Below are 434262 nucleotides of genomic sequence, written 5' to 3' on the forward strand. Positions count from 1 at the left end.
CGCCGCTGCCGTCGCGCCACCCAGGTGGCGAACCACGAGAGCAGCATGCACAGACCGATGTAGATCGGAGAGATCACCATCACGACGGGGATGAAGGGAAGATCGTAGTCGAGATTCGACGCGATCAGCTTCCCGGCGTGGAGGAATTCCTCGTAGGTGATCAGGTATCCCAGTGAGGTGTCCTTGAGCGCGACCACCAGCTGGCTGATGATGGTCGGCAGCATCGCGCGTACCGCCTGCGGAGCCAGGACGAAGGTCGTGACCTGCGTCTTGCGCATCCCGAGGGCGTACGCGGCCTCGCGCTGGCCGCGGTCCACGGAGTTGATCCCGGTCCGGAAGACCTCCGCGAGGACCGAGCCGTTGTAGAGGGTCAGTCCGGCGACCAGCGCGGGCAGCGCGTGGACCTTCAGCGCCACGAAGATGAAGAAGATCATCACGAGCACCGGCATGGCCCGGAAGAACTCGACCAGCAGCGTGGCGATCCAGCGCACCGGGCGGTGCACGGAGAGCCGGCCGACCGCCAGGACCGCGCCGAGGGCGAGGGAGAGGACGGCGGCGTACGCGAACGCCTTGAGCGTGTTGCCGAGTCCGCGCAGCAGCAGTTCCTGGATGCCCTTGTACGCGAAGGGACGCCACTTCTCGGCGGTGAACTGGTCGGTGTCGAAGAGGAGATAGACGATCCAGCCGACGAGGGCGAGGATCACGACCGTCGAGACGATCCCGTACAGCAGGTGCCGTCTACGGGTCTGCGGGCCCGGGATGTCGTAGAGCGCGGTGGCGGTCGGGGCGGAGTGGGTCATCGTGCGACTCCCCAGCGCTTCTCCATCACGGTGAAGAGCGCACTGATGGTGAGGGTGATGATCAGGTAGCCGACGGCGATCCAGATGAACGTCCAGATGATGCTGTAGCCCAGCTCGTTGAGCGTCCGGTAGGTGCCGAGCAGCTCGGTGACGCTGAACGCGCCGGCGATCGCGGAGTTCTTGGCCAGCGCGATCAGGGTGGAGCCGACGGGCGGGATCACGGAGCGGAAGGCCTGCGGCAGGACGACCTCGCTCAGGGTCTGGCCGAAGGTCATGCCGAGGCTGCGCGCCGCCTCGCCCTGGCCGGTCGGCACGGTGTTGATGCCGGAGCGCAGCACCTCGCAGATGAAGGCGGAGGTGTAGCAGCCGAGCGCCAGGACGGCGAAGAGCTGGAAGGGCAGGACGAGGCCGAAGCGGGGCAGGCCGAGGAGGACCGCGAAGAACAGCAGCGTCAGCGGCGTGTTCCGCAGCACCGTCACCCAGACCGTGCCCAGCACCCGCAGCGAGCCGACGGGCGCGACGCGGAAGGAGGCCATCACGAAGCCGAGCGCGAGAGCGAGGGCCGAGGAGTAGACCGTCAGCTCGACGGTGCCGAGGAAGCCCTTGCCGTAGAGGGAGAAGTTGTCTGTCAGTACGTCCATGGGTGGCGCCGTCCCCTCAGTTCGCCGGGTAGCGGTCGATCGGCGGCGGGGTCGGCGCGGGCACTCCGGAGAGCCCCAGCGTCGCTTCGAACGCCTTCTTCCAGTTGCCGTTCTTCTCGTCGGCCTCCAGCGCGTCGTTGAGCGCGGCCCGCAGCGCGTTGTCGGCGCGCGGTACGCCGATGCCGTACGGCTCCTCCGAGAAGGGCTTGCCGACGACCTTCATCTCGTCGGGCGCCTTGGCCGCGAAGCCGAGCAGGATGGCGTCGTCGGTGGTGACGGCGTCGACCTGGAAGGTCAGCAGGTTGTCGACGCAGATCGAGTACGTGTCGTAGGCGACGAGGACCGCCTTGGGGTAGTCCTCGGCGATGCGCTGGTACGGCGTGGAGCCGGCGGCCGAACAGACCGTCTTGCCGTCCAGGTCCTGCGGCCCGTCGATGTCGTTCTCGTCGGTGCGCACCAGCAGTCCCTGGCCCGCCATGTAGTAGGGGCCGGCGAAGCCGACGAGCTTCTTGCGCATGTCGTTGATGGTGTAGGTGCCGACGTAGTAGTCGATCTGCCCGTTCTGGAGGGCGGTCTCCCGGTTGGCGGAGGCGATCGTCCGGAAGCGGATGGTGTCGGGTTCGAAGCCGAGCGAGGCCGACATCATCCGGGCGATCTCGATGTCGAAGCCGGAGAAGACGCCGCTGGCCGGGTCCTTCTCGCCAAGGTAGGGCTGGTCCTCCTTGGCGCCGACGATCAGATAGCCGCGCCGCTCGGCCTTCCGCCAGGTCGGCGATGCGGGCAGGTCGAAGTTCTGGTTCACCTGGTAGACGGGCAGCGCCTCGGGCTTCGGGCCCTTCACCGGCGGGCTGCCGTCCTTTCCGCAGGCCGCGGCGAGGACGGAGAGCAGCAGGCAGAGCGCGAGGGCCGCACGGCTGCCTCTGCGGTCACGGTTGGTGCGCAGAGTGTTGATACGCGACACGAGAAGCCCCCCGTCAGTGCTTGAGGATCTTGGACAGGAAGTCCTTGGCGCGGTCGCTCTCCGGGGCGGTGAAGAAGTCCTCCGGGGTGCGGTCCTCGACGACGCGGCCGTCGGCCATGAAGACGACGCGGTTGGCGGCGGACCGGGCGAAGCCCATCTCATGGGTGACCACGACCATGGTCATGCCGTCCCGGGCGAGCTGCTGCATGACCTCCAGCACCTCGTTGATCATCTCCGGGTCGAGCGCCGAGGTGGGCTCGTCGAAGAGGAGTGCCTTGGGGTCCATGGCCAGGGCGCGGGCGATCGCCACACGCTGCTGCTGGCCGCCGGAGAGCTGGGCCGGGAACTTGGCGGCGTGGGCGGCGAGGCCCACCCGCTCCAGCAGTTCCCGGGAGCGCCGGTCGGCCTCCTCCTTCTTCCGCTTGCGGACCTTGAGCTGGGCCAGGGACACATTGGCCAGCACGGTCTTGTGGGCGAAGAGGTTGAACGACTGGAAGACCATGCCGACTTCGGCCCGGAGCCGGGCCAGTCCCTTGCCCTCCTCGGGGAGGGGCCGGCCGTCGATCAGGATGGAGCCGGACTCGATCGTCTCCAGCCGGTTGACCGCCCGGCAGAGGGTGGATTTCCCGGAGCCGGAGGGGCCGATGACCACCACCACCTCCCCGCGGCCGACGGTGAGATTGATGTCCTGAAGTACGTGCAACTCTCCGAAGTGTTTGTTGACGTCCCTCAGTTCGATCAACGGATCGACGGCCATGCGCTGCCCTACCCACTTGTCGCTGTGTCGAGGTCAGCGCAAACTATCCATCCCGAAAAGGGACTTCGCACCCGACACGCCCAAATGGCACATAAGGCTGTTTATCGCTACGGGAGATCAGTTCTCGGCCGACTCCGCGTACATCTGCGAGAGCTCGGGACTGCCCGACATCGCCCAGTCCAGCCCGGCGGCGACCACGTCGATCTCCCGCCCGGACTCCAGCCGCACCACGGGCTGCCCGCTCGGCCAGATGTCCCACGCGGCCCCCGGGACGGTGCGCACGATGACGGTACCCAGATAGAGACCGGCGTCGTTGCCCAGCCAGGGCAGCTCCTCCTGATCGTCGCGCCAGCGCGGCGGCAACTGGTCGAGCGCGGCCAACGAGGCCGGGGAGTCGTCGAGTTCGAGCCCTTGCTGCCCCGCCCGGGCACGCAGCAGTTCGCATTCGGCGAGCAACTCGGCCACACCGTCGGGATCAGCTTCGACGGCGGCCGCGAGCGCGTGCCCCTGCGTACCACCCTGACGCTTACGCCAGTTGTCCAAGAAAGGGATGTTCATACCACTAGGGTCCCATCCTTGCCAGGTTCCGCACCACAGGGCGCGCGGTGGTCAACTGTTCGCCGGCGGCACGTACAAGCGCACTGTCCTAGGGTGTGGCCGTGAGTGAGCCCTAGGGTGTGGCCATGAGTGAGCGAACGTATGTGTCGGACCTGTTCTCGCTGGCCGGGCGGGTCGCCGTGGTGACCGGAGGCAGTTCCGGGATCGGGCGGGCCATCACCGGGGCGCTGGCTCGGGCCGGGGCGCGGGTGGTCGTGGTGGCCCGGCGGGAGGCCGAGTTGAAGGCGACCGTCGGCGAGTTGGAGGCCGAGGGGTGCCGGGCCGCGTGGGTGAGCGCCGATCTGGGGACCGCCGACGGTGTGCGTGCGGCTGCCGACGGGGCGGTCGAAGCCTTCGGCGAGCCGGACATCCTGGTCAACTGCGCCGGGATCAATCTGCGGCCGCCTCTGGGCGAGCTCGGCGAGGACGTCTGGGACACCACCATGGCCGTGAACCTCAAAGCGCCGTTCCTGCTGGGCCAGCGGTTCGGGCCCGGGATGGCGGAGCGCGGGTACGGCCGGATCATCCACGTCTCCTCGCAGCAGGCCCACCGCGCCTTCGTGAACAGCGGTGCGTACGGGGTGTCGAAGGGCGGTCTCGAGTCGCTGGCCCGGTCGCAGGCGGAGGCGTGGTCACCGTACGGCGTCACCGCGAACACGCTGGTGCCCGGGTTCGTCCTGACCCCGCTCAACGAGCGGCTCGCCTCGGACAAGGAGAAGGTCGCCGCGCTCGCCGCCCGGACCTTCGTCGGGCGCAACGGGCTGGCGGAGGACTTCGCCGGGGCCGCGGTGTTCCTGGCCGGGCCTTCGTCCTCGTACGTCACCGGGCAGGCGCTCTTCGTGGACGGCGGGTTCTCGGCGCACTGAGGTTTGAGGGGGCGCCCCGAGGAGGGGGCGGGACCGGGGCCCGTCGGGGCCGCCGTCTCCGCCCCGGCCGCCCGTCAGAGGTCGAGGTCGACCACCACCGGCGCGTGGTCGGACGCGCCCTTGCCCTTGCGCTCCTCGCGGTCCACGTAGCTGTCCTTGACGGCGGCGGTGAACAAGGGGTTTCCGTAGGTCAGGTCGATCCGCATGCCCTTGTTCTTCGGGAAGCGCAGCTCCCGGTAGTCCCAGAAGGTGTACGCGCGGTCGTACTTGAGCGGGCGCGGCAGCACCTCGCCCAGCCCCTCCGCCTCCAGGGCCGAGAGGGCCGCGCGCTCGGCGGGCGTCACATGCGTGGCGCCTTCGAAGAGCGCCGGGTCCCAGACGTCCTCGTCGGTCGGGGCCACGTTGAAGTCGCCCAGGACCGCGAAGGGCAGCGGCCCGGCCGCGTCCGCCGCCACCGCCTTGCGGAGGGCCTCCAGCCAGGCCAGCTTGTACGCGTAGTGGTCGTGCTCGATCTCGCGGCCGTTGGGGACGTAGACCGACCAGAGGCGGAGCGGGCCGCAGGTCGCGGAGATGGCGCGCGGCTCCTGGACGCCCTCGTAGTCCGGGCCGCCGGGCAGTCCGGTGACGACGTCGGTGAGGCCGACCCGGGAGAGCAGCGCGACCCCGTTCCACCGGCCGGTGGCGTTGACGGCGGACTCGTAACCCAGCTCGCGCAGGGCTTCGGCGGGGAACTGCTCGGCCGTGCACTTGGTCTCCTGGATGCACAGCACGTCGGTGCCGCTGCTCTCCAGCCAGGCCAGCAGCCTCGGCAGCCGGGCGGTGATCGAATTGACGTTCCAGGTGGCGATGCGCATGCCCACCAACCTAACCGGTCCCACTGACAGCCGCCGTCCGCCTCACAGCTCCGTGACGCCTCCCGGTGCCAGCCGGCCGTGGTCCGCGCCGCCGAGGGCGCCGATCTGGTTGTCGTAGACCGGACGCGCGAGGTCGGTCAGCAGAGCGTCGTGGACGTCGATCGCGCGGCGCGGTTTCACCTCGCGTACGTAATCGATGACCTCGGAGATCTTGCTCCACGGGGCCATCACCGGCAGCAGCAGCGTGTCCACGGGCCGGTCGGGGACGGTCAGCGCGTCGCCGGGGTGGAAGACCGAACCGTCCACCAGGAAACCGACGTTGGTGATCCTCGGGATGTCCGGGTGGATCACCGCGTGCAATTCGCCGTGCACGGTGACGTCGAACCCGGCCGCCGAGAACGCGTCACCGTGGCCGACGGTGTGCACGCGCCCGGGGAACGCGGCCGACAGCTGGTCCGCCACGCTCCGAAGCGTCCAGATCTCCGCCGCCGGGTTCGCCTCCAGGCCCGCCCGCAGCCTGGCCTCGTTGAAGTGGTCCGGGTGCTCGTGTGTGACCAGGAGGACGTCGGCGCCGAGCGCCGCGTCGTCCTCGGAGAAGCCGCCCGGGTCGATGACCAGGACGCGCCCCTCCTTCTCGATCCGCACGCAGGAATGGGTCTTCTTGGTGAGCGTGAGTGGCTGAGGCGATGCGTTCATGGCTCTATCCTGCTACGCGGGCGGGGTCGTTTCCTCCTGGATCACGGATTGCGCGATCGTGAAGGCCGCGCCTGCCGCCGGGATGCCGCAGTAGACGGCGCTCTGGAGGAGGACCTCCTTGATCTCGGCGGGCGTCAGGCCGTTGCGCAGGGCGGCCCGGACATGCGCGGCCAGGCCCTCCAGGTGGCCGGAGGCGACGAGCGCGGTGAGCGTGATGCAACTGCGGGTGCGGCGGTCCAGGCCCTCCCGGCTCCAGACCTCGCCCCAGGCGTACCGGGTGACCAGCTCCTGGAAGTCCTCGGTGAACGCGTCGGTGGAGGCGTTGACGGCGTCCACGTGCGCGTCCCCGAGCACCTCCCGGCGCACCTTCGTGCCGCGCTCGTGGCCGCTCTGCCGCTGCGGCCCCGCGGCCTCGGGCGGGCCGGACGCCGGGGCGATCTCGGCGATGGGGGCGAAGGAGGTGGCGGGCGTGGCCGGGCCGGGGACGAGCGGCGGTACGGGAGGTGCGGCGGGCGCGTCCTGCCAGGCGGTGGAGAAGTGCGTCAGCAGCAGGTCGCAGACGGCCGCGGGCTGCTCGACCGGGGCCAGGTGCGAGGCGCCGGGGACGAGCGCGAGCCGGGCGTCCGGTATCCCGGCGACCAGCGTGCGCGCCTCGGCGGGCCCGGTGACCTGGTCCTCCGCACCGACGAGGACCAGCGTCGGGACGCCGATCCGGCCCAGGTGGTCGCGGATGTCGAAGGCCGCCAGCGCCTCGCAGGCCGCGATGTAGCAGCCGGGGTCGGTGGTGCGGACCATCTGGACGGCCCACTCCACGATGGCGGGCTGCGCGGCGGCGAAGCCGGGGGTGAACCAGCGTTCCGGCGCGGTACGGGCCATCGGCTCCAGCCCGTTGGTGCGCACGATCACGCCGCGCTGCCGGAACTCGTCGGCCGTGCCGAACCGGGGCGAGGAGGCGACCAGCGCCAGCGAGGCCACCCGGTGCGGGTGGCGCAGCGCCAGGTCCGCGCCGACGGCCCCGCCGATCGAGCACCCCGCGTAACCGAACCGCTGGACCCCGAGCCCGTCGAGGGTGGCGATCAGCCGGTCCGCGAGCTCGGCGACGGAGGGCGCGGCATGGGCGGGAGCGCCGCCGTGGCCCGGCAGGTCGTAACGGAAGACCCTCCAGTGCTGAGTCAGCTCGGGTATCTGGCGGTCCCACATGTGCCAGGTCGTCCCGAGCGAAGGCCCGATCACCAGGACGGGGGCGTCCTCGGGGCCGTCGAAGCGGTACTGGAGGGTGCGGAGGGCCTCGGTGGGGGCGTGCGGGGCCTGCACCGTACCCGGGCCGGGCACGGGCTGCGGGCCCTGCGCCGGGCCGCCCGGCTGCGGGCCGCCGACGCCGTGGGGCTGCTGCGGAGCGAAGGGCTCCGGCGTGGGGACCTGCGGCTGGACCTGCTGCGGTCCGGGACCCGCCGGCACGTGCGGCCGGCCGGGGAGCGCCTGCGGAACCTGTACGTCGGCGAACTGCGGACCGGGAACGGGCTGCCGCTCGAAGAACTGCGGGCCGGGCGCGGGCTGGGCGTGCGGGCCGGTTGTGGCCAGCGGGTCGGCGAACTGCAGGCCGGGAGCAGGCTCGGCGTGCGGGCTCGGTGCGGGTTGGGCGTGCGGACCGGGTGCGGCCTGCGGGTCGGCGAACTGCGGGCCCGGTTCAGGCTGGGCGTAGTGCGGGCCGAGGGCCGGCTGTCCAGGCTCGGCGGGTATCCGCTGCGGAGCCGGGTCGGCCGGCTGCGAGGGCGGGGTGGCCGACCGGGGCGGGTGACCGGCCGCGGGCACCGGGGCCTGGGTGTACGGCTGCCCGGGCACGGGCCCGGGAGCCGGGGGCAGAGGCCGGATCACCTCGCCCTGCGGGGGCTCGGGATCGGCCGTTCGCGGGGGCCGGGCGGGCTGCGGGGTCGTCTCGCTCAACTCACTCACTCGCTCCAGGGTAGTGAGCCCGCCCGTCCGCTCCCGGGCAGGGGGTCACCGGGGAAGGCCGCCCGTGCGTCCTCACCCGCCTTGAGCAGCTCCTCGACCACATGCCGCCCCACACTCCCGGTCGCACCGGTCACCAAGATCGCCACTGCGCCCCACGCCCCCTCAGCTCCGCGCGCGGAAACCCTCGGTTCCGCGCGCGGAAACCGTCGGCTCCGCGTGCGGATGACGCTCGCCCCCCAGCGTGCCCAGGACCTGAGGCACGGCCGGATCCGGGTCGAGCGTCGGATCACCGGGTAGGCGGCGGAAGCCCGTTCCGGTCAGGGGGTCGCCGCCGATACGACGTAGACGACAGGGCTGGCCGGGTCGGTCATGTTGACCGTGATGGTCTGGGTGGGGCGCGGCTTCTTGTTGGTGTGGGTGACGCTCGCCCAGTTCTCGTTCGAGCTGAAGTACCAGCCGGTGATCTTGATGTCCCGGGGGCTGATGTCGACCTTCCCGGGCTCCAGGGCCGCGCGGCCGGTGCCGACGCCGCTCAGGAAGCGGTCCAGGCCGGCGGAGGTCGTACGGAACTTCGCGTACATCCGGCTGGCTTTCCAGTTGTTCGTCTCGTAGTACTGGACCCCGACCCCGTTGCCGGGGATCGGAATCTCGAAGATCCGGCGCTGCATCTTGGAGGGCCAGCCCTCGCGGAGGCCCACGGCGGCCGCCTCGGCCTCCTTGTCCATGCCCGAGCGGCGGCTCTGGCCGGCGGAGACGAGGAGGTAGCCCGCCGGGATGCCGATGAGCAGCACGATGATCGTGGCGGTGATGAACCGGCGCCTGAAGACCCGCCGGGGGCTCTCGGGCGGCTTGCCCTCGCCGTCGCCCGGTGACTCGGACTGGGGCGGCACCACGGGGTGGTCGGCTGCGATCATGATCAGGTGGTCCCTCGTGCTGCGGAGCGGGGTACGGAGGCGTGGAGGCCGGTCGGGGTCGGAACAAGGAGTTCGGTACGGGGCGGGTACGGAATCGGGTTCCGAGCTGAGACGCCGCTCGGGCCCCTGCGGTTCAGTCGACCGTGCGGGTCGAGCGCGTGTTGCGGATGGTGCTCGCCGCCTGGTCGTAGATCTGCGCGTACCGCTCGTACCGCTCGACGCGGCGCCGATTGGCCCGGCGGAAGCGGCGGGCGACCAGCCGGGCGAGGTCCGCGGCGCCGACCATACCGGCCTCGGGGCCGAGCTGGGCCTTGGCGATCCTCGCCTCGGGGCGGTAGCCGCGGCCGGTGAGGTGACGCTTGAAGGCGTCCCGGGCCGGGTTGATCAGGAGGTCGTCGGCGGCGCTGACACCGCCTCCGATGACGAAGCAGGAGGGGTCGAGCGCGGCGGCCAGGTTGGCGATGCCGATGCCGAGCCACTGGCCGATGTCCTGGAGGAGCTCGATGCACATCGCATCGCCCTCACGGGCCAGTTCGGTGATGAGCGGGCCGGTGATGTCGGGGATGTTGCCCTTGACGCGGTCCAGCAGGAAGTGCGCGACCGGCGAGTCGGCGGCGGCCAGCTCCTTGGCTTCGCGGACCAGCGCGTTTCCGGAGCTGTACTGCTCCCAGCAGCCCCGGTTGCCGCAGGGGCAGCGGTGGCCCGACGGCACGACCTGCATGTGGCCGAACTCACCGGCCACGCCGTACTTGCCGCGCTTGACCTGGCCGTCCTCCAGGATCGCCCCGCCGATCCCCGTACCGAGCGTGATCATGACGAGGTGGTCCTCGCCGCGGCCCGCGCCGAAGCGCCACTCCGCCCAGGCGGCGGTGTTGGCGTCGTTGTCGACCATGACCGGGACGACGAGGCGGGAGGCGATGGCGTCGCGCAGGGGCTCGTCGCGCCAGGCGAGGTGCGGGGCGAAGAGGACCTTGGAGCGGTCGGCGTCCACCCAGCCCGCCGCGCCGATGCCCACCGCGTGCACGTCGTGCCGGTCGGAGAGATCCAGGACCAGCTCGACGATCGTGTCCTCGACGACCTTCGGGCTCTTGGACTTGTCCGGGGTCTCGGTGCGCAGCTGTTCCAGGATGTTGCCGTCGGCGTCGACGACGCCGGCCATCACCTTCGTACCGCCGATGTCGATCCCGACCGTGGGAACGCGCGGCGCGGTGAGGTGCGAGCGGCGTTCCTTGGTGCCGACGGTCTTGAGGACGGTGGCGCGGGCGGAGCCGCGGTCGGCGAAGTCGCGGTACGTGCTCATCGTCCCTGCGGGGTCAAGGGGGCCGGGCCGCTGTCACGGTCGGCGGCGGACGGCGCCCGCCGCGCCCGATTCTGCCACTGCCCGGTCCCCGGAGCGGTCGGCCGGGGTCGGCCGCGCCGGGGCGGGTCGCCGGTCAGGATCCTTCTTCGGTGGCGGCGGAGGTGCCGGGAAGAGTGGGGGCCGGGGTGCGTTCCAGCTCGTGGCTGAGCTCCTCCAGCTCGCTGCCGCCCGCCATCTGCCGGGTCAGCTCGTCGAGCGTGACGTCGTCCTTGGTGTGGCTGCCGGACATGGCGCCGCGCTTGAGCAGGATGAACCGGTCGCCGACGAGGTGGGCGTGGTGCGGGTTGTGCGTGATGAGGACCACGCCGAGGCCCGCGTCGCGGGCGGCGGCGACGTACTTGAGGACCACCCCGGACTGCTTGACGCCGAGCGCGGCGGTCGGCTCGTCCAGGACGAGGACCTTGGCGCCGAAGTAGACGGCGCGGGCGATCGCCACGCACTGGCGCTCACCGCCGGAGAGCGTGCCGATGGGCTGGTCGACGTCGCGCAGGTCGATGCCCATGCGCAGCAGTTCCGTACGGGTCGTCTCGCGCATCTTCCTCACGTCGAGGCGCTTGAAGGGGCCGACGCCGGTGGTGGGCTCGGAGCCGAGGAAGAAGTTCCGCCAGACCGGCATCAGCGGGACGACGGCGAGGTCCTGGTAGACGGTGGCGATGCCCCGGTCCAGGGCGTCGCGCGGGTTGGCGAGGGTGGTCTCCTCGCCGTCGATCAGGAAGCGTCCGGCGTCGTGCCGGTGCAGTCCCGCGATGATCTTGATGAGGGTGGACTTGCCGGCGCCGTTGTCGCCGAGGACGCAGGTGATCTCGCCCGCGTGGACCTCCAGCGAGACGTGTTCCAGGGCTTTGATGTTGCCGTAGAACTTCGATACGTCGTCCAGTTCGACGAGGGGGCCGACCGGCTTCTCGGTGGTGGCCGTCATGACGTCGCCTCCGCGCGCTTGCGCACCCACGCGTTGAGCAGGGTGGCCAGGAGCAGCATCGCTCCCAGGAAGAATTTGAACCAGTCCGGGTTCCACTCGGCGTACACGATGCCCTTGCTGGTCATGCCGAAGATGAAGGCGCCGACCGCCGAGCCGATCGCGGAGCCGTAGCCGCCGGTGATCAGGCAGCCGCCGATGACGGCCGCGATGATGTACGTCAGCTCGTTGCCGACGCCCTCGCCGGACTGGACGACGTCGTAACTGAAGAGCAGGTGCTGTCCGGAGATCCAGGCGGCGAACGCGACGCCCAGGTAGAGCCCGATCTTCGTACGGATGACGGGTACGCCGACCGCGCGGGCGGCGTCGGCCTCGCCGCCGACGGCGAAGATCCAGTTGCCGAAGCGGGTACGGAGGAGGACCCAGGTGGCGAGCGCGACGAGCCCGATCCACCAGAGGATGGTCACCTTGAACTCGATGCTGCCGAGGGTCAGCGTCGAGGCGAACAGGGCGCGGGCGGACTCGAAGCCCTCCATGTCGCCGATGGCCTTGGTGGAGACCGTGCCGCTGATCAGCTTGGTGAAGCCGAGGTTCAGGCCGGTGAGCATCAGGAACGTGCCGAGCGTGATGATGAAGCTCGGCAGTTTGGTGCGGGTCAGCATGAAGCCGTTGAACGCGCCGATGGCGAGCGTGACCAGCAGCGACACGAAGACGCCGACCCAGACGTTGGCCGTCATCTGGTAGCTGAACATCGAGGAGATCAGCGCGGAGCTGGTCACCAGGACCCCGGCGGAGAGGTCGAACTCGCCGCCGATCATCAGCAGCGCGACCGGGGCGGCCATGATGCCGAGGACCGAGGCCGCGTACAGGACCGTTCCGAAGCTGGAGGCCTGGAGGAAGCTGTCGGCGACGATCGCGAAGAAGAGGAAGACGGCTGCCGCGCCGACGACCGAGCCGAGCTCGGGGCGGCCGAGGAGCTTGCGCAGCGGCGAGGTGCGGACGAGGCGCTCGTCCACGTGTTCCGGCGTGGCGGTGGAGCCGCTCATCGGGTGCCGCGCTTGGTGAAGTCGGCCAGGGCGTCGGCGTCGTCCTTGGTGATGATCTGCGGGCCGGTCAGGACGGGCAGGCCGCCGCCGAGGACGTTGCGGTTGGAGCGGTAGAGCCAGAGCAGGTCCACGGCCTCGTACCCCTGGAGGTAGGGCTGCTGGTCGACGGCGAAGCCGAGCTTGTCGGTCTGGAGGCCGGTGGCGACCTTGGCGTTGAGGTCGAAGGTGTCGATCTCGGCCTTGCTGCCCGCCGTCTGCTTGGCCTGGACGGCGGCGTCGGCGAAGGGGGCGCCGAGGGTGACGACCGCGTCGATGCTCTTGTCGGACTGGAGCTTGGCCTCGATGGACGCGGTGACGTCGGGCATGTTGGTGCCGTCGACGTACAGGTTCTGCATCGTGCCGTCGAAGGTCTTCTTCGCGCCTGCGCAGCGCTGCTCGTGCCCCACGTTGCCCTGCTCGTGCAGGACGCAGAGGGCCTTCTTGCGGCCCCGCTCGTTCAGCTCGTCGCCGACGGCCTCGCCGGCGATGGACTCGTCCTGGCCGATGTGGGTCAGGGCGCCGAACTCCTTGGACTCGGCGGAGCCGGAGTTCACCGTGACGACCGGGATGCCCGCCTTGACGGCCTTGGCGATCACGGACTTCATGGCGTCCGGCTTGGCCAGCGAGACGATCAGCCCGTCGACCTTCTTGTCGATCGCGGTCTGGACGAGCTGGGCCTGCTGGTTGGCCTCGTCGTTGTGCGAGTAGAGGAAGTTGATGTTGTCCTTGACGGCCGCCTGCTCGGCGCCCTTCTGGACGATGTCCCAGAAGGTGTCGCCGTCGCCCGAGTGGGTGACCATGGCGAAGGTCCAGCGGGGCGTGTTCACCGCGGCCCGGCCCTCGGCGGCCTCGGCCGCGCGCTCTTCCGCCCGCTTGCCGCCGGTGCTGCTGCATCCTGCGGCTGCCAGCACCACTGCCAGGACGGCGCCCAGCGCGCGTACCCCTGTCCGAACCCTTGCCACGACGCGGTGCCCTTCTTCTTTTTCTTCCGCTGCTGCTCGCTGTGCGCTTGAGCGGGCCGGGGGCGTACGGCCCCGGGCCGGCTGCCCAGTATCCCCGAGGCCTGCCCGCTCCCGCCCGGGGGGCACTTTCCAGCCCGTGTGGCGCCCCTTCCAGCCTGTGCGGGCGCCGTTCCCAGCCCGTCCGGCGTTTGAGGACGGAACCGTCGATGAGGGATCGGTCGCCTTCCGGGGGACCCGTGCCCCAGGAATCCTCTGCCTGCGGGCGCACCGACGCAAGGGTTCCGTCCTCAAACGCCGGACGGGCTGGAGTGGGCGTCCCCACACGGGCGGCGGACGGGCTGGAGTGGGCGTCCCGACGGGCTGGGTTCAGCGGGCCAGGAGCTGGAAGTCGAACGTGTAGCGCGAGGCTCGGTAGACGTGGGACGCGAACTCCACCGCACGCCCCGTGTCGTCGTACGTCGTGCGCTCCATCGTCAGCAGCGGCGCACCCGGCTCCTCGTCCAGGGCCCGGGCCTCCCCCGCCGTGGCGGCCCGCGCGCCGACCGATTGGCGGGCGCTGTGCAGAGTGATGCCCGACGCCCGCATCAGGCGGTAGAGGCCGGTGGACTCCAGCTCCGAGGCCCGGAGCTGGAGCAGGTCCGGGGGCAGGTGGTTGCGGAGGAGGGCCATCGGCTCGTCGTGGGCGTACCGCAGCCGCTCGACGAGGTGGACCTCCGTACCCTCGGCGACACCCAGCGCGGCGGCGACCTCGGCGGTGGCCGGTTCCGTGATGGTGCGCAGGACCTTGGTGGCGGGCCGCTGGCCGGCCGCCTCCAGGTCGTCGTAGAGCGAGGTGAGCTCCAGCGGGCGGCGGACCTGGCTGTGCACGACCTGCGTGCCGACGCCCCGGCGGCGGACCATCAGCCCTTTGTCGACGAGCGACTGGATGGCCTGGCGGACGGTGGGGCGGGAGAGGCCGAGGCGGTGGGCCAGCTCGATCTCGTTGCCGAGCAGGGTGCCGGGAGCCAGCCGGCCCTGTTCGACGGCGGCTTCCAGTTGCTGTGCCAGCTGGAAGTAGAGCGGCACCGGACTGGTGCGGTCCACACTCAGCGGCAGCGGCTGCGGCTGATCGGCTCCTTGTGCGGTCACGGGCCGAGCCTAGTTCGATTGTCCGGACAAAGCCATGGTCCAGCGTTTGTCCGGACAAATGCTTGACATGATGACCGGACCGCCGTCACCTTGGGGCCATGCGCATCGGACTCATCGGAACGGGACGTATCGGCACCTTCCACGCGGAGGCTCTGAGCCGTCATCCCGCCGTGGAATCCCTGCTGGTGGCGGACACGGACCCGGAGCGCGCCGCCGTGGCCGCCACCCGGACCGGAGCCGCGGCCGTCCCGGTGGACGCGATGTTCACCGGCGAGGGCCACGGCCTCCCCGACGCACTGGTGATCTGCTCCGCGACCGCCGCCCACGCCCCGCTCATCGCTCGCGCCGCCCGGGCCGGGCTGCCCACGTTCTGCGAGAAGCCGATCGCCTTGGACCTGCCGGGCACGCTCGGCGCCCTCGCGGAGGTGGAGGCGGCGGGCAGCATCCTCCAGCTGGGGTTCATGCGCCGCTTCGACGCCGGGTACGCGGAGGCGAGGGCCGCGGTGCGGGACGGCAGGCTCGGCCGGCTGCACACCGTACGGGCCGTCACCTCCGACCCCGCTCCCCCGCCCGCCGACTACCTCCCGCTCTCCGGCGGGCTCTACCGGGACTGCCTGGTCCACGACTTCGACATCCTGCGGTGGGTGACGGGCCGCGAGGTACGCGAGGTGTACGCCACCGGGTCGGACGCCGGGCCGGTGATGTTCCGGGAGGCGGGCGACGTGGACACCGCCGCCGCGCTGCTCACCCTGGACGACGGCACCCTCGCCACCGCCACCGCGACCCGCTGCAACGGCGCCGGCTACGACGTCCGTATGGAGCTCGCCGGTGAGCTGGACCAGCTCGCCGTCGGCCTGGACGACCGTACGCCGCTGACCTCGGCCGAGCCGGAGGGCCCCGGCGCTCCGCCGAAGCCGTGGCCCGGGTTCCTGGAGCGGTTCGCCCCCGCGTACGAGGCGGAGCTGGACGCCTTCCTCCGGGTCGCCCGGGACGAGCTGGCCAACCCGTGCGACGGACGCGAGGCCCTGCACGCGCTGCGGATCGCCGAGGCCTGCGAGATCTCCCGCCGCGAACGCCGCCCGGTGGCGATGACGGAGATCCCGGGCGGCTGAGGCCCGGGGTGTTCTCCCGTACGCCGGTCGGCTACCAGGCCACCGGCAGGCTCAGCGGACCCCGCATCAGGAGGCCGGTGCGCCAGTCCAGCGTGGCCGGGTCGGCGGCCAGCCGTAGCTCCGGGCAGCGCTCCAGCAGCGACCGGATGGCGACCCGGGTCTCGATCCGGGCCAGCGGCGCGCCCAGGCAGTAGTGGATGCCGTGCCCGAAGGCGATATGGCCCCGGGCGTCCCGGGTGATGTCGAAGCGGGAGGCGTCGGGATAGCGGGCCGGGTCGCGGTTGGCGTCCGACATCGCGACGAGCACCAGTTCACCGCCACCGGGGATCACCGTGCCGCCGATGTCGATCGGTTCGGTCGTGAAGCGGTACGTCGGTGTCTCCACGGGTCCCTCGAAGCGCAGGATCTCCTCCACCGCGTTGTCGATCAGGCCGAAGTCCGCGCGGAGAAGCGCCAGTTGCTCCGGGTGTGCGAGGAGGTTGTGTACACCGTTGGTGATGAGATTGACCGTGGTCTCATGGCCGGCGACGAGCAACAGCCAGGCCATGCCCATCAGTTCGTCGGCGGAGAGCCGGTCGCCGTCCTCGTCGGCGGTGTGGATCAGCGCGCTCATCAGGTCATCGCCCGGCTGCGTCCGCTTGTCCTGGAGGAGCCGGGCCAGATAGGCGGCCATCGCCTTGGTGGAGGAGTCGCGTTTGGAGGCGTCGACCGAGGAGACCGCCTGGTTCGACCACTCGCGGAAGGCCGCCCGGTCCAGGAACGGCACGCCGAGCAGCTCGCAGATGACGTTCATCGGCAGCGGGTAGGAGAGCGATTCGACGAGGTCGGCCCGCCGGTCGGGCGCCGCGAGCATCCGGTCGAGCAGCTCGTCGGTCATCTCCTGGATACGCGGGGCGAGTTGTTCCATCCGGCGTGGAGTGAACTCCCGGGTCACCAGCTTGCGCAGCCGGGTGTGGTCGGGGATGTCGCTGCTGAGCATCGACGTGCCCGCGGAGACCTTGGTGACGCCCAGCGCCGGTGAGGCCTTGGCCCACTGCTTGGAGAGCCGCTGGTCGGCGAGGAGCGTCCGCCCGGCCTCGTACCCCACGACGAGCCAGGCGTGGGTGCCCTCGGGAATGCGGACCCGGTGGACCGGGCCCTTGGCCCGTAACGCGGCGTAGACCGGATACGGGTCGCGGGTGAAGTCGTCGCCGAGTGCGGCCAGATCGACCAGGCCCTCGGCCTCCGTGATTGCTTCGGCGGTCAACAGGTTCCCCTTCTCTAGGAGTTGCGGAGGCGAGCGGAGGTCCTACCAGCGCACCGGCAGCCGCCGCACCCCGCGCATCAGCAGCCCGGGCAGCCACTCCGGCTCACCGCCCGCCGGATCGCGGGCCAGGTCCGGGCAGCGCTCCAGCAGCGCCCCGATCGCGATGCGGGCCTCCATCCGGGCGAGCGGGGCGCCGAGGCAGAAGTGCGCTCCGTGACCGAAGGCCAGGTGGCCCTGGGATGCGCGGCGGATGTCGAAGGTGTCCGGGTCCGTGAACTTCTCCGGATCCCGGCCGCCCGAGGCGAGGGCGACGAGCACCGGTTCGTCGTGCGGGATCACGGTGGAGCCGACCGCGATCTCCTCCCGGGTGAAGCGGAAGGTGGCGGTCTCCACCGGACCGTCGTACCGCAGCATCTCCTCCACCGCGCCGTCCAGCAGCCCGGGATCGGCACGTAGCAGGGCGAGTTGGCCCGGGTGGTCGAGCAGGGCCCGTACGCCGTTGGAGATCAGGTTGACGGTGGTCTCGTGACCGGCGACGAGCAACACGAAGGCCATGCCGACCAGTTCCTCGGCCGACAGCCCGTCGCCGCCCTCGTCGCGGGTCCTGATCAGCGCGCTCATCAGGTCGTCGCCGGGCGAACTCCTTTTGTCCTCGATGAGTTGGACGAGGTAGGAGCTCATCGCGCCGACCGGGTCGCCCGCCTCCCGCTGGGCGGCGGTCGGCGTGACGACGGCGCTGGAGAGCGCACGGAAGGCGTCCCGGTCGATGTCGGGGACGCCGAGCAGTTCGCAGATGACGGTCATCGGCAGCGGGAAGGCGAGCGCGTCGACGAGGTCGGCGGAGCCGGCCGGGACCATCGCGTCCAGCAGTTCCGTGGTGATCTCGGTGACCCGGGGTCGCAGCGCCTCGATACGGCGGGGGGTGAACTCACGGGCGACGAGCCTGCGCAGCCGGGTGTGGTGCGGGGCGTCCAGTTCCAGCATGTTGGAGCTGATGGGGTTGACCTGGGCGGCCCAGCGCCCGGTGGTGCGCCAGTCCTTGCCGAACCGCTGGTCGGCGAGGGCCGAGCGGGCCTCCTCGTATCCGACGATCAGCCAGATCCGCTCCATCTGCTCGGTGCGCACCGGGTGCACCGGCCCCTCGGCGCGCAGCTTCGCGTAGTACGGATAGGGGTTCGCCGTGAAATCCGGCAGGTCCCGCAGATCGAGCACAGCCATTGCCGTCAGCCCCCTCGTTCCGGTCCGGACCACTCGTCGTGGGCCGGTCGGACCCACCCAGCGTAGGCCGGTCCGTCCACGCAGCGTAGGCCGGTCCGGCCGGCTCAGCGTAGGCCGGTCCGGTCCGGTCAGCGTAGGCCGCGGTCCTGCTCGCCGTCCGCGTCGAGCAGCCCGGCATCGTGGACCAACAGGGCGATCTGGACGCGGTTGTTCAGGTCCAGTTTGGCGAGAATGCGCGAGACCTGGGTCTTGACGGTGGCGACGCTGAGGTAGAGGTGGCCCGCGATCTCCGCGTTGGAGTGACCCCGTCCGACGGCCACCGCGACCTCCCTCTCCCGCTCCGCCAGCTCCGCGAACCGCGTGCGCGCCCGCTCGGTCCGGCTGGTGCGGTCGTCCGGCGCGCCGCCCGCGGCCCGGGTCATGAGCTGGCGGGTGACGGCGGGCGAGAGCACCGGGTCCCCGGCGGCGACCCGGCGGACGGAGTCCACGATCTGGGCGGGCGGGGTGTCTTTCAGGACGAATCCCGCGGCTCCGGCGCGGATGGCCCGCAGGACCTGTTCGTCGGCGTGGAAGGTGGTGAGGACGACGACTTCGGGCGCGTCGGGGCGGCGGCGCAGCTGCTCGGTCGCGGTGAGCCCGTCCATACCGGGCATCCGGATGTCCATCAGGACGACGTCGGGGCGCAGCCGTTCGACCAGGCCGGCGACCTCGCCGCCGTCCGCGCCCTCGCCGACGATGTCGATGCCCTCGGCCCCGCCGAGCATCAGTGTGAGCCCGGCCCGTACGAGCGGGTCGTCGTCGACGATGAGCAGCCGAACGGGTGCGGAGGCCGGAGGAGGCGCCGGGGTGTTCATGACAGCCACCGTAACCAGTCGTTCTCCCCCGGCCGCCGCGCCCGCCTCACGCGGCCGGCCACGGCAGCCGGGCGCGGACCGCGAAGCCGCCGCCCGGCGTGGGGCCGTGCTCCAGGCTGCCGCCGGCGAGCGTGGCGCGTTCGGTGAGACCGATGAGGCCCTGGCCGGAGCCGGGCACCCGTTCGAAGGGTTCGGTGGGGGCCGGGTTCGCCACCTCGACGGTGAGCCCGTCGCCGGGGCCGCCGGTCACGGTGACGGTGACCTCGGTGCCGGGTGCGTGTTTACGGGCGTTGGTCAGGCACTCCTGGGCGATGCGGTACACCGTGCGGCCGGTGGCGGCGGGCGCGTCCTGCGGGGCGGCGACGCGCCGGTCGAGGGTGACCTTCATGCCCGCCTGGCGGGACTCGTCGATCAGCGCGTCCAGGGTGGTGAGGGTGGGCTGGGGCCGCTCGCCGTCGCCGGTGTCGCCGGGGCCGCGCAGCACGCCGATGATCTCCCGTAGATCCTGCAACGCCTCGTGGGCGCTGTCCCGGATGACGCCGGCGGCCCGGGCGATCTCGGCGGTGGGGGCGTCGGGCCGGAATTCGAGGGCCCCGGCATGGACGCTGAGCAGGGTGAGGCGGTGGGCGAGGACGTCGTGCATCTCGCGGGCGATGGCCTCCCGGGCCAGCCGCTGGGCCTGTTCGGCGCGGAGTTCCGACTCGGCCTCGGCGCGGCGGGCCCGTTCGCGGAGCGTGAGGACGAGCCGGCGCCGGGACCGTACGACCATCCCCCAGCTGAGTACCAGCAGGGTCAGCAGGACCCCGAAGATGACCGAGGTGAGGTAGCCGGTCTCCGGGTCGGGGCGCAGCCAGGGCTGGAGGGGCGCCACGGCCAGCGCGCCCGCGCCGACGATCGCCACCGGCTTGAACGGGCGGTGGACGGCCAGGCTGAACAGGGCGACCATCATCGCGCCGCCCGCGACGGGCTCCACGATGGACAGGACGGTCAGGGCGGCGGCGAGCCCGACGGGCCAGCGGCGCCGGACCCAGAGGGCGCAGCAGGCGGCGGCGCCGATCACCGAGTCGACGACGAGCACGGCGTCCGGGGTCGACCCTTCGTTCTCGATCCCGGCGAGGGCGATGAGGGCGATGCCCGCCGCGATGAGGAACGCCGTGATGTCGACGACCCAGTCGCGTACGGTCCGCCGCGCCCGGGCCCGGTCGCCGGGCAGCTCGGCGTCGGCCATCGCCGAGGGGAGCAGCCAGGGGTACTCGGTGCGCGTCATATCGACAAAGTTACGCAGCCGGGCGCCCGGAACGGGCCCGGGGCGGCGAGGGAGCGACCAAAGTCGCGGAACCCGCTACTTTCGGCACGGCGGTCGGGCCCTGTGGCCGACGCGGCGGGAACGGGCCGGCCAGGAAGCTCGGTGCATGAAGAAATTCATCGAGGCGGCCGGGCTCATCATCATGCTGCAGGGCATCGGAGGGCTGGTCCACGAGTGGACGGGGTGGCTGCGGCTGTGGACGCTGGCCCAGCACATCGACTACTTCGGTGACCGCGCGCTGTTCGTCAGCATCGTGCTGATCGTGACGGGCTTCGCGGTCATGATCGCGCCGGACGCGGTGCGGAGGAAGTAGGCCGGCTCCTCAGCCCGCCCCCTGCACGCTCCGGCGCCCCCACGCCGTGCCCGCCAGCACGAGGACGGCCCCGGCCACCCCCAGCACGCCGAGCCGTTCGCCGCCGAGGCTGATGCCGACGGCGGCCGCCCAGAGCGGTTCCGTACCGAGCAGCAGGCTGACCCGGGACGGCGAGGTGCGGCGTACGGACCACATCTGCACGAAGAACGCGAAGAGCGTGCAGAACACGGAGAGGAAGATCAGCCCCGCCCACTCCCGGGGGCCGAAGCCGACCGCCACGCTCCACGGCGAGGCACCGGTTCCCGGGAGGACCGCGAGGACGGCGAAGACGGCGACCGCGCCGCCGAGCTGAACGGTGGTCAGCGAGAGCGAGTCCGCCGCCCGTACGGCCTTGATCCGGGCCATGGCCAGGACGTGGACCGTACGGGCGAGGGCGGCGAGCAGCATCAGCAGGTCGCCGGCCGAGGGGCTGGTGAAACCGCCGCCCTGGGTCAGCAGGACCACTCCGGCGACGGAGAGTCCGGCGGCCGCGACGAAGGAGGCCGGGGGCCGGACGCGGGTCACGGCGGCTTCGGCGAGTGGCGTGAAGATCATGGTGAGGCTGATGATCAGACCGGCGTTGGTGGCCGAGGTATGGACCACGCCGTACGTCTCCAGCAGGAAGATCCCGCTCAGGATCAGCCCCAGCACCCCGGCTCCCCGCCACTGCGCGCCGGTCAGCGCCCGCAGCTTGCGCCAGCCGGTGACCACCAGCACCGGCAGCACGATCGCGAAGCGCAGGACGAGGACGGCGACGACGGTGTGGGTGGTGGTGATGCCCTTGGCCGCGAGGTAGCTGGCGCCCCAGACGACGGCGACCGCCAGCACGGGCAGGTCGGTGAGCCAGGCCCTGCGGGTCGGTACGAGGACGGGCGCGGGCGCGACGGCGGCGGTCACCTGGTGCTCCTTGGTTCTCCACAGCGGAACGGATGGTGGAGACATCACCGGCTCACACGCGGAACGATCACGCTACGCGCCGGGCGCGGCGGAAAGGAACACCTGTCTCACGGACCGGATCCGGCCCGGTCCCTGGACCGGTATCGCCCGTGGTCAGAGGCGCGGCGCGCCGGGGGACGGGGAGGCGGGCCGGGCGGCCGGTGGTCCGGCGGCGCCCGTGGCCGTCCCTAGAATGACGCCTCGTAACTCTGAGGTACGGAGTGGTCACATGGCGGCAGTACGGCTGGACGGGCGGGTCGAGCGGGGCAACCAGACGCGGCAGCTGATCCTGGGGCGCGCGGTGCAGATCGCCTCGGTGGAGGGGCTGGAAGGCCTCTCGCTGGGGCGGCTGGCGACCGAGCTGAAGCTGAGCAAGAGCGGGGTGTTCGCGCTCTTCGGGTCGAAGGAGGAGCTGCAGCTCGCCACCGTGCGCGCGGCGGTCGCCGTCTACGTCGACCATGTGCTGCGTCCGGCCCGCTCGGTCCCGCCGGGGATCGGCCGGGTCTGGCGGATGTGCGAGGCGTGGATCGCGTACTCCCGGGACCGGGTCTTCCGGGGCGGCTGCTTCTTCTACGCGGCCACCGCCGAGTTCGACGCCCGCGGCGGCAAGGTGCACGACGCGCTGGCCGCCGCGCAGACCGGCTGGGTCACCTTCGTGGAGGAGACGATCGAGCAGGCCCGGGCGGCGGGCGAGCTGGCCGGGGACACCGACGTACGGCAGCTGGCCTTCGAGGTGATCGCCTTCCTGGAGCTGGCCAACGCGGAGTCGGTGCTGCAGAACAACCGCCTCGGCTACGAGAAGGCGGCACGGGCGATCCTGGGACGGCTGCGGGCGGCGGCTACGGGGAGCGGACGGCTGCCGGTGCTGTGATCTCGCCGAGGTCGGAGCGCGCGTTCGGCCGGGCTCGGGCGCGGACGAGGACCCGGGAGCGGCTGCGGGCCGGACAACGCGTGCCAGACCTGAAGGCGATCCGGTCAAAAAGGTCGTCCTGGGGGATGCACATAGGGGCGCCGTCGGGCCGGGCGGTGCGCATCGACCTCAGCGCATTGCTCCGACGGGACGGCGGCGGCCGTGACGGGCCGTGGTCACACCCCGTCCGATTCCCGCCGGTCTCCGGGCCTCCAAGGGACTTTGCTGGTTGCTGTCGCCGGATCGGCGGCGCTCCCCGAAGGCAAGGAACCCACCATGTCCAGCTCCGGCACCACCTCCACCATCACCGCCTCCGCGCCCCGGACCGCCCTGGTCACCGGAGGAAGCCGCGGTATCGGCGCGGCCGTCGCCCTGCGGCTCGCCGAGGCGGGGGCGGACGTCGCCATCACCTACGTACGGGACGAGGAAGCGGCCCGTACGGTCGTCGCGAAGATCGAGGAGGTGGGGCGGCGTGCAGTCGCCCTGCGGTGCGATGCGGCCGACGCCTTGGCCGCCGGCGAGGCCGTGCACCGGGCGGCGGACGCGTTCGGGCGGCTCGACGTGCTGGTCAACAACGCGGGGATCGGGGTCCTCGGGCCGATAGCGGAGCTGCCCGACGCCGAGGTCGAGCGGGTCCTCGCGGTGAACGTGCGGGCGGTCTTCCTCGCCTGCCGGGCGGCGGTGGACCGGCTGGCCGACGGGGGGCGCGTCATCTCGGTCGGCACCGCGCTGAGCCGGTACGCGGGCGGGCCCGGATCGACGCTGTACGGGATGAGCAAGTCGTCCCTCGTGGGGCTGACCAAGCCGCTGGCCCGGGAGCTGGGGCCGCGCGGCATCACGGTGAACCTGGTCCAGCCCGGGCCGGTGGACACCGACCTCAACCCGGCCGGCGGCCCGTTCGCCGAGGGCCAGCGGGCGGCGACGGCGCTGGGCCGGTTCGGCACGGCGGAGGAGGTGGCGTCCCTGGTGGCGTACCTGGCGAGCGCGGACGCGGGCTTCATCACCGGTACCGAGGTGGTCGTGGACGGAGGTCACGCGGCCTGAGCACCCGGCCTCGGCTTCCGGAGGGCGCAGTTCCGCCGAGCTGCCCCGTCCCGGCCGCGCGCCTACGCTGGCCGGGACGGGGCAGAACGTGACGAGGGGTTATCCGGGGGGCTACCGGAAGGACTGCGCGGACCATGGGCGACGTACCCGTTCACACGCTCAACGACTCCACCACCCTGCCGGCGGTGGGCCTCGGCACCTATCCGCTGGACGACACAGAGGCGGAGGAGGCCGTCGCCGGGGCGCTGGCGCTCGGGTACCGCCTCGTCGACACGGCCCTGAACTACGGCAACGAGAGCGGCACCGGACGGGGCATCGCCCGCAGCGGCGTCCCGCGCGAGGAGATCCGCCTGACCACGAAGGTGCCGGGGAGGCATCAGGGGTACGAGCAGACGCTGGCCTCGTTCGAGGAGTCGCGGGTCCGGCTGGGCGTCGAGTACGTCGACCTGTATCTGATCCACTGGCCGCTTCCCCATGTCGACAAGTACGTCGAGACGTGGAGGGCGATGATCAGGCTCCGCGAGGACGGTCTCGTCCGCTCCATCGGCGTCTCCAACTTCACCGCCGCCCATCTGGAGCGGCTGGAGCGCGAGACGGGCGTGCTGCCGTCGGTCAACCAGATCGAGATGCATCCTCTGCTCCCGCAGGAGGAGTTGCGCGCCGTGCACGCGGCGAAGGGCATCGTCACGGAGGCCTGGAGCCCGCTGGCCCGGGGCCGCGAGGTGCTGGAGGACCCGTCGACGGTGGCGATCGCCGAGGACCACAAGGTGACGCCGGGTCAGGTGGTGCTGCGGTGGCACACGCAGGTCGGCGCGGTGCCGATCCCGAAGTCGGCGGATCCGGGGCGGCAGCGGGAGAACCTGAACCTGTTCGGGTTCGAACTCACCGCGCAGGAGCTGACCACGATCGCGTCGGGGCGGCAGCGGCGGTTCGGCGGGGACCCGGACACGCACGAGGAGTTCTGAGGCAGCCGCAGACCAGCGCGCCACCGCGATCCCCCTGCGATCGCGGTGGCGCCGGCCTGTTCGCGTACGGTCAGCCGCCCAGCTCGCGGTGGCGCGCGGCCAGCCCTGTGGCGCCCTCCTCGGTGAGGGATCCGTACAGCCTCAGCCGCGAGATCCCACCGTCCGGGAAGATGTCGATCGTGACGTGGGTGGCGCGCACCGGGCCGTCCAGGACGAAGCGGTGGTTGGTGTCGGGCTGGAGCCGGGTCCGGGGCAGGACCTCCGACCAGTCGCCGTCCTCGCCGTCGCGTACGGAAAGGCTCGCCCACCCCGCCGAGTTGCCCTTGAGGTAGGCGGTGTCGATCTCGACGGCCCGGATCTCGGACTGCGCGGCCAGGCGGTAGCGGATCCAGTCGTTGCCCCGGTCGCGCCGGCGGCGGGTCTCCCAGCCGTCGTCCATCTTGCGCGAGCGGCCGGGCTGGATGGTGTTGGTGGCCGGGGAGTAGAAGCGGTCGGAGGCGTCCTCGACCTGGCCGCCGTTCTCCAGCGCGGCGAGGTCGAACGTACCGAGCGCGGTGAGCCACGCCGGGTCCGGGGCGACCTCTCCGTACACGCGCAGCCGGGCGATCCCGCCGTCCGGGTGCTGGTTGATCCGCAGGTGCGTGAAGCGCTGCTCGGCGTCGACGGCGAAGCCGTTGGCCGCGTGGCCGCCGACCGGGGTGCGCGGGACGAGGGTCGTCCACTTCACGTCCGGGGCGAGGAGGTCGTCCGGAGACGGGGAGCCGGGCAGGGACGCCGCCTCGACGGAGACGGCCTGCGGGTAGTTGCCACGGAAGTGGGCGGTGTCCAGGACGATGCCCCGGATGACGCCGGGCGCGCCGAGCCGGACGAGGGCCCAGTCGTGGTCGTCGGGGGTGGGGTGTGGCTCAGCGGCGCTGACTCCGCGTCGGCGGCGGGTCTCCCAGCCGTCCATGATCTTGCCCTTGTGGCCGAAGTGCTCGGGGTCGAAGACGGCGGGTCCGGGCTTCAGCAGGTTCTCGCGCTCGGCGAAGAACTCGTCGTTGGCGGCGATGACCCCGGCGCCGAGGCGCCGGTCGGCCAGGTCGACGAGGTGGGTGAAGGGAAAGTCGGCCGTGCGGTGGTCGGCGTACGGGTCGCCGCCCGCGTACGGGCTGGCATCACCGGTGAAGCGGGGTATCGCGGCGTCCGTCATGGTCGGGGGTCCTTTCAGGGCACGGTCGGTGGTCACGTACGAGAGCACTGCTCGCGGACACGGTCAGTGCTCGCGCTCCAGGAGGCGGCCGGTCGGCTCGGCGAGGACCCCGTCGGCGGCGATCCGGACGCCGCGCAGCCAGCTGGAGCGGACCACGCCGTGCAGGGTCTTCCCGGCGTACGCGGTGACCTGGTTGCGGTGGAAGAGCTCGGCCGGGTCGACGGTGAAGGTCGCCTCGGGGGCGAGGACCGCGAAGTCGGCGTCACGGCCGGCCTCGATCGCGCCCTTACGGCTCAGCCCGGCCAGCTCGGCAGGGGCGGCGGACATCCAGCGGACCACGTCGTCGAGCGAGTGGCCGCGCCTGCGGGCCTCGGTCCAGATGGCGGGCAGGCCGAGCTGGAGGGAGGAGATGCCGCCCCAGGCGGAGGCGAAGTCCGGGGTCTTGAGGTCGGTGGTGCACGGCGAGTGGTCGGAGACGATGCAGTCGATCGTGCCGTCGGCGAGACCGGCCCACAGGGCGTCCTGGTTGGCGGCCTCGCGGATCGGCGGGCAGCACTTGAACTCGGTCGCGCCGTCCGGGACTTCCTCGGCGGTGAGGGTGAGGAAGTGCGGACAGGACTCGACCGTGACACGGACGCCCTCGCGCTTCGCGGCGGCGATCAGCGGCAGGGCGTCGCTGGAGGAGAGGTGCAGTACGTGGACCCGGGCGTTCAGCCGCTTGGCGTGGGCGATGAGCCCTTCGATCGCGGTGTTCTCGGCGTCGCGCGGGCGGGAGGCGAGGAAGTCGGCGTAGGCCGGGCCGGGGCGCTGCGGGGCGTCGGCCAGGTGGTGCGGGTCCTCGGCGTGGACGATGAGCAGGCCGCCGAATCCGGCGATCTCCGCCAGGGAACGGGCCAGCTGCTCCTGGTCCAGCTCGGGGAACTCCTCCACCCCGGAGGGCGAGAGGAAGCACTTGAAGCCGAAGACCCCGGCCTCGTACAGCGGGCGCAGGTCCTTCACGTTGGAGGGGAGCGCACCGCCCCAGAAGCCCGTGTCGACGTGTGCCTTGGGGGCCGCCACCCGCTGCTTGATCCGCAGGTTCTCGACGGTGGTGGTCGGCGGGAGGGAGTTGAGCGGCATGTCCAGGAGCGTGGTGATGCCGCCGGCCGCCGCGGCGCGGGTGGCGGTCCAGAAGCCCTCCCACTCGGTGCGGCCCGGGTCGTTCACATGGACGTGGGTGTCGACGAGGCCGGGCAGCAGGACGTCGTCGCCGAAGTCCTCCAGGCGGGCGCCCGCGGGCACCTCGGTGTCGTACGGCAGGACCGCGTCGATGGTGCCGCCCGCGACGGCGACCGTCGCCGGGCGGGTGCCCTCGGGGGTGACGACGCGCGTCGAGCGCAGTACCAGGTTCACGTCCGGACCGGACACCCGTGCCTCCTTCACTCCAGGAATCGCCCCGGAGAGCTCGCTCCAGGAATCACTCCAGAGGACTCACTCGAGGAATTCAACGAACTGTTGAAACTTCTGAAGGAGTCTTCACTCGGGAACCACCCTCGTCAAGACCCACTTTCCACCGAGGGGGCCCGGCGGGCCACTCCCGTCGCCTGACTGGAGGTTTCCACAAAGTAAAAGTTATATTTCGGGGTGCGGAACGTAGCATGGGCCAGGAGAGGCGGCACCGAGCCGCCGCGCCGACCGCCCACACACCGTCGGCACCCGGACAAAACCGCCCCTGACCGGCACGGACGTCCGCCCGGCAGCTGTGGGCCGATCGGGCAGCGCCCGGTAGGCTGCTGCCTTGCCTTCCGCTTCGAAAGGACCGTTGACGTGCCGCCGTCCCACGCCAGCACAGCCGACTCCAAGCCCTCCGGTGCCAGCGGCGGGGTGCAGTCGCTCGAGCGCGCCTTCGACCTGCTGGAGCGGATGGCCGACGCCGGGGGCGAGGTCGGGCTGAGCGAGCTGTCCGCGAGCAGCGGCTTGCCCCTGCCGACCATCCACCGGCTGATGCGCACGCTCGTCGTCTGCGGTTACGTACGCCAGCAGCCCAACCGCCGCTACGCGCTCGGCCCCCGCCTGATCCGTCTGGGCGAGTCCGCCTCCCGGCTGCTCGGCACGTGGGCCCGCCCGTACCTCCAGCGGCTCGTGGAGGAGACCGGCGAGACGGCGAACATGGCGCTGCTGGACGGCGACGAGATCGTGTACGTCGCCCAGGTGCCGTCCAGGCACTCCATGCGGATGTTCACCGAGGTCGGCCGCCGGGTGCTTCCCCACTCCACCGGCGTCGGCAAGGCGCTGCTGGCCGACACCCCGGCCGACGAGGTCCGCGCGCTGCTCGCCCGTACCGGCATGCCGGCCGCGACCGAGAAGACGATCACCACCCCCGAGGGCTTCCTCGACGCGCTGGAGCAGGTGCGGCGGGCGGGGTACGCGGTGGACGACAACGAGCAGGAGATCGGGGTCCGCTGCCTGGCGGTCTCCGTACCCAACTCCCCCACCTCGGCCGCCATCTCCATTTCGGGCCCGGCGGGCCGGGTGACGGAGAGCGCGACCGAGCGGATCGTGCCGATCCTCCAGCAGGTCGCCGGAGAGCTGTCGGACGCGCTGGCGAGCAACGGGACGGGGAGTTAGAGAGCCTGGACACCGGCCGGTACGGTCAGCCGGCCGTCGTCCATCGTCACCGTGCGGTCCATCCGTTCCAGGTGCGCCCGGTCGTGCGTGACCAGGACCGTCGCGGTGGCGCGCTCGCGGGTCAGCGTGACCAGCAGGTCCAGAACCGCCGCCCCTCGCTCGTGGTCGAGTGCGGAGGTCGGCTCGTCGACGAGGAGCACCTCGGGCTCGTTCATCAGGGCCCGGGCGATGTTGATCCGCTGGCGCTGACCGCCCGAGAGCTGGTGCGGCCGCCGGTCGGCCTTCTCCGCCAGGCCCACCGCGTCCAGCAGCTCCAGCGCCCGCCGCCGGGCCTCCCGGCTCCGCCCGCCCGACAGGTGGGCCATCACCTGGAGCTGCTCGGCGGCGGTGAGCGAGGGCAGCAGGTTGGGCTGCTGGAACACGATGCCTATGTGCTCCCGGCGCAGGGCCGCCCGCGCCGCCGGGGTGAGCGGGCCCGTCTTCGTACCGGCCACGACGACCTCGCCGGAGTCCGGGGTGACCAGGGTCGCGGCGGCGGCCAGCAGGCTGGACTTGCCGGAGCCCGACGGCCCGACGACGGCGGTGAGCGTGCCCGCCGGGACCTCCAGCGAGACCCGGTCCAGAGCGGTGAGCCGCCCGTCGCCGTCCGGATAGGTGAGGGTCACCTCGGTGAGGGTGAGCGTCATCGGGCACTCCCGAGTGCGGTGAGGGGGTCGACGGCGGTGATCCGCCGGATGGAGAGGGCGGCTCCGAGAGCACCCAGGGCGATCATGACCACGGCCGGGACCAGGACGGTCGCCGCGTCCAGCACGAACGGCACCGGCCCGCCGCCGATCAGCACCCCGGCGCCTGCCGCGAGCGCGGTGCCGAGCCCCGTACCGATGACGAGCATCACCACGGCCTGCCCGAGCGCGTCGCGCAGGAGGTACGGAGTGGAGGCGCCGAGCGCCTTCAGTACGGCGATGTCGCCGCTGCGCTGGATGGTCCAGACGGTGAAGAAGGCGCCGATGACGAGGGCGGAGATGGCGAAGAGGAAGCCGCGCATCAGTTGCAGCGAGCCGTTCTCGGCCTGGTAGGAGCCGATGGCGGTGAGCGAGTCGTCGAGGGAGAGCGTACGAGTCTCGGCCGCCTCGTCACCGGCCGCCAGATCGGCTCCCGGAGCGGTGGTCAGCGCGATGACGGTGGCCTGTTCGGCGGGGCCGGCGCCGTCGTGGCCGATCTGCTGCCAGTCGTCGAGCGTGGTCCAGACGACGGGCGTGTGGCTGTACGAGGCGTCTCCCGCGACGGCGGCGACCTCGCGCTCCGCCCGGCCGAGCGCGATCCTGTCGCCGGGCGCGGCGCCGAGTTCCTCTGCGGCCTTCTCGGAGAGCACGACGCGGCCGGGGCCGATGCCTTCCGGCCCTCCGGGCGCCAGCGTCCCGTCCGGCTCGACGCCGAAGGCCGACACCGGGGCCGTACGGTCACCGGGAGCGGTGGCGTTCAGCGTCCGGATGCCCAGCGGCTGCGCGGCCTCGACACCGGGACGCTCCGCCCAGGCCCGCCAGTCGTCCTCGCGGACGGTCGAGTTGGTGAACGACACCGACTGGTCGCCACGCGGGGCGGCGAAGGCGAGGTGGTCGGCGTCCAGACCGGTGACGGCCGAGACGTTCTCCCGGGCCAGACCGGCGGTCAGGCCGGACAGCAGGCCCACGAGCAGCGTGATCAGGACCACGACCGACCCCATGAGCGCGAACCGGCCCTTGGCGAACCGGAGGTCTCTCCATGCGACGAACATGGGTCCATCGTCGGCTGTCCGGGGTGCGGAAACATCGCGCGGGGGGCGGTTCACAGATCAACCTTTCGATTGACCGAGGCCGCAGGGCCCGCGGCTACGCTGGACGAACCATGGATTCGCGTTCGCACACCCCTGTCACCGCTGCCCTGCGGCTCTGTCTGCACGCGCTGCTGCTGGGCCTGCTGGCCCTGGTGGCGGTCCGCGCGGTGAGCGAGGACGCACCGCGCGCGGGGGCGGTGGTGGCGCTGACGGTGGTGATGGCGGGGGTGTACGGGGTGGGGGCGGTGGCGGGGGCCCGCGTGACCTCCCTACAGCAGCGGGCGCCCCTGCGCCCCGGCACCACGGCCGCCGCCGTCTGGCTCACCGGGCTCTGCACCCTCTGGCTCGCGCTGCTCGCCCTCTCCCCCGATGCCCTCTGGGTCGCCTTCCCGCTCTACTTCCTCCAGCTGCACCTGCTGCCGACGCGCTGGGGCGTGCCCGCCGTGGTCGTCACCGCCGCCGCCGCGATCACCAGCTTCGTCGTGCACCGGCAGGACATCGCTCCGGGCGCGTTCATCGGGCCGCTGCTCGGTGCGGCTGTCGCCGTCGCCACGGTCCTCGGGTACGACGCGCTGTTCCGCGAGAGCGAGCGGCGCCGGGAGCTGATCGTGGAGCTGGTCGCCACCCGGGCGGAGCTGGCCGAGGCGGAACGCACGGCGGGCACCCTCGCCGAGCGCGAACGCCTCGCCCGGGAGATCCACGACACCCTCGCCCAGGGCCTGTCCAGCATCCAGCTCCTGCTGCGCGCGGCCGAGCACACGCTGCCCGAGGACGCCCCGGCCGCCGCACATGTCCGCGCCGCCCGGGAGGCCGCGCAGGCCAACCTGGCCGAGGCCCGTTCCTTCGTACGGGCGCTGACGCCGCCGGATCTGGAGCACGGTTCGCTGGCGGCCGCGCTGGAGCGGCTCTGCGCCCGGACGACCGGGCCGGACCTCACCGTGCGGTTCGCGGTCAGTGGTACGCCGGTGGAGCTGCCGACACCGTACGAGGTGGCGCTGCTGCGGACCGCCCAGTCGGCGCTGGCCAACACGGTGCGGCATGCGCGGGCGGGCCGGGCGGAGATCACGCTGAGCTTCATGGACACCTCCGTGGCGCTGGACGTGGTGGACGACGGCCGTGGCTTCGACCCGTCGGACGCGCCGGTGGCCGAGCGCGGCGACGGCGGTTTCGGGCTGCCCGCGATGCGGTCGCGGGCGGCGACGCTGGGCGGGACGCTGAGCGTGGAGTCGGCGCCGGGCCAGGGCACGGCGCTGGCCCTCACGCTGCCGGTGACGGTCCCGGGCCATGAAGGGGTGCGTGCCGCGTGAACGCCATCCGGCTGCTGCTCGCCGACGACCATCCCGTCGTACGGGCCGGTCTGCGCGCGGTCCTGGACACCGAGCCGGACTTCCGGGTCGCGGGCGAGGCGGCGACCGCCGAGGCGGCCGTGGCGCTGGCGGCGGCGGGCGGGTTCGACGTCGTCCTGATGGACCTCCAGTTCGGCCCGGGCCCCGGAATGCACGGCTCCGAGGCCACGGCGGCGATCACCGCCGCGCCGGACAGCCCCCGGGTCCTGATCCTCACCACGTACGACTCCGACGCGGACATCCTGGCGGCGGTGGAGGCGGGTGCGAGCGGCTATCTGCTGAAGGACGCGCCGCCGCAGGAGCTGGCGGCGGCGGTACGGACGGCCGCCGCCGGCCGCTCCGCGCTCGCGCCGTCGGTGGCGCACCGGCTGATGGACCGGATGCGCACGCCGGCACAGGCGCTGACCCGGCGGGAGCTGGAGGTGCTGCAGCTGGTCGGCGAGGGCCTGTCGAACCTCCGGATCAGCAAGGAGCTGTTCCTGAGCCAGGCCACGGTCAAGTCCCACCTCGTGCACATCTACGCGAAGCTGGGCGTCGACTCCCGCACGGCGGCGGTCGCGGCGGCCACGGCCCGCCGGCTGATCCGCCGCTGAGCCGACGAGGGGTTCTGCCTCACCCGCGCGGCGGCTCCCCGAAGAGGTCCACCGCGTTGCGTACGTCGCGCAGTGCGGCGGCGAGCGCGCTGACCGAGCCGATGGAACCGGCGATCAGCAGCAGCGAGCTGCGCATGCGCGGGATCTCCGGGACGCCGCCGACCGCCATGGCATCGAGTGCCGCGAGTTCCTCCTCGGCGATGGGCCGGTCCGGGAATTCGAAGGAGAGCGAGGCCAGTTCACGGCGGAGCCGGGAGACGGCTATCCGGAGCTCGGCCACCCTCGGGTCCTCGCCGCTGCCGGTGACCCGCTTCTGCCCCACGCTTCGCAACACAGCACTCCCCCTCGCACATCCTTGTGCCGGTGTGACCCCCGGATCCCGGGGCGGTGGCCAAGTACCGGGGTCCGTCCGCAAGTTAACGCCATGACAGGCTGTGCGCGCCAGCCCACGGAAAGAAATCAGGGTTACCCCTGAGAGTGACATGCGTGTCGCGTGTGCGAACGGCTCGGTGGTATCCAGGGCTCATGGCTTCTCATGCGAAGAATCCCAAGGTGGCGGGGGTGCTGCTCGCCGCGGGCGGCGGCCGGCGGCTCGGCGGCCGCCCGAAGGCCCTGCTGGAGCACCGCGGCCGGCCCTTGGTGGAGCACGCCTTGCGGGCCCTGCGCAACGGCGGCTGCGGCCCGCTCCATGTGGTGCTGGGCGCGGCGGCCGACGAGGTGCGGGCCCGCGCCGATCTGACGGGGTCGGCGGTGACCGTGAACCCGGGGTGGGAGGAGGGCATGGGCTCCTCGCTCCGGCTGGGTCTGGCGGCCCTGACCGGTACGGGCGCGGACGCGGCGGTCGTCCTGCTGGTGGACCAGCCGGGGATCGGCGCGGAGGCGGTGGCGCGGGTGCGGGTGGCGTACCGGTCGCGGACGAGCCTGGTGGCGGCCTCGTACGACGGGGAGCGCGGCCATCCGGTGCTGTTCGGCGCGGATCTGTGGGCGGACATCGCGGCGGGGGCGGTGGGTGACCAGGGGGCGCGGGCGTATCTGCGGGAGCACCGCGATGCGATCACGCTGGTGGAGTGTTCGCAGGTGGCACAGGCATACGACATCGACACGGCGGAGGACCTGGGCCATTTGGAGTGACTGCCGTCAACCCTCCGTACCCGCCCTGGCACGCTGCGCCGCCGACTCCCCGTTTCTGTCGACCCGGAGAATCTCGACATCAACAAACCATTGAACTTCCACCATGAGGAAACTACTATCCACTGGTCAGAAGCCCTCTGAACCTCAGACGGCACCCACGGCCGTATCTCGGAGCCCATGGCACGCCGTGCCGTCTCAGGCGACCCGGCGGCCATGAGACGCCGCCGCCCGCTGAAGGAGTGACAGCTCATGTCCGCACCAGCGCCGTCCACGCTGGCCATCGTCGATGCCGAGCCCCTGCCCCGGCAGGATGAGGTCCTGACCGACGCGGCCCTCGCGTTCGTGGCCGAGCTGCACCGGCAGTTCACGCCGCGCCGCAATGAGCTGCTCGCCCGGCGCGGTGAGCGCCGCGCCGAGATCGCCCGCACCTCCACGCTGGACTTCCTGCCCGAGACGGCGGCGGTCCGCGCGGACGACTCCTGGAAGGTCGCGCCGGCCCCGGCCGCTTTGAGCGACCGCCGGGTGGAGATCACCGGTCCGACCGACCGCAAGATGACGATCAACGCGCTCAACTCGGGCGCCAAGGTCTGGCTCGCCGACTTCGAGGACGCCTCCGCTCCCACCTGGGAGAACGTGATCCTCGGCCAGCTCAATCTGACCGACGCCTACGAGCGCCGCATCGACTTCACCGACCCGAAGTCCGGCAAGTCGTACGCGCTGAAGCCCGCCGACGAGCTCGCCACCGTCGTCACCCGCCCGCGCGGCTGGCACCTGGACGAGCGCCACCTCCAGCTGGACGGCACCCCCGTGCCCGGCGCGCTGGTCGACTTCGGCCTCTACTTCTTCCACAACGCCCAGCGCCTGATCGACCTCGGCAAGGGCCCGTACTTCTACCTCCCGAAGACGGAGTCGCACCTGGAGGCCCGCCTCTGGAACGACATCTTCGTCTTCGCCCAGGAGTACGTCGGCATCCCGCAGGGCACCGTCCGCGCGACGGTCCTGATCGAGACGATCACCGCCGCGTACGAGATGGAGGAGATCCTCTACGAGCTGCGCGACCACGCCTCCGGGCTGAACGCCGGCCGCTGGGACTACCTCTTCTCCATCGTCAAGAACTTCCGTGACGGCGGCGCCAAGTTCGTCCTGCCGGACCGCAACGCGGTGACGATGACCGCCCCGTTCATGCGGGCATACACCGAACTCCTGGTCCGCACCTGCCACAAGCGCGGTGCGCACGCGATCGGCGGCATGGCGGCCTTCATCCCCTCGCGCCGCGACGCCGAAGTCAACAAGGTGGCCTTCGAGAAGGTCAAGGCCGACAAGGACCGCGAGGCGAACGACGGCTTCGACGGCTCCTGGGTCGCCCACCCCGACCTGGTCCCGATCGCGCTGGCCTCCTTCGACGCGGTCCTCGGCGAGAAGCCGAACCAGAAGGACCGCCTCCGCGAGGACGTCTCGGTGGCGGCGGGCGACCTGATCGCCATCGACACCCTCGACGCCAAGCCCACGTACGACGGCCTGCGCAACGCCGTCGCGGTCGGCATCCGCTACATCGAGGCCTGGCTGCGCGGCCTGGGCGCGGTCGCCATCTTCAACCTGATGGAGGACGCGGCCACCGCCGAGATCTCCCGCTCCCAGATCTGGCAGTGGATCAACGCGGACGTGGTCTTCGAGAACGGCGAGCACGCCACCGCGGACCTGGCCCGCAAGGTCGCCGCCGAGGAACTGGCCGCGATCCGCGAGGAGATCGGCGAGGAGACCTTCACCGCCGGCAAGTGGCAGCAGGCCCACGACCTGCTGCTCCAGGTCTCCCTGGACCAGGACTACGCGGACTTCCTGACGCTGCCGGCGTACGAGCAGCTCCGCTGACTCTTTCTCCGCAAGAGCCCCGTCTCCGCCCCCGGCACCGCACAGCGCCGGGGGCGGTGCGCGTCCTGGAGCCCCTGAGCCGTGGACGCGAGGAACGCTCCGAGCGGCTCCGACGCCTCGTCCTCGGAGAACGAGCCGCCGGACGGGTGCCGCGGAGCCGGTGAAGTGGCGGGGGCGGAAACCCCTCCGAGCCGTCGTGCCGCGCCGGAGAGGCGGTCGAGGGTGTTCCCCCTCTCACGTCCACACCGCCCCCAGCGCCACGAATCCGCAGATCAGTACGGCCAGGATCGCCAGCAGCGGCCAGACGAAGCGCAGGTACCTGTCGTAGCCGATCTTCGCCAGTGCCACCCCGCCGATGGTGACGGCCGTTGTCGGGACCCAGAGGTTCATCCAGCCGCTCGCCGCCTGCCAGGCCGTCACGACCACTGCGCGGGAGACGCCCGCGAAGTCGGCCAGAGGGGCCAGGATCGGCATCGCGAGGGTGGCGTGGCCGGAGGTGGAGGGGATGAGGAAGGCCAGAGGGAGGTTGACGAGGAAGACGAAGACCGCGAAGAGCGCCGACGACGTTCCCGAGACCACGCCTTCGATGGAGTGCAGCACGGTGTCCGTGATCTGCGCGTTGTTCATGATGACGGTGACGCCGCGGGCGAGCACGATGACGAGTGCGGGTGAGATGAAGTCGGCCGCGCCCTGGATGATCGTCGCGCTGAGCCGTTGTTCGCCGAAGCGGGCGACGACGCCGACCAGGACCGCCGCGACCAGGAACAGCGCGGCCAGCTGCGGGAAGGACCAGCCGAGTTCGAAGCCGTACGGAGTGGCGTCGGCGTCGCCCGTGAGGGCGCTTGACCACGGGACGACCGAGAAGATCATGAAGGCGAAGACCGACGTGACCAGGATGAGGATGACCTGGTGGAGCCCGGTCAGCCTCGGTGGCTCCTCCGCGTCCGTCGCGTTGTGGTCGCGGTCGCCGGGGAGGAAGCCGGAGAGCGAGCGTTCGGGGTTCCTGCGGACGCGGCCCGCGTACCGGACGACGTAGGCGATCGTCACCGCCGTCAGCACCACCCACATGATCGCGCGCAGCACGATGCCGTCGCCGAGCGAGATGCCGGCCGCGGAGGAGGCGACTCCGGTGGCGAAGGGGTTGACCGTGGAGCAGAGCACACCGATGCCCGCTCCGAGGATGATCGTGCCGGTGGCCACCATCCGGTCGTAGCCGAGGGCCAGCATCAGCGGGATGATCAGGCCGTAGAAGCCGAGCGTCTCCTCGGCGAAGCCCTCGACCGTACCGAGCAGGGCGAAGACCAGCATCACCCCGGCGATGAGCAGGGCGCCCCGGTCGCGCAGGCGGTGGGCCAGGCGGCCGATGCCCCGGTCCAGGGCACCGGTGGCGAACACCACCGTGATGAAGGCGCCGATGGCGAGCACGAAGAGGAACACGCCGGCGCTGCCGTACAGTTCGCCGGCCAGATCCGGGCCGACCTCGCCGCTCTCCGCGTCCTGGACGCCGTAGAGGCCGTTGACCGGGGAGAGGAAGAGGTCGTTCAGGCGGTCGGTGAGGCTCTGGTCGGAGTCGACGCGGTGGTACGTGCCCTGGAGCGGGGCGCCGTCCCCGTCGCGGTCGTAGGCGCCGGGCGGGACCAGGAAGGCCAGGGCCCAGACCGCGAGGGTGACGAGGGCGAGGATGGTGAGGGCGCTGGGGAAGGTGAACTTCCTGCCGTCCGGAGGCCGCTCCTCCACGTCGCCGCTTGTGCTCAGGTCGTCTCCCGGATCCATGGTGCAGCCCCTTCGGTCCCCTCGACCCCCTCGATCCATATCGGGATCAATGGATCATAAGGGGCGAGGGGCCGCACACCTGGGAGGCGGATGCCTGGGGGCTCAGGAGGCGCCTGGAGGCCGACGCCTGAGAGGGGCGGCCCCCAGGGCCGTCAGTCCGCCAGGACGATCGTGGGCTGGGCCGAGAAGTCGCCCCACTTGCCGTCCGGGAGCTTGGCCCTGAGCTTGACCGAGTAGCGGGTGCCCGCCGGCTCGGCGAGGTTCAGCCGGTAGGTGGCCCGGCCCTTCGGCGGCGTACCGCCCCAGACGATGGTGGTGGTCAGCTTGCCGTTCAGGTAGAGCTGGTAGGCGGGGATCACTCCGCCGGTGTCGGGCTGGTCCCAGGAGAGGTCGACGGTGAACTCCGCGCCCTCCTTGCCGATCTCGGAGCGCAGCCCGGTGGGGGCGGTGCTCGCGGGGGCGCCGGGGGCGGAGGCGGTGGTGAGGTCGAGCGCGTTGCTGTCGGGCGAGGACTTGTCGGAGGCGTCCCGGGCCCGGACGGTGAAGGTGTAGACGGTGCCCGGACGCAGCCCCGTGAGCTTCGCCGTGGTCTCGGCGGCCGGGACGCTGTGGATCCGGGAGTCCTCCTGGTAGATGTCGTACGAGGTGACGCCGACGTCGTCCTTGGCCGCGCCCCAGGTGAGCGTGGCGGCCCGGCTTCCGTCCGCGGTGCCCTTCAGTCCGGTCGGGGCCGTGGGGGGCGTGTCGTCCTTGGGCGGGGTGGCCTGGGTGGTGACGGGTACGGCCTTGCTGGGCGCGGAGAGGTTCCCGGCCGCGTCCTTGCTCCGGACGGAGAAGGTGTAGTCCGTGGAGGCCGTCAGCCCGTCGACGTCGATCATGGTCTTGGCCGCCGGGACGCTCTTCACCTTGGCCTTCCCGCGGTAGACCTCGTACCCCGCGACCGCCTTGTTGTCGGAGGCGGGCTCCCACATGACGTGCACCGAGGTGGAGCTGCTGGCCTGCGCGGTCACCCCGGCGGGGACGGCGGGCGGCTGCGTGTCGGCTTCGGCGCTGCCGCCACAGGCAGCGAGGAGGGGGGTGAGAAGTAGGGCGGAACAGGCCAACGTGGCAGATATGTGGGGGCGTTGCACGGTGGTGCCTTCCATCCGGACAGCAATGGTCCAGACCTGTATGACATGGCGCGGGGGTTGCCGACAAGAGGACGGCGAGGAACCTTCCGCTATGTGACGGTGTGCGCCGGGCCCCGGCCCCGCAGAGCCGTTGTGCCCGCGCCGATGTGCGCCGGGCCCGTCGGCCGGGCGGATCCGTCGTGCCCGGCCGATGAGTTCTCAGCCGTCGGGCGGTCTGCCCTGTATGAACGACGACACCAGCACCGATGTCCCCGCACCCGCCCTCGACCTCGGGCCGGCCGCCCGGCGCGTCACCGGCCTGCTCGACGCGATCGACGACAGCCGGCTGGAGTGCCCCACGCCCTGCCCGGAGTACGCCGTACGGCACCTGCTCGGCCACCTGACCGGCCTGGCCACCGCCTTTCGCGACGCGGCCCGCAAGGATCTCGGAGCGAGCACGGCCCTCCCGCCGGACTCCGCCCTGCCCGTACTCGGCGACGACTGGCGCGAGGTGCTGCCCCGGCGGCTGGCGGAGGTGGCGGCGGCCTGGCGCTCCGCCGACGCCTGGACGGGCATGACCCGGGCCGGCGGCGTGGACCTGCCCGGGGAGGTGGCGGGGGCCGTCGCACTCGACGAACTGGTCGTCCACGGCTGGGACCTGGCCCGGGCGACCGGCCAGCCGTACGAGGCAGGGGAGGCCGAACTCCGTACCTGCGCGGCCCTGCTCGCCCCGGCGGAGGACGACCCGGACCGCGGCGGCATCTTCGGCCCGCCCGTTCCGGTGCCGGACGGCGCTCCGCTGCTGGACCAGGTGATCGCTCTCAGCGGCCGCCGCCCGGACTGGCGGCCGGAGAGCTGAAAAGGCGCGGTTCCTCCGACAACGCCCTGCCGCCCGTGGCCGCCGGGACCGGTCAGCTGGTGAAGAACTCCGTGATGTGCGCGGCCACCTGGTCGGCGCGGGTCTCGTGCATGCGGTGGCCGCCGGGGACCGTGATCAGCCGGCAGTCCGGGATCAGGGACGCCATGTCGGCCTGGCGCTCCTGCGGCATGCGGCTCTCCGGGCCGCCGGTGATGACCATCGTCGGGGCGACGATCTCGCCGAGCCCCTCGGCCGCGCCCGCGCCCGGGGCGGCGAGCTGGTCGCGAACGGCGGGCACCGCGTTCTCGTCGTAGTCCACCGGGCCCTCGGGCCGCCCCGCCGGGCCGGGGTCACCGGGGAACGGGGCCGGGGTCTCCACCAGCACCAGCCGCTCCACCCGGTCCGAGTGCTCCTGCGCCACCAGCCGGGCGACCGCGCCGCCCATGCCGTGGCCGACCAGGCCCACCCGGTCCAGCTCCAGCTCGTCGAGGAAGCCGACGACGTCCTCTGCCATCAGCTCCAGGTCGTACTCGTCGGGCCAGTCGCTCTCGCCGTGGCCGCGCAGGTCCAGCGCGAAGACCCGCCACTCCTGGCCGAGCAGGGGGCCGGCCGCCTCCCAGTCCGCGGCGGAACCGCCGAGTCCGTGCAGCAGCACGACGGGCGAGCCGAACGAATCGCCCCAGGTCCGGTACGCGAGGCGCACATCGCCGACATCCACCACTGACTGATCTTCCATACCCCTGACGCTACAGCCGCCGGGCTGCCGCCCGCTCCACGGCCCCGGTCCCGGCCCCCCGCTCCGGCCCCGGCACAGACGGCCGAAGCCCCGTGCGGGCGCACGGGGCTTCACCGGGCTGCGGGGCTTCACCAGGCTGGGTGGTACGGCGGATGCGTCAGTGGACGCCCACCCCGGCCGCCGCCGGGACCACGTGCTCGCCGTTCTCGGCCTCCTCGTCCATCCCGTCCGGCTTGCGGCCGAAGTGGTTGAAGGCGAGGTTCAGCACGATGGCCACCACGCAGCCGGTCGAGATACCGGAGTCCAGGACGACCAGCAGGCTCTCCGGGAAGGCGTGGTAGAACTGCGGCGCCGCGATCGGGATCAGGCCGATCCCGAGGGCCGCCGCCACGATCAGCGCGTTCTCGCCCTTCTCCATGGCGGCGGTGGCCAGGGTCTGGATGCCGCTGGCCGCGACCGTACCGAAGAGGACGATGCCCGCGCCGCCGAGCACCGGCAGCGGTACGAGGGCGATGACGGAGGCCGCGACGGGGACCAGGCCGAGCAGGATGAGGATGCCGCCGCCCGCCGCGACGACGAAGCGGCTGCGGATCTTCGTCATGGCGACCAGGCCGACGTTCTGGGCGAAGGCGCTGCACATGAAGCCGTTGAAGATCGGGCTGATGGCGCTGCCGAGGGTGTCGGCGCGCAGACCGCCCTCGATGATCTTCTCGTCCGCCGGCCGGCCGACGATCTTGCCGAGGGCCAGCATGTCGGCGGTGGACTCGGTCATGCAGACCAGCATCACGATGCACATGGAGATGATGGCGGCGATCTCGAACTGCGGGCCGCCGAAGGCGAACGGCGTCGGGAAGCCGACCACGTCGGCGTTCTTGATGGCGCTGAAGTCGGTGATGCCGGCCGGGATGGCGATCAGGGTGCCGATGACCAGGCCGAGCAGGATCGCGATCTGCTGGAGGAAGCCCCGCAGCAGCTTGCGCAGGGCCAGCACGATCACCAGGGTGACGGCGGCCATGGTGATGTTGGTCATCGAACCGTAGTCGTCCGCCGTCGCGTTGCCGCCCTGGGACCAGTTGAAGGCGACCGGCAGGAGCGAGACACCGATCAGGGTGATGACGGTGCCGGTGACGACCGGTGGGAAGAAGCGGACCAGTTTGCAGAAGTACGGGGCGAGCAGGAAGCCCAGCACGCTCGCGACGATGATCGCGCCGAAGATCACGGCTATGCCTTCGTGTCCCCGGTCCTTGCCTATCGCGATCATCGGGGCCACACCGGCGAACGAGACCCCGTTGACGAAGGGCAGCCGTGCGCCGACCTTCCAGAAGCCGATGGTCTGGAGCAGGGTGGCGATGCCCGCGGTGAACAGGCTCGCCCCCATCAGGAAGGCGGTCTCCTTGGCGGTGAGGCCGACGGCCGGCCCCACGATCAGGGGTGGTGCCACCACGCCCGCGTACATGGCGGCCACGTGCTGGAGACCGCTGGTGAACATCTTCAGTGGGGGGAGGGTCTCGTCGACCGGATGTTTCCGGCCGTCCTCACCTGCTGCTTCTGCTTCTGTGACGGCATGATCCGTCACGTCGGGGACGGCTGCATCTGCGTCTTTACGAAACCTGGGCTCAGCGGCCACGGCGGTTCCTCCGGTCGGTTACACGTCGTCGGCGACGTGGGGTTCAGGGAGGTGGAGCGTCGAGTGGTGCGGTGGTGCTTGCGGCTCTCTCAGGTGGTGCAGGTCGTGCAGCGGGGGGTGCGGAGGCGTGCGTGCGGGCAGCGTTCATCACCGGTCCGGCGGCGCCCACCATGGGGTGCGCGTCCGCCGGACCGGCTGCCGTGGACCCCGCTCGGGCCCACGGCGGCCGGTCTCGGGCCGTCCCCCTCGACCGGCCGGTCGGGGATTCCGCCGGGGGTCGGTGACTGCCCGGCGGTTCGGGGACACCGCCGGGGATCAGTGCCGCCCGGCGGTTCGGGGTTCCGCCGGGGTCAGGCCCCGGCGGCGATCTGCGCGAGGCGGCGGGCCTCGTCGCGGGTGGCGCGGGCGATGGCGTCCTCGTCCACCGTGGTGAGGTGGTTGCCCTCGACGACCGGCTTGCCGTCGACGAGGGAGAGGGTCACCGGGGCGGCCGCGCCGAAGATGAGCGCGGTCACCGGGTCGGCGATCGAGGAGTGGGCCAGGGTGTCGAGCTTCCAGAGGACGAGGTCGGCGAGCTTGCCGGCCTCCAGGGAGCCGATCTGGTCGGCGCGGCCCAGTACCTGGGCTCCGCCGAAGGTCCCGAGGCGCAGGGCCTGGCGGGCGTTGAGGGCGGCCTCGCGGTGGGCGCCGAGGCGGTTGATGAGGAGCGCGTTGCGCAGCTCGGTGTGGAGCTCGCCGGACTCGTTGGAGGCGGTGCCGTCCACACCGAGGCCGACCGGGACGCCGGCGGCGAGCATGTCGGGGACCCGGGCGATGCCGGCGGCGAGACGGGCGTTGGAGGAGGGGCAGTGGGCGACACCGGTTCCCGTACGGGCGAAGGCGGCGATGTCGGAGTCGTTCATGTGGACGCAGTGCGCCATCCACACATCACTGCCGAGCCAGCCGGTGGACTCGAAGTAGTCGGTCGGGCCCATGCCGAACAGCTCCTTGCAGAACTGCTCCTCCTCGACGGTCTCGGAGCCGTGCGTGTGCAGCCGTACGTTCTTACGGCGAGCCAGCTCGGCTCCCTGGCGCATCAGTTCGGTGGAGACCGAGAACGGCGAGCAGGGCGCGACGGCGATCTGCGTCATCGCGTCGAAGGAGGCGTCGTGGTGGGCGTCGATGGTGGCCTCGGTGGCGGCGAGCGCGCCCTCGAGGGTCTCGACGGCGAAGTCCGGCGGCAGACCGCCGTCCTTCTCGCTGCGGTCCATGGAGCCCCGGGCGAGGGTGAACCGTACGCCCATCTCGCGCGCGGCCCCGATGATCGCGCCGGACAGGTCGCCGGAGTCCTTCGGGAAGACGTAGTGGTGGTCCATGGCGGTGGTGACGCCGCCCCGGGCCATCATGGCGAGCGAGCCCTGCGCGGCGGCGCGGGCCATCGGCTCGTCGATCCGCGCCCAGGTCGGGTAGAGGGCGACCAGCCAGTTGAAGAGGTTGTGGTCGGTCGCCAGGCCCCGGGTGATCCACTGGTAGAAGTGGTGGTGGGTGTTGACCAGGCCGGGGGTGGCAAGGTGCCCGGTGGCGTCGATGCGCCGGACGACTCCCGTAAGCCCTTCGGGCGCCTTGCCGGCGCCGACGGACTCGATGCGGTTGTCGGCCACGACGATGTACCCGGAGGCGTACTCCGTGTCGTTGGCGTCGACGGTGGCGATCGAACAGTTCTCGATGACGATGCGCTGAGGGTCTGCCGAAGCTGCCATGGCGCTTCCTTCTTCTCTCTGTGGCGATGTGGGCACGGCAGGACCCTAGGAGGATTTGAGTGCCACAGCGGGGCGGCCGTGGGTGCCGAGATGGTGGAAGAACAGGTTGAGCACGACCGCGACCAGCGCTCCCGCGCTGATCCCGGAGCCGAGGACGGTCTGCGCCCAGGCCGGGAATCCGGCGTAGAAGGTGGGCGCGGCGAGCGGGATGATGCCCGCGCCGAGCGCCACCGCGACCAGGATGATGTTGGAGCTGTCGTCGAGTCCGGCCTCGGAGAGCGTGCGGATGCCGCTGACCGCGATGGAGCCGAAGAGGACGATGCCGGCGCCGCCGAGCACGGGCATCGGGACGAGCGAGACGACCGCGCCGAGCACCGGGAAGGCGCCGAGGACCAGCAGCGCGCCGCCCGCCGCCGCGACGACGTACCGGCTGCGGACGCGGGTCAGCGAGACGACGCCGACGTTCTGCGCGAAGGCGCTGGTGGGGAAACCGCCGAAGACCGGGCCGACGAGGGTGGCGATGCCGTCCGTACGGAGGCCTCGGGTGATCGTGCGGCCGTCGGTGCGGCGGTCGCAGATCTCGCCCAGGGCCAGCATGCCGGCCGAGGACTCCGTCATCAGGACGAGCATGACGATGCAGAGGGAGAGGATCGCGGCCGGATGGAACTCCGGTGCGCCGAAGGCGAAGGGGGTCGGCAGGGCGGCGAGCGGTGCGGATTTCAGGGCGGAGAAGTCGGCGAGCCCGAACGGGATCGCGGCCAGCGTGCCGACGAACATGCCGACCAGCAGCGCGACTTGCTTGAGGAAGCCGCGGCCGAACCGCTGGATGAGCAGGATGACGACCAGCGTGAAGGCGGCCAGCGCCAGGTACTTCATCGCGCCGAAGTCGGCGGCGGTGGCGTCGCCGCCCTGCGCCCAGGCGACCGGAACGGGCATGAGCGTGACGCCGATGAGGGTGATGACGACACCGGTGACCAGCGGCGGGAAGAAGCGCAGCAGTCTGCCGAAGAACGGCCCGACCGTCAGACAGAAGACTCCGGCGACGAGCACCGCCCCGTAGATGGCGGGGAGTTGGTGCCCGGGTGCGCTGGTCTCTGCGATGGCGAGCATCGGCGCGATACCGGCGGAGGAGGCCGCGTTGACGAACGGCAGCCGGTTCCCGGCGAACGTGCCGAGGCCGATCGTCTGCACGATGGTGGCGAGTCCGGCGATCAGGAGGCTCGCGGCGATGAGCCGGGTCATGCCGGCTGTGTCCAGGCCGACGGCCTGGCCGATGATCAGCGGAGGGGTGACGACGCCCGCGTACATGGCGGCGATGTGCTGGAGGGCCGCGGGGACGAGCCGGGCGGGCGGGAGCTTCTCGTCGCACGGGTGAACTGCCGTGCCGCTAAGGGTTTTCGGGGCTTCGGCCGGCCCCGTTGCAGGCTGTGCCATGGGTGTTTCCTCCGGGATGACCGGCCCCCGCCCGACTGCGGGCGGACGGGGGCCGGCTCAGTACCGCGTCAGAGGTTGGTCATGTCGACCGGGATCTTCGGCTCGACGCCGTCCCGGAGCACGGTGGCCTCGATCAGACCGTAGGGGCGGTCCGCCGCGAAGTAGACCTCGTTGTCGTTCTTCAGTCCGAACGGTTCGAGGTCCACCAGGAAGTGGTGGTTGTTCGGCAGCGAGAAGCGGATCTCGTCGATCTCGCTGCGGCTGTTGATGATCCGCGAACCCATCTGGTAGAGGGTCTGCTGGAGCGAGAGGGAGTACGTCTCGGCGAAGGCCTGGAGCATGTGCTTGCGCGCCTGCTCGTAGGACTTCTCCCAGTTCGGCATGCGCTGCTCATCGCTGGTCCAGTTGTACCGCCAGCGCGCGGAGACGTCGGTCGCCAGGATGCGGTCGTACGCCTCCTTCAGCGTCGTGTACTTGTCCTTGACGTAGCCCCAGAACTCGGAGTTGGTCGAGTTCATCACCGTGAGGTCCTTGAGGCCCGAGATGACCTCCCAGTTCTCACCGTCGTAGGTGATCTGGGAGACGCGGGTCTCCATGCCCTTGCGGGCGAAGGAGTGCCTGACCTCGTCGGCGCCGATGAACTTGGAGTTGCCGTCGGAGGTCGCGATGCGCTCCCAGGCGTACTCCTCGATCCGGATCCGGGCCCGGTGGATCGGCTCCTGCGAGGAGACGAAGTGGCGGGCGAGGTGGATGCCGAACTGCTCGGCGGACTCGATCCCGTGCTCCTTGGCGAACGCGAACACCGTGTTCTTGGTGGTGTCGGTCGGCAGGACGTTGGCGTTGGAGCCGGAGTAGTGGACGTCGTCCATGTCGCCGGAGAGCGCGACCGAGACGTTGAGGTCCTTGATGTGGTGGGTGTCGCCGTCCCGCGTGATCTTTACGACGCGGTTCTCTGCTTTGCCGTACTGGTTCTGGCCGAGAATCGTGGGCATGTCGGTGCTAGCTCCCTCGGTAAACGGAGTAGCCGAACGGGTTGAGCAGCAGCGGTACGTGGTAGTGCTCGCCCGGCACGACCGCGAAGGCGATCGTCACTTCCGGGAAGAACGCGCCGCTGTCCCTTACGCGGGGGGCGTCCTGCTGCGCCTCGGCTTGCTTCTTGGAAAAGTACGTCTCGGTGTCGAATTCGAGGCGTACGTGGGTCGTTCCTTCCGGCAGCGCCGGCAGGTCCTTGCAGCGCCCGTCCGCATCGGTCGCGGAGGCTCCGAGCGTGACGTACGGCGAGCCGCTGCCGCTGCGGGCGGCGAGCGAGACGGCGACGGACGCGGCGGGGCGGCCGATGCTGGTGTCCAGGATGTGCGTGGACACCGATGCGGTCGTGTCGGTGCTCAAGACCGTCACTCTCCTTGATCTCAAGAGTCCTGTGCGGGAGCTTCCTCTGCGAGGGTCTCCCGTACGAGACGGGTCAGCCGGATGCGGTTGATCTTGCCCAGTTCGGTGCGCACGATCTCCCGCTCCTGCTCGGGCGCGTTTCCGATCCGGGACTTCACCGCGTCGCGCATCTGCTCACCGGTGGCGCCGGTGGCGCAGATCAGGAAGACATGTCCGAACCGCTCCTGGTAGGCCAGGTTCAGTTCGAGCATCTCGGTCTTGAGCTCCTCGGAGGCGCCGACCATCCCCCGCTGTTCGCGGGAGGAGGTCGGGTCGCCGGGGATCGGACGCCCGATCGGCGGGTGGCCCGCCATCGCCTCGGCCAGGTCCTCCGCGGTCAGCTCGGCCATGGCGGCGTCGCCGGCGGAGAGCAGGGCTTCCTCGGTGGCGTACGGACGACCGGCGAGGAGGGTCTCTCCCCAGGCCGCACTGGCACAGACCTCGTGCAGTGCGGGGGTGGCCTCGCCGTCCGCCAGGGTGTTGAACCGGGTGAGGCCCGGTGTGGAGCTCGAAGTCACGGGAGCCTCCGTGGCTGTTTTTCGCTGTGCGTTGTTCGGGCTGCGGATAGCTAACGCCCTCCGCAACACGACGTCAACACTTTGTTGAAATCTCGCGAACGGAGAAAGCCGCCGTCCCGGCATGCGGACAGCGGCTTTCCTGTATGTTCGGCCAACTACTCACCCTTGGCCGAATGTTCCCGGTTCAGGTAGTTGTACACGGTGAACCTGGAGACGCCCAGGGCGCCGGCCACGGTCTCCACCCCGTGTCGTACGGAGAAGGCACCGCGTGCCTCCAGAGTCCGGACGACGGACTGCTTGGCCTTACGGTCCAGGTCGGCGAGCGGCATCCCGTGCCGCCGCTCCATCGCGGCGAGGATGTGGTCCAGCGAGTCGGAGAGCTGGGGCAGCCGTACGGCTATGACGTCCTGGCCCTCCCACGCGAGCACCACATCGTCCGGCTGGGCCTGCTCGGGACCGAGCAGCTCGGCGCCCATCGCGTCGACCAGCGGCTTGACCGCCGATACGAAGGGGTGGTCGACGGTGACCGGAGAGTGATCGGCGGATTCGGTCACCGGCTCTCCTCCCCGATCACGTTGACCTGGAGCGAGACCCGGGTCGCGCCCGAGGCCAGGGCCCGGCGCAGCAGGGAGTCGACGGCGGTGAGCACCTCGTCCGCGCCTCCTTCCGCCGTGTTGCCGAACGGTCCGACGTCCACGGCGTCGAGCTCGGCGCTCTGGATCACCTCACGGGCCACCACCGCGTGGGCGGGTGCCTCGTCGAGATCGAAGGGCTCGGTGGTGAATTCCACCCTCAAGCGCACTGTGCCTCCCTGATGTCCTCGCCGCGAGTGCGGGCGCGCGGCCGGGGCACGACTGTAACCGCTGGAACGGGCCCCGCCCGGGCCGTCACGGCAGGGGCAGGACGCAGACCGCGACCGGCGCCGGGAGCGGCTCGTCCGCCGGGGTCAGGGAGCCGTCGGAGCCGACCCGGAAGGCGGTGACGGTGGAGGAGCGCTGGTTGGCGGCGAAGAGCAGCGAACTGTCCGGGGAGAGGGCGAGCTGGCGCGGCCAGTCGCCGCCGGCGGACACGGTGCCGAGGAGCCGCAGGGCCGCCCCGCCGTCCTCCACCGCGTAACGGGTGAGGCTGTTCGGGCCCCGGTTGGCGAGGTACGCGTACGAGCCGTCGCCGGTCACCACCAGCTGGGCCGGGTAGCCGGTCTCCGACCCGGTGGACTGGCCCGCTCCCGGGGTGAGGGTGCCGGAGCCGGGGTCGTACGCGCAGACGACCGTGGTGTTGTCCAGCTCGCAGGCCAGATAGGCGGAGCGCCCGCCGGGGTGGAAGGTGAGGTGACGGGGGCCGGAGCCGGGTGCCAGGGCGGCCCGGGAGACCTCGGTGAGCGTTCCGGCGGACTCGTCGAGGCGGTACGTGTACACCGTGTCGGTGCCGAGGTCGACGGCGAGGACGTGGCCGCCGTCGGGCGAGGTCACGATCTGGTGGGCGTGCGGGCCGCTCTGGCCGGGGCCGGGCGGCGGGGAGCTGTGGGTGACCAGGTCGGTGCGCTCGCCGAGCGAGCCGTCTGCCGCGATGGGGTGCACGGCGACGCTGCCGGAGGTGTAGTTCGCGCTGAGCAGCCAGTGCCCGGACGGGTGGACGGAGAGGTGGGTGGGGCCGGAGCCGCCGGTGAGGCGGGTGCCCAGGACGTCGTACGTCCCGTCCGGCGCGAGCGCCACGGCGATGACCGCGCCCGCGTCCTGCTCGGCAACCGCGTAGACCGTGGCGCCGGAGGGGTGGGCGGCCAGGTAGGAGGGGTTCTCGACGCCGGTGATCACGGGTCCGGAGGTGATCGCTCCGGTGGCGGTGTCGTACGCGGCGGTGCCGATGCCGGTGCCGCCGCCCTCGGCGGAGGTGTAGGTACCGAGCAGGAGGGGGCGGGTGGCGGTGGGGGCCCGGCGAGCGCTTGCGTGGGCCGGGGCGGCGAGGGCGTGGGCGGCGAGTGTGGTGGGAGCCGCCACCAGGGCGGCCGCCAGCAGGCTCCGACGGCTCAGGCGCCCGGGGGCAGGGCTGGGTACGGCGTTCATGCGAGGCACCTCGTGGGGGGAGTTGGGCTGCTTCGGATGTGTCCGCCACCCTGGCCCCTCGTGACCCCAACGGCAAGAGGTGCAAACGCGGTTGCGTCCTGCGTAACACCTTGCGGGCCCCCGCTCAGGCACCCGCCTGGATGTCCCCCCTGGTCGAGGACGTGATCGCGTCGCCGTGCGCGAAGTCGCCCGGCGGGATGCCCGGGTGGTGGCCCTCCAGGTCCGGGGCGACCTCGGCGGCCGGGCCGAGGGCGAGGCGGGAGACGATGCGGTAGCGGTCGCCCCGGTAGAGCGAGTGGACGTACTCCACCGGGCAGCCGGACGTGTCGGAGGTCAGCCGTTCGAAGAGCAGGGCCGGGGAGAGCTCCGGCACGTCGAGCAGCTTCGCCTCTGCGCGGGTGACGACGGTGGGCTCGATCGCCTGGACCGCCTCGTGGACGTGCACGCCGTGCGTGGCGCGCAGATGCTCGTACAGGTCTCCGCTCTCCAGCTCCTGCGCGCTGAGCCCGGGCACCAGCCCGGCCCGGATGTGCAGGTGTTCGATCGCCATCGGCGCCCCGTCGACCAGCCGCAGCCGGGCCACGTAGACGATCTCGGCGGCGGGTGACATCCGCAGCTTGCGGCCGACCCGGGCGCCCGCCTGGAGGGTGGTGAACTCCAGCAGTCGGCTCGACCAGGCGCCCGCCGCCTGCGGCACGGTCAGCGACCGGTCCCCCGCCACCAGCTCCTGGGTGATCTTGGCGGGCGCGACGAACATGCCCCGGCCGTGCTCCCGCACCAGGAGCCCGGCGGCGACCAGTTCGTCGACGGCCGCGCGCACGGTGGGCCGCGACACGCCGAGCAGCGAGCACAGGGCCCGCTCGGAGGGGATCGCGTCGCCGGGGCCGCGCGACTCGATGAGCTCCAGCACCGCATCGCGCGCCCGCTCCCGTTTGAGCACCGTCCCCGGCACATCCGCGTCCATGCGCTCCCCTCTCGACGGGTTCATTTCCTTACCAGTTGATCTGGCGACCGGACCAACTGGCTTGCTGGTCAGGCGAAGTGTAGCGCTTTCCTCGGGACGTCAGGGTGCACGTGTTACGCACAGATCACCAAATCGCCTTCTTACGGAGGGGGTTGACGGCCCCATTGGTCCATGCCACCTTCAACCTCCATCGAGAGGTGAGCTGTCCAGTGGGCATCACTGGTCAGGTGGTCAGGTGGTCGGGCCGGAGTCAGGTCGGACTCAGTTCTGCATTCCGAGGTGAACCGTGAAGTACCGCTTGCTTGCCGGTGGGTCCGTGCTCGTCCTGGCCGCCGCGCTCAGTGCCTGTAGTTCCCCGTCCGACTCCGCGAACGGGGACGGGCGGACGACGGTGGACGTCTGGCTGATGCGCGACAGCGTCTCGGACACCTTCCAGAAGGAGTTCACCGCCGACTTCGAGAAGCGCCACCCGAAGATCGACGTGAAGATCCAGATCCAGGAGTGGGACGGCATCGGCCAGAAGATCACCGCCGCCCTGGCCAGCAACGACGCCCCGGACGTCATCGAGGCGGGCAACACGCAGGTGGCGCAGTTCGCCGAGAGCGGCGGGCTGCTCGACCTCAGCGACCGCAAGGACGAGCTGAACGGCGCGGACTGGCTGAGCGGTCTGGCGGAGCCGGGGGCGTACGAGGAGAAGCAGTACGGCATCCCGTACTACGCGGCCAACCGGGTGGTCATCTACCGCACCGACCTCTTCGAGAAGGCGGGCATCGACGCGAAGGCGATCACGACCCGCGAGCAGTGGATCGACGCCACGACCGAGCTCAACCAGGGCGGTACGCAAGGCATCTACCTGCCGGGCCAGATGTGGTACGCGCTCGCCGGCTTCATCTGGGACGAGGGCGGCGACCTCGCCACCGAGTCCGGGGACAAGTGGTCCGGCGCGCTGGACACACCCGAGGCGCTGCGCGGCATGGCGTTCTACGAGGAGCTCCAGGCGCTCGGCAAGGGGCCCAAGGACTCCGACGAGGACGACCCGCCGCAGGCCGACGTGATGGCGGCGGGCCAGACGGCCCAGGTCATCTCCACGCCGGGCGGCGCCAACGTGATCATGGAGAAGAACCCCGGGCTCAAGGGCAAGCTCGCCTTCTTCCCGATCCCGGGCAAGACCGCCGACACGCCCGGTTCGGTCTTCACCGGCGGCTCCGACCTCGTCGTCCCGGCCGCCGCGGCCCATCCCGAGGAGGCGGTCACCTTCATCAAGGAGCTGACCGGGGACACCTGGCAGAAGAAGCTCGCCGTCGCCATGAGCTACGTACCGAACCGCACCTCGCTCGCCTCCGCCGTGGCGGACGACCCGGGAGCCGCCGCGATGGCGGTCGGCGCCGCCAACGGCCATGCCACGCCCAACACACCTGGCTGGGCCGCGGTCGAGGCGGAGAACCCGATCAAGGACTACATGACCGCCGTGCTCACCGGAGGCGATCGGGCCAAGGAGGCGGCGAAGGCCTCGCAGGACATCACCCGGGCCATGAACGCCGGTTCCTGACCCGGCCCGACCCGATCACCAGCCACAGGAAGGAGGCGTGCCGTGCCGGTCGCCGTCGAACCGACCTCAGCACCCCGCACACCCCGGCGGCGACCGGCCCCGCCCCCCGCCGCGAGCCGGAAGCCGATCGGCCGCGCGCACGGCCTCTGGCCGTACGCGCTCATCGCCCCCGCCATCGGCGGCATGCTCTATCTGCTGGTCTACCCGCTGGTCCGGGCCGTCCTGATCTCCTTCCAGGACTTCCGGCTGCGCCAGCTGATCTCCGGTGACGCGGAGTTCGTCGGGCTGCGGAACTACCGCACGCTGCTGACGGATCCCCGGTTCTGGGAGGTCGTCCGCCGCACCTTCCTCTTCATGGCCGTCAACGTCGTCCTGATCATGGTGATCGCCACGCTGGTCGCGCTGATGGTGGAGCGGCTGCGCCGGGCCGGGCGGACCGTGGTGCTCTGCTCGCTGGTGCTGGCCTGGGCCATGCCGGTGGTGGCGGCGACCACGGTGTTCCAGTGGCTGTTCCACTCGGAGTTCGGCATCGTCAACTGGGCGCTGACCTCGCTCGGCCTCGAATCGTTCGAGCGCTATCCGTGGTTCGCCGACGGGACGGCCGCCTTCGCCATCCTGGTGACGCTGATCGTCTGGCAGTCGGTGCCGTTCGCCGCGATCACGCTGTACTCCGCGCTCACCACCGTGCCGCTGGAGCTGTACGAATCGGCGCGGCTGGACGGTGCGGGCGCGGGGCGGATCTTCCGCTCGGTCACCTTCCCGATGCTCCGGCCGATCTTCCTGCTGGTCTTCTCGCTGGAGGTGATCTGGACGTTCAAGGCGTTCGTCCAGATCTGGGTGATGACCCGCGGCGGGCCGGGCGACGCGACGACGATCCTGCCGGTCTACGCCGTGCAGACGGCGCTCTCCAGCCAGCGGTACGACCTGGGTTCGGCCGCCTCGATGATCACCGTGGTCCTGATGTCCGGGGTGCTCGTCCTCTACTTCCGCCAGATGTTCCGCCAGGAGGACGAGAGCCGATGACCACCCCTGCCGTACGTCCCCGGGTACCCGTACGCCTCCGACTCCGGCGCCTGCCGCTCAACATCGCCGCCACCGTGACCGTCGTGGTCTGCCTCTTCCCGGTGTACTGGATGATCTCGACGGCCTTCAAGCCGTCCGCCGACATCCAGTCGGCCGACCCGCAGCTCTTCCCGCACACCTGGACCCTGGACCACTTCCAACGGGCCGTGGACGCCGACGGGTTCGCGCTCTTCTGGCGCAACAGCATCCTCGTCACGCTGGGCGCGGTGCTCCTCGCGCTGCTGGTGGCGCTGGGCGCGGCGTTCGCCGTGGCGCGGATGCGGTGGAAGGGCCGGCGGCAGTTCATGCTGATGGTCTTCATCGCGCAGATGGCGCCCTGGGAGTCGCTGATCATCCCGATCTACATCATCTCCCGGGACACGAACATGCTCGACCGGCTGCCGACGCTGACGCTGATCTACTTCATGATCACGCTGCCGTTCACCATCGTGGTGCTGCGCGGCTTCATCGCCACCATCCCGCCGGAGCTGGAGGAGGCCGCACAGGTCGACGGCTGCACGCGGTCCGGCGCGTTCTGGCGGGTGGCGATGCCGCTGCTGGCGCCGGGGCTGATGGCCACCTCGCTCTTCGGCTTCATCACCGCCTGGAACGAGTTCGCCTATGCCAACTTCCTGATCATCAAGCAGCAGGACAACCGGACGCTGCCGGTCTGGCTGTCGTCCTTCCAGAACACCTTCGGCACCGACTGGGGCGCCACGATGGCCGCCTCCACGCTCTTCGCCCTGCCCGCTCTGGTGATCTTCCTTCTGCTCCAGCGCCATGTCACCTCCGGCTTCGCCGCCGGTGCCGTCAAGGGCTGAGGGGCCGGGCCCACCCGCGCCCGCCCCCGTAAGCCCGCGAACCGAATCCGGAGACCCCGTGCCCGCATCGCGCCCCGACCTCGCCCTCCTCCCCCAACCCACCAAGGTCTCCTCGCTGGGCGGCCGCCTCACGCTCGACCGCGACACCACCGTCCGCGCGCTCCCGGGCGCCGAACCGGCCGCCGGCCTGCTGCGCTCGCTGGTCGGCCCGGCCGCCGGGCTGCCGCTGGCGCCGTCGTCGGAGGGCCGGATCGTGCTCGCGCTGGACGGTCAGCTCGGCGGCCTCGGCGAGGAGGGGTACGGACTCACCGTCGGCCCGCAGGCGCTCCTCCTGCGCGCCGCGCATCCGACCGGGCTGCTGCGAGGCGTTCAGACGGTCCGTCAGCTCCTGCCCGCCGAGGCGCTGTCGGGCGGTTCTACGGCCACCGGGTCCTGGGAGGTGCCGGGCGTCGAGCTCACCGACGTACCGGACCGGCCGTGGCGCGGAGCGATGCTGGACGTGGCACGGCACTTCCGGCCGGTCGGCTATCTCAGGCGGTACGTCGACCTGTTGGCGCTGCACAAGCTGAACGTCCTGCACCTCCACCTCACCGACGACCAGGGCTGGCGGATGCCGGTCGACGCCTATCCCCGGCTCACCTCGGTCGGGGCCAGGCGGGCCCGGTCGCAGCGGGGGCCGAGCGGGCCGGACGGGGTGTACTTCGACTCCGTGCCGCATGAAGGGGCTTACACCAAAGCGGAGTTGCGCGGACTCGTGCGGTACGCGGCGGAGCGCGGGGTGACCGTCGTGCCGGAGATCGAGATGCCCGGCCATGTGCGGGCGGCACTCGCGGCCTATCCGGAGCTGGGCAACCATCCGGAGCGCCGGCTGGAGGTGTGGGACCGCTGGGGCGTCTGCGAGACGATCCTCGGAGTGCACGAGGAGGTCTTCGCCTTCTGCCGGGCGGTGCTGGAGGAGGTCATGGACGTCTTCCCGTCCGCGTACATCCACATCGGCGGTGAGGAGTGCCCGACCTCCGAATGGGAGAGCAGCCCGGCCGCCCGGGAGCGGGCGGCGGCCGAGGGGCTGGCGGACCCGGCGGCGCTGCACGGCTGGTTCATGGGCCGGATCGGCGCGTTCCTCGTGGAGCACGGGCGGACACCGGTCGGCTGGGCGGTGTCCGGAACCGAACTCCCGCTGGACTTCACGGTGATGACCTGGCGCGACCCCTCCCACGCGCTGGCCGCCGCCCGCCGCGGCCACCAGGTCGTCGCCGCGCACCACCAGGCCACGTACCTGGACTACGCCCAGTCCGGCGACCCGTCCGAACCGGTCGCCCAGCCCGGCGCCCCGGTCACCCTGCGGACGGTCCACGGCTACGAACCGGCTCCAGAGGAGTGGCCGGAGGCCGAGCGGGCCCGGGTGCTCGGGGTCCAGGCCCAGCTCTGGACCGAGTACGTCCGCACGCCCGAGGAGATCGAGTACCTCAGCTACCCGCGGCTCTGCGCGCTGGCCGACCGTTCCTGGTCCGGCGGGCGCGGCGACTGGCCGGGGTTCGTCGAGCGGCTGCGCCACCACACCGCCCGGCTGGACGCCCTCGGCGTCCCCTACCGCCCGCTGGACGCACGGTCGCTCGCGGCCGCGCCCACCCTCTGAGGAACAGCGCGACCCCACCCGTCACCACTCCCCCACCACCGTTCCGGAGAGGAACACACCCGTGAACACATCACGCAGGAAGTCCCCGAGGTCCAGGCTGCGCACCGCCGCCGCCTCGGCCGCCGCCGTGGCCCTGGCCGCCACCGGGCTCGCCGCGTTGCCGTCCTCGGCGAGCGCGGCGGCGGACGGCATCGTCGTCCAGTACCGGACGAGCGCGTCCGGCGCGAGCGCCGACCAGAGCGAGCCGTGGCTGAAGGTGCGGAACGCCGGCGCCACCTCCGTACCGCTGAGCGGTGTCAAGGTGCGGTACTACTTCAAGGCCGACTCGGCCTCCGCCGCCTACCGGTTCGCCTGTTCCTGGGCGGTGAAGGGGTGCGCGAACATCACCGGCACCTTCGGGACGCTCGCCAGCCCGACGGCCACCGCCGACCGTTACCTGGAGATCGGCTTCACGCCGGGCGCGGGTTCGCTGGCGCCGGGCGCGGACACCGGGGACATGCAGCTCCGCTTCCACCAGGCGTCCTGGGCTCGGCTGATCCAGTCGGACGACTACTCCTTCGGCCCGGAGCGGACCACGTACGGCGACTGGTCCAAGGTGACGGCCCAGGTGAACGGGTCGCTCGTCTGGGGCCAGGCTCCCGCGGGCAACGGGCCGACCGACCCGCCGGACCCCACGGACCCGCCGACCGACCCGCCGGGTGACGGGGCGCGGCTGTTCGACGACTTCAACTACAGCTCGCACACCGACCCGAAGATCAACGCCAACGGCTGGTCGGTGCGGTCCAACTCCGGCGGTCCGGGCGTGCCGGGCGCGACCTGGGCACCGGAGAACGTCACCTTCGCCTCGCAGAGCGGGAACTCGGTGATGAACCTGGAGACCTCGACGGCGGGTACGGGCGCCTCGACCAAGCACACCGAGATCCTGACGCGGTCGATGAAGTTCAAGAACGGGACGTACGCGTCGCGGGTGAAGTTCAGCGACGCGCCGCGCTCGGGTCCGGACGGCGACCGGATCGTGCAGACGTTCTTCACGATCAACGACCTCAAGGCGCCGATGGCGGACGACTACGCGGAGTACGACTTCGAGTATCTGCCGAACGGCGGCTGGGGCGAGCCGGCCAACATCCTCTACGCCACCTCGTGGGAGACCTACCGGCCCGACCCGTGGGAGGCGGTCAACGCGCACAGCGAGGTCCGGCAGTCGTACGCGGGCTGGCACGACCTGGTGCTGACCATCGACAACAACCAGATCACGTACTACGTCGACGGCCAGCACTTCGGGACGCACGGCGCGGCCTTCCTGCCGGAGCGGCCGATGTCGATCAACTTCAACCAGTGGCTGATCGACCTGGAGGGGCAGCCGAGCACCACGCCGCGCTCCTACGACCAGCAGGTGGACTACGTCCTGCACGTGAAGGACCAGGTGCTCACCCCCGCGCAGGTGAACGCGATGGTCGGCTCGTACCGCAGTGCGGGGAAGACCTTCGAGGACACGGTGCCGGGCAGCTAGGCGCGGTACTCACGGCGTGAGAGCCGGGCGGGGCGGGGGTCGATGGCGGCCGCCGCCCCGCTTTCGTGTGTCCGGATACGCCCCCGCCATCGATTCCGTACGCCGCCGACCGGGCCGAATTCGCCGCACCCTCTTGACAGCCCTGCCACCCGCCGGGCAATCTTCCGTTAAGCAGAAACTAACTTCCGCAATACGGAAGGAGCGCCGAAACCCTCATGGGATACCCGGACCAGCGCTTCGATGTGAACCTTTCGATCCTCTTCACGGAACTCCCGCTCCTGGAGCGTCCCGCGGCAGCCGCCGCGGCGGGCTTCACGGCGGTCGAGCTGTGGTGGCCCTGGATCGAGACCCCGACCCCGCCGCAGGCGGAGCTCGACGCCCTCAAGAAGGCGCTCGACGACGCCGGCACCCAGCTGGTGGGGCTGAACTTCTACGCCGGACAGCTGCCCGGCCCCGACCGCGGCGCGCTCTCCGTGCCCGGCACGGAGTCGGACCGCTTCCGCGCCAACATCGAGGTGGCGGCCGACTTCGCCGCCTCGGTCGGCTGCACGGCGCTCAACGCGCTGTACGGCAACCGCGTCGACGGCGCGGACCCGCAGGTGCAGGACGCGCTCGCCCTGGAGAACCTGGTGCTGGCCGCCCGCGCGGCGGACCGGGTGGGTGCGATCCTCCTGGTCGAGACCCTCAACAAGCCGGAGTCACCCCGCTATCCGCTGGTGAGCGCACCGGCCGCGATCGAGGTCGTCGACAAGGTCAACGCGGCGACGGGGATCGGGAACGCGAAGTTCCTGCTGGACCTGTACCACCTGTCGATGAACGGCGAGGACCTGAGCCAGGTCATCAAGGCGTACGCCGCGAAGACCGGCCACGTCCAGATCGCCGACAACCCGGGCCGTGGCGCGCCGGGCACCGGCGACCTCCCGCTGGAGCGGCTGCTCGACGAGCTGAAGGACGCCGGTTACGCGGGCTGGGTCGGCCTGGAGTACAAGCCGGGCGACCGGCCGAGCGCCGAGGCCTTCGGCTGGCTCCCGGTGTCGGCCCGAGCCGCCGGCTGACCGCCCGGGTCCACCGCGGGGTGAGCCCGACCCCCTTACGTACACACGTTTTTCAGGAAGGCACCCTCATGAGCAACAACCTCCCCAAGGTCGCCTGGATCGGCCTCGGCATCATGGGCTCCCCCATGTCGGAGAACCTGATCAAGGCCGGTTACGCCGTCACCGGATACACCCTGGAGCAGGACAAGATCGACCGGCTGGTCGCGGCCGGCGGCACCGGCGCCTCCTCGATCGCGGACGCGGTCAAGGACGCGGATGTCGTCATCACGATGGTGCCCGCGTCCCCCCAGGTCGAGGCCATCGCCTACGGCCCCGAGGGCATCCTGGAGAACGCGAAGCGCGGCGCGCTGCTGGTGGACATGTCCTCCATCACCCCGCAGACCTCCGTGGACCTCGCCAAGAACGCGACCGAGAAGGGCATCCGGGTCCTGGACGCGCCGGTCTCCGGCGGCGAGGCCGGTGCCATCGAGGCGGTGCTCTCCATCATGGTCGGCGGTGAGCAGGCGGACTTCGACGCCGCGAAGCCGCTCCTGGAGGCGCTCGGCAAGACCATCGTGCTCTGCGGCCCGCACGGCTCCGGCCAGACGGTGAAGGCCGCCAACCAGCTGATCGTCGCCGTCAACATCCAGGCCTGCGCCGAGGCCGTGGTCTTCCTGGAGAAGTCCGGGGTGGACCTCGCCGCCGCGCTCGACGTCCTCAACGGCGGTCTGGCCGGCTCGACCGTGCTGACCCGCAAGAAGGACAACTTCCTGAAGCGGGACTTCGCCCCCGGCTTCCGGATCGACCTGCACCACAAGGACATGGGCATCGTGACCGACGCCGCCCGCAACGTCGGCGCGGCCCTGCCCGTCGGCGGTGTGGTCGCCCAGCTGGTCGCCTCGCTGCGCGCCCAGGGCGACGGCGGCCTCGACCACTCGGCGCTGCTGCGCTCGGTCGAGCGGCTCTCCGGCTCCCAGGTCTGACCCGCAGGCCCTCAGACTCTCAGGCCTGACCCTCGCTCCGTGAGGAGCCCCTGATCTCCGGGCCGCGGTGGCGCTGACACCTGTCCTGTCGCGCCCAGGCGCTGCCGCGGCCCGGAACCACACACTTCGTTTTCAACAAACTGTTGACGTTTTCTCTGCGGCGAACCTACGCTCCTCAAGCCGTCAGCAGCTCGTACGAAAGGTCATCCCGCCACATGGCTAAGCGTGTGCTCACGACCGAGTCAGGCGCCCCGGTCGCCGACAACCAGAACTCCGCCACCGCCGGTGTCGGTGGACCGATCCTCCTCCAGGACCAGCACCTTCTGGAGAAGCTCGCCCGCTTCAACCGTGAGCGCATCCCGGAGCGCGTGGTCCACGCCCGTGGCTCCGGCGCGTACGGCTACTTCGAGGTGACCGACGACGTCACCGGCTTCACCCGCGCCGACTTCCTCTCCCAGGTGGGCAAGCGCACCGAGACGTTCCTCCGCTTCTCCACCGTCGCCGACTCGCTCGGCGGCGCGGACGCGGTCCGCGACCCGCGCGGCTTCGCCCTCAAGTTCTATACGGACGAGGGAAATTACGACCTGGTCGGCAACAACACCCCGGTGTTCTTCATCAAGGACCCGATCAAATTCCCCGACTTCATCCACTCGCAGAAGCGCGACCCGTTCACGGGCAAGCAGGAGCCGGACAACGTCTGGGACTTCTGGGCGCACTCCCCCGAGGCCACCCACCAGGTCACCTGGCTGATGGGCGACCGCGGCATCCCCGCCTCGTACCGGCACATGAACGGATACGGCTCGCACACCTACCAGTGGACGAACGCCGAGGGCGAGGCCTTCTTCGTCAAGTACCACTTCAAGACCAACCAGGGCGTGCGCTCCCTCTCCGCCGACCAGGCCGCCGAGCTCGTCGGCAAGGACGCCAACTCGCACCAGACGGACCTGCTCCAGGCCATCGAGCGCGGCGTGAACCCGTCCTGGACGCTGCACGTCCAGGTGATGCCGGCCGCCGACGCCGCCGACTACCGGTTCAACCCGTTCGACCTCACCAAGGTGTGGCCGCACAGCGACTACCCGCTCCGGCGGGTCGGCCGCCTCGTCCTGGACCGGAACCCGGACAACGTCTTCGCCGAGGTGGAGCAGGCCGCCTTCTCGCCGAACAACTTCGTGCCCGGCATCGGCCCGTCCCCGGACAAGATGCTCCAGGGCCGGCTGTTCGCCTACGCTGACGCGCACCGCTACCGCCTGGGTGTCAACCACACCCAGCTGCCGGTCAACGCCCCGAAGGCGACGCAGGCCGACAACTACGGCCGCGACGGGGTGCACGCCACGCGGTACGGCTCGCGCCACGACAAGAACTACGAGCCCAACTCGTACGCCGGTCCGGCCCAGACCGACGCCGCGCTCGGCGCCCCGCTCGCCATCCACGGCTGGACGGGCACCTACGAGACGGCCGCCCACGTCAAGGACGACGACTTCTTCCAGGCGGGCGAGCTGTACCGGCTGATGTCCGAGGACGAGAAGGGCCGCCTGGTCGCCAACATCGCCGGAGGCCTCTCGCAGGTCACCCGCGACGACGTGATCGAGAAGAACCTCGCCCACTTCCACGCCGCCGACGCCGACTACGGCAAGCGCGTGGAGGAGGCCGTCCGCGCCCTGCGCGAGGACTGAGCCTCCCTGTACAGGCCCCTGCCCGTACCGCGCACCCGGATGAGGGGTGCCGCGCGGCACGGGCAGGACGACGAGGCCGCGGCGGCTGTGCGATGCCAGTGCGGTGGTGAAGGTTCCGGGGACCGTCTTCTGACCTGAAGGAGACGCCCTCCCCCGGTTCCGATCGCCGCCGCCGCGGTCCCTGTCACCCGCACCACCCCTGAACGAGGGCGCGCAGTACGGATACGGTCCCGTACTGCGCGCCCTCTCTGCCTTTCCGCCCGTCCGGCGTTCCCGCTTTCAGCCCGTCCGGCGTTCGAGGACGGACCCTCGCGGCCCCACCGTCGCAAGGGTTCCGCCCTCGAACGCCCGGCAGGCCGGAACCGCCGAGTTGACTTTCGTCGTGTCCTAGAGCGACGAACGGGTGCTGCACCCCGCGAACCGGCCCTCTAGCGTGGCGGCGTGATTCGTATGCGACGCAGGGACCCGATGAAGCCGGCCGACAAGAGCGGCACGGCGCGCCTCAGGGCCGCACCCCGGCGACTGCTCCTGGTGGGCCGGGCCCTGCGCGACCCGGCGCTGTGGAGCCGTCGGCGGATGGTGGGCGAAGGGCTTCTCGCCCTGGTGCTGACGCTTCTGGCCTGGGTCTTCACCGTGTTCCACCACGGCGTCGCCGTCGCCGTGCTGTGCGCGGTCGGTGTCGCGGCGCTCGGCCTGCTCCGCCGGGTGATGCCCGCCCCGGTGCTCCTGATCGCCACCGTCGCCTCGCTGCCGCTGGGCGGATTCGACGTGCTCGTGCCGATCGCCGCCTGGTCGGTGGGGCGACGCGTCGGCTCACCGGTGCGGGCCTCCGCCACCGTCGCCCTGGCCCTCGCGGTCATGCTCGGCGAGGCGGTGGCGGACTCGCTGCCGCACTTCTCCGGGCCCTACGCGGCCTTCGCCTTCCTGACCCTGCTCGTGGTCACCGCCGTGCCGGCCTTCGCCGGCCGGTACTGGGCGCAGCGCCGCACCCTCGCCGACACGCTGCACGAGTACCGGGCGCAGATCGTCCGCGAGAACCACATGATCGCCAACGAGGCGCGGTTGCGGGAGCGGCAGCGCATCGCGCGCGACATGCACGACAGTCTCGGCCATCAGCTCGCTCTGATCTCGGTGCGGGCCGGCGCCCTGGAGGTGGACGCCGGACTGGCCGAGCGGCACCGGGAGTCCGTGGGCGTCCTGCGCGAGGCCTCGGTCGCGGCGATGCGGGAGCTGCGGGAGGTGGTCGGCCTGCTCCGGGACGGGGTGGAGCCCGACTCGGGGACGGCCGGTGCGAAGGAGGCCCGGGACGGCGCGCCGCGGCTGCCGGACGCGGAGGGAGGCCGGGGGGTCGAGGGCGTCGAGCGCCTGACGGACGCCTCGCGCGCGGCCGGAACGGCGGTACGGCTCCTGCGTACGGGCGACCCCCGGCCGCTGGCTCCGGCCGCCGGCCACGCGGCGTACCGGGCGGTCCAGGAAGGGCTGACCAACGTGCTCAAGCATGCGCCCGGCGCGCCCGTCACCGTGGAGCTGCGCTACGAACCGGACTCGCTGGTGGTGGAGGTGGCCAACGGCCCGTCGTCGGCGCACCCGGCGGCTCGCGACCGGCGGGCGGTGGTGAGCGGAGGGCGCGGGCTGACCGGGCTGACGGAGCGGCTGCGCCTGGTCGGCGGCATGGTGCACACGGCGCCCACGGACGGCGGTGGCTTCCGGTTGGCCGCTGTACTGCCGTACGTCCTGCCCAAGGACCCGGTCCCGGACGGTGCGTACGGCACGACGTTCGTCGCGGGGACGGGCGACTTTCGCGAGCAGCCCGGGGCGGCGCCTCTCGGCGACATTGGTGCGGTCAACAGGACCGACCTGGCGAAGGACGTGGCGAGAGCGATGAGCAGGGACAACCGGAGGAAGGGTCTGGCCGTGGGCTGCGGCGTGGCGGTGGCGGTCGCGCTGCTGCTGGGGGTCGCCGCGGCGGTGGGCGGCTACTTCCTCTTCAAGGAGGCCGACAAGGCCATGATCGAGCCCGAGGAGTACGCTGCCGTGAGCGTCGGCATGTCCGAGGCGGAGGTCCGCGACCGGCTTCCGCGGGGTGACTCCTTCCTCGCCGACGGCCTGGACAAGGGCGCACCGGCCGAGCCGGCGGGAGCGACCTGCCTGAGCCTCAACTCCTCCGAGATAGGCAGCAGTTGGGACAAGTCTCCGGTCTTCCGGTTCTGCTTCCGGGACGGCCGGCTGGTGGAGAAGAAGACCTTCGAGATCAAGGGATGAGCACACCGCCGGTCGCGGCGGTGGAGGACAGAGGCGCGGTCCGCGCGGCGGCCGCGGGCGAGGCGCACCTCTCCCTGGCCACCACCCGCCAGGTCGTCGACATGGTGGCGTCCGCCGGTGTCGCCCACCGGGCCGGCGAGGCCCCCGCGCCGGAGAGGAGTCCGGCGCGGGGGCCTCATTTCGGGGTGACGGGTGGTCAGGACACCGTCAGCGGGCGGATCGCCGTGGGTGCGTGGGACGGGTCCGTGGCGATGTCCTCGAACTCGTTGACCGAGGCGATGTCGGTGCCGCTCATCGCGATGTTGGTGACCCGCTCCAGGATCGCCTCGACGACGACCGGGACGCGGAACTCGGCGGCGAGCTTCTTCGCCTGCTCGAAGGCGGGCAGCAGCTGGTCCGGCTCGGTGACCCGGATGGCCTTGCAGCCGAGGCCCTCGACAACCTTGACGTGGTCGACGCCGTAGACGCCCAGCTCCGGGGAGTTGAGGTTCTCGAACTCCAGGTTGACCTGGAAGTCGATGTCGAAGTTGCGCTGCGCCTGGCGGATGAGGCCCAGGTAGGAGTTGTTCACCAGGACGTGGACGTACGGGATGCGGTGCTGCGCGCCGACGGCCAGCTCCTCCAGCATGAACTGGAAGTCGTAGTCGCCGGAGAGGGCGACGACCGTGCCCTCCGGGTCGGCGGTGGCGACGCCGAGCGCGGCCGGGATGGTCCAGCCGAGCGGGCCCGCCTGGCCGCAGTTGATCCAGTGGCGCGGCTTGTAGACGTGGAGCATCTGCGCGCCGGCGATCTGGGAGAGGCCGATGGTGGTGACGTACCGGGTCTCGGGGCCGAACGCCCGGTTCATCTCCTCGTAGACGCGCTGCGGCTTGAGCGGCACGTTGTCGAAGTGGGTCCTGCGCTGAAGGGTCGCCTTGCGCTCCTGCGTGGAGGCGGCCCAGGCCGAGCGGTCCGTGAGCTTGCCGGCGGCCTTCAGCTCGCGCGCCACCTCGACGAAGAGCTCCAGCGCGGCCTTGGCGTCGGAGGCGATGCCGAGGTCGGGGGCGAAGATCTTCCCGAGCTGGGTGGGCTCGATGTCGACGTGGACGAAGGTGCGGCCCTGGGTGTAGACGTCGAGCTTGCCGGTGTGGCGGTTGGCCCAGCGGTTGCCGATGCCGAGGACGAAGTCCGACTCCAGGAAGTTCGCGTTGCCGTAGCGGTGCGAGGTCTGGAGGCCGACCATGCCGGCGTTCAGCTCGTGGTCGTCGGGGAGGATGCCCCAGCCCATCAGGGTCGGGACGACGGGGACGCCGGTCAGCTCGGCGAACTCCACGAGCAGTTCGGAGGCGTCGGCGTTGATGATGCCGCCGCCCGCGACGAGCAGCGGGCGCTCCGAGGCGTTCAGCAGCTCCACGGCCCGCTCGATCTGCTTGCGGGAGGCGGCGGGCTTGTGCACCGGGAGGGGCTCGTACAGCTCGGGGTCGAACTCGATCTCGGTGAGCTGGACGTCGATCGGCAGGTCGATGAGGACCGGTCCCGGCCGGCCGGTGCGCATCAGGTGGAAGGCCTGCTGGAAGACGCCGGGGACCTGCGCGGCCTCCAGGACGGTGGTCGCCGCCTTGGTGACCGGCTTGGCGATCGAGGCGATGTCGACGGCCTGGAAGTCCTCCTTGTGCAGGACGGCCGTCGGGGCCTGGCCGGTGATGCAGAGGATCGGGATGGAGTCGGCGATGGCGGAGTACAGACCGGTGATCATGTCGGTGCCCGCCGGGCCCGACGTACCGATGCAGACGCCGATGTTGCCGGCCTTGGCCCGGGTGTAGCCCTCCGCCATGTGGGAGGCGCCCTCGACGTGCCGGGCCAGCGTGTGCTGCACCCCGCCGGAGGCCTTGAGGGCCGCGTAGAAGGGGTTGATCGCCGCACCCGGCACACCGAACGCGTTGCTGACGCCTTCGCGCTTGAGGATCTCAACTGCCGCACGGGCAGCGGTCATACGAGGCATTGAGTGCTCCTGCTCGGGATTGGTGGAGTCGGGCTCTGTCGCGCCACCTGAGAGCACCAATTCCGTATTGCGGAAATTCAGTTCTGCTATACGGAAGCAATCTAAAACGCGGCGCGGTCGCCGTCAAGAGCGGACGCGGCGGCCCACCGGTGATGAGTACGCCGATTCCCTCCCCAGAACCTCGCTCCTGGTGGACGATGGGGTGACGAGGGAGGCACGGAGCGCGGTCGCGGTCCGCGCGGCGTGCCGGAGGGAGGCGATCGTGAAATCCGTGCCGGTACGGTGTCCGGTCTGCGGCCTGGACCACGCCTATGTCGCACCGGCCTACCCGTGCCCGTGCGGCGCGCCCACCGCCCCGCCGCTGCTCTCCGGCGCCCCGGCGGTCCAGGTCACCCGGCGCACCTGGGACGAGGACTGGGTCACCGTCCGCTGCACCGCCTGCCAACGGCGCGACCAGTGGCCGCAGCCGGAGCTCTGCTGCCCGTGCGGGGCACTGCTGCGCATACCGGTGCGCCCGGTGGACGAGCCGGAGCCACCGGCCGAGCCCCTCGTTCCGGCGCACATCCCGCTGCCGCGCACCGCCGCGCACCCGCGCCCCTCGTTCCGGCCGCGGACGATCCGTACCGGCCATGACGCGGTGAGCGCGGCCGCCTTGTATCTGGCCTGGCTCGGCTACCGCGAGGTGGCCAGGGAGCGGGCGCGCTCGTCGGGCGGCATCGATCTGCGGGCCACCGGGCTGGTGGCGCAGGTCGACGCCACGACCCGCCCGGTGGAGCTGCGGGCGGTGGAGTGCCTCTGGCTGAACGCCCTGGGCGCGTCGGCGGCCGGGGTGTTCTTCTCGCTGGCGGGATACACGGCCGAGGCGCGGGCCCGGGCGGACGGCGTCGGCCTTCCGCTCTTCGTCATGGACCTCACGGGGGCGCCGCAGCCGGTGAACAGCCCGGCGGACGAGTTGGTGAGCACGGGGGCCTAGGGCCTGTCGTCAAACTGCCGCCAGGCCCAAGGGCCCGTTTTCGGACGATGCTTCCGAGGGGTGTTTTCGGGCCACCCCGTACCGGTGCCCGGCCCGGCGCGGCACACTGAGTACATGCGTATCCGCTCCGCCAGACGCTCCGATCTCCGCCTTCTCCAGGACATCGAGCGCGCCGCAGGGGAACCCTTCCGCACCCTCGGCATGCACTCCGTGGCCGACGACGATCCGCCCCCGCTCGACCTGCTGGAGAGCTACCGGCAGGCCGGACGGTGCTGGGTGGCCACCGATCCCCTCTCCGCCTCCGGTGACCGGCCCATCGGCTATGTGATCGCCGACCCCGTCGACGGGGCCCTGCACATCGAGCAGATCTCGGTGGACCCGGCCGCCGCCCGCCGGGGCATCGGCCGCACGCTGATCGACCGGCTCGCCGCACTCGCGCCCGGACAGGGCCTCACCGCGCTCACCCTGACCACCTTCAGCGATGTGCCGTGGAACGCCCCGTACTACACGCGCATCGGCTTCCGGGTACTGCGTGAGAGCGAACTCACCGACGGGCTGCGGACGATCCGCGGCGAGGAGGCGCAGCACGGTCTGGACCGCTGGCCACGGGTCTGCATGCGACGCGACCTGCTGCCCGCACGGCCTCAGGTGCCCGCACCGGCACCGGTGCCGCCGTCGGCGGCGGCCTCGCCGTCGGTCGCTGTCAGTGGTGCCCCGTAAGCTGAGGGCATGGATTTAACTCCACGTCATACCGTGCAGCCCGCCGTCGCGTCCGCCGCCCAGGCGAACGAGGCCATCCGTGCGCTCGTCGACTCCCGTGCGGGCCAGGACTGGTCGGCCCACGAGTCCGCGACGTACGAGGTGCTGCTCATCGAGTGGGCGACGGCGACCCGGTCGGGCGGCTCCGACATCATCGAAGCCGCCTGACCGGCCGCACCACTCGGCCCTGGGTGTGTCCGGACCTCAGTCGGCGTACGTCTCGCGCAGCTCGATCTTGCGGACCTTCCCGCTCACCGTCATCGGGAAGGAGTCCAGCACCCGCAGCCTGCGCGGGATCTTGTAGTGGGCCAGCCGCTCCCGGCAGTACGCGGTGATCTCCTCCAGGACCGGCGGGTCGGCCGGGTCGCGGGGGATGACGCAGGCCAGGATCTCCTCCCCGTACCGCGCGTCCGGCACGCCGACCACCTGGACGTCCGCGATCTTCGGATGGCCGTGCAGGAACTCCTCGATCTCCCTCGGATACACGTTCTCGCCGCCCCGGATGATCATGTCCTTGATCCGGCCGACGACCTGGACGTATCCGTCCTCGCGCATCACCGCGAGGTCCCCGGTGTGCATCCAGCGGCCGGCGTCGATCACTTCGGCGGTGCGGTCGGGCTGGTCCCAGTAGCCGAGCATCACGCTGTAGCCCCGGGTGCGGAGTTCGCCCGCGCTGCCGCGTGGCAGGGTCACGCCGGTCGCCGGGTCGACGACCTTGACCTCAATGTGCGGCAGCACGCGGCCCACCGTGCCGGTGCGGCGCTCCAGGTCGTCGTCACGGCGGGTCTGGGTGGAGACGGGAGAGGTCTCCGTCATGCCGTAACAGATGGACACCTCGTCCATGTGCATCTCGGCGACCACCCGTTTCATCACCTCGACCGGACACGGCGATCCCGCCATGATCCCGGTGCGGAGCGAGGAGAGGTCGTACGAGGCGAAGTCCGGCAGGTTCAGTTCGGCGATGAACATGGTCGGGACGCCGTAGAGCGAGGTGCACCGCTCCTGCTGGACGGCGGCCAGCACGGCGGCGGGCTCGAAGGACGGGCCCGGGATCACCATGCAGGCACCGTGCGAGGTGGCGGCGAGGTTGCCCATCACCATGCCGAAGCAGTGGTAGAAGGGCACCGGCAGACAGATCCGGTCGGCTTCCGTGTAGGCGATCGACTCCCCGACGGAGTGACCGTTGTTGAGGATGTTGTGGTGGGAGAGCGTGGCGCCCTTGGGGAAGCCGGTGGTGCCCGAGGTGTACTGGATGTTGATGGGGTCGTCGCAGGAGAGTTCGGCCTCGCGGGAAGCCAGTCGGTCGGAGGTGACGGCTGTGGCGGTGGCGGTCAGCTCGGTCCAGGACGGGTCACCGATGTAGTGGACGGCGCGCAGGGACGGGCAGTTGGCGCGGACCTGGCCGACGAGGGCGCGGTAGTCGCTGGTGCGGTGGGCGAGGGAGGCGACGAGCAGCGAGATGCCCGCCTGGTTCAGGACGAACTCCAACTCGTGTGCCCGGTAAGCAGGGTTGATGGTGACCATGACGGCACCGATGCGGGCGGTGGCGTACTGGAGCAGCACCCACTCGGGACAGTTGACCGCCCAGATGCCGACCCGGTCGCCTTTCTCCACGCCGGACGCCATCAGGGCGCGGGCCAGTTCGTCGACGTCGGCGCCGAACTCCGCGTACGTCCAGCGGCGGCCGGAGACCACGTCGACCAGCGCCTCACGCTCCCCATGGGCGGCGATCGTCCGGTCCAGGTTGCGGCCGATGGTGTCACCGAGCAGCGCGGTGGTGCCGGTGCCGTGTGCGTAGGACAGGCTGCCGCTCACGTGAGATTCCCCTCGTCGTACTCGGTGCCGGTGCCTTGGGCGGTGCGCTCGCGCAGTTCGATGCGGCGGATCTTGCCGGAGACGGTCTTGGGCAGCTCCGCGAACTCCAGCCTGCGGAGCCGTTTGTACGGAGCGAGGACCGCCCGCGAGTGCGCGAAGAGGGCCTTCGCGGTCTCCGGCCCCGGCTCCCAGCCCTCCGCCAGGACGACGTAGGCCTTCGGGACCGAGAGCCGCAGCGGATCGGGAGCGGGCACGACGGCGGCCTCGGCGACCGCCTCGTGCTCCAGGAGGGCGCTTTCCAGCTCGAAGGGCGAGATCTTGTAGTCCGAGGACTTGAATACGTCGTCGCTCCGGCCCACGTACGTCAGGTAGCCGTCCTCGTCACGCGACCCGATGTCGCCCGTGCGGTAGTAGCCGCCGGCCATCGCCTCCGCGGTACGCTCCGGATCGCCGTGGTAGCCGGTCATCAGGCCGACCGGGTGGCCGGAGAGGTCGAGCGCGATCTCGCCCTCGCTCACGCCGGGGCGGCCGGTGACCGGGTCGAGCAGCTCCACGGTGAAGCCGGGGCTCGGGCGGCCCATGGAGCCGGTTTTGAGGAGCTGGCCGGGCGTGTTGGCGACCTGGACGGCGGTCTCCGTCTGGCCGAACCCGTCCCGGATCGTGACACCCCATTCGCGCCGGACCGTCTCGATGACCTCCGGGTTCAGCGGCTCGCCCGCCGCGACTACCTCGCGCGGCGGGACCTTCAGCTGCGACAGGTCCGCCTGGATGAGCATCCGCCAGACCGTGGGCGGAGCGCAGAAGCTGGTGACGGCCGAGCGGTCCATCTCGGCCATGAGGCGGGAGGCGTCGAAGCGGGTGTAGTTGAAGATGAAGACGGTGGCCTCGGCGGTCCACGGGGCGAAGAGGTTGGACCAGGCGTGCTTGGCCCAGCCGGGCGAGGAGATGTTGAGGTGGACGTCGCCCGGCCGCAGCCCGATCCAGTACATGGTCGCCAAGTGGCCCACAGGGTAGGACACATGGGTGTGCTCGACCAGTTTCGGCCGGGCGGTCGTGCCGGAGGTGAAGTACAGCATCAGCGGCTCGTCGGCCTCCGTCGGCCGGTCCGGCGTGAAGTCGCCCGGGGCGTGCGCCACTTCGGCGTACGACAGCCAGCCCGCCACCTCCTCCCCCACCGCGATGCGGGTGAACTCCCCAGGAACCTCGTCGAACTTGGCGGTGTCCGCGTCCCGCACCAGCACATGGCGCACCCGCCCGCGCTCCACCCGGTCGCGCAGGTCGGCGGGGCCGAGCAGCGGGGTGGCGGGGATGACCACGGCGCGCAGCTTCATCGCGGCGAGCGCGGTCTCCCACAGCTCCACCTGGTTGCCGAGCATCACGAGGATGCGGTCACCTTCGCGGACGCCTCGCGCCTTCAGCCAGTTGGCGGCCCGGTCGGAGCGCTCGGACATCGCGGCGAAGGAGACCTCGGTGCGCCCGCCGTCCTCCTCCACGATGTGCAGGGCGGTGCGCTCGTTGTCCTCGGCGATGACGTCGAACCAGTCGAGCGCCCAGTTGAAGTGGTCGGTCCGGGGCCAGCGGAATCCCGCGTACGCCCGCTCGTAGTCCTCGCGGTGGGCCAGCAGGAAGTCCCGGGCGGCCCGGAACGTCTCCGTCGCACTCGTTGCCGGCATGTGCCCTCCTCATCGCGGATCGGACCGGACCGGACCGGTCGATTAACATCATGCAAACAGTGACTCAGGTCTCACCACCCCCGGACGGGGGTGGCGCCCTCCCTCCGGCGAGCGAGGCGCGGACCTGGCGGGAAGGCGTCGGAGTGCCGGAACCGGTCGATGCGGTCGAGATGCAGACGGCGCTGGCCGGGCTGCGCCGGACGAGCGGGCTGCCGGTGGTCTTCGGCGGTCCGCTGTCCGATGCCCGCCATGCGCGGATCGCCGAGCTGAACGGGGCGCAGACCAGCGCGTTGCGCGGGCTCGTCATCGCGGCCGGGAGCGGCCTCGGCGGCAAGGCCATCGCGCTGGCCCGGCCCTGCGCGGTGACGGACTATCCCGCCTCGCGCCACATCAGCCACGAGTACGACACGGCGGTGGCGGCGGAGGGGCTGCGCTCGGTGGTGGCGGTGCCCGTCGTCGTACGGCGGGCGGTGCGGGGCGTGCTGTACGGGGCGCTGCGTACGCCGGTGAGCCTCGGCGACCGGACGTTCGACGCGGCGGTCGCGGCGGCCCGGGACGTGGAGCAGGCCCTCGCGGTCCGGGACGAGGTGCGGAGCCTGCTGGCTCTGACCCGGGAGCAGGTGGACGGCCCCGGTACGGCCCCGGGCGCCTGGGAGGACGTGCGCGAGGCCCATCGGGAGCTGCGCGCGCTGGCGCCACGGGTGGCCGACCCGGCGCTCCGCGAGGAGCTGCTGACCGTCTGCGGACGTCTCGCCTCCGCGTCCGGGGCGCGGGTCCCGGCGGCTTCCCCGGAGGTACGGCTCGCGCCGCGCGAGGTGGATGTCGTGGCCTGCGTGGCGGCGGGCGCGACGAACGCGGCGGCCGCCCGCCAACTGGGCCTGCGGCCCGAGACGGTGAAGGGCTATCTGCGTTCGGCGATGCGCAAGCTGGGAGCCCACACCCGGCTGGAGGCGGTGGTGGCGGCGCGCCGGGCGGGGCTGCTGCCGTAGAACCGCACGCCGTCACTCCCCCAAGTCCAGGAACGTGCAGGCCGTCACTCCCCGAAGTCCAGGAACGTGCCGAACCGTACGTCGTACGAGGTCGCGTCCGTCATCACCGACAGCATCCCCACCGCCTCCTCGGTGATCCCGTCCCGCTCGTCCCGCCGCAGGGTCCGTAGCGGCTGCACGGTCAGGATCGCCGCGTCCCCGTCCCTCTCGACCCGCCAGATCGCCTCGAAGAACCCGTCGACCAGGACGGTCCCGTACGCCTGGTTGCCCACCCCGTTGCGGCCCTTGTTCACCTCGGCGATCACCCGCGCGCGGTCGTCGTGGCCGAGGAGCACGTTGTCGAACTCGGGCAGGAAGCGCGGCGGGGCCGGGGTGTCCGGGTCGGGGCGCGGGGCGTCGGGGAGGTCGAAGAGCTCGGTGCCGTTCTCGTCGCGGAAGGTGCGGAGCCGGGGCCGCAGCCGGTCGAAGACCTCCCGCAGCCGGGTCAGCCCCGCCCATCGCTGCATGTCCTTGACCGAGGCGGGGCCGAAGGCGTTCAGATAGCGCAGGACGGTGGCGTCCGGTGCCGGGACCGGCTCCGAGGGCCTGCCGAGCCAGTGCTCCGCCGTCGTCAGGGCGACCTGCCCGCTCCGCTCCCACAGCCCGCGCGGGGTGACCTGGACCAGCGGCAGCAGGCACCGGGCGGCCACCGTGAGCGCGAGCGGGTCGGCCTCCGGCCAGCGGGCCAGCAGCTCTTCGCGCAGTTCCTTGACCGGTCGGGGGCGCTCCTCGACCAACTCCCTGCTCACCGCGGCGAGCCGCGCCAGGTCCACCCCGGCCAGGCCGTGCCGGAACACCTTCAGCTCGCGGTCGCGCGCCGCCTGCACCAGCGGTCGCAGGGTCAGGGCGTCATCCCCCGTATGGGTGTGGAGCGTGGAGCGGAGGGTGACGATCCGGACCACCTCTCGGGACTCCATCAGGGCGGACAGCTCGCGCGGGTCGAACTCCGCCAGCCGTGCGTGGAGCTGGAAGTACGGCGGCTTGGTGTTCTGCGCCTGGAGCCCGACGAGATGGGCCACCGCGTCCTTCGCGGACATCGTGGACCGGCGCAGCAGGAGCTGGCGCTCCAGGGTCGCCCGGTTCAGCGCCCGGGTGGAGAGGACGGCGGGGTGCTCAGTGACGGCCATGGTCCGTGCGGGGTGCTTCTTCGCAGCCATGGTCCGTACGGTAGCGGCGCATGCGGACACCCACGGTCCGCAAGCTCCGACGTGCGGGGAGCGGTACGGCGTTACGCCCACCGGCCCTCCGCCCCGCGCGCTCCTCCCCCGCCCGCCCCATGATGAACCGGTGATCAGTGTCCTCTTCGCCGTCCTGACCGCCCTGAGCAACGGTTCGGCCTCCGTGCTCCAGCGCCGGGCGGCGATGAGGGTGCCCGACAGCGAGGCGATGCGCCTCTCCCTGATCGGCCGGCTGGTGCGCCAGCGGGTGTGGCTGGCCGGGATCGTCCTGGTGATCGTGGCCGCCGTCTGCCAGGCGGTGGCGCTGGCGACCGGGCCGATCTCGGTGGTGCAGCCGATCTTCGTCATCGAGCTGCCCACGACGCTGCTGCTGGCCGGCTGGATGATGCGGGTCCGGGCGCCGCGTACGGTCTGGTACGGCGTCGCCGCGGTGACCGTCGGCCTGGCGATCGGGCTCGGGTCGGCCGCGCCGGTCGACGGTACCGACTCCGTGCGGGGTGCGGACTGGGTCCCGACGCTGTTGCTGACCGGGGCGTTCGAGGCGGCGCTGATCGTCACCGCGCTGCGGGTGCGCGGCAACGCCCGGGCGGCGCTGCTCGGGCTCGCCGCCGCCTGCGGCTACGCGCTGACGGCGGCGCTGATGAAGGACGCGATGGCGCGTCTGGGCCCGGACGGCGGGGCCGTCGCGCTGCTGACGTCCTGGCAGCTGTACGCGACGGCGGCCGCCGGGGTCGGGGCCCTCTTCCTGCTCCAGAACGCGCTGCACGCGGGGACCTTGGTGGCGGTGCAGCCGATGCTGACGCTCGGGGACGCGCTGATCAGCATCCTGTACGGCGTGACGCTCTTCGAGGAGGAGCTGCGCACCGGCTGGTGGCTGCTGCCCGAGGTGGCCGGGCTGGGGCTGATCGCGGCGGGGTGCGTGGCGCTGGCCCGCTCCTCCCTGGCCACCGACACGCTCGCAGCGCAGCCGCCCCCGCCCCGGGTCAGCTGAGAGAGCCGCAGGTCAGGCCTGGTCGAGCGGCGTGACCCGCTCGTCCTCCCGTACGGGTCCCGGCGGGGTGCCGTCGCCGAAGGGGCGGCCGCCGAGCTGTTCGCGGTGGTGCGGGGTGGTCCAGCCGGAGAGGTCGGGGCCGAGCGGGACGATGCCGGTCGGGTTGATACCCGTGTGCACCTGGTAGTAGTGGCGCTTGATGTGGTCGAAGTCGACCGTGTCGCCGAACCCGGGAGTCTGGTAGAGGTCGCGGACGTACGCCCACAGGACGGGGTCCTCGGTGATCTTCGTACGGTTGCACTTGAAGTGGCCGTGGTAGACCGCGTCGAAGCGGACCAGGGTGGTGAAGAGGCGGATGTCGGCCTCGGTGATGGTGTCGCCGACCAGGTAGCGGCGGTCGGTGAGGCGGGCGGAGACCTGGTCGAGGCGGGCGAAGAGTGCCTTGTAGGCGTGCGCGTAGTCCTCCTGGGTGCTGGCGAAACCGGCCTTGTAGACGCCGTTGTTGATGTCCTGGTAGATGCCCTCCATCACCTCGTCGATCTCCGCGCGCAGCGGCTCCGGGTAGAGGTCGGGGGCGCCGGGGCGGTGCAGGGCGGTCCACTCGGTGGCGAGGTCCAGGGTGATCCGCTGGTAGTCGTTGGTGACGAGCTGTCCGCTCGGTACGTCGACGATCGCGGGCACACTGACGCCGCCGGGGTAGTCGTGTTCCCGGGCGTCGTACGCCTCGCTCAGGTAGCGGATGGAGAGCACCGGGTCCTTGCCGTCCGGGTCGAGCGTGAAGCGCCAGCTGCGGTCGTCCTGGAGGGGGTCGGTGACGGCGAGGGAGAGCGCGTCCTCCAGGCCGAGCAGGCGGCGGGAGACCAGGGCGCGGCTGGCCCAGGGGCAGGCCCGGCTGACGACTAGCCGGTAGCGGCCCGGCTCGACGGGCCAGCCGTCGCGGCCGTCGGCGGTGATGCGGTCGGCGAAGTGGCTGCGGGATCGCTTGAACGGCTTGTGGCCGTAGGAGGTGTTGCCGTCGCTCCCGGCGCTGTCCGTCGTGGTCCGCTCACCGGTGTCGCTCATGCCGTGCTCCTCGATGGGTCGGTGGATTCCTTGCGTTCCCGTCGTCTGCCCCGCCGGCCGGCTCCGACATCGGCCAGCGCCACGATCAGCGCGGCCAGCACGAAGGCGACGGAGACGATCAGCCCGTGGTCGTACGCGTCCGCCCAGCCCTCCGTCCCGACCTGGGCGAAGAACACCGCGCCGACGGCCGCGATCCCGACCGCAGAGCCGACCCGCTGCCCGGTCTGGAGCGTGCCGCCGGCGCTTCCGGCCCGGTGTACGGGGACCTCGGCGAGGGTCAGCGTCTGGTTCGGCGCGATCACCAGACCGCTGCCGAGCCCGGCCACGAGCAGTGGCCCGGCCATCGCCCAGCCGGCCCCGCTGCCCGGGACCCAGTGGACGGCGAGCGCGGTGCCGGCGAGGCCGACGGCGACCATCGTGAGTCCGGCCACCACCAGCGGGCGGCCGAACCGTCCGACGAGCCGGCCGCCGATCGACGCGGCGGCCCCGGAGCCGAGGGCGAAGGGCGTGATGGCGAGTCCGGCCTGGAGCGCGGTGTAGTTCAGTCCCGACTGGAGGTAGAGGGTGGTGACGAAGAAGATCGAGGTGAACCCGGCGAAGTAGAGCAGGATCAGCAGGCATCCGAGCCAGTAGGAGCGCAGCCGGAACAGCGAGAGGTCCAGGACCGGATGGGTGGGCCCGCCCGTGCACCGTGCCTCCCAGGCGACGAAGGCGCCGAGCAGCGCGGCGGCGAGCACGACCAGCAGCCACTTGCCGTTGCCGGGCCACTGCTGGGCCTGGACGAACGGCAGCAGCAGGGCCAGCACACCGGCACCGAGGAGCAGGACGCCGAACGGGTCCAGATCGCGCGGCCGGACCCGGCCGGCGGAGGGCGTGTCGGGGAGGAGGCGGTGGGCGAGCAGGAGGCAGACCGCACCGAGCGGGAGGTTGACGTAGAAGACCCAGCGCCAGCCGTGCTCCGGGCCCGCCGCCTGGATGAGGAGACCGCCGAGCAGCGGGCCCACGGCGGTGGAGATGCCGACGACCGTGCCGAACATGCCGAAGGCGCGGCCGCGCTCGCGCCCGGCGAACATCTGCTGGATCAGCGCGGAGATCTGCGGCGAGATCAGACCGCCCGCGATGCCCTGGACCAGTCGGGCGATGACCAGCCACAGACTGGACTGGGCGGCTCCGCAGGCGGCGGAGGCCAGGGTGAAGAGGGCGAGGCCCGCCATGAAGACGGCCCGGCGGCCGCGCGCGTCGCCGAGACGGCCGGACGGGATCAGGAAGAGGCCGAAGGCGAGCGCGTAGCCGGAGACCACCCATTGGAGGTCGGACTCGGGTGTGCTCAGGCCCTCCCGGATGGACGGGAGGGCCACGTTGACGATGGAGACGTCCAGCAGGGTCATGAAGCCCGCCACCAGACAGACCGCCAGCGCCTTCCAGCGCCGGGGGTCGGGGCCGTCGGAGGCGGCGTCGCGTCCCTCCGGGCCGGGTCGCGCCGCGCTCTCTGCCATGGTTCGCACTTTAGGGGGCGTCTGACGATTCGGCGCGGGCGGGCGACGCCCGCTGATCCGCGCCGAATCGTCAGACACCTCCCAGGGCCGGGCCGGGTGTTTCCTCATCCGGACGTCCGGGGCACGGCGTGTCCGGGACGGCCGGGGGTACCTGTTCCCGCATGACTGTGGAGAAGACGAGCGTCCTCGTCCTTGACTGTGCCGAACCGATGGAGCTGGCCGAGTTCTACGCCGGTCTGCTCGACGCGGAGATACGGATCGGCTCCGACCCCGACTTCGTGGAGATCGCCGGCAACGACGGCGTCCGGCTGGCGATCCGCCGGGACCACGGCTACGCACCGCCGAGCTGGCCCCGCCCGGAGGACTCGCAACAGGCCCACCTGCGGATCCTGGTGGGCCGCGACGACATCGACGAGGCCGAGCGCGAGGCGATATCGCTCGGGGCGAGGCCCGTCGACACCGGTGACAGCAACAGCGGTCCGCGCGATGTCCGGGTGTACGGGGATCCGGCGGGCCACTCGTTCTCACTGGCGGTGTATCCGCTGCCGCAGGACTGAGCAACAGCGGGGAGGCACAGGGGCTCTTCCGGGCCCCTTCACTCGCGTTCGGCAATAGACAGGAAAGTTTCCCAACACTGTTGACGGCAATTGGAAGGAAGCTTTACTTTCAGTGCTGCCGCCATGGCGTCTCCCACCCCCATCCGAAGGGAGCACCACCATGTACCAGCGCACCACTCCCCCCGCCGAGCCCTCTCCCACGACCGGCCGGCACCGGTTCACCCGCAAGGCCCTGCTCGCCGCCTCCGCGCTCGGCGTGGTCACCGCACTCCTGGCCCCCGTCCGCGCCGGGGCCGCACCCGCTCCCGCCGCCCCCAACGCCCCCATCGCCGCCAACGCCGCCACCCCGCTCGCGGCCAACGGCCAGCTCCGCGTCTGCGGCCTGCAGCTCTGCAACGCCTCGGGCCAGGCCATCGCCCTCAACGGCATGAGCACCCACGGCACCCAGTGGTACGCCCAGTGCGTGACCGACGGGTCGCTCAACGCGCTGGCCACCGACTGGCGCGCCGACGTGCTACGCGTCTCCACCTACGTACAGGAGGGCGGGTACGAGACCGACCCGGCCGGATTCACCGCGCGGGCGCAGAAGTTCATCGACGCGGCGCACGCGCGCGGCATGTACGCGGTCATCGACTGGCACATGCTCACGCCGGGCGACCCGAACGCCAACCTCGCACGGGCCAAGACCTTCTTCACCGCGATGGCGAAGAAGTACAAGGACCACCCGGGCGTGCTCTACGAGATCGCCAACGAGCCCTCCGGGGTGAGCTGGTCGGCCATCAAGTCCTACTCCGAGCAGATCATCCCGGTGATCCGGGCGCAGGACCCGGACGCGGTGGTGCTGGTCGGGACGCGCGCCTGGTCCTCGTTCGGGGTGTCGGAGGGCTCGAACGAGTCGGAGGTCGTCAACAACCCGGTCCGCGCCTCCAACATCATGTACACCTTCCACTTCTACGCGGCCTCGCACCGCGAGGCGTACCTCGCCACGCTGGACCGGGCATCCGACCGACTGCCGGTCTTCGTCACGGAGTTCGGGACGCAGAACTACGCGGGCGAGGGCGCCAACGACTTCACGATGTCGCAGCGCTACCTCGACCTGATGAAGCGCAAGAAGATCTCCTGGACCAACTGGAACTACTCCGACGACCACCGCTCCGGTGCCGTCTTCAAGACCGGCACCTGCAACGGCTCCACCTGGACCGGGACCGGGGTCCTGAAGGAGGCCGGGGTCTGGATCCGCGAGCGCATCCGCCAGTGAGCCGGGCCCGCCCCGCCCACCGTCGATAGGGCGGGGCGGCCCCTCCGTACCGCGTCCGGTGCGGTGCACTCCCCCACCGCGCCGCACCGGGCGCTCATCCACACGATGCGGGGAATTAACCTCCAACGCCTTGTCATGTCCCATCTACGCGCATAGCTTTTGGCCCTCAGACCTACGTTGGGGGCACCTCCGTGCAGATATCCAGATCCGGTTCCGTCCTGCTGACGGGCACCGTCGCCGTCGCGCTCGCGGTGACCGCCCTGCCCGCCGCCCAGGCGGCCCCGTCCACCACGGCGGTGATCTCCGAGGTGTACGGCGGCGGAGGCAACTCCGGCGCGACGCTGACCCGGGACTTCGTCGAGCTGGCGAACGCCGGCACCACGCCGTTCGAAGTCGGTGGCCTCAGCGTGCAGTACCTGCCGGGCGCCCCGTCGGCCGGTTCGCAGTGGCAGGTCTCCGCGCTCACCGGCGCGATCGCCCCCGGCGGCCGCTACCTCGTCGCCCAGGCGGCGGGCACCGGCGGCACCGTCGCCCTGCCCACCCCGGACGCCACCGGCACCATCGCCATGGCCGCCGGGAGCGGCACCGTCGCCCTGGTCTCCGGCACCACACCGCTCACCTGCAAGTCGGCGGCGGACTGCGCGGCCGAGCCCCGCATCGTGGACCTGGTCGGCTACGGCTCCGCCGTCGTCCGGGAGGGCAGCGGCCCGGCGCCCACCGCCTCGGCCACCGCCTCCGTCCACCGGGCCGCCTCGCTCGCCGACACCGACGACAACGCGGCCGACTTCTCCGCCGGCGCCCCGACGCCCGTCAACACGGCGGGCGAGACGTCCGGCGGCGGCCAGGAGCCGGAGGAGCCCGGCCCGACCGAGCCCGGCACCGTACGGATCCACGACATCCAGGGCACCACCCGTGTCTCCCCGCTCGACGGCACGGCGGTCACCGGTGTGCCGGGCACCGTCACCGGCGTACGGGCCACGGGCTCGCGCGGCTTCTGGATCCAGGACACCGCGCCCGACGACGACCCGCGCACCAGCGAGGGACTGTTCGTCTACACCGGCTCCGCCGCACCGGCCGTCAAGGTCGGCGACGCGGTCCTGGTGAGCGGCAAGGTCGCCGAGTACTATCCGGGCACCGCCACCCAGTCGATCACCCAGATCACCGCTCCGCGCACCACCGTGCTCTCCTCCGGCAACGCGCTGCCCGCGCCGGTGGTCCTCGACTCCCGTTCGGTGCCCGGCCGTTACGTGCCTTCGGCGGGCGGCGGCGCCATCGACGCACTGCCGCTGGAGCCGAAGCGGTACGCCTTGGACCTGTACGAGTCGCTGGAGGGCGTCCGGGTCCAGATCGCCGACACCCGGGTGACCGGGGCGACGACGGCGTACGACGAGATCTGGGTGACGGTCAAGCCGAAGGAGAACCCGACCCGGCGCGGCGGCACGCGCTACGCGTCGTACACGGACCAGAACACCGGCCGCCTCAAGGTGATGTCGCTCGACCCGGCGCAGCCGGTCCCCACGGCGAACGTCGGTGACGTGATCACGGGCCGCACCACCGGCGTGCTCGACTACGCCTCCTACGGCGGATACAACCTCCAGGCCACCGAACTGGGCACGCACGTCGACAAGAAGCTGCGGCGCGAGGTGACGCGCAAGCAGAAGAAGGACGAGCTGGCGGTCGCGACGTACAACGTGGAGAACCTGGACGCGCTCGACCCGCAGGCCAAGTTCGACACGCTGGCCGAGGGCATCGCGAAGAACCTCTCCTCCCCCGACATCGTCTCGCTGGAGGAGATCCAGGACGACAACGGGCCGGTCAACGACGGGACGGTGGGCTCCGAGGCGACGCTGAAGCGGTTCACCGACGCGATCGTCGCGAAGGGCGGCCCGCGCTACGCCTGGCGCTACATCGCGCCGGAGAACAACAAGGACGGCGGCGAGCCCGGCGGCAACATCCGCAACGTCTTCCTCTACAACGCCCAGCGGGTCTCCTTCGCCGACCGGCCCGGCGGCGACGCCACCACTGCGGTGACGGCGGTGAAGACCTGGAAGGGCGCGCAGCTCTCCGTGTCACCCGGCCGGATCAACCCGGCGAGCCCGGCGTGGGAGGCCAGCCGCAAGCCGCTGGTGGGCGAGTTCACCTTCCGCGGCAAGCCGGTCTTCGTCATCGGCAACCACTTCGGTTCCAAGGGCGGTGACCAGCCGCTGCACGGCCGCTACCAGGAGCCGAACCGATCGTCGGAGACGAAGCGGATCCAGCAGGCAGCCGAGGTGAACGCCTTCGTCACCTCGCTGTTGAAGGCGGACAGGTCGGCGCGGGTGGTGGCGCTCGGGGACTTCAACGACTTCGAGTTCTCGCCGACGTTCTCGGCGCTGACCAAGGGCAAGGTGCTCAAGCCGCTGATCACGACGCTGCCCGCCTCCGAGCGGTACAGCTATGTCTTCGACGGGAACTCGCAGACGCTGGACCACATCCTGACGAGCCCGGGCATCCGGCGCTTCGACTACGACGTGGTGCACATCAACGCGGAGTTCGCCGACCAGGCGAGCGACCACGACCCGCAGGTGGTCCGGGTGAAGGTCGACGGCTTCTGGTTCTGAGGCCGGGCGCCGGCGGGACGGGCCACCAGGCCCGACTCACCGGCGCACCCGGTGGGACCGGCTCTCAGCTCCGTCCCACCGGGGCACCCGCCTGCCGGGGCAGCACGACCGAGCCGGCGGCTGCCCTCTGCTCGGTGAAGAACCGTGCCACCAACTCCGCCACCTCGAAGGCCCGTTCCAGGACCACCCAGTGGTCGGACTCCGGCACCGTCAGGAACCGGCTGCCCTCGATCGTCGCCGCGAACTCCCTTTGCCGCGCGGGCGAGGTCACCGTGTCGTGCTCTCCCGCGAAGACCAGCGCCGGCACGCCGCTCAGCCCGCCGGAGAAGTCCGGCCGGTCCGCCAGCGCCCGGTAGAGCGAGTCCGCCGCGTGCGGCGAGTGGGTCAGCGCGTGCAGGAACGAGCGGCGTACATAGCGGCGGGCCAATTCCCTACGATGTACGGCCCGTTCGGGATCGAGACACATCAACGCATCGGCGGCCAGCGCCGCGAAGCCGTCCCGGTCACCGTCCGCCAGCAGCTCCCGCGCCCGCTCCCAGCACTCCACCTGGGCCTCGTCGATGTGGACCGGTACGCCGCCGAGAGCGAGCCGGGCGACCCGCTCGGGGTGCCGTTGCGCGAAGCCGAAGGCGATGGCGGTGCCGTAGGAGAAGCCGAAGAGGTTCAGGCGGGGAGCGCCGAGGTCGTCGGCGATCGCCAGGACCGCGCGGCGCAGGATGTCGGCGCTGGGGCCGGGCGGGAGCGGATCGGCGGAGCCCATGCCGGGCAGGTCGGCGGTGACCACGTCGGTGGCCGGGCCGAGGTGGTCGTCCATCTGCGGCCAGCCGTACATGCCCTGGAGGGCGCCGCCGAGGACGAGAGCCGGTTCGGTGACGGGGGCGGTGCCGCCGCCGCGGTCGTGACGCAGGACGCGATAGCCGTATCGCACTCCGTCCACGGAGAGCGTACGGATGATCTCCTCGGGCATGGTGGTCGCCCAACTCCCTTCCGGTCAGGCCCTGGTGAAGACGAGCGCCGCGTTGTGGCCGCCGAATCCGAGCGAGGTCTTGACCGCGCAGCCGAAAGAGGCGGCGCGGGCCTCCTTGGCGACGACCTCCATCGGGATCTGCGGGTCGGGAGCGTCCAGGTTGACCGTGGGCGGGACCAGTTGGTGCTGGAGGGCGAGGACGGTCAGCGCGGCCTCGATGCCGCCGGCCGCGCCGAGGGTGTGGCCGGTCATCGCCTTGGTGGAGGTGACCAGCGGGCTCTCGCCGAGGACGCGGCGGAGCATGGCCGCCTCGATGAGGTCGTTGGAGAGCGTGGAGGTGCCGTGCGCGTTGACGTGTCCGACGTCGGCCGGGGAGAGCCCGGCGTCGGCGAGGGCGGTGCGCAGGGCGCGTTCGATGCCGAGCCCTTCGGGGTCCGGGGCGACGGCGGAGTGGGCGTCGCTGGAGGCTCCGTAACCGCTGACGTGGGCGCGGACGGTGGCGCCGCGGGCGCGGGCGTGGTCGGGGTGTTCCAGGACGAGGAGACCCGCGCCCTCGCCGACGACGAAGCCGTCGCGGTGGGTGTCGAAGGGGCGGCAGGCGGCCGTGGGGTCCTCGCGGCGGGTGGAGACGGCCTTGAGGCTGCACGCGCTGGCGATCAGCAGCCGGGTGCAGGTGGATTCGGCGCCGCCCGCGATGACGATGTCGCAGGCGCCGGAGCGGAGCATCTGGTGCGCGGTGCCGATGGCGACGGTGCCGGAGGAGCAGGCGGTCGAGACGGCCTGACTGGGGCCCTGCACGCCGAGGTCCAGACTGACGCTGCTGGCCGCGCCGTTGACGACGCTGAGGGGCGCGAGCTTCGGCGATACCCGGCGGGCGCCGCGCTCGGCGAGGACGGCGTGCTGCTCGTCGTAGAAGGCGAGCCCGCCGTGGGCCGAGCCGATGACGATACCGACCCGCCCGCTGTCCCAGACCGACGGGTCGAGCCCGGCGTCCGCGATCGCCTCGCGGGCCGCGATGACGGCGAGCTGGGCGAAGCGGTCCATCAGCCGCTGGGCGGCCACGCCGAGCAGCTCGCGCGGGTCGCAGTCGGTGACGGAGTAGAAGAAGTCGCAGGGCAGGCCGTCGAGTTCGGGCCGCGGACCGACGGAGGGCGTGAGCCGCTCGGTGACGCCGCGCCAGGTGGCGTCCACCCCGGTACCGGCGGCGGTGACCAGGCCGACCCCGGTGACGGCGGCGGCGAACGGTGCGAGCGGCGGGCGGCGGTAGGGCCCGGTCGCGGGGGTCGCCGGGGCGCTCACGCGGTCGCCTTCACGTGGACGACCTCGATCAGCCGGCCGAGGGTGTCGCGCGAGGTGAGCGCGACGTCCTCCAGGTCGACGTCCAGCCGGTCCTCGATGAGCAGCCGCAGCTCCTCCAGGGCGAGGGAGTCCAGCCGCAGCCGGTGGAGCGGAACGTCGGGCCGCAGGGCCTCGGGGTCGGTTCCGAACTTCGCCACCAGCAGGGCACTGATCTCTTCCGAGGTGGTCATTGGCGCTCCTGGGCTCAGTGACGCGGTGACGCCGGCCGCGCGTTTGGGGACGAGGTGGGGAGGGGCCATCGGAGGACGCCGGCTGCTCCGGAAGGACCCTTTATACGCCTTCACCGAGGGGTTCCCGGCCCCCGTTCCCCCGTGCGGTGGGAGCCCTGTCCAGGTGTACGAATCCGCCGGTACGGCCGGGCGGGGGTGCAGGATGGACGGACGGACCGTACGAGCGGAAGGAAAGGCACATGGCGGAGCAAGCGGAGGCCGAGGTCAGCCCCACCGGCTGGGTGGCCCGGCAGGCCGAGCTGTACGAGTCGTCCGGCGGCACGAAGGGCACGACCCAGCTCGGCGTCCCCTGTCTGCTGCTGGACTACGTGGGGCGGCGCAGCGGGGTTCTCCTGCGGACGGTGCTGATGTACGGGCGGGACGGCGAGGACTACCTGATCGTGGCCTCCAACGGCGGCTCGGACCGCCCGCCGCTCTGGTACCTGAACCTTCAGGCGAACCCCGAGGTCCGGCTCCGGGTCGGGACCGAGCGCTTCGCGGCCGTCGCGGCGACGCTCCCGGCCGAGGAGAAGGCCCGGGTCTGGCCGGGCCTGGTGGAGCTGTTCCCGCGCTATGCGCAGTACCAGGCGGGCACCGCGCGGGACATCCCGGTGGTCCGGCTGACGAGGCGCTGACCGGGCTCGGCGGCCCGGGCGAAGACGTCTCCTGTACGACCTTCCTTGTGCGACCTCCCCGTACGACCTTCCTTGTACGACCTTCCTGTTACGACGTTCCGAGAGGAGCCGTTCATGACCACGGCGAAAGACCTGTTCATCATCGCCATGGATCCGAGGCCGGAGCATTCCGTGGGGCAGGGCGATCTGTCGCTCGCCCTCGCGGGGGCCGAGCTGGTCGATCTGATCGACGCGGGTGCCATCACCGTGGACGACGACGTCATCGTGCCCGGCGAGCCGTCCACGTACCAGGACCGGCTCCTGGCCGAGGCCTCGGCGCTCCTGACCCGGCAGCCGCCCCATGAGCGGATCGAGGACTGGCTGTGGCGTCGGGGCCGGGACCTCTCCGCCGCCTATCAGGCCGCGCTGGAGGAGGACGGTGAGCTGACCCGTAAGCGGAGCGGCCGGCTGTCCTTCGGCTCGGAGCGCGTGGAGCCGGCCGACACCCCGGCCCGCCGCGCGGCGGCCGGGCGCTGGGAGCAGGGGGAGCCCGTCCTGACGGCCCTGGCCTCGGTGGTGGGCGTCGAGGGCGGACGGTCCGACGGCGCAGCCGGACGGCCGGAGGGCGAGGCAGGACGGCCCGACGCCGAGGCCGGCGCCGACGAACCCGGTTTCGACGACGACGCGGTGACGGCGGTGGTGACGGCCGTGCACGACGCGGTGATGGAGCTGGAAGCGGTACGCCAGCGGCGCATGATCGAGAACACGGCCTTCGCCAACCTCTGGCGCGGCCCCTGACAGACGGACACCCCCCTGCCGTGAACGGGGAGTTCTGCCTAGACTCCGCGATCATGACCATCGAAACGGTTCAGGCCGACCCGTCCGCCCTCGGCGGCCCCGCTCTCTTCGACACCATGTCCACCATGCGCGCCATGCGCCGCCTCAAGCCGGACGCCGTACCGGACGAGACGATCGATCAGCTCATACAGGCCGCCGTCTGGGGACCCAGCGGCGGCAACATGCAGTGTTACGAGTACGTCGTGGTGACCGACCGCGAGGTGATGGCCCGGCTCGCACCGCTCTGGAAGCGGTGCGTGGACTCGTACCTGGCGACGACCGGGAAGTACGCGCCGAAGGGCATGGACGAGGCGGCGTACGGGCGGATGGTCGCGGCGATCGAGTACCAGCGCGACCACTTCGCCGACACGCCCGCGCTGATCGTGCCGTGCTACCGCTTCCCGGCGCCGCGGCTCGACGAGGAGGGCCTGATCGCCTCCGCGCAGGCGCTCGGCCCGGAGGCGAGCGAGCGGATGATGGCCTCTCAGACGCGGTTCCAGGCTCTGGCGGAAGGTTCCTGCGTCTACCCGGGCGTCCAGAACCTGCTGCTCGCGGCACGGGGCCTCGGCCTCGCGGCGAACATCACCATCTGGCACCTGTTCCTGGAGCAGGAGTGGAAGCAGGAGCTGGGCATCCCGGAGGACATGGCGACGTTCGCCGCCGTTCCGGTGGGGTGGCCTCAGGGCAACTTCGGACCGGTCCGGCGCCGCCCGGTGGCGGACGTCATCCACCGGAACCGCTGGTAGCGAGGGCGGGGCCGATCGGCCCATCGTCTCCCCTGTCGGATGATTCCCCTCGTCACCCGACAGGCCCTAATTGACCGTCAACTACCTTTTCTTACAAGCCAGTTGTGCGACACACCGCGGTTCGGCCGCCATTGTCATGCCCTTCTCACCTCGCTAGCCTGGGTGCGCTCGCAGCCCCTTGCGTCCTTCACCCGGGCCGGGGGCTTCTCTCTTCTCCTCCCGCGGATTTCCCCACAGATTCCCCACAGAGCAGGAGCACCCATGCCCAGAAGCCCCGTCGTGGCCCGCGCCCGGGCCCGCGCGTCCGTCCTCGCGGCCGTCACCGTCACGGCCCTGGTCGCCACCGGCGCGCCCGCGACCGCCGCCCCCGCACCGGCCGCCGACCCGCTGAACCGCGCCTTCGACCGGGCGGCGCAGGAGTACGGCGTGCCGCGCGATCTGCTGGCCGCCGTCGGTTACGGCGAGAGCCGCCTCGACGGCCACGCGGGACAGCCGAGCCAGGCGAACGGCTACGGCGTGATGCACCTGGCCAGCAACCCGGAGAACCGGTCCCTGGACAAGGCCGCCGCGCTGACCGGCGAACCGGCCGACCGGCTGCGCCGGGACACCGCGGCCAACATCCTCGGCGGTGCCGCCGTCCTGCGCGACCACGCCGACCGCCTCGGCCTGGACCGCGCGGAGCGGCGTGACGTGAACGCCTGGTACCCGGCGGTCGCCCGGTACAGCGAGGCGGAGGGCCCGGCCGCGGCGCTCTACGCGGACACCGTCTTCACCTTCCTCGCCCAGGGCCTGACCGCGACGGCGCCCGGCGGCGAGAAGATCCGGGTCCCCTCCCGCCCGGTCGCCCCGGACAAGGACGAGGTCGCCGCCGCCGGGGTCTACGCGCAGAGCCCCGACTACCCGTCGGGCCTCTGGGTCCCCGCGTACTCCGGGAACTTCGTCGTCGGCCGCAAAGCGACCGTCGACAAAGTGATCATCCACACGACGCAGGGCTCGTACGCCGGCTCCATCAGCTGGTACCAGAACCCCGCCTCGAAGGTCAGCGCGCACTACACGATCCGCTCCTCCGACGGCGAGGTCACCCAGTCGGTCCGGGAGAAGGACACCGCCTGGCACGCCGGCAGCGTCAACTCCTCGTCCGTGGGCATCGAGCACGAGGGATACGTCGACAACCCGGCCTGGTACACGGAGGCGATGTACCGCTCCTCCGCCGCACTCACCAAGCACCTCGCCGCGCGGTACAGCATCCCCAAGGACCGGTCGCACATCATCGGCCACAGCGAGGCGCCGGGGGCCACCCACACGGACCCCGGGCCCAACTGGGACTGGAACCACTACATGCAGCTGGTCGGCGGCGCTCCCGGCACCCCCGGCGACAGCCTGACCTTCCCCTCGTACGCGGTCCAGCAGTCGGGCTCCTCCGGCCCGCAGGTGAAGGCGGTCCAGCAGCTGCTCAACGCCCAGGGGTACGCGGCGGGCTCGGCGGACGGCCTGTTCGGCCCCGCCACCAAGAGCGCCACCCAGGCGTTCCAGCGCGCCCGCTCCCTCACCGCCGACGGCGCGGTGGGCCCGAAGACCTGGACGGCTCTGCTCTCCGCCGGCACCACCCCCGCTCTCGCCCGGGGCGGCTCCGGCGACGCGGTGAAGCGCCTCCAGCGCTCGCTGACGGCGGCGCTCGGCACCACGGTGGGCGTCGACGGCAGCTTCGGCCCGACGACGGAGAGCGCGGTCCGCACCTACCAGTCCAGCCGCGGCCTGAGCGTCGACGGCAAGGTCGGCCCGGCGACGTGGGGGGCGCTGCAGGCGGGGCGCTGAGCCGCATCGCCTACGGCTCTACGCGCGTGGTCCCGCACCTGCCGAGGTGCGGGACCACGTCTGCGCCGGTCGTCACTTCAGACCGAACGCCCTGATGATCTCCTGGTCCACGACGAGCCCTCCCGGGCCCTCCGCGTGGGCCTTGAGCGAGACCGAGGTCGCGCCCTTGGCGGGGGTGCGGAAGGTGGCGGTCCACCGGCCCGACGCCTCTCTGCGCAGGTCCGCCTTGGTCCAGTGCCTGCCGTCGTCGTAACTCACCGACAGCGAGGCCTTGTTCGCCTTCACCGCGCCCGGCAGCCACTCCTGGGTGCCGGAGGAGAGGCTGATCTCGGTCCGGCGGCCGGAGCGGACGTCGCCGGCCAGGTCGGTGGCGATGTCGTAGTCCAGCTGGAGCAGGGGGATGTCCGCCTGGGACGGGCCGTTCGGGTCGAGCGCGCCCGAGACGAAGCCCCACTCGGTGCGCGTACGGGTGGAGGTCTTCCAGGTCTTCGCGTCCCGGGAGGAGTCGATGACCAGGCGGTACGGGAGCTTCCGCGGCGACAGGTCCCAGGCGTGGCCCGCCCGGCCCGCGCCCTGCTTGATCAAGGTGTCGCCCTGGTGGAAGGCGTACGACGTGGTGTCGTACTCGTCCTCGGGCATCGAGCCGGAGTGGCCCGCGCCCGCGTCCGTCCACGGCGTGATGTTGAACTGCACGTCGTTCGTGGCCGTACGGAACGGGCCCCAGTAGCCGGTGCCCAGGCGCGGGCGGGTGACCGGGGCGAACCACTCGGCCCGGTAGTCCCCGCCCGGCCGGTAGTCCAGCTCGGCGCTGCGCATCTCCTGGGCCCGGTCGGACTGTTCGGCGTTGAGCACCGAGTGGTTCTCGTACCAGAAGGAGTCGCCGGGGAGGGGGTTGACCCACTCGGTGCGGGTGCCGGGGTACTTCTCGTACTCCTCGAAGCCGAGGCCGGGGCCGTAGTCCGGGATGTCGTAGCGGTAGCCCGCGCCGAGCGTGGCCCGGTGGCCGTAGAAGGTGTTGGTCACCTTCGCCAGGTCGCGGGTGGACGGGGTGAAGGCCAGCGAGCGGTCCGGGATGGTGCCGTCGTGGCGGTCGACCAGGTCGTAGACGTAGGACGCGTACTTCTTCTGGTCGACGCTCACCTTCCTGCCGCGCTGGGCGGCCCGGATCAGGGTGTCGCCCGCGAGCCTCTGGACCGAGGCGACGGGGATCGTGGACTCCTCGCCCCAGGGGACGTAGGACTCCATGGCCCGGCCCCGGCCGTCGTGGACGACGAACAGCGCCTCGGCCCCGGCGGCCACGGCGGCGGCCAGCCGGTCGGCGGGAGCGACGGTGTCGCTTCGGGTGATCACCACGGCCTTGCCGCGCGCGTTCAGGCCCCGGTAGTCAGCGGCCGCGCCCCGGCCCGCGTACACCGCCGTCAGCCTCTGCTCGCTGTCCTCGGCGACGAGCGAGCCGTTCTGGACGGTGACCGGGACGTCATGGCCGTCGGCGGTGACGTCGATCAGCTCCTCGCCCTGGCGCCAGCGGGTCAGGAAGCTGAAGCTGCCCTCCTTGACCTTCCTGGTCGGGCTCGCCCACAACTGGTCGTAGGTCAGCGGGATTTGGTACGCGTCTCGCTGGACCGTGCCGTCCGGAGCCGTGCGCGCCATGTCGTAGCGGAGCTGGCGGGTCTCGGTCTCCTTCGGCGTGCGCACGCTCACCTTGCGGGCCTTGGAGGCGTCGAGGGTGACGGTGGCGGACTTGGTGAGGATCGTCTCGGGGGCCGCGAGGAAGGCGATGGCCCGGGAGTCGGGGCGGTCGCCGTCGATGTCGACGGAGGTCCAGGCGGTGTAGTTGCCGGGCGGGAGGCGCAGGGTGGTGTCCCCGGTGACCTGGACGAGGCCGAGTTGCGGGTCGCCCAGTTCGGCGAGGACGACCACACCGTCCATCGGCCTGCCCGCGCGGTCGCGGAGCTTGAGCGTCAGGTCGTGCAGCTCCTTCTCCTTGGTGAGCGCGAAGCCGGTGTGCGCGACGGTGGTGCCCGACGCGTCGGTGGCGGTGACCTGGCCGGAGAACGTCGTGTCGTCGGCGACCTCGGCCGGGTCCAGGGAGAGGACCGCTTCGGCGGTGGCGCCTGCCGGGACGGCCAGCGTGGACGGGGACAGCGTGTAGGCCGTCTCATCGGTGTCCGTGGCGAGGTGGAGGGTGATGTCCTTGTCGCCGGTGTTGCGGTAGGTGATGGTGCGTTCGGCGACCGGGTCGGACGGACTGTGCGGCCAGTCGTACGAGGCCACCTGGACCGAGCCCGTGGCCTCGACGGTCGTGTCGATCGCCGCCTTCACATCGAGCCGGCCCACGCCTTGCTCGTACGGGGAGTACGCGTCGAGCTTCTTGGAGGAGGCCATCAGCGCGTCCTTGATGCGCTGACCGGTCCAGTCCGGGTGACGCTGCTTCAGAATGGCGGCCGCGCCCGCGACATGGGGCGTCGCCATCGACGTACCGGACATCGAGCGGTACATCCCCTCGACGCCCGGGACCGACTGCGAGGCGGCCGCGTCGATGTCGACGCCGGGGGCCGAGAGGTCCGGCTTGAGGCCGTGCGAGCGGACCAGCGGGCCCATGGAGGAGAAGTCGGCGCGGGCGTCCCGTTTGTCGACGGCGGCGATGGTGAGCGCCTTCTCCGCCGATCCGGGCGAGCCGATGGTGCCCGCTCCGTATGCGTTGCCGGCGGCGATCACGAAGAGCGGACCGCCGTCCGCCGAGAGGGAGTCGACCGCCTGGGACATCGGGTCGCCGCCGTCGTCCGGCACCGGCGATCCGAGGCTCATGGAGACGACGTCGGCGCCTTCGGCCTTCGCCCACTCCATGGCCGCGATGATCCCGGAGTCCGCGCCGGATCCCTCGTCGCTGAGCACCTTGCCGACGAGCAGGTCCGCCGCCGGAGCGACGCCCTTGTCGGCACCGTCCGACGCGGCGCCCGAACCGGCGATGGTGGAGGCGACATGCGTGCCGTGGCCGTTCCGGTCCTCCACCTCCTCGCCCGGGATGAAGCTGCGGGAGGCGACGATGCGGTCCTTGACGTCCGGGTGGCCGGCGTCGATGCCGGTGTCCAGGACGGCGACCTTGGTGCCCTTCCCGTCGAACCCGGCGGCCCACGCCTGCGGCGCGTTCACCTGCGGCACGGAGTCGGCCAGCAGAGCCTTGGAGCGGCCGTCCAGCCAGAGTTTGGCGATCCCGCCGTCGAGTGAACGGGCTCCCGGTGTACGGGTGATGGCGTCCCAGAACGTCCGGGCACCGGCCTTGTCCGCCTGGAGCGCGGTTCCCTGGACGGAGGCGAGCGTCCGGGTCTTCTTCGCGCCGCGCGGAACGGCGGGCAGGGCCCTCCCCTTCGCCGCCGGATAGGTCGCGATCAGCGGGACGGAGCCGGTGCCTTCGTCGTCGTACCCCATCCGCACCAGGGCCGACACGTTGAAGAGCCGCCGGTCCAGGGTGCCCGCCGCGAGCGGCGCGGTGGCCTCGTCGGGCAGGACGTGGAGGTCACCGCCCGCCTGCTGGACGCGGACCCCGCCGCTCGCGCCGTCGGGACGGTCCACGGTGACGGTGTCCTGGCCGCCGGGCCCGTCCACGTACCGGACGACGTCCCCGGTGATGAGGGTGACCGTCCGTATCCCGGAGTGCGGAGCCTCGGCGCCGGACGCGGCGGGTGCGGGAGCGGCGGCGGCCGGGCCCGCGAAGGGGACCAGCAGGCCGCCCATGAGCGCCGCAGAGGTGGCCAGGAGGAGGGCCCGGCGTCCCGGGCGTGCGGTTCTCGACCGGCCGGGAGCGGAGGAGGGGGAAGAAGTCATGCAGCTGATCTACCGGTTGATCCGGGGTGTCCGCTGCGTTCGGCGTGGGCGGGAAACCGCCGTGGCGGCTAACCGCCCTGCGTGGACCAGGTGTTTCAGGCCACCGAGGCGAGCGGTTGTCCGCTGCTGTCGTGGTGGATGGGGGTATGGGCCCCGGTGAGCGGTACGCCGCTGCCGCCGCGCCGGACCGCGACGATCTCGGCGGCGATGGACAGGGCCGTCTCCTCCGGCGTACGGGCGCCGAGGTCGAGGCCGATCGGCGAGTGGAGCCGGGCCAGTTCGCGGTCGGTGAGGCCGGCCTCGCGCAGCCGGTCGTTGCGCTCCAGGTGGGTGCGGCGCGAGCCCATCGCGCCGACGTAGGCGACCGGGAGGCGGAGGGCGGCCTCCAGCAGGGGGATGTCGAACTTGGCGTCGTGGGTGAGGACGCAGAGCACCGTACGGGCGTCGGTCTCGGTCCCCTCCAGGTAGCGGTGGGGCCAGTCGACGACGATCTCGTCGGCCTCGGGGAAGCGGGCCGCGGTGGCGAAGACCGGGCGGGCGTCGCAGACGGTGACGCGGTAGCCGAGGAACTTCCCGGCGCGCACGAGGGCGGCCGCGAAGTCGATCGCGCCGAAGACGATCATGCGGGGCGGCGGGACGCTGGACTCGACCAGGAGCTGGATCGGCCGGCCGCAGCGGGAGCCCTCCGCACCGATGGCGAGCGGGCCGGTGCGGCCCGCGTCCAGGAGGGCGCGGGTCTCGGCCGCGGCGGTCCGGTCGAGCGCCGGGTGGCCGCCGAGCCCGCCTTCGTAACTCCCGTCGGACCGGACCAGGAGCGGGAGGCCGAGCAGCTCCTCGGGGCCCTCCGTGACGCGGGCCAGCGCCGCCGCCGCTCCTTCGGCGGCGGCCGCGAGCGCCGCGGCGAACACCGGGCGGGCGGAGTCGTCCGCCCGTACCGGTGTGACCAGGATGTCGATGACGCCGCCGCAGGTCAGGCCGACCGCGAAGGCGTCCTCGTCGCTGTAGCCGAAGCGCTCGCGGACGGACTTCCCGTCCTCAAGGGCCTGTTGGCACAGCTCGTACACCGCCCCCTCCACACAGCCGCCGGAGACCGACCCGATCGCCGTGCCGTCGCGGTCGACGGCGAGGGCGGCACCGGGCTGCCGGGGCGCGCTGCCGCCGACCGCCACCACGGTGGCGACGGCGAACTCGCGTCCCTGCGAGACCCACCGGTGAAGCTCTTCGGCGATGTCCAGCATGGCGTCTCTCCTTAGGTGAGGGAGGGGATGGTCGGCCGGCGTCAGTGGACGCCGAGCCAGCTCTCGATCGGGTTGAGGGCGAAGAAGACGATGAAGATCACCGTCAGCCCCCACATGAAGCCCCCGACCTCGCGGGCCCGGCCCTGGGCGAGCTTGATGGCGGAGTACGCGATGACACCCGCGGCGACACCGGTGGTGATGGTGTACGTGAAGGGCATCAGGACCACGGTCAGGAAGACCGGGATGGCGACGGAACGGTCGCTCCAGTCCACGTGCCGGGCGTTCTGCATCATCATCGCGCCGATGACGACGAGGGCGGCGGAGGCCACCTCGGTCGGCACGATCGCGGTGAGCGGGGTGAAGAAGAGGCAGGCGGCGAAGAAGAGGCCGGTGACGGCGGACGCGAGCCCGGTCCGGGCCCCTTCGCCGACGCCGGTGGCCGATTCGACGAAGACCGTCTGGCCGGAGCCCGAGGCGACACCGCCGATGACACCGCCGGCGCCGTCGACGAAGAGCGCCTTGGACAGGCCCGGCATGCGGCCCTTCTCGTCCGCGAGCTTGGCCTCGGTGCCGACGCCGATGATGGTGGCCATCGCGTCGAAGAAGCCGGCCAGCACCAGGGTGAAGACGATCATGCCGACGGTGATCACGCCGACGTCGCCCCAGCCGCCGAACTCGACGTTCCCGAAGAGCGAGAAGTCGGGCGTGGCGACCGCGCTGCCCTCCAGGGCCGGCGGGCCGCTGCTCCAGGACTTCGCGGGGATGTCGACGATCGCGTTGATGACGATGGCGACCAGCGTGCCGACGATGATGCCGATCAGGATCGCGCCGGGGATGTTGCGCGCCTGGAGCATGAAGATCAGGAGCAGGGTCACGCAGAAGATCAGGACGGGCCAGCCGGCGAGTTCACCGGCCGGGCCGAGGGAGACGGGGGTCGCCACACCCTGGTGGACGAAACCGGCCTTGTAGAGGCCGATGAGGGCGATGAAGAGGCCGATGCCCATGGTGATGCCGTGCTTGAGCGCGAGCGGGATCGCGTTCATGATCATCTCGCGGAGGCCGGTGACCACCAGGAGGCAGATCACCACACCGTAGATCACGCACATGCCCATGGCCTGCGGCCAGGTCATGTTCGGCGCGACCTGCGAGGCGAGCACACCGGAGACGCTGAGCCCGGCGGCGAGCGCCAGGGGCACCTTGCCGACGAAGCCCATGAGCAGGGTCGTCGCCGCCGCCGCGAAGGCGGTCGCGGTGATCAGGCCCGGCTGGCTGAGGAGGTTCCCGTTGACGTCCTCCCCGCCGAGGATCAGCGGGTTGAGCAGGAGGATGTACGCCATGGCCATGAAGGTCGTGACGCCGCCGCGCACCTCGCGCGCGACCGTGGAGCCTCGTTCGGATATGTGGAAGTACCGGTCGAGCCATGATCTTCCGGCGGGGACGCGCGAGCCGGGGCCCGCGGCCTCCGGACTGGTCTTCGGTTCCACTGACTGCTGGGTCATGATGCCTGACTCCCAAGGTTCACAGGGGCACCCGCTTGGAGATTCCTGAATGCGGGATTTGGGATGACTGCGTCGGCTGCACGACCCGGGGACGGCCGGGACGAACTGTTGAAGCAGATACGGATGTGCCGGCGGCACGGATGATCCGTGAGGCGCTGCCGTGCTGGTCGTGCACGGGGAAGAACCGCGAGCGGTGCGGTACTTGATGTCTCCGGGCGGTGCGGGGTGCGGAAAAGTGTGACGTTCTCGGCTCAGCACACCGCCCGGAGAGTTCCGGGGGGACCGCTCGGTGGCGGAGGGCGGGGCCGGGGGTCACCCGGCCCCGCTCTCTCAGGTGCCGGTGAGGTGCTCGGGGCGTACCGGGGTCCTGTCGAGCTCCAGGCCCGTCGCGTTCCGGATCGCCGCGAGGACGGCCGGGGTGGACGACAGGGTGGGGGCCTCGCCGATGCCGCGCAGCCCGTACGGGGCGTGCTCGTCGGCGAGTTCGAGCACGTCGACGGGGATGGTCGGCGTGTCGAGGATGGTGGGGAGGAGGTAGTCCGTGAAGGAGGGGTTGCGCACCTTCGCGGTCTTCGGGTCGACGATGATCTCCTCCATCACCGCGACGCCCATGCCCTGGAGCGTGCCGCCCTGGATCTGGCCGAGCACGGAGAGCGGGTTGAGTGCCTTGCCGACGTCCTGGGCGCAGGCCAGTTCGATGACCTTGACCAGGCCGAGCTCGGTGTCGACCTCGACGACCGCGCGGTGCGCGGCGAAGGAGTACTGGACGTGGCCGTTGCCCTGTCCGGTACGGAGGTCGAACGCCTCGGTGGGCCGGTGGCGCCACTCCAGCTCGATGTCGATCGCCTCGTCCTCCAGGACGTCGGCCACGTCCGCGAGGACCTCGCCGCCGTCGGTGACGACCTTGCCGCCCTCCAGGAGGAGTTCGGCGGTGGCCCAGGCCGGGTGGTAGGTGCCGAACTTGGTGCGGCCGAGCTCCAGGACCTTCTCCCGTACGGCTTCGCAGGAGTTCTTGACCGCACCGCCGGTGACGTACGTCTGGCGGGAGGCGGAGGTGGAACCGGCGGAGCCGACGCGGGTGTCGGCGGGGTGGATGGTGACCTGGTTGACACCGAGTTCGGTACGGGCGATCTGGGCGTGGACCGTGACGCCGCCCTGGCCGACCTCGGCCATCGCGGTGTGCACGGTGGCGACCGCCTCACCGTTGATGACCTCCATCCGCACGCGGGCGGTGGAGTAGTCGTCGAAGCCCTCGGAGAAGCCGACGTTCTTCAGGCCGACCGCGTAGCCGACACCGCGCACGACGCCTTCGCCGTGCGTGGTGTTGGAGAGGCCGCCGGGCAGCGCCCGGACGTCGATGGAGGCGCCTTCGCTGCCGGCCGCCAGCCACTGCTGCTCGGGCGGCAGCGGCCGGGACTTGACCCGGCGCAGCAGCTCGGCGACCGGGGCCGGCGAGTCGCAGGGCTGTCCGGTGGGCAGCAGGGTGCCCTGCTCCATGGCGTTGAGCTGGCGGAACTCCACCGGGTCCATGTCCAGCTTCGCGGCGAGCTTGTCCATCTGCGCCTCGTAGGCGAAGCAGGCCTGGACCGCGCCGAAGCCGCGCATCGCGCCGCAGGGCGGGTTGTTGGTGTAGAGCGCGACCGCCTCGATGTCGACGTCCTCGATGACGTACGGGCCGACCGAGAGCGAGGAGGCGTTGCCGACGACCGCCGGGGAGGCGGAGGCGTAGGCGCCGCCGTCCAGGACGATCCGGCACTTCATGTGCGTGAGCTTGCCGTCCTTGGTGGCGCCGTGCTCGTAGTGGAGCTTGGCCGGGTGCCGGTGGACGTGGCCGAAGAAGGACTCGAACCGGTTGTAGACGATCTTGACCGGCTTGCCGGTGCGGAGCGCCAGCAGGCAGGCGTGGATCTGCATCGAGATGTCCTCGCGGCCGCCGAAGGCCCCGCCGACGCCGGAGAGCGTCATACGGACCTTGTCCTCGGGCAGGCCGAGGACGGGGGCGATCTGGCCGAGGTCCGAGTGCAGCCACTGGGTGGCGACGTACAGCTCGACGCCGCCGTCCTCCGAGGGCACGGCGAGACCGGACTCGGGGCCGAGGAAGGCCTGGTCCTGCATGCCGAAGGTGTACTCGCCGGTGACGATGACGTCGGCGCGCTTGGCGGCCTCGTCGGCGTCGCCGCGGATGATCGGCTGGCGGTGCACGATGTTGGGGTGCGGGACGTGGCCGATGTGGTGGTCGTCGCGGCCCTCGTGCACGAGCACGGCGTCCGGGGCGGTCGCCGAGGCCTCGTCGGTGATGAGCGGCAGCTCGCGGTACTCGATCTTGATCTTGGCGGCGGCGCGGCGCGCGGTCTCCGGGTGGTCGGCGGCCACGATGGCGACCGGCTCACCGTGGTGGCGGACCTTGCCGTGGGCGAGCACCGGGGTGTCCTGGATCTCCAGGCCGTAGTTCTTCATCTCGGCCGGGAGGTCGTCGTACGTCAGAACCGCGTAGACGCCGGAGGTGGCCAGCGCCTCGGAGGTGTCGATGGAGACGATCTCGGCGTGCGCGACGGTGGAGCGCAGCGTCTGGCCCCACAGCATGTCCTCGTGCCACATGTCGGAGGAGTACGCGAACTCTCCGGTGACCTTGAGGGTGCCGTCGGGGCGGAGCGTGGACTCGCCGATGCCGCCCTTGGTGGGGGAACCCTGGGTGATCTTGGTGGGGGTTCCGGCCGGGACGCTCTGCGCCTTGACGGGCGTCGTGGCTTCGGGGTGCGTCGTCATGACTGGACCGCCTCTTCCTGGCGGGCGGCCGCGAGGCGCACCGCGTCGAGGATCTTCTCGTAACCGGTGCAGCGGCACAGGTTGCCGGAGAGTGCCTCGCGGATGTCCTGGTCGGACGGGGAGGGGGTGTTCTCCAGCAGTTCGTCGGCGGCGACCAGCAGGCCGGGGGTGCAGAAGCCGCACTGGACGGCTCCGGCGTCGATGAACGCCTGCTGGATCGGGGACAGGTCGGCGGCCTCGCCGGCCTGGCCGTCGGTGGGCTTGGACTGCCAGCGCTTGGCGGCGTCCAGCGTGGTGCCGCAGGCGCCGGAGGCGCAGCCGCCGCCGGGGTGGGCGTCTTCGCGGTGCCTGGCGTAGTCGGCCAGGCCCTCGACGGTGACGACCTCGCGGCCCTCGACCTGGCCGGCGGCGACGAGGCAGGAACAGACCGGGACGCCGTCCAGGCGGACCGTGCAGGACCCGCACTCGCCCTGCTCGCAGGCGTTCTTGGAACCGGGCAGCCCCATACGCTCACGCAGCACGTAGAGAAGGGACTCGCCCTCCCACACGTCGTCGGCTTCCTGCGGACGGCCGTTGACCGTGAAATTGACTCGCATGGTTACGCAGCTCCTTCCAGCGTGCGGCCCGCGCCGCGGTACTGCTCCCAGGTCCAGCCGAGCGTGCGGCGGGCCATGATGCCGACCGCGTGCCTGCGGTACTTCGCCGTGCCCCGTACGTCGTCGATCGGGTTGCAGGCGCCCGAGGCCAGGGCGGCGAACTGCTTGGCGATGGCGGGGGTGATGATCTTGCCGCTCTCCCAGAACCCGCCCTCTTCGAGCGCGGCGTTCAGGAAGGCCTCGGCCTCCTTGGCCCGGACGGGCGTCGGGGCGGCGGAGCCGATGCCGGTGCGCACGGTGCGGGTCTCGGGGTGCAGGGCGAGGCCGAAGGCGCAGACGGCGATGACCATCGCGTTGCGGGTGCCGACCTTGGAGTACTGCTGGGGCCCGTCGGCCTTCTTGATGTGCACGGCGCGGATCAGCTCGTCCGGCGCGAGGGCGTTGCGCTTGACCCCTGTGTAGAAATCGTCGATAGGAATCAGCCGCGTTCCGCGTACGGATTCGGCCTCCACCTCGGCTCCGGCCGCGAGCAGCGCCGGGTGGGCGTCACCGGCGGGCGACGCGGTGCCCAGGTTGCCGCCGACGCCGCCGCGGTTGCGGATCTGCGGCGAGGCGACGGTGTGCGAGGCGAGCGCCAGGCCCGGCAGCTCGGTGCGCAGGTGGTCCATGATGGCGCTGTACGGCACCGAGGCGCCGAGCCGTACGCTCTCCTGGCCCACCTCCCACTCGGTCAGCTCATCGACGCGGTTCAGGTCCAGGAGGTACTCGGGCCGCCGGTGGTCGAAGTTGATCTCGACCATCACATCCGTGCCGCCCGCGATGGGCACAGCCGTGGGGTGCTCGGCCTTGGCGGCGAGCGCCTCCTCCCAGCTGGCGGGGCGAAGGAAGTCCATGAGTGGCTCTCTTCTTCTCAATCGGGTCGTACACCGGGGCTGGGGACGGCCGGCCCTCGTCTGCCTCGTGTGGCTCGTTCATGTGGTGTTCATGTGGTGTGTGGCCCAGTACACAAGCCAGGACCCGGCGGGTGCAGTCACCGAAACACTGAAGGAGTTGGCTGGTCTCCGTCCTCGTCTTGTAGATTCGAACGAATGGCGGGGATCAGTAACCTCGCCGCAATTCACAGTTACCCGTTCACCCCCTGTGGTCCCCACCCCTTCCCCCCTTCACCCACCTGCTCATCCCTACGGAAAAGATCGGCGGCGACGAGATGCGGCTGCGCGCACTGCTGGAGACCGACGCGCTGGGCCTGCGGCTGCTCGGCGGCGAGGACGAGCTGGACCGCACGGTCCGCGGCGTGATGACCACCGACCTGCGCGACCCCAGCCGCTACCTCTCCGGCGGCGAGCTGGTGCTGACGGGGCTCGCCTGGCGCCGCGACGCGAGCGACTCCGAGCCGTTCGTACGGATCCTGGCGGGCGCGGGGGTGGCCGGGCTCGCGGCGGGCGAGGCCGAGCTCGGCGACATCCCCGCCGACCTGGTGGAGGCGTGCGTCCAGCACCGCCTGCCGCTCTTCGCCGTCAACGAGACGGTGGCGTTCGCGACGATCACCGAGCATGTCGTGCGCCAGGTCTCCGGCGAGCGGGCGGGCGACCTGGCGGCCGTGGTGGACCGGCACCGCCGGCTGATGACCTCGGGCCCGGCGGGCGGCGGCCCCGAGGTGGTCCTGGACCTCCTCACCTCCGACCTGGACCTGCGGGCCTGGGTCCTGTCCCCCACCGGCCGCCAGATCGCCGGGGCGGGCGCCCCCCTGCCCACTCCCCTGGGTGCGGCCCTGGCCGGGCACCACCTGGCGGCGACCCGCACCGGGCGCCGGGGGCCCCACCGGGCGGCCGTCGCCGGTTCGACCTATTCGCTCTTCCCGATCCGCAACGCCGGCCGGGGCGCGGTCCCGGCCGCCCGGGACGTCCGGGAGTCGGTGCTCTCCGACTGGCTGCTCGCCGTCGAGGCGGACGCCTCGGACTGGCCCGCCGCCCGGCTCGACCTGCTCCAGGGCGTCACGCAGCTGATCGCGGTCGAGCGCGACCGCCGCGACGCGGCCCGTACGGTACGCCGCCGGCTCGCCCAGGAGGTCCTGGAGCTGGTGCAGGCGGGCGCGGCTCCGGCCGAGATCGCCGCCAGGCTGCGCGTCGCCGCGCCGGTCCTGCTGCCGGGCCTCGGGGTGGCGCCGCAGTGGCAGGTCGTGGTGGCCCGGGTCGACTGGACCGCCGGGGAGACGACGGGGCCCGCGGGCGTCCCGGGCGACATCGCGGGCGGCCCGGTGGCCCAGGCCCTGCTGGAGGAGATCCTCGTCGACCCGGCGGTCAGCGGCCCCGACTCCGCCGACCGCATCGCCGTCGCGCACACCGGCGAGGAGGCCATCGCCCTCGTACCGCTTCCGGCCGTGCCCGCCCCCCTCCCCGAGGCGGTGGGCACATCCACCGACAACGCCCACAACGCGGCCGGCCCGGCAGAGGACTCGGCGCCGCAGGATCCCGCACTGCACGCCGAGGCGCTGCTCGCCTCCGTACGCGAACCGCTCTCGGCCGGACTCGCCGACGACGGGCGGCTGACCCTGGGTGTCAGCGCCGCCGTGCACTCGGCGGAGGGGCTGCGCGGCGCGCTGGAGGAGGCCCGGCACGCCCGCCGGGTGGCGGCGGCCCGGCCGGGACGGGTCTGCGCGGCCGGCCACCACGAGCTGGCCTCGCACGTGCTGCTGCTGCCGTTCGTCCCGGACGACGTCCGCCGCGCCTTCACCGCCCGGCTGCTGGATCCGCTGCGCGACTACGACCGACGCCACCGCGCGGAGCTGATCGAGACGCTGGAGGCCTTCCTGGACTGCGACGGCTCCTGGACCCGCTGCGCGGCCCGGCTCCACCTCCACGTCAACACACTGCGCTACCGCGTCGGCCGCATCGAGCAGTTGACGGGCCGTGATCTTTCGCGTCTTGAGGACAAGCTCGACTTCTTCCTCGCCCTGCGCATGAGCTGACCTTGCGCCCCACCGGGCGCCGGTGAGCTCCCCCCGTTTGTGAATTCCTTCACCTGACATCGGTCGGACCTCTTGGCCCGGCGGGCCGATCCGTGCTGAGATTCGGCGGTACTCAACAGCACAATGGCGCGCTCGGGGAGGGCAATGTGGCGGATACCGCCATGTCTGGTTCCGGAACGACAGCAGATGACGATCCGCCGCTCCAGACAGCGGTATGGCGGCTGCGGTCCCGCGCCTGTTGGACGGATGCCGCCGCCCTGCTGGAGCCGCACGCGCTGACCGATCCGGCGGCGGCGATCCAGCGCACCGCCCTGCTGACCGAGCGCTGTCTCTACACCGGCGAGGGCTGGACCCACGCCGAGGACGCCCTGCGCGCCGCCGAGGCGCTGGCCCGCAGCGACGACGAGCGCGGCGGGGCCGCCTGCGAACGGGGCCATCTCGCGTACGCCTCCACCCTGCTGGGCGTACGGGACCGGGCCGACGAGGCGAGCGTCGCACTGAGCCGGGCGGCGGCGCTGCTGGCACCCGGCGCACCGGGCCGGCCGCTGCTGGACTTCCGGCGCGGGCTGATCGCCCAGAACATCGCGGACTCGCCGCAGTCCGCGCGCGCCGCGTACCGCCGGGCGCACGCCGGAGCCGCCGCGCGCGGCGACGAGCTGCTGCTCTCCTTCACCTGGCGCCACCTCGCCGCCCTCGCGCTCCAGGAGGGCGAGCTGGCCGAGGCCCGGCACGGGTTCGCGGAGTCGCTGCGGATCCGGGAGGAGCTGGGCTACCTCGTCGGTACGGCCCCGGCGCTGATCTCCCTCGCGGAGGCGGAGCCCGAGCCGGAGGCGGCGGCCCGGCTGCGCGCGGAGGCTGGACGGCTGTTCCGGCTGCTCGGCGGTGTGCCGACGTGGCTGGCGCCGCACCTGGGAGTGCCGGGACCACGGCCGGCGGCGGCGAGCTGAGGGCCGCTGCCCGCCCGGCCGGTCAGCCCTCCGCCCCCGTGAAGTGCTCCCGTACCAGGGCCTGGACGACCGCCAGGTCCTGGGCGATCAGGGCGTCGAGCAGCGCGGTGTGTTCGGCGGCGTCAGCCAGCAGGTCGGCGCGGCGGGTGGCCGGGCCCGCGACCGGCGGCCACTGCGAGCGGCGGTGCAGCTCGTCGGCGACGGTCACCAGCTGCTCGTTGCCGGCCAGGGCGAGGACCGCGCGGTGGAAGGCCCGGTCGCACTCGGCGTAGCCGGCCCGGTCGCCCACCGCCGCCGCCGTGACCGTCGCGTCGGCCAGCGGACGCAGCGCGCCCCACCGGTCGGCCGGGACGGTGCGGGCCAGCCGGAGCATCACCGGTACCTCGATCAGGGCACGTACCTCGGCCAGCTCCGCCAGCTCGCGGGGACCGCGCTCGCTGACCCGGAAGCCGCGGTTCGGCACCACCTCGACGGCACCCTCGACCGCCAGCTGCTGCATCGCCTCGCGCACCGGGGTCGCGGAGACCCCGAAGCGGGCGCCGAGCGCGGGGGCGGAGTAGACCTGGCCGGGGATCAGCTCGCCGTCGACGAGCGCGGTACGCAGGGCCTCCAGGATCTGGCCCCGGACGGAGTGACGGATCACACGTGGGGCGGGCGGCTCGCCGCGGGTGTGCTCGCCACGGGCGCGGTCCACGCCGTCGGCCCGGTCCGCGTCCTGCGGACGGCCGACGCGTACCTGTTCGGGAACCCGGCCGGTCACCGGGGTGCCCGCGTACGCGCCGGGCCCGTACGGCGGCCGTACGCCCTCTCGCGCGCCGCTCTGCTCCACCCGGACCTCCTAGGGGGCTTGCGGGCCGGGTCGCGTGCGCCCGGCCCCCCGTGCACGATAGAGGGAGGAGGCTGCAGTTCAAACATCGATCGCGTCGGGTAAGGTAAGCCTTACCTCTAAACGATCCCGATTCGGCGGTCCCTGAATGACGCTCACCCCGCTGCTCGCCGGCGCCGCGACGTCCCCCATGACGGCCGCGTACGCCCGCCTGACCGCGGTCTTCCCCGGGCTGCGCGCCGAGGTGCTCGACGAGGGCGCGAGCGCCCCGACGGGCGCCGGCTGGGTCGGCGCGGCCGAGCTGGCGGCCGGCGGAGCGGCCGTGGACACCTTCCTGGCCTGGGACAACGCACAGGTGCTGCGGGACTACGGACAGCAGGCCCGCCCGGACGTGGTGGCCAGCTTCGGCCTCCACCGGTACGCCTGGCCCGCCTGCCTGCTGGTGACCGTGCCCTGGTTCCTGCACCGCCGGGTGCCGCGCGTCCCCGTCGAGGACGTCGCCTTCCAGCGGGCGCTGGGGCACCTCACCGTCCGGGTCCGCGCGTTCGCCTGCCTGCCGGACGACCCGGCGGCCGATCTGCCCGGCGCCCGGGTGGTCCCGGACGAGGCCGCGCTGCGGGCCGAGGTCCTGGCCTCGCTCACCGAGCACCTGGAGCCGGTGCTGACGGGGTTCGGACCGCGCATGCGGCGAGGGAAGCGGGCGCTGTGGGGGATGGCGACCGACGAGATCGTCGAGGGCCTCTGGTACATCGCGCACCTGCTCGGCGAGGAGCGCCGCGCGATGGCCGAGCTGGAGCTGCTGCTCCCGGGCACCACGAAGCCGTACGTCGGCACCGCGGGCTTCCGTGAGCTGACCGGACCCGAGGGCCAGTCGCTGCCGACCCGGGACCGGGCGAGCTGCTGCCTCTTCTACACCCTGCGCCCCGAGGACACCTGCGTCACCTGCCCGCGTACCTGTGACGCGGACCGGGTGCGGAAGCTCGCCGCCGCTTCCTGATCCGCACCGCGTCCACACCGCCCGTCCGGAGGACGGAGATTCGAACGCAACTCGGTTGATCCGAGAGGTGGTTCGAGAAGATTCCACCCATCGATAAGCTCTCCCACCCCCATGGCGTGCTCTTGTCCCGAAACCCGCGGAGCGGGACGGGAATTCCGTCACGATGGCGCACGAAACGCCCTACGTGACGCAAGGGACCGCGCATGAGACTGACCGACATATCGCTTGACTGGCTGCTTCCGGGCGCCGTACTGCTCGTGGGGGTCATGGCGGCGGTGACGGTGGTCGCACGCGGCAAGCGTGCCGCCGGCAAGGCCGCGGCCGACGACTCCTGGGAACGGAGCGAGGAGCGCCGCCGCCGCAAGGAGGCGCTCTACGCCACCGCCAGTTACGTCCTGCTGTTCTGCTGCGCGGCGGTCGCCGCCGCGCTGTCCTTCCACGGGCTCGTCGGCTTCGGCCGGCAGAACCTGAACCTGAGCGGCGGCTGGGAGTACCTGGTCCCGTTCGGGCTGGACGGTGCCGCGATGTTCTGTTCCGTACTGGCCGTACGGGAGGCGAGCCACGGAGACGCGGCGCTCGGCTCCCGGCTGCTGGTGTGGACGTTCGCCGGGGCCGCCGCCTGGTTCAACTGGGTGCACGCACCGAGGGGCATGGACCACGCGGGCGCTCCGCACTTCTTCGCGGGGATGTCCCTCTCGGCTGCGGTGCTCTTCGACCGCGCGCTGAAGCAGACCCGCCGTGCGGCGCTGCGCGAACAGGGCCTGGTGCCCCGTCCGTTGCCGCAGATCCGGATCGTCCGCTGGCTGCGGGCGCCCCGGGAGACCTTCGGCGCCTGGTCGCTGATGCTCCTCGAAGGCGTACGCACGCTGGACGAGGCGGTCGACGAGGTGCGGGAGGACCGCAAGGAGCAGGAGCAGAACCGGATCCGCCGCAGGGAACAGGCCAAGCTGGACCGGGCCCGGATCAAGGCCCTGAACCGGCAGAACCGGGCCTGGGGCCGCGGCCGCCTCGGCCACCAGGTGGACGTCCAGGCCCTCGCCCCGGCGCCGGGCGGCACCGCGCCGCCCGTCGCGGAGCCCGCCATAGCGGAGCCGGGTCAGCTGCCTCTGCGACCCCGGCCATCCCTGCAAGCCGTCGGCCAGAAGCAGCCGGCGGACGGTTCGAGCTCGAAGAGCCTTGGCCCTTCGAACCCGGGAAGTGACGCGCGGACCGTCGACCTCACCGCGGAGGACGACACCCAGGCACTCCCCCGGCTCGACTCGCTGGAACAGAAACTGAAGGATCTGGAGCAGCAGTACACGGGTTCATGACCCGCACGCGTGCGGCGGAGGGACGTTCAGATCCCTTCGCCGCGCAGCTCGAACCAGACCACCTTCCCCAGGGCCCGCGCCTCGACCCCCCAGGCGTCGGCCAGACTCCGCACCAGGATCAGCCCCCGGCCGTGCGTACCGTCGTCGGCGTTCGGTACGTACGGCGCGGGCAGGTCCGCCTCGAAGTCCTGGACCTCCACGCGCAGCGCGGCGGGTGTCGCCGTCGCGGTGACCACGGCTCCGTGCCGGGTGTGGATCAGCGCGTTGGTCACCAGCTCGCTCACCAGCAGCTCCGCCGCCTCGATCCGTTCGGGGCCGGAGCGATGCCGGAGGAACTCCCGCAGCTCGCGCCGGACTTCACCGACCGCCGACCGTTCCGTATGGCCCACTCTCCGATGCATCCGAGCCGGCTGCTGCGGCACCGTCCCCGGCCTCCGGCCCCGGGGACCGCGCCCCTCGCCGGCCTGGGCCCTCTTCTGACGCTTCACCTTTTCCCCCGCCCGCACAGCGATCCGACCTCCTCTGTCCCGGCCGTCCGTCGAACAGCCTCACGGGATGCATGCCCCTGTACGCACACGGTCACGCTTGCCGGTGCGTCGACAGGAGCGCGGGCGGAGGCAGCGGGGGGCGCACGGGGAGACTCCGTACTGCGCGCGCCGTCAGCGGAGCTCAGGACAGCGCCCGGGGGCGCACCGACTCAAGGGCGGGGCACGTTACGGAGGTTGGAGCGGGCCATCTGGAGCATCCGGCCGACGCCGCCGTCCAGTACGACCTTGCTCGCGGAGAGCGCGAAGCCGGTGACCATGTCGGCCTTGATCTTCGGCGGGATGGAGAGCGCGTTGGGGTCGGTCACCACGTCCACGAGCGCCGGGCCCTTGTGCTTGAAGGCGTCCTTCAGCGCGGCCTGAAGCTGCTTGGGCTTCTCGACCCGCACTCCGTACGCACCGCAGGCGCGGGCCACGGCGGCGAAGTCCGGGTTCTTGTTGGTGGTGCCGTATGCGGGCAGCCCGCCGACCATCATCTCCAACTCCACCATGCCGAGCGAGGAGTTGTTGAAGAGGACCACCTTCACCGGCAGGTCGTACTGGACGAGGGTGAGGAAGTCGCCCATCAGCATGGAGAATCCGCCGTCGCCCGACATCGCCACGACCTGCCGGCCGCGGTCCACGAACTGCGCGCCGATCGCCTGCGGCAGTGCGTTGGCCATCGAGCCGTGGCTGAACGAACCGATCACGCGCCGACGGCCGTTGGGCGTCAGATAGCGGGCGGCCCAGACGTTGTTCATCCCGGTGTCGACGGTGAACACGGCGTCCTCGTCGGCCATGTCGTCCAGCACGGAGGCGACGTACTCGGGGTGGATCGGGGTGTGCTTCTCGACCTTGCGGGTGTACGCCTTGACGACCCCCTCCAGTGCGTCGGCGTGCTTCTTCAGCATCCGGTCGAGGAACTTGCGGTCGCTCTTGGGCTTCACCCGGGGCGTCAGACAGCGCAGCGTCTCGCGCACGTCACCCCAGACCGCGAGGTCCAACTTGGATCGCCGGCCCAGGCGTTCGGGCCGCACATCGACCTGGACGATCTTCACGTCGTCCGGGAGGAACGCGTTGTACGGGAAGTCCGTGCCGAGCAGGATCAGCAGATCGCACTCGTGGGTCGCCTCGTAGGCGGCGCCGTAACCGAGTAGTCCGCTCATGCCGACGTCGTACGGGTTGTCGTACTGGATCCACTCCTTGCCGCGCAGCGCGTGCCCCACCGGGGACTTGACCTTCTCGGCGAACTCCATCACCTCGGCGTGCGCGCCGGCGGTGCCGCTGCCGCAGAACAGCGTCACCCGCTTGGCCTCGTCCACCATCCGGCAGAGCTTGTCGATCTCGTCGTCGCCGGGCCGGACGGTCGGCCGCGAGGTGACCAGCGCGTGCTCGGCGGTCTTCTCCGGCGCGGCCTTGGAAGCGATGTCTCCCGGCATCGTCACCACGCTGACGCCGCCCTGGCCGATGGCGTGCTGGATGGCGCTCTGGAGGAGGCGCGGCATCTGCTCCGGGTTGGAGATCATCTCGTTGTAGTGGCTGCACTCCTGGAAGAGCAGCTCCGGGTGGGTCTCCTGGAAGTAGCCGAGCCCGATCTCGCTGGAGGGGATGTGCGAGGCGAGGGCGAGGACCGGGGCCATCGAGCGGTGCGCGTCGTACAGGCCGTTGATGAGGTGCAGGTTGCCGGGCCCGCAGGAGCCGGCGCAGGCCGCCAGGTTCCCGGTGATCTGGGCCTCGGCTCCGGCCGCGAAGGCGGCGGTCTCCTCGTGCCGGACGTGGATCCAGTCGATGGCCGAGTTACGCCGGATGGCGTCCACGACGGGGTTCAGGCTGTCGCCGACGACGCCGTACAGGCGCTTGACGCCCGCCCTGGCGAGAATGTCGACGAACTGCTCCGCCACGTTCTGCTTGGCCATGGGTGCGTACCCTTCCCTTGCCTCGTGCACTGTCGGCTGTCCGGACTCCGGAGGCCGAAACATCGGCCGGACGTGGGGCCTCCGGAGTCCATCAACCCATGGCGTACGCGGTTACGCCTCCCAGACCGCCGCACAGGTGCGGTCGTCGGCGTACCCCTTGACGCGGAGCTGGGTGTCGGCGAGGAAGGCGGGCAGCCCGGGCGGCCCCGGCGGGCCCCAGCGTTCGGCCAGCTCGGCCGGGAGCTCGGGTTCGTCGCGCATCGGTTCGGCCAGCCCGTTGCTGCAGAGCAGCAGCGTGTCACCCGGACGGGCCACGGAGGCCCGGAACCGGAAGAGTTCGGCGGGCGGCGGGGCGGGGCCGTCGCTGTACGGGGACGGGGGCGTGGTGATCTGGAGGTCCATGGTCAGCCGGTCACCGTCCGGCCCCTCCTCGCTCACCCCGGACGCGGCCTCCTCCGGAATCACGGGCTCCAGGTCCTGCCAGAGCCCGTCACGAAGGCGGAACAGACCGCCGCTGCCCACGCCGAAGAAGACCCGGGTGCGGCAGTCGGGGTCGGCGGAGAGCAGCAGGCACCGCAGGCTGGTGGTGTACTCCCCCGGTTCCAGGCCGAGCTCGGCGGCGCGGGCGCGGAGCTTTCCGTAGGTACGGTCGGTGAGCCGGTGCAGCCCCGACTTCAGGTCGGCCCGGCGGCCGGCCCTTATGTCCTCGGAGAGCCGGGCGTGGCTGCGGGCCACCGCACCGCCGATCCAGCGGCACGCGTCGGCCGCCGCGAGGTGCGCCCCCTCGCCCGCCCGCACGCCTCCGGCCACGGCGACGAGCACCAGCGCGCTCTCGGCCGCACCGAACCGGGCCGTGAGCAGCGCGTCCCGCCGGGGCTCACCCCGGAACCGCGCCGAATCGCCCCGCACGGAGGCGGCCCGCAGGGTGTACGTCCCGTACCGCGCGCCGTCCAGCACGGTGTCGGGGACCAGTTCGTCCAGGTTCTCCGAGGTGGCGGCGGGCAGGGCGACGGGTTCGGCGTCGTAGGTGGGTGGCCGGTCTCCCAGGTGGTCGACGAACGGCCGGGTCCCACCGCCGCCGTCGGCCGGGGCGTCGCTCGCGGCCCAGTCCGGCGGGAGCGTGTCCAGGGCGCCGGGGTCGCGCGCGGTGGCGGTTTCGGCGGCCGGAGGAGCGGTCGGCGGCTCGGGCTCGGGCGGCTTCGGCGCGGCGAAGGTACGGGGACCGGGCGGGCCGGCGGGCGCCTCCCAGGGAGCGGGAAAGGCGGTGTTACGGGGACCGGGGACGGCGGCCTGAGAGGCGGTCGCGACCGGGACCGGGACCGGCTCCGCCTTCGACTCCGGCTCCGGCTCTTCGGCCGGTGGCGCCTGCTCGCGGTAGGGGTCCCAGGCTGTGCGGGGATCAGGTCTCACCTCCGGCAACGGTTCCGGCTCGAACTCCGGCTCCACCGGCTCGTTCACCGTGTCCGACACGGAGTCGAAGCGGTCGTCGAGGCTGTCGGGTGCGCTGCTCGGACCGGTGTCCGGCGCGGTCTCGTCGTACAGCTTCCGCCACCAGTCGTCCTCGTGGGCGGCGGGCTTCTCCCCCTGCTGACTCATGCCCCTATTGTCCACCGCGAAGGCCGCCCGAAAACGGGACATCCGGAAAAAGTGGCCCGCACATGAGGTCCGCCGGACGACCCCACCCCCCCACGGGAAGGACGCCCGGCGGACCGGTCGGTGTGATCATCGGATGTGCAGGTCGTCGATACTGGAGTGGCGCAACACTGGCAGAGGGACCAGGGGTGCAGGGGATGATGTGCGCGGCGGGTTTACGCCGTGGCCCTTTTCCGCCACGGCGAACCGGCCGGAACGGGCGCTGCGACGCGCGATCACGACACCGGGGAGGGTCGGGAGATGCTGGGGGCACTGGGTCTCGACGAGAGGCAGGAAGCCGCGTACCGGGCGCTGGTGGCGGCGGGAGCGGCGGAACTCACCGATCTCGCGCACCGGCTGTCCCTCCCGGAGGCGGATGCCGAGCGGGTGCTGCGGCGGCTGGAACAGCAAGGTCTGGCCGCCCAGTCCTCGGCCCGTCCGGGCCGCTGGGTGGCGGCCCCGCCGGGCGTGGCGCTGGGGGCCCTGCTGATCCAGCAGCGCCACGAGCTGGAGCAGGCGGAGCTGGCGTCGGCGCTGCTGGCGGCGGAGTACCGGGCGGAGGCGAGCGAGCCCGAGGTGCACGATCTGGTGGAGGTGGTGACCGGGTCCGCGGCGGTCGCCCAGCGCTTCCACCAGTTGCAACTCGGGGCGGCGGCCGAGGTGTGCGCGCTGGTCACCGGCAAGCCGATCGCGGTGACCGGCATGGAGAACGAGTCGGAGGAACGGGCGGCCTCGCGCGGGGTCGCCTACCGGGTGGTCGTCGAGCGCGAGGTGCTGTCGCTGCCGTCGGGGATCCTGGAACTGTCGGCGGCGCTGAGCCGGGACGAACAGTGCCGGGTGGTCGACCGGGTGCCGACGAAGCTGGTGATCGCCGACGGGACCACGGCGATGGTCCCGCTGACCGGGCGCGGCGCCGAGCCCGCCGCCCTGGTCGTGCACGCCAGCGGGCTGCTGGAGTCGCTGATGGGCCTCTTCGAGGCGGTGTGGCGGGAGGCGATGCCGCTGCGGCTGGGTGAGGGCGACGGCGGGCTGCACGAGGACGGCGTCGGCCCCGACCCCACCGATCTGGAGATCCTCTCGCTGCTGCTGGCCGGGCTGACCGACGCCAGCGTGGCCAAGCAGCTGGAACTGGGGCTGCGGACCGTGCAGCGCCGGGTCAAGGGCCTCATGGAACTGACCGGGGTCTCCACCCGGCTCCAGCTGGGCTGGCATGCGTACGAGCGGGGCTGGGTCGCCCGTTCCGCGCCGCCCGGACCGCCATCGGTGCAGGTCGCGGGGGTGCGCTGACCGCGCGGAGCGGTGCACTCTCCGGCAGGCTGGTCGGATGAGTGTGTGGCAGCTCGTCGGCGTGGGCCTGGTCATGCTGCTGGGCCTGGTCGGGGTCCTGGTGCCGGGCGTGCCGGGCCAGGCGATCGTCTGGGCGGCGGTGCTGTGGTGGGCGCTGACGGACATGACCCCGACGGCCTGGGGTGTCCTGATCGGCGCAACGGCCCTGATGCTGGTGAACCAGGCCCTCAAACCGCTGCTGCCGCCGCGCCGCCCGGGTGAGTCGGGCGCACCCCGCCGGACGTTGATGATCGGCGGGGTCACGGGGATCGTGGGCTTCTTCGTGGTGCCCGTGGTGGGCGGCATCGCCGGGTTCGTGGGGGCGATCTACGGGGCGGAGCGGCTGCGGCTGGGCAGCCGTGGCGCGGGCTGGACGTCGGTGCGCTCGGTGATGCGGGCGACGGGCTACGCGGTGCTGGTGGAGCTGTTCGCCTGCCTGCTGGTGGCGGGCGCCTGGCTGGGCGCGCTGATCTGGGGCTGACGGTGCCCGGTGGGACGAACGGGCCGGTGGGCGGCCGTCTCCAGATGGCGTACGGCGTACGAACGCCAGGGCCGCCACCGTTCGGCCCCTTCCGTCCCGTACGGATCCACGTCCGGATCGCCGAGCGCCCGCATCCGGATCAGCGCGGCGGTCCGCCGGTCCACTCCGGGCAGCGCGGCGAGCATCCGTTCCGCCTCCTCGCGGTCGGCCCCGGCGTCCAGCCGCAGCTCACCGTCGGCGAGCGCGGTGGCCAGGGTCCGCAGAGCGGGTTCTACGACGGCACCGGCCAGGACGCCCGCCTCGGGGAAGACATGGGTGAGCGCGCCGCACGGCAGGTCCAGCACCTTCCCGTACCGCTCGACCAGCTCCTCCGCGCGCTCCCGCCCGGCCAGCGCCCGTACGGCCTCCTCCTCCGGATCCGCCGCCCCCGGCGAGCGCAGCCCGGGGCGGGCGGCGACCAGCGGGGCGAGCCGGGGGTCGGCGGCGAGGGCCTCGTCGACGGCGTACGGATCTGCGTCCAGGTCGAACAGCCGCCGCAGCCGCTGTACGGCGGTGGTCAGGTCGCGCAGATCGGTGAGGTGGATCCGGGCCTCCAGCCACGGTCCGGGCGAGGCCTCGTCGACGGCGGCGATCCCGGTCCCGTACGGCAGTCGGAGCGTACGCCGGTAGGTGCGGCGGCCCGGCGGTCCGCCCATCTCCTCGACCCGGGCCACAGCCCCCTCCCCCAGCAGGTCGAACATCGCGCCGGTGGCGTACGGGCCCCGATGGGCGAGCCGCAGCGGGATCCCGGCCCGCAGCCCCGTGCCCCGGCCACCGCCGAGCCCGGTCCCGGCCTCCGCGCGCAAGGCGCTCGGGGTGCGGGCGTAGATCCGGCGGATGGTGTCGTTGAACTGGCGGACGCTGGCGAACCCGGCCGCGAACGCGATCTCGGTGACCGGCAGGGCGGTGGTCTGCAGGAGCACCCGGGCGGTGTGGGAGCGCTGGGCGCGGGCGAGTGCGACGGGTCCGGCGCCGAGCTCGGCGTTGAGCTGGCGCTGGACCTGCCGGGCGCTGTAGCCGAGGCGCCCGGCGAGGCCGGGGACGCCTTCGCGGTCGACCACGCCGTCGCCGATCAGCCGCATGGCCCGGCCGACGGCATCGGCGCGGACGTTCCACTCGGCGGAACCGGGCACGGCGTCGGGGCGGCAGCGGCGGCAGGCCCGGAAGCCGCCGGCCTGGGCGGCGGCCGCGGTCGGGTAGAAGCGCACGTTGGCGCGTCGGGGGGTGACGGCGGGGCAGCTCGGCCGGCAGTAGATGCCGGTGGTGGTGACGGCGAAGAAGAACGCGCCGTCGAACCGTGCGTCGCGGCTGCTCACCGCCTCGTACCTGCTCCTGTCGTCCATCACACGGTCCAGTGTGCGGCAGCCGCCGCTGCCGCACTCGCGGTTTTCGGACGTCGCGTACGACGGCGGCTACCGCACCCGGCCACCGCGCTTGGCCTGCCCGGCCGCGCGTCCGGCGGCGCCCTTGCGCTTCCAGTCCTTCAGGATCTCCGAGCGGACCCGGGCATCGGTCTTGGCGACGATCCGCTGGTTCTCGCGGAGCAGCTTGCGGTAGCTCTCCAGCCGCCGGTCGGGCAGGGTGCCGTCCGCGAGCGCGCCGAGAACCGCGCATCCGGGCTCGCTCGCGTGGGCGCAGTCGTGGAACCGGCAGCGGGCCGCCAGCTCCTCGATCTCCGCGAACAGCTCCCCGACCCCGGTCCCGGCGTCGAAGAGGCCGACCCCGCGCAGCCCGGGGGTGTCGATGAGGACACCGCCGTGCGGCAGGACGAGGAGGTTGCGGGTGGTGGTGGTGTGCCGGCCCTTGCCGTCGACGTCCCGGGCAGCCCGCACCTCCATCACGTCCCGGCCGAGCAGGGTGTTGGCGAGGGTGGACTTACCGGCTCCGGAGATGCCGAGCAGCACGCTCGTACCGCCGGAAACCACCGCGCCGAACACCTCAAGCCCCTCACCGGTGGTGGAGCTGACGGGAAGGACCTGGACGCCGGGCGCGACGGCCTGGATGTCCTGGACGAGGTGGGACAGGGTGACCGGGTCGGGCACCAGGTCGGCCTTGGTGAGCAGCACGATCGGCTCGGGCCGGTGCTCACCGGGACCGTGGCCATCGCTCAGCAGCGCGGCACCGTCGGAGCTGGACAGGGCGAGCGCGAGGAAGCGCTCGATCCGTCCGAGGTCCAGCTCGACGGCGAGCGAGACGCAGATGACGATGTGGTCGATGTTGGTGGCGAGCACCTGGCCCTCGGAACGCTCCGAAGAGGTGGAGCGGACGAAGGCGGTCCGGCGCGGCAGCAACGTACGGACGAACCGCGGATCACCGTCCGCGTCGAGCGCCACCCAGTCCCCGGTGCAGACGATCCGCATCGGGTCGCGCGGCACCACGAACGCGGTGTCGGCCCGGACCGGGCCGTCGGGGGTGATCACGTCGCACCGGCCACGGTCCACGCGCACGACGCGTCCCGGCACGAAGCCCTGCTCGGCGTGAGGGGAGAAGGCTGCCGCCCAGTCGTCGTCCCAGCCGTACGGAGTCAGCGGGTGCGAGGAGGACGGAACCGGAAGAAACGAGAAAGACAAGGGAAACCCTTCACAGGGTGGCCCCGGCGCCGCGCGCTCGGCGCGGAAGATCGGTGGAGTGGGTCAGCCGGTGGCCACGGGGGTGGGAACGATGCTCTTCTGGTTGTGGGCAGTGCCCATCGCAACGACAGTCATCAATGTCCTCACCTCCTGGTTCCTCGGGTTTTCGTTTCCTCGGTGTCCGACGCGGCTCACCATAGCCGCGCCGCTCCCGACGACGTCAACAGGTTTTCCGGTGCCCGCGCCGGAGTTACCCCGTGATCTCCCTGATCTCCACCGATCTCCCCCGATCGGGTGATACGCATGCATAGCAGCCGGTCCGGGGCCATTAAGGTGCCGGTCATGACCACACCTCAGACCTCCACCGGCACGTTCACACCGGCCCAGTTGGGCACCCAGATCCTGATCGGCTGGAGCAGCCGGCAGACCGGCGCCGACCAGGACACCGCCTACCTCCTCGCCTACTCGCTCGGCGACGGGCAGGACGGCCCGGAGGCCGGCCGGAACGCGCTGCGCATCGCGCTGGAGCGGGCGGGTCTCCAGGTCGGCGGTCCGATCCAGGACGCGGCCGAGGCGCCGGGCATCCAGGCGAAGCTCCTCGTCCAGGCGGGCCAGGCGGTCCTGACGATGCCTCACCTGAAGGCGCAGTACCCGGCCCCCCCGGAGTGGCTCGCGGCCGCGCTCGGACAGGGCCAGGTGTACGGGATGTTCGCCACGGCCCCGTGGCCGGAGGCCGTTCCGGGGCAGCCGGTCAGCGAGGACCAGCTGCGGGCCTTCGCGGCGAACGAGGAGGTCGTCCGCACCGCCGCCCACTGCCTGCTCCCGGTCCGTTCGATCGGCTGACCCGCGCCCGCCACCCGGGTATGACGGTGCCCACCACCCCCCGTGGAGTGGTGGGCACCGTCGCGTCGCGGTCGCGCCGCGAGGGGCGCGGTGCCGTGACAACGAGGGCGGGCGGCCCGGAGAGTGAACCCCGGACCGCCCGCGCTCGAAACGTCAGGCTGTGGTGCGTCAGTTGTTGCCGACGCCGTTGCCCGAGAGGACCGGGATGTCGTCCAGGATGTGCGACAGGGGCTCGTCGCCCTTCGCCTGGGTCGAGTTGTCGGTGCACTGCTGGTTCTGCGGGTTGGACAGGACGTTGATGTCCTGGACCGTGATCGGCACCAGGCCGACGAGCGAACCGACGTTGACCTTGGCGGGCAGGCCGACGCAGAGCTTGTTCAGGGTGCCCTGGACGAGCTGGTTCTGCGGGCTCCAGTCGCCCTTGGTCTCGGCGTTGCCGATCTCCGACTCGGCACCGTTGCCGTTGACGGTGGTGGTGCCACCGTCGTTGCCGATCGCCATGGCCGTGGGAGCCGCGACTGCGGACAGGCCGAGCAGGGACACGGCCACTGCGGCGCCGGCCATCATCTTCTTCATCAACTTCACCTTTCGGAGCGTCCCGTTGTGGAACGTACTGATCAACTGCCGGAGACCGGATCGGTTGCGCAGTACCACTCAAATGGGTTCGTTCCGGCGCAAGGTCGACGCCACTGCCCAAGGAGGTGTCCGGCGGATCAGGACCGGGCCTCAGCCGCCGGATGCCTCGCCGGACGTGCGGGCCGCCGGTACGAAACCGGCGCCGTGGCGGAGGACGGGTTCCGGCCGCGGTTCGGACATCGGGTGGTCGCGTCCGGCGGCCCGCCACTCGGCGACGAGCCGGTCGTAGATCGGCGTGGAGCCCGGTGCGGGCCACGGCTCTCTGCTCTGCGAGGTCTGACTGTCGTACGGATCCATGGAGGGGCCTTACCCGGCCCGGCGCGGATCGTCAGCCGGGGCTACGGCATCCGGCCCAAGCGTGTGCCCCGTCCGGAGGGCCCAGGACACGGCGAAGGGCCAGCCGGGTCCGGTCGGGCGAAGAACGGTCGCCGTACGGACGGGCTGGCCCCACGCGGGTCACGCGGTGCGGACCGGAGCTACCCGGCCTCAGTTGTTGCCGGCACCGTTGCCCGAGAGGATCGGGATGTCGTTCAGCAGGTGCGACAGAGCCTCGTCACCCTTGGCCTGGGTGGAGTTCTCGGTGCACTGCTGGTTCTGCGGCGAGGACAGGACGTTGATGTCCTGGACGGAGATCGGCACCAGGCCGACCAGCGAGCCGAGGTTGGCCTTGGCCGGCAGCGCGATGCAGGGCTTGTTGAGCGAGCCCTGGATCAGCGCGAACTGCGGGCTCCAGTCACCGTGGGTGGCGGAGTTGCCGTAGGCCTGCGAGGCGCCGTTGCCGTTGACGGTGGTGGTGCCGCCGTCGTTGGCGGTCGCCATGGCGGACGGGGCGGCCGCGGCGGAGACACCGACGACGGAGACGGCAACCGCCGCCGAGGCCATGATCTTCTTGAGCATGAGAGAGCCCTTCCGGGGAGTGATGCGGATCGGTGAAGGAACCAGGAGGAACGGTCGTTCCGCGGCGGTCAGCCGCCGAGGGGAACGCCCCCGAGCAGCGGAGCGGCGCTCTCGGCCGCACCGGTCGCCTGGCCCGCCAGCTTGCCGACCGTGCCGTCCTTCGACACCGTTTCGGTGGTCTCGGCGACGGTGTCCACCAGCGGGTTCACGACCTGCGGGGCGCTGGCCATCACCTGGTTGAGGCCGCTGTCGAGGCTGAAGTTGGGGGCCGTGGGGACAGTAGCGGCGAACGCGGGAGCGGCCGTTCCGAGGGCAGCCACGGAGCCGACAACGAGTGCGGCGGTCTTCGCGTACTTCACTTTTCTGGTTCCCTTCTGCGCGGCGTCTGCTTCGGTCACGTCTCCGTGCCGCACACAAGCTTTCTTTACCTGTGCCTTCCGCCGCTTTCCTCAGGGATAACGATCAGGCCGGGTGGGAGAAACTGCGCCCGTGCGACTTTCTCCCACCGAAGGTGCGGGGAATTGCGGCGGGCAGAACAAAGGCCCCGGGCGGCCGATGCCGTCCCGGGGCCGACCGGTTCCGGGCGCGGGACCCGGCCGGTCAGATGCTCACGCGTTGACGCAGGTGTTCCCGAAGGCCGGGTTCAGCAGGCCGATCACGTTGACGGTGTTACCGCAGACGTTGACCGGGATGTGCACCGGGACCTGCACGATGTTGCCGGACAGCACGCCCGGGGAGCCCGCGGCGATGGCCTCGGCGCCCGAGTCGGCCATGGCCGGCGCGGCGGCACCCATCGCCATGAGCGTACCGGCGGCGACTGCGGCAACCTTGGTGTACTTCACTTTATCTATCCCTTTCCTCGGCGGAGTCCGGTGCGGTCACGACTGTCGTGTCCGCCCGAGCCAGGTCCTGATCGCTCGCGACTCCGGCGCTGTCCTACGTAACGATGAACATCCGGGTACGAAACTGTTCCACGGGCGGATTCCCGGATATCCGCCCGAATGCCGCAACGGCTGTCGGGCCGCGCGGCGGAAATGCGGCCGGAGAGGCCGTACCGCATTACCGGTGAAACGACGGGCCCGAGCCGCTCGGTGGAGGAACGCCGATGGCCCGGGCCCGAGTTGAGCGGCTGCGGATCAGCCGTTGCCGGCACCGTTGCCCGAGAGGATCGGGATGTCCTCCAGGATGTGCGACAGGGCCTCGTCGCCCTTGGCCTGGGTGGAGTTCTCGGTGCACTGCTGGTTCTGCGGCGAGGACAGGACATTGATGTCCTGGACCGTGATCGGCACCAGGCCGACCAGCGAGCCGAGGTTGGCCTTGGCCGGCAGCGCGATGCAGGGCTTGTTGAGCGAGCCCTGGATCAGCGCGAACTGCGGGCTCCAGTCACCGTGGGTCTCGGAGTTGCCGTACGACTGCGAAGCGCCGTTGCCGTTGACCGTCGTGGTACCGCCGTCGTTGGCGATCGCCATGGCCTGCGTCGAGCCGAGCCCGAGGATGGAGGCGGCGACAGCGCCCGTAGCAAGAACCTTCTTGATCACGATTAACCCTTCTCGTACCGGTCGCCCCGTGGCGGGGCCCCCTGATCAACTCGGGGCCGGGTGTTTGGTTCCGTACATTCACCCGAATGCCGGGCACGGGGGCGCACTGCGCGGGAGTGCGACCGGCCCGCGCCCGTATGCGCCTTTACCACCACCTCTGTTCGCACGACCATCTGTTCGTGAAGGAATTGCGGAAGCGGCGTCGGGCACGCCCCTCCGAACGGGTCGACCTGCGCGGAGCGCCGTCCCGCCGCGCGCCCATCGCCGCGCATCCCGTATGACGGTCAACACCGTTGATCAACAGCAAAGTTGAGGCTGAATCGTTTCCCTTCAACGGAAGCCCGGTCAGAGGGCGGTTCACTCCATCCATCCGTTCGGGTGATTACACAATTCCCACGCGTCCCGGAGTTTCCCGCGCGCCCGCCGCTCGTTAGGGCAATCGTCCAGCGCGCACGTGTAACGACTTTGACCACGGCTTTGCGTAGGGGTGACCCGGGGGGGTCCGTCACGACAACGGCACCGCCCGACAGGCTCCGCGCGCGAAGTACCCACGCGAATGTCCTCGCGAATGTCCTAAGGAAGGGCAAGTAATGCGACAGGCCTTGAACAAAAGCATGATCGTCATGGCGGCCACGTCGGGCCTCCTGGCCGTGGCCGGCGGTGCCGCACACGCCGACTCCTCGGCCGAGGGCGCTGCCGTCGGTTCGCCGGGCGTCGGTTCGGGCAACGCCGTGCAGGTGCCGGTGCACGTCCCGGTCAACGTGTGCGGCAACACCGTCAATGTGATCGCCCTGTTGAACCCCGCGTTCGGCAACTCCTGCGCGAACGTGAGCGGCCCGAAGGACCACTACCCGCCGACCGAGCCTCCGGTCGAGGAGCCGCCCACCGAGGAGCCCCCGGTCGACGAGCCCCCGACGGAGGAGCCGCCCACCGAGGAGCCCCCGACGGAGGAGCCGCCCACCGAGGAGCCCCCGGTCGAGGAGCCCCCGACGGAGGAGCCGCCGGTGGACGAGCCGCCCACCGAGGAGCCTCCGGTCGACGAGCCGCCCACCGAGCAGCCCCCCGTCGACCAGCCGCCGGTCGACGAGCCGCCCACCGGGCAGCCGCCCACCGACACTCCCGGATCGAACACTCCCGGCCCCAACACCCCCGGTACGCACACCCCCGGCTCCGACACTCCGGGCCTGGCCGACACCGGTGCGGCCGGTCTCGGCCTGGCGGCAGGCGCCAGTGCCGCGATGCTGCTGGGCGGGACGGTGCTGATGCGCCGCACCCGTAACGCGCGGGACTGATAAGCCACCCGCCGCAGGAACGAGGTCCGGCCGGACAGCGGGGACTGTCCGGCCGGACCTTCTCCATGCCGGGGAGCGCCCGGAAACGCCCGGGAGCTTCAGGAAATGGGTGCGCGCGGCGGCTGCGTCGCGTACCGGAGTGGTCGGCGGCGGCATCGGCGGCTGTGCGGCCATGGGGCAGGACGACGTGGACGTCTCGTTCCGTGGTGTGCCGGCGGGCACGCGGCACTACCTGTACGCGCAGCCAGGCGTCGGTGTCACGGCGTGACGCGTTCGAAGACGGCGGCGAGTGCCTGGCCGCCGCCGATGCACATCGTCTCCAGGCCGTAGCGGCCCTCGCGGCGGTGGAGTTCGCGGGTGAGCGTGGCGAGGATGCGGGCTCCGGTGGCGCCGACCGGGTGGCCGAGCGAGATGCCCGAGCCGTTGACGTTGATCCGCTGCTCGTGGTCGGTCTCGCCGAGGCCCAACTCATGTGTGCAGGCGAGGACCTGGGCGGCGAACGCCTCGTTCAGCTCGATCAGGTCGAGGTCGGCGAGCGTGAGGCCGGCCCGGTCCAGTGCCGTGCGGGTGGCGGCGACGGGGGCGATGCCCATGGTGGCGGCGGGGACGCCGGCGCGGGCGCAGGAGACGAGGCGGACGAGCGGGGTGAGGCCGAGGCGCTCCGCCGTCCCGGCGCTGGTGACCAGGCAGGCGGCGGCCGCGTCGTTCTGGCCGCTGGCGTTGCCGGCCGTGACGGTGGCCTCGGGGTCGGACTTGGCCAGCACCGGGCGGAGGGAGGCGAGTTGTTCGGCGGTGGTGTCGGGGCGGGGGTGTTCGTCGGCGGTGACGGTGGTCTCGCCCTTGCGGGTGGTGACGGTGACGGGGACGGTCTCCGCCGCGTACCGGCCCTCGGCGATGGCGGTGGCCGCCCGCTGCTGCGAGCGCAGGGCCAGGGCGTCCTGGTCGGCCCGGCTGATGCCGTACGCGCGGCGCAGGTTCTCCGCCGTCTCGATCATGCCGCCGGGCACCGGGTGGTGGAGGCCTCCGGCGGTGACCCGGCCCCGGGCCAGGGAGTCGTGGAGCTGCAGGCCAGGGCCTTTGATGCCCCAGCGGCCGTCGTGCGTGTAGTAGGGCGCGGCGCTCATGACGTCGACCCCGCCGGCGATCACGACCTCGCTGAATCCGGCCTGGATCTGCATCGCCGCGTCCAGCACCGCCTGGAGCCCGGAGCCGCAGCGGCGGTCGATCTGGGTGCCGGTCACGGTGGAGGGCAGCCCGGCGTCCAGGGCGGCGACCCGGCCGATGGCGGGGGCTTCGCTGGTCGGGTAGGCGTGGCCGAGGATCACCTCGTCGACCCGGTCGGGGTCGATGCCCGTACGGTCGACGATCTCCGCGATGACGCGTGCGGCCAGTGCGGCCGGTGTCTGCTGCGCGAACGCTCCGCCGAAGCGGCCGATGGGGGTGCGCAGCGGTTCGCAGATGACGACTTCGAGCGGCACGGAGGGGCCTTTCCTGAGGGCGGGGGCGGTACGCGCGGGTCCAGTGACCTTCGCATCGCTGCACTGAGTCGGTCCAATATCGAATGTGCGGCGAATCAGGAGGCCGTACGTCTCAATCGAGCGTACGCACGGGGGTCGGCAGCGCTTCCTCCGCCACGGCGAGCACCGCGCGCAGCGCGGCGGAAGGGTTGTCGGAGCGCCAGGCCAGCGCGGCGCTCAGGCGGATCGGCGGTCCGGCGAGCGGGCGGTAGACCAGGCCGTTCTGCTGGATGTGCTGGACGGAGGTGACCGTGAGCGTGACGCCGACGCCGGCGGCGACCAGGGCGAGGATCGTGTACGAGTCCGGGGCCTCCTGGACGACCCTCGGGGTGAATCCGGCGCTCTCGCAGGCCTCGGTCATGGCGTCGCGGACGGTGGAGCCGGAGTTGGCGGGGAAGGAGACGAACGGTTCACCGGCGAGTACGGCTAGGGGTACGGCCTCGCGCCGGGCGAGCGGGTGGTCGAAGGGCAGGGCGCAGACCAGCTCCTCCTCGTCGATCACCCGGTGGGCGACGCCGGGCCGGGTGACCGGCAGCCGGACGAAGCCGAGGTCGAGCGAGCCGTCGGCGACCCGGGCGAGGGCGGTGTTGGCGTACGTCTGGCCCGTCATGACGAGTTCGAGCCCGGGGTGGGCGGCGCGCACGGCCCGGGTGAGCTGGGGCAGCGTCTCGTGGCTGGAGGCTCCGGCGAAGCCGATGGTGACCCGCCCGTACTCGCCCCTCCCCGCCGATCTGGCGGCCCGTACGGCGGTGTCCAGGTCGTCCAGGACGGTCCGTACGGGTTCGAGGAAGGACTCACCCGCGCTGGTGAGCCGGACCGAGCGGGTGTTGCGGTGGAAGAGCTGGACGCCGAGCTCCTTCTCCAGCTGGCGGATCCGCTGGCTCAGCGGCGGCTGGGCCATCTGGAGCCGCTTGGCGGCCCGGCCGAAGTGCAGCTCCTCGGCCACGGCGAGGAAGGCGTCGAGGTGGCGTAGCTCCATGGGATGCCTCCTCCTGTCGGCGATACTCCCGGCGTCTCGATCCGACCTTAATTCGGTATTGGACAGCCATCAATGGCGCTGACACCGTGAGGTGCGCGGAGGCGGACGATGAGGAGAAGCGTGGACCGGACGGCCGGCAAGGTCATGTCGATGCGGGAGGCCGTCGCCGCCTTCGTCCACGACGGGGACACCGTGAGCCTCGAAGGGTTCACCCATCTCATCCCGACCGCCGCCGGGCACGAGATCATCCGGCAGGGCCGCCGCGATCTCACGGTCGTCCGGATGACCGCGGACATCGTGGTGGACCAGATGCTGGCCGCCGGATGCGTGACACGGCTGGTCTCCTCCTTCGTGGGCAACTCCTCGGCCGGTTCGCTCGGTGAGCTGCGGCGGCGCATCGAGCACGCGGATCCCGAGCCACTGGCGTACGAGGAGTACAGCCATTACGGGATGGTCTGCCGCTACCTCGCCGGTGCGCAGCGGCTGCCGTTCCACCCGCTGCGCTCGTACGCGGGCAGCGATCTGCCGTCGGTCAACCCCGGTATCCGTAAGGTCACTTCGCCGTATCCGGCCGCCGACGGGAGCGCCGAGCAGATCTACGTGGTCCCGCCGGTCAACCCGGACGTGACGATCATCCACGCCCAGCGCGCCGACCGCCGCGGCAACACCCAGATCTGGGGGCTGACCGGCGTCCAGGCCGAGGCGGTGTACGCGGCGGAGAAGGCGGTCGTGGTGGTGGAGGAGCTGGTGGCGGACGAGGTGGTCCGCGCGGACCCGAACCGCACCCTCGTCCCGGCCCACGCGGTCGACGCGGTGGTGCACTGCCCGCGCGGGGCGCATCCGTCGTTCGCGCAGGGCTACTACGACCGGGACAACGCCTTCTACCGGGCCTGGTCCGCGATCAGCGAGGACCCGGTGCGGCTGCGGGCGTGGCTGGAGGAGTGGGTGTACGGAACCGCCGACCACGCCGCGTACGTGGCGAAGCTCGGCGAGGAGTTCTGGGCGTCGCTCGCGGTCGGCGAGGCGCTGAGCGGGCAGGTCGACTACGGGAGGCGGCTGTGAGCGGGCGGGACATGAAGGCCGCCGGGGCCGTCACCTCCTCCGAGGTGCTCTCCGTCGTCGCCGCGCGCGAACTGGCGGGCCGGCGCGCCGTGTTCGCGGGGATCGGGCTGCCGACCCTGGCGGTGGAGCTGGCGGCGCTGACCGTCGCGCCGGGCATCGAGGTGGTGTACGAGTCCGGGGTCTGCGGCGCGCATCCCTCGCAGCTGCCGGAGACCATCGCGGACGCGGTGCTGATCACGGGCGCAGAGGCGGTGCTGTCGATGCCCGCGCTGTTCGGCTCGGTGCTCCAGGGCGGACACATCGACGTCGGCTTCCTCGGGGCCGCGCAGATCGACCGGTGGGGCAACCTCAACACCTCGGTGATCGGTGCGTGGGAGAGCCCGGCCGTGCGGCTGCCGGGCTCCGGCGGCGCGGTCGAGGTGATGGCCAACGCCCGGGAGGTGTTCGTGGTGATGCGCCGCCACACTCCGCGCTCCTTCGCCGGAGAGCTCGACTTCTGTACGACGCCCGGTCCCGATCGGGCGCTCGCGGACGGCATCCGCCCGCTCGGCACCGGCGTCACCCGGGTCATCACCGAGCTGGGCCTCCTCGCCCGCGACGGCGTCGGCGACGAGCTGCGGCTGGTCGCCGTGCATTCCGGAGTCACCGTCGACCAGGTGCGGGCCGCGACCGGCTGGGAGCTGAAGGTGGCCGACACGGTCGCGACGGTGGAGCCGCCCACCGATGCGGAACTGCGGCTCCTGCGCGACGATGTCGACCCGCACCGCGTCTACCTCCGCTGACCTCCTCCTCATGACCACCATCGCCGGAAGGGCCTCAACTGCCATGCGTATCAGGATCGTCGGAGCCGGGGCCATGGGCCGTGGCATCGCCCAGTGGGCCGCGAGCGCGGGACACACCGTGGAGCTGGGCGACGTACGGGCAAAGGCGGTCGCGGAGGCCGTGGAGTTCGTCGTCTCGATGCTGGACCGGGCGGTGGCCAAGGGCCGGATGACCGCCGCCGACCGGGACGCGTCCGTGGCGCGGCTGGTGCCGCTGACCGACCCGTGGTCCGCCGGGCCGGACGTGGAGCTGGTCATCGAGGCCGTACGGGAGGATCTGGAGACCAAGGCCGAGGTGTTCGGCAAGCTGGAGCGGGCGCTGCCGTCCTCCGCCGTCTTCGCGACCAACACCTCCTCCCTGTCGGTGACCCGGATCGCGGCGACCCTCCAGGACCCGTCGCGCCTGGCCGGGCTGCACTTCTTCAACCCGGTGCCGCTGATGCGGATCGTGGAGGTGGTACCGGGCGCGGCGACCCGCCCGGAGATCCCGGCCGCGCTGACCGGGCTGGTGGAGGGGTGCGGACACCGGGCGGTGACCGTGGCCGACACCCCTGGGTTTCTGGTCAACCACGCGGGTCGCGGGCTGGTGACGGAGGCGCTGGCGCTGCTGGAGGAGTCGGTGGCGGGTCCCGCCGACATCGACCGGATCGCGCGGGACGTGCTGGGGCTGCGGATGGGCCCGTTCGAGCTGATGGACCTCACCGGGCTGGACGTCACGGCCGCGGTGATCGACTCGGTCTGGCAGGGCTTCCGGTACGAGGACCGGCTCCGGCCTTCATATCTCACGCCGAACCGGGTGGTGGCGGGGCTGCACGGCCGGAAGACCGGGCAGGGCTGGTACGCGTACGGCGGAGGCGCGGAGGGACCTGTTCCGGAGCCGGCGGTGACCGGGGACGGCGACCGGCCGGTGTTCCTGGCGCCGAACGGCTCCGTGGAGACGACGGCGTACGTGGACGCGCTCGCCGGTGCGCTGGAGGCGGCCGGGGTCCGGGTCGAGCGGGGCGACGGGCCGTCCGCCGAGGCGCTGGTGCTGGTGCCGGTGTGGGGCACGACGGTGTCCGGTGCGATCCGGGCGGGCGGGTTGCCGACGGAGCGGACGGTGGGCGTGGAGGTGCTGCCTTCGGCCGGGCGGCGGCGGGTCCTGGCGGTGACGGCCGCCACCGGTCCGGCGGCGGCCCGGGACGCGCGGGCGGTGCTGGCGCGGGCGGCGGGCGGTGAGCCGCACGCGGTGACGGTGGTGCGGGACACGGCGGGCTCGGTCGCGCAGCGGCTGCTGTCGTCGATCGTCGCGGTCGGCGCCTCGATCGCGGAGCGTTCGCTCGCCACCCCGGCCGACATCGACCTGGCGGTGACGACCGGCCTCGGCTATCCGGCCGGGCCGCTGGCCTGGGGCGAGCGGATCGGGGCCGCGCGGCTGCTGGAGCTCCAGCGCTCGCTGCACGCAGTGACGGGCGACCCGCGCCACCGGCCGACGCGGTGGGTGACGGAGCGGGCGGATCTGGGGCTGGCGCTGACGGAGGCGGGGACTTCGGTGGGTGACTGCTGGGGGTAGCCGGGCCGTCCGGCGTCCGATTCGTACAAGACCGTGGGGACGTCCTGCGCCTACCGTCGTCCCATGACTCCACGATTCGACGCGATCAGCATCATCACGGCCGACCTGGCGGCCTCGCTCGCCTTCTACCGCAGGCTCGGCCTCGACATCCCGGCCGGGGCGGAGGCCGCCCCGCATGTGGAGGTGGTCCTGCCGGGCGGGCAGCGGCTGCTGTGGGACACGGAGGAGGTCATCCTCTCGTTCGACCCGGGCTGGGAGCGCCCGGCGGGCGGGGAGCGGCTGGGGCTGGCGTTCGTGTGTGCCGGCCCGGCGGAGGTGGACGCGCTGTACGCGGAGCTGACCGGTGCCGGGTACACGGGGCATCTGAAGCCGTGGGACGCGGTGTGGGGGCAGCGCTACGCGGTGGTGCTGGATCCGGACGGCAGCGGGGTCTCACTGTTCGCGTCCGTACCTTCGGAAGAGAAATAGGTTCCGAGGGTCGTGCCGGCCAGGTCACGCATCTCGCGCGCGAGGTGGGCCTGGTCGGTACAGCCCGCCACCGGGGCGGCTTCGGCGTACGGGAGGCCGGTGCGGATGAGTTCCAGGGCGCGCTGGAGGCGGAGGATGCGGGCCAGCGTCTTGGGGCCGTAGCCGAAGGCGGCCAGGGAGCGGCGGTGGAGCTGGCGGGCGCCGAGCCCGGCCTCCGCCGCCGTCGCCGCGACCGTACGGCCCCGGCGCAGGCCTTCGGCGACGGCGACCGTGCGGGGGTCCGGCGGCCCGGTCTCGGCGATCCGGTCCAGGGCGAACCTTTCCAGGGTCGCCGCGGGGTCGGGGGCCTCGTCGATCCGCTCGGTGAGGCGGCGTACGGTCGCGGAGGGCCAGAGGTCGGCCAGCTCCGCCCGGCGGTCGCGCAGCAGTGACGCCGGCAGGCCGAGGAGTACGGGCGCGGTGCCGGGGGCGAACCGGATCGCGGCGCAGGAGGCCCGGTTCCGCGGCTCCACCGCGAAGGCGTGGGTGTCCGGGCCGGCGACGACGATGCGGCCGCCGGTCCAGATCAGGTCCATGCAGCCGTCGGGCAGGACCGAGCGGGGCTCGCGCAGTGGACGGGCGGGGGCGTCCCAGGTCCAGACGACGGCACCGGGCAGGCGGGAGGGCCGTTCCTGGTACCGATGCTGCTGCTCCTGGGGCATGTTTCCACGCTAGCGCGCTAGGAGGTGTCCGGCGGATCGGGGCCGGACAGGCCGCGGCGTCCGGTGCGGTGCGTCGCAAGGTGTCGGAACGTCCTCATCGCGGAGCGATTCGGGTGTTTCGGCAACGCCGCTAGGTGCCGGGCCAGGCGTCGTGGACCCGGCTCGGATCCGCCGGACACGCCCGAGGTCAGGCCGACGGCGGGCCGGAGTCGTCGCGGGGCTGCCCGGCCTCCGTGGCCTTGGTCTCCTTGACCTTGGTCTCCTTGGTCTCCTTCGGCTCCTTCTCCCAGGTCGACTGGAGCCGCGACTTGACGTCGTCGGGCGGCAGGAAGCGGGACCAGCGTTCGGGGAACTCCGACGGCATGTAGGCCGGGCCGTCGTCCTCGTCCTCCTCTTCGTCCCCGGTGTCCCCGGTGGCCGGGCGGGTGCGGGCGACGAACTCGGCGGCCTGGGCGGCGCGGACGCGTTCGGTGGCCTCGCGGGCGGCGGCGGTGGCGAGCGAGGGCCACACGCGGTCGATGGCGGCGTTGACCGCGGCGCCGACCAGGACGGCGAAGGCGGAGATGCCGATCCAGAGCAGGACGGCGATCGGTGCCGCCAAGGAGCCGTAGATCGTGGGGCCTTCGACCGTGTTCGTGAGGTAGATCCGGAGCAGGAAGCTGCCGAGCACCCACATCCCGAGCGCCACGAGCGCGCCGGGCACGTCCTCGATCCACGGTGAACGGACCGGGACGGAGACGTGGTAGAGCGTCGTGAGGAACGCGATCGTCAGCAGTATCACCACCGGCCAGTACAGGACGGCGATGACCTCGGTGCCCCACGGCACGAACTCGACCACCCGGTCCGGGCCGACGACGAGCAGCGGCAGCACCACCGCGCCCAGCAGCAGGGCGACGACGTACAGCAGGAAGGCGAGCAGGCGGGTCTTGACGATGCCGCGGTGGCCGTCGAGGCCGTACATGACGGTGATGGTGTCGATGAAGACGTTCACCGCGCGGGAGCCGGACCACAGGGCGATGGCGAAGCCGATGGAGATCACGTCGGGACGGGCGCCGGTGGTGACGTCGGCCAGCAGCGGTTTGGCGAACTCGTTGACCCCGCGCTCGGAGAGCACGGTCTGCGAGGCCGAGAGGATGTTGCGCTCGATGGAGGCGACCGTCTCGGTGGTCGTCCACTCGTCGACGTAACCGAGCAGTCCGATCATGCCGAGCAGCAGCGGCGGCAGGGAGAGCAGGGTGAAGAAGGCCGCCTCGGCCGCCAGCCCGAGGATCCGGTACTCGATGCACGAGTTGACGGTGTCCTTGAGCAACTGCCACGCCATCCGCCGCTTGGAGACGTTGCGGTAGAGCACTCGGGCCCGGTGGAGCCGGCCCGGTGGCCGCTCGGGTGTTTCATTTGCTGCCTGCACCTCCTTACCGTATCGGCATGGCAGCCACCACCCACACAGTGACCAATCAGGTTCCGCCGCTGGTCGGCTATGACGTCTTCGCCGCCGACCGGGCCCTGTCCGAGGCCGTCGAGCGGCACATCGAGCCGGGCGTCCTGCCCGTGGCGCGGGAGGAACTCAGCACGCTCGGGCAGTCGGCGGGCTCGGTGCAGGCCCAGGCGTGGGGTGCACAGGCCAACGAACAGCCGCCCGTTCTGCGTACTCATGACCGGTATGGAAACCGGATCGACGAAGTGGAGTTCCATCCCTCCTGGCACCGGCTCCTGGGCCACGCGGTCTCCGCCGGGCTGACCGATGCCTGGGGCCGTCCGGCCGGGCATGTGCGGCGTGCGGCCGGGTTCCTGGTCTGGACGCAGGCGGAGGCGGGCCACGGCTGTCCGCTCTCGATGACGCACGCCGCCGTGCCCGCGCTGCGGACCGACCCGTTGCTGGCCGCCGAGTGGGAGCCGCTGCTGACCTCGTACGTGTACGAGGAGGGGCTGCGCACCCCGACACGGAAGGCCGGAGTGCTCTTCGGGATGGGCATGACGGAGAAGCAGGGCGGCACCGACGTACGGTCCAACACGACCCGGGCCGAGCCGGTCTCCGGGGAGGGCGAGTACCTGCTCACCGGGCACAAGTGGTTCTGTTCGGCGCCGATGTCGGACGGGTTCCTGGTGCTGGCGCAGGCGCCGGGCGGGCTGACCTGCTTCCTCGTGCCGCGGGTCCTGCCGGACGGTTCGCGCAACGTGTTCGCGATCCAGCGGCTCAAGGACAAGCTCGGCAACAAGTCCAACGCCTCCAGCGAGGTCGAGTTCGACGGGACGTGGGCCCGCCGGGTCGGCGAGGAGGGGCGCGGCGTGCGCACCATCATCGAGATGGTGGCGGCCACCCGGCTGGACTGCGTGGTGGGTTCGGCGGCGCTGATGCGGCAGGCGGTGGCGCAGGCGACCCACCACTCCACCCACCGCTCCGCGTTCGGCGGGCTGCTGATCGACAAGCCGCTGATGCGCAACGTGCTGGCCGACCTGGCGCTGGAGTCGGAGGCGGCCACCGTCCTGGCGATGCGGCTGGCCTCGGCGTACGACACGGACACCGAGGAGGAGCGGGCGTTCCTGCGGATCGCGGTGCCGGCCGCGAAGTACTGGGTCACCAAGCGGTGCACGCCGGTCGTCGGCGAGGCGCTGGAGTGCCTGGGCGGCAACGGGTACGTGGAGGAGTCCGGCATGCCCCGGCTGCTCCGTGAGGCTCCGCTCAACTCGATCTGGGAGGGCTCGGGCAACGTACAGGCGCTGGACGTGCTGCGGGCGCTGCAGCGTGAGCCGCAGGCGCTGGACGCGTTCCTGCGGGAGGTCGGGAAGGCGCGCGGGGCCGATCACCGGCTGGACGCGGCGATCAAGGACCTGCTGACCGAGCTGGCGGACCTGGAGGGGATCGAGGCGCGGGCCCGGCGGCTGGTGGAGCGGATGGCGCTGGTGCTCCAGGGGTCGCTGCTGGTGCGGTGGGCGCCGCCGGAGGTCTCCGACGCGTTCTGCGCCTCGCGGCTCGGCGGGGACTGGGGCACGGCGTTCGGGACGCTGCCGCACAGTCTGGATCTGGCCTCGGTGGTGGCACGGGCCCGGCCGGTCGCGGAGTAGGTACCGGGGCTGAGCGACGGAGGGTGGTGCTGCGCCGACACGGCACCACCCTCCACGCTTGAACCGTGCCGCTCGCCGGGCACGGGCCCGGCGTACGGCACGCTCCCACTCTCGTACGGTTCGGTGCGGCATCGCCAGAGTTGCAAAGGGTTGCAACCATTGTGTGGACTGCGCGGCGGGGGTGCCCGGGCAGCGGCAGGATGGGGCCGGAGAGCTCACAGTGTTTCGGGGGGAACGGGTGGGGACCATGAGTCGGACGAGATCTGCCGGAGCGGTGCGCGTGATCGGCGGGGAGGCGGAGCGGGCGACCCGGCTGCTCCACCGGGCCAGGGAGGCCAGGCTGGCGGGCGAGCGGTCCTCCGTCGCCCCACGGGCGGAGATCGACGCCTCGTGGGAGCGTGTCGTGCGCAGCGGTATCGACCCCGGGCAGTCGCCGGAGAGCGAGCTGCTGCGGGCGGAGGAGATCGAGCACCGGCGGCACAGTACGGCGCTCGGCGAGGTGATGCCGGTACTGCGGGCCGGGCTCGCCTCCATCGCGGACGCCGCGCAGCAGATCATGGTGGTCACCGACGCGGAGGGCCGGGTGCTCTGGCGCCAGGGCGACTCCGGGGTCATGCACCGGGCGCACGACATCTGCCTGGAGGAGGGGGCGGCCTGGGCGGAGGCGGCGACGGGGACGAACGCGATCGGTACGGCGCTGGCCGCCCGCGCGCCGATCCAGGTCCACTCGGCCGAGCACTTCATCCGGGCCCTGCACAACTGGACCTGCGCGGCGGCACCGGTCCGCGACCCGCGCGACGGGCGGCTGGTGGGGATCGTCGACATCAGCGGTCCGGCCGCCACCTTCCATCCGGCGACGCTGGCCCTGGTGGACTCGGTGGCGCGGCTCGCGGAGGCCGAGATCCGTACCCGGCACCTGGTGGCGATCGAACGGCTGCGCGCGGTGGCGGCGCCGATCCTGTGCCGGCTGGGCGGCCGGGCGCTGGTGGTGGACACGCACGGGTGGCTGGCGGCGGTGACGGGGATGCCGCCGGTGGACCGGCTGCCGTTGCCGAAGTCGCTGGTGGCGGGAAGGGTGTGGCTGCCTTCGCTCGGGATGTGCCGGGTGGAGCCGCTGCCGGGCGGGTGGCTGGTGCAGGTGTCGGACGGTACGGCGGAGAGGGCGCCGCGCCGGGCGGTGCTCGACCTGAGCCGGCCGCGGGCGCTGGCCGTGCACCTGGTGGGGCCGCTCGGGACCTCGACGCAGCGGCTCTCGCCGCGCCACGCGGAGCTGCTGTACGCGCTGGCGGTGCACCGGGAGGGCCGCAGCGCCTCCGAGCTGGCGCAGGACATCTTCGGGGACCCGACCCGGACGGTGACGGTACGGGCCGAGGTCTCGCGGCTGAGGCGCCATCTGGCGGAGGTCCTGGCGCACCGCCCGTACCGCTTCGGCGACGGCGTGGAGGTGGAGGTGGTCCACCCGGAGCATCCGGGCGACCTGTTGCCGCACTCGAAGGCGCCGGTGGTGACGGGGGCGCGGCGGGGCGCCTCACAGGGCTGACCGGGCCCGCTGTGCGCCGGTCGGCGGCGGCATGGTTTCGTGGCCGCCATGAGCAACCCCGCGCAGCACTCCGTACCGACCGCCGAGGCCACCAGGACGACCGGGGCCGAGGCGACCGCGGCGACCACCGAGGTCACCACCTGGTCGCTGGAGCAGACCTCGCCCGCCGATCTGCGGCCCGCCGCCGTACCGGAGGGTGACCTGCGGATCGTGCGGTCCGAGGTGCCGCTGCCGGAGTTCAACCGCTTCCTCTACTCCGCCGTGGGCGGCGACATCCGGTGGACCGACCGGCTGGCGATGACGTACGAGCAGTGGCGCGAGGAGCTGGAGCGGCCCGGGTCCGAGACCTGGGTGGCGTACGCGAACGGGACGCCCGCCGGGTACGTCCAGCTGGACGCCCAGGACGGCGGTGCGGTCGAGATCCTGTACTTCGGGCTGATCCCGGCCTTCCGGGGGCGGCGGATCGGCGGTCACCTGCTCTCGTACGGAGCGGCGCGCGCCTGGGACCTGGCGGAACGCTGGCCGGAGCGGCCGGCGACCGAGCGGGTCTGGCTGCACACGTGCTCCAAGGACGGTCCGTACGCGATGGACAACTATCTGCGCCGGGGCTTCCGGCTCTTCGGCACGAAGACCGAGGTGGAGCCGGACGTGGCGACCCCGGGACCGTGGCCGGGGGCGTACGGCGCCTGATCCCGCCACCGAGGCCGTCTCCGGTCCCGCCTGGGGGCGATTTATCCCCATTGCCGCCGACGCCACCTGTGACCGGCACCACATTGTCTCACGCCTCGGGACCCTGCCGTCCACATCGTGGATAGTGGTGGACTGGCCCGAGATCCGCGTGACACGCTTCCGTCATGCCTGGAACTGGAATTGCCTTGGTGAGTCGGCGCCACGTCGACCTCTGCCGCATGTCCAGCGCCATCTGTCCGGCGCGCTGAGAGCCCCAGCACCCCGCCGCACCCTTAACCTCTGACACTGCCCCGCGCACCGCCGCGCCTCCGCGCGAGTGTGCCGCTCAGAGCCGCCCTCCTGCAGTCCCGAAGGACGTACCTGTCATGGCCGCTACCCCGGAACAGCCTGCGACCACCACGCCGCGCCGCAAGGCCGGACGCCACCGTGGCGAGGGTCAGTGGGCCGTGGGCCACCACACCCCCCTCAACGGGAACGAGCAGTTCAAGAAGGACGACGACGGTCTCAACGTACGGACACGTATTGAGACGATCTACTCCAAGCGCGGCTTCGACTCCATCGACCCCAACGACCTGCGCGGACGCATGCGCTGGTGGGGTCTCTACACCCAGCGCAAGCCCGGCATCGACGGCGGCAAGACGGCCGTGCTGGAGCCGGAGGAGCTGGACGACAAGTACTTCATGCTGCGCGTCCGGATCGACGGCGGCCGGCTGACCACGCGGCAGCTGCGGGTGATCGGTGAGATCTCCCAGGAGTTCGCGCGCGGGACCGCCGATCTCACCGACCGGCAGAACGTGCAGTACCACTGGATCCGGATCGAGGACGTGCCGGAGATCTGGCGGCGGCTCGAAGAGGTGGGCCTCTCCACCACCGAGGCCTGCGGTGACACGCCCCGCGTCATCCTCGGCTCCCCGGTGGCGGGCATCGCCGAGAACGAGATCATCGACGGCTCCCCCGCCATCGACGAGATCCAGCGCCGCTTCATCGGCAACCCCGACTTCTCCAACCTGCCGCGCAAGTTCAAGTCCGCCGTCTCCGGCTCGCCGCACCTGGACGTGGCGCACGAGATCAACGACATCGCCTTCGTCGGCGTGAACCACACCGAGCACGGCCCCGGCTTCGACCTCTGGGTCGGCGGCGGCCTCTCCACCAACCCCAAGCTCGGGGTGCGGCTCGGCGCCTGGGTGCCGCTGGACGAGGTGCCGGACGTGTACGGCGGGGTCATCGGGATCTTCCGTGACTACGGCTACCGGCGGCTGCGCACCCGCGCCCGGCTGAAGTTCCTGGTCGCGGACTGGGGCGCGGAGAAGTTCCGCCAGGTCCTGGAGGACGAGTACCTGAAGCGGAAGCTGGTCGACGGCCCGGCGCCCGAGCAGCCCGCGCAGACCTGGCGCGACCACCTCGGGGTGCACCGGCAGAAGGACGGCCGCTTCTACGTCGGCTTCGCCGCGCGGGTGGGCCGGGTCGACGGCTCCACGCTCACCAAGATCGCGGAAGTGGCAGAGGCGCACGGCTCCGGCCGGGTGCGGACCACCGCCGAGCAGAAGATGATCGTGCTGGACGTGGCCGAGGAGCAGGTCGCCTCCCTGGTCGCCGGCCTGGAGGCGCTGGACCTCAAGGTCACGCCGTCCCCGTTCCGGCGCGGCACGATGGCCTGCACCGGCATCGAGTTCTGCAAGCTGGCGATCGTCGAGACGAAGGCGCGCGGCGCCTCGCTCATCGACGAACTGGAGCGCCGCATCCCGGAGTTCGACCACCCGATCACCATCAACATCAACGGCTGCCCGAACGCCTGCGCCCGCATCCAGGTCGCGGACATCGGCCTCAAGGGCCAGTTGATGCTGGACGGCGACGGCAACCAGGTCGAGGGCTACCAGGTGCACCTCGGTGGCGCGCTCGGCCTGGAGGCCGGGTTCGGCCGCAAGGTCCGTGGCCTGAAGGTCACTTCGGCCGAGCTGCCGGACTACGTCGAGCGGGTGCTCGGCAGGTTCCAGGAGGAGCGCGAGGACGGTGAGCGCTTCGCGACCTGGGCGGCGCGCGCCAGTGCGGAGTCGCTGTCATGAGCGAGCGAGCCGCCCCGTTCCACTGCCCGTACTGCGGCGACGAGGACCTGCGCCCCAACGAGACCGGTCACGGCGCCTGGGAATGTGCCTCCTGCAACCGTGCGTTCCAGCTGAAGTTCCTGGGCCTGCTGGCCCGGGGCGTCCAGCGCAACGACGGTGAAGGGGACCGGACATGACGGACACTCTGATCAGTGGTGAGCTCACCGACCGCGAACTCCAGGAGCTGGCCGAGCGCGCGGGCCGGGAGCTGGAGGAGGCCTCCGCCACCGAGATCCTGAAGTGGGCCACCGACACCTTCGGGCCGCGCTTCTGCGTCACCTCCTCCATGGAGGACGCCGTGGTCGCGCACCTGGCCTCGCGGGTGCTGCCGGGGGTCGACGTGGTCTTCCTGGACACCGGCTACCACTTCCCGGAGACCATCGGGACGCGGGACGCGGTGGACGCGGTGATGGACGTCAACGTCATCACGATCACCCCGCGGCAGACCGTGGCCGAGCAGGACGCGGAGTACGGCGAGAAGCTGCACGACCGCGACCCCGACCTGTGCTGCGCGCTGCGCAAGGTGAAGCCGCTGGAGGACGGCCTGACCGCGTACGCCGCGTGGGCGACGGGGCTGCGCCGTGACGAGTCCCCGACCCGGGCGAACACCCCGGTCGTCGGCTGGGACGCCAAGCGCCGCAAGGTGAAGGTCTCCCCGATCGCCCGCTGGACCCAGGACGACGTGGACGCCTACGTGTTGGAGCACGGGGTGCTCACCAACCCGCTGCTGATGGACGGTTACGCCTCCGTCGGCTGCGCGCCCTGCACCCGCCGGGTGCTGGAGGGCGAGGACGCACGGGCCGGCCGCTGGGCCGGACGGGGCAAGACCGAATGCGGGCTGCACGGCTGATGACGACTGATCAGGAGAGTTCGATGAGCGTGACGGAGACGGGAGCCACGATCTGGCTCACCGGTCTGCCGAGCGCGGGCAAGACCACCATCGCGTACGAGCTGGCGGGCCGGCTGCGGACCGAGGGCCACAAGGTGGAGGTGCTCGACGGCGACGAGATCCGGGAGTTCCTCTCCGCGGGGCTCGGCTTCTCCCGCGAGGACCGGCACACCAACGTGGCCCGCATCGGATTCGTCGCCGAACTCCTCGCCGCCAACGGCGTGAAGGTGCTCGTCCCCGTCATCGCCCCGTTCGCCGACAGCCGCGAGGCGGTCCGCAAGCGGCACGCCGCCGAGTCCACCACCTACCTGGAGGTGCACGTGGCGACGCCCGTCGAGGTGTGCTCCGTACGGGATGTGAAGGGCCTCTACGCCAAGCAGGCGGCCGGCGAGATCAGCGGTCTCACCGGGGTCGACGACCCCTACGAGGCGCCCGAATCGCCCGACCTGCGCATCGAGTCGCACCAGCAGACCGTGCAGGAGTCAGCGGCGGCGCTCCACGCGCTGCTCACCGAGAGGGGCCTGGCGTGAGTGCCGTCACCACCACCGTGTCCGGGGACACCGCGAACCCGTACGCGCTCAGCCACCTGGACTCCCTGGAGTCCGAGGCGGTCCACATCTTCCGTGAGGTGGCGGGTGAGTTCGAGCGGCCGGTGATCCTGTTCTCCGGCGGCAAGGACTCCATCGTGATGCTGCACCTGGCGCTGAAGGCGTTCGCGCCGGCGCCGGTGCCGTTCACGCTGCTGCACGTGGACACCGGGCACAACTTCCCGGAGGTCCTGGAGTACCGCGACCGTACGGTGAAGAAGCACGGACTGCGGCTCCACGTCGCCTCCGTGCAGGAGTACATCGACGCCGGAAAGCTCCGCGAGCGCCCCGACGGCACCCGCAACCCGCTCCAGACCGTGCCGCTCACCGAGGCGATCCAGCAGCACCGCTTCGACGCGGTGTTCGGCGGCGGGCGGCGCGACGAGGAGAAGGCGCGCGCCAAGGAGCGGGTGTTCTCGCTGCGCGACGAGTTCTCGCAGTGGGACCCGCGCCGCCAGCGGCCCGAGCTGTGGCAGCTGTACAACGGCCGGCACGCGCCCGGTGAGCACGTCCGGGTCTTCCCGATCTCCAACTGGACCGAGCTGGACGTCTGGCAGTACATCGAGCGCGAGGGGATCGAGCTGCCGGAGATCTACTTCGCCCACGAGCGCGAGGTCTTCAACCGCAACGGCATGTGGCTGACCGCCGGGCACTGGGGCGGCCCCAAGGAGCACGAGGCCACCGAGACCCGTCTCGTGCGCTACCGCACGGTCGGCGACATGTCCTGCACCGGTGCCGTCGACTCCGACGCCACCACGCTGGACGCCGTGATCACCGAGATCGCCGCCTCCCGGCTCACCGAGCGGGGCGCGACCCGCGCCGACGACAAGATGTCCGAGGCCGCGATGGAAGACCGCAAGCGCGAGGGGTACTTCTAACCATGACCACACCCATCCTCTCGGCCGAGCAGCTGTCGGCCACCACCCTGCTGCGCTTCGCCACCGCCGGGTCCGTCGACGACGGCAAGTCCACCCTCGTGGGCCGGCTGCTGCACGACTCCAAGTCGGTCCTCACCGACCAGTTGGAGGCCGTCGAGCAGGTGTCGCTGAGCCGTGGCCAGGAGGCGCCGGACCTGGCGCTGCTCACCGACGGGCTGCGGGCCGAGCGCGAGCAGGGCATCACCATCGACGTCGCCTACCGCTACTTCGCCACCGCCCGCCGCCGGTTCATCCTCGCCGACACCCCGGGCCATGTGCAGTACACCCGGAACATGGTGACCGGCGCCTCCACCGCCGAGCTGGCCGTGGTCCTGGTCGACGCCCGCAACGGGGTCGTCGAGCAGACCCGCCGCCACGCCGCCGTCGCCGCGCTGCTGCGCGTCCCGCACGTGGTCCTGGCCGTCAACAAGATGGACCTGGTCGACTACGCGGAGCCCGTGTTCGCCGCCATAGCCGAGGAGTTCACCGCGTACGCCGCATCCCTCGGCGTCCCGGAGATCACCGCGATCCCGATCTCGGCGCTGGCCGGGGACAACGTGGTGGAGCCGTCCGCGCACATGGACTGGTACGGCGGGCCGACCGTCCTGGAGCACCTGGAGACGGTCCCGGTCAGCCACGACCTCACCGCCTGCCACGCGCGCTTCCCGGTGCAGTACGTGATCCGCCCGCAGACCGCCGAGCTCCCGGACTACCGGGGGTACGCCGGTCAGATCGCGGCCGGGGTCTTCCGGGTCGGCGAGGCCGTCTCCGTACTCCCGTCCGGGCGTACCACCACGATCACCGGTATCGACGCGCTCGGCGAGAGCGTGGACATCGCCTGGGCGCCGCAGTCGGTGACGCTCCGGCTGGCCGACGACATCGACATCTCGCGCGGCGACCTGATCGCCCCGGCCGCCGATGTGCCGCCGGTGACGAGGGACGTCGAGGCGACCGTCTGCCATGTGGCGGACCAGCCGCTCTCGGTGGGCCAGCGGGTGCTGCTCAAGCACACCACCCGTACGGTCAAGGCGATCGTCAAGGACATCCCGTCGCGGCTGACCCTGGACGACCTCTCCCAGCACCCGGCGCCCGGGCAACTGGTCGCCAACGACATCGGCCGGGTCGTCGTGCGCACCGCCGAGCCGCTCGCGCTCGACGCGTACGAGGACTCGCGGCGCACCGGCTCGTTCCTGCTGATCGACCCGGCCGACGGGACGACGCTGAGCGCCGGCATGGCGGGCGCCGCGTTCGCCGCGGTCGCCGAAGCCGTCGCGCAGGCCGCCGACGACGACGCCGAATGGGACTTCTGATGACCGGTGACTTCTTCTCGACCTTCGCGAAGGAGGGCGGCCGCGTGGGCAGCGGCGCGCTCGGCAGCGGCCAGGGAGGCGTGGGGCGATGTGCGTGATGACGTACGCGCACCGCTCGCGCGCCCTGAACCCCCCGCACCCGTACCGCCGAAGACCTGCCGACCTCCCGGCCGCGCCCCCCTGACCAGCAGCGGGACGCGAGTACCGGGCCAACGAGAGGAAAGCCTCCCGTGCCTGCCCACCGTTCCACCGTTCGCCGTTCGATAGCCGCCGTCGCGGCCCTGCCGCTGCTCGCCCTGGCGGCCACCGCCTGCGGTTACGGCTCCGACGCCCAGGACGACGACGCGAAGAAGGCGAACGTCTCCAGCGGGGAGAAGAAGCTCTCCGCGGACACCGTGAAGATCGGCTACTTCCCGAACCTCACGCACGCCACCGCCCTGGTCGGTATCCAGGAAGGCACCATCCAGAAGGAGCTGGGCGGCACCAAGGTCGAGTCCACGACCTTCAACGCGGGCCCCTCCGAGATCGAGGCGCTGAACGCCGGATCGATCGACATCGGCTTCATCGGCCCCTCCCCCGCCATCAACGCCTACGTCAAGTCCCAGGGCAAGGGCCTGCGGATCGTGGCAGGTTCGGCCTCCGGCGGCGTGAAGCTGGTCGTCAACCCGAAGAAGATCAAGACGCTGGACGACCTCAAGGGCAAGCGGATCGCGACCCCGCAGATCGGCAACACGCAGGACGTGGCCTTCCTCAACTGGATCTCCGAGAAGGGCTGGAAGGTCGACCCGCAGAGCGGCAAGGGTGATGTCTCCGTGGTCCGCTCGGACAACAAGGTGACGCCCGACGCCTACAAGTCCGGTTCGCTGGACGGGGCGTGGGTCCCGGAACCGACCGCCTCGAAGCTGGTCTCCGAAGGTGCGAAGGTGCTCCTGGACGAGAAGGACCTGTGGCCGGACAAGAAGTTCGTGATCACGCACATCATCGTGTCGCAGAAGTTCCTCGACCAGCACCCGGACGTCGTCGAGGCCGTGGTCAAGGGCTCGGTCTCCACCAACAAGTGGATCAACGCCAACCCGGAAGAGGCCAAGGCCTCCGCCAACAAGGCGCTGGAGAAGCTGAGCGGCAAGCCGCTGCCCCAGGAGATCCTCGACCCCGCCTGGGAATCCGTCGAGTTCACCGACGACCCGCTGGCCACCACGCTCAAGACCCAATCGGAGTTCTCGGTGAAGGCCGGTCTGCTGGAGAACCCGAAGCTGGAGGGTATCTACGACCTGGGCCCGCTGAACAAGATCCTCAAGGCTGAGGGTCTGACCGAGGTCTCCGACGCCGGTCTCGGCGTCAAGTAGCCAACCCGTACAGGACCCAGGATTCCCAGGAGGTGACGACCATGGCGACCACCACCCTCACCAAGGCCGAGGACCGTACGACGGTCGAGCACGCCGCCCGTCTCTCGCACGTCTCGAAGTCCTTCGCCGGACCCACGGGGCAGCAGCTCGTCCTGGACGACATCACCCTCGATGTCGCTCCGGGTGAGTTCGTCACCCTCCTGGGAGCCTCCGGGTGCGGAAAGTCGACGCTGCTCAATCTGGTGGCCGGACTCGACCGCCCGTCCGCGGGGTCCATCGAGACCCCCGGCGGGCGGCCGGCCCTGATGTTCCAGGAGCACGCCCTCTTCCCGTGGCTGACCGCGGGCAAGAACATCGAACTGGCCCTGCGGCTGCGCGGGGTCCCCAAGTCGGAGCGCCGCACCGAGGCCGAGCGGCTGCTCGAACTCGTCCGTCTCGGCGGCGCGTACGGCAAGCGGGTGCACGAGCTGTCCGGCGGGATGCGGCAGCGGGTCGCGATGGCCCGCGCTCTCGCGCAGGACAGCCAACTGCTGCTGATGGACGAGCCGTTCGCGGCGCTGGACGCCATCACCCGCGATGTGCTGCACGATGAGCTGACCCGGATCTGGCGCGAGACGAACGCCTCGGTCCTCTTCGTCACGCACAACGTGCGCGAGGCCGTACGGCTCGCGCAGCGCGTCGTGCTGCTCTCGTCCCGGCCGGGCCGGATCGCCCGGGAGTGGACGGTCGACATCGAGCAGCCGCGCCGTATCGAGGACACCGCCGTGGCGGAGCTGTCCGTCGAGATCACCGAAGAACTGCGTGGGGAGATCCGCCGACATGGCCAGCACTGACATCACGTCGCGTCGGGAACGGCCGGACGCGGCGGCCGGGCCGGTCGACGCGAAGCCGGACGACCTGGCCGGCCTGGAGGCCGGTCTCGACGCCTTGGACGCGGTGCAGATCCGCCGCACGCCGGTCCGCGAGGTCCTGCAGAGCAAGGTGCTGCCGCCCGTCGTGGCGGTGGCGCTGGTCCTCATCGTGTGGGAGCTGCTGGTCCGCGCCGAGGTCACCGAGGTCTACAAGCTGCCGCCGCCGTCAGCGGTGTGGGACAGCGCCAAGGAGATGTGGCTCAAGGGCACGCTCCTGGAGGTCGTCTGGACCAGCGTCTCGCGCGGTCTGCTCGGCTTCCTCCTGGCGGTGGCCATCGGTACGCCGCTGGGGCTGCTGGTCGCCCGGGTGAAGCTGGTCCGGGCGGCGATCGGGCCGATCCTGTCCGGGCTGCAGTCGCTGCCGTCGGTCGCCTGGGTGGCCCCGGCGGTCATCTGGCTCGGGCTGAACGACAGCATGATGTACGCGGTGATCCTGCTCGGCGCGGTGCCCTCGATCGCCAACGGGCTGGTCTCGGGCGTCGACCAGGTGCCGCCGCTGTTCCTGCGGGCGGGCCGTACGCTGGGCGCCACCGGCATCCGCGGGACCTGGCACATCGTGCTGCCGGCCGCGCTGCCCGGCTATCTGGCGGGCCTCAAGCAGGGCTGGGCGTTCTCCTGGCGCTCGCTGATGGCCGCCGAGATCATCGCCTCATCCCCCGAACTGGGCCTGGGTCTGGGTCAGTTGCTGGAGAACGGCCGCAGCAACTTCGACATGCCCGGGGTCTTCCTCTCGATCCTGCTCATCCTGTTCGTCGGCATCGCGATCGACCTGCTGATCTTCAGTCCGCTGGAGCGGTGGGTGCTGCGCAGCCGCGGTCTCCTCGTCAAGAACTGAGTCGCGCCATGTCCCACCCCGTCCTCCTCGTCATCGCCCACGGCAGCCGCGACCCTCGGCACGCCGCGACCGTGCACGCTCTCACCGAGCGGGTACGGGAGCGGCGGCCGGGGCTGCGCGTGGAGACGGCGTTCCTGGAGTTCAACGCCCCCTCCGTGCCCCGGGTGCTGGAGCGCCTGGCCGCTGGGGGGGCAGACGAGGTCATCGCCCTGCCGCTCCTGTTGACCCGGGCGTTCCACGCCAAGACCGACATCCCGTCGGTCCTGCGCGAGGCCCGCGCCCGGCTGCCGAGGCTGCACATCCGCCAGGCCGACGTCCTCGGCCCGTCCCCGCTGCTCAACGCCACGCTGGAGCGGCGGCTGCGGGAGGCCGGGGTCCGCCCCGGCGACCTCCCCCGGACCGGGCTCGTCCTGGCATCGGCGGGATCCACGGACCCGGAGGCGATCGCAGTGATCGCTGAAATCGCGCGGGAGCTGCGGCACACCGGTTGGTGCGCCGTGCGGCCTGCGTTCGCCTCCGCATCCCTTCCCCGTACCGAGGACGCGGTACGGGCCCTGCGGGCCGAGGGCGCGGAGCGGGTGGCGGTGGCACCGTACGTCATCGCGCCCGGCCGTCTCCCGGACCGCATCGCGGCGGGCGCCGAGGCGGCCGGTGCGGACGTACTGGCCGATGTGCTGGGCCCGGCACCGGAGTTGGCGCGGCTGCTGCTGGAGCGGTACGACGAGGCGCGGGTGCTGGTGGGAGCGTCGCCGCTGTCGGCGTGAGGGGCCTTGCGGGTCACTCGTAGGACAGGCCGCCCGAGCGGGCCCGCTTGAGCTCGAAGAAGCCCCGGTGGCCCGCGAGCACCCGGAAGCCGTCGAAGAGTTCGGCCGCCTCGTCGCCACGCGGGATCGCGTTCAGGACCGGGCCGAACCAGACCGTGCCGTCGATGTGGATCGTCGGTGTGCCCACGTACGCGTCCTGCTCCGGGTCCTTGCCCGCGTCATGGCCGCGGGCCACCTCTTCGTCGTACGCCGTGGAGTGCGCGGCCTCCAGCAGCTCGGCAGGCAGGCCCAGTTCGGCCAGGGAGGCGGCGATGACCGCGTCGAAGTCCTCCTCCTCGCGCTGGTGGATACGGGTGCCGAGCGCGGTGTAGAGGTCCCGCAGGACCTCGTCGCCGTGGGCTGCGGCCGCGGCGACGGCGACCCGGACCGGGCCTATCGACTTGTCGACCAACGCGCGGTACCAGGAGGGCAGTTCGTTGCCCTGGTTGTGCAGGTACAGGCTCATGGGGCGGAAGCGGAGGTCGAGGTCGCGGCGCTGCTCGACCTCCAGGATCCAGCGGGAGGCGATCCAGGCGAACGGGCAGGCGGGGTCGAAGAAGAAGTCGACGGTGGTGCGGTCGCGGGTGCTCATGGATGCGAGCGTAGAGCGCGATTGGCGCAGACTGCTGGGCCAATCGTGATCCGGTGCGGTGGGCCATTCATCGTGGCGGCAGCCCTCAGGCGAGCGTCTTCCGCGGCTCCTCCGGCTCCGGGGTGTGGTGGCGGCCGACCGGGATCACCAGCGGGGTCCGGCTCACCGGGTCCGTGGTCACCTGGCAGCGCAGGCCGAAGACGTCCTCGACGGTCTCGGCGGTGATCACGTCGGCGGGGGCTCCCTCGGCGACGATGCCGCCCTTCTTCATCGCGATGACGTGGTCGGCGTACCGGCAGGCCTGGTTGAGGTCGTGGAGGACCATGACGATCGTGCGTCCCTCGCGCCGGTTGAGGTCCACTACGAGGTCCAGGACGTCGATCTGGTGGGCGAGATCGAGGTACGTCGTCGGCTCGTCCAGGAGGAGGACCGGGGTCCCCTGGGCGACGGCCATGGCGATCCAGGCGCGCTGACGCTGGCCGCCGGAGAGCTCGTCCACCGCGCGGTCGGCGAGGTCGGTGGTGCCGGTGGCGGCCAGCGCGTCGTGCACCGCCTGCTCGTCCGCCTTGGTCCACTGCCGCCACCACGTCTGGTGCGGCGAGCGGCCCCGGTTGACCAGGTCGATGACGGTGAGGCCCTCGGGCGCGACCGGCGACTGCGGCAGGATGCCGAGCTGCTGGGCCAACTCCCTGGTGGGGATGGCGTGCAGGGCGCGGCCGTCCAGGCTGACCACTCCCGCGCGCGGGGCCAGCAGCCGGGCCAGGGCGCGCAACAGGGTCGACTTGCCGCAGGCGTTGGCGCCGACGATGGCGGTGATCCGGCCCGGCGGGACCGCCAGGTCGAGGCCGGTGACGACGGCACGGTCGTCGTAGCCGAGGTGCAGGTCCTTCGCCCTCAGGTCGGGTTCGGCGGTGGACATCGGTCAGCCTCCTGAGCCCGCGCGGTTGACGCGGATGAGCAGCCAGAGCAGGACCGGGGCGCCGAGCACTCCGGTGACGATCCCGACCGGCAGTTCGGTGCCGGGGATCAGTTCGCGTGCCAGGACGTCGGACGCGAGGACGATGGCGGCGCCGGTGAGTCCGCCGGCGAGCGGCGGCGGCCAGGCCGTACGGCAGAGCCGCTGCGCGATCTGCGGGGCGGCGAGCGCCACGAACGCGATCGGCCCGGCCGCCGCCGTGGCGAAGGCGACCAGGCCGACGCCGGTGAGCAGGACGGTGAGCCGGACGGCCTGGACGCGGGTGCCGAGCCCCTTGGCGACGTCGTCGCCGAGTTGCAGCGTACGCATCAGCCGGCCGATCAGCAGGGCTGCGGGCACCAGGACGACGAGGGAGGCGGCGAGCGGCGCGGCCTGCTGCCAGTCGCGGCCGTTGAGGTTGCCGACGAGCCAGCCGAGCGCGGCCTGCGCCTGGAAGCGGCCGCCCCGGGCGAGCAGGAAGTCGGTGACGCTGAGGCAGATCCAGGAGACGCCGATGCCCACGAGGATGATGCGGTAGCCGGTGGTGCCGCGCCGCCAGGCGAGCCCGTAGACGAGGAGGGCGCTGGCGAGGGCGCCGAACAGGCCGAGGGCCTGGGTGCCGAGGCCGAAGTCCCAGCCGAGGACGATGCCCGCGACGACGGCGGTTCCGGCGCCCTGGGTGAGGCCGATCATGTCGGGGCTGGCGAGCGGGTTGCGGGTCATCGTCTGGAACAGGGCGCCGGACATGCCGAACGCGATCCCCGCGAGCAGCCCGGTCATGGCGCGGGGCAGCCGCAGTTCCTGGACGACGAGGAGGGTGCCGGGGTCGCCGGAGCCGGTCAGGGCGCGGGCGACGTCGGTGAGCGGGATGCCGTACTCACCGATGGAGACGTTCCAGCACAGCGCGACGAACACGGCGACGACGAGTGCCGTGCAGACGGCGATCTGCCGGGGTCGCAAGGTGCCGGAGACCGGCGGGAAGGCCAGGCGGAAGGGGCGGGCCGCGGTCCTGGCGGCCGGGCTCTTCTCCGTACGGAGGGAGCCGGTGGTCTTCCCCGTGCGGAAGGATTCGGTGGACACGGTCATACCTCCGCGAGCCGGCGTCGGCGGACCAGGGCGATGAAGAACGGGCCGCCGATGAAGGCGACGATGATCCCGGCCTGGACCTCCACGGGCCGGGCGATCACCCGGCCGAGGATGTCCGCGCCGAGCAGCAGCCCGGCGGCCAGCGCGGCCGAGAGCGGCAGCAGCCAGCGGTGGTCCGGGCCGAGTCCGGCCCACTGCGCGAGCACCCGGGCGACGTGCGGGACGACCAGGCCGATGAAGACGACGGGCCCGATCACCGCGACCGCCGCACCGGTGAGCAGGGTCACGGCGACGACGCCCTGGAGGCGTACGAGGCCGAGCTTGCGGCCGAGCGATGCGGCCACGTCGTCGCCGAGCGCGAGGCTGTTGAGGGCGGGAGCGCCCGCCACCGCGAGGAGGGCGCCGAAGCCGAGGAAGGGCAGGATGCGCAGCACGGTGGAGGCGTCCTGGTTGGCGAGCGAGCCGGCCGACCAGAAGCGGAACCGGTCCAGGGCGGCCGGGTCGGTGAGGACGATCGCGCTGGTCAGCGAGGAGAGTACGGCGGTGACGGCGACCCCCGCGAGAGCCAGCTTCACCGGTGTGGATCCCGAACGCCCCATCCGCCCCAGGAGATAGACGACGATGCTCGCCGCCATCGCTCCGGCGAACGCGAACCAGATGTAGCCGAGCAGCGAGCCGATCCCCGCGACCCCGGCGGCGAGCACGATGGCGAACGCGGCCCCGGCGCTCACGCCGAGGATGCCCGGGTCGGCCAGCGGGTTGCGGGTCAGCGCCTGCATCACACAGCCGGAGAGTCCGAGCGCCGCACCGGCGGCCAGACCCAGGGCCGTACGCGGCACGCGCACCGACCAGATCACATCCGCGATCCGGGGCCCGGTCGGCCGGCCGAGGAGCGCCTTGAGCACGTCACCGGGCGGGATCTGGAGGGCGCCGAGACCGAGCGAGAGCAGGCAGAGCACCACCAGCACGGCGGCGAGCACGACCGCGAGCAGGGCGGGGCGCCATCGGGCGGGGCGGGTCACGGGGCTGGCTCCACGGTCCGGTTCCTCATGGCTGGGGTGGGCGGCCGCCCCGCCGACGCGGGGCGGCCCAGAAGGGGGCAGGCGTCAGGACGCGGGGTGGACGACCTTCGTGTCCGTCTTGCCGTCGACGGCGGCCGACAGCATGGGGACCAGGCGGTCGACGGTGTACGGGATGCTCAGCGGGGTCACGAAGGAGATCGCGCTGCCGAAGTGGCTGCTCTCCTTGATCATGACCTCGCGGCCTTCCTTGACCGCGTCGAGCTTGCCGTACAGCGGGTCGGCGTGGAGCTTGTCGGCGTCCTTGGCCGGGTCGGTGACGATCCAGGCGACGGCGTCCGTGTCGAGGAGGTCGGTGCGCTCCTTGCTGATGTTGGCGCCGAACGCCTCGCCGACGACCTTGTCGAGGCCGGCCGGGAGCTGGAAGCCGAGGCCGGTCAGCACGCGGGAGCGGTTGTCCTGCGGGCCGTAGACGTACATGCCCTCGTACGGGGTCGCCATGACGGCGGTCTTCCCCTTGAACTCGGGGTGCGCGGCCGCGGCGTCGGCGATGTGCTTCTCGGTCTTCGCGACCAGGTCCTTCGCCTCGTCGCTCTTGCCGAGGGCCTTGCCGACCTGTGTGGTCTGGTCCTGCCAGGAGATGCCCCAGTCCGCGCCCTCCTTCGGCTGGGCGACGACCGGGGCGATCTTGGAGAGGGTGCGGTACTGGTCCTTGGTGAGGCCCGAGTACAGCGCGAGGATCAGGTCGGGGCGGAGCGAGGCGATCTTCTCGACCTGGGGGCCGGTGCCGTCGTCGTGCAGGACGGTGGGCCGCTCCTTGTCGCCGAGCGCCTTCTCGGCCCACGGGCCGATGGCGCCCTTGAACTCGCCGAACCACTCGGTCGTGCCGACCGGCACCTTGCCGAGGGCGAGGACCGCGTCCTGGTCGGAGAGGCCGACGGTGACGATGCGCTGGGGGTCGTTCTTGACGGTGGTGGTGCCGTACTTGTGGTCGAGGGTGACCGGGAAGGCACCCTTCGCCGCGGTGTCGCCGGACGGCGCGGCCTTGTCGTCGCTCTCGCCGGACCCACAGGCGGCGGCTCCGAACAGCAGCAGGGCGGACGCGGCCACGGTGGTCAGCCGGGTGCGCTGGAACATGCGGGACATGGCGGTTTCCTTCGGGACGGTGGGTGTGCCGGGGGCGGCGTGGGGGTCAGAGGTGAGGTGCGGCGCGGCTGCCGGACCAGGCGTGCCAGAGGGTGGCGTACGGGCCGTCGGCGGTGCGCAGTTCGTCGTGGGTGCCGCTTTCGACGACCCGGCCGGCCTCCAGCACCACGATCCGGTCGGCGGCGACGGCCTGGGTGAGGCGGTGGGCGACGACGAGTGCGGTGCGGCCGGCGAGGGCCGCCTCGGCGGAGCGCTCCAGCGTCCGGGCGCCGGCGCTGCCCGCCTCGGCGGTGGCCTCGTCGAGGACGGCGACCGGCGGGTCGGCCAGGACGAGCCGGGCGAGGGCGAGTTGCTGGGCTCGGGCCGGGTCCAGGCGGTGGCCGCCTTCGCCTACGACGGTGGCGAGCCCGTCGGGCAGGGCGTCGGCCCACTCCAGGGCGTGCACGGTGGTGAGGGCGGTGCGGAGGTCGGCGTCGGTGGCGTCGGGGCGGGCGAGGCGGAGGTCCTCGGCGAGGGTGCCGGTGAAGACGTGGACCTCCTGGGTGACCAGGACGACGGAGGGGGCTGTCTTTCCCTCCGCCACAAAGACCGTGCCTCCCGTCGGCTGCTGGACGCCCGCCACGATGCGGGCCAGAGTGGATTTCCCGGCGCCGCTCGTGCCGACGAGCGCCACGTGTTCGCCCGCGCGGAGGGTGAGGGAGACGTCGTGGAGGACGGTGCGGCCGGGGCCGTACGCGTGGCTCACGGCGTCGACGGTGACGGCCGCCGTGCGTTCCGGCCTCTGGTGCGGCAGCCGTACGGCGCTCTCCTCGAGATCGGTCACGCCGACCAGCCGTGCCAGTCCGGCCGCCGCCGACTGGGCCTCGTCGAGGAGTACGAGAGCGGCGTTGACGGGTCCGAAGAGGCTGTGGAAGTAGAGGGCGGCGGCCGTCGCCGTACCGATGGAGACGGAGCCGTCGCGGACCAGGAAGAACCCGGTGACCAGCACGGCGGCCAGGCCGATGTACTCCGCGATGTGCAGTCGCGCGTAGAAGCCGAGCACGAGGTGGACGCTGCGCATGGTCAGCTCGACGGCCTTGCGCGAGCGCGCCGCGCTCTTCCCGGTGTGCTGCTCCTCCAGCCGGTGGCTGCGTACGGTCACCGCTCCGCCGATGGTCTCCAGGAGCTGTTGCTGCTGGGCGCCGTAGGCGACCCGCTGGTCGGCGTAGACGGTGACGGCGCGGCGTACGTACCACCGCGCCGTGAGCGCCTGGACCGGTACGGCGAGGAGCGCGGCGAGGAGGAACCGTACGTCCAGCAGGGCCATCGCGCCGAGGGTCAGCACGATCGCGAGGACCGAGCGGGCCATCTCCGGGAGCGCCGAGCGGACGGCTTCGGCGACCCGGGCGACGTCTCCGGTGACCCGTGCGGTGAGGTCGCCGGCGCCGGCGCGCTCCAGGCGGTCGGCGGGGAGGTGCAGGGCGCGCTCGATGAACTGTTCGCGGAGCCGGGCGAGGACGGTCTCGCCGAGCCGGGCGATCCGGGTCAGGCCGAAGGTGGTGGTGAGCCCCTGGACGACGGCGACCACGAGGAGCAGGACGACGGGCGGCGTCAGGGCGTCGGCGGAGCGGCCGTCGGCGACGATGTCGACGATGCGGCCCAGCAGCGGCTGGACGAGGAGCCCTACGGCGGTCGCGCCGACCAGCACGCCGAGGCCCAGGATCGCACGGCCCCGGTCCGGGCGGATCAGGGTGCGCAGGGCGGCGCGGGTGCGGGCGCCGGTGGCGATGGGGAGCAGCTCGGCGCTGTCATCCGCTCTATCCGATATGCCCGATGGAGTGGTCATGTGAGCACCGCCGAGCGGTAGACGGGATGGTCGCGTACGAGGTCCTCGTGCGGGGCCTCGGCGGTGACAGTGCCGCCGTCGATGAGGACGACCCGGTCGGTGGCGGCGAGGAGCGCCGGGCTGCTGGTGACCAGGACCGTGGTGCGGCCGGTGCGGGCGCGGCGGATGCCGGTGGCGATGCGGGCCTCGGTGGCGGCGTCGACGGCGGTGGTCGGGTCGTGGACGACAAGGACCGAGCGGTCGGCGGCGAGCGCGCGGGCCAGGGCGACGCGCTGGCGCTGGCCGCCGGAGAGGGAGCTGCCGCGCTCGCCGATCCGCCCGGAGGTACCGCCGGGCAGGGTCGCGGCGACCTCGTCGACGGCGGCGGCGTCCATGGCCGGCCGCGGGTCGGCTCCGGCGGGGGCGGCGGCCGTGACGTTGTCGAGAAGGGTGCCGTCGAAGAGCTGGGCGTCGTGCTCGGCCACCAGGAGCGCGGAGCGCAGGGCGGCGGGCGCGAGTTCGGTGACCGGGGTGCCGTCGAGCTCGATGTGTCCCCGGTCCGGGTCGCAGCGGCGGGCCAGGCAGTGCAGCAGGGTGGCGGCGTCGGCGGTGTCGGTGACGACGATGCCGAGGTGCTCGCCGGGCCGGACGGTGAGGTCGATTCCGTCGAGCCCGGCGTGGCCGAGGCCGTGCAGCCGCAGCTCTCCGGAAGCGGGGGTGGCGGGCTCCGCGGTGCCGCCGGTCGTCTCGCCGGGTGCGGCCAGCACATCGGCGATGCGGGCGGCGGAGGCGCGGGCCTTGGCGAGTTCGGCGCCGACCCAGGCCAGGACGGCGATCGGGCCGGGGAGGAAGAGGGCGAGGCCGACGGCGGAGACCAGGGCGCCGAGGCCGATGGAGCCGCTGAGCACCAGGCGTCCGCCGACGAGCGCGACCAAGGCGATGAAGGCGCCGGTGAGGGTGAGCATCAGGCCGGTCTGGAGTGCGGCGGCGCGGGCGGCGCGCACGTTGGCCTCGCGGGAGGCCTGGCTGGTGGAGCGGTACCGGGCGACGGCGGCGCGCTCGGCCCGGAGCCCCTTGAGTACGCGGACGCCGGCGACCAGGTCGGCGGCGACCCCGGAGGCGTGCGCGGCGCGTTCCTGTTCGGCCTGGCTGCGGTGTTCCAGCGGGCGGGCGAGGTAGTGGCCGAGCGCCATGAGGACCGGGGCGCCGATCAGGACGAGGAGGCCGAGCGGGACGGAGGCGCGCAGCAGGAGGACCGCCCCGGCGACGACGCCGACGACGGCGGCGATGCCGAGGGTGAGGGCCATGTTGAGGGCCCCGACCCGCCGGGCGTCCTCGGTGGCCACGTTGACCAGGGCGCCGGGCGGGCGTCCGGCCTCGGCGCCGCCGTGCGGGGCGAGGACGCGGCGTACGACGTCGAGGCGCAGCTGGTGCGCGGCCTGCTCGGCGGCGCGCTCACCGGCCCGGGCACCGAAGCGGAAGCCGTACGACAGCATCGCGTAGACCACGGCGAGGACGACCAGCCAGACGGCGAGAGCTCCCCCGTCGGGCCGGACCACCGCACGGTCGACGATGAGCCCGATGAGTACGGGGACGAGCGCTTCGCCGGTCTGATGGGCGGCGCCCAGCAGCGAACCGACGACGACGTCCCGGCGCTGCCCTGCGACGGCACGGCGTATGACACCGCGCCCGGACCTGTCAGCCCCCACCCACCTGCTCCTCGTAGCGTGTACCGGTCAGAGGAGAAGGGGCGAGTTCCGGCCACTCGTCTCCAGCCAAACGCAGGTAAGGCTAACCTGCATCCGACCCTTCCGGGACCCCCGCCCCCCCTGCGGGCCTCCGGCCGCGGGCGTCCGGCCCGACCGGTGGCCCCACGGCCCGGGGCAGGGGCCGTGGGACCGTGCGGGTCAGGCGGTGCCGGTGCGGCGGTGCCTGAGGAACCACCACAGACCGCCGGCCAGCGCCAGCACGGCGACGGCGATGCCGATCGGCAGGGCGGGCGACGAGCCGTCCTCCTCCGCCGCGGCCGTCGCCCGGTCCGACGGCGGCGGCTGCGCTGCCGCCGGCTCGGTGGCGGGCGGGGCGGACGGCGAGGGGGTCGCGGAGGTGGGGGTCGCGCTCGGGACGGGGGCGACCGGTTCGGCGCCCGGGGCCGCCGCCTTGAGCTCCAGCACCGGCGCGGAGTGCCCGTGCCCGCCGCCGCTGGACTCCTCCAGTTCGATCCAGCGGTCGACGCGCCCGTCGTCGTAGGTCTGGAGCGTCTTGAACACCAGCGACTTCGCGTCCGGCAGCTGCCGGACGACGACGGAGTACGTGACGTCCTCGCCGACGGCCGCGGCCGGTCCCGAGACGGTGAAGCCCTGCTCGGTCGGGTCGAGCTTCCAGCCGGTGGGGCCCTTTCCGTAGGTGACGTCGGCGGGAGTGATCCCCTTGGGCAGGAACACCTCCAGCTTGGTGATGCCGGCGGCGTCGGACTCGGTCGCCGCGTCGAAGTTCAGCGTGACGTTCTCGGCGAGCGCACGGGCGCCCTCGGACGCGACCTCCACATGGGCGGAGGCAGGCGTGGCGAGGACGAGGGTGGCGGCTATGGCGGCAGCGACGACGCCGGCGCTCCGGCGGCCGGTTCGCGCGCGTACGGAGGTGGACAAAGGGATCTCCCATGGCGATGTGACGGTGTGCGGGCACGCGGAAGCGCGCCCCGGGCGAGCGGCGCGGATCAGCGCGTCGCGGGAGGCCCCCGGCGTACCACCATGTGGTTCAGGATCGTGCGGTTGTACGGGGACGGCCGGGACCAGGCCCGTACCGGCCCGGTCCGGGGCCGCCGCCCGGGGAACGGACCCGCCGGGGCGGGCCGCCGTCCCAGCCAGCGGTCCAGCGTGCGGCCCAGCTGCCGGGCCGCGGTTCGGCAGGAGGCGTCCGCGCGCTGCATGCACCAGCCCACCAGGAGCGCGGCGACCGTGTGCGCGGCCGTCATCACCACGGCGAGGTGGTGATCCGCGTGCCAGGCCTGGTGGACGCCGGGTCCGCTGCCGTGCGGGTGCGTCCCGGGCGGCGCGGAGGCCGTACCGCTCTGTACGGCCGCGAAGAGCTGGTGCAGTACGGCCTGTCCGGCGCCGGTCGCCGCGAGCACCACGGGCAGAGCACGGCCCCGTCGCGCCGCGGGCCATCGCGCGACGGGCAGGGCGAGGAGGAACAGCGCCCCGGCCGCGAGTGGCACGGACCACCCCGGCACCCCGTGCCCGGAGGAGAGGTGGTGTGCGCAGAGCGCGAGGGCCGTGCCGGCCGCCGCGAAGACCAGGGACCGGACAGCGGCAACCGCCGCTCCGGCCCCGGGATCCCGGGCGGAGCGTCCGTCGCGTGTCTCTGCGGCCCTCGGCATGGCTGCCCCATCATGAGGCACGGCGGGTACGGTCCGTCAGCCCGTCGGGGAAGTCGGTGATCTCCCGAACTCGCCGCCGGCGGCCCGCCGGAGAGGATCGGATCTCCGGAGTGGCTCGGATCTCCGCGGTGACTCAGACCCTCGGAGCGGCTCAGACCCTCGGAGCGGCTCAGACCCTCGGGGCGGCTCAGACCTCCGCGAACGGGTCGTCGACGAACGGGGTCGCCTGGTGGAAGTAGAGCCGCCACCCCGCTCCGGTCAGCCGCCACAGGGAGCTGCGGTGGGAGCGCAGGCCCTTGGACTCCGTGTCGAGGGTGAGGTGGACCAGGTCCGAGCAGAGCTCCACGCCCCGCATCCGGGAGGCGGTCAGCGGGCCGGGGCGCGGGGCGTCGGCGGCGGTGAGCGCCGCGATGATCGTCTCTCGGTTCCAGAGCCGTCCACTGGTGCCGATCTCGCGGAACTCCGGGTGCAGCAGCGAGACGAGGAGGTCCGCGGAGGCGCGTACCACCGGGTCCAGCAGGCGCAGTTCGCCTTCGATGGCTGCGGCCACGGCGGGCGAAGGCTCAGACACGTGTCATCTCCACAAGTTTGGCCACGGTGTTCCAGTTGCGGGTGGTGGCGGTGAGGCCCTTGGTGAGCTGGGGACGCGCCAGAGCCGCGGCCAGCTTGGAGCGTCCGAGCCCGTCGGGGGCGTACAGGTAGACGCAGCGGTCACCGAGCTCGAAGGCCTCCGGCAGGTAGGCCGGTGCGTCGAAACCGGCGAGGCGTTCGGAGTCCATCGCCCGGTCGAGGTAGGTGACGTGGAGCTGCTTGCCCTCCAGCTCGGCGGCGGGGAACGGGCAGGCGTCGGCGACGGCGGCGAGATAGGCGCCGCTGCGGACGATGCAGTCGACGGAGAAGCCGAACCGCTCGCGGATCGCCTGCTCCAGGGCGGCGGCGAGCGCGTTCTCGTCCTGGTCCTCGCTGCGGAAGACGGCGTTGCCGCTCTGCAGATGGGTGGCGATGCCGGTGTGGCCCAGTTCGCCGAGCAGGGTGCGCAGTTCCGGCATCGGGACCCTCTTGTGGCCGCTCACATTGATCCCGCGCAGCAGAGCCGCGTACGTCGTCGTCATGGCCCCACACCCTAGGGGGTGTCCCTCCTGCGACGCGCAGCCGCCGCGCCCCGTGGGGGAGAGCGCGGCGGCTGCTGTGCGCGAGCGGGTGCCGGACGGGGGCGGTGGGGCGCCTCCGTCCGGCGGCGGTTCCTACTCGACGATCTTGAGGAGCTTGTTCGCCGTGCCCTCGGTCGCGTTGGAGATGGCGTCCGGGGTGGCTCCCTCGGTCAGCGCCGTGGCGACCGCCTCCGGGGTGGCGTCCGGGTTGCCGGCCAGGTAGACGGCGGCCGCGCCGACGACGTGCGGGGTCGCCATGGACGTACCGGAGATGGTGTTGGTGCCGGTGTCGCTGTCGTTCCAGGTGGACGTGATGTCCGAGCCCGGGGCGTATATGTCCACGACGGGGCCGAAGTTGGAGAACGAGGACTGCTCGTCGCCCTCCGTGGACGAGGCGACGGTGATCGCCTCGGGGACGCGGGAGGGCGAACCCTGGCCGGCGTCGCTGGACTCGTTGCCCGCGGCCACACCGAAGGTGATGCCGGCGGCGATGGCCTTCTGGACGGCCTCGTCGAGAGCCGGGTCGGCGCCGCCGCCCAGGCTCATGTTGGCGACGGACGGGCCGGACGCGTTGGCGGCGACCCAGTCGATCCCGGCGATGACCTGCTCGGTGGTGCCCGAGCCGTTGTCGTCCAGGACGCGGACACCGACGATCTTGGCCTTCTTGGCGACGCCGTGCGCGGCCCCGGCGATGGTGCCCGCCACGTGGGTGCCGTGCCCGTTGCCGTCGTCGGCGTCGTCGTCGTTGTCCACGGCGTCGAAGCCGGAGGTGGCGCGGCCCTCGAAGTCCTCGTGGGTGACGCGGACACCGGTGTCGATGACGTACGCGGTGACGCCCTCACCGGCGGCGTCGGGGTAGTTGTACGCGTTGTCGCCCGCGGTCTCGGTCTGGTCGACGCGGTCCAGACCCCACGACGGCGGGTTCTCCTGGGTGGCGTTGATGCTGAACTTCTTGTTCTGCACCACCTTGGCGACGGCCGGGTCGGCGGCGAGGCGCTTGGCCTCGGTCTCCGAAAGTCCGCTGGCGGAGAAGCCGTTGATGCTTGAGGAGTAGTTGCGCTGGAGCTTGCCGCCGTACTCCTTGGCGAGCTTCGACTTGTCCGCCTTCTCGCCCAGCATGACGATGTAGCTGCCGGAGACGGCGGTCTCTGCGTCAGCGCCGTAGACCGTGCCCATGGGAGCCGGTGCGGCTCCGGCGAACGAGGTTCCGAACAGGGTGACTCCGGCGGCGGCTGCCACGGCGGTGATCGCGGCGGTCAGCTTGGTCCGGCGAGTGAGGTTGCGCTGGTGCTTGGCCATGAAGAGGGGTCTCCTCGTCAATCTCTGTGGGGGGATTGACCTCCGGCCGGAAGATCTCCGGGGGTTGGCTCGAAACCCTGACCGATTGACGAGCGCAGATCAAGACCCCCTTGCAGCTGTGACTTACTCAACAAGGTTTCGTAACAAGAAATCGGCCAGGGCGGGCCACAACGGTCAGCGGCCGTCAACATGCGGGCGACAGAGGCGGGTCGGGGGTTCGCGAGGAGGGTCCCGGGACGGGGAACCGGCAGCTCAGAGGCGCTGACGACCCCTTCGCCCCGCCGCGAACCGCACCTCCGCACACCCGGCGCCGAGGCCATCGGTCGCTCGTGAGTATGCGTGAAGACATGTGAACGTGCGTGAAGAAGTGCGCGAGAGGGGTGGAGTCCCGCGCCGGATATGTGGAGTCAGTCGGGAGGTGCGTGCAGATGCAACGACCACAGGCCTCACACAGAAGAACATGCCGCCCCGCACCACGGCGCTCCGCGGTGGTGCGGGGCGGGGCGGACAACGTCCGGATAACAGTGCAACAGATCCGCTCAGAGGGTCGGTTGAACTCCCCTCAGGGACGGTTGGGCTCAGCCCGGAGCGGCAGTCGGGCTCAACTCGGCCTCGATCAGGTCGGCCGCCCGGAGCGTGCCGCCCTCCTCCGCCATCCGCTCGCGCAGCCGCGCCGACCGCTCCGCCACCTCCGGGTCGCCGACCAGGGCGAGCACGGCCTCGCGGAGCGTCACCGCGTCGGCCTCCCCCATCGGGACGTGCCGGGCCACACCGAGCGCCTGGAGCATGTCGGCGTTGCCGAACTGGTCGACGGCCTGCGGCACCGCCACCATCGGCGTCCCCGTGGCGAGCCCCTCCTGACTGCCGCCCGCACCGGCGTGGGTGACGAACGCGTCGGCCTGCTTCAGCACCGCCAACTGGGGCACCCACGCGTGCACTTCGACGTTCGCCGGTACGTCACCGAGCTCGGCCGGGTCGACGTGCGCGCCGATCTGGAGCACCACGTGCCAGCCGGGCAGGTCACCGAAGGCCGCCACGCACTCCCGGTAGAAGGCGGGCTGCTTGGTGAACGAGGAGCCGAGCGAGACGAGGAGCACCTTCTCCGCCCCGGCCGGCCGCTCCCACTCCCCCTGGTCGGCCCGGTCGCCCTGGCAGGCGCCGACGAAGGTGTACATCTCGTGGTTCACCCGGTCCGCGTTGGGCTGGAGCGCCTCCGGGATCAGGACGAGAGCGCGGCGCGGGCGGGCCACGAAGTCGTCGCTGGAGACATGGCCGAGGCCGTTCGCGGCGAGCCAGCTCGCGAAGCGGCCGTAGTACGCCTTGCCGCGCTCGGTCTGCTTGAGTTCGGCCGTCATCGGCTCGCCGACCTCCTTCTCGTACCCCTCCCACGGCACCAGGTTGGGCCAGAGGGAGACGGCGGGGACGCTCCAGCGATGGGCCAGGACGCGGGCGGGATAGGAGGTGATGTCGTGGAGGACGAGGTCGGGTTCGTCGCCGTCGAAGGCGCCGATCAGCCGCGGAAGCGCCTGGACGGCGTCGTCGAGGAAGGGTTCGAGGTTGTCGATCAGCTCGGTGCCCCACGCCTCGGGGTCGTCGTCGGTCGGCAGGGTCGAGGCGTGGATCACCGGCTCGGCGCCGGTGGCCGCGACCTTCCCGGCGAACGAGGCGGGAATGGCGTAGCTGACGCGGTGCCCACGGCTGACGAGCTCACGGATCACTTCGAGGCTCGGGTTCACATGCCCGTGGGCGGCGATGGAGAACATGGCGATGTGGGCACGCGGGGATTCGGTCATGTGCTTCACTCTAAGCGAGACGCAACGTCTCGTCTAGTTTTTTGGCGCCTTCCTCAGCGCTGATAGCGGGCCAGCACCCGGTTCCCGTCATCGACCAGTCGTTTCCGCAGCTCATCGGTGTCGATCGCGCCGCTGTAGTACTCCTGGAGCGCGGGGGTCGCCACCTTGTCCTTCCACTCCGGGTAGCCGCGTACGGCCTGCGCGGGCGCCGGGCGCAGGTGCTGCGCGAGCGCCGTGCCGGTGGACCAGCCGTGCTCGGCGGTGCGCAGGGACGGGTGGGCGAGGGCGGTGGTGCCGGTGGGGAGCATCCAGTCGCCGCGGGCCAGGCGGACCATGTTCGGCGGTCGTAGCAGGAAGTCGATGAAGGCGACGGCCTCTTCCTTGTGCGGGCTGTCCTCGGCGACGGACAGGGTCTGCGGGCTCACTCCCTGGGCCAGTCCGCCGGGTCCTGCCGGTGCGGGCAGGACCGTCCACGCGAAGCCTTCGGGGGCCTGTTCGACGACCTGCTGGCGGTAGGCGAAGCCGAGCGGGAGCATGGCGTACCGGCCGCCGAAGAAGCCGGGCAGCGCGTCCGAGCCGCCCATCCCGAGCGCCGTACGGGCCGCACTGCGGTCGGTGTTGACCTGGTCGTGGATGGTGCCGGTCACCACCTCGTCGCCCGCCTCGAACCGCAGCTCCGCCTTGCCGTCGGCGTCGCGGTGGAAGAGCTGTCCGCCGCCGGAGAGGCCCAGGTTGAGGGTGACGGAGACGGGTTCCTTGAGCGGCCAGGCGACCCCGTAACGGCCCTTGCCGGTCAGGTCCTTCGCCACCTGCCGGAACTCCTCCCAGCTCCAGGGCCGCTCCGGCGTCGGGATGCGCGCGCCCGAGGCTTTCAGCAGCTTCGTGTTGGCGATCAGGACCCGGGGCTCCTGGAGGAACGGGACTCCGTGGATCCCGCCACCGAAGGTGGTGGTGCGCCAGGACTGCTCGGGAATGTCGGCCTTGAGCCGGCCCGGGAGGAGGGGGCGGAGGTCGGCGAGGTAGCCGCCGTACGCGAAGTCGGCGAGGTCGTCGGAGGCGTCGTGGATGATGTCGGGGGCCTCACCGCCCTCGAAGGAGGTGAGCAGCTGGTCGTGGACGTTGTCCCAGCTGCCCTGGACATAGTCCACCTGTACGTCGGGGTGGGCGGCGTTCCACTCCTTCACCAGCTGCTTGTTGGCGTCGACGGACTCCTTCTGCCAGGCCAGCGACTGGAACCTGAGCCGGATGGTGCCGTCGGCGTCCCGGCCGTCGTCGGTGCTCGAACACCCGGTGATCAGGAGGGCGAGGACGGCGGCGGCCGCGGCGGCCCGCCGGGCCAGGGCGCGGCGCATCAGCCCCTCACCGCCCCGGCCGTCATCCCGCCGGTGATCCGCCGCTGGATGACGGCGAAGAGGACGAGCGAGGGCAGCGTGGCGAGGAACGCGGCTGCGGCCAGCGGCCCGAGGTCGGCCACGCCCTCCGCGCCGAGGAAGTGCGTGAGGACGACCGGCAAGGTCTGCTTCTCCGGGGTCTTGAGGAGAACGAGTGCGAAGAAGAACTCGTTCCACGCGGTGATGAACGCGAAGAGGGCGGTGGCGACGATGCCGGGAGCGAGCAGCGGGGCGACGACCGAGACGAGAGTCCGTACCCGCCCGGCCCCGTCCACGGCGGCGGCCTCCTCCAACTCGGCCGGCACGGCCCGTACGTATCCGGCGAGCATCCAGAGCGCGAAGGGCAGCGACCAGACAACGTACACCAGGATCAGCCCCCACAGGGTGTTGATCAGATGCAGGTTCTTCAGCACCAGGAAGAGCGGAATGATCACCAGCACGAACGGGAAAGCCTGGCTGACCACGACCCACCCGGTCGCGGCGGTGGCGAGCCGGCCCCGGTGGCGGGCCATCACATAGGCCATCGGGGTCGCGATGACGACGGCGATGAGCGCGGCGGAGACGGCGGCGATCAGCGAGTTGGCGGCGGCCTGGAGCAGCGGCTGCTCGTCGAAGGCCTGGCGGAAGTTGCCGAGGGTGGGGTTGTCGGGGATCCAGGTGGGGTGCAGGGAGCCGAGTTCACGGGCGGGCTTGAAGGCGGTGGAGAGCAGCCAGAGGAACGGGAAGGCGAGGAAGACGAGGTACGCGAGGAGCGCGAGGTACTGGCCGGCGCGCGCGGCCCTGCTGGTCGGAAGACTCATCGCGTCTCGTCTCCTCCTCTGATCCGGCCGACGAGGAAGCAGGCGAGGACCACGGAGATCACCGCGACCATCACGCAGCCCATGGCGGCGGCGTACCCGAACTGTCCGTAGCGGAAGGCTTCCTCGTACGCGAAGAGCATCGGCAGCCGGGTCCGGCCACCGGGCCCGCCGCTGGTCAGCACGTAGACCAGGGCGAAGGAGTTGAAGTTCCAGATCAGATTGAGGGCGCTTACGGCGAGCGCGATGGGTCTGATCGCGGGCCAGGTGACCGTACGGAACCGGCGCCAGGCGCCCGCTCCGTCCAGGGCCGCCGCCTCGTGGAGTTCGTGCGGCGTGTTCTGGAGTCCGGCGAGCAGGGCGACGGTGGTCTGCGGCATGCCCGCCCAGATCCCGACGAGGATCACGGCGGGCAGCGCGGTGGCGAGGCCGGTGAGCCAGTCGCGGCCGTCGCCGAGGCCGAGATCGCGGAGGGTCTCGTTGAGGATGCCGGCGTCGGGGTTGTAGACCAGGCGCCACATGATGCCGACGACGACTTCGGGCATCGCCCACGGGATGATCGCCAGCGCCCGCGCCAGCCAGCGCAGCCGGAGCTTCTGGTTGAGGAGCAGGGCGAGGCCGAGGGCCAGGAGGAACTGCGGCACGGTGACGCCGAACGCCCAGAGCAGGCCGATCCGGAAGGAGTCCCAGAAGAGGGTGTCGTGCAGGAGGTCCTGGAAGTTGAGGGTCCCGATCCACTGGGTGGAGCGGGTGCGGCCGGACTGCGCGTCGGTGAAAGCGAGCGCGATGCCGTAGAGGAGCGGTCCGACGCTGAGGATCAGGATGGGGAGGAGGGCGGGCAGGACGAGGAACCAGGCGGCCCGGTCCCGGGCCGCCGCGCCGGGCCCGTTACGCGCACGCCTCGCCCCGGGCGCCTTCCCCTCGGTGGCCAATGTCACGAATGACCCTTCTCCAGCACCTAGGGGATGGTTCAGGCCCTTCTGGCCGTCCCGGTGGCCCAGGCCATCGTGCTGACGGGCCGTCGGTTCGTCAAGGTGGCCTGCGCGGATGCGAAAATCGCACCCATGGACGAGATGCGTGCGCGTGAGGTGCTGACGGCCGCCGGTTTCTCCGGCCCGGCGGAGCTGCTGGCGCTGGGCGAGAACGCGGTCTTCGCGGCCGGCGGTCTGGTGATGAAGGTCGGCCGGGACGCCACCGGCCATCCGGAGCTGGCGGCCCGGGCGGAGCGGGAGGTGGCCGTCGCCGAGTGGCTCGCCGCGTCGGGCGTCCCGGCGGTACGGGCCGCCGAGCACGGGATGCGGTTGACGGAGGGCCACCCGGTGACGGTGTGGCACCGCCTGCCCGACCCCGTACGCCCCACGGAACCGCGCGACCTGGCACCCCTGCTCTCCCGGGTCCACGCGCTCCCGGCACCTGCGGGCTTCACACTCCCGCGCCGGGAACTGCTCGGCGGGGTCGAGCGCTGGCTGACCCTGGCGGGCGACACGATCGACCCGGCCGACGCCGACTACCTCCGCGCCCGCCGCGACGGCTTCGCCTCCGCGGCCGCCGCCCTGACCCCGCACCTCCCGCCGGGCCCGATCCACGGCGACGCCCTCCCCCGCAACGTCCACATCGGCCCCGACGGCCCGGTCCTGGTCGACCTGGAGACCTTCTCCACGGATCTGCGCGAACACGACCTGGTCGTCCTCGCCCTCTCCCGCGACCGCTACGGCCTGCCCGCCGCGTCCTACGACGCCTTCACCTCCGCGTACGGCTGGGACGTACGGGAGTGGGCCGGCTGCGCTGTCCTCCGAGGCGCCCGCGAAACGGCCAGCTGCGCCTGGGTCGCCCAGCACGCACCGGCCAACCCGAAGGCGCTCACCGAATTCCGCCGCCGGGTGGCCTCGCTGCGCGAGGACGACCCGGAGGTCCGCTGGTACCCCTTCTGAGCGGGCGGTTCGAGGCCGGTTCGCGCCGCAACGAGTGCTGTCCCCGCCGGAGAACCGGCGGGGACAGCACTCAGGGCCGTTGGCGCAAGACCCTGGTCGGTACGGGAATCAGATGATGCTCACACCGTAGGCGCCGAGCGCCTCGGTGACGGGCTGGTAGAACGTGGTGCCGCCGGAGGAGCAGTTGCCGCTGCCGCCGGAGGTGAGGCCGAGCGCGGTGCTCCCGGAGAAGAGCGCGCCGCCGCTGTCGCCGGGCTCGGCGCAGACGTTGGTCTGGATCAGACCCTCGACAATGCCGTCGGCACCGTAGTTCACGGTGGCGTTGAGGCCGGTCACCGAGCCGCCGTGCAGACCGGTGGTGCTGCCGCTGCGCTGGACGGACTGGCCGACCGAGGGGTCACCGGCGCTGTCGATCTCCTGGTAGTCGCCGTTGTAGAGGGAGACACGGCCGTCGGCCGCGCCGGGGTCGGAGTGCTGGATGATGCCGTAGTCGTTGCCGGGGAAGCTGGATCCGGTGGTGGTGCCGATGGACCACGAGCTGCCGATGTTGGTGCAGTGGCCGGCGGTCAGGGCGAACTTGGTGCCCGCGCCGTCCTGCACGTTGAAGCCGAGGGAGCACCGGGCTCCGCCGGTGGTGATGGCCTCGCCGCCCGCGATGAGCTTGGTGAACTCACCGGGGGTTCGCTTGACCACGAGGGCGTCGGCGTTGGCGCCGGCCTCGTTCTCGATCGTGGCGATCTCGGCCTCGGTGACCGTGCTGTCGACGGTGACGACGACCTTGCCCGTCTCGGCATCGACGTACCAGGCGGTGCCGCCGATGTCGGCGGTGCGCACGGAGTCGGCCGCCACGTTGAGCTCGGTGGCGCTGAACGTCTTCGGGGCCGGCTGGGCGGACGCGGTGGCGGCGGGGACCGCGAGCGCCGCGACGGCGGCCAGGCCGGTCGCTCCGGCGATGAGTCGTGCTCGTCTCGACATGCTGTGGGGGTGGGAGAGTCGCACTGTAGTCCTCCAGATCGTGGGGGGAACTAAGGGCGTTGTGGGGACGCCCATGGCGTGTCGTCAGGCGAACGATCATGTCGACGTGTTCCTGACAACGTTGTTTCATGCTGGACAGAGCAGGGCGGCCACACAACCCCCTGGGAACGGGAGTGGCTGACAAACACCTGTCTGACGAGGCCCATACGCCATCAAAAGGGTATATAGGCACCCGGGCATGGAAGAGGGATGACCGAAAACGAACGGTCCGGTCAGCGCATCCGGGGAATGAGCGGCCAGGCCGGCTCGACCACCGCCGCCGGATCGGCGGTGCGCCGCAGATACGCCTGCAAGGACAGCGACTGCTCGGCCGCCGCGCGGACCTGAAGGCCGTGCAGGTCCTCCAGGGCCATCACTCCGACGGACCGGTACTTCTCGCCCATACGCCGCACCACGCGCACGGCGGCCACCGCGTCGGCCCGCGCGTCATGCGCGTCGTCGAGCACCACCCCGTAGTGGTCGCACAACGCGTGGAGGGCCCGCTTCCCCTTCCGGTACTTGTCGACGTGCTTGTCGACCACCAGAGGATCGATGACGGGCGACGGCACGCCGCCGATCCGCTGCTCGACCGACTCCAGTCCGTACCGCCCGCATTCGCGGTCCAGGAGCGAGAGGTCGTAGCGCGCGTTCATCACCACCAGGGGCACCCCCGAGCGCAGCACCTCGGCGACCGCGTGGGCGATCTCCTCGACGGCGGTGGCCGGCCGGGCGCCGTGCTCGCGGGCGTGGTCGGTGCCGATGCCGTGGATCGCGGAGGCCTGTTCGGGTATCGCCACCCCCGGGTCGAGCAGCCAGGTCCGCTGCTCGGCCACCGTGCCGTCCGCGTCCAGCCGGACCAGCGCGGCGGTGACGATCCGGTCGGTCTCGACGTCGGTCCCCGTCGTCTCCAGGTCGAAGCCGACCAGTGGTCCCTGATGCCAGCTCATCCCGATACCTCCTTCGTGGTGCTCCCCCGTGGTGCTCTCCCCCGAGTGATGACCACCTTCGCACGCACCACTGACAACAGCGGGGACGGGTGGCGCGGGCTCTACGACACCGGGCGCGAGTCCGTCCAGACCGACTCGAACTCCTCCCGGTACGTCTCGAAGAGGCCGCCCTCGCTGTCCTGACCGGCGCGCACCACCGTCCGCCGCCCGCCGCCGCGCAGCACCAGCACCGGCGCCTCCATGCCCCGGGCCCGCCGGAGATACGGCTGGACGACGCCCACCGCGTCCGCCCCGTCGCCGTCCACCAGGTACGCGGTGAAGCGCGGCGTCTCGTCGAAGACCTGGATCTCGAAGGCGCCCGGGTCGCGGAGCTTGGAGCGGACCCGGCGCATGTGGAGGATGTTCATCTCCACCGAGCGGCTCAGCTCGCCCTTCTTGAGGCCCAGTTCCCGCTCCCGGCGCTTCACCGCGCTGCTGGCCGGATTGATGAAGAGCAGCCGCACCCGGCACCCCGACTCGGCGAGCCGGACCAGCCGGCGGCCGGAGAAGTTCTGGACGAGCAGGTTGAGCCCTATGCCGATGGCGTCCAGCCGCCGCGCCCCGCCGAACAGGTCCTCGGCCGGCAGCTGGCGCTGGAGCCGGACCCGGTCGGGGTGGACGGAGACCACGTCCGCGTACCGGTCGCCGACCAGCTCCTCCACCGCGTCCACCGGCAGCCGGTCCGCGGACGCCACCCCCGCCCCGCTGCCCAGGATGTCCAGCAGCCGGGCCGAGGCCCGCTCCGCCTGGGCGAGCACCGCCTCGTTCAGCGCACGGTTGCGGGAGACGACGTTGCGGGCCACCTCCAGCTCGTCCAGGGCCAGCTCGACGTCCCGGCGGTCGTCGAAGTAGGGCTCGAAGCACGGCCAGTGCTGCACCATCAGCTCCCGCAGCTGCGGGAGCGTGAGGAAGCTCAGGACGTTGTCGTCGGCCGGGTCCAGCAGATAGCCCTTGCGGCGCGACACCTCGCGTACGGCGACGGCGCGGTGCACCCACTCCTGCCCGGCGGGCCCGGCCGCGGCCACCACCCAGTCCTCGCCGTGCACCGGCTCGTAGATCGGCCGGAGCACCGCGGCGACTACCGCACGCAGCCGCTGTTCGACCAGATTCAGCCAGATATAGGCGCGCCCGGCCCGCTGCGCGCGGGTCCGCACCTCGCTCCATGCCTCGGCGCCCCAGTCCAGCTCCGCGCCGATCTCCATGGGCTGCGCGAGGGACACCGCCCCAGGCGGCGCATCGGTCGATTCCCCCTCGTGACCTGCGTCACCTGGGGGTAGCTCGAATCCTCCCGAGCTCACCCGCGTACCGCCTTCCACTCCCCCACCCAACGATCAAGGAAGGGTACTCCGGGAGCGGGATCCGGTGCAGCCCGATGGCCGCGCCGGTTTCCCAACTCCCCTGTCCGCACGGCCTGTTCCCTGCGGCAAGATCGGGTGGAGTGAGCGGATTCATAGTGATTAGGCACCCCCGCGAAGGCCGCGATCCGGACGCCCGCCGGCCGGGCGCGTCCGGAATCGCGTCCGGGGCGGCACCCCGGTGTCCGAAGTTGACCGGTGTGGCCGGGAGCAGGGCGACGGGACCGGCCGCACCGCGTGACGTACTAGGTGTGCGCCCCACTTTCGGGGAGTATTCGGGGAGTAACAGGCCGAGGAAAGCCACCGCACCCGGATCAGAAGTGGAAGAGTCTCATCTATGCAGGTCTGGCCGGGACACGCTTATCCCCTCGGCGCCACCTATGACGGCGCCGGAACCAACTTCGCGGTCTTCTCCGAGGCCGCCCATCGGATCGAGTTGTGCCTGTTGCACGACGACGGTTCAGAAACGGCGGTGGAGCTCCGCGAGACCGACGCCTTCGTGCGCCACGCGTACCTGCCCGGCATCATGCCGGGTCAGCGGTACGGCTTCCGGGTGCACGGACCCTACGAACCCCAGCACGGGCAGCGGTGCAACTCCGCGAAGCTGCTCCTGGACCCGTACGCCCGTGCGGTCTCCGGGAAGATCGAGTGGGGCGAGGCGGTGTACGGCTACCCGTTCGGGAAGCCCGACGCCCGCAACGACCTCGACTCGGCGCCGCACACCATGAGCTCGGTGGTGGTCAACCCGTACTTCGACTGGGGCGACGACCGCCGCCCCCGTACGGACTACCACCGCACCGTGATCTACGAGGCCCACGTCAAGGGCCTGACGATGCTCCATCCGGGGCTTCCGCCGGAGCTGCGCGGTACATACGCGGGGCTCGCGCACCCGGAGGTCATCGCCCACCTCACCGAGCTGGGCGTCACCGCGATCGAGCTGATGCCCGTCCACCAATTCGTCCAGGACCACCGCCTGGCCGACATGGGGCTCGCCAACTACTGGGGCTACAACACCATCGGCTTCTTCGCCCCGCACAACACCTACGCCTCCTGGGGCGACCGGGGCGAGCAGGTGCTGGAGTTCAAGCAGGCGGTGAAGGCGCTGCACCAGGCGGGCATCGAGGTCATCCTCGACGTCGTCTACAACCACACCGCCGAAGGCAACCACCTCGGGCCGACGCTCTCCTTCCGAGGCCTCGACAACGCCTCGTACTACCGTCTGACCGACGATCAGCGCTACTACATGGACACCACGGGCACCGGGAACTCACTGCTCATGCGGTCCCCGCACGTCCTCCAGATGATCATGGACTCGCTGCGGTACTGGGTGACCGAGATGCATGTGGACGGCTTCCGCTTCGACCTGGCGGCCACGCTGGCCCGCCAGTTCCACGAGGTGGACCGGCTCTCCTCGTTCTTCGACCTGGTCCAGCAGGACCCGGTGGTCAGCCAGGTGAAGCTGATCGCGGAGCCGTGGGACGTCGGCGAAGGCGGCTACCAGGTGGGCAACTTCCCGCCGCTGTGGACCGAGTGGAACGGCAAATACCGCGACACGGTCCGCGACCTTTGGCGGGGCGAGCCGCGCACCCTGGCGGAGTTCGCCGGACGGCTGACGGGCTCCTCCGACCTCTACCAGGACGACGGGCGCCGCCCGCTCGCCTCGATCAACTTCACCACCTGCCACGACGGCTTCACGCTGCACGACATGGTGTCGTACAACGACAAGCGGAACGACGCCAACGGCGAGGGCAACCGGGACGGCGAGAGCCACAACCGGTCCTGGAACTGCGGTGTCGAGGGTGAGACGGACGATCCGGAGGTCCTGGAGCTGCGGGGCCGGCAGATGCGGAACTTCATCGCCACGCTGATGCTGTCGCAGGGCGTGCCGATGCTGAGCCACGGCGACGAGTTCGCCCGTACGCAGAAGGGCAACAACAACGCCTACTGCCAGGACAACGAGCTGGCCTGGATCCACTGGCCCGATCCGGAGGCACCGGACGACGAGTTCCGGCGGAACCTGCTGGAGTTCACCCGGGCCATGGTGTGGCTGCGCCGCGACCATCCGGTCTTCCGGCGTCGCCGCTTCTTCCACGGGCGGCCGGTGGAGGGCACGCACGACGAGCTCTCCGACATCGCCTGGTTCACTCCCGAGGGTGAGGAGATGACGCAGGAGGACTGGCAGGCGGCCCACGCCAAGGCGATGACCGTGTTCCTCAACGGTGAGGCGATCTCGGAGCCGGGGCCGCGCGGGGAGCGGATCGCCGACGATTCGTTCCTGCTGATGTTCAACGCGAGCGCCGAGACGCTGGAGTTCGCCGTTCCGGTGGACCACGGCGAGCAGTGGCAGGTCGTCGTGGACACCGCACGCGCGGAGGGCGTGGCTCCGGGGGCCGGACCGAAGGTGGCGGAGGGCGAGCGGGTGACGCTGATCGGGCGCAGCCTGACCGTGCTGAAGCGGCCCGCCTGAGGTCTGTCCGCAGGCCCGTCCGAAGCCCTGCCCACAGGATCGGCAAGGGTGAGCGTCCCGCCCGGGGTGACACAGGTCGCCCCGGGCGGGGTACGTAGAAGGGCATGACGCCCACCGCGACGTACCGGCTTCAGATCCAGCCCGACTTCCCCTTCCCGGCGGCCGAGAAGGCGGTGCCGTACCTGGCCGCACTCGGCGTCTCCCATCTGCACCTCTCGCCCGTCCTGGAGGCCGTCCCCGGCTCCACGCACGGCTACGACGTGGTCGACCACAGCCGCGTACGGGAGGAGCTGGGCGGTGAGGAGGGGCTGCGGAGCCTCGCCGCCACGGCCCGGGAGCACGGACTCGGGCTGGTCCTCGACATCGTGCCCAACCACATGGCCGCCGCGCCCCGCCACAACCGGCAGCTCTGGGAGGTGCTGCGCGAGGGCCGGGCCTCGCCCTACGCCCGCTGGTTCGACATCGACTGGGCGGCGGGCGGCGACAAGGTGCTGCTGCCGGTCCTGGCCGGTCCGCTCGGCGGCGAGCTGGGTTCCCTCTCCGTCGATGCCGGCTCGGAGGTGCTGCGCTACGGCGGGCAGGAGTTCCCGCTACGGGCGGGCACGGCGGAGCTGCCGCTTCCGGAGCTGCTCGACGCGCAGCACTACCGGCTGGCCTGGTGGCGCCTCGCCCGTACCGAGCTGAACTACCGCCGCTTCTTCACCGTCTCGGAGCTGATCGGCGTCCGCGTCGAGCACCCCGAGGTCTTCGAGGCCACCCACGCCAAGGTCCTCGAACTCCTCCGCGACGGCGTCCTGGACGGGCTGCGCATCGACCATCCGGACGGCCTCGCCGACCCGGCCGCGTACCTGCGGCAGCTCAACGAGGCCACCGGCGGCCGGTGGACGGTGGTGGAGAAGATCCTCACCGGCGACGAGCCCCTGCCGGCCGGCTGGGCGGTCGCCGGGACGACCGGGTACGACGCGCTGCACCGGATCGACGGGCTGTTCACCGACCCGGCGGGCGCGGCGGAGCTGCTCGGCCGCTACCGGGAGTTCGCGGGCCCGCCCGGCGACCGGGGCGGCTACTGGAAGGCGACCGTCCGCCGCGCCGCCTACCGGGTGGCCACGCACGAGCTGGCGTCCGAGACCGCCTGGCTGACCCGGCTCGCCGCCTCCGTCTGCGCCGCCGACCCGGCCTTGCGCGACCACGCGCCGTGGGCGCTGCGGACGGCGATCCGGGAGCTGCTGGTACGGGTGCCGGTCTACCGGCCGTACGTGACGGCGGGCGTACCGCCGACCCGGATCGCGGAGGAGACGCTTCCGGACGACGCGGTACGGGACGCGAAGGCGGTCTTCTCCGTGCCGGAGGAGGCCGCCGCCGTCGATGTCGTACGGGATCTGGCGCTCGGGCGGCTCGGTGACGGCGAGGAACAGGCGTCCTTCTGCGCCCGGTTCGCGCAGACCGCGTCCGCGCTGCACGCCAAGTCGGTGGAGGACACCGCGTTCTACCGGTACGTGCCGCTGATCTCTGCGACGGAGGTCGGCGGCGACCCGGGGCAGCCTGCGGTGACCGTGGACGCGTTCCACGCCTTCGCCGCCCGGATCGCGCGGGACTGGCCCGCCACGGGCACGGTCCTGACCACGCACGACACCAAGCGGAGCGCCGACGTCCGGGCCCGGATCGCGGTGCTGTCGCAGTGTCCGGAGCGGTGGGCGGCGCTGGTGGCCGAGCTGACCGGGGCGACACCCGTCGCGGCGCCGGACCCGCAGCTGGCCTGGCAGGCCTGGCAGTCGTCGTACGGCTGCGCGCCGCTGCCGGCGGAGGAGCTGGGCGCGCGGCTGGAGCCGGCGCTGCTCAAGGCGGTGCGCGAGGGCGGGCTGTTCACCAGCTGGACGGAGCCGGACGAGGCGTACGAGCGGGCGGTGACGGACTTCGTGGCGGCCGGGCCGGGCAGCGCTTCCGGAACGGCCCGGAGGCTGGTGACCGCGTTCGCGGAGTCGCTGGCTCCGCATATCCGGGCCCAGGTGCTCGGGGCGGCGCTGGTGCAGCTGACGATGCCGGGCGTACCGGATCTGTACCAAGGCACGGAGAGCGAGTACCTGGCCCTGGTCGACCCGGACAACCGGAGCCCGTTCCGGCGGCCGGAGGGGCCGGAGGAGGAGAAGCAGGTGGTGACGGCGGCGGCGCTGCGGCTGCGGCGGGAGCTGCCGGAGGTGTTCGGCGAGTCGGGGACGTACGTGCCGGTGGAGGCGCGGGGTGCGGCGGCCGGGCACGTGGTGGCTTTCAGCCGGTCCGGCGAGGTGGTGGCGGCGGCGACCCGGCTGTCGCTGCGGCTGGCGGAGGACGGCGGGTGGCGGGACACGGTGGTCGAGCTGCCGGACGGGGGGCCTTGGCGGGATGTGCTGGCGCCCGGTGCCGGGCGGGAGTTCGCGGGCGGCTCGGTGGCGGCGGGCGCGCTGTTCGGGGAGCGGCCGGTGGTGCTGTTGCGGCGGGTGCGGGAGAAGGGGTGATCAGGAGGGCTGTACGAGGAGGGTGCGCGGTCCCCGTGTGAGCACCCCGGTCGACACCGGGCGGAAGCCGTCGGCCCAGCGGATGCCGGGCATCGCCGTCAGCAGGGCGCGCAGGCCGTGTTCGGCCTCCAGGCGGCCGAGGAGGGCGGCGGGGCAGCCGGCCGGTCCGGTGAGCAGCGGATCGGCGTCGGCGCGCAGCGGGTCGAACCGGTCCGGGGCGGCGAACCGGGCCGGGTCGCGGCCCGCCGCGCCGATCAGGCAGGCGACGGGCGCACCGCCGGGCAGCATGCCGCCGCTGACCCGGACCTCGGTGCGGGTGCGGCGCAGCACGATCTGGACGGGCGGGTCACGGCGCAGCGTCTCGGCCCAGGCCCGGCCGATCAGCATCCCGGTCCCGGCCTCGGAGCCCGCCACGGCGTCGAGCAGGTCAGGGTCGTCCAGCATGTTCGCGAGGAACGAGGCGAGGGCCCGTTCGCGGAGCCCGGTGTGCCGGACGCAGTCGGTGCCCGCGCCGCCGGTCCGGGGCCGGGCGCGCAGGTCCGGGTAGGAGCGTCCGGCCGCCACGGCGTCGGCCCCGGCGGGGAGCCAGCGGCAGAACTCGGCGACCAGGTCCGCCCGGTCGCGGCCGGCTATGCGGTGGGCCAGGACGTACGCGGTGCGCTCGACGGCGGAGCTGCCTTCCGGGGCCGCGCCGCCGTCCGGCAGCGGCGTGCAGACCAGGCTCCCCCGGCAGAGCCCGAGCGGCGCCGGGACCGGGCCGCGCGGGGCGCCGTCGTGCGGGTAGCCGGTGAAGCGCGGGTCGGTGAGGGCCAGGGCCACATCCGCGTACCGGCTCAGCAGCCAGGCGCCGAGGCCTGGGTCGTAACCGAGCGGGAAGTCGGTGCGGAGGATCCGGTACAGCCGCAGGCGGTACGGATCGGTCGCGGCTCCCGGCTCCAGCAGTCCCGGCTGCCCGCCCGCGAGCCGGTACGGGCGCCGGGCGGTGGGCAGGGCCTCGGAGCGGTCGGCCGCCATCTTTCGTCGCCCCCTGCGGTCGTGGCGTCGGCTGTCGACGCACCTGCCTCTCAGCGGACCACCGCCGGGGCCTCACCGCAGTCGGCATACACCCGTTCGGGTGACGGGGTGCCGGGGGTCACTGGGTCCGGTCAGGTGGGCGGGCGCGGGGACGGAGTCGTCAGCCGGAAGCTCATCCGGCCGAAGCTGACCTGGTCCCCGTCGCGCACCGGGATGGCGCCGACGAGCCGCTGGCCGTTGACGCAGGTGCCGTTGGTGGAGCCGAGGTCGCGCAGGACCCAGCGGCCGTGCTGCACGGTGAGTTCGGCGTGCAGCCGGGAGACCGTCTCATGGTTGAGCCGCAGCCCGTTGCCCGGGTCACGGCCGATGAGCAGCGGATACGGGCTCGGTGCGGGCAGCAGCAGCTTCGGGAGCCGCTCGGTCTGCCAGGCCCGGCGCAGGCGCCCGGGGAAGGCGGATATCCCGCCGACGGCCTTGACGAGTCCCTGCGAGAAGCGGCTGCCGGAGTCCAGGTCCGAGGTGAGGGCCGCCAGTTCCTCGGGGCGGCGGGCGACGAGGGCGAGCTCCATGCGCCGCATGAAGGTGTCGTGCGACAGCTTGCCCTGTGCGGCACCCTCTCTGAGCACGCCGAGGACACGGTCGCGCTGGGCGTCCGACAGCCGCGCGGGATACGTGTGGAACTCGGGGGACGACGTCACATCGTCGATTGTCGGGCCGAGGGGGCCGGAGTGTCCAGAAGGGCCCGTCTTCCCGGCCGTTCCGACCTGCACCGGAGTTCGAGCGCCCGCCCGGTCACGGTCCGGCGCGTTAATCGGTGGACAGGGCGTCCGGGCCGCGACTACGGTCGGCACCGACATCGGCCCAGGTCATGGAGGGAGGCGAGACCATGCGTGACCACCCCACCGGCATGACCGGCATCCGCAGCTTCTCGCCCCCGCGCTCCCGCCCCGTCCACCGGGCGGTGTCGGTCTCCGTCTGACGTCTCGGACGTCACGATGTCCGACCGGGAGCGCGGTATCCCGTCCCTGGAGGACATCTTCATGACCGACCTGGTCATTCGCGCGCTCACTTCGAGCGACGCCGGTCTTTTCCCTTCCCTGCACGACGACAACCTCGTCGGCCGTGGCGCCTTCGGCCACCGTTACGCCACCTTGGCGGAGGGCGGCGAGTACCGCCCCGACTGGACCTGGGTCGCGCTGCGCGACCACACCGTGGTGGCCAGGGCCGCCTGGTGGGCCGCTCCCGACGACACCGCGCCCATCGCGCTCGACTGGTTCGACTTCGCGCCGGGCGAGGAGGAGGCCGCCGCCGAACTCCTGCGCCGCGCCCCTTTCCGAACCGAGTACTCCCTGCTCGTGCCGCCCGGCTGGCGGGAGGTGCCCGAGGTCAGGGCCGCCGCCGAGGCGCGGATCGGCGCGGCGCGGGCGGCCGGGATGGAGGTGCTCGTCGAGCGCTACCGCTATACGTGGACGCCCGACCGCCCGCTACCCGAGCGGCCGGGCCGGCTCACCTTCCGGCCCGAGCCGGACGACGCCGTGATCCTCGACGTCCTGCGCCGGGTCCACTCGGTCACGCTGGACGCCCATGCCCGGCGGGCGATCGCGGGGCCGGGCGGTCTGGAGGCGGCGGCCCAGGAGGAGTTGGATTTCTTCCACTGGTGTCCTTCGCCGCGTGAGTGGTGGCAGCTGGCGTACACGCCGGACGGCGAGGTGGCGGGCATCCAGGTGCCGGCGCACAACCCGTCCGGGCCGTGCATCGGCTTCATCGGCGTCGTCCCCGAGGCACGCGGGCACGGGTACGGCTACGACCTGCTGGTGGAGTGCACCCGCTTCCTGGTCGAACAGGGCGCCGAGTTCATCGCGGGCGCGACGGACCGCGCGAACGCGCCGATGGCCGCCGCGTTCGCCCGAGCCGGTCATCCCGTCACTCAGGAGCGGATCGACCTGGTGTTCGGTCCGAGCTGAGTTCGCCGCTCGCCGTCTCCTCGGCGAGCCAGTCGAGCCGGAGTAGCTGCTCGGCGGGGATCGTCGCGTCCTCGCCGCGCGGTCCCACGTTGAGCAGCAGGTTTCCGCCGTCGGCCGCGGTGTCGCGGACCAGTGAGGTGAGGGCCTCGCGGCCGATGAAGGCGTCCGGGCCGGAGTTGCGGTTGTAGCCGAAGCTGTGGTCGATGCCCCGGGTGATCTCGTACGGGTCGGAGCCGGTGTACCGGGCGTACTCCGGCGTACGGAAGTCGAACTCCGGCGGAGTGCGCGGCACGAACCCCTCGCCCTGCGCCACCGTGCGCCGGTCCCACCAGTTGTAGAGGGACTTGGCGCCCGGCAGCGACAGGGCCCGCCAGTGAGGTGCGTACGGGAGCAGGCGGTCGTTGACGACACCGTGGGGGACGGTGAAGCGGTAGAAGTCGGTGAGGGAGCGGATCTCGGTGGCGGAGGCCGGCCAGGCGATGTCGTTCCAGAGGATGTCGGGGCGGTAGCGCCGGATCAGCTCCCTCAGCTGCGCGTCGGCGTAGGCCGGGTAGCCGCCGCGCGGGACGGCGGAGAACATGTCGGCGGCGGTGCCGATGGGCCGGTCGTCGAAGGTCCAGTCGAGCCCGCCGGAGTAGTAGACGCCGAAGCGGAGGCCTTCGGCCCGTACGGCTTCGGCGAACTCTCCGACCACGTCCCGGGTGGTGTGCCAGCCGGTGCGGTGCGGGTTCTTCGTCTCGGAGGGCCAGAGGCAGAAGCCGTCGTGGTGCTTGGTGACCAGCACCGCGTACCCGGCGCCCGCCTCGCGGAAGGAGCGGGCCCAGGCGGCCGGGTCCCAGGTGGCGAGCCCGTCCTCGAAGTCGCGGCCGAAGTGGGTGTAGGGGCGGGTGCCGTAGGTGGCGCGGTGGTGGGCGGCGGCCGGGGAGCCGGGGAAGCGGAGGGAGTTCTCGTACCACTCCGCGTACGAGGTCCAGCCGAGCGGCGCACGCCGGCCCGCCGCCGGGAGTTCTTCCGGCGGAACGTAGGGCGGGGCCCAGCCGGGGACGGAGGCGGGTGTCCAGTGGACGAAGATCCCCAGCCGGGCGCGGGACCACCATGAAGCGACCATGGCGGGAGTATTGATCATTCGGAGGGAGCCGCGAAAGCCCCCTCGACCGCTTCCTTCCGGATCTGCCCCTGCTTCCGCTGCTTCTGGGTCCGGATCAGCTCGCGGTACCAGGCGTACGAGGCCTTCGGCGTCCGGGCGAGGGTCTCGTAGTCGATGTGCACCAGGCCGAACCGCTGCGAGGCTCCTTCCGTCCACTCCACGTTGTCGGTGAGCGACCAGGTGAAGTAACCGCGTACGTCGACCCCGGCGTCCATCGCCGCGCGCAGGGCGGTGAGGTGGCTCTCCAGATAGGCGATGCGGCGGTCGTCGGCGAGCGGCTCGTCCAGGGCGCAGCCGTTCTCGGTGATGTGGAGCGGGGGGAGGCGGTCGCCGTAGCGGCGGTGCAGCAGGGTGAGGATCTCGGTGAGGCCCTCGGGAACCACGGGCCAGCCGAAGCCGGTCTTCTCGTATCCCTGGATCTCGCGTATCCCGAAGGGGAGTTCGGCGGGCATCGCGAAGCCGGAGAAGGTCTCCAGGGCCTCCGGCCGGGGCGCGCCGACGAGGGTGGGGTTGTAGTAGTTGACGCCGTACCAGTCGAGCGGGGTGGAGATGACCTTGAGGTCTTCGGCGACCGGGCCCGGCATCAGGGCGGCGATGGCCTCGTCCGGGTAGCGGCCGGTGAGGACGGGGTCGGCGAAGAGCCAGTTGGTGAGCGTGTCGTACAGCTCGGCGCTCGCGCGGTCCTCGTCCGCGTCGCCGGCCGTCCAGACCGGGGCGTGGGAGAAGGCCGCGCCGATGGTGTCCGCGCCGGCCGCGCGCAGGGCCCGGACCGCGAGGCCGTGGGCGAGGAGCTGGTGGTGGGCGGCGGGCAGGGCGTCGAAGAGGAGCGCGCGGCCGGGTGCGTGCTCGCCGAGCGCGTAGCCGAGCAGGGTGACCTCGGCGGGTTCGTTGATGGTGATCCACATCGGGACCCGGTCCGCGAGGCGCTCGGCGACGATTCCGGCGTACTCGGCGAAGCGGTAGGCGGTGTCCCGGTCGAGCCAGCCGCCCGCCTCCTCCAGCGGGAGCGGGGTGTCCCAGTGGTAGAGGGTCGGGGCGGGGGTGATGCCGTGGGCGCACAGCTCGTCGACGAGCCGGTCGTAGAAGTCGAGCCCGTCGGCGTTGACGGCCCCGCTGCCGCCCGGGACCACGCGCGGCCAGCTGATGGAGAACCGGAAGGCGTCGGCGCCGAGCCCGGCGAGCAGGGCCACGTCCTCGCGGTAGCGCGCGTGGAAGCCGGTGCCCCGGGTGGTGTCGGTGCCGTCCTTGATCCGGCCGGGCTGTGCGGCGAACGCGTCCCAGCCCGAGGGTCCCTTGCCGTCGGCGTCCACCGCCCCCTCGGTCTGGAAGGCGGAGGCGGAGGCTCCCCAGAGGAAGCCGGGCGGGAACTGCGGTACGGGCATCGATGCCTCCATGAGCCGTACGGATGAACGGAACCTGTATGAGCGGTGAGCGGGCCGGGCAATGATCAGGACCAGACCTTAATGGCCGGTAACCGGCGGTTCCAGAGGCCGGCGGTCATGGATGGTGGTGAGCCGGGCGCGGGGCCGCCTCCGGACACCGGGCCGGCCTGACGGTCTCTCTGTTACGCACGTGGCGGACGGTACGGACGAGGAGTGGTGGATGCGGTTCGAGGTGTGGGCCCCCGAGGCGGACACAGTCGTGCTGGAGGCGGCGGAGGTCCGGTACCCGATGGAGCGCGATCCGCTGCGGGAGGGGTGGTGGAGGGCCGGGGCGGAGGCGGCGGACGGGACGCGTTACGGGTTCCGGGTGGACGACGGGCCGCTGCTGCCGGATCCCCGTTCGCGGCGCCAGCCGGACGGGCCGGACGGGCCGAGCGCGGTGGTCGACCAGGAGGCGTACGCCTGGCGCGACGGGTGGGCGGGGCGGCGGCTGAACCGTGCGGTGCTGTATGAACTGCACGTGGGGACGTACACGCCTCAGGGCACGTTCGACGCGGCGGCGGAGCGGCTGGGCCATCTGGCGGAGCTGGGGGTCACCCATGTGTCGCTGATGCCGGTCTGTCCGTTCCCGGGCACCAACGGATGGGGGTACGAGGGGGTCTCGCTCTGGGCGGTGCACGAACCGTACGGCGGGCCGGAAGGGCTTAAGCGCTTTGTCGATACGGCACATGGGCTGGGGCTCGGAGTGGTCCTGGACGTGGTCCACAACCACCTGGGCCCGTCCGGCAACTATCTGCCCGCCTTCGGCCCGTACTTCACCGACACCCACCACACGCCGTGGGGCGCGGCGGTCAACCTGGACGCGCCGGGCTCGGACGAGGTGCGGGCGTTCCTGCTGGGCAGCGCGCTGGCCTGGCTGCGGGACTACCGGCTGGACGGGCTGCGGCTGGACGCGGTACACGCGCTGGCCGACACCCGGGCGCTCACCTTCCTGGAGGAACTGTCGACGGCGGTCGACGCGCTCGCGGTGGAGCTGGGCCGGCCGCTGGGGCTGATCGCCGAGTCCGACCTCTGCGACCCGCGCACCACGACCCCGCGCCCGGCGGGCGGCCTCGGGCTGCACGCCCAGTGGAACGACGACTTCCACCACGCCCTGCACACCGCGCTCACCGGCGAGTCCCAGGGCTACTACGCCGACTTCGCCCGGGCCCCGCTCGCCGCCCTGGCCAAGACGGTCACGTCGGCGTTCTTCCACAACGGGACGTACTCCAGCTTCCGGGGCCGCGTCCACGGCCGCCCGGTCGACGTCTCCCGCTCCCCCGCCCACCGCTTCGTCGGCTACGCGCAGACCCACGACCAGATCGGCAACCGGGCCCTCGGCGACCGCCTCGCCGCCTCCCTCTCCCCCGGCCTCCAGGCGTGCGCGGCGGCCCTGGTGCTGACCGGCCCGTTCACGCCGATGCTCTTCATGGGCGAGGAGTGGGGGGCGCGGACGCCGTGGCAGTTCTTCACCGACCACACCGACCCGGAGCTGGCGGAGGCCGTACGCAACGGCAGGCGGCGGGAGTTCGGCGCGCACGGCTGGGCCGAGGAGGAGATCCCGGACCCGCAGGACCCGGCGACCCGCGACCGCTCCTGCCTGGACTGGGACGAGCCGGAGCGCGAACCGCACGCCAGGATGCTGGCCTGGTACCGCGAACTCATCGCGCTACGGAGGTCGTTGCCCGACCTCCACGACCCCGACCTGGCGGCGGTGAAGGTCGCGTACGACGAGGACGCCCGCTGGATCGCGTACCGCAGAGGCGATGTCCGGGTCGTCGTCAACCTGGCGGACGTACCGGCGGCGATCCCACTGGGTCTCGGGCGTCACCGCCGGTCCGGCGGACGGGTGTTGGCGGCCTGGGAGCCGGTGGAGGCACCGGGCAGGGACGGGGTGCTGCGGCTGCCGCCGGAGTCGTGCGTGGTGCTGGCGGACGACTGAACTCCTCGGCCCTAGTCGACGATCGCCAGCTCACGGTCGGTGGCGTTGAGGCGGCGGCCGCCGTCCTCGGTGACGGTCACGATGTCCTCGATGCGGACCCCGAAGCGGCCCGGGAGGTAGATGCCCGGCTCGACGGAGAAGCACATACCGGGGACGAGCGGCTGCTCCTCGCCCTCGATCATGTACGGCGGTTCATGCGTGGTGACGCCGATGCCGTGGCCCGTACGGTGGATGAACCGCTCGCCGTAGCCGAACTCGGTGATCACCGCGCGGGCGGCCCGGTCGACCTCCTGGCAGGCGGTCCCGGGCCGCACGGCGGCGCAGCCGGCCTCCTGGGCCTCGCGGACGATGTCGTGGACCCGCTGCTCCTCGGCGGTGGGCTCGCCGACATGGACCGTACGGGAGGTGTCGGAGCCGTAACCGTGCTTGAGGCCGCCGAAGTCCAGGACCACCATGTCGCCGCGCTCGATGGTGCGTTCACCCGCCTCGTGGTGCGGGTTGGCGCCGTTGGGCCCGGAGCCGACGACGGTGAAGTCGACCTGCGAGTGGCCGAAGTGCTTGAGGAGCGCGGCGAGATCGGCCGCCACGTCACTCTCCCGGCGGCCGGAGAACCGCACCTTCAGGATCTCCTCGTACGTGGCGTCCGCCGCCGCCCCCGCCGCCGCCAGGCGCTCCAGCTCGGCGGCGTCCTTCACCGCCCGGAGCATCGGGAGCGCCTCGGTGAGTGACGTGTACGTGGTGTCGGGCAGCGCCCGCTGGAGGCCGAGGAGGTGCATGGCCCAGGCGTTGTCGCTGACGCCGAAGCGGCCCTGGGGCGCGAGCAGCGGGGAGGCCACCGCGTACGGGTCCACGCCGTCGGTCCAGTCCCGCAGCGCGAGCGCGGGCGCTCCGGCGGCGGCCGCCGCGTCGGGTGCCTCCAGCGTCGGGACGACCAGGACCGGCTCCTGGCCGGCCCGCAGGACGAGGAGGGTGAGGCGCTCGGTGGAGACGGGCTGGTAGCCGGTGAGATGGACGAGATCGGGCCCGGGCGCGACGATCACCCCGGCCAGCCCGGCCTCGGCGGCGGACTCGGCCGCCTTCGCCATCCGGGCCCGGTAGTCCTCCGCGGTGAAGGGCACGGGGGGCGAGGCGGGCTGGTTCGGGCTGGACATCGGGGCCTCCTGGCGGTGCGTGGGTACGGCAGGGCGTGACTCCATGCATCCTGCCCGTGGAGGAGGGCGTATGCGAACGGGTCGGGGCGTGAGGCTACGACGGCAGCCGCACCACCAGGTCGGCCCGACCCCTTCCCCTCTCCACCAGCCGGGCGTTCGCCTCGTCGGAGCGCTCCACCCACGCCCGCGCGTACGCCGGAGGCTTCCCGTACCGCACATGGCGCTCCACCAGCCGCCGCACCCGGACCTCCGGATCGAGGTCCAGGAACCAGACCTCGTCGAGCAGCCCGCGCACCGGCGCCCACGGACCCTCGTCGAGCAGCAGGTAGTTGCCTTCGGTGACGACGAGCGGCACGTCCGGCGGCACGGCCAGGGCCCCGGCGACCGGCTCCTCCAGGGCCCGGTCGAAGGCGGGGGCGTACACCGCGTGCTCGGGTTCCGGCTCGCGCAGCCGCCGCAGGAGGGCGACGAACCCGGCCGCGTCGAAGGTGTCGGGCGCGCCCTTCCGGTCGGCCCGCCCGAGCCGCTCCAGCTCGGCGCCGGCGAGGTGGAAGCCGTCCATGGGGACGAGGACGGCCCGTCCGACCAGGGCCTCCACCAGCCGCTGCGCCACGGTGGACTTCCCGGCGCCGGGCGGCCCGGCGATGCCGAGGATGCGGCGCCGGCCGGTCCGCACGAGGCTCCGGGCCCGGTCGACGGCGTCGGCGAGGATCTGCAGTTCTATGGCGTTTGCGAGCAGGTCGACCAGGCCAGCGTCGCGCGCTTGGGTGATGTCAGCGACTGAGCCAGCCCGGATCTCGCCGCACACCATAGGCGAGCAGCCATGGTCACCCTCGAAGGCTGGCGGCTCCTGACGAAGCTCCACTACAGCACCAATCGCATCAACAACCGGGGCGGCCGCCCTCGCCCTTTACCGTGCAACATTATGAGGTTCGGAAGAGGCTCCGCCATCTGCGGCCATCTCGAAGAAGCTCCTGCGGAATTATAGATCCATCAGACTTCCGGCTCATCCTGCCATTCCACACACACCGGCCGCCTCCCACCAGAGAGAAGGAACTCTCTTGCCGCGTCACGCACGAGAGAAAGAGGGATTTCCGCCGATACGGGAAATTCCGTCGGATTTTCGGCGATATGATACGTGACCTCGCCCTCCCCGTTCGGACGACTTCCAAGCGACAGGTAGTTCGCATCATCCGTGAAGCTCAGAATACCAACCTGCCGCTTCCCGTTTACGCCAACCATGAATTCATGATCAGGGAATCCCGAAGGAAGGAGCCCCCTCTGCTGGCTATGCAGAACAGCCATGCTCTCGAACTCTTCCCCAAAGGCAAGGGAATCGATCATTGCATCGACCCCCTCAACCGAGTCAATCACGTCCGGTTCACGCACATGCTGCGCCTTATAAAAAGCATGCACCCGATTTTGATTCATCGTCCGCCCATTCCTACGTTCCCGTTCCCATACAGGTGAGAGGTGAAACCACCCCTTCCGTTCGGCCAGTGTACCCTCAGCTGCCGTTCGCCCAGCATGGTGTTCAAGACCGCATCGCAGCCCATAGGCTGCCTGCAGGGGCCGCTCGGGTTGTTAATCACTACCTCAGCCTTATTGACCTTGTCGCGAATCATCATTGCGACAAACTTCTGCTCCACATCGCTGGCTGTGGCAGAAGTCGCCGACCCTCTCCTAATGCCAACTTCTCGAAGTCTCTCGTTAGCAATCCTCCACAGGTCGTCATCGACAGCCTTATTCCCGCTGTTTACGAGATGAATGCGCGCATCCCGATATACCCCTAGGCCCTGAGTTTTGCCACCCTTCTTGAACGGGAGCGCCCTAATGGTCTCCTTCGCGCCTTTTACGAGATCCGAGATCCTTATGGCCGCACCGGCACGTCCCACTCCAGCTACTTGACGACTAGCCCCCCCCTGGCGTCCAAGGCATTACGGCCACGTCGTTCGCAAGGTACTCACAGGAGCCGTCAACATTACATCTCAAGTGCTTCTCGGGCTCTTGCATGCCGAGAATGTTGCTCCATACCCACTTGATAATGGGTAGTATTTTGTCAACTCCTGAGTCTGTGTAAGGGCCTGGGGTTGGACTCGGTCCTGGGCTAGGTCGAGGGGTACCGCTGATTCCTCCAGCGTTGCCGGCTGTAGCCGTACCGCCAGTGGAGCCAGTCCCAGGCGGCGCATCCCAGTTGATCGGAGCCGGAGGAACCGGTGCCGCACTGCTATTACCGGGTCGGCCATTACCCGAGTCGAGACGCGTACCCGTGGGGTCGGAGTTCGTCGCCGGAGCCTGGCCACCGTAGCTGTAGCCGTTGAGGGTCTGGTGTTTGTCGAGTTCGAGGATGGGGTCGACGCTGATGAACTGACCGATCCCCGGGTCGTACTCGCGGGCGCCGATGTGGGTCAGGCCCGTTGCTGAGTTCGTCGGCTTGCCGAGGAATGCCTTGTCGTCGGGCCAGGCCGCCGGCTGAGTTCCGCGCGGGGCTCCGAAGGGGGTGGTGTAGCGCTTGGTAACGGCCTGGGTGGTGGCGTCGGTGGCGATGCTGCTGGTGCCGTGGTGGTCGGCCGCCAGGAAGTTGAGCTTGCTCCCTGCAGTTCCTGCGGTTGCCGTGCGTACCGCGATCGTCTGGCCGGCCGCGCTGTAGTAGCGGGTGCCGGAGACGGTCTTCGCCGCACCCTTGGTGGTGAGGCGCACCTCCGTCGTACCGAGGTAGAGGACCGTATCGCCGTCGCCGCTCGCGCGGCGGATCAGGAGTTCCCCGTCGGCGTCGTACAGGTAGCTGGTGCCGAGCGCGGGCTTGGCACCGGCCGCTGGTTCGGTGGTGGAGGACAGTTCGCCTTCGGTGTTCCAGAGCAGGGTCTGGGGGGCTTGGGTGCCGGGGCGGCTGGTGGTGTTGCCCGCCAGGTCGTAGCCGTACGTCGCGGCGTTGGCGCCGGTGGTCTTGACGAGCGGGTGCGGCTGGCCGGTCGGTGTCTTGTACTCGTAGCCGGTGGTCGCGTCACCCGTGGTCGTGTGGGTGGTCTCGGTGCTGCGCTGGCCGGCGCTGTTGTAGGTGTAGCTCGTCCAGTACGGTGCCGCACCGTCGAGGTTGGCCGTGGTGCGGCCCGCCGTGGCGCAGTCGGCGGTCTTCGGGGTCCAGGCTTCGGTGAGACGACGGTGCGCGTCGTAAGTGAAGCACTGGTTGTCGGCCTTGGTGGTGCCGCCGAGTGTGGTGGGGTCGAGGATCGACTGGACGTTACCGGCGTCGTCCCGGGCGAAGTTGAGGTCCTGCAGCATGTACGGGTGCGTCTGGTTGGTGACGTGGCTGCGGGTGAGGCGGCCGGTGCCCGCCTCGTACTTGTTGGTGATGTAGGTGTTCTTGGCACCTGCACCCAGGGTGAGCTGTTCGACCTGGCCGAGCGCGGAGTAGGTGACGCCGAGGAGGTAGGTGCTGGTGCCGGAGAGTTCGGTCGTCAGTCCGAGCGAGTTGTACTTGGGCGAGATGATCTCCTTGGGGAGACCACCGGCGGCCGGTTCCTTGGTGTTGGCGACGCTCCCGTCGGCGAGATACGCCGTTCCGAAGGTGAGAGGGGACGTGACCGCGCCGGAGGTGACCAGCGGGTCGTCGGCCGGCAGCTCGAGGTCGGTGCTGATGGGACGGCCGAGTGTGTCGTGCTCGGTGATCCGCTTGGTGAACTTCTTGCCGGTGGCGCCGCCGACGTAGCGGGTGGAGGCGGTGGGCTGCCCCTTGAGGAGGGTGTCGTAGGTCCAGTCGGCGAGCTTGTTCGCATCCGACTTCGCGGTCTGCCACAGCCCGGTCTTGCGGCCGAGCTCGTCGTACTCGTACAGCAGCTTCGCGTTGCGCGCGTCCGTGGTCAGGCTGACCTGGTCGAGGTCGGTGTACTCGGTGCTGGAGGCGCCCTTGTCCGGGTCGGTCGTGCCGGTCTGGCGGCCGAACAGGTCGTAGGAGTAGGTCCACTTGGCGTCGTCGATGCCCGTGATCACCGACTGCTTGCCGTCGCGGGTGTAGTCGTACTTGACACGCGTGTAGGCGGTGCCGGTCGTGGCACCGTACGCCGTGTCGTTCGGCGCGGTGCCGCCGTAGGTACGCGTCTCGGTGGTGCGGCCCAGCGCATCGATGATGGTGCGGGAGGCGTTGCCGCCCTTGACGGCTGTGGTGGCCGTGGAGTCGCCGGTGTAGCTCGTGGTGGTCGACCAGCGGTCCTCGCCGAACACGGTGAAGGTGGTCTTCGTGGGCCGGGCCGCCGCGTCGTACGCCGTTCGGGTCAGGGCCGGGGTGTGGGCGTAGGAGGCACGGGCGTATCTGCCTTCCGGCGCCTTGAGGTTGTCGTAGACGTCGGCGTACGTCTCGTAGGCGAGGCCACGGGAGTCGTAGCGGGTGTCAGTGAGAACCCGGCCGCCGAGGGGCGAAGCGGTCTGAGTTTGTAGCGGGCGGAGCAGGGCGTCGGTGATGGCATAGCTGGTGTTGTAGCTCTGGCCGTCGGCCTTGAGGGTGCCGACCGAGGTCCAGGGCTGACTGCCACGGGCGAAGTTGTAGTCGTACTTCGCCGTGGGCGTGTCGATGTCTTTGGTGCGGTTGGGAGCCCAGGTCGCGGTGATGCGGCCGAGGGCGTCGTACGTGTTCTCGGTCTTCTTGAGGTTGGCGTCGAGCGTGCTCGTCACTGATCCACGGGCCGGATCGACGTAGGTGTACGCCTTGTGGATCTGGCCGTTGGAGGAGGTGAGCTTGGGCGCGGAGACGATGGCGGCGGTCAGCGGGCCGGCGGCCGCTGGGTAGTACGCGGTGGAGGTGACGTATCCCTTGGCGTCGGTGACGGTGAGCGGCCGGCCGAGGGAATCGTAGGTCGTCTTCACAGAGGTCTGCCAACCGCCGTTGACGGCGGGGTGGCGGTCCGCGGTACCGGCGGCAGCCGGATAGGCCTCGGCGCGGCCGGACCAGGTGGGAAGGCCCCGGGTCGGCGTCTGTGAGGCGGACCAGCCGGTGGCGGACGGGTTGTCGTAGACCACCGCGGTGTCGGAGAGAACGTCGCCGCGGGTCTTGGAGTTCGCGGGAAGGTTCAGCTTGTCGTCGGTGATCGTCGCCCCGGCGGAGTCCGCGCAGTCGGAGCCGACGACGCGAGTACGGGAAACCAGGCTGGTCAGACCCTCGGCCGTATTGCGGGCGTACCAGGTGCGGCTGCAGGTCTCGTCGCCGGTCTTGGCCATGTCGCCGCTCGACTGAGTATGAGTGGCCATGCCGTAGGTGGCGTCGTATGTGTACGTCGTGCTGCTGCGCTGCCACGTGCTGCTGACGGGTAGGTAGGTGCTCAGGTATGTCCGGGCGGTACGGACGTAGTTCGACTTGGTGGTCGCGTGCGAGCGCTTTTGGCTTGCGGTTTCTTTGTACCAAATGTTGTGCCAGGTGACGGAGACGGGCTCTGCGGCGTTGTAGGTGATCTCCTGGCGGAGGAATCCCGCATAGACGTCCAGGTCCGTGGCGTCCGAGACATTCAGTCCCGCAAAGTCGATCCCAAGGACCTGGACGCTGCGGGTGGTTCCGTCCAGGCGCTTGTCCCCGTGCATTCCCTGCATGAACAGGCGGACCGTCTTGGACTGCGGGTGGTCGGTGTCCCCGGTGTACGTGGTGACCTTCTGGTAGCCGCGCCAAGTGGACCAGGTCCGCTCGTCCGCGGGGGTGAAGGGGTCGTCGTTGAAACGCCAGGCTGGGCGTTCGTAGGTGTAAGAGTTCTCCACGGCGGGGTTCTGGCCGGCCGGGTCGGAGGTGGTGACGGCGATGACGTTGTACTTGTGGAACCAGTCGAGCTTCGGGTCACCGCCGTTGACGGGCCAGTAGACGGGATAACAGGAGAGGTTGTTGTCGTCCTCTGCTGTGGGCATCTTGCTACCGCGGACGCACTGCGGGTCGGAAAGGGTGACCGTGGTGATCGCGCCGGTTTCCGTGGTGACGGTGTTGAGTCGAGGCCGGGTCAGCGGGACGACGTTGTCGGTCGGGCTGTCGACGCGGTTGGGCCGCATGTGGTAGTCGAATTCCACCGGCGGTACGGCGATGGAGCCGCCGTTCTTGCCGGTGCGCTGGAGCGACTTGAGCGTCAGGCTTTTGTCGGACGGGTTTCCGATGTCCGCGCCGTCCAGGAACGCGTAGGTCAGTGTGTAGGTGTCGACCGTCTTGTACGCATCGGGCTCGGCGGCCGTGGACCACACGCTCGTGTTGATGCCGGTGAGCATCTTGCGGGTGAAGAAGGCCGGGCCGGTGGGAAGGCAGTCGGTCTCGCTCGCGGTGCAGATGGCGTCGAAGGGGACGTCTGGCCATCTGTTCGCCGTGTCCTCGGTCAGCGAGGAGCAGTCGTCAGCGGTGCAGCGCTCGCTGTAGCTGAAGGTCACCTTGCCGGAAGGCGTTCCGGTGAACAGGGTGTCCGATCGCTGGCCGTACTTGATCTCGGCGAGGTAGCCGCCGCGGGTGTAGGCGGCGAGCTTGGTCTTGTCACCGTTCTTGGCGTAGTGGTTGGTCTCTGCCTTGTACCAGAAGGTAGAGGCGTTGCCGTGTACGTCGGTGACGAGGTCGAGGTTCCAGCGCCATGCCTGGGTCTTGGCGCGACCGGAGAAGCTGGTGCCGGAGGAGTGGCCCGGTTCTCCGGAGTCGTCGCCGAAGACGGGGACCGTCCAGACGGAGTTGGTGCGCTCGGTGCCGGCGCCGGACAGCTTGTTCAGGCCGAAGGTGTAAACCGTGCCGTCGCCGGTGGTGACCTTCCAGTATTCGCCCTTGCCGTCGCCCTTGCCGTTGACGATGGTGTCGCCGTCGTCGCCGTTGTCGGCTCCGGTCTCGTGGGTGACCTGGGACGCGTCGTCGTTCTTGAGCCGCCAGATGCCCTTGGTGTCGTCCTTGACGAGTTCGGTGGCCTTGCCGTTCAGGACGAGCGAGGCGTTCTCGTACTTCCAGCACTGGTCGGACTTGTCGGCCTGGTCGTCGTCGTCGCACGAACCGTACTTGCGCTCGATGTAGGACGAGGTGAGGTCGAATCCCTCTCCCAGCATGGAGCCCTGGTTGTTGGTGTTCGCAGTCCGGCCGTCGATCCTGCCCGAGTCGTAGGCCAGCGAGAGCGAGGGTGCCGGACCTGCGGCTGCCGGCGGGATGCTGACGGGGTAGGACCAGGTGAACGAGCCCGAGGAACCGCCGGCCTCCCAGTTGGAGGAGGCCGCCAGCGGGGTTGCCTTGTAGTCGCCCGCCGCCGACGCCGGGGTGGCAGAAGCCGTCACGGCGAACACACTCGCCGGTGCCGTGCTGCTGTTGACAGCAGCTGCCCGCGGAACCTCCACCTGCGCGGATACGGTCTGCGCAAGGCCGTCGTTCTGGGATGCCACGGGAGTCCGGGTGCGGCACTCCCTCTTCTGCGGGCTGGTCAGAGCACAGGCGGGAAGGGATACCAGGCCGAGGCGGGAGCCCCAGTTGCCGCCGATCGCGTCGGCGAAGGAGGAGTAGTCGACGATGAGTCCGGCATCGCCTGCGGACTCGGCGGCGGCGGTGAACACGACGCCGGTGATGCCGACGCTGCGGGCCGACTTCTGATCGAGGACCTTCACCGTGGCGGTGCCGTCAGCGACCGGAGCCGGGGTGGCGCTGCGTCCTGCTGCTGATTTTGCGAGGGCAGGTGCCGTCACAGAGACGAAGGCCGTACGGGAGGCCCCCGGCTTGCCCGATATCTCGTGGGTTCCTTTCGCGGCCTTCGGCCAGCGGGCGGACCGCTCACTGCGCGCCCGGGCAGCCTGCTGGGTGTTGAGAGCCTTGTTCTTCGCCACTTGCTCGCGGGCCTCGTCGGCCCCGAGCGCTGAGACGGTCCTGACCTTGCTCACGCGGGGCGCGGGAACATCGGGACGTCCCAACGGGTCCGCGGCCATCGCCAGGGGGGTGAGTCCGGTCGGTACGGAGAGGATGAGAGCCAACGCCCCGACCAGGGGCACACGGAGTCTCCGGCCACCGGAGGCGGAGCGGCGTTTTGCGCTGAGCCTCACGGACGCGGAAAAGGATCGGGACACGGACACGTCTTCTCTCCAGGAGCGGCCGGCCGGCGGACAGGCCGGACGGCGGTGTGGCGTTGCTACGGGTGGTCGAGCGTGGCCGGCCCAAGTGGTGCGGGCCACGCTCGGATGGAGAAAGGGGGTGGGGCTCTCAGGTTCCGACGATCTCGGAGACCTGCTCACCGTCGTTCAGCGCCCCGGCCCATAGGCGGATGTCGCTGAGCCGTCCGGGGAGGAAGTTGCCCCAGGCCCCGAGGTAGCCCTTGCCGGCCGCGAACTCGCCGGTACCGACTTGCGCGGTATAGCCGATGCCGTCGCTGGTCTGCTGGTCGGACGTCAGGTACAGCTGGATCGTGTCGTCCTGCGCGTTGTAGACACCGGTCAGGCGCGTTTCCGTGTCCATCAAGGCCTCTTCGATGCTCTGGACGGAAGCCCCGGTTCCGTCAGCCGTCAGGCGGCCGAAGTGCCAGCGGCCGACCGGTACCGTCGTCGTCTTGGGGTTGCCGTTGTCGTCGATGACCGGATCACCGTTCTCGTCGAACTCGGGCTCCTGGCGGGTGCCGGTCTTCTCGAACCAGAGGCTCCAAGAGGATCCGGTAGCTGTCCGTTGGCCGACGATCTGTGCCTTGTAGCCGTTCGGTTTGGCCAGGATCTTGGCCTGGTCGACCACGGCCTGGGTGGTCACGGTGAAGGAACCTGTGTCGTCCACCAGCGGTCCGGGGGTCGTACCTGCCCCGGTGGTGCCGTTGAGCACCACCTCCTCACCTGCCAGTGAGGCACCCGCAGAAAGGGTGAGAGTGGGGCCGTAGCCCGATACGCCGTCGGCCAAGGATGATCCCTGTGCTCCCGCCGGGTTCCATGCGGCAACCAGCTCGACCGAGGCCTTTCCGTCCGCATTCAGCACGGCACTCTCCTGCCGGATCTGTGCCTCGGTCAGGGCCTCCTGCCACACAGCTGCTTCATCGATCAGGCCGGGGAAGTAGTCCGCGTAGGTACCGGACCAGTGCACGCGTCCTATCTGCAGAGGGCCGTTGGCGGCCCACGGCGTTGTGAACGGGGTGGTGCCCTGGTGCTCTCCGTTGACGTAGAAGCTGATCGTGTTGTCGACGGCGTTGAAGACTCCGGCGAGGTGAGTCCACACTTTCGGAACCGCCGGGTTCTTGGATACGACCTTCTCGTAGGACCAGGTTCCCCCTGCCGGTGCGTCGACGGTGGCCTGGCGGAAGGACCACTTCTTGAGGGTGTGCTCGTAGCCCAGCAGGAAGGGACTCCGGTTGGCTCCGTCCTGGCCCAGTACCGTGGCATTGCGTGTCGGGTCGTCCATACGGACCCACGCCGCCACGGTGTACGACGCACGGGTGTCGATGACCGGCCCGGCGGTAGCCGCGTAGGCGGTGGTGCCGTTCAGCTTGAGCCCGTTGTCGGGGCTCTTCACCGCCGGGGCGGCCCCCGAGGCAGGGAGGACCGTCACCTCACCGCGTCGCCCCTGGTCTGTGCGGGCAGCATTGCCAGTCAGGGTCGCGTTGTCCCTGAGCGCCGGGTCGCTGGTCGAGGAGTCGACGGCTGCTCCGGACGCTTCGTGGAAATTCCAGCGTCCGACAGGCCCATTGCCTTCCTTGACGACAAAGTCGACCGTTGCGGTCGCGCCCGGGCCGTAGGTGTCCTTGGCCTCGGCGTGCAAAGTCATGGTCCCCGAAATCGGCGGGACGGGGGCGATGGTCACCTTCGCCCCGGTCTTGTAAGCCGAGATGCCCGAGTTGTAGGAGCCACTGGTCAGCCAGTACCGGTAGGCGGTGTTGACGTCACCGGCCGCCGGACCGAGGGTGAATGATCCGGGCTTGCCTGGCTTTCCACGCGGCACACAGTCGTTTGCCGTGCACTCTGTGTACGAGTCGGCATCAATCTTGTTGAAGACAATGGTCGGGGGCTTCGGAGCGGTGCTATCGATCTTGAAGTAGCACCAGCCTGTCGTGGAGGCGTTGGAAGGTCCCGCGAGGATTCCAGACCCGTAATAGGACCGCGTCCAGGCGCGCATCCGTAGCAGCGTGTTCTGAGGTAGCGCCGGAGGAGTAGCCGCCACCCTCACGTTGTCACCGACGTACCCCGTGCTCGGCCTCTCCAATTCGCTCATGGCATTGACCCAAGTACCGTCGGTCTGCTTCTTGTCGACGTCCATGGCGATCCTCAGCCGTGCACCGGACTCCCCACCGGCCTCGGTCTGGGGTGTAGCGGTGAGGTTGGGCGTGGGGGTGGTCATGATCGCCGGAGAGGACTCAGCCGTCTTGCACGTGGGGGTGCTCCCTGAGGCGGGGCCGATGTTGGTGGGCCTGGCCGGCTTTCCCACGTAGTCAACGCTGAGGACAGCGTCGTCGTCGAACCGCTTCCACGAGATCGTGTCCGACTCGTCCTTGGCCATCAGCATGAGTGTCAGCCGCGGGATCTTCCCATCGGCGAAACTGCGGACGGTAGGCGTCAGATTCTCATCGGTCTCCGCCGGGTCGTCGTTGAACTCGATGACATCCCTCGGCTGCGCAGGACTGCAATGGCTGCCGCGGCCCGCCGACACGTTGCGGTCACCCATCTGGTCCAGCTTCGCAGGGCCGGGCCAGCGAGAGGACTGCGAGATGTTGTTCGTACGTTCCAGGTCGACCCAGCGGGCAGAGCAGGAGAAGGACCATGTCTCCGTGACACGGAACGTGGCGTCCAGGACGTGCTTGCCCTTCAGTTTGCCGGGTTCGAACTCGAAGTACATACGGTTCACGTAGCCGTTGCCGCAGTAGTAGGAGACTCCGCCGATCACCGCCGAGCCGCACTTGCCGACGCTCATCCCGTTGGCGCCGCCCGAGAAGTTCCAGAAAACGTCACCATCCGAAGAAAGCACGGTGCGCTCGGACTCGTTCAGCTCCACCGACGGATCGACGTATAGCGGAAAGTCACGCTCATCGGTAGTGGCCAGCAGATCGGCGTCCGGCTCAACCGTCACCGTGGAGTCGGTCAGTCTGAGGTCCATCACCGACGAGGCGTCGCCGGGCCCCGGGCCGGCCAACGGATCACCCTCTTCAGCAGGGCCTGCTGCTACCGGTTGTTCAGTCCCGGAGTCAACGACCGAGGGCAGGTAGAGCGAACGCTGCGCAGGGGCGGAGGGCTGGCTGTCACCTGCGGAGTTCCACATCCGGGCGGCGGGTGAGCGAAACACCGGCAGGCCGTTGCCGTCCACGGCGTCCACTCCTCCTCCGGCACTGGGCTGGACCGTCAGATTCTCCGCACCGAATTGGTACTCGATGGATTTCAGCGCGGGGTTGGCCGCCGCCTCGGGGGACTCCACCTCCAGCACCTGCCGGAAGCCCTCAACGGTCGCGGTAAGGATCAGGTTCACGTCCGGCAGTACGTCCTCGTAGACCGCCCGCTCACCATCCAGCCGGGGCGCGGGAAGAATGCCGGGCCAGCCGAGCGATACCGATCGCGCACCCTCAGCGATCGTGACGAGATCCGCCCCATCACCCCCGGCTGAGAACGACAGATCGACAGCGGCCGCCCTGGGACCGACCGACCCGTCCGTATGGCGCACGAGGGTGACGTCGGGTTCAACCCACTCCCCCTGGGGAGCCACTCGGACCGGAACGATCGACTTCTCCAGCGTGAAAGTCGCCCCATCCGGATTGGCGAAGACCGTCTCCCGTTCGGTGCGCTCCTCCAGAACCTCCACCCGTTCCCCGGTCGCCGCAGCTTCGGCTGAAGCTCGGACCTCCGGCGAACCTATTGGCGCAGCGGGAACCAAAGGCGTCATGGCCTGCGAATTTTGAGCAGGCATCACGCTCACCATGGTGGCCAACACGGCCGTCACGCACACACCGTGACGCACACGACGCCACACCCCACCACTCACAACCCCGCCCCGTTTACCACATGGTCTTCACAAAAGTCAGCCAAGACTCAAGGACCGAAGGGGCCTCGTCAAGTGTGTTCCAGATCACCACCTCCTGGATAGCGAAAGCAAAGCCATGCGACTTCATCCGTCGAAGAGGAGGTGCCTCAAGGCCAAAACAGGCCGCACGGTCTGGATCTGCGTGGAACCACTAGGGAAGAAGGTCAAGTTCAGGACAGTCGGAAGTCTCGCGCCGTCGCCGCTGCGACCGCGCCCGGCACACCTCGGTTCGAGAACGCGAACACCACCTGACAAGCCCGCGCACCGTGAACGACGAGACACCGCGAACTGCGACCCCACGCCCGGACCCACCTCTGAGCTGTCGGGTTCAAACCCAAAGCCTGCTGGCGAAACAGCCAGTCGGCGGGCGCCTTAACGATTTCGCTCATTCGTCTGGCATCCGGAGTGGAGTAGGACCCGAGCAAACCGCGCTCAATATGGACATGCGCGAGAAGGGTCCTGCGCCGACTTCGCCCACCTCCCCCGTACCAGCCAGGGGCGTCATTGATCGACCAGCCGGGCTCGACGTCCTGCCGCCCACCCTGCACCAACGCGGTAGGACCAGCAGCGTTAGTGTTACGTATAACTATGTTGCCGGACTCCTGGAGAGACCCATGTCCCACATCGCCCTGGTCACCCTCGTCGTCCGCGACTACGACGAGGCCATCGCCTTCTACCGCGACGCGCTCGGCTTCGAGCTGGTGGAGGACACCGACCGGGGCGACGGCTCCCGCTGGGTGGTGGTGCGCCCGCGCGGGGCGGCGGCCGGTACGGGGGTGCTGCTGGCGCGGGCGAAGGGCGGGGCGCAGGAGGCGAGCGTGGGGGCGCAGACCGGCGGGCGGGTCGGGTTCTTCCTGTATACCGAGGACTTCGCGGGCGACCATGCCCGGATGAGCGCGGCGGGCGTGCGCTTCCTGGAGGAGCCCCGGCACGAGACGTACGGATCGGTCGCCGTCTTCGAGGATCTGTACGGCAACCGCTGGGACCTGCTCCAGCCGGCGGGCTGACCTTCCGTCCGCCGAGGGTCGCCATTCGGCCCACAGTTCCAGGCGCGTCCGGGCGCCCTCCGCCGACCATGAGGTCATGGAGTCCACGGAGAGCGCCGCCCCCGCCGCTCGGCACGCCGGGTGGAACGAGCTGTTCTTCGATCTCGTCGTGGTCGCGGGGGCCGGGCAGCTGGCCCACCTCCTGCACGACGGGCCGCGCCTGGCGGACCTCGCCCTGTTCGGGGTCCTCTACCTCGCCTTCTGGACGGTGTGGGCCGGGTTCGCCGTCTACGGGGACATCGCCGCCTCCGCGACCCGGGTCCGCACCCTGCTGATCGCGATGCTCGGCATGGCCGTGATGGCCGCCTCCGTCCACGCGGTCCTCACCCACCACGCGGTCACCTTCGTGGTCGCCTATGTCCTGCTGCGCTGGCAGGCGGGGCGCGTCTGGCAGCGGGGCAGCGTCGTCGTGGACTGGCCGCTGGCGCAGTTCGGCGCGGGGGCGCTGCCCTGGCTCGTCTCGCTGTTCGTCCCGACGCCGTGGCGCTACTGGCTCTGGGCGCTCGGCATCGCCGTCGACCTCGTGACCCTGCTGGTCTCCACGCGCGGCCGCACCCTCCGCCGGGCCGCCGAGCGGGTCGCCGCCCGCCGTGGTGACCGGCCGCCGCCGGGCCCGCCGCACGCCGCCGCGCCCGCGCCGCCCCGGCTCAGCGAGTCACGCGTCGACACCGCGCACATGGGCGAGCGGCTCGGGCTGTACGTGATCATCGTGCTGGGCGAAGGGGTCATCCAGATCATCGACGCCGCCTCCGAGCGCGACGACTGGGACCTGCCGCTCGCCGCCACCGGACTCGGCGCGTTCTGCCTGCTGGCGGGGGTCTGCGCCCTGAGCCTGCTGTACGGCACCAACGGCATCCCGCACCTGCGGAGGGACGCGCTCCCGCCCCGGCTGGCGATGCTGCTGCACGCCGTGATGACCGGGTTCCTGGTCGCCCTGGCCACGGCCCTGGGATCGGCGATCGCACACTTCGACGATGTCCTGCCGCAGGGGCAGCACTGGCTGCTGTGCGGGGCGATGGCAGGGTACTTCGCGGCGGGCGTCGTCGCCGTGCTGCCGCTCTCGGAGCGGGCCGACCGGGTGTGGGTGCTGGGGTGGGGGCTGCCGTGCGTGGCGGTGGCCGTGGTGCTGGCTCCGCTGGGCGTACGGCTGCCGGCGTGGGCCACGATCGGGATCCTGGTCGCGCTGGTGGGGTGGCAGATCCTGTACGACCCGGGGCGGGCGGGGGTGGCGTCGTCGGCCGGGCGGTGGTGGGGCGGGAGGATCCGGCGGGCGGGCCGGGCCGATCGGCCCTGAGACCGGTCACGCTCGGGCCGGCCGGCCGCACCCCTCACGCCCGCGCCAACCCCGCCTCCCGTACCGCCACCGCCTCCATCGCGTCCAGCACCGGGCGGATCAGCGGATGGCCCTCGGCTCCCTGGCGTACGGCTGCGAAGACGCGGCGGGTCGGGGCGCTGCCCTCCACCGGGCGGACGACCACCCCGGTCAGCTCCACGCCGCGCAGCGCCGACCTCGGCACCAGCGCCACCCCCGCGTCCGCCCCGGCCAGCGCCACCACCGCCCGGAAGTCGTCCGACGAGTGCTCCAGGCGCGGCTCGAAGCCGGCGAACTCGCAGGCCAGGACCACCACCTCATGGCACGGGTTGCCCGGGTACGGCCCGATCCACGGGTCCTTCGCGAGGTCCGCGACCGCCACCTGGTCCTGGTCCGCCAAGCGGTGGCCGACCGGGAGCACCGCGTCGAACGGCTCCGAGTAGAGGGGTACGCGCGTGAGGCGGCGGTCGTCCTCGGCGGGGGCGCCCCGGTATTCGACGGCCACCGCCACATCCACCTGCCGGTCCAGCACCATGGGCACGCTCGCGTCGCCCTCCGCGTCCTGGACCTTGACCCGGATGCCGGGCGCGGTGCGGGCCAGCTCGGTGAGGGCGGGGGCGAGGACGAGGCCGATGCCGGTGGCGAACGCGGCGACCGTGACCGTACCGGCGACGCCCGCGCCGTAGTCCGCCAGCTCCGCCTCCGCCCGCTCCAGCTGGGCCAGGACCACGTTGGCGTGGCTGAGCAGGATCTCGCCGGCGGCGGTGAGCCGGGTGCCGCGCGCGCCGCGTTCGACGAGGCGGTGGCCGGTCTCCTGCTCCAGGGCTGCGAGCTGCTGGGAGACGGCGGACGGCGTCAGGTACAACGCGGCGGCGGCCGCGGTCACCGTGCGGTGGTCGGCCACCGCACGGAGGATTCGCAGCCGCCGCGCATCGATCATGTGCCCATTGTCCCAGGTCGTGGCGGAGTCCCCGACCCGGGACGCGGGTCAGGCGGCCTCCGCCTCCAGGGCCGCCCGGGCGTCGACGAACGCGTCCACGGCGCGGTTCACGTCGGCGGTGGAGTGCGCGGCGGAGAGCTGGACGCGGATGCGCGCGGCGCCCTGCGGGACGACGGGGTACGAGAACCCGATCACGTACACCCCGCGTTCCAGGAGCAGCTCCGCGAGCCGGGCCGCCTTCGCCGCGTCCCCGATCATGACCGGCGCGATGGCGTGGTCGCCGGGCAGGATCTCGAAGCCCTCCTCGGTCATCCGGGTGCGGAAGAGCGCGGTGTTGGCGCCCAGCTGCTCGCGCAGGTCGCCGGCGGACTCCAGCAGGTCGATGACCTTGAGGGAGGCGGCGGCGATGACCGGGGCGAGGGAGTTGGAGAAGAGGTACGGGCGCGAGCGCTGGCGCAGCAGCGCGACGATCTCGGCGCGCGCCGCGACGTAACCGCCGGAGGCGCCGCCGAGCGCCTTGCCGAGCGTGCCGGTGATGATGTCGACCCGGTCCATGACGCCGTGCAGCTCGGGCGTGCCGCGGCCGCCGGGGCCGACGAAGCCGACGGCGTGCGAGTCGTCGACCATGACCATCGCGTCGTAGCGGTCGGCCAGGTCGCAGATCTCCTGGAGCGGGGCCACGTACCCGTCCATCGAGAACACGCCGTCGGTGACGATCAGCCGGCGGCGGGCGCCGGACGCCTCCTTGAGCTGCTTCTCCAGGTCGGCCAGGTCGCGGTTGGCGTAGCGGTAGCGCTGGGCCTTGGAGAGGCGGATGCCGTCGATGATCGAGGCGTGGTTGAGGGCGTCGGAGATGACCGCGTCCTCGGGGCCGAGGATCGTCTCGAAGACACCGCCGTTGGCGTCGAAGCAGGAGGAGTAGAGGATCGTGTCCTCCTGGCCGAGGAAGGCCGAGAGGCGCTGCTCCAGCTCCTTGTGCACCTCCTGGGTTCCGCAGATGAAACGGACAGAGGCCAGCCCGTAGCCCCAGCGGTCCAGCGCCTCGTGGGCGGCGGCGACGACCTCGGGGTGGTCGGCGAGGCCCAGGTAGTTGTTGGCGCAGAAGTTGAGGACCTCACCGGCGCGGCCGCCGGAGGTGACGCCCACGGTCGCGGACTGCGGGGTGCCGATCACGCGCTCGGGCTTGTGCAGCCCGGCGGCGCGGATCTCGTCGAGAGTGGTGCGCAGATCGTCGCGTACGGAGTCGAACATGCTGGAGTCCTTAAGGGAAAAGGGGTGCGGTAAGAGGTTCGACGGGTCAGGCGGTCCAGTCGAGGATGACCTTGCCGCCGAGACCGCTCGCGGCGTCGTCGAAGGCCGCTTCGAAGTCGCGGAAGCCGTACCGGCCGGTGATCACGGGCGCGAGGTCGAGTCCGCCCTCCAGCAGGACGGACATGGCGTACCAGGTCTCGAACATCTCGCGGCCGTAGATCCCCTTGATCGTGATCATCGAGGTGACGATCCGGGACCAGTCGACGGCGAACTCCTCGGCGGGCAGGCCGAGCATCGCGATGCGGCCGCCGTGGGTCATGTTCGCGACCATGTCGCGCATCGCCTCGGGGCGGCCGGACATCTCCAGGCCGATGTCGAAGCCCTCGCGCAGGCCGAGCTCGCGCTGGCCGTCGGCGATGGTGCTCTCCGCGACGTTGAGTGCCAGGCTGACGCCGACCTTGCGGGCGAGCGCGAGGCGGGCCTCGCTGACGTCGGTGATCACGACGTTGCGGGCGCCGGCATGCTTCGCGACGGCGGCGGCCATGATGCCGATCGGTCCGGCGCCGGTGATCAGGACGTCCTCGCCGACCAGCGGGAAGGAGAGCGCGGTGTGCACGGCGTTGCCGAACGGGTCGAAGATCGCCGCGATGTCGAGGTCGACCGGGACCCGGTGCACCCAGACGTTGGCGGCGGGCAGGACGACGTACTCCGCGAACGCGCCGTCCCGGCCGACGCCGAGGCCGATGGTGGAGCGGCAGAGGTGGCGGCGGCCGGCCAGACAGTTGCGGCACTTGCCGCAGACGAGGTGGCCCTCGCCGCTGACCAGGTCGCCTTCCGCGATGTCCGCGACGTCGGAGCCGGTCGCCGCGACCTCGCCGACGAACTCGTGGCCGAGGACCAGCGGTGTGGTGACCGCCTGCTGGGCCCAGCCGTCGTAGGCGCGGATGTGCAGGTCGGTGCCGCAGATCCCGGTACGCAGGACCTTGATCAGGACGTCTCCGGGGCCGTACTCCGGCTCCGGCACGTCCATCAGCCACAGTCCCGGTTCGGCCTTCTGCTTGACGAGTGCCTTCACGGCTGCGGCTCCCTGCACGTGGTACGCGGGTGGTGGATACCCCGGGCCTGGGGGCCTGTCGGAGGAGCCCTGCGGCCCGGGGTGGTCTTCGGGGTCGTCCCGTCCCCATGGTGGGGGCGGGACCACGGCGGGACAGGACGGAACACGCCCGTGGGGTTCCACGTGCCGTCCCCGGCCGTCACCCAGAAGGCTGCCGTACGGCGGGGTCCCGGGTCCATCGAGGATTTCTTAAGCACGGTCGCAGGAGATCTTCACGCCTGGGCAGCGCTTCACCGACCGCAGCCGTCCGCGCGCCTTCGATTCGCCTAGGGAGTGTCTGGCCGATCATGCCGGGATGGCCGGTCGGCACGGGGTGTCTCCCCGGTGCCGGCCGGCCATGGGCTGGGCTCCGTCAGACGCGGTCGGCCGCGATGAGGACGTACTGGAAGGAACCGTCCCGGTAGGAATTGATGAACGCGTCCTCGATCCCCGTGACCAGCGAGGACGTGGCCCGCAGCTCCCAGTAGGGCAAGGTGTCGGGGGTCAGGTCGATCACGGCCTGCGGCACGAGGCGATGGTCGGCCATGGCGCGCAGGTACTCCCGGCGCGAGTGGATGTTGCACTCGAAGTGCGCGTTGATCTGCGAGACCCACTTCGAGGGCTGACCGTAGCGCGGGTTCCAGCAGCCGGTGATGGTCACGTAGCGGCCGCCGACCTTCAGGACGCGGGAGTGCTCGGCAAAGAGGTCGTCCAGGTCCACGTACATGCTCGACTCGTTGTTCCACGAGGCCGCGGCGGAGCCGGTGGCGAAGGGGGTGGAGAGCATGTTGCACACCGTTGCGCGGACGTGGTCGTCGATGCCCAGTTCCGCGGCGCGCCCATTGGCGAAGTCGGCCTGCTTCGCCGACAGGGTCACGCCTTCCACCGAGCAGCCGAAGCGTTGGTGCGCCATCACCATCGTGCCGCCGCGGCCGCAGCCCGCGTCCACCAGGGTGTCGCCGCGGCCGATGTCACCGAGGTGCCCCAGGAGGACGTCGGCCTGCGCCGACTCCAGCCGGTGGAGTTCGGCGATCAGCTTCTTCTCGCTCTCCTCGCCGTCCCGGTCGCCGAGCGCGGCGGTGTCGACCTCACCGACGCCGTAGTGGTGGTGGTAGAGGCCGTCGACGTCTCCGAGGCGCAGGTTCACGGGACGGGCCTCACCGTCCCAGTAGCGGGCGATGTCTCCCTGGTAGGGGGTCGCCGGGCCGGGGATGCGCAGTACGGAGGGGGTGGGGGCGGTGGTCAGTTCGGCGCTGGTCACAGATGGTTCCTTTTCTCTTACCAGAAGTCGGGCAGGCTGTAGCGGTAGGTGTTGGACTGGTGCCAGTGGTGGTTGCCGTCGACCCAGGCGGCGACGCCCCGCAGGAAGCGCGCCACGCCCGGGACGGGACAGGCGGCGGCGACGGCCGCGGCCTCGGTCTCGAAGTCGTGCATCAGCTCGTTGTGGATCTCGACCGACTTGAGGTAAGCCTCCTTGTCGGACAGCCCCTCGCGTTCGGCGATCACGACGGGCAGGTTCAGATGCCGGCCTGGAGCGTCGAGTTCCTTGGTGTACGAGTAGAGGTCGTTCACGATCGTCGTGGCGTTGGAGGCCAGGGCGATGACCTTCTGCAGGTCGGCCCGGGCGTGCAGGTCGGCGGGGAGTTCGTAGCCGCCGACGGTGTCGGTGATGGTGGGGCAGGGCCGGAAGTTGTTGAACTGGCGCATCGCCAGGTACTCCCAGACTTCCGGGACCTGGTCCTGCTGGGCCCAGGCCGCTTCGGCGAGATACCCCAGGTGCAGTCGCGCCATGTCGTGGCGGAGCCGGTCCGCCTGGGAGGGCCCGGCCGCGCGGACGAAGTAGTCCATGGCGGATCGGTAGGCGCGCCGCGGGGCGTCCGCGTGGAGGGAGGCCGCCCAGTCCGGCTGGTACTCCCGCACGGTGTACAGGGGGTCGAGTGCCGTGTGCGCGAGCAGAAGCCGCTCGCCGAGGCCGATGGGTGACCCGCCGTGGTCCTCGCAGTAGCAGTCGTCCACGGCGTTCTCGGCGACCATCAGGCGGGTGGCGAGCATCAGGTGGTCGACGGTGGGCGCGTCCGGATGGCATACGACCATGTAGCGGCCCACGGAGAAGCCGTCGAACTGCTCCTCCCACTCCTCGGGATACAGGGAGACCTCGTCCAGCGCCCAGGCCTTGATCCTGCGGCTGACCTCATCCACGCGCCCCGGGTCGGGCTCGGGCACCGGGTGGTGGTACAGGCCTGGGACCGGTCGGCCCTTCTCCGCGGCCACCGGCGCGGGAGGCTTGTCGCGGGGGGCCAGCCGCAGGCCGGCCGTGCCCAGACCGTGGGGCCCGCGCAACAGCCGCTCCAGTCCGGGGCCGGATCCGGGCGCTCCGTTGACCGGTACGCCGGTCGCCGCTGGAGCGGTCGGCGACAGGTCGTTCGGTGACGGGCCGGCCGGTGGGGCCGGTGGTGTGCGCGCGCCGGACCATGTGCCGACGGCGTCGGGGGCCGCTTGGGCGAAGGCCGCGACCTCGCCGAGCGCGGTCGCCCCGAAGCGGGTGACGGCCTCCGGCAGGCTCGACCGCGGAGGCGGCAGCTCGGGCACGGGCATGCGTGACTCCTTGATGAGGTGGCAGATGTCCAACGGCGTGCGGGCGCACGGGCCGGCGCCTGAGCCGGTTTGACGGACCTGTTCACGGTCGGGCGCACGGGGCGGTTTCACGGGCCTGTTCACGGTCGGGCGCACGGGCCGGTCTCACGTCGCTGCGCCGCGGCCGTCACCTGGGCCAGTGGGCGATCTGTACGTTCTCCAGCACACCGACGGCGTCGGGCACGAGGATGGCGGCGCAGTAGTAGGTGCTGACGAGGTAGGAGATGATCGCCTTCTCGTCGATGCCCATGAAGCGGACCGAGAGGCCCGGTTCGTACTCGTCCGGCAGGCCCGTCTGCCGGAGGCCGATGACGCCCTGGTTCTCCTCGCCGGTACGCATGGCGAGGATCGAGCTGGTCTTCTCCGGGGTGATGGGGATCTTGCCGCAGGGCAGGATCGGCACACCGCGCCAGGCGGGAACCTGCTGGCCCCCGAGGTCGGTGTGATCCGGGTAGATGCCGCGCGCGTTGAACTCGCGTCCCATCGCCGCGATGGTCCGGGGGTGTGCGAGGAAGAACTTGGTGCCCCGGCGGCGGCAGAGCAGCTCGTCCAGATCGTCCGGGGTCGGCCGGCCGGAGTGCGGCTGGATACGCTGCTTGAAGTCGGCGTTGTGGAGCAGGCCGAACTCCCGGTTGTTGATCAGCTCGTGCTCCTGGCGCTCCCGCAGTGCCTCGATGGTGAGCCTGAGCTGCTCCTCCGTCTGGTTCATCGGGCCGTTGTAGAGGTCGGCGACCCTGGTGTGGACCCGCAGAACGGTCTGGGCGACCGAGAGTTCGTACTCGCGCGGCTTCAGCTCGTAGTCGGCGAACGCGCCGGGCAACTCGTGCTCGCCGACGTGTCCGGCCGACATCGCGATCTCCGCCTCACCGCGGTGGTTCTGCCGCTGCCGTGAGCGTGCGGTGAACTCGGCGAGGTGGGCGCGGAGTTCCGGCGAGCTCGACACGATGGCCGCGAAGTCCGCGCGGGACAGGGTGAGCAGCGTGCCCGCGGTCTCGGCGGTGGCGGTCTGCGTCCATCGGGCGTCGTCGTCCAGCAGGACGTGCTCCCCGAAGTGGTCCCCGTCCGCCAGGACGTCCAGGGTGACCTCGTCGCCGTAGGTGCCGGTGGAGGTCTGGCCGATCCGGCCGTGCGCGATGAGGTGGAGCCGGTCCGCGGCCGTGCCCCGCTCGACCAGCGTCTCCCCCGCCCGGAAGTCGTGCTGTACGCAACGGTCAGCGATGGCGGTCAGCACATCGACGTCGTCGAAGTCCCGCAGTGGGGGCAGTTCGCCCAGTTCCTGGGGGATGACCCGGACGGCGGCCCCGTCCTGGACGAACTCCACCCGCCCGTCGCCCACGGTGAAGGACAGCCGTCGGTTGACCCGGTAGGCACCGCCTTTGGTCTCGACCCAGGGAAGCATCCGCAGCAGCCAGCGGGAGGTGATCTCCTGCATCTGCGGGGCGGACTTCGTCGTGCTGGCGAGGTTGCGGGCAGCCGCCGTGCCGAGGCTGGACTGCCGGGGCACTTCCAGCCGCGCTTCCGAGCTCGAGTCAACAGTCATCGGGCAAGCTCTCCTTGGTGGGCGAGGACGCGCATAAGCGGACGCGACCGGTCATCGGCATGGAAAGACGAAGAAAGGGTCTGGTAAGCGGGAGAATCCCCACCAGATCCACGGGAACACTAAGGGCCCTTCAGCCCCTCGGACCAAGGGAATCCACCGACATTCGCTCGATACGATGATCGCGCCCGAGGAACGTTTGGCCCTGCGCCGATGACTTTGAGCCGTGATCGAGGAGGGCACCCCCGGCGGCCCTGCGGGTCACGACGCCCGGCGCCGCGGAAGCGCGACGAGATCCGGCCTGCGAGGCGCAGATCGACGGCGGCGGCAACAGGTGGGACACGGTAGGGCGAACGCGCCCGAATCCCCGAACAGGGCCGGGCCCTCGGCCGGCTTCGTGCGCGGCAGATCCACGCCGCCGGTGCGCAACCGGTGAAGACGTGCGAAGGCGAGCCACAGCGGCGAGGCAGCCCTGCGACTCTGTGCGCTGACACACTGTCGGCCTCCGAAGGGCATCACCGCCATGCGCATGACCCGTCTCACCACCACCGTTCTGGCCGCCGCGCTCAGCTGCGCGGGCGTCCTCGCCATGGGCCCCTCGGCCGGCGCTTCCGCACCGCTGGGATGCCAGTACAAAGTCCTCTGGCCGACCGCCGGCGTGTACGAGAACCCGAACCCGAACAGCGTGGTCGTCAAGACCAAGCACGCCGGTGACATAGTCGGCGCCGCGACCTGCGAGGGCGCCACCTACAACGAGTACGGCTACGTTCTGGTCACCACCGACGCGGCAGCCGACGGGCGGGGCTGGATGCGTGACCAGGCCGTCGTCCAGATCTGACGCGCCCGCGCGGCTCCGGGCCGGGCCCGTTCCTCCGGGGTAGTTGTCGAGCGCCTCACAGGACATGAGGGCGAGCAGGCCGACCGTGCCATCGGCCTGCTCGCCGATGACGCGGTCGGCCTGCGGTGTCCGGCCAAGGCCGCCAGGAAACAGGGCTGATGGACCCACAGAAACACTCAGACCCCACCATGTTCAGACCTTTGCACGAAGACCGGCGAACTTTGAACACAGGCGTGACGAAGTATGGACGGCGCCAGCAGAAGCCTCCTACTGTTTCGGTCGCGACCCGCCGGCGTCACGCCGGAGTCACGCAGCCCGACCCGCACGAGCCGAACCGTTCACCCCCGGGCGCCGGGTGGCCCCACCCACCGCCGCGACGTGCCCCTCGCCGCGAGGGGCCAGGAGGAAGAATGCATCCACGGCCGTTCCACCGCTCCCGCAGACGAGCCGCACTCAGCCATCGACCGTTCCGCAGGCATCTGACCGGTCTGCTGGTCTCCTCGTTCCTCATCGGCGCCTTCTCCGCCGTCCCGGCCACCGCCGCACCGGCCGCTCCCGACGAACTCCCGCCGCAGGAACCGGGGGTGACGCTGCGGGTCTTCGATGTGCAGGTGCCGCTGGACAAGTTGTGCGACATCAAGGCGGGACAGACGCCCAACGTCGACAAGTTGATGCCGCAGATCGACTGGGACGCGACCGACGACTTCGGGTTCAGCGATCACTTCGTCTCGCAGGTGACCGGCAACATCGACGTGCCCGAGGACGGTACGTACGCGTTCCGCCTCACCAGCGACGACGGGTCACGGCTGCTGATCGACGACCAACCGGTCATCGACCACGACGGGCTGCACGGCGCCGAACCGAAGGACGGCACGGTCGAGCTCACCGCCGGCTACCACTCGCTGCGCATCGACCACTTCGACCGCACCGGCGGCCAGCAGGTCACGCTCGCCTGGCAGCCTCCGGGCGCCGGCGGGTTCACCGTCGTACCCAACTCCGTGCTGTCCACCGACGCCGATGTCGTACGGGTGACGGCGCCGGGACGCAAGGAGTGCGAAGGCGCGCTCGACTCGCCCGGTGACGGGCTGCCGCTGAACGCTGTCCACCCGGACTACGCGCTCACCGATCTGCGCCCGGCGGGCTTCGAGCCGCAGGTCTCCGCGATGGACTGGCTACCGGACGGCCGGCTCGCCGTGACCACCTGGGGCGGCACGGACAACGAGACCGGTGAGGTCTACCTCCTCGACGGCGTCCAGGGCGAGACCGGCCCGGACCAGGTGAAGGCCAAGAAGGTGGCCGAGGGGCTCAAGGAGCCCATGGGCATCAAGGCCGTCGACGGAAAGCTCTACGTCTCCCAGAAGCACGAGCTGACCGAGCTGACCGACACCGACGGCGACGACGTCACCGACGAGCGGCGGACCGTGGCCACCTGGCCGTTCGGCGGCAACTTCCACGAGTTCGCCTTCGGACTGCTCTACCGGGACGGCCACTTCTACCTCAACCTGTCCGTGGCGATCAACTACGGCGGCGCCACGACCGACCCGCAGCCGGCCGAGAACCGCGGCACGACCATCAAGGTGAACAAGGAGACCGGCAAGGTCGACTACATCGCCGGTGGCCTGCGGACGCCCAACGGCATCGGCTGGGGTCCGGAGAACGACCTGTTCGTCCTGGACAACCAGGGTGGCTGGCTGCCTTCGTCGAAGCTGGTCCACGTCAAGCAGGACCGCTTCTTCAACCACTACACCAACCCGTCCGGCCCCTTCGACTCGAAGCCGGTCACCAAGCCGGTGCTCTGGCTCCCGCAGAACGAGATAGCCAACTCGCCTTCCACACCTCTCCAGTTGACCGAGGGGCGGTTCGCCGGGCAGATGCTGTTCGGGGACGTGACGTACGGCGGTATCCAGCGCGCCTACCTGGAGAAGGTCGACGGTGAGTACCAGGGCGCGGTCTTCCGCTTCACCCAGGGACTGGAGGCGGGCGTCAACCGGATCAGCATGGGTCCGGACGGCGCGATCTACGCCGGTGGGCTCGGCGCGGGCGGCAACTGGGGCCAGGAGGGCAAGCTCAGCCACGGGCTGCAGAAGCTCTCGCCCAGCGGGGACAAGGCGTTCGACATCCTGGCGATGCGGGCGAAGCCCGGCGGCTTCGAGCTGGAGTACACCGAGCCGCTCTCCGAGGAGACGGCGGACGAGCTCGCCGAGAGCTACCAGGTCGAGCAGTGGACGTACGCGCCCACGCCGGAGTACGGCGGCCCCAAGATCGACGAGGAGACCCTCCAGGTCGGCTCGGCGACGCTCTCCGAGGACCGCAGGAAGGTCACGCTCGCCCTGCCCGGCCTCAAGGCCAACCGCGTCGTCCACGTCCGCTCCCCGCGCCCCTTCTCCTCCGAGAGCGGCACGGAGCTGTGGTCCACGGAGGCCTGGTACACGCTCAACTCCCTCGTCGGTGACCAGCCTTCGCCCACGCTGTACGAGGCGGAGGAGGCGGCCCTCACCGGCGGCGCGGGCGTCGACACCGAGCACGCGGGCTACTCGGGCGGCGGCTTCGTCGACAACTTCGGCAACCAGGGCGCCGCGGTCACCTTCGACGTGACGGCGGAGAAGGCGGGGACCTACGACGTCGGGCTGCGTTACTCCAACGGCCCGAACCCGGCCCCCGGCACCAAGACGATCAGCCTCCACGTCAACGGCACGAAGGTCCGGCAGACGAGCCTGGCCTCCACCACCGACTGGAAGACCTGGGCGACCAAGAACGAGCAACTGGAGCTGGACGAGGGCCGGAACACCATCACGTACTCCTACGACAGCGGCGACACCGGCCATGTGAACCTCGACATGATCGCCGTCCACCCGAAGGGCGCCCGTATCCCGCTCTTCGACGGCACCACCCAGGCGGCCTGGCAGCACCCGGACGGCCGCACACCTCAATGGCCGGTGAGCGGTGGGGAGATGGAGGTCAAGGACGGTGATCTCCGCACCAAGCAGGGGTTCGAGGACTTCCGCGTGCACGTGGAGTTCTGGCTGCCGAACCTCCCGCCGGACGTGACCGGCCAGGACCGGGCCAACAGCGGCGTCTACCTCCAGGAGCGGTACGAGGTGCAGATCCTGGACTCGTACGGTGACACCACGCTCGCCGACAACGAGGCCGGGGCGATCTACACGAAGAAGGCGCCGGACGTGAACGCGGCCACCGCACCGGAGACCTGGCAGACGTACGACATCACCTTCCGTGCGGCCCGCTTCGACTCGGCGGGCAACAAGACGGAGGACGCCAGGATCAGCGTCGTGTGGAACGGCGTCACCGTCCACGACGACGTGGCGGTCGACGGCCCGACCGGCGGCGGAGCGGCCGAGGCCGCGACGGCCGGCGCGATCAAGCTCCAGGACCACGGCAGCAAGATCAAGTACCGGAATGTGTGGGTGGAGCCGCTGACGTAACGACGGCGATCACCTGGGCGGGGCGGCGGCCATCAGGCTGCCGCCCCGTCGCCGCTTCCCGTCGCCGCGTCCCGTCCCGTCCGGTCCGGGATACGGGAAACGGCACCGCGCAGCCCCCGGATCTGCTGGGATGGGCGGCAGGAGCACGAGCGGTGAGCACGGGGGCGCACGGTGGGGCTGGAGTTCGGGCACGACCTCGGGCTGCGGCGTGCCCTGCGCGGGCTGCCGCTCTCGCCGCTCGTCCCGGAGTACCGGGCTCTCGTCGAGCGGCAACACGCCCTGGGGTTAAGGCACATCGGCGATGCCCTCGCCGAGCACGGGCGGGCGCTGCGGGTGCTCGACGGGGTCTTCGAGGAGCGCGCGCCGCGCCGCTGGCAGCGCGTGGGGGCGGAGCGGATCCGTGAGCTGGGCGCCGTACGCGGTGGCGCGTCCGGGCCGCTCTTCGCGCACCTGGAGGCCGTGCAGCTCCTGGACCCCGCCGCGCTGCGCCGCGTCCTTCTCTACCAGCTCACCGAACTCCTCCAGGCCCACCCGCGGGGCTCGGAGCCCGCGACCGCCGTCACCCTCGGGATCTGCCCGCAGGAGGCACGCGCCCTCGTCCGCGCGGCGGCCGGGCGCCACCGGCTGGACGGTCGGCAACGCGGTGCGGCCGAGGGGTTGGAGCACGCCTGGAGCAGCGGCAGGGTGCGGCGGGCCGCGCGCCTCGCGGCCCGGCTGCCGGTGGACGGCGGTGGCGACGCGCTGCTGCGCGGGCGGCTGGCGGAGATCGCGTTACGGGTACGGGAGGCCGACCGGGCCCTCGAAGCGGCGCGGGAGGCCGAGCGGTCCGGTGACGCCCGCGCGGCCCAGGCCGGTTTCCTCACGGCCGCCCGGCTGGCCGCCGACTGCCCGCGCGCCGTGCTCGGCCTGGTGCGGGTGCGCCCGGCCAAGGACGCGGACGCGGGCCCCGGTGACGTGCTGGCGGTCCGGCCGACGCCCGAGACCGTGTCCCTCTCCCCCGCGCGTCCGGCCACCGGCGATCCGGCCGGCCGGCGGGTCCTCCGGCTGACCCGGGTGCCGGGCGGCCCGCCCGGGATCACCGAGATCGCGGACGTCTCGCCGGCGGGCGGGTGGGTGGACCGGCATCCGCCGTTCGGCCAGGAGGTCCGTTATGCCGCGTTCCCGCTGCGGGGCGGCAGGATCGACGGACCGCCCGAGGTCTCGGACGTGCTGCTCGTCGCCCCGGACGTTTCCGGGCTGCGCTCCACCACCGGCCGGGGCCGGATCGCCGCCGCGTGGACCGAGCCGTCGGGTGCGCTGGACGTCCGGGTCGGGCTGGAGGGCCCGGACGGGCCGGTGGACGGGGTCGCGGTGCGTACGGGCGGGCTGACCGCGACCGGGCTTGGCGTCGGCGCGTACGTGGTGCGCGTCCACTGCCGTTACCGGGCGCCGGACGGGACCGTCGTGGAGTCGGCGGGCGCGGAGCATGCCGTCTCCGTCGATCCCTGGCCCGCGCCCGTGGACCGGCTCGACGCGACGGTGGCCGAGGGGTCCGTGCGGTTCTCCTGGAGCGGTGGCCGGGGCGCGGACGTACGCCTGGTCTCCTGGCCCGCCGACCCGCCGGAACCGGGGGAAGAGCTGACCTACGACCCGGCGCGGCCCTGGCCCGCGGCGTTGGGCTGGGAGGTCTCGCCGGGCGGTGGTCTGGTGCCGCCTCCGGGCTCGGTCACGCGGGTGTCCGTCCTGGCCGTGCTCGGCCTGCGTGCGGTGGCGGGTCCTGGGCTGGTCGTGGAGTGTCCGCCCCCGGTGGCCGGGGCGCGGGTGGAGCGGGCGGCCGGGGGCCGGGCGCGCGTCACGTTCGACTGGCCTGCGGAGGCGGGCGAGGTGGCGGCCACGGTGGAGCAGGACGGCCGGAGCACCGTGCACCGGGTGGCCCGCAGCACATACGTCCGGGAGGGGCTGTACGTGGACGTGGCGCCGTCCGCGTACTCCCTCACGCTCTCCGCCGCGCCCCGGACGCCGGACGCGGTCGTCGTGCCTCCGCCGGGCGGCGCGACCCGGGGCGCGGCGGACATCGCCGTCAGCTACCGCATCGTCCCCGGTCCCCGCCGGGTGCTGCGCCGAGGGCCCGCGCTGCTGCGGGTCAGCCTCTCGTGCCCGGGTGAAGTCCCGCCCGATCTGCCGGAGTTCGTACTCGTCGGCCGTACCGGCAAGGGCCGCGACCCGGTCCGGCCGCGCACGCCCACCGACGGGACGACCCTGCTCCGGCTCGACGGCGGAACCCTGCGCCCCGGCGACCCGGTGGAGCTGCCCGTGCCACCCGGCCTCCAACCCCCGTACGTCCTGCGCGGTTTCCTTCTCGGCGAAGGGGCCGCCGACGTACGCCTCGACGAACCCTCTCCGACGAACCTGGTGGTGCGCTGACATGACGACCGTCATCTGCCCCTACTGCTTCGACCGCGCACCCGCCGCGCGCCTGCCCTACCGCTGCCTGATGATGGCCACCGGAGTACGCGCCGGCACCCCGTGCGATGCCGAACCCGACGACGTATGGGCGGACTTCATGGGTCCGAGCCTGCCGCCGTCGCGGCGGCTGCGCGGCCCGGTCTTCGCCGCGCCGCGCACGCTGGCGACCCTGCGCGGCGCCTCCGCCCGGCAGCCGTGCCCCAAGTGCGGGGTGGCGACGGCGGTACGGGTCTGCCGCCGCTGCCACAACGACTTCCCCAGCGAGTACTGCGACCAGGACAGCCGCATCATCGCCCTGGTCGGCGCCAAGGCCTCCGGCAAGAGCACCTATGTGTCGGTGCTCGTCAACGAACTGCGCGGCCGGGTCGGCCGGGAGTTCACCATCTCGCTGCCCGCGATGGGCGACGAGACCCAGCGCCGGGACCGGGAGATGGAGGAGGACCTGTACGAGCGGCTGCGGCTGCCGGACACGACGCGTCCGGCGGCGATGGGCTTCAACGATCCGCTGCTCTACCGACTGAGCGTGCCGCGCCGGGGACGGTACGCCAAGGGCAGCAGGCACACCACGCTGGTCTTCTTCGACGCGGCGGGCGAGGACCTCAAGAGCGCGGAGGCGATGGCCCGTTACACCCAGTACCTGGCGGCCGCCGACGGGATCATCCTGCTCGTCGACCCGCTCCAGATGGGTTCGGTACGCGACCGCGGCGCGTGGGCCGACGGGCCGCCGCTGCCCGCCGTCGAGACCTCCCCGCAGCAGATCGCCTCCGACCTCGCCGCCCAGCTCCGTTCCCACGGACGGAGCGTGTCGCGGGGCCGGGTCACCACGCCGATGGCCGTCGCCGTGACGAAGACGGACGCGCTGCGGCCGCTGCTCGGCTCGCACTCGCCGCTGCTGCGCAACGCCGGCCACACCGGCGGCGAACACGATGACGACGACCGGCTCGCCGTACACGAGGAGTTGAGGTCCCTGCTGAGCGACTGGGACTCCGGAGTGCTCTGCCGCCAGCTGGAGAACGACTTCGCCGAACTGTCGTACTTCGGCTTCTCCGCTCTCGGTTCGCCGCCGCCCGCCGACGCACCGGCCGACGCACCGAAGTCGGGCCCGCAGCCGGTCCGCGTGGAGGACCCGCTGCTCTGGCTGCTGGGGCGGCGCGGTCTGATCCCGGTGCGCAAAAGCCGGCGGGAGAACGACCGGGAGAGCCGGGACCGTACGGGGAAGGCCGACGCATGAGGCTGGGACAGCTGCACTACACCTCGGCGCCGCCCGGCCCGGACGGCTCGGGCTTCCGCTTCACCGCGCTCACGCCGGGGCTGCCGCAGTCGGTGCTCCGGGAGGCCGAACAGCTCATCGGCTACGAGCCGCCACGGAACGCGCCCTCGCGTCCGTCCGCAGCCGAACTCGAAGCCTTTCCCCGGGCGTTCAGCTACAGCGAGCTGTCCGACGGCAGCCGGCTGCTGGCCCGTACGGTCTACACGGGCGCCGACTACAGCGGCCGCTGGGGCAACTTCCACGCCCACGCCGTGCACCTGGCGCCGGGCCGGCACCTGCCGGACGGGGCCCTGCCCGTCAGCGCCTGGGAGTCGCCCGGCTGGGCCACGGCCACGCCGGAAGGAGGCGTACCGGCGGCCCTGGACGCGCTGCCGCCCTCCAGCGGGCTGGACCCGGCCGGTCTGATCGCCTTCGCCGCGTCCCGGGAGCCCTGGCTGGCCGCCGTGTTCACCGATCTCCAGCGCCAGGCCGAGGACGAGACGGCCCCGCAGATCGTCCTCGTGGAGCCGGACAGCGCCGATGTGGCCCGCTGGGTGGTCCTGGCGAGCACGGTGCTGCCGCGGCGCGCCGCCCACCGGCTGACGTTCACCACCTACACCCGGCGTCCGCACCTCGCCGGGCAGCGGATCATCGGCGTCCTGCCCGACGACGCACACGGACCGGCCGGTTCCGGACGCCGCTACCGGGTCCACGACTGCACCGTCCCGCCCGCCGCCGACGGGCCGGAACCCAGCCCGTGGGCGGTGGCCGCCGCGCGGATCTGGTCGGCCGGTGCCGTCGAGCTGTTCCCGTACGCCGACCGGCTCCCGGGACAGCCGTTCACGGCGGGGCCGGTCTCGGCGCTCGCCCTGTGCGCCGGGATCGACCTGCCGTCGCCCCACCGCGCGGCGGCGGCCCGGTGGGCCTGCGAACACCCGGCCGAGCTGGAGGAACGCGAGCTGGACGGGCTCGTACAGACGCTGGCGGCACCCCGGCAGGAGGCGGTACCGGCGGCCGAGACCGCCGCGCTGGCCGAGCTGTTCGCCCGGGTCGGCGGAAGCCTGCGGGCGGAGACCGCCGCACCGCTCGCCGCCCGGCTGCTCACGGCCGCCGTGCGCTCGCCGGAGCCGGTACGACCGCCGGAGCGCGGCGCCCTCACCGACGCGGTGGCCCGGCAGCTGGCGGCGGAGCTGGGTCCGGAGCTGCGGGCCGGGATCGCGGACGCGCCGGACGGCTTCGCGCGTCCGCTGCGGCTGCTGCGGGTGGCCGGGCTCCTCGGGGTGGAGTGCGCCGACCTCGTTCCGCCGCTCGCGCACCGGCTGGCGTCCGCGCTGCTGGCCGATCCGTCCGCGTACGGAGGTGAGCTCCACGAGACCCTGACGGACCGGCCCGACCTGCACACCGCCCTGCTGCGGGAGCTCGATTCGGCGGCGGCGGCCGGTCCCGCATCGGTCACCGTGCTGCTGGAGCGTGCGCCGGTGGAGCTGGAGAGTGCGGGGCCGCTGGAGAGCGGGGAGACGCTGCCGTATCTGCGGATGTGCGGCCGGAAGGCCCGTGGCCCGGCCGGAGGCGGCGACCGGAACAGTGAGCTCCGGGCCGTGCTGGAGGCTTCGCGGGTCTCCGTCTTCGCGCATCCGCCGCTCCTGCGCATCGCCTTCCGCCTGGTGTGGGGCTCCACCGCGCCGACCCCGCAGGAGGCCCGGTACGTCCTCGCCGAGACCGGGCCCGACGTCCACCGCGCGGCGGAGACCTGGCCCTTCCTCGTCACGGCCGCGTTCAACGGCCGGCCCGGGGATCCGCAGGCGGACGAGCTCGCGCACGAACTCCTCACCGCCTTCGGCAAGGAGCTGCGGCCGCACGACCGGGCGGCTCTCCTGCTGCTGGAATTCGCGCGCGACCTGCGGGCGGGCGGTGCGCCGCCGGGCTGGGCGGACCGGATCCTCGGCCTGCGGAGCACCGCCGGGCCGGTGAATCCGCCGGTCCTGGAACACGTCGGCGGCAGGCTCGCGCACCAGCTGCTGACCGACCCCGGCGCGGGCCGCGAGCTGGAAGAACTGATCCGCAGCGGCGACACGGACCTCTGCGCGGCCTACGAGAAGGCCGCGCAGGACGACTCCGTACGGAACCGACTCCTCCGCGACCCGCACTACTTCGCGGCCCGGTTCGTCGATTGGAACCGGCATCCGCAGGTGGGCGGGGCCTGGGGCGAGGTGCGGGGCGCCCTGCTGGACGGGGTGCTGCGTCCGGCGGCTCGGGCGCTGAGCACCGAGGATCTGGCCGCCGTGGAAGCGGCCCTCTCCCAGCGGGGCGCACGGCACGCGGAGGACTTCCGCGCCTGGAACCGGCCGGGAGCGCTGGGGCGGCTGGGGCTGCGGTTCGGCGGGCGGGAGGGCCGGGCCGGGAAGGCGGCTCCCCGCCGCCGGGGCTCCCGGGACGGAGGCGCCTGATGGGCTGGCTCCTCACGGCGGCGGCCTGGCTGACCGTGGCGACCTGGGTAGCGGTCAGCCTCTTCCGCGCGTTCTGGGAGTTCCTGGCCCTGGCGCTCGGCGCCTCCGCGCAGGCGCTCCGCCCCCGCACGCCCGGCACGCCCGATCGCCGGATCCCGTCCGTCGGCTCCGAGCCCGCGCGGCGCGCGTACTGGTCGCAGCTGATGTGGGTGGACACGTACACCTCCACCCGCGCCGCCGCCTCGGCCGTACGGCACCGGCTGCTGGGCCGGTGGATGGCGGTCACCGCCCGGCGCATGTTCACTGGCCGCCAGCCGTCCACCGGCTACCGCTTCGACCACTGGATCGCCCGCTTCGTCGTCCGCCTCCTGGCCCCGGGCACGGCGCTCGGCGCGATCACCGGGGCGCTGCTCACCTCGGCGGTGATGGTGCTGGTGCACCTGGTGATGTGGCTGCTGGTCGGCCTGGTGTGGCTGGCGGCGGTGGCCGGGGTCGGCGCGTTGCGCGGGGTGGACCGGGGCGTGGCGCTGGCACGGCGGGTCCGGATGAAGTGCCCGTATCCGCGCTGCTACCGGGCCTTCCCGCTCGCCGTGCACCGGTGCCCGGGGTGCGGTGCGGCCCACCGGGAGCTGCGGCCGGGCCGGTTCGGCGCGCTGTCGCACCTCTGCTCGTGCGGCCGCCGGATCCACGCCGTCTCACTCGCCGGACGCGACCGGCTCGCCGTCGAGTGCCCTCACTGCGACCGGTCGCTCCCGGCCGGGATCGGGCGCCTGCGGATCGTGCACGTGCCGGTGATCGGCGGCACCTCGTCCGGCAAGACGATGCTGATGGCGGCGGCGGTCACCGGACTGCAGGCGAGCACCGGGCACGGTCCGATGAAGGTCGAGTTCGCGACGGACGACGACCGGCGGGACGTACTGGACATCAACGGGCAGCTCCAGCAAGGTGGTTGGGTGCGCAAAACCCAGGGTGGACAGCCCAGGGCCCTGATGCTGCGGATCAGCCACCGCCGCAGACACCGGCTGCTGTACCTCTACGACCCGATGGGCGAGTCCCTCCACGATGTGGACTCCACGCGCCGCCAGGAGTATCTGGCCCATGCGGACGGCGTGGTCCTGGTCGTCGACGTCCTGGCCGATCCCCAGGTGCGCCGGTCCCTCTCGGCCGCGGATGAGGAGCTGGCGCGTGCGGCCGGACCGGCGGAGCCGGGCCCCTGGCAGACGTACCAGACGTTCACCGGGGAGCTGTCGGCACTGGCCGGACGGCGTCGGCGCGGCCGGCTGCCGCTGGCGGTGGTGGTCACCAAGCGGGATGTGCTCGACCGGATCGAACACCTGCGGGTACCCGCCACGGGGGTCGGCCCGTGGCTGGCCACGATCGGCCTGGACCCGCTGGTACGGGACCTGGGGCACCGCTTCCGCAGCCGGCGGTACTGGGCGCTGAGCGCCTACGCGGCCACCGGGACGGGTCCGCTGGTGAGCGAGCAACGGCGGGCGGCTGAGCCGGTGTTGTGGATTCTGGCCCGGACAGGCCTGCGGGTCGGCAAGCTGCTCTCCGAGGACCCGGCGGCCGGCCCGGCGACCGCGTCCGTGCCGGGCCCGCGCGATGCTCCCGTACAAGATCGTTCAACCCGCTGACGGAGTCTGACGTGGTCGTTAAGGTCGTTCACGTCCGAGAAGAGAGGGACGGTCCACGCCCATGCCGGTCGTCACACCGAACGTCGCGCGAGGACGTCGGCTGCTCCTCACACTGTTCGTCATCGCCTCCGTCCTGGTCCTCGGCGGGCTCCTGGCCTGGGGGCTGGAGTTCCTGGGCGAGCAGGTGACCGGATGGCTGAGCGAGTGACGGCGGCCCCCGCCTTCCCGACCGGCGGCTTCCGTTTTCCCCAACCCCACGACGGATCACACACCATGACAAGGAGGGCTTCGAGTGAGTGACATTCCCGGCGGTCCCATGGCGAACCGGCCGGTCCACTTCATCTGGCTGCTGGACTGCTCCTACTCCATGCAGGGCGAGAAGATCGGACAGCTCAACTACGCGATCCGGGAGGCGATTCCGGAGATGCGGTCGGTGGCCCACGACAATCCGGCCGCCCAACTCCTGCTGCGTACCATGACGTTCTCCACGGAGGCACGCTGGCACCACAAGGACCCGGTGCCGGTGGACGACTTCACCTGGCAGGACGTCCAGGTCGACGGCATGACCAACCTGGGCGAGGCGCTGGAGGTGGTCTCCCGTGAGTTCCAGACTCCGCCGATGCCGCAGCGGGCCCTGAAGCCGGTGCTGGCGCTGGTCTCCGACGGGGTGCCGACCGACGACTGGAAGACCGGTCTGCGCGCGCTGGACGCCACGCCGTGGGGCAGGAAGGCGGTGCGGGTGGCCATCGCGATCGGCGCGGACGCGGACCGCGGTGTGCTCCAGGAGTTCCTGGGCAACCCGGAGCTGCAGCCGCTGGACGCCAACAGCCCGAAGCAGCTGGCGGCGGCGATCCGCTGGGCCTCGACGGCCGCGGTCAAGGCGGCGTCGCAGCCGGTGGCCTCCCCTTCCGACACGACGCTCAAGCAACCGCCCTATGCGCCGCCGCAGTTGGACGACGACGATGACGACGTCTGGTGAGCGCACCTGAGCGGCCACTGTGGGAGACCCTCGAACACAGCGTGCGGGGAGTCAACAAGCAGATCAACCAGGACTGGTACGTCAGCGAGGGATCCGGCTCCACGGGCGATCCGCTGGTCCTCGCGGTGGCGGACGGCCATGGCTCGGCGGCGCACGCCCGCAGCCATATCGGTGCGCGGTGCGCGGTCGACCTGTTCGCCGCCCAGGCCCGCACGTTCGCCGAACTGGCGCGCTCCGAGGGCCCGGACGGCACGCACAGCCTGAGCTGGCTGATGAACTACGCACGCAATGAGCTGCCCCGGCAGCTGGTGGCCGCCTGGCAGGAGAGCGTGCTCTCCCACTGGGACCGCCACCCGGACACGGCCGACCCCGCGGCCGAGCCGCCCAACAAGGGCCAGAAGCTGCTGCTGTACGGGGCGACACTGGTCGGTGCGGTGCTCACCCCGCAGGTCTTCGCGGCCTGGCAGCTGGGCGACGGGGAACTGACGGTGATCGGGGCCGACGGGACGGTCGCGCTGCCGCTGGCCCCGGTGGAGGCGGATCTCGGCGACGAGACGGAGTCCCTCTGCAGCCGGCATGCCTGGAAGATGATCCGGGTGCACTGGGCGCCGGTCGTCGCGCGGGAGCGCACCCCGCGGCTGGTGGCCCTGTCCACCGACGGCCTCTCCAAGAGCTTCGCCTCGGACGAGGGGTTCGCGCAGTTCATGACCGGTCTCGACCAGCGGCTCGCGAAGGCCGGCGGTCCCGACGACGTACGCGACGCCCTGCCCGGGTGGCTGGCCGAGGCGGCCCGCTACTCCGGGGATGACACGACCCTGGTCGCCGCCCGGCGGCCCGGACCCGACGCGGCGGACCACGGCCCCGCGGCAGACCAACCACGGAGTGACGCATGACCGGCATGCTCGACGGAGGAACGCTCCTCACCGCCGACGACGGGGAGTCCGTCCGCGTCATCGACATGCTCGGCGCCGGTGGCCAGGGGGAGGTGTACCGGGTGGCGACCGCGTCCGGCGAGCGCGCCCTGAAGTGGTACTACCCCTCCTGTGCGACGCCCGAGCAGGACGCGATCGTACGGGAGTTGGTGGCCCGGGACTTCGACGACGACCGCTTCCTGTGGCCGACGGCGTACGTACCGTCGGGCACCGGCGCGTTCGGCTATCTGATGGACCTGCGGCCGGACCGGTTCAAAGGGCTGCCCGACCTCTTCCGCCGCAGGCTGCGCACCACGCCGCGCGCCCTGCTGACCGCCGCGCTCTACACGGTGGAGGCCTACCAGGCGCTCCACTCGCGCGGGATCGCCTACCGGGACATCTCCTGGGGCAACATCTTCTTCGATCCGGCCGGCGGTGACGTCCTGGTCTGCGACAACGACAACGCGGTGGTCGAGGGCGACAGCACCGGCATCTCGGGGACCATGGAGTTCATGGCGCCGGAGCTGGTGCGCGGCGACACAGGCGCAAGGCCCGGCACGCAGACGGACCTCCACTCGCTCTCCGTCCTGCTGTTCATGCTCCTGATGAACCATCACCCACTGAAGGGAAAGCGGGAGTTGGAGATCCACTGCCTGGACGAGGCGGCGGAGAAGCGGCTGTACGGGAAGCAGCCGCTGTTCGTCTTCGATCCGGCCGATCCGGCGAACGCTCCCGACCCGGTGGAGCAGTCCACCGTCCTGCAGACGTGGGCGGTGGCCCCTCCGGCACTCCAGGACCTGTTCACGCACAACTTCACCGTGGGCCTGCACCAGCCCACGGCCCGGGTGCGGGAGTCGCAGTGGCGGGACGCGCTGCGGTCGGTCCTGGACGCCGTCGTGGAGTGCGCCGACTGCGGCCGCCAGAACATGACGCAGCCCGGCGCGACCACGGCGGGCACCTGCTGGTCCTGCGGCAGCGCCCTGATCCTGCCGCCCCGCCTGAGCATCCTCACGCCGCTGCCGCGCTCCGAGCGCCACGTGCGGCTGGGCCGGGCCGCCCGGGTGCACGAACACCACCTGGCGCCGGAGCCCTCGCGCCACGACTACAGCGACGCCACGCTGGTGGCGGAGCTGACGGAACACCCGAGCAGGCCGGGCAAGTTCGGGCTGGCGAACCGTTCGTCGACGAGCTGGACCGGGACGCGATCCGACGGCACCTCGCAGGAGATCGCCCCGGGCCAGACGGTCCCGCTCCGCGCGGGCCTGCGGCTGGACCTCGGCGGAGCGCAGGCGTCGGTCCACGCCAAGTAGCGCCGGGACCACCGGACTTCATTCGGCACGGATCATCGACAAGTAGCGCCGGGGCGAAGGGAGTTCATCCGCCGCGGATCATCGACATCAGCAGCCCGTGCGTCTCCTCGTCGGCGGCGGCCACCAGCCCGTGGCCCTCGCCGACCGGGGCGCCGTCGATCCCGGTGACCACGCACCCCGCCGCCCGGCACAGCGCGATACCGGCGGCGAAGTGCACGCTCCCGGAGAGATCGCCGCCGTCGGTGACGTACGCGGCGCGCTTCCCGGCCGCGACCCAGGCGAGGGCCAGCGTGGTGGAGACGACGCGCGGCCGGAAGTGTTCGGCGAAGCCCGGGTGGGCCAGCAGCTCCACGGCCCGGAACGCCGGCGCGCTCGGGAACGGCGGATCGAGGTTGACGTCCACCAGCCGGGTTGCGGAGGTCGGCGTCAGCGGGACGTCGTCGGTTCCGTCCCGCCGTACGAAGGCGCTCTCGCCGTCGGTGAAGAAGACCTCGCCGCCGAACGGGTCGGCCACCGCCGCCGCCCCGTCGCGCAGGGCCACGTTGACGGCCACCAGCAGGTTGCCGACGGCGTAGTTGAGCGTGCCGCACAGAGGGTCGACGAGCCACTGGCGTACGGCCTCGGCAGGACCGGCCCCCTGCTGCCCGCCCTCCTCTCCCAGCACCGCGTCAGCGGGCCGGGCGGCGCGGAGGACGCCGAGGATCGCCTGCTCTGCCTCCACGTCGGCGGCGGTGGCGAAGTCCCCGGCGCCCTTGTCGATGCGGTCAAGCCGCCGGCCGTACAGGGTGCGGACCACGAGGGCACCGGCCCGCGCCCCGGCCGTCGCGACGTCGACATCGGTGGGTGTCATCTCAGAGCCCGACCAGCCGGCCGATCTCCTGGGCCAGCGCGATCCCGCCGCTGCCCGCCGCGAGCCCCACCGTCAGCGTCTCCAGCGCCTGCCGGATCCGCCCCTGGTCGGCGGGGCGGCCTTCCTCCCCCGCCCGGACCAGCTCGCCCCGCACGATCTCGGCCTGCGCCGCGAGCTCCGGCCGCGCGGCCTCCTGGCGGACGAGCTGGACGAGGTCGGTGGCGAGCCGCAGCGCCTCGGCCGGAGGTGTGCCGTAGGTGACCTCGATCTTTCCGTGGTCGCCGAAGTTGCTCGGGCCGGAGATGTCGCCGTGGAAGTTGTACGTGCTCATGTCTCTCCTGGTGGTCGGTGGTGCGGGCTCACGGGGTGGGGCTCAGGGCGTCGGACTCAGGGCGTGGGGCCCGCGGCCGCCGGGGCCTGGGCGCCCGGCCCGTAGGCGGCGGAGATCTGTCCGTTGTTGCCGATGTTGGCCGGTCCGGTGATGTCGCCGGAGATGTTGTAGGTCTGGGTGTTGATGACCTGCTGGGCCTGGTCGAAGGAGCTGGTGTCCACGTTGTGGGCCTTCAGGAACCGCTCGGTGGCGATGAGCACGCCCTGCTGGAGCCGGTGCAGGAAGTCCTGCGAGTCGGTGCGCTCGGAGTGCCCCAACTGGTCCCAGGAGGCGACCCGTTCGCGCAGGCTGTCCGTGGCGCCGTAGTCGTACAGCGCGTGCTTCTTGGTGATCTCCCTGCGCGCCTTCTCCAGTTCGCGGGCGCGCCGCTTGCGCTCGGCGTTGCGGCGCCCGTTCCGTCCAGGTGCGCCGGTCAGGCCCGACCAGGTGTGCGAGGTGGCGAACCGGACCAGGCTCCACCGGCGTTCCCAGCCGCCGCGCGGGATGTAGTCGGCGCCGTAGTAGCGGGCGTGCAGCGGCGGGATGCCGTAGGCCGCGACCTCCCAGGAGAGGCTGGGGTGCTGGAGCCGGGCGCGCAGGTGCATGGAGACGATGACCCGGCCGCCCTCTCCGACCCGCTCCAGGCTGAGGTAGGTCCGCATGCCCGCGCCGGGCTTGAGCAGCCCCGCCTTGACGAGCGGCGGCGGGATCTCGCTGTTGGGCGGCCGCAGCCGGTCGGGCAGCACCTCGTCGCCGAGGTGGAGGACCTGGAGGCCGAGCACGTAGAGCCGGTTCTGCGCCCGGAGCCCCTCGAGACCGGCGAGGTTGCCCAACTCCCGCGCCAGGTAGGTGTGGAGGTCGACGGCGTCGAAGGGAATCAGGGTCGCCTTGCCGCCGCCGGGCGCGTCGGCGGGGCGGCTGATGTCGATCGGCTGCCAGACCGTCTCTTTGATCTTGTCGCCGCTGCCGACGAACGGATTGCGCCGCTCGGCGCTCTGCGTGTACGGCACCATGTTCGGGCGCCGCCGTCCGCGCAGCCGCGCTTCGGCCTCGCCGGTGACCTCGGGGGCCAGGTCCTGCGGGCGCGCGGTGTTGTAGCGCGCTTCGAGGGCGTCGGCGCGCGCCTGGGATTCGGCCCGGTGCACCAGCCACCAGGCGCATCCGAGGACGAGCAGCCCCACGAGGACGGCCGCTTCCGCCAGGCCGGGTGCGCCGCTCACCAGGCCGCCGATCACGGTGAGCACGGCGAGCCACCACACCGCGCAGAGCCAGGCCAGCCCGCGGTCACGGAGGTCCGTGCGCCCGGTCGCGCGGTGCGCGTGGCGGGCCAGCGCCAGCAGGTTCACACCGAGCGGCAGACCCATCGCGGTGAGGCGGTCGCCCAGGAGTTCCCGGTGCGCGTACCGGGCGAACGCGTCGTCCAGATGGACCGAGGAGCAGAGCAGTCTGGTGGTCGCGTCCTTGTCGTACATCGGCAGATTCGGCACATGCCGCATCGCTTCCCCCCTTCCGGTACGCCCGGGCCGGCGCACCCGCCCACAGTCTTCTACACAACGGCCTCCCGCACGTCGTGGATCGGTCCTGAGGCCAGCGCCTGACGCAGCATAGGGACACCGCCTCCGTCCTTGATAACGTCGCCCCCGCGGCCGTGGACTCCTCCCCCGACCCGGTCGCGTGTGGGTGGAGCGGGGACCCGGGCGCGGCAGGACGAAGAGGGCCGACGATTGAGCCTTGCACAGGTGCACCACATATCCGCCGCGCCGGGTGACGAGGAGACGGCGGGCCGGTTCACGGCCGTCGGGCCGGGGGTGTCGGCGGCGCTGCTCGCCGAGGTGGAACCGCTGCTCGGATACACGCTCCCCGACGGCGCCTCGACCCGGCCCACCGCCGCAGAACTCCGCGCGCTCCCCCAGGCGTTCACGTACGCGGTCCTGTCCGACGGCAGCCGTGTGGTCGGCCGTACGGCTCCGGCGCGCGGCGACGGTACGGCACCGGTCCGGTTCCACACGCACGCGGTGCACCTGCCTCCGGGCGTGCCGCTGCCGGGCGACCGGCTGCCGGTGGAGGCGTGGCGGTCGCCGCACTGGGCCGCCACGACGCCGGTCGGCGGCGCGCAGCCCGACCCGCTCGCCATGGTGCCGCCGGGTCCCGCGCCGGTACGGGAGGGGCTCGACGACTTCGCCGTGTCGCGCGGCCCCTGGCTGGCGGCGGTCCTCGCCGATCTGCGCCGGGCGAGCGAGGAGAAGGCTCCGGCGGCCGGCGGGCCGGTGGTGCTGGTGGAGCGGCAGAGCGCGGATGTGGCGCGCTGGCTGGGGCTGGCGGCGGTGACGCTGCCGAGGGAGAGCGTGGAGCGGCTGACGTTCACCACGTACACGCGGGCGCCGGGGAGTTCGCCGCTGCGTGTGGTGGGAGCGCCTCCCGAGGACGCGGCGGCGGCGCGGGAGGCGGGGCTTCGGGTCCATGTCTGCGCGGACCGGCCGCCGGTGGACGCCTGGGGCGACGCGTGGGCCCGGACCGCGGCCCGGGTGTGGCGGAGCCGGGCGCCGGAGCTGTTCCAGGAGGCGCGCGAGCTGCCCGGGGACCCTTTCGCCGCCGGGCCGTTGGCGGTGATGGCACTGTGCGCCGGGGTGGCGCTGGGGCCCGACGAGCGTGCGGAGGCGGCCGGTTGGGCGGCGGAGCGGCCGTACGCCCTGGACGCGAAGCGGATCGGCCAGTTGGTGGAGGCGCTGACGTCACCGGGGATCGACGACCGTACGGGATCCGAATTCGACGCGGTGGGGCGGCTGTTCGGGGCCCTGGACGGGAGGTGCCCGGCCTCGGTCACGGCACCGCTGGCCGCGATGCTGGTGACGGAGGCGGTGCGGGGCGGCAACGGTTCACTGGAGCTGCCGCGCCGGGACGCGTTCACGGGCCCGGAGGGCGAGGCGATCGCCAAGGTGCTGGGCCCGGAGATCCTGGCGGAGCTGGAGAGCGGTGCGGGCGGCCGGAGGCCGGTGGCACGCACCGTACAACTGCTGCGCGTGGCGAGGCTGTTGGGCGTGAACGGTACGGAGTCGCTGCCGGGGGTCGTGGCCGGGCTGGCACCGGCGCTGCTGGCGGAGGCGGACGGGACCGAAGGGACGCCCGTCTTCGCACCCGCGTCCCAGGCAAAGGCCGACGCATCGGCGCAGGCGCCCGCCTTCGCGCCGGCGCTCCTGGAGCTGCTGGACGAGCAGTTCGACGTACGGACGGCGTTGCTCGGCGCGCTGGACCGGATCGCGCCGGACGATCCGGCGGCGGTGGCCCGGTTCCTGGAGCGGGTCGCGCTGCCGTTCACCGGGACGCAGGCGCTGCCGCACCTGCGGATGTGCGCCGAGGCGCCGAGGGCGATGACGACGCTGGGCCGGGACCGGGCGGGGATCTGGCACCGCGTGCTGAGGGCGGCCGGCCTCTCCCCGTTCGCCGAGCCATTGGTGCTGCGTACGGCGGTGGGCCTGGTCTGGGAGGACCGGCCGCCGACGGTCGAGGAGGCCCGGCTGCTCCTGGAGGCGGCGACCTCGGACGCGCACCGGGCGGCGGGGACGTGGGCCCGCCTGGTCGACGCGGCACTCGGCGCACCGGCGGACGGGCCGGCGGGCGACCGGGGAGGCGCGGGCGGCACGGACGCGACCGCGCTCGCCCACGACCTGCTGCGGGCCTTCCCGCAGGAGATCGGCGGCCGGGAGCGGGCCGCGCTCCAGCTCCTCGAACTCTGCCGCGACCTGCGCTCGGGCGCACCGGAGCCCGGCTGGACGGAGCAGGTCCGCACCCTGCGGGACCGGGCCGCGCCACTGGAACCAGCCCTCCGGGAAGTGGCGTTCGCGGCCCTCGCCGAACGCCTCCTGGCCCCGGACCGCCCGGGCGCGGAGCTGTACGCCTTCGTCCGCAGCGACGACACCGACCTGATCGCCGCGTACGACCGCGCGGCCCGCGCCGAGCCGACCCGCACCCGCCTGCGCACCCACCCCGCCTATGCGGCCGACTGCTTCACCCACTGGACCGCCCACCCCCACGCGGGCACCGCCTGGACGACCACGGCCGCCGCCCTCCTGGAGGAGGTGCTGCGCCCGGCGGTGCGCGGGATGACGGCGGAGGCCGTGGCGGAGGTGGAGGAGACGGTGGGCCGGACGGGCAGCAGCGGCCGGGCGAACGCCTTCCGCGACTGGAACAGGTCGCGGGGGCTGGGCCGGCTGGGGCGGCGGATCGCGGGGCGGGTGCGGCGGGGCTGACCGGGTCCGCCGGTCCCGGCCGCGCGCATCGCCCCCGCATACGTTCCGCTCTGCGATCGGCGCCGCCGCCGTACGGACTGCCGCCGGGTGCTGCCTTCCGTGGCGTCCGTACCGGGCGCGGTTGTCTTATCCTACGTATTGCGCCGGCGGATCTTCGGGCGGTGGGAGAGCTTCTCGTGTTCTCCGCGGGGTAGAGGGTTGGGTGTTTGCCGGTCGGCGGCGCTGTGGAGCAGCCTCGGGCGGTACTTCGTACGAAGAGGCTGAGGCCAGTGAAGGGGTGTCTGCTGTGACGCGCTCGGAGGACGGTGAGCTCACCACTCCCTCGGCTGCGATGGACGAGGTGTTCACAGCCGACCGGAACATCGGCCGGGAACTGGCCAAGGTGGACTGGTCGGCGACGCCGCTGGGAGAGCCTGAGGAGTGGCCGCAGAGTCTGCGGACGGCCGTGAGCATCCTGTTGTCGTCGAAGTTCGCCATGTGGATGGCGTGGGGACCGGAGCTGACGTTCTTCTGCAACGAGGCCTACCGGCGCGACTCCCTGGGCCAGAAGTACCCCTGGGCACTGGGCCGGCCCTTCGCCACGGTGTGGTCGGAGATCTGGGACGACATCGCTCCTCGGATCGACACCGTTCTGAACAGCGGTGAGGCCACCTGGGACGAGGGACTGATGCTGTTCGTGGAGCGCTCCGGCTACACCGAGGAGAGCTACCACACCTTCTCCTACAGTCCCCTGCGCGATGACGGCGGCGCTGTGGTCGGCCTGCTGTGCGTGGTCAGCGAGGACACCAAGCGGGTCATCGGCGACCGCCGGATGGCGACCCTGCGCGACCTGGGCTCCGACCCCAGCGTCATCCGCACCGAGCAGGAGATGCTCGGCTTCGCCGGGAGGCAGCTGAGTCGCAATCCGTACGATCTGCCCTTCACCCTGACCTATCTGTTCCAGGACGACGGCAGTGCCCGTCGCGCCTCGGTGACCGGGATCGGGCCGGCTCATCCGGCCGCGCCGGAGATCCTTCCCCCGGGCTCCGTCCCGCTCTGGCCCTTCGACGTACCGGCTCGGGGGGATTCCGTGCTGGTGCCCCTGGACGGCGAGGCGTTCACGGACCTGCCGACCGGGGCCTGGGAGAAGGCGCCGGCCCAGGCCATGGTCGTGCCCCTGCTGCAACAGGGTGGAGCGCCCTACGGATTCATGGTGGCGGGCCTGAACCGTTTCTGTGCCCTGGACGAGGACTACCAGGGCTTCTTGGAACTGGTCGCCGGACACATGGCCGCCGGCGTCGCGAGCGCCCGCAGCTACCAGGCCCAGCAGCGCCGTGCCGAGGAGCTCGCGGAGCTCGACCGGGCCAAGACGACGTTCTTCTCCAACATCAGCCACGAGTTCCGCACCCCGCTGACCTTGATCATGGGGCCGGTCCAGGAACTGCGGGAGCAGCTCGCGGACGCGGAGCCGCGGGTGCGCGAGGAACTGGAGGCCGTCCACCGCAACGGTCTGCGGATGGGCAAGCTCGTCAACACGCTGCTGGACTTCTCCCGCATCGAGGCGGGCCGGATGCAGGCGAGCTACGAGCCGGTCGACCTGGCCACGGTCACCGGCGCGCTGGCCAGTGTCTTCCGTTCCGCCGTCGAGAACGCCGGCCTGGACTTCCGCGTCGAGTGCGAAACCCTGCCCGAGCCGGTGTACGTCGATCGCGGTATGTGGGAGAAGGTGGTCCTCAACCTGCTCAGCAACGCGCTGAAGTTCACCTTCGAGGGCTCGATCCGGGTGGGCGTGGGCGTCCAGGACGACGAGGCCGTGGTGCGGATCACGGACACCGGGATCGGTGTGGCGGCCGAGGAGATGCCCCGGCTGTTCGAGCGGTTCCACCGCATCGAGAACGCCCGCTCCCGCTCCAACGAGGGCAGCGGCATCGGCCTGGCGCTGGTGAAGGAACTGGTCGGCCTGCACGGCGGTCTCATCACAGCCGCCTCCGTTGAAGGTGAGGGCACCAGCTTCACCATCCGGCTGCCGTTCGGCTCAGCCCACCTGCCGGCCGACGCCGTCCGTACCCCCGGGGGCGACGACGTCACCTCTCCCGGTGGCGCCGCCCCCTTCGTCCAGGAGGCCCTGCGCTGGCTGCCGGGCGGGCAGACCGGCGAACCGGCCGGCGAACCGCACAGCGGGCCGCAGACGGCCGGCGAGGCTCCCGTGCCCCGCCTGTCGGCTCAGGCGCGGGTACTGATCGCCGACGACAACGCCGACATGCGCGAGTACCTCACCCGGCTGCTGCGCGACGCCGGATACCAGGTCGACGCGGTCGTCGACGGACAGCAGGCCCTCGAAGCCGTTCGCGCGGACGCCCCCGATCTCGTGGTCAGCGACGTCATGATGCCCCGCCTGAACGGCCTGTCCCTGGTGCGAGCGCTGCGCAACGACTCGCGTACCGCCTCGGTGCCGGTGGTACTGCTGTCCGCCCGCGCCGGGCAGGAGGCGTCCATCGAGGGTCTGCAGGCGGGCGCGGACGACTACCTCGTCAAACCGTTCGCCGCCGCCGAACTCCTGGCCCGCGTCGAGGCCAACGTGAAACTGGCCCGGCTGCGCAACCACCACGCCCGGTGGCGTACCGCCCTGATCGACTCGCTCCAGGAGGCGTTCTTCGTCTGTGCCGAGGACGGCGCGGTCATCGAGATCAACACCTCCTTCACCAGCATCCTCGGGTACGGCCCCGAAGGCCTGCCGTACCAGCCGGTGCACCCCTGGTGGCCGGATGGAGCCACCGACCCCGAAGCCCACCGCCTGGTTGCCGAGGCCTTCGCCACACTGACCGGCCAGGAACGCGGTAGCTACACCATTCCCGTCACCCACCGCGACGGACATCGCCTGTGGGTGACGGCCACGTTCAACCAGGTCCAGGACCCCGACACCGGCCGTACGGTGATCGTCGGAACCTTCCGCGACGTGAGCGCCGAGCACTACGCCATCCAGCGCGAAACCGCCCTGGCCGCTCTGAGCACCCGTCTGTCCCAGGCCCCCAGCCTGGCCGAGGCCCTCGAAGGCTCTCTTGAGGAGCTGAAGAAGCTGTGGCACGCCGAACACGTGACGGCCGTGGTCTTCGGTCCCCGTGACGAGCCTGTCCTCACCGGCACCGGCACCGGCCTCGTCTGGCAGGATCTGCCCGCCGAACGCCGCCGGACGCTCACCGCTCTGCGTGACCAGCCGGCGCTCACCGTCGTTCCGGGCCAGGGCGGGGCCACCGTCGTCCTGGAACACCCGCAAGGCAGCCTGGCCCTGTGGATCGCCCTGGGCGAGCGGCGCCCCTTCACCGGCGAGGACCAGCTCCTGCTGTCCCTGCTGGCCGGCCGCCTGGCCCAGGGCCTGGCCCGCGCTCACCAGATCGACCAGCAACGCGAGACCGCCATCGCGCTGCAGCGGGCCATTCTCGGCCCGTCCCAGCTCCCGGACGGCTTCGCCGTCCGCTACGAGCCCGCCACCCGCCCCCTGGAGGTCGGCGGCGACTGGTACGACACCGTCGCCCTGCCCGACGGTCGCATCGGCATCGTCGTGGGCGACTGCGTCGGCCGCGGCCTGCAGGCCGCCTCCGTGATGGGGCAGCTGCGCAGCGCCTGCCGCGCCCTGCTGCTCCAGGACGCCGGTCCCGCCCGGGCGCTCATGGCCCTGGACCAGTTCGCCGTCGGGGTCCCCGGCGCGATGTGCACCACCGTCTTCTGCGGAGTTCTCGACCCCCGGACCGGGCAGCTCACCTACTCCAGCGCGGGGCACCCCCCTGGCATTCTCGTCCGACCCGACGGCATCACCAGGCTTCTGGAAGACGGACGTTCCCTGCCCCTGGCCGTACGGCCCGACCGGCCGCGCCCCGAAGGCAGCTGCACCATCTCCGCCCGTTCCACGCTGCTGCTGTACACCGACGGGCTGGTCGAACGCCGCCGCCGTCCGCTCAGCGCGGGCATCGACCGGGCCGGCGAGGCCCTTCAGGACGGCCGGGACAGCGCGGTCGACGATCTCGCCAGCGAAGTGATGTCCCGGCTGGCTCCCGACGGCGGCTACGACGACGACGTCGCCCTGCTGCTCTACCGTCACCCGGCTCCGCTGGAGATCTCCTTCCCGGCGGAATCAGGCCAGCTCGCTCCCGTCCGGAAAGCTCTGCGCGGCTGGCTCGAACAGTGCGACCTGCCACCGCGCACCGCGCAGAGCGTCCTGGTGGCAGCAGGCGAAGCCTGTGCCAACGCCATCGAACACGGACACCGCGACGCCCCCGGCGACACCGTCTACTTCCGCGCCGAGGCATCCGTCGACAACCTGCGCCTGACCATCGCCGACTCCGGCCGGTGGAAAGTGCCCCAGCCCGAGCGCAACGCCCACCGCGGCCGCGGTATGGGGCTGATGCGTGCCCTGATGCAGCAGGTCACCGTCGTCCAAGGGCCGACCGGTACCACCGTCGACATGCACACGAGGATCGCCTGATGACTACGCCCCTGACCCTCACAGCCAGTCGGCGGCCGGACGGCACCAGCGTGCTGACCGCGGTCGGCGAGATCGACATGAGCAACGCCCAGAGCCTGGCGGCCGCCCTCGACGACGCACCCGGACCCCTCGTCCTGGACCTGAGCGACGTCGAGTACCTCGACAGCGCCGGCCTGAGCGTCCTGTTCCCGCACGCAGAGCGCCTCGAACTCATCGCCGGCCCGGTCCTGGAGCCCGTACTGACCATCTCCGGACTCACCGACCTGACCACACATCACTGAGGACCGCACCGTCCCCGCCGGCAGAGACCGCCCCCTATCCTGGGCGTCACGGAGAACCCATGTGGAGGAAACCGAAGTGTTCACGGTAGAGGTCAGACGGGACACACGAGGAGTGGTGTTCACTCTGCGCGGGGATCTCGACTTCCACAGCGTGGTGCAGCTGTACGAGGCCGGCGAGGAGGAACTGGGCACCGGCGAGGTGACAGGGGCCGTGGTGATCGACTGCGCCCACCTGGCCTACTGCGACTCCACCGGCATCAGCGCCCTGCTGAAGCTGTACCACCAGATGTCCGCGCAGGACGGGGTTCTGTGCCTGGCCTCCGTGACCGACAACCTCAACCGCCTGTTCGAACTGACCGGGCTGAAGCAGATCTTCTGTCTGCACATCGACCCGGAAGAGGCTCTCGACGCCCACCTGCATGTTCCCGGAGCCGTTGCGGCCGGCGCCGACAGCTCGGCGCGGACCGGCACGGAGCACGGCGGATGACGGGCGCACCGGACCAGCAGGCACCCCCGCTTGTCCGGACCGGCCCGGTGCCGGCGGCGCGTACCGCCGCATCCGGCGACGGGGAGGACGATCTACGGTCGTTGTTCGGGCAGTCGATGGCCTTGTTCGCCTCCATGGCCGGGCCGGCTCACCTGCTGGAGGCGGCGAACCCGGCGTTCTTCGCGGCGATCGGCGGAATCGAGCGCACCCGTACCGGCGTGCCGCTGGGGCAGCTCCTGCCGGAACTGGTCGAGCAGGGCTTCATCGCTCTGCTCGACCGTGTCTATCGCACAGGTGAGGCCTATACCGGCCGGGACGCCCGCGTGATGCTGGGCGAGGGAGCGGATGCCCGCGAGGGGTTCTTCGACTTCACCTACGAGCCTCGTCTGGACTCCGGCGGCAACGTCATGGGCGTGCGGATGATCGGGGTGGAGACCACCCAGGTCAAACATGCGCAGCGGCTGACGGCCGAGCACCGGGCCCTGCTGGAGCAGATCGCCCGCCAGGCCCCTCTCTCCGAGGTGCTCGAAGGCATGGCACGGGCGATCGAGGATCTCACTCCTGAGGAAGTGCTGGTATCGGTCCTGCTCGCCGACGCCGACGGCCGACACCTGCGCCACGGCGCCGCACCGAGCCTGCCCGACTTCTACAACCAGGCCATCGACGGTATCGCCACCGGTGAGGGTGTCGGCTCCTGCGGCACCGCCGCTCACCGCCGCCGGCCGGTGATCGTCACCGATATCGCCACCGATCCGTTCTGGGACGACTTCCGCGACCTGGCCGAGAAGGCCGGTGTCGCCGCCTGCTGGTCCACCCCGATCCTGGCCCGCGACGGTTCGCTGCTGGGCACCTTCGCGATGTATCACCGCGTCCCGCGCGTCGCGCGGGAGGCCGACCTCGCCCTCGCCCGGGTCTTCGCCGGCACCGCCGCCCTGGCCATCGAACGCCACCAGGCCGAACAGGCCTACCAGGCGGCCGAAGCCCGCGAGAAGACCGCCCGCGACGACCTGGCCTTCCTTCTGAACGCCAGCACCCTCCTGACCACCGACCTGGACGTCGCCCAGACCCTCAACCGCCTGGCTCAGGCCTGCACCCCGCGCCTGGCACCACTGTGCGCGGTCGATGTCATCGAGGGTGGACGGGTCCGCCGTGTGGCCACCGCCGCCCCCGACCGGTGGCAGCGGGATCTGCTCGCCGGCCACGCCCCTGTCTACGACGACACCGACGACGCCGTCGCACGCGTCCTGGCCTCCGGCGTGACCGAAGTGGCCCGGCGAACCCCCACCGGCCCCGGCCCCTGGCACGACCTGGGCGTCACCGGTTATCTGTGCATCCCCCTGCTCGACCGGGACAGCGTCGTCGGCACCGTGACGCTGCTGTCCACCGACGGGTACACCTTCGACGGACACACCGTCGCCCTGGCCGAGGAGCTCGCCGGACGCGCCGCCCTGGCCGCGCGCAACGCCCGCCAGTACACCCACCGCGCCGTCCTCGCCCGCGATCTGCAGGCAGGGCTCCTCCTGCCTGAACTGCCCTGCGTGCCCGGCACCGAGGTGGCCACCTACTACCACCCCGCCGGTGAGGGACTCGACGTCGGCGGCGACTTCTACGACGTCTTCCCCCTGCCCGACGGCCGGTGGGCGTTCCTGCTCGGCGACGTCTGCGGCCGCGGCGCCATCGCCGCGACCACCACCGCCCTGGTACGCCACACCGCCCGCGCCGTCGCCCCTCTCGTCCCCGGTCCCCAAGAGGTCGTCGAAGCGGTCAACCAGGCCCTGTGCAACCGGCCCGTCGGTCACGGCACCGGATTCGTCACCCTCGTCTACGGCCGGATCACCCCCACCGACGACGGCCTCGACGTCGAACTCGTCCGCGCCGGCCACACCCTCCCTCTCCACCTGGACGCCCATGGCACCGTCCGGGCGGTCGACGCACCGGGCGTCCTGCTGGGCATCGGGCCGCAGACCCACCTCACCGCCCGCACCCTGCGTCTGCGCCCGAACGAGAGCCTGGTGCTCTACACCGACGGCATCACCGAAGCCCGCCGTCACGACAACGAACTCTTCGGCGACCGACGCCTCGCCGACGCTTTGGCGGACGCACCGGCCGGACCCACCGCCCAACAGCTGATCGACACCGTGACCCACGCCGTGCACGCCTTCACCGGAGGCCACGGCATCGACGACGACCAGGCCATCCTCGTCCTGACCGCCACCGGATGACCCTTGCGGCCCGTCAGCCCGCCGGCCCACGGATCCACCCGACCCGCGAAGAGGCGCGCACCACCTGGACCGGACCGCAGGGACCGCGGCCGGAGCCGCCGACTAGAATCGGCTTCCATGTCGAAGCCTGACGAGTTGCTCGTTGATGTCGCCGCCCTGGTGGAGTCCGGGCACAGCAACCAGATGTCGCTGACCGTCGTCGCCGGGGGCGCCGTCATCACCGGCCGACTGGCCCCCGAGGCCGTCTGGCGGCAGCGGGTGTCGGAGGTCCTGGCGGACTCGGCCCAGCTGGGCGAGTTCGCCGCGGCCTTCACCGCCACCGCGCGCAAGGAAGGCCCCCAGACGCATCTGCACTTCCACGTGGCGCGGATCCTGCAAGGCGCGGTGGGAATCCCGGAGACGGGTGGGATGTACCGCGTGGCGATCGAGGACGTCAGCGCCTGGACGATGGGCGACTTCAGCTACTCCGACCACTGACGCCCCTGGGGGCGGTGGTCAGTACAACAGGTCCAGCTCCGCGCGGACCGTCCTGCCCGGCGGCCGTTCCCGGTCGAGAACCGCCCAGCGGTCCGCCGGCGCGTCCACGATCAGCATCCCGCGCCCGCCGTCGTCGCCGTCCGCCGGTGCGGTGACGTCCCCCGGCCCTGGCGGTCGGCGCTCGCCCCGGGTGTCGGACACCTCGATCCGCTACACGTACGAGTGCCGGTTGATTCCGGGGCTGTTGCAGACGCCTGCGTACGCGCGGACGTATTTCGCGGACCGGTTGCCGCCGCTCGACGACGAGCAGATCGAAGCGCGGCTCGTGGCCCGGCTGGAACGTCGGGAACTCCTGCGGAACCGGCCCGACACCGCCTGGACGCACTTCCTCGCGTACGCCTCCCAGGCCTGATCCCTGCGGTTCCCGGACAGGGAAGCATGACGGGAGCGCGCCGGGGCACCCGTCACGCATGGGTATGGTCGGGAACCGTCGGTTCGAAGCTGTTCGGCGACACTGGGCGCGTAAGCGGGGTCACGCGCGCCTGCTCGATCGTCTGGAGTGGACGGCCTGTCCACCCTCGGCCGGGACCAGCGAGCATCATCTGCTCCTGGTCCACCACCGCAAAGTGGTCGGTGAGTTCTCCTACCGGCTCTGCGACCGTTGCCCGGCCGGTCAGCTGACCACCACGCGTGTTCCCCTGTCCCTGTCCGAGGGACGGGTGGTGCGCCGGGCCATGTCGCATCTGCGGTTCCGTCACCCCGACCGGTCCTGGCTGCCCCAGCCCGCCGTGGCCGGGACCGGCACGGTACGCCGTCGGCTTCTGGCGGACAGCCGCTTCTGCGAGGGCCACGACGCGGCGGGCTACTCCCTCCCCGCATCCACCTCCTTCGCGTCGGAGCTGTCCTCCAGGGGCGCCGCGAAGGTCACCGCGACGGCGGTGGCTCCCGCGCGGTAGATGATCACCGCGACAACAGCGCGCCGCCCCGGCGGCCGCTAGCGGCCCGCGAAGGCCTCTTTCAGGGCTTCGTGCAGTTGCTCCGCCGCTTCGTCGAGATCGGGCGACTCGTCCGTCAGGAGTCCGTACACCGCCGATTGCAGAGCCCGGGTGAACGCTCCGTAATACGGCGTACGCGGACGCTGCACCGCCTCCTCCAGCGCCCGCCGTACGCTCCCGATGTACTCCGACCGCTCCCGCGCGGACGGGGCGCGGGCGCTGCCCTCCCGTGGCACCGGGTCCGCAGAGGCCGTGCCGGGCCGCAGCGCCTCGGTGACCGCTTCCCAGCAGGCCGGTGCCCCGGTCGTCTTCTCCGCGGTGTACGACGAGAGACGGGTCGCGGCGAAACCGGCGTCCAGGAGGCAGCGTTCGCTGCGCGGCCCGGTGAGGAAGGCGAGCAGCTTCCGGGCGGCGGCGGATCGCGGTGACGCGGCGGAGACGGCGAGGTTCTGGCCGCCGAGCACGGAGCGGCCGGGGAGCGGGACGGCGGCGTACCGCTCCGGTGCCAACCGGCTCTGGAGCGCGCCGAAGGCGTAGGGCCAGTTCCGCATGTAGACCACCCGGCCCTCCGCGAAGTCGTCCAGGGTGGCGTCCTCGTTCGAGGTCAGCGCCCGGGGCAGCAGCGTGCGGTTGTCGTCGACATGCGTGAGGAACTCCTGGAGGCCGTCCTTCAGGGTGTCCGGCGTGGCGTTGTACGTGCCGTCAGCGCTCGCGATCCGCACGTCGGCGGCGGCGAAGGCGTCCATCACGTTGACCGTCAGGCCCTCGTAGGGCGCGAGTTGGGTGGTCCAGCCCTTCTCCGGGTCATCGCCTTCCGGCTGCCCGCTGCCGAGGGTCGCGATGGAGTCGTAGAGGTTCTGCCAGGACCAGTCGCCGGTCGGCTGGCGGTTCTCGTTGATCCCGCTCTGCTCGATCAGGTCCTTGCGGTAGTAGAGCAGGCCGACGTCCGTGTTGAAGGGCAGGGCGTAGGTCCGGCTCTTCCAGCGGGTGGTGCTCAGGACTTCGGGAATGACGTCGGGGTCGTCGGTGTCGGAGTCCGGCAGCGCCTGGATCAGTCCGGCCTCGGCGAACTCGGGTATCCAGGTGACGTCGAGGTTGACGATGTCGTACGCGGCGCTGCCGGACTGGAGTGCGCCGAGCAACTGGCTGCGCTGCTGGTCGGCGCCGCCGGGCAGCTCGACGATCTGCGCCCGCAGGTCGGGGTCGTCCTCGTGTTGGCGGTTCCACTCGGCGATGAGCTGCTGGCGCACTCCGCCGGAGCCGGTCACGTCGAGGCCGCTGGCCACGATGATCGGGCCCGGTGCCTGGGTGCCGGGCGTCGGCGACGGGCCGTCCGCGCCGCTCCCCGTGCAGGCGGCCGACAGGGTGAGCAGCAGGCACCCGAGGACGCCGGCGCGGGGAGGGCGACGGGGCCGCGTGCCGCTCACCGGGCGTCCCCCGTCCCGGTCTTGGCGACCTCGGCGGTCAGCTCGGTGGCCAGGTCGTCGGAGGCGTCCAGGCAGCGGCCGCCGGTCGCCTCGGCGAGCCGCTGGTTCAGCTGCTCGGGTGCGCATCCGCCTCCGCGCAGCGCGACCGTGACCACGCGTACCGGTGTCCCCTCGGTCGCGGTCTCCACCAGCGCGAGGACGTCCTCGCGCTGAAGGTCGGCGGAGTCCTCGTCGTCCGTGACGAGCACGAGCAGCCGGGGCACGGGGCCCTCGGAGCCCGACCGGAGCTCGGACAGGCCGTCGCGCAGGCCGTCCAGGACGCGCGCGTTCCTGTTCACCGCCGGGGCCCCGCCGACCGCCGCGCGGGCCCGGCCCAGGTCCGGGCCGGCGCTGCCGAAGGGGACCAGTTCCGTGTGGTTCGCGGCGCTTCCCGGTGAGAGCCCCCACACCCCGAACGTGTCCTCGGGTCCGATCGGGGCGGTGGACCGGGCCACCAGGTCCTTGGCACGTCCCGGCCCCGACCAGACCCGGTTGTCCTCCATCGAGGTCGAGTCGTCCAGCAGGTAGAGGACGCGGCCGGGGCCGAGCGCCTGTCGGTAGTCGCGCAGCGCCTCGGTGACCTCGGAGGCCGAGGTCGGCGGGTTCGAGGGCGGCAGGAGGAGGCTCACCGCCCCTTCGTTGGCCTTTGCCGTGAGCGGGGAGGCCTCGGAGGGAAGCGACGGCTTCCCGCTCGGTCCGGTGCGGAAGCCGTCCCGCACGAAGACCGCCCCGGCCTCGGGGTCCTTGGCCAGCCAGTCGTAGAAGTCCCGCACTGCCCGCCCGCGCGCGGTCGCGTCCCGGTCGGCCCCGGCCCAGGTGACACGGAAGAAGGGGAGGTCGAGCACGGGAACGTCGGTGGGGTAGCGGGCCGCACGGTGCTCCAGGACGTCACTGGCGCAGGCCGGTCGTCCCACGGTGCCGGCCTCCCCGCTCGCGGAGGGCAGGTTGAACAGGGCCATGGTCTGCTCGGGAACCAGCACCGCGGCCCTGTCCTCCAGTGCGTTACGGGACCCGTCGGCGAGGCCGCACATCAGATCGCGCGCCGTGGGCTGCGGGGGAAGACGGTCATCGGTGAGGGTGGCCTCGACGTCGCCTGGACGGCGGTCGTCGGTCCCGTACAGCGCGGTGGTCGACAGCAGCGCGCCGTCTCCGCCCTCGGGATCGGGACGTAACACCTGGTAGGGCTCCGGACCGTCGGAGCCACCGTCCCGGACTCGGGCGACCAGGTCGGCCAGCGGTGCGGGGCGATCGGCAGGGCCCGGCCGCCGGCCCACGTCGGCGGGGACGGCGAGGACCATCGGGGTGTACGCGACAGAGCCCAGCGAGTCGAGCTTCGCGACTGTCCGGGCCGCCACGCTCTGCTCGGCGAGCACGCGCAGCGAGGTGACCGTGGCGGCCGGGATCCAGACGTCGGGCTGGGCCCCGAGATCGCGTTGCGGCAACAGGCAGTCGCCGGAGGGCGGGCAGGAGGCGGGATGGGATTGCCAGAGCGGCGCGGCCTGGAGCGCGTCGACGACATCGGTGGAGTTGCCGGTGTACACGCTGATGCCCACAGTCCGGCAGCCGCCGGTGCTCCGGTCCAGGTAGGTGTCGGCGGCCTTCTGCACGGTGGGCCGGATGTCGGGATCCACCAGTACGCGCAGTTCCAGAGGCGGCGCGCAGCCGTGGTCCGGGCCGCCGCCGAGGCTCAACAGGACGCCGGCTCCGGCGAGGCAGGCGAGCGCGAGGCCGGCGGACAAAGCCCGGTAACGCCGGGCGGCCGGGCGCTGTTTCGGTGTCGTGCCGTCGGCCGGAGGCGGGGGGACCGGGCCGGCCTCGGCTTCGTTCCCGGCCTCAGCCTCGTTCCCGGCCTCAGCCTCGTTCCCGGCCTCAGCCTCGCCCTCCCCGGGGCGCCCCGGCGCCGCGACGGCACCATCCGCTCCGGCGGACGCGAGCGCCGGACGACCGGCCCCGGGCGCCGTCCCGGCCGGCTCGGACGGCCCGGGCTCCCGCCCGTGTCTCCTGCCGGGGATGGCGAGCAGCACGTCGTCACCGTGTCGGCGCTCCCCCGGGATCCAGCGGTGATCGTGGACCGCCTTCAGCGGGGCCATCACCTCGCGGATCTCCCCCACCAGCCGGGTGAAGGTGGCGGGCTTCGAGGCCCAGGTCCGCCCGGTGAGCAGGCGGTGGAGCCCGACGGTGAAGTCGGTGCCGGTCGCGGCGTCGCCGGGTGGGATCTCCACGTTCTGCTCGGCCGCCATCAGGAGTGCGAAGTTCTGCTGCTCCTCCGGGTGGAAGTCCTGCCGCGCGTTTCCGGCGAAACAGCAGTCGAGGACGACCACGACCCAGTCGGCCCGCGCCAGCCGCAGCTCGGCCATGACGTGATCGCGCCACGAGAGCGCGTCGATGAAAGGGCGGTGCGGATCGGCGATGACCCGCGAGGGGCTGAACAGCAGGTGCAGATCCTTTCCGTCGGCCTTGACCACGCCGTGCCCGGCGAAGTAGACGACGAGAAGCCCGTCGACCTGCTCGCGGGCGTCCCGTAGCGCTCGGACCACCTCCAGCGGGTCGACGGTGCCCGGGCCGCTCCCGGCCGGGTCCGGCAGCACGACCAGCTCTCCCGGGGCCATGACACCCGTGCCTTCGGCGGTCAGCGCCTCCGCCATGAGCCGGAGGCTGTGCGCGACCGCGGGCAGGTCGGCTTCATGGGTGTAGGAGTCGACGCCGATGAGCACCGCGCGATGGGTCTTGGACCGGTTCTGCGAACTACGCGCGTTGTACGGCGGCACAACGCCTAGCCCCGCCCGCCCGCGTCCCACCCGTCCGCGTTCGGCCCGTCCGCGTTCGGCCCGTCCGCGTTCGGCCCGTCCGTGTCCCGTCCGTCCGTGTTCGAACCGTCTGTGTTCGGCCCGTCCGCCTCATCCGCCGGGCGACGCTCCGTCTCGCCGGAGCCGGGTTCGTCCCGGGCACCGGGACCCGTCCCGGTGTCCCGTCGGAGTGTCGGGTCGCCGTCGCCGCCGTCCGCGTCGAGCGTGACCCGGGGAAGCTCTTCGGCGTTCGCCAGCCTGCGCCGGTTGCGGTGCCAGGCGAGGACCGCCCGCCAGACGTTCTCGATGACCGACCGGGCCACCTCCGCGGTGACGACGAGCAGGATGTCCTGCACCAACTCGCCGCCCATGGAGGGGCTCTGCCGATGTGAGTCCACCAGCCTGACGTCGAGCCCGCCCTCGTCCCGGGCCTCCGTCAGGATCGGAGCGTCCTCCAGCCACTGGTGCAGCGCCGCGAGATCCTCCCGCCGCCGGTGCGTACCACTGACCTCGACCCGGAACACGAGTTGCCCGCCCGAGGCCCCCCGCTCCCCCACGACCGCTTCGCTGCCGTCCGCCACGAAACCCGCCCCCTCCCGGCGCGAAGCATCCGCTCGCGCCCGTAACTCACAAGTATTTCACGGGGATTGCGCCCAGGCGCGGGTTCGGTGCCAGATGCGCGCCCGCCCCCGAGCACACCGTTCCGGTACCCCGGCGGCCGCCTTCGTACCTCCTCGTCTCACTTCCGTCCGGGCTCCAGGTCCAGGTCCTTCAGCGCGTTCTCGACGACCTCGGTGAGGGCGGGGTGGATCCACAGGGGCTGCTCGGACAGCTCGCGTACGGTCATGCCGCTGGTCAGCGCGATGACCAGCGGCTGCACCAGGGTGGCCGCCTGGGGCCCGAGGATGTGTCCGCCCAGCAGGCGCCCGGTGTGCCGGTCGGCCAGCACCTTGCAGAATCCGTCGGTCTCCTCCAGCGCCCAGCCGTAGGCCACATCCGCGTACCGGTGGACCGCGACCGCGTAGTCGAGTCCCTGCTCGCGGGCCTCCTGCTCGGTCAGTCCGACCTGGGCGATCTGCGGGCGCGTGAAGACGGCCGACGGCACCGCGTCGTAGTTCATGGTCCGCCGGTCGTCGGGGTGGAGCAGGTTGTGGGCGACGATCTCCGCCTCACGGTTGGCGACGTGCTTCAGCGGGACCCGCGTGGAGATGTCGCCGAGGGCCCAGACCCCGTCGGCGGTCGTGCGCAGGTGCTCGTCCACGGTGATCCGTCCGCCGTCACCGGTCTCGACACCTGCCGCGGCCACACCCAGCCGGTCGCTGTTCGGCCGGCGGCCCACGGCCACCAGCAAGGTGTCGGCGGTCAGTTCGGTGCCGTCGTCCAAGGTGAGGCGGAGGTCGCCGGGCCTGCCGGAGAGCTCGGTCAGCTCGCGCCCGAGCCGCAGGTCCCACTGGTCGCGCACGATGTCGGTGAAGGTCCGGGAGACCAGCTCGTCCTGCTGCTGCGCCAGCAGCCGGTCCGCCTGCTCGATGACGGTGACCCGGCTGCCGAGGGAGTGGAAGACATGGGAGAGCTCGGCGGCGATGTATCCGCCGCCGAGCACGACGAGCCGCCGTGGCACCTCGTCCAGACGCATGACCGTGTCGGACGTCTCGTACGGCAGCCCGGAGTCGGCGACCACCGGGGGAACGACGGGCCGCCCGCCCGCGGCGATCACGATCCGTTCCGCCTCGATCTCCACGGGCCCGTCGTCGGTCTCCACCGTGAGCCGACGCGGGCCCGTGAAGCGTGCCGCGCCCCGGTAGACGGTGATGTGCTCGGAGTCGCGACGGCCCTTCTCACCCTCCTCGGCCGCCGCGTCGAGCCGGCCGAAGACCCGGCTGCGGATGTCCCGCCAGCGGACGCCGCGCAGTTCTGCGTCGATGTCGTGGCGTTCCGACTCCCGGACCGAGTCCGCCACATCGGCCGTGGCGGCGAGCATCTTGCTCGGGATGCAGCCCGCGTTCAGACAGGTACCGCCGAAGGGTCCGGCGGAGACCAGGGCGATGTCGAGGCCGGCGAAGCGGTCGTCGATGAGTGCGTTGCCGGTACCGGCGCCCAGAACGATCAGGTCGTGTCGTCGCATGGCGGGAAGGTAACCGCTTTGGCGGGACATACACCTCTCCCACCGGATATACGCCCCTCCCACCGGACACGCGCCCTAGGGTCGCCGCGAGGCGGCCTCGCCGGCCTCAGGGGACCGGCGCGAGGCGGCGCGGGCGGCCCAGGCGACGGCCAGCACCCCCACGGCCAGCAGCGGATATCCCATGACGATCTTCGCGGTGCCCAGCGAACCGACCTCGTCGGCCTGGTACAGGTACTGCTGGACGGCGAAGCGGGCGGCGAAGATGGCCGTCAGCACGATCGTCGCGACGCCGAAGTAGCGGCGCGCACGCCGGTCCTCCCGCCAGGTCGAGCTCTTGCCCCGCAGCGAGAACCACAGCACGCCCGCCAGCGGTCGGCCCGCGAGGACGGAGAGACCGAAGATCAGGGCGAGAGCCAGGTTCGACCAGATCCCGATGAGGAAGTAGTCCTTGGCCGACCCGGTCCACCAGGAGATCCCGGCGGCGATGGCCACCCCGAAGACCCCGCCGATGGCGGGCATGACCGACTCCTTGCGGATCAGCCGCTCGGCGGCGATCACCACGGCGAGGGCGAGAGCGGCGATGATCGCCGTCGTGAGTCCGCCGATGGCGTTGCCGATGACGAAGGCGAGGACGGGCAGCGCGGAGTAGATCACGCCACGGACTCCACCGGCCTGCTCCAGGGCGGACGGCCGCGGTCGCGGGGCGCGCTCCGGCTGCCCCGGCAGCCCGGTTCCCGCCTCGGCCGGGTCACGGGGATCGGTCCCGGACCGCCCCTCGGCGGGGTCCGGGACCGGCCGCCCGTGGTCCAACTGCTGCTGCGTCTGATTGATCGCCACGGTGACCTTCTTTCGGACGGGGGACGAAAGGGCGTGGGACGTGCTTCGCTCTGGACCACCTGCTATCCCCAAAGCCGGTCACCATGTCGAAAAGACCGGACCAGGTCGGCCGATGCCCCGGCAGGCGCCCGGTCAGGCATGGTGGCGCTCCGGATCGCCGCCGCCGGGGCCCGGATCGGACCCGTTTCGGGTGGCCGGACGGGACGGGACGCGCACCCTTCGGTCCTGCGGGCTCCGGAGTCCGCGCCGGCCGCCGGGCCGCCCGGTCCTCGTACCGATACCGGACAGGTACGGTAAAGACGTACCGATGTCTCTCATGGGCCTCCTGGCGGGCTGCGTGAACCCAGGAGGAGCCGCATGACGACCAACCGTGGACGCAAGGACGTCATCCGCGACCGGATGGCCGCCACCGGCGAGTCGTACAACGTCGCCGCCCGCAACCTCAAGGCCATGAAGGACACCGCCGCCACCCGTGACGCCGTCCTCGTGCAGCGCTGGACGCCCGCCGACTCCTTCGACGTGCCGTGTCCGTGCGGCGGGACCTGCGAGCCCGGTGAGACCTGCGGCCACTGCCACGCCCGCCACCGCCATGTGAAGCGCTACCCCGGCTCCACCACCGAGGTCGAGACCTGGGCCGACCGCTACGAGTGCACCGGCTGCTCCTCCTCGTACACCCTGACCATCCACCTGGCCGGGCGGCCCTGGGGTGTGGCGGAGACGGTCGTGCAGGGCGGGTCTGCCGAGGAGGTCGTGCAGGCGACCGTCTTCCCCGGGGTCATCCACCCGCTGCTGCGCTCGGAGGCTGCCGAGGACGCCCAGCAGAGGTGAGGCGCCCCTCGGTGAACATGCCGTCACCGTGAGCGTGCGGTCGGGCGTTTACGGGGTAGGCGAGAGTCAGGCCCGCCCCGAGGAGGAACCATGTCCCGCCTGATCGCCCGCATCACCCGGTTCACCCGCAGCCCCCAGGGCCGGAGGACCATCGATTCGGCCCGGCGCGCCGCGGCCGACCCCCGAAAGCGCGCCCAGGCCCGCAGCCTGTTCGGACGGTTGCGCGGACGCCGGTGACGGCGGCGCTTCGGCGGACGGCCGGAGCGGTGCCGGGAGGCGTACGCAGAAGATGCCCGCACGGGTCTCCCCGTGCGGGCATCTTCACGTTCCGTCGGCGTCCGGCTCAGCTCTCGTCCGGCGCCAGCGTCAGCGAGATCGAGTTGATGCAGTAGCGCTGGTCCGTCGGGGTCGGGTAGCCCTCGCCCTCGAAGACATGGCCCAGGTGCGAGCCGCAGCGGGCGCAGCGGACCTCGGTGCGGACCATGCCGTGCGTGCGGTCCTCGATCAGTTCGACCGCGTCGGTGTCCTTCGGGTCGTAGAAGGACGGCCAGCCGCAGTGCGACTCGAACTTGGTGTCGGAGCGGAACAGCTCCGCCCCGCAGGCGCGGCAGGAGTAGACGCCCGCCGTCTTGGTGTCGGTGTACTCACCGCGGAAGGCGGGTTCGGTGCCGGCCTGGCGCAGGACCTGGTACTCGGCGGGGGACAGCTCCGCCCGCCACTGCTCGTCCGGCTTCTCGACGTCGTACGGCACGGCTCGCTCCTCAGCTCGACAGGTGGTCGCTCGCTCCGGTCGCCCCTCGGCTACCGGTCGCTCGACAGGTGGTCCAGGATGCGCGGGCCGAGGTCGGTGACATCGCCCGCTCCCATGGTGAGAACGAGATCACCGGGCTTGGCCATTCCCGCGACGGCGGCGGGGACGTCCGCCTGGTCGTGGACGGCGGTGACCTCGGCGCCGGCCGCCTTCGCCGCGTCGATGATCACGGCGCTGGTGATGCCCGGGATCGGGTCCTCGCGGGCTGGGTAGATGTCCAGGACCACGGAGGCGTCGGCCAGCGCGAGGGCCTGGCCCATCTCCGTACCCAGCTCCTGCGTACGGGAGAACAGGTGCGGCTGGAAGACGACCAGGATGCGGGCGTCGGCGGCGGCGCCGCGCATGGCCTCCAGGTCGGCGGTCATCTCGGTCGGGTGGTGCGCGTACGAGTCGATGACCTGCACCCCCGCCGCCTCGCCCTTGAGCTGGAGGCGGCGCTTGACCCCGGTGTACGACCCGAGGGCCGAGGCCAGGTTGTGCGCGGGGATGCCGAGGGCGACCCCGGCGGCGAGGGCGGCGACCGCGTTGTGGGCGTAGTGGGCGCCGGGGACCGAGACGGTGAACGTGAGGAACCTGCCGTTCAGCAGGACGGTGACCTCGCTGGTCAGGCCGCGCGGAGTGACCTTGTGGACGCGTACGTCGGCTTCCTCGGCGGAGCCGTACGTGAGGACCTTGAGGTCGGCGAGGTCCCGGACCCGGCGGGTCAGCTCGACCGCGCCGGGCTGGTCTGCGGAGATGACCAGGGTGCCGCCGGGGACGACCTTGCCGACGAAGGTCTCGAAGGAGTCGTAGATCTCGTCCATCGAGGCGTAGTTCGCGTGGTGGTCCAGCTCCACGTTGAGGACGATCGCGACCTCGGGGTCGTACTTCTGGAAGCTGCGGTCGCTCTCATCCGCCTCCGCGACGAAGATGTCGCCTTCGCCGTGCGTGGCGTTGGTGCCGGGGCCCTCCAGGTCGCCGCCGATGGCGTACGAGGGGGCCAGGCTCAGCGAGGAGAGGGCGACGGCCAGCATCGACGTGGTGGTCGTCTTGCCGTGCGTACCGGCGACCGCGATGGCGCGCAGGCCGTTCATCAGGGAGGCCAGCGCGTCGGAGCGGTGGACCACCGGGATGGCCAGCTCGTTCGCCCGGAGCAGCTCCGGGTTGTCGGCGCGGATGGCGCTGGAGACGACCACGCAGGAGGCGTCGTCGGCCAGGTGCCCGGCCGCGTGCCCGATGTGCACGGTCGCGCCCAGCGCCCGCAGCGACTCGGCGGTGGCGGACTCCTTCGCGTCGCTGCCCACCACCTTCGCGCCGCGCTGGGCGAGGATCTTCGCGATGCCCGACATTCCGGCGCCGCCGATGCCGATGAAGTGCGGTCGTTCCATGGCGGCGGGAATGCCGGGTGCCATCTGTGGTCCTCCGTGCTCGTGGTCTGGCCGTGGCGACGCGGTCCCGGCTTGCCTCCGGGGACCGCGCGGCTTCAGCCTATTCGCTGTGCGCGAAGAGCTTGAGCACCGGGACGCCGACCTTGTGCCGGGCACGGGAGGCCCAGTCGCGGTGGAAGAACTCCTCCACGTAGTGCGGGGCGGTCAGGACGATGACCTCGTCGGCGCCCGCGTCCTCGACGACGGTCTTCAGCTTGTCCAGGGGGTGGTCCTCGATCACCTGTCCGACCGCCTCGGCGCCCGCCTCGCGCAGCGCCCGTAGCGAGTACTCCAGGCCGATCTCAGCGGGTTCGCGGGCCTCCTTGCCCTCCGGTTCCTCGCCCTCGCGGACGGCTTCCTTGAGCTCCCCCATCGCCACGTCGTCGATCGCGCGCAGCAGGACATCGGCCTGGTCGCCGCGCGGCTGCAACAGAACGACGAACGAGATCCGCTCCTCGCCGTGGAGGGTGGTGACGAAGTCCACGTCCTCGGGAGTGAGCGGCTTCTCGATCATCAAAACGCTTGTGAACACGACAGGCGCCCTTCCGCTTCTGCGTCTCGCCGACAGCCGGCTCGGCCGTCGGCGATCGTTTGCTGAAACCATCCTTCCCCGTGATGCCACGGGGACTGCAGAGGTAAGTGTGCCCAGCCGAAGCTAACCGGAACGGGTAATTCCGCTAAGTGTCCCCGCACTGGTGACCCGGCGCGCCTCCGCCGGTCACCGGGCTCCTTACCGTCGGTAGCGAGCCGGGCGGTCCGGCTCCTTACCGTCGGTAGCGACCGAAGAGGAACCCGTCCTCCTCCAGCAGCGACGCCAAGGCGAAACGTTCCGGCACGGCGACCCCGGGACCTCCGGCGATCCGCTGCGCGTCCCCGGCCGTGAGCATCGGGGAGAGCGTCAGGCAGAGCTCGTCCAGCGCACCCGCCGCCACGAACTGGCCGAGCAGCCGGGGCCCGCCCTCCGTCAGCTGCCGCCGCAGCCCCCGGTCCGCCAGCTCGCGCACCGCCCGCGCCGGGTCGACCCGGGTGCCCTCGCCCGCGACCACCACCTCCGCGCCCGCCTTCCGGGCCGCCGCGATCCGGTCGGCGGGCGCCCCGGAACCGGTCACCACGAGGGTCGGGACCAGGGGCTCGGTGAACAGCGGCAGCGCGAAGTCCAGGTCCAGCGAACCGCTCACCACCGCGATGGCGGGCGCGGGCCCCTGCCCGGCCGCCGCCCGCCGCGCCGCGAACGCCTCCCGGGCGCGGGCCGGACGGTACCCCTCCTGGCGTACGGTCTCGGCTCCGGCGATCACCACATCGGCCAGGGCCCTCAGCGTGCCGAAGATCCGCATGTCGGCGGCGCAGGAGATGGGCTGCGAGCGGCCGTCGTGCTGGGCGGCGCCGTCGAGCGTGGAGACCATGTTGGCGCGCAGCCAGGAGGCACCCGTCGTGGGGTACGCGTACGCCTCGGCCAACTCGTCGAAGCTCCACTCGCGGTCCGCCGGCAGCCCCGAGGGGTCGGGGGAGGCGGCCGTTGTTGTCAGGTCCGTCACAGGGAACAGGCTTCGCATGGGTTGCAGTCTGGCACGGGCCTTAGGGTGGAGAGTTGTGTCGTCCTCCACCGCGTTTCCGGGGCAGAGCCCCCTTTCCGAAACGGCCCCGCTGTCCCTGTGCGCCCGCGAGCCGCACGTCCCCGCCGACCGTCTGGTCGCGGAGATGGTGCCGCCGCCGCGCTTCGATTCGGTGCGCTTCGACACCTACGTACCCGACCCGAACCAGCCCAGCCAGAGCGAGGCCGTGACCGTGCTGTCCGGCTTCGCGGCCGGGCTCGGCGGGTCGCACGCGACGGGTTCCGGGCGCCGCAAGTGGTTCGGGAGCAAGAAGCCGGCCGCGCCGACCGGGCCGCGCGGGGTGTATCTGGACGGTGGGTACGGCGTCGGCAAGACCCACCTCCTCGCCTCCCTCTGGCACGCCACGCCCGCCGAGCCGTCGCTGAAGGCGTTCGGCACTTTCGTGGAGCTGACGAACCTGGTCGGCGCCCTTGGTTTCCAGCAGACCGTGCGGACACTGAGCGGGCACCGGCTGCTCTGCATCGACGAGTTCGAGCTCGACGACCCGGGCGACACCGTGCTGGTCTCCTCGCTGCTCAGCCGGCTGGTGGAGCACGGGGTGGCGCTGGCCGCGACCTCGAACACGCTGCCGGGCAAGCTCGGTGAGGGCCGGTTCGCCGCCGCCGACTTCCTGCGCGAGATCCAGGGCCTGTCCGCGCACTTCCGCCCGCTGCGCATCGACGGTGAGGACTATCGGCACCGCGGACTGCCCGAGGCCCCGCCGCCGTACAGCGACGAGCAGGTGACCCGTGCCGCTTACGCCACGCCGGACGCGTCCCTGGACGACTTCCCGGGGCTGCTCGAACACCTGGCGAAGGTGCATCCGAGCCGGTACGGGGCGCTGACCGACGAGCTGGGCGCGGTCTGCCTGACCGGGGTGACGGCGGTGCCGGACCAGTCGACGGCGCTGCGGCTGGTGGTGCTGGCGGACCGGTTGTACGACCGCGAGGTGCCGGTGCTGGCCTCCGGGTTGCCGTTCGACCGGCTGTTCAGCGACGAGATGCTGAACGGCGGGTACCGGAAGAAATACTTCCGGGCGATCTCGCGCTTGACGGCACTGGCACGTGACGCGAAGGGCCTGGTGGCGCAGTAGGTTCGGGGGGTGACACCGGGTGCCCGTACGGCGGCGTGCCCGTAACTCCGTTCGCGTACAACCGCGTACGGCTCCCGTACCACCGCGTACACCGTTTGAAGGGATCCAGCATGGCTACCACGCGTCAGGCCCACACGAACTGGGAAGGCAACCTGCTCGACGGCAAGGGGGTCGTCACCCTCGACTCCTCCGGCATCGGTGAGTACCCCGTCTCCTGGCCGGCCCGCTCGGAGGCCGCGAACGGCAAGACCAGCCCGGAGGAGCTCATCGCCGCCGCGCACTCCAGCTGCTTCTCGATGGCGCTCTCCCACGGACTCGCCGGGGCCGGCACCCCGTCGACCCGGCTGGAGACCAAGGCCGAGGTGACCTTCCAGCCCGGTACGGGTATCACCGGCATCCACCTCACCGTCGTGGGCGAGGTCCCCGGCCTCGACGAGGACGCCTTCGTGAAGGCGGCCGAGGACGCCAAGGCGAACTGCCCGGTCAGCCAGGCGCTGACGGGTACGACGATCACGCTGTCGGCCTCGCTGGCCTGACCCCGCGCGGCCGGCCGGAGCCCACGAGCGCCGGCCGGCGCTTCGGCGGCCCCCTCCGGGCCGTCCCAGCGGCAACACGAGGCGCGGGGGCGCGCATGGTTCCCCCGCGCCTCCGTGCGTGCTACACACATGCGGGTCACGTCACCTGTCCGCCAACAGGGAGTTGCCTCATGTCATCCGAAACCCGGAACACAACGACCGCAGCGACCGCGACGACCGCCCCCCGGAGCACCGCGACACGACGACAGGTCCTGGCCGGCAGCGGCGCAGCGGCCGCGATCGCCTTCACCGGGGCCTTCTCCGAACTCTTCGCGGGCACGGCAGCCGCCCGCGGCCACGACGGCTACGGCCCCCTCGTCCCCGACCCGGACGGTCTGCTCGACCTGCCGAAAGGTTTCCGCTACCGGGTGCTGTCCCGGGAGGGCGACCCGCTGCGCTCCGGCGAGGGCCAGGTGCCGAGCAACCACGACGGCATGACCGCCCTCGCGGGCCGCCACGGCCGGGTCCACCTGGTCCGCAACCACGAGAACCGGCACACGGCGAAGATCGGCGTCCCGACCGTCGACGGCCTGACCTACGACCCGGCGGCCAAGGGCGGCTGCACGTCCCTGGAGCTGGACGGCCGGAACAAGGTGCTCGGCGAACGGGTCGCCATCGCCGGTACGGCGGTCAACTGCGCGGGCGGGCCGACGCCTTGGCGTACCTGGCTGACCTGCGAGGAGACCGAGGACAAGGCCGGGACCAACGGGTACACCAAGGACCACGGCTTCGTCTTCGAGGTGGACGGCGCCGACCCGCGCCGCACCGGAGCCGTTCCGCTGACCGCGATGGGCCGCTTCCAGCACGAGGCGATCGCGGTCGACCCGAAGAACGGGATCGTGTACGAGACGGAGGACGCGTTCGACAAGCCGTTCGGCCTCTTCTACCGCTTCCTCCCCGAGAAGCCGCTGGGCGGCACCGGTTCGCTGCGGGCGGGCGGGGCGCTGGAGGCGATGCGGGTGCCGGGGCTGCCGGACCTCTCGGTGGTCCAGGAGACCGGGGCGAGCTTCGACCGGGTCGAGTGGGTGCCCGTACCGGATCCGCTGGCGGCCAAGACGCCGATCCGGCTCCAGGACTTCGGCCGCAAGGGCATCACGCACGCGCAGAAGCTGGAGGGCTGCTACTGGGGCGGCTCGTCCGTCTACTTCGTCTCCAGCTTCGCCCGCAGCGAGGAAGGTTCGGCGGGCGACCACTACGGCCAGGTCTGGCGGTACGAGCCGAAGAAGCGCCGGCTCACCCTGGTCGTGGTCTTCGGCCCGGACACCGACATCCAGCTGCCCGGCGAGTCCCCGGACAACATCTGCCTGGCGGCCGACGGCGGACTGATGGTCTGCGAGGACGGCGGCGGCGCGCAGCACGTGCTGGGGGTGACGCGGCGGGGCGAGGTCTACACGATGGCGCGCGGACGGCAGAACATCGGGACGCCGGAGGAGCCGGAGTGGGGCGAGTTCGCGGGGGTCGCGTTCTCGCCGGACGGCTCGACGATGTACGTGAACTGCTACACGCCGGGGACGACGTTCGCGGTGACGGGGCCGTGGCGGTGAGGGGGCGACACCGGAGTGCCATATAAACCCTAAGGGTAGATTGTCGGATATTTTCCGTGAGTGATCACTACTGCGCGGAAACGGAAGACGACTGTCCTGATGGTCGCGGGTGTGCTGATCGGTGGCGCCTTGGCCGGGTGCGGGGGCGCCGCCTCCGCACCCACCGCCTCCCCCACACCGACCGCCACGCCACCTGCCTCCTCACCCCCGCCCCCGAAGAAGCCGCCCACGATGGCCCCGGGCCCGGCCGGCCGCACCCCGGTCTTCGAGCGGCGGCCGGCGGCCGGAGGCGCGGCGGAGAAGGTCGTGGCGCTCACCTTCGACGCGGACATGACGGCCGATCAGGGCCCTCGGGCGAAGGCGGGCGAGCGCTTCGACAACCCGGAGCTGATCGCGCTGCTGCGGCGGCTGAAGGTGCCGTCGACCGTGTTCATGACCGGGCGCTGGGCGGAGGAGTACCCGACGCAGGCGAAGGGGATCGGTACGGACGACCTGTTCGAGGTCGCCAACCACTCGTACAGCCACCACGCCTTCACCGCCGACTGCTACGGGCTGCCGGTGGTCGCGAAGGACGCCATGGCCCGCGATGTGGAGCGCGCCTTCTCGTCGTTCCGCGAGGCCGGTGTACGGAACGTGGTGCCGTACTTCCGCTTCCCCGGCGGCTGCTACGACGACGCGGCCCTGCGCGCGCTCACCCCGGCGGACGTGACGGCGGTGCAGTGGGACGTGGTGAGCGGCGACGCGTTCGCGACGGACGCGGGGGCGGTGGCCGCGCAGGTGCTGGACGGGGTGCGGCCGGGGTCGCTGGTGGTGCTGCACTGCACGCGCAGCGCGGCGCCGGTCACCGCGGAGGCGATCGGCACCATCGTTCCGGAGCTGCGGAAGCGGGGCTACCGGTTCGTGAAGGTGTCGGAGCTGATGGAGGGCCCTGTCTGAGGGATGATCTCGCCGCGGGCTTCATGGTCTCCAGGTGCGGGCGGCATGCTGCTGACCGGAGCCGGCGGGAGAAGGACAGGGGCTGGTCACGCGGGCCTGGCGGGCGCTGATCGGCTGGGAGGATGTCCTCCCTGGCCTGGGACGACGCCCCCGCGAAGCCCTGGGCCCGAGCGGCGCGCTCAGCCCGAACAGGCCGAGCGCGCCGCCTCCTGCCACGTGCAGACCGGGCAGAGCGTCGCGCCCTTGGTGGACTCCGGATGCTCGGTCGGTTGGCGGCACAGCACGCACTCCGCGAACGGCGGGCCCGCGTCCGCCTCGGTGGTCGCGGGTGCGGGGGTCGCGCAGTACGCGTCGTCGTCCATGGCCATGAGCGTACGCAACCGGGCTGTCAGTTGGCCGTCCGCTCGGGCCTGGCCTCGCTCGGGCGGACGATGACGAAGCCCTCGCCCTGGAGCATCAGCTGCACGGCTTCGCCGGAGCCGCCGCGCACCATCGAGCCGACGCTCTGCGAGCGGTGCAGGGTGGTCGTGAGGTGCTGGCTCCAGCCGACGACCGCGTCCGTGTCGACGTACACCGGCTGGGCGGCCGTCACCGGGATCACTATCGGCGTGCCCTCGCACATCAGGCCGATCTTGCCGTAGCCGGAGAAGACGCTGTTGAAGAGGCCGCCACCGACCATCCCGGCGCCCTTCACCGTCTTGATCTCGTACGCGAGGGTGGCGTCGAAGCAGAGGACGTTGCGGCCGTTGATGGTGAGCTGGTCGCCCTGGTCCATCTCCACGATGAAGCAGTTGGCGGCCTCGTGCGCGAACCACGCCTCGCCCTGACCGCGTACGGCCATGAGCGCGAGGCCCTCGCCGGTGACCGCGCGCTTGAGCAGGCCGCCGATCCCCTGGCCCTTGCGCTCGAACTGGAGGTTGCCGCAGAAGGCGATCATCGAGCCCTGGCGGGCGTGCATCTCCCCGTTGACGGCGTACTTGATCGACTTGGAGTTCTGCAGGGTCATGCCGGGGGCGGTGGCCTGCTCGGCCAGGTGCTCGCTGGAAAAGAGATCGCTCTTCATACCGAGCATCCTCACCCGGGCCGGCCCTTCAAGCCAAGGAGGTGGCACCCGCCGCCTGGCAGACTGGCACGGTGAGCAGCGACGACACCTCCCAGAACCCCTCCCGCGACACCTCCCCGAGCCCCTTCCACCACGGTCCGACCGACCGGGACGAGGCCCCGCAGTACGTGCTTCCGCTCGTGGTGCACCTGGAGAAGACCGACCCGCCCGCCCGGACCGACGCCCTGCGTACCGCCGCCCGCGCGGTGCTCACGATCCTGGCCGACGAGCGGTCCACCGGCGAGGGCGAGTGGGCCGGGGCGATGCGGGACTGGGAGGACGCCCGGATCCGCAAGGTGGTGCGCCGGGCGCGCGGCGCGGAGTGGCGCAAGGCGGCCGCGCTGCCCGGGATCACGGTGACGGGCGACAGCGCGGAGGTACGGGTGTACCCGCCGATCCCGCTCGACGGCTGGCCCAAGGAGCTGGCCAAGCTCCAGGTCTCCGGCACCGACCTGGACGACCCCGAGCCGCCCGCCGCCCCCGGCCCCGAGGCCCCGGTGCTCTGGCTCAACCCGGAGGTGGAGATGTCGGCGGGCAAGACGATGGCGCAGGTCGGCCATGGCGCCCAGCTCGCCTGGTGGGAGCTGTCCGAGACCGAGCGCAAGGCGTGGCGCGAGGCCGGGTTCCCACTCTCCGTGGCCACCGCGGCCCCGGAGCGGTGGCGTGAGCTGACGGCGAGCGGCCTGCCGGTGGTACGCGACGCGGGGTTCACCGAGATCGCCCCCGGGCCTACGGTCGTGGCGGAGGGCGGGCTGCGGTTCGGCCCGCTCCCGGGCGTACGCTCCCGCCGGTGAGCGCCCGCCACCTCTGAGAGCAGGAGACCCCGGCCATGGCAGCAGTGGAGATCGACGCCCTCGTCTTCGACGCCCTCGGCACCCTCGTGGACGAACCTGCCGGGCTCCGCGCCGGCATCCGCGCGCTCGGCCCGTCGCTCGACGAGGCCGGGACCGAGCGGCTCCTGCTGCTGTGGCAGCGGCACATCGAGCGTGAGCAGCGCCGCGTCCTCGACGGGGAGCGGCCCTACCTCGCCGGTCCGCTCGCCGATCAGCACGGCCGGAATAGGTCCGCCCGCGGCTGAGTGTTTCCGCGCCCGCTGACGTATCTCCCGATACCGCCCCACCGGCGTTACCACCAAGTAGCCTGCACCGCAGGTCGGTTGGCGGTGGTCCGACGCCTGATCGACGCTCTCACGCCTCGTCCCGGGAGACACCTTGCTGCGACGCATCAACGGAACGGCCCTCATCATCGCGGCGCTGGTCGCCACAGTGGGCGCGCTCGCCTTCCCCGTCTGGTCCTACGCGGACCGTTCGGGCACCGGCGAGGCGAACCTGAACGCCTCCAGCGTCGCCACCCAGTGGGGCCCGCTCTCCGCGACCGACCGGGACTTCCTGGTCAAGGTGCGCCTCGCCGGGCTGTGGGAGCTGCCCGCCGGGCAGCAGGCGATCGAGCGGGCGCCCAGCGAGGCGACGAAGGCCGCCGGGGACCATCTGGTCGTCGGCCACACCGACCTGGACCGCCGGGCCCGGGACGTGGCCGCCAAGCTCGGCGTGGAGCTGCCGAACCAGCCGACCGAGCAGCAGCAGGAGTGGCTGCGGGAGCTGACGGCGGCGAGCGGGGACGAGTACGAGCGGAAGTTCGCCAACATCCTGCGGGCCGCGCACGGCAAGGTCTTCGGGCTGATAGGCCAGGTACGGCACACCACTCGCAACACCCTGATCCGGCAGCTCGCCAGTGACGCGAACCAGACCGTGCTGGACCACATCACCATGCTGGAGGCCACCGGCCTCGTCGACTTCGACGCGCTGGCGCGTGAGGCGGCCGGCGGGTCCACGGCCAGCCCCTCCGGCCCGCCGATGCCGCAGGGCGGGCAGGTGCCGCTGGCTCCGGTGCCGGTGACGCCGACCGGCGACCAGTCGTTCACCTCGCGCCCGGTACCGCCGACGATGCCGCCGATGCCGTAAAGCGACGCGCGGGCGCCGGAACCTCAAATCATCCTCTGAACGTCCCTCTCTTCGGGTTCGACGCCGCTCGGCGGGGCCATCACCCCGGGACAGAGCGGAAAAGGGGGACACCATGAAGCTGGGCATCGGGATCGGCTGGCGGCCGGAGATCGCGGCCGAGGTGGAGGCGCTCACGGGGGTCGACTGGGTGGAGGCGGTGGCGGAGAACCTCTGCGCCGACCACCTCCCGGACTCCCTGGTGCGGCTGAGGGAGCGGGGCGTGACCGTCGTACCGCACGGCGTCTCGCTCGGCCTGGGCGGCGCCGACCGCCCGGACGCCGAGCGGCTCGCGGGTCTCGCGGCGCGCGCCGAGCTGCTCGGTACGCCGCTGGTGACCGAGCACATCGCGTTCGTACGGGCCGGGGGGCCGCTGACCGCGTCTCCGCGGCTGGAGGCGGGCCACCTGCTGCCGGTGCCGCGGACCTGGGACGCGCTGGAGGTGCTCTGCGAGAACGTGCGGATCGCCCAGGACTCGCTGCCCGTGCCGCTGGCCCTGGAGAACATCGCGGCGCTGGTCTCCTGGCCGGACGAGGAGCTGACCGAGGGACAGTTCCTGGCCGAGCTGGTCGAGCGGACCGGGGTGCGGCTGCTGATCGACGTGGCCAACCTGCACACCAACCACGTCAACCTGGGGCAGGACCCGGCGAAGGCGCTGGACGAGCTGCCGGTGGAGGCCATCGCCTACGTGCATGTGGCCGGCGGGATCGAGAAGGACGGCGTCTGGCACGACACGCACGCCCACCCGGTGACCGCCCCGGTCCTGGACGTGCTGGCCGAACTGCGCTCCCGGGTCGACCCGCCGGGCGTGCTGCTGGAGCGCGACGACGCCTTCCCGCCCGGCGCGGAGCTGGCGGCCGAGCTGGAGACGATCCGGGCGACGCTGCGGAAGGCCGGTGACACACGACGGCCCCGGACGGCCACGACCGCTCCCGCCGCCCCCGTACCGACGGCCACGACCGCTCCCGCCGTCCCCGTACCTCCCGGAGCCCGCGGCCGTACCGCCGTCGCGCAGACCTCGCTGCTCTCCGCGCTCGTCGCGGGCACGCCGGCGCCCGAGGGCTTCGACCACCGGCGGCTGCGGGTGCAGAGCCGCGCGCTGGCCGCCAAGCGGGCCGACGTCGTCGCCAAGGTGGCGCCCGAGCTGCCGGAGATCCTGGGCGACGGCTATCGCGCCGCCTTCGTCGCGTACGCCGGGTCGCATCCCATGGGCGGTGGTTACCGGCGTGACGCCCTGGACTTCGTGGAGCGGATCCTGATCTCGGGCGGCCTCGCCGACACGGTGGCGCAGCGGCGGCTGACGCACTGGTGGGAGGACCGCTCGGGGCTGCGGCCGACGGGCCGGGCCACCCGTCTCGTCCGGGCGGCCCGTGCCGTCCTCGTGGGGAAGTGAGGGTCGTGACCGCCATGAACACGCTCGCCCTGCTGCTGACCCTCGCGGTCGCCGTCTCCAGCGCGCTCCTCATCGCGAAGCTGGTCGCCTCCCGGTCCCGCCGCCCGTCCGCCGGCCCCTCGCCCGCCGTCCACGACCTGCACGAGGCGGCGTTCCTGGGCGGCGGCCCGGCCAGGGTCGTGGACACCGCGCTCACCGCGCTGTACGCGGACGGGCGCGTGCTGATCGGCGGGCCCGGCATCATCTCCGTACGGCGTCAGCAGGCGAACGACCCGGTGGAACGCGCCGTGCTGCAGGAGCTTCTCGCCGCTCCGAGCGGCGCTCTGCACGCGGTACGGGAAGCGGTCATGCGCCATCCGGCGGTGCAGGAGATCGGCGACGGGCTCGCGGAGCGCGGACTGCTGGTGCCGCCGGCCGCGAGCCGTTCCGTACGGCGGTGGGGACTGGTCCAGGGGATCTGCTGCCTCGTCGCGCTGCCGCTCTCCGTCCTGGCCACGGTCCTGCAGTACATAGCGCTGGAATCGCAGTTCGACATGCCGTTCCCGTTCGTCCTGAAGATGCTGCCCGCGATCGCGCTCGGCGGGATCAGCGGACTCGTGGTGGCCGCGGCCGCCGCCCACCGGATCACCCGGCCCGGCCGCCGGGCCGCGCAGGCCTTCCGGGCCGCCCACGCCTACCAGGTGACCGCGCCCCACCTCGTCGCCACCCAGGGGCTGCGCGCGCTGCCGGACCCCGTGCTCCAGGCCCAACTGCTCGCGGCGGCCCGGCTGCACACGCAGACCCGCCGGTCCCGGTCGGGGTGGTCGGCGTACGCCGGCAGTACGGCAGCGGCGTCCGGTTTCGCCGCGACGGCGGTCTGGTGCGCCGACGCGGGCCCCGGTCACCACAGTTGCGGCGGATCCAGCGGAGGCGGCTCGGGCTGCGGCGGCGGCTCCGGTTGCGGCGGCTCGGGCTCGAGTTGCGGCGGCTCGGGCTCGAGTTGCGGCGGCGGCTCCGGTGGTTCCAGCTGCGGCGGAGGTTCAGGCGGCTCCAGCTGCGGCAGCAGCTCCTGACCCACCGTCACACGGCCGGCGCAACCGGGTCGATTCCCGCAACACACCGGCCCGGTACTGGACTTCGGCCGCCTCGCCCCTCACCATCCCCTCTCCGCATCCGCAGAGAGGCCCCGCCGTGAGAGCAGTACCGCTGTACGCAACGATCGGCTCCCTGGTGCTGTCCGCGCTGACCGCCGCTCCCGCCATCGCTTCGGACGGCCCCGGACCGGCCTCCGCCGAGGAGCGCGGTACGGCGGTGGCGGCGACCCGTGCGGCGGCGGCCGGGATCTCCTTCGGGGCGTGCCCGGAGGAGGAGATGCTGCCGGAGTACCTGAGGTGCGGCACCGTCCGGGTTCCGCTGGACTACGCCCGCCCGGACGGCCGGACCATCGCTCTCACCGTCAGCCGCACCACGGCCACCGGCCCGGCGGCCGGCCGGCAGGGCTCGTTCGTCTACAACCCGGGCGGGCCCGGCGCCTCCAGCGTCACCTTCCCGCTGATGGGCGAGATGTCCGAGTGGAAGGAGGTCGCGGAGGTGTACGACATGGTCGGCTACGCACCCCGTGGCGTCGGCGCCTCCGCCCCGCTCTCCTGCCAGGACCCGGCGGTCTTCGCGCAGAGCCCCACCGACTCCCCCGCCCACCCCACCACCGCGTACAAGGAGAAGCGCGTCGCGCAGGCGCGGGCGTACGCGCAAGGGTGCGCGAAGAACGCGGGCGAGGCGCTGGGCCACTACACCTCGCTCAACAACGCCCGCGACCTGGAGGTGCTGCGGGCCGCTCTCGGTGACGAACGGCTGACCTTCATGGGCGCCTCCTACGGCACGTACATCGGTTCCTTGTACGCGACCCTCTTTCCCTCACGCGTACGCCGTATGGTCTTCGATTCCGCGGTCGACCCGGACCCGGAGAAGATCTGGTACCGCTCCAACCTCGACCAGTCGGTGGCCTTCGAGTCGCGCTGGCTGGACTTCCGGCGCTGGGTCGCCCGGCACGACGACGTCTACGGGCTCGGCACCACGCCGGAGGCCGTACAGCGGCATTACGACGCGGTGCGCACCGCGCTGGCGGCCGAACCGGCGGGCGGGAAGGTGGGGCCGGGGCAGTTCCACGCGGCGTTCCTCCAGGCCGGGTACTACGACGACTACTGGGCGATGCGGGCCACCGCGCTCTCCGAGTACGTCCGGGGCAACCCGGAACCGCTGGTCACGCAGATGTCGCCGCGCGCGATCACGGCGAAGGACGACGAGAACGAGCGGGCCGTCTACACCGCCGTCGAGTGCAACGACGCGCCGTGGCCCGAGGAGTGGGAGGTCTGGGACCGGGACCACAGCGACCTCGCGACCGTCGCCCCCTTCCAGACCTGGAACAACGCCTTCACCAACCTGCCGTGCGCCTTCTGGCCCGCGCCCCGGCAGCGGCCGCTGGACGTCTCCACGGAGTGGGGCGAGCTGCCGCCGGTGCTGATCCTGGCGGCGGAGCGCGACGCGGCGACCCCGTACGAGGGAGCGCTGGAGCTGCGGCGGCGGCTGCGCGGCGCGGTGCTGGTGACCGAGCGGGACGCGGGGACGCATGGCGTCGGCGGGGCCGGGAACGCCTGCGTGGACGAGCACCTGCGGCGGTATCTGCTGACGGGCGCGGTGCCCGCGGGGGACGCGGAGTGCGCGCCGCGCGCGGAGCCGAACGCGGTCTCGCTGGACTGAGGACGCGGACGGGCCCTGCCGGAGTGTGCTGGGCACACTCCGGCAGGGCCCTCAAGCCGAACCCGGTGTCGCTGGAACGGCGGGCGGCACGGTCGCGCCCGTCTTCTGATCTTCCGGGTTGGGGTGGTGCGGGAACTCGCTGGCTATGCGAGCCCGGCCACCAGGTCTGCGATGCCCTTCCTGCGGCCCGTGTAGAACGGGATCTCCTCGCGCACGTGGAGCCGTGCCTCGGAGGCGCGCAGGTGGCGCATCAGGTCGACGATGCGGTAGAGCTCGTCCGCCTCGAAGGCGAGGATCCACTCGTAGTCGCCGAGCGAGAACGAGGCGACGGTGTTGGCGCGGACGTCGGGGTAGCCGCGGGCCATCTTGCCGTGGTCCGCGAGCATGCGGCGGCGGTCCTCGTCGGGCAGCAGGTACCAGTCGTAGGAGCGTACGAACGGGTAGACGCTGATGTAGTCGCGCGGGTTCTCGTCGGCGAGGAACGCCGGGATGTGCGACTTGTTGAACTCGGCGGGCCGGTGCAGCGCCATGTTCGACCAGACCGGCTCCAGGGCGCGGCCGAGCTTGGTGCGGCGGAAGAGGCTGTACGCGTCCTGGAGCTGGTCCGAGGTCTCCGCGTGCCACCAGATCATGAGGTCCGCGTCGGCGCGGAGACCGGAGAGGTCGTAGGTGCCGCGCACGGTGACGTCCTTGGCCGCGAGCTGGTCGAACAGCTCCTGGACCTCGTCGGCGTACCCCGCGCGGTCCAGCGGGAGCACGTCGCGGAGTTTGAAGACCGACCAGAGGGTGTAGCGGATGACCTCGTTGAGGTCCTTGGCCTTCTTTCCGGCGTTCGGACTCTTGCTGGATGTCACAGTCTCAGGAGCACTCATACGGCTATTGTCCCGCCTCGCTCCCGGTGCCCCGAACCAGGGTGGGCGTGGCGATGATCTCCCTCATGATCTCGTCCGCCGCGCGTCGGGCGCTCGCGACGCAGGCCGGGATGCCGACCCCGTCGTAGACCGCGCCGCAGACCCGCAGCGCGGGCAGCTTCGCGACCTCGTCGCGGATGCGGGCGACCCGGGTGTGGTGGCCGACCGGGTACTGCGGGAGGCCGCCGATCCAGCGGGTGACCTCGGTGTCGACGGGGCGTGCGGTGAGTCCGGTGGCCGCCTGGAGGTCGCGCAGGGACACGGCGACGAGTTCGCCGTCCTCGCGGTGCAGGTGGTCCTCCTCGCCGTACCGGCCCACCGAGGTGCGGAGCACGAAGAGGTCGGGGGCGGCGTCGGCGACCCACTGCCACTTGTTGCTGGAGAAGGTGGACGCCTTGATGGTGCGGCCGTCGACCGGCGGTACGAGGAAGCCGGAGCGGCCGCGCAGGGCCTCGTACGCCGCGATGTCGGTACGGCGGAAGGCCATCGTGACCAGGGCCATCGAGGCGTACTCGACACCGGCCAGCTCGGCGGAGGCGGCCGGGGACTCGGCGGCGAGCAGGGCGGAGGCGGACCAGGCGGGGGTGGCCAGGACGATGCCGTCGGCGGTGATCACCCCGGTGTCGGTGCGGACCTCCCAGCCCGTGTCCGTACGGGTCAGGCCGAGGACCGGGGTCTCGGTGAGGATCGCGCCGCCTGAGGCCCGTACGGCGTCGGCCACGGCGTCCGGCAGGGTGCCGATGCCGCCGGCGATGCCCTGGAAGACGGGCCCGGTCCGCTGCCGTGCCGCTGCTCGCTCCTGGATGCGGCGGACGGCCTCCAGCAGCGGGCCGCCCTCCTTCACCGCTTCGAACAGCTGCGGTACGGCGGCGCGCATCGAGATCCGGTAGGCGTCGCCCGCGTAGACCCCGCCGAGGAGCGGCTCCACCAGCCGGTCGACCACCTCACGGCCGAGCCGGTCGGCGACGTACGCGCCGACCGCCACGTCGTCGCCGACGGGCGTCGGGGTCAGGTCGCGCTCCTCGGCGATCCGGGTCAGGCCCTCGGGCGTGAGTACGTCTTCGAGAGCGGCCGGGTCGCCGGGGACGCCCATGACGTGGCCCTTGGGCATCGGGCGCAGCGCGTCGCGGGTCCAGAGGGAGGCGGTGGCGGTGGCCGGCGGCTGGAGGCGGCCGGAGAGGCCGACCGCACCGGCCAGCTCGACCGCCTCGGGGCGGCGGGCCAGCATCGACTCGGCGCCGAGGTCGACCCGGACGCCCGCGACCTCACCGGTCATGAGCTTGCCGCCGAGCCGGTCCGTCGCCTCCAGGAGCGTGACCCGCAGGCCTGTGGCGACCAGGCGGTGGGCGGCGGCAAGGCCGGCGATGCCGCCGCCGATGACGACGACATGGTGCGCGGGCGGGTCCGCATCCTGATGTGAACGCTGCATGGGTCCACTCTCTCAAACGCCTGCCGGCTCCTGACCGTGACCACTTCGAAACCCGCGGCCGGAAACCGGTTCGGGAGGGCCCCCGTCGAACCCGCAGTACCAACACACGTCCTGGGGGGACCTGTTATGAACAGCGATACCGATCACCGCTTCCGCCACCGCCGCTCCCGTCTCCGTGCCGCTCTGGCGGCCGGCGCTCTCGGGGCGGTGCTGCTCGTCGGCGGCTGCAGCGGCGCCGACAGCGCGTCCGACGCGGGTGCGGGGTCGAACGGCCTCAAGGCGAGTGCGGAGAGGGGGATCGTGGGCGAGCAGTACGCCCCGGGCGACGCGGCGGCCTCCGCCGCCCCGGAGGCGGCGAAGGGCGGCGAGCGGCAGAAGGCGCCGAAGCCGGGGGCCGCGGGCACCCATGTCATCCGGACCGCCGAGCTCTCCGTAGAGGTGAGGAGCGCGCCGAAGGCGGCCGCCGCCGCGCGGAGCACGGTGGAGGCGAGCGGCGGCCTGGTGGCGACCGAGACCACCGAGCGGGTCGACGACGAGCACGAGTTCTCGCACCTGGTGCTGCGGGTGCCGCAGGACAGCTTCCAGGAGGTGCTCGGCAAGCTCGCCGGCTCCGGGAAGCTGCTCTCCCGCTCCTCGAACGCGAAGGACGTCACCGACCAGGTCGTCGACGTGGAGAGCCGGATCGCCACGCAGCGCGCCAGCGTGAAGCGGGTCCGGGAGCTGATGGACCGGGCGGAGAGGATCACCGATGTCGTCACGCTCGAAGGCGAGCTGAGCAGCCGTCAGGCCGATCTGGAGTCGCTGCTGGCCCAGCAGTCGAGCCTGAAGGACCGCACCACGCTGGCGACGATCACGCTGGACCTGAGCGAGCCGGACGCGCCGCGCCAGGGTGGGAAGGACGACGACCCGGGGTTCCTGGACGCGCTGGGCGGCGGCTGGGACGCGTTCGTGACGATGTTCCGGTGGATCGCGGTGGCGCTCGGTGCGTCGGCCCCCTTCCTGGTGACGGCCGCGCTGCTGCTGGTGGTGTCGCGGGTGCTGCGCGCCCGGCGGACCGGCCGGGGCGTCCCGGAGGCGCCGAAGCCGGAGCCGGAGGCCGCACCGGCCCCCTGAGCGCCGTAGCGTGGGCTCCCTGACGGCCGGCACGGCGAAAGGGACCCGGAAACATGGCAGCGGAGCGACTCGTGGTCATCGGCGGCGACGCGGCGGGCATGTCCGCCGCGTCGCAGGCCCGCAGGCTGAAGGGGCCGGACGAGCTGGAGATCGTCGCGTTCGAGCGCTCCTCGTTCACCTCGTACTCCGCGTGCGGCATCCCGTACTGGGTGAGCGGGGACGTGGCGGGGCGCGACGACCTCATCGCCCGTACGCCCGAGGAGCACCGCGAGCGGGACATCGATCTGCGGATGCGCACCGAGGCCACCGAGATCGACGTGGCCGGGCAGCGGGTGCGGGCGGTGGACCGGGAGAGCGGGGAGGCGTACTGGACGGGGTTCGACAAGCTGGTGATCGCCACCGGGGCGCGTCCGGTCCGCCCGGAGCTGCCGGGCATCGACGCGCCGGGCGTGCACGGGGTGCAGACCCTGGGCGACGGGCAGGCGCTGCTGGACTCGCTGGACCGTGCCACCGGTCGGCGGGCGGTCGTGGTGGGCGCCGGGTACATCGGCGTCGAGATGGCCGAGGCGATGCTGAAGCGCGGCTTCGAGGTGACCGTACTCAACCGCGGGAAGCAGCCGATGGCGACGCTCGACCCGGACATGGGCGAGCTGGTCCACGAGGCGATGGACGGGCTCGGCATCACCACGGTCAACGGCGCCTCCGTGACCAAGATCCTCACGGGTCCGGACGGCCGGGTCAGCGAGGTGGCGACCGAGGAGCGGACCTACCCGGCGGACGTGGTGGTCCTCGGCATCGGCGTCGAGCCGGAGGCGGGGCTGGCCCGGGAGGCGGGTCTCACGGTGGGCGCGCACGGCGGAATCCTCACCGACCTGGCGATGCGGGCGGTGGGCCACGAGAACATCTGGGCGGGCGGCGACTGCGTGGAGGTCCTGGACCTGGTGGCGGGCCGCCCCCGCCACATCGCGCTCGGCACGCACGCCAACAAGCACGGCCAGGTCATCGGGTCGAACGTCGGCGGCGGCTACGGCACGTTCCCGGGCGTCGTCGGTACGGCGGTGAGCAAGGTCTGCGACCTGGAGATCGCCCGGACCGGGCTGCGGGAGAAGGACGCGCGGGCGGTCGGGCTGCGCTATGTCACGGCGACGATCGAGTCGACGCAGCGGGCGGGCTACTACCCGGGGGCCGAGCCGATGACGGTGAAGATGATCGCGGAGCTGCGTACGGGGCGGCTGCTCGGCGTGCAGATCGTCGGCCGCGAGGGGTCGGCGAAGCGCGTGGACGTGGCGGCGGTGGCGCTGACGGCCGGGATGACGGTGGAGCAGATGACGGCGCTGGACCTCGGCTACGCGCCGCCGTTCTCACCGGTGTGGGACCCGGTGCTGGTGGCGGCCCGCAAGACGGTGGCGGCGGTGCGGGGCGCGGGAAGCTGACGGGCCTCCCGCGCCGGAGCAGGCCCGCCGTCAGCGCGCGGTCTGCTCGTGCACGTACTGGACGAGCCGGGTCAGCGCGTCCGGGTCCATGTTCGGCATGACGCCGTGGCCCAGGTTGAAGATGTGGCCCTCCAGACCGGCGGCGGCGTCCAGCACCTCGCGGGTCTTGGCCTCGACCGCCGGGGTCGGGGCGAAGAGGACGGCCGGGTCCAGGTTGCCCTGGAGCGCCTTGCCGGGGCCGACGCGGCGGGCGGCCTCGTCCAGCGGGACCCGCCAGTCGACGCCGACGACGTCCGCCCCGGCCTCGCCCATCAGCCCGAGCAGCTCGCCGGTGCCGACGCCGAAGTGGATGCGGGGCACGCCGTACGGGGCGACGGCGTCGAAGACCTTCGCCGAGGCGGGGAGCACGGCGCGGCGGTAGTCGGCGGGGGCCAGCGCGCCGACCCAGGAGTCGAAGAGCTGGACGGCGGAGGCGCCGGCCTCGATCTGGACCTTGAGGAAGGCGCCGGTGATCTCGGCGAGCCGGTCCACGAGGTCGGCCCAGAGCTGCGGGTCGCCGTACATCATGGCCTTGGTGCGCTCGTGGTTGCGCGAGGGGCCGCCCTCGACGAGGTAGCTGGCCAGCGTGAACGGGGCCCCGGCGAAGCCGATGAGCGGGGTGGCGCCCAGTTCGGCGGTAAGCATCCCGATGGCCTCGGTGACGTACGGGACGTCCTCGGGGGTCAGGTCGCGCAGCCGGGCCAGGTCGGCGCGGCTGCGGATCGGCTCGGCGATGACGGGGCCGACGCCGGGCTTGATGTCGAGGTCGATGCCGATGGCCTTGAGCGGCACGACGATGTCGCTGAAGTAGATCGCGGCGTCGACCTTGTGGCGGCGGACCGGCTGGAGCGTGATCTCGGTGACCAGCTCCGGCATCATGCAGGAGTCGAGCATCGCGATGCCCTCGCGGACCTTCAGGTACTCGGGCAGCGAGCGCCCCGCCTGCCGCATGAACCAGACCGGCGTGTGCGGCACGGGTTCGCGCCGGCAGGCCTTCAGGAACGCCGAGTCCTGGGTGGCGTCGTTGCTGGCGGCGGTCGTCGTCTGCTGGCCCGTGGGGCTGGTGTTGGCACTCACGCACCAAATCTTCGCACGCATGGCGAAGGAGCCCGGCGCCGCACGGGTGTCTGTCCCTGCGCGAGGCCCGCGTTCCGCCTACTCTTCCCGGCATGGCTCCGGCTCAGGGACAGTTTTCCGATCATTCCGATGGCGCTGACGGCGAGGGCGGTGCGGAGGGTCCTCCCGTCCCGCCCGCGTTCCGGTCGGCGGTCGACGCGCTGCGCTCCGCCCGGCTCCGCCCGGAGCTGGAGGTGGAGACCACGCGACCGCCGCAGCGCCTGGCGCCCCACGCGTACGCCCTGGAGGCGGCGGTGGTCGACGGCGAGGACGACCTCGCGGATGGCCGGCTCGTCCTGCTGCACGACCCGGCGGGCCACGAAGCCTGGAAGGGCGCCTTCCGGCTGGTGACGCTGGTGCGGGCGGAGCTGGAGCCGGAGATGGCCGCCGATCCGCTGCTGCCGGAGGTGTGCTGGTCCTGGCTGACCGGGGCGCTGGACGCGCGCGGATTGTCGTACGGGGAAGCCGGAGGGACGGTGACACGCGCCGGATCGCACTACTTCGGTGCGCTCTCCGCGCGCCGTCCGGCGACGCAGATCGAGATCCGGGCCTCCTGGACGCCGCGCGAGGGGCGCGGCGGCGTGCCGGACGCGGCATCGCACCTGATGGCCTGGGGTGATCTGCTCTGCCAGATCGCGGGGCTGCCGCCGTCGGACCCGACGGACGCGGCGGTGGTGACGCTGCCGCAGCGGCGTGGCCCGCAGGTTTCGTAACACCGCGTCACCCATTTCGCACACACGCCGACTCTCTTTTCGTACAATCGATCGCGCGTCCTATTTGCCCGAATTGTTACTCACCAAATAGTGATCTTCCTCTAAAGGAGGACGGGTCTGCTGCCGAAGAGGTCAATGACCCTTCAAGCACGGTTCGCCCCGGCTTCATCCCCCGAGCCGGCCCCCGTCCCGCCACTCTCCCAGGAGGCCTGGTGTCCGTTCTCCTTGAGCAGCCCGCAAGCCTGGTCGCCTACCGCCCGAACAAGCCGACGGCCATGGTCGTCGTGGCCGACCCGCGCGTCCGTTCCACCGTCACCCGCCATCTGTGGGCCCTCGGAGTACGTGACGTCATCGAGGCGTCGTCCATCGCGGAGGCACGTCCCCGCGTCGGCAACCCGCGCGACATCTGCATTGCCGACGTCCACCTGCCCGACGGTTCCGGGCTGACCCTGCTCTCCGAGACCCGTGCCGCAGGCTGGCCGAACGGTCTCGCCCTCTCCGCCGCCGACGACATCGGCGCCGTTCGCAACGCCCTCGCGGGCGGTGTGAAGGGGTACGTCGTCACCGGCACCCGAACCAACATCGGCCACCCCAACCGCCCCGGCGTCGCCCCCATCGGCGCCAACGCGGCCCGTATGCACCGCCGGCCCCCCGGGTCCCCGAGCCACCCGGGCGGCTACCGCGAACTGTCCGGACGTGAGGTGGAGGTGCTCCGCCTGGTCGCCGAAGGCCAGTCCAACAAGGCCATCGGCGTCTCGATGGGCCTCTCCGCCCTGACCGTCAAGTCCCACCTCGCCCGCATCGCCCGCAAGCTCGGCACCGGCGACCGCGCCGGAATGGTCGCCGTCGCCCTGCGGACGGGCATCATCCACTGACCCCCACCCCCGCCGGGACGTGCACCGATGCGTCTCCGGCTGGATTACGCGCATGGCCACCCGTCGACGGAACGTTCCGTCGACGGGTGGCGCGTATACACAGATACCCTTGACGCGTGACCGACGCCCAAGAGACCGCAGCAGACAGTTCACTGCGAACCACCGGGGGCGCTCCCCCGGACGACGTCGCCCCGGCGCCGATCCCCTTGCTCGAACCGCGCGAGGGCATCCCCCCGGTGGTGGCCTCCGACGACGCCCTCGCCCGGGTGGTCGCGGCTTTCGCCGCGGGCACCGGACCGGTGGCCGTCGACGCCGAGCGCGCCTCCGGCTACCGCTACGGACAGCGCGCCTACCTGGTGCAGCTGCGCCGGGAGGGCGCGGGCAGCGCCCTGGTCGACCCGGTCGGCTGCCCCGACCTCTCCGGCCTCTCCACCGCGCTCGACGGCTCCGAGTGGATCCTGCACGCCGCCACCCAGGACCTGCCCTGCCTGCGGGACATAGGCATGGCTCCCACCTCGCTCTTCGACACCGAGCTGGCCGGACGGCTCGCGGGCTTCCCGCGCGTCGGCCTCGGCGCCATGGTGGAGAACGTCCTCGGCTACGCCCTGGAGAAGGGCCACTCCGCCGTCGACTGGTCCACCCGCCCGCTGCCCGAGCCCTGGCTGCGGTACGCGGCACTCGACGTGGAGCTCCTGATCGACCTGCGCGACGCGCTGGAGGACGAGCTGGAGCGGCAGGGGAAGCTGGAGTGGGCCCGGGAGGAGTTCGACGCGATCGCCTCGGCTCCCCCCGCCCCGCCCCGCAAGGACCCCTGGCGCCGTACCTCCGGCATGCACAAGGTCCGCCGCCGTCGGCAGATGGCGGTCGTCCGCGAGCTGTGGAACGCCCGGGACCAGGTGGCCCAGCGCCGCGATGTCTCGCCCGGCAAGGTGCTCGGCGACGCCGCGATCGTGGAGGCGGCTCTCGCCCTGCCCGCCGACGTGGCCGCCCTCACCACACTGCCGGGATTCGGCCACCGGATGGGCCGCCGGCAGCTGGAGCAGTGGCAGGCGGCGGTGGAGCGGGCGAAGGCGCTGCCGGAGTCGGAGCTGCCGCAGCCGGGCCAGCAGCCGGCCGGTCCGCCGCCGCCGCGCTCCTGGGCCGACAAGGACCCGGCGGCCGCCGCCCGGCTCTCGGCGGCCCGCTCGGCCGTCTCGGAGCTGGCCGAGCGGCTCCACATGCCGCAGGAGAACCTGATCACCCCGGACACCGTGCGCCGGGTCTGCTGGGAGCCGCCGAAGCTGGTGACGCCGGGCGCCGTCGAGGACACGCTCGCGGCGTACGGGGCCCGGCACTGGCAGATCGAGCAGGTCGGCCCGCTCCTGGTGCGGGCGCTCGCCGCCACCGCCTGATCGTCCGCACGGAAGACACCCCTGGTCACCGGCCGGGGGTTTTCCGCTGTCCAGGCCCGGCCAGAGCCCTGTCCGGACCCTGTTCGCGGACCGGACCGATGGTCGAAATCGCGCCAGGTTCGACGGCCTCCCGGACGTCTCGCGGGCGCCTCGGCGGGTACGGGAGCGGTGTGACCTTCGACGCTCCGGCCATGAGGGGTGGGCAGTCTGGTTACCCGCAAGTAGCATGAGGTCAGGCGGTGCGCCCCACGGGCGCGCCCCGCAGCAGTGCCATCCCGCACCCTGGAGGAGAGCCATCGTGCCTCGTACCATCCGGGACGTCGTCTTCGTCGACGGCGTCCGCACCCCGTTCGGCAAGGCGGGCCCGAAGGGCATCTACCACGAGACCCGCGCCGACGATCTCGTCGTGAAGGCCATCCGGGAGCTGCTGCGCCGCAACCCGGACCTGGACCCCAAGAAGATCGACGAGGTCGCCATCGCCGCGACCACGCAGATCGGCGACCAGGGCCTCACCCTCGGCCGTACCGCCGGAATCCTGGCCGGTCTGCCGCAGTCGGTCCCGGGCTACTCGATCGACCGCATGTGCGCGGGCGCGCTGACCGCCGTCACCTCGACGGCCGGTTCCATCGCCTTCGGCGCGTACGACGTCGTCGTGGCCGGTGGCGTCGAGCACATGGGCCGCCACCCGATGGGCGAGGGCGTCGACCCGAACCCGCGGTTCGTGTCGGAGAAGCTGGTCGACGAGTCCGCCCTGTTCATGGGCATGACGGCGGAGAACCTGCACGACCGCTACCCCACGATCACCAAGCAGCGCGCCGACGAGTACGCCGTGCGCTCGCAGGAGAAGGCCGCCAAGGCGTACGCCAACGGCAAGATCCAGCAGGACCTGGTACCGGTATCGGTGCGCCGCACCAACGCCGAGGCCGGTGAGACGGGCTGGGGCCTGGTCACCGCCGACGAGCCGATGCGCCCGGGCACCACCCTGGAGTCGCTGGCCGGTCTGAAGACCCCCTTCCGCGCCCACGGCCGCGTGACGGCCGGTAACGCCGCGGGGCTCAACGACGGCGCCACCGCGTCCCTGCTCGCCGCCGAGGACGTTGCCCGCGAGCTGGGCCTCCCGGTCAAGATGCGCCTCGTCTCCTACGCCTTCGCGGGCGTCGAGCCGGAGGTCATGGGCTACGGACCGATCCCGGCGACCGAGAAGGCGCTGGCCCAGGCCGGCCTCACCATCGACGACATCGGTCTCTTCGAGATCAACGAGGCGTTCGCCGTGCAGGTGCTCGCCTTCCTGGAGCACTACGGCATCGCCGACGACGACGCCCGCGTCAACCAGTACGGCGGCGCGATCGCGTACGGCCACCCGCTCGCCTCCTCCGGTGTCCGGCTCATGACGCAGCTGGCCCGGCAGTTCGAGGAGCAGCCCGAGGTCCGCTACGGCCTGACGACGATGTGCGTCGGCTTCGGCATGGGCGCCACGGTCATCTGGGAGAACCCGAATTTCGACGGAGGCAGCAAGTGAGCTCCACCACTGAGCTTCTGAAGGGTGCGGCCGAGCTGTTCCCCGGCGAGGTCGTCACGCAGGCGCACGTACGCCACCTGGACCTGCCGTCCGGTGCCGGGCGGTTCGCGCTCATCACGCTGGACAACGGCCTGGACCACACCAAGCCGACCACCTTCGGACCGCAGTCGCTGGCGAACCTGGACGCCGCGATCGACCAGGTCGAGAAGGAGGCGTCGGAGGGCACCATCACCGGCGTCGGCATCACCGGCAAGCCGTTCATCTTCGCCGTCGGCGCCGACCTCAAGGGCGTCGAGCTGCTCGGCCGCCACGAGGACGCGCTGGCGATCGGCAAGGGCGGCCACGACGTCTTCCGCCGCCTCTCCGGCCTCGCGGTCCCGACGTTCGCGTACTACAACGGCGCGGCGATGGGCGGCGGTGTCGAGGTCGGTCTGCACTGCTCCTACCGCACCGTCTCCACCGCCATCCCGGCGTTCTCGCTGCCCGAGGTCTTCCTCGGCCTGGTCCCCGGCTGGGGCGGCTGCGCGCTGCTCCCGAACCTGATCGGCGCGGACCGCGCGGTCTCGGTGATCATCGAGAACTCGCTCAACCAGAACCGGCAGCTCAAGGGCGTGCAGGTCTACGAGCTCGGAATCGCCGACGCGATCTTCGAGGGCGCGGACTTCCTGGAGCAGTCGCTGATCTGGACCGCGGCCGTCCTCAAGGGCGAGCTCGCCGTCGAGCGCCCCGAGATCGACCGCGGCGAGGGCTGGGACGCGGCTGTCGCCCGTGGCCGGACCATCGCGGACTCCAAGGTGCACGGCGCGGCCCCGGCGGCGTACCGCGCGCTGGACATCATCGCGGCGGCCAAGGACGGCGACCTGTCCGCCGGCTTCGACGCCGAGGACCAGGCGCTGGCGGACCTGATCATGGGCGGCGAGCTGCGCAGCGGCATCTACGCCTTCAACCTGGTCCAGAAGCGCGCCAAGCGCCCGGCCGGTGCCCCGGACAAGAACCTGGCCCGCCCGGTCACCAAGGTCGGCGTCGTCGGCGCCGGTCTGATGGCCTCGCAGCTGGCGCTGCTCTTCCTGCGCCGCCTGGAGGTCCCGGTCGTCCTCACGGACATCGACCAGGAGCGCGTGAACAAGGGCGTGGGCTACGTCCACGCCGAGATCGAGAAGCTGCTCGGCAAGGGCCGCATCAACCAGGACAAGGCCAACCGCCTCAAGGGCCTGGTCTCCGGTGTGCTCGACAAGGCCGAGGGCTTCGCGGACGCGGACTTCATCATCGAGGCCGTCTTCGAGGAGATCGGCGTCAAGCAGCAGGTGTTCGCGGAGGTCGAGGCGGTCGCCCCGGCGCACGCGATTCTCGCCACCAACACCTCCTCGCTCTCGGTGACCGAGATGGCGTCGAAGCTGAAGAACCCGGAGCGGGTCGTCGGCTTCCACTTCTTCAACCCGGTCGCGATCCTCCCGCTGCTGGAGATCGTGCGCGGCGAGCAGACCGACGACGCCTCGCTGGCGACGGCGTTCGGTGTGGCGCGCAAGCTGAAGAAGACCGCGGTGCTGGTGAAGGACGCCCCGGCGTTCGTCGTCAACCGCATCCTCACCCGCTTCATGGGCGAGATCCAGAACGTCATCGACGAGGGCACCCCGGTCGAGGTCGCGGAGAAGGCCGTCGAGCCGCTCGGCCTGCCGATGTCCCCGCTGGTGCTGCTGGAGCTGGTCGGCCCGGCCATCGGCCTGCACGTCTCCGAGACCCTGAACCGCTCCTTCCCGGAGCGCTTCACCGTCTCGCAGAATCTCGCGGCCGTCGTGAAGGCCGGCAAGCGCGGCTTCTACGTCTACGACTCCGGTGCGCCGGTCCTCGACCCCGAGGTCGCCGCCCTCCTCAAGCAGGGCGACACCGTCCTCACCGAGGAGCAGGTCCGTGACCGCGTGCTCGACGCGGTGGCGCAGGAGATCGGCCTCATGCTGGACGAGGGCGTCGTCGCCGAGGCGCAGGACATCGACCTGTGCCTGATCACCGGTGCGGGCTGGCCCTTCCACCTGGGCGGCATCACGCCGTACCTGGACCGTGAGGGCGTCTCGCAGCGGGTGAACGGGAAGCCGTTCCTGGCGCAGGGTGTGGCCAGCGTGCCCGCCTAGTCCGTACGGTTCGAACGGCGACGGGCCGCACAGGAGGACATCCTGTGCGGCCCGTCGCCGTTCCCGGACCTGTCACCTACGGGTGAAGACGGCCGTCACCATCGCGTGGTCCGATTCGCCGAACAGCTTCGCGTCGCCGTCCCCGCCGGTGAAGTGCCGGGTGTCGGCGAAGGCGTAGTCGATCTTCCGTTCGCCTGCCGTGGGTTCACCGTTGCGGCACCGCTCCGGCTCGCCGCCGGTGCACACCACTCCCCCGGTCGCCCCCTGGGACGCCCATGTGCGGTCCGTCTCGTCGCCCTCCAGGAACCGTCCGGTCGGCCGGCCGCCGGGCCCGGGGGCGTGGGCGTAGAGGAACCCCAGCGCGGGCTCGTTCGGCTGGAGGTTCAGGTCGCCGGCGAGCACCACGGGGGTCTCCCGGGGTACCGGGCCCTCAGCGAGCCAGTCCCTGATCTCCCGCAGCTGCTCGGGGGCCTTGGCGTAGGTGTGGGCGGTGCAGGCGAGCAGCGGCCCTCCGTCGAACCGGGTGGGCGCGCACAGCAGCCCGCGCCGGACGGCCACCGTCCGTCCGCCGTTCTCGTACGTCTCGTCGCCGGTACTGCTGAAGCGCCGGTAGTCCGGTCCGCCGGGAGCGATGGCCCCGCGGCTGAGGACTGCGGTGCCGTACGCGCCCTCGGGGCCGCAGTTGGGGACGTTGTCCTGCGACGAGGCGTACGTCCCGTGCATGGGCCGGCCCGAGTCCTTCAGCTGTTCGAGGAGCGCCTCGTACTGCGTCGCGCAGATCTCGTTGAGTGTGATCAGGTCGGGTGCGAAGGCGGAGGCCTCATTCACCACGCGTTCGACGGATGTGCCGGGGCCGGACCCGCCGGAGTTCCAGGGGCACGCGGCGGCCGCTCCGCAGAGGTTGTAGTGGAGGACCCGGACCTCGGAAGGGGCGGGAGGCTTCTGTGGGCCCGTCCGTACGAGCGTCACCAGGACGAGGGCCGCCGCGGCGGCCCACGCGACTCGTCTCATCTACCGCTCCCCGCTGTCGATGTCTCCACAGGTCAGGCGGGTTCCGCCGCGAGGGCCGGGCCGAGCGCGCTGCCCGTCACCGGCGACAGCTGGCGGCGCAGGCACAGCCTCCCGTCCGTACCGATGACCGCCACGACGACGGCGCCCGCCGCGTCGTACGCCATGGACGGGGCCTGGCTGAACATCTCGCCCACCGCACGCCAGTGGGTGCCGGAGACGTTCCGGTCGGGCACCGGCAGCGAGACGGCGAGCCGGCCGTCGGAGCCCCGGTGGGCCAGGAAGGCTTCGCGCGCACCCCGTTCGGGAGCCCACACGGCCGCCACGGCGCCCGTGCCTCCGCTGGTGCCCAGGCTCGCGCCGCCGCCGGGCCAGTTGCCGTTCTCGTGCTGCCGGTAGGCCATGACCTGCTGGGTCCCGGCCTGCCGGTAGTACAGACAGGTCCGGCCGCCGCCCGAGTCGACCGCGGTGATGCCGCCGGTCGCCACCTTGCCGGTCTTGAGCGTGTCGTCCTGGACGAAGGGGCCGCCGGGGAACGTCTGGTGCCAGCGGCCCACGGTCTGCTTGCCCGGGACGTACAGCTCCACCGTCCCGTGCTCGGTGGTGAGCGCGACACCGGCGTCCTGCGCGAAGGAGCCGCCGAGGTCCTCCCAGGGCTCCCACGCGCCGCTCTCGTTGCGGCGGCGCATGCTGATGCCCTGGGCGAAGTTCCTGGCGAAGACGTGGAGCCGGCCCGCGCCGTCGACGGCGGCCGACGGCACTCCCAGCTCGCGCTGGCGGCGGCCGTCGTGGTGGGTCCAGTCCGGGTTCTCCAGGGACTGCCAGTCGTTGAACCCGTTGCCGTCGGGGTCCTGCACCGTGTGGACGATCTCCACGGTGGCGCCGCCTCCGGCCACCACGGTCCGGCTCAGGCCCACGAGTTCGGCCGGGCCGCCGGGGACTCCCGTCACGGCCAGGGTCGGCGATATCCAGCCGTCGCCGAGGACGAAGGGGCCGCGCCAGGCGCCGGAGGCGGGTCCCGTCTCCGTCCAGAAGGCGAGCCGTCCGCCCAGGACCGCGAAGGCGTTCAGCCGGCCGCCCGGTCCCAGCCGCAGCCAGTTCGCGGGAGGCGAGTAGCGCAGGGCGGTGCTCATCATGTGCGTACTGCGGTACGGGTCGGGCCCCAACTGCCGGTCGCCGCACCGCTCGCAGGTGCCTTGCGGACAGTGCGTGGCGTCCAGACCGGCGTACGTGGCGAGGTACTCGGCCTTCTCGGCCACGGCGACCGCGTCCAGGTTGTGGCCCCAGAACCGGTTGGCGTACGCCCGGTAGTGCTCGACCACCGGGGCGTGTCCCGCGTCCCGGTGGCGGGCCAGCGCGGCGAGTGCGAACTGGGTGACGGAGGTGTGGTCGACGTGGTCGGACATCACGAATCCGTCCTTGCCGCCGTCGTGTTCGGGGTCGGGGTCCATGGCCCGCACCACGGTCGGCGCGACCTGGTCGAGCAGTACGGTCAGACCGGCGACGAGCTGCTCGCGGGAGACGTGCTGCACCTCGGCGACCGTGGAGCCCCGCACCGGCAGCGTGGGCTGCGACCGCACGGTCCCGTCCCACAGCTGATGTACGCGGGTGCGCTCGCCGCCCATGCCGGGAGCGCCCATGTGCAGCTGGCAGAAGTACATGCGCACGGTGGGCCGCGCCACCAGCGTGAAGCGTTCCACGGTGAAGCCGGGGACCAGCTGGACCGGCTCGCGGTGCCAGGGGCTCGTGCGGTCGCCGGTCGCCATCCGCGCGTAGGCGGAACGCAGACCGCAGCCGCGCGCGGTGCTGTAGCCGGCGAAGTCCGGCTGCTGGGAGCGGCGTTGCGGATCGTTGATGTCGGCGTTGATGCCATCGCCTTCGCCGGCGGTCACCACCACGGTGGTGATCTCGTCCCCTTCCTGGAGGGAACGGACCAGGTCGGGGTTCATGAAGTACAGGTCGTCGTCCTGGTGGGCGACGATGTGCAGGAGGGAGCGCTTCACTCGGTTCATCGGTCCACCACGTTCATCGCCATGCCACCGGACACCGAGCAGTACGGGCGCACCCATACCGGCCGGACCGGGTGGACCATGGCGTAATCCGACTGTTCATCCCCGGCGAGAGGCACGGGCGGGTAGGCAAAGGCGCTCTTGACGTCGGGGAAGTCCTCGAGCACCCGGCACACGCGGGTCTTCTTCCACTGGTCGGGGTGAGGCTGCAGCCACCAGTCCCAGTCCTCCCAGCGCTCCAGCCGGTGGTCGACCACGTACCGGACGGGCACCTCCACGCGGAAGGCGCGGCTGCTCAGGACCTGGACCGGAACGGTGTGGTTGACCATGTGCTCACCGCGACGGCTGACGACGAAGCGCGCGCCGGCCCTGATCTCCCGCTCGCCGCAGAGCACTCCGGTGACGGTGATGCCGGACTCGTGCAGCTCGACGGAGGTGCACTCGACGTGTTCCCGGCGCAGCACCGTACGCAGCATGAGCCTGCCGTTCGGCTGCGCGTACGGGAGGTTCCAGCCGACCGGAGCGCTGGTGGGCCGGGCCAGGAGCCGGGCCCGGGCCTCGATCAGCGACCGGGTGTCCCGTAGGCCCGCCTTCATATGGACGCTCTCCGACTTGGCCGAGCGCATGGTGACCTTCCAGCGGCCGTCCCCGAGCTCGTCCAGGGCCGAGGCCGGGAGCTCGGCGGTGTGGAGCGTGCCGCCGTTGCTCTGCGGTGTGCGGTCGGTCGGCAGCTCGATGTCCGGCAGGGCGGCGTCGCCGGCCGCGCTGTGCCGCAGCACGAACTGCCAGCGGTGCTTGCCCTCGTGCGGTCCTTGTACGGCGAACCTCAGCCGGCCCGTCTCGTCGGTCGTGACATCGGCGACCGCCGCTCGCATGGAGACCGGTGGAACGGTCGGCTGTGCCTTGGCCGCGGTCCTCGGCGGCGCCGGGCGGCGGTAGGCGCTGTCCCTGGCGGTCCGGCGGCGGGCCGCGTCCTCGAACAGGTCGACGTAGCGGGCGGCGACCACCTCAGGGTCGTAGCGGGCGGAGTTGCGCAGCGCCGCCTCGCCCATGGTCCGCCGCAGGTGGTCGTCGGCCATGAGCAGGCGCAGCCCCGCGGCGATCGCGGAGGCGTCGCCGGTGGGCACGAGCAGGCCGTCCTCGCCGTCGCGGAGGATCTCGCGCGGGCCGACCGGGCAGTCCGTGGACACCACGGGCAGACCGCACCGCATGGCTTCGACCAGCGTCATGCCGAAGGACTCCGCGCTGGAGGTGACGGCGGCGACCGAGCCCTTGGCCCACTCCGACTCGATCGGTGAGAAGCCGCCCATCAGGAGGGCGCGGCCGGTGAGGCCGAGTTCGGTCACCAGGGCGCGGAGCTTCGCCGCCTCGCCGCCGTCGCCGTAGATGCGGAGCTGCCAGTCGGGGAACTCCTCGGCGATCATGGAGAAGGCGCGGATCAGGAGGTCGTACCGCTTGATGTGGTGCATCCGGCCGGCGCTGACGACGACCTTGCTGGAGCCGTCGGACGGCGGCACGGCCGGCCGCGGCACGCTGTTGGGGATCCCGACCACGGGGATGCCGGGCACCGGGGTGTTGGCCAGGAAGGAGCGGGCGTCGGCCTCCGTGACCGTGGTGACGGCGTCCAGCCGCGGGTAGACCCGGGCCATCTCGGCACGTACGGCGGGCGGGATCGCCAGGTGGGTCATGTGCTCCTGGGCGACGCGGAGAGCGGAGTCGCGGGTGTACGAGGCGACGAAGAGGTTGAGGCTGGGCCGGGTGCCGATGACGACATCGGCGTCGGTCCCGGTCAGCTCCTCGATGATCCGCCGGTCGGTGAACCGGTTGTACTGGGCGAAGAACTCCTCCTGGCGGGGTACCACTTCGCTGGGCTCGTCGGTCCCCGGGGCCGCGCGGTCGCCGGAGCCGGAGCGCAGATCGACCAGGGCCCGGACCTTGACGCGGGGCGAGATCTCGAACTTGGGCGTGGTCAGGCGGCGGAAGACGGAGACGATCTCGACGTCGTGGCGCACCGCAAGCGCCTCGGCCAGGTTGACGACGGTGCGGTTGGTGCCGCCGATGCCGTAGACGTTGTTGATCAGGAAGGAGATCTTCATCGGGCGTCGGCGCCCTTACGCTCGAAGGGGCTGGGGACGGGGTAGTAGGCCTGGAGGAAGTCACTGAGCACGGCCGCCTGCCGTCCGTCGTCGAAGGTGTCCGACAAGGTGTCGTTGATGCAGAACGCCTGCCGGTCGCGCCGGGCCAGGAGGATGCCCAGCCGCCGCGCGATCTCCGGCTTCGCCAGGTCCAGGTAGGCGAAGGCGATCTCCGAGGGCACCGCGCGGGCGGTGAAGTACGCGTAGTAGTGGTACAGCGAGGACGGTACGGAGATGTCCGTCGGGCTGCGGAAGCGGCTGTAGGAGGTCCCGCGATGGGCTTCGGCGAACTCGCGCTCGATCTCGTACAGCACGCTGCGGCGCAGGGCGTACGGGGCGTGGCGGAGCTTCTGGACGATGGCGGAGCCGAAGTTCTCCAGGAGGAGCCTGCGGTTGTTCTTGCCGGCCGCGTCCACCGGCCGGTCGCCGCCGCTGAGTTCCCAGCGGGGAACCTGGGAGGGCGAGAAGAACGTACGGGTCATCCCGTTGGAGAGGAAGAAGTCTCGCGGGGTGACCGGGCAGCCGAGGAACATGTCGTCGTTGAAGTACAGGAAGTGTTCGGACAGTCCGTCGATGTGGTGCAGCTGGCTCTCGATCGCGTGCGAGTTGAAGGTCGGCAGCGCCGCCGGGTCCGTGAAGAGTTCGCTGTGGTCGACCACGGTGATCCGGGGGCTCCGGAGGTTGAGCCAGTGCGGCCGCTGCCGGTCGGTCACCAGGTAGACATGGCGGACCCACGGCGCGTTCTGCTCCAGCGCCCGCAGGGAGTAGCGCAGTTCGTCGCGGCTGATGTAGCGCGCCGCGTTGGCGGCCTCCGCGTGGTAGCCGCTCTCGCTGAAGGCCCCGCGGCGGCGCTGCCACTCCTGGTCCGAGCCGTCCACCCAGGTGTAGACGACGTCGATGGGGAAGCGCACGTCCTCGGGGAGCGGCTCGGCGCAGGCGGCGATGGTGCGTACCGAGCGGGTCCTGCGGGTGTGCAGGGCGGCGAATCCGGTGAGCCTGCTGATGGGCACGCTGACCCGCGCCTCGGCCGGCGAGACGTCCTCGGTGACGCGGTTGGGGCGGGGAGCGACCAGGCGGCCCTCCTCGTCCGTCTCCCAGAACTCCAGGTCACAGCCGTACTCAAGGCCCAGCACCAGGGTGTTGCCCGGGTCGCTCCACACCATGCCGAGCCGCAGGACCGCGGCCTCGCCCGCGACGCGCCGGGTGCGGGGCGATCCGCACAGTGCGGGCCGGCCCTGGACCGCCTCCCCGCGGCACGCGACCGCGTAGACCGGTCCGGCCTCGGGCGTGCGCGCGAGCATGTCGATGACGCGCGCCCGGTCGTGCCCGGCGACCGCGAGGGTGGAGCGGAAGTCGGACCGGCCGCGGATCGCGAAGTAGTCGATGCCGGACCGCTCCAGGAAGGAGACCACCAGTTCCAGGTTGGCCTCGCGCAGGCCGAGCGGCGAGACGGTGGGGCGGACGAGCGCGATCTGCCCGCCGCGGGCGGCGAGCACCGCCAGCCGCTCCTGCGTACCGAAGAGCTGGGGCCAGCGGCGCCGCGCACGGGCGGCACGGACGGCGCGCACACCCGTGGTGAGGTGGTGGGTCCGGCGCAACGCACTCTTGAGGGCCGAGCGGAGGCCGATCGGTACGCGGTGTGCCACACGGCGTCTGAGGGAGGTCGGTACGAGGGTGCGGTAGACCCCGACCGCGGCGGACGCTTCGGGATTGCCCATGCTCACGTGCGCTTGTCCGGGTCCTCTGATTCCCGTGGCTCGACCTCGAACGGGCTCGGTACGGGGAAGTAACGGTGCAGGAAGGAGATGACGGCGTCGGTGCCGCCGCGCCCCAGGGAGGCTTCGTGGCCGAGCCCGGAGAGCTGCATCTGCTGGGTGTCCCGGCGCACCAGGAGCCGGTCCAGGTGGCGCCGGATTCCGGGGTGTGCGGCGTGCAGCGCGACGGTCGCCTCGCCGGCGGGGTCGGCGAGCCCCGCCGTACGGGCGAAGTGGTGGATCAGGCCGTCCGCCGGATGGGTGCACGGGAGTGTGCTGGCCAGCTGCCCGTCGAGCGCCTGCCCGGGAACGAACCCGGAGGCGGCCAGCTCGATGAGGGCGGAGCGGGTGTAGGGCTGGGGGCCGGGCGCGTAGCCGTGGCCGACCGCCCGGCCGGTGGCGGAGTGGGCCGCCGCCGTCCAGGGGGCGAAGGACTCCTGGGCCGTCCACGGACCGCGGCGCGGCCGGGTGCCGCCGTGCGGGCTGAAGTAGTCGAACGGGCGGACCGGCCGGCCGAACAGGGCGCCGGGGCGCAGCAGGAGGAAGCGGTCCGAGAGGTCGGCCAGCTGGTGCAGCCACTCCTCGGCGTCCGGTCCCGCCGGGACCACGGAGAGGTGCTCGCCGGAGCGCAGCCAGCGGGGCGCCGGGGCCTGCTCCAGGATGTGTACGACGTCGACCCAGGGTGCGTACTGGTGCAGGGACCTCAGCGCGGCGCGGAGCAGCTCCTCGCCCCAGGGGGTGTCGTGCCGCCACGGGAGGACGGCGTCGACGGGGAAGGTGATCTCCTCCAGGCGCGGGATGTCGAAGTTCTCCAGCGTGACGCTCGGGTCCATGGCACCGTCGGTGTCCGAGTAGCCCGAGAGCCGTTCGAAGCCGATCTCGATGCCGGGGGCGTCACGGGGCACCACCCGCTGGACGCGGTTGGGACGCGGTCCGACGAGACGCTCGACGGGCAGCTTGTTGTTGACGGTCCAGAACTCGATCTCGACGCCCTGGTCGTCGCCGATCCACAGGTTCTGCGTGGGGTCGGTGCGGAGCCAGGTGATGCGTACCACCTTGGCCTTGCCGTAGTTCTTCCACGCCTTCACGTAGCTGCCGGGAACGGCCTTGGTGCCGTTCTCGGCCGGCGAGACGGAGACCACGTAACCGGTGTGCTCCTCCAGCAGCGCCCGCAGGACGCGGCGGATCTGGCCTTTGTCCTGCTGTTCGACGGCGAAGCAGATCCGCCGGTCGTCGAGGGCGGGCACGACGAACCAGGGGATCTCGGCCCGGTCGAGGGCGTGCGCGATCAGGTCGTGGTCCAGGCGCCTGGCGAGGTCGGCGGTGAGGCCGCTGTGGACGTGGGCGATCCGGCCGTCGGGCGCCGTGACCCGGCGCTCGGAGGCCCCGCGGAAGTCGGACTTGCGGATGCGCCGCAGGGCGCGCCGGTGCAGGCGTGCCTCGCGCCGGTCGAGGGTGCGGACCAGGCCGCGCTTGACCTTCCGGCGGACACCGGGGGTGACCCGGCTGGCCGCGACGGACCGGACGGGCAGCGGGACGATACGGCGGTAGACCTGAGCGGCGGAGCTCAGTGCCGGTGGACGGGCCACGTCAGGAACTCCGTTTCATCGCTCGTAGGGACTGGGGGTGGGGAAGTAGCCGTTGAGGAAACCGTCGAGGAGTTCCTGCTGGGCCTCGATGTCCTCCGGGGTGGAGAAGGCGTCGTTGAGACAGAAGGAGTCCTGGTTGCGCCCGTCGAGGAGTCTCTGCAGCCGGTCGGCGAGATCGGGTACGGCCAGCTGCAAGTAGGTGAAGGGCATGGAGGACGGCTGTGCGCGGCCGGTGAGGGCCGCGTAGTAGACCGCGAACGACGATGTCGGTGAGAGATCGGTCATCGCCCGGAATCTGCTGGCCGAGGTGCGGGCCCAGGCCTGCGGGAAGTCCGCTTCGGCCTCCTCGATCGCGCTGCGCCGCAACGCGTACGGGATGTGCTCCATGGGCTGGGTGATGACCCGGCCGAACCGTCTCTGCAGGAGCGCCCGGTTGTTCTTGCAGGCCGCGTCGACGGGGGTGTCGGTCTCGACGACCGGGCCCTGCGGGATGCGGTTGCGGGAGGGGAAGTAGCGCGCGACGCCGCCGGGGGTGAAGAAGGAGTACGGCGTCACCGGCCGGCCGATGAACATGTCGTCGTTGAAGTACAGGAAGTGCTCGGAGAGGCCGTCGATGTGGTGCAGCTGGCTCTCGATCGAGTGCGAGTTGAAGGTCGGCAGGTCGGTGGGGTCGCGGAAGATCTCGCGGTGGCTCACCACCTGGATGCCGGGGACGTCCTCACGCATCCAGGCGGGGACCTGGTCGTCGGTGGCTATGTAGATGGTGCGGATCCACGGCGCGAAGAGGTGCAGGGAGCGCACGGAGTAGCGCAGCTCGTCCCGGCTGATGAAGCGGGCGTCGCTCGCCGATTCCGCGTGGTAGACCTCACCTTTGGCCGAGGCCTTGCGCTGCTTCCAGGCGGGGTCGTCGCCGTCGACCCAGGTGTAGACGGCGTCCACCGGGAAGGTGATCTCGTCGGCCGACTCGACCAGGAACTCCGGGCGGGTGGCGAGCGCGGGCGAGGAGCCGGGGCGGGTCCACTCCGAGATGAACCGGCTGAAGAGGCGGGCGGCGCCGAGCACGTTGCCGCCCTCCTCGGCGACGGCCCAGGTGACGCGGTTGGCCCGGGGCGCGACGAGGTGGCTGCCCTGCCGGCGCCAGAACTCGATGGCGCAGCCGTATTCATGACCGAGCAGGAGGTGGCGGCCGGGGTCGGCGCGGGTCCAGCTCACGTGGAGGGCGGCCGCGGTCCTGACGTCACGCCACGCCTTGGCGTCGCGGGAGGAGAGCGGGCGCGCCGGACGGACCTGCTCGGGCTGTTCGGCGCTGATGTGCCCGGGGAATTGGCCGAGGCCCCGGAAGAGGAGGTTGAGCACCCGGTCGCGGTCGTCCTCCGGTACGGCGACGACCGTGCCGTGGTCCGATGTGCCGCGTACGGCGAAGTGCGGGATGCCGGCCGTGTCCAGCAGGGCGGTGACGGCGGAGCGGTTGGCCTCCCGGGCGGCCAGCGGCGTCAGGGCCGGTATGACGTAGACGTCGTCGGCCGGGTCGGCCGAAGGGGCCGGGTCCGGGGCGTCGTTGCGCGGCTGCGGCGGGATGGTCACGGGCGCGCCGGGCATGGTGGTCCCCCTCGCCGCGAACGCGGCGGGGCCGGGAATAGTGGTCACCCCTCGTGCCTCTCCAGGACCCAACGGTGCGACCGCACAGCCATGATTCCTCGTTCTCCCCCAGCGACGGGCCGATGGACCGGCCCGCCGTGCTGCCCCCGGTCCGCTTCCGTGGAGTCGTTCCACGGAAACGGACAACCACATTCACATGAACAATAAACCTTCACAGGTCACGCACATCTTCACTGTCTGTACGCCTTCTGTCAACACGGACCGTGTCGCCTCAGACCCGGACCGAGGGGCCCATCGCCAGTCCGGGCTCGTCGTTCTGGCGGGCGATCCTGAGGCTCCCGTCGGGAGCGAGCACGGCGATGACCACCCTGCCGTGGGCGTCCAGCGCCAGGCCCGGCGTGCCCGTGCCCCGTTCGCCGGTGGGCGACCACCACAGGCCGGCGCTCTCGTTCTCGGTCCCGCAGGCCGCGAGCATGACGTTGCCCTCGGAGTCGCAGTGGGCCAGGACCGTGCAGTCGTAGTCGTCCAGCATCGCGCGTATCGCCGCGACCGGTCCCGAGGGAGAGCCGCCGAGCGGGATCACCCAGCCGCCCGGGCGGTGGGCGACGACGGAGCCGGACGCCGGATCGGTCCAGTAGTAGGTGGCGCGGTCCGGTGCGGTCTCCAGGGCCACCGCGCTGCCGGGAACGATGGCCACCGGAAGGTTCTCCGCACGCTCCGGAAGCTTGCGCGGCTCCGCCTGCACCCACCGCCCGGCCCCCTCCTCCCCCGGGATCAGGACCTCGATCCGGCCCGAGGCCGCGGCCACCACGGCGGGCGCGTCCTGGAACATGCTGCCCTTCAGATCCCGCCAGGCCTCCCACTTGCCGTTCTTGTCCTCGCGGCGGAGCATCAGCCCCCGTCCGGCGTTGCGCACCAGGACGTACAGGGTGCCCGCGTCGTCGACCGCGCCCGCCGGCACGCCGAACTGCGCGGCCTTCTCCCGGTCCTTGTGCGGGTTGCCGAGCGAGCGCCAGGCGGTGAGCGGGCGTCCTGACTGGTACTGGGTGGCGTAGACCAGGTCCACGGCCGGAACGCCGTCCGGCTTCGGCACCGACCGGCGGCCTATGAAGTGCACATAGCCGTCGGCGCCCTGCGCGATGGAGAGGTGCGTCAGCCCGGGTACCGGAAAGAGTTCGGGTCCCGACCAGGTGGAACCGCCCGGCCGGTCCTCGGTCCAGCGGAGCACGCCTTCCCGGTTCCACGCGTACGCGGTGAGCCTCCCGCCCGACCCGAGCAGCAGCCACCGTCCGTCGGCCGTGGCGTCGGCGGCATGTCCGCCCTTGCTTTCGGAGCCGCTCGGCAGGGCGGCGGTACTCCGGGTGGAGCGTGCGGATCTGACCGGCATGGTGTGAGGTCGCCTTCTGGTGATTCTCGGCCCGTCTCGGAAGGCCGTCCGGCGGCCCGCCCTTCGGGAAGGGGCGAGCCCATCATAGTTTCAGCTTTTTGTCCTACGGAGTTCGCACACCGGCCCGGACAGTCGGTACTCCGGTACGGTGCCGCCTCGCCCAACACTCGCACGGACGCTCGACGGATTGTCTATAGTTCTACGAACCACGATTGTCGGACCGGCTCCTCCCCCCACCCGAGTCCACCCGCCTCAGCCCTACGGGGCCGCGACACCTAGGACTCGAAACAGGATGAGCGACGACGTCACGACTCCGGGCGCCCGCGCCTCCCGACGCGCGGCGAAACCGCGCAGGCGGCGCCGCGGCCTCAAGATCACCCTCGGTGTCCTTCTCGTCCTGCTGCTCGCGGCCGGCGGTACCGCCTACTGGCTCTTCAACCGGCTCGACAGCAACATCAAGGGCGTCGACATCGACCAGGCGCTCGGCGAGGACCGCCCGGAGAAGCTCCCGACCAGCGGACAGAACCTGCTGGTCCTGGGCTCGGACTCGCGGGCCGGGGCGGAGAACCAGGAGCTGGGCGGCGGCGGGAGCATCGGCGGCGCCCGCTCCGACACCGCGCTGGTGGTGCACATACCCGAGGGCCGCTCGAAGGCCGTCGCCGTCTCCATACCGCGCGACACCCTGGTGACCCGTCCCGAGTGCGCCACGGACGGCGGATCGGCCATGCCCGCCAAGGAGCGCGTCATGTTCAACTCCGTCTACGCGCAGGCCGGCCCGGCCTGTGTGGTGAAGACGGTGGAGAAGATGTCGGGCGTCCGCATCGACCACTACCTGGAGATCAACTTCGCCGGGTTCAAGGACCTGGTCGACGCCATCGGCGGCGTCACCGTCGACGTACCGCAGGACATCGACGACAAGGCGTCGGGGCTCCACCTCACCGCCGGTCCGCAGAAGCTGGACGGCACCGAGTCCCTCGCGTACGTCCGGACCCGGCACGGCATCGGCGACGGCAGCGACCTCGGCCGTATCGGGCTCCAGCAGCAGTTCCTGATCGCGCTGCTGAGCGAGGTCAAGTCCCAGGACCTGCTGGGCAGTCCGGCCAGCTCCTACCGAATCGCCAACTCGGCCACCAAGTCGCTCACCACCGACTCGGGGCTCGCCTCGCTCACCTCGCTGGCGGAGTTCGCCCGTTCGATGAACGGCGTCGACCCGGCCTCGATGGAGACGATCATGCTGCCGGTGGCGTACGACAAGGCCGACCCGAACCGGGTGGTCGCCGCCGAGCCGCAGGCCGGTCAGCTGTGGAAGGCGATCCGCGAGGACACCGCGATCCCCGAGGAAGCGAAGAAGTCGCCCGCCACCGGTGGCTGACGGCGCATCACGCCCGGCGTCCCGTGACACCCTGCCGGGATGAGCGACGACGCGGCGGTACTGGTGATCGTGGACGCGGCCAACGTGGTCGGCTCGGTGCCCGACGGCTGGTGGCGGGACCGCCGCGGGGCGGCGGAACGGCTGCGTGACTCGCTGGTCCCGTACGCGGCGGACGGGCTGCCGGGGCTGCCCGGTCCCGTCGAAATCCTGCTCGTCGTGGAAGGGGCCGCGCGGGGCGTCGGGTCCGTGCCCGGGGTCGCGGTCGCCTCGGCCCCCGGCAGCGGCGACGACCTGATCGCCGGACTCGCGTCGGCCGCCGCCCCGGAGCGCGACTGCGTCGTCGTCACCGCCGACCGCGGACTGCGCCGGCGGGTCGAGGCGTACGGTGCCCGGTGCGTGGGGCCGCGCACGGTACGGCCGCCTGCGCCGGACACGGCCTGAGGTGTGCAGCCGGCGGGCCGGCGGTCAGCCACCGACGGCTTCGCCGCACGGGATCAGGCGGGAGTACAGCGCCACGGCCGGCCGCTTCCCGCACGAACCCGCCCCCGCTCCCGCCCCCGCGGTGATCGCTCCACCGGGGGGGCCGGAAGGTCACGGCCGCTAGCGGCCCTTCTTGCCGAGCAGGCTGTGGCGTCGGCCGTACGCGAAGTAGATGATCACGCCGAGCGCCATCCAGGCGGCGAACCGGACCCAGGTCTCCACCGGCAGGTTGAGCATCAGCCAGACCGAGGCGGCCACCGAGGCGATCGGCAGCACCGGTACCCACGGGGTGCGGAAGGCGCGGGGCAGATCGGGGCGGGTGCGGCGCAGGACCAGGACGCCGAGCGCGACGACGACGAACGCGAAGAGCGTGCCGATGTTCACCAGCGTGGCCAGCTCGTCGATGCTCGTGAACCCGGCGATGATCGCGATCACCACACCGAGCAGGATCGTCGGGCGGTACGGGGTGCGGAACCGCGGGTGCGTCTTGGAGAAGAAGCGCGGGAGCAGACCGTCGCGGCTCATCGCGAAGAAGACACGGGTCTGGCCGAGCAGCAGGATCATGCAGACCGTCGTGAGGCCGACCGCGGCGCCGAAGCTGATCAGACCGGCGTAGAAGGGGTGGCCGGTGGCCTTGAAGGCGTCGGCGAGCGGGGCGCTGACGGAGAGTTCGCTGTAGTGCTGCATACCGGTGACGACGATCGAGACCGCCACGTAGAGCACCGTGCAGATGATGAGCGAGCCGAGGATGCCGCGCGGCATGTCGCGCTGCGGCAGCTTGGTCTCCTCGGCGGCGGTGGCCACGACGTCGAAGCCGATGAAGGCGAAGAAGACGATGGAGGCGGCGGTGAAGATGCCCATCACGCCGAAGTTGGTGGGCTCGTAGCCGAAGATCAGCTGGACCATCGGGGCGTCCCAGCCCGAGCCCGCGGACTGCTTCTCGGACGGCGGGATGAAGGGCTTGTAGTTCTCGGCCTTGATGAAGAAGAGGCCCGCGATGATCACCATGAGGACCACGGCGACCTTGATCGCCACGACGACCGAGGTGACCCGTGCGGAGAGCTTCATACCGACGACCAGGATGACGGTCAGGATCAGCACCAGGACGAAGGCCAGCAGGTCGAAGCCGAACCCTTCGGCCACATCGGGTCCTGACAGCACTTCGGGCATGGCCCAGTTGACGTTGTCCATCAGCGAGCGGACGTAGCCGGACCAGCCGACCGCGACCACCGCCGTACCCAGCGCGAACTCCAGCACCAGGTCCCAGCCGATGATCCAGGCCACCAGCTCGCCGAGCGAGGCGTACGAGAACGTGTACGCGGAGCCGGCCACCGGGACGGTGGAGGCGAACTCGGCGTAACAGAGCGCGGCCAGCGCGCAGACGACGCCGGCGACGACGAACGCGATGGCGGTCGCCGGGCCTGCCGTCTCCTTGGCGACCTTGCCGGTCAGGACGAAGATGCCGGTGCCGATGATGACACCGACGCCGAAGACCGTGAGGTCGACGGCGGAGAGGGACTTCTTGAGCGCGTGCTCGGGCTCCTCGGTGTCACGGATCGACTCTTCGACGGACTTGGTGCGGAACATGCCGTTTCCGCGGGGCGGTGTGACCTGCGCGCTCACCTGCGTACCTCCACGCACTCGTTGTGAACGCCATGATGAGGACCGGAATACGCAGGAACACGCCATCTGGCCCGTTTCATGCGAATGGGCCGGGATAACCACCCGGACAGGGGTCGTCTTCCCGGCCCATCGGCCCGAAAACAGGTCAGTACAGGTCAGTCGCGCGCGGGCTCCACCGCGCGGCTCTCGAACCGGCCGTCGAGCTTGGCGACCAGGCCGGTGACCTGGCGGGCGATGTCCGGCGCGGTCAGTCCGATCTCGGCCATGACCTCACCGCGCGAGGCGTGGTCGAGGAAGACCGGCGGGATACCGAAGTCGCGCAGCGGTACGTCGACACCGGCGTCCCGCAGCGCCTGGGCAACGGCGGAACCGACGCCTCCGGCGCGGCTGTTGTCCTCGACGGTGACGACGACGCGGTGGCGTTCGGCGAGCGGGGCGAGGGCCTCGTCCACCGGTTTGACCCAGCGCGGGTCGACGACGGTGGAGGAGATGCCCTGCGCGTCCAGCAGGTCGGCGATCTCCAGGCACATCGGGGCGAGCGCGCCAACCGAGACGATCAGGACGTCCGGGCGGGCGGCCTTCGGTTCGCGCAGGATGTCCATGCCACCGGCCCGGCCGACGGCCTTGACCGCCGGGCCGACCGCGCCCTTGGAGAAGCGGACCACGGTCGGCGCGTCGTCGACGGCGACGGCCTCGCGCAGCTGGGCGCGGACCTGGTCGGCGTCGCGCGGCGCGGCGATGCGGAGCGTGGGCACGCACTGGAGGATCGACATGTCCCACATGCCGTTGTGCGAGGCGCCGTCCGTACCGGTGACGCCGGCCCGGTCCAGGACGAAGGTGACGCCGCACTTGTGCAGGGCTACGTCCATCAGGACCTGGTCGAAGGCGCGGTTGAGGAAGGTGGCGTAGACCGCGAAGACCGGGTGGAGGCCGCCGGTGGCCAGGCCCGCCGCGGAGACCGCGCCGTGCTGCTCGGCGATGCCGACGTCGTAGATCCGGTCCGGGAAGGCCTCCTCGAACTTGCCGAGGCCGACCGGCTGGAGCATGGCCGCGGTGATCGCGACGATGTCCTCGCGCTCGTGGCCGAGCTTGACCATCTCCTCGCCGAAGACCGAGGTCCAGTCGAGGCCGGAGGAGGAGATCGGCAGACCGGTGTCCGGGTGGATCTTGCCGACGGCGTGGAAGCGGTCGGCCTCGTCCTCCAGGGCCGGGGTGTAGCCGCGGCCCTTCTGGGTGAGGCAGTGCACGATGACCGGGCCGCCGAAGCGCTTGGCGCGCTGGAGCGCGGACTCCAGGGCCTCGATGTCGTGGCCGTCGATGGGACCGACGTACTTCAGGCCGAGGTCCTCGAACATGCCCTGCGGGGCGATGAAGTCCTTGAGGCCCTTCTTGGCGCCGTGCAGCGTCTCGTAGAGCGGGCGGCCGACGACGGGCGTGCGCTCCAGGATGTCCTTGCCGCGGGCCAGGAACCGCTCGTAACCGTCGGTGGTACGGAGCGTGGCGAGGTGGTTGGCCAGGCCGCCGATCGTCGGAGCGTACGAGCGCTCGTTGTCGTTGACGACGATGACCAGCGGGCGGTCCTTGGCGGCGGCGATGTTGTTCAGTGCCTCCCAGGCCATACCGCCGGTGAGCGCGCCGTCACCGATGACCGCGACGACGTGGTCGTCCTTCCTCAGGACCTCGTTGGCCTTGGCCATGCCATCGGCCCAGCCGAGGACCCCGGAGGCGTGGCTGTTCTCGATGACGTCGTGGTCGGACTCGGCGCGGGAGGGGTAGCCGGAGAGGCCGCCCTTCATCTTCAGGCGGGAGAAGTCCTGGCGGCCGGTGAGCAGCTTGTGGACGTAGGCCTGGTGGCCGGTGTCCCAGAGCACCTTGTCGCGGGGCGACTCGAAGACCCGGTGCAGGGCGATCGTGAGCTCCACCACGCCCAGGTTGGGGCCGAGGTGTCCGCCGGTCTTGGACACCGCGTCGACGAGGAAGGTACGGATCTCCTCCGCGAGCTGGTCGAGCTCGTCGAGGCTGAGCCGGTCCAGGTCGCGCGGTCCCTTGATGCGGGTCAGCAGATCCACCCGTGCCTCCTTGCGTTTGAGCTGATCGAGCGTGCCGATCCGATGAGTCTAATGTTCCGCTACCGGACGTGGGCAGCGGGCGGCCCTGTTCGTAGCCGGACCCGGACACGCGCAGGTGCCCGGCCACCCCTGTCGGGGCGCCGGGCACCTGCGCGGATCCGCGGGTCAGGCGCGGCCTGCGGTCTTCTGGGTCTTACGGGTGACGGAGTCGATGACGACCGTGGCCAGGAGCACGGCGCCGGTGACCATGTACTGGATCGGCGTGGCGATGCCCTCCAGCGACAGCCCGTACTGGATGGAGACGATGACCATGACACCGAGCAGGGCGTTCCAGGTGCGGCCGCGGCCGCCGAAGAGGCTGGTGCCGCCGATGACGGCCGCCGCGATGACGTTCATCAGCAGGTCGCCGGTGCCGGAGCCCTGGTTGGCCGCCGCGATCTTGGAGGCCCAGAAGAGGCCGCCGATCGCCGCGAAGGTGCCCGCGATGGAGAAGACGGAGATCCGGATCGCGGTGACGTTGATACCGGCGCGCCGGGAGGCCTCGACGCTGCCGCCGAGCGCGAAGATCTTCCGGCCGTAGGCCGTACGGCGCAGTACGAAGTCCGTGCCGACCAGGACGATCAGGAAGAGGACCAGGGCGAGCGGCAGGCCGCGGTACTGGTTGAACATGTACGCGGCGGCGAACGCGAAGACCGCGAGGACGCCGGTGCGCACGGCGATGTCGGCGATCGGCCGGGACGGGATGCCCGCGGCCTCGCGGCGGCGGGTGTCCAGGAACGCGGCGGCGAAGTAGGCGATCACCGCGACGGCCGCGAGCCCGTAGGCGGCGGCGACGTCGGTGAAGTAGTACGTGGTCAGCTTGCCGACCACGCCGTCGCCGTCCAGGTTGATGGTGCCGGAGTCGCCGAGCAGCTGGAGCATGAAGCCGAGCCAGAACAGCAGGCCCGCCAGGGTGACGGCGAAGGCCGGTGCGCCGATCCTGGCGAAGAAGAAGCCGTGGATCGCGCCGATCACCGCGCCGCTGACGATGGCGACGACGATCGCCAGCCACTCGTTCATGCCCTGGGTGACGCTGAGCACCGCGACGAGGGCGCCGGAGACACCGGAGACGGAGCCGACCGAGAGGTCGATCTCGCCCAGCAGCAGGACGAAGATGATGCCGACGGCCATCATGCCGGTGGCGACCATCGTGGTGGCGATGTCGCTGATGTTCTTCGCGGAGAGGAACTCGGAGTTCATGCTCTGGAAGACGATGGCGATGATCGCGAGGCCGACGATCACCGGGATGGAGCCGAGGTCACCGCCGCTGATCTTGCGCTTGAACTCGGTGAGGTAGCCGGCGAAGCCCTGCTCGCGGATGAGCAGGCGGGGGTCGACGACGGTGGCCGCGCCCTCGGCCGCGTCCGGGTTGCCGACCGGCGGCGCGTCCTGAGGGGCGGGGGTCTTGTCCAGCGAGGCCGCGGACTTGTCGGTGGTCACTTGGAAACCTCCGCGTTGCGCGCCGCACGTCGGGTCACGGCGTTGTCCGTGGCGCCCGTGATGGCGGAGATGATCTCTTCCTGGGAGGTGGTCTTCACATCGAAGACCCCGTTGTTCCGGCCCAGCCGGAGCACGGCGACCTTGTCGGCGACGGCCTTCACATCGGCCATGTTGTGGCTGATGAGGATGACCGCGTGGCCGCGCTCGCGCAGCCGCTCGACGAGGTCCAGGACCTGGGCGGTCTGCTCGACGCCGAGGGCGGCGGTCGGCTCGTCGAGGATGACGAGCTTGGGCTCACCGAGCATCGACCGGGCGATGGCCACCGTCTGTCGCTGGCCGCCGGAGAGCGAGGCGATCGGGATGCGGACGCTCGGGATCCGGATGGAGAGCGTGGAGAGCAGCTCGCGGGAGCGGCGCTCCATCTCCACCTCGTCCAGGATGCCGAACCTGCGCAGCTCCCGGCCCAGGTAGAGGTTGCCGACGACATCGATGTTGTCGCACAGCGCGAGGTCCTGGTAGACGGTCGCGACGCCGAGGTTCTGGGCGTCGTGCGGCTTGTCGATCTGGACCGCCTTGCCCTCCCACTCGATGACTCCCTCATCGATGGGGTGCACTCCGGCGATCGTCTTGACCAGCGTTGATTTACCGGCGCCGTTGTCGCCCACCAGGGCGACGACCTCACCGGCGTGGACCTCAAGCTCTACATCGGTGAGTACCTGGACGGCACCGAATCGCTTGGAGACCCCTCGCAACGCCAACACGGGCGTAGCGGTCACGTGAACCATCTCCTTCGCCGCCTGACCGGCGGGGGATGCCGCGCCCGGGGGAAGGCGCGGCGGTCGAGCAGAAGAACAGAAACAGGGGGAAGCGTTCCGTCCGGCGCCCCGCCCGGTAGCGGGACGGTTGGTGGGCGGGGCACCGGACAGGCTTCGTGGCGCGCGGGCCGGCTGTGCGGCGGCGCGTGCGCGGCAGGGGTGCCGTGGTGCCTTCGCGAGGACGCGTCGGGCGGTACGGCGGGGGCGTCCTCTCCGGCCGTGGCCGGCGGGACGCCCCCTGGGGTGTGTCCGGCCCTGGTCCGCCGGACACACCCTGGGGCCTACTTCAGGCCGATCTTGTCGCAGGAGGCCTTGTACTTGCCCGAGCAGATCTCGTCGAGGGTCCAGATGCCGTCCTTGACCACGGTGTCCTTGATGTTGTCCTTGGTCAGCGAGATGACCGGGACGAGGACCGTGGGGATGTCCTTCTGGCTGGCGTTGTCGACCTTCGAGGTGGCGATCGAGTCGAGCTTGTCACCCTTGGCGAGCGCGACGGCCATCTCGGCGGCGACGATGCCCTCGGCCGGGTAGGACTTGTAGACGCTCATGAACTGCTCACCGGTGACGATGCGCTGCACGCCCGCCAGCTCGGCGTCCTGGCCGGTGACCGGCGGGAGCGGGGAGAGGCCGGCGCCCTTGAGCGCGGTGATGATGCCGCCCGCCATGCCGTCGTTGGCGGAGTAGACGCCGTCGATCTTGTCCTTGCCGAGAGCGGTGATCGCCGCTTCCATGTTGGCGTTGGCGTTCTCCGGCTTCCACTCCTTGGTGTCGTACTCCTTGCCGTACTTCACCTTGCCGTCGAGGACGGACTTGGCGCCCTTCTTGAAGAGCGCGGCGTTCGGGTCGGTGATCGCACCGTTCATCATGACGATCTGGGCGCCGTCGGCCTTGTCGCCCAGGGCCTCCAGGAGCGCGGTGCCCTGTGCGCGGCCGACCTCTTCGTTGTCGAAGGAGGTGTAGGCGTCGATGGGGCCCTCGGCGAGGCGGTCGAAGGCGACGACCGGGATGCCCGCGTCCTTGGCCTTCTTGATGCTGTTCTCGATCGCCTTGGCGTCCACCGCGCCGACGATCAGCGCGTCCACCTTGTTGGTGATCATCGTGTCGATCTGCTGCGCCTGCAGAGTGGCGTCCTGCTTGGCGTTGTTGTACGTGACCTTCGCGGCGCCGTTCGTGAGCTCGCCGATCTTCTTCTCGATGATCGGGCGGTCGAACTTCTCGTAACGGGCCGTCTGGTTCTCGGGGAGGAGCAGACCTATCTTGAGGTCGTCGCCCTTCTTCTCCGAGCCCTGTTCGGCCTTGTCACCGGACTCCTTGGCGCTCCCGCAAGCGGCCAGCGAGATCGCCATCGTGGTGGCGGCAACGGCAACGGCGGCACGACGCATACGCGTGTTCATTCTCGAACCTCCCTGACGAGGCCGCGACGTTGCGGCCGAGGTGGCTGGAAGTCAACTCGGCCACAGCGCCAGCGTCAAGGAGTAAATCCTTAACGAGATGACAACGGTGCCATTCGTTATCTAAGTGAAGGCAGGAGTCGCTGCGGGGAGGGTGCTCTCCAAAAGGGTTGAATCCCCCATCTCGCTCAGCACGAGGGCCAGGGCGCCCAGCACCTCGGCACGGCCGCCCAGGGCCCCCGGGAGCACCGAGAGCTGCCGGGCCGCGCTGGGGATCGCGTAACGCGACACGGAGTCCCGTATGGGCCCCAGGACCAGCTCCCCGGCCTCCGCCAGCGAGCCGCCGAGCACGACCCGGCTGGGGTTGAGCAGGTTGCACAGGTTGGCGACACCGCTGCCTATGTGGCGGCCGACGTCGCCGATCACCCGGCGGCACCCCGGATCGCCCTCGCGGGCCAGCTGGACCACCCGCTCCATGGTGAGCCCGGGGCCGTGGCTGGGCTGGAGCAGCGGCAGCACGTACCGCGCGGCGGTGAAGGTCTCCAGGCAGCCGCGGTTGCCGCAGCGGCAGACCGGGCCCGACTCGTCGAGCGTGATGTGCCCGATCTCGCCGGCCGTGCCGCCGGGGCCCCGGTAGATGGTCCCGTCGATCACCAGACCGGCGCCGACGCCGCTGGCGACCTTGATGTACGCGAGGTCCTTGACGCCCCGCCCACTCCCCCAGACCAGCTCGCCGAGCGCTCCTAGGTTGGCGTCGTTGTCGACGTACACCGGGACGCCCAGGCGGCCGGAGAGCTCCTCGCTCGGGTTGATGCCGGTCCAGCCCGGCAGGATCGAGGTGGAGCCCAGCGTTCCGGACTCGACGTCGATGGGTCCCGGCACGCCGAGCCCCACGCCGATGATCTTGTCCGGGCCGATCCCGGTCGCCTGGATCAGCCGGTTGACCAGCACTTCGGCCCGGTCGAACCCCTCCGCAGAGGACGCGTCGACGTCCAGTGGCTCCGACTCCTCCGCCAGCACCTGGTGGGCCAGGTTGCCGACGGCGACCCGCAGGTGGGTGTGGCCGAAGTCGACGCCGATGACGATGCCCGCGTCGCCGCTGAGCGAGACGCTGCGGGCCCGGCGGCCGCCCGCCGAGGTGGGCGTCACCTCGACCGTTCCGCCGTCCTTCAGCTCCCGGACGATATTGGAGACCGTGGCGGCGGAGAGCCCGGTGCTCCGGGCGATCTCCGCCTGGGTGAGCGACCCCGCCATCCGTACGGCGCGTACGACCCGCTCCAGATTGGCCCTGTGCAGCGATGTCTGCGACCCGGGAGTCTCCATCGACTCATCCACTCCTGCCCTTGGCGGGCGGCCCGAAGAGGACCGCCCCGGCCGGGGCGGCAGCGATGACACCCCGGCTTCCTCCAACATGTGAACTCTAAGCTCACCGTTCGGGGGTGCCTTCCGTCAAGACCTGAGCACCCCCGCACCCCACAACGGCCCGGTGCCCCGGCGGAGTCTCTCCGCCGGGGCACCGGGCCGTTGTGGATACGTGACCTTCTCACGCGTACGCGTGACCTACTTGAGCGCGCCCGCCGTCAGACCGGAGACGACCTGGCGCTGGAAGATGATGTACGCCGCCAGCACCGGCAGCATCGCGATCACCAGGCCGGCGAAGAGACCGGAGTAGTCGCCCTTGTACCCCTGGCTGGAGGCCAGCTCCACCAGGCCCTGGGCCAGCACCCGCTTCTCCGGGTCGGTGTTGAGCACCGTCGGCAGCATGTACTGGTTCCACTGCCCCAGGAAGTTGAAGATGCCGACGCTGATCAGGCCGGGCTTGGCCATCGGCAGCATCACCTGGAAGAACGTCCGGGTGTGCGAGGCGCCGTCGATGATCGACGCCTCCGCCACCGAGGTCGGCAGCGTACGGAAGAACGAGGTCAGGAAGAACACGGTGAACGGCAGCGAGTACGCGATGTACACGAGGATCAGGCCGTGGATCGTGTTCAGCAGCCCCATGTTGTCCATGACGTAGAACAGCGGGACCAGCGCCAGCATGATGGGGAAGCTCATGCCGCCGACGAACAAGAAGTAAATGAAGCGGTTGCCCGGGAACTCGAAGCGCGCGAGCACATAGGCGGCCATCGAGCCGAGGACCAGGGTGCCGATGAGCGACCCGCCCACCACCAGGATGGTGTTGAGGAAGTACTCGCTCATATGGGCCTGGCTCCAGGCCCGGCCCCAGGCGTCGAAGTTCAGCGAGCCCGGCAGCGACCAGGGGGTGTTGAAGATGTCCGAGTCGGTCTTGAACGAGGACATCACCGCCCAGAACAGCGGTAGGACGACCATGATCGCCCACAGGATCAGCACGCCGTGCGAGAAGACGTTGAGGACTTGGCCCTCGCTCTTCTTCGCGGGGGCCACGGAGCCCGTGGGGGCCGTACCGGTGCGCTGGGCGGGCACCTTCGCGTCGGCGCCGGAGGCAGGGGTGTCAGTGGTCTTCATCAGAACTCCAGCCGCTCGCGCCGGCCCACCCGCATGACGACGGCGGCGAACGCCAGGGTCACGAGGAGCAGGGCGACACCGATCGTGGTCGCGTAGGCCGCCTGTCCGTCACGGAACGCCGACTGGTAGACGTACAGCGGCAGGACGGTGGTCGAGTAGTCGGGTCCGCCGGGGCCGACGCTCATGATGTGGACGATGGCGAAGCCCTCGGCGCCGAGGGCCAGGATGCCCATGTAGACCCAGCCGGACTGGACCGTGTCCCACAGCAGGGGCAGCGTGATCCGGAAGAAGGTCGTGAAGCGGCTCGCCCCGTCCAGCAGGGCGGCCTCGTAGAAGTCCTTGGGGATGGAGGCCATGCCCGCGGAGAACAGCACCACGAAGAAGCCGGTGGTGCACCAGACGAGGACCCCCATGATGACCCACAGGGCCAGGTCCGGATCGCCGAGCCAGTCGGGCACGTCGTCGAAGCCCACGGCCTTGAGCGTGCCGTTGATCATGCCCTGGGCCGGGTCGAAGGCGAACTGGAACAGGATGGCCACGATCGCGATCGAGAGCACCTGCGGGAAGAAGTAGGCGATCTTGTAGAACCCCGAGCCCCGGACGCCCGCGATGGCGGCGCCCTTGCGGCGCCGGCCGCCCACGTTGAGCATGAAGGCGAAGAAGAGCGCGAGGCCCAGCGTCACCAGCGGCAGCAGAACCGCGAGCAGCACACTGTGCTGCAGCGATTTCCAGAAGATGTCGTCGTCGAGCATCTTGGTGTAGTTGTCGAACCCGACCATCTTGAAGTCGGGGCTCAGACCCGTCCAGTCCGTGAACGAGTAGTAGATGGACTGGATGAAGGGCCAGATGACGAAGATGACGTACAACGCCATCGGGACCACCAAGAACCCGACTATGAACCGGTATTTACCGTGTTGCATCGTTACCGACTCCGACCTTCCCCGAGCTGCCGCCGCTGGTGACGCGTGATCACGCGTGCTTGAAGTGCTTGATGGACTGGTCCTTGGCGGTCGCGTCGGCGAAGGCCTGGATCTTCTTGATGGTCTCGGCCGGGGTGGCGCGGCCGGCCATCATCTCGCCGAGCGCGGCGACGCCGATCTGCTCCTTCTGGAGCTTCACGTACCAGTCCTGCAGGCGCGGGTTGACCACATTGGTGCCCGCCTTCTCCAGGGCCGCGACACCGGACTTCAGGCCGTCGGAGAGCTCGATACCGTCGGTGCCGCCGTTGAAGGCGGAGAGCGACTTGGTGTTGGTGGTGAAGGACTTGGAGGAGGCTTCGCTGAGCATGATGCGCAGCTGCTCCATGCCGCCCGCCGGGTTCTTCGACTTGGACGGGACGATGAACGGCTCGCCGCCGGAGGCCCAGATGGTGCCGAAGGGCAGCTTGTCCGAGGAGTCGAGGGAGGAGGGGGCGCCCACGGACAGCTTGAAGTCCTTGGGGATGATCGCCGCTTCCTCGTTCTCGACCCAGGAGCCGTTCGGGATGAACAGCGCCTTGCCGCGGGCCCAGGCGCCCTGCGAACCGCGGTGGTCCAGGCCGGGAGTGCCCTTGAGGATGTAGCCCTTGGCGTAGAGCTCGTAGTACGCCTCGAAGGCGGCCTTGACCGCGGGGTGCTCCCAGGCCTTCGGCTCCAGGTTGTCGATGGCGTTGAGGACCTCGACGCCGCCGATCTTCCCGATGAACGGGTAGAGCGAGAACGGGATGTAGTAGGGGTGCTTGCCGGGGTAGGTCCAGCCGGCGATGCCCTGCTTCTTCGCCTTCGCGCAGAGGGCGAGCATGTCGTCCCAGGTCTCCGGGTACGTGGCGTCGAGCTTGTCCAGCGCGGTCTGGGAGTACCAGACGCCGTAGACCGTGTACGCGTAGTACATGATCCACACCGGGTCGCCGTCGAACTGGCCCATCTCGACGATGCCGGGCCGCAGGGTGTCGCGGACCGTCTTGGCCGGGTCGTCGATGGAGGGGGCGTCCAGCAGCGGGGTCAGGTCGGTGAGCTGCTTCTTGCCGACCAGGACGCCCATGTCCATCTGCTGGGCACCGGAGTTGTCGATCAGGTCCGGCGGGGTGCCACCGTTGAAGCGGGGCTGGAGGACCGACTGGATCTTCTGGGTCGCCGAGAACTTGACCTGCGCCTCGGGGTAGGTCTTCTTGTAGACGTCCCGGGCCTCCTCGGCGTACTTGGTGCCGAACCCGCCGTCGAAGATGACGATCTCCAGCGGGGCGCTGCCGTTGACGGCCAGCGGGTTCTTGTCGGTCTTCTCGCCCTTTTCGACCTTGTCGTCGGTGCCGCTGTCGCCGCTCGCGCAGGCGGACAGGAAGCTCATCGTCGGAACAGCGATCAGGCCGAGTGCGGCAGAACGCTTGATCAGGTCGCGACGGCCAAGGCCCTCATTGTTCTGAGCGGAGGTGGATCCCATGCTCAAGTCCTCGCCTTCTCCAGGACTCAGGCGGTGTACCGGTCACCCGTCGAAAATTCGCCTCAGGCGAAGGGCCCCGCCACCGCGGTCGGTTGCGCTTGGGTGGTGCAGATATGCAGATGTACCGGAGATCAAGAACCGGCGGATCGGGGGTGGTCGGGGAACCGTACCGCCGTGCGCGCACGACGCGCTCGCGGGCCGCCCCTCCTTCCCCTTCGCGCCTCCGTCGAAACGACTGCGCGGATGGCGACAGGTATAGTCCACTCGTCCCCAACTCAGCAAGATCGAATGCACGTTGGGACACCAGTCTTTCCCGAGTTGAGACCTCGCGGACTCCTCGGCACCGCGCGCCCTGCCCCAGGGGCGACTTTCCCCCCTTACGGCCGATTCGTGCTCGGTGCCTGCGGCAACACCCTTGACACGTCCTGTCACTTGCATCCCTACTGGACCTTGCATCCCGCTATGACAACGTTGTCCAAGCACGCTCCGGGGAGGAATGGCTCGGTATGCAGCCACCACGAGGTCTCCACCATGGCGCTGGGAAGGTCTTCAGCAGCGCCGCCCGTACGAGACGGAGCCGCACGGCCGCCGTCCTCGCGGCATCACTCGCCCTGGCCCTCGCGGCCCCTACGGCAGCCGTCGCCGGCCCGTCCGAGGTACCCCGGAAGCAGTCCGGCGAACGGACGTTCCGCTCCTCCTTCGAGGCGGACGAGAAGCAGCCGGACTGGCGCAACACGGCAGAGGAGGAGCCGGACGGGACCCCGCGCTCGTCGGGTGTCGACGGCGGCTTCTCCTCCGGCATACCGGGCAATGTCACCGACCGGGTGACCGATGTCCGCGCCAGCGCCGAGAACACCGCGGGCGGCGAGGTCAAGGAGAACCTGGTCGACGTCGAACCGGCCTCCAAGTGGCTGGCGTTCGCGACGACCGGCTGGGTCGAGTTCGACCTGGACGAGCCGGTGAAGGTGGTGAGTTACGCACTCACCTCCGCCAACGACCACGCCCCGCGCGACCCGAAGGACTGGACGCTCAAGGGCTCGGCGGACGGCAAGGAGTGGACCGACCTCGACACCCGTAAGGGCGAGAGGTTCGAGAAGCGGCACGAGACCAAGTCGTACGATTTCGCCTCCGACACCGCCTACCGGCACTTCCGGTTGGAGATCACCGCCAACAACGGCTCGTCGGACATCCTCCAGCTCGCCGACGTTCAGTTCTCGAACGGTGACACCTCCGCGCCCGTCCCCGACGAGATGCGCAGCCAGCCCGACCGCGGCCCCTCCGGCTCGCCGACCGCGAAGGCGGGCGCGGGATTCACCGGAAAGAAGGCACTGCGTTACGCCGGTACGCACAAGCCGGACGGCCGGGCGTACGCGTACAACAAGGTCTTCGACGTGAACACGGCCGTCACCAAGGACACCCAGCTCTCCTACCTCGTCTATCCGCAGATGGGCGAGACGGACCTCAACTACCCGGCCACGCACATCGCGGTGGACCTCGCCTTCACCGACGGCACGTACCTGAGCGAGCTGAAGGCCACCGACAGCCACGGCGGCCTGCTGACGCCGCAGGGCCAGGGAGACGCCAAGCGCCTCTACGTCAACCAGTGGAACAAGGTCGCCTCCCGCATCGGCACGGTCGCGGCGGGCAAGACGGTCGACCGGATCCTGGTGGCGTACGACTCCGCCAAGGGCCCGGCGAAGTTCCAGGGCTGGGTCGACGACATCGTGATCGAGCCGAAGAAACCGGAGAAGCGCAAGGCGCACCTGTCGGACTACGCGCTGACCACACGCGGCACCAACTCCTCCGGCGGCTACTCGCGCGGCAACAACATTCCGGCCACCGCCGTCCCGCACGGCTTCAACTTCTGGACGCCGGTGACCAACGCCGGTTCGCTGAGCTGGCTGTACGACTACCACCGGGGCAACAACGAGGACAACCTCCCCACGCTCCAGGCCTTCAGCGCCAGCCATGAGCCGAGCCCGTGGATGGGCGACCGGCAGACCTTCCAGGTGATGCCGTCGGCCGCCGCCGGAACGCCGGACGCCGCCCGTACGGCCCGCGCGCTGCCCTTCCGCCACGAGAACGAGGTCGCGAAGCCGCACTACTACGGCGTCACGTTCGAGAACGGTCTCAAGACCGAGATCGCGCCGACCGACCACGCGGCGCGGATGCGGTTCACCTATCCGGGCAAGGACGCCAGCCTGGTCTTCGACAACGTGTCGAACGCCGGCGGTCTGACCCTGGACCCGGAGAACCGCTCCTTCTCCGGCTACACGGACGTCAAGAGCGGCCTGTCCACCGGCGCGACCCGCATGTTCGTGTACGGCGTCTTCGACGCGCCGGTGACGGACAGCGGCAGGCTGAAGGGCGGGGGCGGCGACGACGTCACCGGCTTCTTCCGCTTCGACGCGGGCAAGGACCGCACGGTCAACCTGCGCCTGGCCACCTCGCTGATCGGCGTCGACCAGGCGAAGAAGAACCTGGCGATGGAGATCCCGGCGTCCACCTCCTTCGAGAAGGTGCAGCGCAAGGCGCAGTCGGCCTGGGACGACATCCTGCGGACGATCGAGGTCGAGGGCGCCAACGAGGACCAGCTGACCACGCTCTACTCCAGCCTCTACCGCCTCTACCTCTACCCGAACTCCGGCCACGAGAAGGTCGACGGGAAGAACAAGTACGCGAGCCCCTTCTCCAAGCCGACCGGCACGGACACTCCGACGCGGACCGGCGCGAAGATCGTCGACGGCAAGGTGTACGTCAACAACGGCTTCTGGGACACCTACCGAACGACCTGGCCCGCCTACTCCTTCTTCTCCCCGAAGAAGGCCGGCGAGCTGGTCGACGGTTTCGTGCAGCACTACAAGGACGGTGGCTGGACCTCCCGCTGGTCCTCCCCCGGCTACGCGGACCTGATGACCGGCACCAGCTCGGACGTGGCCTTCGCGGACGCGTACGTCAAGGGCGTGAAGTTCGACGCGGAGGCGGCGTACGACGCGGCGGTCAAGAACGCCACGGTGGCCCCGCCGTCCCCCGGCGTCGGCCGCAAGGGCATGGAGACCTCGGTCTTCACCGGTTACGCCAACACCGCCACGCACGAGGGCCTGTCCTGGTCGCTGGAGGGATACCTCAACGACTACGGCATCGCGCGCATGGGCGAGGAGCTCTACAAGAAGACGAAGAAGGCGCGGTACAAGGAGGAGTCGGCCTACTTCCTCAACCGGGCGCAGAAGTACGTCAAGCTCTTCGACGAGAAGGCGGGCTTCTTCCAGGGCAAGAAGCCGAACGGCGACTGGCGCCTCCCCTCGGACAGTTACGACCCCCGCGTCTGGGGCTACGACTACACCGAGACCAACGGCTGGGGCTACGCCTTCACCGCCCCGCAGGACAGCCGGGGCCTGGCCAACCTGTACGGCGGCCGCGCCGGGCTCGGCAAGAAGCTGGACACGTACTTCTCGACGCCGGAGACGGCGGGCCCGGAGTTCGTCGGCAGCTACGGCGGGGTCATCCACGAGATGACCGAGGCGCGTGACGTACGGATGGGCCAGTACGGCCACAGCAACCAGGTCGCCCACCACGCCACGTACATGTACAACGCGGCCTCGCAGCCGTACAAGACGCAGGAGAAGGTCCGCGAGGTGCTGGGCCGCCTGTACGTCGGCAGCGAGATCGGGCAGGGCATCCACGGCGACGAGGACAACGGCGAGCAGTCGGCCTGGTACCTCTTCTCCGCGCTCGGCTTCTACCCGCTGGTGATGGGCAGCGGGGAGTACGCGATCGGCTCGCCGCTCTTCAAGAAGGTCACCGTCCGCATGGACAACGGCCGCAAGCTGACCGTCAAGGCGCCGAAGAACAGCGACACGAACATCTACGTGCAGGGCGTGAAGGTCAACGGCAAGAAGTGGACCTCCACCGCGCTCCCGCACGAGGTGCTGGCCAAGGGCGGCACGCTGGAGTTCGACATGGGCCCGAAGCCGTCGGCCTGGGGCACGGGCAAGGACGCGGCGCCGGTCTCGATCCAGCAGGACGACAAGGCCCCGGCGCCGAAGGGCGATGTGCTGATGGGCGACGGCGCGCTGTTCGACAACACCTCGGCCACCTCGGCGGAGGCGGAGTCGGTCGAACTGCCGGTGGCCGCGTCCACCAAGGCGCTCCAGTACACGCTGACGTCGGCCGCGGCGGACAAGGCGCCGAAGGGGTGGACGCTCCAGGGCTCGTCGGACGGGAAGAGCTGGAAGGACCTGGACCGCCGCTCGGGCCAGTCCTTCGCCTGGGACAAGCAGACCCGGGCCTTCTCGGTGGACAAGCCGGGCTCGTACACGAAGTACCGGCTGGTGCTGACGGGTTCGGCGACGCTCGCGGAGGTGGAGCTGCTCTCCTGAGCGTGACGCGGTGAGCGCGGGCGGCCGGTACCCCGGAGGGCGGGGTGCCGGCCGCCGGCGTGTTCGCGCCCGGTCACTCGGTGGGGGCTGCCCGCCGTCGGTCAGCCGGCGGAGGCGCGCTCCTCGTCGGTCTTGATCTCGATCTCGACGAAGGACAGCCACGCGTCACCGGTGTTCACGACGTCGTGCTCGCCACCGGCCGGGCGGGCGTAGGAGACACCGGCGCGCAGGGCGGACTCGGTGACCGTTCCGTCGGCGGTGAACGCGCTGATGGTGCCGTCGACGACCGGGACGACGACGTAGTCGAAGGCGTGGCGGTGGTGGCCGGTGCGGGTGCCGGGCTCGAAGTCCCAGCGGGTGACCCGTACCCGCTCGTCCTCGTGCTGGAGGGTGGCGCGGGCGGTGGTATCGGTCATGGCGGTGTCGGCTCCTGGCTGGTCACGGATGGTCGTCGGGCCTCTTCAGGGTCGCTCAGGGGGACCGGGGGCCTTCGGAGGGGGTTCCAGTGGGCTTTCGCGGGGCTTTCGGGAGGCCCCGGGTCACTCCGGTCGGAGGCTCTCGGGCAGCGCCACGTTGAGCGCGGCGACGACCGGCCGGCCGTGTTCGGTGCCGAGCCGGGAGACGGCGCCGGTGGCGAGCTGGAAGAGGCGGCCCTCGGCCGGGGTCAGTCCGAGGTAGCGGGCGGTGAGGACGCGCAGGAAGTGCGAGTGGGCGACGAGCGCGATGTCCGCGCTCCCGATCCCCTCTGCGGCCGACCGGACGCCCGCGAGCACCTGGTCGGCGCGCTGCCCGACGTCGGCGGGGCTCTCGCCCGGATGCTCGTCGGAGCCGGGGTCGACGCCGTCGGTCCAGAGGTTCCAGAAGGGGCGGGTGCGGCGGATCGCCGGGGTGGTGATGCCCTCGTAGCCGCCGTAGTCCCACTCCCGCAGCTCGGGGGTGACGCGCGGGGCGTGCAGCCCGGCCAGCTCGGCGGTGCGGCGGGCCCGGATCGAGGGGCTGACGAGGGTGAGGCCGATGTTCCGGTCGGCGAGCAGCGGGACGAGGGCGCGGGCCTGGCGCTCGCCGGTGGCGGTCAGGGGGAGGTCGGTCCAGCTCGTGTGCTGCCCGGAACGGGACCACTCGGTCTCGCCGTGGCGGATGAGGATCAGCTCGCCCATGATGGTCCGTTCGCTTTCTGTACGGAGTGCTGTTCTGTACCGAGTGCTGGTTCTGTACGGAGGGCCGGTGGCGCGGGTGGGGCCGGTGTGGCGCGTGGCGACGGTCGCGTCTCCGGGGCCACGTACCGTAAGGCCCTCACCTGATCGACTTCCCGTGGGGGGACCGCATGTCCGACAACTTCCCGCCTCCGCCGCCCGAACAGCCGCAGCCGGAACGCCCGCTTCCGGCGGTGCGGCCTTCGCCCTGGGCGGCTCCCGCCGCACCGCCGGGCAAGCAGCGTACGGGGCTGATCGTGTCGCTCGTCGTGGGCGGTGGGCTCGTCGTGGCGGGAGCGGTGGTGGCGCTCGTCTACGCGGCGATGTCCTCGGTCCAGGATTCCATCGCGCTGCCGCCGCGGTCGCAGACGCCCTACTCGGAGCCGTACGAGGAGGAGCGGCCGTACGAGGAGGAGCCGTACGCCGAGGAGCCCAGCGCGACCGAACCCGACGCGAAGAAGGACGTCACGATCACCGCGTGCACGCGCGATCCGCAGATCGGCTGGCAGTCGGCGAAGGTGAAGGTCGTGAACGGCACGTCCACGACGGCGAGCTACACCATCACGATGGAGTTCCTCGACGAGGACGGCGTCGTGGTCGCGGAAGGCGGGGCGGGCGTGGTCGGCCTGGAGCCCGGCGGGAGCGCTGTGAAAAAGGCGCAGGGCCTCGGTGAGGTGCCGCCCGGCACCACCTGCCGGATCAGCGACGTCTGGCGCACCCCGTCGGACCGGAGCGAGAGCTGAGGCCACGGCGGCGAGACGGCGCGAGGGCCGCGCCCCGGGATTTTGGGGCGCGGCCCTCGCGTCGTACCGCTCGCTGATCAGCTGCGGATCAGGCTGCGGAGCACGTACTGCAGGATGCCGCCGTTGCGGTAGTAGTCCGCCTCGCCGGGGGTGTCGATGCGGACGACCGCGTCGAACTCCACACCGGTGTCGGTGGTCACCTTGACCGTGCGCGGGGTGGTGCCGTTGTTCAGCTCGGTGACGCCGGTGAAGGAGAAGGCCTCCTCGCCGGTGAGGCCGAGGGTCTCGGCGTTCTGGCCCTCCGGGTACTGGAGCGGGAGGACGCCCATGCCGATGAGGTTGGAGCGGTGGATGCGCTCGTAGGACTCGGCGATGACGGCCTTGACGCCGAGGAGCGCGGTGCCCTTGGCGGCCCAGTCGCGGGACGAGCCGGAGCCGTACTCCTTGCCCGCGAGGATCGCGAGCGGCGTGCCGGCGGCCTGGTAGTTCTGCGAGGCGTCGTAGATGAACGACACCGGGCCGTCGGCCTGGGTGAAGTCGCGGGTGTAGCCGCCCTCGGTGCCCGGCGCGATCTGGTTGCGCAGGCGGATGTTGGCGAACGTGCCGCGGATCATGACCTCGTGGTTGCCACGGCGCGAGCCGTAGGAGTTGAAGTCACGGCGCTCGATGCCGTGCTCCGTGAGGTACTTGCCGGCCGGGGTGTCGGCCTTGATGGCGCCGGCCGGGGAGATGTGGTCGGTGGTGACCGAGTCGCCGAGCTTGGCGAGGACGCGGGCGCCGGCGATGTCCTCGACCGGGGTCGTCTCCATCGTCATGCCCTCGAAGTACGGGGGCTTGCGCACGTAGGTGGACTCGGCATCCCACTCGAAGGTGTTGCCGGTCGGGATCGGCAGCGCCTGCCACTGGGCGTCACCCGCGAAGACGTCCTGGTAGGACTTGTTGAACATGTCCTCGCCGATGGCGTTCGCCACGACGTCGTTGACCTCGGCCTCGGTCGGCCAGATGTCGGTCAGGAAGACCGGCTTGCCGTCCTGGTCGGTGCCGAGGGCGTCCTTGGTGATGTCGACCTTCATCGAACCGGCGATGGCGTACGCGACGACCAGCGGCGGCGACGCCAGGTAGTTCATCTTGACGTCGGGGTTGATCCGGCCCTCGAAGTTGCGGTTGCCGGAGAGGACCGACGTGACCGCGAGGTCGTTGTCGTTGACGGCCTTGGAGACCTCGTCCGGCAGCGGGCCGGAGTTGCCGATGCAGGTGGTGCAGCCGTAGCCGACGAGGTTGAAGCCGACCTTGTCGAGGTACGGGGTCAGGCCCGCCTTGTCGAAGTAGTCGGTGACGACCTTCGAGCCCGGGGCGAGGGTGGTCTTGACCCACGGCTTGCGGGTCAGGCCCTTCTCGACCGCCTTCTTCGCCACGAGCGCGGCGGCGACCATGACGTACGGGTTCGAGGTGTTGGTGCAGGAGGTGATCGCGGCGACCGTGACGGCGCCGTGGTCGATCTCGTACGTCGAGCCGTCGGGGGCCGTGACGGTGGTCGGGTTCGACGGGATGCCGTTGGAGACGGCCGGGGCGTCGGAGGCCGGGAACGACTCCTTGCCCGCCTCGTCGACACCGGTGTCGGAGACGTAGTTGCGCACGTCCGAGGCGAACTGCTGCGCGGCGTTGGCGAGGACGATGCGGTCCTGCGGGCGCTTCGGGCCGGCGATGGAGGGGACGACCGTGGAGAGGTCGAGCTCCAGCTTCTCGGAGAAGTCCGGCTCGGCGGCCGGGTCCAGCCAGAGGCCCTGCTCCTTGGCGTACGCCTCGACGAGGGCGACCTGCTGGGCGTCGCGGCCGGTCAGGCGCAGGTAGTTCAGCGTCTCGTCATCGATCGGGAAGATCGCCGCGGTGGAACCGAACTCCGGCGACATGTTGCCGATGGTGGCGCGGTTGGCCAGCGAGGTGGCGGCGACGCCCTCACCGTAGAACTCGACGAACTTGCCGACGACGCCGTGCTTGCGGAGCATCTCGGTGATCGTCAGCACGAGGTCGGTGGCGGTGGTGCCGGGGGTCAGCTCACCGGTCAGCTTGAAGCCGACGACGCGCGGGATGAGCATGGAGACCGGCTGGCCGAGCATCGCGGCCTCGGCCTCGATGCCGCCGACGCCCCAGCCGAGCACGCCGAGGCCGTTGACCATGGTGGTGTGCGAGTCGGTGCCGACGAGGGTGTCGGGGTAGGCCTGGCCACCCCGGACCATGACCGTGCGCGCCAGGTGCTCGATGTTCACCTGGTGGACGATGCCGGTGCCCGGCGGGACGACCTTGAACTCGTCGAAGGCGGTCTGGCCCCAGCGCAGGAACTGGTAACGCTCCTTGTTGCGGCCGTACTCCAGCTCGACGTTCTGCGCGAACGCGTCGTTGGTGCCGAACTTGTCGGCGATGACCGAGTGGTCGATGACCAGCTCGGCCGGGGCCAGCGGGTTGATCTTCGCCGGGTCGCCGCCCAGCTCCTTCACGGCCTCACGCATGGTGGCGAGGTCCACGACACACGGCACGCCGGTGAAGTCCTGCATGATCACGCGGGCCGGCGTGAACTGGATCTCCTGGCTGGGCTGCGCCTGGGAGTCCCAGCCGCCGATGGCCCGGATGTGGTCGGCGGTGATGTTCGCGCCGTCCTCGGTACGGAGCAGGTTCTCCAGCAGGACCTTCAGGCTGTACGGCAGGCGCGCGGAGCCCTCTACCTTGTCCAGCTTGAAGATCTCGTACGACTCGTCGCCCACGCGCAGCGTGCTGCGGGCGTCGAAGCTGTTCGCCGACACGACAGTCTCCTTCTTCAATGTGCGCGTCTACCGCGCCGCGCCTCATTGGCAGCGGGCGCCGCGTTGTGCCGCCTACGGCCCCGACCATCCGCTAAGGTAAGGCTTAGTTAGGTATGCCTTACCGGGCGGCGGCCGCGGTGCGCCTCGGCAGATATCTCGATGTCGAGATAACTCTAGTACATAGCCGCCGCTCGGTCATGCCCAGGTGCCCTCCGACCGCTCCTACCCGCGCCGCCGGACGCGATGCCGGCGGTGGTAGGAGAGCGTGACGGCCGCGGTGAGCGGGCCCCAGAGGAACAGCGGCTGGTAGAGGATGCCGACGAACAGGTTCCCGGTGGCGGTCAGGTCCGCGTGCGGGTACGTCCACCAGAAGGGGACGGCTGCCCAGGTCAGGGTCAGAACCGCGGCGCCGAGGGCGGCGGGGACGACGGCGGCCAGGGGGCGGACCCTCCGCCCGCCGAGCAGCGGGATCCAGTGCGGTACGACCTCGCCCCACGGGCGGACCAGGCCGAGGGTCAGCAGGGCGACCAGCTCGCCGGCCACGCTGAGGGCCAGCATCCAGACCTTGGCGTCGACCGTCGAGAAGGGCTCGAAGCCCGCCTCCGTGTAGCCGGCGGGGTGGCCGAGCACCAGGGCGATGCGCCACAGCCCGGTCGGCAGGACCACGAGTGCGGTGAGGTGCGCGGCCAGGACCGCCCACCGGGGCGGGGGCGCTACGGGGGCGCCGCGGACTCCTTGTAAGGGCATGCGGCTCATCCTGGCCGCCGTGCCGGTGACGCTCATCAGCCTGTGCGGCGGAGCTCATGGGACTGCGGTACGAGCCGGTACGCGACGGGGTCGGCCGGGCGGAGGAGGCACGGTCGTCCCAGGGCGGGCGGAACGGGCCCGGAAAGCGGTCCGGCCCTCCGCAGAGTCGCGGAGGGGCCGGACGCGGTACAACGGTCGGTACTACGGCGCGTCGCGGACCGTGCCCTCGAAGGGCGGGCCCAGCGGCTCGTCGTCGCTGTCCTTGACCTCGAAGCGGACGTACTCGGCCGGCTCCTTCAGCTGGTCACGGACGGTCGGGACGGTCAGGTCGGTGAACTTCCGGCCCGCCTCGATCACCGTCCACAGAACGTTGTAGTCGATGTCCGAGAGCGGGACAGCCGGGTTCGGGATCTTCTCCACGTGCTGGGAGAGCCATTCCTGGTCGACGTCGGCCGTGGAGAGCTCCGGGCGGCCGTCGGGGACGGGGCCCAGTTGGGCCGTGGCCCAGATCTCGACGTCCGCCTCCTCCGAGAGCGAGATCCGCCAGGTCAGCGACTCCCCCTCGGTGACGTCGTCGGCCACCGGCTTCATGCTCATCTTCGGCATCGGGTCGTCGTTCTCGGCGATGACACCGCCGGAGTCAGCGCCGACGACCGTTCCCCGGACCGCCTTGACGGCGACCCCGTGGGTCTTGTCCCAGGCGTAGCGCTTGTTGCCCTCGACCTTCACCGTGACCTTGATCCCGGCGGTGCCGGGGCCGACCGCGACCAGGCGGCCGGTCGACCTGCCGGTCTTCGGGTCGTCGACGTACAGCCGGACCGCGCCCGCGTTCTTGCCGGTGGTGCGGACGGGCACCTGGTACGTACGGAAGCCCGAGTCGCCTTCCTTGACCGTGAGGCGGCCGATGTCGACGCGGGCGAGCGCGGCGGCCCGCACCGCCGGTGTGCCGGGCTTCCACGACCAGGCGTCCATCAGCCACGCCTTGCCGGAGGACGACTTCGGCGTCAGCTCCAGGGAGGCGATCGCGCCGAGGTTCAGCTTGGCGCGGACTGCTGCGGTCAGCGGGACGCGCACCTCCTGCGCCCAGTACGAGGTGGTGCGGTCGGTGCCCGGCAGCCCGTCGATCCGTACGCCGCCCAGCTTGGCCCGCTTGCCCTTGGCGTCCTTGACGTGGACGTCGAAGCGGGTGCCGCTGGTGTTCGGCGGTACGGCGACGCGCAGCGCGAGACTGCTGGCGCCCTTGACCGAGACCGGCTTCTTGGGCGTGACACGGGCGATGGTGCCCGGCTTCTTCCAGTTCAGCGCGACCGCGCGGCGGCCGGCCTCGTGCTCGGGGCCCCAGTGCGCGAAGTGCGGCGAGGAGCCGGGGTCCGTCTCGCCCAGGCAGGCGGTACGGCCGGGGGCGATGGCGTCGCACAGCCTGGCGCCGGTCACCTTCGGCGTGCCCCGCAGGTCGTCGGGGAGGAAGCCGGTGCCACGGTTGCCGCCGACCGCGTGGGTCAGCACCCGGGCGGGGTCGGCGGAGGGGGCGCGGCGGCCTGTGCCGTCGACGAGCTGGCGTACGCGGTCGTCGCCGCCGACGAACAGCCGTGCGGCGGCGGCGATGTAGGTCGCGCCCGCCTGGTGCTGCTGGTCGGCCGAGAGACGGCCGGCGGCGCCGGGCGAGCAGAGCGGGTCACGCGCCTCGGGGTCGTCCCAGAAGTCGTCGTCGGCCGGGGCCTGGGCCTGGCCGGGCGTCCACTCGGTGTTGAAGTAGTTGTGGTTGGCGCCGATCATGTAGACCGAGCTGTGCAGGGCCTTGCCACGGCTGACACCTCGGGTGCCGTCCGTGAAGACCTGGCCCTGGAGGTCGGAGACGTCACCGTCGCAGCCGGGCAGGATCGTGAGCGAGGGGACGTCCGGCACCGGGTTCTGGCCGAAGATGGTGGGGCCGATGTGGACCGTGCCACGGATGTTCCAGCGGGCCTTGGAGCGGTAGCCGTCCTGGGCGGCCGGCGGGCTGTACAGACTGTCCATCACCGCGCGGTTGACACCCTCGCCGCCGCGCGAGTGGCCGACGAGCAGCACCTTGGACAGGTCGGCCTTCGGGGCCTTGCGTACGACGGCGGGCGCGGAGGCGGGCTTGGCGGCCCAGTCGGCCCAGCGGCCGAGGTGGTTGCGGACCAGCGAGGAGCGGGCCTGCGCGCCGGCGTCAGCGGCTTCCCAGTCCTGGCCGTTGATGCCGTTGGCGGAGATCGAGACCGTCACGTACCCCTGGGAGGCCAGCAGCTTCTGGTCCCGCAGATAGCCGCGGTGGCTGGGGATCGGCTTGCTGCCCTTGGCGCAGGGCCAGTCGCCGGAGACCTCCTCGTCCTGGCCGGGGACGTAACAGGTGGCGTGGCGGCCGTGCAGGAAGAGGACCACGGGCCGCTTGCCGGCGGCCTTCTTCGGGGCGACCACGACACCGCGCATCTCGACCGGTGCGGGGAAGCCCGGGAGCTTCACGGAGGCGAGGCTGTACTCGCCTGTGGTGGTGGCGTACGTGCCGGGCTTGCCCGGGTCGACGGTCCCCGCGGGGAGCTTGGGCGGGAGCTTCGGGGCCGGCGGCTCGGCCCGGCGGCTCGTGCCCGCGTCCGGCGCCTCGTCGAGCCGGCGCCCGGCTGCCTGGACCTGGAGGTTCTCCAGGTCGGCGGTGCGGACCTCGTCGAGCGGGAGCCGGAAGGTCCGGCCGTCGTCCTGCGGTTCGGGTACGCCCACGAGTGCGTCGTCGGAGCGGAACTCCACGCGGGCGTCGCCCATGGGGACCGGTTCGGGCGCGCGCCACTCCAGGTGGTCGCGCCCGTTCTCACCGGCGATGCGCCAGCCGGGCGGCAGCGTCTGCCGGTCGGCGGGTGTCGCGGTGACGCCGGGTATCTCCGGCGGCGCGGGGGCGGCGTGAGCTCCCGTCGGCGCCACCCCCGCCACCGTCAGCACCGCTATCGCGGTGGCCCATGCTCTCCGGCCACGTATCAAAGCTCCTCCTCAACCCTGGTGGTCCGCCCGCCCGTTCCGGTGGTCTGTTCCGGATCGAACGCGCTCTCGGACATCCAGACGGGGTGGCGAACCTGCGGGTTGCCTCCGCGCGCCGAGTGATCGGCGGACCGCTGTCGGAGGCGGTCGGTAGGGTCGTACGGAAGGAGAGTCCGGCGCGGTGGAGGGGTGGTGGGCCGCGGTGCGGGTCAGGGAGAGCGAGGTGCGGCCGGCGGACGGCCGCACGCTCCATGTGTACGACACCGGCGGCGACGGGCTCGCTGTCTTCTGGCATCACGGCACACCGAACATCGGCTCACCGCCCGCGCCGCTCTTCGCCGCCGCCGAGAAGCTGTCCATCCGCTGGGTGGCGTACGACCGTCCCGGTTACGGCGGTTCGTCGCCGCTCCCCGGCCGCGACGTGGCCTCGGCCGCCGCCGACGCGCGGGCGGTCGCCGACGCGCTCGGCCTCGACCGGTTCGCCGTCCTCGGCCACTCCGGCGGCGGCCCGCACGCGCTGGCCTGTGCGGCACTGCTGCCCGACCGGGTCCTCGGGGTGGTGACGGCCGCCGGACTCGCGCCGTACGGCGCGGAGGGGCTCGACTGGTTCGCGGGCATGGTGCCGTCCTCCGCCGCGTCGCTGCGGGCGGCCGCGGAGGGGCGTGCGGCGAAGGAGGCGTACGAGGCGTCCGCGGGGTACGACCCGGAGATGTTCACCGAGGCCGACCATGAGGCGCTGGCCGGTGACTGGTCCTGGTTCGACCAGGTCGTGGGGCCCGCGCTGGAGGCGGGGCCGGACGGTCTGATCACCGACGACCTGGCGTACGTGGCGCCCTGGGGCTTCGACCCCGTACGCATCACCGCGCCGCTGCTCCTGCTCCACGGCGGCCAGGACCGGATCGCGCCCGCCGCCCACAGCCGGTGGCTCGCGGAGCGCTGCCCGACGGCCGAACTGCGGGTGCGGCCGGCGGACGGGCACATCTCGGTGCTCGACGCGGGCGCGGAGGCCCTGGAGTGGCTGGCGGATCGGCGCGGCTGAACGGCGGGCAGGCGATGCGCCGAGGGCCGAACCTCCCCTGAGGGCAAGGTATTTGTTCGATCGCAGGCATACCCTCACCGCGCCGGGACACCCGGAGTCGTGACACGAGGAGGCCACCATGGCGATCACCTTCCGCAAGAGTTTCCAGATCCTTCCCGGGGTACGGCTGAACATCAACCGCCGTTCCTGGTCGATCACCACCGGCGGCGGACGCGGCCCGCGGCGCACGGTGAGCAGCACCGGCCGGCGCACCACGTCCATGGACCTGCCGGGCCCGTTCGGCTGGCGGAAGACGACCCGCCGGCGCAGCGGCTGACCGGGTCCTGCCACCCCGTGCGGACGCACATCCCGCGCCGCCCGTCCCCGGACGGGGCACGATGGCGGCGCGGGCAACCGTTTGCACTCCCGTCACTCGAACGGCACACCTCCACTCCAGCCTCATCTCATATCTGAGATAGCCTGCCGCCATGTCAGACGACTACCTCGCACGCATCGGCAAGCTCATCCGTGACGCCCGGCAGCACCGGGGCTGGACACAGACGCAGCTGGCCGAGGCGCTCGGTACGAGCCAGAGCGCCGTCAACCGCATCGAGCGCGGCAACCAGAACATCAGCCTTGAGATGATCGCCCGCATCGGTGAAGCCCTCGACAGCGAGATCGTGTCGCTCGGTTACTCCGGGCCCATGCACCTGAGGGTCGTCGGCGGCCGCCGGCTCTCCGGCGCCATCGACGTCAAGACCAGCAAGAACGCCTGTGTGGCGCTGCTGTGCGCCTCGCTGCTCAACAAGGGCCGCACGGTCCTGCGGCGGGTCGCCAGGATCGAGGAGGTGTTCCGGCTCCTGGAGGTGCTGAACTCCATCGGGGTGCGCACCCGCTGGGTCAACGACGGCGTGGACCTGGAGATCGTGCCGCCCGCGCAGCTGGAGATGGCGGCGATCGACGCCGACGCCGCGCGCCGCACCCGCTCCATCATCATGTTCCTGGGCCCGCTGCTGCACCGGATGGAGCAGTTCACCCTGCCGTACGCGGGCGGCTGCGACCTGGGTACGCGCACGATCGAGCCGCACATGATCGCGCTGCGCCGGTTCGGCCTGGAGATCGCCGCGACGGAGGGGCTGTACCACGCGCAGGTGGACCGCTCGGTCTCCCCCGGCCGCCCCATCGTGCTGACCGAGCGCGGCGACACCGTGACCGAGAACGCGCTGCTGGCCGCCGCCCGCCACGACGGCACGACGGTCATCCGCAACGCCTCCTCCAACTACATGGTCCAGGACCTGTGCTTCTTCCTGGAGGCGCTGGGCGTACGGGTCGACGGCATCGGTACGACGACGCTCACCGTGCACGGGGTCCCGCAGATCGACGTGGACGTGGACTACTCGCCCTCCGAGGACCCGGTCGAGGCGATGAGCCTGCTGGCCGCCGCCGTGGTGACCGAGTCCGAACTCACCATCCGCCGGGTGCCGATCGAGTTCCTGGAGATCGAGCTGGCGGTCCTGGAGGAGATGGGCGTCGACTGCGACCGGACCCCGGAGTACGCGGCCGACAACGCCCGCACCCGGCTGGTGGACCTGACGGTCCGGCCCTCCAAGCTGGAGGCGCCGATCGACAAGATCCACCCGATGCCGTTCCCTGGCCTCAACATCGACAACGTGCCGTTCTTCGCCGCCATCGCGGCCTCCGCGCACGGCCAGACCCTGATCCACGACTGGGTCTACGACAACCGCGCGATCTACCTCACCGACCTCAACCGCCTCGGCGGCCGCCTCCAGCTCCTCGACCCGCACCGGGTCCTGGTCGAAGGCCCCACCCGCTGGCGCGCCGCCGAGATGATGTGCCCGCCCGCCCTGCGGCCCGCCGTGGTGGTGCTGCTGGCGATGATGGCGGCCGAAGGCACCTCCGTACTGCGCAACGTCTATGTCATCAACCGGGGGTACGAGGAGCTGGCGGAGCGGCTCAACTCGGTGGGGGCGCAGATCGAGATCTTCCGGGACATCTGATACGACGATGCCGCCGCACCCCGCCTGACCTGCCATTTAGCGGGTCAGGGAGGGGTGCGGCGGCATGTCTGGGACTTCTCTGGGACTTTGGGCCTGCGCCGGGCTACGAGCCACGCTCCACGGGCCCGGCGGACGGTCGCGGCTACGCGAAGATCGCGTCGATGGCGGCGCTTCCCCATGCGCCGGCGCGCGGCAGGAAGGGGGAGTACTTCCGCAGCGTGAACCCGGGGTCGGAGTGCCCCAGCCGACGCGCCAGGGAGACGACCGACTCGCCGGCCTCCAGCTCCTCGGAGGCGAAGAAGTGGCGCAGGGCGTGGAAGCCGTGTTCCCGGGACGGCTCCCACACGCGAGCACCGTCTGCGCTTTCCGCGACCCCGGCGACACCCCTCGCGCCTCCCCGGCCTTTACCGCCGCCCTCCCGCAACGACCAACGGCGAAGCGGAACGAACTCACTGCAGATGTCCAGGAGTTGGCGTGGAAGTACCATGACAACACGATCCGTCGATCAAGATCGTTCGAAGGCGTGGTCTCAGGTCTTGGAGAGGCTCCATCGCGTGTCTCTCCGGCCGGATGCCGTCCCCTGTCTCCGGTGGAGTGCTGATGCTGCGGATCCACTTCACGCCCGAGGACCTGACACGGATCAAGGTGGCACGGGGACCGGACTTCCTGTGGGAGATCACCAACAGCGTGCAGACGCTTCAACGCGGCGACGGGGAGAGCGTGTTCGGGGAGTGGCGGCGGTGGGCCCGGCCGCGGCTGCCGGAGAGCCGGCGCCTGCTCTCCCCGCTGCTGCCGGCCTTCGGCTACTCCCCGGACTTCCTCACGCCCGTCTCGGGTGACCGCAGCACCCTGCGGACCGCCGTCGACACCCTGCTCGGAACGGAGCGTCCCCGGCTGCGGGCCGAACTCTCCCGGCTGGGCCGTTCGCGGCGGCTACCGGGCTGGACACGCGCGCTCGCCGAGGGGGACAGGGAGATGCTGGGAAGGCTCGGCGAGGCGCTCCACGCCTATCAGGCGCAGGCGCTCGTACCGCACTGGCACCAGGTGTGCGCGGACATCGACGCCGACCGGGCCCGACGGATGCAGAGCCTGATGGACGGCGGCACCGAGGAACTGCTGCTGGGTCTGGGGCCAGGCGTTCGATGGCGTCCACCGGTGCTGGAGGTGGACTACCCGGTCAACCAGCAGTTGCACCTGCGGGGGCGGGGGCTCCTGCTCCAGCCCTCGTTCTTCTGCTGGCCGGCACCGACCACGCTTGCGGATGCGGAGCTGTCGCCCGTCCTGGTCCACCCGATCCGCCACTCGCCCGACTGGGTCACCTCCTCGGCCGGGCGGAGTGACCACGACGGCCTCGGGCAACTCCTCGGCCGGACCCGGGCGGCACTGCTGCGTGCGACCCGGAGCGGATGCTCCACCGTGGAGGCCGCCCGGCTGCTCCAGGTGACGCACCCAGCGGTCAGCCAGCACGCGAAGGTGTTGCGGGTGGCGGGCCTGATCACGACCGTCCGTACGGCCGGACGAGCCTTCCACGTCGCGACGGCTGAGGGGCGCGCCCTTCTGGCCGCCGAGCACAGCGGCCGCCACGAGCCCATGTAAGCCTGTGCTTACAGGACTTGTGCGGCTTCGCGCGAGGCCGCCACGCTGTCTCCCACCGGCGTACCTGCCCCGGGCGGGCCCCACAACATCTCCCCCGCCCCCGCCGCGTCGCCCCCTCCCCACAGGAGACCCCATGCGCACGAGACTCCTCTCCGGCACGGTCGCCGCTCTCACCCTCGGTGCACTGTTGCTGCCCGCCACGGCCCGGGCGAGCACCGCGACACCCGTCCCGGTGGTGGACGTCCGGGCACAGGCCACCAGCGCCGGCACCGCCGTTGCCTCCGGGCTCGGTGAGCCGGGCACCCGGCTGCGCGTCGAGGCCGGACGCTCCAGCAGCGCGCGCTGGCTGGAGATCGCCTACCAGGTCCAGCAGACCGGCTACTGGTGCGGTCCCGCCGCGACCCGCATCGCGCTCTCCGCCCGCACCGCCCCGCCGAGCCAGGCCGATCTGGCCGCGCAGTTGGGCACCACTCAGGCGGGCACGGACCACATCGGGCAGATCACCCGGGTCCTCAACGCCCGTCTGGGTGGCGGCTGGTACGAGACGAAGGAGATGCCGAACGACCCGCCCACCCAGGCGCAGCGTGACCTCCTGTGGCACGACATCCTCTTCGACATCGACCGGAACTACCCCTTGGTGGCCAACATCGTCGCCCCACCGGGCAACCAGCCACCCGGCTACCCGCCCGGCCAGACGATCTACCACTACTTCACCGTCTTCGGCTACGACGCGGTGGACCGCACGGTGCTCGTCGCCGACCCCGCCTCCTTCGGCGGCAACCAGATCTACTGGCTCTCCTTCGACCAGCTGGCCACCCTGATCCCGCCGAAGGGCTATTCCGCCTGATGCCGCCGAAGACCGTTCCGCCTGATCCTGCGGAACGGTCCCTCGCGCCGCCCCGCGGACCTGTCGACCACTTCCCGACCCCGGAGGTCATGTTGAGCACCGCCCACCCCAGCCGCCGAGGTGTGATGAAGGCCGCCGCCTCACTCACCGCGATGACCGCCCTCGGCACCGCGAGCCTCCTGGCCTCGGCGTCCGCCGCCCACGCCGCCGGAGACGGGTTCGGTCTGCGCATCGTGGACCGCAACGAGTCCGACGCCCGGATGCGCTACTTCCGCTTCGCCACCTCCGCCATCGGCTGGAACCCCGGTGTCAACGTCCTCCTCCCGGACGGCTACCACACCTCCGGCCGCAGGTACCCGGTCCTCTACCTGTTCCACGGGGGCGGCACCGGGCAGGACTTCATCACCTTCGACCGGATGGGCATCCGCGCCTGGACCGCCGGGAAGCCGCTCATCGTCGTGATGCCGGACGGCGGGGCCGCCGGCTGGTACTCCAACCCGGTCCACTCCAACACCGGTCCCCGCAACTGGGAGACCTTCCACATCGCCCAGCTGCTGCCGTGGGTCGACGCCAACTTCCGTACGTACGCCGAATACAACGGCCGGGCCGTCTCCGGGTTCTCCATGGGCGGCTTCGGCGCACTGAAGTACGCGGCCAAGTACTACGGCCACTTCGCCTCGGTCAGCTCCCACTCCGGCCCCGCCAGCCTGCGCCGCGACGCGGGCCTCGTCACCCACTGGGCCAACCTCTCCTCGGCGGCCGTGGAACTGGGCGGGGGGACGGTTTACGGCGCACCGCTGTGGAACGAGGCCCGCGTCAGCGCCGACAACCCGGTGCAGCGGGTGGAGAGCTACCGCAACAAGCGGGTCTTCCTGGTCGCGGGGACCAGCCCCGACCCGGTCAACTGGTTCGACACCGTCAACGAGACCCAGGTTCTGGCCGGGCAGCGGGAGTTCAGAGGACGCCTCGGAGCGGCCGGTATCCCCCACGAGTGGCACGAGGTGCCGGGCGGGCACTTCGTACGCTCCGACCTCTTCCGCCGCGACCTGGACGGAATCATCGCCCGCCTCCGTAAAGCCTGACCCACCACCCCTTCCGTCCGCCCGACCAAGGGAGCCCGCCATGCAGAGGCCGCGTCCGCTCAGCCCGGTCCCGTACGAGGACGGCGGTGGCGGTGGCCCCAGCCGGCGAACGCTGCTCCGATCGGCGGCGGCCGGCGGGCTCGCCCTGGCGGCCCTGGGCGCCGGCGGTTCCGCGGCGGCGGCTGCCCCGGGCGTCACCGGTGCGAAGGTGCGCGACCTCACCGGGCCCGCGCAGACGGGGCGGTTCGCCGCTCCCTGGACGGACCTCGGCATTCCGGTCCGATGCCCCGACGGATCGGTGCTCCTCGTCTGCGGCGACACCTTCGACGGCGGGGGCGTCGGCGGACCGGACTGGCGCTCGCCCGTGGGGCTGCGGTCCTCGAACGCGGTCCCGGGGGCGCTCCTGGTCGACAGCGCGGTGGGGGGAACCCGCGCCGTCGGCCTGGTCCCGGAAGGCCACACCGGGGGCACCACCGCCATCCCGTCCGACGTGTTCACCGTGGGCCCCACGATGTACATGCACCTGATGCGCGGGGTGATCTACCGCACCCACCACACGGACTTCTGGCGCTCCGACGACAACGGCGCCACCTGGCACTACCTCTGCCAGTGGCCCGGCGACCAGTACGGCGGACAATTCCAGCAGAAGACCTACGCGGTCGCCGACGACGGCTACTGCTACGTGCTGTCCACCGCCTTCAACCGGGAGGTGACATCCGCCCTGCTGCTCCACCGGGTCCCGCAGGACGCCCTGGGCAACCCCGCGGCCTACCAGCCCTGGGGGTACGCGAGCGGACGCTGGGCCTGGGGCAATCCGCCGACCTCGGTGACCGCGGCCCGCCGCTGGGGCGAGATCTGCTTCCGGGCGATGGATGGCCGGTACGTACTCAGCTGGCTGAACATGAGCCCCCTGGACATCCGGGCCCAGGTGTTCGCCCTGCCCACCTCGAACCTGTTCACCACACCGGAGCGGACCACGATCACCCCGACCGTCCCCGGCCGGGAGACCGGAAACGCCGTCGCCAGCCCGTACGGCGGATTCATCGTCCCCGGCTCGACCGTCTCCGACCTCCACCTCACCGTGAGCCAGTGGTACGACAACCGGAACTACCGGGTGATGCTGTACCGGGTGAACGGCATGACCGGCTGAACCGCTCGCGTTGGTCACCCCAAAAGCCTTATGAGAAGTGGCTGACAACGGCGCCGGGGAACATCGGTACAGCGGATATCGGTGAGAACGATCATGGGCGTCCAGCACAGTGGTCCACTTCGCCGCTGAGGTTCGGGAAAACGCCCACGAGGCCCGGTCCGGGGCTGGCAACGGTCCGGCTCGTGCCGGTGGAATTCTTTTCCTCGCCCACTGCGAGCTGCGAAAAGTCGCCCTCAGCGTCTGCGCACGCGACTTCGGCTCCCCATCCGTCCATGAACACGCCTGCATCCTCCGAACTACGGTGATGAAACCTCCGGCAGCACAAGTCGCGTACGCGGCGGGCTCTGGCGAACGGTCACGCCCCTCGCCCCACATGAGCAGTCGGCGGTACGGCACCCGCCCCCGCCCGGCCGGGCGCCGAACTCCGCCTGCCCTGCGCCGGGCGTACAGCCAGTTTTCGCCATCATCGCCGCTCTGTCCGTACCGACAGCAGGCGCACGCGCTAGGCTACGCGCATAGATTTTGACCGGGCCATGACATTTTATGGATACGCGCCCCGTAGAGCGTGGTGGTAATCCACCGCACCCTCGCCCCTGCCTGCCCCGTCGCATCAGAAAGGGACACCGCTCATGCACTTCAAGTTCTCCGCAAGAACCGCCCTCGCCGCCCTCGCCACATGTGGGCTGCTCGTCACCGCGCCCTCGGCGACAGCCGCCGTCCGTGACGCGGCTCCCGTAACGCCCTCCGCGGGGATGGCAAGTGAGGAGCGGTCAGCTTCGACCGGTGTCACCGTGAAGCTGTCACCAGCGGTGGTGAGCAGCCTGGGCGACGGTCGGCAGGCACTGCTGGACACCGTTTCCGCAGACGTTCTCTCCCGGTCCCACGACGGCAAGGGACTCGCACCGCAGGTCGCCGTGCGCAAACTCGGTAGTGAGGGCCGCAAGGTCGTCGTCGATGTCCGCACCGCCTCGCGCGACTGGGCCAGGGGCGTCGCCTACGTCGAAGCGCCCCGCACACATCACGGCGAGCCGGAGGGCTGGCTCTTCCTCGCCCGCCACAAGGACGGACAGTGGGTCTCCGGCCTCGAAGGCGACCGTGCGTTCGCCGAGCACCTGGCGAAGTCACCGCTGGTCGGAAGGGCGGAGCGGCAGACCATGACCGCGTACGCGCAGCGCGAGGCCACGCCTGGGACCCGGTCGTCGGCAGGGGTCGCCGCGGCCAACACCAACGGGCTGCTGCTGCCCTGGATGCCCGACTACTACATGACCCTGACCGGTGGCGCCCACTCCCATACCGGTTCGACGGGGTACTGGAGCAGCCTCGACTTCGCGGGAGGCAACGCGAGCGGGCGGGTCCGCTCCTCGCGGGAGGGAACGGCGACCTCGATGTGCGGCGCGGGGGGCGGTTGGACCAGGGTGATCCACCCGGGCGGCTTCTCGACGGACTACTACCACATGTTCAACACCACCTACTACAACGGGACGCAGATCGGCAGCAGCGCACTGCTCGGCACCATCGGTACGGACACCTGCGCCGGCGGCTCCGCGACCGGAGCCCACGTGCACTGGAGCCTGCGCACCTACGACGCCAACTACAACGGCCAGTACACCTGGCTCCACGGCCGCACCGTCGGGGGCTGGGCCTGGTGGAACGGCGCGAGCCAATACAACGGATGCGCCACCCGCGCGGGCCAGACGGCCTGCCCCGGCACCGCCATCTACAACCGCACCGGCTGACCCGCTCGCGCGGGCGCGTGACCGCTCCCGCCACGGGGCGCGCAGCCCCGTGGCGCGGGTTCGCACCGTCGGCTGCTGACCGGTGCTGCCGCAGGATTTTCGAATGAGATGACTTCTAAGAAGCCACCCTTCCGCAAGGTATCGGCCGAGCGCCAGTCACTCGACTTCCAGCCTCCACCGGCCGCGCTGGAAACGAGGTCGTTCGACGCACCCGTACTTCCGTACAGAGCCGGAAGACGCCCGTCAGCATGGGGAGTGCCCTGGGACTCTTCCGGGACTTCCGGCCCCATCAAGCAGCACGAACGCGACAAAGCCGAAAGGCCATTCGCGCAGGTCAGCGACATTGACCGCTCATCGCGACAGGTCACCGCACTCGCTGGTCCCCTCCGCAAGGAGGGACGACTCCAGGAGGCTGAGGGATTCGACCGGAACGCAGCGGAACCTCTCGCTGGACTACGGAGGTAGAGCAAGAGGCCCAGGGCCACTCCGGCTTTCCCTCAGCCGCAGTGGGCCCCCCTGTCTGCCGCTGTTCCGGCGTTCCGGAGGTGGACCGTCCACGATCGCGACCGCAAGCAGGGTCCACGTCGCGGCGAGCACACACCACCACACTGCACGGTGACGAGCCCGTTTCATGAGGGTGGAGGAGGACGCGGGTCCGTCGTCCGGGATCATGAGGCAGTGATCAGCGGACGCGGAGGGGCCCGGCCGAACAGGCACGCCGCCGTCCGCGCCTGCCGGGACAGCAGGAGCGCCAGGGTCGAAGCGATGAGGGCTCCGATGGCGAGACCGGCGATGGCATCGGGCGGGTAGTGGGCCCCGACCCACGCCCGGGAGGCTGCCATCGCCGGCCCGATTGACAGTCGCGGTCACACCGAGGCGTGCCGAGACGAACCACAGGGCGACCGCCGCTGCGGCACCCGTCGAGCCAGGACGGGGCGCTGTGCGCCGGGTGCCGCCACGGGGCCCGTCCCGGCCCCGGCCCGTGCCCTACTGTCTCCGGTGCCCGTACGCCGCATGGTTCCGGCGCTGCCGCTTATCGCCCTGCTGTGCACGGCAGCCGCGGCATCGTCCCCGGACCGTGCCGTCCGGCTGCACCGCGGCATCGAGGCCGCGCAGGACGAACACCCCTCTGCGTGGCTCTCACTTCGAGGTGTGATTAGGGCAGCCTTTCCTGACCGTCTACATTTACGTAGACTCCGCTGCGGCCGGGCGGCTGCGCCCGCGCTCTCGGCTCACCCGCGCGAATTGAGGCACCCATGTCCGCCAGACCCCGACACCTCCTCCTCGGCACCGGCACCGCGATAGCCGTCGCCGTGGCCCTGTCGGGCTGCACGCAGAAGGCGACGGGCGAGGACGGCGCCGTCTCCGTGACCGCCTCGGACACGGCGTGCAAGCTCTCCAGCACGGAGTTCCCCGCCGGACACGTCAGCCTGGCCCTGGAGAACAAGGGCTCCAGGATCACCGAGGTGTACGTCCTCTTCCCCGACGACCGGATCGCGGCCGAGCGCGAGAACATCGGCCCCGGCACCAAGGCCACACTGGTCACCGAACTCAAGGCGGGCGACTACGAGATCGTGTGCAAACCCGGCATGAAGGGCGACGGCATCCGGCAGAAGGTCACGATCACCGGCGAGAACTCAGCCGCCAAGCGCAGCCCGGAAGCCGACGCCGCCGTCGCCGCCTACCGCTCCTACGTGCTCGCGCAGGCCGAGCAGACCCTGCCCAGGACGAAGAAGTTCACCGACGCTGTCAAGGCCGGCGACATCGAGCGGGCGAAGAATCTCTACGCCCCGTCCCGGATCGGATGGGAGCGCACCGAACCGGTGGCTGAGTCCTTCGGCGACATCGACCCCAAGGTCGACGTCCGCGAGGACGGCCTGGAGGACGGGCAGGACCCCAAGACCGACTGGACCGGCTGGCACCGCCTGGAGAAGGCGCTGTGGCAGGACAAGAAGATCGGCGACCGCGAGAAGGAACTCGCCGGTCAGCTGATGACGGACCTGAACGACTGGGTGAAGAAGGTCGGCACCGCGGAGATCACTCCGACCTCGATGGCCAACGGTGCCAAGGAACTCCTCGACGAGGTCGCCTCCGGCAAGGTCACCGGCGAGGAGGAACGCTACTCGCACACCGACCTGGTCGACTTCAAGGCCAACCTTGAGGGCGCGCAGAAGTCGTACGACCTGCTGAAGCCGATCGCCCGGAAGAACGACCCCACGCTGGTCAAGGAACTCGACAAGCAGTTCGCGTCCCTGACCGAGCAGTTGGACGCCTACCGCACCGACGACGGCGCGGACAAGGACTCTTACACCTACACGTCCTACGACAAGGTCCCCGAGGCCGAGCGCAAGGACCTCTCCGACGGCGTCAACGCGCTGGCGGAGCCGCTGTCCAAGCTCGCCGCCGCCGTGGCGAAGTGAACCGTACGGCACAACAGGCAGGAACAGGCATGTCCGATCAGCCGCAAAGCGCCGCCTTCTCGCGGCGCGCGGTACTCGGCTGGGGCGGCGCCGGGCTCGCGCTGGGCGCCGCCGCAGCGGGCGGCGCTGCTGCTGTCGCGGGCTCCGGCCAGGACAGCAGCCCGTCCGGCGACGGCGCCGTCGCTTTCCACGGCCCGCATCAGGCAGGCATCGCCACCCCGGTCCAGGACCGGCTGCACTTCGCGGCCTTCGACGTGAAGACGAGTGAGCGCACCGGGCTGATCCGCATGCTCAAGGACTGGACCCGGGCCGCCGAGCGGATGACGGCGGGGCGCGCGGTCGGCGACGGTGCATACGGAGGCATGCCGGAGGCGCCGCCCGACGACACCGGCGAGGCACTCGGCCTGCCGCCGTCCCGCCTCACACTCACCATCGGCTTCGGCCCCTCCCTCTTCGACGACCGGTTCGGCCTGACCCAGCGCAGGCCCGAGGCCCTGGTGGACCTGCCGAAGTTCCCCGGCGACAACCTCGATCCGGCCCGTAGCGGCGGCGATCTGTGCGTGCAGGCGTGCGCGGACGATCCGCAGGTCGCCGTGCACGCCATGCGCAACCTGGCCCGGATCGGGTTCGGCACGGTCGCGGTGCGCTGGTCCCAGCTCGGCTTCGGCAAGACGTCCTCGACCACGCCCGACGCCCAGACCCCGCGCAACCTGTTCGGGTTCAAGGACGGCACCCGCAACGTCGCCGGCACCGACACCGACGCCCTCGACCGGCACGTCTGGGCCACCGGCCAGGGCAGGGCCGCCTGGATGGAGGGAGGTTCCTACCTGGTGGCGCGCCGGATCCGGATGAAGATCGAGACCTGGGACCGCACCTCCCTCCAGGAGCAGGAGGACATCTTCGGCCGCGACAAGCGCGAGGGCGCAGCGGTCGGCAAAGCTCGCGAGCACGACGAGCCGTTCCTGAAAGCGATGAAGCCGGACTCGCACGTGCGGCTCTCCCACCCCGACTCCAACCACGGGGCGAGCGTCCTGCGGCGCGGCTACTCCTTCACCGACGGCACCGACGGCCTCGGCCGCCTGGAGGCCGGCCTGTTCTTCCTCGCCTACCAGCGCGACCCGCGCACCGGGTTCATTCCCGTCCAGAGGAGCCTGGCGCGTTCCGACGCGCTCAACGAGTACATCCAGCACGTGGGTTCGGCCCTGTTCGCCGTCCCGCCGGGCGTCCGTGACACGGACGACTGGTGGGGCCGGGCACTGTTCACCTGACCCACCACATTGCCCCACCGCCTCAACCGGAGAAAGGACCCCGGCGTGTTCGGCAACTACCTGATCGGACTGCGCGAGGGGCTGGAGGCGAGCCTCGTCGTCTGCATCCTCATCGCCTACCTCGTCAAGACCGGCAACAAGAGCCGGCTGGCGCCGGTATGGACGGGCGTCGCCATCGCCGTCGCGGTCTCGCTCGCCTTCGGAGCCCTGCTCCAGTTCGGGTCCTCCACCCTCACCTTCCAGGCCCAGGAGATCCTCGGCGGCACCCTGTCCATCCTGTCGGTGGGCCTGGTCACGTGGATGGTGTTCTGGATGCGGCGCACCGCCCGCCACCTTACGAGCGAGCTCCAGGGCAAGCTGGATGCCGCGCTCGCCCTCGGCACCGGTGCGCTGGTGATTACCGCCTTCTTCGCCGTCGGCCGTGAAGGGCTGGAAACGTCCCTGTTCATCTGGACCGCCGTGCAGGCCAGTGGCGACGGGGTCCGCCCGCTCGTCGGAGCCCTCCTCGGCCTGGCCACCGCGGTGGTGCTGGGCTGGCTGTTCTACCAGGGCACCCTGCGTATCAACCTTGCCAAGTTCTTCCGCTGGACCGGCGCCATGCTCGTCATCGTGGCCGCCGGCGTCCTCGCCTACGGCATCCATGATCTGCAAGAAGGCGATGTCCTGCCGGGGCTGCGCACCATCGCCTTCGACATCAGCGGCACGATCCCGCCCGACTCCTGGTACGGCACACTCCTCAAGGGCATCTTCAACTTCCAGCCCGACCCGACCGTCCTCCAGGTCGTCGTCTGGCTGCTCTACCTCCTGCCCGTCATGGCGCTCTTCCTCGCCCCCGAACGCACCCGCTCGTCGACGAAGGCACCGCAGACCACGAGCCGGCCGAGCACCGAGTGACCAGAACGCCGGTTGCCCCTCACTTCCGGGCTGTGCGGGCCCACGGCGACCGGCAGCCTGAGACACCCCGCACACCGCCACCACGGCCCCGGCCCACTGCTGTCGGGCCGCCGGTCCCGCCCCGTCGGTGATCAGACGATCGGCGCATCCCGGTGGGCGCCTGGACCCCGATACCGTCCACAACTCGCCACCTTTGCAGCTGCCCTGGGAGGGAGATGATGTACGAAAGCAAGAGGCCCGACGTCGAATCGGTCAACGCGGCTCTGCCGCAGGCCGAACAGGTGGTGGAATGGTTGGCCGCCCGCGACCAGGCGGAGCAGACCATCCGCGCGTCCTTGGGGGGTCTGCCCGGCGAACGCGAAGTACGGCTCGCACGGATGGCCGACGTCCTCCAGGCCACCGCCCAGGGGCTCGGGCCGCAGGCTGCCGCCGTGTGGGCGGGCGTGCCCGAGCACCTTCTCCAGCAGTGGCTGGCCAACGACGTGGACTTCGCCGCCGCCGTCCGGGCGGCCGCCGCTCTCGCCTCCGTCAACGGACTTGAGCCCGGTGAGCCGAAGACTCCGGCGATGATCCGCGTGGTGATCCTGGCCATGACCGGGGGCGAGTCGTTCGAGACAGCTTCCGAAGTGGTGGGACTCAGTCCCTACAAACTGCGCAAACTGTGGCACGCCTCGCCCACCCTCGTCGCTCTGGTGGATGCGGCGCGGCGCGTCCGGCCGCGCAAGCCGAGGACCTACGTCCCCTCGACGTACCGGCCCAGAAGGGCCGGCCCCAAGCCTCCCTCCACCAGCAGATACCGCCTCGTGCAGCGCGACGAATCGTGATGGGTGGCCGCTGCTGCCGAGGCGAGGGACCTGTCGGCGGTACCAGTGGTCCGACACCGATGTTCCGGCACCCGGGTACACCGGCATCCCGCGACGGCGGGCGCCGGCCTCGTACGGGGTCGTTCACGACCCGTCCGCGTGCCATGTGGCCCGACCGGAGACAACGATCGTCACCGCGTCGCCTGGACGTGCCGGGACAGAGCCGAGGACTCGTGCCGTGACCACACCGCTGATTCCCGGCACTCCGACTCTGACCGTGCTGTGGTGTCCGTGGAACTCAACGGATTGAACAGTTGCCATGCCGCCGTGGCCGTCGTCGGCACCCTGCACCAGGACCACTTGCTCCGGCCTGATGACGGCGACGCCCGTCCCGCCCGGTGCCGGTGTGTAGAGCTGAACATCGCCCAACGCCGTCGCTACGGTCGCGCCCTGCGCCATGCCGGGGAGCCGGACGGCGTCACCGACGAAGGAGGCCGTCCAGAGGTCGGCGGGCCTGTGGTAAACGTCGTGCGGCGTTCCGCACTGGACCACTCGTCCGTTACGCATCACGGCGACCAGGTCCGCGCTCGAAAGAGCCTCCTCCTGGTCGTGCGTGACCAGGACGCCTGTGGCACCGGCCGCAGCCAGCGCGGCGCGTACGTCATCGCGGATACCGGCCCGCAGGGCGCTGTCCAGTGCGTTGAAAGGCTCGTCGAGCAGCACGATCGCAGGGCTCGGCGCAAGGGCCCGGGCCAGGGCGACGCGCTGTTGCTGGCCGCCGGAGAGTTCATGCGGCATCCGGCTTCCGTAGCCGTTCAGACCGACCAGCTCCAGCAGTTCACCGACCCGCTTCCCGCGCGACGCCGACGCCGACGCACCGCGCGGAAGCCCGAAGGCGATGTTGCGCGCGACGGTCAGATGCGGGAAGAGAGCGCCTTCCTGAGGAACGATGCCGACGCGCCGCTTCTCCGGCGGCACGTGCAGACCAGGACCGGTGACGGTCCGGGAACGGATGTCCACGGTGCCGGAGTCGGGACGCAGAAAACCCGCCACGATGCGCAACATCGTGGTCTTTCCGCAGCCCGACGGCCCCAGCACAGCGGCCAGACAGCCTTCGGGCACCGTCAGGTCGAGCCCGTCGAGCACCGGCCGGTTCAAAGAATCGTACGAAGCGGTCAGCCCCGCAATGCGCAGGTCGGTCATGTGCGGTGCCTTCCGAGCAAATAGGAGGGGACGGCGGCGATGGCGATCAGCACCGCGGCGTACGGTGCCGCGGCGGCGTAGGAGGCTGTTCCGGTCTCGGTCCACAGCCGCGTGGCGAGTGTGTCCATGCCGGTCGGGCGGAGCAGGAGGGTTGCCGGCAGCTCCTTCATCCCGACGACGAACGTGAGAGCGGCGCCCGCGGCAATTCCCGGTGCGGCCAGGGGGACGGTGACGCGGCGAAGCACGGCGAGCGGACCGTGCCCCAGCGACCGGGCCACATCCTCCAGCACGGGAGGTGCCTGGAGCACCGCCGCGCGGGTGCTCGCCACCGCGACGGGCAGGAAGAGGACGGTGTACGCCGCGACCAGGAGAGGCAGTTCCTGGTAGAGCGGATACACGTACCGTACGGCGAGGAAGACCATGGCGAGGGCGACCGTGATGCCGGGGACGGCGTGGCCCGCGTAGGCAGCCTGCTCCAGCAGACGGGCGCTGCGGGTGCGGTAGCGCGCAGCGAGTACGCCGACCGGTAGTGCGAGCGCGACGGTCGCCGCGGCGCCGAGCGTCGCGACCAGGACCGTGTTGCCGGTGGTCTCCAGGAGGAGATCGGGTTCCCAGGTACGCGAGTTGCCCACCGTCAGCCAGTAGCCGAGGGTGCCGACCGGAAAGGCGACGCCGGCGGCGGCAACCGCCGTGGACCAGGCCAGCGCGGGCCAGCGCCATCGTCCGAGAGCGATGCGGCGCACGGCACGGGGCGCTCCGCTTCCGGTGCTGAAGTGCACGCCCCGGCCCCGGGTCCGCGATTCGGCGGCCACCAGGAGGACGGTGATCACCACGAGCACGACACCCAGGGCCGCGGCCGGCGTCCGGTCGAAACTTGCCTTGTACGACGTGTGGATGGCCCGGGTGAACGTCTCGTACCGCATGATCGAGACCGCGCCGAAGTCGGAGAGCACATACAGCGCGACGAGCAGGGACCCGCCCGCGGCGGCAGGGCGCAACTGAGGCAGGGTCACCCGCCGGAACGCGGCGAAGGGACCGTGCCCCAGCGAACGCGCCGCCTCTTCCTGCGCAGGGTCCATCCGCCGCAGCGCCGCTGTGACCGGGAGGTACACATAGGGGTAGCTCACGAGCGTGAGCACCAGTGCCGCGCCGGTGAAGCCGGCCAGCTCGTCCTCGGCCGAGATCCAGGCGAAACCGGCTGCGTAGCTCGGCACGGCCAGGGGCAGCGTGGCCAGCACGGACCACAGGCGGGCGCCGGGCAGGGCCGTACGGCTCGTCAGCCACGCGAGCGAGATACCGATGACCAGGCTCGCGACCACGACGACAGCCGCCAACCCGATGCTGCGCATCAGGAGTTCCGCCACGCGGTCTCCCGCGATGACGTCCCAGGTGAAGGCCGGTCCGCGCTCCATCGCGCGAACCCCGAGGTACAGGAGCGGCAGAAGGGCCACGATCGCGGCGACAAAGGCGGCGGCGAGCAGCGGCAGAGGAGGACGCCGGCGACCGGGTACGCGCCGGCGCGCCCACCTTTCCCGTGCGGACGGCGCGGCGGCACCGTCCACACGGCGACGAGGGGGCGTGAGCAGAACCCGGCGCCTGGACGCCCGGGAACCGGGTGCTTTCACGTGGGTCAGACCATCCCGGCTTCCTGGAGCATCTCCAGGGTCACGTCGAGGGACTCGAGCTTGCTGAGGTCGACCTCCGGGGTGCCGATCGAGTCGAGTTCCGGCAGCTCGTCCTTGCTGGACACGCCCGCGGCGAGCGGGTATTCGTGAGTCTCGTCGGCGAAGTAGGTCTGCGCCTGCTCCGACAGCAGGAAGTCCACAGCCTTCTGGGCCGTGGCGTCGGCGTCGGTGCCCTTGAGGACGCCGACTCCCGCGACGTTCACGAGAGCGCCCGGGTCGCCCTTCGTCGGGAAGCTGAGCTTGGCCTTGATCTTGTCCTCGCCGACCTCGGCGGCCTTCTCGTACCAGTAGTAGTGGTTGATGAGACCGAGTTCCGCCTTGCCCGCGTTCACGGCGTCGAGCACCGCGCCGTTCTTCTCGAACACCTGGGGCTCGTTGGCCTTGAAGTCCTTGAGCCAGGTACGCGTGGCGTCTTCGCCCTTCATGACACGCATGCCGGTGACGAACGCCTGGAACGAGGCGTTGGTCGGGGCGTATCCGACCTTGCCCTTCCACTCGGGCTTCGTCAGGTCGTCGACCGACGAGGGAGCGTTCTTGACCTTGTCGCCGTTGTACGCGATGACGCGAGCCCGGCCCGAGACACCGATCCACGTCCTGTCCTCCGCCCGGAACGCCTTGTCCACCGCGTCGAGCGACTTCTGCGGCAGCTCCGCCAGGCGTCCGTTCTTGCCCAGGGCTCCCAGGGCACCGGCGTCCTGCGAGAAGAACAGGTCGGCCTTGGTCTTGTCGCCCTCTTCGAGGAGCTGGGCGGCGAGTTCGGCGCTGTCTCCGTACCGGACCTCGACCTTGGCGCCCGTGGCCTTCTCCAGGTCCTTGAGCAGGGGGGCGATGAGCTCTTCGCTCCGCCCCGAGTAGACGACGAGGCTGGAGTTCTCCGCTGCGGGCTTCTCGGAGGCGCTGGCCCCCTTGCTGTCCGACTCCCCGCCGCAGGCAGCGAGGAACGGGAGCGAGAGAGCGGTGACGGCGAGCACACACGCGCGACTGGGCCTGGACCAAGACATGGCAAAACCTTTCCCAAGAAAGAGCAATTTCTACTTAGGCTAGCCTAAGTTTTGGCAAAATCGTCCAGCTCTTCGGTAGCTTTTGATCCGATAAATAACGATTCGACGGCGGCCGTATCGGAGGCAGACCGGAACGGGCCGGCCCGACGGGGCGTCCACTCGTCGGTCTGGTGGGGCCGGCACGGTTGCCTGGTGATCGTGGGCACGTCCGGCCGAGCCACCGACCGCTGAAGTCCGGTGCCCGGCTGGGGCGTCAGGTGCGCAGCAGTCGGGCCGTGGGGCCGCTGTCGGTCATGTGGCCTGCGTTCAGCAGGTGGACGGTGTCGGTGTAGCGGGCGATCAGGTGGTGTTCGTGGGAGACCACGATGAGGGCCACGTGGTGTTGCGAGCGCAGGCGGGTGAGCAGTTCCATGATGCCGAGGGCGGTGTCCGCGTCGAGGGCGGAGGTGACTTCGTCGCAGAGCAGGATGTCGGGGCGGGCGGCGAGGGCACGTGCGATGGAGACGCGTTGGCGCTGTCCGCCGGAGAGTTCGCCGGGGTAGCGGTCGGCGTGCTCGGCGGGCAGGTCGACCTGGGCGAGGAGTTCGGTGACGCGGGCGGACCGGCCGCTTCTGGGCAGGTCTGTGTGGAGGCGCAGGGGCCTGGCCAGTTGCCGGCCGATGGTGTGACGGGGGTTGAGGGTCGCCAGCGGGTTCTGCGGGACGAGCTGGATGCGGCGCCGTTGTTCCCGCGTACGGCGTTGGACATGTGCGGCCAGCGGGTCGCCGTCGAGGGTGAGGTGTCCGCTGTGGTTGGGGTGGAGTCCGGCCAGGACGCGCAGGAGAGTGGTCTTGCCGGAGCCGGAGGGACCGATGACGGCGGTGGCTGTACCAGGGGCCGCGTCGAACGCCACGTCGGTGAGGGCGACGCTCTTTCGGCGGCGGTTGCCGAAGTGGGCGTTGACCGCCACTGCCGCGATTCCGCCGCCGGAGGGAGTGGGGCGCGGGTCGGCGGTGCTGGGCAGGTCAACGGCTGTGCTGGCTGGGGGCGCGGCGCTGGGCGTGAGCCGGATGGTGTGTTCGGCGCAGGTTTCGGCGAGGTGGGCGTCGTGGGTGGCGATCACGACGGCGAGGTTCCGGCTGGTGGCGAGGCGCCGCAGCAGGTGCGCGATCTCTTCCCGTACTGCGTGGTCGAGTCCGGCGGTGGGCTCGTCCAGGAGAAGGATCCTGGGGTCGCGGGCCAAGGCGCGGGCGAGCGCGAGGCGTCGCTGCTGGCCCCCGGAGAGTGCTGTGGGCCGGCGGTCGGCGATGCCGGTGTCGACGGGCAGGCGGCATTCGGCCAGCAGCTCACGTACCGCCTTGTCGCCCGGTTCGGTGGCGAGTTCGGCGACCAGACGGCGAGCGGTCATACGCGGGTTGAGGGCCGAGCCGGGGTCCTGGCCGACGTACGCGACCGCAGTCCGGCGCAGCGCGCGCAGCTCCTTGTCCGACAGGCGGTGCGGTGTGCGGCCGAGAACGTCGAGGGTTCCGGTGATGGCGGCCCCCGGGGGGAGGTGGCCGATGAGGGCGCGCAGCAGAGTGGTCTTGCCGGAGCCCGAGGCGCCCATGAGGGCGGTGACCCGCCCCGCGTGTATCTCAGCGGTCGTCGCGGGTAGCAGGACCGGCCCCTGCGGAAGCCGCACTTGGAGGCCCGACACGGTGATGAGCGGCGCGGGAGGCATGGGTGCCGAGGTGGGGGCGGGGAGGGGGGCGAGTTCGCTCATGAGCGGGTCACCGCCTTCGCTGTGGTGTCGGGGGCCAGGGCCGAAGTTGCCAGGTTGGCCGTGATCGCCAGCAGAGCGATGGCCAGGCTGGGGGCGATGACGGCCCAGGGGTTGAGGAGGATGCCGGAGGCGTTCTCCCGGACCATCAACGACCAGTCCGAGGCGGGCGGCTGGGGCCCGATCTGGAGGAATCCGGCCATGGCAATGACGTAGAAGGCTTCCACAAACCGCAGGCCGAAGAGGGTGAGGAGGGTGCCGCGGAGGTTGGGCAGGATTTCGCGCAGCGCTATGTAGGTGGTCGACTCACCGCGGGTCAGAGCTGCTTCGACGTACCCGGCGGTGGTGAGCGGGGATGCCGCTGAGGCGACGACCCGGACTGCGTACGGGGTGCCGAGGACGATGGCGGCGGCGATCACCGCCCACCGTCCGCCGCCGGGCCACGCCAGGGCGATGAGCATGATGCCCAGCAGTGGTGGCAGGAGGATCGCGACGTCCGCGCTGCGCTCGACCGCACGGCCGAGTGCCGGCCGCAGCGCAGCGGTGATGCCGACCAGCGTGGCAGTGAGAGCGATGACGACGGCGACGAGGAGAGCGCCGGCGATGAGGAGGGTGCCGCCGTGCAGGACACGGCTCAGGACGTCGCGGCCCAGCTGGTCCCCGCCCAGCACGGCACCGTCGCCCGGTGCGGCGAACGGTGCCGTGACCGGGGTGTCCACGGTGAGCGGAGCGATCAGCGGCCCGGCGAGCGCGACCAGCAGCGGCAGCACGGCCACCACCGCGAGCGCGATGGTCCTGGCCCGGCGGGATTCCCGGCGTACGGCCACAGGCAGGACGGCGGTCATGCGCGGACTCCCAGGGTCGCCTGACGGATGAGGTCGGCTGCCAGCAGGACGAGACTGACGACGGCACCGGCGCAGATGACCACTCCGGCGATCAGCGGGGTGTCGCGCGCTGCGACCGCTCCGGCCAGGACGGTTCCGATACCGGGGTAGTTGAACAGGGTCTCCACGACGACCGCCCCGCTGAACAGCAGGCCGGTGGAGGTGGCGATGCCCGTGGCGATGGCCGGTACGGCGCCGGGCAGCTGGTGGCTCATCAGGATCCGGCGCAGCGGCAGACCGTCCAGGTGCGCCGCCTCGACGTGCGGGGTGGACGCCTGGTCGGCCAGCGCGCCCCGCACGACGCGGGTGTTCCAGCCGGTCTGAGGGATGACCAGGGCCAGAACCGGCATGATCAGCATGGTCCAGGTCGCGGGCCTGCCGTCCCCGCCGGTCACGGTGACCGCGGGCAGCCAGCCTGTCCACAGGGACAGCACCAGCAGCAGCAGCGCCGAGACCACGAACTCCGGGACCGCGAACGCGGCGGTCGTGGCGTGCGAGATCGCGCGGTCGGTCAGGCGACCGGGGCGGGCGGCTGCCCAGCAGCCCAGCAGCAGTGAGAGCACGACGGTGATCACGAGCGCGGAGAGTGCGAGCACGAGCGTGTTGGGCAGCGGGTCGGCGAGGAGCTCGGTGACCTTCTGCCCACGGGCGGACGTACCGAGGTCTCCGGTGGGCAGGGCGGTCATCCAGTCGGTGAACCGCTCCCACACCGGCCGGTCCAGGCCCAGCAGGTGACGGCGCTCGGCGAGATCGGCCGCGCTCTCCCCGCGTTCGGCCGAGGCGCTGGCCGCATCGCCCGGCAGCAGTTCGATGGCCGAGAACACCAGAGCGAGCAGCACGACCAGCATCAGGACCCGCCGCCCGAGGGTCCCCGCGATCCGGGCGACGAGGTGTGCCGGCCGGCGTGGCCCGGTGGCCGCCCCAGCACCGGCGGCGGCCACCGGTGCGGGGGTCTTCGGGGTCAACGCAGCCACACGCCTTCGAGCTGCACGCGTCCGTATCCGGCGAGCTCGGGAAGGTTCCGCACCTTCGCTGCGGCCAGGTCGATGCCGTCGGCCATGCCCCACAGCAGGTATCCGGAGCGCTCATACTCGATCCTCTGGAGTTCCATGAGTGCTGCCGTGCGCTGCTTCGGATCGGCGGTGCCGATGACCTTGCGGTAGGCGGCGTCGAAGCCCGCGTCGTTCCAGCCGGCCTCGTTCTGGCCTGCTTCGCCGACCATGGTCTTGGAGGCGAAGAAGACCACCGAGTCGTTCGTCCCCCAGTAGGTGACGTAGAAGTCGCCGGTCTTCCAGGTCTTCTCGTAGAACGCGCCGGACTCCTGCTTGACGACCTTGATCTTGACCCCGGCCTCGCGGGCCTGGTTGGCGAACAGCGTCGCGGAGTCGGCGAGGCCGGATATGTCCTCGGTGGTGACCAGCTCGTACGTCTTGGAAAGGTCGAAGCCGGCGTCCTTCAGCAGCTGCTTCGCCTTGGCCACATCGCGCTTGCGCTGCGGAATGCCCTTGGCGTAATCGGGGTCGCCGGTGCCCAGGATGTCGTTGGCGACGGTGCCGTAGCCGGACAGGACCTGCTTGACCATCGCCTCGCGGTCCACGACCAGGCGCATCGCCTCGCGGACCCGCTCGTCCGCGAACGGGCTGCCCTTCGCGGTCCGCATGACGATCGGCATGGCCATGTCGTCGGTCCGGCGCAGCACCTGCAGGTCCTTGCGGGACTCGGCGGTACGGGCGGCGACGGCACCGGCGTTGGAAGCCAGGTCGATCTGGCCGGCCAGCAGGGCGTTCGTCATGGCCTGCGGGGTCTCGAACATGGTGACCTCGATCGCGTCGAGGTGCACCTTCGGGCCGTACCACTTTTCGTTGCGCACGAGGCGGGCGTTGCCGCCCCGGAACCAGTCCAGCTGGAACGGGCCGGTGCCGGGCGCCTTGGCGATCTCCGCGTCCTTGGTGTCCTTCTTCATCACGAAGGACGAGAACCGGGTCATGAGGGGGAACTCGGCGTTGGCGTAGTCGGAGACGACCACGACGGTGTCCGTGCCCTGTGCGCTGATGTTCTTCGCCTGGATACCGGGAAGACGCGCTGCCCCGGAAGGGGTGTTGCGCAGCCGCTTCAGCGACCACACGACGTCCTCGGCGGTTACCGGTGTGCCGTCGTGGAACACCGCGCCCTGGGCAATCTTGAACTTCCAGGTCTTCAGGTCCGCCGACGGCTCCCACGACGTGGCCAGGCGCGGGGCTGTGTTCGTCCTGGCGCCGGGCACGGTGAGCGTGTCGAAGACCAGCGCGAGGATGAGGTAGTCGCTCTCGTTGCCCTGCGTCCCGTGCGGGTCTCGCGTGATCGCACTCGCCCGCCCCAGCGCACCCACCCTCAAAGTGCCGCCGGAACGGGGCTTCTCGTCTGCCTCACCAGAGGCCGCTGTGCCTTCGGGCTTCTCACTGCCGCCGCCGCAGGCAGCGAGAAGTCCCGCCGCTCCGAGGGCGGTGCCGGCCCACAGCAGCTGTCGTCTGGTGACGCCCACGTCTGGTTCCTCGTCTCAGGTTCGCGCTCGGTGTTTCTTAGGGTCACCTAACCGAACTCAGCCATCCTTCGCAAGCCGCTCAGCCCCACCCCCTCCCCCACCGAGGGGCGGCGAAATTCATAGAACTTTGCTGCTCAGAAGTGTTTTTGATGGACCATCAGCTCTGCGCGGAATGGCCGAAAATTAGTCTACGTTGATGTAGTCAATCGATCCGGTTAGGGTTGCCTGAGTAGTTCGGCGTTGTTACGTTCCCGATGTCCGGCGGTGCTCCGAGCCGCGTAGCGCCGCCGACCATTTCGCCTACTTCTCCCCTTTCTCGAGCCGGTGCGGTGATGCCGCATGCCCGCGCTTCGGTTCGCCCTGCCCCGGAAGGTCCCATCGTGCCCACCTGCCCTGCCCCGGTACGCTCCCTCGACCCCGCCGCCGCAGCGGAACTGACCACCGCAGCGGCCGAACTGCTGGCCGAGCACGGCTCCGCCACCTCGCCCGAACTGCTCACGGCCCTCCCCGAGGCATGCGCACGCCTCGGGGACACGGTTCGGCAGGCCCTGCGCCCCGTGGACACCGCCGACGGACTCTTCGTCCTGCGCGGTCTCCATCTCGATGACACCGAACTGGGTTACACGCCCGGCCACTGGTCGACGGTCGGCGACGCGGGTGCGGTCTGGGACGTAGTGCTGCTGCTCGTCTCCACGCTGATGGGCACCCCGATCGCCTGGGACGGGCAGCAGGAGGGCCGGTTCGTGCACAACATCGTTCCCTCGCCCGGGCACGAAAGCGAGCAGACCGGTGCGTCCAGCGGTGTGCTGCTCACGCCGCACACCGAGGACGCCTTCCACCCGGGCCGCGCGCACCTGCTCCTGCTGTGCTGCATGCGCAACCACGACAACATCGCGACCACCGCCGCCAGCATCCGCCGGACGGCTCTCGCGCGGGCCGATGTGGAACAGCTCCAGCGCCCGGTCGTACCGATCCTGCCGGACGACGCCTACGAGGACGCCCAGCAGTTCGCCGGCCGTCCCGCGCCCGTTCCGACCTTGTTCGACACTTCCGAGGGTCTGACCATGCGGTTCGACCCGGCCTACACACCGATGCACGAAGCCGACACCGAGTGGCGCGAGGCATACCGACGCCTGGAGGACGAACTGGCCCGGGTCTCGGTCGCGGTGAGCCTGGAGCCCGGCGACATCCTGGTCGTGGACAACGACATCGTCGTCCACGGCCGGGTTCCCTTCACCGCCCGCTTCGACGGAACCGACCGCTGGCTCAAGCGCGCCTCCGTGCGCGTCACCGGACGGCCGACCCGCCCGGCCGTCGAGGCCCACGAGCACGGATACGGCCAGGCAGCCCTCCTCGCCTTCTCCTGACCGGACGGGAAAAGAATCACGCCGTGGAAACCGACGACAAGAGCCTGCGCATCCTCACCCGCCGCGACGTCGACGCCATCGACATCACCCTCACCGACGTCCTCGATGTCGTCGCGCAGGCCATCAGACCCCTCGCGGACGGGACATCGGCCAACCCCGCCAAGCTGTCCGTCAGCCCGCCCGACAACAGCTCCGTCTCGTACGCGATGCTCGGCCGGGACGGAAACCGCCAGGTCGTCGCCATCCGCGCCTCCTACCGGCACGACCCGCACCAGGACCGTGCCCAACTGCGGCACTACACCACCCTCACCCTGTACGACGACGCCGCCGGACTGCCGCTGGCACTCATGGACTGCGGCCGGATCGGCTCCCTGCGCACCCCGGCCGTCTCCGCCCTCATGGCCCGGGCATGCGCCGCCCCGCACGCTCGCACCGCGTTGCTGATCGGCACCGGGACCACCGCCCGCATGGCGCTGCCTCTTCTGGTGACCGCACTGCCGGATCTGGAGCGGCTGACGCTGTTCGGTACCCACCCCGACGGCATCTCGGCCGTGTGCGAGCAGTTCGCCGCCCACTTCCCCGACCGCAAGGTGGAAGTCGTCACCGACCTACGGGCAGCGGCCAAGGAGGCCGACATCCTGATCGGCACCGCCGGCCCCACGACCCCGGCGGCCGTCGAGTCCGGCTGGCTCAAACCAGGGGCCCTGTCCATCCTGGTCGGCTACGGACTCGCACCCTCCACCCTGCACCGCGCTGACCGCGTCATCGCCACCAGCGCCGAACAGATGGCCCACACCGGCAGCGACCTCGTCCACCCGGACGGCACGCTCCGCCCCGTCGACGTCGAACTCGCCGACATCCTCTCCGGACGGACCGCAGGACGCACGCGCCCCACCGAGCGGATCTTCGCCTACAACAGTGGCCTCGTCGTCACCGACATCGGCCTCGGCCACCGCTTCGCCCAGCTCGCCCTCGAACAGAACCTCGGAACGGAGATACCCCTGTGGAAGTAGCCTCAGGCTCTGCCTGGCCGACGCTGCCCGCCGTGCCCAGCCCGGCCACGTTCCCGGTCATCGCCAGCGGACTCGCGGCCGAACTCGCCTACGCATTCAGCGGCCCTTTCCACTTCCTGCTGCCCGACGCCTTCACCGCCAACCTCGTCGCCATGCAGGACGCCCTCACCAAGGCCGGCGTGGACGGGTTCGTCTACTACGCGAAGAAGGCCAACAAGGCCGCCGTCTTCGCAGAACGCTCCGCGGCCGGCGGAGCGGGCGTCGATGTCGCCTCCGCCGCAGAACTGCGCGAAGCCCTCGGCCACGGCGTACGCGGTGAACACCTCATGGTGACCGGCCCGGCCAAAAGCCCTGTCCTGCTGCGGCTGGCCCTCGCTCACCGCGCCACCATCGCCGTCGACGCCCTCGACGAACTCGACCAGGTGATCTCCCTGGCACTGACCGGAGGCGCCCGCCCGGCCCGGGTACTGCTGCGCGCCCTGCCCGCCACTCAGCAACACTCCCGGTTCGGCATGAGCGAAAGCGAGCTGACCACAGCCCTCAAGCGATGCGTGGAGGCACGAGACGCGATCCGGATGGAGGGCTTCAGCTTCCACCTGTCCGGCTACGCCCTCCAGCCCCGGGCCAATCTCACCGCCCGCCTGATCGACCTCTGTGCCGACGCACGGAGCCACGGCCTGGAGGCCGGACGGATATCCATCGGCGGCGGGCTGCCCATCAGCTACACCGACGCCGAGAGCTGGCATACCTTCCTCGCCACCCAGAGCCCCGCCCATTACCACGGCGGAAAGTCTTTCCGGACCACCGACTTCTACCCCTACCACTCCCCACTCGCCGGAGCGGACGCCGTGACCGCACTCCTGGCCACCCAGCCGGTGAACTCCCACTCCACTCTGGCGAACCAGCTCAAGGACGCCGGGATCGAGCTGCTGCTCGAACCCGGCCGGGCGCTGCTCGACCAGGCGGGCGCGACCGTATTCACCATCCAAGGCGTCAAGCACCGTGACGGGTATCAGATCGTGACGGTCGACGGCACGAGCCTGAGTCTGTCCGAGCAGTGGTTCAACAGTGAATACCTTCCCGACCCTCAGCTGATTCCGCGCGACCCGGCCGCCACGACCGGCCTGTTCCCCGCCAGCGTGGGTGCCGCCAGCTGCCTGGAATCGGACATGCTCACCTGGCGCAAGGTCGCCTTCCGTCAGCCGCCGCAGGTCGGAGACCTGCTGCTGTACCCGAATACGGCCGGCTACCAGATGGACTCCAACGAATCTCCGTTCCACGACCTGCCGCTGCCGCCGAAGGTCGTGGTGGACCGCACCGACCGGATACGGCCGCGCTGGCGCCTCGACCGCCACTTCACCTGACCATCGAAGCCCTCGTCCTGCCCGCTACGTCCCTAGGAGCCCCTTGATGTCCGGAGTCCTTCAGCGGCCCACCGTCGTCTCCCGCCTGTCCGATCTCATCGGCTACACCCCTCTGCTGGAACTCGCCACCACCGAGACCGGCAGCCGCCTGCTGCTGAAGCTGGAGATGTTCAACCCCACCGGCACCGCGAAGATCCGCATGGCCCGCGCCATGGTCGACGCGGCCGAAGCCACAGGAGAGCTCCGCGCCGGAGGCCGGATCATCGAATCCACCTCCGGCAACACCGGCCTCGGCCTGTCCGTCATCGCCGCCGAGCGCGACTACACCTTCACCGCCGTGGTCGACAACCACGCCGCCGCCGACAAACTGCGCGCCATGAAGGCCCTCGGCGCCGAACTCGTCTACGTCGACGCCGACAGCGACGGCGACGAACTCCACACCGCCGCCCGCGAGGAACTCGCCGAGAACATGGCGCGCGGCAAGGACAACACCATCTTCACCGAACAGCACAACAACCCCGCCAACGGCGTCGGATACTTCTCCGTGGCCCACGAACTCGCCGAGGCCCTCCACGGCGACATCGGTGTCCTCATCGGCGCCGTCGGCACCGGCGGCGGTCTGTGCGGCACCGCCCGGGAACTGGCCAAGATCACCTCCGGCTTCACCGTCGTCGGCGTCGAGCCCAAGGGCTCCATCGCCTTCGGCGGCCCCGCCCACGACTACTACCAGTCCGGCACCGGCACCCCCGAAGGCGCCGAGATCGGTGCCCTGGTCGACTTCGACCTCATCGATGAGGGCGTCAAGGTCGGCGACATCGAAGCCTTCGCCACCTGCCGCGCCGTCGCCCGCACCGGGGTACTCATCGGCGGCTCCGCCGGCGGCGTCCTCTACGAGGCGCTGACCCGTCTGCCCTCACTGCCGCCCGGCACCACTATGGTCGCCCTGATCAACGACGGGGGTGAGAAGTACATGGACACCGTCTTCAACGACGACTGGATGGCCGCACACGGCCTCCTCAGCCCCGAGGCCGAACGTGAAGTCGGCGAACACCTCACCAAGCTCCGCAGGAACCGATAGCCCATGCTGAAAACCCTCCTTCGCGACAGCCGCGCGCTCGGCGTCCTGGCCATCCCACTCATCCTCACCCAGCTCGCACAGGTCGCCCTGACGACCACCGATACCGTGATGATGGGGTTGCTGGGCACCACCGAACTCGCGGCCGGCGGCCTCGCCATCGTGATCTTCAATCAGATCCGCACCATGTGCGTCGGCCTCTGCACCGCCGTCGGCAACCAGATCGCCGCAGCCGCTGCCCGAGCCGAAAAGACCGAGGGCGACGCCACCTCGGAGGAGGACAGTCACAGCGAAGTGCGGGCCATCGTCCGCGCCGGCCTCGCCGTCGCCACCCTCGCCGGAATCACCGGCGCCATCCTCCTGGTCCTGATCGGCCACACGCTTTCCTGGCTCGGCCAGGATGCCTCCGTCGTCAGCCTCACACGGACCATGCTCTACGCCCTGGCCCCCGGCTTGCTGCCCTGCCTGTGGTTCCAAGCCATCCGCCAGTTCACCGTCGGCATGCGGCGCCCACAGGCCCTCCTGCAGATCACCCTCGTCTCCATCGCCATGAACGCCGGACTCAACTGGGTCCTCATCCACGGCACCTTCGGAATGCCCCAGCTCGGCCTCACGGGTGTCGGCCTGGCCACTTCGACCGTCTACCTGCTGTCCTTCGTCGCCCTCTACCTCGCCGCGAAACGAGACAGGCAGCTGGCCCCTCTCCTCAGCCTCGACATCACCCGCGCCGACGCGGCAACCGTCAAGCGACTCCTCGTCCTGGGCGTCCCGATCGCGGCCACCTACGGTTCCGAAGCCGGCTTCTTCTCCGTCACCGCCCTGATGGCGGGCTCCTTCGGCGCGGACGCACTCGCGGCGCACACCGCGGTCAACCAACTCGTCTACATCGTCTTCCAAGTGGCGATCGGCCTGTCCCACGCCGCGTCCATCAATGTCAGCCGCGAACTCGCCCTCGGTAACCGCGACGGTGCCCGACGCGTCAAGAACACCGCCCTGGCGTGCGCCGGCGTCGTCATGACCGTCGTCGGCACCCTGTACTTGACCGTGCCCGGCCTTGTCCTGGCCCCGTTCCTCGAAACGGGCTCCGACCAGACCTTCACCATCGCCGCCCAGTTGCTGGTCATCACCGCGTTCCTGCAGTTCTTCGACTGCGCCCAGAACATCGGCGTCGGCCTTCTGCGCGGCCTCGACGACACCAAGAGCGGCTTCCGCATCACCTTGATCGGCTACTGGGCCATCGGACTACCCGCTGCCTGGCTCTTCGCCTACGGCCTCGGGCTCGACACCCTCGGCATCTGGCTCGGCCTCCTCACCGGCCTCGCCGCCACCGCAGTCCTCCTCCTGCGCCGCTATGACACAGCCCTGTCCGCCCCACAGTCCAAGCCCGCCCCCACTGCGGCCTGACCACTGAGGAGCGGTCCCCGCCCGGTCAGCCGCCTGAACCAACCAGTGCGTCCACCACGCCCCACATGCTTGAACACCCACCCGGCACGCCGATCAGCTGCCGCGCCGCGTACTCCACGTATTCGTGGAGCCCATACGCAAGCGCGAGAGCCGCCACTGCCCCTCCGGCCACGGCTCCCGCCACGGCGGTGACACCTGCTCTCCGGGCGGAACCATGCGGAGCCACCGGCTCAGGCAGGAGCAGGGCCTCGACGCGTTGCGGAACCGGACCACTCGTCGCCGACAACAACGGATACCCGGCGACACGACCACGGGACTTACCGGCCAGCGCCGCGCGAGCGATCGCCACAGCGGCCACCCGGCGGTCTCCCACGGCCGCGGCAGCGTCCTCGTCCGCCCACCGCTCCAGATGGAAGACCAAAGCCTCACGCAGGCTACGAATCGAAGGATGGACAACTGCGGCGAGATCGACCACCGCCGACAGCAGGTGGTGCCGCCCGGCCAGGTGCGCCCGCTCGTGGGCCAGCAGAACCTCGCGCTCCCCCTCCTTCAGCGACCGCACCATCCCGGACGTCACCACCACCCGGCCCCTGCGCCCCCGGTAGCCGGGAAGCGCGAAAGCATCCACGTCGCTTCCAGGAACCACCAGCACGTCCCCGCCCCCGACACCCTCGTCCGCCGACAGCCAGGCACGCTTGAGCAAAATCCGGTGCTGCACCCACCGCCTCACCACCATGACGGCCTGGACAAGCAGGGCCGCACCCGCCGCACCGGCGAACGGAACCACCGCCGGCCACACCTCAAGCACCTGAGCCAAGGGCACATGCTCCAGGGAGGCGAGGAACGGCACATGGAAGAGGCCGATCAGCGTGGAGATCGTCCCACCAGCCAGCAGAACTGCCGCACCGGTCAACATCAAGCAGGCCCAGCGAGGCGGCAGCACCCCCGCAAGACGTCTCGCGATGACCGCCCCACCCCACGGGATAGCCAGGGTCAGGACGATCAGAACCAGCACATACGTCACTCAGAGCCGCCCTCGGCCTCACGGAGAAGACTCCGGAGGGTTTCCTCGTCACTCGCGGAGAGCGAGGACACAAAACGCTTCAGCACCAGATCCCGCCGTGGGTCGCTCTCCAGTTCACGACGCATCCGTCCCGCGACCAGACCGGCCGCGTCCTCAACCGGCTCGTAGGCGAAACCGCGTCCCGCCGGGACACGGCGCAGCGTGCCCTTTTCATAGAGGCGACTCAGGATGGTGGCCATCGTCGTCCTGGCCAGCCCCTTGCCAAGCGCAGCGTTCACCTGCTGCGCGGTCATAGGACTTCCCGCCTCCCACAGCACCGCGAGCACATCCGCGACCAGCTCGCCGTGCTGACGTCTCTCCTCCCGACCGTCTTTCGACACTTCTCTCCTGTCCTCCCAAACGGCGGTAGGCCGCGTGGCCTACCTGCGGGTCCACGCAGGTGGCGATGTGTTCCTCAGGGTGCACCAAATCTACCGCCCATCAGTCGACATGTGCCGGGCGTCCTGGCACCCACCTCGCGGCGGCATCCCGGGGCCGTGAGCAGACGGGCAGGCCATCGAGGAAGGCCGCACTGCCGTTCCGTCAAGGCGACCGCCAGTGCCGAGGTCTTGGCGGCTGCGCTCCGTCCTACGTCGAGTAGAACCGAAAGGACACCGTCTGCCGTGGGAGTCCTCTGGGACTTTCCTGGGACTTCGAACCCCATCAACCCGCATGAGCGTGCAACAACTGAAAGGCAATTTGCGCAGGTCAGTGATCGAGGACTCCCCGTCGTGGCAGGTCACCGCCTGCGCCGGTCCCCTCCGGGATGACCGGCCTTCCCTGTCCGCCCACGCCCTCCATGACAGAACACGTGGTGACCTCGCGATTACCCTGCGGTGAGCGCGCCGCCCGAGCATGGGACACATCCATCACCCTCGGCGGTACGCCGACCCCTCGCAGGAGCACCGATGTCCCGGACGACCACAGATCCCCCGATGTCTCAGGAGAGGGCCGGACGACGGGAGTGGCTCGGGCTCTTCGTGCTCACGCTCCCCACCATCCTGCTGGCACTCGATGCGACCGTGATGAATCTCGCGATTCCGCAGATCAGCGCCGATCTCAAGCCCAGTAGCACGCAGTTGCTCTGGAGCGTGGACATCTACGGCTTCATGATCGCCGGCTTCCTGATCACCATGGGAACGCTGGGAGACCGCATCGGGCGGCGCAGGCTGCTCATGATCGGTGCGCTGGGCTTCGGGATCGCCTCCGTCATCGCCGCGACGGCCACCAGCCCCGAGGCGTTGATCGCGGGGCGCGCGCTGCTCGGTATCACCGGTGCCACCCTGATGCCGTCCACGCTGGCCTTGATCAGCAACATGTTCAGGGATCCCCGGCAGCGCGGGGTCGCCATCAGCGTCTGGGTCACCTGCTTCTCCGTCGGCATCGCCATCGGCCCGGTCCTGGGTGGTGTGCTGCTGGAGTGGTTCTGGTGGGGCTCGGTGTTCCTGTTGGCCGTGCCGGTGATGGTGGTGCTCCTGGTGGTCGCACCCGTGCTCCTTCCGGAGTACAAGGACCCGGATGCCGGACGCATCGACCTCGCCAGTGTGGCGCTGTCCCTGCTGACGGTGTTGCCGGTGATCTACGGGATCAAGAGCCTGGCCGAGCACGGGCCGAACGCTGTGGCGATCGGCATGCTCCTGGCCGGCCTGCTGCTCGGCGTGGTGTTCGTCCACCGTCAGCGCAGGCTGGCCGATCCGCTGATGGACCTGAGGCTGTTCTCCAACCGTGCGTTCGGCGCGATGCTGCTGGTGCTGATGCTCGGTCTGGGGCTGATGGGTGGGCTCTACCTGTTCGTCAGTCAGTACCTCCAGCTGGTGGAGGGCCTGTCGCCGATGGAGTCGGGACTGTGGCTGCTGCCCGCGGCCGCCGCGCTGATCATCACCTCGTCGCTGACGCCCGCGATCGCCCAGCGCATCCGTCCCGGGTACGTGGTCGGAAGCTCCCTGTGCGTGTCGGTGGTGGGATACGCGCTGGTCACCCAGGTCGGCAGCGAGGGCGGGCTGCCGCTGCTGGTGAGCGGGTTCGTCCTCATCTACATCGGCATCAGCCCGCTGATGGTGCTCGGTACGGACCTGGTCGTCGGCTCGGCACCGCCCGAGCGGGCTGGTTCGGCGGCGTCCCTGTCGGAGGCGGGCATGGAGTTCGGCATGGCTGCGGGAATCGCCGGCCTCGGCAGTGTCGTCACCGCTGTGTACCGGTCCGAGATCAGCGGCGCGCTCTCGTCGGACCTGCCCGGCGCTGTGGCGGACACCGCGCGTGACACTCTCGCCGGTGCGGACGCCGTAGCCGACGGCCTGCCCGGCGGGCTCGGCGCCGAGCTTCTGGCGGATGCGCGGCATGCCTTCACCGAGGGGCTGAACCTCGCGTCCGGTATCGCGGGCGTCATCGTCGCCGCGCTCGCTGTGGCGGCCTTCGTCCTGCTGCGCCACGTGCCGTCGGTGGGCGACACCTCGCACGGAGACCACGGGGAGCACACGGAGCCCGGAGAGAAGCCCGGCGCGCCGGGCGAGGCCGCCGGGAGCGCACCGGCGAACGAGCCGGCCACGGCAGGCGACAGCCGCTGAGGCGACGCGGCGACGGCAGTACGCGGAAGGGCGAGGGGGCGGCCCGGTCGATCGAGGACGACCGGGCCGCCTTTCGCGTGCTCGTGTGCCCGGAGGGGTGCGAGGCGGTCGCGGACATGGTGCGAATGTCCGCTCGTACTCGGCCGCGCCCGTGCTGCGGGTCCGTCCGACCCGCCTTACTGTCGGTCCTGGAAAAGACACGGACGGCCACCGGAGTTTCGGGAGCCGCCGGAGTCCGGCTGCCCGCACGGGCACCCCGCACCAGGAACCCGCACAGGAGGAGCCCATGCCGGAGCTGTTCATCGGCGGCCGGTGGACCGCCGCCGCCGACGGGGGCACGCGGGAGATCCGCTGCCCGGCCGACGGCACACCGGTCGCCACCGTCGACGAGGGCGGGCGCAAGGACGCCGAGGCGGCCGTCGCCGCCGCGCGGGCCGCTTTCGACGACGGGCCCTGGCCCCGGACGCCGGCCGCCGAGCGCGGGCGGCTGCTGCTGCGGGTCGCGGAGCTGCTGGAGCGCGACAGGGGCATCTTCGCGCGGGCGGAGTCGCTGGACACCGGCAAGCGGCTGGTGGAGAGCGCGTACGACATGGCCGACATCGCCAACTGCTTCCGGTACTTCGGCAACCTCGTCGCCGCCGGCTCCACCGACCGGGTCGTCGACACCGGGCTCGCGGACGTCGACAGCCGGATCACGCACGAGCCCGTCGGCGTCTGCGCGCTGATCACCCCGTGGAACTATCCGCTGCTGCAGACCGCGTGGAAGGTCGCCCCGGCGCTCGCGGCCGGAAACACCTTCGTACTCAAGCCCAGTGAGCTGACCCCGCACACCGCCGTCCTGCTCATGGGGCTGCTCGTCGAGGCCGAGCTGCCGGAAGGCGTCGCCAACCTGGTGCTCGGGGCGGGCGCGGCCGTGGGCGCGCCGCTCACCGAGGACCCGCGGGTGGACATGGTGTCGTTCACCGGCGGGCTGGTGACCGGGCGGGCCATCATGGCGGCCGCCGCGCCGACCGTGAAGAAGGTGGCGCTGGAGCTGGGCGGCAAGAACCCGAACATCGTCTTCGCCGACGCCGACTTCGAGACCGCCGTCGACTACGGGCTGATGGCGGTCTTCCTCCACTCCGGCCAGGTCTGCTCGGCCGGGGCGCGGCTCCTGGTCCAGGACGAGCTGCACGACCGGTTCGTGGACGAGTTGGTGGCGCGGGCCCGCCGGATCAGGCTCGGCGGCCCGTTCGACGAGGAGGCCCGCAGCGGCCCGCTGATCTCCGCCGCGCACCGCGACAAGGTCGAGGCGTACGTGGCGGAGGGCATCGCCGAAGGCACCGTACTGCGCTGCGGCGGCGCGCGGCCCGACGATCCGGCGCTGGCGGACGGCTTCTACTATCCGCCGACCGTGCTCGACGAGTGCAGCGCCTCCATGTCCGTGGTGCGGGACGAGTCGTTCGGGCCGGTGCTCACGGTGGAGCGGTTCCGGGACGAGGACGAGGCGGTGCGGCTCGCCAACGACACGGTGTACGGGCTGGCGGGCGCGGTCTGGACGCAGGATGCCGGGCGCGCTCACCGGGTGGCCTCGCGGCTGCGCGCCGGGACCGTGTGGATCAACGACTTCCACCCTTACGTACCGCAGGCGGAGTGGGGCGGCATGAAGCAGTCGGGTTTCGGCCGCGAGCTGGGTCCTGCGGGTCTGGCGGAGTACCAGGAGGCCAAGCACATCTGGCGCAATGTCGCCGCGGCCCCGCAGCGGTGGTTCGAGTGAGCCGGACCGGGGGCCCCGGGGACCGGGCGGCGGACAGCAGCCACGACGACGCCGCGCTGGGTGAGCTGGGCTACAAGCCCGAACTCAAGCGCACGCTCGGCAACTTCCACACCTTCGCCGCCGGGATCAGCTACATCTCGATCCTGACCGGCACCTTCCAGCTGTTCTACTTCGGCGTCAGCTTCGGCGGTCCCGCCTACTGGTGGTCCTGGCCGATGGTCTTCTGCGGGCAGCTGATGGTGGCGCTGTGCTTCTGCGAGCTGGCGGCCCGCTATCCGGTGGCCGGTTCGGTCTACAACTGGGCGAAGAAGATGGGCGGCCCGCATGTGGGCTGGCTCGGCGGCTGGATGATGATGACGGCCACCATGGTCACGCTCTCGGCGGTGGCGCTGGCCTACCAGATCACGCTGCCGCAGATCGACGGCTGGTTCCAGTTCGTCGGCGACGGCAGTGGAAAGAACGACCAGGCGGCCAACGCGGTCCTCCTCGGCACGGTGCTGATCCTCTTCTCCACGCTGGTCAACGCGTTCGGCGTCAAGCTGATGGCCCGGATCAACTCCGCGGGCGTCTTCATCGAGCTGATCGCCGCCGTCGCCCTGATCATCTTCCTGGCCGCCCACATCACCCGGGGCCCCAACACCGCTCTGACGGAGACGTACGGCCTCGGCAGCGGCCAGTCGCTCGGCTACTTCGGCGCGTTCCTCACCGCGTCCCTGGCCTCCGCGTACGTCATGTACGGCTTCGACACCGCCTCCTCCCTCGGCGAGGAGTCCCACAACCCGGGCCGCAACGCGCCGCGCGCCATCCTGCGGGCGCTCGTCGCCTCGTTCCTGATCGGCGCGTTCATCCTGCTCTTCGCGCTGCTCTCGGTGCCGGACCTGAAGGCGGAGGAGCTGTCCACGGGCGGACTCCAGTACGTGGTGCTGGCGACGCTCGGCGACACGATCGGGGAGATTTTCCTCTGGGCGGTGGTCGTCGCGATCACCGTCTGCGTGCTGGCCGTGCAGGCGGCCGGGATCCGGCTGATGTTCGCCATGGCCCGGGACAACAACCTGCCCGCCGGGTCGGTGCTCGCCCGGGTCAGCCCGCGGTTCAAGACGCCCGTGGTGCCCGCCGTACTGATCGGCGTGGTGGGCGTCGTCATCCTGGTGGTCAACATCAACCAGCCGCAGATCTTCTCGGTGATCACCAGCATCGCGATCATCATGATCTACGTGGCCTATCTGATGGTCACCGTGCCCATGCTGCTGCGCCGGCTGCGGGGCACCTGGGAGCCGCGCGAGGGCGCCTTCTCGCTGGGCCGCTTCGGGCTGCCGGTCAACATCCTCGCGGTGCTCTGGGGCACGGCGATGTCGCTCAACCTGGCCTGGCCGCGCGCCGAGGTCTACAACGCGACGGGCCCGCAGCACTGGTACCTGCGGTGGGGCGCGTTCCTTTTCATCGGCGTCGTCGCGCTCGGCGGCTTCGCCTACTACTGGTTCGTCCAGCGGCACCGTACGGGGGTGCTCGCCGAACACCGCTTCGAGGCCGAGGACCCGGCCGTTCCGCCGCGGAATCCCTGAGCTCTGGAGACCCGATGCCCGAAGAGAGCCCTGTGTCCGCGTACGACTACGTCGTGGTCGGCGGCGGTACGGCAGGTGCCGTCGTCGCCGCCCGGCTCACCGAGGACCCGGCCGTCACCGTCTGCGTGCTGGAGGCGGGCCCCTCGGACGTCGGCGACGACAGCATTCTGCGGCTGGAGAGGTGGATGGCCCTGCTGGAGTCCGGTTACGACTGGGACTATCCGGTGGAGCCGCAGGAGAACGGCAACAGTTTCATGCGCCACGCCCGCGCCAAGGTGCTCGGCGGCTGCTCCTCGCACAACTCGTGCATCGCCTTCTGGGCCCCGGCCGAGGATCTCGACGAGTGGGGCGCCCTGGGCTGCACCGGCTGGAGCGCGGCGGACTGCTTCCCGCTGTACCGACGGCTGGAGACGAACGACGCGCCCGGCGACCACCACGGCCGCTCCGGCCCGGTCACGCTCCGCACGGTCCCGGCCGAAGACCCGTGCGGTACGGCGCTGCTGGAGGCCTGCGCCGAGGCCGGCATCCCCACCACGCCGTTCAACACCGGCACCACCGTCGTCCGCGGCGCGCACTGGTTCCAGATCAACGCCCGCGAGGACGGCACCCGCTCATCGGCCTCCGTCTCGTACCTGCATCCCGTCCTCGGGAAACGGCCCAACCTGGAGCTGCGGACGGGGCTCCAGGCGAAGCGGCTCCTCTTCGAGGGTGAACGGTGCACCGGCGTGGAGTACCTGGAGCCGGACACCGTCCACAGCGGCCGGGTGCACGCCCGGCGCGAAGTGGTCGTCGCCTGCGGCGCGATCGACTCGCCGAAGCTGCTGATGCTCTCCGGGATCGGCCCGGCCGGCCATCTGCGGGAGACCGGGATCGACGTCCGGGTGGACTCGCCCGGCGTCGGATCGCACCTCCAGGACCACCCGGAGGGCGTGATCATGTGGGAGGCGAAGCAGCCCATGGTCACCACCTCCACCCAGTGGTGGGAGATCGGGATCTTCGCCGACACGGAACCGGGCCTGGACCGGCCGGACCTGATGTTCCACTACGGGTCGGTCCCGTTCGACCTGAACACCTACCGACGCGGTTACCCGACCTCGGAGAACGCGTTCTGCCTCACCCCGAACGTCACCCGGGCCCGCTCCCGGGGCACGGTCCGGCTGCGCACCCGGGACTTCCGGGACAAGCCGCGGGTCGATCCGCGCTACTTCACCGACGAGCACGACGTACGGGTGATGACGTACGGGCTCCGCCTCGCCCGGGAGATCGTGGCGAAGCCGCCGATGGCCGCGTGGGCGGGCACCGAGCTGGCGCCGGGGCCGGGCGCGACCACGGACGCGGAGCTGTTCGACTACGTCCGCGAGACGCACAACACCGTCTACCACCCGGCGGGCACGGTCCGGATGGGTCCGGTGGACGACCCGCAATCGCCGCTCGACCCGCAGCTGCGGGTCAAGGGCGTCACGGGGCTGCGGGTGGCGGACGCGTCGGTGATGCCGGTGCTGACCACGGCCAACCCGTGCATCACGACCATGATGATCGGCGAGAAGTGCGCCGACCTGATCAAGGAGAGCTGAGGCCTTCCCGGAGAACGCTATTCGCACACTCGTACGAATAGCGTTAGGCTCGTGCCATGGCCGTACACCTCCAGTCCTCGCTCTTCGACCAGGGGACCGACATCGCCGTCCGCCCGCTGACCGGGCTGCGCCGCGAGCAGCTCGGCCACGGTGCCTGGATCGACGTACTCCCGCAGTGGCTCCAGGGCGCCGACGCGCTGTTCGAGACGCTGGCGGGCGAGGTGGCCTGGCGGGCCGAGGAGCGGGTGATGTACGAGCGGGTGGTGGCGGTCCCGCGCCTGCTGGCCTTCTTCGGCGGGAGTGACCCGCTGCCGCATCCGGCGCTCGACGCGGCCCGTACGGCGCTGACCGCGCACTACGGGACCGAGCTCGGCGAGCCGTTCACCACCGCGGGGCTCTGCTACTACCGCAGCGGACGGGACGGGGTCGCCTGGCACGGTGACACGATCGGCAGAGGCTCCACCGAGGACACCATGGTGGCGATCCTCTCGCTCGGAGCACCGCGCCATCTGGCGCTGCGGCCCCGCCGCCCGGGCCCGGTACCCGTACGCCGGGCGCTCGGCCACGGGGACCTGATCGTCATGGGCGGCAGCTGCCAGCGCACCTGGGAGCACGCGATCTTGAAGACGGCACGGGCGGCGGGTCCGCGCATCAGCGTCCAGTTCCGGCCCGCCGGCGTGCGCTGAGCGCACCGGCGAGCGCACCGGCGGCCAGGCGGATCCGCCCCGATCGGCCCTGGCACGGGCGTAGCGCAGTTGTGCCCGCCGTGGCCAGGGCGGATTCTGAAGACCATGGACCAGGCCGGTGTGGCGCGGTGAGCGCGACCAGCGCGGCGGATGCCGCCGACTTCCGCGGCCCCCTGGACATCGCCAGGGCGGCCACGGTGGTTCTGGACGGCCGGGACACGGTGGTGGGGTGGAGCCCGGCCGCGACGGAGCTGCTGGGCTACAGCGCGCGGGAGGCGGTCGGCCGACCGCTGGCGGCGTTCCTGTCCCCGCTGCCCGGGGAGGAGGCCGGGCTGCCCACCGAGGGCCCCGTCCCGGCGGTCCCGGACACGGCGGGCGCTTCGAACACCCCCGGTCCGGCCATCCGCACGCCGGAAGGTCCCGCCCCGCGTCCCGGCAGCGAGATCCGCCTCGCGCGCCGCCGCGACGGCCGCGAGCTGCTGGTGGCGACCACCCTGTGCCCGCTCGCCGGAGACGGCGCGGAGGCCCTCCGGGCGCCGGGCCGGGTGCTGGTGGCAGCCGAGCTCGGGGAGCTGCGGCAGTGGGAGTCCCGGCTGGCGCTGCTCCAGGGACTCGCAACGCAGTCGCCGGTCGGCCTGGCGATCTACGACACCGACCTCCGGCTGACCTGGAGCAACACCGCCTACGAGCGCGAGATCGGCAAGCCGCTCGCCGAGTACCGGGGGATGCGGGCCGACGAGCTGTACTCCGGCGGCCGGTTCGTCACGCCGGGGTATCCGCCGACGCTCGACGCGGTGATGCACCACGTGATCGACACCGGCGAACCCGTCCTGGACCTGCACTTCCAGGGCATCCCGCCGAGCGACCCCGGCACCCAGCACCTGTGGTCGTGCTCCTACTACCGGCTGGAGGACTCCGAGGGCCATGTCTTCGGGGTCTGCGAGGACGCCTTCGACATCTCCGACCGCCAGCGCGCCCAGCAGCGGCTGGCCCTGCTGGTGGAGGTCGGCCGCCGGATCGGCACGGTCCTGGACGTGGTCACCACCGCCGAGGAGATCGCCGAGGTGACGGTGCCGGAGTTCGCCGACGCCGTACGGGTCGACATCGCGCGGGTGACGGTGCTGAGCGGGGAGCTTCCGGCGACCGGGAGTTCGGCGGCGATGGACCTGCTGCGGGTCGGTGAGCACTCCGTGGACCCGCGGATGGCCGATCCGGGCGAGCCGCTGTATCCGGGCGCTCCGGGCAGCCCGGCGAACCGCTATCCGCCGGTCACCTATCCGCCGGGTTCGCCGCAGGACCGCTCGCTGGCCTCCGGCGGTCTGGTGCTGGACGACAACACCCTGGTCGTGCCGTTGCGGGTCGGCGGCAGTGTGCTGGGGCTCGTCACCTTCGTACGGAGTACGCGCCCCGAGGCGTCCGGCCGCATGGTCGCCCACGGTCCGGCCAACACCTTCGACAACGGTGAGGTCGCGCTGGCGGACGAGCTGGCGGCGCGGGCGGCGGTCTGCATCGACAACGCGCGCCGCTTCACCCGCGAGCGCTCCGCCTCCCTCGCCCTCCAGCGCCAGCTGCTGCCGCACCATGTGCCGCCGCAGTCGGCCGTCGAGATCGCGCACCGCTATCTGCCGTCGGACGATGTGACGGGGGTGGGCGGTGACTGGTTCGACGTGATCCCGCTCTCCGGGACCCGGGTCGGCCTGGTGGTCGGGGACGTCGTCGGCCACGGCCTCCAGGCGGCCGCCACCATGGGCCGGCTGCGGACGAGCGTGCGCGCCTTCGCCCAGCTGGACATGGCCCCGGACGAGCTGCTGACCCGGCTGGACGACCTGGTGGGGCAGCCGGGCGTGCCCCAGGGCCCGCCCTCGGACGCGTACGACGAACTGACCACGGGCGCGACCTGCCTGTACGCCGTCTACGACCCGGTCTCGCGGCAGTGCGTCATGGCCCGGGCCGGTCATCTGCCGCCGGCGGTGGTGCATCCCGACGGCCGTGTCACGTTCCCGGACCTGCCGGCCGGGCCGCCGCTGGGTCTTGGCGGTCTGCCGTTCGAGTCCATGGAGATCGAGCTGCCGGTGGGGAGCCTGCTGGCGCTGTTCACGGACGGCCTGGTGGAGGCCCGCGACCACGACATCGACCAGGGCCTCGCAGCGCTGGGCCGGGTGCTCGCCGATCCGGCGGCCTCGCTGGAGGAGCTGTGCGACCGGGCCGTCTCCACGCTGGTGCCGGACGCCACGACCGCCGACGACACCGCCCTCCTGCTGGCCAGGACCCGCCGGCTGGACGAGGGCCAGGTCGCCGAGTGGGAGCTGCCCGCGGAGGCGGTGACGGTGGGCCGGGCCCGCGAGCTGGCCACCCGTCAACTCGCGCTCTGGGGTCTTGAGGAGCTGTCCTTCGCCACCGAACTGGTCGTCAGCGAGCTGGTCACCAACGCGGTCCGGTACGGCGGCGGACCGCTGCGGCTGCGGCTCATCCGGGACCGGACGCTGCTCTGCGAGGTCGCGGACACCGGCCACACGTCACCGCATCTGCGGCACAGCGCGGAGGACGACGAGGGCGGGCGCGGCCTGTTCATCGTCGCCCAGCTCGTCCAGCGGTGGGGAACGCGCTACACCACGGCCGGCAAGACCATCTGGACGGAACAGGCCTTTCCGACGGCCGAGTTCGGCTGAATCCGTTCGCTTCGACCGGCCCTCCTGCGCCACTTTGTTGACAACCTCAACATCGTTGGACTTAGGTGTGCCTTACCTAAGTCGACTGGGTGTCCGTGGTTCTGGTTCCGATGCCGAGAAAGGTGCTCATCCGATGAGTGCTGTTCCCTCCACCCGTACCGTCGCCCGCACGGGCCTCGCCCTCTTCTCCGCCGCCGCCCTGGCGCTCTCCCTCGCCTCCCCCGCCGCCGCGGCGACCGGGACCCGCACGATCACCGACGGCTCCACCACGTACAACCTGTCGCTGACCGCGCCGGACACGGCGACCGCCACCGGGCAGAACATCACCGTCACCGGCAGCGGGTACAACCCGGGCCAGGGCGTCTACGTCAGCCTCTGCGTGGTGGACGGGGCGCAGGGCGCCAACAAGCCCTCCCCGTGTCTCGGCGGCCAGGACGAGTCCGGTACGACCGGCGCCTCGCACTGGGTCTCCAGCCTCGGCGGCGGCCTTCCCAACACCTCGCCGTTCGGCGCCGGCGGCACCTTCAGCGTGCAGATACACGTCAAGGCCGACCTCGGCGGCGGCAACGTCTGCGGCGACACCGTCGAGTGCGCGGTGGTGACGCGCGCCGACCACACCGACACCAACGACCGCAAGTACGACGTCCACACGCCGATCGACTTCGTGTAGGACACCAGCCATCGGCCCGGTCCCGGCGCTTCCCGCCGGGGCCGGGCCCCCCGCGTTGTGACGAGGAATGACATGACACCCACTCCGGGCACCCCGCAGACCGGCCCCGGCAGACCCGGCGCGCGCCGCCTCTCCGCGGCGGCCGTAGCCGCCCTGCTCCTCGCCGCGGTCCCGGCGGGCGCGGCGGTGAGCGCCGACGCGGCCACCCCGAAGAGCGCCACCGGCCCCGAGGGCCAGAAGCTCACCGTCTCGGCCACCACCGGCCTCGACCCGGCGGGCCGGAAGATCCGGGTCACCGGCGAGGGGTACGGGCTGAAGAGCGGCATCTACGTCGCACTCTGCAAGGACAACGGCGCGGGCCGCGTCCCCTCCCCCTGCCTCGGCGGCGCCGACATGAGCGGCGGTTCGAAGAACTCGCAGTGGATCGTGCCTCCGGGCGATCCGTACGAGGGCGAGCTGGCCCTGCCGTTCGGCCCCGGCGGCACCTTCGACGTGGAGATCGAGATCAGGTCCAAGGGCGACGGCCTGGACTGCGCCGAAGTGCCGTGCTCCGTCGTCACCAGGGCCGACCACCGGTCCAGCGGCGACCGCACGCAGGACGTGCGGATACCGGTGACCTTCGCGGACCAGGAACCCGGCGAACCGGGCGGCGAAGGTGTCGACGTACCGGCCGGGACCGTCTCGTACAAGCCGGTCGCCGGCTTCACCTCGGCCGGCAAGCCGCTGGACCTGCTCCTGCACCCGGATTCCGAGAAGCTGTACGTCGGCGCGGACAACCTCGCCGACACGGCCGACGTCGACGAGCGCGGGCTGTACGCGCTGAACCCCGAGGACGGGAAGGCGGAGAGCTGGATCAGCGACGCACCCGGCCCGACCGGCGCCCTGCGCGCCTCGGCGGCGGCCCGGATCTCCGGTCCGCTGCCGGGCGACGGCGTGGTCTACAACTACCCGTTGCGTGGCGTCGGGAGCGCCAAGGCGGGCGACGCGGCCGCCTCGGGCGTCTGGCTCGCCGGGTCGACGATCACGGACATCGCTCCCGGTACGGCTCCGGGCACGGTGCTGGTCGCGCAGGGCGCGAAGCTCTCCGAGATCGGGACCGCGACCGGTGCGGCCACCCGGAGCCTCACGCTGCCGGGCGGCAGCCAGTTCGCCGCCGACCACGCGCGGCGCACGGTCTGGTTCAGCGATTTCGCCGCCGGGAAGCTGCACCGGGTCGATCTCGTGACCTTCACCGTGACGGACTCCTTCGACCTGCCGGGCGCCGACGGCATGACCGGGTTCACCGAGGCCGACCCGGCGAGCGGCGCGGTCTGGGTCGGCGTCAACCGGTCCGTGCTGGTCTTCGACGCCACCGGCCAACTGGTGAAGACGCTGGTCGGCAAGGACCTGGCCCGGGACGCCGCCTTCGACACGGCGAGCGGGCGCGCCTTCGTCGCCTGGCAGGACGGCGGCGACCTCTCAGACCCGGCCAACGACAACAACGGCACGCTGACGGTGTACGGCACCGAGGACTTCGCTCCGGCCGCCGAGGAGCTGTCGCTGCCCGGCAACCACTCGCAGTCGGGCGCCGCCTCGCTCGCCGTCGAGCCGGGCGGGGCCACGGTCTTCGTGACCAGCCCGGCCGAGGGCAGGATCACCCGGCTGGTCCGGCAGGTCTCACCGCTGGTCACCCAGGCGCCCGCCGACCGCTCGGTGAGGGCCGGCGAGGAGGTGGCTCTCACGGCCCGCGCGGAGGGCACACCGGAGCCTTCGGTCCGCTGGGAGGTGAGCACCGACGGCTCCCAGACCTGGCAGGCGGTCTCCGGGGCCACCGAGCCCGTCTGGACGTTCACCGCGAAGACCGCCCAGGACGGCTACCGCTACCGCGCCGAGTTCCGCAACGCCGTCGGCACCACCCGTACGGCCCCGGTCACGCTGACCGTCACGGAGGCGTCGGGCGGCGGCGGCAACGGCGGCCAGGACGGCGGGGCCACCGGAGGCGACAGCGGCGGCGGCGGTGACAGCACCGGCAGCTCCGGTGATGCGTCAACCGGTGCCAGCACCAGCGCTGGTGACGGTTCGACAGAAACCTCAGGCGCCGGCGGCGACTCCGGTTCCTCCGGCGGCTCCACCGGCTCCTCCGGTTCGGCCGTCGGCGGCGCCGGGGCCACGGTCGGTGGCGGTGCAGGCAGCGGATCCGGTACGGAGACCGCGTCCGGCGGCAGCCTCGCGGCGACCGGGGCAACTGTGATCTCGGTAACTCTCCTCGCCGCGGCGCTCCTTGGCGGCGGGGTGCTGATCCACCGCCGGGCCAGGAGGCGCACGGGCGGGCTCGTCTGACCCCGCGGGCGCCCCCCTACCACCCCAGGTGCACCCACGGACCGTGAACCCCCTGGTGGCGCAGGTCGCCGCCAGGGGGTTCGTGCTTTCACTCCGGCGTGCGCCGGAGTGAACCGTTCCGCCGACGCAGGACGTCATACCCTCTCGACAAGCGCTTGCCGATCTGTTGACCTGTCAACGGCCGCCCCCCGCAGGCGAGATCAGCCGGTTGCACCGGATCGCGGGAGTCTGCACCGAGCCGTCTGAACTTCACGGGAACTCCAGCGAAATGGCACGTGTGTGGATATCGTGCACCGAGCGAGGGCGCATCCGTCAGTCCATGGGATCGACGGATGCGTCGCGTTTGTGGGGGTGCGACTGTGACTGGGGGGTTCATGGGGCATGTCGAAATACCTGAGACCGACATATCCGGGCCGGTGGGGCTCCGGGGCGCGCCGCGCCCCCGCACCGCCGCCTCCCGGAATCGTACGGCTGCGCTGGAGCAGCTGTGGCGCGCCCCGACGGCGGGGCGCGACCGGACCGGCCGGGCTCCGGTCCGCCGGAGGCCGGTCCACCGGCCGTCGCTCGGCGCGCTGAGCGACCTGCTGGCGCTGACCGGGCCGGCCTGGCTGCTGCTGCACCTGGGCGAGCAGCCGCGACCGTGGCTCGCCGCAACGGTCGCGGGGCTGCTGTGGACCGGGTTGCGCGGCGCGCGCGGGCGGTACGCCGCCCCGGTGCACGGCGAGCCGGTCGGTGCGTTCGGCGCGCTCGGGGACTGGCTGGCCCTTCTCGGGGTGCTGGCCGTCCTGCACACGGCGGCCGGCGGTTCGGTGGACCCGGCGACGGCCGTCGTGGCCGTGGCGCCGGGGCTTCTGGTGGCCACCGCCGCGGAGGGGCTGCGGAGCGCGCGCCGGGGACAACGGGCGGTGCGCCGGGTGCTGTTGGTGGGTGAGGCGGCGGGCCTGGAGCGCGCGGCCGAGCTGCTGGGCACCCGAACGGACCACGCCTACCGGCTGGTCGCCGCGATTCCGGTCGGACCGGACCGGCCCTCGCACGAGGGTGTGCCGGTGCCGGGGCGGCTCGCCTCCAGCCCGGCGGACGACGACGTGACGACGGTGCTCGGCGGGGCCTACGCGCACGAGGCGGACCTGGTTCTGGTGGCTCCCGGGCCCCAGCTGACCGGTGACCGGCTGCGGCGGCTGAGCTGGGGGCTGCACGACGCGGGCGTGGCCCTGTGTGTGGCCTCCGAGCTCTCCGGCATCGCGGCGGCCCGGGTCCGCCCGGTGACGGCGGCCGGGCTCACGCTGCTGCACATCGCGCCACCGATGCGCGGAGGTCCGCAGGGGGCGCTGAAGGCCGTACTCGACCGGGGCGGCGCCCTGTTCGGCCTGCTGGTGCTCGCGCCGCTGCTGCTCGCGGTGGCGTTGTGCGTGCGGTTCTCCTCGCGCGGCCCGGTCTTCCACCGGCAGATCCGGCAGGGGCTCCACAACCAGCCGTTCACCATGTGGAAGTTCCGCACGATGGTGGCGGACGCGGAGGCCCGCAGGGAGCAGCTCGCCGAGGACAACGAGGTCGACGGGCCGCTCTTCAAGATGCGCCAGGATCCCCGGGTGACACCGGTGGGACGTGCGCTGCGCCGTACCTCGATCGACGAACTGCCGCAGCTGTTCAATGTGTTGCTGGGTCAGATGTCGTTGGTGGGACCACGGCCTCCGCTGCCGGAGGAGGCCTCCCGGTACGACGAGCGGGAGGGCCGCAGGCTCACGGTGAAACCGGGGCTGACCGGGCTGTGGCAGGTCAGCGGGCGCTCGGACCTGTCCTGGCAGGAGACGGTCGCACTGGACCTCTGGTACGTCGACAACTGGTCGGTGGCCACGGACATGGGGCTCCTCGCCCGTACGGTGCGCGCCGTCACCGACGGCCGCGGGGCCTACTGAGAACGGCGGACGGTCGATGCGAGGAGTTCCGGTGCGCCACCGCGCGCGCTGTGCGCGCGGTGGCGGGCGGTCATGCGGCCGGCGCGAGCTGGCCGAGCCACCAGGCGTAGGTGCGGGCGATGCCGTCGCGGAGCGGGATCTGCGGCGTGAAGCCGAGGGAGGTCAGGCGGGAGACGTCGAGCAGCTTGCGCGGGGTCCCGTCGGGCTTCGAGGTGTCCCAGCCGATCTGGCCCTGATAGCCCGTCACCTCGGCCACGGTCTCTGCGAGTTCGCGGATGGTGAGGTCCTCGCCGCAGCCGATGTTGACCGGCTCGTCACCGTCGTACGCCTCCAGCAGGGTGACGCAGGCGGCGGCCAGGTCGTCGACGTGGAGGAACTCGCGGCGCGGCGAGCCGGAGCCCCAGAGGGTGATCTCCTCGGCGCCGTCGCGCTGGGCCTCGTGGAAGCGGCGGATCAGCGCGGGCAGGACGTGCGAGGTCTCCAGGTCGAAGTTGTCGCCGGGCCCGTAGAGATTGGTGGGCATGGCGCTGATGTAGGAGGCGCCGTACTGCCGGCGGTAGGACTGGGTCTGGACGATGCCGGCGATCTTGGCCAGCGCGTACGCCTCGTTGGTGGGCTCCAGCTCGCCGGTGAGCAGCGACTCCTCGCGGATCGGCTGCGGGGCGAGGCGGGGGTAGATGCAGGACGAGCCGAGGAAGAGCAGCCGCTCGGTGCCCGCCGCGTGCGCTCCGGCGATCACGCTGAGCTGGATGCGCAGGTTGTCCTCCAGGAACTGCACCGGGTAAGTGCTGTTGGCCATGATCCCGCCCACCTTGGCGGCGGCCAGCACCACGGCGTCCGGCCGGATGTCCCGCAGATACGTCTCGGTCCGCGCGGCGTCGCGCAGGTCGAGGAGGTCGCGGCCGCGGGTGAGGACCTCATGGCCGTCGTCGGCGAGGCGGCGGGCCACCGCCGAGCCGACCAGTCCGCGGTGGCCCGCGACGAATATGCGGGAGCCCGGGCGCAGTAGGGGGCGGGCGGATTCCTGGGGTGGGACGGGGAGTTCGGTCGTCATGGCTCGGATTGTGCCAGCAGTAAGGGACTGCGGAGATGTTTTGCCGCAGAACGCTCCAATTCCGATATGTCGGTGAGATGTTCGTCGAACGGACGGACAGCAGAGAAGGGGTAATCGTGGCGAAGACCGCGCTCATCACGGGAGTGACCGGCCAGGACGGCTCGTACCTGGCGGAGTTGCTGCTCGACAAGGGGTACACGGTCCACGGCCTGATACGCCGCTCGTCGAGCTTCAACACCGAGCGGATCGACCACATCTACCAGGGTCCCGAGGAGCCGGAGCGCTCCTTCGTCCTGCACCACGCGGACCTGACCGACGGTGTGGCGCTGGTGAACCTGTTGCGCGACATCCAGCCCGACGAGGTGTACAACCTCGGCGCCCAGTCCCATGTGCGGGTCTCCTTCGACGCCCCGCTCTACACCGGTGACGTCACCGGTCTCGGCACGATCCGCCTGCTGGAGGCGGTCCGGGCGAGCGGCATCGAGACGCGGATCTACCAGGCCTCGTCCTCCGAGATGTTCGGCGCGAGCCCGCCGCCGCAGAACGAGAAGACCCCGTTCCACCCGCGCAGCCCGTACAGCGTGGCGAAGGTCTACTCGTACTGGGCGACGGTCAACTACCGCGAGGCGTACGGCATGTTCGCCGTCAACGGGATCCTCTTCAACCACGAGTCGCCGCGCCGCGGGGAGACCTTCGTGACCCGGAAGATCACCCGTGGGGTGGCCCGGATCAAGGCCGGGCTCCAGGACCGGCTGCACCTGGGCAACCTGGACGCCGTACGGGACTGGGGGTACGCGCCGGAGTACGTGGACGCCATGTGGCGGATGCTCCAGTGCGACACCCCGGACGACTACGTGGTGGCGACCGGCGAAGGCGTCAGCGTCCGGCAGTTCCTGGAGTTCGCCTTCGAGCACGCGGGCCTCGACTGGGCCGAGCATGTGCGGTACGACCCGAAGTACGAACGCCCCAGCGAGGTCGACGCGTTGATCGGTGACGCGTCCAAGGCGGAGGAGCTGCTGGGCTGGAAGCCCGAAGTGAAGTCGCGGGAGCTGGCCCGGATCATGGTCGACGCGGACATCCGCCTGCTCTCGGACCAGCTGACCGGGGCCGCCGTCCGGGTGGACAGATGAGGGGGGCGGGGCTCCGGGAGCGTACCGGGGTCCGGGCCTCGCTCCGCGGGCGCGGCGGCGTCCTCACCGCCGTGCTCGCGCTGGCCGCCGGGTTGCTCGCCCCGGTGGCCGCCGCGCCGCCGGCGGCCGCGCTGACCGCTCCGGTCGGCTTCACCTCCGACCATCTGCCGACCTACCAGACCAACGGGATCGTGTGGTCTCTGGCGGAGGCGAACGGCGTCGTCTACGCGGGCGGCACCTTCTCCTCCGTCCGCCCGGCCGGTACGCCCTCCGGCGGCGCCTCCACGCCCGCCGTCAACTTCGCCGCGTTCAACGCGGCGACGGGGGCTCCGGCGGGCTGCTCGCTCTCCTTCACGCGGAGCAGCGGCACCGCCACCGTGCGGGCGCTCGCCGTCTCACCGGACAGGTCGACGCTGTACGTGGGGGGTTACTTCAACGCGGTCGACGGGAGCAGCGCCAACGGGCTGGTCGCCGTCGACACCGCCACCTGCACGCGGCGGGCGGGGTTCTCGCCGAACTTCTCGGCGACGGTCCGCGCGCTGGACGTCGCGGCGAACGGCACGGTGTACGCCGGCGGAGACTTCCAGTCGGTGAACGGGCAGACCCGGCGCTCCTTCGGGGCGCTGACCTCGGCGGGAGCGGTGACCGGGTGGAATCCGGACGCGGACGCCCCGGGGCGGACGCTGCGGGTGACACCGGACGGGCAGTCGGTGCTGATCGGCGGCGACTTCTTCACGGTCGGCGGCGTCAACTCCCATGCGATCGCGGTGACAGGTGCGGCCACCGGCTCCCTCACCCGGGGCTATCCGAACAACTTCATCCCGTCCACCGCCGTCATCAAGGACATCGTCACCGACTCCGCCTCCGGCGGCTGGTACGCGGCCGGTGAGGGCCGGGGCGGCAATTCCTTCGACGGCCGGCTCGCGATGGAGCTGGACGGCTTCGGCCAGCGCTGGCGCGACACCTGCCAGGGTGCGACCCAGGCGCTGCGCGTGTACAAGTCGGTGCTCTACGCGGCGAGCCATGTGCACGACTGCTCCACGATGGGCGGCTTCCCCAACCAGGCGCGCAAGCACCTCACCGCACAGGGCGTAGACGATCCGGCGCTGCTGGGGTGGCTGCCGGACACGAACGACGGGATCGGTGAGCCGGTCGGGCCGCGCGCGCTGACCGTCGCCACGCGCGACGGCCGTGACTTCCTCTGGGTGGGCGGGGAGTTCACCACCGTCAACGGTGTGCAGCAGCAGGCGCTGACCCGGTTCGCCAACACGCCGGACACCGGCGCGCCGAGCCTGCCGGCCGCCAGTGTGTCGGCGCCGCGCGCGGGTGAGGTGCGGGTGAGCTGGCGGGCCTCGCTGGACCTGGACGACAGCCTGCTGACGTACCGGGTGTACCGCAACGGCGGTTCGGCACCGGTGCACACCACCACCGGCTCGTCGCTCTTCTACAGCCGTCCGCAACTCACCTTCACCGACCGCGATGTGACGGCCGGCCAGTCCTACTCCTACCGGATCACGGCGACCGACGGCGCCGGCAACACCAGCGCCCTCTCCCCCGCCGTCTCCGTGACCGCCGCCTCCGCCGCCTCGCCGTACCAGGAGCGGGTGCTGGCCGACGGGGCCGATCTGTACTGGCGGTACGACGAGCCCGGCGGAGCGTTCGCGGCGGACGCGTCGGACAGCCGGAACGGCGGCGTGTACGCGAACACGCCCACGTACCGGGCCACGCCGTCGGCCGTCGCCGGTTCGGCCGCGCTCTCGCTCGACGGCAGCGACGAGTACGTGTACAGCGACCGGCTGCACCGCTACACCTCACCCACCCCGTACTCCATCGAGACCTGGTTCCGTACGACGTCGACGAGCGGCGGCCGGATCGTCGGGTTCGGCAACAACATCGGCACGGCACAAGGCCATACGAGCTCGATCTCCGACGAGCTGCTCTACCTGACGGACAACGGGCGGCTCGCCTTCGGCGTCCAGGCCGGCAGCACCAGCAGCCGCCCCACGCTGACCGGTCCGGCGGGCTTCAGCGACGGACGGTGGCACCACGCCGTCGCCACGCAGGGGCCCAGCGGCATGGCGCTGTACGTGGACGGGGTGCGGGTCGCCGCCAACACGACCGCCGGGAACCGCTCGTACAACGGGTACTGGCGGGTCGGCGGCGACGCGATGAACAACGCCTGGCCGAACCGGCCGTCCTCCACCTACTTCGCCGGCCAGGTCGACGAGACGGCGGTCTACCCCACGGCGCTGACCGCCGCCCAGGTCGCCGCCCACCACCAGCTGGCCCAGGCACCCGCTCCGCCCGGCGACACCACGGTGAGTCTCCAGGCCGACGAGGACGCGTACGTCAACGGGGTGGCGGCCAACACGAACTACAACGACCAGCAGCTGGCCTCCCGGGGCGCCACGCCCTACCTGAGCTATCTGCGCTTCACCCTGCCCGCCGCCCCGGCCGGGCAGATCCTCAAGGGGGCCCGGCTCCAGTTCCGTACGTCGTCGGATCCGACGGCGGGCTCCACCGACAGCCACACCGTGGTGCCGGTCACCGGCGCCTGGACCGAGTCGGCGGTCACCTACAACTCCCGGCCGGCGCTCTCCGCGTCCGTGCTGGGGAGCATCACCGGCGCAACCGCCGTCTCCACCGACCATTCGGTGGAACTCACCGCGCCGGCACTGGGCGGGGCCCTCGGCTCCGCCTACTCACTCGCCCTGACCAGCAGCGGGACGGACAGTCTGCGCATCTGGTCGAGCGAGGCAGGATCGGCGGCCTCCAGGCCGCAGCTCGTTCTCACCTTCGGAGCTGAATGATGAACGGAAGTACGGGGCAAAGATTCGGAGGGCGCGGCCGTCTGCGGGCCGCATCCGCCGCTCTCTGCCTGCTGACCGGAGCCCTGACCGCCACGGCGGCCGGGGGTTCACCGGCAGCCGCACTGACCCCGCCGGTGGCCCTCACCGCGGACGACCTCTCCACCTGGCAGACCAACGGCATCGTCTGGGCGATGGCGGCCGGCAACGGCGTGGTCTACGCGGGCGGCACCTTCTCCACCCTGCGGCCGCCCAAGGCCGCGCCCGGCACGGGTGAACAGCCCGCGGTGAACTTCGCCGCCTTCGACGCGGCGACCGGGGCGCCCACCGACTGCTCGCTGTCGTTCACGGTCTCCTCCGGGACCGCGACCGTCCGCTCGCTGGCGCTCTCCCCGGACGGGCAGACGCTGTACGCGGGAGGCCAGTTCGGTGCGGTGAACGGGGTCGGGGTCAGCAACATCGCGGCCATCGACACCGCGACCTGCACCGTCCGCAACAATTTCAAGATCGGCGTCTCGGCCACCGTGCGGGGGCTCGCCGTCACCTCCGACACGGTCTATCTGGCCGGTGACTTCACCACCGTCGGCGGACAGACGAGGAGCCATTTCGCGGCCGTCTCCACGGCCGGGGCCTCGCTCCTTCCGTTCACGGCCAACGCGGACGAGACGTCCCGCGCGATCGAGGTGACCCCGGACGGGCAGAAGGTCCTGCTCGGCGGGGACTTCTTCCGGATCAACGGCACCACCACCCACGCGCTGGCTGTGGTCGACGCCACCACCGGACAACTCACCAAGACCTACCCGGGGTTCATCCACGACAAGTCCACCGTCCAGGACATCACCACCGACGCCACCGGCTTCTACACCGCCAACGAAGGCACCGGCGGCGGGGTGTTCGACGGCCGGATCGCCCTGAACCTGAGCGACTTCCAGCAGCGCTGGCGTGACACCTGCCTCGGCGCCACCCAGGCGGTGGCCGTCTACTCCGGGGTCCTCTACAGCGGCAGTCACGCCCACGACTGCGCCTCCATGGGCGCCTTCCCGGACCAGCCGCGCAAGCACCTGCTGGCCCAGTCGGTCGACGACCCGAAGCTGCTGCCGTGGTTCCCGGACACCAACGACGGCATCGGCGAGCCGGTCGGTCCGCGGGTGATGACCCAGACGGGCAGCGGCGACCGCCACTACCTCTGGGTCGGCGGCGAGTTCACCACCGTCAACAGCGCCCCGCAGCAGGGGCTGACCCGGTTCGCGAACGGACCGGACACCGGGGCGCCCTGGGTGCCCAACGTCAGCCTGTCCACGCTGAACCCGGGGACGGTCGAGGTGAACTGGCAGACCAGCTTCGACACCGACGACGGTGAGCTGACCTACCGGATCTACAAGGACGGGTCCAACACCCCGATCCACACCACGACCGGCTTCTCGGTCTTCTGGAACCGGCCGCAGCTGAGCTGGACCGACACCGACGTGGTGGCGGGCCAGACCTACTCGTACCGGATCACCGCGAGCGACGGCACCAACACCAGCGCCAAGTCCCCCGCCCAGTCCGCCACCGTGGCGACCGCGACCGAGGCGTACCCGGCCCGGGTCAAGGCCGACGGGGCCACGCTGTACTGGCGCTACGACGAGCCCAGCGCCACCTTCGCGCACGACAGCAGCGGCAACCTCAACAACGGGTTCCTGCGCAACGCACCGGCCTACCGGCAGACCCCGGCGGCCGTCGCCGGGCCGTCCACCGCGATCGGCTTCAACGGGACCAACCAGTACGCGTACAGCAACCGGCTTCAGCCGGCGCCCGGGCGGTTCACCCTGGAGACCTGGATCAAGACCACCACCACCCGCGGCGGAAAGATCATCGGCTTCGGGAACCTCACCCAGCAGAACAGCACCCGGGACGACAAGCACATCTACATGCGCGACGACGGGCGGCTCGTCTTCGGCGTCTACAGCGGCGGCAACCGGACGGTCGCCACCTCGGCCGCCTACAACGACGGCCAGTGGCACCACGTCGTCGCGACCCAGGGCCCTCTGGGCCAGGGGATGTCGCTCTACGTCGACGGACAGCTCCGCGCGTCGAACATCCTGAACTCCAACAACGAGACGACCCCGGGTTACTGGCGGGTCGGCGGGGACGACCTGACCGGCTGGCCGAACCGTCCCACCAGCAACTTCTTCGCCGGTCAGATCGACGAGACCGCCGTCTACCCGACCGCGCTGACCTCCTCCCAGGTCAGCGCCCACTACGCACTGAGGAATGGCTGATCCATGCGGAATCCGTTCCTGGCCGGCGCCGCCGTCGTGATGACGGTGGCGGCGCTGGCCGCCTGCGGCTCGTCCGCGGACGGGAACGGGCCGGAGGCCGCGGGCGCCCAGCGCCCCGCGGCCTCCGGGCCCGCCGTCCCCGGCCCCACCGCCGCCACGCCGACACCACCCGCCGCGCCCACGGCTCCGGCGGCGCCCTCCGCGCCCGCCGCCGAGGAGCCGGCGGCCCCCGGGCCGTCCGCGACCGCCGAGGGCCCGGGGACCCCGTCCGACGAGATCACCCCGGCCACCGGGACCTTCACCAAGAAGCAGAAAGAGTACCTGGAGGACCGGGTGCCGAAGGGCATGGACCCGGCCGCCGTGCTCCAGACCGGCCAGGAGACCTGCGACAAGCTGCGCTACCTGGTCAAGGTCGACCGGGACACCGCCGTGGGCGCGATCGCCACCGAGGAGATCCGCGACGCGCCGGCCGCGGTGGCGGGGCTCTGCCCCCAGCACCAGGACCTGGTCGACGAGGCCGCGTACGCCTACGCCGACGGCATCCACACCGGCAGGACGGTGCGGCCCGGCGTCTACCGCTCCGCCTCCCCCACCATGAACTGCTCGTGGCAGATCGAAGGAGCGGGCGGCAAGGAACTGGCCTCCGGCACCTCCGACACCGGGAAGTCCCGGAAGATCACGATCCCGGAGTCCGCCCGTACGTTCACCTCCACAGGCTGCTACGCCTGGCTGGCCGAAGGAGCCAAGGGATGACCGCTGGTACGACCAAGCTGCCGATAGCCGTCGCGATCCCCACGAAGAACGAGGGCCTCAACATCGCCGAGGCGGTGAAGTCGGTGCTCGGCCACTTCGAGGCGGTCGTGGTGGTGGACTCGCACAGCACCGACGACACGGTGAAGATCGCCGAGGAGTGCGGGGCCGAGGTGGTCACGTACACCTGGGACGGGGGCCACCCGCGGAAGAAGCAGTGGTGCCTGGAGAACGTCCGCACCGACCTGGACTGGATCCTGCTGCTCGACGGCGACGAGCGGCTCAGCCCGGGGCTGCTGGCCGAGCTGCGGGAGGCCTTCCGGGATCCGTCGGCGCCCAAGCCCGCCGCGTACGACATTCCGCTCGGGTACTGGTTCTCCGGCAAGCGGCTGCGGCACGGATACACCATCCGCAAGAGGTCGTTGACCGACCGTACCCGCTCCTTCTACCCGGAGGTCGGCGACCTGGACGCGCCGGGCATCGGCGAGGTGGAGGGGCACTACCAGCCGGTCGCGGCGACGGTGGGGACGCTCAGCCATCCCATCGAGCACCAGGACCTCGACCCGGTCACCGCCTGGTTCGAGCGCCACAACCGGTACTCGGACTGGGAGGCGTGGCTGGAGCACCATCCCCAGGTGAAGGAGCAGGTGCGCCAGGTCAAGTCACGGCAGGGGCAGTTGTTCCACAAGGCGCCCTTCAAGCCGGTGGTGTCGTTCGCGTACATGTACCTCTACCGGCGCGGCTTCCTGGACGGCCGCGCCGGGTTCGACTTCGCCCTGGCGATGAGCTTCTACCGCTGGCAGATCGCGCTGAAGTCCCGCGAGAAGCCGGTACGTTGACAGATCCGGCAGGCTCGCCGGCTCACCCTCGCCTCCGGCGGACCACGTCCTCGTAGGTCCGCCGGAGGGTGGCGGTGACGGCCTCGATGGTGAACTGGTCGTTGACCAGCTCCCAGGCGGCCTTGCCGGCCTGCTCGGCGGCCTCCGGCTCCAGCAGCTCCAGGATCGCGTCGGCGACCTTGCGGGCGTTGGCCGCGTCCTCGCCGCCCCGGCTGTCGATGACCCGGCCCGATCCGGCCTGCGCGACATCGGGTGCCTGGCCGCAGGTGCGGGTGATGACGACCGGGGTGCCGACCGACATCGCCTCCAGCACGGAGACCGGGAACGGCTCCTCGATCGCGGGCAGCACATAGACATCGGCCTCGCGGTCGGCGGCGAGCACCTCGTCGTGCTCCAGCGGGCCCCGGTGGTCGAGCGAGCCGGTCACGCCCAACTTCTCGGCCAGCGCCAGGGTTTCGGCCAGCGCGCCGGTGTCCGGGCCGGCCAGCACGAAGCGGGCGTCCGGGTGGCGGGCGAGGACGTGCGGCATCGCGGAGACGAAGTCCTCGGGCCGCTTGCGCTCCTGGATCCGGGCGAGGTAGAGGATGGTCGGCGGGCGGCCGGGTTCGCGGGCGGGCTTGCGCTCCTGCGGGCGCACGCCGTTGACCAGCCGGACGGTACGGGTGAGCGGGACGGGTGCGGCGACGGCGTTCACGTCGACGCGCTCCATCTCGGTGAGGTGCAGCACGGCGTCGGCCTCGCGCAGTACCTTGCGGACGCCGAGGACGTCGGTGAGCTGGGCGACCTTCTTCTCGGTGGGGTCGATCATGCCGTGGGTCTGGACGACCAGGGGGGTGCGGGTCGCGAGCGCGAGGAGCGCGGCGGGCAGGGTCACCAGGTCCCGCATCAGATGGACGTGGACGAGGTCGGCGCCGCGCATCATGCGGCGTGCGGTGCGCAGCAGCGGGGCGGAGGTGATGCCACTGACCTCGAACATCGGGAGCACGTGCCGGGCCTGGAAGAGGTGGACCGGAACACCTTCGACGTGGCTGGGGAGTTCGCCGCCGGGGAAGCCGTCACCGAGCGCCATGACCCGGGCGTCGTCGCCGTGGGCCCGCTGGACCTTGGACAGGTTGAACGCCACCCGGGTCGGACCGCCGAAGGCGTGGTCCGGCGTATGGAGCGTGACAACATGCAGGATTTTCACCAGAGTTCCCCTCAACTGCGGTCAATGATTCACAGAGTAGTCATCGCACCTCCCTCAAGTGGGGCGATTCGTTAGAGTGTTCAGCGGTTCACTGAACGGGGGGCGCATGACGTCGGTGCACACGTCGGCGCACTCGCCGGCGCACGGACCTGCCGCGGAGAAGACCGTCGGCGCGGCCGGGCGGCGGCCGGATCGGCCTGGGTCCCCGGGCGGTCCCCCGGAGCCGCCCGAGCGGACGATCGCCTGGTCGATGCTGTCGCGGGCGGTGTCCGTGCCGCTCATCCTGGGGCTGGTCTGCTTCCTGCCCGCGGTGATCGCGGCGCAGCCCGGCGGCGGGGTCCGGGACACGGCGTACTGGCTCCAGCTGGTGCTGACCTGCTATGCGGGGGCCCGGCTGGCGACGACGATCCTCTCCACCCAACGGCGGCTCCTCCAGGGCGTCTTCTGGATGTTCGTGTACATCGCGATGGGCGTGGCGCCGTTCGCGCAGGTGGTGATCGGGCAGACGCCGACACCGATGGTGGGGCCGCGCCAGGACCTGGTCACGGCCATCGCGATGGTGCTGGTCGGGTGCGCGGCGTACGACCTGGGGGCGCTGCTGGCCTCGCGGCGGCCGATGCGCCGTCGTACGCCCTCCGCGAAGGGTTCGGGCGGGGGGCCCGCGGTGGCGCATCCGGTGCGGCTGCGGCTGCTGGTGGTGCTGGCGTTCGCGGCGAGCGCGTTCTACGTGCTCAAGCTGGGCGGGCCCGCGGTCTTCTTCTCCAGTCGGCAGGAGATCAACGAGACCGTGGCGGCGAGCGGCGTGGTCTCGGAGGGCTCCAATGTGGGCTCGGCGTTCGTCAAGGGCTTCGGCCAGGTCCCGGCGCTGCTGGCGCTGCTCTTCTACACGCGCCGCCTGGCCACCTCCTACCGGGCCCGGCGCACGCCGTCGACGGTGCTGGTGTGGGTGGCTCTGATCGCGCTGAACCTGGTGGTGAACAACCCGATCTCCAACGCCCGTTACTGGTTCCTGACGGTGATGATGGCGTTCGTCTTCACCGCGTTCCCGAGCAGTGCCGCGATCTACCGCACGGTGCTGACGACCGGAGTGGTGGGAGCCCTGGTGGTGTTCCCGTACGCGGACAAGTTCCGGTACGACGACGAGGCCAGCCAGCGGACCGCGCAGTCGGCCTCGGTCTTCGAGCCGCTGGTGACCAAGGACTACGACCAGATGGTGATGTTCGCCAACACCATCTCGTGGGTCGACACCCGCGGCCATACCTACGGCCGTCAACTGACCGGCTGTGCGCTGTTCTTCGTGCCGCGCGCGGTGTGGAGCGGGAAGCCGGAGGACACCGGGGTCCGGGTCGGGCAGTGGATGGGGCTGCGGATGACCAACCTCTCGGCGCCGATGTGGACCGAGTTCTGGGTCGACTTCGGCGCGACCGGCATGATCGGCGGCCTCGCGCTGATCGGTTACGCGTCGTCCCGCACCGACCGCCGCTATGCCCTGGCCGTCACCCGTGCGGGTCCCGGCCCGGGGAGCGTGCTGGCCGTCGCCGCACCGCTGCTTGCCGGCTACACCTTCATCCTGCTGCGCGGCCCGCTCCTCCAGGCGGCGGGGAAGCTGGCCATCGCCGCGCTCTGTCTGCTGGCGATCAGCACCTTCATGGAGCGGCGGGCAGGGCGTCGGCGCTGAGGTCGTGGCCGGGTTCCAAGGTACGGCGGCGGCGCAGCCGGGCGACCCTGATCCAGGTGGCGGCGGCCTTGCAGAGCGAGCCGAGGAAGAGCCCCCAGGCGGCTCCGAGGACGCCGCCGACGGCGTAACCGCCTGCGAGGAACGCCACGGTGGTGAGCGAGAAGACCACCTGGATGGCGAGTGTGGTGCGCGGGTCGAGCATCCGCAGGGCCAGCAGCCCGCAGGTGCCGACGGCCATCGCCGCGTACTGGCTGCCGGTGGCGGGCAGCAGTCCGGCGGCCACCGACCAGGTGTCGCCGAGGAGTTGGCGTCCGGCACTGTCCGGGAGCAGGGCCAGGACGGTGGCCCAGAGGCCGGCGACGGCGGCGAGGGCGGCGGCGAGCGCGGCGGTGGCCCGGACGCGGCTCCGCTCGTCGGTGATGCGGCCGAGCAGCGGCGGGCCGAAGGAGGTGGCGGAGGTGAACAGCACGTTGAGCGGGCCGAACAGGGTGGTGGCGCCGCGCAGGGCGCCGACGAGGAGCGGGTTGCCGACGGCGCCGAGGCCGAGGACGGAGAGCTGGCTGGTGGCGTTACCGACGCCGAACTCGACGGTGAACCGCTGCCCGAGGTACCCGCGCCGGAGCATCGGCCGCACCACGAGCGGGGCTCCGGCGGTGGCGCGGTGGAGCAACGTGGCGGAGAGCAGCAGCGCGGGCAGCGCGGAGAGGCCCCAGAGTCCGATCAGCCGCGCCGGGGACGCCCCGTACACCTGGGTTCCGAGCGCTCCGAGGACGCACGCCAGCCGCAACAGGTCCGAGAGCAGGGCGAGATGGGGCTGCTGGAGGGTGGAGAAGGCGTACCGTACGGCGTCCTGGCCGAGCACCACCGGCAGGACCAGGCCGAGCATCAGCAGCGCCCGTGCGGTGTCGCCGGGGACGAGGAGGCAGACGGCGGCCAGGAGCGCGCCGAGCGCGGCGGCGGCGAGCACGGTGAAGGCGACGGCGGAGCGGCAGGCGCCGCGGGTCTCCTCTCCGCCGCCGCGCTTGAGGACCAGCGGCTGTCCGGCGTACGCGCCCGAGACGCCGAGCAGCACCGTGAAGACCAGGTAGACGGCGGAGAAGCGGGCGAAGTCGGCGACGGTGGAGAGCCGGGCGGCGGCGACGAGCACCAGGATGTTGGTGAGCGCCGCCACCCCCTGGTCGGCGACCGAGCAGAGGACGGCGGTGCGGGCTCTCACCGCCGGGCCGTCGGCAGGGTCAGGGAGCGCAGGCCGAGGGTCTCGGTGGGATCGCCGGTGATCTCGGGCGCGTCCGGCTCGGCGGTGGGAGTCGGTCCGTCGCCGCCTCCGCTGCGGCGGCGGGCGGACTTCGGGCGGCGCTCGGAGCGGCTGAGGCGCCGTCGGCTCGGGTGGAGCAGGGCGCCGAGGACGGAGCCGCCGGAGGCGCCGATGATCTCGCGGATGCGCTCCAGGTCGCTGCGGTGCACCTCGCGCGGGTCGCAGACGATCATCACGCCCTCCACCCGGTCCACCAGCGCGACCGCGTCCGCGTAGGAGAGGACGGGCGGGGCGAGGACGATGACGACGCTGCCGGGGCGGTCGGCCTCGGCGACGATCCGGCCGACCGGGGTGGAGGTGAGGGCGCGCGGCACGTTGTCGACGGTCTCCCCGGGGATCAGGGCGAAGGCGCCGGAGCCGGGGACGTCCACGTTGGAGCGGCCGCCGGTGGGCCAGCTGCCGTCGCCTTCCTCGGCGGCCCAGCGCGGCGGGCGGACCTCGTGCGCGGCGGAGCCGAGTGCGCGGGCGAGGGCGGGCGTACGGAGGTCGGCCTCGACCAGGAGGACGTCCCGGCCCATCTCGGCGAAGGCGGCGGCCAGGTTGGCGGCGGCCGCCGCGGCCTCCTCGTTGTCGCCGCGCGGGGCGGTGACCAGCAGGCGGCGGCTCTCGGCGAAGGACGGGTCGTAGGCGAGCCGGAAGGCGACCGCGCGGTACTCCTCGGCGAGCCGGGAGCCGCTGCGGCCGATCGCCAGCACCGCACCGGCGGCTCCGCGTTCGCGGGGCAGGGTGCCGAGCAGCGGGCCGCCGAGCGAGCGGACCAGCTCGCGGGTGGAGCGTACGGCGGGGTCGAAGACGAGCCGCACCCAGGAGAGCAGCAGCCCCAGTGCCAGGCCGACGACACCGCCGAGGCCGAGCAGCAGCGGCAGGCCTGCGCCGGTGGGCTCGGTGGGGGCGACGGGCTTCTTGTTGAGGTAGCCGGGGGTGGTGTCCAGGGCCTTGAGCTCGGAGATCTTCCGGCTGAGCTCGGAGATCGCGACGATGATGTTGGCCCGGGCGCTGGTGACGTCGTCGGCCGCGCCGGTGCCGGTCTCCTCCAGTTGGTCGCGCTTCTCCTCGAGCGGTTTGAGCTGGGCGCGGTAGCCGCTCGCCATGTTGTCGATGGACTCCTCGGTGCGCGCCTTGCGGTGGGCCAGATAGGCGTTGGCGAGGGCTTCGGCGCGGGCCCGGGACTGCTCGGGGGTGGCGCCCGTGTAGGCGAAGCGGAGGGTCAGGGTGTTGGGCGGGTTGGTGACCTGGAGTCCGGCGAGCAGGTCGCGGGCGGCGACGTCGTCGCCCTTCTTGAGCAGTGTGCCGGCGGCCAGGGTGCCGACGGTGTCGCTGACGGCGGTCTGGCGCTCGGAGCCGATGTTGATGCCCTTGTCGGCGGTGGCGCCGCTGGCGAAGGGGTCGGCGATGGCGGAGCGGACCAGCACCTCGCCGGTGGCGGTGTAGGTGTCCTCGCCGCTGAGCGCGAGGTAGCCGCCGCCGAGCAGGCCGATGACGACGCCGGCCGCCAGCAGGGCCCGGTAGCGCAGGAGCTGGCGGAACTGGTCGCGCAACAGCGCCGGTTCGTCCTGGTCGTCCAGGACACGGTTCACGGGGGTCATCGGCTCTCGCTCCCTGGTCCGTCCTGCAAGGCCTCGGTGAGCAGGTCGTCGAAGCGGGCCAGGCCCGCCTCCCGGCTCAGATGGCGTGCCACGTACGCGGGGCCCTCGGCGCCGAGGGCGTCGGCGGCGGCCGGGTCGGCGGCCAGCTTCCGCAACGCCTCCAGCAGCGCGGCCGGGTCCTCCGGGGCGACGAGCACACCGGCGCCGGAGCGGCGCACCTCGTCGGCGGTGCCGCCCTCGTCGGCGACGGAGGCGACGACCGGGCGGCCGGAGGTGAAGTACGAGGTGAGCTTGGAGGGGACGCTCATGTCGAGGACGGAGGCCCGCTGGGTGACCGCGAGGACATCGGCGGCCGCGAGGACGTCGGTGAACTCCCCTGCCCCGGCGGGCTCCAGGAAGTCCACGTTGGGCAGACCTTCGGCGCGGGCGCGCAGGGCGTCGCGCTGGTTGCCGTCGCCCATCAGGACGACGCGGACGTCGGGTGCGAGGCGGGCGGTGTCCACGAGGACTTCCAGGCCCTGCTTGAGGCCCATGTTGCCGGAGTGGAGGAGGACCGGGGTGGCCGGGTCCCAGCCGAGCCGGGCGCGGGTGGCGGCGCGGTCGGCGGTGGGGCCGTCGACATGGGTCCAGTTGGGGACGATCCGGATGCGTCCGGGGTCGACACCGAGGGCGGTGACGCCGGGGACGAAGCTCTCGTGGATGACGCCGACGAGGGCCGCGCCGCTCAGCGCGTACCGCTCGGCCGTCGCGGCCACCACGGCCGCCCTGCCGCCGCCGCGTATGCCGCTCTGCGCGGCGGCGGCGCCCATCAGGTCCTGGACGACGGGGACGTACGGGACGCGGTGACAGCGGGCGAGGCGGGCGCCGATGACGCCGCCGGCGAGGCTGGGCATCTGCGCGATCACGGCGTCCGGCCGGCCCGGCGGCGGCGCGAACAGTCCGGTGGCGAGGACGGAGGCCTCGAACGCCGCTCTGCGCACGGCGGTCTGACGGGACGGCACGTAGTGTCTGCGCCGGTGCACGCCGACGCCGCCGCGTATCTCGACCGTCCGCCATACGCTCCGGTACGCCTCGTCCAGCTGCCAGGACGGATAGTGCGGCATCCCGGTGAGCGCCCGCACCCGGGCGCCGGACTTGGCCCAGTGCTCGGCGAGTTGAGTGGCGTACGGGCCGATGCCCGTGACCTCTGGTGCGTAGTTCGTCGAGACCACCAGAAGGCGGCGGTTCAGAAACGGCCTGTGCCGTTCGACATCGGACATCGGACGATCGCCTTCCCCCCACAACAGCCGCCGCTCCCTGCGGGAACGGCCCCCGTCGAGCTTATCCGTTCACGGCCTGCACAAGTGTTCTTCGCAGTAAGGTCGTTGGCACATCACCGGATCAGATCGACCGTGGGGGGAGAGATACGGATGGTGCAGCACAGGGTGGGGTACGCCCCCGGGGTGTACGACCTGTTCCACGTGGGACACCTCAACATCCTGCGGCATGCCCGCAGTCAGTGCGACTACCTGGTCGCGGGGGTCGTCTCGGACGAGATGGCCGCCCTCGCCAAGGGTCACACACCCGTCATTCCGCTGCGCGAACGGCTGGAGATCGTCCGCAGTGTGCGGTTCGTCGACGCCGCGTTCGTGGAGACCGTGCCGGACAAGGTGGAGACCTGGCAGCAGGTCCGGTTCGACGTGATCTTCAAGGGCGACGACTGGCGCGGCACGGAGAAGGGGAAGAAGCTGGAGCGCGACTTCGCCGAGGTCGGCGTGGAGGTCGTCTACTTCCCGTACACCGTGCACACGTCCAGCACCCAGCTGCGCCGGGCGCTGGACGTGCTCGTCACCCGGGACGGAGCGCTCTCAGCTCCCTGAACCACTTGGTGAGGAAGGCCGCCAGGAAGAGCGTGTGGACCACCGCGAGCACGGCGTACCCGGCCCGGAAGGCGCCGGGTGCGCCGAGCAGCAGGAAGACCAGGCAGAAGACTCCGTAGTCGGCGGGCAGCAGGGCGACCGCCCGCACCTGTGAAACGGGAGCGGCCGCCTGGGCTTCGGTCGCCGCCGCCTTGCCGAGCTTCTCGCGCAGCAGTCCGGCACAGAAGGTGACCACGGCGGCGAGCTGGAAGCCGAGCGGCAGCAACAGCCAGGCTTCGGAGGGCAGTTCGCCGAAGCGGTAGAAGGAGATCAGCACGGCGGTGTGGACGAGGACCAGCTTGCCGCAGTCCACGACGTGGTCCAGCCACTCGCCGTCGGGGCCGCCGCGGCCGGTGAGCCGGGCGAGCTGGCCGTCGGCGGAATCGAAGGCGAAGCCGATGGCCAGCGCCGCGTAGACCGCGAGTGCCAGCGTCCAGGACGGCTCGACGAGCGCGACCGCCGCGAGCGCCGCGTAGGTGAACAGCGCGCTGATCAGCGTCACTTGATTGGGCGTCAGCCCGGCCCGGTACGCGCCCGCCGCGAGGACGCGCCCGGCCGGGCGGTTCACGTATCGCGAGTAGAGCGAGACGCCCTTGGCGCTCTTCTGTGCGCCGCGCAGTTCGCGCAGCACTGTGCCCGTGCTTCCCATACGCCCCCCAGCGTCCGGCATTGCCCGCATCATGGCATGCGGGCACCGGGGCCGGGGGGTGATTGAGCGGGACGGAACAGTTCCGTGATCATGCCGGTCCGGGGGCTGCTCGACCATGGGGCAGCCGACGGGCAGCTCGATCAGGCCGGGCCGGGAGGCTGCCTGCCGTCGGTGAGCTGCTCGTCCAGTTCGTCGAAGAGCAGTTCCTCGTGCTGGACCTGTCCGGTGCGGTACGCGGAGCGGGCGACCAGGTGCGAGGCGACCGGGCCGGTGAGCATCTGGAAGAAGCCGATCAGCGCGAGGGTGGCGAGGTCCATGCCGGTGCGCAGCCGCAGCGCGACCCCGGCCAGCACCAGGAGCATGCCGAGGGTCTGGGGCTTGGTCGCGGCGTGGCTGCGGGAGAGGACGTCGGGCAGCCGGAGCATGCCGATCACCCCGAGCAGGCAGATCGCGGCGCCGAGGAGGACGAGCAGGGCCCCGGCCGTGTCGAGGATCTGGAGCCAGTCGTTCACTGCGGACCTTCCTTGGTCTCGTCGGCCTCCGGAGCCGGTGCCCGGGACGGGACCGTGACGGCGGGCCGGTCGCGTACGGCGATGAAGCGGGCGATGCCCACCGAGCCGGTGAAGCCGAGGAAGGCGAGCACCAGCATGACCGGGAAGTAGAAGGAGTCCAGCGCGACGGCGGACTTGGCTCCGAGACCGGCGATGATCAGGGCCGCGATCACGTCCAGCGAGATGGCCCGGTCCAGCATGGACGGGCCGCGCCAGATGCGGACCAGCAGCAGCAGTCCGGCCACCAGGACCAGGATGATGGCGGCGGTCAGCAGGACACGGTCGATCTGTTCGAAGACGCTCATGGTGCGGGCCTTCCGGCGGCGAGCTGCGGCGGTGGGGGCGGTTCGGCGACGCGGGCGATCTCGTCCCGGGTGCCGAAGGCCCGTACGGTCAGTTCCTCCAGCCGCCAGACCTGGCGCCGGGCGGCTTCGAGCTCCTCGGGCCGGTCCGCGTCCAGGACGTGCAGGAAGACGGTGGCGGTGGCCCGGCGCACCTCGATGACGGAGCCGCCCGGCACGTTGGAGACGGCCACCGCGACGGCGGCGAGCATCAGGTCGCCGCGGCAGCGCAGGGGCACGCCGATGACGGCGGCCCGGTGCGGCGTACCGCTGAAGATCTGCCGGGTGACCCGTACGCCGGAGGTGTACATGTCGTAGAGCAGATACCCGGCGAGGCGGATGATGCCCCACGGATGGAGGCGAAGCCCCAGGTCCACCGGTGGCAGCGGGAAGGCCAGGCAGACGGCGCTCGCGACGATCACGCCCGTGATGATGTTGGCCAGGTTGAAGGTGGACCAGAGCAGCACCCAGATGAGGGTGAGCCAGGCGATCAGCGGCAGGTCCAGCACCCGTCCGCGCTTGCCGATCTTGCAGCTCATCGGCGGCAGGTCGGCGTCACGGAAGGAGAACCGCAGGAATCGGCTCACTTGCCCAGCACCTCCTCGATGTAGGGCGTGCGCTTCAGCAGTTCGGCCGCGGAGCGGTCGGTGAAGGCGGTGAGCGGTCCGGCGAACACGGTGAAGGCGAGGGCCAGCGCGATGGTCGCCGCGGTGGCCGCCATCATGGGCCGGGGCAGTCGGCTGGTCGTGATGACCGACGTCTGCCGGGGCTTGGTCGCCACGACGGCTCCGCCGGCCGGCCGGCGGACCGGCTCGATGCCCTCGTCACCGGTGCCGGGGACGCCGTCGGGGCCCTCGTCGGTGTCGTCGTCGCTGTCGTCCTGGGACTCCAGGACCGTGCCGGCTTCGGCCTGTCCGGGCGGGGCGGCCCGCCAGAAGGCCAGGTTCCACACCTTGGCCATCACGTACAGCGACAGCAGGCTGGTGACCACCGAGCCGGCGACCAGGATCCAGGCCCAGACGGAGCCGTCCGCGACACCCGCGCGCATGAGTCCGAGCTTGCCGATGAATCCGGAGAGCGGCGGGATGCCCGCCAGGTTCATCGCGGGGACGAAGAAGAGGAGGGACAGTATCGGCGCGGCCTTGGCCAGTCCGCCGAGCCGGGTCAGCTCGGTGGTGCCGCCCCGGCGTTCGATCAGCCCGGCGACCAGGAACAGCGAGGTCTGGACGGTGATGTGGTGGACGACGTAGACGATGGCACCGCCGTACGCCTCGCGGGTGGCGAGGCCGATCCCGAAGACCATGAAGCCCATGTGGCTGATCAGGGTGAAGGAGAGCAGCCGTTTGAGGTCGGTCTGGGCGACCGCGCCGAGGATGCCGATGAGCATCGAGGCGAGCGCCACCGCCATCAGCAGGTCGCCGATCCGGTTGCCGGGGAAGAGCAGCGTCTCGGTCCGCATCATGCAGTAGACGCCGACCTTGGTGAGCAGTCCGGCGAAGACCGCGGTGACGGGCGCGGGTGCCGTGGGGTAGGAGTCGGGGAGCCAGGCGGCGACGGGGAAGACGGCCGCCTTGATGGCGAAGACGGTGATCAGCATCGCCTGGATCAGCGTCTGCACACCGATCGACAGATCCGGCAGCCGCTCGGCGAGCTGCGCGAAGTTGACGGTGCCGAGGGCCGCGTACGTCATGGCGATGGCGATGAGGAACACCATCGACGAGAACAGCGAGATGATCACATAGGTGGAGCCGGCCCGCATGCGGGGGCCGGTGCCGCCGAGGGTGAGCAGGACGAAGCTGGCCACCAGCATGATCTCGAAGCTGACGAAGAGGTTGACCAGGTCGCCCGCGAGGAAGGTGGAGGAGACTCCGGCGACGAGGATCAGATAGGCCGGGTGGAAGACCGCCAGCGGGGTCTCCTTGTCCCGGTCGGTCATGCCCTGTCCGAGGGAGTAGATCAGCACGCAGAGCGTGACCGCCGAGGAGACGGTGAGCATCAGCCCGGAGAGCCGGTCGGCGACCAGGGTGATGCCGAGCGGCGGGGCGAAGTCGCCGAGGTGGACGGAGAGCGGGCCCTGCCGGTCGGCGGCGATCATCAGGATGATCGACAGCGCCAGGACGGCGGTGAGTACGGCGACGCTGATGAAGCGCTGGAAGCGCTGCATCCGGGTGCCGAAGGTGAGGCTGAGTCCGGTGGCGCAGAGCGGCAGGAGGACCGGCAGCGGGACGAGCGCGTTCATCCGGTGGCTCCTCTTCCGTCTCGGGGGTAGCGGTCGTCGGTCTTGGCGTCGCCTTCGCGTTCGTAGTCCTCGGGGTCGGCGCCGATGACGTCGTGCCAGAGGTCGCCGGAGGCGTCGCGGCCGCGGGCCTGGCGGGCCCGGTCGGCGCGCAGCCGGTCGCGGAGTCTGCGGCGCTCCTCCCGGTAGCGTTCGCGCTCGTCCGGCGTGGGTTCGGCGCCGGAGCGGAACTCCTCGCGCAACTCGGCGCGCTCCGAGAGCACTTCGGCGCGGAGCACGATGCGCCGGTCCTCCAGGTCGTCGTGGACCTCGTCGGTGCCGGTGATCTGGTGACTGCGGTAGGCCATGGCCAGGAGGAAGGCGGTGGTGCCGAGGGTGATGACGATGGCGGTCAGCGCGATGGCCTGCGGCAGCGGGTCGGTGACCCGGCGCAGGTCGACCCCGTAGAGGAGGGGTGCGGCGCCGGCGGTGCCGGTCGAGGCGAGGATCAGCAGGTTGACGCCGTTGCTCATGATGACGGCGCCGAGCAGGATGCGGGTCAGCGGCCGGGTCAGCATGAGCAGGGCGCCGACGGCGCAGAGCACCACGGCGGTGAGGAGGAGTGAGGCGCTGACGGTCATCGGGAGTTCCCTTCCGCCGTCGTGCTGTTGGAGGCGGCGAGGGCGCCGGCGGCCCGTTCGATCTGGCGGTCGATCTTGGCGCCGAGAGCCCGGACGATGTCCAGGACGACGCCGAGGACCAGGAGGTAGACGCCGAAGTCGAAGAGGATCGGCGTACTCATGTGGAAGTCGCCGAAGACCGGCAGGTGCCCGTGGTAAGTGAAGGCGTGCAGCACGGTGCCGTCGATCAGCCCGAGGAATCCCACCGCGGTGGAGATGAACAGGCCGAGCCCGGTGAAGAGGCCCGGTTGCAGGGGTGCGGCCTGGGCCAGCTCGAACCGGCCGCCGGCCAGATAGCGGGTGATGAGGGCGACTCCGGCGACGAGCCCCGCGACGAAGCCGCCGCCGGGCATGTTCTCGGCGCAGAACAGCAGGTAGACCGAGAGGATCAGGATCGGGTGGAAGAGCAGCCGGGCCACCACCTCGAAGACGATGGAGCGGTGCTCGGGGGCGAGCGTGGAGCCGGCGGCGAGCCAGCCGCGTTCCGGGGCCACCTCGTCGCCCTGGGGCAGACGGGCGGTGTGCTGGGCCGCGATGGACCAGGCGGTCCGGCCCTTCAGCTCCTCGGGGAGCATCGATCCGTCGCTGCGGCGGTGCAGGTAGATGAGGCTGGTGACCCCGATGGCGGCGGCGGCCAGCACGGCGGACTCGCCCAGGGTGTCCCAGGCGCGCAGGTCGACGAGGATCGTGGCGACGACGTCCTTGTACCCGTGGTCGTCGACCTCCTTGACCATGGCGGCGCCGGCCGGTTCCGCGGTACGCGCGGCGGCGGCCACCCAGAGGGAGACGCCGACCACGCCGGCCGCGACGAGCGCCACCGGGATGCGGATCGCGCGCCGCCAGGGGGAGACGGTCTCCTCGAAGTGGACCGGCATCCGGCGCAGCACCAGGACGAAGACGATCATCGCCACGGTCTCGACGCAGAACTGGGTGAGCGCCAGGTCCGGCGCGCCCTGGACGACGAAGAGCAGCGCGGTGCCGTAGCCGATGAGGCCGCTGAGGACGACCGCCTTCATCCGGCGGCGTACGGTCAGGCAGAGCAGCGCCGCGATACAGGTGAGGGCCGCCACACCGCCCTGGAGCGCGTTGTCCCAGACCCGGGGGGCCGGGGCGCCCTGCCAGGGCTGGTCGACCGCGAACACGGCGAGCTGTCCGCCGGCCATGACGAGCAGCGTGGTCGCCAGGTAGACCGAGAGGGAGCCTCGTTGGACGGTGCCGGTGACTTGGAGGGCGAGCCGTTCCTGACCCAGCAGCAGATGGCCGAAGACGCTGTCGCCGGTGGGCCAGGCGATGCGGCGGGAGAGCTTGGTGACCGTGTCGCGTGCCAGGAACAGGCCGGTACCGGCGGCCCAGGCGACGGCGGACAGGAGCAGCGCGATGCCGAACCCGTGCCAGAGCGCGAGGTGGTAGGGGTCCTCGGGGGCCGGATAGGTGTCGGCGTAGGCGCTGAACAGCCGGTCGGTCAGCCCGACGCCGGGGCCGAGCACCAGTCCGAGGACGGCGAGCAGGGCGGGCGGGGCGAGGAAGGCCCAGCCCACGCTGTGTACGGGGGTGTCAGGGACACCGGGCTTGCGGGCGAAGGCGCCCCAGACGAAGCGCAGGGTGTACGCGGTCGTCAGCGCCGAGCCCACCACGACGACGGCCAGCGCCCAGCGGTCGGCGGCCGAGCCGTGCAGCAGCGCCTCGAACGCGGCCTCCTTGGCGGCGAAGCCGAGCAGCGGCGGCAGCGCGGCCATGGAGGCGGCGGCGAGGACGGCGACCCCGGCGACGTACGGCAGGGAGCGGCCGACGCCGGAGAGTCTCCGCAGGTCGCGGGTGCCGGTGGAGTGGTCGACGATGCCGGTCACAAGGAAGAGCGGCGCCTTGAACAGGGCGTGCCCGAGGATCATCGCGACGGCGGCGAGGGCCGCGTCCCGGTTGCCGGTCCCGGCGAGCAGGGTGAGGAAGCCGAGCTGGCTGACGGTCCCGTAGGCGAGGACGAGCTTGAGGTCGTTGAGGCGCAGCGCGCGCCAGCCGCCGAGCAGCATGGTCGCGCCGCCGAGCACCAGGATGACGGGCTTCCAGACGGGCACGTCGGCGAAGGCCGGGGAGAGCCGGGCGACCAGGTAGACGCCGGCCTTGACCATCGCGGCGGCGTGCAGATAGGCGCTGACCGGGGTGGGCGCGGCCATGGCGTTCGGCAGCCACATGGAGAACGGCCAGATCGCGGACTTCGACAGCGCGCCGCACAGGATCAGCACGAGGGCGACGGAGATGGCGAGCGTCGTCTCGGGCGGGTCGGCGACGATCGCGGAGATCTGGTACGTACCGGCGGCGTGACCGACGATCAGGAAGCCGACCAGCATGGCGAGGCCGCCGAGCGTGGTGACCGTGAGGGCCTGGAGCGCGGAGCGCCTGCTGTGGCGGTGTTCGCTGCTGTGGCCGATCAGCAGGAAGGAGAAGACCGTGGTCAGCTCCCAGAAGACGTAGAGCGTGATCAGGTCGTCGGCGAGGACCAGGGCGAGCATCGCTCCCGCGAAGGCGAGGAGGTTCCCGGCGAACCGGGCCAGCTGCGGGGTGTTGTCGCGGAAGTAGGAGGCGCAGTAGACCAGGACGAGGGCGCCGACCCCGGCGGCCATCAGGACCATCAGCTCGGAGAGCGCGTCCAGGCGGAGGTCGAGCGCGACGTCGTAGTCCGGAATCCACTGCCAGGACCAGGTGACGGCCTCGCCGGAGGCGGCGGTGCTCCACTGTGTGAGCGCCCAGACGGTGGCGGCGGCGGGAGGCAGGGCCAGCACGAGGAAGGCACGCCTGCCGAGCCGGTGGACCAGGGGGCCCGCGAAGGCGGCCAGCACGAAGTGGCCGATGATGAGCCCGATCACAGCGTGGCGTCCGGGTCGAGCGGCGAGACAACCGAGATAGAGGGCACCAAATACAGATATATCGCCCCACTGGATTCACCGGACCGGCACGCCGCGCGCGATCCGGCCCGCTGAGGCCCGCGACGGGCTCGACGAAGCGTCAGCTGGGGTCGCAGAGGCCTGTGTGAACGCAGGTGAAGGTGTTCCATGTGGTGCCGCACCCGGAGAGCCTAACGCGAACCTCTTGACGAATTCTTTACGGGGGGTGCGTTTCGGTTCTCCGTGCGTTTGTGGCGCGCGGAGAGGCTTCCGTCCTGCTCAGGGCAGCACGGCGATCCCGTCGATCTCGATCATCGCCTGTTCGTCCCAGAGCCGGGCCACGCCGATGACCGCCATCGCGGGGTAGTCGCGCCCGGCCAGCCGGCGCCAGATCCGGCCGAGTTCGGCGGCGTGCGACCGGTAGTCGGCCACATCGGTGGCGTACACGGTGACGCGGGCCAGGTCGGCCGGGGCGCCGCCGGCCGCGTGCAGGGCGGTGAGCAGGTTGGTGAGGGCGGTGGCGAACTGTTCGGGCAGGGTGGCGCCGACGACCTTGCCGTCCGGGTCGAGCGCGGTCTGCCCGGCCAGGAAGACCAGATGGCCGCCGGTGGCGACGACGGCGTGCGAGAAGCCGGTCGGCGGCGAGAGTTCGGCCGGGTTGATCCGGTGGGACGGGCTCATACGGACGGCTCCTGGGGCTCTCGGGACTCTTGAAGCTCTTGGGGCTCTCGGGGCTCTCGGGGCTCTTGGGGCTCTTGGGGCTCTTGGGGCTCTTGGGCGGCGGCGGACGCGTACAGCTCCTTGGCGATGATGGCGCGCTGGACCTCGCTGGCGCCCTCGTAGATCCGCGGCGCGCGGACCTCGCGGTAGAGGTGTTCGAGCAGATGGCCGCGGCGCAGGGCCCGCGCGCCGTGCAGTTGGACGGCGGTGTCGACGACGTACTGCGCGGTCTCGGTGGCGTACAGCTTGGCCATCGCGGCGCGGCGCGGCACACCGCTCTCCCCCGCGTCGTACGCGGCGGCCGCCGCGTACACCAGGAGGCGGGCGGCCTCGGTGCGGGTGGCCATCTCGGCGACCTGGTGGGAGACGGCCTGGAGTTCGCTGAGAGGGCCGCCGAACGCGGTGCGGCGGGCGGTGTGGGCCACGGTGGCGTCGAGCGCGGCGCGGGCCATCCCGACGGCGAAGGCGCCGACGCTGGGCCGGAAGAGGTTGAGGGTGTCCATCGCGACCCGGAAGCCCCGGTCGGGTTCGCCGAGGACGTCGTCGGCGGTGACCGGTACGCCGTCGAACTCCAGGGTGCCGATGGGGTGCGGGGAGAGCATGTCGAGGGGGTGGCCGGTGAGTCCGGGGCGGTCGGCGGGGACGAGGAACGCGGTGATGCCGCGTGAGCCGGCGCCTGGGGCGGTGCGGGCGAAGACGGTGGCGAAGTCGGCCTCTGGGGCGTTGGAGATCCAGCACTTCTCACCGGTGAGCCGCCAGCCGTCGGGGGCGGGTTCGGCGGCCAGGGAGAGGGCACCGGCATCGGACCCCGCGCCCGGCTCGCTCAGCGCGAAGGCGGCCACGGTGCGGCCCGCCCGGACTCCGGGGAGCCAGCGTTCGCGCTGGGCGGGTGTGCCGGAGCGGATGACGGGGGTGGTGCCGAGGCCCTGGAGCGCGAGCGCGGTCTCGGCCTCGGTGCAGCCCCGGGCCAGGGACTCCCGCAGCAGGCAGAGGTCCAGCGCGCCGGAGGCGAACATCCGCTCCAGCAGACCCAGCTCGCCGAGGGCGGCCAGCAGCGGACGGTTGACGCGTCCGGGCTCGCCCTTCTCGGCCAGTGGGCGGAGCCGCTGGTCGGCGAGGGTGCGCAGCCCTTCGCACCAGGCGGTCTGTTCCGGTTCGAGGGAGAATGCCGTCATGGCGGCGCCTCTCTTGTCGCGTCTCGTCGCGTCACTGTCTGTCGCATCGCTCGTCTTGCCGCATGACCGTCTTGTCGCGTCACTGCCTTGCCGCGTCACGTTTATCGCGGACCGTTGACTACCGTCACCCAAACGATACGCTCCAGAGGCGACAAGGGGGCGATCCTTCATGGAGCCGAATTCCTCGCCGAACACGCCCGCAGCCGCCGCCGACGCGTCCGTACGCGTCCCCGGCGCGCACACCGACACGTTCACGCGCGACCATCTGCCACCGCCGGACCAGTGGCCGAAGCTCCTCCTGGACGATCCGGAACTGCGTTACCCCGAGCGGCTGAACTGCGGGTACGAGCTGCTGGACCGTACGGTCGAGGAGCGCGGGCCGGACCGTCCCGCGCTGCGCTCCGGTGACGGAACCGTCTGGAGCTACGGCGAGCTGCGCGCCACCGTCGACCGCATCGCGCATGTGCTCACCGACGATCTGGCCGTGGTGCCGGGCAACCGGGTGCTGCTGCGCGGGCCCACCACCCCGTGGCTGGCCGCCTGCTGGCTCGCCGTCATGAAGGCGGGCGCGGTCGCCGTGACCGTACTGGCGCAGGCACGGTCGGCCGAGCTGGCCACCATCTGCTCACTCGCCCGGGTGAGCCACGCACTCTGCGACGCGCGGTCGGCGGAGGATCTGGCCGAGGCGGACGTGGAAGGGCTGCGGACCACGCCGTACGGCGGTGACGGACCCGAGGACCTGACCCGGCTGGCCGCCGCGCACGCCGGCTCCGGCCCGTACCGCGCGGTCGACACGGCCGCCGACGAGGTCGCGCTGATCGCGTTCACCTCAGGGACCACCGGACGGCCCAAGGGCTGCATGCACCTCCACCGGGACCTGCTCGCCATCGCCGACACCTTCTCCCGCCAGGTGCTGCGGCCGCTGGCCGACGACGTGTTCGCGGGCAGCCCGCCGCTCGGCTTCACCTTCGGCCTCGGCGGTCTGCTGGTCTTCCCACTGCGCGCGGGCGCCTCGGCGCTGCTGCTGGAGCAGGCCGGGCCGCACCATCTGCTGCCCGCGCTGGCCCGCCACCGGGTCTCGGTCCTCTTCACGGCGCCGACCGCGTACCGCACGATGCTCGGTCAGCTGGAGGGCCACGACCTCTCGGCCCTGCGCCGCTGTGTGTCGGCCGGAGAGAACCTGCCGGCCGCGACCTGGCAGGCCTGGTTCGAGGCGACGGGCCTGCGCATCATCAACGGCATCGGCGCCACCGAGCTGCTGCACATCTTCATCTCCGCCGCCGACGACGCCATCCGCCCCGGCACCATCGGCGTCCCGGTGCCGGGCTGGCAGGCCAGGGTGGTCGACGAGCACGGCGACGAGCTGCCCGACGGCGAGCCGGGGCTGCTCGCCGTACGCGGCCCGGTCGGCTGCCGCTACCTCGCCGACCCCCGCCAGACGGAGTACGTCCGGCACGGCTGGAACCTGACCGGAGACACGTTCGTCCGCGAACCGGACGGCTACTTCCGTTACGTGGCCCGCGCCGACGACATGATCATCTCCTCCGGCTACAACATCGCCGGCCCCGAGGTGGAGGACGCCCTGCTACGCCATCCGGAGGTCGCGGAGGCGGCGGTGGTGGGCCGGGCGGACGAACTGCGCGGCGAGATCGTGGTGGCGCACGTGGTGCTGACGGAGGGCTCGGAGCAGACGGCCGACGCTCTGCGCGCCCATATGAAGGCCAACCTGGCCCCGCACAAGTGCCCGCGCGCCTTCGTCTTCGAGCAGTCCCTGCCGCGCACCGCGACCGGCAAACTCCAGCGGTTCCTCCTCCGCGAGGACTCGGCCTAGAGTGATCACGTGGCCGAGCTGCGCACCCCCCGTTCCCTGATCATCACGCTCTACGGCGCCTACGGCCGTCCGGCGGACGGCTCACCTTTCGCCGTGGCCGAGCTGATCCGCCTGCTGCACGCCGTGGGCGTCGACGCCCCTTCCGTACGCTCCTGTGTCTCACGGCTGAAGCGGCGCGGGCTGCTGGTCGCCGCGCGGGCGGCGGACGGCTCGGCCGGGTACGCGCTGTCGCCCGACGCCCGCCAGCTGCTCGACGACGGCGACGGGCGCATCTACGGCCGCCCCGCGCACCGGCTGGCCGACGGCTGGGTCCTCGCGGTCTTCTCCGTCCCCGAGGCCGAACGCGCCAAGCGCCACCTGCTGCGCTCCCGGCTGGCCCGCCTCGGCTTCGGCACCGCGGCACCCGGCGTCTGGATCGCCCCGGCCGGCCTCTACGAGGAGACCCGGCACACCTTGGAACGGCTCGAACTCACCCCGTACGTCGACCTGTTCCGCGGCGAACACCTGGGCTTCGCCGCCACCCGCGCGTCGGTGGCCCGCTGGTGGGACCTGGACGCGGTGGCGCGCCTCCACCGGGACTTCCTGGAGCTGCACGAACCGGTGCTCCGCGAGTGGGAGGCGGCTCCGCGGACCGAGGAGGGCCCGCGCCCGCAGGAGGCTTACCGCGACTATCTGCTGGCTCTGGACTCCTGGCGCCAACTCCCCTACGCGGACCCGGGTCTGCCACAGGAGCTGCTGCCGAAGGGGTGGCCGGGCGGGCGCTCGGCGGAGGTGTTCGGCAAGCTGCACGAGCGGCTGCGGGACGCGGGAGAGCGGTTCGTGCGAGTCAGGGACTGATGCTGTCCCGGCACGACCGGGCCTCGATCTCGGCGGCGCTCGGCTTGTAGCTGCTGATCCAGCCCGGGTTCTCCTCGATGAGGGCCGGGAGGGACGTCTCGACGTCCCTGATCCAACCGCTGGTGCCCACATGCTTCTTGAGCCAGGAGGCGAGCCTGCGGCAGTCCTCGGTGTGTCCCTTCGGCAACCCGATGCCGTAGTGCTGCGGAGCTCCTATCGTCACGTCCGGCACCACGCGCAGGCCCTCCTTCCCGTACTGCCGCGCGAAGCCGTAGAGGATGGCCTGGTCGGTGGAGACGGCCTTCACCTGGCCGTCGATGAGCTGCTCGATGCAGTCCGACGCATCGGTCAGGGTGACCGGATCGGCGCCGACGGTCTCCTTGATGCCTTCCAGGGATTCGACCGAGGTGGTGCCCTGCCAGGTGCAGATCTGGCTGCCGCGCAGATCGGCCAGCTGCTTCACACCGGCGCTCTCCGGGCCGACGAGGAAGCCCTGCCGGGTCTTGAGATAGGGTCCGACGAAGTCGATCTCGTCCATCCGTTCGGCGGTGATGGAGAACGACGCGATCGTCATGTCGGCCTTGCGCTGGATGAGTTGGGTGACCCGGTCGCCCGAGGAGACGTCGACGGGCTCGCTGAAGTCGACGTCGATCTCCTCCTGGATGTGCTGGAGCATGATGAAGTCCAGTCCGGAACGGTCGTAGTTCGCGGAGTACGACAGGCCGGGCAGGTCGTTGTGCATCGCGACCGTGACGCGCTTCACGCCGAGGAACTCCCGCTCCGGCTCCTTCGAGGAGGAGCAGGCGGCGAGGCCCGCCAGCAGGACCAGCGCGGCGACGATGCCGAGCAGCCGGGCGGGCAGGGGCCCGGTATCCGAGGTGGGAGCCACAGTGTCCTCTCAGTCGTGAAGTACGGCGGCCGCTACGGACAGGTTCATCCGACATCCTTCTTCGGTCAGCAGGGTGATCTCCAAGTCGATCGCCCCTTGCAGCCCGCCCAGCGGGAACGCGATCGTCTGGCCGCTGCGCACATCGTCGACACGCGTGCCGGTGTTGCCCAGCAGCTGGGCGGAGTAGCGGGTCTCCGGCGCGCAGAACTGTGCGGCCTTGGCGGCGTCCCGGATGGTGAGCGTCAGCCGCAGCCGGGCACGGTCGGCCGGGCCGTCGACCACGAGCCGCAGCCGGGAGCCGTTGGTGACGGTTTCGCCGCTCATGCTGCTCAGGCCGGTGACATCGATCTCGCCGTGGTCGGCGAGGTGGTCCATGCCGACCGCGCCGGCGCAGGAGCAGATCACGGCCGCCGCCGACATCAGGACGCGCCAGGGCGCGCGGGTGCCGCGGGCCGGCAGGACCAGCCGGACCAGCGCCAGAGCGACCGCGGCGCCGAGCGCGAGGTAGACCCAGAGGAACTGGCGTGCCGGTCCGTCCGGGGCCGCGATCAGGGCGTAGGCGCCGAGCGACATGACCAGCAGGAACGGCGGCCAGTTCCAGACGCTCCAGCCTTTGGCCCGGTCGGTGAAGTCGGCGGAGTCCCCGAAGAACACGCTCAGGAACAGCTTGCCGACGAAGCCGACCGCCGGGGAGTTGGGTCCATGGGTGGTGGTGTTGCCCGGCGCCGGCGGCTCGCCGGTCAACCTGCTTCGCCACCCGGGTCGCGGTGGAAGGTGAAGTTCGCCGTTTCGATCCTGCCGATCGCCGGGGAGCCCGCCCCGTAGGACGTCACGTGGGTCACGTCGCCGCCCCGGTGTGCGCGGTCGGCGTCCTCGATGGAGCGGGACAGGGACCGGGCATCCAGCTCTCCGCCGGCGGCCAGCCATGTTCCGATGGCGTTCTCCAGGATGCGCCGCTGCTGATCCGGCAGTTGCTCGATGGCGCTGACCGCGTCGACGTCCTCCTCGGCGCGGTCCGGGTCGTCGTCATGCCGGTGGAGCGCCGCGCCCAGCAGCCTCCGTCCGCCTTCCACCGCGCTGTCCGCCAGGCGGTCCCGCGCGGAGTCGACGACGGCTCCTGCCATGGATGCCGCCGCGGCGCTCACGAACGGTGCGATGACAGCGGCGGCTGCCAGTAATTCAGACATGCCTTCTCCCCCGAGTAGGAGACCAATTTTACTCGGATTCCCGTGCTGCAGAAGCGACTTGGCAGTTCCGGACGGACTTCGTCACTCCCCTGTGAGCCGCGGCTTCGGCCCGTCCGTGCGGCCTGTGGGCGGAGGCCGGCTGCCGGCGCCGTACGGGAGGGGCCAGGGTGCGCCCGGTCCGGTGTAGCCCTGTTCGGCCGCCGCGTGGAGGGTCCAGTTCGGGTCGTAGAGGTGCGGGCGGGCCAGGGCGCAGAGGTCGGCGCGGCCCGCCAGGAGCAGGGAGTTGACGTCGTCCCAGGAGGAGATGGCGCCGACCGCGATGACCGGGACGTCCACGGTGTTGCGGATCCGGTCCGCGTAGGGGGTCTGGTACGAGCGGCCGAACTCGGGGCGCTCCTCGGGCACCACCTGGCCGGTGGAGACGTCGATGGCGTCGGCGCCGTGCGCGGCGAAGGCGCGGGCGATCTCGACGGCGTCCTCCGCCTCGGTGCCGCCGTCGGCCCAGTCGGTGGCGGATATCCGGACGGTCATCGGGCGGTCGGCGGGCCAGACTTCGCGGACGGCGTCGAAGACGTCGAGCGGGAAGCGGAGCCGGTTCGCCGGCGAGCCGCCGTAGGCGTCGGTGCGGTGGTTGGTTAGCGGCGAGAGGAAGCCGGAGAGCAGGTAGCCGTGGGCGCAGTGCAGTTCGAGGAGGTCGAAGCCTGCGGTGGCCGCGCGGCGGGCCGCCTGGACGAACTGCTCGCGCACGGTGGCGAGTCCGGCTGCGTCCAGCTCCTGCGGGACCTGGTTGACGCCCGGCCGGTACGGGAGCGGGGAGGCGGCGACAAGGGGCCAGTTGCCGGTCTCCAGGGGCTGGTCGATGCCTTCCCACATCAGCTTGGTGGAGCCCTTGCGGCCGGAGTGGCCGAGCTGGACGCCGATGGCGGCGCCGGGGGCCGAGGCGTGGACGAAGTCGGTGATCCGCCGCCAGCCGACGGTCTGTTCGTCGTTCCACAGGCCCGTACAGCCGGGAGTGATGCGGCCTTCGGGGCTGACGCAGACCATCTCGGTCATGGTGAGTCCGGCGCCGCCGAGCGCGCGGGCGCCGAGGTGGACGAGGTGGAAGTCGCCGGGGAACCCGTCGGTGGCCGCGTACATGTCCATCGGCGAGACGACGACGCGGTTGCGCAGTTCGAGACCGCGCAGCCGGAACGGGGTGAACATCGGCGGGGTGGCGGGCGGGCAGCCGAACTCCTCCTCCACGGCGGCGGTGAAGGCGGCGTCGCGCAGCCGCAGGTTGTCGTGGGTGACCCGGCGGCTGCGGGTGAGGAGGTTGAACGCGAAGCGGCGCGGCGGCTGGTCGACGTAGGCGGCCAGCTCCTCGAACCAGCGCAGGCTGGCCGCCGCCGCCCGCTGGGTGGAGGCGACGACCGGACGGCGCTCGGCCTCGTACGCCGTCAACGCGGAGGCCAGGTCCGGCTGTTCCGCCAGGGAGGCGGCCAGCGCGAGGGCATCCTCGACGGCGAGCTTGGTGCCGGAGCCGATGGAGAAGTGCGCGGTGTGGGCGGCGTCGCCGATGAGGACCGTGTTCCCGTGCGACCACCGGGAGTTGGTGACCGTACGGAAGGTGAGCCAGCTGGACCGGTTGGCGCGCAGGGGATGGCCGTCCAGGGCCTCGGTGAAGAACTTGGCGCAGCGGGCGGTGGATTCGGCTCCGTCGCAGGTGTCGAGTCCGGCGGCGCGCCACACCTCCTCGCGCATCTCGACGATCACGGTGGAGGCGTCGGCGGCGTACGGGTAGCCGTGCAACTGCATGACGCCGTAAGGGGTTTCGGCGATCTCGAAGCGGAAGGCGTCCAGCGCGAAGTCGGCGGCGAGCCAGATGTAGCGGTTGCGGTGCTCGGTGAGGGAGGGGCGATAGGTGTCCGCGTGCGCCTGGCGGGTGGCGCTGTGGATCCCGTCGGCGGCGATGACCAGGTCGTGGCCGGCGGCCAGCTCGGCGGCGGGCGGGGCCGGAGTGCGGAAGCGGAGGTCGACGCCGAGGGCGGTGCAGCGCTCGTGGAGGATCTCCAGGAGCCGGCGGCGTCCGAGGGCGGCGAAGCCGTGGCCGCCGGAGGTGTGGACGCGGCCGCGGTGGACGATGTCGATGGTGTCCCAGCGGACGAACGCGCGGCTCAGTGCGCGGTAGACCTCCGGGTCGGCGTGTTCGATGCCACCGAGGGTCTCGTCGGAGAGGACCACGCCGAAGCCGAAGGTGTCGTCGGGCGCGTTGCGCTCGTACACGGTGATCGTGCGGGAGGGGTCGAGCCGCTTGAGGAGAACTGCGGCGTAGAGGCCGCCGGGGCCGCCGCCGATGACCGCGATGCGCCGTACGGACGAGCCGCCGGGCGCCACGGCTACCGACCCCGCCACTTCGGCGGCCGCTTCTCGGTGAAGGCGGCGTGGAACTCCGAGTAGTCCTCGCCGTGCATCAGGAGCGCCTGGGTGTTGGCGTCCAGCTCGACGGAGGCGGCGAGCGGCATGTCCAGTTCGGCGGTGAGCAGCGCCTTGGTCTGGGCGAGGGCGAGCGCGGGGCCGTCCGCGAGACGGCGGGCCAGCTCGGCGGCGCAGGCGTCGGCCTGGCCCTCGTCGGCCAGCTCGCTGATCAGGCCGATCCGCTCGGCCTCGGGCGCCCGGACGGTGTCGCCGAGCATGAGCAGCCGGGTGGCGTGGCCGAGGCCGACGACGCGGGGCAGCAGATAGGCCGCGCCCATGTCGCCGCCGGAGAGGCCGACCCGGGTGAAGAGGAAGGCGAAGCGGGCGGAGGGGTCGGCGACCCGGAAGTCGGCGGCGAGCGCGAGCACGGCTCCGGCTCCGGCGGCGACCCCGTGGACGGCGGCGACGACGGGGAAGGGGCACTCGCGCAGAGCCCGTACGACCTGGCCGGTCATCCGGTTGAACTCCAGGATCGCGGCGGTGTCCATGGCGAGGGTGGCGCCGATGATCTCGTCCACGTCGCCGCCGGAGCAGAAGCCGCGCCCCTCACCGGCGAGCACGAGGCAGCGCGCGGAGCGCTCCCGGGTCAGCTCGGCGAGGAGGTCGCGCAGATCGGCGTAGGCACCGAAGGTGAGGGCGTTGAGCTTCTCGGGCCGGTCCAGTGTGACGGTCACCACACCGTCGTCCCGGGTGATCCGGAGATGGCGCCACTCCTCCACGCACGGGGCGGAGCTGGGAAACGAGCTCATGAAGGGGTTCCCTTCAGCATTCGGGCGGGTTGCCGACCGGGCGCGGGTCGCGTTCCACCACCGAAGTTATCACCCGTACGTGACTGTCGTCACGAGGTCGCGATACGCCGACCGTGAGACTGTTGTGTCGAAAGTCCTGTTTGCACCGGTCGACCGCCTCTATGGCCAGGGCCGTGCGGTTCGTAAGGTTGACCCCAGGAAGTCTCGATACGCGATGCCGATGAGTCGAGTGAGTCGAGATGCCCCGACGCCGAGTCGGGAAAGCCCGATCACGGGTCGAGAGACCCCGATGACGAGTCGAGAGACCCCGATGAGTCGAGAAGTCCCGCTACAAGGAAGTCCCGCTCCCGAACGGAACCCCGCCGTGCCGCCCGATGTCCCTGTTCCCGCCTCCTGGCGGATCGCCCTGCCGCACTCCACGGCGGCCGTGCCGATCGCCCGCGCTCTCGTCCGTACCGCCCTGTCGGACATCCACGCCCCGGCGGACAGTGACACCGCCGAGCTGCTCACGGCCGAGCTGGTGGCCAACGCGGTCGAGCACACGGCGAGCAGCGAGCCGATCGAGCTGGTCGTGGAGCTGCTGCCCACCGGCTGCCAGGTCGAGGTGCACGACCACGACCCGGCTCCGCCCGGCGACCTGTCCCGGCCGCAGCCCGGCTTCGAGGTCGATCCCTGGCAGGAGCACGGCCGCGGCCTGCTGCTGATCCGGACCCTCAGCTCCGCCTGCGGTCACCGCACGACGGAGCACGGCAAGGCCGTCTGGTTCACGCTTCCGGCGATACCGTCCCAGCCCGGTCCGTCGCCGGAGAGCTGACCAGCCGGGAGCGCTTACGGCCGTAACCGGCGTAGAGCAGCGAACCGGCGGCGAGGAAGACGGCGAACTGCAGCCAGGTCGTCCAGCCGGTCCCGTACATCAGGTAGAGGCAGAACGCGACGCCGAGCACCGGGCTGACCGGGTACAGCGGCACCCGGAAGGTGCGCTCCAGGTCCGGGTTGCGGCGGCGGAGCACCACGACGGCCACGTTGACCGCGACCATGGTGGCGAGCGTGCCGATGGTCGTCAGGTTGACGACGACGTCCAGCGGGACGAAGGCGGCCGGTACGGCGAAGACGCAGGCCACGATCCAGGTGTTGGCGACCGGCGTGTGGGTCTTGGGCGAGACGCGCTCGAAGACGCGCGGGATCAGCCCGTCGCGGGACATCGACATCAGGATGCGGGTCTGGCCGTACATCACGGCGAGCACCACGGAGGCGATGGCGACGACCGCGCCGAAGGCGATGACGCCGCCTCCGACCGCCGAGTCGGTGACCTGGTTGACGACCAGCGAGAGGGCCGCGGGCTTGTCGGAGACGGCGTCCGCGCCGAGCGCGCCGATGGCGGAGAGCGCCACCGCGCAGTAGAGCAGGGTGACGACACCGATGCAGATCAGGATGGCGATGGGGATGTTGCGGCGGGGGTTCTTGACCTCTTCGCCGGCGGTGGTGATCGCGTCGAAGCCGATGTACGAGAAGAACGCCAGCGAGGCGCCGGCCGTGATCCCGCCGAGCCCGTGACCGGCGAACGGCACGAGGTTGTCGTCCTGGAACGCGGTGAACGCGATCGCGCAGAACGCCAGCAGGATGCCGATCTTCAGAACCGCCATGGCCGCGGTCGCGCCCGCGCTCTCCCGGACGCCGCGCACCAGCAGGGTGGCGGCCATGGCGATCACGACGACCGCCGGAAGGTTGATCACTCCGCCGTCGCCGGGTCCGGCCGAGACGGCGGCGGGCAGCTCCCAGCCGATCAGGCTGTTCAGCAGCTCGTTGACGTACTGGCTCCAGCCGACCGCGACCGCGGAGACCGAGACGCCGTACTCCAGCATCAGGCACCAGCCGACGAGGAACGCCGTGCGCTCGCCGAGGGCGGCGTACGCGAAGGAGTACGAGCTCCCGGAGACCGGGATCGCGCTGCCCAGCTCCGCGAAGGAGAAGGCGGTGAAGATGCAGGTGATCGCAGCCAGGACGAACGAGATGACGACGGCGGGTCCGGCCTCGGCGACGGTGTCGGAGAGGCCGACGAAGATGCCGGTGCCGACGATGGCCCCGACGCCGAAGCAGACGAGCTGGAAGAGGCCCATCGTCCGCTTGAGGCCGTGGCCCTCCAGGTCGCCGCCGGACTCTGCGATGAGCTGTTCGGGGCTCTTGCGGCGCAGGCCCGGCAGGTGGGGGCCGGCGGGCTTCGGGGTGCCGGATCGCGGCAGGCCGGTGCTCATGCGGGACGTTCTCTTCTCTGGTGGTGCAGTGGGGGGACGGCCCTGTGCGCGTGGGCGGCACACAGCTAAGGGGTTCGAGCGTGCGAGCTCGAACCCCACCAGAGGCGACATCGTAGCCACCACCGCGCATGTTCACCCAATCGGGCGAGGAGCCATGCAAACCGCTGATCCCCGAGGCGGCTACGCCCCCGCCAGCGTCGCCACCAGGACCGCCTTGATCGTGTGCATCCGGTTCTCGGCCTGGTCGAAGACGAGTGAGTGCGCCGACTCGAAGACCTCGTCGGTGACCTCCAGCTCGGTGAGGCCGTGGGCGGCGTGGACGTCCCGGCCGACCTGGGTGCCGAGGTCGTGGAAGGCGGGCAGGCAGTGCAGGAACTTCACGTCCGGGTTGCCGGTGGCCCGCAGGACGTCCATCGTCACGGCGTACGGAGCGAGGGCGGCGATCCGCTCGTCCCAGACCTCCTTGGGCTCGCCCATCGAGACCCACACATCCGTGGCGACGAAGTCGGCGCCGCGCACGCCCTCGGCGACATCCGCGGTGAGCGTGATCTTCGCACCGCTGATCACGGCGAGCTTCTCGGCCTGGTCCACGACGGACGGGGCCGGCCAGTACATCTCGGGCGCGACGATCCGGATGTCCAGGCCGAGCAGGGCGCCGGTGATCAGGTAGGAGTTGCCCATGTTGAAGCGGGCGTCGCCGAGGTAGGCGAGGGCCAGCTCGGTGACGGGCCTGTCGCTGTGCTCGGTCATGGTCAGCGCGTCGGCGAGCATCTGCGTGGGGTGCCAGTCGTCGGTGAGGCCGTTGAAGACGGGGACACCGCCGTACTCGGCCAGCTCCTCGACCACCTGCTGGCTGTCGCCCCGGTACTCGATCCCGTCGAACATCCGGCCGAGCACCCGCGCGGTGTCCTTCACCGACTCCTTGTGGCCCATCTGTGAGCCCGAGGGATCCAGATAGGTGGTGAAGGCACCCTGGTCGGCGGCGGCGACCTCGAACGCGCAGCGCGTACGGGTCGAGGTCTTCTCGAAGATCAGCGCGATGTTCTTGCCGCGCAGCCGCTGGACCTCGGCCCCGGTCTTCTTGGCCGCCTTCAGCTCACCGGCCAGCGCGACCAGGCCGAGGATCTCCTCGGAGGTGAAGTCCAGCTCCTTGAGGAAGGGGCGGCCGATGAGGTCGATGGCCATGATGACTGCTCCAGGGTGGGACGGGGATCTTGCCGGGGCCGGCAGGCAGCCCTGGAAGTCTATACGAGTAAACGCATTCCTATACAGCCCCCTGGTCCAGAAATCGCTGGTCCGGAAATCGCCGGTCTCGTGAGGTGAATGGAGTGGTTCTCCACAGGATGGGGTGAAAACGCCGGTTCTACACAGGATCCCGCACCACCGGACAGCTCATGCAGCGCGGCCCTCCCCTCCCCCGGCCCAGCTCGCTGCCCCGGATCTCGATGACCTCGATGCCCTGCTTGCGCAGATAGGTGTTGGTGGTCGCGTTCCGCTCGTACGCGACCACGACGCCCGGCTCGACCGCCAGCACGTTGCAGCCGTCGTCCCACTGCTCGCGCTCCGCCGCGTGCACGTCCTGCGTGGCGGTGAGCACCCGGATCGAGTCGAGGCCGAGTGCGGCGGCGATGGCCCGGTGCATGTGCTCGGGCGGATGGTCGGTCACCTTCAGCTCGCGCGGGCCGCTGCCCGGCTCGATCGTGTACGAGCGGAGCATGCCGAGCCCGGCGTACTGCGTGAACGTGTCGCCGTCGACCATCGTCATCACCGTGTCCAGGTGCATGAACGCGCGTGCCTTCGGCATGTCCAGCGCCACGATCGTCCGCGCGGAACCGGCGTCGAAGAGGCCGCGGGCCAGCATCTCCACCGCCTGCGGGGTGGTGCGCTCGCTCATCCCGATGAGGACCGCGCCCTGCCCGATGACCAGGACGTCACCGCCCTCGATCGTGGACGGGTAGTCGTCCTGCCCCTCCGACCAGTGGTGGAAGACGCCCGCCTCAGGACCGGTGAAGAGCGGGTGGTGGCGGTAGATCGCCTCGAAGTGGACGGTCTCGCGCTGCCGGGCGGGCCAGCGCATGGCGTTGATGGAGACGCCGTCGTAGATCCAGGCGGAGGTGTCCCGGGTGAAGAGGTGGTTGGGCAGCGGGCCGAGCAGGAAGTCGTCCAGGTCCATCACGTGGAAGCGGACCGAGGTCGGCTCGCTGTGCCGCTCCAGGAACTCGCGCTTGGTCATCCCGCCGACCAGCGCCTCCGCCAGCTCGGCCGAGGGCAGCTCCTCGAAGGCGGCGCGCAGGTGCTCGGTGGCGAGCGGCCCGTACTCCTTCTCGTCGAAGACCCGGTCGAGCACCAGCCGTCGCGCGACCGGGATGTCCAGCGACTCCTGGAGGAGGTCGCCGAAGAGGTGCACCTCCACTCCCCGGTCGCGCAGGACGTCGGCGAACCCGTCGTGCTCCTGCCGGGCCCGGCGGACCCAGAGCACGTCGTCGAAGAGGAGCGCGTCCTTGTTGCGGGGTGTCAGGCGCTTCAGTTCCAGATCGGGGCGGTGCAGTATGACGCGGCGCAGCCGCCCGGCTTCGGAGTCGACATGGAATCCCATGTCTTCATCCTCACCGGGCGGAGCGCCGTTCACCCCGCGAATCGCCCACGGCTTGGCCCGGGCTCAGAGCCGGGGGTCGACCGGCTCCGACTCCAGGGCCAGGACGGCGAAGACCGCCTCGTGGACCCGCCAGAGCGGCTCGCCGTCCGCCAGCCGGTCCAGCGCCTCCAGGCCGAGCGCGTACTCCCGCAGCGCGAGCGAGCGCTTGTGGCCGAGGAAGCGGGAGCGCAGGCGCTCCAGATTCTCCGGGCGGGTGTACTCGGGGCCGTAGATGATCCGCAGATACTCCCGGCCGCGCACCTTGATGCCCGGCTGCACCAGGCGGCCCTCGGCATCCCGGACGAGCGCGCCGAGCGGTTTGACGACCATGCCCTCGCCGCCGCGCCCGGTCATCTCCAGCCACCAGTCGGTACCCGCGCGGACGGACGCCTCGTCGGTGGGGTCCACGACGAGCCGGCGGGTGACCTGGAGCAGCCCGGTCGGGTCGTGCTCGACGAGACGGTCCAGCCAGGCCAGCTGCTCGTCGTGCGGGACGGCGGCGAGCGAGCGGCCCTGGACGGCGAGGATCTGGAAGGGGGCCAGCCGCACGCCGTCGAGCCCTTCGGTGGTCCAGCAGTACCGCCGGTAAGCCTCGGTGAACGCGGCCGCGTCCACCGCCCGGCCCTGCTGCCGTACGGAGAGGTCGCCGAGGTCGACACCGCGGGCGGCGGCGCTCTCCAGCGCGGCGAGCGCGGACGGGAAGACCGCGCCGGAGGCCGCGCCGACCGCGGCGTACTGCGAGCGCAGCAGTCCGCCGGCCTTGAGCGACCACGGCATCAGCTCGGCGTCGAGCAGCACCCAGTCGGTGTCCCACTCCTCCCACAGCCCGGCCGCGGTGACGGCCGTGCGGAGCCGGTCCAGGACCCCCTCGGTCATCACGCGGTCGTCGAGGAAGGGGCGGCCGGTGCGGGTGTAGAGCGCGCCGGTGGGGCCGTCCGTGCCGAAGCGGGCGGTGGCGGCGGCCACGTCCTTGCAGACCAGCGCGACGGCCCGGGAGCCCATGTGCTTCTCCTCGCACACGACCCGGTCCACGCCGTCCTCGCGGTACTGCGCGAACGCCTCGGCCGGGTGCTCCAGGAAGCCGTCCTCGCGGGAGGTGGCGGTGGGGGCCATGGTGGGCGGGAGGTAGGCGAGGAGCTGCGGGTCGACGGCGAACCGGCTCATGACTTCGAGCGCGGCGGCCGCGTTCTCCTCGCGCACGGCGATCCGGCCCATGTGCCGGGTCTCCACGACGCGACGGCCCTGCACATCGGCCAGGTCCAGCGGCCTGCCCTCCCGGCCCCCGGGCGCCTCGGTGGCCAGCGGCCGGGTGGGCTCGTACCAGACCTTCTCCGCCGGTACGTCGACGAGTTCGCGCTCCGGCCAGCGCAGCGCGGTCATCTTCCCGCCGAAGACCACACCGGTGTCCAGGCAGATGGTGTTGTTGATCCAGGAGGTGGTGGGCACCGGGGTGTGGCCGTAGACCACGGCGGCGCGGCCCCGGTAGTCCTCGGCCCACGGGTAGCGCACGGGCAGGCCGAACTCGTCGGTCTCGCCGGTGGTGTCCCCGTACAGCGCGTGCGAGCGGACCCGGCCGGAGGTGCGGCCGTGGTACTTCTCCGGCAGTCCGGCGTGGCAGACCACCAGGTTGCCGCCGTCCAGCACGTAGTGGCTGACCAGACCGTCGATGAACTCCCGCACCTGCTGCCGGAACTCGGGGTGCTCGGCGTCCTCGCGCTCCAGCTGCTCGACGGTCTCGGCGAGGCCGTGGGTCTGCTGGACCTTGCGGCCCGCCAGATAGCGGCCGAGCTTGTTCTCGTGGTTGCCCGGCACGCAGAGGGCGTTGCCCGACGCGACCATGGACATGACTCGGCGCAGCACACCGGGACTGTCCGGGCCCCGGTCGACGAGGTCGCCGACGAAGACGGCCGTACGCCCTTCGGGATGGGCCCCGTCCACGTAACCGAGCTTGCCGAGCAGGGTGTCCAGCTCGGAGCGGCAGCCGTGGATGTCGCCGATGATGTCGAACGGGCCGGTGAGGTGGCGCAGGTCGTTGTAGCGGCGCTCCAGGACGACTTCGGCGGTCTCGGCCTCCTCCTCGGTGCGCAGGATGTGCACCTTGCGGAAGCCTTCGCGCTCCAGGCCGCGCAGCGATCGGCGCAGCTCGCGGCGGTGGCGCTGGACGACATGGCGGGGCATGTCCGCGCGGTCGGGACGGGCCGCGTTGCGCCGGAGGCAGACCTCCTCCGGGGGGTCGAGGACGATGGCGATCGGCAGGACGTCGTACTTCCTGGCCAGCTGGACGAGCTGCTTGCGGCTCTCGGACTGGACGCTGGTGGCGTCGACGACGGTGAGCCGCCCGGCCTCCAGCCGCTTGCCGGCGATGTAGTGCAGCACGTCGAAGGCGTCGCGGCTGGCGCTCTGATCGTTCTCGTCGTCGGCGACCAGGCCCCGGCAGAAGTCCGAGGAGACGATCTCGGTGGGCTTGAAGTGCCTGCGGGCGAAGGTGGACTTGCCCGATCCGCTGGCGCCGACGAGGACGACGAGGGAGAGGTCGGTCACGGGCAGGGTGCGGGAGGCGGTGCCGGGGGTGCTGACGTCGGTGCTCGTGGTGTCGGTGCTCGTGGTGTCGGTGGTCGTGCTGTCGTCGTTCGTCATGCGGCTTTCGCCTCCTTCTTCTCGTCGGTGTTCTTGTCGGTCGCGGTGGCGGTCAGCGTGAAGACGGCCAGCTGGGTGGGCGGGCCGACCTCGGGGTCGTCCGGGCCGACGGGCAGGTGCGCGACGGTGTACCCGTGGCGCTCGGCCACCTTCTCCGCCCACCGGCGGAACTCGGCCCTGGTCCACTCGAAGCGGTGGTCCCCGTGGCGCACGTGGCCGGCCGGGAGGGACTCCCAGCGGACGTTGTACTCCACGTTCGGCGTGGTCACGAGCACCGTGCCGGGCCGCGCCGAACCGAAGACCGCGTACTCCAGCGCGGGCAGCCGGTCCAGGTCCAGGTGCTCGATGACCTCGCTGAGCACGGCGGCGTCATACCCCTTGAGCCGCTTGTCCGTATAGGTGAGGGAGCCCTGCCGGAGCGTGACCCGGTCCGCCTGCCGCTCTCCCATCCGGTCCAGCTTCAGCCTCCGCGAGGCGATGGTGAGGGCGCGCATCGACACGTCGACGCCGACGATCTCGGTGAACCGCACGTCCTTGAGGAGCGCCTGCACCAACTGGCCCTGCCCGCAGCCCAGGTCGAGCACCCGGTGCGCACCGGCTCCGCTCAGCGCTTCGAGGATCGCGGTGCGCCGGTGCTCGGCGAGCGGGACCGGCTTCTCCTCGGTGTCGGTGCTCTCGTCCACCGCGTTGTCGACGCTCTCCACGTCCAGGTCGTCCGACTCCGCGAGCCGGACCAGCTCCAGAGCCTGGTCGGCCTGGCGGGTCAGCCCCCAGCGGTGGGAGAGGTAGCGCCGGGTGATCAGAGAGCGCTCGGGGTGGTCGGCCAGCCAGCCCTCACCGGCCCGCAGCAGCTTGTCCACCTCGTCGGGCGCGACCCAGTAGTGCTTGGCGTCGTCCAGCACCGGCAGCAGGACGTAGAGCTGGCGCAGCGCGTCGGCCAGCCGCAACTCCCCTTCCACCACCAGCCGTACGTAGCGGGAGGCCCCCCACGCCGGGAACCGCTCGTCCAGCGCCACCTCCGCCACCTCGACCCGCTCCCAGCCGAGCGGCCCGAACAGCTTGCGCACCAGCTCCGCACCGCCCCGGGCGGGCAGCGCGGGCACCTCGATCCGCAGCGGCAGAGGAGCCTCGGCCCGCTCGGGCAGGGCGCGGCAGACGCCGGCCAGCGCGGACTTGAAGACGGCGGCGAGGGCGACGGAGAGGAGCGAGGAGGCCGCGTAGGGGCGGTCGTTGACGTACTGCGCGAGCGCCGCGTCGGGCGCACCGTCCCGGCCCTTGCCCTTGCCGCGCCGCACCAGCGCCACCGGGTCCACCTCCAGCAGGAGTGCGGCCGTGCAGCGCTCGGCGGACGCCTCGGGGTAGAAGACGTGCGCGGTGCCGTGCGAGGTGGAGAACGCCTGCGCCCGGTCGGGATGCTTGTGCAGCAGGAAGCCGAGGTCCGTGGCGGGGCGTTCGAGGGTGCCGGTCGTACTGATCGTCAGGAACACCTGTCCGAGTATGGTCTCCATCCTCCGCCCCCCACCAGGCATTTTCGGTGCTCCCGGCTCAGCGCTCCAGCAGCGCCGCCAGCTCCCTGATCCGCTCGGGACCGACCCGGCAGCAGCCGCCGACGAGCCGCGCCCCGGCCCCCGTCCAGGCCCGCACCCGCTCCGGGTCGAACGTGGACCGCCCGGTCCACCCCCTGCCTTCCGCGTCCCAGCCCTCCCCGCTGTTCGGGTAGACCACGGCGGGCTTGCCCGTGACCTCCACCGCCAGCCGCACCGCCTCCTCCGCCTCTGCCGGATCGCAGCAGTTGACCCCGACCGCCACCACCGCCTCCCGCCCGGCGGCCACCGCGAACGCCTCCTCCAACGGCTGACCGGCACGTGTCCGGCCACCCGCCACGCTGTACGAGAGCCAGAGAGGCAGCCCGGTCTCCTCCGCCACCCGCACCACCGCCTCGGCCTCGGCCAGATCGGGCACGGTCTCCACCGCCAGGATGTCGGGCCCCGCCTCGGCGAGCGCCACCACCCGGGGACGGTGGAAGCGCTCCAGCTCCGCGGCGGTCAGCCCGTACCGCCCGCGGTACTCGCTGCCGTCCGCGAGCATCGCCCCGTACGGGCCGACCGATGCGGCGACCCAGACCTCCCGTCCGGGGTCGGCCCGGCGGGCCGCGCCGGCCGCCCGCCGGGCCAGCTCCACGCTGTGGGCGAGCAGCGCCCCGGTCCGCTCCGGGCCGGCCCCGTGGCGCGCGAACCCCTCGTACGTGGCCTGATAGCTGGCCGTGATGAGCACCTGCGCTCCGGCGCGCAGATACGCCAGGTGGGCGGCCTCGACCTGTTCCGGCGCGTCGGCCAGCAGCCGGGCCGACCAGAGTGCGTCGGAGAGGTCGCACCCCTGTGCCTCCAGCTGGTTGGAGAGGCCTCCGTCCAGCAGGACGGGCCCTTCCTCCAGCGCTTCGGCGAGCGTACGGCCGGGGCTCACGGCCATCTCCTCCTCCGTCGTCCGGTGTCCGTTCGGAAAAACGAGTCAGGTCAGCTGGGACTGGATCTGCGAGGAGATCAGCTCCAGGTGGTCCAGGTCGTCAAGGTCGAGGACCTGGAGGTAGAGCCGGGACGAGCCGATCGCCGCGTACCGGCCGATCTTGTCGACCACCTCGGCGGGGGAACCGGCCAGCCCGTTGGCCTTCAGCTCCTCCACGTCCCGGCCGATGGCCGCCGCCCGCCGGGCCACCTCCGCGTCGTCCTTGCCGGCGCAGACGACCAGGGCGTTGGAGTACACCAGGTCCTCCGGGTCGCGCCCGATCGCCTTCGCCGCCGCCCTGACCCGGCCGAACTGCTTCTCGCTGTCCTCCAGCGAGGCGAAGGGGATGTTGAACTCGTCCGCGTACTGCGCGGCGAGACGCGGGGTGCGGGTCGCGCCGTGGCCGCCGATCAGGACGGGCACCTTGGCCTGGGCCGGCTTCGGCAGCGCGGGTGAGTCGGTGAGCTGGTAATAGGTGCCGTCGTAGCTGAAGGTCTTGCCGACCTCCGTCGCCCACAGGCCGGTGACGATCGCCAGCTGCTCCTCCAGCCGGCCGAACTTCTCCTTCGGGAACGGGATGCCGTAGGCCTTGTGCTCCTCCTCGAACCAGCCCGCACCCAGACCCAGTTCGACCCGGCCGCCGGACATCTGGTCGACCTGCGCCACCTGGATGGCGAGCACACCGGGGAGCCGGAACGTGCCCGCCGTCATCAGCGTGCCGAGCCGGATCCGCCGGGTCTCGCGGGCGAGGCCGGCCAGGGTGATCCAGGCGTCGGTCGGGCCCGGCAGACCGTCGCCCGAGCCCATGCGGAGGTAGTGGTCGGAGCGGTAGAAGGCGTCGAAGCCGAGGTCCTCGGTGGCCTTGGCGATGGTGAGCAGGGTGTCGTAGTCGGCCCCTTGCTGGGGCTCGGTGAAGATTCGAAGATCCATGCACCCATCCTGCCCCTTCGGTGGCTCCTCTTCCTCAGGGCCCCGCCGCCGAGGGGGCGGGGCCGCGTATCCCGCCGTAGGGGCGCTCGCGCTCCTTCTCCCGCTCGGCCAGCCGTCTCAGCAGCCCGTGCACCCGGTCCAGCGACTCGTCGGCCGCGTCCATGGCCTCGATGCACTGCCAGTACAGCCCGTCCTCGCCCGTGTCGCAGGCCACCGAGACCAGCGCGATCCCGGCCTCGCCGAGAAGCAGGGCCAGCCCGGTCAGCGCCGTCCGCACATCCGCGATCCCGGTGAGCTGCGCCGCCCGTGCGCCCCGCCCGAGGGCCGCCGGGTGGTCCGGCGCCGCGCAGCCGCCGTCGATCTCACCGAGAGCCCGCGCCTCTCCCCGTAACTCCATCGGGCCGAACAGGGCCAGCCTGCTGCCGACCGTCCGCGCGAGGGCCTGCGCCTGCCAGGCCTCCGCCATCACCTCCAGCGCGCCCCGGCTCTCCGCCAGGGACCGCCGCCCAGTCTCGATGAGTCGCTCCGCTTCCATGCGTTTCCCCCGTCATCACGAAAACCCGCTCACCTCTTTCATTACCCACAGTGAGGTAGATGGCACCGTAAGGCCAGAGGAAATCGGAAATCTGTGGACACAAAATCGATTGTGGATAACTTGATCACTCCGAAGAGTGACGATCCTGGTGTTCCGGAGGGCTCGGGACGGGGAAGCGCCGCTCGTTCCGGTCCATCTTGGCCGCCAGCGCCTCCAGCGGATCGATGGAGAGCACCTCGCAGAACTGGAGGAGATAGGCGAGGACGTCGGCCACCTCGTCGGCCACACGGTGTGCCGCTTCGGGCTCGTCCATGATCCGGGCGGACTGTTCGGGCGTCAGCCACTGGAAGATCTCGAGCAGTTCGGAGGCCTCGACACTGAGCGCGGCCACCAGATTCTTCGGGGTGTGGTACTGACCCCAGTCCCGGGCCGCCGCGAACGCGGCCAGCCGCCGCTGGAGTTCTGCCACATCGAGTTCTGTCACGGTCCCAGGTCTACCACCGCCGCCCCGGACGCCCACGAGCGGAGCGGGCGTCCGGCGGCGAGGCCGACGAGGCCGACGAGGAGAGGCGGGAAACGAAGGGGACTACGACTGGGCGAGCCCCGCCGGGGTGACCCCCTCGACCTCCATGCCCTCCGGAGCCAGCAGGAAGACGTTCCGGTCGACGCGGTGCATCCCGCTGCCGAGCCCGAAAACCACGCCACTGCTGAAGTCGAGAATCCGCTTGGCCACATCCGTCTCGGCGGCCGTCAGGTCGAGCAGCACCGGAACCTGGGCGACCAGGTACTCCGCGACCTCGCGCGCGTCCGCGAAGACCTGCACCCGCAGCACGACCAGGCGTCGCTGCTCGGCCGCCCGCTCGTCCGGAACCGTGCGGTGGTCGATACGGGACGGCCACTCGTCGCGGCCGCGCAGGGGTACGACCTGGGCGAGCCCCTCCCACTGTTCGTCGGTGGCGTCATATCTGTCGTACCGGTCGTACCTGCTCACACGGCCACCCCGTCATCGAGCCGGTCGCATGTGCGCCGGCTGCACTCACTGTTCATCGGCCAATCCTCTCGTCCCTCACCCGTTCGGCGTACCAACGACACGGCGAACGGCCGGATCGAGTCACTCACACCGAGCTCTCAGGACCGCTCCGAGCCCTCACACCGTGATGACCTGGACGCCCGCCTCGCCGAACCGGTCCTTCGCCTCCGCCGTGATGTGCGCGTCGGTGACCAGCACGTCGACCAGGCCGAGATCGCAGACCCGGGCGAAGGCCCGCCTGCCGATCTTCGAGGAGTCGGCGGCGACCACCACCCGCTGCGCCCGCTCCGCGAGGAGCCGGTTGACGCTGGCCTCGCCCTCGTGGTGGACGTAGGCGCCGCGCTCCAGGTCGATGGCGTTGACCCCGAGGACGGCGACGTCGAGCGTGATCTCGTTCATCACGCCGACGGCCAGCGGGCCGGTCAGTTCGTACGACTGCGGCCGGGCCACGCCGCCGGTGACGACCATCTTGATCTGCGGCCGGATCGCCAGCTCGCTCGCGATGTTGAGCGCGTTGGTCACCACGGTGAGCGTGGGCTGACCGCCCGCCACCGGTGTCTCGCCGACGATGTCGGGCCGGACCGCCAGCGCGCGGGCCACCTCCGTCACCGTCGTACCGCCGGTCAGACCGACCACCTCGCCGACGGCGACCAGACCGGAGACCGCGCGGCCGATGGCCTGCTTCTCAGGGGCGTGGCGGCCGGTCTTGTAGCGGAGCGCCAACTCGTACGAGACACCGTGCGCGACCGCTCCGCCCCGGGTGCGGGTGAGCAGGTGCTGTTCGGCGAGCTGGTCCAGGTCGCGGCGGATGGTCGCGGCCGACACGGCGAGCGCGGCCGCCGCCTCCTCGACCTCCACCCTGCCGTGCTTGCCGACCAGTTCCAGCAGCGCGTCCCACCGGGCGTCCCTGGCCACGTGCGCCTCCTTCGCCGTCCGGTGCCGGGCTCCGCGCTTCCCGGGAACGCGGTCGCCGGTGGCCGGACCGCCGCAAGCGTCGCACAGGCGCCGGGCTACCGGGCCCGCACCCCACGCGCCCCACGCCCTCGACCCGGACGCGCTCGGTCAGCCGACCCGGCCGGTGGTGCCCGACCAGGCCTGAGGGAGGATGGGCGGCAGGAGGCGGTCATCTCCCCTCCACTCACCCGACACCCCCACGCCGGAGAGCCTTCATGCACCTCGCACTGTCAGTCGCTGCCGAGGAGCCGCAGGGCGGGATCGCGGGGTGGGCCACCGGGCTGGTCGAGACGCTCGGCGGGCCGGGTGCCGGTCTCGCCATCGCGCTGGAGAACCTGTTCCCCCCGCTGCCGAGCGAGGTCATCCTGCCGCTGACCGGGTTCGCGGCGGCGCAGGGCGTGCTCAGCCTGGCCTCCGCGCTGTTCTGGACGACGCTCGGCTCGGTGGTCGGGGCGGTGGCGCTGTACGGGCTCGGGGCCGTGTTCGGGCGGGAGCGGATGCACGCGCTGTGGGCCAAGCTGCCACTGGTCAAGGCGTCGGACCTGGAGCGTACGGAGGAGTGGTTCGCGCGGCACGGCACGAAGGCGGTCCTGCTGGGCCGGATGGTGCCGGTCTTCCGGAGCCTGATCTCGGTGCCCGCGGGTGTGGAGCGCATGCCGCTGCCGAAGTTCGTCGCGCTGACGACCGCGGGCAGCCTGGTGTGGAACACCGTGCTGGTGCTGGCGGGTTACTGGCTCGGCGACAGCTGGGACGTGGTCGGGACGTACGTGGGACTCATGTCCAAGGTCGTGCTCGGGCTGGTCGTGCTGGCGGCGGCCTGGTGGGTCGTGAAGCGTGTCCGGGGCCGCAAGGACCCCGCGCGCGGCGAGTGACGCCCGGCGCCGGCCCGTACGGAACAAGGCTCCGGCGCCGGCCCGTACGGAATCACGCCCCGGCGCCGTCCGTCCCAGGCCCCCTCCGGCGCCGCCCGCCCCGGCACGCCTTCCGGCACCAGCGGTTCCCGGACACCACCCGGCGCACGGGATGGTGTCCGGGACGCGGCAGCCCGGTCAGGACTCCTCGAAGTAGGCGTCCAGGGCGGCGTCCAGCTCGGCCGGCCACTCCTTGAGCTGCGTCCGGCTCGCCGCCTCGACCTCGGCGTTGAACCAGCGCCGGGTCGACAGGTGCACGGTCACGGTGAACCGGCGGCCGAAGCGGGCCGGGTGCGTCTCCACCGCGCCGATCTCGGCCCAGTCGAAGTCGGCCTCCTGGTCGTCCAGCGTGAACCGGATGCCTTCCCGGGCCACCCGGATCGAGCCGCGCCGGTCGCTGATCTCGAAGACCGGACCGTCCTCGGCCGCTTCCGGTTCCGCTTCCGCCTCTTCGGCCGCCGCATCCGTCTCGGTCCCGGTCCCGGTCTCGGCCTCGGCCTCGGCCTCGGGAGCTTCTCCGGCCGCCGCTGCGGGCGCGTCGTCGTCGCGCTCCGCGTCCGTCTTCGGTTCGGCCTCCGCTTCCGGTTCGGTCTTCCGGGCCGTGGCGGGCGCCGCCAGGCCGGGGAGGGGGATGAACGCCGGGTCGGTGCCTGCGGCGAACTCGGGCTTCTTGTTCGAATCTATGCTCTGCTCCACGGCGGGCAGTATGGTCGACGAACCTGTACGTGACCAGTCGTCATCGTCTCCGGCACCCGTCGCCATGGTCTCGGCCTGGCCTCCGGCGTCTTCGCGGCGCGGAGAGGGCCGTGCCGTCACAGCACTCCCCGGCGCCACTCGCGTATCAGCAGATAGCCGAGGTACGCGCCGCCGATGGCCATGGTGTAGATCCCGACCGGCAGGTCCTCGAAGAGGGGCAGCTGCTGGGCGCAGAGGTCGGCGGCCACCAGCAGCAGGCCGCCCGTGAGGCCGGAGAGCAGCAGGTGGGGGCCGGATCCGCGGGTGAGGCGCCGGGCGATCTGCGGGGCCGTCAGGGCGATGAAGGCGATGGGTCCGGAGACGCTGACGGCGGCCGCCGAGAGGGCGATGGCGAGGACAACGGCGAGCGTCTTGGCCTTCTTCGGCTCGGAGCCGAGCCCTTCGGCGATGTCGTCGCCCATTTCGCCGATGTCGAGCCGCCGGGAGATCAGCGCGGTCAGCGGAGCGACGGCGAGGAGGACCAGCCAGATGGTGGTGGCGTCGGTCCAGGACCGGGCGGTGAGGCTGCCGTTGACGTACGCGGTGAGAACGGAGGCTTTGTCGCGTTCCAGGGCGTAGACGACGTACTGGGTGACGGCGGCGCCCATCGCGGCGACCCCGATACCGGCGATGACGAGCCGGGCCGGGTTGCGGAAGCCGGTGCCGGTGGACACGTACACGAGGCCCATCGCGGCGACCGCGCCGATGAGCGCGCCGACGGCGACGGGCACGGTGTCGGGGAACATCAGCGCGCAGATCGCGGCGCCCGCGCCTGCTCCGGCGGAGAGGCCGATGACATCGGGGCTGCCGAGCGGGTTGCGGGTGACGGACTGGAAGAGCGCGCCGGAGAGGCCGAGCGCCGCGCCGACCCCGATGGCGACGGTGAGGCGGGGGCCGCGCAGCCGGTTGAAGACGAAGCGGTCCTTGCCCTCCGCGTCTCCGAGGAGCGCCGCCGGCAGGTCGGCGAGGTCGAGGCCGAGGCGGCCCCAGGTGAGCGCGGCCACGGCGGCGGTGAGGAGGAGGACGAGGAGCCCGGCGCCGGCGAGGACGGAGGCGCGGCGCATCGGTAGCGCCACGGTGCGGCCGACGACCAGATAGCCGCGCGGGGCCTTGACGGGCCTGCGAAGGGGTTCGGTGACGGTCATGTCGTGCCCCGCATCCTGCGTACGGCGATGAGCAGCGCGGGTGCGCCGATGAACGCGGTGACGACGCCGACCATCAGTTCGGTGGGGCGCATGACGGTCCGGCCCACCACGTCCGCGAGGAGCAGCAGGCTCGGCCCCAGCAGCGCGGAGAAGAGGAGCTGGACCCGGAAGTCGACGCCGACCAGGGCCCGTACGACGTGCGGTACGGCGAGGCCGACGAAGGCGATCGGGCCGACGGCGGCGGTCGCGGCGGCGCTGAGCAGCGTGGCGGCGAGGAGCCCGCCGCCCCGGGTGCGCGCCGGGTGCGAGCCGAGGGCCACGGCGGTCGCGTCGCCGAGGGCCAGGGCGTTGAGGCCGGGGCCGAGGGCCAGCGCGAGGAGGAGGCCGGTGCCGGCGAAGGGCAGGACGGACCAGAACACGTCGAAATCCCGCCCGCCGAGCGCCCCGACGACCCAGTAGCGGTAGCTGTCGAAGACCTGGGGCTTGCTGAGGGTCACCGCCTGGATGAACGCCATCAGTACGGCGGTGAGCACCGCCCCGGCGAGCACCAGGCGCACCACGCTCGTGCCCGTACCGGCGGAGCCGATGACGTGGACGAGCACCCCGGCGACCAGCGCTCCGGGCAGCGCCCACCACATGGTGTCGGTGGCCCCGGAGGCGCCGAACCAGGCGGTCGCGGCGACGATGCTCGCGGAGGCGCCGGCGTTGATGCCGAGGAGGCCCGGTTCGGCCAGCGGGTTGCGCGAAACGCCCTGCATGAGCGTTCCGGCGACCGCGAGGCAGAGTCCGGCGAGGACGCCGAGGGCGGTGCGGGGGTAGCGGCTCTCGATGATCGCGGTGACGTTGTCGTCGGCGGTTCCGCCGAGGACGCCGAGGACATCGCCGAACGAGGTGGAGCGGCTGCCGAACATGACGCTCGCGCAGAGCGCGACCGCCAGCGCCGCGACCGCCGCGAGCAGGAGGAACGCCGTCCGGGCGGCGCCGGTACGCGAGGTACCGGCGCCGCTCGGCGGTGCGACCGTGGTGGTTGCCATGGGAGTGGAGTGTGCCTGGTGGCTTCGGCGGTTCGGATACCCGGCCGGGGTTACTCGCCGGCCTTCTTGACGGCCTCGTCGATGATCGGCAGGTAGCGCTCGATCGTCCACGGCACGGTCAGCGGGTTGATGATCGAGGAGGCGGTGACGAAGGAGTTGTCGTTGCTCGCGACGACGGCGCCCTTCTTGATCGCGGGGATCGCGCCGTACAGCTTCTGGCCCTCGATCTCCTTGCGGTTCTTCGCGTCCGTGTAGAACGTGAAGACCACGTCGCTGTCCTTCAGCTTCTCGGCGTTCTCCAGGCCGATGAGGGCGGAGTCGGTGCCGGGCGTCTCCTTGAAGCCGTTGACGACCGGGTCGACCTTCAGGCCGAGCGAGGAGACCATCTTGACGCGCTGCTCCTCGGGCTTGAAGACACCGAGGGTGCCGGGGCCGGAGTTGTAGATGTAGGAGAAGGTGACGTCCTTGTAGTTCGGCCGGGTGGCCGCGGCGTCGGCGAGCTGCTTCTCGATCTTCGTCTTGAGGGCGTCGGTGTCCTTCGTCCGGCCGAGCGCCTTGCCGATGATGTCGATCTGCTGGTCCCAGTCGGTGCTCCACGCCTGGTCCGGGTAGGCGACCGTGGGGGCGATGTCCTTGAGGACGTCGTACTGCTTCTGCGTGATGCCCGACCACGGGGCGAGGATCACGTCCGGCTCCAGCTCGGTGATGGCCTCGAAGTCGATCTCCTCGCCGCCCGCGAACTGCTTGGGGAGCTTGTCGCCGGACTTCTTCACGGCCTCGTCGATCCACGGCAGGTAGCCGGACTTGTCGCTGCCCCACGGGTAGCTCTCGATGCCGACCGGGGTCTGGCCGAGGGCTATCGCGGTCTCGGCGGAGCCCTGGCCGAGGGTGACGATGCGCTCGGGCTTCTCGTCGATCTTCGCGGTGCCGAGGGAGCTCTTGATCGAGACGGGGAAGGCGCCTGCGCTCTTCCCCGCGTCCTTCGCCGAGTCTTTGCCGCTGTCGGAGTCCGAGGAGCAGCCGGCCAGGACGACGGCGAGGGCGACGGCGGTGGCCGAAGCGGCAAGAGTGTGACGACGCACGCGGGTGAAGTCGAGCATGGGTGTTCCTCATGGTTGGACGAGCGAGTGAGAGTTAGGCAAGCCTAAGCTAAACGTACAGGTGCCCTCGACGCCCCCTCCCCTCCCCCCTCTCCGAGCCCTCCTTGAATCACCCCGGAAGGGCGGTGCTCGCACCGACCCGGCTGATGGGCGAGATCCTCGACGTGGGCTGAGCCTCGGTACGGACCGAGTCCTGTGCGGGCCGGGCCCAATCCCCTTGCCGTACGGCTCCGAATCACTGGTAGGAGCCCGTCCGGACTCCCGCCGGCACGGCAGGTGGGACCCATGACCCGACCACGCACACCAGCACAGGCACAGGCACAGGCACAGGCACGATCACTGCTCACCCCCGACCTCCCGCCCCGCTGCGCGACGCCGGACCTGCCGGGGGCGCGGGGGCCGGCCGACCCGTCGGCGCCCCGCCCCCCGGAAGTGATCGTCAGCCCCTCGCAGCCGCGTCCAGCGCCAGCCACACCCGGTCCCGCGTCAGCGGCAGCTCGGTGAACCTGATCCCCGTGGCATCGCGCAGCGCGTTGGCGAAGGCCGGGGCGACCGGGTTGAACGGGCTCTCGCTCATCGACTTGGCGCCCAGCGGGCCGATCGCGTCCGAGGTCTCCATGAAGTGCACCTCGGTACGCGGCACATCGGCGTACTGCGGCAGCCGGTAGCGGCGGAACGCGGCCGTGGTCACCTCGCCGCGCTCGTCGAGCCGTACGTTCTCGAAGAGGGTCGCGCCGAGCGCCTGCGCCACCCCGCCCTCCACCTGCCCCCGGCACTGCATCGGGTTCATCACCTTGCCCGCGTCGGCGGCGTGGACGCTGCGCAGGATGCGGATCTCCCCCGTGCCCGGATCCACCGCCAGCCGGAACCACTGCGCGTTGAACGCCACCGAGCGCGGCGAACCACCCCAGTGCCCGTCCGCCGACAGTTCGCGCCCGGCCGCGCGGGCGGCCTGGAACAGCTCCTTCAGGCTGACCACGCGCCCGGCGCACTCCACCGCGTCCGCCGTCAGCCGGCACTCCCCCGGCGCCGCCGCTCCCAGACACCCCGCCGCGAAATCCAGAAGTTGTACGGCGAGGGCCTCGGCGGCCTTCATCACCGCCTTGCCCGCCACCACCGTCCCCGCCGAACCGAAGGCGCCCGTGTCGTGCCGGACCACGTCCGTGTCCGACTGGCGGATCGCGATCCGGTCGACGGTCGTGGAGAGCGCGCCCGCGGTGATCTGCTGGTGGACGGTGGTCGTACCGTTGCCGAACTCGGCAGTGCCGACGGCGATGTCGTACGTGCCGTCCTGGAGCAACTTCACCGTGGCGTCCGCGAAGTGGCCGCCGGGCGGTCCGGTGGCGATCATCGACATCCCGGTGCCCTGGCCGACGAGCCACCCGTCCGGCACGTCACCCTCGTCCCCGTGCTCCTGGATCGCGTCCCGTACGACCTGGAGGCACTGGTCGAGTCCGTAGCTGGCGATCTCCAGGTCCTCCTCCTCGCCGCCGGGGCTGATCATGTGCTCGCCGGGGCCGATGATGTTCACCTCTCGGAAGACCAGGGGGTCGACGCCCGTGCGCCGGGCCAGTTCGTCCATCACCGACTCGACCGCGAAGACGACCTGGCCGAGGCCGTAGCCGCGAAAGGCGCCCGCCGGAACGGAGTTGGTGTAGACGGAGTAGGCGTTCACCTTCTTGTGCGGGGCGCGGTAGACGGCCATCGACTCGCCGACGCTGTGGAACATCACGGCCGGACCGTGGTTGCCGTACGCGCCCGTGTTGGACACCACCCGCACCTGGAGGGCGGTGAGCGTGCCGTCCGACCGGGCGCCCGCGCGGACGCCGATGGTGAAGGGGTGGCGGGTGGTCGCCCCGTAGAACTGCTCGGCGCGGGTGTACTCCAGCTTGACCGGGCGGCGCAGCCGCATCACGGCGAGCGCCACGATGTCCTCGACGATCATCTCCTGCTTTCCGCCGAAGCCGCCGCCGACCCGGCCCGCCAGCACCCGTACCTGCTTCAACTCCAGGTCGAACAGGGCGCACAGGGCGCGGCGGGTGAGGAAGGGGGTCTGGGTGCTGGAACGCACGGTGAGGCGTTCCTCGCCGTCCTCCCCCCTCTCGTACCAGGCGACCGCTCCGTGTGTCTCCAGGCTGGCGTGCTGGACCCGCTGGGTGCGGAAGGTCTCCTCGTACACGACGTCGGCCTCGGCGAACCCCTCCTCCACCGAGCCGATCTCGCCGTGGACCTCACCGACGACGTTGTTCTCGGGACGGGCGATGCGCGACTCGGGGCCCTTGTCGTGGACGACCGGTGCGCCGGGGGCCATCGCCTCCTCCGGGTCGGTGACGTACGGGAGTTGCTCGTACGTCACCTCGATGCGGCGGCACCCCTCCTCGGCCGCCGCCTCGCTGTCGGCGACCACGGCCGCGACGCGCTGGCCGATGTAGCGGACGGTGTCGTCGAGCAGCCGGGTGTCGTCGGGGTCCTCGGTGGGGTGCTCGTGACGGGCGGTGGAGTAGAGCCGTTCCGGGGCGTCGTGGTGGGTGAGGACCAGGTGGACGCCCGGGACGCGGAGAGCGGCGGCCGTGTCGATGGCAAGGATGCGGGCGTGCGGGTGCGGGGAGCGCAGGAGCTTCATGTGGAGGAGGCCGGGGACGTCGATGTCGAAGGTGTACCGCGCGGTGCCCGTCACCACCTGGGGCCCGGCCGGAGCACCGAGGTTGCGGCCGACGGCCCGTCCGGCGTCCGGCTCCTCGGTGTGCCGTACCCCGCGCACCGCGTCCTCGATGGCCCGGTAGCCGGTGCAGCGGCAGATGTTGCCCTTGAACGCCCGGGGTAGGTCGTCGAGTTGCTCGGCGTCCAGGGCGGCCGTGGTCATCAGGTACCCGGCGGTGCAGAAGCCGCACTGGAACCCCTGCGCGTCCAGGAACTTCCGCTGTACCGGGTGGAGTTCACCGCCCTCGTCCGCCAGCCCCTCCACCGTGGTGACGGCCCGCCCGTTAGCCCGTACGGCGAGGTAGAGGCAGCTGTGCACCGGCTCCCCGTCGACGTGGACCGTGCACGCGCCGCAGTCCCCGGCGTCGCAGCCCTTCTTCACGCCGAACCAGCCGCGTTCGCGGAGATAGGTGCGCAGGCACTGGCCGGCGCGGGGCTCGTCCTGGAAGGGGCGGCCGTTGATGTGGATGCCGTGATTCATGCCGTCTCCCCCGAGGTCGCCGTGGCCCGCGTGCTCAGTTCGCGGCGGATCTCCTCCGCGAAGCGCAACGCCATGTGCCGTCGCCACGCGGGCAGTCCGTGGATGTCGTCGAACCAGTCGTCGGCGCCGATCGTGGAGTCGACCGTGTCGCCCAGCGTGTCCCGGTCCGGGGACAGCGGGAACCAGAAGCGGAACGGCCGGACCGTCGCCGCGCTCACCGTCACGGCCAGCGACCCGTCGACCGGGTCCAGCACCCCGATGACCAGCACCCCCGAGCGCCCGAGCCCGTACAGGGACGCCTGGCGGAACGCCGTACGGGACGCCAGGGCGCGGGCGGGCAGGGTGATCGAGCGCAGGAGTTCGCCCTCGGCGAGGTCCCTGCGGCCCGCGCCGGTGACGAAGTCCGCCACCTTCACGCGGCGCAGCGAGCCGTCCTGGGCGCGGAGCAGGCAGCTGCCGTCCAGGGCGGCGGTGAGCGAGATCATCGGCCCGGCGGGCAGGGCGTTGCAGAGGTTGCCGCCGACGGTCGCCATGTTCCAGATCTTGAACGAGGCGAGGAAGGCCCGGCAGCACTGCTCGACGAGGGGCGCCGCCGGCGCGCGCCAGGTCTTCCCGAACCGGGAGAGCTGAGCGATCGTGCAGGTCGCCGCGAGTTCCAGCGAGCCGTCCGGCAGCTCGCGCACCGGCTCCCAGCCCATCCGGCTCAGGTCCACCAGCCGCCGCAGCCTCGGCTGCGGCTCGGAGAACAGGTAGGTGCCCCCGCTGAGCCAGGCGTCGCCCGGCCGCCAAGGGGCGGGGCTGCGGGCATCTCGCACATCGAGCACCGTGTTGAGGTCCATGCCCGCCAGTGAAGCCGCGCGACAGGGGCCCGCACGACTGGTTCACCGTACGGAAATACACCAGCCCCCAGACGTAACACTGGAGGATCAACCAAGAGGTGTTTGTCTGCTCCAGCCTTGCATTTACGATGCAGTGACTCGCATTGACCTCGTGAATGTGAGATGCCGGGTGTGGTGCCCGGCAGCCCCGCAAGGAGACCGCCCATGCACGTCGAAGACCTCCTCCGGCTGGAGTCCCTGGACCTCACCCTGCTCTGGGGCGGGCCGCCGCTCCTCGCGCGGGAGATCAGCGGGGTGACCGCGACCGATCTGGAGGACCCGGGGCGCTTCCTCCAGCGGGGTGAGATCGTGCTCAGCGGCCTGGTGTGGTGGAGCGCGGCGGACGAGGAGGGGACGGCGGACCGGTTCGTCGCGGCGCTGCGGGATGCCGGTGCGGCCGCGCTGCTGGCGGGCGAGGAGACGCACGGGACGGTACCGGAGGTGCTGGTCGACGCCTGCCGCCGCCACGGGGTCGCGCTCCTCTCGGTGCCGGTGCACACCTCCTTCCGGGCGATCACCGACGCCGTGTACCTGCGGCAGTGGGGTGACCTCAGCCGGCGTCCGGCCGCCGTCCCCTACGCGCTGCCGGAGAACGTACGGGGTGAGCTCAGCCGGCTCCTCGCGGACGGCGCGGCCGCGGACACGCTGCTCGCCCGGGCGGTCGAGCGCCTGGGGACGCCGCCCTGTTACGTGCTCAGCGCCACCGGGCGCACGATCGCCCGTACACCGGGCGCCCGGGCCCTGCCGGCGGCGGAGGCGGCGGGTCGGCTGAAGGGCGCCTTGCGCGTGGACCCGGACGCGTCCCCGTACGGGCAGTGGTTCCTGCATCTGCCGGGGGCGGTGGACGTGCCACCGCGGATGCTGCACGAGATAGCCGAGGTGTTCGCGCAGTACCGGCAGGGGGTGCTGCGACGCGAGGCCGCGGGCGGCGGTCCTGCCATGGAGCTGCTGGGGCTGCTGGACACACCGGGGCCCGGTTCCGGTTCGCGTCCCGCGCCGCTCGCTGCGGCTCTGCGCGGCTGCGGTCTGCCGGAACACGGGCCGTACACGGTGATGGCCATCTCCCTAGGGGCGGCGGCCGGGGACGGCGCGGCGGAGGCGCTGAGGGAGGCGGTGCGCCATCTCGCGGGCCACCGGTCCGTGACGGGGAACCTGGCCGGAGGGCCGGCGGTGGCGGTGATCGCGGCGGATTCCGGCTCGCCCGAGGACGTGGTCCCGGCTCTCAAGCAGCTCTGGCCCACGCTGCACGCCTGCGACGAAGCCGTGCTTCCGTACGGAGGCATCAGCACCACGGCCGTGACGCCGGCGGACCTCACCGGGGCTTTGGTGCAGGCCCGTTACGCGCTGACGGCGGCGGGGCGGGCGGACAGCGCGAACCTCACCGCGATCGACGACCTCACGACCCTGGACGCCCTGCTCGCGGGCGTGCCCACCGACGTACGGACGGCCTTCGGCATCCACGCCCTGGGCCCGCTCGCCGATGCCACGAACCCCTCCCACCGCATGCTCCTGGAGACCCTCGACACCTTCCTGACGCACCACGGGTCCTGGGCGCGGACGTCCGAGGCCCTGCATCTGCACGTCAACACCGTGCACTACCGCATCCAGCGGGTGGAGCTGCTCACCGGCCGCGACCTGGGCCGCCTCGACCACAAGCTGGATCTGAAGGCGGCCCTGCTCTGCCGCTGAGAAGACGCCGGGCACGACGACGGCCCCCCGCCGTCCTGGTCTCAGTCCTGGGCGAGGTCCTCCGGGGCGGACCTCGCGAGGTCGGCCAGGGTCGCGAGCGCCCGGGAGAGGGTGTCCTCGGCGGGCGACGCGAGGCCGAGGCGGATCGCGTGCGAGCCCCGGTGACGGCCGGCGGAGAACGCGGCGGCCGGGGTGACCGCGATGCCGTGCCGCGCCGCGGCGGCCACGAAGGTGTCGGCGCGCCACGGATGCGGCAGCTCCCACCAGCGGTAGTACGACCCCGGCGCGCTACGGGTCACGAAGTCCCCGAGGTGGCGCTGCGCGATCTCCTGCCGCTCCACGGCCTGCCGCTGCTTGGCCCGTACGAGCGTCTCCACGACGCCGTCCGCCTGCCACCGGGCCATCGCCTCCAGCGGGAAACCCATGGGCGTCCAGCCCCCCGAGCGCAGCGCGGCCGCGACCCCGCCCGACGCGGCGGCGGGGGCCACCGCGAAGCCGAGGGAGAGCCCCGGGGACAGCCGCTTGGACAGACTGTCGACGAGGACCGTCCGCTCGGGCGCACGCGACGCGAGGGGCGGCAGATCGTCCCGGAGGAACGCCCAGACGGCGTCCTCGATCGCATGGATACCGCACGTCAGCAGCACATCGGCCAAGCGGTCCAGCCGGCCGGCGGGCATGGTCAGCGACAGCGGATTGTGCAGGACGGGCTGTACGTAGACGGCGTGCAGCGGCCCGGCCCGGTGCGCCTCCTCCACCGCCTCCGGGATCAGCCCGGCCTCGTCCATGGCGAGCGGCACGAGGGTGACGCCGAGCCGGGTGGCGATCGCCTTGAGCACCGGGTACGTCAGCTCCTCGACGCCCAGCCGCGCGCCCGGCCGGGTCACCGCCGCGACGACCGCCGAGATCGCCTGCCGGCCGCTCCCGGCGAACAGGATCCGCGCCGGATCGGGGCGCCAGCCGCCCCGGGCGAGCAGGTCGGCCGCCGCATCGCGGGCGGTGCCGGTACCGGCCGCACCGACCGGGCGCAGTACCGGCTCCAGCCGGCCCGGCCTCAGCAGCTTCCCCAGACCGGCGGCGAGCAGCTTTGCCTGCTCGGGCACCACGGGGTAGTTCAGCTCCAAGTCGACTCTGCTGTCGGCGGGTTCGGACAGTGCGGGCGCCGGGGCCGCCGCGCCTGAAGCATCGCGCACGAACGTCCCCCGCCCCACATGGCCCTCGGTGAAACCCCGGCGTGCGAGCTCCTGATAGACGCGGGTGGCCGTGGAATTGGCGATGCCGTACTGCCGAGCGAATTCCCTCTGGGTGGGCAGCCGTTCACCCGCCCTGAGCCGGCCCGCTCCGATCTCCGCGGCGACCGCGTCGGCGACGCTCCGGTAGTCCTTCACGGGCCTCACCTTCCGCACTCTCTTCGGTCATCGCCCATCGATGTGCCTGGTGGGCATCGAAGCACAACATTGCACCGAGTTCAATCTTTCATATTGAACCGAGCAAAGAAGGGAACTTACACTTCCATTGCACCGATACACGACTCCGTCAGGAGCCCGGAAATTCACCGAGCAGCGCGGAACCGACCGACCGAAGAGCAGTTCTCGAACCGAAGGCGGCGCGCAGCACATGGTTGAGCTGACCGGAGTACTGGGGGTCGCGATGGTCGCCCTGGGGATGGTACTGACCCCCGGCCCGAACATGATCTATCTCGTCTCCCGGAGCATCACCCAGGGACGGCGCGCCGGCGTCGTCTCCCTCGGCGGCGTCGCGGTGGGGTTCCTGGTCTACCTGCTGGCGACCAACCTCGGCCTTTCGGTGGTGTTCACAGCGGTGCCCGAGCTGTACGTCGCGGTGAAGCTGGCCGGGGCGGCGTACCTCGCCCACCTCGCCTGGACCGCCCTGAAGCCCGGGGGCGTCTCCGTCTTCGCCCCCCAGAAGATGCCGCACGACTCGCCGCGCAAGCTGTTCACGATGGGGCTGATGACGAACCTGCTCAACCCGAAGATCGCCATCATGTACCTCTCCCTCATCCCGCAGTTCATCAACCTGGATTCGGGACACGTGCTGTTCCAGGGGTTCGTGCTCGGCTCCGTCCAGATCGCGGTGGCCCTCACGATCAACCTGAGCATCGTCCTGGCCGCCGGATCCATCGCTGTGTTCCTCGCCCGCCGCCCGTCCTGGCTCAAGGTGCAGCGCTACATGATGGGAACGGCCCTCGCCCTGCTGGCCGTCTCGGTCGCGCTGGACACCTCGATGCCCGCCCGTGCGAGCTGATCCCGCGCGGTCATCGCTGTGGGTTGCCCGGCGTGTTCGCGGAGGGAACGGACCCCGGCCTGACCGGTCGAACTCACCCGCCCGGAGGGGTGGCGGCTCTCGGTGCCGCAGGTCGTGAGGCGGGGCCCACGGATGCGGAGAGGCCCCCCGCACCGGGCGGGGGGCCTCTCAGATCTGTTGCTGGATGAGGTAGCCCTGCGGATCGGACAGAGGCGCGGCTCACACCGCGGCGTGAGCCGCCAGGGACGTACGGACCTCGTCCGCGACCTCCGCCACCGCCTCGTCCAGGTAGAAGTGGCCGCCCGGGAACACCCGCATCCGGCTCTCCCGCGTCGAGTGGGCGAGCCAGCCCCGGGCGTCCTCCGTGGGGACCACCGGGTCGGACGCGCCGACCAGGACGGTGAACGGCACGTCGAGGGGCGGGCCGGGGCGCCAGCGGTAGGCGCCGAGCGCGCGGTAGTCGGCGCGCAGGGCGGGCAGTGCCATCTCCAGGAGCTCCGGCTCGTCGAGGATGCCTTGTCCCGTACCCCCCAGCCGGCGTATCGCGGCGAGGAGTTCGGCGTCCCCGTCGATCAGATCACTGCGCAGGGGTTCCGGTGCCGGGGCGCCCCGCCCCGACAGGAAGAGCCGGACGGGCGCGGGTGCCGCCGACCGCGCGAGCAGCCGGGCCGTCTCGTACGCGAGGATCGCGCCCATGCTGTGGCCGAAGAAGGCGTACGGACGGCCGGGGGTGAGGTCGCGCGCCAGCGCGTCGGCGATGGTGCGGGCCAGCGCCGTCAGGTCGGTGGCGGGCTCCTCCTTCCGACGGTCCTGGCGGCCGGGGTACTGGACGGCCAACACGTCCGCATCCGCGGCGAGGGCGCGGGACAGAGCCACGTAGGCGGAGGCGGCACCGCCCGCGTGCGGGAAACAGATGAGTTGCGGCGTCGTGCCGTCACCGGTGCCGGGTGCGGCGAACCGGCGGAACCATACGCTGTCCAAGGTGCGATCCCATCCGGTGGCCGCCCGGCCCTGCGCAGGGCCGGGCGGCCACCTGTCGTCCTGACCTGCTGTCAGGCCGTCGATTCGGTCATGTGGAAGGTGTCAGGAGGAGTGCTGGTCGCGCCGCACGTTCCGGGGGACGTCGCCCGCCGCCGGGAAGAAGTCCGCCTCGACGAAGAACTCGACGTACCGGCGGAACAGGTCGACCGTCATCGGCGGGCAGACCACGCCCGTGTCCGCGAGCGCGCGCTCGGCCACGGAGGTGTCGACCGGCGGATAGAACACGGCGTTGTCGTGGGCCATCATCTCGAACGCCTCGACCAGCGGCAGCATCACGTTGTCGGGGTCCGACCTGATCAGCGAACTCCAGGTGTCCCAGTCGACGTCGTCCAGCCGGTGTCCCTCCGAGCGCAGCTCGGCGATGAAGTCCGCGAAGCTCAGGTGGCTCTGGTTGTAGAGGTGGAAGGTGCCGTCGGCCGTTCCCGGCCGCTGGGACAGTGCGACCACCGCCGCACTGACGTAGTCGACGGGGGTCAGAGGCACCTTTGCCGTCAGTCCGGCCGGTACGGCGCCGGCCTGGAGCAGGCCGCGCAGGCTCAGCCAGACGAAGTCCCGGGTCTGGCAGGCACCGTTGACCTGGTCGCCGGAGATCACGTCCACGCGGTAGACGGAGACCGGAAGGCCGCGGTCGCGGGCGATGCCGATGACCTGCTCGGCCACCCACTTGCTGCGCAGATAGCCGCTCGGCAGCACCTCGGCGGGGCCGGTCGGGTCGTCCACCGCGAGCGGCCTGCCCTGGGCGCGCTCCCCGGCGAAGACGCCGGTGGTGGAAAGGTAGTGGACGGGCACGGTGCGGTGGCGTGCGGCGAGCCGCAGGATCTCCCGGGTGCCGCCGACGTTCGCGTCCTTGAGGGTGCTGAACGGGTGCAGCCAGTGCACGGTCGCGCCCGCGTGGTAGACGACGTCGACGCTGCGAGCCAGGGCGTCGAAGACCTCCTCGCCGAGGCCGAGCCCGGGCTGGGCGAGATCGCCGGGGAGGGCGCGGAGCCGGTCGGGGTCGATGTCGTCCCAGACCCGGTACCACTCCAGGTTCTCGCGCAGCCGCCGCATGCCTTCAGCCTCGTCGGCCGCCCGGACCAGGCAGTGCACCGTGCCGCGGGTCTGCCGCATCACGTCCCGCAGCAGGAAGGCGCCGAGGAATCCGGTCGCGCCCGTCAGCAGGATCTCCGCCGGGTCGTCGACCTGGCGTACGACGTGCTCCGCGGCCCTGATGTCGTCGTCGAGGCGGATCTCGGCCTGGTAGGTCCGGGCGTCCTCGGCGGCCGGGGTGTCGGCCGCCGCCTCGCCGGCCATGGCGGGGCGCAGGTACTCGGCCATGGCGCGCGGGGTGGGGTGGTCGAAGACGACGGTGGCGGGAAGCGGGAGCCCGAGATCGGCGGCGAGCCTGTTGCGCAGTTCGACCGAGGTCAGCGAGTCGAAGCCGAGCTGCGCGAAGGGCTGGTCGGGGCCGATCGAGGACGCTCCGCCGTGACCGAGCACCGCGGCCGAGGCGTCGACGACGACGTCCAGGACGAGGCGCAGCTGCTCGGCGGTGTCCAGTCCTTCCAGCCGCTGGGCCAGAGCGCCCGCCGTGTGGACGGAGTTGTTGGCGGTGCGCCGGGCCGGCCTGCGAACGAGAGCCGCGGCGAGCAGCGGCGCCTGGGCGGGCCGCTCCCGCATGGCGGCGATGTCCAGCGGGGTGATCACCGGTGCGGGGTGCGGCCGGGCCAGCGCGAGGTCGAGCAGGGCCGGGCCCTGCTCGTAGCCGATGGGCCGGAAGCCCGCGCGGGCGATGCGGGCGATGTCACCGGCTCCCAGGGCACCGGTGATACCCGAGGTGACCGGCGGTGTGCCGCCCCCGCCGTCGGCTGCGGGCGCCTGGTCCCACAGGCCCCACGCGGCGGAGACGGCCGGCAGGCCGTGGGCGGCCCGCCGGGCGGCGAGGCCGTCGAGGAAGGCGTTGGCCGCCGCGTAGTTGCCCTGGCCCGCGCCGCCGATGACGCCGGCGATGGAGGAGAAGAGGACGAAGGCCGTCAGGTCCATGTCCTGGGTCAGCTCATGGAGGTTCCACGCGGCATCGGCCTTGGGCCGCAGGACGGCGGAGAGGCGCTCGGGCGTCAGGTCGGACACGAGGCCGTCGTCGATGACACCGGCCGTGTGCACCACGCCCGTCAGCGGGTGCGCGGCGGGGATGCGGTGGAGTACGGCGGCCAGCTCGTCGCGGTCGGCCGCGTCGCAGGCAGCGATGGTGACCGTCGCTCCCAAGGCGGCCAGCTCCTCCCGCAGGGCCTCGGCGCCGGGCGCGTGCGGGCCGCGGCGGCTGAGCAGCAGGAGGTGTCCGACGCCGTGTTCGCGTACGAGGTGGCGGGCGAACAGGCTGCCGAGGCTGCCGGTACCACCGGTGATCAGGACAGTGCCCTCGGGCGTCCACGCTCCGGCCGGGCGCGCGTCCGGTGCGGCGGGTCCGGTGCGGCGCAGGCGCGGCAGGAGGACCTTTCCGTCACGCATCGCCGCCTGGGCCTCGCCCGATGCGAGGAGGGCGGGGAGCACGGCGTCCAGTTCCGCCGCCACCCTGTCGGCCGGGGCGTCGGGGTCGGTGTCCACGAGGACGATCCTGCCGGGCGCTTCGGACTGGGCCGAGCGCACCAGCCCCCATTCGGCGGTGGCGGCGGGATCGACGGTCCGGTCGCCGCCGGCCGCGACGGCGCCACGGGTCACCACGACCAGCGGAGCCGTGTCGCCGTCCGGCTCGGCCAGGTGCGCGCGCACCCGTTCCAAGGTGGCGTGCAGTCGGGTGTGCAGAGAGCTCGGCACCTCCCCGGCGGGGCCGCTGCGCCATACGGGAAGCGCGTCGGCCCGGGTGCCGGGATCGAGGCCGGGCAGCTGTGCGGGGCGCCAGTCGACGTGGAACAGCGCGTCCGCGTCCCGGGAGCGGGCGGCCTCGGCCTCGTGGCGGGTCACGGCGCGCCCCGTCACGGCGCGGGCCTCCGCGACGGGGCGGCCGGACCGGTCCTCCAGACGCAGGCTGACGGTGGAGTCCCCCGTCGTACGGGCGTGTACGCGCAGGGCGGTCGCCCCCGTCGCGTACAGCGTGAACTCCTGCCAGGCCACCGGGATCCGTGCCTCGCCGGAGATGTCGTCGGCGATCCGGGCCGCACGCAGGGCGGCCCTCAGCAGCAGGGGGTGTACGCCGAGCCCGTCGGCCTCGCCGTGCAGTGCGGGGTCGAGTTCGATGTCGGCGACGACCTCGTCACCGTTGCGCCAGGCCGCTGTGATGCCGTCCTTCCTGTGCTCGGCGCCGAGCGGTAGGGCCGACGCGTCGGCGGTCTGCCAGTCGGCCGGCCGCACCGCCGGGGAGGACCGGCAGCTGGTCAGCCGGCCGCTCGCGTGGACCGTCCAGGGCACGTCGGCTCCGGCGGGACGCCCGTGCAGGGTGAAGAGGCGGCTCCCGTCCTCGGCGGGCGCGTCGAGGGCCAGTTGGATCTGGAGGCTCCCGTCGTCGGGCAGAGCGGCCGGGGTCTCCAGGGTGAGCCGGTCCAGGACACTGGTCCCGAGGTCGTCGCCGGCCCGGACGACCAGGTCCACGATCGCCTCCGCGGGCAGCACCGGCACCCCGTGGACCGTATGGCGGGCGAGCCAGGGGTGGCTGCGCAGCGATGCCCTGCCGGTGAACAGCGCGCTGTCGGAGGAGGCGAGTTGCGCCTGCGCCGCCAGCAGGGGGTGCGGGCCGTCCTGGAGACCGAGGCCGGAGGCGTCCAGGGCCGTGCCGGTGGGCGCCAGCCAGAAGCGTTCGCGCTGGAAGGCGTAGCCGGGGAGCTCGACGCGGCGGGCGCCGGTGGCGCCGAAGCAGGCCTGCCAGTCGACGGCCACGCCGCGTAGGTGCAGGGCGCCGAGCGCCTCGACCAGCGACTTCGGCTCGTCCCGGTCGCGACGGAGCGCGGCCACGGTGCCGACCGCGTCGGGTTCGGCCCGGCCCTGCGCGACGAGGGCTGTGAGCACGGCGTCGGGGCCGAGCTCCAGGAAGGTGGTGACGCCTTCGGCGTCCAGGGTCGCCACAGCCTCGGTGAACCGGACGGTGCGCCGGATCTGCTCGACCCAGTAGTCGGGCGAGGTGAGCTCCTCGGTGGTGGCGAGCCTGCCGGTGACCGTGGAGACCAGGTCGATCTGCGGGGCCCGGTAGGTCACCTCCTTGGCCACGGTGCGGAAGTCGTCGAGCACCCCGTCCATGTGCGCCGAGTGGAAGGCGTGGCTGACGGCCAGACGCCGGGTCTTGCGGCCCCGCTCCCGCCATCCTTCGGCGATCCGGGCCACGGCCTCCGCGTCGCCGGATATCACGGTGGACATGGGGGCGTTGAGCCCGGCGACGGAGACGGCGTCGCCGAGTCCGTGCAGCGATTCGAGGATCTCGGTGCCGGAAGCCTGAACGGCGACCATCGCTCCGCCGGGCCGCGCGGCCTGCATCCACTGGCCGCGCGCCGCCACCAGCCGGCAGGCGTCGGCCAGTCCGAACACTCCCGCCACGTGGGCCGCGGCCAGCTCTCCGACGGAGTGCCCGGCCACATGGTCCGGCCGGATGCCCCACGCCTCGAACTGGCGGAAGAGGGCCACTTCCACGGCGAACAGCGCAGGCTGGGTGTAGCAGGTCCGGTCGAGCTCGGCGGCGTCCGCGATCACGTCGGCGAGCGACCGGTCCAGATAAGGGGCGAAGGCCTCGGCGATCTCGTCGAAGGCGGCGGCGTAGACGGGGAACGCCGCGTACAGCTCACGGCCCATGGCGACACGCTGTGCTCCCTGACCGGTGAACAGGAAGGCGGTCCTGCCCCGTGCCGGTGATCCCGTCCGCAGTGATGGGTGGGACTCGCCTGCCGCGAGCGCCTTCACCCCGTCGAGCAGTTCGCCGCTGTCGCCGCCGGTGATCACGGCGCGGTGCTCGAAAGCCGCACGCCCGGTCGCCAGCGAGTACGCGACGTCCAGGGCCTGCGGCGTGCCGCCGGTGGAGGCCCCGGCGTGCTGGAGGTGGGTCAGCAGCCGCTGCGCCTGGGCCCGGAGTGCCTCGGGCGACTTCCCCGAGAGCAGCCACGGGACGAGCGGCAGCGCCTTGACCTCGGGTGCGGCCCCGGCCGGCTCCGGGTCCGCTGCGGCCTGCGGTGCCTGTTCCACGATGACGTGCGCGTTCGTCCCGCTCACGCCGAAGGCCGACACCCCGGCCCTGCGGGGCCGGCCGGTCTCGGGCCAGGGCCTGGCCTCGGTCAGCAGCTCGACGGCGCCCGCGTCCCAGTCGACGTGCCCGGTCGGCTCGTCGACGTGCAGCGTCCTGGGCAGTTCGCCGTGGCGTATCGCCTGAATCATCTTGATCACGCCGCCGACGCCCGCGGCCGCGACCGAGTGTCCGATGTTCGACTTCAAGGAGCCGAGATACAGGGGCCGTTCGGCAGGGCGGTCCTGGCCGTAGGTGGCGAGCAGCGCCTGCGCCTCGATCGGGTCGCCGAGCCTGGTGCCGGTGCCGTGCGCCTCGACCGCGTCCACGTCGGCCGTGGACAGGCCAGCCCCGGCCAGCGCCTGGCGGATCACCCTCTCCTGCGACGGGCCGTTCGGGGCGGTCAAGCCGTTGGACGCGCCGTCCTGGTTCACGGCCGTGCCGCGTATCACCGCGAGGACCTGGTGCCCGTTGCGCACCGCGTCCGAGAGGCGCTCCACCACGACGAGGCCGACGCCCTCGCTCCATCCGGTCCCGTCCGCCGCGGCGGCGAAGGACTTGCAGCGGCCGTCCGCGGAGAGGCCGCGCTGCCGGGAGAAGTCCACGAAACCGCTCGGCGAGCCGGACACCGTCACACCGCCCGCGAGTGCGAGCGTCGACTCGCCGGACCGGAGGGACTGCACGGCCATGTGCAGGGCCACGAGCGACGAGGAGCACGCGGTGTCCAGCGAGACGGCGGGGCCCTCGAAGCCGAAGGTGTAGGCGACGCGCCCGGAGGCGACGCTGCTGAGCTTGCTCGTCATCAGGTACCCCTCCAGCTCTTCGGGGCCCTCACGGTCGAGGTAGCTCTGCTCCACGATGCCGGCGAAGACGCCGGTGCGGCTGCCGGTCAGCGTCGCGGGGTCGATCCCGGCGCTCTCCAGCGCCTCCCACGCGGTCTCCAGGAGCAGGCGCTGCTGCGGGTCCATACCCAGCGCCTCGCGCGGGGAGATGCCGAAGAACGCGGCGTCGAAGTCGGCCGCGTCGTGCAGGAATCCGCCCTCGCGGGTGTACGACGTGCCGGGGGTGCCGGGCTCCGGATGATAGAGGCCGTCGATGTCCCAGCCGCGGTCGGTGGGCCACGGGGTGATGCCGTCGACACCGTCCTTGACGAGCTGCCACAGGTCGTCCGGCGACTGCACGCCGCCGGGGAACCGGCATGCCATGCCGACGACGGCTATGGGCTCGGTCCGGGCGCTCTTGAGTTCACTGATCCGCTGCTTCGCCTTCCGCAGATCGACGGTGAGGCGTTTCAGGTAGTCGACCAGCTTCGCCTCGTCGGGCTGCTGGGGCTTTGCGGGGTGATCAGCCTTGTTCACCATGCCGGTTCAGTCTCTCCTCGGTACAGGCGGTGTGCACGGGGACAACTGCCCTTTGGGGTATCCGGATTCGCCAACGGCACGTCGTGAACCGGTGTTCTGCACTTTTCGAAATGCGACCGTACAGGCGGCCGACCGCGCCGGCGCCAGCGCTCGATCACGGACCGGTAATCCACCGCGTACAGCCCCTGTGACCGGCCTGTTCCGGTCGCCGGCGGGGTCGCGGAGAGGTGTTACCGCACGATGGCCCGACGGTGTCACGCCCTCCCATACCTTCTCGGCACGTTGGTCCCCCGCATCCCATTCCATTCCGACCGGAAGAGCCGAGACATGACCGAGAACACCGCACCCGTCGAGCTGCCCAGCGAGATCGAGGAGCACCTTGATCACTATGTGGCCGCGTTCAACGCGGGCGACGCCGATGCCGTAAACAGCTGCTACACCGAGGACGCCGTGGGCGTATGGGAGATCGGCAACCCTCTCAACGGTGCGGCGCGGCGCGCTTTCCTCAAGGAATTCCTGGCTGAGCGCAAGCCGACCATCGACGCCGATGTGCGCGAGGCGTACGTGGCGGGCGACACCACGTTCCTGGTGGTCGACTGGACGATGCAGATCACCGGCGAGGACGGCGGCCGGGAGCATCTGCGAGGCGTCGGCCTCGACGTGCTGCGCCGCGTGGGCGACCAGTGGCTGTACGCGGTGGACCTGCCGTTCGGCGAGGAGCACACCAGCACGCGCTGACGGGAGACCGCAAGCCACGTTCCAGCCTCCGGCCTGCGCGCGAGCGGATCGATCCGCGCGACGCGCCGGCTTCCGGCTTCTGGCCGGATCCGTTGTCGGCTCGCGGGACGGAACCAACCGGATGCTCCGGCTCCGGCGCCGGAGAACAGCCGGTTAGCCGCCTGTTACCGACGATGGACGCCAACTTGCCGCCCAGGCAATAGGTTCGCGGCGCCCGCTGCCAAGGTGGCTTGTTCCAGTCACCTGAGGCCATGGGCGCCTGTACTTCCGAGAGAGGAAAGCAATGACATCCAGTCAGGCAGAGCAGGTCCTGAAGTCCGTACGGGAGATCATTCCCGCACTCCGGGCGGCCGGCGAGAAGGCGGAGGAGGACCGTTGGATCCCCGCTGAGAGCATCGCCCTGCTGGAGAAGGCGGGAGTGTTCCGCATCGCCACCCCGGCCCGGTTCGGCGGACTCGACCTCTCCGTCGGCGAGCAGGTGGAGATCCTGCGCGAGATCGGCCGCGGCTGCGGCTCCACCGCCTGGCTCGGCATGGTCTGGGTGTCGTCGGCAGGGCTGGTGACGCTGTACGGGGACAAGGCGCAGGAGGAGGTCTTCGCGGGCGGCTCGGTCCGCGTCTCCGGGGGCTTCACTCCCAGCGGCACGCTCACCCCCACCGAGGGCGGTTATGTGCTCAACGGCAGCTGGCGCTTCAACTCCGGCTGCAAGGCCGCCGACTGGAACCTGTCGGCGGCCATCGTCGAGAACGCCGACGGCAGCCACGACGAGGCGATCGCCGTCGTACCGCTGTCCGAGTACACGATCACGGACGACTGGAACACCTCGTCGGCCGCCGCCACCGGCAGTTGCACCACCACGGCCGAGAACGTCTTCGTGCCCGCCCACCGGGTCGTCGGCTACGGGGACGCGATCAGCAACACCACGCCGGGCCGCGATGCCGTGGTGACCCCCGGACGCCGCTACGGCCTGTTCACCTACATCATGGCCGAGTGCGCCGGCGCCGTCCTCGGCATCGCCCGGGGCGCGTATGAGCTGTTCCTCGAGCGCATCCCCGGCCGCGGCATCACCTACACGTCCTGGGACGACCAGAGCAAGCACCCGCTGACGCAGATCCAGGTCGCCACCGCGGCCAACAAGATCGCGGCGGGCGAGGCTCTGCTCACCGAGATCACCGGCCTCCTCCAGAAGTACGCCGACCAGGACGAGCAGCCCTCGCTGGAGGAGAAGGCCGACGTACGCGGTCGCACCGCCTTCGCCGTACAGCTGGCGAAGGAGGCGGTGGAGATCCTCTACACGGCCTCCGGTGCCACCGCGATCCAGCGCAGCGTGCCGATCCAGCGCTTCCACCGCGACATCCAGGGCCTCTCGCTGCACGCGCTGCTGCAGCCCAACACCAACCTCGAGGTACAGGGCCGCGTGCTGCTCGGCCTCGACCCCGAGACGCCGTTCCTCTGAGCCGAGGAACGCTCCGACCGCTCCCACCGCGCCGTTCCGAGCGCGCGGTGGGAGCGGTGCGCTCCGCTCGTCCGCCCGCGGTCGGGCGGAGCGCACCGCATGACATCTCCGCCACCTTGCACTTCTCTCCGTCCCGTTCTTCCGACCACTGGGGGGTCACCATCATGAGTACTGAAGAGACCGGCACCACCGACAGAGCCGTGTACCGACGTTCCGACCGGGGTATGCGTCGGCGCTCCGTCCTGAAGGTGGCCGCCGGTGCCGCCGCGATCGGCGGCCTGGGGTCCGCCGCCTCGATCGCCCGCGCCGACAGCCCGGACGCGCGGCTGGTCAAGCCGGGCTCCTACGACGTGATCGTCATCGGCGCCGGCTACGCCGGCGTCACGGCCGCCCGTGAGCTGCGCTCACGCGGGCTGCGACCGCTCATCCTGGAGGCACGCGACCGCATCGGCGGCCGGGCGTTCACCTCGACCTTCTGGGGCAAGCGGATCGAGCTCGGGGCCAACTGGTTCTCGCAGGACCAGACCCTGGTCATGAAGGAACTGCAGCGGTACGGCGTCGGTCTCGTCCCCGAGGGGCTGATGCCGCAGCGTGCCGTGTACCCGAACGGCACCGGCGGTTTCGAGAACCTGGACGCGATCGAGGCGTTCACGCACAACGACAGCCTGCTGGCCCGTCTCTTCGACGGCACCAGGACCTACTACCCGCGGCCGCTGGAGCCGCTGTACGCCGACGCGCAGATACGCGCGGTCGACGGCAAGTCGCTCCGGGATCGGATCAACGAGCTGAAGCTGTCGGCCCGTGACGAGCGGTGGGTGAGCAGCACGACCTCCGGCTACTCGGGCGGTAACAGCGCCGACGGCGGTCTCACCGCCCTCGGCGCGTGGTGGGCACTGGCCGGCCACACCCCCGAGGGCTGGCACTCCCTGATCGGCCAGGTGGCCACCAGTGGCACGAACGATCTGCTGAAGAAGATCCTGGCCGATGCCCAGGCGCAGATCGTCTACAACTCCCCCGCCACCAGCATCGCCGACGACGGCCGCACCGTGACGGTCACCGTGCGCGGCGGCACCACCTACTCGGCGCGGGCGGCGGTGGTCGCGGTTCCGGCCAACGTGTGGAAGGACATCTCCTTCCGTCCCGGTCTGCCGCAGATGCACGCCGAAGTCGCCAAACAGGGCAGCGGAGTGCCCATCAGCCGGAAGTTCTTCGCGAAGGTGAGTGGCAACTTCGGCCATGTCTCCGCCAACGGCCCCGAGGGCTTCCCGATCTCGGCGCTGTTCTCGTACCACGAGCTGCCGAACAACGAGCAGATGATGATCGGCTTCTGCTCGGACGCGGCCTTCGACCTCACCAACAAGGCGAAGGTCACGGAGACCGTCAAGCTCATGCTCCCGCAGGCGCAGGTCCTCGACATCAAGACCCACGACTGGGGCAAGGACCCGTACGCCCGCGGCGGCTGGGCGCTGCGTCGGCCGGGGCAGCTCACCCGTCACATGCCTGCCGTCCAGCAGCCGCACGGGCGTATCGCGTTCGCCAACGACGGCATCGCCAGCGGCTGGGTCGGATTCATCGACGGTGCCATTGAGACGGGCATACGGGCCGCGACCCAGACGGTGAGCAAGTTCTGACGGGACGCTCGCTAAGGGCCCGGAGCCGCTGCCGGCTCCGGGCCCATCCGTTCGGGTGTGTCACATCCCTCGCGTGCGTCGGCCCCGGCACGGATGTCCGTGCCGGGGCCGACGCATTGGCCGAGACGTCCTGGCGGACGCCGGTACTTACGCCTCCGGGTAGGAGAGGCCCGCGCCCAGACCACCGTCGACCGGAAGCCGGGCACCGGTCGTGTAGGTGGCGTCGGCGGCCAGGTAGATCGCGGCGCCGGCAACCTCCTCCATGGTGGCGTGACGGCGCATCGGCGTGATCGCGTCGCCGAGGTCGCTGAAGCCCTTCTTCTCCTCGTCGCTCAGGCCCGGGACACCCATGCTCGGGGTGTCGGTGAAGCCCGGGCTGACGGCGTTGACGCGGATCTTCTGCGGCAGGAGCTCCGACGCGAAGACCTTGGTGAGGGAGATACCCGCGGCCTTGGAGGCGGAGAAGACGCTCATGCCAGGCGTGCCGCCCTCGTCGGCGACGGAGCTCGTGTAGACGATGCCGCCGCCCTCGCGCATCAGCGGGGCAAGGCGCTTCGTGGTGAAGAACGCACCCTTGACATTGATGTTGAACTGCCGGTCGAACGACTCCTCGGTGACGATGCTGAACGGCTCCAGCACGGCCGTGCCGGCGTTCAGGAAGAGGTAGTCGAACTGGCCCAGCTTCTCCTCGACGGTCTTGCCGAGAAGGTCGATGGCGCCGAGGTCGCTGGTGTCGGAGCGGACGACGTGCGCGTTGGCGCCGAGTGCCGTCTTGGCCGCCTCGATGTTCTTCTCGTTGTAACCGGTGACCAGAACCTCGGCCCCCTCGGCGAGCAGACCCTTGGCGATGGTCTGGCCGATGCCGTGCGTACCGCCGATGACGACGGCCTTCTTGCCTGCGTACTTGGACATGTGTGGTAACTCTCCTTCAATGTCCCCGGCCGATCTGCCGGGGGGCTTGGTGACCGGGCGCGGTGGTCCGCGTCCGGAAGCTGTGGTGTCTTCGTCCCTACGGGCCGAGCAGTACCGGTAGTTCGCGGTGCCCGTTGGAGATGAACGATTCGAGGGGTGGAGGTTCCTCGCCCGGTCTCGCGAGCGCGAGGCCTGGAAAGCGGGCGAAGAGCGCCGGCAGCGCGATGGCTGCTTCGAGACGGGCGAGAGGGGCGCCGAGGCAGTGGTGCACACCGTGGCCGAAGGCCACGTGGTCGCGGCGTGTGGGGCGGGTCACGTCGAAGGTGTCCGCAGTGGCACCGTGCACCTTCGGATCACGGCCCGCCGCCGCGAAGGAGACGACGATGGGCTCGCCCCGCGCGATGGTGAGGTCGTCGAGGACGATGTCCTCGACGGCGTACCGCATCGGCAGATTGGCGAACGGGGCCTGGAGACGCAGGACTTCTTCGATCGCGTCCTCCCAGGGTACCTCGCCCGCTTGCAGAGCCTTCAGCTGATCGGGGTGGCTGAGCAGCGCGTACACGGCGTGGTCGAGCAGGTTGACCGTGGTCTCGTGGCCGGCCGTGAACATCAGCAGGACGGTGTCGACGAGTTCCCGCTCGGCCAGACCGACGCCGCCGTCCTCGTCGCGAACGGCGATCAGCTCACTGGTCAGGTCCTCGCCCGGACTGCGCCGCTTGACCGCGACGAGCTCGTTGAACAGCTCGTACAACCGGGTCTCGTTGGCCTTGGCGTCCTCCGCCGATGTGGAGGTCGCCAGCATCGTGTGGATGACCTGGAGCAGGTCGTCGCGGAACGAGTCGGGAACTCCGAGGAGCCGGCAGATCACGTGCGTCGGCACGGGATAGGCGAAATGCTTCCGCAGATCGACAGGTACCTCCCGCGCCTGTGAATCCAATGCTGCCAATTCGTCCAGAACGTCGGCGCATATCTCTTCTATGCGCGATCGCAGGGCGGTGGTGCGCCTTGCCGTGAATGCCTTGGCGACCAGTTTACGCAGTCGGCGGTGGTCCGGTCCGTAGGCCGTGATCATATTCCGGTCCGACACCCACATGGCAAGCGACCATGTTTGAGCGAGACCGCTCTCGCCGTTCTGCCATGCGGGCCAGTGCTGATAGGTGTCGCGCGACACCCTGGGATCCGTCAGCAGCTGCTTGAGAAGCTCCTGATCGGTGACCCACCAGGCCTTGACGCCCTCCGGCAGCTCCACCCGTGCGGCACGGCCACGCGCGCGCAGCGCGGTCGCCTCACCGTGGATGTCAGCACCGGACACGTCGATCGCGTACGGACACTGCTGTTGGGTCATCTCGGAACTCCCAGGTCGTCATACGACGTCGGCGCACCGAATCGTCGAAGGCGGCGATGCGAACGTATATGAGCGGCCAGGCCAGGCCGCTGTTGCCGAGTAATCGCCGGGTAATCCACCACGGCCGGCCTTCAGGCCGTCAGCTCGGTTACGGCACGGGCGCCTTGGGCCGCACTCCGCCCGGCGCCGCCCGCGGAGCGGGCCGGAACCGGCGCGGTGTCACCGCCGGCGAAGGCGGCCCCGCCCGAGCGGCGGAAGTTCCAGCCGCTCTCCATTTCCGCGAGACCCGTACCGGTGAGGATGGCGGCGCCCGTTTGCAGCGTTTCTGCCTCCGTGTGGCTGATTCCAGTCGATGCGCTTCCCCTGGCAGGCAGCGGTGCCACGGCGGTACCCGACTCGAGTGCGGAACGACGCGATATGTGCGCCCTACCGGGAAGTATGATCCTCAAAGACTTCATTCGCTTCCTCCTCGACGATGCTGTGCGTGGTCCAGGAATCGGGCTTTTCGCGCGCCCGAACAGTCAGCGAGAGTATCGGAGAAGTGACTGAAATCGATCGATGGATTTCCACTCCTCGCTCATCCCCCGTCCTCTCCGTTCCCACCAAGCGCTCTTCGCCGAGGTCACACCTGTCAATGACCGATCGGTGATCCACCCGCACTAAGATCGACTGCGCCCGAAGGTGAATTGCAGCCGCACCGGAGTCCGGAAGTGGCCTGGCGGACCGAGGACGAACGGGAGAGCATCGATATTCCGGCGGCTTCATGCCGACCGTGAGGGACAACCGCCTTCGACAGCACCGGCCCCCGCACCGGCGCCTGGTACTTCACCTGGCCGAAGCGCGTCCGGGGACAGGGGCCGACGGCAGGTCGTGTACGACGCGGTGACCGATCAGGCACAGCGTCCGCCGCCCTGCCTTCAGGCCGCTCCTCCGTGCCGGGCGCCGCACCTCCACCGCAGTTCTGGCCACCGAAGAACAACCATGAGGAGCAAGTCGATGTCGGACACGAACCAGACCCCGGTCACCGTCCTCGGTCTGGGCATGATGGGCGCCGCCCTGGCCACCGCCTTCGTGAAGAACGGCAACCGGACCACGGTCTGGAACCGCTCGGCCGACAAGGCCGAGGCACTCGTCCAGCAGGGCGCGGTACTCGCCCCCGACGTCAAGGACGCCATCGCCGCCAGCCCCGTCGTCGTGGCGTGCGTCTCCACGTACGACGTGCTCACCGAGCTGTTCACCGGCGCCCACGAGGAGCTTCGGGGCAAGGTCGTCGTCAACCTCACCTCGGGCACTCCCGACGAGGCGCGCTCCTTCGCCGCCCGGGCCCAGGAGATCGGCGTCCGTTACCTGGACGGTGCCGTCATGGCCGTCCCGCAACTGATCGGCCTGGAGCACGCGCTGGTCCTCTACGCCGGTTCGCAGGAGCTGTTCGCCGAGCACGAGGAGCTGCTGAAGCTGCTGGCCGGCAACAGCGTCCATCTCGGCGAAGACGCCGGTGTCGCGATGATCTACGACCTCGGACTGCTCTCGCTCCTGTGGTCCACCCTCGCGGGCTACACCCACGCTGTGGCGCTTGTGCGGACGGCCGGTGCGTCGGCGGAGGCGTTCACGCCGTTCGCCTCCACCTGGCTCGAACACGTCATCGCCCCGGCACTGCCGCAGAGCGCCAAGGAGATCGACGCGGGCGACTTCGCGACCGAGGTCGCCAGCCTCGACACGAACAAGGCCGCGATCGCCCACCTGGTCGCCACGAACCGGCAGCTCGGTGTCGAGAACGACTTCACGGCCGCCATCCAGGCGCTGATCGAGCGCCGCGTCGGGCAGGGCTTCGGTGCGCACAGCATCGCCAGCCTCGTCGAGGCGTTCAAGAAGGACTGACCGCCTCACCGGGGCCACCCGCTGGGCGGGGCCCGGCATACGTGCCGGGCCCCGCCCAGCGGGGTCGCCGAACTACACGCGCTCCAGTGCCGGCTCGAAGGGGAAGCGGTCGGCGAACGCCGGCTTCAGATCGTCGAGCCACACCGCGTTCGGGTCGTACGCGGCGAAGAACGGCCGGCCCACCAGCGACGCGTCCCGGGCCTGCAACAGCCTGAGCACGAACACCTTCTGATCGGCGATCTCCGCGACCCCGTCCACGCACACCTTGCCCGGTGTCGCCGACATCGAGGGCCCGCGGACGGTCCGGCAGAGACCGGACACGCCCCGGTACGCCTCCTGGAATATGTCATGGGCCCGCGCGAGGGGGACGGCGAAGTAGTCCTGGGGCCCGGTGTCCCGCTCGACGAACAGGTAGTACGGCACCATGCCGAGGGTCGTCTGCCGGCGCCACATCGAGCGCCACGTCTCCGGGTCGTCGTTGATCGTGCGGATCAGCGGGGCCTGGGTCCGGATGACCGAACCCGTCTCCTGCACGCGGCGCACGGCCGTGGCGACCACCTCGGGCTCCAGCTCGCGCGGGTGGGTGAAGTGGGCCATGAAGGCGAGGCTCTTGCCCGCCGCCGTCACCTTCTCGAAGAGGCGCAGCATCTCGTCGGCACCGCTGTCACCGACGAAGGTGTCAGGCCAGTACGCGAGGGACTTGGTGCCGATCCGGATGGTCTCCAGCTGCTCCAGGGCGAGCAGCGGTTCGACGTACCGGGCGAGGACGGAGGCGGACATGATCATGGGGTCGCCGCCGGTGAACAGGACGCTGGTGACCTTCGGGTGTGCCCGCAGGTACGTGGCGAGCGAGTCGCCCTCCTCACCGGCCATCTTCAGATCGGGTTCACCCACGAACTGCGCCCAGCGGAAGCAGTACGTGCAGTACGCGTGGCACGTCTGCCCCTGTTTGGGGAAGAAGAGCACCGTCTCGTCGTACTTGTGCTGCACTCCGGGCAGCGTCCCGTCTCCGAAGGACGGCACGTTGAGCTCCAGCTGTCCCGCGGGGTGCGGATTCAGCCGCGCGCGCACCTGGTTGGCGGCCGCGTTGACCTCGCGTCGGGGCGCGTCGGAGCGCAGCAGCCCGGCGATGTGGGAGACGTCCGCCTCGGGCAGCATGTCCGGCTGCGGGAAGACCAGGCGGTAGATGGGGTCGTCGGGCGCCCGGTCCCAGTCGATGAGCTCGTCGAGTACATAGGGGTTGGTGCGGAAGGGCAGCACCGTGGCCACGGCGCGCGCCGCGAGCCGTTCGTCGGGCCCGAGCCCTGCGCGCGAGAGCAGCTGGTCCAGGTGGGCGGCGGTGTAGGCACGGAATTTGCGGGGGCTTGTCGCCCCGGTATGTGGTTCGTTGGCCGAAGGCACGCTGATACCGGTCCTTGTCTGCGCGTCTAGCGGAACAGTCGGACGAGCGACTCTTCCCAACGGGAGAGCGCTTGGGAGACGTAGGGAAGCTGGAGCGGATCAGCCGCGTCGAGCGCTTCCTGCTGTGCCTCTTCGGTCGGTCCGTAGAGCTGGCAGGTGGCGATCCGGAAGCGCAGCGCCTGCGGCAGGTCACCCAGGTGGTGCCCGCCGAGCACGGCTACTCCGGTGTGCTCCAGGAAGCGGTGTGCCAGAGACGCGGAGTCGGTGACCCCGTGCTCGGCGAGCGCGTCGCGAAGCGGCTCCAGGTCGGGATAGAGGTAGAAGGCCCCGGTGGGCGGGCGGCAGGCGCCGCCGGCTTTGACCAGGATCTCGTGGGCCCGGCGCGCCACGATGCCGTGCAGCCGGGTCGAGCGGGCGATGTGCTCGGTCAGCTCCGGCGGCTCGTCGAAGGCGTAGGCCGCCACCTCCTGCATGGGGCCGGCCAGGTTGGACCACACCTCGCTGGCGGCCGCGGCCACCGCGGCGCGGATGTCCTCGCCTAGGGGCCCTTCCGGGAACCGTGCGGCACCGATGCGCCAGCCGCCGATGGCGAGGTTCTTGCTGAGGCCCGTGGTGACGACGGTCCGCTCCGGCGCGATCTCCGCGGGGCTGAGGAACGGCTCGCGTGGATCGTGCAGGACATCCCGGTAGATCTCATCGGAGATGATGACCAGATCCAACTCCTGCGCCAGGGCGCAGAGTTCTCGGACGAGCGCCGGCGGGGCGTGCGTTCCCGTGGGGTTGTCGGGCAGGGTGAGGATCATGATGCGCGGGTTCGCGCCGGCGGCCCGCGCGTCCTCGACGACGCCGCGCAGGAGGGCCGGGTCGGGGACGCCGCCGCAGGCTTCGGGGATGGGCACGGGGTGGACCCGCTTGCCCAGCGCGACGGCCTGCGGCACGTAGGTGTTCCAGGCGGGCCGCGGTACGACCAGGTCGCCCGGCAGCGACATCTGCAGCGCCATCAGCAGCGGTTTGCTGCCGGGGGCGAGCACGATCTGTCCGGGGTCCGTGGGCAGCCGCCGGCGGTCGAACCAGCCCGCCACCGCCCGGCGCGCCGCGAGGCCTCCGACGACCGGGCCGTACGCGGAGTTCTTCGCGCCCGCCATCAGCCGTTCGATCAGGGCGGGAAAGACCGGCAGTCGCGACTCGCCGAAGCCCAGGTGGAGGATGTCCTCGCCCCGTGCCTTGCGCTCGATGATCAGCTGGTCGAGCGCCATGTTCGGAGAAATGCTCCTGGTGGTCATGCGAGGCCCTCCCCGGCCGTGTGCTTCGCCGCGAACCGCTGCCGCAATCCGGACCGGTCGATCTTTCCGTGGCTGTTGAGGGGCAGTTCGTCCAGGACATGCACCCGCTCGGGCACCATGTAGCTGGGGAGCGTGCGGGTGCAGAGCAGGCGGAGCGCGGACTCGTCCGGAGTGCTGCCACCCGCCGTTTCGTCATCGGTCGCCACGAACGCGGCGAGCGTCTGATCGCCGTCGGCGCCGGTGTCGAGCAGCAGGGTCGCCGCGAGGGTCACCCCCGGGGCGGCCATGAGGCACCGGTCGATCTCGCCCAGGTCGACGCGGTTGCCGCGGACCTTCACCAGCGAGTCCGCGCGGCCCCGGTAGTACAGCTGCCCGTCCTCGCCTCGTTCCGCCAGATCCCGCGTGCGGAACACCACTTGACCGGACTGCGGGCACTGCGGGTCGGGAACCAGGGCGGCACGGGTGGCGTCCGGGTCGTTCCAGTAGCCGCTGAACAGCGCCGGACTGTGCAGGTGGATCTCACCGACCACGCCGCTCTCGCGCACCACGCGCCCCTCGTCGTCGACGAGGACCATCTCGGCGCCGGGGTGGGCCCGCCCGATCGACAGCCGCTCGACGTCGTCGGGCAGGGGGTTCGGCACCTGGGTGAAGGAGGCCGCGACGGACTCGGTGGACCCGTAGCAGTTGACGATCCTCAGGTCCGGCCGGGCTTTGCGCAGGGCGCGCAGCTCGGGCAGCGGGAACTCCTCGCCGGAGTACAGCACACCGCGCAGGTTCTCCAGCGCGGCGAGCCGCTCCGGCTCGTACCGCAGCACGTTGCGCCAGATCGACGGCGCTCCGTCTACCTGGGTCGCGCCGGTGTCGGCGAGGAAGCGCAGCAGCCTGCGCGGCCAGGGCAGCAGATCACGCGGTACGGGTATCAGCGCGGCACCGCTGCCCAGCGCCAGTCCGGCGTCGAGGAGGGAGAAGTCGAACTGGAGCGGGGCGGTGGAGGCGACGCGGTCCTCGGGACCGACGATGTCGTGGGCGAGCATCCCGCGGAAGAAGGAGGTGATGGCTCGGTGGTTCATCACGACGCCCTTGGGAGCGCCCGTGGTACCGGAGGTGAAGATGACGTAGGCCGGGTCGGTGCAGGCGAGTTCGGTGCGCCGGTGGCCGGCGTCCACCGCGGCGGGCGGCCGCAGCACGGTGAAGCTCCCCGGTCCGAAGACGGCCAGGCCGACGGACTCGGGTGTCTCACGGTCCGGCGCGGTGTCCGCGCGCAGGTGCAGGACCGGTTCGGCGGCCGCGGTGACGGCGTTGATCCGCTCGTCGGGCGCCTGCGGACCCACCGGGACGAACGGCGCGCCGAGGGAGGCGCAGGCGATCAGCAGCGCGAGCGCCGGCCCGGAGGCGTCGGACTCCACGATCACCCGGTCGCCGATGCCGATGCCGAGTGCGCTCAGCTCCGCCGCGTACCGCTCCGCCTGCTCCCGGAGCCGGCGGTACGAGGTCGCCTGCGGTGTTCCCTCGGCGGAGAGCCCGATCACGGCGGGGCGCTCCGGTGTGACGGCGGCCGACTCCAGCAGGAACTCGTGCAGGAACTCGCTCGTGCGGCCGGTGGCCCCGTCCCCCGGAATGGCCCGGGCCGCGTGGGGCGTCCGGCTCTCCGGTCTCTCCCGGGCTTCTTGGACTGTGTCCAGCATGCTGTCTCCTCGGATTCAGCCGGTCGCCGACGCAGTGTCCATGCGCACCACGAGGTCGGCCATGGCGTCGATGCTGCGGAAGCTGCTCATCTGCAACTCGCGGTCCGGCACCTCGAATCCGAAGGTGCGCTCGACGAAGCGGACGAGTTCCATGGTGAAAAGGGACGTGGCGAGGCCGGTGGCGAAGATGTCCTGGCCGTCCTCGACGGTTTCGTCGGGGAAGCGCCGTGCGAGGAAGGCCCGTATCGTGGCCGCTGCTTCAGCGCGCACCGTTCGCCTCCGTCAGGCCGGCCGAGGCGGTCCAGTGGGGGGTCTCCTGGATCTCCAGCACCGCGCAGCCGAAGCTCCAGCCGCCGCCCGTGCCGACGAGGACGACCTTGTCCCCCGGACCCACGGCCTGGGTCTCCAGGAGGTGGTTGAGTCCGGCGATCTGGTCACCGCCGCCGAGGTGACCGACCTGACGGCCCCAGTCCCATGTCGTGCGGGAGCGGTCGATGCCGAGCGAGGCCATCAGCTCCCAGTCGAAGAGCTTGCTGCCGACGTTCGGGTAGACGAACCGGGCCACGTCCTCGATACGGATGCCGGCCTCGTCGAGCGTCAGGTCGACGCACTCCTGCTGGCGCTTGTCCAGGTTGATCAGGACAGCCATCAGGTCCACGCCCTGCGCCAGGTACTGCTCCTTGCGCGGCAGCAGGTTCACGGGCCAGCCGGCCGGGTCGCTGTGATCGGTCCACGGGGTGTCGCCGCGCCAGAACCCTTCGTGCGCGGCGTCGCTGATCACGTTCGAGGCCTCCAGCCGGGCGACGCCGCCGCCCCGGCTGAGGACCAGGCCGGTCGCACCGTCCGAGAGGACGATGCCGCTGTCGGTGCGGTACCGGTCGAACTGCGGGAGGGCGAACTTGTCCCCGGTGGTGACGAGGGCGGCCGCCGGTGCCGGGCGTGAGGCGACGTACGCGGCGGCGAGGTCGAGCGCCGCCATGCCGCCGTTGGACGCCTGCCCCACGGTCACGGCCGACGCCCCGTGGCGGCCGAGCACCTGGCCCTGGATGTACGAGGCGGGGGTGGAGAGGTCGAGGCCCTGGAACCCGACGCCCGCCGCGGCGACCAGGACGACGTCGGCGGGTGCGATACCGGAGCGGCTCATCGCCTCGGTCGCGGCCGCCGCGGCCATGCCTGGCGGGAATTCGTCGGGGCCGGCCACCCGCACGGCCAACAGGTCGTCCGTCTCGGCCTCCGCGGCGTCGTACCGGCCGTCGGCGACGGCCTCCGCGACCTTCTCCTCAGCGCATAGGTACGACGCGGTCCCCGCGACGTACACGTCGTTCCACTTCATCCTGACTCCTCATACTGATGACGCCCGACAAGGCCGGGACGCTAGTCGGAACCGCCCGATGTGACCCCATCACCCAAGAAGCAGTGGGTAATCGGACAACCATGGGCACGTCACTGAATCGCAAAGTTTCGCCGGTCGCGCGGCGGAGCCGCTGAGGTCACGAGGGGGCGCAGCACCGCGGAGCTGCGAAAACCCCGGACAGCGCATCCTGAACCGAGCCCGGCGGGTGGGTAGTGCACTGACGGTTCACGATCGTCGCCAACGACCGTTTTCCGTCAGTCATCCATCACGCGGCCGATGCGCCGCCCATGCGGGTCGCCTGATGTCCCGACAGTTCGGGATGGCGTTCCCAGGCGGCCGACCGGGCCAGCGCCTTGCGGGTGGCGGGACAGATCTGGATCTCTCCCTCCGGTGCCTGGGCCAGCATCGTCTGGGCGATGTGCGGCAGCATGCCGCTGACCGACAGGGAGGTGGCCCCGCCCTCCGCTCCGCGGCGGCGCACCAGGGCCTCGCCGGTCACGACCGCGGCAGTGACCGCGGCGCCGCCCGGCACGGCCGACCCGGATGTCCGGGCGAAGACGTCGCACACGGCGGTGGCCGTACGCACCGCGCGCTCGGCATGGTCGGTGGAGTACGGGCGGCCGGGAAAGAGACCGAGGATGTCGGTACCCAGCGCGGCGACGACGGTTCCGCCCCTGCTTTCGATCTCCTGACGGATACGCAGGTCCACCTCGTCGAGCACGAGGTCGGTCTCGCGCGGTTCGCCGACGGGCCGGTCGAATCCGGCCCGCACCAGCACGACGCTGACGTGCCGGCGGGCCGGAGGGTCGGGGACGACGGCCGGAGCGGCGATGCGGACGGGGGGCTGCTGAGTGGGGTGGAGCGCCGGGTCGTGCTCCAGGATGGCCTGGTGGAGCAGGCGCAGCTCCCGGCTCGGCTCCAGGCCGAGGTCCTCGACCAGGGAGGCCCGCAGGCGCCGGTAGACGCCGAGCGCGTCGGCCTGTCTGCCGCAGCGGTACAGGGCCCGCATCAACTGGCCGCAGGCGCGTTCGCGCAGCGGCTCGTTCTCCACGAGCGTTGCTATCTCGCCAAGGACCGAGGCGTGCCGCCCGCACTCCAGCTGGGCCTCGAACCAGTCCTCCAGGACGTCGAGTCGGGCGTTCTGCACGGTCGTCACCTCGGGCCAGACGATGCCGACCTCGGTAAGGTCCGACAGCACGGCACCGCGCCACAGCTTCAGGGCCGACTCCAGGTGCCGGGCCGCCTCCTCGGGTGCGCCCGAGGCCAGATGCGCCCGGCCCTCGGTCGCCATCTGCCGGAAGAGGTGCAGATCGATGCGCTCGGGCGCGACCTCCAGGGTGTAACCGGGCGCCCGGGTGCTCAGCGTCACCCCGTCCCGCCCCTCCTCGTTGAGCACGGAGAGTCTCCGGCGCAGCCCCCAGACGGCGTTCTGCAGGATTTTCCGGGCGGTGACCGGGGTCTCCTCCTCGTTCCACAGCGCCGTGAGAAGGCGGCTGGTGGGCACCACGCGGCCCGGCTGCAGCAGCAGGAGGCCCAGCGTCGCGCGCTGTTTGCTGCCTCCCAGGTCGACCGGCCGGCCGTCGACGACGACCTCCAACGGCCCGAGCATCCGGAACCACATACCTATCCCCCGCATCTGGTGGTGTTCTCCCCCGACACCTGCCCGCGGGCGCAGACAGGGGTCACCCGAAGGCAGCGCCCGGCACGGCTCGCGAGCAGAAGCTCGACTCTCACAATACAAACCAATGGTTCGGTTTCTGCAAGGGTTAGGTATCTTCCCTCGACGGCGGACCGCTTCGGAGTCTCGTCCGGGGCATCCTGACAACCTCTGGTCGCACACCGTCTGAACAGCAGGTTCATGCTGTGTGAGCGCTCCGGGCGGCGGCGCGCCGGAGCTTTTCGGACGGGCTCCGGTGCGCCAAAAAATTTGGAACGACCGTTCTTTTTATGGGATCTCCGGTGCAGGCCGGGGCCGTGGCCGGCCTCGTTGACCCTCAGTGACTGAGCGATGGGACACCCGCCCCTACGTTGGCCAGACGCCTGGGAGGTTCCTCAGGGGACCTCGTGGACCCTCATGCAATAGGAGTGATCTTCTCCATGGCAGCCTCCACCGACGCGCTCACCGCGGAAGTCCTCGAGCACGCCCAGAATTACGTGCGAGCCTTCAACTCGCACGACCCCGCCATCCTCGAACAGCACTACACCGAGGACGCGGTCACGGCCTGGGAGAAGGGCAAGGCCATCAGCGGCAAGGCCCGCCAGGACGAACTCGCCGAATTCCTCGCCCAGAAGCCCACCATGAAAATCAACGTCCTGGAGTCGTACGTGACTTCGGACACGGCTCTGCTGGTCGTGGACTGGACCATCGACCTCGCGGAGGTGAAGGAGGGCCCGGCTCACCACGCGGGCATCGGTCTCGACGTGCTGCGTCGCGGCACCGACGGCATATGGCGTTTCGCCATCGACAACCCGCACGGCAAGGACATCTGACGCCGCTGCACCGCTGATCGGCACCGCCTTCGCGGGCCGGCGCACCCACAGTAGTTTCCCGATGAATTCAGCCAAGGAATAAGGACGTTCTCACCATGAGCGAAACGCTCGGCATCGACCTGACCCTCACCGACGACCCCGACCAGCAGAACGAGGTCTTCCTCAACGCGTTCAACTCCGGCGAAGGCGCCATCTTCGACCAGCTCTACCGCGACGACGCCGTCTCCAACCTCACCGGAACCCCCCTCACCGGCACCGCCCGCACCGAAGCCATCACCGCCTTCCTCGCCACCAAGCCCGCCCTCACCTCCAAAGTCCTCCACTCCTTCCGCACCAACGACACCATCCTCCTCATCGTCCGCTTCCACCTCGAAATCCCCACCCCCGACGGCACCAACATCATCGACGGCATCTGCACCGACGTCCTCGTCCACGACACCAACGGCAACTGGATCATGGCCGTCGACCGCCCCGTCGCCGACGAACCCACCGCATAACACCTCTCGGCCGTGCTCACGCGCACGGTGAGGACAGGCCCCGCCCGCCGCGGGGCCTGTGCTGTTTGCGGCTGCGGCCGACGGCGTTCCATCGTGCGCCAACTCCCGGGCAACCCGCAGGACATCCTCCGCTCCGGGCCCTCTTGCGGTGCGGTCCGACGAGGACGGAGGCTGCCTCGTATGACCACTCAGCCCAAAGCCCGGAAGACCTCCGTGACCGTGCTCGGACTCGGCAGCATGGGCCAGGCCCTCGCCGGGGCGTTCCTGCGGGCCGGCCACCCCACCACCGTCTGGAACCGCTCACCGGAGAAGGGCGAGGAGCTCGTCTCCCAGGGGGCGACGCTCGCCGCCACTCCCGGCGATGCCGTGCGCGCGGGTGAACTCGTCTTGATCTGCGTGATCGACTACGACAGCGCCGATGCCGTGCTCGAAACCGTGGACACCGCGGACCTCGCCGGACGCCTCCTCGTCAATGTCGCCACCAGCACCTCCGAGCGTTCTCGTGAGTTCGGTGACTGGGCCGCCAAGCACGAGATCGACTACCTCGACGGCGCCATCATGATCGGTCCGAACTTCATCGACACCCCGGACTCCCTGGTCTTCCTCAGCGGCTCCCGCACCGGCTACGACACCCACCACGCGGTGTTCGACGCCCTGGGCGGCCGCGTCCGGTACGTCGGCGAGGACCCCGGCTTCGCCGCCCTCTACGACATGTCCCTGCTCGACTTCCTGTGGACCGGCATGTCGGGCATGATGCACGCTTTCGCCCTGGCGGGCAGCGACGGTGTGAAGGCCGCCGACTTCGCCCCGTACCTCGATGTCATGCTGGACACCGTCAGGATGCTCGCGCCGGACACCGCGCGGGAGATCGACGAGGGCGCCTATCCGGGCGGCGGCGAACTGCTGACCATGCGGTGCTCGAACGTGGACGACATCATCCGCGCCGCCGAGCTGCGCGGCGTCGACACGGCCGTGCTGCGCGCCGTCGCCTCCGTCGAGCACCGGGCCAAGGCCCTGGGCCACCGGGGAGCGACCTCCAGTTACACCGCCACCTACGAGGCCGTGCGCCGAGGCCGCGCCACGGAGTGAGACCGTTGGTACGCGGGCCACGGGGTGGACTCCGGGATTCCGGGGTCCACCCCGTCAACCGCTCGCACACTCCGGTGGAACTGTGCTCGGCCGGGGAGAGGAAACCGCAGTTCACGGAAGTGGCAGAGCATTCCGAACTCCCTTGAAGCGAGGGCGGAATGCCGCTGGACTGAAGGCATGAATCAGAATCCGGCAGTGGTCATCGGCGGTCATGGCAAAGTCGGCCGTCATCTCGTGCCCGCCCTTCAGAGACGTGGCATACCCGTCCGCGTCGCCTCACGCTCCGGCGCCGCCTACTTCGACTGGTTCGACCGCTCCTCCTGGGCTCCCGCGCTCGCCGGCGCCCGTTCCGCCTATGTCGTCCATCTACAGAATCTGCCGAGCCCCGACGCACCGGAACGGCTGAGCGCCCTGTGCGAGGTGGCCGTCGCGGAGGGCGTCCAGCGCCTCGTCCTGCAGTCGGCTCGCGGCTGGCCCGAAGCGGCCCCCACCGAGAACGCCGTCATCGGAGCACCCGGCCTCTCCACCGCCGTTCTGCGGTCCGCCTGGTTCGCACAGAACTTCAGTGAGGCCCTCCTCCTTCAGCCGCTGCTCGCCGGAGAGGTGCGGCTGCCGACCGGGGACGGCCTGGAGGCGTTCGTCGACACCCGGGACGTCGCCGAGGTGGCCGCCGTGCTGCTGACCGAGGAAGGACACCACGAGCATGTCTACGAGGTGACCGGGCCCGGCTTGATGACCTTCGGCGACGCCGTGGCGAGGATCGCCGAGGTCTCCGGACGCGACTTCCGCTTCACCTCGCTCACCGTCGAGGAGTTCGTCCAGGAGCTACGGGCCAAGGACGTCCCCCCACTGTGCTGGTACATGGAGAAGGAGGAGTTCGTGCAGATGGAGGCGGTCCTCATGAGCCATGTACGCGAAGGCTTGACCAGCAGTGCGATGGACACCGTGCGCCGGCTGCTGGGCCGTGAGCCCCGCGACTTCGAGACCTACGCGAAGGAGACGGTGGCTACCGGGGTGTGGGACGGCCCCGCGGCATAGCCACCGGCGCCGGGAAACGGCGCGGGCCCGGCCGGCGGTCTCCCCGTCGCCCGAGCCCGCGCCGTTTCCCGCGTCCACCGCCGGTCAGAGGTAGTCGTTGCCCGGTTCGAGACCGAGGAGAACGCGTCCTTGGACCTCGTAGTTGGCCACCGGGGCCATGAGGCCGTGCGCCGAGAGCGCCAGGATGTCCCGCTGGATGCGCTGAAGGGCGCCGCTGCGCAGGATGGTGGAGGCGGGGCTGAGCGTGTAGAGGAGGTCGGCCGCCTCCTTCGTCGTCTGCACGATGTAGGCGATCTGGCCACGGATGCGGGCCTTCTCCTCGACCGTCAGCGGCCGCCCTTCGTCGGCCTGCTCCTGGAGGAGTGCCACGAAGGACGCCTGCAGGGTCTCGCTCGCCGCGATCTTGTTGGCGGCGACGGCCAGCTGGACCTGGAGATGCGGGTGCTGGTTCTGCTCGGTCCAGTTCGAGTAGGCGATGCCCTTGCCCGGGGCCTTGGCCACGAACGTGTCGAGCGCCGCCTTGGCGAGACCGGTGAAGACCGAGGTGCTGACCGCGAGGATGTAGCTGAGCAGGTGGTAGTTGCGCCCCTTGACGTCCGCGTTCCAGCGGTCGCGGGTCGCCGACTCGTACGCCTCGGCACCGACCACCCGGTGGGAGGGCACGAACACGTCCTCGGCGGAGGAGGTGACACTGCCGGTGCCGGCCGCCCCGAAGACGTCCCAGTCGTCGCCGATGGTGAGGTCGGAGGTCGGCACCAGCGGGTACAGGTCCTCGAACCGGCCGTCCTCGTGCTCCACCAGGGCGGCGCACACGTTCCACTCGGCGCCCCGGACACCGGTGTTGAACCGCCAGCTGCCGCTCAGCAGGTAGCCGCCCTCGGTCGGCACGAGCGTGCCGGAGGGCGTGAAGCCTCCGGACATCCGCACCCGGCCGGTGGCGAAGGCCTCCTCCTGGGTCCGGTCCGGGTACAGGGTGGCCATCCAGGCCGTGGTGATCCAGACCGAGGTGACCCAGCCCGTGGAACCACAGGCCCGCGCCACCTCGTCGACGACCGCCGTCTGCTGGGCGGCGGGCAGGTCGGTGCCGCCGAACCGTGCGGGTACCGCGATGCCGAAGACCCCTGCCTTCTCCAGCAGTTCGATGTTCTCGTCGGGTATCCATCCTTCCCGGTCCGCACGCGCGGCGTTCTCCCGCAGCGTCGGTGCGATGCTCCGCACCGCGTCGAGCACCGTCCGGAATGTGTCGTCGGCAGTGGTCATCCGATCCACCTCTCTTGGCTGTTGGCGTGTTTCGATGGCGTGCCCTGTCGGGGCCGGCCGTGGCCGGCCCCGGGGAGGATGGGTCCATGGGCCCGTACGGCGTCGGAAGGCCGCCCCGGTGCTGCCATAGGGGTCCCCGGGGCGGAGGGTTCCGTCGCGCCCCGCCCCCCCCGGGGGGGGCCCGGCGCGACCGGCCGCGCCGA

352 protein-coding genes and 5 pseudogenes (1 of these 357 cut by a window edge) are annotated in these 434262 nt (G+C 71.4%); 155 read left to right on the plus strand and 202 right to left on the minus strand.

The window, feature by feature from the left end; all coding sequences use genetic code 11:
* The 5 genes from ACIRR8_RS20695 to ACIRR8_RS20715 form a co-directional block, all read right to left on the minus strand.
* Positions 1 to 800, minus strand: partial view of an amino acid ABC transporter permease gene (locus tag ACIRR8_RS20695; RefSeq protein ID WP_404066712.1) — the 5' portion only. The gene continues 70 nt to the left of window position 1, outside the view; 800 of the gene's 870 nt are visible here — the first part of the coding sequence; it begins with the start codon at positions 798 to 800; the stop codon falls past the left edge of the window.
* Positions 797 to 1441, minus strand: a complete 645-nt coding sequence (locus tag ACIRR8_RS20700) for an amino acid ABC transporter permease (RefSeq protein WP_404066714.1) — start codon at positions 1439 to 1441, stop codon at positions 797 to 799. Before ACIRR8_RS20700 ends, ACIRR8_RS20695 begins: the two co-directional genes overlap by 4 nt.
* Positions 1442 to 1457: 16 nt before the next feature.
* Positions 1458 to 2393 carry a glutamate ABC transporter substrate-binding protein gene (locus ACIRR8_RS20705; RefSeq protein WP_404067560.1) on the minus strand — a complete coding sequence of 312 codons (936 nt, stop codon included), beginning with the start codon at positions 2391 to 2393 and terminating at the stop codon, positions 1458 to 1460.
* 22 nt (positions 2394 to 2415) lie between these two features.
* The gene (locus ACIRR8_RS20710; RefSeq protein ID WP_404066717.1) at positions 2416 to 3159 is read right to left on the minus strand and encodes an amino acid ABC transporter ATP-binding protein; all 744 of its coding nucleotides are present in this window, start codon (positions 3157 to 3159) and stop codon (positions 2416 to 2418) included.
* A gap of 117 nt (positions 3160 to 3276) precedes the next feature.
* The gene (locus ACIRR8_RS20715; RefSeq protein ID WP_404066719.1) at positions 3277 to 3717 is read right to left on the minus strand and encodes a DUF6278 family protein; all 441 of its coding nucleotides are present in this window, start codon (positions 3715 to 3717) and stop codon (positions 3277 to 3279) included.
* A gap of 125 nt (positions 3718 to 3842) precedes the next feature.
* Between ACIRR8_RS20715 and ACIRR8_RS20720 the strand changes: the two genes are divergently transcribed.
* Positions 3843 to 4622, plus strand: coding sequence for an SDR family NAD(P)-dependent oxidoreductase (locus ACIRR8_RS20720; protein WP_404066721.1), 780 nt, complete (start codon positions 3843 to 3845; stop codon positions 4620 to 4622).
* Between the two features lie 74 nt (positions 4623 to 4696).
* Here ACIRR8_RS20720 and ACIRR8_RS20725 read toward each other — a convergent pair whose 3' ends face one another.
* The 10 genes and pseudogenes from ACIRR8_RS20725 to ACIRR8_RS20770 form a co-directional block, all read right to left on the minus strand.
* Positions 4697 to 5476, minus strand: a complete 780-nt coding sequence (locus tag ACIRR8_RS20725) for an exodeoxyribonuclease III (protein WP_404066724.1) — start codon at positions 5474 to 5476, stop codon at positions 4697 to 4699.
* Between the two features lie 42 nt (positions 5477 to 5518).
* Complete coding sequence (locus tag ACIRR8_RS20730) at positions 5519 to 6172, minus strand: MBL fold metallo-hydrolase (RefSeq protein WP_404066727.1); 654 nt, start codon at positions 6170 to 6172, stop codon at positions 5519 to 5521.
* Between the two features lie 12 nt (positions 6173 to 6184).
* The gene (locus ACIRR8_RS20735) at positions 6185 to 7486 is read right to left on the minus strand and encodes an alpha/beta fold hydrolase (protein ID WP_404067563.1); all 1302 of its coding nucleotides are present in this window, start codon (positions 7484 to 7486) and stop codon (positions 6185 to 6187) included.
* Between the two features lie 698 nt (positions 7487 to 8184).
* Positions 8185 to 8271 (minus strand): annotated as a pseudogene (locus ACIRR8_RS20740) (NAD-dependent epimerase/dehydratase family protein); the annotation flags it as partial.
* Between the two features lie 171 nt (positions 8272 to 8442).
* Positions 8443 to 9039, minus strand: coding sequence for a hypothetical protein (locus ACIRR8_RS20745; protein ID WP_404066730.1), 597 nt, complete (start codon positions 9037 to 9039; stop codon positions 8443 to 8445).
* Between the two features lie 133 nt (positions 9040 to 9172).
* On the minus strand, positions 9173 to 10339 hold the full coding sequence (locus ACIRR8_RS20750; protein ID WP_404066733.1) for an ROK family glucokinase: 1167 nt from the start codon (positions 10337 to 10339) through the stop codon (positions 9173 to 9175).
* 133 nt (positions 10340 to 10472) lie between these two features.
* Entirely contained in the window at positions 10473 to 11318 is an 846-nt protein-coding gene (locus tag ACIRR8_RS20755) for an ATP-binding cassette domain-containing protein (protein ID WP_404066736.1), read from the minus strand.
* Positions 11315 to 12361: an ABC transporter permease gene (locus ACIRR8_RS20760; RefSeq protein WP_404066738.1), complete on the minus strand. Its 1047-nt coding sequence runs from the start codon at positions 12359 to 12361 to the stop codon at positions 11315 to 11317. Before ACIRR8_RS20760 ends, ACIRR8_RS20755 begins: the two co-directional genes overlap by 4 nt.
* Positions 12358 to 13332 (minus strand): sugar ABC transporter substrate-binding protein, encoded by a 975-nt coding sequence (locus tag ACIRR8_RS20765; RefSeq protein WP_404067565.1) that lies wholly within the window; start codon positions 13330 to 13332, stop codon positions 12358 to 12360. The genes ACIRR8_RS20760 and ACIRR8_RS20765 overlap by 4 nt, the downstream gene beginning before the upstream one ends.
* A 396-nt stretch (positions 13333 to 13728) precedes the next feature.
* Positions 13729 to 14490 (minus strand): GntR family transcriptional regulator, encoded by a 762-nt coding sequence (locus tag ACIRR8_RS20770; protein ID WP_404066741.1) that lies wholly within the window; start codon positions 14488 to 14490, stop codon positions 13729 to 13731.
* A 98-nt stretch (positions 14491 to 14588) separates the two neighbouring features.
* Here ACIRR8_RS20770 and ACIRR8_RS20775 point away from each other — a divergent pair, with 98 nt between their 5' ends.
* The gene (locus ACIRR8_RS20775; protein WP_404066744.1) at positions 14589 to 15602 is read left to right on the plus strand and encodes a Gfo/Idh/MocA family oxidoreductase; all 1014 of its coding nucleotides are present in this window, start codon (positions 14589 to 14591) and stop codon (positions 15600 to 15602) included.
* 31 nt (positions 15603 to 15633) lie between these two features.
* Here the strand turns inward: ACIRR8_RS20775 and ACIRR8_RS20780 are convergent, their stop codons facing one another.
* The 4 genes from ACIRR8_RS20780 to ACIRR8_RS20795 all read right to left on the minus strand — a co-directional run bounded on the left by ACIRR8_RS20780 (position 15634) and on the right by ACIRR8_RS20795 (position 20187).
* Complete coding sequence (locus ACIRR8_RS20780) at positions 15634 to 16848, minus strand: cytochrome P450 (protein WP_404066747.1); 1215 nt, start codon at positions 16846 to 16848, stop codon at positions 15634 to 15636.
* A gap of 42 nt (positions 16849 to 16890) precedes the next feature.
* A complete protein-coding gene (locus tag ACIRR8_RS20785) occupies positions 16891 to 18066 on the minus strand; it encodes a cytochrome P450 (protein ID WP_404066749.1) in 1176 nt (391 codons plus the stop codon).
* Positions 18067 to 18194: 128 nt separating this feature from the next.
* Positions 18195 to 18920, minus strand: a complete 726-nt coding sequence (locus ACIRR8_RS20790) for a response regulator (RefSeq protein ID WP_404066752.1) — start codon at positions 18918 to 18920, stop codon at positions 18195 to 18197.
* A 46-nt stretch (positions 18921 to 18966) separates the two neighbouring features.
* Complete coding sequence (locus ACIRR8_RS20795; RefSeq protein ID WP_404066755.1) at positions 18967 to 20187, minus strand: sensor histidine kinase; 1221 nt, start codon at positions 20185 to 20187, stop codon at positions 18967 to 18969.
* A gap of 145 nt (positions 20188 to 20332) precedes the next feature.
* Between ACIRR8_RS20795 and ACIRR8_RS20800 the strand changes: the two genes are divergently transcribed.
* Positions 20333 to 20539 (plus strand): hypothetical protein, encoded by a 207-nt coding sequence (locus ACIRR8_RS20800; protein ID WP_404066757.1) that lies wholly within the window; start codon positions 20333 to 20335, stop codon positions 20537 to 20539.
* Positions 20540 to 20548: 9 nt separating this feature from the next.
* Here the strand turns inward: ACIRR8_RS20800 and ACIRR8_RS20805 are convergent, their stop codons facing one another.
* The gene (locus tag ACIRR8_RS20805; RefSeq protein WP_404066759.1) at positions 20549 to 21475 is read right to left on the minus strand and encodes a DMT family transporter; all 927 of its coding nucleotides are present in this window, start codon (positions 21473 to 21475) and stop codon (positions 20549 to 20551) included.
* Positions 21476 to 21743: 268 nt separating this feature from the next.
* Here ACIRR8_RS20805 and ACIRR8_RS20810 point away from each other — a divergent pair, with 268 nt between their 5' ends.
* The 3 genes from ACIRR8_RS20810 to ACIRR8_RS20820 all read left to right on the plus strand — a co-directional run bounded on the left by ACIRR8_RS20810 (position 21744) and on the right by ACIRR8_RS20820 (position 24433).
* A complete protein-coding gene (locus tag ACIRR8_RS20810) occupies positions 21744 to 22385 on the plus strand; it encodes a TetR/AcrR family transcriptional regulator (RefSeq protein WP_404066762.1) in 642 nt (213 codons plus the stop codon).
* Positions 22386 to 22700: 315 nt separating this feature from the next.
* Positions 22701 to 23468 carry an SDR family NAD(P)-dependent oxidoreductase gene (locus ACIRR8_RS20815; protein ID WP_404066764.1) on the plus strand — a complete coding sequence of 256 codons (768 nt, stop codon included), beginning with the start codon at positions 22701 to 22703 and terminating at the stop codon, positions 23466 to 23468.
* A gap of 134 nt (positions 23469 to 23602) precedes the next feature.
* Complete coding sequence (locus ACIRR8_RS20820) at positions 23603 to 24433, plus strand: aldo/keto reductase (RefSeq protein ID WP_404066767.1); 831 nt, start codon at positions 23603 to 23605, stop codon at positions 24431 to 24433.
* Positions 24434 to 24503: 70 nt separating this feature from the next.
* On the opposite strand, the gene alc is transcribed toward ACIRR8_RS20820, so the two are convergent.
* Together alc and allB are read right to left on the minus strand one after the other, a co-directional pair.
* Positions 24504 to 25625 carry an allantoicase gene (gene alc / locus ACIRR8_RS20825; protein WP_404066769.1) on the minus strand — a complete coding sequence of 374 codons (1122 nt, stop codon included), beginning with the start codon at positions 25623 to 25625 and terminating at the stop codon, positions 24504 to 24506.
* A gap of 63 nt (positions 25626 to 25688) precedes the next feature.
* Entirely contained in the window at positions 25689 to 27032 is a 1344-nt protein-coding gene (allB, locus tag ACIRR8_RS20830) for an allantoinase AllB (protein ID WP_404066772.1), read from the minus strand.
* 399 nt (positions 27033 to 27431) lie between these two features.
* Between allB and ACIRR8_RS20835 the strand changes: the two genes are divergently transcribed.
* Positions 27432 to 28232: an IclR family transcriptional regulator gene (locus tag ACIRR8_RS20835; protein ID WP_404066774.1), complete on the plus strand. Its 801-nt coding sequence runs from the start codon at positions 27432 to 27434 to the stop codon at positions 28230 to 28232.
* Here the strand turns inward: ACIRR8_RS20835 and ACIRR8_RS20840 are convergent.
* Together ACIRR8_RS20840 and ACIRR8_RS20845 are read right to left on the minus strand one after the other, a co-directional pair.
* Positions 28229 to 28918 (minus strand): ABC transporter ATP-binding protein, encoded by a 690-nt coding sequence (locus ACIRR8_RS20840; RefSeq protein WP_404066777.1) that lies wholly within the window; start codon positions 28916 to 28918, stop codon positions 28229 to 28231. The two genes, ACIRR8_RS20835 and ACIRR8_RS20840, sit on opposite strands and share 4 nt — an antisense overlap.
* Positions 28915 to 30006 carry an ABC transporter permease gene (locus ACIRR8_RS20845; RefSeq protein WP_404066780.1) on the minus strand — a complete coding sequence of 364 codons (1092 nt, stop codon included), beginning with the start codon at positions 30004 to 30006 and terminating at the stop codon, positions 28915 to 28917. The genes ACIRR8_RS20840 and ACIRR8_RS20845 overlap by 4 nt, the downstream gene beginning before the upstream one ends.
* Before the next feature lie 110 nt (positions 30007 to 30116).
* Here ACIRR8_RS20845 and ACIRR8_RS20850 point away from each other — a divergent pair, with 110 nt between their 5' ends.
* Together ACIRR8_RS20850 and ACIRR8_RS20855 are read left to right on the plus strand one after the other, a co-directional pair.
* Positions 30117 to 31352, plus strand: a complete 1236-nt coding sequence (locus ACIRR8_RS20850) for a sensor histidine kinase (protein WP_404066783.1) — start codon at positions 30117 to 30119, stop codon at positions 31350 to 31352.
* A complete protein-coding gene (locus ACIRR8_RS20855; protein ID WP_404066785.1) occupies positions 31349 to 31984 on the plus strand; it encodes a response regulator in 636 nt (211 codons plus the stop codon). The genes ACIRR8_RS20850 and ACIRR8_RS20855 overlap by 4 nt, the downstream gene beginning before the upstream one ends.
* Positions 31985 to 32003: 19 nt before the next feature.
* Here ACIRR8_RS20855 and ACIRR8_RS20860 read toward each other — a convergent pair whose 3' ends face one another.
* A complete protein-coding gene (locus ACIRR8_RS20860; protein WP_404067568.1) occupies positions 32004 to 32306 on the minus strand; it encodes a DUF5955 family protein in 303 nt (100 codons plus the stop codon).
* A gap of 203 nt (positions 32307 to 32509) precedes the next feature.
* Between ACIRR8_RS20860 and ACIRR8_RS20865 the strand changes: the two genes are divergently transcribed.
* Both ACIRR8_RS20865 and aceB read left to right on the plus strand, forming a co-directional pair.
* Complete coding sequence (locus ACIRR8_RS20865) at positions 32510 to 33115, plus strand: NTP transferase domain-containing protein (RefSeq protein ID WP_404066789.1); 606 nt, start codon at positions 32510 to 32512, stop codon at positions 33113 to 33115.
* 249 nt (positions 33116 to 33364) lie between these two features.
* Positions 33365 to 34984 carry a malate synthase A gene (gene aceB, locus ACIRR8_RS20870; protein ID WP_404066791.1) on the plus strand — a complete coding sequence of 540 codons (1620 nt, stop codon included), beginning with the start codon at positions 33365 to 33367 and terminating at the stop codon, positions 34982 to 34984.
* A 234-nt stretch (positions 34985 to 35218) separates the two neighbouring features.
* Here aceB and ACIRR8_RS20875 read toward each other — a convergent pair whose 3' ends face one another.
* A complete protein-coding gene (locus tag ACIRR8_RS20875) occupies positions 35219 to 36757 on the minus strand; it encodes a YfcC family protein (RefSeq protein WP_404066794.1) in 1539 nt (512 codons plus the stop codon).
* Positions 36758 to 36909: 152 nt separating this feature from the next.
* The gene (locus ACIRR8_RS20880) at positions 36910 to 37902 is read right to left on the minus strand and encodes a fibronectin type III domain-containing protein (protein ID WP_404066797.1); all 993 of its coding nucleotides are present in this window, start codon (positions 37900 to 37902) and stop codon (positions 36910 to 36912) included.
* A 208-nt stretch (positions 37903 to 38110) separates the two neighbouring features.
* On the opposite strand from ACIRR8_RS20880, the gene ACIRR8_RS20885 reads away from it, so the two are divergent.
* Complete coding sequence (locus ACIRR8_RS20885; protein WP_404066799.1) at positions 38111 to 38725, plus strand: TIGR03086 family metal-binding protein; 615 nt, start codon at positions 38111 to 38113, stop codon at positions 38723 to 38725.
* A 52-nt stretch (positions 38726 to 38777) separates the two neighbouring features.
* Here ACIRR8_RS20885 and ACIRR8_RS20890 read toward each other — a convergent pair whose 3' ends face one another.
* The 11 genes from ACIRR8_RS20890 to ACIRR8_RS20940 form a co-directional block, all read right to left on the minus strand.
* The gene (locus ACIRR8_RS20890; RefSeq protein ID WP_404066801.1) at positions 38778 to 39461 is read right to left on the minus strand and encodes an alpha/beta fold hydrolase; all 684 of its coding nucleotides are present in this window, start codon (positions 39459 to 39461) and stop codon (positions 38778 to 38780) included.
* 157 nt (positions 39462 to 39618) lie between these two features.
* Positions 39619 to 41037, minus strand: coding sequence for a nucleobase:cation symporter-2 family protein (locus ACIRR8_RS20895; RefSeq protein ID WP_404066803.1), 1419 nt, complete (start codon positions 41035 to 41037; stop codon positions 39619 to 39621).
* 401 nt (positions 41038 to 41438) lie between these two features.
* On the minus strand, positions 41439 to 42827 hold the full coding sequence (locus ACIRR8_RS20900; protein WP_404066805.1) for an 8-oxoguanine deaminase: 1389 nt from the start codon (positions 42825 to 42827) through the stop codon (positions 41439 to 41441).
* Positions 42828 to 42872: 45 nt separating this feature from the next.
* Positions 42873 to 44261: a nucleobase:cation symporter-2 family protein gene (locus ACIRR8_RS20905; RefSeq protein WP_404066808.1), complete on the minus strand. Its 1389-nt coding sequence runs from the start codon at positions 44259 to 44261 to the stop codon at positions 42873 to 42875.
* Positions 44262 to 44329: 68 nt separating this feature from the next.
* A complete protein-coding gene (pucL, locus tag ACIRR8_RS20910; protein WP_161265174.1) occupies positions 44330 to 45253 on the minus strand; it encodes a factor-independent urate hydroxylase in 924 nt (307 codons plus the stop codon).
* A gap of 7 nt (positions 45254 to 45260) precedes the next feature.
* On the minus strand, positions 45261 to 45650 hold the full coding sequence (uraH, locus tag ACIRR8_RS20915) for a hydroxyisourate hydrolase (protein WP_319347954.1): 390 nt from the start codon (positions 45648 to 45650) through the stop codon (positions 45261 to 45263).
* Between the two features lie 20 nt (positions 45651 to 45670).
* On the minus strand, positions 45671 to 46207 hold the full coding sequence (uraD, locus tag ACIRR8_RS20920; RefSeq protein ID WP_404066812.1) for a 2-oxo-4-hydroxy-4-carboxy-5-ureidoimidazoline decarboxylase: 537 nt from the start codon (positions 46205 to 46207) through the stop codon (positions 45671 to 45673).
* A 155-nt stretch (positions 46208 to 46362) separates the two neighbouring features.
* A complete protein-coding gene (locus tag ACIRR8_RS20925) occupies positions 46363 to 46761 on the minus strand; it encodes a helix-turn-helix domain-containing protein (RefSeq protein ID WP_404066815.1) in 399 nt (132 codons plus the stop codon).
* Positions 46758 to 47009: a hypothetical protein gene (locus tag ACIRR8_RS20930; protein WP_161265215.1), complete on the minus strand. Its 252-nt coding sequence runs from the start codon at positions 47007 to 47009 to the stop codon at positions 46758 to 46760. The genes ACIRR8_RS20925 and ACIRR8_RS20930 overlap by 4 nt, the downstream gene beginning before the upstream one ends.
* Before the next feature lie 85 nt (positions 47010 to 47094).
* Positions 47095 to 48267 carry a lactonase family protein gene (locus ACIRR8_RS20935; RefSeq protein WP_404066818.1) on the minus strand — a complete coding sequence of 391 codons (1173 nt, stop codon included), beginning with the start codon at positions 48265 to 48267 and terminating at the stop codon, positions 47095 to 47097.
* 124 nt (positions 48268 to 48391) lie between these two features.
* Positions 48392 to 49231 (minus strand): GntR family transcriptional regulator, encoded by an 840-nt coding sequence (locus ACIRR8_RS20940; RefSeq protein ID WP_404066820.1) that lies wholly within the window; start codon positions 49229 to 49231, stop codon positions 48392 to 48394.
* Positions 49232 to 49517: 286 nt separating this feature from the next.
* Between ACIRR8_RS20940 and ACIRR8_RS20945 the strand changes: the two genes are divergently transcribed.
* The 9 genes from ACIRR8_RS20945 to ACIRR8_RS20985 all read left to right on the plus strand — a co-directional run bounded on the left by ACIRR8_RS20945 (position 49518) and on the right by ACIRR8_RS20985 (position 61761).
* Positions 49518 to 50780, plus strand: a complete 1263-nt coding sequence (locus ACIRR8_RS20945) for an extracellular solute-binding protein (RefSeq protein WP_404066823.1) — start codon at positions 49518 to 49520, stop codon at positions 50778 to 50780.
* Positions 50781 to 50822: 42 nt separating this feature from the next.
* On the plus strand, positions 50823 to 51803 hold the full coding sequence (locus ACIRR8_RS20950) for a carbohydrate ABC transporter permease (RefSeq protein WP_404066826.1): 981 nt from the start codon (positions 50823 to 50825) through the stop codon (positions 51801 to 51803).
* A complete protein-coding gene (locus ACIRR8_RS20955; RefSeq protein ID WP_404066829.1) occupies positions 51800 to 52663 on the plus strand; it encodes a carbohydrate ABC transporter permease in 864 nt (287 codons plus the stop codon). Before ACIRR8_RS20950 ends, ACIRR8_RS20955 begins: the two co-directional genes overlap by 4 nt.
* A 58-nt stretch (positions 52664 to 52721) precedes the next feature.
* Positions 52722 to 54299 carry a beta-N-acetylhexosaminidase gene (locus ACIRR8_RS20960; RefSeq protein ID WP_404066832.1) on the plus strand — a complete coding sequence of 526 codons (1578 nt, stop codon included), beginning with the start codon at positions 52722 to 52724 and terminating at the stop codon, positions 54297 to 54299.
* A gap of 61 nt (positions 54300 to 54360) precedes the next feature.
* On the plus strand, positions 54361 to 55809 hold the full coding sequence (locus ACIRR8_RS20965; protein ID WP_404066835.1) for a cellulose binding domain-containing protein: 1449 nt from the start codon (positions 54361 to 54363) through the stop codon (positions 55807 to 55809).
* A 215-nt stretch (positions 55810 to 56024) separates the two neighbouring features.
* Positions 56025 to 56864: a TIM barrel protein gene (locus ACIRR8_RS20970; protein WP_404066838.1), complete on the plus strand. Its 840-nt coding sequence runs from the start codon at positions 56025 to 56027 to the stop codon at positions 56862 to 56864.
* A gap of 68 nt (positions 56865 to 56932) precedes the next feature.
* Complete coding sequence (locus ACIRR8_RS20975) at positions 56933 to 57826, plus strand: 2-hydroxy-3-oxopropionate reductase (protein ID WP_404066841.1); 894 nt, start codon at positions 56933 to 56935, stop codon at positions 57824 to 57826.
* A 215-nt stretch (positions 57827 to 58041) separates the two neighbouring features.
* Positions 58042 to 59499, plus strand: coding sequence for a catalase (locus tag ACIRR8_RS20980; protein WP_404066844.1), 1458 nt, complete (start codon positions 58042 to 58044; stop codon positions 59497 to 59499).
* A 450-nt stretch (positions 59500 to 59949) separates the two neighbouring features.
* Positions 59950 to 61761 (plus strand): sensor histidine kinase, encoded by a 1812-nt coding sequence (locus ACIRR8_RS20985; RefSeq protein WP_404067570.1) that lies wholly within the window; start codon positions 59950 to 59952, stop codon positions 61759 to 61761.
* A 196-nt stretch (positions 61762 to 61957) separates the two neighbouring features.
* Here the strand turns inward: ACIRR8_RS20985 and gcl are convergent, their stop codons facing one another.
* Entirely contained in the window at positions 61958 to 63742 is a 1785-nt protein-coding gene (gene gcl, locus ACIRR8_RS20990) for a glyoxylate carboligase (protein WP_404066847.1), read from the minus strand.
* A 262-nt stretch (positions 63743 to 64004) separates the two neighbouring features.
* Here gcl and ACIRR8_RS20995 point away from each other — a divergent pair, with 262 nt between their 5' ends.
* From ACIRR8_RS20995 to ACIRR8_RS21005, 3 genes are all read left to right on the plus strand, one after another.
* The gene (locus tag ACIRR8_RS20995; protein WP_404066850.1) at positions 64005 to 64715 is read left to right on the plus strand and encodes a hypothetical protein; all 711 of its coding nucleotides are present in this window, start codon (positions 64005 to 64007) and stop codon (positions 64713 to 64715) included.
* A 114-nt stretch (positions 64716 to 64829) separates the two neighbouring features.
* Entirely contained in the window at positions 64830 to 65435 is a 606-nt protein-coding gene (locus ACIRR8_RS21000; RefSeq protein ID WP_404066852.1) for a GNAT family N-acetyltransferase, read from the plus strand.
* A 9-nt stretch (positions 65436 to 65444) separates the two neighbouring features.
* Positions 65445 to 65642 carry a hypothetical protein gene (locus ACIRR8_RS21005; protein WP_404066855.1) on the plus strand — a complete coding sequence of 66 codons (198 nt, stop codon included), beginning with the start codon at positions 65445 to 65447 and terminating at the stop codon, positions 65640 to 65642.
* 36 nt (positions 65643 to 65678) lie between these two features.
* Here the strand turns inward: ACIRR8_RS21005 and ACIRR8_RS21010 are convergent, their stop codons facing one another.
* Positions 65679 to 67289, minus strand: a complete 1611-nt coding sequence (locus tag ACIRR8_RS21010) for an AMP-binding protein (RefSeq protein ID WP_404066857.1) — start codon at positions 67287 to 67289, stop codon at positions 65679 to 65681.
* Positions 67286 to 68962: an AMP-binding protein gene (locus ACIRR8_RS21015; protein WP_404066859.1), complete on the minus strand. Its 1677-nt coding sequence runs from the start codon at positions 68960 to 68962 to the stop codon at positions 67286 to 67288. The genes ACIRR8_RS21010 and ACIRR8_RS21015 overlap by 4 nt, the downstream gene beginning before the upstream one ends.
* Positions 68963 to 69105: 143 nt before the next feature.
* On the opposite strand from ACIRR8_RS21015, the gene ACIRR8_RS21020 reads away from it, so the two are divergent.
* A complete protein-coding gene (locus ACIRR8_RS21020; RefSeq protein WP_404067572.1) occupies positions 69106 to 69951 on the plus strand; it encodes a response regulator transcription factor in 846 nt (281 codons plus the stop codon).
* A 44-nt stretch (positions 69952 to 69995) separates the two neighbouring features.
* Here ACIRR8_RS21020 and ACIRR8_RS21025 read toward each other — a convergent pair whose 3' ends face one another.
* Positions 69996 to 71147: a winged helix DNA-binding domain-containing protein gene (locus tag ACIRR8_RS21025; RefSeq protein WP_404066862.1), complete on the minus strand. Its 1152-nt coding sequence runs from the start codon at positions 71145 to 71147 to the stop codon at positions 69996 to 69998.
* 130 nt (positions 71148 to 71277) lie between these two features.
* Between ACIRR8_RS21025 and ACIRR8_RS21030 the strand changes: the two genes are divergently transcribed.
* Entirely contained in the window at positions 71278 to 72159 is an 882-nt protein-coding gene (locus tag ACIRR8_RS21030; protein WP_404066865.1) for a DMT family transporter, read from the plus strand.
* 12 nt (positions 72160 to 72171) lie between these two features.
* Here ACIRR8_RS21030 and ACIRR8_RS21035 read toward each other — a convergent pair whose 3' ends face one another.
* Together ACIRR8_RS21035 and ACIRR8_RS21040 are read right to left on the minus strand one after the other, a co-directional pair.
* The gene (locus tag ACIRR8_RS21035; RefSeq protein ID WP_404066867.1) at positions 72172 to 73221 is read right to left on the minus strand and encodes a glutathione S-transferase family protein; all 1050 of its coding nucleotides are present in this window, start codon (positions 73219 to 73221) and stop codon (positions 72172 to 72174) included.
* The gene (locus tag ACIRR8_RS21040; protein WP_404066870.1) at positions 73218 to 74717 is read right to left on the minus strand and encodes an MFS transporter; all 1500 of its coding nucleotides are present in this window, start codon (positions 74715 to 74717) and stop codon (positions 73218 to 73220) included. The genes ACIRR8_RS21035 and ACIRR8_RS21040 overlap by 4 nt, the downstream gene beginning before the upstream one ends.
* Positions 74718 to 74878: 161 nt before the next feature.
* Between ACIRR8_RS21040 and ACIRR8_RS21045 the strand changes: the two genes are divergently transcribed.
* The 3 genes from ACIRR8_RS21045 (at position 74879) to ACIRR8_RS21055 (ending at position 79132) form a co-directional block, all read left to right on the plus strand.
* On the plus strand, positions 74879 to 75274 hold the full coding sequence (locus ACIRR8_RS21045; protein WP_404066873.1) for a VOC family protein: 396 nt from the start codon (positions 74879 to 74881) through the stop codon (positions 75272 to 75274).
* A gap of 160 nt (positions 75275 to 75434) precedes the next feature.
* Complete coding sequence (locus ACIRR8_RS21050) at positions 75435 to 76532, plus strand: glycoside hydrolase family 5 protein (RefSeq protein ID WP_404066875.1); 1098 nt, start codon at positions 75435 to 75437, stop codon at positions 76530 to 76532.
* 191 nt (positions 76533 to 76723) lie between these two features.
* Complete coding sequence (locus ACIRR8_RS21055; RefSeq protein ID WP_404066878.1) at positions 76724 to 79132, plus strand: endonuclease/exonuclease/phosphatase family protein; 2409 nt, start codon at positions 76724 to 76726, stop codon at positions 79130 to 79132.
* Between the two features lie 64 nt (positions 79133 to 79196).
* Here the strand turns inward: ACIRR8_RS21055 and ACIRR8_RS21060 are convergent, their stop codons facing one another.
* Genes ACIRR8_RS21060 through ACIRR8_RS21070 form a run of 3 tightly spaced genes read right to left on the minus strand, consistent with a single transcriptional unit; the run spans position 79197 to position 81628 of the window.
* Positions 79197 to 80099, minus strand: a complete 903-nt coding sequence (locus tag ACIRR8_RS21060; protein WP_404066881.1) for an alpha/beta fold hydrolase — start codon at positions 80097 to 80099, stop codon at positions 79197 to 79199.
* 24 nt (positions 80100 to 80123) lie between these two features.
* Entirely contained in the window at positions 80124 to 81398 is a 1275-nt protein-coding gene (locus tag ACIRR8_RS21065) for a beta-ketoacyl-[acyl-carrier-protein] synthase family protein (RefSeq protein ID WP_404066884.1), read from the minus strand.
* Positions 81395 to 81628, minus strand: coding sequence for an acyl carrier protein (locus tag ACIRR8_RS21070; RefSeq protein WP_093686543.1), 234 nt, complete (start codon positions 81626 to 81628; stop codon positions 81395 to 81397). Before ACIRR8_RS21070 ends, ACIRR8_RS21065 begins: the two co-directional genes overlap by 4 nt.
* Positions 81629 to 81867: 239 nt before the next feature.
* Between ACIRR8_RS21070 and ACIRR8_RS21075 the strand changes: the two genes are divergently transcribed.
* From ACIRR8_RS21075 to ACIRR8_RS21090, 4 genes are all read left to right on the plus strand, one after another.
* Positions 81868 to 82302: a nitroreductase family deazaflavin-dependent oxidoreductase gene (locus tag ACIRR8_RS21075; protein WP_404066888.1), complete on the plus strand. Its 435-nt coding sequence runs from the start codon at positions 81868 to 81870 to the stop codon at positions 82300 to 82302.
* Between the two features lie 114 nt (positions 82303 to 82416).
* Positions 82417 to 83079 (plus strand): GPP34 family phosphoprotein, encoded by a 663-nt coding sequence (locus tag ACIRR8_RS21080; protein ID WP_404066891.1) that lies wholly within the window; start codon positions 82417 to 82419, stop codon positions 83077 to 83079.
* A 53-nt stretch (positions 83080 to 83132) separates the two neighbouring features.
* Positions 83133 to 83864 (plus strand): nitroreductase family protein, encoded by a 732-nt coding sequence (locus tag ACIRR8_RS21085; protein ID WP_404066894.1) that lies wholly within the window; start codon positions 83133 to 83135, stop codon positions 83862 to 83864.
* 261 nt (positions 83865 to 84125) lie between these two features.
* The gene (locus ACIRR8_RS21090) at positions 84126 to 85679 is read left to right on the plus strand and encodes a peptidoglycan-binding protein (protein ID WP_404066896.1); all 1554 of its coding nucleotides are present in this window, start codon (positions 84126 to 84128) and stop codon (positions 85677 to 85679) included.
* Between the two features lie 72 nt (positions 85680 to 85751).
* Here the strand turns inward: ACIRR8_RS21090 and ACIRR8_RS21095 are convergent, their stop codons facing one another.
* The 6 genes from ACIRR8_RS21095 to ACIRR8_RS21120 form a co-directional block, all read right to left on the minus strand.
* Positions 85752 to 89504: a S8 family serine peptidase gene (locus ACIRR8_RS21095; RefSeq protein WP_404066898.1), complete on the minus strand. Its 3753-nt coding sequence runs from the start codon at positions 89502 to 89504 to the stop codon at positions 85752 to 85754.
* Positions 89505 to 89599: 95 nt separating this feature from the next.
* Positions 89600 to 90742 (minus strand): XdhC family protein, encoded by a 1143-nt coding sequence (locus tag ACIRR8_RS21100; protein ID WP_404066901.1) that lies wholly within the window; start codon positions 90740 to 90742, stop codon positions 89600 to 89602.
* Between the two features lie 41 nt (positions 90743 to 90783).
* Positions 90784 to 92241 (minus strand): NCS2 family permease, encoded by a 1458-nt coding sequence (locus ACIRR8_RS21105; protein ID WP_404066903.1) that lies wholly within the window; start codon positions 92239 to 92241, stop codon positions 90784 to 90786.
* Positions 92242 to 92571: 330 nt separating this feature from the next.
* Positions 92572 to 95007: a xanthine dehydrogenase family protein molybdopterin-binding subunit gene (locus ACIRR8_RS21110; RefSeq protein WP_404066905.1), complete on the minus strand. Its 2436-nt coding sequence runs from the start codon at positions 95005 to 95007 to the stop codon at positions 92572 to 92574.
* The gene (locus ACIRR8_RS21115) at positions 95004 to 95603 is read right to left on the minus strand and encodes a (2Fe-2S)-binding protein (protein ID WP_404066907.1); all 600 of its coding nucleotides are present in this window, start codon (positions 95601 to 95603) and stop codon (positions 95004 to 95006) included. Before ACIRR8_RS21115 ends, ACIRR8_RS21110 begins: the two co-directional genes overlap by 4 nt.
* Before the next feature lie 2 nt (positions 95604 to 95605).
* On the minus strand, positions 95606 to 96496 hold the full coding sequence (locus ACIRR8_RS21120; RefSeq protein WP_404066910.1) for an FAD binding domain-containing protein: 891 nt from the start codon (positions 96494 to 96496) through the stop codon (positions 95606 to 95608).
* A 314-nt stretch (positions 96497 to 96810) separates the two neighbouring features.
* On the opposite strand from ACIRR8_RS21120, the gene ACIRR8_RS21125 reads away from it, so the two are divergent.
* Complete coding sequence (locus tag ACIRR8_RS21125; RefSeq protein ID WP_404066912.1) at positions 96811 to 98571, plus strand: PucR family transcriptional regulator; 1761 nt, start codon at positions 96811 to 96813, stop codon at positions 98569 to 98571.
* A gap of 161 nt (positions 98572 to 98732) precedes the next feature.
* Entirely contained in the window at positions 98733 to 99518 is a 786-nt protein-coding gene (locus tag ACIRR8_RS21130; protein WP_404066914.1) for a hypothetical protein, read from the plus strand.
* A gap of 22 nt (positions 99519 to 99540) precedes the next feature.
* On the opposite strand, the gene ACIRR8_RS21135 is transcribed toward ACIRR8_RS21130, so the two are convergent.
* Positions 99541 to 100347: a GntR family transcriptional regulator gene (locus ACIRR8_RS21135; RefSeq protein ID WP_404066917.1), complete on the minus strand. Its 807-nt coding sequence runs from the start codon at positions 100345 to 100347 to the stop codon at positions 99541 to 99543.
* A gap of 145 nt (positions 100348 to 100492) precedes the next feature.
* Here ACIRR8_RS21135 and ACIRR8_RS21140 point away from each other — a divergent pair, with 145 nt between their 5' ends.
* Both ACIRR8_RS21140 and ACIRR8_RS21145 read left to right on the plus strand, forming a co-directional pair.
* Positions 100493 to 101341 carry a (2Fe-2S)-binding protein gene (locus ACIRR8_RS21140; RefSeq protein WP_404066919.1) on the plus strand — a complete coding sequence of 283 codons (849 nt, stop codon included), beginning with the start codon at positions 100493 to 100495 and terminating at the stop codon, positions 101339 to 101341.
* 203 nt (positions 101342 to 101544) lie between these two features.
* Positions 101545 to 102651 (plus strand): DUF2637 domain-containing protein, encoded by a 1107-nt coding sequence (locus tag ACIRR8_RS21145; protein ID WP_404066922.1) that lies wholly within the window; start codon positions 101545 to 101547, stop codon positions 102649 to 102651.
* A 26-nt stretch (positions 102652 to 102677) separates the two neighbouring features.
* Here ACIRR8_RS21145 and ACIRR8_RS21150 read toward each other — a convergent pair whose 3' ends face one another.
* The 3 genes from ACIRR8_RS21150 to ACIRR8_RS21160 form a co-directional block, all read right to left on the minus strand.
* Positions 102678 to 103040 (minus strand): ATP-binding protein, encoded by a 363-nt coding sequence (locus tag ACIRR8_RS21150; RefSeq protein WP_404066924.1) that lies wholly within the window; start codon positions 103038 to 103040, stop codon positions 102678 to 102680.
* A gap of 308 nt (positions 103041 to 103348) precedes the next feature.
* On the minus strand, positions 103349 to 105091 hold the full coding sequence (locus tag ACIRR8_RS21155; RefSeq protein WP_404066927.1) for a pyruvate dehydrogenase: 1743 nt from the start codon (positions 105089 to 105091) through the stop codon (positions 103349 to 103351).
* A gap of 111 nt (positions 105092 to 105202) precedes the next feature.
* Positions 105203 to 106687 (minus strand): protein phosphatase 2C domain-containing protein, encoded by a 1485-nt coding sequence (locus ACIRR8_RS21160; RefSeq protein ID WP_404066930.1) that lies wholly within the window; start codon positions 106685 to 106687, stop codon positions 105203 to 105205.
* 297 nt (positions 106688 to 106984) lie between these two features.
* Here ACIRR8_RS21160 and ACIRR8_RS21165 point away from each other — a divergent pair, with 297 nt between their 5' ends.
* Together ACIRR8_RS21165 and ACIRR8_RS21170 are read left to right on the plus strand one after the other, a co-directional pair.
* Positions 106985 to 108010, plus strand: a complete 1026-nt coding sequence (locus ACIRR8_RS21165) for a helix-turn-helix domain-containing protein (protein WP_404066932.1) — start codon at positions 106985 to 106987, stop codon at positions 108008 to 108010.
* Between the two features lie 37 nt (positions 108011 to 108047).
* The gene (locus ACIRR8_RS21170; protein ID WP_404066935.1) at positions 108048 to 108530 is read left to right on the plus strand and encodes a DUF456 domain-containing protein; all 483 of its coding nucleotides are present in this window, start codon (positions 108048 to 108050) and stop codon (positions 108528 to 108530) included.
* On the opposite strand, the gene ACIRR8_RS21175 is transcribed toward ACIRR8_RS21170, so the two are convergent.
* Both ACIRR8_RS21175 and rsgA read right to left on the minus strand, forming a co-directional pair.
* Positions 108455 to 109912: a DNA-3-methyladenine glycosylase 2 family protein gene (locus ACIRR8_RS21175; RefSeq protein WP_404067574.1), complete on the minus strand. Its 1458-nt coding sequence runs from the start codon at positions 109910 to 109912 to the stop codon at positions 108455 to 108457. The two genes, ACIRR8_RS21170 and ACIRR8_RS21175, sit on opposite strands and share 76 nt — an antisense overlap.
* A gap of 69 nt (positions 109913 to 109981) precedes the next feature.
* Positions 109982 to 111139, minus strand: coding sequence for a ribosome small subunit-dependent GTPase A (gene rsgA / locus ACIRR8_RS21180; protein WP_404066938.1), 1158 nt, complete (start codon positions 111137 to 111139; stop codon positions 109982 to 109984).
* 342 nt (positions 111140 to 111481) lie between these two features.
* Between rsgA and ACIRR8_RS21185 the strand changes: the two genes are divergently transcribed.
* The gene (locus ACIRR8_RS21185; RefSeq protein WP_404066941.1) at positions 111482 to 111982 is read left to right on the plus strand and encodes a DUF5949 family protein; all 501 of its coding nucleotides are present in this window, start codon (positions 111482 to 111484) and stop codon (positions 111980 to 111982) included.
* Positions 111983 to 112150: 168 nt separating this feature from the next.
* Here the strand turns inward: ACIRR8_RS21185 and ACIRR8_RS21190 are convergent, their stop codons facing one another.
* The 6 genes from ACIRR8_RS21190 to ACIRR8_RS21215 form a co-directional block, all read right to left on the minus strand.
* Entirely contained in the window at positions 112151 to 112558 is a 408-nt protein-coding gene (locus tag ACIRR8_RS21190) for a rodlin (RefSeq protein WP_404066943.1), read from the minus strand.
* Positions 112559 to 112708: 150 nt separating this feature from the next.
* Positions 112709 to 112915 (minus strand): hypothetical protein, encoded by a 207-nt coding sequence (locus ACIRR8_RS21195; protein WP_404066946.1) that lies wholly within the window; start codon positions 112913 to 112915, stop codon positions 112709 to 112711.
* Between the two features lie 189 nt (positions 112916 to 113104).
* A complete protein-coding gene (locus ACIRR8_RS21200) occupies positions 113105 to 113515 on the minus strand; it encodes a rodlin (protein WP_404066948.1) in 411 nt (136 codons plus the stop codon).
* A gap of 68 nt (positions 113516 to 113583) precedes the next feature.
* Complete coding sequence (locus ACIRR8_RS21205) at positions 113584 to 113874, minus strand: hypothetical protein (protein ID WP_404067577.1); 291 nt, start codon at positions 113872 to 113874, stop codon at positions 113584 to 113586.
* A gap of 249 nt (positions 113875 to 114123) precedes the next feature.
* The gene (locus ACIRR8_RS21210; RefSeq protein ID WP_093686515.1) at positions 114124 to 114357 is read right to left on the minus strand and encodes a chaplin; all 234 of its coding nucleotides are present in this window, start codon (positions 114355 to 114357) and stop codon (positions 114124 to 114126) included.
* Between the two features lie 294 nt (positions 114358 to 114651).
* Positions 114652 to 115053 carry a rodlin gene (locus ACIRR8_RS21215; protein WP_073881655.1) on the minus strand — a complete coding sequence of 134 codons (402 nt, stop codon included), beginning with the start codon at positions 115051 to 115053 and terminating at the stop codon, positions 114652 to 114654.
* Positions 115054 to 115643: 590 nt separating this feature from the next.
* Here ACIRR8_RS21215 and ACIRR8_RS21220 point away from each other — a divergent pair.
* Together ACIRR8_RS21220 and ACIRR8_RS21225 are read left to right on the plus strand one after the other, a co-directional pair.
* Complete coding sequence (locus ACIRR8_RS21220; protein ID WP_404066951.1) at positions 115644 to 116345, plus strand: chaplin family protein; 702 nt, start codon at positions 115644 to 115646, stop codon at positions 116343 to 116345.
* A 109-nt stretch (positions 116346 to 116454) separates the two neighbouring features.
* On the plus strand, positions 116455 to 116613 hold the full coding sequence (locus tag ACIRR8_RS21225) for a hypothetical protein (protein WP_404066953.1): 159 nt from the start codon (positions 116455 to 116457) through the stop codon (positions 116611 to 116613).
* On the opposite strand, the gene ACIRR8_RS21230 is transcribed toward ACIRR8_RS21225, so the two are convergent.
* The gene (locus ACIRR8_RS21230; RefSeq protein ID WP_404066956.1) at positions 116603 to 117823 is read right to left on the minus strand and encodes an acetyl-CoA C-acetyltransferase; all 1221 of its coding nucleotides are present in this window, start codon (positions 117821 to 117823) and stop codon (positions 116603 to 116605) included. The genes ACIRR8_RS21225 and ACIRR8_RS21230 overlap by 11 nt on opposite strands.
* 112 nt (positions 117824 to 117935) lie before the next feature.
* Positions 117936 to 118841, minus strand: a complete 906-nt coding sequence (locus ACIRR8_RS21235) for a LysR family transcriptional regulator (RefSeq protein WP_404066958.1) — start codon at positions 118839 to 118841, stop codon at positions 117936 to 117938.
* A 120-nt stretch (positions 118842 to 118961) separates the two neighbouring features.
* Between ACIRR8_RS21235 and ACIRR8_RS21240 the strand changes: the two genes are divergently transcribed.
* From ACIRR8_RS21240 to ACIRR8_RS21255, 4 genes are all read left to right on the plus strand, one after another.
* The gene (locus ACIRR8_RS21240; protein ID WP_404066961.1) at positions 118962 to 119903 is read left to right on the plus strand and encodes a CoA transferase subunit A; all 942 of its coding nucleotides are present in this window, start codon (positions 118962 to 118964) and stop codon (positions 119901 to 119903) included.
* An 11-nt stretch (positions 119904 to 119914) separates the two neighbouring features.
* A complete protein-coding gene (locus ACIRR8_RS21245) occupies positions 119915 to 120685 on the plus strand; it encodes a CoA-transferase subunit beta (protein ID WP_404067580.1) in 771 nt (256 codons plus the stop codon).
* Positions 120686 to 120728: 43 nt separating this feature from the next.
* Positions 120729 to 122276, plus strand: a complete 1548-nt coding sequence (locus tag ACIRR8_RS21250; RefSeq protein ID WP_404066964.1) for a 3-hydroxyacyl-CoA dehydrogenase — start codon at positions 120729 to 120731, stop codon at positions 122274 to 122276.
* Positions 122277 to 122339: 63 nt separating this feature from the next.
* Positions 122340 to 122744, plus strand: a complete 405-nt coding sequence (locus ACIRR8_RS21255; RefSeq protein ID WP_404066967.1) for a VOC family protein — start codon at positions 122340 to 122342, stop codon at positions 122742 to 122744.
* On the opposite strand, the gene ACIRR8_RS21260 is transcribed toward ACIRR8_RS21255, so the two are convergent.
* Entirely contained in the window at positions 122672 to 123445 is a 774-nt protein-coding gene (locus ACIRR8_RS21260) for a DUF6597 domain-containing transcriptional factor (protein WP_404066970.1), read from the minus strand. The genes ACIRR8_RS21255 and ACIRR8_RS21260 overlap by 73 nt on opposite strands.
* 187 nt (positions 123446 to 123632) lie before the next feature.
* Positions 123633 to 124796 (minus strand): YihY/virulence factor BrkB family protein, encoded by a 1164-nt coding sequence (locus tag ACIRR8_RS21265; RefSeq protein WP_404067583.1) that lies wholly within the window; start codon positions 124794 to 124796, stop codon positions 123633 to 123635.
* Positions 124797 to 124870: 74 nt separating this feature from the next.
* Between ACIRR8_RS21265 and ACIRR8_RS21270 the strand changes: the two genes are divergently transcribed.
* From ACIRR8_RS21270 to ACIRR8_RS21335, 14 genes are all read left to right on the plus strand, one after another.
* Entirely contained in the window at positions 124871 to 126508 is a 1638-nt protein-coding gene (locus ACIRR8_RS21270) for an acyl-CoA dehydrogenase family protein (protein WP_404066973.1), read from the plus strand.
* Between the two features lie 247 nt (positions 126509 to 126755).
* Positions 126756 to 128048 carry a GAF domain-containing protein gene (locus ACIRR8_RS21275; protein WP_404066976.1) on the plus strand — a complete coding sequence of 431 codons (1293 nt, stop codon included), beginning with the start codon at positions 126756 to 126758 and terminating at the stop codon, positions 128046 to 128048.
* Between the two features lie 48 nt (positions 128049 to 128096).
* Positions 128097 to 128738: a GNAT family N-acetyltransferase gene (locus ACIRR8_RS21280; protein ID WP_404066978.1), complete on the plus strand. Its 642-nt coding sequence runs from the start codon at positions 128097 to 128099 to the stop codon at positions 128736 to 128738.
* Between the two features lie 164 nt (positions 128739 to 128902).
* Positions 128903 to 128986 carry a putative leader peptide gene (locus tag ACIRR8_RS21285; protein WP_323136651.1) on the plus strand — a complete coding sequence of 28 codons (84 nt, stop codon included), beginning with the start codon at positions 128903 to 128905 and terminating at the stop codon, positions 128984 to 128986.
* A gap of 117 nt (positions 128987 to 129103) precedes the next feature.
* Positions 129104 to 130801: a nitrite/sulfite reductase gene (locus ACIRR8_RS21290; protein ID WP_404066980.1), complete on the plus strand. Its 1698-nt coding sequence runs from the start codon at positions 129104 to 129106 to the stop codon at positions 130799 to 130801.
* Complete coding sequence (locus tag ACIRR8_RS21295) at positions 130798 to 130977, plus strand: hypothetical protein (RefSeq protein WP_028418153.1); 180 nt, start codon at positions 130798 to 130800, stop codon at positions 130975 to 130977. Before ACIRR8_RS21290 ends, ACIRR8_RS21295 begins: the two co-directional genes overlap by 4 nt.
* Complete coding sequence (locus ACIRR8_RS21300; RefSeq protein WP_404066984.1) at positions 130974 to 131690, plus strand: phosphoadenylyl-sulfate reductase; 717 nt, start codon at positions 130974 to 130976, stop codon at positions 131688 to 131690. Before ACIRR8_RS21295 ends, ACIRR8_RS21300 begins: the two co-directional genes overlap by 4 nt.
* A gap of 23 nt (positions 131691 to 131713) precedes the next feature.
* Complete coding sequence (gene cysC / locus ACIRR8_RS21305; RefSeq protein WP_010059288.1) at positions 131714 to 132259, plus strand: adenylyl-sulfate kinase; 546 nt, start codon at positions 131714 to 131716, stop codon at positions 132257 to 132259.
* Positions 132256 to 133194, plus strand: a complete 939-nt coding sequence (cysD, locus tag ACIRR8_RS21310) for a sulfate adenylyltransferase subunit CysD (RefSeq protein WP_404066989.1) — start codon at positions 132256 to 132258, stop codon at positions 133192 to 133194. The genes cysC and cysD overlap by 4 nt, the downstream gene beginning before the upstream one ends.
* A gap of 2 nt (positions 133195 to 133196) precedes the next feature.
* Entirely contained in the window at positions 133197 to 134543 is a 1347-nt protein-coding gene (locus tag ACIRR8_RS21315) for a sulfate adenylyltransferase subunit 1 (protein ID WP_404066992.1), read from the plus strand.
* A gap of 230 nt (positions 134544 to 134773) precedes the next feature.
* Positions 134774 to 135889 (plus strand): ABC transporter substrate-binding protein, encoded by a 1116-nt coding sequence (locus tag ACIRR8_RS21320; protein WP_404066995.1) that lies wholly within the window; start codon positions 134774 to 134776, stop codon positions 135887 to 135889.
* A gap of 41 nt (positions 135890 to 135930) precedes the next feature.
* Complete coding sequence (locus ACIRR8_RS21325) at positions 135931 to 136722, plus strand: ABC transporter ATP-binding protein (RefSeq protein WP_326702872.1); 792 nt, start codon at positions 135931 to 135933, stop codon at positions 136720 to 136722.
* Positions 136709 to 137635 (plus strand): ABC transporter permease, encoded by a 927-nt coding sequence (locus ACIRR8_RS21330; RefSeq protein WP_404066999.1) that lies wholly within the window; start codon positions 136709 to 136711, stop codon positions 137633 to 137635. The genes ACIRR8_RS21325 and ACIRR8_RS21330 overlap by 14 nt, the downstream gene beginning before the upstream one ends.
* An 8-nt stretch (positions 137636 to 137643) precedes the next feature.
* Complete coding sequence (locus tag ACIRR8_RS21335; protein ID WP_404067002.1) at positions 137644 to 138399, plus strand: sirohydrochlorin chelatase; 756 nt, start codon at positions 137644 to 137646, stop codon at positions 138397 to 138399.
* Positions 138400 to 138412: 13 nt separating this feature from the next.
* Here the strand turns inward: ACIRR8_RS21335 and ACIRR8_RS21340 are convergent, their stop codons facing one another.
* The 16 genes and pseudogenes from ACIRR8_RS21340 to ACIRR8_RS21415 all read right to left on the minus strand — a co-directional run bounded on the left by ACIRR8_RS21340 (position 138413) and on the right by ACIRR8_RS21415 (position 155788).
* A complete protein-coding gene (locus ACIRR8_RS21340) occupies positions 138413 to 139030 on the minus strand; it encodes a DsbA family protein (protein ID WP_404067005.1) in 618 nt (205 codons plus the stop codon).
* A gap of 85 nt (positions 139031 to 139115) precedes the next feature.
* Positions 139116 to 139949 carry an ABC transporter ATP-binding protein gene (locus ACIRR8_RS21345; protein ID WP_404067008.1) on the minus strand — a complete coding sequence of 278 codons (834 nt, stop codon included), beginning with the start codon at positions 139947 to 139949 and terminating at the stop codon, positions 139116 to 139118.
* A gap of 3 nt (positions 139950 to 139952) precedes the next feature.
* The gene (locus ACIRR8_RS21350) at positions 139953 to 141071 is read right to left on the minus strand and encodes a FecCD family ABC transporter permease (protein ID WP_404067011.1); all 1119 of its coding nucleotides are present in this window, start codon (positions 141069 to 141071) and stop codon (positions 139953 to 139955) included.
* Positions 141068 to 142093, minus strand: a complete 1026-nt coding sequence (locus ACIRR8_RS21355) for a FecCD family ABC transporter permease (protein ID WP_404067014.1) — start codon at positions 142091 to 142093, stop codon at positions 141068 to 141070. The genes ACIRR8_RS21350 and ACIRR8_RS21355 overlap by 4 nt, the downstream gene beginning before the upstream one ends.
* A gap of 84 nt (positions 142094 to 142177) precedes the next feature.
* Entirely contained in the window at positions 142178 to 143236 is a 1059-nt protein-coding gene (locus tag ACIRR8_RS21360) for an iron-siderophore ABC transporter substrate-binding protein (RefSeq protein ID WP_404067017.1), read from the minus strand.
* A gap of 46 nt (positions 143237 to 143282) precedes the next feature.
* Complete coding sequence (locus ACIRR8_RS21365; protein WP_404067020.1) at positions 143283 to 145061, minus strand: ABC transporter ATP-binding protein; 1779 nt, start codon at positions 145059 to 145061, stop codon at positions 143283 to 143285.
* The gene (locus tag ACIRR8_RS21370) at positions 145058 to 146749 is read right to left on the minus strand and encodes an ABC transporter ATP-binding protein (RefSeq protein ID WP_404067023.1); all 1692 of its coding nucleotides are present in this window, start codon (positions 146747 to 146749) and stop codon (positions 145058 to 145060) included. Before ACIRR8_RS21370 ends, ACIRR8_RS21365 begins: the two co-directional genes overlap by 4 nt.
* 198 nt (positions 146750 to 146947) lie before the next feature.
* Positions 146948 to 147688 carry a DUF1775 domain-containing protein gene (locus ACIRR8_RS21375; RefSeq protein WP_404067027.1) on the minus strand — a complete coding sequence of 247 codons (741 nt, stop codon included), beginning with the start codon at positions 147686 to 147688 and terminating at the stop codon, positions 146948 to 146950.
* A gap of 68 nt (positions 147689 to 147756) precedes the next feature.
* Positions 147757 to 148419 carry a hypothetical protein gene (locus tag ACIRR8_RS21380; protein ID WP_404067030.1) on the minus strand — a complete coding sequence of 221 codons (663 nt, stop codon included), beginning with the start codon at positions 148417 to 148419 and terminating at the stop codon, positions 147757 to 147759.
* A 187-nt stretch (positions 148420 to 148606) separates the two neighbouring features.
* On the minus strand, positions 148607 to 148990 hold the full coding sequence (locus ACIRR8_RS21385) for a DUF4440 domain-containing protein (RefSeq protein WP_404067032.1): 384 nt from the start codon (positions 148988 to 148990) through the stop codon (positions 148607 to 148609).
* Positions 148983 to 149531 (minus strand): DUF1697 domain-containing protein, encoded by a 549-nt coding sequence (locus ACIRR8_RS21390; RefSeq protein WP_404067035.1) that lies wholly within the window; start codon positions 149529 to 149531, stop codon positions 148983 to 148985. Before ACIRR8_RS21390 ends, ACIRR8_RS21385 begins: the two co-directional genes overlap by 8 nt.
* Positions 149532 to 149663: 132 nt before the next feature.
* Positions 149664 to 150869, minus strand: a complete 1206-nt coding sequence (locus ACIRR8_RS21395) for a S8 family peptidase (protein ID WP_404067037.1) — start codon at positions 150867 to 150869, stop codon at positions 149664 to 149666.
* A gap of 578 nt (positions 150870 to 151447) precedes the next feature.
* A pseudogene (mgt, locus tag ACIRR8_RS21400) lies at positions 151448 to 152753 on the minus strand (macrolide-inactivating glycosyltransferase).
* A complete protein-coding gene (locus tag ACIRR8_RS21405; protein ID WP_404067040.1) occupies positions 152716 to 154014 on the minus strand; it encodes an ABC transporter substrate-binding protein in 1299 nt (432 codons plus the stop codon). The pseudogene mgt and the gene ACIRR8_RS21405 overlap by 38 nt, the downstream one beginning before the upstream one ends.
* Positions 154014 to 154853, minus strand: a complete 840-nt coding sequence (locus ACIRR8_RS21410; RefSeq protein WP_404067043.1) for a carbohydrate ABC transporter permease — start codon at positions 154851 to 154853, stop codon at positions 154014 to 154016. The genes ACIRR8_RS21405 and ACIRR8_RS21410 overlap by 1 nt, the downstream gene beginning before the upstream one ends.
* Complete coding sequence (locus tag ACIRR8_RS21415; protein WP_404067046.1) at positions 154850 to 155788, minus strand: carbohydrate ABC transporter permease; 939 nt, start codon at positions 155786 to 155788, stop codon at positions 154850 to 154852. The genes ACIRR8_RS21410 and ACIRR8_RS21415 overlap by 4 nt, the downstream gene beginning before the upstream one ends.
* Positions 155789 to 155914: 126 nt before the next feature.
* On the opposite strand from ACIRR8_RS21415, the gene ACIRR8_RS21420 reads away from it, so the two are divergent.
* Positions 155915 to 156781 (plus strand): phosphotransferase enzyme family protein, encoded by an 867-nt coding sequence (locus tag ACIRR8_RS21420; protein WP_404067049.1) that lies wholly within the window; start codon positions 155915 to 155917, stop codon positions 156779 to 156781.
* Between the two features lie 108 nt (positions 156782 to 156889).
* On the opposite strand, the gene ACIRR8_RS21425 is transcribed toward ACIRR8_RS21420, so the two are convergent.
* The 3 genes from ACIRR8_RS21425 to ACIRR8_RS21435 form a co-directional block, all read right to left on the minus strand.
* Positions 156890 to 157780 (minus strand): S1 family peptidase, encoded by an 891-nt coding sequence (locus ACIRR8_RS21425; protein WP_404067052.1) that lies wholly within the window; start codon positions 157778 to 157780, stop codon positions 156890 to 156892.
* Positions 157781 to 158028: 248 nt separating this feature from the next.
* The gene (locus tag ACIRR8_RS21430; RefSeq protein WP_404067054.1) at positions 158029 to 158742 is read right to left on the minus strand and encodes a 3'-5' exonuclease; all 714 of its coding nucleotides are present in this window, start codon (positions 158740 to 158742) and stop codon (positions 158029 to 158031) included.
* Positions 158743 to 158843: 101 nt separating this feature from the next.
* Positions 158844 to 160079 carry an SAV2148 family HEPN domain-containing protein gene (locus ACIRR8_RS21435; RefSeq protein ID WP_404067057.1) on the minus strand — a complete coding sequence of 412 codons (1236 nt, stop codon included), beginning with the start codon at positions 160077 to 160079 and terminating at the stop codon, positions 158844 to 158846.
* 394 nt (positions 160080 to 160473) lie between these two features.
* Between ACIRR8_RS21435 and glgX the strand changes: the two genes are divergently transcribed.
* Both glgX and treY read left to right on the plus strand, forming a co-directional pair.
* Positions 160474 to 162603 carry a glycogen debranching protein GlgX gene (glgX, locus tag ACIRR8_RS21440; RefSeq protein ID WP_404067061.1) on the plus strand — a complete coding sequence of 710 codons (2130 nt, stop codon included), beginning with the start codon at positions 160474 to 160476 and terminating at the stop codon, positions 162601 to 162603.
* 104 nt (positions 162604 to 162707) lie between these two features.
* Positions 162708 to 165095: a malto-oligosyltrehalose synthase gene (gene treY, locus ACIRR8_RS21445; RefSeq protein WP_404067064.1), complete on the plus strand. Its 2388-nt coding sequence runs from the start codon at positions 162708 to 162710 to the stop codon at positions 165093 to 165095.
* Here the strand turns inward: treY and ACIRR8_RS21450 are convergent, their stop codons facing one another.
* Together ACIRR8_RS21450 and ACIRR8_RS21455 are read right to left on the minus strand one after the other, a co-directional pair.
* A complete protein-coding gene (locus ACIRR8_RS21450; protein ID WP_404067067.1) occupies positions 165096 to 166109 on the minus strand; it encodes a cytochrome P450 in 1014 nt (337 codons plus the stop codon).
* 131 nt (positions 166110 to 166240) lie between these two features.
* Positions 166241 to 166807, minus strand: a complete 567-nt coding sequence (locus ACIRR8_RS21455) for a DUF1707 and FHA domain-containing protein (protein WP_404067070.1) — start codon at positions 166805 to 166807, stop codon at positions 166241 to 166243.
* A gap of 342 nt (positions 166808 to 167149) precedes the next feature.
* Between ACIRR8_RS21455 and ACIRR8_RS21460 the strand changes: the two genes are divergently transcribed.
* Positions 167150 to 168073 (plus strand): GNAT family N-acetyltransferase, encoded by a 924-nt coding sequence (locus tag ACIRR8_RS21460; protein ID WP_404067587.1) that lies wholly within the window; start codon positions 167150 to 167152, stop codon positions 168071 to 168073.
* Here the strand turns inward: ACIRR8_RS21460 and ACIRR8_RS21465 are convergent.
* Together ACIRR8_RS21465 and ACIRR8_RS21470 are read right to left on the minus strand one after the other, a co-directional pair.
* Complete coding sequence (locus ACIRR8_RS21465; protein ID WP_404067072.1) at positions 168033 to 169181, minus strand: alpha-L-fucosidase; 1149 nt, start codon at positions 169179 to 169181, stop codon at positions 168033 to 168035. The two genes, ACIRR8_RS21460 and ACIRR8_RS21465, sit on opposite strands and share 41 nt — an antisense overlap.
* Before the next feature lie 14 nt (positions 169182 to 169195).
* Positions 169196 to 170602, minus strand: a complete 1407-nt coding sequence (locus tag ACIRR8_RS21470) for a GH1 family beta-glucosidase (protein WP_404067074.1) — start codon at positions 170600 to 170602, stop codon at positions 169196 to 169198.
* A gap of 220 nt (positions 170603 to 170822) precedes the next feature.
* Between ACIRR8_RS21470 and treZ the strand changes: the two genes are divergently transcribed.
* Entirely contained in the window at positions 170823 to 172583 is a 1761-nt protein-coding gene (gene treZ / locus ACIRR8_RS21475) for a malto-oligosyltrehalose trehalohydrolase (RefSeq protein WP_404067590.1), read from the plus strand.
* 11 nt (positions 172584 to 172594) lie between these two features.
* On the opposite strand, the gene ACIRR8_RS21480 is transcribed toward treZ, so the two are convergent.
* From ACIRR8_RS21480 to ACIRR8_RS21505, 6 genes are all read right to left on the minus strand, one after another.
* Entirely contained in the window at positions 172595 to 173734 is a 1140-nt protein-coding gene (locus ACIRR8_RS21480; RefSeq protein ID WP_404067077.1) for a M24 family metallopeptidase, read from the minus strand.
* 94 nt (positions 173735 to 173828) lie between these two features.
* A complete protein-coding gene (locus tag ACIRR8_RS21485; RefSeq protein ID WP_404067593.1) occupies positions 173829 to 174473 on the minus strand; it encodes a nucleoside/nucleotide kinase family protein in 645 nt (214 codons plus the stop codon).
* A gap of 254 nt (positions 174474 to 174727) precedes the next feature.
* Positions 174728 to 175165 (minus strand): Imm1 family immunity protein, encoded by a 438-nt coding sequence (locus tag ACIRR8_RS21490; RefSeq protein WP_404067080.1) that lies wholly within the window; start codon positions 175163 to 175165, stop codon positions 174728 to 174730.
* The gene (locus tag ACIRR8_RS21495) at positions 175162 to 175629 is read right to left on the minus strand and encodes a DddA-like double-stranded DNA deaminase toxin (RefSeq protein WP_404067082.1); all 468 of its coding nucleotides are present in this window, start codon (positions 175627 to 175629) and stop codon (positions 175162 to 175164) included. Before ACIRR8_RS21495 ends, ACIRR8_RS21490 begins: the two co-directional genes overlap by 4 nt.
* A gap of 16 nt (positions 175630 to 175645) precedes the next feature.
* Positions 175646 to 181696 (minus strand): RHS repeat domain-containing protein, encoded by a 6051-nt coding sequence (locus tag ACIRR8_RS21500; RefSeq protein ID WP_404067084.1) that lies wholly within the window; start codon positions 181694 to 181696, stop codon positions 175646 to 175648.
* Positions 181697 to 181904: 208 nt separating this feature from the next.
* Positions 181905 to 185597 (minus strand): LamG domain-containing protein, encoded by a 3693-nt coding sequence (locus tag ACIRR8_RS21505; protein ID WP_404067087.1) that lies wholly within the window; start codon positions 185595 to 185597, stop codon positions 181905 to 181907.
* A 695-nt stretch (positions 185598 to 186292) separates the two neighbouring features.
* On the opposite strand from ACIRR8_RS21505, the gene ACIRR8_RS21510 reads away from it, so the two are divergent.
* Positions 186293 to 186685 (plus strand): VOC family protein, encoded by a 393-nt coding sequence (locus tag ACIRR8_RS21510; RefSeq protein ID WP_404067090.1) that lies wholly within the window; start codon positions 186293 to 186295, stop codon positions 186683 to 186685.
* Between the two features lie 76 nt (positions 186686 to 186761).
* A complete protein-coding gene (locus ACIRR8_RS21515) occupies positions 186762 to 188018 on the plus strand; it encodes a low temperature requirement protein A (RefSeq protein ID WP_404067092.1) in 1257 nt (418 codons plus the stop codon).
* 34 nt (positions 188019 to 188052) lie between these two features.
* Here ACIRR8_RS21515 and ACIRR8_RS21520 read toward each other — a convergent pair whose 3' ends face one another.
* The 6 genes from ACIRR8_RS21520 to ACIRR8_RS21545 form a co-directional block, all read right to left on the minus strand.
* Positions 188053 to 188976 (minus strand): LysR family transcriptional regulator, encoded by a 924-nt coding sequence (locus ACIRR8_RS21520; protein WP_404067095.1) that lies wholly within the window; start codon positions 188974 to 188976, stop codon positions 188053 to 188055.
* Between the two features lie 48 nt (positions 188977 to 189024).
* On the minus strand, positions 189025 to 190227 hold the full coding sequence (locus ACIRR8_RS21525; RefSeq protein WP_404067097.1) for a glycine C-acetyltransferase: 1203 nt from the start codon (positions 190225 to 190227) through the stop codon (positions 189025 to 189027).
* 46 nt (positions 190228 to 190273) lie between these two features.
* Positions 190274 to 191302 carry an L-threonine 3-dehydrogenase gene (tdh, locus tag ACIRR8_RS21530; protein ID WP_404067099.1) on the minus strand — a complete coding sequence of 343 codons (1029 nt, stop codon included), beginning with the start codon at positions 191300 to 191302 and terminating at the stop codon, positions 190274 to 190276.
* Between the two features lie 391 nt (positions 191303 to 191693).
* The gene (locus tag ACIRR8_RS21535; protein ID WP_404067102.1) at positions 191694 to 192581 is read right to left on the minus strand and encodes a geranyl diphosphate 2-C-methyltransferase; all 888 of its coding nucleotides are present in this window, start codon (positions 192579 to 192581) and stop codon (positions 191694 to 191696) included.
* A gap of 17 nt (positions 192582 to 192598) precedes the next feature.
* Positions 192599 to 193915 (minus strand): family 2 encapsulin nanocompartment cargo protein terpene cyclase, encoded by a 1317-nt coding sequence (locus ACIRR8_RS21540; RefSeq protein ID WP_404067105.1) that lies wholly within the window; start codon positions 193913 to 193915, stop codon positions 192599 to 192601.
* Between the two features lie 166 nt (positions 193916 to 194081).
* Positions 194082 to 195494, minus strand: coding sequence for a family 2B encapsulin nanocompartment shell protein (locus ACIRR8_RS21545; RefSeq protein ID WP_404067107.1), 1413 nt, complete (start codon positions 195492 to 195494; stop codon positions 194082 to 194084).
* A 520-nt stretch (positions 195495 to 196014) separates the two neighbouring features.
* Between ACIRR8_RS21545 and ACIRR8_RS21550 the strand changes: the two genes are divergently transcribed.
* From ACIRR8_RS21550 to ACIRR8_RS21595, 10 genes are all read left to right on the plus strand, one after another.
* Positions 196015 to 196329 (plus strand): glycosyltransferase, encoded by a 315-nt coding sequence (locus tag ACIRR8_RS21550; RefSeq protein ID WP_404067109.1) that lies wholly within the window; start codon positions 196015 to 196017, stop codon positions 196327 to 196329.
* A gap of 410 nt (positions 196330 to 196739) precedes the next feature.
* Entirely contained in the window at positions 196740 to 199769 is a 3030-nt protein-coding gene (locus tag ACIRR8_RS21555; RefSeq protein WP_404067112.1) for a family 16 glycoside hydrolase, read from the plus strand.
* Between the two features lie 171 nt (positions 199770 to 199940).
* Positions 199941 to 202172, plus strand: a complete 2232-nt coding sequence (locus ACIRR8_RS21560) for a hypothetical protein (RefSeq protein ID WP_404067114.1) — start codon at positions 199941 to 199943, stop codon at positions 202170 to 202172.
* Position 202173: 1 nt separating this feature from the next.
* The gene (locus ACIRR8_RS21565) at positions 202174 to 203445 is read left to right on the plus strand and encodes a hypothetical protein (protein WP_404067117.1); all 1272 of its coding nucleotides are present in this window, start codon (positions 202174 to 202176) and stop codon (positions 203443 to 203445) included.
* Positions 203442 to 205910, plus strand: coding sequence for a GTPase-associated protein 1-related protein (locus tag ACIRR8_RS21570; RefSeq protein ID WP_404067119.1), 2469 nt, complete (start codon positions 203442 to 203444; stop codon positions 205908 to 205910). Before ACIRR8_RS21565 ends, ACIRR8_RS21570 begins: the two co-directional genes overlap by 4 nt.
* Positions 205910 to 207547 (plus strand): hypothetical protein, encoded by a 1638-nt coding sequence (locus ACIRR8_RS21575; RefSeq protein ID WP_404067123.1) that lies wholly within the window; start codon positions 205910 to 205912, stop codon positions 207545 to 207547. The genes ACIRR8_RS21570 and ACIRR8_RS21575 overlap by 1 nt, the downstream gene beginning before the upstream one ends.
* A gap of 61 nt (positions 207548 to 207608) precedes the next feature.
* Entirely contained in the window at positions 207609 to 207755 is a 147-nt protein-coding gene (locus tag ACIRR8_RS21580) for a hypothetical protein (protein WP_404067126.1), read from the plus strand.
* 108 nt (positions 207756 to 207863) lie between these two features.
* Complete coding sequence (locus tag ACIRR8_RS21585) at positions 207864 to 208526, plus strand: tellurium resistance protein (protein WP_404067595.1); 663 nt, start codon at positions 207864 to 207866, stop codon at positions 208524 to 208526.
* Positions 208523 to 209419 carry a protein phosphatase 2C domain-containing protein gene (locus ACIRR8_RS21590; protein WP_404067128.1) on the plus strand — a complete coding sequence of 299 codons (897 nt, stop codon included), beginning with the start codon at positions 208523 to 208525 and terminating at the stop codon, positions 209417 to 209419. The genes ACIRR8_RS21585 and ACIRR8_RS21590 overlap by 4 nt, the downstream gene beginning before the upstream one ends.
* Entirely contained in the window at positions 209416 to 210747 is a 1332-nt protein-coding gene (locus tag ACIRR8_RS21595) for a protein kinase (RefSeq protein ID WP_404067130.1), read from the plus strand. Before ACIRR8_RS21590 ends, ACIRR8_RS21595 begins: the two co-directional genes overlap by 4 nt.
* A gap of 64 nt (positions 210748 to 210811) precedes the next feature.
* Here the strand turns inward: ACIRR8_RS21595 and ACIRR8_RS21600 are convergent, their stop codons facing one another.
* Genes ACIRR8_RS21600 through ACIRR8_RS21610 form a run of 3 tightly spaced genes read right to left on the minus strand, consistent with a single transcriptional unit; the run spans position 210812 to position 213463 of the window.
* Positions 210812 to 211597 carry an inositol monophosphatase family protein gene (locus ACIRR8_RS21600; RefSeq protein ID WP_404067133.1) on the minus strand — a complete coding sequence of 262 codons (786 nt, stop codon included), beginning with the start codon at positions 211595 to 211597 and terminating at the stop codon, positions 210812 to 210814.
* A 1-nt stretch (position 211598) separates the two neighbouring features.
* Positions 211599 to 211928 carry a hypothetical protein gene (locus tag ACIRR8_RS21605; RefSeq protein WP_404067136.1) on the minus strand — a complete coding sequence of 110 codons (330 nt, stop codon included), beginning with the start codon at positions 211926 to 211928 and terminating at the stop codon, positions 211599 to 211601.
* Positions 211929 to 211984: 56 nt separating this feature from the next.
* Entirely contained in the window at positions 211985 to 213463 is a 1479-nt protein-coding gene (locus ACIRR8_RS21610; RefSeq protein WP_404067138.1) for a hypothetical protein, read from the minus strand.
* A 243-nt stretch (positions 213464 to 213706) separates the two neighbouring features.
* Between ACIRR8_RS21610 and ACIRR8_RS21615 the strand changes: the two genes are divergently transcribed.
* The 6 genes from ACIRR8_RS21615 to ACIRR8_RS21640 all read left to right on the plus strand — a co-directional run bounded on the left by ACIRR8_RS21615 (position 213707) and on the right by ACIRR8_RS21640 (position 224140).
* A complete protein-coding gene (locus ACIRR8_RS21615) occupies positions 213707 to 216214 on the plus strand; it encodes a GTPase-associated protein 1-related protein (RefSeq protein ID WP_404067140.1) in 2508 nt (835 codons plus the stop codon).
* 286 nt (positions 216215 to 216500) lie between these two features.
* A complete protein-coding gene (locus tag ACIRR8_RS21620; protein WP_404067143.1) occupies positions 216501 to 220673 on the plus strand; it encodes a SpoIIE family protein phosphatase in 4173 nt (1390 codons plus the stop codon).
* A complete protein-coding gene (locus ACIRR8_RS21625; protein WP_404067145.1) occupies positions 220673 to 220954 on the plus strand; it encodes an STAS domain-containing protein in 282 nt (93 codons plus the stop codon). The genes ACIRR8_RS21620 and ACIRR8_RS21625 overlap by 1 nt, the downstream gene beginning before the upstream one ends.
* Positions 220955 to 221030: 76 nt before the next feature.
* Positions 221031 to 221441: an STAS domain-containing protein gene (locus ACIRR8_RS21630; RefSeq protein ID WP_404067147.1), complete on the plus strand. Its 411-nt coding sequence runs from the start codon at positions 221031 to 221033 to the stop codon at positions 221439 to 221441.
* Positions 221438 to 223663 (plus strand): SpoIIE family protein phosphatase, encoded by a 2226-nt coding sequence (locus ACIRR8_RS21635; protein WP_404067151.1) that lies wholly within the window; start codon positions 221438 to 221440, stop codon positions 223661 to 223663. The genes ACIRR8_RS21630 and ACIRR8_RS21635 overlap by 4 nt, the downstream gene beginning before the upstream one ends.
* A 117-nt stretch (positions 223664 to 223780) precedes the next feature.
* The gene (locus tag ACIRR8_RS21640) at positions 223781 to 224140 is read left to right on the plus strand and encodes a hypothetical protein (protein ID WP_404067153.1); all 360 of its coding nucleotides are present in this window, start codon (positions 223781 to 223783) and stop codon (positions 224138 to 224140) included.
* An 18-nt stretch (positions 224141 to 224158) separates the two neighbouring features.
* Here the strand turns inward: ACIRR8_RS21640 and ACIRR8_RS21645 are convergent.
* Positions 224159 to 224350: pseudogene (locus ACIRR8_RS21645) on the minus strand (ATP-binding protein); the annotation flags it as partial.
* A 1-nt stretch (position 224351) separates the two neighbouring features.
* On the opposite strand from ACIRR8_RS21645, the pseudogene ACIRR8_RS21650 reads away from it, so the two are divergent.
* Positions 224352 to 224531, plus strand: a pseudogene (locus ACIRR8_RS21650) (Scr1 family TA system antitoxin-like transcriptional regulator); the annotation flags it as partial.
* Between the two features lie 235 nt (positions 224532 to 224766).
* Complete coding sequence (locus ACIRR8_RS21655) at positions 224767 to 225096, plus strand: hypothetical protein (RefSeq protein WP_404067156.1); 330 nt, start codon at positions 224767 to 224769, stop codon at positions 225094 to 225096.
* A 38-nt stretch (positions 225097 to 225134) separates the two neighbouring features.
* On the opposite strand, the gene ACIRR8_RS21660 is transcribed toward ACIRR8_RS21655, so the two are convergent.
* The 5 genes from ACIRR8_RS21660 to ACIRR8_RS21680 all read right to left on the minus strand — a co-directional run bounded on the left by ACIRR8_RS21660 (position 225135) and on the right by ACIRR8_RS21680 (position 232349).
* On the minus strand, positions 225135 to 226562 hold the full coding sequence (locus tag ACIRR8_RS21660; RefSeq protein WP_404067159.1) for an extracellular solute-binding protein: 1428 nt from the start codon (positions 226560 to 226562) through the stop codon (positions 225135 to 225137).
* Positions 226559 to 229369, minus strand: coding sequence for a substrate-binding domain-containing protein (locus tag ACIRR8_RS21665; protein WP_404067162.1), 2811 nt, complete (start codon positions 229367 to 229369; stop codon positions 226559 to 226561). The genes ACIRR8_RS21660 and ACIRR8_RS21665 overlap by 4 nt, the downstream gene beginning before the upstream one ends.
* 5 nt (positions 229370 to 229374) lie before the next feature.
* A complete protein-coding gene (locus tag ACIRR8_RS21670) occupies positions 229375 to 229968 on the minus strand; it encodes a hypothetical protein (RefSeq protein ID WP_404067165.1) in 594 nt (197 codons plus the stop codon).
* Positions 229969 to 230126: 158 nt separating this feature from the next.
* Positions 230127 to 231512 (minus strand): mycothione reductase, encoded by a 1386-nt coding sequence (locus ACIRR8_RS21675; protein ID WP_404067167.1) that lies wholly within the window; start codon positions 231510 to 231512, stop codon positions 230127 to 230129.
* A 75-nt stretch (positions 231513 to 231587) separates the two neighbouring features.
* Positions 231588 to 232349: a DUF3159 domain-containing protein gene (locus ACIRR8_RS21680; protein WP_404067170.1), complete on the minus strand. Its 762-nt coding sequence runs from the start codon at positions 232347 to 232349 to the stop codon at positions 231588 to 231590.
* 357 nt (positions 232350 to 232706) lie between these two features.
* On the opposite strand from ACIRR8_RS21680, the gene ACIRR8_RS21685 reads away from it, so the two are divergent.
* Positions 232707 to 233177 (plus strand): hypothetical protein, encoded by a 471-nt coding sequence (locus tag ACIRR8_RS21685; protein WP_404067173.1) that lies wholly within the window; start codon positions 232707 to 232709, stop codon positions 233175 to 233177.
* 90 nt (positions 233178 to 233267) lie between these two features.
* On the plus strand, positions 233268 to 233414 hold the full coding sequence (locus ACIRR8_RS21690; protein WP_404067176.1) for a hypothetical protein: 147 nt from the start codon (positions 233268 to 233270) through the stop codon (positions 233412 to 233414).
* Between the two features lie 106 nt (positions 233415 to 233520).
* Here ACIRR8_RS21690 and msrB read toward each other — a convergent pair whose 3' ends face one another.
* The 4 genes from msrB to ACIRR8_RS21710 form a co-directional block, all read right to left on the minus strand.
* Positions 233521 to 233928, minus strand: a complete 408-nt coding sequence (gene msrB, locus ACIRR8_RS21695) for a peptide-methionine (R)-S-oxide reductase MsrB (protein ID WP_030562242.1) — start codon at positions 233926 to 233928, stop codon at positions 233521 to 233523.
* A 50-nt stretch (positions 233929 to 233978) separates the two neighbouring features.
* Positions 233979 to 235379 carry a UDP-N-acetylmuramate--L-alanine ligase gene (gene murC / locus ACIRR8_RS21700; protein WP_404067180.1) on the minus strand — a complete coding sequence of 467 codons (1401 nt, stop codon included), beginning with the start codon at positions 235377 to 235379 and terminating at the stop codon, positions 233979 to 233981.
* A gap of 76 nt (positions 235380 to 235455) precedes the next feature.
* A complete protein-coding gene (locus ACIRR8_RS21705; RefSeq protein ID WP_404067182.1) occupies positions 235456 to 235908 on the minus strand; it encodes an indole-3-glycerol phosphate synthase in 453 nt (150 codons plus the stop codon).
* Positions 235909 to 236158: 250 nt separating this feature from the next.
* Positions 236159 to 236947 carry a pyrimidine reductase family protein gene (locus tag ACIRR8_RS21710; protein ID WP_404067185.1) on the minus strand — a complete coding sequence of 263 codons (789 nt, stop codon included), beginning with the start codon at positions 236945 to 236947 and terminating at the stop codon, positions 236159 to 236161.
* Between the two features lie 37 nt (positions 236948 to 236984).
* Between ACIRR8_RS21710 and zapE the strand changes: the two genes are divergently transcribed.
* The 4 genes from zapE to ACIRR8_RS21730 all read left to right on the plus strand — a co-directional run bounded on the left by zapE (position 236985) and on the right by ACIRR8_RS21730 (position 241134).
* Complete coding sequence (gene zapE, locus ACIRR8_RS21715; RefSeq protein WP_404067188.1) at positions 236985 to 238079, plus strand: cell division protein ZapE; 1095 nt, start codon at positions 236985 to 236987, stop codon at positions 238077 to 238079.
* Positions 238080 to 238189: 110 nt separating this feature from the next.
* Positions 238190 to 238615, plus strand: a complete 426-nt coding sequence (locus tag ACIRR8_RS21720) for an OsmC family protein (protein ID WP_109980071.1) — start codon at positions 238190 to 238192, stop codon at positions 238613 to 238615.
* Positions 238616 to 238785: 170 nt separating this feature from the next.
* Positions 238786 to 240198, plus strand: coding sequence for an alkaline phosphatase PhoX (locus ACIRR8_RS21725; RefSeq protein WP_404067191.1), 1413 nt, complete (start codon positions 238786 to 238788; stop codon positions 240196 to 240198).
* 99 nt (positions 240199 to 240297) lie between these two features.
* Positions 240298 to 241134, plus strand: coding sequence for a polysaccharide deacetylase family protein (locus ACIRR8_RS21730; protein WP_404067597.1), 837 nt, complete (start codon positions 240298 to 240300; stop codon positions 241132 to 241134).
* A 179-nt stretch (positions 241135 to 241313) separates the two neighbouring features.
* Here ACIRR8_RS21730 and ACIRR8_RS21735 read toward each other — a convergent pair whose 3' ends face one another.
* Together ACIRR8_RS21735 and ACIRR8_RS21740 are read right to left on the minus strand one after the other, a co-directional pair.
* The gene (locus ACIRR8_RS21735) at positions 241314 to 241496 is read right to left on the minus strand and encodes a hypothetical protein (protein WP_404067194.1); all 183 of its coding nucleotides are present in this window, start codon (positions 241494 to 241496) and stop codon (positions 241314 to 241316) included.
* Positions 241497 to 241522: 26 nt separating this feature from the next.
* Positions 241523 to 242197: an AIM24 family protein gene (locus ACIRR8_RS21740; RefSeq protein WP_404067196.1), complete on the minus strand. Its 675-nt coding sequence runs from the start codon at positions 242195 to 242197 to the stop codon at positions 241523 to 241525.
* A 71-nt stretch (positions 242198 to 242268) separates the two neighbouring features.
* Between ACIRR8_RS21740 and ACIRR8_RS21745 the strand changes: the two genes are divergently transcribed.
* The 6 genes and pseudogenes from ACIRR8_RS21745 to ACIRR8_RS21770 all read left to right on the plus strand — a co-directional run bounded on the left by ACIRR8_RS21745 (position 242269) and on the right by ACIRR8_RS21770 (position 248362).
* Positions 242269 to 243030 (plus strand): peptidyl-tRNA hydrolase, encoded by a 762-nt coding sequence (locus tag ACIRR8_RS21745; RefSeq protein WP_404067199.1) that lies wholly within the window; start codon positions 242269 to 242271, stop codon positions 243028 to 243030.
* Positions 243031 to 243065: 35 nt separating this feature from the next.
* Positions 243066 to 243284 (plus strand): annotated as a pseudogene (locus ACIRR8_RS21750) (haloacid dehalogenase type II); the annotation flags it as partial.
* 166 nt (positions 243285 to 243450) lie between these two features.
* On the plus strand, positions 243451 to 244197 hold the full coding sequence (locus ACIRR8_RS21755; protein WP_404067600.1) for a DUF4142 domain-containing protein: 747 nt from the start codon (positions 243451 to 243453) through the stop codon (positions 244195 to 244197).
* Between the two features lie 112 nt (positions 244198 to 244309).
* The gene (locus ACIRR8_RS21760) at positions 244310 to 245626 is read left to right on the plus strand and encodes a DUF692 family multinuclear iron-containing protein (RefSeq protein WP_404067201.1); all 1317 of its coding nucleotides are present in this window, start codon (positions 244310 to 244312) and stop codon (positions 245624 to 245626) included.
* A gap of 14 nt (positions 245627 to 245640) precedes the next feature.
* Entirely contained in the window at positions 245641 to 246678 is a 1038-nt protein-coding gene (locus ACIRR8_RS21765; RefSeq protein ID WP_404067603.1) for a TIGR04222 domain-containing membrane protein, read from the plus strand.
* A 118-nt stretch (positions 246679 to 246796) separates the two neighbouring features.
* Positions 246797 to 248362, plus strand: a complete 1566-nt coding sequence (locus ACIRR8_RS21770) for an alpha/beta hydrolase (protein WP_404067204.1) — start codon at positions 246797 to 246799, stop codon at positions 248360 to 248362.
* A gap of 143 nt (positions 248363 to 248505) precedes the next feature.
* Here the strand turns inward: ACIRR8_RS21770 and hemQ are convergent, their stop codons facing one another.
* Both hemQ and hemG read right to left on the minus strand, forming a co-directional pair.
* Positions 248506 to 249234, minus strand: a complete 729-nt coding sequence (hemQ, locus tag ACIRR8_RS21775; RefSeq protein ID WP_404067207.1) for a hydrogen peroxide-dependent heme synthase — start codon at positions 249232 to 249234, stop codon at positions 248506 to 248508.
* Between the two features lie 4 nt (positions 249235 to 249238).
* The gene (hemG, locus tag ACIRR8_RS21780) at positions 249239 to 250702 is read right to left on the minus strand and encodes a protoporphyrinogen oxidase (RefSeq protein WP_404067209.1); all 1464 of its coding nucleotides are present in this window, start codon (positions 250700 to 250702) and stop codon (positions 249239 to 249241) included.
* Between the two features lie 126 nt (positions 250703 to 250828).
* Between hemG and ACIRR8_RS21785 the strand changes: the two genes are divergently transcribed.
* The gene (locus ACIRR8_RS21785) at positions 250829 to 251815 is read left to right on the plus strand and encodes a DUF4349 domain-containing protein (RefSeq protein WP_404067212.1); all 987 of its coding nucleotides are present in this window, start codon (positions 250829 to 250831) and stop codon (positions 251813 to 251815) included.
* 53 nt (positions 251816 to 251868) lie between these two features.
* On the plus strand, positions 251869 to 253248 hold the full coding sequence (locus ACIRR8_RS21790; RefSeq protein WP_404067215.1) for an FAD-dependent oxidoreductase: 1380 nt from the start codon (positions 251869 to 251871) through the stop codon (positions 253246 to 253248).
* Positions 253249 to 253278: 30 nt separating this feature from the next.
* On the opposite strand, the gene hemE is transcribed toward ACIRR8_RS21790, so the two are convergent.
* Positions 253279 to 254364 (minus strand): uroporphyrinogen decarboxylase, encoded by a 1086-nt coding sequence (hemE, locus tag ACIRR8_RS21795; RefSeq protein ID WP_404067217.1) that lies wholly within the window; start codon positions 254362 to 254364, stop codon positions 253279 to 253281.
* A 92-nt stretch (positions 254365 to 254456) separates the two neighbouring features.
* Here hemE and ACIRR8_RS21800 point away from each other — a divergent pair, with 92 nt between their 5' ends.
* The 5 genes from ACIRR8_RS21800 (at position 254457) to ACIRR8_RS21820 (ending at position 261027) form a co-directional block, all read left to right on the plus strand.
* Complete coding sequence (locus ACIRR8_RS21800; protein WP_404067220.1) at positions 254457 to 255116, plus strand: DUF3000 domain-containing protein; 660 nt, start codon at positions 254457 to 254459, stop codon at positions 255114 to 255116.
* Positions 255117 to 255328: 212 nt separating this feature from the next.
* Positions 255329 to 255991, plus strand: a complete 663-nt coding sequence (locus ACIRR8_RS21805; protein WP_358887071.1) for a response regulator transcription factor — start codon at positions 255329 to 255331, stop codon at positions 255989 to 255991.
* Between the two features lie 116 nt (positions 255992 to 256107).
* Positions 256108 to 257382, plus strand: coding sequence for an HRDC domain-containing protein (locus ACIRR8_RS21810; protein WP_404067222.1), 1275 nt, complete (start codon positions 256108 to 256110; stop codon positions 257380 to 257382).
* A 298-nt stretch (positions 257383 to 257680) separates the two neighbouring features.
* Positions 257681 to 258901 (plus strand): thiolase family protein, encoded by a 1221-nt coding sequence (locus tag ACIRR8_RS21815; protein ID WP_404067224.1) that lies wholly within the window; start codon positions 257681 to 257683, stop codon positions 258899 to 258901.
* Positions 258898 to 261027 (plus strand): 3-hydroxyacyl-CoA dehydrogenase NAD-binding domain-containing protein, encoded by a 2130-nt coding sequence (locus tag ACIRR8_RS21820; RefSeq protein WP_404067226.1) that lies wholly within the window; start codon positions 258898 to 258900, stop codon positions 261025 to 261027. Before ACIRR8_RS21815 ends, ACIRR8_RS21820 begins: the two co-directional genes overlap by 4 nt.
* Before the next feature lie 72 nt (positions 261028 to 261099).
* Here ACIRR8_RS21820 and ACIRR8_RS21825 read toward each other — a convergent pair whose 3' ends face one another.
* From ACIRR8_RS21825 to ACIRR8_RS21855, 7 genes are all read right to left on the minus strand, one after another.
* Positions 261100 to 262038 (minus strand): endonuclease/exonuclease/phosphatase family protein, encoded by a 939-nt coding sequence (locus ACIRR8_RS21825; RefSeq protein ID WP_404067228.1) that lies wholly within the window; start codon positions 262036 to 262038, stop codon positions 261100 to 261102.
* 32 nt (positions 262039 to 262070) lie between these two features.
* Positions 262071 to 264047 carry a hypothetical protein gene (locus ACIRR8_RS21830; protein ID WP_404067230.1) on the minus strand — a complete coding sequence of 659 codons (1977 nt, stop codon included), beginning with the start codon at positions 264045 to 264047 and terminating at the stop codon, positions 262071 to 262073.
* Positions 264044 to 266140, minus strand: coding sequence for a glycosyltransferase family 4 protein (locus ACIRR8_RS21835; protein WP_404067233.1), 2097 nt, complete (start codon positions 266138 to 266140; stop codon positions 264044 to 264046). The genes ACIRR8_RS21830 and ACIRR8_RS21835 overlap by 4 nt, the downstream gene beginning before the upstream one ends.
* On the minus strand, positions 266137 to 267903 hold the full coding sequence (locus tag ACIRR8_RS21840) for a stealth family protein (RefSeq protein WP_404067236.1): 1767 nt from the start codon (positions 267901 to 267903) through the stop codon (positions 266137 to 266139). Before ACIRR8_RS21840 ends, ACIRR8_RS21835 begins: the two co-directional genes overlap by 4 nt.
* Positions 267900 to 269522: a sugar phosphotransferase gene (locus ACIRR8_RS21845; RefSeq protein WP_404067239.1), complete on the minus strand. Its 1623-nt coding sequence runs from the start codon at positions 269520 to 269522 to the stop codon at positions 267900 to 267902. The genes ACIRR8_RS21840 and ACIRR8_RS21845 overlap by 4 nt, the downstream gene beginning before the upstream one ends.
* A 15-nt stretch (positions 269523 to 269537) precedes the next feature.
* Positions 269538 to 271169: a stealth family protein gene (locus tag ACIRR8_RS21850; protein WP_404067241.1), complete on the minus strand. Its 1632-nt coding sequence runs from the start codon at positions 271167 to 271169 to the stop codon at positions 269538 to 269540.
* Positions 271170 to 271392: 223 nt separating this feature from the next.
* Entirely contained in the window at positions 271393 to 272508 is a 1116-nt protein-coding gene (locus ACIRR8_RS21855; RefSeq protein ID WP_404067243.1) for a hypothetical protein, read from the minus strand.
* Between the two features lie 292 nt (positions 272509 to 272800).
* Between ACIRR8_RS21855 and ACIRR8_RS21860 the strand changes: the two genes are divergently transcribed.
* Both ACIRR8_RS21860 and ACIRR8_RS21865 read left to right on the plus strand, forming a co-directional pair.
* Positions 272801 to 273880 (plus strand): LCP family protein, encoded by a 1080-nt coding sequence (locus tag ACIRR8_RS21860; protein WP_404067246.1) that lies wholly within the window; start codon positions 272801 to 272803, stop codon positions 273878 to 273880.
* Between the two features lie 39 nt (positions 273881 to 273919).
* On the plus strand, positions 273920 to 274321 hold the full coding sequence (locus ACIRR8_RS21865; protein WP_404067249.1) for an NTP pyrophosphohydrolase: 402 nt from the start codon (positions 273920 to 273922) through the stop codon (positions 274319 to 274321).
* A gap of 159 nt (positions 274322 to 274480) precedes the next feature.
* Here ACIRR8_RS21865 and ACIRR8_RS21870 read toward each other — a convergent pair whose 3' ends face one another.
* From ACIRR8_RS21870 to ngcE, 9 genes are all read right to left on the minus strand, one after another.
* Positions 274481 to 275947 carry an amino acid permease gene (locus ACIRR8_RS21870; protein WP_404067606.1) on the minus strand — a complete coding sequence of 489 codons (1467 nt, stop codon included), beginning with the start codon at positions 275945 to 275947 and terminating at the stop codon, positions 274481 to 274483.
* A 191-nt stretch (positions 275948 to 276138) separates the two neighbouring features.
* Positions 276139 to 278052, minus strand: a complete 1914-nt coding sequence (gene dxs, locus ACIRR8_RS21875) for a 1-deoxy-D-xylulose-5-phosphate synthase (protein ID WP_404067251.1) — start codon at positions 278050 to 278052, stop codon at positions 276139 to 276141.
* Between the two features lie 165 nt (positions 278053 to 278217).
* Entirely contained in the window at positions 278218 to 279531 is a 1314-nt protein-coding gene (locus ACIRR8_RS21880) for a sugar ABC transporter permease (RefSeq protein ID WP_404067253.1), read from the minus strand.
* The gene (locus ACIRR8_RS21885; RefSeq protein WP_355126731.1) at positions 279528 to 280316 is read right to left on the minus strand and encodes an ATP-binding cassette domain-containing protein; all 789 of its coding nucleotides are present in this window, start codon (positions 280314 to 280316) and stop codon (positions 279528 to 279530) included. Before ACIRR8_RS21885 ends, ACIRR8_RS21880 begins: the two co-directional genes overlap by 4 nt.
* Before the next feature lie 311 nt (positions 280317 to 280627).
* Complete coding sequence (locus tag ACIRR8_RS21890) at positions 280628 to 281740, minus strand: sugar ABC transporter substrate-binding protein (protein ID WP_404067256.1); 1113 nt, start codon at positions 281738 to 281740, stop codon at positions 280628 to 280630.
* A 120-nt stretch (positions 281741 to 281860) separates the two neighbouring features.
* On the minus strand, positions 281861 to 283060 hold the full coding sequence (locus tag ACIRR8_RS21895; RefSeq protein WP_404067259.1) for an ROK family protein: 1200 nt from the start codon (positions 283058 to 283060) through the stop codon (positions 281861 to 281863).
* A gap of 237 nt (positions 283061 to 283297) precedes the next feature.
* A complete protein-coding gene (locus tag ACIRR8_RS21900; protein ID WP_404067262.1) occupies positions 283298 to 284224 on the minus strand; it encodes a carbohydrate ABC transporter permease in 927 nt (308 codons plus the stop codon).
* The gene (locus ACIRR8_RS21905; RefSeq protein WP_161264738.1) at positions 284224 to 285144 is read right to left on the minus strand and encodes a carbohydrate ABC transporter permease; all 921 of its coding nucleotides are present in this window, start codon (positions 285142 to 285144) and stop codon (positions 284224 to 284226) included. Before ACIRR8_RS21905 ends, ACIRR8_RS21900 begins: the two co-directional genes overlap by 1 nt.
* A 49-nt stretch (positions 285145 to 285193) precedes the next feature.
* Positions 285194 to 286639 carry an N-acetylglucosamine/diacetylchitobiose ABC transporter substrate-binding protein gene (ngcE, locus tag ACIRR8_RS21910; RefSeq protein WP_404067266.1) on the minus strand — a complete coding sequence of 482 codons (1446 nt, stop codon included), beginning with the start codon at positions 286637 to 286639 and terminating at the stop codon, positions 285194 to 285196.
* Between the two features lie 506 nt (positions 286640 to 287145).
* Here ngcE and ACIRR8_RS21915 point away from each other — a divergent pair.
* The gene (locus ACIRR8_RS21915; RefSeq protein ID WP_404067269.1) at positions 287146 to 291018 is read left to right on the plus strand and encodes a GH92 family glycosyl hydrolase; all 3873 of its coding nucleotides are present in this window, start codon (positions 287146 to 287148) and stop codon (positions 291016 to 291018) included.
* 101 nt (positions 291019 to 291119) lie between these two features.
* On the opposite strand, the gene ACIRR8_RS21920 is transcribed toward ACIRR8_RS21915, so the two are convergent.
* Complete coding sequence (locus ACIRR8_RS21920) at positions 291120 to 291434, minus strand: cupin domain-containing protein (RefSeq protein ID WP_404067272.1); 315 nt, start codon at positions 291432 to 291434, stop codon at positions 291120 to 291122.
* Between the two features lie 123 nt (positions 291435 to 291557).
* Positions 291558 to 292175 carry a histidine phosphatase family protein gene (locus ACIRR8_RS21925; protein ID WP_404067274.1) on the minus strand — a complete coding sequence of 206 codons (618 nt, stop codon included), beginning with the start codon at positions 292173 to 292175 and terminating at the stop codon, positions 291558 to 291560.
* A gap of 167 nt (positions 292176 to 292342) precedes the next feature.
* Between ACIRR8_RS21925 and ACIRR8_RS21930 the strand changes: the two genes are divergently transcribed.
* A complete protein-coding gene (locus tag ACIRR8_RS21930) occupies positions 292343 to 292954 on the plus strand; it encodes a hypothetical protein (protein ID WP_404067277.1) in 612 nt (203 codons plus the stop codon).
* 77 nt (positions 292955 to 293031) lie between these two features.
* On the opposite strand, the gene acnA is transcribed toward ACIRR8_RS21930, so the two are convergent.
* The 3 genes from acnA to ACIRR8_RS21945 form a co-directional block, all read right to left on the minus strand.
* A complete protein-coding gene (gene acnA / locus ACIRR8_RS21935; RefSeq protein WP_404067280.1) occupies positions 293032 to 295752 on the minus strand; it encodes an aconitate hydratase AcnA in 2721 nt (906 codons plus the stop codon).
* A 222-nt stretch (positions 295753 to 295974) separates the two neighbouring features.
* Positions 295975 to 296508, minus strand: a complete 534-nt coding sequence (locus ACIRR8_RS21940) for a hypothetical protein (protein ID WP_404067282.1) — start codon at positions 296506 to 296508, stop codon at positions 295975 to 295977.
* 192 nt (positions 296509 to 296700) lie between these two features.
* Positions 296701 to 299490, minus strand: a complete 2790-nt coding sequence (locus ACIRR8_RS21945; RefSeq protein ID WP_404067285.1) for a hypothetical protein — start codon at positions 299488 to 299490, stop codon at positions 296701 to 296703.
* Between the two features lie 199 nt (positions 299491 to 299689).
* Here ACIRR8_RS21945 and ACIRR8_RS21950 point away from each other — a divergent pair, with 199 nt between their 5' ends.
* The 3 genes from ACIRR8_RS21950 (at position 299690) to ACIRR8_RS21960 (ending at position 302523) form a co-directional block, all read left to right on the plus strand.
* Entirely contained in the window at positions 299690 to 300526 is an 837-nt protein-coding gene (locus ACIRR8_RS21950) for an alpha/beta fold hydrolase (protein ID WP_404067608.1), read from the plus strand.
* Positions 300527 to 300644: 118 nt separating this feature from the next.
* A complete protein-coding gene (locus ACIRR8_RS21955) occupies positions 300645 to 300842 on the plus strand; it encodes a DUF4236 domain-containing protein (RefSeq protein ID WP_404067288.1) in 198 nt (65 codons plus the stop codon).
* A gap of 151 nt (positions 300843 to 300993) precedes the next feature.
* The gene (locus ACIRR8_RS21960; protein WP_404067291.1) at positions 300994 to 302523 is read left to right on the plus strand and encodes a helix-turn-helix domain-containing protein; all 1530 of its coding nucleotides are present in this window, start codon (positions 300994 to 300996) and stop codon (positions 302521 to 302523) included.
* A 142-nt stretch (positions 302524 to 302665) separates the two neighbouring features.
* On the opposite strand, the gene ACIRR8_RS21965 is transcribed toward ACIRR8_RS21960, so the two are convergent.
* The gene (locus tag ACIRR8_RS21965; protein WP_404067294.1) at positions 302666 to 302869 is read right to left on the minus strand and encodes a hypothetical protein; all 204 of its coding nucleotides are present in this window, start codon (positions 302867 to 302869) and stop codon (positions 302666 to 302668) included.
* Between the two features lie 254 nt (positions 302870 to 303123).
* On the opposite strand from ACIRR8_RS21965, the gene ACIRR8_RS21970 reads away from it, so the two are divergent.
* The 5 genes from ACIRR8_RS21970 (at position 303124) to ACIRR8_RS21990 (ending at position 308934) form a co-directional block, all read left to right on the plus strand.
* A complete protein-coding gene (locus tag ACIRR8_RS21970) occupies positions 303124 to 304119 on the plus strand; it encodes a winged helix-turn-helix domain-containing protein (protein WP_404067297.1) in 996 nt (331 codons plus the stop codon).
* A gap of 133 nt (positions 304120 to 304252) precedes the next feature.
* Positions 304253 to 304966: a C39 family peptidase gene (locus tag ACIRR8_RS21975; protein WP_404067300.1), complete on the plus strand. Its 714-nt coding sequence runs from the start codon at positions 304253 to 304255 to the stop codon at positions 304964 to 304966.
* Positions 304967 to 305058: 92 nt separating this feature from the next.
* A complete protein-coding gene (locus ACIRR8_RS21980; RefSeq protein ID WP_404067610.1) occupies positions 305059 to 306048 on the plus strand; it encodes an alpha/beta hydrolase in 990 nt (329 codons plus the stop codon).
* Between the two features lie 40 nt (positions 306049 to 306088).
* Positions 306089 to 307198, plus strand: coding sequence for a DUF4185 domain-containing protein (locus ACIRR8_RS21985; RefSeq protein WP_404067303.1), 1110 nt, complete (start codon positions 306089 to 306091; stop codon positions 307196 to 307198).
* A 629-nt stretch (positions 307199 to 307827) separates the two neighbouring features.
* Positions 307828 to 308934: a M23 family metallopeptidase gene (locus ACIRR8_RS21990; RefSeq protein WP_404067306.1), complete on the plus strand. Its 1107-nt coding sequence runs from the start codon at positions 307828 to 307830 to the stop codon at positions 308932 to 308934.
* Positions 308935 to 309602: 668 nt separating this feature from the next.
* Here ACIRR8_RS21990 and ACIRR8_RS21995 read toward each other — a convergent pair.
* Positions 309603 to 309776: a hypothetical protein gene (locus ACIRR8_RS21995; protein ID WP_404067308.1), complete on the minus strand. Its 174-nt coding sequence runs from the start codon at positions 309774 to 309776 to the stop codon at positions 309603 to 309605.
* 414 nt (positions 309777 to 310190) lie between these two features.
* Between ACIRR8_RS21995 and efeO the strand changes: the two genes are divergently transcribed.
* The 4 genes from efeO (at position 310191) to ACIRR8_RS22015 (ending at position 314340) form a co-directional block, all read left to right on the plus strand.
* Positions 310191 to 311354: an iron uptake system protein EfeO gene (efeO, locus tag ACIRR8_RS22000; protein ID WP_404067311.1), complete on the plus strand. Its 1164-nt coding sequence runs from the start codon at positions 310191 to 310193 to the stop codon at positions 311352 to 311354.
* A gap of 29 nt (positions 311355 to 311383) precedes the next feature.
* On the plus strand, positions 311384 to 312622 hold the full coding sequence (gene efeB / locus ACIRR8_RS22005; protein WP_404067314.1) for an iron uptake transporter deferrochelatase/peroxidase subunit: 1239 nt from the start codon (positions 311384 to 311386) through the stop codon (positions 312620 to 312622).
* Positions 312623 to 312667: 45 nt separating this feature from the next.
* Entirely contained in the window at positions 312668 to 313516 is an 849-nt protein-coding gene (gene efeU / locus ACIRR8_RS22010; protein WP_404067317.1) for an iron uptake transporter permease EfeU, read from the plus strand.
* Positions 313517 to 313734: 218 nt separating this feature from the next.
* Positions 313735 to 314340, plus strand: a complete 606-nt coding sequence (locus tag ACIRR8_RS22015) for a hypothetical protein (protein WP_404067319.1) — start codon at positions 313735 to 313737, stop codon at positions 314338 to 314340.
* Positions 314341 to 314463: 123 nt separating this feature from the next.
* Here the strand turns inward: ACIRR8_RS22015 and ACIRR8_RS22020 are convergent, their stop codons facing one another.
* From ACIRR8_RS22020 to ACIRR8_RS22050, 7 genes are all read right to left on the minus strand, one after another.
* Positions 314464 to 315522, minus strand: a complete 1059-nt coding sequence (locus ACIRR8_RS22020; protein WP_404067321.1) for an ABC transporter ATP-binding protein — start codon at positions 315520 to 315522, stop codon at positions 314464 to 314466.
* Entirely contained in the window at positions 315519 to 316934 is a 1416-nt protein-coding gene (locus tag ACIRR8_RS22025; RefSeq protein ID WP_404067323.1) for an ABC transporter permease, read from the minus strand. The genes ACIRR8_RS22020 and ACIRR8_RS22025 overlap by 4 nt, the downstream gene beginning before the upstream one ends.
* Before the next feature lie 218 nt (positions 316935 to 317152).
* Positions 317153 to 318208: an iron ABC transporter substrate-binding protein gene (locus tag ACIRR8_RS22030; protein ID WP_404067325.1), complete on the minus strand. Its 1056-nt coding sequence runs from the start codon at positions 318206 to 318208 to the stop codon at positions 317153 to 317155.
* A 253-nt stretch (positions 318209 to 318461) separates the two neighbouring features.
* Complete coding sequence (locus tag ACIRR8_RS22035; protein WP_404067328.1) at positions 318462 to 319949, minus strand: ABC transporter ATP-binding protein; 1488 nt, start codon at positions 319947 to 319949, stop codon at positions 318462 to 318464.
* Positions 319946 to 320791: an ABC transporter permease gene (locus ACIRR8_RS22040; RefSeq protein ID WP_404067330.1), complete on the minus strand. Its 846-nt coding sequence runs from the start codon at positions 320789 to 320791 to the stop codon at positions 319946 to 319948. Before ACIRR8_RS22040 ends, ACIRR8_RS22035 begins: the two co-directional genes overlap by 4 nt.
* Complete coding sequence (locus ACIRR8_RS22045) at positions 320788 to 321804, minus strand: ABC transporter permease (RefSeq protein ID WP_404067333.1); 1017 nt, start codon at positions 321802 to 321804, stop codon at positions 320788 to 320790. Before ACIRR8_RS22045 ends, ACIRR8_RS22040 begins: the two co-directional genes overlap by 4 nt.
* Positions 321792 to 323351: an ABC transporter substrate-binding protein gene (locus tag ACIRR8_RS22050; protein WP_404067336.1), complete on the minus strand. Its 1560-nt coding sequence runs from the start codon at positions 323349 to 323351 to the stop codon at positions 321792 to 321794. Before ACIRR8_RS22050 ends, ACIRR8_RS22045 begins: the two co-directional genes overlap by 13 nt.
* A gap of 380 nt (positions 323352 to 323731) precedes the next feature.
* Between ACIRR8_RS22050 and ACIRR8_RS22055 the strand changes: the two genes are divergently transcribed.
* From ACIRR8_RS22055 to ACIRR8_RS22075, 5 genes are read left to right on the plus strand one after another with little or no spacing between them, the layout of a single operon-like run.
* Positions 323732 to 324718, plus strand: a complete 987-nt coding sequence (locus ACIRR8_RS22055; RefSeq protein WP_404067339.1) for a TauD/TfdA family dioxygenase — start codon at positions 323732 to 323734, stop codon at positions 324716 to 324718.
* Between the two features lie 23 nt (positions 324719 to 324741).
* On the plus strand, positions 324742 to 325731 hold the full coding sequence (locus ACIRR8_RS22060; RefSeq protein ID WP_404067342.1) for an ornithine cyclodeaminase family protein: 990 nt from the start codon (positions 324742 to 324744) through the stop codon (positions 325729 to 325731).
* A gap of 32 nt (positions 325732 to 325763) precedes the next feature.
* Entirely contained in the window at positions 325764 to 327095 is a 1332-nt protein-coding gene (locus ACIRR8_RS22065) for a Y4yA family PLP-dependent enzyme (protein WP_404067344.1), read from the plus strand.
* A gap of 46 nt (positions 327096 to 327141) precedes the next feature.
* The gene (locus ACIRR8_RS22070; RefSeq protein ID WP_404067346.1) at positions 327142 to 328173 is read left to right on the plus strand and encodes a cysteine synthase family protein; all 1032 of its coding nucleotides are present in this window, start codon (positions 327142 to 327144) and stop codon (positions 328171 to 328173) included.
* A 3-nt stretch (positions 328174 to 328176) separates the two neighbouring features.
* Positions 328177 to 329574, plus strand: coding sequence for an MATE family efflux transporter (locus ACIRR8_RS22075; RefSeq protein WP_404067348.1), 1398 nt, complete (start codon positions 328177 to 328179; stop codon positions 329572 to 329574).
* Positions 329575 to 329599: 25 nt separating this feature from the next.
* On the opposite strand, the gene ACIRR8_RS22080 is transcribed toward ACIRR8_RS22075, so the two are convergent.
* Entirely contained in the window at positions 329600 to 330598 is a 999-nt protein-coding gene (locus ACIRR8_RS22080; RefSeq protein WP_404067351.1) for a M56 family metallopeptidase, read from the minus strand.
* On the minus strand, positions 330595 to 330978 hold the full coding sequence (locus tag ACIRR8_RS22085; RefSeq protein ID WP_404067354.1) for a BlaI/MecI/CopY family transcriptional regulator: 384 nt from the start codon (positions 330976 to 330978) through the stop codon (positions 330595 to 330597). The genes ACIRR8_RS22080 and ACIRR8_RS22085 overlap by 4 nt, the downstream gene beginning before the upstream one ends.
* Positions 330979 to 331572: 594 nt before the next feature.
* On the opposite strand from ACIRR8_RS22085, the gene ACIRR8_RS22090 reads away from it, so the two are divergent.
* The 9 genes from ACIRR8_RS22090 (at position 331573) to ACIRR8_RS22130 (ending at position 346353) form a co-directional block, all read left to right on the plus strand.
* A complete protein-coding gene (locus ACIRR8_RS22090) occupies positions 331573 to 333201 on the plus strand; it encodes an MFS transporter (RefSeq protein WP_404067356.1) in 1629 nt (542 codons plus the stop codon).
* A 286-nt stretch (positions 333202 to 333487) separates the two neighbouring features.
* Positions 333488 to 334957, plus strand: coding sequence for an aldehyde dehydrogenase family protein (locus ACIRR8_RS22095; protein ID WP_404067358.1), 1470 nt, complete (start codon positions 333488 to 333490; stop codon positions 334955 to 334957).
* The gene (locus tag ACIRR8_RS22100; RefSeq protein WP_404067360.1) at positions 334945 to 336519 is read left to right on the plus strand and encodes an APC family permease; all 1575 of its coding nucleotides are present in this window, start codon (positions 334945 to 334947) and stop codon (positions 336517 to 336519) included. The genes ACIRR8_RS22095 and ACIRR8_RS22100 overlap by 13 nt, the downstream gene beginning before the upstream one ends.
* 14 nt (positions 336520 to 336533) lie before the next feature.
* Positions 336534 to 338093 (plus strand): GMC family oxidoreductase, encoded by a 1560-nt coding sequence (locus ACIRR8_RS22105; protein ID WP_404067362.1) that lies wholly within the window; start codon positions 336534 to 336536, stop codon positions 338091 to 338093.
* Between the two features lie 56 nt (positions 338094 to 338149).
* A complete protein-coding gene (locus ACIRR8_RS22110) occupies positions 338150 to 338779 on the plus strand; it encodes an alpha-ketoglutarate-dependent dioxygenase AlkB (RefSeq protein ID WP_404067364.1) in 630 nt (209 codons plus the stop codon).
* A 128-nt stretch (positions 338780 to 338907) separates the two neighbouring features.
* Positions 338908 to 341448: a SpoIIE family protein phosphatase gene (locus tag ACIRR8_RS22115; RefSeq protein ID WP_404067366.1), complete on the plus strand. Its 2541-nt coding sequence runs from the start codon at positions 338908 to 338910 to the stop codon at positions 341446 to 341448.
* Positions 341449 to 341581: 133 nt separating this feature from the next.
* On the plus strand, positions 341582 to 342118 hold the full coding sequence (locus ACIRR8_RS22120) for a hypothetical protein (protein WP_404067369.1): 537 nt from the start codon (positions 341582 to 341584) through the stop codon (positions 342116 to 342118).
* A gap of 72 nt (positions 342119 to 342190) precedes the next feature.
* Entirely contained in the window at positions 342191 to 344437 is a 2247-nt protein-coding gene (locus ACIRR8_RS22125; protein ID WP_404067372.1) for a hypothetical protein, read from the plus strand.
* A 374-nt stretch (positions 344438 to 344811) separates the two neighbouring features.
* The gene (locus tag ACIRR8_RS22130; protein ID WP_404067375.1) at positions 344812 to 346353 is read left to right on the plus strand and encodes a sugar transferase; all 1542 of its coding nucleotides are present in this window, start codon (positions 344812 to 344814) and stop codon (positions 346351 to 346353) included.
* A 70-nt stretch (positions 346354 to 346423) separates the two neighbouring features.
* Here ACIRR8_RS22130 and ACIRR8_RS22135 read toward each other — a convergent pair whose 3' ends face one another.
* The gene (locus ACIRR8_RS22135) at positions 346424 to 347407 is read right to left on the minus strand and encodes a GDP-L-fucose synthase family protein (RefSeq protein ID WP_404067377.1); all 984 of its coding nucleotides are present in this window, start codon (positions 347405 to 347407) and stop codon (positions 346424 to 346426) included.
* A gap of 116 nt (positions 347408 to 347523) precedes the next feature.
* Here ACIRR8_RS22135 and gmd point away from each other — a divergent pair, with 116 nt between their 5' ends.
* The 5 genes from gmd to ACIRR8_RS22160 are packed head-to-tail and all read left to right on the plus strand — an operon-like array spanning position 347524 to position 355194.
* The gene (gene gmd, locus ACIRR8_RS22140; RefSeq protein ID WP_404067380.1) at positions 347524 to 348537 is read left to right on the plus strand and encodes a GDP-mannose 4,6-dehydratase; all 1014 of its coding nucleotides are present in this window, start codon (positions 347524 to 347526) and stop codon (positions 348535 to 348537) included.
* Positions 348534 to 351347: a DNRLRE domain-containing protein gene (locus ACIRR8_RS22145; RefSeq protein ID WP_404067383.1), complete on the plus strand. Its 2814-nt coding sequence runs from the start codon at positions 348534 to 348536 to the stop codon at positions 351345 to 351347. The genes gmd and ACIRR8_RS22145 overlap by 4 nt, the downstream gene beginning before the upstream one ends.
* On the plus strand, positions 351344 to 353605 hold the full coding sequence (locus tag ACIRR8_RS22150) for a LamG-like jellyroll fold domain-containing protein (protein WP_404067385.1): 2262 nt from the start codon (positions 351344 to 351346) through the stop codon (positions 353603 to 353605). The genes ACIRR8_RS22145 and ACIRR8_RS22150 overlap by 4 nt, the downstream gene beginning before the upstream one ends.
* A 3-nt stretch (positions 353606 to 353608) precedes the next feature.
* Entirely contained in the window at positions 353609 to 354358 is a 750-nt protein-coding gene (locus ACIRR8_RS22155; RefSeq protein WP_404067388.1) for a hypothetical protein, read from the plus strand.
* On the plus strand, positions 354355 to 355194 hold the full coding sequence (locus tag ACIRR8_RS22160) for a glycosyltransferase family 2 protein (protein ID WP_404067391.1): 840 nt from the start codon (positions 354355 to 354357) through the stop codon (positions 355192 to 355194). The genes ACIRR8_RS22155 and ACIRR8_RS22160 overlap by 4 nt, the downstream gene beginning before the upstream one ends.
* A 22-nt stretch (positions 355195 to 355216) precedes the next feature.
* On the opposite strand, the gene ACIRR8_RS22165 is transcribed toward ACIRR8_RS22160, so the two are convergent.
* On the minus strand, positions 355217 to 356380 hold the full coding sequence (locus ACIRR8_RS22165; protein WP_404067394.1) for a glycosyltransferase: 1164 nt from the start codon (positions 356378 to 356380) through the stop codon (positions 355217 to 355219).
* A 106-nt stretch (positions 356381 to 356486) separates the two neighbouring features.
* Here ACIRR8_RS22165 and ACIRR8_RS22170 point away from each other — a divergent pair, with 106 nt between their 5' ends.
* Positions 356487 to 358058 (plus strand): hypothetical protein, encoded by a 1572-nt coding sequence (locus ACIRR8_RS22170; RefSeq protein ID WP_404067397.1) that lies wholly within the window; start codon positions 356487 to 356489, stop codon positions 358056 to 358058.
* On the opposite strand, the gene ACIRR8_RS22175 is transcribed toward ACIRR8_RS22170, so the two are convergent.
* From ACIRR8_RS22175 to ACIRR8_RS22185, 3 genes are read right to left on the minus strand one after another with little or no spacing between them, the layout of a single operon-like run.
* On the minus strand, positions 358027 to 359274 hold the full coding sequence (locus ACIRR8_RS22175) for a hypothetical protein (RefSeq protein WP_404067400.1): 1248 nt from the start codon (positions 359272 to 359274) through the stop codon (positions 358027 to 358029). The genes ACIRR8_RS22170 and ACIRR8_RS22175 overlap by 32 nt on opposite strands.
* Entirely contained in the window at positions 359271 to 360959 is a 1689-nt protein-coding gene (locus ACIRR8_RS22180; RefSeq protein WP_404067403.1) for a lipopolysaccharide biosynthesis protein, read from the minus strand. Before ACIRR8_RS22180 ends, ACIRR8_RS22175 begins: the two co-directional genes overlap by 4 nt.
* Positions 360956 to 362218: a glycosyltransferase gene (locus ACIRR8_RS22185; protein ID WP_404067406.1), complete on the minus strand. Its 1263-nt coding sequence runs from the start codon at positions 362216 to 362218 to the stop codon at positions 360956 to 360958. The genes ACIRR8_RS22180 and ACIRR8_RS22185 overlap by 4 nt, the downstream gene beginning before the upstream one ends.
* Before the next feature lie 150 nt (positions 362219 to 362368).
* On the opposite strand from ACIRR8_RS22185, the gene ACIRR8_RS22190 reads away from it, so the two are divergent.
* Entirely contained in the window at positions 362369 to 362818 is a 450-nt protein-coding gene (locus ACIRR8_RS22190; RefSeq protein WP_404067408.1) for an adenylyltransferase/cytidyltransferase family protein, read from the plus strand.
* On the opposite strand, the gene ACIRR8_RS22195 is transcribed toward ACIRR8_RS22190, so the two are convergent.
* The 9 genes from ACIRR8_RS22195 to ACIRR8_RS22235 all read right to left on the minus strand — a co-directional run bounded on the left by ACIRR8_RS22195 (position 362787) and on the right by ACIRR8_RS22235 (position 372067).
* The gene (locus ACIRR8_RS22195) at positions 362787 to 363506 is read right to left on the minus strand and encodes a CDP-alcohol phosphatidyltransferase family protein (protein ID WP_404067411.1); all 720 of its coding nucleotides are present in this window, start codon (positions 363504 to 363506) and stop codon (positions 362787 to 362789) included. The genes ACIRR8_RS22190 and ACIRR8_RS22195 overlap by 32 nt on opposite strands.
* Positions 363507 to 363646: 140 nt before the next feature.
* Entirely contained in the window at positions 363647 to 364018 is a 372-nt protein-coding gene (gene mnhG, locus ACIRR8_RS22200) for a monovalent cation/H(+) antiporter subunit G (protein WP_404067413.1), read from the minus strand.
* Complete coding sequence (locus tag ACIRR8_RS22205) at positions 364015 to 364362, minus strand: monovalent cation/H+ antiporter complex subunit F (protein WP_404067416.1); 348 nt, start codon at positions 364360 to 364362, stop codon at positions 364015 to 364017. Before ACIRR8_RS22205 ends, mnhG begins: the two co-directional genes overlap by 4 nt.
* On the minus strand, positions 364359 to 364985 hold the full coding sequence (locus ACIRR8_RS22210) for a Na+/H+ antiporter subunit E (RefSeq protein ID WP_404067419.1): 627 nt from the start codon (positions 364983 to 364985) through the stop codon (positions 364359 to 364361). Before ACIRR8_RS22210 ends, ACIRR8_RS22205 begins: the two co-directional genes overlap by 4 nt.
* A complete protein-coding gene (locus ACIRR8_RS22215; RefSeq protein WP_404067422.1) occupies positions 364982 to 366637 on the minus strand; it encodes a Na+/H+ antiporter subunit D in 1656 nt (551 codons plus the stop codon). Before ACIRR8_RS22215 ends, ACIRR8_RS22210 begins: the two co-directional genes overlap by 4 nt.
* Positions 366634 to 367254, minus strand: coding sequence for a Na(+)/H(+) antiporter subunit C (locus ACIRR8_RS22220; RefSeq protein ID WP_161268047.1), 621 nt, complete (start codon positions 367252 to 367254; stop codon positions 366634 to 366636). Before ACIRR8_RS22220 ends, ACIRR8_RS22215 begins: the two co-directional genes overlap by 4 nt.
* Positions 367251 to 370154 (minus strand): Na+/H+ antiporter subunit A, encoded by a 2904-nt coding sequence (locus tag ACIRR8_RS22225; protein WP_404067424.1) that lies wholly within the window; start codon positions 370152 to 370154, stop codon positions 367251 to 367253. Before ACIRR8_RS22225 ends, ACIRR8_RS22220 begins: the two co-directional genes overlap by 4 nt.
* Positions 370155 to 370451: 297 nt before the next feature.
* On the minus strand, positions 370452 to 370853 hold the full coding sequence (locus tag ACIRR8_RS22230; protein WP_404067427.1) for a RidA family protein: 402 nt from the start codon (positions 370851 to 370853) through the stop codon (positions 370452 to 370454).
* Positions 370850 to 372067 (minus strand): acyl-CoA dehydrogenase family protein, encoded by a 1218-nt coding sequence (locus ACIRR8_RS22235; protein ID WP_404067430.1) that lies wholly within the window; start codon positions 372065 to 372067, stop codon positions 370850 to 370852. Before ACIRR8_RS22235 ends, ACIRR8_RS22230 begins: the two co-directional genes overlap by 4 nt.
* Positions 372068 to 372236: 169 nt before the next feature.
* Here ACIRR8_RS22235 and ACIRR8_RS22240 point away from each other — a divergent pair, with 169 nt between their 5' ends.
* A complete protein-coding gene (locus tag ACIRR8_RS22240) occupies positions 372237 to 373898 on the plus strand; it encodes an AMP-binding protein (protein WP_404067433.1) in 1662 nt (553 codons plus the stop codon).
* Between the two features lie 9 nt (positions 373899 to 373907).
* On the plus strand, positions 373908 to 374735 hold the full coding sequence (locus tag ACIRR8_RS22245) for a PaaX family transcriptional regulator C-terminal domain-containing protein (RefSeq protein WP_404067436.1): 828 nt from the start codon (positions 373908 to 373910) through the stop codon (positions 374733 to 374735).
* Here the strand turns inward: ACIRR8_RS22245 and ACIRR8_RS22250 are convergent.
* The 5 genes from ACIRR8_RS22250 to ACIRR8_RS22270 form a co-directional block, all read right to left on the minus strand.
* On the minus strand, positions 374725 to 375624 hold the full coding sequence (locus ACIRR8_RS22250; RefSeq protein WP_404067438.1) for a transporter substrate-binding domain-containing protein: 900 nt from the start codon (positions 375622 to 375624) through the stop codon (positions 374725 to 374727). The genes ACIRR8_RS22245 and ACIRR8_RS22250 overlap by 11 nt on opposite strands.
* A 9-nt stretch (positions 375625 to 375633) precedes the next feature.
* Positions 375634 to 376368, minus strand: coding sequence for a hypothetical protein (locus tag ACIRR8_RS22255; protein ID WP_404067441.1), 735 nt, complete (start codon positions 376366 to 376368; stop codon positions 375634 to 375636).
* The gene (locus ACIRR8_RS22260; RefSeq protein WP_404067444.1) at positions 376365 to 376811 is read right to left on the minus strand and encodes a hypothetical protein; all 447 of its coding nucleotides are present in this window, start codon (positions 376809 to 376811) and stop codon (positions 376365 to 376367) included. Before ACIRR8_RS22260 ends, ACIRR8_RS22255 begins: the two co-directional genes overlap by 4 nt.
* A gap of 81 nt (positions 376812 to 376892) precedes the next feature.
* Positions 376893 to 379202: a bifunctional salicylyl-CoA 5-hydroxylase/oxidoreductase gene (locus ACIRR8_RS22265; protein ID WP_404067447.1), complete on the minus strand. Its 2310-nt coding sequence runs from the start codon at positions 379200 to 379202 to the stop codon at positions 376893 to 376895.
* Positions 379187 to 380014, minus strand: a complete 828-nt coding sequence (locus ACIRR8_RS22270) for an enoyl-CoA hydratase family protein (RefSeq protein ID WP_404067449.1) — start codon at positions 380012 to 380014, stop codon at positions 379187 to 379189. Before ACIRR8_RS22270 ends, ACIRR8_RS22265 begins: the two co-directional genes overlap by 16 nt.
* A 364-nt stretch (positions 380015 to 380378) precedes the next feature.
* On the opposite strand from ACIRR8_RS22270, the gene ACIRR8_RS22275 reads away from it, so the two are divergent.
* On the plus strand, positions 380379 to 380828 hold the full coding sequence (locus ACIRR8_RS22275) for an ATP-binding protein (protein ID WP_404067451.1): 450 nt from the start codon (positions 380379 to 380381) through the stop codon (positions 380826 to 380828).
* On the opposite strand, the gene ACIRR8_RS22280 is transcribed toward ACIRR8_RS22275, so the two are convergent.
* From ACIRR8_RS22280 to ACIRR8_RS22330, 11 genes are all read right to left on the minus strand, one after another.
* Positions 380779 to 382266, minus strand: coding sequence for an amino acid permease (locus tag ACIRR8_RS22280; protein ID WP_404067454.1), 1488 nt, complete (start codon positions 382264 to 382266; stop codon positions 380779 to 380781). The two genes, ACIRR8_RS22275 and ACIRR8_RS22280, sit on opposite strands and share 50 nt — an antisense overlap.
* A gap of 180 nt (positions 382267 to 382446) precedes the next feature.
* Entirely contained in the window at positions 382447 to 383451 is a 1005-nt protein-coding gene (gene argF, locus ACIRR8_RS22285; RefSeq protein ID WP_404067456.1) for an ornithine carbamoyltransferase, read from the minus strand.
* 178 nt (positions 383452 to 383629) lie between these two features.
* The gene (locus ACIRR8_RS22290; protein ID WP_028418034.1) at positions 383630 to 384862 is read right to left on the minus strand and encodes an arginine deiminase; all 1233 of its coding nucleotides are present in this window, start codon (positions 384860 to 384862) and stop codon (positions 383630 to 383632) included.
* A 63-nt stretch (positions 384863 to 384925) separates the two neighbouring features.
* Positions 384926 to 387538 (minus strand): polynucleotide kinase-phosphatase, encoded by a 2613-nt coding sequence (locus ACIRR8_RS22295; protein WP_404067459.1) that lies wholly within the window; start codon positions 387536 to 387538, stop codon positions 384926 to 384928.
* Positions 387535 to 389025, minus strand: coding sequence for a 3' terminal RNA ribose 2'-O-methyltransferase Hen1 (locus ACIRR8_RS22300; protein ID WP_404067613.1), 1491 nt, complete (start codon positions 389023 to 389025; stop codon positions 387535 to 387537). The genes ACIRR8_RS22295 and ACIRR8_RS22300 overlap by 4 nt, the downstream gene beginning before the upstream one ends.
* Positions 389026 to 389083: 58 nt before the next feature.
* Positions 389084 to 390007, minus strand: a complete 924-nt coding sequence (gene mmuM / locus ACIRR8_RS22305) for a homocysteine S-methyltransferase (protein ID WP_404067461.1) — start codon at positions 390005 to 390007, stop codon at positions 389084 to 389086.
* A gap of 39 nt (positions 390008 to 390046) precedes the next feature.
* On the minus strand, positions 390047 to 390970 hold the full coding sequence (locus tag ACIRR8_RS22310; RefSeq protein WP_404067463.1) for an LLM class F420-dependent oxidoreductase: 924 nt from the start codon (positions 390968 to 390970) through the stop codon (positions 390047 to 390049).
* A 34-nt stretch (positions 390971 to 391004) separates the two neighbouring features.
* A complete protein-coding gene (locus ACIRR8_RS22315) occupies positions 391005 to 391505 on the minus strand; it encodes a DUF6099 family protein (RefSeq protein ID WP_404067466.1) in 501 nt (166 codons plus the stop codon).
* Between the two features lie 124 nt (positions 391506 to 391629).
* Entirely contained in the window at positions 391630 to 391989 is a 360-nt protein-coding gene (locus ACIRR8_RS22320; protein ID WP_404067469.1) for a nucleotide pyrophosphohydrolase, read from the minus strand.
* Between the two features lie 102 nt (positions 391990 to 392091).
* The gene (locus ACIRR8_RS22325; RefSeq protein ID WP_015612061.1) at positions 392092 to 392496 is read right to left on the minus strand and encodes a cell division protein SepF; all 405 of its coding nucleotides are present in this window, start codon (positions 392494 to 392496) and stop codon (positions 392092 to 392094) included.
* 156 nt (positions 392497 to 392652) lie between these two features.
* The gene (locus tag ACIRR8_RS22330) at positions 392653 to 393450 is read right to left on the minus strand and encodes a DeoR/GlpR family DNA-binding transcription regulator (RefSeq protein ID WP_404067471.1); all 798 of its coding nucleotides are present in this window, start codon (positions 393448 to 393450) and stop codon (positions 392653 to 392655) included.
* A 254-nt stretch (positions 393451 to 393704) separates the two neighbouring features.
* On the opposite strand from ACIRR8_RS22330, the gene ACIRR8_RS22335 reads away from it, so the two are divergent.
* The gene (locus tag ACIRR8_RS22335) at positions 393705 to 394361 is read left to right on the plus strand and encodes a DedA family protein (protein WP_404067473.1); all 657 of its coding nucleotides are present in this window, start codon (positions 393705 to 393707) and stop codon (positions 394359 to 394361) included.
* Positions 394362 to 394538: 177 nt separating this feature from the next.
* Here the strand turns inward: ACIRR8_RS22335 and ACIRR8_RS22340 are convergent, their stop codons facing one another.
* The 6 genes from ACIRR8_RS22340 to ACIRR8_RS22365 all read right to left on the minus strand — a co-directional run bounded on the left by ACIRR8_RS22340 (position 394539) and on the right by ACIRR8_RS22365 (position 402434).
* Positions 394539 to 395096 (minus strand): hypothetical protein, encoded by a 558-nt coding sequence (locus ACIRR8_RS22340; protein WP_404067475.1) that lies wholly within the window; start codon positions 395094 to 395096, stop codon positions 394539 to 394541.
* A 116-nt stretch (positions 395097 to 395212) separates the two neighbouring features.
* Entirely contained in the window at positions 395213 to 396280 is a 1068-nt protein-coding gene (locus ACIRR8_RS22345) for a FecCD family ABC transporter permease (protein WP_404067477.1), read from the minus strand.
* Entirely contained in the window at positions 396277 to 397314 is a 1038-nt protein-coding gene (locus tag ACIRR8_RS22350; RefSeq protein ID WP_404067480.1) for a FecCD family ABC transporter permease, read from the minus strand. The genes ACIRR8_RS22345 and ACIRR8_RS22350 overlap by 4 nt, the downstream gene beginning before the upstream one ends.
* Before the next feature lie 50 nt (positions 397315 to 397364).
* On the minus strand, positions 397365 to 398414 hold the full coding sequence (locus ACIRR8_RS22355; protein ID WP_404067482.1) for an iron-siderophore ABC transporter substrate-binding protein: 1050 nt from the start codon (positions 398412 to 398414) through the stop codon (positions 397365 to 397367).
* A 439-nt stretch (positions 398415 to 398853) separates the two neighbouring features.
* Positions 398854 to 401595, minus strand: a complete 2742-nt coding sequence (locus tag ACIRR8_RS22360; RefSeq protein ID WP_404067484.1) for a molybdopterin-dependent oxidoreductase — start codon at positions 401593 to 401595, stop codon at positions 398854 to 398856.
* Positions 401592 to 402434, minus strand: a complete 843-nt coding sequence (locus tag ACIRR8_RS22365) for an FAD binding domain-containing protein (protein WP_404067487.1) — start codon at positions 402432 to 402434, stop codon at positions 401592 to 401594. Before ACIRR8_RS22365 ends, ACIRR8_RS22360 begins: the two co-directional genes overlap by 4 nt.
* 204 nt (positions 402435 to 402638) lie before the next feature.
* On the opposite strand from ACIRR8_RS22365, the gene ACIRR8_RS22370 reads away from it, so the two are divergent.
* Positions 402639 to 404162, plus strand: a complete 1524-nt coding sequence (locus ACIRR8_RS22370; protein WP_404067490.1) for a PucR family transcriptional regulator ligand-binding domain-containing protein — start codon at positions 402639 to 402641, stop codon at positions 404160 to 404162.
* Between the two features lie 41 nt (positions 404163 to 404203).
* Here the strand turns inward: ACIRR8_RS22370 and ACIRR8_RS22375 are convergent, their stop codons facing one another.
* Positions 404204 to 405547, minus strand: coding sequence for a PLP-dependent aminotransferase family protein (locus ACIRR8_RS22375; RefSeq protein ID WP_404067492.1), 1344 nt, complete (start codon positions 405545 to 405547; stop codon positions 404204 to 404206).
* 229 nt (positions 405548 to 405776) lie between these two features.
* Here ACIRR8_RS22375 and ACIRR8_RS22380 point away from each other — a divergent pair, with 229 nt between their 5' ends.
* Positions 405777 to 406424 carry a LysE family translocator gene (locus tag ACIRR8_RS22380; protein ID WP_404067495.1) on the plus strand — a complete coding sequence of 216 codons (648 nt, stop codon included), beginning with the start codon at positions 405777 to 405779 and terminating at the stop codon, positions 406422 to 406424.
* A gap of 219 nt (positions 406425 to 406643) precedes the next feature.
* Here ACIRR8_RS22380 and ACIRR8_RS22385 read toward each other — a convergent pair whose 3' ends face one another.
* Positions 406644 to 407405 carry a thioesterase II family protein gene (locus ACIRR8_RS22385; protein ID WP_404067497.1) on the minus strand — a complete coding sequence of 254 codons (762 nt, stop codon included), beginning with the start codon at positions 407403 to 407405 and terminating at the stop codon, positions 406644 to 406646.
* Between the two features lie 102 nt (positions 407406 to 407507).
* Positions 407508 to 413999: a type I polyketide synthase gene (locus ACIRR8_RS22390; protein ID WP_404067615.1), complete on the minus strand. Its 6492-nt coding sequence runs from the start codon at positions 413997 to 413999 to the stop codon at positions 407508 to 407510.
* A 330-nt stretch (positions 414000 to 414329) separates the two neighbouring features.
* On the opposite strand from ACIRR8_RS22390, the gene ACIRR8_RS22395 reads away from it, so the two are divergent.
* The 3 genes from ACIRR8_RS22395 (at position 414330) to ACIRR8_RS22405 (ending at position 417827) form a co-directional block, all read left to right on the plus strand.
* Positions 414330 to 414740, plus strand: coding sequence for a YybH family protein (locus ACIRR8_RS22395; protein ID WP_404067500.1), 411 nt, complete (start codon positions 414330 to 414332; stop codon positions 414738 to 414740).
* Positions 414741 to 415023: 283 nt separating this feature from the next.
* On the plus strand, positions 415024 to 416196 hold the full coding sequence (locus ACIRR8_RS22400) for an acyl-CoA dehydrogenase family protein (RefSeq protein WP_404067503.1): 1173 nt from the start codon (positions 415024 to 415026) through the stop codon (positions 416194 to 416196).
* Between the two features lie 164 nt (positions 416197 to 416360).
* Entirely contained in the window at positions 416361 to 417827 is a 1467-nt protein-coding gene (locus ACIRR8_RS22405) for a flavin monoamine oxidase family protein (RefSeq protein WP_404067505.1), read from the plus strand.
* A gap of 147 nt (positions 417828 to 417974) precedes the next feature.
* Here ACIRR8_RS22405 and ACIRR8_RS22410 read toward each other — a convergent pair whose 3' ends face one another.
* Together ACIRR8_RS22410 and ACIRR8_RS22415 are read right to left on the minus strand one after the other, a co-directional pair.
* Entirely contained in the window at positions 417975 to 418739 is a 765-nt protein-coding gene (locus ACIRR8_RS22410) for an SDR family oxidoreductase (RefSeq protein WP_404067507.1), read from the minus strand.
* A 97-nt stretch (positions 418740 to 418836) separates the two neighbouring features.
* Positions 418837 to 420084, minus strand: coding sequence for a cytochrome P450 (locus ACIRR8_RS22415; RefSeq protein WP_404067510.1), 1248 nt, complete (start codon positions 420082 to 420084; stop codon positions 418837 to 418839).
* 996 nt (positions 420085 to 421080) lie between these two features.
* Between ACIRR8_RS22415 and ACIRR8_RS22420 the strand changes: the two genes are divergently transcribed.
* Positions 421081 to 421962, plus strand: coding sequence for an NAD(P)-dependent oxidoreductase (locus ACIRR8_RS22420; RefSeq protein WP_404067513.1), 882 nt, complete (start codon positions 421081 to 421083; stop codon positions 421960 to 421962).
* 72 nt (positions 421963 to 422034) lie between these two features.
* Here ACIRR8_RS22420 and ACIRR8_RS22425 read toward each other — a convergent pair whose 3' ends face one another.
* From ACIRR8_RS22425 to ACIRR8_RS22450, 6 genes are all read right to left on the minus strand, one after another.
* Positions 422035 to 423363 (minus strand): KamA family radical SAM protein, encoded by a 1329-nt coding sequence (locus tag ACIRR8_RS22425; RefSeq protein WP_404067516.1) that lies wholly within the window; start codon positions 423361 to 423363, stop codon positions 422035 to 422037.
* Between the two features lie 26 nt (positions 423364 to 423389).
* A complete protein-coding gene (locus ACIRR8_RS22430) occupies positions 423390 to 424646 on the minus strand; it encodes a pyridoxal phosphate-dependent aminotransferase (protein ID WP_404067519.1) in 1257 nt (418 codons plus the stop codon).
* The gene (locus tag ACIRR8_RS22435; protein WP_404067522.1) at positions 424643 to 426331 is read right to left on the minus strand and encodes an AMP-binding protein; all 1689 of its coding nucleotides are present in this window, start codon (positions 426329 to 426331) and stop codon (positions 424643 to 424645) included. Before ACIRR8_RS22435 ends, ACIRR8_RS22430 begins: the two co-directional genes overlap by 4 nt.
* A gap of 15 nt (positions 426332 to 426346) precedes the next feature.
* The gene (locus tag ACIRR8_RS22440; RefSeq protein WP_128849608.1) at positions 426347 to 426601 is read right to left on the minus strand and encodes a phosphopantetheine-binding protein; all 255 of its coding nucleotides are present in this window, start codon (positions 426599 to 426601) and stop codon (positions 426347 to 426349) included.
* The gene (locus ACIRR8_RS22445) at positions 426591 to 427664 is read right to left on the minus strand and encodes a ketoacyl-ACP synthase III family protein (protein WP_404067525.1); all 1074 of its coding nucleotides are present in this window, start codon (positions 427662 to 427664) and stop codon (positions 426591 to 426593) included. Before ACIRR8_RS22445 ends, ACIRR8_RS22440 begins: the two co-directional genes overlap by 11 nt.
* 286 nt (positions 427665 to 427950) lie before the next feature.
* Positions 427951 to 429321 carry a BTAD domain-containing putative transcriptional regulator gene (locus ACIRR8_RS22450; protein WP_404067528.1) on the minus strand — a complete coding sequence of 457 codons (1371 nt, stop codon included), beginning with the start codon at positions 429319 to 429321 and terminating at the stop codon, positions 427951 to 427953.
* Positions 429322 to 429782: 461 nt separating this feature from the next.
* On the opposite strand from ACIRR8_RS22450, the gene ACIRR8_RS22455 reads away from it, so the two are divergent.
* The 4 genes from ACIRR8_RS22455 to ACIRR8_RS22470 all read left to right on the plus strand — a co-directional run bounded on the left by ACIRR8_RS22455 (position 429783) and on the right by ACIRR8_RS22470 (position 432799).
* The gene (locus ACIRR8_RS22455) at positions 429783 to 430175 is read left to right on the plus strand and encodes a YybH family protein (RefSeq protein WP_404067530.1); all 393 of its coding nucleotides are present in this window, start codon (positions 429783 to 429785) and stop codon (positions 430173 to 430175) included.
* Between the two features lie 95 nt (positions 430176 to 430270).
* Positions 430271 to 430672 (plus strand): nuclear transport factor 2 family protein, encoded by a 402-nt coding sequence (locus ACIRR8_RS22460; RefSeq protein ID WP_319172740.1) that lies wholly within the window; start codon positions 430271 to 430273, stop codon positions 430670 to 430672.
* A gap of 180 nt (positions 430673 to 430852) precedes the next feature.
* Positions 430853 to 431761 (plus strand): NAD(P)-dependent oxidoreductase, encoded by a 909-nt coding sequence (locus ACIRR8_RS22465; RefSeq protein WP_404067533.1) that lies wholly within the window; start codon positions 430853 to 430855, stop codon positions 431759 to 431761.
* Between the two features lie 177 nt (positions 431762 to 431938).
* Positions 431939 to 432799 (plus strand): NAD-dependent epimerase/dehydratase family protein, encoded by an 861-nt coding sequence (locus ACIRR8_RS22470; protein WP_404067536.1) that lies wholly within the window; start codon positions 431939 to 431941, stop codon positions 432797 to 432799.
* A gap of 84 nt (positions 432800 to 432883) precedes the next feature.
* Here the strand turns inward: ACIRR8_RS22470 and ACIRR8_RS22475 are convergent, their stop codons facing one another.
* Positions 432884 to 434059 (minus strand): acyl-CoA dehydrogenase family protein, encoded by a 1176-nt coding sequence (locus ACIRR8_RS22475; protein WP_404067539.1) that lies wholly within the window; start codon positions 434057 to 434059, stop codon positions 432884 to 432886.
* Positions 434060 to 434262: the final 203 nt, after the last annotated feature.

It is taken from the genome of Streptomyces sp. NPDC101178 (assembly GCF_044767965.1).
Taxonomy (GTDB): Bacteria; Actinomycetota; Actinomycetes; order Streptomycetales; family Streptomycetaceae; genus Streptomyces.

Excerpts from the sequence above, each read along its gene's own strand:
- ACIRR8_RS20700 (WP_404066714.1), bottom strand. The coding sequence starts at position 1,441 with ATGGACGTACTGACAGACAACTTCTCCCTCTACGGCAAGGGCTTCCTC.
- ACIRR8_RS20710 (WP_404066717.1), bottom strand. The coding sequence starts at position 3,159 with ATGGCCGTCGATCCGTTGATCGAACTGAGGGACGTCAACAAACACTTC.
- ACIRR8_RS20715 (WP_404066719.1), bottom strand. The coding sequence starts at position 3,717 with ATGAACATCCCTTTCTTGGACAACTGGCGTAAGCGTCAGGGTGGTACG.
- ACIRR8_RS20720 (WP_404066721.1), top strand. The coding sequence starts at position 3,843 with ATGAGTGAGCGAACGTATGTGTCGGACCTGTTCTCGCTGGCCGGGCGG.
- ACIRR8_RS20725 (WP_404066724.1), bottom strand. The coding sequence starts at position 5,476 with ATGCGCATCGCCACCTGGAACGTCAATTCGATCACCGCCCGGCTGCCG.
- ACIRR8_RS20730 (WP_404066727.1), bottom strand. The coding sequence starts at position 6,172 with ATGAACGCATCGCCTCAGCCACTCACGCTCACCAAGAAGACCCATTCC.
- ACIRR8_RS20745 (WP_404066730.1), bottom strand. The coding sequence starts at position 9,039 with ATGATCGCAGCCGACCACCCCGTGGTGCCGCCCCAGTCCGAGTCACCG.
- ACIRR8_RS20750 (WP_404066733.1), bottom strand. The coding sequence starts at position 10,339 with ATGAGCACGTACCGCGACTTCGCCGACCGCGGCTCCGCCCGCGCCACC.
- ACIRR8_RS20755 (WP_404066736.1), bottom strand. The coding sequence starts at position 11,318 with ATGACGGCCACCACCGAGAAGCCGGTCGGCCCCCTCGTCGAACTGGAC.
- ACIRR8_RS20760 (WP_404066738.1), bottom strand. The coding sequence starts at position 12,361 with ATGAGCGGCTCCACCGCCACGCCGGAACACGTGGACGAGCGCCTCGTC.
- ACIRR8_RS20775 (WP_404066744.1), top strand. The coding sequence starts at position 14,589 with ATGCGCATCGGACTCATCGGAACGGGACGTATCGGCACCTTCCACGCG.
- ACIRR8_RS20785 (WP_404066749.1), bottom strand. The coding sequence starts at position 18,066 with ATGGCTGTGCTCGATCTGCGGGACCTGCCGGATTTCACGGCGAACCCC.
- ACIRR8_RS20790 (WP_404066752.1), bottom strand. The coding sequence starts at position 18,920 with ATGAACACCCCGGCGCCTCCTCCGGCCTCCGCACCCGTTCGGCTGCTC.
- ACIRR8_RS20795 (WP_404066755.1), bottom strand. The coding sequence starts at position 20,187 with ATGACGCGCACCGAGTACCCCTGGCTGCTCCCCTCGGCGATGGCCGAC.
- ACIRR8_RS20800 (WP_404066757.1), top strand. The coding sequence starts at position 20,333 with ATGAAGAAATTCATCGAGGCGGCCGGGCTCATCATCATGCTGCAGGGC.
- ACIRR8_RS20810 (WP_404066762.1), top strand. The coding sequence starts at position 21,744 with ATGGCGGCAGTACGGCTGGACGGGCGGGTCGAGCGGGGCAACCAGACG.
- ACIRR8_RS20815 (WP_404066764.1), top strand. The coding sequence starts at position 22,701 with ATGTCCAGCTCCGGCACCACCTCCACCATCACCGCCTCCGCGCCCCGG.
- ACIRR8_RS20820 (WP_404066767.1), top strand. The coding sequence starts at position 23,603 with ATGGGCGACGTACCCGTTCACACGCTCAACGACTCCACCACCCTGCCG.
- alc (WP_404066769.1), bottom strand. The coding sequence starts at position 25,625 with ATGACGGACGCCGCGATACCCCGCTTCACCGGTGATGCCAGCCCGTAC.
- ACIRR8_RS20840 (WP_404066777.1), bottom strand. The coding sequence starts at position 28,918 with ATGACGCTCACCCTCACCGAGGTGACCCTCACCTATCCGGACGGCGAC.
- ACIRR8_RS20845 (WP_404066780.1), bottom strand. The coding sequence starts at position 30,006 with ATGTTCGTCGCATGGAGAGACCTCCGGTTCGCCAAGGGCCGGTTCGCG.
- ACIRR8_RS20850 (WP_404066783.1), top strand. The coding sequence starts at position 30,117 with ATGGATTCGCGTTCGCACACCCCTGTCACCGCTGCCCTGCGGCTCTGT.
- ACIRR8_RS20865 (WP_404066789.1), top strand. The coding sequence starts at position 32,510 with ATGGCTTCTCATGCGAAGAATCCCAAGGTGGCGGGGGTGCTGCTCGCC.
- aceB (WP_404066791.1), top strand. The coding sequence starts at position 33,365 with ATGTCCGCACCAGCGCCGTCCACGCTGGCCATCGTCGATGCCGAGCCC.
- ACIRR8_RS20875 (WP_404066794.1), bottom strand. The coding sequence starts at position 36,757 with ATGGATCCGGGAGACGACCTGAGCACAAGCGGCGACGTGGAGGAGCGG.
- ACIRR8_RS20880 (WP_404066797.1), bottom strand. The coding sequence starts at position 37,902 with ATGGAAGGCACCACCGTGCAACGCCCCCACATATCTGCCACGTTGGCC.
- ACIRR8_RS20885 (WP_404066799.1), top strand. The coding sequence starts at position 38,111 with ATGAACGACGACACCAGCACCGATGTCCCCGCACCCGCCCTCGACCTC.
- ACIRR8_RS20890 (WP_404066801.1), bottom strand. The coding sequence starts at position 39,461 with ATGGAAGATCAGTCAGTGGTGGATGTCGGCGATGTGCGCCTCGCGTAC.
- ACIRR8_RS20900 (WP_404066805.1), bottom strand. The coding sequence starts at position 42,827 with ATGGCAGCTTCGGCAGACCCTCAGCGCATCGTCATCGAGAACTGTTCG.
- ACIRR8_RS20905 (WP_404066808.1), bottom strand. The coding sequence starts at position 44,261 with ATGGCACAGCCTGCAACGGGGCCGGCCGAAGCCCCGAAAACCCTTAGC.
- pucL (WP_161265174.1), bottom strand. The coding sequence starts at position 45,253 with ATGCCCACGATTCTCGGCCAGAACCAGTACGGCAAAGCAGAGAACCGC.
- ACIRR8_RS20935 (WP_404066818.1), bottom strand. The coding sequence starts at position 48,267 with ATGAACGCCGTACCCAGCCCTGCCCCCGGGCGCCTGAGCCGTCGGAGC.
- ACIRR8_RS20940 (WP_404066820.1), bottom strand. The coding sequence starts at position 49,231 with ATGGACGCGGATGTGCCGGGGACGGTGCTCAAACGGGAGCGGGCGCGC.
- ACIRR8_RS20955 (WP_404066829.1), top strand. The coding sequence starts at position 51,800 with ATGACCACCCCTGCCGTACGTCCCCGGGTACCCGTACGCCTCCGACTC.
- ACIRR8_RS20970 (WP_404066838.1), top strand. The coding sequence starts at position 56,025 with ATGGGATACCCGGACCAGCGCTTCGATGTGAACCTTTCGATCCTCTTC.
- ACIRR8_RS20975 (WP_404066841.1), top strand. The coding sequence starts at position 56,933 with ATGAGCAACAACCTCCCCAAGGTCGCCTGGATCGGCCTCGGCATCATG.
- ACIRR8_RS20980 (WP_404066844.1), top strand. The coding sequence starts at position 58,042 with ATGGCTAAGCGTGTGCTCACGACCGAGTCAGGCGCCCCGGTCGCCGAC.
- ACIRR8_RS20985 (WP_404067570.1), top strand. The coding sequence starts at position 59,950 with ATGCGACGCAGGGACCCGATGAAGCCGGCCGACAAGAGCGGCACGGCG.
- gcl (WP_404066847.1), bottom strand. The coding sequence starts at position 63,742 with ATGCCTCGTATGACCGCTGCCCGTGCGGCAGTTGAGATCCTCAAGCGC.
- ACIRR8_RS21000 (WP_404066852.1), top strand. The coding sequence starts at position 64,830 with ATGCGTATCCGCTCCGCCAGACGCTCCGATCTCCGCCTTCTCCAGGAC.
- ACIRR8_RS21005 (WP_404066855.1), top strand. The coding sequence starts at position 65,445 with ATGGATTTAACTCCACGTCATACCGTGCAGCCCGCCGTCGCGTCCGCC.
- ACIRR8_RS21015 (WP_404066859.1), bottom strand. The coding sequence starts at position 68,962 with ATGCCGGCAACGAGTGCGACGGAGACGTTCCGGGCCGCCCGGGACTTC.
- ACIRR8_RS21025 (WP_404066862.1), bottom strand. The coding sequence starts at position 71,147 with ATGGCTGCGAAGAAGCACCCCGCACGGACCATGGCCGTCACTGAGCAC.
- ACIRR8_RS21035 (WP_404066867.1), bottom strand. The coding sequence starts at position 73,221 with ATGAGCGACACCGGTGAGCGGACCACGACGGACAGCGCCGGGAGCGAC.
- ACIRR8_RS21040 (WP_404066870.1), bottom strand. The coding sequence starts at position 74,717 with ATGGCAGAGAGCGCGGCGCGACCCGGCCCGGAGGGACGCGACGCCGCC.
- ACIRR8_RS21045 (WP_404066873.1), top strand. The coding sequence starts at position 74,879 with ATGACTGTGGAGAAGACGAGCGTCCTCGTCCTTGACTGTGCCGAACCG.
- ACIRR8_RS21050 (WP_404066875.1), top strand. The coding sequence starts at position 75,435 with ATGTACCAGCGCACCACTCCCCCCGCCGAGCCCTCTCCCACGACCGGC.
- ACIRR8_RS21060 (WP_404066881.1), bottom strand. The coding sequence starts at position 80,099 with ATGCCCGAGGAGATCATCCGTACGCTCTCCGTGGACGGAGTGCGATAC.
- ACIRR8_RS21070 (WP_093686543.1), bottom strand. The coding sequence starts at position 81,628 with ATGACCACCTCGGAAGAGATCAGTGCCCTGCTGGTGGCGAAGTTCGGA.
- ACIRR8_RS21075 (WP_404066888.1), top strand. The coding sequence starts at position 81,868 with ATGGCGGAGCAAGCGGAGGCCGAGGTCAGCCCCACCGGCTGGGTGGCC.
- ACIRR8_RS21080 (WP_404066891.1), top strand. The coding sequence starts at position 82,417 with ATGACCACGGCGAAAGACCTGTTCATCATCGCCATGGATCCGAGGCCG.
- ACIRR8_RS21085 (WP_404066894.1), top strand. The coding sequence starts at position 83,133 with ATGACCATCGAAACGGTTCAGGCCGACCCGTCCGCCCTCGGCGGCCCC.
- ACIRR8_RS21090 (WP_404066896.1), top strand. The coding sequence starts at position 84,126 with ATGCCCAGAAGCCCCGTCGTGGCCCGCGCCCGGGCCCGCGCGTCCGTC.
- ACIRR8_RS21095 (WP_404066898.1), bottom strand. The coding sequence starts at position 89,504 with ATGACTTCTTCCCCCTCCTCCGCTCCCGGCCGGTCGAGAACCGCACGC.
- ACIRR8_RS21100 (WP_404066901.1), bottom strand. The coding sequence starts at position 90,742 with ATGCTGGACATCGCCGAAGAGCTTCACCGGTGGGTCTCGCAGGGACGC.
- ACIRR8_RS21105 (WP_404066903.1), bottom strand. The coding sequence starts at position 92,241 with ATGACCCAGCAGTCAGTGGAACCGAAGACCAGTCCGGAGGCCGCGGGC.
- ACIRR8_RS21110 (WP_404066905.1), bottom strand. The coding sequence starts at position 95,007 with ATGACGACGCACCCCGAAGCCACGACGCCCGTCAAGGCGCAGAGCGTC.
- ACIRR8_RS21115 (WP_404066907.1), bottom strand. The coding sequence starts at position 95,603 with ATGCGAGTCAATTTCACGGTCAACGGCCGTCCGCAGGAAGCCGACGAC.
- ACIRR8_RS21120 (WP_404066910.1), bottom strand. The coding sequence starts at position 96,496 with ATGGACTTCCTTCGCCCCGCCAGCTGGGAGGAGGCGCTCGCCGCCAAG.
- ACIRR8_RS21125 (WP_404066912.1), top strand. The coding sequence starts at position 96,811 with ATGCGGCTGCGCGCACTGCTGGAGACCGACGCGCTGGGCCTGCGGCTG.
- ACIRR8_RS21130 (WP_404066914.1), top strand. The coding sequence starts at position 98,733 with ATGTCTGGTTCCGGAACGACAGCAGATGACGATCCGCCGCTCCAGACA.
- ACIRR8_RS21140 (WP_404066919.1), top strand. The coding sequence starts at position 100,493 with ATGACGCTCACCCCGCTGCTCGCCGGCGCCGCGACGTCCCCCATGACG.
- ACIRR8_RS21145 (WP_404066922.1), top strand. The coding sequence starts at position 101,545 with ATGAGACTGACCGACATATCGCTTGACTGGCTGCTTCCGGGCGCCGTA.
- ACIRR8_RS21155 (WP_404066927.1), bottom strand. The coding sequence starts at position 105,091 with ATGGCCAAGCAGAACGTGGCGGAGCAGTTCGTCGACATTCTCGCCAGG.
- ACIRR8_RS21160 (WP_404066930.1), bottom strand. The coding sequence starts at position 106,687 with ATGAGTCAGCAGGGGGAGAAGCCCGCCGCCCACGAGGACGACTGGTGG.
- ACIRR8_RS21165 (WP_404066932.1), top strand. The coding sequence starts at position 106,985 with ATGCTGGGGGCACTGGGTCTCGACGAGAGGCAGGAAGCCGCGTACCGG.
- ACIRR8_RS21170 (WP_404066935.1), top strand. The coding sequence starts at position 108,048 with ATGAGTGTGTGGCAGCTCGTCGGCGTGGGCCTGGTCATGCTGCTGGGC.
- ACIRR8_RS21175 (WP_404067574.1), bottom strand. The coding sequence starts at position 109,912 with ATGGACGACAGGAGCAGGTACGAGGCGGTGAGCAGCCGCGACGCACGG.
- ACIRR8_RS21185 (WP_404066941.1), top strand. The coding sequence starts at position 111,482 with ATGACCACACCTCAGACCTCCACCGGCACGTTCACACCGGCCCAGTTG.
- ACIRR8_RS21190 (WP_404066943.1), bottom strand. The coding sequence starts at position 112,558 with ATGAAGAAGATGATGGCCGGCGCCGCAGTGGCCGTGTCCCTGCTCGGC.
- ACIRR8_RS21195 (WP_404066946.1), bottom strand. The coding sequence starts at position 112,915 with ATGGATCCGTACGACAGTCAGACCTCGCAGAGCAGAGAGCCGTGGCCC.
- ACIRR8_RS21200 (WP_404066948.1), bottom strand. The coding sequence starts at position 113,515 with ATGCTCAAGAAGATCATGGCCTCGGCGGCGGTTGCCGTCTCCGTCGTC.
- ACIRR8_RS21220 (WP_404066951.1), top strand. The coding sequence starts at position 115,644 with ATGCGACAGGCCTTGAACAAAAGCATGATCGTCATGGCGGCCACGTCG.
- ACIRR8_RS21235 (WP_404066958.1), bottom strand. The coding sequence starts at position 118,841 with ATGGAGCTACGCCACCTCGACGCCTTCCTCGCCGTGGCCGAGGAGCTG.
- ACIRR8_RS21245 (WP_404067580.1), top strand. The coding sequence starts at position 119,915 with ATGAAGGCCGCCGGGGCCGTCACCTCCTCCGAGGTGCTCTCCGTCGTC.
- ACIRR8_RS21250 (WP_404066964.1), top strand. The coding sequence starts at position 120,729 with ATGCGTATCAGGATCGTCGGAGCCGGGGCCATGGGCCGTGGCATCGCC.
- ACIRR8_RS21255 (WP_404066967.1), top strand. The coding sequence starts at position 122,340 with ATGACTCCACGATTCGACGCGATCAGCATCATCACGGCCGACCTGGCG.
- ACIRR8_RS21260 (WP_404066970.1), bottom strand. The coding sequence starts at position 123,445 with ATGCCCCAGGAGCAGCAGCATCGGTACCAGGAACGGCCCTCCCGCCTG.
- ACIRR8_RS21270 (WP_404066973.1), top strand. The coding sequence starts at position 124,871 with ATGGCAGCCACCACCCACACAGTGACCAATCAGGTTCCGCCGCTGGTC.
- ACIRR8_RS21275 (WP_404066976.1), top strand. The coding sequence starts at position 126,756 with ATGAGTCGGACGAGATCTGCCGGAGCGGTGCGCGTGATCGGCGGGGAG.
- ACIRR8_RS21280 (WP_404066978.1), top strand. The coding sequence starts at position 128,097 with ATGAGCAACCCCGCGCAGCACTCCGTACCGACCGCCGAGGCCACCAGG.
- ACIRR8_RS21285 (WP_323136651.1), top strand. The coding sequence starts at position 128,903 with ATGCCTGGAACTGGAATTGCCTTGGTGAGTCGGCGCCACGTCGACCTC.
- ACIRR8_RS21290 (WP_404066980.1), top strand. The coding sequence starts at position 129,104 with ATGGCCGCTACCCCGGAACAGCCTGCGACCACCACGCCGCGCCGCAAG.
- ACIRR8_RS21295 (WP_028418153.1), top strand. The coding sequence starts at position 130,798 with ATGAGCGAGCGAGCCGCCCCGTTCCACTGCCCGTACTGCGGCGACGAG.
- ACIRR8_RS21300 (WP_404066984.1), top strand. The coding sequence starts at position 130,974 with ATGACGGACACTCTGATCAGTGGTGAGCTCACCGACCGCGAACTCCAG.
- cysC (WP_010059288.1), top strand. The coding sequence starts at position 131,714 with ATGAGCGTGACGGAGACGGGAGCCACGATCTGGCTCACCGGTCTGCCG.
- ACIRR8_RS21315 (WP_404066992.1), top strand. The coding sequence starts at position 133,197 with ATGACCACACCCATCCTCTCGGCCGAGCAGCTGTCGGCCACCACCCTG.
- ACIRR8_RS21325 (WP_326702872.1), top strand. The coding sequence starts at position 135,931 with ATGGCGACCACCACCCTCACCAAGGCCGAGGACCGTACGACGGTCGAG.
- ACIRR8_RS21330 (WP_404066999.1), top strand. The coding sequence starts at position 136,709 with ATGGCCAGCACTGACATCACGTCGCGTCGGGAACGGCCGGACGCGGCG.
- ACIRR8_RS21335 (WP_404067002.1), top strand. The coding sequence starts at position 137,644 with ATGTCCCACCCCGTCCTCCTCGTCATCGCCCACGGCAGCCGCGACCCT.
- ACIRR8_RS21340 (WP_404067005.1), bottom strand. The coding sequence starts at position 139,030 with ATGAGCACCCGCGACCGCACCACCGTCGACTTCTTCTTCGACCCCGCC.
- ACIRR8_RS21345 (WP_404067008.1), bottom strand. The coding sequence starts at position 139,949 with ATGTCCACCGCCGAACCCGACCTGAGGGCGAAGGACCTGCACCTCGGC.
- ACIRR8_RS21350 (WP_404067011.1), bottom strand. The coding sequence starts at position 141,071 with ATGACCGTGTCCACCGAATCCTTCCGCACGGGGAAGACCACCGGCTCC.
- ACIRR8_RS21360 (WP_404067017.1), bottom strand. The coding sequence starts at position 143,236 with ATGTCCCGCATGTTCCAGCGCACCCGGCTGACCACCGTGGCCGCGTCC.
- ACIRR8_RS21365 (WP_404067020.1), bottom strand. The coding sequence starts at position 145,061 with ATGACCACTCCATCGGGCATATCGGATAGAGCGGATGACAGCGCCGAG.
- ACIRR8_RS21380 (WP_404067030.1), bottom strand. The coding sequence starts at position 148,419 with ATGCCGAGGGCCGCAGAGACACGCGACGGACGCTCCGCCCGGGATCCC.
- ACIRR8_RS21390 (WP_404067035.1), bottom strand. The coding sequence starts at position 149,531 with ATGACGACGACGTACGCGGCTCTGCTGCGCGGGATCAATGTGAGCGGC.
- ACIRR8_RS21395 (WP_404067037.1), bottom strand. The coding sequence starts at position 150,869 with ATGGCCAAGCACCAGCGCAACCTCACTCGCCGGACCAAGCTGACCGCC.
- ACIRR8_RS21405 (WP_404067040.1), bottom strand. The coding sequence starts at position 154,014 with ATGCGCCGCGCCCTGGCCCGGCGGGCCGCCGCGGCCGCCGCCGTCCTC.
- ACIRR8_RS21410 (WP_404067043.1), bottom strand. The coding sequence starts at position 154,853 with ATGAGTCTTCCGACCAGCAGGGCCGCGCGCGCCGGCCAGTACCTCGCG.
- ACIRR8_RS21420 (WP_404067049.1), top strand. The coding sequence starts at position 155,915 with ATGGACGAGATGCGTGCGCGTGAGGTGCTGACGGCCGCCGGTTTCTCC.
- ACIRR8_RS21430 (WP_404067054.1), bottom strand. The coding sequence starts at position 158,742 with ATGAGCTGGCATCAGGGACCACTGGTCGGCTTCGACCTGGAGACGACG.
- glgX (WP_404067061.1), top strand. The coding sequence starts at position 160,474 with ATGCAGGTCTGGCCGGGACACGCTTATCCCCTCGGCGCCACCTATGAC.
- treY (WP_404067064.1), top strand. The coding sequence starts at position 162,708 with ATGACGCCCACCGCGACGTACCGGCTTCAGATCCAGCCCGACTTCCCC.
- ACIRR8_RS21450 (WP_404067067.1), bottom strand. The coding sequence starts at position 166,109 with ATGGCGGCCGACCGCTCCGAGGCCCTGCCCACCGCCCGGCGCCCGTAC.
- ACIRR8_RS21460 (WP_404067587.1), top strand. The coding sequence starts at position 167,150 with ATGACCGACCTGGTCATTCGCGCGCTCACTTCGAGCGACGCCGGTCTT.
- ACIRR8_RS21465 (WP_404067072.1), bottom strand. The coding sequence starts at position 169,181 with ATGGTCGCTTCATGGTGGTCCCGCGCCCGGCTGGGGATCTTCGTCCAC.
- ACIRR8_RS21470 (WP_404067074.1), bottom strand. The coding sequence starts at position 170,602 with ATGCCCGTACCGCAGTTCCCGCCCGGCTTCCTCTGGGGAGCCTCCGCC.
- treZ (WP_404067590.1), top strand. The coding sequence starts at position 170,823 with ATGCGGTTCGAGGTGTGGGCCCCCGAGGCGGACACAGTCGTGCTGGAG.
- ACIRR8_RS21480 (WP_404067077.1), bottom strand. The coding sequence starts at position 173,734 with ATGTCCAGCCCGAACCAGCCCGCCTCGCCCCCCGTGCCCTTCACCGCG.
- ACIRR8_RS21490 (WP_404067080.1), bottom strand. The coding sequence starts at position 175,165 with ATGAATCAAAATCGGGTGCATGCTTTTTATAAGGCGCAGCATGTGCGT.
- ACIRR8_RS21510 (WP_404067090.1), top strand. The coding sequence starts at position 186,293 with ATGTCCCACATCGCCCTGGTCACCCTCGTCGTCCGCGACTACGACGAG.
- ACIRR8_RS21515 (WP_404067092.1), top strand. The coding sequence starts at position 186,762 with ATGGAGTCCACGGAGAGCGCCGCCCCCGCCGCTCGGCACGCCGGGTGG.
- ACIRR8_RS21520 (WP_404067095.1), bottom strand. The coding sequence starts at position 188,976 with ATGATCGATGCGCGGCGGCTGCGAATCCTCCGTGCGGTGGCCGACCAC.
- ACIRR8_RS21525 (WP_404067097.1), bottom strand. The coding sequence starts at position 190,227 with ATGTTCGACTCCGTACGCGACGATCTGCGCACCACTCTCGACGAGATC.
- ACIRR8_RS21540 (WP_404067105.1), bottom strand. The coding sequence starts at position 193,915 with ATGCCCGTGCCCGAGCTGCCGCCTCCGCGGTCGAGCCTGCCGGAGGCC.
- ACIRR8_RS21545 (WP_404067107.1), bottom strand. The coding sequence starts at position 195,494 with ATGACTGTTGACTCGAGCTCGGAAGCGCGGCTGGAAGTGCCCCGGCAG.
- ACIRR8_RS21550 (WP_404067109.1), top strand. The coding sequence starts at position 196,015 with ATGCGCATGACCCGTCTCACCACCACCGTTCTGGCCGCCGCGCTCAGC.
- ACIRR8_RS21555 (WP_404067112.1), top strand. The coding sequence starts at position 196,740 with ATGCATCCACGGCCGTTCCACCGCTCCCGCAGACGAGCCGCACTCAGC.
- ACIRR8_RS21565 (WP_404067117.1), top strand. The coding sequence starts at position 202,174 with ATGACGACCGTCATCTGCCCCTACTGCTTCGACCGCGCACCCGCCGCG.
- ACIRR8_RS21570 (WP_404067119.1), top strand. The coding sequence starts at position 203,442 with ATGAGGCTGGGACAGCTGCACTACACCTCGGCGCCGCCCGGCCCGGAC.
- ACIRR8_RS21575 (WP_404067123.1), top strand. The coding sequence starts at position 205,910 with ATGGGCTGGCTCCTCACGGCGGCGGCCTGGCTGACCGTGGCGACCTGG.
- ACIRR8_RS21580 (WP_404067126.1), top strand. The coding sequence starts at position 207,609 with ATGCCGGTCGTCACACCGAACGTCGCGCGAGGACGTCGGCTGCTCCTC.
- ACIRR8_RS21585 (WP_404067595.1), top strand. The coding sequence starts at position 207,864 with ATGGCGAACCGGCCGGTCCACTTCATCTGGCTGCTGGACTGCTCCTAC.
- ACIRR8_RS21595 (WP_404067130.1), top strand. The coding sequence starts at position 209,416 with ATGACCGGCATGCTCGACGGAGGAACGCTCCTCACCGCCGACGACGGG.
- ACIRR8_RS21600 (WP_404067133.1), bottom strand. The coding sequence starts at position 211,597 with ATGACACCCACCGATGTCGACGTCGCGACGGCCGGGGCGCGGGCCGGT.
- ACIRR8_RS21605 (WP_404067136.1), bottom strand. The coding sequence starts at position 211,928 with ATGAGCACGTACAACTTCCACGGCGACATCTCCGGCCCGAGCAACTTC.
- ACIRR8_RS21610 (WP_404067138.1), bottom strand. The coding sequence starts at position 213,463 with ATGCGGCATGTGCCGAATCTGCCGATGTACGACAAGGACGCGACCACC.
- ACIRR8_RS21625 (WP_404067145.1), top strand. The coding sequence starts at position 220,673 with ATGACTACGCCCCTGACCCTCACAGCCAGTCGGCGGCCGGACGGCACC.
- ACIRR8_RS21635 (WP_404067151.1), top strand. The coding sequence starts at position 221,438 with ATGACGGGCGCACCGGACCAGCAGGCACCCCCGCTTGTCCGGACCGGC.
- ACIRR8_RS21640 (WP_404067153.1), top strand. The coding sequence starts at position 223,781 with ATGTCGAAGCCTGACGAGTTGCTCGTTGATGTCGCCGCCCTGGTGGAG.
- ACIRR8_RS21675 (WP_404067167.1), bottom strand. The coding sequence starts at position 231,512 with ATGCGACGACACGACCTGATCGTTCTGGGCGCCGGTACCGGCAACGCA.
- ACIRR8_RS21685 (WP_404067173.1), top strand. The coding sequence starts at position 232,707 with ATGACGACCAACCGTGGACGCAAGGACGTCATCCGCGACCGGATGGCC.
- ACIRR8_RS21690 (WP_404067176.1), top strand. The coding sequence starts at position 233,268 with ATGTCCCGCCTGATCGCCCGCATCACCCGGTTCACCCGCAGCCCCCAG.
- murC (WP_404067180.1), bottom strand. The coding sequence starts at position 235,379 with ATGGCACCCGGCATTCCCGCCGCCATGGAACGACCGCACTTCATCGGC.
- ACIRR8_RS21705 (WP_404067182.1), bottom strand. The coding sequence starts at position 235,908 with ATGATCGAGAAGCCGCTCACTCCCGAGGACGTGGACTTCGTCACCACC.
- ACIRR8_RS21710 (WP_404067185.1), bottom strand. The coding sequence starts at position 236,947 with ATGCGAAGCCTGTTCCCTGTGACGGACCTGACAACAACGGCCGCCTCC.
- ACIRR8_RS21720 (WP_109980071.1), top strand. The coding sequence starts at position 238,190 with ATGGCTACCACGCGTCAGGCCCACACGAACTGGGAAGGCAACCTGCTC.
- ACIRR8_RS21725 (WP_404067191.1), top strand. The coding sequence starts at position 238,786 with ATGTCATCCGAAACCCGGAACACAACGACCGCAGCGACCGCGACGACC.
- ACIRR8_RS21730 (WP_404067597.1), top strand. The coding sequence starts at position 240,298 with ATGGTCGCGGGTGTGCTGATCGGTGGCGCCTTGGCCGGGTGCGGGGGC.
- ACIRR8_RS21735 (WP_404067194.1), bottom strand. The coding sequence starts at position 241,496 with ATGGACGACGACGCGTACTGCGCGACCCCCGCACCCGCGACCACCGAG.
- ACIRR8_RS21740 (WP_404067196.1), bottom strand. The coding sequence starts at position 242,197 with ATGAAGAGCGATCTCTTTTCCAGCGAGCACCTGGCCGAGCAGGCCACC.
- ACIRR8_RS21760 (WP_404067201.1), top strand. The coding sequence starts at position 244,310 with ATGAAGCTGGGCATCGGGATCGGCTGGCGGCCGGAGATCGCGGCCGAG.
- ACIRR8_RS21765 (WP_404067603.1), top strand. The coding sequence starts at position 245,641 with ATGAACACGCTCGCCCTGCTGCTGACCCTCGCGGTCGCCGTCTCCAGC.
- hemQ (WP_404067207.1), bottom strand. The coding sequence starts at position 249,234 with ATGAGTGCTCCTGAGACTGTGACATCCAGCAAGAGTCCGAACGCCGGA.
- hemG (WP_404067209.1), bottom strand. The coding sequence starts at position 250,702 with ATGCAGCGTTCACATCAGGATGCGGACCCGCCCGCGCACCATGTCGTC.
- ACIRR8_RS21785 (WP_404067212.1), top strand. The coding sequence starts at position 250,829 with ATGAACAGCGATACCGATCACCGCTTCCGCCACCGCCGCTCCCGTCTC.
- ACIRR8_RS21790 (WP_404067215.1), top strand. The coding sequence starts at position 251,869 with ATGGCAGCGGAGCGACTCGTGGTCATCGGCGGCGACGCGGCGGGCATG.
- ACIRR8_RS21800 (WP_404067220.1), top strand. The coding sequence starts at position 254,457 with ATGGCTCCGGCTCAGGGACAGTTTTCCGATCATTCCGATGGCGCTGAC.
- ACIRR8_RS21825 (WP_404067228.1), bottom strand. The coding sequence starts at position 262,038 with ATGAGACGAGTCGCGTGGGCCGCCGCGGCGGCCCTCGTCCTGGTGACG.
- ACIRR8_RS21830 (WP_404067230.1), bottom strand. The coding sequence starts at position 264,047 with ATGAACCGAGTGAAGCGCTCCCTCCTGCACATCGTCGCCCACCAGGAC.
- ACIRR8_RS21835 (WP_404067233.1), bottom strand. The coding sequence starts at position 266,140 with ATGAAGATCTCCTTCCTGATCAACAACGTCTACGGCATCGGCGGCACC.
- ACIRR8_RS21855 (WP_404067243.1), bottom strand. The coding sequence starts at position 272,508 with ATGCCGGTCAGATCCGCACGCTCCACCCGGAGTACCGCCGCCCTGCCG.
- ACIRR8_RS21860 (WP_404067246.1), top strand. The coding sequence starts at position 272,801 with ATGAGCGACGACGTCACGACTCCGGGCGCCCGCGCCTCCCGACGCGCG.
- ACIRR8_RS21865 (WP_404067249.1), top strand. The coding sequence starts at position 273,920 with ATGAGCGACGACGCGGCGGTACTGGTGATCGTGGACGCGGCCAACGTG.
- ACIRR8_RS21870 (WP_404067606.1), bottom strand. The coding sequence starts at position 275,947 with ATGTTCCGCACCAAGTCCGTCGAAGAGTCGATCCGTGACACCGAGGAG.
- ACIRR8_RS21885 (WP_355126731.1), bottom strand. The coding sequence starts at position 280,316 with ATGGTTCACGTGACCGCTACGCCCGTGTTGGCGTTGCGAGGGGTCTCC.
- ACIRR8_RS21890 (WP_404067256.1), bottom strand. The coding sequence starts at position 281,740 with ATGAACACGCGTATGCGTCGTGCCGCCGTTGCCGTTGCCGCCACCACG.
- ACIRR8_RS21895 (WP_404067259.1), bottom strand. The coding sequence starts at position 283,060 with ATGGAGACTCCCGGGTCGCAGACATCGCTGCACAGGGCCAATCTGGAG.
- ACIRR8_RS21900 (WP_404067262.1), bottom strand. The coding sequence starts at position 284,224 with ATGAAGACCACTGACACCCCTGCCTCCGGCGCCGACGCGAAGGTGCCC.
- ACIRR8_RS21905 (WP_161264738.1), bottom strand. The coding sequence starts at position 285,144 with ATGCAACACGGTAAATACCGGTTCATAGTCGGGTTCTTGGTGGTCCCG.
- ngcE (WP_404067266.1), bottom strand. The coding sequence starts at position 286,639 with ATGGGATCCACCTCCGCTCAGAACAATGAGGGCCTTGGCCGTCGCGAC.
- ACIRR8_RS21915 (WP_404067269.1), top strand. The coding sequence starts at position 287,146 with ATGCAGCCACCACGAGGTCTCCACCATGGCGCTGGGAAGGTCTTCAGC.
- ACIRR8_RS21920 (WP_404067272.1), bottom strand. The coding sequence starts at position 291,434 with ATGACCGATACCACCGCCCGCGCCACCCTCCAGCACGAGGACGAGCGG.
- ACIRR8_RS21925 (WP_404067274.1), bottom strand. The coding sequence starts at position 292,175 with ATGGGCGAGCTGATCCTCATCCGCCACGGCGAGACCGAGTGGTCCCGT.
- ACIRR8_RS21930 (WP_404067277.1), top strand. The coding sequence starts at position 292,343 with ATGTCCGACAACTTCCCGCCTCCGCCGCCCGAACAGCCGCAGCCGGAA.
- ACIRR8_RS21940 (WP_404067282.1), bottom strand. The coding sequence starts at position 296,508 with ATGAGCCGCATGCCCTTACAAGGAGTCCGCGGCGCCCCCGTAGCGCCC.
- ACIRR8_RS21955 (WP_404067288.1), top strand. The coding sequence starts at position 300,645 with ATGGCGATCACCTTCCGCAAGAGTTTCCAGATCCTTCCCGGGGTACGG.
- ACIRR8_RS21960 (WP_404067291.1), top strand. The coding sequence starts at position 300,994 with ATGTCAGACGACTACCTCGCACGCATCGGCAAGCTCATCCGTGACGCC.
- ACIRR8_RS21970 (WP_404067297.1), top strand. The coding sequence starts at position 303,124 with ATGCTGCGGATCCACTTCACGCCCGAGGACCTGACACGGATCAAGGTG.
- ACIRR8_RS21975 (WP_404067300.1), top strand. The coding sequence starts at position 304,253 with ATGCGCACGAGACTCCTCTCCGGCACGGTCGCCGCTCTCACCCTCGGT.
- ACIRR8_RS21985 (WP_404067303.1), top strand. The coding sequence starts at position 306,089 with ATGCAGAGGCCGCGTCCGCTCAGCCCGGTCCCGTACGAGGACGGCGGT.
- ACIRR8_RS21990 (WP_404067306.1), top strand. The coding sequence starts at position 307,828 with ATGCACTTCAAGTTCTCCGCAAGAACCGCCCTCGCCGCCCTCGCCACA.
- ACIRR8_RS21995 (WP_404067308.1), bottom strand. The coding sequence starts at position 309,776 with ATGGCAGCCTCCCGGGCGTGGGTCGGGGCCCACTACCCGCCCGATGCC.
- efeO (WP_404067311.1), top strand. The coding sequence starts at position 310,191 with ATGTCCGCCAGACCCCGACACCTCCTCCTCGGCACCGGCACCGCGATA.
- efeB (WP_404067314.1), top strand. The coding sequence starts at position 311,384 with ATGTCCGATCAGCCGCAAAGCGCCGCCTTCTCGCGGCGCGCGGTACTC.
- ACIRR8_RS22015 (WP_404067319.1), top strand. The coding sequence starts at position 313,735 with ATGTACGAAAGCAAGAGGCCCGACGTCGAATCGGTCAACGCGGCTCTG.
- ACIRR8_RS22020 (WP_404067321.1), bottom strand. The coding sequence starts at position 315,522 with ATGACCGACCTGCGCATTGCGGGGCTGACCGCTTCGTACGATTCTTTG.
- ACIRR8_RS22025 (WP_404067323.1), bottom strand. The coding sequence starts at position 316,934 with ATGGAGCGCGGACCGGCCTTCACCTGGGACGTCATCGCGGGAGACCGC.
- ACIRR8_RS22030 (WP_404067325.1), bottom strand. The coding sequence starts at position 318,208 with ATGTCTTGGTCCAGGCCCAGTCGCGCGTGTGTGCTCGCCGTCACCGCT.
- ACIRR8_RS22035 (WP_404067328.1), bottom strand. The coding sequence starts at position 319,949 with ATGAGCGAACTCGCCCCCCTCCCCGCCCCCACCTCGGCACCCATGCCT.
- ACIRR8_RS22040 (WP_404067330.1), bottom strand. The coding sequence starts at position 320,791 with ATGACCGCCGTCCTGCCTGTGGCCGTACGCCGGGAATCCCGCCGGGCC.
- ACIRR8_RS22070 (WP_404067346.1), top strand. The coding sequence starts at position 327,142 with ATGTCCGGAGTCCTTCAGCGGCCCACCGTCGTCTCCCGCCTGTCCGAT.
- ACIRR8_RS22075 (WP_404067348.1), top strand. The coding sequence starts at position 328,177 with ATGCTGAAAACCCTCCTTCGCGACAGCCGCGCGCTCGGCGTCCTGGCC.
- ACIRR8_RS22090 (WP_404067356.1), top strand. The coding sequence starts at position 331,573 with ATGTCTCAGGAGAGGGCCGGACGACGGGAGTGGCTCGGGCTCTTCGTG.
- ACIRR8_RS22095 (WP_404067358.1), top strand. The coding sequence starts at position 333,488 with ATGCCGGAGCTGTTCATCGGCGGCCGGTGGACCGCCGCCGCCGACGGG.
- ACIRR8_RS22105 (WP_404067362.1), top strand. The coding sequence starts at position 336,534 with ATGCCCGAAGAGAGCCCTGTGTCCGCGTACGACTACGTCGTGGTCGGC.
- ACIRR8_RS22110 (WP_404067364.1), top strand. The coding sequence starts at position 338,150 with ATGGCCGTACACCTCCAGTCCTCGCTCTTCGACCAGGGGACCGACATC.
- ACIRR8_RS22120 (WP_404067369.1), top strand. The coding sequence starts at position 341,582 with ATGAGTGCTGTTCCCTCCACCCGTACCGTCGCCCGCACGGGCCTCGCC.
- ACIRR8_RS22125 (WP_404067372.1), top strand. The coding sequence starts at position 342,191 with ATGACACCCACTCCGGGCACCCCGCAGACCGGCCCCGGCAGACCCGGC.
- ACIRR8_RS22130 (WP_404067375.1), top strand. The coding sequence starts at position 344,812 with ATGGGGCATGTCGAAATACCTGAGACCGACATATCCGGGCCGGTGGGG.
- ACIRR8_RS22135 (WP_404067377.1), bottom strand. The coding sequence starts at position 347,407 with ATGACGACCGAACTCCCCGTCCCACCCCAGGAATCCGCCCGCCCCCTA.
- ACIRR8_RS22145 (WP_404067383.1), top strand. The coding sequence starts at position 348,534 with ATGAGGGGGGCGGGGCTCCGGGAGCGTACCGGGGTCCGGGCCTCGCTC.
- ACIRR8_RS22150 (WP_404067385.1), top strand. The coding sequence starts at position 351,344 with ATGATGAACGGAAGTACGGGGCAAAGATTCGGAGGGCGCGGCCGTCTG.
- ACIRR8_RS22155 (WP_404067388.1), top strand. The coding sequence starts at position 353,609 with ATGCGGAATCCGTTCCTGGCCGGCGCCGCCGTCGTGATGACGGTGGCG.
- ACIRR8_RS22160 (WP_404067391.1), top strand. The coding sequence starts at position 354,355 with ATGACCGCTGGTACGACCAAGCTGCCGATAGCCGTCGCGATCCCCACG.
- ACIRR8_RS22170 (WP_404067397.1), top strand. The coding sequence starts at position 356,487 with ATGACGTCGGTGCACACGTCGGCGCACTCGCCGGCGCACGGACCTGCC.
- ACIRR8_RS22180 (WP_404067403.1), bottom strand. The coding sequence starts at position 360,959 with ATGACCCCCGTGAACCGTGTCCTGGACGACCAGGACGAACCGGCGCTG.
- ACIRR8_RS22185 (WP_404067406.1), bottom strand. The coding sequence starts at position 362,218 with ATGTCCGATGTCGAACGGCACAGGCCGTTTCTGAACCGCCGCCTTCTG.
- ACIRR8_RS22190 (WP_404067408.1), top strand. The coding sequence starts at position 362,369 with ATGGTGCAGCACAGGGTGGGGTACGCCCCCGGGGTGTACGACCTGTTC.
- ACIRR8_RS22195 (WP_404067411.1), bottom strand. The coding sequence starts at position 363,506 with ATGGGAAGCACGGGCACAGTGCTGCGCGAACTGCGCGGCGCACAGAAG.
- ACIRR8_RS22205 (WP_404067416.1), bottom strand. The coding sequence starts at position 364,362 with ATGAGCGTCTTCGAACAGATCGACCGTGTCCTGCTGACCGCCGCCATC.
- ACIRR8_RS22215 (WP_404067422.1), bottom strand. The coding sequence starts at position 366,637 with ATGAACGCGCTCGTCCCGCTGCCGGTCCTCCTGCCGCTCTGCGCCACC.
- ACIRR8_RS22220 (WP_161268047.1), bottom strand. The coding sequence starts at position 367,254 with ATGACCGTCAGCGCCTCACTCCTCCTCACCGCCGTGGTGCTCTGCGCC.
- ACIRR8_RS22230 (WP_404067427.1), bottom strand. The coding sequence starts at position 370,853 with ATGAGCCCGTCCCACCGGATCAACCCGGCCGAACTCTCGCCGCCGACC.
- ACIRR8_RS22235 (WP_404067430.1), bottom strand. The coding sequence starts at position 372,067 with ATGACGGCATTCTCCCTCGAACCGGAACAGACCGCCTGGTGCGAAGGG.
- ACIRR8_RS22240 (WP_404067433.1), top strand. The coding sequence starts at position 372,237 with ATGGAGCCGAATTCCTCGCCGAACACGCCCGCAGCCGCCGCCGACGCG.
- ACIRR8_RS22260 (WP_404067444.1), bottom strand. The coding sequence starts at position 376,811 with ATGTCTGAATTACTGGCAGCCGCCGCTGTCATCGCACCGTTCGTGAGC.
- ACIRR8_RS22270 (WP_404067449.1), bottom strand. The coding sequence starts at position 380,014 with ATGAGCTCGTTTCCCAGCTCCGCCCCGTGCGTGGAGGAGTGGCGCCAT.
- ACIRR8_RS22280 (WP_404067454.1), bottom strand. The coding sequence starts at position 382,266 with ATGAGCACCGGCCTGCCGCGATCCGGCACCCCGAAGCCCGCCGGCCCC.
- argF (WP_404067456.1), bottom strand. The coding sequence starts at position 383,451 with ATGGCCATCGACCTCATCGGCCGCCCCTTCCTCAAGGAGCTGGACTTC.
- ACIRR8_RS22290 (WP_028418034.1), bottom strand. The coding sequence starts at position 384,862 with ATGGGATTCCATGTCGACTCCGAAGCCGGGCGGCTGCGCCGCGTCATA.
- ACIRR8_RS22295 (WP_404067459.1), bottom strand. The coding sequence starts at position 387,538 with ATGACGAACGACGACAGCACGACCACCGACACCACGAGCACCGACACC.
- mmuM (WP_404067461.1), bottom strand. The coding sequence starts at position 390,007 with ATGGCCGTGAGCCCCGGCCGTACGCTCGCCGAAGCGCTGGAGGAAGGG.
- ACIRR8_RS22310 (WP_404067463.1), bottom strand. The coding sequence starts at position 390,970 with ATGGATCTTCGAATCTTCACCGAGCCCCAGCAAGGGGCCGACTACGAC.
- ACIRR8_RS22315 (WP_404067466.1), bottom strand. The coding sequence starts at position 391,505 with ATGGAAGCGGAGCGACTCATCGAGACTGGGCGGCGGTCCCTGGCGGAG.
- ACIRR8_RS22335 (WP_404067473.1), top strand. The coding sequence starts at position 393,705 with ATGCACCTCGCACTGTCAGTCGCTGCCGAGGAGCCGCAGGGCGGGATC.
- ACIRR8_RS22345 (WP_404067477.1), bottom strand. The coding sequence starts at position 396,280 with ATGACCGTCACCGAACCCCTTCGCAGGCCCGTCAAGGCCCCGCGCGGC.
- ACIRR8_RS22350 (WP_404067480.1), bottom strand. The coding sequence starts at position 397,314 with ATGGCAACCACCACGGTCGCACCGCCGAGCGGCGCCGGTACCTCGCGT.
- ACIRR8_RS22355 (WP_404067482.1), bottom strand. The coding sequence starts at position 398,414 with ATGCTCGACTTCACCCGCGTGCGTCGTCACACTCTTGCCGCTTCGGCC.
- ACIRR8_RS22360 (WP_404067484.1), bottom strand. The coding sequence starts at position 401,595 with ATGAATCACGGCATCCACATCAACGGCCGCCCCTTCCAGGACGAGCCC.
- ACIRR8_RS22365 (WP_404067487.1), bottom strand. The coding sequence starts at position 402,434 with ATGGACCTCAACACGGTGCTCGATGTGCGAGATGCCCGCAGCCCCGCC.
- ACIRR8_RS22370 (WP_404067490.1), top strand. The coding sequence starts at position 402,639 with ATGCACGTCGAAGACCTCCTCCGGCTGGAGTCCCTGGACCTCACCCTG.
- ACIRR8_RS22380 (WP_404067495.1), top strand. The coding sequence starts at position 405,777 with ATGGTTGAGCTGACCGGAGTACTGGGGGTCGCGATGGTCGCCCTGGGG.
- ACIRR8_RS22395 (WP_404067500.1), top strand. The coding sequence starts at position 414,330 with ATGACCGAGAACACCGCACCCGTCGAGCTGCCCAGCGAGATCGAGGAG.
- ACIRR8_RS22400 (WP_404067503.1), top strand. The coding sequence starts at position 415,024 with ATGACATCCAGTCAGGCAGAGCAGGTCCTGAAGTCCGTACGGGAGATC.
- ACIRR8_RS22405 (WP_404067505.1), top strand. The coding sequence starts at position 416,361 with ATGAGTACTGAAGAGACCGGCACCACCGACAGAGCCGTGTACCGACGT.
- ACIRR8_RS22410 (WP_404067507.1), bottom strand. The coding sequence starts at position 418,739 with ATGTCCAAGTACGCAGGCAAGAAGGCCGTCGTCATCGGCGGTACGCAC.
- ACIRR8_RS22415 (WP_404067510.1), bottom strand. The coding sequence starts at position 420,084 with ATGACCCAACAGCAGTGTCCGTACGCGATCGACGTGTCCGGTGCTGAC.
- ACIRR8_RS22420 (WP_404067513.1), top strand. The coding sequence starts at position 421,081 with ATGTCGGACACGAACCAGACCCCGGTCACCGTCCTCGGTCTGGGCATG.
- ACIRR8_RS22430 (WP_404067519.1), bottom strand. The coding sequence starts at position 424,646 with ATGACCACCAGGAGCATTTCTCCGAACATGGCGCTCGACCAGCTGATC.
- ACIRR8_RS22435 (WP_404067522.1), bottom strand. The coding sequence starts at position 426,331 with ATGCTGGACACAGTCCAAGAAGCCCGGGAGAGACCGGAGAGCCGGACG.
- ACIRR8_RS22445 (WP_404067525.1), bottom strand. The coding sequence starts at position 427,664 with ATGAAGTGGAACGACGTGTACGTCGCGGGGACCGCGTCGTACCTATGC.
- ACIRR8_RS22450 (WP_404067528.1), bottom strand. The coding sequence starts at position 429,321 with ATGCGGGGGATAGGTATGTGGTTCCGGATGCTCGGGCCGTTGGAGGTC.
- ACIRR8_RS22455 (WP_404067530.1), top strand. The coding sequence starts at position 429,783 with ATGGCAGCCTCCACCGACGCGCTCACCGCGGAAGTCCTCGAGCACGCC.
- ACIRR8_RS22460 (WP_319172740.1), top strand. The coding sequence starts at position 430,271 with ATGAGCGAAACGCTCGGCATCGACCTGACCCTCACCGACGACCCCGAC.
- ACIRR8_RS22465 (WP_404067533.1), top strand. The coding sequence starts at position 430,853 with ATGACCACTCAGCCCAAAGCCCGGAAGACCTCCGTGACCGTGCTCGGA.
- ACIRR8_RS22470 (WP_404067536.1), top strand. The coding sequence starts at position 431,939 with ATGAATCAGAATCCGGCAGTGGTCATCGGCGGTCATGGCAAAGTCGGC.
- ACIRR8_RS22475 (WP_404067539.1), bottom strand. The coding sequence starts at position 434,059 with ATGACCACTGCCGACGACACATTCCGGACGGTGCTCGACGCGGTGCGG.